This is a genomic window from Thalassospira sp. CA1 (assembly GCF_059052855.1).
Window position 1 is genome coordinate 227,961 of the sequence record NZ_JBZCIA010000001.1, and the last position, 461,373, is coordinate 689,333.

A 461,373-nucleotide genomic window follows, 5' to 3' on the forward strand; every position below is an offset into this window, starting at 1 on the left:
TACGGCATGCTGCCGCGCGCAACCGATAGCCGCATGCAGCGCGAAGCCGCGCGCGGTGGTCAGTCCGGCCGCACCCAGGAAATTCAGCGTCTGATTGGCCGTTCGATCCGCGCGGTTGCCGATATGAAGGCGATGGGCGAAATGCAGATGCGCCTTGATTGCGATGTCATTCAGGCCGATGGCGGTACGCGCACCGCATCGATCACCGGTGCTTATGTTGCAGCCCATCTGGCGTTTCAGGGTGTGCGTCGTCTCGGCCTGATCAAGGAAATCCCGCTGACCCAGCCGGTCGCAGCGATTTCGTGCGGTATCTATGAAGGTGAAGCGGTGCTTGATCTTGATTACGCCGAGGACAGCAATGCTGGGGCTGACGCCAATTTCGTGCTGGCCGACAATGGCGGCATTGTCGAAGTACAGGCAACCGCCGAAGACGTGCCGTTTGATCGTGCATCCTATGATAAGATGTTCGCGTTGGCGGAAAAGGGCTGCAAGGAATTGTTCGCCAAGCAGCGCGAAGCGCTTGGGCTTTAAGGCACCATAATATGAACGGCGGGCATCGGGCCTGCCGTTTTGTCGCATCAGTTGGATATCGCAGTTTCAGGCAAGACCATGGCCCGTCGTTTCACGGAAAAAAAACTCGTCATCGCCAGCCACAACAAAGGCAAGATCAAGGAAATCGCCGAACTTCTTGAACCGTTTGGCATCGAGGTCTTCTCGGCCGGTGAGCTTGACCTGCCCGAACCCGAAGAAACCGAAAAGACCTTTATTGGTAATGCGCAGCTGAAATCAACGGCGGCGGCCAATGGGGCCAATCTTCCGGCCCTTGCCGATGACAGTGGTTTGGCGGTTTCGGCCCTTGATGGAGCACCGGGGATTTATTCCGCCCGTTGGGCCGGCCCGGACAAGGATTTCGACATGGCGATGGAAAAGGTCAAGAACGGTATTGGTGATCATCCGGACCGCCGGGCATCGTTCATCTGTGCCCTGTCGCTGGCCTGGCCGGACGGGCATGTCGAGAATTTCGAAGGCCGGGTTGAGGGCGAAATTGTCTGGCCCAAACGTGGTCCGCATGGCTTTGGCTATGACCCGATTTTCCAGCCCAAGGGTTACGGGGAAACTTTTGGCGAAATGGACCCGGCGAAAAAGCATGAAATGAGCCACCGGGCCGATGCCTTCCGCCAATTGGTCAAGGCCTGCTTCGAAGACTAATTTCAGGTTTAACCACCTGCATTGAACTTATGCACGCATCGCGGATGTCATCATCGGCGGTGCGTGTTAGTTTATCGGCCAACATTCCCGCGTTTGAAAAGAGTCCCGCGTGTCCGCAGCCTCAAGTGAAACCGTGCCGTTTGGCATTTATATCCACTGGCCGTTCTGCCTGTCGAAATGTCCGTATTGCGATTTCAACAGCCATGTCGCGAACAGTGTTGATCACGCGCGCTGGCGCACCGCACTTCGGGCTGAGCTTGCCTATGGTGCGGCCCGCCATCCGGGGCGGACAGTGGGATCGGTGTTCTTTGGCGGGGGCACGCCATCCCTGATGGACCCGGAAACCGCCGGGGCCTTGATCGAGGACATCAAATCTTTCTGGCCTGTAACGGATGATCTGGAAATCACGCTCGAAGCAAATCCCGGTACGGTCGAGATTGACCGGTTTTCGGCCTTTGCCGCGAACGGGATCAACCGGGTTTCGATCGGTATTCAGGCGCTCAATGACCGTGACCTGAGGTTCCTTGGTCGCCTGCACAGTGCCGAGGAAGCCATTCGGGCCCTGGATGTTGCGACATCGGTGTTTGATCGTTTTTCGTTTGATCTGATCTATGCACGCCCGGAACACGATCCCAAGGCCTGGCGGACGGAATTGCGCGAAGGGCTTGGCATCGCCAATGGGCATATCTCGCTCTACCAGCTGACCATCGAGCCGGGTACACAGTTCTATACCCTGCATCAGCGCGGCGATCTTGTCGTACCGGACGAAGACCTTGCGACGGAACTTTACGAGATCACCCAGGAAGAGACCGAACGTGCCGGCTATCGATGTTACGAGGTGTCCAACCACGCCAAGCCGGGGCAGGAAAGCCGCCATAACCTGGTTTACTGGCGCTATGGCGATTATCTGGGCATCGGACCGGGCGCACATGGCCGCGAGGCAGTGGTTGGTGCCGATGGCAACACGACACCGATGGCAGTACGGCGTCACCGTGCGCCTGATATCTGGCTGGACCGGGTGGAAAAGCATGGCCACGGCACGCAGGAAGAAACAGCGCTCGAGGCTGATGAACGTCTGCTTGAGATGGTTATGATGGGCCTCAGGCTTAACGAAACCATCCCGACGGAACGCTTTAACCGCATTATCGGCAAGGGACCGGGTGATGTTCTGGCGTCGGATCGGCTGGAAACCCTGATCGAGTCCGGTGATCTGATCTGTGATTCTTCGGGACTGCGCGCCACCGATCAGGGCAGAAACCGTTTGAACGGTGTTCTGGCCTATTTATTCGACCACGCGGTGTAAGGCCGAAACCCACTAAATGCCAAGAAAAACCGGGCGATTGGCGGGGACCTGCAATCGGGCGCAGGAAGTTTCACCAAACCATCAAAAAGTTGGTTGACACTTAAGCCTGACCGCGTATATTCCGCCCCGTTCCGGCGGACACCGCCCGAACAAATACCACAAGCCCCTATGCCCAGGTGGCGGAATTGGTAGACGCGCTGGCTTCAGGTGCCAGTGGCCATTAGGCCGTGGAAGTTCGAGTCTTCTCCTGGGCACCATACCCCAGCACATTTCAGATGTGCTGGGGTATTGTCGTTTTGGGCCGGGTTTGCGTTTTAGTCTTTTCGAGACAAGCTTGACTGGTTACAAGCAGAAATCGACTTAAAAATGAGCTGCGAAATCATGCAACCCGAAGTCAGTTTTGTTCTGCCGGTCTATAACAAAGAAAATGCTCTTCGTTATTTCTTTGCGTCTTTATTGGGTCAGACTGGCGAAATACCTTTTGAGGTTGTTTTCGTAGATGACGTGTCGACAGATAATTCTCTGGCGATCCTTGAAGAATTTTCAGCGAAGCACGATTTTGTCCGGGTAATTCGCAATACAGTCAATGCGGGTCCATCAATTCGGCTCAACCAGGGAGCCGAGGCCGCAAATGGCAAATATCTGGCGCTCTTTGACTGTGATGAAATTCTTGCGCCAAATGCGCTTGAGATGCTGCTTTCACTTGCAAAACAGCATAATGCAGACATGGTGCATGGCCATTGTCGCAAGACGAACGAACCAATCGATAAAGTGGTGGCCCCTCGGATTTCAGAAGATTTCAAGCTTAGCGTCCACCGGGATCCGCTCGAGAGGGTCCTTGGTCGCGGTATGGTGCGGATGACTTGGCTTGTTGAACGGGATGTTTTTATCGCCTCAGGTGGGTGCGATGAGGCGGTCTTTGTTCAGGATGAATCGTTGCCATTGCGACTTTCAGCACATGCAAAGTGCCTTCTTGATACGGACATGGTTCTTACGATAGTGCCGGACGTCGGAAGTCACATTTCGCAAAATACCTTGCAGCTTAATCATGATCGATTTTTGGTCTATCTGAACTTTCTGGAGGCCCACCTAGAGTTGCCGCACGAAACGCGCGTGAAGCTTTATCGCAAGTGTGTTTCGGCGATAAAAAAGGCGCGCCGCGATGGGGCACCTATTCCGATGATACCTTTGTTTGTTCGCTACGTTGCTGGGAAACTCGGATTTGTTGATCCCGACCCCGCAGCACTGCAATCCTACCGGAATATTTTTCAAAACTTATCAAACATCCGCCAAATTAAAGAAGTGAATTGCTGAAGATGACCTCGCTTGATCGAAAGTTGCACCTCGCGGCCAGTTTTTTGCTGCTTTGCCTGCCGGCATTATTGATGTTTTCCCGTGCAGTTGCCGATATTTCGGTTGTCCTGATTGGGGTGATTTTTTTGGTGCGATCTTGGTCGGTCAAGGATTGGTCTTGGGCGCGCGAAAAAGATATTCTGGTTCTTCTGGTTATCTTTGTCTTGATGAATGTCTTTGTCTCTCCTTTTGCTGAGTATGTCGGCAAAAGTTTCGGGCGTTCGTTAAGTTGGATCAGGTTTATTATCTTCTATGCGGCAATAACCCGCTGGATCTTGACGGATGAGCGTACGATCCGTCGATTTATTGTTGTTGTGCTATGTACGATGGCAGTGGCGGCACTTGATGCACTGTACCAGTTTTTCGTCGGTGTTTCGCTGCTCTCCGGGCAAGCTATGGATGCTATGGGGAACCGTCTAACCGGGCCTCTCGACCGGCCAAATATCGGTATGTACCTGGCTAAATTGGGTCTTGCGACCAGTGCGTTGGGTTTCGTTCTTTACGCTCGTAGGCAATCCAGCAAGCTTTTCCTTGCAGCGTGTTGTTTGTCACCGCTTTTGCTAACGGTTGTATTTTTGAGTGGTGAGCGAGCAGCGAGTGTGCTGACATTGTTGGCTCTTTTGCTGGTAACTCTCAGTCTACTTCTTTCTGGAAAGCTTGCGCGTAGGATAGCGATTGGCTTGTTCTTGTCTGGAGGGGCGGCATTGACATTTCTGCTCTTAACGAGCGAGCGCATATGGGGGCGGGTTGAGGAACTGGCCAACGTGCTTTCGGACTATACCGACTCAATTTATGGTCAGCTTGCATTACTGGGATTGCGCTTCTTTGGTGAGAACCCGATAACCGGGACCGGAATGGGGAACTTTCCCTTGGTCTGCGAAGATTATGTGCAGCAAGGATTGGACAGCGCGCTGTGTCACCCGCACCCACACAACTTTTACATTGAATGGTTGTCGGACACCGGTTTGATTGGCACCATTCCATTTACCATTTTTATGGTGATTTTGTACTGGAACGGCGCGAAAGCCCTATTCGGCCCGCGTGATACCAGGCTGCTTGGCGGGCTTTATTTGGGGGTCATGGTGATGTCGCTATTTCCCCTTTCAGTGACGCAAAGCCTGTTTTCAAACTGGCCAGCGATGCTGGCGTGGTTGTCGATCGCAAGTGCTGTCGCAGCACTCAGGTTCGCAACACAAAAGTCAAACTGAGCAGAGCGTTCTTCTTTCGAGCTAAACAGGGGCGACTTTTGCGGTGCGATGCGCGGTTTGCTGTGTTAAGAACAGGCAAATTTTGACATTTGGAGAACCGCGATGACCAATTTCCTCCATCTCGGAGATCTGCCCGATGACCTTGACCTTGGAAAGGTTGTGGCCATTGACAGTGAGACCATGGGCCTTAACCCGCACCGCGACCGTTTGTGTGTCGTGCAGCTTTCAAGCGGGGATGGCAATGCCCATCTGGTCAAGTTTGATGGGGAAGATTACAGCGCGCCGAACCTGAAAAAGCTTCTGGCTGACCCGTCGGTGTTGAAGCTGTTTCATTTCGGGCGTTTTGACATCGCGGTGATGGACAAATATCTCGGTGTGCGTTGCGCGCCGGTTTATTGCACCAAGATTGCCTCCAAGCTGGTGCGCACCTACACCGACCGTCATGGTCTGAAGGATGTGCTGCGCGAGACCGTCGGGGTCGAGATTTCCAAGCAGCAGCAGAGCTCCGACTGGGGTGCTGCCGAGCTTTCCAAGGAACAGATCGATTATGCGGCCTCGGACGTGCTGTATTTGCACAAGGCCAAGGAAGAGCTTGATCGTCGTCTGGCGCGCGAAGGGCGTACCGAGATCGCGCAGGCCTGTTTTGACTTCCTGCCGACCCGCGCGACGCTTGATCTGGCGGGCTGGGAAGAAACCGATATTTTTGCCCATTCATAAGGTCGGCATAAGGCCGGTTAACCGTCTGTGAAGATTGGCGGTGTATGGGGGTGCAATAGAATTGACCCCCACGCCAACCGGGTTCATAGTTTTGGCCCAATGATCTTGCAAGATGGGTCAAATAGCCTATCTCCGGGCGGGAAACGCTAACAAGAAACAGATGACAGTGACCCCAGTCTCAAAAGACGTCTCAAACGAGTCCCCCAAAGTGCCAGCACCGGCGAGTGACGCCGATCTTGCCATCGCGCGCCGTGTTCTTGATATCGAGGCCAATGCGCTGCGCGAGCTTGCAGACTCGCTTAATGGTGAGTTCTGCAACGTTATCAACCTGATCGAGGGCCTGAAAGGCCGCCTGGTTGTTACCGGCATGGGCAAAAGCGGCCATATTGCCAAGAAAATCGCCGCGACCTTTGCCTCGACCGGCACCCCGTCCTTTTTCGTCCATCCCGCCGAGGCCAGCCACGGCGATCTTGGCATGATTGGCAAGGATGATGCGGTTCTGGCCCTGTCCAATTCCGGTGAAACCCCGGAACTGTCCGACATTATTGCCTTTACCCGGCGCTTTAACGTGCCGTTGATCGGCATGACCCGCAAACCGGAAAGCTCGCTTGCCAAGCAGTCCGACTGCCCGCTGGTCCTGCCGGCAAGCCCGGAAGCCTGCCCGAACAAGCAGGCGCCGACGACATCAACCACCGCTATGTTGGCCCTTGCCGATGCACTGGCGGTGACATTGATGGAGCGGCGCGGCTTTACATCCGAAGATTTCCGCACCTTCCACCCCGGTGGCAAACTGGGTCAGCGGTTGCTGCATGTTCATGATGTCATGCACGGGGTTGATACACTGCCGCTGATTTCGCCCGATGCCCTGATGGCCGAGGCGCTTGTCACCATGACCAGTCATTCGTTTGGCTGTGTCGGTGTGGTTGATGATGCCGGTGTCCTGGCCGGGATCGTGACCGATGGCGATTTGCGCCGTCACATGGCCGATAATCTGGTGGCGATGAAGGTCGGTGATGTCATGACCACTGGGCCGAAAGTGACCAGTGCCGATGCCCTGGCGGTTGAGGCACTTGCCATCATGAATGACCGTTCGATCACATCCCTGTTTGTCTTGGATGATGGTGGTGTGCCGGTGGGCCTTGTGCATATCCATGATCTGTTGCGCGTCGGGGTGGCATAACGCATGAGCACAGAGGGCACGCCACAGGTCGAAGACCGCGAAAAAAGCCAGAAGGAGGCAGCGCATGACGAACGTCAGGCGCGCCATGAGCGTGGCTTTTCGCGTGATCGCATGCCCTCGGCCCGGCGCAATGTGCGGATCAATCCGTTCCGCCGTGTCATCGTCAATATGCTGAAATTCGTGCTACCGCTGATCGCAATGACGATCATGGCACTGGTCGTTTTGTGGCCGCAGATCGAACAGGTTCAGGATAGTGGTTTTCGGCTTGGCTTTTCGACCTCGCCCGAGGATCTGATGGAAAATGTCGCGATGAGCAATCCGCGCTTCTTTGGCGTGGATGGCAATCGCCAGCCCTTTACGGTGACCGCCAGCGAAGCGGTTGAAACCGACGCAACCGAAACCCGGCCCGATCATGTCTATCTGTCCGGTCCGCAGGCCGATATCACGCTGAATGACGGATCGTGGATCGCGATGACCGCCAATGAGGGCTTCTATACCGAAACCGACGGGATGCTTGATCTGGTGGGTACGGTCAATATGTACCACGATAACGGTTTTGAAATTCACACCGAGGAAGCTGAAATCGCCATGAATTCCGGCAGTGCCAGCGGTGATGTGCCGGTTGACGGACAGGGGCCGTTTGGCACCATTGCATCGGATTCCGGGTTTGAGCTTGAAGACAAGGGGGCGGTGATCCGCTTTTTGGGGAAATCCCGGCTGGTGATTTTCGACAGTGCATTGAATTCGACGGAGCAATGAGAGGGAAGTCATGATTGCGATGCCGCATCTCGCCCGCAAGACTGGAACGCTGCTGACACCCCTTATGCTGGGGGGCCTTATGCTGGGTGCGGCCGCGCTTGGCCTGTCGGCCATGGCCAAGGATGCTGCGGCCAATCCGTTGGGTTTGGCCCAGAATGGCAGTGGCGGGCTTGAAGTCGAGTCTGATAACGGCATCGAATGGCGCCGCAATGAACAGATCCTGATTGCCCGTGGCAATGCGGTGGCCAAACGGGGTTCATCGCGCGTCGATGCCGACGAGTTGCAGGCGCTCTATCGTGATCGCGACGGCAATAGCGAGATTTACCGCATCATCGCAGTTGGCAATGTCAAATTGTCGTCCGATACCGATGTCGCGGTCGGTGATCGTGCAGTCTATGACATTGACGAGGCCGTGGTTGTTCTGACCGGTGATAACCTTAAATACAGCACACCCAATGAAACCCTGACCGCGCGCGACAGCCTTGAATACTGGGAGACAGAGCGCGTTGCGGTTGCGCGCGGGGATGCGGTTGCGGTATCCGAGGATCGCACGCTGCGCGGGGATGTTCTGACCGCGCGCTTTGAGGCCGGTCCGGATGGCGCAAATGAATTGCGCCGCATTGACGGGCAGGGCAATGTGAATATTCGCACATCAACAGAGTTTGTTGTTGGCAATCAGGGTGTTTATGATGCGAAAACAGGTATCGCCACCCTTATCGGATCGGTTAAGATCACCCGCGGGGAAAACCAGTTGAACGGGGATCGTGCCGTGGTCGATCTGAATACCGGGATCAGTCGTCTGACGGCTGACGGTAATGGCGATGGCAAAACCCGCGTTCGGGGCCTTCTGGTTCCGCAAAAAGACGAAAACAACAGCCCGGCCGATGCCGGGACCGGTAACTGAGAAAGGTCGGTCATTTGTTCTGGTCGCGCAAAAGCGTAAAATCCGACAACGCAAAGGCGACAGCTGTATCTGGCAGCGCACAGCCAACTGACGGCGGGGCAAGCGGCCCGCGCCTGATCACCACCAACAAGGGTCTTGTGGCGCATAATCTGGGCAAGAGCTTTAAAAAGCGCCCGGTGCTGAAAGATGTCTCGGTTTCGGTGCAGCGCGGCGAAGCGGTCGGTCTTCTGGGGCCGAACGGGGCTGGCAAGACCACCAGTTTTTATATCATTACCGGCCTGATTGCCGCAGACCGTGGCACGATCTCCCTTGATGGGCGCGATATCACCATGATGCCGATGTATCAGCGTGCGCGCATGGGAATCGGCTATTTGCCTCAGGAAGCCTCGATCTTCCGCGGCATGACGGTTGAACAGAACATCATGGCCGTGCTTGAAGTGGTCGAGGATGACCGCATCAAGCGCGAACAGTCTCTTGAAGACCTTCTGGCAGAATTTGCCATCGAACATTTGCGCCGCACACCGGCCCTTGCCCTTTCGGGCGGGGAACGCCGTCGTTGCGAGATCGCGCGTGCCCTGGCAGCCCATCCGAACTTTGTTCTGCTTGATGAACCACTTGCCGGGATTGACCCGATTGCAGTGGGGGATATTCGCGATCTTGTACGTCATCTGAAAGATCGTGGCATTGGGGTCTTGATTACTGACCACAATGTGCGCGAGACTCTAGACATTATCGACCGGGCATATATCTTGCATGATGGTCGGGTTCTGATGGAAGGTGGTCCTGAGGAAATCGTCAGAAACGACGATGTACGAAGGGTTTATCTGGGCGATCGTTTCAGCCTTTGATAACACCCACCAGACCGTCAACCAAGTCTAGGGGGAGTTCGGATTGACACGGGGTAGTGCATAAATGGCCCTGAAGGCGCGTCTGGATCTACGCCAGTCCCAGTCACTTGTCATGACTCCCCAGCTGCAGCAGGCAATCAAACTGCTGCAATTCAATAATATTGAGCTTTCCAATTTCATCGACAGTGAACTGATGGAAAACCCGCTGTTGGAGCGGGCCGATCCCGGCCAGACTTATGCCGAGGCCGGTGATGGTGCGGTTGGCAATGGCGATGAAGGCCTTGATAGCCGATCAAACGACAATTTCACTGACCGCGATGACCGGTTCGGCACGGATCGCCTGACGTCAAGCGAAACCATGGGCAGTGATGACGGCCCACTTGATGTTTCAAGTGACGCGCTTTATGGCGGCGAAGGTGAAATCACTCGTAACGGCGAACCGGTTTCAGGCAGTCATGATTATTCCGCGCCCTATAGTGGTGGGGCCGGTGGCGGTGCTGGCGGTTCGGCCGCGGGTGGGGATGACCTTCCGGGGCTTGAGCAGACGCTGGCCGATGAAGCAACATTGCGCCAGACCCTTGATGATCAGCTCAATATCGCCTTTGCCGATGCCACGTCGCGTATGATCGGCAGTTACCTGATCGATATGCTTGATGAAAATGGCTATATCAGCGGCGATCTTGATGAAGTTTCCGAATCCCTTGAATGCGATATCGCGGATGTCGAACGCGTTCTGAAGGTCATGCAGGGCTTTGACCCGGTTGGCATTTTTGCCCGCGATCTGGCTGAATGTCTGGAATTGCAACTGCGCGAACTCAACCGGTTTGATCCGGCGATGGCAGCCCTTCTGGCCAATCTTGATTTGCTGGCCAAGCGGGACTCTGATCGCCTGCGTCGGGTATGCGGCGTCGATTCGGATGATCTTCATGACATGATCGCCGAGATCAAAACCCTTGATCCGCGCCCGGGCAAGACCGCCGATGGCGAAATCGCAACCCCGGTGATCCCGGACGTTTTGATGCGTGCGGCGGGCAATGGCAACTGGCATCTGGAACTGAATTCCGAAGCCCTGCCGCGGGTTCTGGTCAATGAAGACTATGTCGCCCAAATCGGCTCGGGCCTGCGCGATCGCGAAGAGCGCGGCTTCATGAGTGAGAAGCTGCAAAGTGCCAACTGGCTGGTCAAGGCGCTGCATCAGCGCGCGACCACGATCATGAAGGTGGCCAGCGAAATCGTGCGTCAGCAGGACGGGTTCTTTACCCACGGGGTTGCGCATCTGCGGCCACTGATCCTGCGCGACATCGCCGAAGCAATCGGCATGCATGAAAGTACGGTTTCACGTGTGACCAACGGCAAATTCATGTCGACGCCGCGCGGCATGTTCGAGCTGAAATATTTCTTCACCACGGCAATTTCATCTTCAGATGGTGGGGACGCCTATTCGTCCGAAGCAGTGCGTCATCGGATCAAGTCCTTGATCGACAACGAAGAACCCAAGAAGATTTTGTCGGATGACAAACTGGTTGAGCTTCTGGGCAAGGAAGGGATCGACATCGCGCGTCGAACAGTGGCAAAATACCGCGAAGCGATGCGCATCCCATCGTCAGTGCAGCGTCGGCGCGAGAAAAAATCACGTGCTTCCTAGCACGAATTTATCGAAAAAACGCACCTTAAGGTGCTGTAATTCAAGGGAACATACCCATATCTTGACTTGGTAATGACGAGGGAATATGGTGCGCCCACCTACGAGAGGGGCACCAAACTGGTATGTCACTCAACCGGGGATAGGCGATCCATGCAAATTACGGTTATCGGTAAGCAACTTGACGTTGGCGATGCTTTTCGCCAGCACGTCGTCGAGACCTTGGGCCCTGCAGTAGAGAAGTATTTCGATCACGCGATTGAAGCCACGGTGACCGTCACCAAACAGGCACATCTCTATCACGCGCAGATTTCGGTCCATGTCGGCAAGGGCATGATGGTTCAGGCCAAGGCATCAGCGAACGAGGTTTATCCCGCGTTTGATGCCGCCTGTGACAGAGTGGCCAAACAGTTGCGGCGTTATAAACGGCGCCTGCGTGATCATCACGCAACCCGTGACCACTATGAGGAGGCTCGCCTGGAGGCGATCCACTATGTGATTGCACAGGAAGATGAAGATCAAACGGACGATAATCACACAAATGGCTTCGAGCCAGTGATTGTTGCCGAGACACCCGATCGCATCGATACGCTTTCCGTTGGGGAAGCTGTCATGCGGCTCGACTTGGGGGACATTCCGGCACTGATGTTCCGGAATGGCAAACATGGCGGACTGAACGTTGTCTACCGTCGCTCGGACGGAAATATCGGCTGGTTGGACCCAAACGATAATGAAGCGAGTGGCGCGTGACAGACACAGATTCCGAGCCAAACAACGCAACGCGAAAAATGGACATATCATCTATTCTTACTCCGTCCGGAGTTATTCCGGCACTGCGTGCCGGTGCGAAGAAGGCTGTGCTTGAGGAACTTGCCGAAAAGGCCGCCGAAGTTACCGGCCGTCCTGCAAGCGAGATTTTCTCTGTCCTGCTTGACCGTGAAAAGCTTGGCAGTACCGGTGTCGGTGGCGGTGTCGCGATTCCGCATGGCAAGCTCAATGATCTGGACCGCCTGTATATGGTCTTTGCCCGTGCAGGCAATCCGATCGAGTTTGACGCGGTTGATGAACACCCGGTCGACCTTTTCTGCATGCTGATTGCGCCCGAAGAAGCCGGTGCCGATCACCTGAAAGCACTGGCACGGATTTCCCGTCTGCTGCGCAATCAGGGCATGTGCGACAAGCTCCGCGGTGCCGGATCTGCAGATGCGATTTACGCATTGCTGACCCAGGACGAGGCCGAACAGGCCGCCTGAAAAGGTCAGTGAGTGGCGGGTAACCCCCGTAACAGACACAAGATTTAAAAAACCGGACGCCTGATTGGGCGTCCGGTTTTGTTTTGGGATAGTGGACCCGTCGGTGGGCCGGATTCGGTTTCTGATCTGATCAGGCTTCTGCGGTCTTGGGCTCTTCGGGGTCCTTTACGTCGGTCAGGCGCGCGGCCAGAACAACAAGATAAAGCACCGGAATGCCGATCACAGCTGTGCCGATAAAGAACCAGCAATATCCGACCGCATCAACCACCGTGCCCGAGAAGCCGGCAAGGATTTTAGGGAACAGGGTCATGATCGAACTGAAGATCGCGTACTGCATGGCCGTGAACGAGATATTGGTCAGGCCCGACAGATAGGCGATGAAGGCTGCCGTTGCGAGACCACCCGACAGGTTATCGGCCATGATGACAACGACAAACATCGTGGTGTCCGGGCCAAGCTGTGCCATGAAGGCAAACAGGATATTGGTGATCGCCGATAACAACGCGCCAAGAAACAGGATCCGCACCACGCCATAGCGGACAGACAGAACACCGCCCAGGAAACTGCCGCCAATGGTCATGAACAGGCCGAATGTCTTGGAAACGGCGGCGATTTCTTCCTTGGAATAACCAAGGTCGGTGTAAAACACGTTGGCCATCACGCCCATGACGATATCGGCGATGCGATACACCCCGATCAGGGCCAGGATGACGATGGCGGCCTTGCCATATCGGTCAATGAAGTCCTTGACCGGCGAGATGTAGGTTTCCTGAACCATGCCGGTCGGTGTCAGGCCAACCCGGGTGGTGAGCCAGGCAACAAGGATGGCAAATCCGACCGAAATGGCCAGTTTGACAGTACCGGCAATGAAGCCTGACAGCTCGCTGATCATGCCGCCGTCAGTCAGGGCGGTTTTCAGCGGATTGGTGATTTCCCCGGCATAGACATTGGCAAGAATGAAGGCGATGACGGTAAGCGCGAACATCGCCAGAAACCGGACATAGTCAGATGTTTCGTGGAAATATTTGCTGTCGAGCTTTACGACCTTGGGCTCGCTGACAAGAAGGGTGGTGATCACGCCCACACACATCGCAAGTGCCATGCAGGCATAGGCCACCGTCCAGGCATGGTGTTGATAGGTACCTTCGGCTTCAAACAATCCGGCAATGGTCAGGGCCCCGGCACCAGCGACGATCATGCCAATGCGATAGCCGCCGATATAGGCCGAACTCATCATCGCCTGAAGGTCGGCATCGGCGGCCTCGATGCGATAGGCATCAATAACAATGTCCTGGGTGGCCGAGGCAAAACCAAGGGCAACTGCGGCAAAGGCCATCATGGTCAGGTTTTCTGCAGGGTCAGTCAGTCCCATCCACAGGATGGCGGCGATGATGCCGCCCTGGGCAATGATCAGCCAGCTACGCCGACGGCCCAGAATGCCGTGCAAAACCGGCAAGGGCAGCCGATCAATCAGCGGCGCCCAGACAAACTTGAAGGAATAGCCAAGTGCCGCCCAGCTGAAATAGGTGACGGTGGAACGATCCACACCCGCTTCGCGCAGCCAGATCGACAGGGTGGAGAAAATCAGAAGGATGGGAATGCCGGCCGACAATCCCAGAAACAGCATCGTGATCACGCGCGGATGAATAAAGGCCCCAAAGGCCTCGCCCCAGCTTCGTTTTTCTGCGCTGCGCATCGATTTCCCCCAACTTGAAGCATGCTGTCATGAAGCTAGGGCAAACAGGTTAAGGAAAGCCGAAACATCGGGCTGTGTGGCGAAAACGCGAACAGCAAAAAGGCCGATCCATATGGACCGGCCTTTTTGAATTCGGCTTGGCAAGAGAAAGGCTTAGCCTTCTTTCTTGCGGCTTTCGCGCTTACGCACGTTCGGATCAAGGTGCAGCTTACGGATACGAACGCTTTTCGGGGTCACTTCGACCAGTTCGTCGTCCTGAATGTAAGACAGCGCTTCTTCAAGCGACATACGGCGCGGCGGGGTCAGCGTAACAGCTTCGTCCTTGCCCGATGCACGAACGTTGGTCAGCTTCTTGCCCTTGAGCACGTTGACTTCAAGGTCGTTGTCACGGTTGTGTTCACCGATGATCATGCCCTGATAGACGCGTTCGCCATGTTCGATGAACATGATGCCACGATCTTCAAGGTTAAACAGGGCATAGGCTACTGCTTCGCCCTGATCGTTGGAGATCAGCGCACCGTTACGACGGCCAGCGATAGAGCCCTTGACCGGGCCATAGGAATGGAACACGCGGTTCATAACGCCGGTACCGCGGGTATCGGTCAGGAATTCACCGTGATACCCGATCAGGCCACGCGACGGCGCAATAAAGATGATACGGGTCTTGCCACCACCAGAAGAACGCATGTCGGTCATTTCAGCCTTGCGCAGGCTCATTTTCTCGACCACGACGCCGGAATATTCCTCGTCAACGTCAACCTGGACTTCTTCGAACGGTTCGGACAGAACGCCGTCGATTTCCTTGAACAGAACGCGCGGACGCGAGATCGAAAGTTCGAACCCTTCGCGACGCATGGTTTCCACCAGAACGCCCAGCTGAAGTTCACCACGACCGGCAACTTCAAACGCGTCCTTGTCTTCGGTTTCACCGATCTTGATCGCGATGTTGCCTTCGGCTTCGCGTTCCAGACGGGCACGGATCATGCGCGAGGTAACCTTGTCGCCCTCCTGACCGGCCAGCGGCGAGTTGTTGACCGAGAAGGTCATCGCCAGGGTCGGCGGATCGATCGGCTGGCTCTCGATTGCGGTGGTAACTTCGGTGGAGCAGATGGTGTCCGCCACGGTTGCTTCGGTCAGACCGGCAATCGCGATGATGTCACCGGCAACGGCTTCTTCCTGCGGGACACGTTCCAGACCGCGGAAGCCCATCAGTTTCGACAGACGGCCGGTTTCAACCGTGCCATCGCCACGAATAACCTTCACCGGCATGTTGAGTTTCGCACGGCCCTGATAAACACGACCGGTCAGAATACGACCTAGGAAGTTATCGGCATGCAGCATGGTTGCCAGCATGGCAAACGGTGCTTTTTCATCAACGTCCGGTGCCGGAACGTGGCTCAGAACCAGTTCCATCAGCGGGGTCAGGTTTTCTTTCGGGCCTTCCGGGTTTTCAGCTGCCCAGCCGTCACGGCCGGATGCGTAAAGAACCGGGAAGTCGAGCTGTTCTTCGGATGCTTCGAGCGATACGAACAGATCGAAAATCTCGTCGAGGACTTCCTCGGCGCGCTGGTCCGGACGGTCGATCTTGTTGATGATCACAATCGGCTTCAGACCGAGTTTAAGCGCCTTGCCCAGAACGAATTTGGTCTGCGGCATCGGGCCTTCGGCCGAGTCAACCAGCAGGACAACACCTTCAACCATGGACAGGATACGTTCGACTTCACCACCGAAATCGGCGTGGCCCGGGGTATCGACGATGTTTACACGGGTTTCGCCCCACTGAACGGCCGTCGGTTTCGCGACGATGGTGATGCCACGTTCACGTTCCAGGTCGTTGCTGTCCATGGCGCGTTCGTCAACACGCTGGTTGTCACGATAGACACCGGACTGGCGGAACATGGAATCGACCAGCGTGGTTTTGCCGTGGTCAACGTGGGCGATGATGGCGATATTGCGCAAGCTCATGGGCGCGGACTCCAGAAATAAAAATGCCGCGCGCCGGGTCATGCCCATGCGCATCGGTCAGTAAGTAAGTGTTTCAAGGCCAGTAGATATTCAGCAACAAGCGCGATGGTTGCCGCCGCCGGTATCACCGGTGGGAAACCCACATCAACGTATGTGCTGAATGTTTACTGGCCCGGATCGTAATCGTGCAGATATACCCGAAGGCCGCCCTGTCATAGCCAATGTTAAGGCGAAAGGCCAGCGTTGTAAGCGCCATGTCGGGTTGATTATTCTGCAATGCGGGCTGTTTGCGCCAAACTCTGGACAAAGTCAATGATTGTGTTGCGCTGCAGCGCCATGCAAACCCGGCCTTCGCGGCAGAAAAAACGGGACGGCAACGAAATGTTGCCGTCCCGTGAAATCTTTCAAACATCCGTACTCTTTATATAAAAGAGTGATCAGAGTGCCTTTGCGATCAGTTCCTTGAGATCCGCGTCCGGGCGCGCGCCCATATGCGAAATCACCTCGGCCGCACAGATCGCACCCAGCTGACCACAGATCTCAAGGGTGTGACCCTGGGTGTAGCCATACAGGAAGCCCGACGCGAACAGATCGCCAGCACCCGTGGTGTCGACCACTTTGGCGACCGGTTCGGCGCTGATTTCATAAAGTTCGTCCTGGCTTACGATGACCGCACCCTTTTCACTGCGGGTCAGGGCTGCAACACGGCAATGCTTGCGGACTTCTGCCAGTGCTTCTTCAAAGGTCTCGACCTCGTAAAGCGACTTGATTTCTTCCTCATTGGCAAACAGGACGTCGATATGGTCGTCGACCAGTTCGCGGAAGGATTCGCGGTGGCGATCAACGCAGAAGGAATCAGACAGGCTGATCGAAACCTGACGGCCGGCATCATGGGCAACCTTGGCGGCCTTAACAAAAGCATCCTTGGCTTCGGGGCGATCCCACAGATAGCCTTCCATGTAGGTGACTTTGGCGGATTTGATCAGATCTTCGTCAATATCATCCGGGCCAAGCTCCGTGCAGGCACCGAGGAAGGTGTTCATGGTACGGTGACCGTCCGGGGTGACAAAGATCAGGCAACGCGCGGTCGGGGAACCCTCGGTCGCAGCCGCAGAATCAAACGCGACACCAATCGCACGGATGTCATGGCGGAAAACCTGGCCCAGCTGATCATCACGCACCTTGCCGATATAGGCACCCTTGCCGCCAAGGGCTGCGATGCCAGCCATCGTATTGCCAGCTGATCCGCCCGACATTTCAAGGCCCGGGCCCATCTGGTCATAAAGCGCATCGGCCCGGTCGGCATCAATCAGGGTCATGGCGTTTTTGACAAGCTCAAGACGCGCAAGGTCTTCTTCCTTGCAGTGGGCAAGGACGTCGACAATGGCGTTGCCGATCCCGACGACGTCGAATTTGGTGTCGTTCATATAGTAAATTCCTGCGGTTATGTGGGCTCAGACCCTGATGTATACGGCACAGTGAAAAGTCGTTAGGCCAAGCCGCGCGTGCGTTGGCCGCGATCATTTTCAGTGCCGCTGATACTGACTGTTGCGGAGTATAGGCAATGCGATTTTCGGTGCAAGCTTTGCAACTGTTTCGTGCCCGGTCGTTTAACCTGTCCTTAACCTCGTCAAAAAACTGCAAAAGATGTTTTTTTAAGTGTTGATCGGTGAAATTCGATCTGGATCCGGTTCGAATTTACGGGGCACGACTGCAAAAATTGATTTTGAATGCGCACTGCCAAGAACGGCCGGGCGCAAAGCCCCGGAAATCAACGGTTCGGGCTTTGTTTAGGCTTTTCGCAGGTAACAGCGCGCAAATGGTGCGAAAACCCCGCAAAAATACCGAAACAAGAAGATTTATATGATTTTGAGGTGCCAATTCGCCCTGTTTTGCGACGGAGAGGTTTCAAGACAAACCGGTTTGTCTTTGGATAGATGCAAATGACAAATGCTATAATGCGATATATAAATAACTTTAATTAACCCTACACATGGAAAATGGCTATTCCGTTGCCAGATGAGCTGGCGCGAAGTTGATCTGGCACATCTCGCCAAATGCGACATTTCCGGCACGCAGCACAGGATTTTTGGGCGCTATTTCGGGGTTATTTATCAGGGAAAAGCGGGATCGGCGCATTGTCGGCTGCCGATCCGGTGTCGTCCTTGTCGGTGTAATCCGGCACGACCTTGTTCTTTTCTGTATTTGCGGTTCCGGGGCCCGCTTCATGGCGGACCCTTTCATACAATTCTTCGATTACTGCTTCGATCCGGGCGCGATGAAGCGGGTCTTCGCAGCGTTTGACGAACTGTTCAAACGCACCAAGCGCCATATGGTCCTGGTCAAGGCGGGCATAGAGCGCGCCAAGCTGATGCCAGAGCCCTTCATGGTCCGGCGCGATCAGCAAACTGTGTTCAACAACACGGGTTGCGAGCTCCAGTTCACCGGCGCGAAGCGCCCGTACCTTTATGTTGTTTTGAAGTCGTAACAAAATATCGATATCGGATGACGGCCGGTAATGATGGGGTGCCAGTTCGGCATCAAGGCCACTGAATGACTTCAGCAATTCACGTAATTCGGCCGGGCCGAGACTGATCGCGCCGTGGAACGGGTCGATCATCTTGCGTTTGCCATTTGCCTGCACACGCAGCAGGAAATGACCGGGAAAATCAATGCCGGTGACGGCAATACCGCACCGCATGGCCGCGTGGATATAGAGCATGCCAAGGGCAACCGGCAGGCCGCGCTTACGCTCAATCACCTGCATCAGATCGGCATTGGCAATGTCATCATAGTTTTCCTCATCCCCCTGAAAGCCATTGCGTTCGGCAATCACGGTCTGCAAGGCGCGCACGACCTGATCAATGGTCGGTTCGGCTTCCTTGTCATCAACCGGCAGGGCCTGCTGATCCGTGCCGTCGGTGGCAAGATCGGGCTGCAAGGTCAGACCGGCCAACTCGGCACGGACCTGATCGGCGAGATCATCCAAAATCGCAATGAACGGCGCGACATCGCGTTTATGGGTGCCGTTCGATTGATTCAGACGGGCAAAATGCAGGGCTGCCTCCGCCACGCTGGCGTCAGGTTTCTGGCCCTTGCCATAATCGACAAGCCATTGGCGATCCGGATCGGTCGGTGCTGTTATGTGGCTTACGGTACTGATGGCTCAGGTTCCTTGTCGGATGGCATCGTCTTTCAGACGGATATGACTGACAACCCGTTTGACATAGCTGGTGTCCCGGGCATGTGAAATCACGCGACTGCGTTCATGGTCGTCCTGGGCAATTCCCATCAGATGGACGGTGCCATTGACGGTCTCGACGCTGTAATTGATGGCGAAAACATCACCATCAAACATCAATGCAGTCTTGATCTTGGTGGTGATCAACAGATCACTTGCACTATCAACAAGCGTCAGGCCGTCACCGATCTCAATCTCATTATGAACACTTTTGACCCCGCTAACCTGCCAGCTTAGGCGCACAGCTTCAAGTTGATCAGCCACGGTGGGCACCTGACCGGCCAAAAGAACTTCGCCTTCAACCACTTCAATCTCGATATCGAGAAACAGTTTTTCGTCCTGTGCCAGAAACTTCTGCCAGATCTGGGCGGTGATTGCCGTATCACTGACTGCACCGTTAAAGCCGCGTTCCTGAAAGGCGGCAACACCGGCGGTTGCGCCAGCTCCGAGCACAACGGATGTAGGCGTGCATCCCGAAAGCGGCAAAATGCACATACCCGTCAGCAGAAGTGCCCTGGCAAAGCCAAGTGGCCGATTGACCATTCTTATTGGTGACATTAACGGATGTCTCGTCCAGTTCCCCCAAGTCTTACATCACCCATCATGGCCCGCGGGGGTTAAAGAGACTTAAAACACTGGCCGGTTTATCAGCAAAAATGCATTTTTCTGCAAATTCGTGCCTGAAATCGATGTAACAGGGCGACGATCACAGGGTGTTGCTGGCGAATAATTCCGCCCAACGCCCGGGTGACACACCATAAGTCTGGCGGAAATGGCGGTTGAAATGGCTTTGATCGGCAAATCCGGTTTCGGCGGCAATTCCGGCCAGGGGTTGCCCAATCATCATCAACGCCCGCGCCTTTTGCAGGCGACGCATCATCAAGTATCGATAGGGTGTGGTTCCGAACCGTGCACGGAAATGCCGGATCAGGCGAAAACGGTCCATACCGGCAACTTGTTCAAGCTCGTCAGATTGTACCGGGCGGTCAAAGTTATCTTCCAGAAAGGCGCGCACCTGCTCCATGCTTTGGTTGGCCGTAAAGCGCGGGCGTTTAAGCGGCGCCTTGGCATGCAATGACAGGCGCCGGGCGATGTCGCTGACAAACTGATCGCGCAAAAGCGGATCCATGTCGCTTTCAAGTTCCCCTAAAGCCGATGCCATGATCGACCACAAAACCGGGTCCTGAATAACCGGTTCACCGACAAAGGGCAGGGGATCGGCTTCGTGATCAAGGCCCGATCGCAACAAGGCTGGTTCAAGATACAGCATGCGATATTGCAAGCCGTCCTCGGTTCCAGCCCCGCCGTCATGCAGCTCGTCAGGATGCAGGATGATGATATTGCCCGGATTGCTGGCGCGAAATTCCCCGCGATAATTAAAGGTCTGGACACCTTTTAAGGTGATGCCCAGCGCATAGGTATCGTGGCGATGGGGGGTGAACATATTGCCATAGAACAGGGCTTCGATCCGCTCGATCCCCGGTGCGGTCGGGGCCGCAACGAAGCGTTCGTGCTTTTTGCACAAACGTTCAATACCGCGATCATCTGCCTGTTCTATTGCTTCTTTCATTACCGGATCATCCGACCGATTGGAGGAAGTGAATGTTTGATACCAAAGTCGCCCTGATTTTGCGCAATGACCTTGAAACTTGGCAATCCCTGAATGTGACGGCCTTCCTGATGAGCGGCATTGTTGCCCAAACCCCCGATATCATCGGTGAGCCCTATATCGACGCCAACCAGAATATCTATAACCCGCTGTCGCGCCAGCCCGCCATCGTTCTGGCCGCCGATGGGGATACCATTGCGAAAATCCATCAGCGCGCCTTAAACCGCGGTGTCCGGGTATCGGCCTATATCGAGGAAATGTTTGCCACCGGCCACGATGCGGCCAATCGGGATGTTTTTGCCAACGCGGATCCTGAAACGGCAAAGTTTGTTGGTATTGGCATTCATGCCGATAAGCGCAGTGTGGATAAGATCACCAAGGGTGCGAAAATGCATCCCTGAGGCCAACAAACTGCGGGAATGCCTGCTTAAGAAACCTGCCAGGCATTCCTGAGATGCTCGATCCTGCCCCAATTTCGAACAATCATCAGATCAAGGCGAAGGTCACCCGTGTGGCCGATCTTGCCCGCGTAAGATTCAAGGGCACGGGCGATGCGGTTTTGTTGTCTTGGGGTAATGGCATGCAGGGCGGTTGTGCGGTCTGTGCGATTTTTGACCTCAATCGCGACCATGACATTTCCGCGTCTGGCAATGATATCGATTTCACCGACCGGGCTTTTGTGGCGGATGGCCAGAATGCGATAGCCCTTAAGCCGCAACCAGAATTCACAAAGTTTTTCCGCCCGGCGTCCGGCCTTTTCCGCCCGCTTGCGACTTGATGTATCATCATGCACAGGACGGGATCGGGTCATGATCAATCCGGGTCCGACTTGGCGAGTTCAAGGGCACGGTTATAAAGGTCGCGCTTCTTAAGACCGGTCTCCTTGGCAAGGATATCGGCGGCGTCCTTGGTGCGGTGGGTTTTGATCAGTTCGCTCAAGCGCGCGTCGATGTCTTCGGCACTTGGTTCGTTTTCGCTGGCATCGGCCGGTCCGACAACCACCACGATCTCGCCTTTCGGCGCGCCGGCCTCATTATAATACGCCGCCAGATCGGCAAGTGTGCCATTGCGGACTTCTTCAAACATTTTGGTTAGTTCGCGGGTCACGGCGGCTTCGCGTGTGCCCCCCAGCATTTCGGCCATGTCGGTTAGGCTTGCGGCCAGTCGCTTGGGACTTTCAAGAAAGATCAGGCTGCCCGGGATCGGGGCAAAGCGCGCCAGTTCCTTTTTGCGCGCCATCGATTTGGGCGGCAGGAAGCCGGCATAAAAGAAATGATCGCTCGGCAGGCCAGACAGGATCAGCGCAACAATCGGTGACGCCGCACCCGGGGCGGCGGTGACAGTGAACCCTTCTGCCTTGCAGTCGCGTACAAGTTTGTAGCCCGGATCATTGATCAAGGGTGTTCCGGCATCGGAAATAAGGGCAAGGCCCTGACCCTTGCCCAGACGGTCCATGATTTCGGGGCGCATCTTTGCCGCGTTATGTTCGTGATAGGCGATTCGCTTGGTTTTCACGCCATATCGCGACAGCAATTTCCCCGACGTTCTGGTGTCTTCACACAGGATGACATCGGCACGTTTGAGGATTTCAAGCGCCCTGAACGTAATATCGCCCAAATTTCCGATTGGAGTAGCGACAAGATAAAGACCAGCTGAAAGCGGCAAATGGCTTTCATCATGTTTACTTGCACCCTCGCCCGCATTACCCTGCGGACGAAACGACTTATCTGGAGGTGAGAGTGGGTTGTCCGAAACGTCATCCGTCAAAGAATCGGATGCAGAAAGAGGCGCTGCCGTGTCAGGCGTTGTCAGATCGGGATCGGTTTTCGGATCTATTTCCGGCTGGGGGCCGGATTGCGCGCCGGACGGCATCTGTGGTTGTCCTCTCTTTCGGGCTGACCGCTTGTAATGCGACCACGAGTATCACGGACCTTTTCGGCATGCAACGTGATGGGGCGCCGGTTGAAAGTGCCAATCAGCCAGGCGGCAATACCGTTGATCCGAACAGTGCCCCCAATCAGGGCCTGATCCCTGATGCCAGCCCGTGGCCAAGTGATGCTGCCTTGCCCGAGGGTGAGGGCGCTGAGCTGCCGTTGCTTTATAATGACGATGCGGCTGTTTTTGAAAAGCGGGTTGCGTTGTTGTTGCCGCTGTCAGGTCAGCACGGCGAACTGGGCCGTGCGATGCGCCATGCTGCTGAACTCGCCATGTTTGACATTGCCGGTGATGACTTCATCCTGATGCCGATCGATACCGCTGGCACCTATCAGGGCGGGCAGAATGCCGCGCGCGAGGCCGTCGATGCCGGTGCCAAGATGATCCTTGGCCCGCTATTTGCCGAATCGGTCAGTGGGGCCAGCGAAGTTGCCAAATCGGCAAATGTGCCGGTGGTGGCCTTTTCCAACAATCGTCGGGTGGCGGAAAGCGGTGTTTGGGTCAATGGCCTGATCCCCGAAGATCAGATTGCGCGTGCGGCTGGCTATGCCACGACGCAAGGGCGTTACCGTTTCGCAGCCCTTCTGCCGCAAAACGATTATGGCCGCCAGATCGCAAGCGGACTTAATACCGTTGTCTCACGCGTTGGCGGGACCCTTGGCCGGGTCGCGTTCTATCAGCCCGGTTCGGAAGATCTGCAGCAAACCATTCGGGACTTTGCCAATTATGACGCGCGGCGTGCGAACTTGCGCGCACACAAGGCGCAGCTTGAAGCCGATGGCAGTGCCGGGTCCAAGCGCGCGCTAAGGCGTCTTGAAGGGGTCGATACCTTTGGTGAGCTTGATTTTGATGCCCTGATCCTGCCGGCCACCGGTGGCGAGTTGCGTCAGGTTTCCTCGCTTTTGGCCTATTTCGATGTTGATCCATCTGTGGTGCAGTTTATCGGAACGTTTGGCTGGAACGATCCGGGCCTGTTTGCCGAACCGGCGCTTAAGGGCGGGATTTTTGCCGCCCCCAACCCGGAAAACTGGGAACTGTTTGCGGCTCGTTTTGAGCGCACCTTTGGCAGCCAGCCGCCGCGCATTTCAAGCCTTGCTTATGACAGCACGGCTTTGGCGGCCCTTATGGCGCGTGATGAAAACAATATGAGCCAGCAGACTCTGACCAACCCAAGTGGATTTGTCGGTGTGGACGGTATCTTCCGTCTGACCCCGGATGGTCAATCCGAACGTGGCTATGCCATCATGCAAGTTCAGCCCGATGGTGCAAAGGTCATTGCACCTGCCCCGGCAAGCTTCGATCAGGTCTTCTGATCACGACTTGATAAGCCCAGACCTTTTAAACGCCTGTCGGATCAAGCCCCGGCAGGCGTTTTGTCTTTGTAATTGCACAGATCATTGACGATGCAGTCGCCACAGCGCGGCTTGCGCGCCTTGCAGATATAGCGCCCATGCAGGATCAGCCAGTGATGGGCATGGGTCATGAAGCGGGCCGGAACCTTTTTCAGCAGCGCCTTTTCAACCGCCAGAACCGTTTTGCCATTGGCCATGCCGGTACGATTGCCAAGCCGGAAGATATGGGTATCAACCGCCATGGTGTGCTCACCCCAGGCGATGTTACGTACCACATTGGCGGTCTTGCGGCCGACACCAGGGAGTTCTTCGAGCGCTTCCTGATCGTTGGGGACAATGCCGCCATGCTTTTCCACAAGGATTTTGGCCGCCGCCATCACGTTCTTGGCCTTGCCACGATAAAGCCCGATGGTCTTGATGTGCTCGATCAATGCTTCTTCGCCAAGATCAAGCATGTCCTGCGGGGTCGAGACGATCTGAAACAGCTTTTTGGTCGCCTTGTTCACCCCGACATCTGTCGCCTGTGCCGAGAGGGCAACCGCGACCAGAAGGGTATAGGGATTGGTGTAATCAAGTTCCCCTTTCGGTTCCGGATCTGCATCGGACAGACGCTGGAAAAACTCTTCGATGGCGGCTTTGTTCATCGGGCGGGCCATGGGCTGCGATCTCTTTTTATGTATCGATAGTTGGGGCGGGGGCGGCGTTGTTGCGCAACCCCTGATCCGATTTACGCGTTGCAAACTATATAAACTGTGAGGGGTGAAAAATCGAATTTTGATTGCAGCTGTCCTGTGCCCCGGCGCACAATCGGATATCCAGCAACAGGTAACTTACATGCCAAACGTGCCGCGTTCAGCAAAACCGATCTTTCGGGTGGATCTGTTTCCGCCGCGATCGCTGTCGCGCCGGGCTGCCCGCAATATTGTGCTGTTCATAGCCGCACTCACCACGACCATCGGGTTTATCTTTTGGTCGGTGGGTGCTTGGCCGGTGATCGGGTTTTTGGGGCTTGATGTTATCTTGCTGTCACTGGCGTTCTATTTCAGTTTTCGTTCCGCCCGTCAGGAAGAACGGATCGAACTTGCAGCAGGCAACCTTCGGGTGACGCGGATTTCGGTACGTGGCGAACGCGAGGAATTTGATTTTCAGCCTTATTGGCTGCGTGTGGTGTTGGAACGCGGTGAGGATGAACAAGCCGCGCTGTTTTTGCGCACGCACGGTAAAAGTCTGGAAATTGCGCGTTTTCTTGGGCCAGACGAAAAGGAAAATCTGGCGCACAGGCTTGAGACCGTGTTGCGCCAAACCCGCTGTAATCCTGCCGATATTCCGATCTGAGGCCCGTGATCTGAGTGTTTTGCAACCCGGTTATGAAGCAATTCGAAAGCCGGGTTTTGTGCCTTAAAAACCGGCTTTTCTTGCCCATTGCGCCGGTTTATCGGGCCTGAAATGCGGTTGATCGGATCAAAAATGCGGTTTGAAGGCAAAAAACAGCCAAGATTCCCCACTTTGACCGCTTGCGACTTTGTGGCGACTTTCATATATAGGTTCGCGGGGTAACGAAGAAGCCCCAGAAAAATTACGTGTATTACAACCATTGGTCCCAGGAGGTCCTGCGCGGCGCTTCATTTCGGAGGCTGCGGGACGGACCGGCCGCTAAAAGAGGAACTTACTATGGGTAAGATTATTGGTATCGACCTTGGCACCACCAACTCGTGCGTAGCAGTCATGGACGGCAAAGAAGGCCGTGTGATTGAAAACAGCGAAGGTGCTCGTACCACCCCGTCAATGGTCGCTTTCACCGATGATGGTGAACGCCTTGTCGGTCAGCCGGCGAAACGCCAGGCAGTCACCAACCCGGAAAACACCCTGTTTGCCATTAAACGTCTGATCGGTCGTCGTTACGGCGATCCGGAAGTCGAAAAGGACAAGGATCTCGTTCCGTACAAAATCGTATCGGGCGAAAACGGCGATGCATGGGTTGAAGTCAATGGCGAGAAAATGGCGCCGAGCCAGATCGCAGCCATGGTGCTTCAGAAAATGAAGGAAACCGCAGAAGCCCATCTGGGTGAGCCGGTAACCGAAGCCGTGATTACCGTTCCGGCATACTTCAACGACTCCCAGCGCCAGGCAACCAAAGACGCCGGCAAGATTGCGGGTCTTGAAGTCAAACGTATCATCAACGAGCCGACCGCAGCTGCACTGGCCTATGGTCTGGACAAGAAAGACGGTGGCACCGTGGTCGTTTATGACCTTGGTGGTGGTACCTTTGACGTGTCGGTTCTGGAAATCGGCGATGGCGTTTTCGAAGTTAAATCGACCAACGGTGATACCTTCCTTGGTGGTGAAGACTTCGACAAACAGATCATTGATTACCTTGCTGACGAGTTCAAAAAAGAACAGCAGATCGACCTGCGCAAAGACCGTCTGGCCCTGCAGCGTCTGAAAGAAGCTGCCGAGAAAGCCAAGATCGAGCTGTCCTCGTCGATGCAGACCGATGTGAACTTGCCGTTTATCACCGCAGACGCATCTGGCCCGAAACACCTGAACATCAAGCTGTCGCGTGCGAAGCTTGAAGGTCTGGTTGGCGATCTGATCGAACGCACCATGACCCCGTGCAAGGCAGCGCTCAAAGATGCCGGCATTACTGCTGGTGAAATTGATGACGTTATTCTGGTCGGCGGCATGACCCGTATGCCGAAGGTTCAGGAACGCGTTAAAGAGTTCTTTGGCCGTGACCCGCACAAAGGTGTGAACCCGGATGAGGTTGTTGCCCTTGGTGCCGCGATTCAGGGTGGTGTTCTGCAGGGTGACGTCAAAGACGTTCTTCTGCTTGACGTGACCCCGCTGTCGCTCGGTATCGAGACCCTTGGTGGTGTCTTCACCCGCCTGATCGACCGTAACACCACGATCCCGACCCGCAAGTCGCAGACCTTCTCGACCGCTGAAGACAATCAGACGGCCGTGACCATCCGCGTCTTCCAGGGTGAACGTGAAATGGCGGCTGACAACAAGATGCTTGGCCAGTTCGATCTGGTTGGTATCCCGCCGGCACCGCGCGGTGTACCGCAGATTGAAGTGACCTTTGACATCGACGCCAACGGTATCGTCAACGTGTCTGCCAAAGACAAGGCGACCAACAAGGAACAGCAGATCCGTATCCAGGCATCTGGTGGTCTTTCCGATGACGAGATCGAAAACATGGTCAAGGATGCGGAAAGCAACGCCGAAGCGGATAAAAAGCGCAAGGCCCTTGTCGAAGCCCGCAACCAGGCAGAAGCCATTATCCACGCCACCGAAAAGAACCTTTCGGAGCATGGTGACAAGGTTGACGACGCGACCAAGTCGGACATCGAAAACGCCCTGTCGGCTTTGAAAGAAGCCAAGGACGGTGAAGATGCCGAAGCCATCACCACCAAGCTGAACGAACTGCAGCAGGCCTCGATGAAACTTGGCGAAGCCATGTATCAGGCCCAGCAGGAAGAAGCTGGCGCAGGTGACGCGGCGGACGCTGATGCCTCTGCACAGGCCGACGACGGTGTTGTTGACGCCGACTTCGAAGAAGTCGATGACAACAAAAAAGACAAGTAAGGCGACCGCAGAGGTCGTCTTGAACGACGCCCTGTAAAGAAAAATCGGGCCGTTCCGGACGCAAGAATTTGCTGGAACGGCCCGACCGTATTTCGGAGTTACAGATGGCGAAAGAAGATTATTACGAGCTGTTGGGTGTCAGTAAGGATGCCAGCGCAGCCGAGCTGAAAAGCGCCTATCGCAAGCAAGCGATGAAATACCACCCGGACAAAAATCCGGGCGATACCGAAGCTGAAGTCAAATTCAAACAGGTCAGCGAAGCTTACGAGGTCCTGAAGGATCAGGAAAAGCGCGCGGCCTATGACCGTTTTGGCCATGCTGCCTTTGAACAGGGCGGCCCCGGTAGCGGCGGCTTTGGTGGTGGCTTCGGCGGTGGATTTGGCGGCGGCGGTTTTGCCGACGTCTTTGACGAGATCTTTGGCGCCATGGGCGGCGGACGCCGCGGTGGCGGTGGATCGTCCCGTGGGGCGGATCTGCGCTACAACATGGCGATCACGCTTGAAGAAGCGTTCGAAGGCAAAAAGGCCGAGATTACCATTCCGGGGTCTGTTTCGTGCGACAGCTGTGACGGTACCGGTGCCGAATCCGGTTCGCAGCCGGTCAATTGCCCGACCTGTAATGGTCACGGCAAGGTTCGCGCACAGCAGGGCTTCTTTACCATTGAACGCACCTGCCCGAGCTGCCATGGCAAAGGCAAGATTATCAAGAACCCGTGCAAATCCTGCCACGGTGTTGGTCGCGTCGAAAAGGAAAAGACCCTTCAGGTCACCATCCCGGCCGGTGTCGAAGACGGCACACGCATTCGCTTGGCGGGCGAGGGCGAGGCGGGCACCAATGGTGCGCCTCCGGGTGATTTGTATATCTTCCTTGATATCGGGCATCACCGCTTCTTCCAGCGCGAAGGGGCCAACCTGTATTGCCGGATTCCGATCCCGATGGGCAAGGCTGCCCTTGGTGGCACCATCGAGGTGCCGACCATCGAAGGCACGCGCACCCGGATCAATATCCCGGCAGGTACCCAGTCCGGTCAGCAGCTTCGTCTGCGTGGCAAAGGCATGAGCATCCTGCGCTCGCAGGCGCGTGGGGACATGTTTGTCGAAGTCAGCGTCGAAACCCCGGTTAATCTGACAGACCGTCAGAAAGAACTGCTTGAGGAATTCGACGAGATTTCGCGCGAACAGGGGTCCAGCCCGGAAAGCGAAGGGTTCTTTTCCAAGATGAAAGAAATCTGGAAAGACCTGACTGACTGATCGGCTTGCGCTTAAAAGATCAATATCCCAAACCCCCGGCCGCTTTGCCGGGGGTTTTGTTTTGCGCTGTCGGAGCCGTGTGTTAAAGCAATTACGAGTTTGAATTTGCTTGCCCGGAGGAGACCGGAAATGAAGATCGGGATTGTTGGATGTGCTGGCCGTATGGGGCGGATGTTGGTCAATGAAACGGCCAAAACCAAGGGCTGCGAAGTTGGTGGCGGCACCGATCTGCCCGGAAGCCCGTTCATCGGCAAGGACGTCACCCTGATCGCCGGTCTTGAAGAAAGCGGCGTTATGGTTGGCGATGATCCCAAGGCACTGTTTGAAGCGGTCGATGCGGTGATTGATTTTACCGCCCCGGCAGCGACCATGAAACATGCGAAACTGGCCACCGAAACCGGCACCATCCTTGTGATCGGCACCACCGGGCTTTCCAATGATCAGAAGGACGAGCTCAAGGCTGCTGCCAAAAAAGCCCCGATCATCTTTGCGCCGAATATGAGTGTTGGTGTGAATCTGGCCTTCGCGCTGGTCGAAAAGGTGGCAAGCGTTCTTGATAAGGATGTCGCCGACATCGAAATCGTTGAGATGCACCACAAACACAAGGTCGATGCCCCGTCGGGTACCGCGCTTGGCCTTGGTGAAGCCGCAGCCAAGGGGCGTGGGGTTAATCTGGATGATGTTGCGGTCCGTTCCCGCGATGGTCACACAGGTGCACGTGAAGACGGCACCATCGGCTTTGCAACCCTGCGCGGTGGCGACGTGGTTGGCGATCACACCGTTGTCTTTGCCTGTGAAGGCGAGCGGATCGAGATTACCCATAAGGCATCCTCACGCGAAGTCTTTGCCAAGGGCGCGGTGCGCGCCGCCAAATGGGCCGAAGGCAAGGCGCCGGGGCTTTATTCGATGCGTGAAGTTTTGGGACTTTAAGCGCCCAGAACGTCAAAACTGATCTTTTTAAAAACAAAGCCCCCGCTGCAGTGTGTTGCAGCGGGGGCTTTTGCGTTTGATATACGCCTAAGTACTAGTGCGCGTCGGCCCAGCTATCCCCGATGCCGGCATCGGCAATCAGCGGCACCGAAAGGTGGGCGGCGTTTTCCATGACTTCGCGGATGGTCTTGATCGCCATTTCGGCTTCGTCTTCCGGCGCCTCAAAGATCAATTCATCGTGGACCTGAAGCAGCATGCGGGTTTTGAGCCCTGCATCAACCAAGGCACCGGGCACCGCAATCATTGCACGTTTGATGATGTCGGCTGCACCGCCCTGAATGGGCGCGTTGATCGCGGCACGTTCGCCAAAGCTCCGGCGCATGCCATTTTTGTCATTGATGCCATTGATATGGATATGACGGCCAAACAAGGTGCGGACAAAGCCGTGCTTTTTGGCGAATTCCTTGGCCTCGTCCATGTAATCGCGGATGCCTGGATAAATTTCGAAATAGGCTTCGATGAATTCCTTGGCTTCCTTCTGGGCAATGCCAAGCTGGTTGGCGAGACCAAAGGCCGAGATGCCATAAATGATACCGAAGTTGATCGCCTTGGCCTTGCGACGGACCATCGGGTCCATGCCTTCGATCGGAACGCCAAACACCTTCGATGCGGTTGCGGCGTGGATGTCCTCGCCGTTTTTAAACGCCTCGCGCAGGGCATCAATCTCGGCCACGTGTGCCAGAAGACGCAATTCAATCTGCGAATAGTCGGCAGAAATCAGCTTGTGACCGGGTTCGGCGATAAAGGCCGTGCGGATTTTGCGGCCTTCTTCGCTTCGGATCGGGATGTTTTGCAGGTTCGGGTCATTCGATGACAAACGCCCGGTATTGACGTTGGTTTGCCCGTAACTGGTGTGTACGCGGCCCGTATTGGGGTTGATATGGTGCGCCAGCGCATCGGTATAGGTGCTTTTAAGCTTGGAAAGCTGACGCCATTCCAGAAGCTTGGCCGGCAGGTCATGGCCTTGGGCGGCCAGCGCTTCAAGCACATCTGCCCCGGTCTGCCAGGCCCCGGTTTTGGTCTTTTTGCCGCCGGGCAGGCTCATTTTATCAAACAGGATTTCGCCAAGCTGCTTGGGGCTGCCAAGGTTGAACGGCTCGCCCGCCATTTCGTGAATGGTTTCTTCAAGGGCAGCCATGCGTTTGGCGAAGTCTTCGGACAGGTTTTTAAGGATCTCGGCATTGACCTTGACCCCAAGGCCTTCCATTTCGGCCAAAACAGGCACCAGCGGACGATCAAGCGTCTCATAGACGCTGGCCATATGTTCCTGCGCGATGCGAGGTTTCAGCAACCGATGCAGGCGCAGCGTGATATCGGCGTCCTCGGCCGCGTAATCAAGCGCCTTGTCGAGCGGGACCTGATCGAAGGTGATCTGGGTCTTGCCACTGCCGCAGACATCCTTGAAGGAAATCGGTTTGTAATCCAGATGCAGTTCGGCCAGTTCATCCATACCATGCCCGTGGCTGGTGCCATCAAGCACATAGGACAGCACCATGGTGTCATCCATCGGGGCGACCTTGATGCCATGGCGGGCCAAAACGATCATATCGTATTTCAGGTTCTGACCGACCTTAAGAACACCTGGGTCTTCCAACAGCGGTTTGAGCAGCTCAATCGCGCGCTCAAGCTTGATTTGCTTCGGCGCGTCCTTGCTGTTGCTTGGGCTGTCGGCTGGATTGTCGCCAAAATCAAAGCCGCCTTGTGCCGCGCCACTGACATGACCAAGCGGGATGTAGCAGCCATTGCCCGGCTCGGTCGAAAGTGAAACACCGACCAGTTTGGCCTGATGGGCATCAAGTGACGTGGTTTCGGTATCGACTGCGACGGTGCCCAGATATTCGGCCTCGGAAATCCAGTGCCTTAGGCGGTCTTCATCTTGCACCAGTTCATATTCAGCCTTTTCGACCTTGATATCATTGACGCCAACACCGGCCGCTGTCGGGCTTTCAAATTCAACATCGCCGCCGAATTTCGACTTTACTTTAGAAAGCAATGATTTAAAGCCGTGACTTGCGATGAAGCTTAAAAGAACTTCCGGATCGGGTTCACGTAATTCGAAATCACCCAGTGGTTCGACCACCGGCACATCGGTTTTCAACGTCACCAGATCGCGCGAAATACGGGCAAGCTGGGCATTTTCAATCAGCTTTTCACGGCGCTTGGGCTGTTTGATTTCGCCAGCGCGCTCCAGTAGAGAATCAAGATCGCCATATTCATCAATAAGTTGAGCGGCGGTTTTAATACCGATGCCGGGCACACCCGGGACATTATCGACGGAATCGCCTGCAAGTGCCTGAATATCAATGACCTTGTCCGGGGAAACACCGAATTTTTCCAGAACTTCGGCAGCACCGATGGTGCGATTCTTCATCGCATCAAACATTTGCACCCGATCGGTGACCAACTGCATGAGGTCCTTGTCCGAAGACACGATAATCACGTCAGAACCTTCTGCCTCGGCCTGGCGGGCATAGGTCGCGATCAGATCGTCGGCCTCAAAACCTTCAAGCTCGATCGATGGCAGATTAAATGCACGGGTCGCATCACGGATCAGGCCAAACTGCGGTACCAGTTCTTCGGGGGGCGGTGGACGATGGGCCTTGTAGTCGGGATAGAAGTCATTGCGGAACGACTTGCCTTTGGTGTCAAAGATCACCGCCATATGGTCTGGTTTGGTATCTTCGCGCAGCTTCATCAGCATGGTGCAGAAACCATAAACCGCATTCACCGGCGTGCCATCGGGGCTCGTCATCGGTGGCAGGGCGTGGAAGGCGCGGAAAATAAAGCCGGAACCGTCAACCAGAACGACGCGACGCGGGGATTTGTCGGCGGACGAACCGGTGCTGGACGGGGCGGAATCTGTCATGCGTCTCGTGCTCTTGTACTCGTTAAAAGATTGGCCGGAAGAATGCCCGATCCCGGCCTGTAAGTCGAGTGCCGCCTGCCTTAAAGAGGCAAAAACACCCAAGGCTGCTGACAGTTTTGCGCTTGCGAATGCCAAGGGTAAGCTTGCGTGGCTCAGATATCATTTCGAAATCATAACAATATCACTAAAACCCTCATTTTCCGGGTTTTTTGGCATCATTCTTCTTTGTGCTTATCAGCTTGCCCCGGGATTGCTATGGTAGCGGATTACTTCATCCCAAGGGACATGGGAGAGCGGGTTCGTGGCCCGGAAAACGAGCAAGCCGGAATTTTTGCCAAAAGGCATCGGCGTAGAAACTGCAGGTCCGGCGCGTGAGCTTTCAGATGACATGAAGCTCGCCACCCGGAAAGGCAAAAAGCAGAAAGACCGTCGCAACGCGAACGGTGGTGGATGGCGCAGCTTTTTTAGCGTCACTGCATGGCTGCGCTTTATCCTGACCTTCGGCACTTTTGGCCTGATCGTCCATGGTCTGTTTGTTGTATTTGGCATTTATGAACGTAATCAACGCCTTGCCAACTTTGATCACTTCGTTTTGTTGATCAAACTCGTGGTGTTTGTCGCGCTGATGTATTTGTTCTACGCGATGCTGATGCATTACGGCCCGATCCGCCACAAGGTGCGCGGCATCTTCTTTCTGGCTTTGGCGCCGGTGGCCGCCCTTTGCATCTTCATGATCTATGGCGGCGGAATGATTTTTGGCAGTTTCCTGCCGGTGTTGCAGTTCCTGACCCTGACCGTCGGGGTGGGTGGATTTTTGCTCTATATTCTTGGCTATACCTGGATTACCGGGCGCAAGGTCAAACGCGAAGCTGCCAAACACGGTGATCCGGCCCAAGTTGCGGATAAAGGTGACGCTGCGGGTGACAGAGGTTTGCCACCGCTGGTTCAGGGCGATCGTCGTCGCCAGAATACGGCGGGCAATCTGCGTCTGCGCCGTACAGATGGCGGTGATGGTCCGGCAAGGGGCTCAGCACGGCGCAAGATCGAACTGCCTGACGTTTGATTGCCCGGCGTCTGATTGCATGCGTTCTGATGACCGTTTTCCAAACGACGGAGGCATCATGGCTGTGTTACGTGATCTGGTTTTTATCCACAGTGCGGGTCCGCAAGGCGGCAAGAACGGCAGCACCGGCCTGATTTCCCGGCTGGAAGAGGCACTTGGCGACAAGTTTCACATCATCGCCCCTTTGATGCCCGACCCGGAACGCCCGGACATAGATGGGTGGTTGGCCGAGATCGCAAAGACGGTGTCACAAGCGCAATCAGGGGCGGTATTGATGGGCCATTCACTTGGCGGATCGTCCATCTTGCAATATCTGGCACGAAATCCGCAAATCTGGCGCGATAACAATCGCTTTGCAGCGATCTTTAGCATCGCTGCCCCGTTTTGGGGTCTGGAAGACTGGGAAGTAACGGATTTTTCGTTGACGGAGGATGAGCTAGCTGTGCTCACAGGGTGTCGACCAATGCATTTCTGTCACAGCAAAGACGACAAGATTGTCGGGTTTGCGCATTGCGAAACCTATTTACAGCACTTCGCGCAGGCAGATCAGATAGCGTTGAAAGATGCCGGGCACGCCTTGTCAGACGGCGATATTACAGCGTTGATTGAGAAAGTTCGCATATACGCTTGATCAGGCGTGTTTTTCCAGAACCAGACCCGCAAGATAGAGGGATCCCAGAATAAGCACCCGTTTCGGGGTGCGGCAGGCATCAAGAAGCGGGGTAATTGCCGCTTCGAACCCGTCACAGGAAAATGCCGGCGAAATGCCACAGGCAATTGCCGCATCGCGCAGGGTTTCTGGCAGATGTGCCTGATGTTCGCCGGGGATCGGGACACCGGCCAAGGCGGTAATGTGGGTCGCCAGCGGCTTCAGAAACGCTTCCGCATCGCGGTTATCAAGCATGCCCATGATGACAACGGTATCGCCCGCGGGTTGGCGCGACAGCCAGTCGGCAATCGCCTCGGCCGCGGCAATGTTGTGGCCACCATCCAAAATCAGATCGCAGCCATCGGGCAAGGCATCACACATCGGGCCTTTGGTAAGTTTCTGTAGCCGTGCGGGCCAGCTTGCAGTTTCAAGACCACGGGCGAGGATATTGGTATCCTTACCGTCACAGCCGGGAATGCCGGCCTTGCGTACTGTGGCAATCGCGGTCGCGGCATTGGTGTATTGATGGCGTCCCGGCAGGGCCGGGTGCGGGAGATCGATCTGCTCAGTCCCGATGCGGATCGTAAAGCCGTCTTCGCGTTCCTGGGTGACCTCGAAATCATTGAAGATCGGGGCCGAAATGCGGTTGGCGTGACAGGCCAGCGTATTAAACGCTTCGAGGCTTTGTGGCGCTGTGATGCACGGAACGCCGGTTTTCATGATCCCGGCCTTCTCGAACGCGATTTTGGCAATCGTGTCACCTAGGAAACCTTGATGATCCAGCGAGATTGGCGTGATCACGGTCGCGGCAGGTTTATCGATGACGTTGGATGCATCGACACGGCCACCCAACCCGGTTTCAAGCAACAGGACATCGGCCGGAACCCGCGAAAAGGCAAGGAATGCCGCGGCCTGGGTGATTTCAAAGAAGGTAATCGATTCCCCGGCATTGACCGCCTCAACTTCTTCCAGAAGATCACACAGGGCTTCTTCGGAAATCATCTGGCCAGCAAGGGTGATACGTTCATGAAAACGCACCAGATGCGGGGATGTGGAGCAATGCACCCGAAGTCCTGCCGCCTCATAGATTGCCCGCAGATAAGCCAAGGTCGATCCCTTGCCGTTGGTGCCGGCGATATGAATGACGGGTGGGAGTGAAAGGTGCGGATTGCCCAGCTTTTCAAGCAGCCGGGTAATCCGCCCTAACGAAAGATCGATGACTTTCGGGTGCAGCTTGCCAAGGCGAGCAAGGATTGCGTCGCTGCCGGCCAAGTTATTTATCCGCACTCGGAGTTTTCGATTTGGTCGATTTGGCTTTGGCGTCCTTGATCGGCACCACAGCCGCACCCGGTTTGGTGCGACGGATCATATCGATCAGGCGGCCAAAAGTCGCGTTCAGTTCCGAACGCGGCACAACCATATCCACCATGCCATGTTCCAGAAGGTATTCGGCCGTCTGGAAGTCATCGGGCAGTTTTTCGCGGATGGTGCTTTCGATCACGCGGCGCCCGGCAAAGCCGATCTGTGCGCCCGGTTCTGCAATTTGGATATCACCCAGCATGGCAAAGGATGCCGAAACACCGCCAGTGGTCGGATCGGTCAGGAGCACGAAATAGGGCAGGCCCTTTTCCTTGACCTTTTCGATCGCGGCCGTGGTGCGCGCCATCTGCATCAGGCTGAGAATGCCTTCCTGCATACGCGCGCCACCTGATGCCGGAACGACGATCAGGGCCGCATCCTGCACACAGGCAAGTTCAGCTGCAGCAACGATGCCTTCGCCAACAGCAATGCCCATCGATCCACCCATGAAGGAGAAATCGAAAACGGCAATCACGGTCGGGTGACCACCGACTTCGCCATGGGCCACAGCCAGCGCATCCTTGAAGGTTGCTTTGGCCTGGGCCGCCTTGAGGCGGTCGGTATATTTCTTCTGATCGCGGAATTTCAGCGGATCGACCGGAACATTCGGCAGTTCGATGGTCTGGTACTTGCCACCATCAAACAGGGTTTCCAGACGTTCCTTAGCGGAAATGCGCATGTGATGACCGCAATGCTGGCAAACATGATTGTTCTTTGCCAGATCACGATGGAAGATCATCTGTTCGCAGGATTTGCATTTGTGCCAGAGGTTTTCGGGCACATCAGTGCGGCGAACAAGTTTCTGAATCTTTGGACGGACGAATTCAGTCAGCCACGACATATCGGATACTGATCCTTGGTTCTGTCTATATCGGTTCTTTCAAACGCAGCGCCATCTATTTGCGCGCGTTTCGGACCCCGTTTGCAAGTTCACGCACAAGGCCGATAACCATAGAGGCGGTCTTATCGGTGGCCTTGCCGTTTTCGTCAAGACTTTCGGCAATTTTTGATACGATTGCCGATCCGACGACAGCGGCATCGGCCTGTTTTGCCACGTCGGCTGCCTGGGCTGCGGTCTTGATGCCAAAACCGACCGCAATCGGCAGATCGGTATGGCGACGCAGGCGTCCCATTGCTTCGACAATCTGGTCATTGCTGGCAGATCCGGCACCGGTCACACCGGCAACCGAGACATAGTAAACAAAGCCCGAGGTATTCTGAACAAGTTTCGGAAGACGCTTGTCATCAGAAGTCGGCGTGGTCAGACGAATGAAGGATAGGCCCTTTTCCACGGTCGGAATGCAAAGCTCTGCATCTTCTTCGGGTGGCAGATCGACAACGATCAGGCCATCAACCCCTGCATTGCGCGCATCTTCAAGGAATTCGGCAACGCCATAGATATAGATCGGGTTGTAATAGCCCATAAGGATGATCGGCGTATCATGATCCTGATCGCGGAAACCGCGCACAATCGACAGCGTCTTGCGCATATGCATGCCAGCGGCAAGCGCGCGCAGCGATGCTTCCTGAATGGCGGGGCCATCGGCCATCGGATCGGTAAACGGCATGCCCAGTTCGATGATGTCGGCACCGGCTTCGGGCAGCTGTTTGAGGATTTCAAACGAGGTTTCCGGGTCAGGATCCCCGGCGGTAATAAAGGTTACCAGACCGGCACGGCCTTCTTCCTTGAGCTTGGCAAAACGTTTGGCGATGCGGTTCTGGCCGCCGATGATAGCGTCGCTCACAATTCTACTCCCAGTGCTTCGGCCACGGTAAAGATGTCCTTGTCACCCCGGCCACTCAGACACATGAGGATGATCTTGTCCTTGCCCATTTTCGGGGCTTCTTTCATGATCTGCGCGATCGCGTGGCTGCATTCCAGTGCGGGAATGATGCCTTCGAGTTCCGAACAGAGTTTGAAGGCCGCAAGGGCTTCCTTGTCGGTGATTGGTTCATAACGCGCGCGACCGATATCCTTAAGCCAGCTGTGCTCCGGCCCGATGCCCGGATAGTCCAGACCGGCCGAAATCGAATCGGCTTCCTTGATCTGGCCGTCGTCATCCATCAGCAAGTAGGTACGGTTGCCGTGCAGAACGCCCGGCTTTCCTGCCGAAAGGCTTGCGGCATGTTTTCCGGTATGAACGCCGTGACCGGCGGCCTCGACACCGACAACTTCGACACCCTTGTCATCAAGGAACGGGTGGAACAGGCCGATAGCGTTGGACCCGCCGCCAACCGATGCGATCACCTGATCGGGCAGGCGATTTTCAGCTTCCATGATCTGTCGGCGGGCTTCATTGCCGATGACCGACTGGAAATCACGGACCATTTCCGGATAGGGGTGCGGGCCAGCTGCGGTACCGATGATATAGAAGGTATCTTCGACGTTGGTGACCCAGTCGCGCAGGGCTTCGTTCATCGCATCTTTCAGCGAGTTCGAACCGGAAACGACCGGTTTGACCTCTGCACCGAGAAGGCGCATGCGGAACACGTTGGGCGACTGACGTTCGATATCCTTGGAACCCATATAGACCGTGCAGGGCAGGCCAAAGCGTGCGCACACAGTCGCGGTCGCAACGCCATGCTGACCGGCGCCGGTTTCGGCGATGATACGGGTTTTGCCCATGCGCTTGGCCAGCAGGATCTGGCCGATGCAGTTATTGATCTTGTGCGCGCCGGTATGGTTGAGGTCCTCGCGCTTGAAATAGATCTTTGCACCGCCGAGTTCCTCGGTCAGGCGTTCGGCGAAATAAAGCGGGTTTTCACGGCCAACATAGTGACGGAGATAGTAATCCATCTCTTTTTTAAACGCAGGGTCAGCCTTGGCGTCCTTGTAGGCCTGTTCCAGCTCAAGGATCAGCGGCATCAGGGTTTCGGCGACAAAGCGTCCGCCGAAATTGCCGAAATGCCCGTCCGGATCGGGCAGAGCGCGGAAGCTGTTAGGTGCAGAAGACGTCATGGAAGTTCCCCGTGGATTGGCCGTGATGGCGTTCACGACAGCATAGGCAGGTGACAATATATGGTCTGCCAGACCATCTGTGCGCAAGCACCGGCAGGGTCTGGCCCCATACTGTACCTAAAAAGGTGCGTATTGGATTAGTGGGCTGCGTGCTCGGCCAAGGATTTGTCGAAGATATATTTTTTCGAGCAATACGGGCAGACCACCTCGCCTTTTTCCTCAAGATTAAGGTAAACGGTCGGGTGCCCAAGGTGACCTTTTCCGCCGTCGCAGGCAACATTTAGCGTGCCGACTTTGATTTCTTCGGTGATCTTCATATATCCAGTTCCAAGTTTGCCTTTTTCAGGCTTGTATGACCATCGGGATTGGCCGCGCACTGTGGACAGCATTGACCCCGGTTTCCCGGGAATGATACCGATTGGGCATATTCAATCAATACTTCCGCGTGCTCATGGCGCCTCATGGTCTTAGCGCAAACAAGCGACGCGGAAAAGAGTGGAGATCACGGACATATGACTGCAATGCCCGACTATGCCATCGAAGTCGAGGGGCTGACAAAGGTCTATAAGGGATCAAACGGTGAAAAACTCGCCCTTGATAACGTTTCGCTCAAGATTCCGCGTGGCTCGTTTTTTGCCCTGCTGGGCCCGAACGGTGCCGGAAAGTCTACGTTTATCAACATCTTGGCCGGTCTTGTCACCAAGACCAGTGGCACGGCAAAAATCTGGGGCAATGATATCGAAGCCCAGATGCGGGCCGCACGCTGCTCCATCGGGATCGTGCCCCAGGAACTGAACCTGGATGCATTTTTCACCCCGCGTCAGGTGATGGAATTGCAGGCGGGCCTCTATGGCGTGCCGAAATCCGAACGCCGCACGGACGAGATTCTTGCCGCCATCGGACTCGCCGACAAGGCAGACTCGTATGCAAGATCGCTTTCGGGCGGGATGCGTCGCCGTCTTCTGGTCGGCAAGGCGATGGTCCATACGCCGCCCGTTCTGGTTCTTGATGAACCGACGGCGGGTGTGGATATCGAATTGCGTCAGCAGCTTTGGGCTTACGTCAAGGAGTTGAACAAAGCGGGCGTCACGATTGTTCTGACCACGCATTACCTTGAAGAAGCCGAAGAACTCTGTGACGAGATCGCGATCATCAATCAGGGCAATGTCATTGCCCATGAAGACAAGCGCAGCCTGCTGCGCCGGATCGATCACAAGACGCTGGTTCTGACCGTGAACAACGAACTGAATGCAGTACCAGACGCCCTGTCGCCCTGGGGGGCAGAGCTTAAATCGGAAAACCAGATCGCGCTTCATTACCGCCCAAGCAACACGCAGATGGCGGAAATCCTTGAGGCGATCCATGGCTGTGGCCTTGCGATCAAGGATCTGTCGACCGAGGAAGGCGATCTTGAAGACATCTTCCTGATGCTGACCCGCGATAATAACAAGCAACGCGCAGGTGCCGGCAAGGCCGCCTAATTCGTTGCGTTTTCGTAATCATGTGCAAAACCCCGCAAGAAAACTTGCGGGGTTTTGTGTGATTGCGCCTAGATCCGCTCGATCACTTGAATCTGCTGGTAGCCATTTTCATCGCAGCTTCAATCGAGTCCCAAGCGTTATCCATGCCAGCTTTCAGGTCCTGCCAAGCGGTATCGCTTGATTTTTGCAATTCTCTAAGCTTCTGTTCGGCCTCGTCTTGCATGGCGCGGAGCTCTTTGACTTGTTTCTGATACTGTATTTGTGCATCGGCTTCTGCCAACTCAGCCTGCGCCTTAAGCTTGTCAATCTGGGCACTCCACTCATTGAGTTGGGCTTCCAGTTTTTTCTCGTAAGCTTCTTTCATGCTCATGGTCGTATCCTTTCGTTGGAAAACGTGTGGAACGATCGATATGGCAACAAGGCAAAATACCCAATGTCTGCGTCTGTCATTGGATTTAAAAACCCGCTGAACCTAGTGTAGTTCTACTAGATCGGGCCGATTGGTTAAACCTTAAACCAGAATTTCCTCAATAACCCGTGTGCCCGCTTGGAATATGTAATGTGTGACAATACCTTGCGGGCGAACGCATTATAATCTTCATTGAGTGTCTGTGTTTCCTGCGTAGGGTTTGTCGCCGTCTTGTCACCGTGTTTATTGCGCCCTGTTGTCCGCCTTTGTGCGATGTTGTTCTTTGCCGGGATGGTTAGCGCCTGTGCGCCAACTGTTCGCCCGGCGGGACCACCGATTGCCCAGACCGTGCTTGGGCCAGACGTTTTTGTTGCGGCCGATGGTACGGAGTTGCCATTACAAAGCTGGGGCGATCTTGAACCTCCCGATGCGGTGATCCTTGGTCTGCACGGGATGGGTGATTATGCCAATGCCTTCATGGAGTTGGGTGAACAGGTCGGCCCAAAGGGCATCGCGATCTATGCTTATGATCAGCGGGGCTTTGGCCGTACGTCTGCCCGTCCGTTCTGGGCGGGCACGGCGAGCCTTGTTAATGATGCCAGCGATGCATTGACGCTGTTGCGCGCCCGCTATCCTGACACATCGATTTACCTTCTGGGGAATTCGATGGGCGGGGCGGTGGCGATCATCGCCGCTGCCACGCGCGGGCACTTGATGGATGGCCTGATTTTGGTGGCACCGGCAGTTTGGAACCGCGATATGATGCCGTGGTATCAGACTACACCACTTTCGATCCTGTCGCACAGCCTGCCATGGTTGCCGCTGACCGGGCGGGGACTTGATATCTGGCCGTCGGACAATATCGACATGTTGCGTCGCTTGTCGCGTGACCCGCACATGATGTCTTCAGTCCGGGTCGATTTGCTTGCCGGTGTTGCCGATATCATGGATTTGGCGCGCGTTCGGGCCGGGGATATATCTGTGCCAACGCTTTTGCTGTCGGGCATGCAGGATCAGGTGATCCCGCCCAAGGCCGTTGCGGAGCTTGATGATGAACTGTCCAGCCTTGGTCTGCCTGCCTATCACCGCTGCCTTTATCGGGCGGGGTATCACATGCTGCTGCGTGATCTGAACGGGCCGGTGGTGATCGAGGATATTCAGCGCTGGGTCACGGATCGCACAGATCGGAAAAATTATTCCTGCACCAACAACTGATTGCTTTTTGACCCTCAATCAATGATCAGGTAGCCTTTTTTAAATAGTTGCAAGGCATTATGCAGGTTGTCGAACCGCTGTTTCGTTCCGATATGCCAAGCAGCAATTGATGATGCAACATCACTTAACCGGAGGATCAGGACCGGCATGCTAAGGACCATTCGGGCGAAGTTCCTGGGTGTCGCGGCCTTTTTTGTCGTGTGGCTCGTTGTGGCCACCGGTTTCTCCGTGATCCAGTCCCTTGGCATCAATGGTGATCTTGAGGCGGTGTCGCGTTACGTCACGCCGGTTAAGGACTCGCTCTCGGACGTGCGTGCGCGCCAGCTTGAACAGATTTCGCTGATTGATCGTTACATGCGGGTGGTCGAAAGTGACGGACCGCAGACATCGCTTTTGAATGGCATCGAGATCGAAATCGAAGCCAAACAAACCCAGATCGAACAGGCTTTCCGTAAATCCTTTACCTTTGCTGCACTTGGTCGGGCGCAGGCATCCGGTCACTTTGATGAGGGTGTGCTGTTTGATCTTGATGTGCGCATGCGGGAATTCGCCGATGTATCGGCACAGTTTTCCTTGGGCGTTGAACGCCTGCTTGATCAGGTGCGGGCAGGAAACCTTGCAGATGCCCGGTCACAGGAAAACACCGTGCGCGGCCTGCATCGGATTATTGTGCTGAACCTGCGCAATGAAATCCGGCTTCTCGAAGACTACGCCGCGCAAACGGTTGAAAACGTTTCCAAGCGCGAAGATTTCCTGATTCAGGCCGAATTCATCATGATGCTGGCCGCCGTCATTATCGGTATTTCGCTGGCCTATTACATGGCGCATGCGGTGGTGGTTGCCGTGCGCAAAACCACGAGTGCGTTGAATTCCATTCAGTCGGGCAAGCTTGATACCAAGCTTGAATTCAGCTCCAAGGGTGATTTTGGCCGGTTGGCCGATGCCTTTAACCGCATGACGCGCGAACTCCGCGTGCGGTTCCGCATGCGCGAACGCTTTGGCAAATATGTCGATCCGAAAGTCATCAATAATCTGATCAATCAGGAAACCGCGCTTGAAAACTCGGAAAAGCGCGTGATGACCGTCAGTGTCGTCAACCTGACCGGCTTTGACTGGCTGGCGGAACATACGCCGCCCGAAAAGCTTGTTGATTTCCTGAATGATTATCTCACCGCGATGACCGAACCGATTGCCAATCAAAGCGGCATTATCGACAACTTTGTTGGCGACCGTGTGATCGGCTTCTGGGGCCCGCCCTTCTGCGGCGAAGGGGCCCATGCCAAACATGCCTGTCAGGCCGCCCTTGAACAGGTCGCACGCTTTAACGCGCTTAAGACCAAATATGCTGAACTGATAGGTGATCATGGGCTTGAAATCCGTGTCGGCATTGCGACCGGCGAGGTCGTGGTTGGTTCCATCGGCACAGACAAGTCCCGCGCCTACACCGTGGTTGGCGATTGCGTGAACTATGCCAACCGTCTGGAAAAGGCCAACCGGGTCTATGGCACGCAAATTCTGGCTTCGCACGAAACGGCCAGCATGGCGTCGGGTGAGGTCGAAATGCGCGACCTTGATCATGTGGTGCTGCTGGGTACTGAAAAGGTCGTCTTCCTTTACGAAGTTCTGGCGCAAGGCGGGCAGCTTTCCGAAGAACGGCGTGAATGGCGCAGCAAGTACGAAACCGCCATGGCGCATTACCGCGATGGCAATTTCGATGCCGCTCGGCCGCTTTATGAAGAAGTCATTGCGTTTGATGACAGCGACTTTGCCGCACAGCTGATGATGAACCGCATGGAGCGCCTTGAACGGCGCGAACAGGACCGCGAATGGGATGGCACCTGGGTGGTGCGTGACCCGTATGAACGCCGTGATGTCGAAAGCTGATTGCAGCCACAACCTGCCAAGGTTACCTTAACCGGGATCGGGGATGATTGAGCGGGTATCGGGGTTCGAAAACCCTTGCCCGTTCAGGTCAAAACCTGTATCACCCATCGCACTCGGGCCACACATTCCAGTCATGGCCCCACATATTGCGCACCCGTAGCTCAGCTGGATAGAGCGTTGCCCTCCGAAGGCAAAGGCCACAGGTTCGAATCCTGTCGGGTGCGCCAATTTCCTCCCAAAATTGCTTTGTCAGTTGGCATCCGCGGATAGTGCGCGTAAGGATGATTTTTCACCGTGCCGAAACCGGCAGGGGTGCGTTTTTGCATTTGTTGGGGCGAACCAATGACAAAGCTGTTTTTCCTTTTCACCATTCATCCGGTTTCGCTGGCGATCTGGACCTTTGTTGTGATGGCGATGGTGGTGATGACCGGCTGGGCACACCTTGCCACGCTGACCTTTGCGTTTGAGGCCGGCATATTCGATGCTGATGTGACGCTTGAGGAAGATGTCGCCGTCATTCTGGTTGCCTTTGGCGTGTTCCTTGAGATGCGCGAGATGTTGGCGAAACGAGTTTATGGCGAAGAGATTGCCGAGAAACAGCATGATCTCAACGAACTTTCAGAGCGTTATGGCGCCTACCTGCTCATCATCGGGCTGTTTATGGAAATCAACGACCAGTGCTTCGAGCCACTGCTTGAAAATACCGGGTTTGCCGCGATTGGCGTATCGACCATGGCTTTGTTTGACGTGATCGCGCTTGTTGTGGGCTTCGGTTATCTCGCCAAACTGTTCATTCCGACCCGTTCTGTCGCCGCCTGATGCGATCACGTTACACTGACAGTGATGCCGTGATTTTGGGGCTCCGGAAATGTTGCCCGGCCTTTATGCTGCGGGTTCTGGTTTAAAGAATGCGGAAAGTTAAAGATGCGCGGTTATCTTCATGATGTTGCAGGCCATAACGTGTTGTTCGCAATGGCGGCGCCGGCGGAATATGGCGACCACCTCAAGGAGCGGTTTACGCCTTTGATGATCGGGGTTGGGCCGGTGGAGGCTGCGATCAATCTGACCGCGGCACTGACCGAATTGAAACTAGCGGGTGATTTGCCCGATCTTGTGGTGACCTTGGGGTCGGCCGGGTCGCGCACGTTGGAGCAGGCCGAGGTCTATCAGGCGGTTTCGGTATCTTATCGCGATATGGATGCATCGGTTCTGGGCTTTGAGAAGGGCTGCACGCCGTTTGTCGATCTGCCCGCCGAGATCGAGATGGAGTTGCGCATTCCAGGCATCCCCGAAGCGCGTTTATCGACCGGGGCCAATGTGGTGTCAGGCGCAGCTTACGACGTGATTGATGCCGACATGGTCGATATGGAAAGCTTTGCCATTCTGCGGGCCTGTCACAAATTTGATGTGCCGCTGATTGGTTTGCGCGGCATTTCCGATGGCAAGGAAGAACTTTCCAAGCTCTCAGACTGGACGGCCTATCTGCATGTGGTTGATGAGAAACTTGCCGTTGCGGTCGATGCGCTGAAAGCTGGGCTTGAAAGCGGCGAGATCAGCATTCCCAGACGCTGATCCCGCTTATTGCAATTTCGAAACAATTAAGCAGCCTTAGGTGCCTGCGCGGATTTGATCAAGGGTTTTGATCGGGGTAAGCGCCTGTGGATCAACCTGGATTTCAAGGATGGCCGGTTTGCCGGAGGCGACCGCGCGGTCGAAGGCCGGGCCGAAATCTTCGGTCTTGGTGACGGTTTCACCGTATCCGCCAAAGGCCTTGGCGTAGGCGGCAAAATCCGGGTTATGCAGTTCGGTGCCAGACACACGACCGGGATAGTTGCGTTCCTGATGCATGCGGATGGTGCCAAACATGCCGTTATTGACCACAAGCGTGATGATATTCGCGCCATATTGCACGGCGGTGGCAAATTCCTGCCCGTGCATCAAGAAACACCCATCACCGGCAAGGCAGACGACCGGACGATCCGGATGGGCGAGCTTGGCCGAGACTGAGGCCGGCAATCCATAGCCCATCGAGCCCGAGGTCGGGGCCAGTTCGGTACGGTATTCCCGGTAGCGGAAGAAACGATGCAAAAAGGCGGCATAGTTGCCCGCCCCATTGGTGACAATCGCATTATCGGGCAGTTTTTCACGCAGTTCCGCCACCACATGGGCCATTTTGACATCGCCCGGCGTTTCAACCGGGGTGGAAAAGGCGATGTAGTTGGCATGTGCAGTTTCGATCATGTCATCGCGTACCGATCCATCCACCGGCTCCATCATGGCGATGGCGCGCAGGAAGAATCGCTGAGATGCGTTGATCGCGACATCCGGGCGATAGACCCGGCCCAGTTCATCCGGGCCGCTATAAACATGGACCAGTTTCTGTTTCGGGCAGGGGATATCAAGCAGGCTATAGCCGCTGCTGGTCATTTCCCCCATGCGCGATCCGACAAGGATCACAAGATCACTGTCCTTGATGAACGCGGCCAGCTTGGGATTGATGCCAATGCCGACATCACCAATGAAGTGGCTATGCGTGTTGGGGATATAGTCCTGACAGCGGAAACTGGTCGCAATCGGTACATTGTTACGAATTGCAAACGATTTAAGGTTTTCAGTCGCTTCGCGGGTCCAGCCGCCCCCGCCAACGATCATGACCGGCTTTTCGGATTTCGCAAGAGCGTCACGGAAGCGAGAGACGTCTTCAGGTGCTGTTTTGGCTTCAATCGGGACGTAGGGTTTGGCATCAGATACTTCGGCGCTTGAAGACAGCATGTCTTCAGGAAGCGCCAAAACAACCGGGCCGGGGCGACCGGATGTCGCGATGTGATAGGCGTGGCTGATATATTCCGGGATGCGGTTAATGTCATCAATCTGCCCGACCCACTTGGCGAGTGGCTCGAACATTTTGCGGTAATCGACTTCCTGAAACGCTTCGCGATCGACCATGTCACGCCCGATTTGTCCGACCAGAAGGATCATCGGTGTGCTGTCCTGATGGGCGACATGCACGCCGGCCGATGCGTTGGTGGCACCGGGACCACGGGTGACCATACAGATGCCGGGTTTATTGGTCAGCTTGCCATAGGCCTCTGCCATGATGGCAGCACCACCTTCCTGTCGGCAAATGATCGGATCAATGCCCGGATGATCGACAAGGCCATCAAGCACGGCGAGGTAACTTTCCCCCGGGACAAGAAAGACGCGTTCAGCCCCGTGGAGGGCCAGTTGATCGACCAGAATGCGTCCGCCGTGGCGCGTTTCTGTTTTCCCGGACATGTTTCGTGAACTCCGTTGCGTGGGGCAAAGTCGGCTTTTGTGTTTATGCCTTTGCCATCGGGAGATGGCGTGAGCGCGATTTCATCATGGAAAACGGGCGCAGGTAAAGATGGTTGATCCAGAAAACAGCGGAAAATCCGACGATATATGGAGCAGTTCTAAAACCCCTGCGTTCTGATCGAAAATGCATAGTGAATTGTGCTGGAAAGCCGTCCGTTCGCAGTGATTTAGAAGTACCTTTCGGCCACGCGCACGATGTCGCCTGGCATGACGATGGTGGCAAGCGTTGCCGGGATAACGACGCGCGACGCGTCATGACCGCGCAGGATTTCGATGTCATCCTCATCCCCGCGATAGGTCAGCCCGCCGCCGACCGCGATGGCATTGAGCACATTCATGCCGGGCACATAATCATATGATCCTGGCTGATTGACTTCCCCCATGATGAAAAATGGGCGGAAAGCGATGATTTCGACAGCAATATCGGGATGACGCAAATAGCCATCCAGATAGGCGTCATGGATTTTCTGGCGCGCCTGATCTGTGGTGAGATTGCGCACGCTTACCGGCCCGATCAGCGCAAGGTTCAGCCTGCCCATCGCATCGACCTTGAATTCGCCCGACAGGTCCGGTTCGCCAAACACCGTAACCCGCACCGTATCGCCACTATCCATGACATAGATGGTCTGTGCCTTTGCCGTCATCGTCATTGCGATCAAGGCGAGCAGTGTGATCAGGGCCGTGCTCAAGCCATTGAACAAGCGTGGCTTTGGTGTGGTCATTTACATCTCCAGCTTGAGGTGGATGTGGCTTTGCAGGCGTTGATAATCCTCACCCGCGCTGTTTGAATTTCGCTGGTCGAAGGCGAGGCCACCCTCTATCCGGGCAAGGCGATTAAGTTCATAGCGAATGCCAACCCCAAACCGACTGATGTTGTCACGCCGTGTGGTCTGTTGGAAGGTTTCTGCGCTGTAGTCAGCACTGAGCGAAACGGTCAGTCGCCGCCGCAGTTCATGGGAAATACCTGCTCCTGCTTCAAAAGCCAGAATGCCACTGGCGCCGGTCTGCGTTGTTTCGCGCACAGTGCGGGCAGCATTGAACGTGATATTGGTCAGGCGGGTGACCGACCAGTCGAAATCGCCGCGCAAGGTATAATCCCCGATATCGCCAAAGGCTGGGTCGGCATAGGTCTGGTTCATCCAGCCTGCCGCCAGATCGGCCGTAATCAGATCGGTCAGATCAAGGCGAATGCCGCCCAGCACCTGATACCCCGCAGAATCGCGGATGCGTCCACCATCATCGGGGGTGCGGTCATATTGTCGCTGGTTAAACGTGACTTCGCCGTACGCCTCACGCCCAAGATCAAGCGGCCACAGAATGCGGAGCGTCTCGCGCAGTTCAAGGCGATCACGATCATCATTGCGGATGATTGATCCGTTGCGCGCGGTGCTGTCGTCAAAATCAAGACGGCGAAGTGCAAACTGTGATTCGTAATGCAGGCCGTTGGTAATATGGCGGCCGCCAATCTGGGCGCTGACATCACGGTAAATAACGGGCTCTGTGGCACTGGTTGGGACATCGTTGCTGCCGCGCGGGTCGTGGGCGCGTTTAAGCTGAACCCCGCCTTCAACGGATGTCGCACCGAGATCAAGGCTGCCCGCAGCGCTGAGTTCAAGGTCCTGATAATCATCACGAGATGAGTCGGCAAAAAAGCCAAGCTCACCACCAGCTGCCATATGCAGGCGAAAAACCCGCCAGTCGCCCTGCACGGTCAGGCGCGGGGTGAGAGTTGTGATGACGTCGCCGGTCGGATTGGCATCGCTTTGGAAGATGTTGCTGTCATATCGCGTCCCGAACTCAAGTGACGGGGTTGCCAGAATTCGGCCAAGACGAATGCCACCAGCGTCTTCGGGATTTTCCATTGCGGCGGCAGGGGCCACGACATTTGCACAGAGCAGTGCGGCGGACATCACGAATTTACGCATTACACCAGCCGCCGGTCACGGCCAAGACAGGGTTTGAGTGCGTGTTGGGGCTGGCGTTGCGCCCGATATCGCGCCAACGTCCTGAAGGGCAGGGCAACCGTGCGGATCAGAATGGCGCAATCAAACAGAGGGGTCTGGCGGCGGATATATTCAAGATCGCAGGCAGTACGCGCCTGCAAGTGATCAGTGCTGCAGACCGGGCCACGCCAGCCCTGAATTTGCGCCCATCCGGTCATGCCCGGCTTTATTGCAAGCCGGGCGGCATAATCGGGAATGCGTTTGGCAAATCGATGGTGATCGCCAAGGCTGTGTGGCCGCGGCCCGACCAGTGACATATCGCCGCGCAGCACATTGATGAATTGCGGCAATTCATCAAGTCCGGTGATACGCAAAATCGAACTGAGCGTTTCTGCAAATCGCAGGCCGCGTGGAGAAAGCGGGCGGCAGGTTCGATCACGTAAAGTTCGGAACTTGAAAATGACAAAGATCCGACCCTCAAGGCCGACCCGTTTTTGCAAAAACAGCGGATTGTGAAAGCCAGATCCGAACACCAAGACCGCAATGATCATCAGAACAGGGAAAAGCACCAGCAACCCGATCCCGGCAAACAGAATATCGCATGCCCGTTTGACAGATCGGTTATGGTCGATCATCGACCGATGACAGGCCCAGGGCGGTTTTGACGACGGTTCTGATGTGTCGCTATGTCCAGTCAATTCCTGTGCCCCACCCCAGCATTCAAGACCCTGATATTTCTTAACTCAGGGTAGATGTATTTGCGGCGTTTTCAAGTTTTTATGGTGTGGGTCTTTGGTCGGATGACGTTGCTTAGGCACTAATTTACAGTGTGTTAGCGCAAGGACGGAATACTTGAAAGCACCGTTTTCATCAGTTGCGGCTGTCGGTTCACGCCGGTTTTCGAGAAGATGGTCTTAAGATAAGTGCGTGCCGAAGAATGCGAGATTCCGACCAGTTCTGCGGCCTGATCAAGGGCCAGCCCCTCGGCCAGTTTTTGGGTCAGTTTGGCTTCGGATCGGGTCAGGCCAAACAGATCCATCAGATCATCAACTGCCGGCGGGCGCTGCTGGGCCGGGTCGACCAGAATGATCATGAAGCTTTGTTTGCCATCAGCTTTTTTGGGGACCCGGCGAATAAGAAGCGACAGCTTTTCACCGTCACGTTCAAGCGAGAAGCTCTGATGGCTACGGGGAACGGTTTTGCCCGGCGGCACAAGAAATTTCGTCAGTCCTTCCGGGCTTGGGTCAATGATCAGGCGTCCCTGCGGGCCGGACCGCACCAGTGAAGACCGCCTGAGAACCTCGGCACCCTGCGAATTGAGATGCAAGATGGTCAGGGTCTCGTCAACCGCAATCACGCCCAGCTCAAACAGGTCGAGAAACTCGGTCGGCAGGGTATCTTCGCTTTGGCCGAGACGACTTTTGATCTCGGTTTCGATGTCATCAAGTATCGTCTCAAGCATGGTTGGTTTGGGATAAAAGCGAAAGACGCCGATTTCATTGACCGCCAGCAGTGCTGATTGCAGATCGGCATATCCCGTCAGCATCACAATGATCAATTCCTTGCGGGCCTTGCGCAGTTCTGCTGCAAGTTCAAGGCCGGTCATGCCTGGCATGTGGATATCAAGGATGACTGCCGAAACATCCGGATCGGCGATGATGGCGTCACGCGCGGCAATCGGGTCATTGACAAAGACCCCCTCCCAGTCCGGGCGCAGGCGGGCAAAATTGCGGCGATGAGACGACAGAAGATTTTCGTCATCATCGACAAAGGCAATCCGGACCGTCTTTTTGGCCGTCATCAAAAGCGCCCTCCACAAATGGGGATATTGGAGAAAGGTAGTCTGACACTAATCTGCGAACGTTCAAAGCTCCGCTATTTGTATAGCACGCATTTAGGCGGGGCTGTCTTGAGAAGATTACCGCGGTGATCGCGTTCCGGAGATGTCCATTTATGGATCAGGTTGATAAACAACGGCCCGTCATTCTGATGGTCGATGATGATGAAAAGTTGCTGGCTGCGGTACGTCGTATCCTGTCGGGCTGCTTTGAATTCGTCACCCATACAGACGGGCAGGCTGCACTGGATTGGCTGGCGCAAAACCGCGACCGGACCGACCTGATCATTGCCGATCTGGTGATGCCGAATATTGACGGCATTTCCTTTCTCAAACAGTCAGCGCGCATGGCGCCCGGTATCAACCGGATGTTGTTGTCTGGTAACGTTTCCAGCCTGTCGCTGCGTGAGGCGATCAATCAGGCCATGGTGACACGCGTTCTGGCAAAGCCGGTATCGGTCGCCGTCCTTAAGGAAGCGATTGACCGTATTCTCAATACTGGCGTGGTGGTTAAAAAGGTTTCTTCGGGCCCAACGGCCCTGATGGTCAATAACGCCATTGACCGGGCAGACTTCCACACCGTCCTGCAGCCGCGTTTTCGTGCAAGCGACCTTGGCCTGTGCGGGGCAGAGGTCCTGTGTCGCATGCCATCTCTTGAAAAAGAATTTGGCATCGACGAGATCATCGAAGCCTCTCAGGACAATCCGGTGATCAACCGCCTTGGCAGTCAGTTGATGGCTGTCATGATTGATCAGGCACCGCGCTATCGTGCGCTTATGGGCGATCAGGCCAACCTTGCGGTCAATTTGTCGCTGTTTTCTCTGAAGACACCGCAATTCTTTGAGCTGCTCATTCGCTTCTATGAAAAGATGCGGATGCGCGGGGTGACCGTGTCCTATGAAATTCCCGAACGCCAATTGCTGTCCAACGATCTTGAGATGCTGGCAAATGCCACGCGATTGCGCGAACGCGGTATCGCGCTTCTGATTGATGATTTCGGATCGGGGAACAATTCGCTTGATCTGCTGCGTCAGGAAGTCTTTGCCGGTATCAAGCTTGACCGCGATCTGGTGCGCGGGACCATGACAGATTTTCTCGATGATGCCTTTGTTGAATGGATTGCACAGGTCTGCTCGAAAATGGGTCTTTCGATTTCCGCCAAGGGTATCGAAAACCCCAGTGTCGTCGAAAGGCTGCGGGTGTACGGGATTACAGAACTGCAAGGTTTCCACCTTGGCGTACCGGTGTCACTCGAAGAGTGGGAAGAAACCGCAATCATACCTCTTCAGGCATCTGGCTGATTGATATCACGTCAAAATTTCTGATGCAGGCATTGAAAAACAATTGCTGGCAACCACTGTGTATAATCGTGTGATGGAGCATGAAAAGAATGATGAAAAGCGCCCTTAAACTGTTTGCGATGGTGATCGCACTGATTGGATTTCATGTCACCCCGTCTTTGGCGGGGGGCACATTGTCCATGACCAGGGTTGATGGCGAAACTGTTCATGTTTCGCTTGAGGAACTGATGGAGCTGCAGGCCACTGAAATCAATACCTCGACCCAGTGGACAGACGGGGTGCAGAAGTTCCGTGGTGTTGCCTTTGATACGCTGTTTGACACCTATGGCTTGAAAGCGGAAACCGTGCGTGTTTCAGCACTCAACGACTATAACGTAATGGTGCCTGCGGATGTTCTGCGCAATGATGGTGCCATTCTGGCCTATCACCTCAATGATGCCGAAATGTCGGTGCGCGAAAAGGGGCCATTCTGGGTCATCTTCCCCTATGACGCCGACGAGCGGTTTCAGACTGATACCTATTGGGCTTATTCCGTCTGGCAGGTAAAGTCTGTTGATGCAGCAAATTAAGTCATTCCTGTTCAAGCAGTCAGGCAGGGCCATGTTTATCGCATTGGTCCTGTTTGTCGTGCTTTACGGATTTCTGTCGGCAGCGATTGTCCACCAGCTTGACGATGAGCGGTTCAAGTACCGAGAAAACTTCGTCTGGGCGGTTTTTCAGGTGCAGCGTCAGTTTCTTGTCGTGCAGCGTGACATCGAGGCTGCAATCGGCCGGTTTGGTTTGTCCGAAGATGTGGTCGACCGCGTCCTGCTGGAATATGAAATTCTGGTCAGCCGTGTCTACCTGCTGCGTGATGGTGACGGGTTTGAGGTGTTGTTCACGGTGCCGGAAGTCGCCGAAACAATCAAACAGCTTGAACTTCAGATCGAGAAGATTGACGCGGCGTTGGCGACCATCACCGATCCTGAAGAAAAGCTGAGCGCGTTGTATCGTTTGCTTGTGCCGATGAACGACTCTTTGCAACAGGCGGTGGTGCGTACAACGAACTTTGTTTCGATTTACAACGCCAACAATATCTCGGTCGTGAAAACCGATATTCAGATCCTGTCCTATCTGTTTTTCGTCGGTGTGATTGTCATGGCAGTTCTTACTACTTTCATGATCCGCCAGCGCCAAAAGATTTTTGCCGCCGATATGGCCGCCCAAAAAGCGCGCCAGGAACAGGAAGTGATCGAGGAAGCCGCCGATTACGCCAAGATGCATGCGCTTGGCACCTTGGCCGGCGGGGTTGCGCATGAAATCAACACGCCGGCACAATATATCCAGAACAATCTTGAATTTTTGTCCGACAGCTTCGCCGATCTGGTTGGCGCGATTGACCGCAAGAATCCCGATGAACCGGCTCGGCTCAATCTTGATAAACCCAAGATCGACTTCATTACCGAAGAAGTCCCGATGGCGATTGACGAGAGCATTCAGGGCCTGAACCGGATTGCCGAGATTGTCCGTGGTATTCGCAAATTTGCCCATCCGACAACCGATGCCGTGGAGCCGATTTCGATTACCGAGGAAATCGATACCGCCGTTACCCTGACGCGCAACCAGGTCAAACATATCGCCGATCTGGACGTTGTCATGCAGTCCGATGTCACCGAAGTCAGCGGGCGCAGAAACCACTTGTCGCAAGCGCTGATCAACCTGATCGTCAATGCGTCACAAGCCATCCGTGAAACAGGTCAGCGCCGCGGGTGCATCGATCTTCTGGTGACGTCCGATGAAGACAATGTCTATATCCGCTTGCGTGATAATGGCGCGGGCGTTCCCGAAAATATTCGGGAACGCATCTTTGATTACTTCTTCACCACCAAGGAACGGGGTGTTGGCACCGGTCAGGGATTGCCGATCTGTCGCAAACTTATTCAGGATGATTTCAACGGGGACCTGACCTTGTCCGCGGACTATATCGACGGGGCAGAATTTGTGATCCGGTTGCCGAAACCCGATCAAAACGCCGCCACTGACACCAATGCGGATCTCCTTGAAGGGCCAAGTGACCTTAATAGTTTGCTTCGATAATCGGGCTGGTTTTTGATCAGAAGGCCGTGTTTCAGAAATTATGAGGCTTGGTTGCTTCCAGCGGGATGTGCTTGCCAATGCAGGCGCTTTCCCAAACCTGCCAATCAGCCGCTGCACCGCATCGGGTGATAAATCCACGCGCGAGGTCATATTTTTGTGCGCGTGTCACACCATCAACACCTGCCTTGCGCGCAAAATGCTGTGCTGCATAGACAATCAGCAAGCTTTCCGACCTGTCGGTTGGTGCGGATTCCGGACGATGATGAAACGCGATGTTTTCAATGATCTGATGGGAAAAACCCCAGCATGCACACAGGCACGCTGATACAGCCGGATGAGCAAAGCCCATTTCACTGATTTCAGCTGATATGATGTCGCAATTATCCACATCTGCACGATGGCGGCTGGCTGCATGTTTTTCAGGCACAACGCGGGCAGTGAAAATATCGCCGATGTGACACAGAAGAGCAGCGGCACGGATCTGATCGACAGATTCCGGTTCAAGGTTGCGAAGTCGTGCAATCTCGGCCGCCATCTGACCCAGGACAAGGGGACGATGAAGGTCGACACTGATCCGCTCGCCATCAAACTGGCTGGGTTGTCCCAGTTCGCACCACAGCACGCACAGTGCTTTGATGGTCTCGATACCCAAGATTTTAAGAAGCTTGATGAAGTCGGGATGACTGTCCGCGGGTATGAGTTGCTCACGCAGGGCAAGCTCATGGACAAGGTTCGTTAACGCCGGGTGATCGTTTGCGAAATCAGTAAGTTCGGCATGGCTGCTGGGACCGCTGAATTGAAGTATGGAATGCAGGCGACGAAAGGTTATTGGCCACATCAGATCGCCCGGAACGATGGAAAGCAAATCAACCAGATACGGGTCGCGCAGATATTTGTTCATGATCAGGCCGCGCTCGGCAACTTGGATGATGTCGCTATCGGTGCAGGGTTTGGCCAAAAAATGATGGGTCGCGGCAGCACCATTCTGAATGGCGATTTCATCGGCATAGCCGGACAACAGAATGCGCGATGTCTGCGGCCAGCGTGTTGCAACGATCCGAAGGAACTCCGCCCCGTCCATGGACGGCATGCGCATGTCGGAAATGACGACGTCTGCAGGCTGTTCTTCCAGTCCGATCAACGCCTGTTCCGCACCTTCGTAAAAGCGCATCTTCCAGTTCGGACGCATTGATAACATACGCCGCCGTAAACCTCTGAGAACGTTGAGGTCATCATCAACAAATATGATCGAGGCATTATGCGGCATTGCTTGTATGGCTCTCTAAGCGATTGCTGCAGACAGGCTGGCGGCATCGCAGGGTTTGCTCAGAACGAAGGTTGCGCCGACAGATTTGGCTTCTTCATTGACCTTGGCGTCATAGAACCCGGTCAACATGATTTTGCGTGTACCTTCGGCATTCTTGATTTCACGGCGCTCGATCTCATAAAGCAATTCGATGCCTGACATTCCGGGCATCATATAATCAAGAATCACCACGTCATAAGGCGTTTGTTTGCGGCCCGCCTGGGCCAACATCTGCAAGGCGATTTCGCCGTTTTCAGCGACGTCTATGTGCGTGGCACCGGCACTGCGCAGGACACGGCGAACGGAGAAGCGCACTTCGATACTGTCATCGACCAGCAGGAAACGCTTTTCGGCATTCGGCTTGCGGTATGCATTATCCCCTTTGCAGCGGCGCAAGCCGTCTGCAATTTCGATATCATTCTGACTGTTTCTGGGCGACGCGATGTGCATGGCTTCGTTCCGGATCACTTTGCAATGGTTGGATCTTTAGCTTGATCACCATCTTCGCCATTTTCCGGTGCGCGCAATATCCCCATTTGGGGAGCAAACGAAAAACGGGCTGCACTTATGGCAGCCCGTTGAAAGCACGCACGAATTTGGCGGTATGATCAGAATTCACGGCCAATCTTGTGATCGACAGAGAATTTTCCCCCGCCCTGAATAAGCACGGACAGGGCAAGAAGTCCCCACATCAGCGGCATTTCAAAACCACCCTCGTTCCAGAAATAACCAGCTGGAAGATGGGTTGAAACAGCAATCGCCATAAAGACGAGAACTGCCGCTGCCACCGGACGGGTCAAAAGGCCAATTGTCAGCATAAGGCCGCCGACAAATTCCAGAAGGCCGATGGCAAGGGCAAACAGGAAGCCCGGAACAAAGCCGATGCTTTCCAGCCAGCCTGCGGTTCCTTCGAGGCCATAACCACCAAAGGCACCAAACAGTTTCTGGGCACCGTGCGGGACCAACAGAAGGCCGGTGGTCACACGGACAATGACAGGCGAAAGCGGTTGCAGGGTTGACCATACATTGCCAAGGGCAGGGATGATCGAGCGGGTGTTTGCATTATACGAAGTCATGGTCGTTCTCCTAACCATGGGGCACGCGGGTTTCGCACTTCAGGCCGCCATGTCAAAAACAAGGGCTTCGGCGTTGTCTGGGTCCGAGAAGACAAGTTCGTCTTCATCCTTGATCGCAGCGCCATCACCGGCATTAAGGGTTTCACCGTTTACCGCCAGGCTGCCGCGCGCGACCTGTACCCAGGCGATGCGGCCTTTGCCGATCTTGTGCTGAGCACTTTCGCCATCACTGAGATGGGCGACATAAAGATCGACATTCTGATGAATGGTGATCGAGTCTTCGCGGCCATCGCGGCTGCCGATCAGGGTCAGGCCAGAGCCGGTATCGCGGCGTGCGATTTCCTTTTCCTCGTAACCCGGTTCCAGACCGGCCGCTTCGGGGATGATCCAGATTTGCAGGAAATGCACCGGGTCGGTTTTGGAATGGTTGTATTCCGAATGGCGGATACCGGTCCCGGCCGTCATGCGTTGCAGGCGGCCCGGACGGATGACTGATCCGGTGCCGATGCTGTCCTTGTGTTCAAGGGCGCCATCAAGAACATAGGAAATGATTTCCATATCCTTGTGACCGTGGGTGTCAAAACCGGCACCGGGAATCACCCGGTCTTCGTTGATCACACGAAGCGGACCCCAACCCATGCGGTTCGGATCGTAGTAGTGCCCGAACGAGAATGTGTGATTGGAATCAAGCCAGCCAAACTGGGCACGGCCGCGGGTATCTGCATCAACTTTAATAAGCATCTTCTACCTCCATGAGGTTGTCTGTTGTTGAAGACAGAATACCCTTTTCAACTGAGGAGACAATTCGTGTAATTATCGCCAATGTGTTGCATATTATGCGACAATCTGAACCGACTGAGGCGATAAACAGGAAGACGCACCATGGACAAACTGGCCAGCCTCAAGAGTTTCGTGCGCGTGGTTGAAGAAGGAAGTTTTGCCTCTGCCGCGCGTGCGATCGGACAATCACGTTCGCAGGTCAACCGCGCAGTGGCGGCACTTGAAGATGATCTTGGCGTTCAATTGCTGAACCGGACAACGCGCAAGGTGTCGGTCACGCCAAGCGGACAGGCCTTTTATCAGCGGGCCAAAGCCATTCTGTCCGATCTGGGGGACGCAGAAGATTCCATCCGCGAACATCGCGATCATCCTTCCGGGGATATCCGGATCAATGCGCCAATGTCTTTTGGCACATTGCATCTCGGGCCGGCATTGGTCGATTTTGCCCGGACCTATCCCGATATCCGGGTCGAACTGTCGCTTGATGATCACTTTATTGATCCGGTGGCAGACGGGTTTGACATGACTGTGCGTATCAGCCGCCCGACCGAAACCCTTGCCTTGATCGATCATGAAATCGTACCGATGCGTCGCGTGCTGTGTGCCTCGCCCGAGTTTATTCGAATGCATGGGGAACCGGCCGATATTCGCGATCTGGCGCGGTTGCCCTGTTTGCATTACGGCAACCTGCCATCCGGGGCACGCTGGAAAATGACTGGGCCGGACGGGCCGGTCGCGGTACAGGTCAATGGCGTGTTTTGCTGCAACAATGCAGAAGTGTTGCGTGATGCGGCCCTTGCCGGGCTGGGCATCGCCGAATTACCGACATTTATCGCCGGGCCGGAATTGCAGACCGGGCGACTGGTCAGTGTTCTTTGCGATTATGCGCCGGGTCCTTTGTCCCTGTATCTTTTGTATCCGCCCAGCCGTCAGCTTGCTGCGCGTATCAGGTTGCTGGTTGAATTCATCCAGGACCGCTTTGGCGATCAGCCGCGATGGGATCTGGTGCAATGAAATTTTCGCGCCAAAACAGGGGTTTTTGCCTGTCTGGCGATCCAGAAGGTTGCATGATGCGTATAGCAAACTACGCTTTAGACAATGCAGACTATGGTGAGATGCATGCCACATTTCGAAATGCCGACACTCATGATGGTGTCCCATGGCAACAGCGGTAATGGCGGTGATCCGGCAGGGGACCTTGCGCGGACAATTGCACCTGACTGGAATGGCCGCGTCAGCCACGGATATATGCGAAGCCGACCTTCTGTCAGTGATCAGCTCGAAATCCTTAAGGAAACGGCTGATGCCAATCGTCTGATTGTTTTCCCGCTATTCTTCAGTGAAGGCTATCTGGTGTTCGAAGAACTGCCAGCTAAATTGCACGAGGCGGGGCTCGGCGATGCTGTCATCCTGCCACCGGCCATCAACCTTCCGGGTTTTTGTGAAATGATTGCAGCCCATGTACACGCATCAGCACGCAATCGTGGCTGGAGCCTTTCTGAAACATCTGTCTTTCTTGTTCCGCACGGCTTGAAAACCTTGACCGATCCGCTTCCCGAAACAGTCCGGCTTGCGGATCGTCTGGGGCGGATTTGCGTTGGCGCGGAAATCTGCATTGGCAATATCGAAGGATCGCCATCGCTTGGCGATTGGCGCGACATCGCCACCCACAGGCAGGCGATTATTGTGCCTATGCTTGCAGGTGGTGGAACGCATGCGCGTGAAGATCTGCCCGAATTGCTTGATGTCAAATCAGATGAACGTGTCGAGGTACTGGCACCAATCGGGCAGTGGTCTGAATTGTCCGGTCTTGTTCTGGCAGAAGCCGAACGTCATGTGGCGCGTTTTGGCGGTATGGCAGTGCCCTTAGGGCCGAGTGGACAGGACCTTTGGGCGGAACGCGCACAACGTTCTGCCTGATGAGCGGGATCAGCCCAAAACCGGTTTGAACTGTGTTTCCGCCGATTTGCGCAGAAGATAATCGCGGAATAATCGCGCGGCACTGGTCAGATTGGCGTTGCCTTCATGAGCGATCAATAATTGGCGTTTGGCCCAGTCATCGGCAATCGGGGCGCCAGCGATGTTCATGTGCCCGATATAGCCCGCGACCGAGCTTTTGCGCAGGAACCCAATCCCAAGACCCGCCGCAATCATTTGCCGCAAGGAGCCAAATCGTACGACCTTGATATGCGGATGCATGTCGAGTTTGATTTTCGATGCGGCCTCGGAAATCAGATCATCAATCACGCCGCCTTCATGCAGTGAGATAATGTCGTATTTGGCCGCTTCGGAAAATTTCACCGGTTTTGGATTATCGGCATTGGGGATCAGCGGATGACCCTTGGGGGTCACAACCCATATCGGATCATCACAGAACACATCATGGGACAGATCGCCAAGCGGGCTGTTATCGGCCAGAATTGCCAGATCAGCGCGGCCTTCGCGGACGGCTTCGGCACTTTCGCGTGATGTCAGTTCACGGACATCAACCGTAATATGCGGGAAATCGCGTTCAAAATCGGCCAAGAACGATGGCAGGCCGGTCAAAATCGCCGAGGTCACAGCGGCAAGATAAATCTTGCCCTTTTCACCGGCGTTGAAATCGCGCAATTCGTTGGAAAGATGGTTCAGATCGCCCAGAAGCTTTTCGCCGTAGCGGGCAAAGATCGTGCCTTCTTCGGTCGGTTCGACCCCGCGTGGCAGGCGGCGCAAAAGCTTGACGCCCAACATGGCTTCAAGTTCGCCAATGCGGCGCGAGACTGCCGAAGTCGCGATATGTTCGCGCCGGGCAGCTTCATTGATACTTCCGGCGCGCACGATGGCGACAAAAAGCCGGATGGTCACGATATCAAACTTTTGCATGGAACCGTTGTCGGTGGTTCAACCCGAAGCGTCAAGAAGTTTGAGGGTGCGATGATGTAAGGACCGTCGCACCATCCTCAAACGATACGGAAAGGCAGGTGCCTTAACCTTCAATCTGACGCCATGCCTTGTTCCAGTCCGCAGTCAGTTCTGCGTGGTTTTTGGCCTGGGATGCTTTCATGATCACGGCAACCTGAAGGGCACGAACAAAGCTGGTGAACCAACCGATACGGACTTCGCGTTCGATGCTGGTGGTGTCTTTGTAAGCAATCGTCGTCATGGCTTTGATCCTTGTAGAACCGTTTGTGTCTGGGGTGACTACAGATATATCGACAGCCGGTTCGAACGACTATTCTCGTTTCACCGCTATCCCGTTCTTGGTTGGAGAATGGTGTTGTTATCACTTTGAAATAAAATCGTTATTTCATGTTGCATCGCCTAACATTGATTAGGGGATGCGGTTTTCCAGACGATTTTGCACCGTGTTGGGAGCTGTCTCGGGGCCGGCCAAGGCATGCGACTCATCGCGGTTTTCGACACTTATCGATATCTGCTATAGCTTGGGGAGTTTTACGACAGGGATGGTTTATGCATGACCGGCACACACGATAATCTGGCTTATGAACAGGCCCATGGCAGCGGATTGCAGGATCATCTTGGCTATCGACTGGTGGAATGGGCGGAAGACCACGCGGTGGTCGAACTTGACTTGCAAAACCATCACTGCAACCGCGCCGGGATTCTGCATGGTGGCGTGCTGACAACCCTGATGGATACAGCGTCTGGCTATGCTGTGTGTTTCTGTCCGGTGCCGGGCAATGTGCGCAAATCCCTGACCCTGTCATTGACCACCAATTTCCTGGGGATGGCGAGGGATGGTGTGGTCCGGGTTGTTGCCCGCAAGCAGGGCGGCGGACGCAAGGTGGTGTTTACTGAGGCAACTGCCTATGACGCGGATGGCAATGTGATCGGCACATCGACGGGTACGTTCAAATATCACCGCGGTAGCGAGGATCCGAGCGGGGTTCCGCGTGATGCGTGAACGGAATATGCGCGCTAAGCGCATGGCGTTCGTTACCGAACATCGCAAACAGGCTTAGCTGGCTTCCGAGGTCGGGATGCGGCCAAAGATGCTGGCAAAATCGGTTTTGCCCGGTTTTGGGCGCTGCAATTGCAGGCGATCGCGGATGGCATCAAGGTGGCGTGACATTTCAGCCGCCGCGACATCGGGATCGCCACTAAGCAGGGCGTTGAGTAACTGGTCATGTTCCGTGTGGGAGCAATCGACCGGTTGCGGGCTTTCATACATGGCAATAATCAGCGACGTGCGCAGGATCAGGCGTTCAAGGAATTCCTCGATCACCAGATTGCCGCTAAGCCGTGCCAGTAACAGGTGGAATTCACCCGACAAAATGATGGCAGCGCGATGATCCCCGCGATGATGGGCATCATGTTCGCGATCCAGATGCGCCTTGATCTGTTCGGCGCGTTCCGGGGTCATGCTGGTGGCGACCTTGCGCGCCACGCCATCTTCGATCATGCGGCGCGCGGAAAAGACTTCGATGGCTTCGTCAATGGTCGGTTCAGCGACAAAGGCGCCGCGATTGGGCACCAGATTGATCAGCTTGTCATGGGCGAGCTGCAGGAAAGTCGCACGGATGCGTGCACGGCTGACCCCGAAGGTTTTGGCAAGATCTTCCTCGATGAGCTTCATGCCCGGCTCCAGACGGCGATCCAGGATCGCGTCGAGCATCTCGTGATAGATCATTTCCTCCGGGCGCAGCTTTTCGCTGCCTTTATAGCTGCCGGTCTGTTCGGCCTTGGCCATCGTGACGATACTTTCCATCGTTCATGTTCGTTGGGTGGTTCTCTATTTCTACAAAATTGTTGACGATTTGCACAACATAAAATGGTTCTTTATTTCCCGTGCAGGGACGAAGATGATTATAATTTTCGCACACAAAGAACAGTGATTAATAAATATGCATAAAATGGACATAAAACGGGCAGAATGAGGAGCCTCACAAACGCGCCAGTTTTGACAGTTTGGTGGGACTCGTTGAAAAACTGCCAATGAAATCAAGTGGCACGCATCTTGCCTTAGATCGCTGACATGATTGTTAACAATTTTGCATGCAGCGACGGGTGAACGGATGACGGGCAACGGGGCCATTGAATTGATTGCTGTCAGTAAATTTTACGGCAGCACACAGGCAGTGAAATCGATTGATCTGCAAATTCCGGCAGGGGCGTATTGCTGTTTGATTGGTCCGTCGGGGTGCGGCAAGTCAACCACGCTGCGCATGATTGCCGGTCATGAAGTGATCAGCGAGGGCGATCTTCTCATCGGGGATCGCAATGTGACCGAATTGCCGCCAGTCAAACGCGGCACGGCAATGATGTTTCAGAATTACGCACTTTTCCCGCACATGACCTGTGCGGAGAACGTTGCCTTTGGCCTCAAGATGCAAGGTGTCTCCCCATCGGATCGTAAAGATCGGGCCAAAGAGATGCTGGCCCGGGTCCATATGGAGCAATTTGCAGATCGCAAGCCCGACCAGCTCTCTGGCGGGCAGCAGCAGCGTATTGCATTGGCGCGTTCCCTGATTACCGAGCCATCCGTCCTTTTGCTTGATGAGCCGCTTTCGGCCCTTGATCCGTTCCTGCGGGCGCGCATGCGCGATGAATTGCGCCGTCTTCAGCAGGAGCTGGGCATCACGTTTGTCCATGTCACTCACGCCCAGGACGAGGCATTGGCGCTTTCGGACATGGTGGTCGTGATGGAAGACGGGATCATTCGCCAGAAAGGCACCCCGCACGAAATCTTTAACCAGCCCAAATCGCGCTTTATCGCGAACTTCATGGGCGGTCAGAACATCTTCAAAGGTACCGTTTCGGAATCCGGCCCGGCCGGCACGTTGCTTGCGCGCGGTCCAGACAGTTTCTTCCTGCCCGGATTTGCCGATGGCAAGGCGGGCGAGGACATCGAATTCACCATTCGTACCGACCTGATCGGTCTGGACGAAACGCCACCAGAAGACAGCAAGAACGGTCAGATCCCTGTCGAAATCACCACGGTCGAGTATCTCGGCCTGTGGGTTCGGATTGTCGCAACGACAGCCGACGGCAAGGAAATAACCCTAATGAAGACCGAAAGCGAATTTCGGCAGGCACCGGTCAGGCGACTGGACAAATTCATCGCCTATTGGAAGCCGGAACATGCCCATGTTCTGGCCTGAATGAAATAAACCAACAAGCTATCAGGAGTGCTTCACATGACGATCGAAAAGAAAATTTCGAAGAAAACAATCGAGACGGAAACCGGCGTTTCACGCCGTGGCTTCGTTAAGGGTGCAGCGGTTGTAACCGGTGCTGCCATCGGTTCGGGCGCCATCACCGGCTTCCCGACCATCTGGGCGCAGAACATCAAGGACGTTACGCTGCGTCAGTTCGGTACCGGTGTTTCGAACATCAACGCCGTTGCGGACAAGGTCAAAGAAGATCTTGGCTTTACCCTTCAGATGACTGCCCTTGATTCTGATGCGGTTGCCCAGCGCGCCGTGACCCAGCCGAACTCGTTTGATATTGCCGATATCGAATACTGGATCTGTAAGAAGGTCTTCCCGGCCGGCACCATGCAGCCGATGGATACCACCAAGCTGAAAAACTATCAGTACATCTCCAAGCTGTTCATTGATGGCAAACTGACCCCGGATTCAGAAATTGCCCAGGGTACCGCGCCGCATACGGTTGGCTTCGTTGAAGGTGCCGACAGTGTCGAGTTTGCATCTGCACCGACCCAGTGGATGACCCTGATCCCGACCATCTATAACGCAGATACCCTTGGTATTCGCCCTGACCTGATTGATCGCGAAATCACCAGCTGGGCCGATCTGCTTGATCCGGCATTCAAGGGCAAGGCATCGATCCTGAACATTCCGTCGATTGGCATCATGGATGCGGCGATGGTGTGCGAAGCCATGGGCGAAGTCACCTATGGCGATAAGGGCAACATGACCCAGGAAGAAATCGACAAGACCATCGCGGTCATGATCGATGCCAAGAAAGCCGGTCAGTTCCGCGCCTTCTGGAAGAGCTTCGATGAGTCGGTCAACCTGATGGCATCTGGCGAAGTCGTCATTCAGTCCATGTGGTCGCCAGCCGTTGCGGCCGTGCGTTCCAAAGGCATCGCCTGCAAATACCAGCCGCTTAAGGAAGGGTATCGTGCATGGGGTGGCGGCATCGGTCTTGCCAAGCACCTTTCGGGTCTCGAGCTTGAAGCAGCGTACGAATATATCGACTGGTACCTGTCGGGCTGGGTTGGTGCGTATCTTAACCGTCAGGGTTACTACAGTGCAGCACCGGAAACCGCGAAGAAGTTCATGTCCGAAGACGAGTGGGGCTTCTGGATGGAAGGCAAAGCCGCCGAGGGCGACATCCTTTCCCCGGAAGGCAAGGTCATGGAAAAAGCAGGTGCCGTTCGCGATGGCGGTTCCTACGAAGAGCGTATGGGTTCGGTCGCGTGCTGGAACTCCGTCATGGACGAGAACAAGCACATGGTCCGCAAGTGGAACGAATTCATCGCAGCATAATCTGCGACAGATTTTGGGTGGGCGCGGCTTTGGTCGCGCCCGTCACCCCGACTTTCTGATTTTACGTTTTCAATTTTCCGACAGCATGTCGGGCCCATTTATTCGTTTTTACTTTTTGGTTTTCTGGCAGGGTTTCAAGGACAGAGCATGGCTTCTGATACGTCAAAAAGATCGTCCTATTTTCTGATCTCGCCAATGGCGCTGATCTTTGCGGTGTTTCTTGTCATCCCGCTTCTGACCATTGTTGTGGTCAGCTTCTGGGACTATGACGAATACCGCATCCTGCCGGACTTCATTTTAGAGAACTACAAGTACCTGCTGGGCTCCTCGGTAACCTGGAGCATCTATCTCAATACCCTGAAATACGCTGTTCTGACCTGGGTCTTTACCCTGCTGATCGGGTTTACGGTGGCCTATTTCCTGGCGTTTCATGTGCGCAGTCTGACCTGGCAGATCGTTTTGTTCATGCTGTGCACCATTCCATTCTGGACCTCGAACATCATTCGCATGATTTCGTGGATCCCGTTCCTTGGGCGTAACGGGCTTTTGAATTCTGCCCTGATCAATCTCGGGATTGTCGATCAGCCGCTTGAATTCCTTCTGTTTTCCGATTTCGCAGTCGTGTTGGCAGATGTCCACCTTTACACCCTGTTCATGGTGGTGCCGATCTTCAATTCCATGATGCGCATTGACCGGTCCTTGATCGAGGCGGCGCGCGATGCCGGTGCCAGCGGGTTCGAGACCTTGAAATCCGTCATCGTCCCGCTGTCCAAGCCCGGCATTGCCATCGGGTCGATCTTTGTCATCACGGTGGTGATGGGCGATTTCATCACGGTCCGTTTGATGAGTGGCGGGCAGAGTGCCTCGGTCGGGTTGCAGATTTCCAATGAAATCGGACTTCTGCAATATCCGGCGGCAGCCGCCAGTGCGGTGGTGTTGCTGATCACGGTTTTGCTGATCGTGACTGCGTTGTTGCGTCTTGTTGATATCCGCAAGGAGCTGTGATCATGGCATTACTCACCAAAACCCGTGAACGCCGCCCGACCAGCTTCTATTTCCTTGCGGCATTTTTTACGCTGTTCGTGCTGTTTCTTTATGGTCCGATGCTGACGATTTTCATTCTGTCCTTTCAGGGGGAGAATGGCGGTCTGACCTTCCCGATGAACGGGTTCTCGTTCCACTGGTTTGGCAATCTGTTTGAACAACAGGCCGTTGGTGATTTTGGTGGATCGTTCAGCCGGTCGCTTAAGCTTGGTCTGATTGTCATGGTGGTGACGGTTGTTGTTTCGTTCATGGCTGGTCTTGCGTTCCGCAAGCGGTTCCGGGGCGACAGCGTGATTTTCTATCTGGCGATTGCCAGTCTGATTGTGCCGTCGATCCTGATTTCGCTGGGCATTGGTTTGTTGTTCAATATCGTTGAATGGCAACCACAATGGTTTACTTCCGCCCTTGGTGCGCATCTGACATGGACGTTCCCGTTCGGTCTTCTGATCATGTTTGCGGTGTTTAACCGGTTTGACCCGTCTTATGAGGAAGCGGCGCGCGATTTGGGCGCAAGCAACTGGCAAACCATTCAATATGTTGTTTTACCGATGGTTGGGCCAAGCCTGATCGGGGTTGCGATGTTCTCGTTCACCCTGTCCTACGATGAATTTGCCCGAACTTTGATGACGGCTGGCGCGCTGAACACCCTGCCGCTTGAGATCTATGGCATGACGACCAACGTCACCACACCGGTACTTTATGCGCTGGGCACGGTGACCACCGGGTTCTCGTTCCTGGTGATTGCACTGGCATTGGGCACGGTTGCCATCATGCGCCGTCGCAAAGGACAAAAAGCATGAGCCGCATTGCCGTCATCAATCCCAACATGTCGTCCGGCTTCACCAAAAAGATCGGCGAACAGGCGCAAAGGATCGTTGCGCCGACAACCAGGGTTCTGGCGCTTAACCCGACTTTCGGGCCGGATAGTATCGAGGGCTATTACGACGAGGCCTTTGCAAGTGTCGGGTTGCTTTCGGTTATTCGCGAACTTGAAGCTGCACCCGAACAGGAATCTGATCCAATTGGCGGCTATGTGGTGGCGTGCTTTGATGATACCGGGGTCGATGCTGCGCGATGTCTGACCGGTGCGCCGGTGCTGGGACTGTGCGAGGCGGCCCTGCGTATGGCGGCGGCCGTGTCATCGCGCTTTGCGATTGTCACCCCGATGCCGGTCTCTGTCCGGCCGCTTGAACATCTGGTGTCCAAATACGGGGCGTCATCGCAATGTGTTGTCCGGGCGGCCGGTGTGCGGACGCTGGATTTCGAAGGTGCCAACGCCAAGGCGGCATATACTGCGCTTAAAAAGCAGGCGGAGATTTGCCTTGCCGATGACTATGCCGAGGCGATTGTTCTGGGCTGTGCGGGAATGACCGATATCGCTGATCGCCTGACCGAGGAGTTAGGCGTGCCGGTGATTGACGGGGTCAGTGCGGCGGTCAAGATGATCGAGGCCATGGCGTTTCTGGGGCTTCGCACCAGCAAAGCCGGGGCCTATGCCAAGCCGCCGCTTAAGGCCTATCACGGGATGTTTGCGGACTTTGCGCCGCAGGGCTGACCGCCAGAAGATCGTTATCAGATCAGGTTTGTTTGAGTGCGTGTTCCACCTCGGACAGGTGGCGGCGCATGGCGTCTTCGGCGCGTTTGGGGTCGCGTTGCTCAATCGCGTTGATGATGTCGCGATGCTGATTGCTTAATTCTTCGATCAATGTGTCTGAATGGCTGCTTTCACGCAGGCGGGCCCATGCTGCTTCGCGGCGGACCGCATTGACCGCCTCAAACACCGCCAGAAACAGGGTGTTCTTGACCGATTCGGCCAGGCGCTGATGAAAGGCCGCATCCCATTTTTCGTATTCGGCCTGTGTGGTCGCGCGGGCGGCCTTTTCGACCATGCTGCGCATCGCATCAATATCGCCTTGTGAGGCGCGAAGGGCAGCGAACCGGGCCATAGATGGTTCGATTTCCTGACGGACTTCCATGATTTCAAACGGGCTGGTTTTGGTGGCCAGTCCTTCAAGCTTGCGCAGGCGTGGGGTCGGCGGGGTGCCAACAAAGGTGCCCTGACCCTGACGGCGCCAGATCAGGCCTTCCGATTCGAGCTGATCAAGCGCCTTGCGAAGCGCCCGGCGACCGACATCGAGCTGTTCGGCAAGGGTGCGTTCGGCGATCACACGCCCGTCCTTGACAAAGTCCCCCTGTGCAAAGCCGGTCTTGAGCTTTTCTGCCAGCGCCTGGGTCGCGAATTCAGTCATGGTTTTTGGTCATTTTTTTATGGCGTTTCTATCGGCGTTTCCAAATGCGTTTTATTGGCGAACCAATGTGCACCTATCATTGTAAGCCATTGGTTTATCTAAGAACAAGCATATACAATTCCTGTTTGTTCCCAGATGTTTGCAAGGATGCCTAGCTCAGAAGGTCATAGAACATCCGCGCAGACGTGATCGCCAGAAACAGGCCAAAGCACATGCGCAATGCCCGGCGCGGAATGGTGTGGGCAATACGTGCCCCGATTGGTGCACACAGTACCGTCATCGGAATAAGCAATGCCGCCGCCAGAACATTGACATAGCCGATTGAAAATGGCGGGCGACCGTCGACGCCAATGCCCGACATCGCATAGCCGATGGTACCGGGAAGGGCGATGATGAGACCAATCGCGGCCGACGTGCCAACCGCGCGGCGGATGTCGTAACCCAGGAAATTCAGGACTGGAACGCAAATGGTGCCGCCGCCAATTCCCATCATGGCCGAAAGACTGCCGGCAATCACCCCAAGTACCGCCCAGACGGATTTTGGCGGGTTTTTGGTTTCGTTGGTTTCGCGGTCTTTCACAAGGATCATGTTGCCAGCCACGATCAGGGCGACAACGGCAAACACGATGGTCAGAACCCGGCCATCGGCCAGTCCGCCGATTGCTGTGCCAAGGATCACGCCGACGATGATCGCCGGGCCCCAATGTTTGAGAAGCGCTGTATCGACCGAGCCCTTTTTATAGTGGCTGCGCGTTGATGAGATTGCTGTGGCAATGATTGTGGTCAGCGATGTGGCAACAGCGACCTGCATGCGAAGGCTTTCATCGACACCCATGGTGGTCAGAAAATGATAAAGCACCGGGACAATCACAATCCCGCCACCAACACCGAGAAGCCCGGCCATGATCCCGCCAAGGACGCCAGCAAACAGCATGGCTGCACCCCAGACGAGATACAGGCTCATGGCGCCATCCATTTCAAACATTCGAACCAATCCGTACCAATTATGATATCAATTAATAAGTGGTACTATCCATCTTTGGTAAAAATCTGCAACATAATCCTTGTTTAAAGCCAAACATTATTTTTGCGCTTGCGAAATTGGTTTGTTGCTGCCAACAATGTCCCGACAAAGAGGTTGAACCAAAGTAGAAATGGTTCACGCATTTCAGGCGAGATATCAGGAGGCAAGATACATGTTCCGCAAGATTGCAGTCGCTGCCGGTTTGTTGGCCGCAGCCATCGCAGGTCCGGCGCAGGCGCAGGACTATCCAGAAAAACCAATCGAATTCATCGTGCCTTGGGGCCCGGGTGGCGGCAGTGACACGCTGATGCGCATCGTCGCCATGGGTCTGTCGGAAGTCACCGGTCAGGCCGTGCCTATCGTCAATATGCCAGGTGTCGGTGGCACGGTTGGTCTGGCCGAATTTACCAAACGTCCGGCCGATGGCTATACCATTTCGCAGATCCACGAAGGCCTTTACACCGCCAACAAGCTTGGCATCACCGAGCTCAGCTACAAAAACTTCATTCCGGTGGCTCTGGTGACGTCGTCGCCGCAGTATCTGGTGCTGTCGAAGAATGACAACTTCTCCAACCTTGAAGAGCTCAAGGCATATGCCGCAGCAAACCCGGGTGCCGTGCGCGCCGGTGTGACCCTTGGTGGTGTTCCGCATCTTCACATGGCAATGATCGAAGAAGCCCTTGGCGTTCAGTTCAGCTATGTCGGTTTCCGTGACACCGGCGAGCGTATCCGTGCGGCTGTTGGCGGCAACGTTGACATCGTGATCGGTGACGTTGCATCGGCCAGCGAGTTTGTGAAAAACGGCGACCTGATCTTTGCCGGTGTCGGCACCGAAGAACGTACCTCCGAAGAGCCGGACGTTCCGACCATGGCCGAACAGGGCTATGATCTGTCGATGGCCGTGACCCGTGGTGTTGTACTTCCGGCCGGTACCCCGGATGCCATCGTCGAGGCACTTGATGCAGCCCTTGAAAAAGCCATGGCGCTTCCGGACATCCGCGAAAAGATGACCAATGCCGGTTCGGCTGACATCTATCTCGGTCACGAGGCATATAAAGCCTATCTAGATAAACTTGACGGTGAAGTCGACAAAGTTGTTGGCAAACTTCAGGGATGAGTCAGACGACTGCGAAAGCAGCAGCAGCGGACGCAGGTGCGTCCGCTGCTCTTCGTGCAAGAACTGAAGTCGCACGGCTGATTTCCTATATCGTTATCGGTTTGGGTGCTGCGTTTCTGAGCCTGCGCGCCAGCACGTTGCCGACCTCGCGTTGGGAGCCGCTTGGGGCGGGTTCATTCCCGGAGCTGGTTTTCGGGGTGCTTGCGGTTTTATGCCTGATCGCAGCGGTGCGTGCGGTGATTGATATCCGCAAGGCCGGCGGTGCAAACCGTCTTGGGGCATCATTGGGTGCATGGCTTGTTGCCCGGCGCTATTCCTTTGCACTGTTCGGGCTTCTGGTGGTCTATCTGCTGTTGCTGCCGCTTGGTGGCTTTTCGCTGACCACCTTTGTGTTTCTGCTGATCGCGCAATTGATGATCGCAGGTATTTCCAAAAAGACCCTCTTCCAGTCGCTGATCGCCGCCGTGATTTTCTCGGTCGGCTTGAACATGCTGTTTGCAGAAGTCTTTAACGTGTTCCTCCCGCGCGGCGTGCTGTTTGCGGGCTAGATAAAGTTTTACGATGATGTTGGATGCATTTCTTGCCGGTGCACATCAGGTTTTCGCGTTCGATACCCTGATTTACATGCTGATCGGTTCCGTTGCCGGGATCGTCGCAGCCGCAATTCCGGGCTTCACCGTGACCATGGCGATCATTCTGACCTTGCCGCTGACCTTTACGATGGGTCCGTTGCAGGGCGTTTCGGTGATGCTGTCGGTTTATGTCGGTGGTTACACCGGTGGCCTGATCAGTGCCGCCCTTCTGGGGATTCCGGGTACACCAAGTTCAGTCGCAACCACCTTTGATGCCTACCCGATGGCGCGCGGTGGTGAACCGGGACGCGCCCTTTCGCTTGGTGTCTGGTCGTCCTTCTTCGGGACTGTTATTTCGACCATCGTTCTGATCATTGCGGCCCCGCCGCTTGCGATGATTGCGGTCAAGCTTGGCCCTTGGGAATATTTCTCGTTGATCGTCTTTGCGCTGACCATTGTCGCAAGCCTTGTGGGCAATTCGCTGATGCGCGGTCTGATTGCCGGGGTGATTGGCCTTGGACTTGCGACCATTGGCCCGGATCCGATGATGGGCCAGCCGCGTCTGACATTTGAGTCGTCGGTCCTGATGCCCGGTCTGCCGTTCCTTGTGGTTTTGATCGGGATCTTTGCCATCAGTCAGCTGATGGGCGAGCTCGAGGATCATGGCAAAGGCCCAAGCAGTGATGCGCTTATTCCCGATGTCATCGAATTCAAGACCTGGGCTGTGATGCGTGAAGTTCTGATGCATCCGGTCAATCTGGTGCGCTCCTCACTTATTGGTGTGTTTATCGGAGCACTTCCGGGTGCCGGTGGTTCGATCGCGAACCTTTTGGCCTATGATCAGGCCAAGCGCAGTTCCAAAAATCCCGATGAATTCGGCAAGGGCAACCCCGATGGCGTGATTGCGTCCGAGGCCGGGAACTCTGCCACGGCCGGTGGTGGTCTTATTCCGATGATTGCATTGGGTATTCCGGGATCAGCAGTCGATGCCATCCTGATGGCGGCCCTTATGGTGCATGGCATTTCGGTGGGTCCTCGTCTGATCATGGACAATGCCGATCTGGCCTATGGCATGTTTGTCGCCATGGTTGTCGCATCGCTCATGATGCTGGTGGTTTGCGTGCTGTCGATGCGTCTGTTCCTGCGCGTGACCGACATTCCCAAACAGTTCATCGTGCCGACGGTCATGATTTGTTGTGTGATCGGGGCCTTTGCGCTCAATAACCGGGTTACGGATCTTTATCTGCTCGGTGCGATTGGACTTGTCGGCTATGGATTGAAGTCGCTTGATTACCCGCTGGCGCCGCTGGTGCTGGGTGTCATTTTGGGGCCGATTGCCGAGACCAACCTGCGCCGCGCGCTGATGAGTGATGGTGACTGGACGGTGTTCTTTACCCGTCCTATTTCCGCCGTCCTGCTGGCGGCGGCCCTTCTTTCAGTCATCTTCAGTGTCCGTTCGGTACTGAAGATGCGCAAAAAAGACCGTCCTGCCACCGATGAACAAGACGGCGATTAAGGATTAGGAGACTTCCATGAAACTTCGTCACGACGCGCTTTATGCCTCACGCCGGTCCCCGGTGCTGGCGCGTAATATGGTTTCAACATCCCAGCCGCTTGCAGCCCAGGCCGGTTTGCGGATGCTGTGGGCCGGTGGTAATGCCGCCGATGCCGCACTTGCATCCGCGATTGCGCTTACCGTGGTAGAACCGACCGGTAACGGCCTTGGATCGGACGCCTATGCCATCATCTGGGATGGCAAGGAACTGCATGGTCTGAACGCATCGGGCCGAGCACCTGCAGCTTGGAACCCGGAACGCTTTGCCGGTTCTGACACCATGCCACAGCGCGGCTGGGAATCGGTCACCACATCGGGTGCGGTATCGTCTTGGCGTGAGATTTCCGAAAAGTTCGGCAAATTGCCGTTCGAAAAACTGTTCGAGCCGGCGATCGAATACGCGACGCGCGGCTTTGCCGTATCGCCGATCATCGCCACCCTTTGGGAAAAGGGCGGTGATTTGCTTGGCAAGCAGCCCGGCTTTGCCGAGGCGTTCCTTCCGGGCGGAAAGGCCCCCAAGGCGGGCGAGTTGTTTGTCAACAAGGCCGCGGCCGAAAGCCTGATCGATATCGCTGAAACCAAAGGTGAAAGTTTCTATCGCGGCAAATTGGCCAGCAAGATTGCCGCCTTTGCCAAGGAGCATGGTGCGGCCCTGTCGGAAGAAGACCTTGGTAATCACAAGGCCGATTGGGTGGGCACGATTTCGCAAAGCTTTGGCAATGTGAAGCTGCATGAAATCCCGCCAAACGGGCAGGGGATTTCGGCCCTGATCGCGCTAGGCATTTTGCGCCATACCAACATTACCGATTATGAACCGGATTCGGTCGAGGCACTTCATCTCGAGATCGAGGCCATGAAACTGGCCTTTGCCGATATGCGCGATTATGTCGCCGATCTCGATTACATGACCGATGTCACCGTCGAACATCTTTTGTCTGATGATTACCTGAAATCGCGGGCGGCATTGATTGATGCCAACAAGGCACAGGATTTCAAGGCCGGTGCGCCCAAACATGGTGGCACGGTTTATGTCAGTACCGCTGATGAAAACGGCATGATGGTGTCGTTCATCCAGTCGAACTATATGGGCTTTGGGTCTGGTGTTGTGGTGCCGGGCACCTCGATCAGTCTGCAGAACCGTGGTCATGGCTTTAGCCTCAAAGATGGTCATCCCAATCTGGTCAAGGGCGGTAAACGTCCGTTCCAGACGATCATTCCGGCCTTCCTGATGGGCCTTGATGGCAATCCGGTCATGAGCTTTGGCGTCATGGGCGGTCCGATGCAGGCACAGGGCCATTTGCAAATGACCCTGCGCACCCAGCTTTGGGGGCAGGATCCGCAAACGGCGGCCGATGCACCACGTTGGCAGGCGCTTTCGGGGCTGAATGTTGCGGTAGAAACCTCGGTCGGTGCTGAGGTGATTGACGCGCTTAAGGCCAGGGGGCATGTCATCAAGGTTGAAACACCGGACAGCACCAACTTCGGATTTGGCGGCGCGCAGCTGATTGCCAAGACAGATGCGGGGTACGTTGCGGGTTCGGACCCGCGCAAGGATGGTTGTGCGGTCGGATACTGATCGCACCATTTACAGATCAAAAAAAACAAATGGCCGGCCCGTTCATTCGGGCCGGCCATTGTCATACCGGGCAACAGGGAGCCAGGGAGGAACCCGGATCAGGGCATTCCGCGCCCGGGATTATTGTGCGCCGATGGTCAGGCCTTTGGGGACCATTTTCTCATCAGCCAGCTTGGCGTCTTCGATCGTTTCGATGATTTCCCAGTTGTGATCTGCACCACGGATGAAGCCCGGGATATCGGCAACCCAGCGCTGCTGGATTTCCTTGTTCAGGTTCAGATAAAGCTTGTCGTCAACGATGCGCCATGCCTGCGGATCGGCACCGAATTTACGACCCATTGCCGCACCAAAGGCACAGAACCCGCCATACTGCGGTGCGTATTTTTCCGGGTTGGCATTGAACAGGTCACGGTTTTCAGCGCTGGCAAAGCGATAGGTCGCACCGCCATGTTCGGCTTTGAACTCGGAGTTGCCCGGGGTCGGGGCACCGACGGTGAAATAGGCAACCGGGTCAAAACCCTGCAGGGCGTAGCCTTCAACAATGTGGACTTCCTGTGCGGCTGATGCCGGTGCGCTGATGGCAACAATGCTGCCAACTGCGGAAATACCCAGGACGGCGGCGAGGGCAGCGGAACGCATGAAACTGGAACGTTTGGTCATTTTTCATCTCCTTCACGGGGTGATCACCGGGTCTTTACTGGCAGGCGATCACGGAACTGGTTCATCAAGAGGGCGTCTTGAAATCTGAAAACAGCCTATCGTCGGAGAAGTGACTTGTTGTCTGAGGAAACACGCAATTCGTCTGAGAAGGATGTCCTGTCCGATCTGTTTGCCGGAAATCACCCTCGTGGTGATGTGATCTTTGCCGGAACCCATTGCGGCAGCAGTCATCATCAGGGACGAGCGGATCTGCCATCGCAACAGCAAGGCATGCTGCATGTTTTGCAAAGTGGCACGATGCGGGTCCTTTTTGACGGGCGCGAAAAGGCGATACTGGATCGCCCCGGCGTGGTCCTTTTCGGATGTCCGGTGCCCCACGATATCGAGACGCCCGCAGGTGGCGCCGCAATGGTCTGTGCCAATCTCGATTTCCCCGATATTGGTCTAAGCCCAGCTAAACTGGGCTTGCCGGAATATCTTTTGTTACCCTTTGACGAGCTCCCCGGGCTTGAGGCCATCACTGATCAGCTGTTTTCGGAATCACAGGGCGGGCAGCCCGGGCAACGCACGGCAATCAATCTTCTGGTTGATTTGCTCTTGCTGATGGTGTTGCGCCATTGTCAGGCCAAGAACCTTGTCCGTCCGGGCATTCTGGCCGCCATGCGTGATCCGCGGATTGCGCGCGTGGTAGGTGAACTTCATCAGAAACCCGGCGAAAATTGGTCGGTTGAACGACAGGCCGAAATTGCTGGTATGTCGCGGGCGAGTTTTGCAGCCCGGTTTCGCGATTTGCTGGGCACATCGCCCGGTGATTTCCTGCAAACCATTCGCCTTGATCTGGCATTTGGGTTGTTGCGCGATGGCAAAAGGTTGCAGGCGGTGGCGGGGCAAGTCGGTTATCGCAGCACAACGGCACTGGCACGTGCCATCCAGCAACGCCACAACATTTCCCCGCGTGAATTGCACGCCGATTCCAGCGCGGAAAGCGGCGCGTTTCAATCAGCGGTTTGACAAACGGTTTTGCGTTTCCGTCAAGCGGTTCTTTGCAGCGTTTTTCCGTTGCTGCCCATGCAAAAATGACGCTTTGCCAATGACATGTCCGGGATTAAAGCAATCCTTTCGGGCAACTGATCGGTTGTGGCTTTGCGGATTCTTACCCTGATGACGACACATTCCTGCCCTGTTTTCTGTGCACAACAGCAACCAATAAATTCGGAAAAATCCAACGGTTGGTAGCATATAAGAGCATGACGCAACATTTTCAGCAGCATATCAAGCTGCCCCTCAGACGTGTTCTTTTGGGTGCTGCCGCGTCCGCGATGATCATGATCGGCGGGCCTGCGGCCATCCATGCACAGGAAAGTGATCCGGCACCTGTCCCACAGAGTGCCGAGGGAAATGCGTCTTCGCCAGTTTCAGCGCCAGTTCCAGCTTCTGGGCAAACCGCACCGGCCGAACAGACAGCCGACACCGCAGCATCGCCGGAAGACACGGTTGAGAATGCCGTGTCTGATGCCGAAAAACAGCCAAACGTCTCCAAACCGGTGATGTTCGATCCGGCAATGGTGACCAATCTTGCGCGCAACCTGGCCAAACAGCCGTTCGTTAATCCGCATCGCGAACTGCCCGAGGCACTTTCAGCCCTGAGCGCAGAAGACTACGCACAGATCCGCTTCAAGTCGCAGCGTGCCTTCTTTAATCCGGCCGAGACTGATTTCAGTCTTGAGCTGTTTCATCCGGGTACGATGTATGACGTGCCGGTAACCATTAATCTGGTGCGCGACGGCGAAGTTCAGGTCATTCCGTACTCGGCCGGACTGTTTGATTTCGGCAAGACTGGCCTGTCGGGGAATGATTTTTCGACGCAGAACTATGCCGGGTTCCGCCTGCGTTATCCGCTATCTGATGTCACCAGCAATGATGAGCTGACCCGTTTTCTGGGCGCCTCCTATTTCCGCCTTCAGGGTCAGGGCCAGTCAATCGGTCAGATGGCGCGCGGCCTTGCGGTGGATCTTGCCGGTCCAACTGGCGAGGAAATCCCGGTCTTTCGTGAATTCTGGATTGTTGAGCCAAAGGATGGCGCAAATACCATCACGGTGTTCGCGTTGCTCGACAGTGAACGGATAACCGGTGCCTATCAGTTTGATATCACGCCCGGCAACCGGAGCCAGGCCGACATCAAGGCCCATTTGTTCTTCCGCGACGGGGTGGAGAAGATCGGCATTGCGCCGCTGAATGGCATGTTCCTGTTTGGTGAACAGCGCCGCCGGTTCTTTGATGACTATCGCGGTGAAGTCCATTCAAGCGACGGGCTTTTGATCAATAATGGCCGCGGTGAATGGTTGTGGCGTCCGCTGGACAATCCCCAGCATCTGCAGATGAGCTCGTTCCTGGATGAAAATCCCATCGGGTTCGGCCTTTTGCAGCGTGACCGCAACTTCGATCACTATCAGGATCTGGAAAAACGCTTTGATCAGCAGCCGGGCTATTGGGTGACGCCGAAGGGCAAATGGGGCAAGGGCCATATCGAACTGGTCGAAATCCCGAGCCCGTCGGAAACCAACGACAATATCGTTGCCTATTGGGTCCCAGAAACCAAGCCGGCGGCCGGCGGCGAAATGCAGGTCGAATACAGTGTCACCGCGACCCGCGATGGCACAGGTTTGCACGGCATGGCGCAAGCAACCGATACCCGTATCCAGCGTTTGGCCAGCCAAGATGATGAAGATCGGTCCGGCACGCGCTTTGTGCTGAACTTCGCCGGTGGTGATCTGGATTATTTCATCAAGGACGCCAATAACTTGCGGGCCGATATCAGCGCATCAAAGGGAGAAGTCCGTAACATCCGCATCCTGCCCGATCCGGAAAATGGTGGCGTGCGTGTGTTCTTTGACCTGGTTAATGCCGGGGATGCGACATCAAGCAATCTCAGGGTCTTCTTGCTGTATCAGAACAAGGTCCTGAGCGAGACCTGGACCATGCCGTGGGCCTTCTGATCCTCTGGGATCAAGCGCCTCAATTGCCAGAAACAGATAACCCCAGAAGAGCCAGATGACAGAAGCCGCCAATACACCCACAAAAGGGACCATAGCCGCAGAGCGATCAGAGGACGCATTTTGTGATCCAACGGTCAAACTGCGCGGCCCCGGTGTGGGATCGCGGCGGATTTTCCTGTTTGGGGCATCGATTGCGGCGACTGCCTATGCGGCGTGGTTGATGACCGATGTTCTGGGAGCGGATCAGTTGACCATCATGGAAATGGTGGTTGTGGCATTCTTTACCATCAACTTTGCCTGGATTTCGTTATCCTTCTTTACCGGGATTGTCGGGCTGGTTTTGCGTGGTCTGAAACTTGATGCCATCACGCTCAAACGCCTGAAGCCGATTGCGCGCAAAGGGCGCCTGCGATCCAAGAATGTGGTGGTGATCCCGGTTTATAACGAAGACCCCAATCGCGTCTTTGCCGGATTGCGCGCAAGCTATGAAAGTCTGGCGGCGACCGGCGAACTTGATGCGTTTCATTTCTTTGTGCTGTCTGATACCCGCGATCCCGATATCTGGATTGCCGAGGAAATGGCGTGGGCCAAGGCCTGCTCGGATCTGAATGCACGTGGCAAGATTTTCTTCCGCCGCCGCGCAGAGAACACTGAACGCAAGTCCGGCAACCTTAAGGAATTCTGCGAGACCTATGCCGCCAATTACGATCACATGATCGTCTTTGACGCCGATAGCGTCATGTCGGGCGAGGCCATGGTCAATATGGCCTATCTGATGGAAAACAACCCGGATGCCGGGATCATTCAAAGCCCGCCGCAGCCAACCGGTCGCCAGACCCTGTTTGCCCGTATCCTGCAATTCATTTCGCGCGTGCATGGTCCGACCATGTCGGCGGGTCTGTCATTCTGGTGCATGGGCAGTTCGAACTATTGGGGCCATAACGCGATCATTCGCACCAAGGCGTTTATCGAATGCTGTGGCCTGCCGGTGCTGTCGGGTAAACCGCCGATGGGTGGTCATATCCTCAGTCACGATTTCGTTGAAGCCGCCTTTATGCGCAAGGCAGGCTGGCGGTGCTGGCTGATCCCGCAGCTTGAAGGCAGCTGGGAAGAATTGCCGCCCAACCTGATTGATTTTGCCATCCGTGACCGTCGCTGGTGTCAGGGCAATATGCAGCATGCGCGTCTGATGGTTGCACCGGGTTTCAAACCGCTCAGCCGTCTGCATTTCTTTATGGGCGTGATGAGCTTTGTGTCATCGCCACTGTGGCTTTTGCTGTTGCTGAGCTCGACGATTGCGACCCTTCAGAACACCCAGCTGACCTATAGCTTCTTCCCCGGTCAGTTCACCATGTTTCCGCAATGGCCGGTGGATCGGTCGTTTGAAATGCTGGTGTTGCTGATCTTTACCATCGGCATGCTGGTGCTGCCCAAGATCATCTCGATCCTGATGGTCTGTCTTGGCCGCGACCGCAAACAGTATGGCGGGGTAATGGTATTGGCCAGTGGCCTTCTTGAAACCCTGTATTCTGCCTTGCAGGCCCCGATCATGATGATGCTCCATTCCCAGTTCGTGTTTTCGGTCCTGACCGGTAATCAGGTGGGTTGGGACGCGCAGGAACGTGATGATGCGGGGGTACCGTTCAAGGCCGCCCTTAAAACCCATCGCACCATTATCGTGATTGGTGTGGTCTGGGGCGCGATTGCTGTCTTTGTGGATACCGCATTCTTCTGGTGGTTGTCGCCCATTCTGGCCGGTTTGGTGCTTTCGCCGTGGCTGACTCATTATTCCAGCAGCCTTGCCATCGGAAAGGCAGCGCGCCGGATGAAGCTTTTTGTTACCCCCGAAGAATATGACAGCCCCGAAGAGCTTCGCGCGTTGGCACGGATCAATGCCGAAAGCGGTGAGGACGATGTCAAAGACGGGTTGCTGCGCCTGATCGAAGATCCTTACGCCAATGCACTGCATTCCGCGCTTCTGCCGGTGCGCAAGCCGGATGCGCGTACCGCGATCGAAATCGGGATCATCTATGAAAAGCTTGCCCGGCTTGGTGTTGAAAGCCTAACACGCGATGAAAAGCTTCTGATTCTGTCCTGGCCGGTCAAACCGCTTGATCAGATAATGGCAGGGCGGGATCACATCACGGCCGAAGGTCCGAAACCTGCAAGCTAGTGATTTGTTTTCAAAAGATTCTCGACGCCACAAAAACGCCCAGATTCGAGCAAATTATCCCGCGTTTTTTCAGCGATATTCATTCTTAACGAAGCGTTAAGTCCCGCTGATTGTTCACCGCCCGGAGGGCCAGACGAATGACTGACATGACCATTGCATCAAAGGGTTTCACCTACGCCGCGTTTGAATCGGCAGCGATGACGCGTTTGATCGAAGACACGGCACGTGCGTGGTTGCGTTCGTTTGGTGTGAACGCTCCGCAGGCCAGTCAGCGTATGATCAACGCCCTTCGCGATGCGCTGGCCGAAGACAGCATTGCAGCCAGTGATCGGGCCAGCATGCAGGACATCCTTGATCAGGCTGCCCATGACGCAATTGCCAGCTGGCTTGGACAGGTGACTGGCGAGCATAACTGTCATGGATCAAGCCGTTTTTCGATGCTCCGTTGTGCGTTTCTGTCAGCCAACCGTGACGGCATCTGGTCGGAGCATTTCCTCGATGCCAAACGCGATCACCGCGACCTTGGCATGGCACTTTCGGTTCAGATGATGTTGCCGACACCAGGTCTTGTTGCCTGTGAAATGCCGCGTCAGTCACTGGAACGCCGCGCTTCCTGAAGCTTACTTATAACTACTCCTTCGCTTCACGCTTTTTCATCATATCCCTCAACGTCTAGCGTTTAATGCGAAGGCGGCACCGCCATTCTCCCCGTGGCGGTGCCTTTACGTGCGCATGCCACAAAAAAGAACCCGCCACAAAGGGCGGGTTTAGTTCAGCGGGCGAGAGAGCCCGATTTCCAGTGCAGATCATCCACAGCCGTAAAATCAGGCCCCTACGAGACGCCGAGGCACACACTTCCCCAGCGCCATGACGGTCAGGCTGCTTTGTGAAAGCGGCCCAGTTTCGTAAGCAGTTTTGCAACCTGCGGGTCGTTCTTGCCGTTGCGATCAAGCTCCAGGAAAAAGTCCGGATATGGCGGCTTGCCCGGGGTCAGGTTGTATTGTTCGAAATCGGTGACACCGATGGCCTCAAGCACACTTTCATCGGTAAAGAAGCCCCCGGTGATCTCGCGCGATGGCGCGGTCAGGATGGCATGCGCCGCATCGGCCAGAATTTGCGGTGTGCGTGCACGGCCCAGCTCAAGACCCGGGATCATGTTAAGGGCCGCGGTCTCGATCACCGTGACCGGCCAAAGCGAATTGACGGCAACCCCTTCATCGGCAAATTCGGCTGCCAGACCAAGCGTGATCAGGCTCATGCCGTATTTTGAAATCGTATAGGCGGTGTGATTGGCAAACCATTGCGGCGACAAGTTCGGCGGTGGTGACATGGTCAGGATGTGTGGGTTGTCCGATTTCAGAAGATGCGGCAAGCAGGCCTGGGCACAGGCAAAGCTCGCACGCGTATTGACCTGATGCATCAGATCAAACCGCTTCATCGGGGTTTGCAACGTTGGGGTCAGATTGATTGCGCTGGCATTGTTGATCAGGATGTCGATCCCGCCAAAGGTTTTGAGGGTCTTTGCGACAGCCTCGGCAATCTGGTCTTCATCGCGAATATCGGTCTTAAGGGCTAGTGCCTTGCCACCAACTTCCTCGATCTCGGCAGCCGCACTATGGATGGTGCCGGGCAGTTTCGGGTGCGGTTCATCGGTTTTGGCAATGATCGCAACATTGGCCCCATCGCGCGCCGCACGCAGGGCAATTTCCTTGCCGATGCCGCGCGATGCGCCGGTGATGAACAGTGTTTTGCCTTTAAGACTCGTCATCAAATTCTTCCCTGAATTCTTCTTATGATTTGCCAAAACGCGGCGTGCGTTTTTCCACAAAGGCCGTGACGCCTTCGCGGAAATCGGCACTTGCGGCGCAATCAGCGAATGATTTGGCCTCGGCCTTCAGCTGTGTTTGCAGATCGGCCTCGGGGGCTGCATTCAGCAACGCCTTGGTGCGGGCAATCGCATCGCGCGGTCCGGCGGACAAACGGGTGGCGTATTTTGCCGTGGCGGATGCCAGCAGATCTGCCGGGACGACCTTGTTGATCAGGCCGCAATCATGGGCTTCATCGGCCCCTAACCGATCGCCAAGCAGCGCGATTTCCTTGGCCTTTTTCATGCCGACCAACCGGGTCAGCGAATGGGTTGCACCACCATCGGGCGAGGTGCCGATATGGATATAGGCCAGGGTGAAAACGGTTTCCTCAGCCGCGATTGCAAGGTCGCAGGCATTCATCAGACTAATGCCAAATCCGGCAACAGCCCCTTCAAGCTTGGCGATCACCGGGCGGGGCAGGGCATTGATGCGCAAAACAATTTCGTGAACCCGATCAATCAATGCTTCGATTGAGGAGCGGGTGTCTTCGACCGGGCTTTTTGACACCTGATGGAAGAACTTCACATCGCCGCCGGCCATGAAAGTACCGCCCGATCCTTCGATGATGACAGCGCCGATATCGGGAAGGTTGGCTTCGATCTTGTCCATGGCAGCTGCCAAGCCACTGACCATCGCCTGATCAAGGGCATTCATGCGGTCCGGGCGGTTCAGCGTAATCGTTGCGACCGCATCAGTGATGTTGAGCAATACGGCGTCATCGGATGCCATGATGTTTCCTCCTGCGCGGTGTTTTTCCGCAATTCTCCCGGTTTTCCGGTTGTTCGTGTGTGTTAAATCGCCAGTCGTGCTTCGATTGCGGTTTCCATATCGGGCCACCCAGAGAGCCAGTCGGGCATGGAAGGGGATGTTTCATCGGCACCGACCATCCGACAGATAACCTCGGGCGCAACAATGCCATCCGGGCCGACAAAAACCGCCTTTACGACGCCAAGGGCCAGCGTCTTGCCTTTGGCCACAAAGCGTTGCTCGAGATAGAAGCCCTTTTCATCCCAATACAAAGCCTGCGTTTCGAGCGCGAATTTCTGAAACGGTTTGATCGCGCGTTTGAACCGCATGGTCGATCCTGACACCACCGGCTGCCATTTGCGTTTCAGCATCTGCTTGGCAATGCCATTGCGCATGATCAGTTCGGTTCGGCCCAGATCCATCAGCGCGAAATAGCGTGAATTGGTCATGTGCACATTGATATCAATATCCAGCGGCCATGCCCGGAAATGCAGGGTCGATGGATCAAGCGGGTGCAGGCGGGGCCGCAACAAGGACAGGATCACCACACGGATCAGTCGGAAAATCAGGTTCACGACAAGGCTCCGTGTCCGGGTGACAGGTCTTTATGCATGCGGCCCACAGCCATGATCAGAACAGCTCCTCGTCAAGTGCCATCATGGTCGTGGAACCAGACATGATCTGGCTGAACATGGCACCGGACTGAGGAAGGATACGTTCCATATAGAACTTCGCTGTGATCAGCTTGCCCTTATAGAACCCGTCTTCGTCATCGTCCTGTTTGGCGAGTGCGATTTCCGCCATGCGGGCCCACATGAAGCCGACAGCAACCAGACCGAACAGACGCAGGAATTCGGTTGCGGCAGCACCGGCTTCATCCGGGTTTTTCATGCCGCGCTGGGCAAGTTCGCCGGTAGCCTGTTGCAGGCGCATGAAGGCCTTGGCCAGTGGCTGAACATATTCACCAAGGTCGCCGTTCGAGACATTGGCTTCGATATATTCCTGAACCGGGTGGAAGAAACGACGCAGGAAACGACCAGCCTTGGTCGGCATCTTACGGCCAACAAGGTCAAGCGCCTGAATACCGTTCGTACCTTCATAAATCTGGGCGATACGGGCGTCACGAACATACTGTTCCATGCCCCATTCACGGATATAGCCGTGACCACCAAAGACCTGAACACCAAGGTTGGTGTTGTCAAAGCCCCAGTCGGTGAACAGCGCCTTGACGATCGGGGTCATCAGTTGAACGAACTCGTCAGCCTCTTCGCGTTTGACCGGATCTTCGTGGTGTTTGGCGGTATCAAGTGCGCGTGCCACCCACATGCCCATCGCCCGGCAACCTTCATTGGTGGCCTTCGCGGTCAGCAGCATGCGCCGCACATCAGGATGCACGATGATGGAATCTGCGGGCTGGTTCGGGGATTTCGCACCGGTCAGGGCGCGCCCCTGCAGGCGATCCTTGGCATAGGCCCGCGCACCCTGATAGGCCGCTTCGCCAAGGCCAAGACCCTGAATGCCAACCGAAAGGCGTTCCTGGTTCATCATGGTGAACATGGCGGGCATGCCCTGATGGGGTTCACCCACCAGATAACCGACCGCGCCATCAAAGTTCATGACACAGGTCGATGATGCCTTGATGCCCATCTTGTGTTCGATGGAACCGCATTTGACCGCGTTGCGATCGCCAAGTGATCCGTCATCACCGACCATGAATTTCGGGACAAGGAACAGCGAAATGCCCTTGGTGCCGCTTGGGGCGTCAGGCAGCTTGGCCAGAACCAGATGGATGATGTTTTCCGTCAGGTCATGTTCCCCGGCGGAGATAAAGATCTTGGTGCCGGAAATCGCATAGGACCCGTCATCAAGGGGTTCTGCCTTGGTCTTGATGATGCCAAGATCTGTACCGCAATGCGGTTCGGTAAGGCACATGGTCCCCGACCAGGTGCCTTCGACCATCTTGGGCAGGAATTTGTCCTTGAGTTCGTCCGATGCGTGGCTGTGTAGCGCCGCATAGGCGCCAAAGGACAGACCCGGATACATGCCAAAGGACAGGTTGGTCGAACAAATCATTTCCTCGACCAGGGCATTGATGGATTTCGGCGCGCCCTGACCGCCATATTTCGGGTCACAGGCAATCCCGGTCCAGCCGCCTTCGGCAAAGGTCTGGTAGGCTTCCTTGAAACCTTTGGGGGTTGTGACGACGCCGTCATCCCAAGCGCAGCCTTCCTCGTCGCCCGACCGGTTGATCGGGAACAGGACTTCTTCGCAGACTTTGGCGGCCTCTTCGAGAACCGCATCGACCACATCGGGTGTAAAATCCTCGCAACCGGGCATCTGATTGATATCGTTGAAATCAAACAGCTCGGTCAGGACGAAGCGCATGTCGCGCAGGGGTGCTTTATATTCAGCCATTTTACTTTTCCTCCCGGACCGGTCAGTTGCGCAGCGGCTTGCCGGTCAGCAGCATATGCTCAACCCGGGCCATGGTGCCTTCATTGCGGACCAGACGCATGAAGCCTTCGCGTTCCAGTTCAAGAATATCGTCTTCGGAAAGTTCCTCGGTCACGTCTGTATCGCCACCGGCCAGAACATTTGCCAATTCACCGGCGACCACCCGGTCGTAATCGGTGGCCTTGCCAAGACGGTGGAATCCATCGACCGCCATTTCAAAGGCAACCCGGGCGGCTTCGCCCGGCAGGCGATAGGTAAATTCTTCGGGTGCTTCGTAACCATCGACCATCGAAAGTGCGCGTTCCTTTGCATCGGCCAGCAAACGGTTGCGGTTCATGGTGATGCCGTCAGTTTCGCGGAAGAACAGGTTTTCCTTTGCCTCCATCGCCGATTTGGCAACGGTCGCGACCGAGATGATCTCAAACGCCTTGGCGCTTGGGGCCATCGGGCCTTTGACGAATTTGGGATTTTCCGCCCAGCGACGGATCATTTCCTTACACCCACCCCAGGCCGGGATCAGACCCACACCGGGTTCAACAAGCCCAATATAGGTTTCCCCGTGCGCCTGAACCGCATCACAATGCAGCAGAACTTCACAACCGCCACCAAGGGCGAGGCCACTTGGGGCACCGACGACCGGGAACGGCGAGTATTTAAGCGCCTTGTAGGTTTCCTGACCGGTTTCAACGAGGTTTTCGATCTCTGGCCAGGCAGCGATATTGGCGGCAAACAGCGCCAGACCGAGGTTTGCCCCGGCTGAGAAGTTGCTTGCTTCGTTATAGATCACCATCGCCTTGAACTGCTTTTTGACAGTCCGGATGGATGTCTTGATCGCGCCAAGCACATCGGCATCAAGCGCATTCATCTTGGTATGGAATTCAAGGCAGGCAACGCCATCACCGATATCCCAAAGCGATGCGGCGCGGTTGCCGGCAACCCGTTCGGATTTGCGTTTGATATCTTCAAGCAGGATGACGCCATCCGGGCGGGTGACCTTGGCATATTCGCCATCAAAGCCAAGGTAATAAAGATCACCATCCTTGACCTTGTAGAACGACTTGCCTGCGGCCTTTTTCAGCAATGCCGGGACTTCAACGCCGTCTTCTTCAAGCATCGAAATCAGGGCATCAACGCCAATGGCATCAATCAACTCAAACGGCCCAGTTTTCCAAGCATAACCCAGCTTCATCGCATCATCGACATCGACGATGGAATTCGCCGCCGCCTCGGCAATAAAGGCAGCATAGGCCAGCGTCTTGCCCATGACAGCGCGGCCATATTCGCCACCCTTGTCAGATGCTTCCATCATTTTGCGCGGATCTTTGCCAGCGGCCCGGACACTGCCCAAACGCGCCTTTTCGGATTTGGCGAATTCACCGGTTTGCAGATCCACCGATTCCTTGACCTTCTGACCACCTTCGCGGTTCAGGCGGTAAAAACCACCCTTGCCCTTGCGCCCGGTATAACCATCGGCAATCAGTTTGCTGACCAGCTCGCTTTCGCGATAGATCGCGTGGAACGGATCGGATTTATCAAGGAGTCCAGCCATGCTTGATTGCACATGGGGCATCAGATCAAGACCCACCAGATCCATCAGGCCAAAGACGCCGGTTTTGGGAATACCAAACGGACGGCCAATGACGCTGTCGGCTTCTTCGACCGTCAGTTTGCGGTCCATGGCCTCAACCATGGCGGCCTGAATCCAGTAGACGCCCAAACGGTTGGCGATAAAGCCCGGTTCGTCATGGCAGGTGACACAGGTTTTGCCCAGTTTGCGATCAGCAAAATCGGCAACTGCATCAATCACACCATCGCGGGTGACACCCGATCCAACCAGCTCCAGCAGGCGCATATAGCGCGGCGGGTTGAAGAAGTGGGTAATGATGAAGTCCTGTGCGAAGCTTTCATCCATCCCGTCAATCAGGGTGGCGAGCGGAATGGTCGAAGTGTTTGATGACACCACCGATCCCTTGGCACGGACCGCATCAATCTTGCGATACAGGTCCTGTTTGATATCAAGACGTTCAATGACGGCCTCGATCACCCAGTCACATTTGGCGATTTTATCAAGGTCATCCTCGATATTGCCGCACGTAATCAGCTTGGTGACCCGTTTGGACATGAACGGTGCAGGGTCGGTTTTCAGCATTTTGGCAACCGCGCCCTCGGCAACCGCATTACGGTTTTTGGCACCTTCGGGCACGATATCAAGCAGCAGGACGGGTGTCCCTGAGTTGGCGATATGGGCAGCGATCGCAGCCCCCATAACACCGGCGCCAATAACGGCGACCTGTTTAATGGTGGACATTACATCGCCTCCAGAATGGTCGCGATCCCCTGACCCCCGCCAATGCACTGGGATGCCAGCGCATATTTGCCGCCATCACGTTTCAGGATGCTTGCGGCCTTGCCAACGATACGCGCCCCGGTCGCACCCAGCGGGTGACCAATCGCCAAGGCACCACCATCAATATTGACCTTGGCACCATCCAGACCCAGATCGGAAATGCTTGCCATGGCCTGGGACGAAAAGGCTTCGTTGAGCTCGGTCACATCAATATCGGCCGAGGTCAGGCCCGCCCGCGAAAGCGCCTTTTTCGATGCGCCAATCGGGCCAATGCCCATGATTTCCGGAAGACAGCCATCAACTGCAACCGACTTGATACGTGCAATCGGTGTCAGGCCGTTTTTAGCGGCATAGTCTTCGGAGCAGACCAGAACAGCCGACGCACCATCGGTCAGCGGGGAAGAGGTCCCCGCGGTAACAACACCGTCCGCCTTGAAGGCTGGTTTGAGGTCAGCCAAGCCTTCGGCGGTTGTTTCTGCGCGGATGCAGCCATCTTCGGAAACAACACCATCCTTGGTCTGGATCGGGATGATTTCATCCGTGAATTTGCCAACAGCCTGCGCTGCGGCGGCACGCTTGTGACTTTCAACTGCAAAAGCTTCCTGATCGGCACGGGTCAGGCTGTATTTGGCAGCAACATTTTCGGCCGTATCGCCCATGCCCATATAGGCTTCGGGCATGACTTTATAAAGTTCCGGGTTGGGCAGGGGGTTAAAGCCCATCATCGGAACCCGGGTCATGCTTTCAACGCCGGCACAAATAAAGACATCGCCAGCCCCGATCGCAATTGCGCCAGCGGCCTGATGGATCGATTGCATGGACGATCCGCAGAAACGGTTGACCGTCACGCCACCAACAGAACGCGGCAGACCGGCGATAAAGGTGATCAGGCGGGCAACGTTCAAGCCCTGTTCGCCTTCCGGGAAGGCACAACCAAGGATCAGGTCCTCGATCGCGTTGGGATCAATGCCGGTCTTTTCGACCAGACCTTTGACGACCTGTGCCGCAAGGTCGTCAGCGCGGACCTTTGCAAGGGCCCCTTTGCGGGCCGGGGTAAAGGGCGACCGGACATATCCGGCAATTACGGCGTTGGTCATGGCTATGTCTTCCTTCCTGAGCTGTCCTCTGATCCGGGCAACTTGTTACGATACCGGATTGAGTCCCTTTTCTTTAAGTGCATCAACCGATTGCTGTTCGATATCACGCAGTTCATCCAAAGTGACGTCCAGTGCCTGACGCTGTTCTTCCAGGTCAGTAATTCGTTCCCGAACGCGTTCCAGCAGCATTTTGATCTGCTCTGCCTGGGTTGGGTCTGCGCCGTAAAGATCAAGGTAGTCCGCGATCTCTCTTAAGCTGAAGCCCAGTCGCTTGCCCCGCAAAATGAGGAGCAGTTTGGCGCGATCCTGTCGGGTATAGACCCGGGTGGTACCGGCACGCTGCGGGTTCAAAAGCCCCTTTTGCTCGTAAAACCGGATGGTGCGCGGCGTGATGCCAAGATCGTCGGCCAGTTCGGGAACGGTATAAAACCGTTCGTCAATTTTTGTCATTGTTCGCCCCTTATGGTATCTATTTTTCAGTATACGTCAATTAGTTTACGTTAACGTCACTTAAGTTTTTTCAGTGTGTGTATCGTGACGCCAACGCATTGCAACTAAACCGTATTTCTTTCCCTCTTTTGTCGTTCTTCCTCGACCAATTCCTTTTTCGACAGTTTGCCGACCATGGTTTTGGGAAGTTCTTCGCGAATTTCGATTTCGCGCGGCATTTCGATTCTTGAAATCTTGTCATCCAGAAATGCCCGCAGATCTTCGGCGGTCACATCGGTGACACCGTCTTTCAGGCGAACAAACGCCTTTGGCGCCTGACCACGATATTGATCGGGGATTCCGATGCAGGTGACCTCGGCAACCTTGTCATGCAGATAAAGTGCTTCTTCAATGGCACGCGGATAAACGTTGTAGCCGCTGCACAGGATGACGTCCTTCAGGCGATCAACCAGGAAGGTGTAGCCATCCTCATCCTGATAACCGACATCACCGGTCCGCAACCAACCATCGACAAATGTCTCGTTGGTGGCCGTTTCGTTTTGCCAGTAGCAAGGCATGACTTGCGGGCCGCGAATACAGACCTCACCCTTTTCGCCGAGCGCTACGACCGTATCAGGCCGATCCAGCGACCGGATTTCGATCTCGGTTCCGGGCAACGGTCGCCCGATCGAGCCTTCCTTGTTCTCACCCTTAAGCGGGTTGCAACTACAGACCGGGCTGGCTTCTGACAGGCCATATCCTTCAACCACCTTGGAGCCGGTAATCTCCTCAAACCGGTGTTTGACTTCTACCGGCAGCGGCGCACCGCCCGAAATGCAGCAACGGATGTGTGAGAGGTCGTATTTGAGTGTTTCCGGCGAATTGTTGATCGCCGTATAGATCGTCGGAACACCCGGGAAGATGGTGGCCTTTTTCTTGTCCAGCGCCTTGATCAGGGAACCCAACTCAAAGCGGGGCTGCAACACCATTTCCGCACCCAGATTAACCGAAGTGTTAAGCGCAACTGTCATGGCAAAGACATGGAAGAACGGCAAAACACACAGGGTCACTTCGTGGCCCGGTTTGGCGTCTGGCATCCAGCGGGTTAGCTGATCAACGTTTGCACTCAGATTTGCATGGGTCAGCATCGCACCCTTCGGGCGCCCGGTTGTGCCGCCGGTATATTGCAGAACCGCCAGATCGTTCACATCGATATCCACCACGCGATCAATCGGTTTGCATCCGATAACCCGCGAATAGGGGATATGACGCAGATCCGTCGGCACATCGGCCAGTTCGCTGCGCTTGAACAGCGAAAACAGAACGCTTTTAACTGGCGGCAAGATGCCGCTCATTTCGCAGACCACGATCCGCTTGAGGCAGGTTTCATCAAGGCATGCCGCGACCTTTGGATAGATCTGTTTGAGGTTCAGCGTCACCATCAGGCGACAGCCTGAATCTTCGATCTGATAGGCGATTTCGCGCTTGGCGTAGAGTGGATTGAAATTTACGACCACGCCGCCACATTTCAGGATCGCGTAATAGCAAACCACGTAATAGGGCGTATTGGGCAGACACAGCCCGACCTTGTCACCCTTGCGCACGCCAAGCTGTTTAAAGCCTTCGGCAGCACGGTCGATTTGCTCGGAAATGGTCTTGTAATCATAGACCCGACCGAGGAAATCCAGACAGGGGCGCAACGGAAACCGTGCCGCCGCTTTATCGAAAATCTCATGGACCGGGCAGGTTCTTACCGGCGAGCTAATATCAACGCCATCGCGCAGGATCGGGGATTCTTGGACGTTCACTTTGTTCACTTGCGTTAACTCCATTACGTTAACGTCACTTTGCGGGCAAAAAAGGGAGCCCGATGCGGTGCGCCATAGCACCTCGCATCGGACAGTATAGCAAATCAGAACTTGAAATTCGCCTGCAACGCGATGATGTCGACTTTGGCTTCGTAGTCGGCAGCATAATTACCAACGAGCGAAGACGCGTGATCTACGCGTGCTTCATCAGCAAAGATATGAGTATAACCCAGTGTCACATCAGCCCAATCAGCAGCCTTGTATGTTGCGCCAAATGAGACCCAGTATCGGTCTGAATCCGGCAAGCGCACATTGCGGTTACGGGTTTGGATCGGGGTCTCATCATAGGCCACGCCACCGGTAAACGACCATTTTTCGTCATACTGGTAACGTGCACCGAGGGCACCAAACCACGACGTTCCCCACTGATAATTTTCAGTTGTACTACCAGTGGCAGTCGAGGCGGAGTTAATCAGGCCGCTGTAGTTAAAGACTAGATCGCCAACTGAGTTCCAGTTGGTCCATTGCACGTCACCCATGACAGTCCACTTATCAGACAGGTCGTGAGAAATACCGAAAGCAATAGACTCCGGCGTGGTGATCTTGGCATTTGCATCTCGGTCCGTGTAGGGCGTGGCCAAGTTTTTTGCGGCATTGTCGAAGGTGATATCGCCTTTGAGTTTATGTTCAACCTCGGAGATATAAGAAAGACCAACACGGGTGGTTTTCGTGACTTCCCAGTTCATCCCGGCTGTCCAGCCGTAGCCGATGTCGTCGCCTTCAATCGTAGAGTTACCCTCTGCAACGGCGCCACCAAGCGACGGAACGGCTTTACTAAGGGCGGCCTCGAATCTTTGAACCTGCGGTCCCGCACCAATGCTCAGCCCATTGTCGAAACGATAGGCAACAACTGGTTTGATATTTACTGTCTTGATTTTTGATGTCGTACCAAAAAAGCGTCCGGCGAAATCTGAATCGTTGTCGGTCACGAGACCCCAAGGTGCCGTAATCGAAACACCGAGATTGATCTGATCGTTTAGCTTCCAGACAGCATGTGCGTTTGGTACCGCAGCATCCTGTGCCATATCCTTGTAGCCACCGCCGGTTTGTGCGATCACCGTTCGTGCGCCATTGGTTGCAACGGTGTTGGTCGCTTTCGCCACCGGGCGAATGACCGTAATACCTGCGCTATAGCTGGTTTCTTTGTACTGCCCAACTGTGCCTGGGTTGTAGGACATCGTCGATGCGTCGGTTGACAGTGTGGTCATGCCGGCAAAGCTTGAACCCTGAAGGGTGCCGCTGGTTTCACGGACTTGAAAACCGGACGCTTGCGCGGTGCCAACACTAGCGAGTGCGCATAGAAGTGCAGTACCCGAAGCTGCACCCCAAAGGCAGCTCTTCTTGAAGTAGGACATCTGTTTCTCCCTAATCTTTAAACGTTTCAAATCTTTGATTTAAAACGCCCGCTTTTATTGCTGAGGGTTTATCGCATCGACCCTGATAAAATCGATGTCGTAACCCTTCCTTTTAAAACTCGTTTTGAGTAGTTTGCCGTCGGTGCCGTACCAGAGGTGCCGTTCGACATCGCCAGACATTTCGTAATGGACTGCCGGCGTTTCCCGGCTTTCGACCATGACGCTTTCTTCGCCAACCCTTTGCGTGTGCACAGTGTAGGGTTCGGCATTGATGACACTAAAGAGATCGGTTTTACCCGTGACATCCTCATGCCACAGGGTCAGCGGCCAGGCCGCATCACAGGCGTCGCGTTTCACGACACCTTTGCCCGCCAGCGCATAACAATCTTCGTCATAGCTGGCCTGCCAGGTGTAGTGTGTGCCGTCATCATTGGTGGTGGTTTCGACCGAGACCAGCTTTCCGTCCTGCCATTGTTCGGTACGCTGATGGTCGTAATGGAACTTCAAAAACAAAACTCGCAAATCGGTCAGCGTTTTGATCGTCACGGTTTGACCGTTTGCTGTTGGCGCAATTTCGACGGTTTCATAACCTATCGGTTCCCCGTCCTTGAGGACGCGGAAATTGAGCATTTCCGATCCGGATGCCAGCGACGCGGTGGCATATTGAATCGTAAAGCCGGCAATCAGGGCCGATATGCTGCCTTTTGCGATGCGATTACGCATGTTTCCCTCGTCAAACAGACCATACCGACAAAGCTAGTCGAGCATCGATGACAGCTTTGCTGCCACACCCATGGAGCCCTTGATCTTCAGTTTGCCCATGGTAAAGGCAAGCATCGGGTCAAGCTTTCCGGCGATCAGCTTTTCGAGGTTGGCTTTCTTGATCTTGAGAATGCAATCGGCATCGGACGGATCATCATCACTGATTTCCGGCTCGTCGCCGGTGGCATCAATTACGATATGTCCATCATCGCCACAGTCGAAGGCGACGACAGCATTCAGACCGCGCAGTTGCGGCAGTTTTTCTTTTACGGTTTCGAGGATGTCATCCACGAACGCCTCCCTCAGTCAGCAGGTATTTTTGTTTTGATTATGACAGGACTGTAACGCAAAGTGACGTTAACGTAAAACAAATAACGGATGCGAGAGTATGGCCACCTTTAAGGCATTGAATTGAAATAATTTAAGATGCGCTACGTATCAGATAACGTACAAAAAAAAGCCCGGCATTGCCGGGCTTTTTGCGGGGCATGGCCCCAGATTGAAATATGCTTGGCGCGTTTTGGTTCTCAGGACACGATCTGCCAGGAACCATCAGGTTGACGGCATGCCGTACCAAAGGTTTTGTGCAGTTTTCCACCAATATTGGCGGTTGCACTATATTCACGGCAATAGCGTCCCTGGGCATTTTGCCAGCTACTGGTCGGAACAACATTATAGTTGCGGCCCGAATCGGGGTTCTGCCACCGGACGGCCTGCCCATCAGGGGCGCGCTGCAAGGCATAGCCGGTACAAGCCAGATCACCCTGATCAAGGCTCTGGCCAATCGAGTAGCCACTGAGCATGCCAAGAATGGCACCACCAATCATGGCCGCATCCCGGCCGCTTCCCTTGCCGATGGTTGAACCAAGAACCGCGCCTGTGCCACCACCAATGATGGCACCAACCACATCACGGTTACAGCGCAGGAAACCACCGTCGGCGACAAAAAGCTCGTTACCGTGGGGGCTATAATTGCGTTTGTGCCCTTTGTGCTGCTTGGCACGATAGCCATGGGCAGGTGCCCATGACGGCGGATCGGCCTTAACGGGCGCAGGTGCAGCGAAAGGCAGGGTCAGGCCAAATGCAGCGACCAGAAGAATGATCCGTTTCATCATTTCCGGGCCTTCTCATTCTCGTGCATGATATAGCCCGCACCGGTACCCACCGCGCCGCCAATTACCGCGCCACAGGTAACACAGCCACCGGTGATCACGGTGCCAACAGCACCCACACCGGCGCCAATCGCGCCGCCACTCAGCATTTTCTGGTCCCGGTCATTCAATCCGCTACAAGCCGAAAGCCCCAATGCGCTTGCAACGGCCAAAATCATGGCTGTCTGTCGCATCTCTCGTGTCCTTTCCAAGGTTTTTGGGCACAAGTCATTCATGGACCTGTGTCTGATCGCAAAGCTTGCCGGGGAAATAGGCACGAGGTTTGGCCGCATTGGGGGCTATTTGGGGCAGATATGACGACAAAAAGGCACCAAATCCGCAAATTATTGGTTTCTGGTGCCTTTTTACCTGCCGTAATCCGGTCCAAAGACCAAATTAATCCTCAAAAGTACCGCGGAGCAGTCGTTCCTTGGCAATCATGGCCGGTTTTCCGCGTGCAATGACGCTATCGGGGGTTGAAGCATCATCGAAAACCAGGATATCGGCATCATAACCGACCTTGAGCTGGCCTTTATGTGCCGCAAGGCCCAGCATGCGTGCCGGATTGATCGTAATCGGGGCCAAGGCGATCGGGATATCAAGCTTTTCGACTTCGATCAGATCGGCAAATTCGCGCGGTACGGTTTCAAAGCCAGCCACCCAAAGCCCGATCATATTGCCATCGGAATCAAAATCCGGCAGTGACCCGTTGCCATCCGATGTCATTGAAATGCGATCCAGCGCAACGCCATCGGCCAGGCATTCGGCAATGCTGGTCGATGTTTTGGTAGCCCCCTTGGGATCGGCTTCGGCATCAATCCCGGTGGTGAAATCGATATTGCCGCCACACTTTGCCCAGAGCTTGGCGGCATCAAGCAAGGCGCGCTTGCGGTTGACGTGGGTCGGGATGAACTGGCCGATCGGGATTTCGGTCTGCTCGATCACAGCAATCAGGGGATCAAAGTGCCCGTCACCATCGCCCAGATGAACCACAACCGATCCGGCCTTGCCTGATGTCATGCCGCCAATGCGCGATTGGGATGCGATGCGGGCCAGCTCCTCAACCGTGCTTTGGCTGCTACGGTGATCTGAAATCGCTGTTTTCAAACCGATACAGGCATCCAGAAACGTCACGTCATCACCGATATTGCCGGTCAGGGTTGGTGACGGCAAGCGATAACCACCTGTGAAGAACCAGGCAGAAATGCCTTCGGTTCGAAGCGCCTTGGTCTTGGCATACAGCGACGCAATGTGGCGGGTTGCGGCGTCTGTGCCCAACAATCCACAAACGGATGTGATGCCAGCTTCGATCAGTTTGCCAACCGCAACTTCAGGCGTGCGCGTGGCAAATCCGCCTTCGCCACCGCCCCCGATCAGATGGACATGTCCGTCGATAAAGCCTGGTACGGTCATCTTGCCGCCAAGGTCGATGGTCTTGATTTCGGCCGGAACAGAAACCACCAGATCCGGCGCAATGGCGACGATTTTCTCGTCACAGATCAGGATATCGTTGATGCCAAGCGGCGTCGGGGCGAAGACGTTGGCATTCTTGAGCAACAGAAACATGTTTTAAAACCGTATTTTACGAAATGCTGTGTTCAGGTGGCAGGTTGGCGCGGATGCGCATCATAGCGACAGTTCATTTCCGTTGAAACGGTTCTGGCAAGCAGATAGCTTTCGATAAAACCAAGCGGGACTAAACCTGCGTCACCCAAAGGAAACGTTATGAGCTTCGCCGCCTGGTTGTCGGTTGCAACCATCTGTGTACTTGGCGCAATGACACCGGGTCCAAGTCTGGCCGTTGTATTGCGCTATTCTGTTGGTCATTCCCGCCAGGCCGGATTTGCCTGCGCCTTGGCGCATGCACTGGGTATCGGCTTTTATGCTGTGATCACCATGACCGGACTTGGCATTCTGTTTCAGACGGTACCGGTCTTTCACAATGCGGTCAGTATCCTTGGTGCGCTTTATCTGATCTGGCTTGCAATCAAGGCGTGGCGGGGTTCCAAGGCGGGTGCGAAGTTTGATGTCGATAGTGCAGGCAAGGTATCAGGATCGATCCTGCAGGCCGCCCGCGACGGGTTCATGATTGCGTTTCTCAATCCCAAGATCGCCCTGTTTTTCCTGGCCCTTTTCAGCCAGTTTGTTTCGCCCGAGTTTGAATGGGGCGGCAAGTTCCTTCTGGCGTTCACCGCCGCTGTAATCGACGGGGCGTGGTATTGCCTTGTCGCCGTTGGATTGTCGCACGGGGCGGTGTTGCCATGGTTGCGCGATCACGCTGCCTGGATTGAGCGGATCATTGCCATCCTGTTTGTGCTGGTTGCGCTCCGGGTATTGTGGGGTGTTGTTGCGGTCTGAAAGCCCGATTTTTGAATTTATGCTCACCTAAATTTCTGTCCGCGCCACCATCGCGACACAACATGGATCATCCAGATGACTGACAAGACGGCCCCACACACCAATCCTTCCGAGAAGACAACGCCGGGAAAGAATGCGGCATCTAATGCCGGGCGTGGCTTCCATCATTTGGGGGCGCATATCGGATTTTTGCTGGCGATCTTGCTTTTGGCGGCGAACATGCGCGGCAGCATTGTCGGTTTGGGGCCGTTGGCGGAAATCATTGGTACAGATCTGTCGCTTTCAGGGACCCAGCTTGGTTTGTTGACAACGCTGCCAGTGCTGAGCTTTGGCGTGCTTTCAATGTTTGCACCGCGTCTGGGGCAGAAATTCGGTCTCGAAGCGACCCTGCTGACGATGTTGCTGTTCATCGCCATCGGGCAGGGGCTTCGCGCGAGCGGGGCCTATGACATCATGGTGGTCGGGACCATCATTTTGGGGGCGGCAATTGCGGTTCTGAATGTTTTGACCCCATCACTGGTACGGCGCAGTTTTCCGACCCATGTGGCATTGGTGACTGCCCTTTACACCTTTACCATGTCCAGTGGCGCGACGACTGCGGCATTTGTTTCGATCCCGATCCGAAATGCGGCGGACGGCGATTGGCGCTGGTCGCTTGGTGTTTGGGCGGTGTTTGCCGCGATTGCCTTTGTCTGCTGGCTGCCGATGTTGCGTTATCGCCATGTCGGAGCGGCGCCGACACCGGTTGCGCGTATTTCGCTTTGGAAAAATGTCGAAGCCTGGTGGCTGGCGCTGTTCTTTGGTTGTCAGTCGCTGATGTTCTATACCGGCACGGCCTGGGTCGCCAAAGTGTTCATTGATCACGGCATTTCCGAGGCCGAAGCCGCGACCCTTCTGACCCTGTTTAACGTATTTGGCATTCCGGCCGCCTTTGGTGCGCCGCTGATTTATTCGAGGATTGCCAACAAGAAACTGGCGATGCTGGTGCTGCATATTCCGTTGATTATCGCCATTCCGGGCTTCGTCTTTGCCACCACCGAATTGCCGTATGTCTGGGCAGTATGCATGGGGCTTGGACAAGGCAGCATGATCAGTATTGCCCTGACCCTTGTCGGCATGCGCGGAGCAGATCCGCAAACGTCGGCACGACTGTCGGGCATGGCGCAATCGGTGGGCTATCTGTTTGCGGCCATTGGGCCAGTTTTGTTCGGGGCCTTGCATGACCTTCTGGGCGACTGGCAAGTGGCACTCTACTTCCTGTTTGTTGTTGTGGCGGTGCAACTTTGTGCAGCGATGCGTGCAGGATCGTCCGCAAAGATTGGCGCGGACTAGGTCGCCAACCGTTTAACTAAATTCGGTAAGGGTCAGGCAGCGGTGCCCGACGGGATGGCACGGTCATCCTGTTCGGTGCGACAGGTCGCAATCAGCCAGTCGCGAAATGCGCGGACTGCAAAGTTGTTTTCCTTTTCCTTGGGATAAACCACGTAATAGGCGTGCTGGTTGGGGATCGACACATCAAACGGTGCGACCAGACGCCCGTTTTCAAGTTCTTCACGCACCAGAAATTCCGGCAAAAGTGCCAGTCCAAGTCCCGCCACAGCGGCCTGAATGACCATATGGAAATGCTCAAACCGGGGGCCAGCCAGTTCATCGACCACGGCAACGCCGGTGGCCGCCAGCCAGTCCTGCCATGCACGCGGGCGGGTGGAATGCTGCAACAAAGTACAGTTGCGCACGCGTTCGCGGGCAATCGGCAGATCGTCATTTTCCTTAAGCAGCTTGGGCGCACAGACTGCAATCAAGGTTTCCCCCATCAAACGGTGCGTCACGCAGCCCGGCAGGTTGTCTTCACCAAAGTGAATGGCAATATCAATACCTTCGCGGTCGAAATTAAATTCCCGCGTCTGGGTAATGAGATTGAGCTGAATGTCCGGCCAGGTTGCCTTGAAATCACCAAGGCGCGGAACAAGCCAGCGCGCGCCAAAGGTTGGTAGCGTCCCGACATTAAGCATCCCGCCCGCATCGGAATAAGCCATGACCTGAAGTGTGGCGGCCTCTGCCCGATCGAGAAGGTCACGGACCTGTGCGGCATAGGCTTCACCTGCCGCGGTCAGTTTCAGGCGTTTCATCACGCGGCGAAAAAGATCCCGTCCGAGATATTCCTCAAGCGCACGGATCTGACGGCTGATTGCGCTTTGCGTGACATTCAGTTCCTCTGCCGCGCGGGTGAAAGACAGATGACGGGCCGAACTTTCAAAGAATTGCAGGGCGGTAAGGGATGGCAGGACGCGACGCATGGCAAAACCAGTTCATAACAAAACGGAATGATATGGTGCGAATATATCGTTTGTTTGCTTTGCAGCCAAGGCGTACGGTTTTAAACGGTTCAAAGCCTCCTCGCGCCACCCCAAGAAGCGTTTGGGCTGAAAGCCAACCGCGCTGGAATGCTGTTACTTTGGAATGTTTTGGAAGGATGGCTCCCCCTTCATTCGGGTAACGGTTTCCAGCGCACCACCGCAAAATGCCGGTTCATCAATGGCCGGAAAGTAACAATTTGCATCGGGTAGAAGGCAAGAATGGGTTCTGTTGACGAAAATTATGATGTGATCATCGTCGGTGGGGCGGTTATCGGCAGTTCCATCGCATGGCATTTGACGGGCCGTGATGATTTCAAGGGCCGGGTTCTGGTGATCGAGAAAGACTCGACCTACGAGTTCTGCTCGACTGCACTTTCGGCGGCCTCAATCCGTCAGCAATTCTCGACCCCGATCAATATTGAAATGTCAGCCTATGGCATTCAGTTCCTGCGTAATCTGAACCGCGACCTTGATCCCGACGTCGACATTGCCCTGCATGAAAAGGGCTATCTTATTCTGGCAACCGATCAGGGCCGCGATATCCTGCGTCAGAACCATGCGACGCAAACCGAGTTTGGCGGTGACATTATCTGGATGGAGCCCGATGATTTGGCCGCGAAATACCCGTGGATGAACACATCCGATCTGGCGGCTGGTTGCTGGGGACGCACTGGCGAAGGCTGGTTTGATGCCTATTGCCTGATGCAGTCATTTCGCAAACAGGCACGTCGCCGTGGTGCTGATTACATTGACGGCGAAGTCGTCGAGGTACTGCGTGATGGTGATCAGGTTACGGGTGTGGTTCTTAAGGACGGTCGTCGTTTTGGCTGTGGCCAGCTTGTCAATGCGGCGGGCACCGGCGGATCAAAGGTCGCCCGGATGGCCGGCCTTGAAATTCCGGTCGAGCCACGCAAACGCTGCATCTTTGTATTCAATTGCCGGGACGCGGAAGACATCAACGCGTCCTGCCCGATGCTGATTGACCCAAGCGGACTTTATGTCCGCCCCGAAGGCGAGTTCTTTATTACCGGCATTGCCCCGACCAAGGATCGCGATCCGGAATGCTGGGATTTCGACGTCGATCACAGCCTGTTTGACGACATCATCTGGCCCGGCCTGTATGAGCGGTGTGAACGGTTTGAGGCGATCAAGGTCGTCAATGCCTGGGCGGGTCATTATTCCTATAACCTGCTCGATCAGAACGCGATTTTGGGCCGTCACACGGACGTTAAGAACTTTATCTTTGCCAACGGGTTCTCGGGTCATGGCCTGCAACAAAGCCCGGCGGTCGGTCGTGGTATTGCTGAACTGATCGCAACAAACGGCTATGAAACCCTTGATCTGTCGGTGTTTGGCTATGAACGCATTCGCGACAACGCGCCGGTGCTTGAACTGAACGTCATTTAAATCATCAACAAAAAGGTCGGAGCAGCCCCACATGCCCCGTGACGAAAACACCAAACCAGCCCAGGACAGCACGCAGATGCGCGACCGCGCAATCGCGTCGGTATCGGCAGGGGTGCGCAATGTGCATCCGGTCTATCTTGATCGCGCGCTCAATGCCGAGGCATGGGATGTCGAAGGCAAACGCTATATCGATTTTATTGGCGGGATCGGTGTTTTGACTGTCGGGCATCGCAATCCGGTGGTGATGGACCGCGTTGCCGCCCAGTGCGAACGCTTTACCCACAGCTGCTATAACGCGTTGCCGCACGAACCCTATGTCGCGGTGACCGAATGGCTGGCGGCGAGCTGCCCGATTGAAGGTCCGGCAAAATCGATGCTGACCAATTCCGGGGCAGAGGCGATGGAAAATGCGTTGAAGCTTGCGCGCGCCTTTACCGGCCGCACCGGCGTAATCGCCTTTGAGGGCGGCTTCCATGGCAGGACGCTTGCGACCCTTGCGCTGACGGGTAAAACCAAACCCTATAAAACCGGACTTGGTCCGTTGCCGGGGCCTGTATGGCATCTGCCATATCCTTGCCCCGAAACCGGTGTATCTGTTGATGATGCGATGGCCGCCATCGCCAAGCTGTTTGCCGTTTCCGCCGATCCGGCATCGGTCGGGGCGGTGGTGATCGAACCCGTTCAGGGCGAAGGCGGTTTTCGTGCGGCGGATGGCGCGTTTCTTGTCGCCCTGCGCCGCCTGTGTGATGAAAACGGCATGGTATTGATTGCCGATGAAATCCAGTCGGGCTTTGCCAGAACCGGCAAGCTGTTTGCCATTGAGCATGCCGGTGTTGCGCCCGATATCCTTGTTATGGGCAAGGGCATTGGCGGGGGCTTTCCGCTGGCCGCCATCACCGGTGCCGAGGATGTCATGAATGCGTTGGCCCCGGGCGGGCTTGGCGGTACTTATTCCGGCAATCCTGTGGCGTGTGCGGCAGCGACCGGCGTGTTTGAGGTTCTGGAAACCGACAAGCTGACCGCCCGTGCCAAACAGCTTGGTGAAAAATACGCCACCCATATCGCATGGTTGCGCGATCTGCCCGGCGGGCATGTGATCGGCAACATGCGCGGGATTGGCGCTATGCGTGCCTTTGAATTGATTGCAGATGACGGCAAACCGTCACCCGAACGTCTGCAATGCTTGTTGCAACTGGCCCGTGATAACGGGCTATTGTTAATGCCAAGTGGTGAGCACGCCAATGTGGTGCGCCTGCTGGCACCTTTGACCATTCCGTTTGATCAGGTTGATGAGGCCTTTGCCATCATCGCCAAACTGCTGCCCAAGGTGGCGGATATCAGGGATTGAACAGAGATCGAATTTGCCGGTGATCCGCGCCGGAAAGTTTAAAACGAAGGGAGTTTTACTGTGAGCTACAAATCCATTCTGACCGAACTTGGTCTGTCCGAAGCAGAGATTGCCAATGGCCCCCTCAGTGTCCAGACCCCGGTTGACGGTTCGGAATTCGCAAGTGTCACCGAAACCACCCCGGCCGAGATGACCGATGTTATCGGCAATGCCAAAAAGGCATTTGGCGCATGGCGTCAGGTTCCTGGTCCGCGTCGTGGCGAACTGGTCCGTCTTCTGGGTGAAGAACTGCGCGCGGCCAAGGAACCGCTGGGCCGTCTTGTGTCGCTTGAATGCGGCAAGATCTATCAGGAAGGTCTTGGCGAAGTGCAGGAAATGATCGACATCTGCGACTTCGCAGTTGGTCTGTCGCGCCAGCTTTACGGTCTGACCATCGCGTCCGAACGCCCGGGCCACAAAATGATGGAAAACTGGCATCCACTGGGTGTTGTTGGCCTGATCACCGCCTTTAACTTCCCGGTTGCGCCGTGGGCATGGAACACAGCGCTTGCACTGGCTTGCGGCAACGCCGTGATCTGGAAACCGTCGGAAAAGACCCCGGTTACTGCCCTTGCCTGCCAGAAGATCCTGGAAAAGGCGATTGCCAAATTCGGTGATGCACCGGCTAACCTGCATCAGGTCGTTGTGGGTGATCGTGAAATCGGTGAAATCATGACCGACAGCCGCGACGTCGCGCTGATTTCAGCCACCGGTTCGACCCGCATGGGCCGCGAAGTTGCCCCGCGTGTTGCGCAGCGCTTTGGCCGTACCATTCTTGAACTTGGTGGGAACAACGCCATGATCGTTACCCCGTCGGCGGATCTGGATATGACCGTTCGTGCGGTTGTGTTCTCCGCTGTTGGTACCTGTGGTCAACGTTGCACGTCGCTTCGTCGCCTGATCGTTCACAAGGACGTCAAGGATCAGTTGCTGCCGAAAATCATTGCGGCTTACAAATCGGTGAAGATTGGCGATCCACTGGCCGATGGTGTTCTGGTTGGTCCGCTGATCGACGAGGAAGCCTTTACCAACATGCAGGCCGCGCTTACCAATGCCAAGAAAGACGGCGGGACCGTGCATGGCGGCGAACGTACCCTGGAATCGGAATACCCGAACGCGTTCTATGTCACCCCGTCAGTGGTTGAAATGCCGGGCCAGACCGAGACCGTCCGCCACGAGACCTTCGCACCGATCCTGTATGTTATGACCTACGAGAACCTTGAAGAAGCCATCGCGCTTCAGAATGACGTCCCGCAGGGCCTGTCATCCTGCATCTTCTCGACAGATCTGCGTGAAACCGAACTGTTCCTGTCCTCGGTTGGTTCCGATTGCGGTATCGCCAACGTCAATATCGGCCCGTCCGGTGCGGAAATCGGTGGTGCCTTCGGTGGTGAAAAAGAAACCGGTGGCGGTCGTGAATCCGGTTCGGACGCATGGAAAGGTTATATGCGCCGCGCAACCAACACCATCAACTACTCCCGCGAGCTGCCGCTGGCTCAGGGCATCAAATTCGACATCTGATCACACGTCTGATTATGTTCGATCCAAACCCCGCCGGTTTGCCGGCGGGGTTTTTCATTGTTTGTATTGCGCGCACAAAAAAGCGGCCCCCGAAGGAGCCGCTTTTTGTAATTCAGTCTCAAAGCGTCGGCTGATTAGCCAGCTTTGGAGAAACGCTCTGCAACATATTCCCAGTTCACCAGGTCGTTGAGGAACGCCTTGATGTAGTCCGGGCGACGGTTGCGGTAATCGATGTAGTAGGAGTGTTCCCAAACATCGCAACCCAGAAGCGGGGTCATGCCGTGAACCAGCGGGTTTTCAGCGTTCGGGGTGCCCGAAACGACCAGTTTGCCCGACTTGTTCATCGACAGCCATGCCCAGCCGGAACCGAACTGGCCAACACCGGCGGTGGTGAACGCTTCTTTGAAAGCATCAACCGAGCCGAAGTCTTCGACGATTTTCTTTTCGAGTTCGCCCGGGATGTTGCCACCGCCATTCGGCTTCATCATGTTCCAGAACTCGATGTGGTTCCAGTGCTGACCGACCTGGTTGAACAGCTTGGCCTTGTCCTTGTCGCCATAGGTCGCAACAACGAGTTCCTCAAGCGACTTGCCTTCAAGACCGCTGCCTTCGAGCAGTTTGTTGCCGGTTTCGACATAAGCATTGTGGTGCTTGTCGTGGTGGAACTCGAGGGTTTCAGCCGACATATACGGGTCAAGCGCGTCGTATGCGTACGGAAGTGCTGGGAGTTCAAGTGCCATGATACAGTTCCTCGACTTTCATTATTAATCTGTGCGGTAACGCAACATATCCCTTTTTGGGCCGTCGATAAAAGTGAAAATCCCGTGCAACATCTTGGAAACCTTTGTTGCCGGGACGACTGGCGCGTCCGGGTCGTTACCCGTGCTACTTTATCTAGCACGCACGAGCGTTTATGCAACGCATCGCCACATTACCTTTGAATGGTTCGATATATGATGAACATTCAGGCCATCAAAACGTTCCCGGATTTTCCGGAAAAATTTGAACGGTTTGGATCGTGGGGCAGGCGGAATGCCTACTCTTTGTAGAGTCCTACCATCTTCTGGCTTTCGTCGCCATTTGTCAGTGTGACATCGTAGTCCCCGCGTTCAAGCGACGAGATGTCAATCTTGCACGGGAACCGCACGCAATCACGCCTGATGGCGATGGTGCCATCCGGGTGGCGCAGCGTCACTTCACCCCGAACCATTTCGGAATGGATGGTAACGCTGTCGGTGGTCGGTTTGGGTGCGACCTTGATTGCAGCCAGCCCGGCTGTCGTGATCGTCATAAGCCCAATCAGGGCAATGGCAACCGGCTTACTACGCAGAGATCTCAGCATGGCTTCCTCGCGCGGTTGTTCTTGGTTGATGCCTGATAACTTGCGCTACGAAGCCGAAAAATTAACGGCGCAAATGGGGCATTTCCGTGCCGGTCATTGTTATTTGGGCGCAACAGCCATGCGTTTTGCGCCCTATAACAGCCCTGATCATTGCAGATCGGAACCGCGAAAGCCCAAGGTTACTGCGACAGATAGGCCCGCGTTGATTTAAGTTTTTTAGCGATATATGCGGTGGCCTGTTCGGGATCAGTCTGCCCACAAATCGCCGAGACAACGGCAATGCCGTTCGCACCGCTTTCAAGCGCCGGCAGGGCGTGTTCACCCTTAAGCCCTCCAATCGCAACCGATGGCAGGCCGACCATCCGCACCAGTTTTTCAAGCCCGTCAAATCCGATTGCCGGTTTATGGTCGGGCTTGGTCGCGGTGGCAAATATCGGGCCGATGCCGACATAATCGACAATCGTGCGGTCCACCTTTTGCGCGACGTCTTCGCTTTCAATCGAAAGGCCGATGATCTTGTCCGGGCCAAGGCGGTCGCGGGCAATCTGCGAAGGCAGATCATCCTGACCGATATGCAGGCCATGTGCGCCAATGGCAATGGCGGCATCAATATCGTCATTCACGATCAGTGGCACGTTTGTGCCTTCCATCGCCTTCATCAATTCCCGACCAACGCGAATGAGGCCCTCGGTCCCGGCCTTTTTATCGCGAAGTTGAATGAGGGTGGCACCGCCTGCAATCGCGGCCATCGTGGTTTCCACCATCGAATGATCGCGACAGAGATCGGGATCAAGTACGAGATAAAGCGACAGATCAAACGACTTCATAGAACATTGATCCGAAGTTTTTTGGCATAGGTCGCGCCATCAAGGTGATGCAGGCCATCGATAAAGGCTGTCATGAAGGAAGCCGGGCCGTTTGCTGTTTTGGCAGCAATTTCACCGGCCACGGCAAAATTGCTAAGGGCGGCAACGGTGGCTTCAAACGCCTGATCCGGTGCAACCGCAAGATAGGCACCAACAAGCGCCGTCAGCGAACAACCTGTGGCGGTGACTTTCGGCATCAGGTCCGATCCACCGGCAATGCGCACGGATCGTTTGCCATCGGTGACAAAATCAACCTCGCCGGTGACGGCAACAATGGCACCTTGTACGATGGCAAGGCCGCGTGCGGCTTCTTCGGCCTGCTCAACCGGATCGCCGCTATCGACACCCTGACCGGCACTTTGACCGCCGCCAAGCGCAATGACTTCCGATGCGTTGCCGCGAATGACGGTGGGTTTGAGTTTCAAAAGCGCTGCCACGGTCTCGCGGCGATACCCGGTGGCAAAATGCGCCACCGGATCAAGTACCCAGGGCTTGCCAGCTTTATTGGCCGCCTTGGCCGCGGCAATCATGCCTTCGATCCAGTTGGGCGAAAGGGTGCCGATATTGACCGTCAGCGCACCGGCAATCGCGGCAAACTCACCGGATTCATCTGGTGTGTGAACCATCGCGGGTGAGGCGCCAGCGGCTAGTAAAACATTGGCGGCATAGTTCATCGCAACATAGTTGGTGATGCACTGGACCAACGGATTGGTCGCGCGCATGCGTTCAAAAAGATCGGTCGCGGTCTGGGAAATTTCGGTCGTCATGTCGAGGCTCCAATGCAGAAACTTTGCGTTTGGAGACCCAGTTCGAAGTCGGAAAGATGGAGAACGTCGTGATCCGCGTTCGCACCGTCCCTACGCCAGTATGAACTGGATCAGGTTCAAAGGGTCACTGCGCGGCAGTTTCTCAGCCCCCTTATCGGGGCTCCCCTTGGTGAGTGCTCAACATGGGTTTTAAACCGTCTTCTGTCAATTCATCCGATCGGCATGATTGGGCAAAAGAAAAACGGCGGGATTGGTATGTGCCATCCCGCCGTTTCGAAGACTTTTGGCGATAGGTTACTTGCGACGTTCCATCGCAGCCTTGAGCGCGGCAGCCATCGCACCGCCATCGCCGCCGACGTTACCACCGGCATTGCCACGAACTTGACCACCCTGATGGCGCGGGCCTGATGAATGCTGCGGACGGTTGCCGCGCGGTGCATCGCCGCGATTGTCGGCGCGCTTTTCACGTGTGGCTTCGTAATCCGGTGCGGATTTCATAGAAAGCCCGATGCGTTTGCGCTGTGCGTCGACTTCCATCACGGTCACAGAAACGATTTGACCGGCCTTGACCACCTGACGGGGGTCTTCGACGAACTTGTCAGCAAGTTGGGAAATATGAACAAGGCCATCCTGATGCACACCGATATCAACGAACGCCCCGAAATTCGTCACGTTGGTGACGGTACCTTCAAGCTTCATGCCGGTGCGCAGATCCTTGATCTCGTTGACACCTTCGGTGAATTTGGCGGTCTTGAATTCCGGGCGGGGGTCACGGCCGGGCTTATCAAGCTCGGCGATGATGTCGCGGATGGTCGGGACACCAAATGTGTCATCGGCGAAATCTTCGGGGCGGAGTGTCTTGATAAAGGCCGAATCGCCGATCAGTTCGGCGAGCGGTTTGGCGGCCTTGGCGCTGATTTTTTCTACCAGCGGATAGGCTTCCGGGTGCACAGCCGATGCATCAAGCGGATTGTTGGCGCCGCGAATGCGCAAGAAGCCCGCGCACTGCTCGAACGCCTTTGGTCCAAGACGCTCGACCTTTTTAAGATCCGCACGCGACTGGAACGCTCCGTTGGAGTCGCGATACCCAACGATATTGCGCGCCAGCGTCTCGGTCAGGCCTGCCACACGGGTCAAAAGCGGGATGGAGGCGGTGTTAAGATCAACACCCACACCGTTCACGCAATCCTCAACCACGGCATCAAGCGAACGGGCCAGTTTGGTTTCCGATACATCATGCTGATACTGCCCGACACCGATAGATTTCGGCTCGATCTTCACCAGTTCTGCCAGCGGATCTTGCAGGCGGCGTGCGATGGAGGCTGCACCACGAAGCGACACATCAAGATCGGGGAATTCTTCGGCCGCAAACTGCGATGCGGAATAAACCGAAGCACCGGCTTCGTTGACGATGACCTTGGTGGCCTTAAGTGCTGGGAAGCGTTTAAGCATCTGACCGGCAAGTTCGTCTGTTTCACGTGAAAAGGTTCCATTGCCAATCGCGATCAGTTCGATCTGATGGCGGGCCGCCAATGCAGCCATGGTATTGATCGCGCCTTCGACGTCATTGCGTGGCTGGAAGGGATAAACCGTTGCGGTATCGACAAGCTTGCCGGTGGCATCAACCACTGCAACTTTGACCCCGGTACGCACACCCGGATCAAGACCCATTGTGGCCTTTTGCCCGGCGGGGGCCGCCAGCAACAGGTCTTTCAGGTTATCGGCAAAGACCTTGATCGCACCTTCTTCGGCGGCATCGCAAAGGGTGCCAAACAGATCAAGCTCAATCGACAGCGACAGTTTGACGCGCCAGGTCCAGCGGACCGTGTCCATCAGCCATTTGTCGGCGGCACGACCTTTATCGGCAATGCCTACATGGGCGGCAATCATCACCTCGGCGCGGCCTGGCTGGCTGCGCGGACGGTCTTCGTCTTCTTTGCCAAGGGTCAGTTTCAGTTGCAGGATATCCTCGTTGCGCCCACGGAAAAGGGCCAACGCACGGTGTGATGGGCAGGTTTTGATTTTTTCGGAATGCTCGAAATAGTCTGAGAACTTGGCACCTTCGGCCTGTTTGCCTTCGATGACAGACGCGGTGATTTCACCTTCATTCCACAGATGGTCACGCAGTTTGGCAACAAGGTCAGCATCCTCGGCAAAGCGTTCCATCAGGATCTGGCGTGCGCCATCAAGGGCGGCCTTGGTGTCTTCAATCCCCTTATCGGCATCAACAAAGCTGGCGGCTTCTGTTTCCGGATCCAGGGTCGGGTCGTTAAACAGGGCATCTGCCAGCGGCTCAAGCCCGGCTTCGCGCGCGATCTGGGCTTTGGTGCGGCGCTTTTTCTTGTAAGGCAGGTACAAGTCTTCAAGGCGGGTCTTGGTATCAGCCTCGTTGATCGCGGCTTCGAGTTCCGGCGTCAGCTTTTCCTGTTCGCGGATGCTCTCAAGCACGGATGCGCGGCGTTCTTCAAGTTCGGTCAGATAGCGCAGGCGTTCTTCCAGCGTACGAAGTTGGGTGTCATCAAGCCCGCCGGTCTTTTCCTTGCGGTAACGGGCGATGAACGGAACGGTGGAGCCTTCGTTAAGCATCTCGACGGTGGCAATGACCTGTTCCGGACGAACCGAAAGTTCTTCGGCGATACGCTGGGGAATTGGACGCATGGTTTCTCCTTGTTTTGCTCGTAAGCTTGGAATAGCGGCTTTGAGCCTGCGCGAAAAGAGTCTGTTTTTTCCAAATTTTCGCACGCGGCCACATCAGGATTCCCTGTTTGATTCCAAAGGCCTGAAATCACTTGGGTTTGTGCATGCTTCTGCCCGGTGGTCAGTGGACTTGCCGATATGGGTCTCGCACGTTATTTCTTTGGGAAATGTGATTTACAGGGCCATGCCCAAAACAGGAGAAGCCGAATGGCCGGAAAGTTCCGCGAAACCGTCATTCACGAAGTTCCCAAGGAGAAGGCAGAGCCGCAGGCAGAAGCCAATCCGGCGTCTGAGGGCATAGCCGGTGCAGAAGAAGCGCCCAAGCTGTCTCAGGATGCAATCAACGCCCTGAATGAGGCCAAGGCTGCCAAGGAAGCAGCTGCCAAGGCCCGCGAGATTGGCGGACCCAAAGGTCCGGAGCCGACCCGCTTTGGCGATTGGGAAAACAAGGGCCGCTGCATCGATTTCTGATTGCTGGGTTTGAGACAGATACAAGAAAGGCCGGAGCGATATGCACCGGCCTTTCTTGTTTGGGCGATCAACGCTGTCGCAGATTATGCGCCGCGGATGGCTTTGATGTTGTTGGCATATTCAGACGGACCACCTTTGAAGGTGGCAGAGCCTGCGACCAGCACGTTCGCACCGGCTTCGATGACCTGCGGGGCGATTTCAGGGTTTACGCCGCCATCGACTTCAAGGTCGATATCACGGCCGGTCGCATCGATCATCTTGCGGATGCGCTTGATCTTCTTAAGCTGGCTTGGAATGAATTTCTGACCACCAAAGCCTGGGTTCACGGTCATGACCAGAACCAGATCGACCATGTCCATGACATATTCAATCACACTTTCCGGGGTCGACGGGTTGAGCGAGACACCGGCTTTTTTGCCCAGTGACTTGATCAGCTGCAGCGACCGATGCAGGTGCGGGCCAGCTTCGGCGTGGATCGTGATGATGTCAGAACCGGCATTGGCAAATGCCTCGATATAAGGATCGACAGGCGCGATCATCAGATGCACGTCAAACACCTTGTCACTGTGCGGGCGCAGTGCCTTGACCACGTCCGGGCCAATGGTGATGTTCGGTACATAGTGGCCATCCATCACATCGATATGGATATAGTCAGCACCGGCTTCGTCAACAGCGCGGACATCAACGCCAAGCTGGGCGAAATCTGCTGAAAGGATCGAAGGTGCGATTTTAATGTTTGACGTGGTCATGCGTCACAGGTCCTGAAGCGATATGGGATACGGGAAATTCGCGGCCTTCATACCCCAGATTGCACCCCATGTCACCCGAATGGGACTCATGGCTGCCTTGTGTGCGTTAAGCCGTGATCTTGTGGCTGAAAATCAGGATTTTTTGACAAGGCGGGCACAGAAAAAGCCATCCATACCGCCAAAATCAGCCATGTGGATCGGCAGAATGCGAAGTTCGCCTGCTTCGTTGATTGCCTCATCCCAACCACCCAGTTCGTCGGCGGTGATGGCTTTGCGTTCATAGTTCGGATGATCGGCAAGGAACGATTTGACCTGATGCTCGCCCTCTTCGGGTTGTAGCGAACAGGTGCAATAGATCAGCTCGCCCCCGACATTCAAAAGCTTGTCCGCCTGATTAAGCAGCTTGGTCTGAATCGGCAGAAGCGATTGCATCAGCTTGTCATTCTGACGCAGCAGAATATCGGGATGGCGGCGAATGGTGCCGGTGGCCGAGCACGGCGCATCGAGCAATACGGCATCGGCACGCGGCGTATCAGGCGCCAGATCGGTGGCGTCACCGGTGACAACCGCGGCACCCAGTGAAACACGCTCAAGGTTCTCGAAAACACGCTTCAGGCGGCCTTCGGATTTATCGACTGCAATTGCACTCGCACCAAGGGATGCAAGCTGCATGGTCTTGCCACCCGGTGCAGCGCAAAGGTCATAGATGGTTTTGTCCTTGTAGGCCGAAAACAGGGTTGCCGGAATGGCGGCTGCTGCGTCCTGCACCCACCAGTCGCCATCCTTGTAACCCGGAAGGTCACGGATACGACGACCCGATTCAAGCCGCACCGATCCGGTCGGCAGGACAATGCCATCCATCTTTTCGGCCCACTCTGCGCTCTGGCTGCGATCCTTGATCGAAAGATCGAGCATTGCATGACCAAGGCTTGCTTCGGCAATACCCTGCGCGATTTCGGCACCATAGGCCTTTTTCCATGATCCGCGCAGCCATGCCGGAATGTTAAGCTGCCAGTCTTCAACGCCCTCGGGCCATTCAAACCCGTCGCGCTGCAGACCGCGCAGCACCGCGTTCACAAGCTTGACATATTTATGCAAACCGGCATCGCGGGTCAGGTTTACCGTACTGTCAACTGCGCCGTAATCGGTTGTATCCATGAAGAACAGCTGGGCGACACCCAGACGCATGATGTTGGTCAGGCGTGCGGCAACCCGGTCCTGCGGCGGCTGATAACGTGGGGCAAGGACTGCATCAATTTCGCCCAGATGGCGCAGCGTGGTGCCAAGAAGCTGACGCAGGAAATTTCGATCCAGCGACGGCAGGCCATAGCCATGCTTTGACAGGAGTTCATCCAACGTCACTTCACCGCCGCGCAGTTCCTGCAGGGTCTTGAGCGCAAGCATGCGCGGATCAGGGGCCTCGACCGCCTGTTTGCGGGGGGCGTTGCGCTGGGATGGACGGGAACGACGTTCTGCCAAAGGATATCTCCGGTTTCGGTTTATGTGCAGTAGTTAAGCGCAGCGCGACAAACTGTAAAGCATCAAGCATGGTTTTGCATGGCATGGCTGCTTTGTGCGGTTGTATCGTTAAGGATGCTATAAGGAGTAGGGTGAAAAGCCTTGCGATAGGGGATCGGTCCGGCTAATCCAGACGGATCAATCTGATGGGGACAGGGACAAGGGCGATCCAACGATGACTTTTGCCGGACTTGCGGTGACGTACGTTTTACAATGTGATGGTCGCCGTGCTTTTTGAATTTATTAAGTGTCTTTACAAACAATCACTAGTTAATGTTAGCGGCCTGCTCGGAGTTCAATTTTCTGCTTTCATCGTTACGCTCGGATTGGTTAGCACAATGGTCTACACGCCGGTTCGCCATTCATCTGGCATGTAATATTTTGCTTGTGCGCTTTGCTTGACTTGATGTGAGCAGAGCGCGAAAAGAAACCCTTATCCGTCTGTCGCCAAGCGGGTATATCCTTATAAAAACATAAATCTGCCGGTAAGGGACCGCATGCTGCGATTCATCCAGAGAAGTCATATCGCTTTTGTACATGATATTTTCATGGCGGCACTCTCCTTCCCGTTGGCCCTGTATCTTAGGGTCGGAGACGGTGTGGTTTACTATGCGCCTCAAAATATCCTGTTTTCGTCCTGTATTTTCACGCTGATTGCAGGCTTATCCTTTTGGTGTTTTGGCCTGTATCGTGGCATTTGGCGCTATGCGTCGCTCAACGACGTTATCCGGATTGCCAAGGCTGTATCGGTTGCGGTTGCAATCCTCTTCCTTGTTCTGTTTTTTACAACGCGGCTGGACTGGATGCCACGTTCGGCGCCAGTCATACAGTGGTTCCTGCTGATGGCGTTGATAGGCGGGGCACGCCTGACCTATCGGATTGCCAAGGATAAATCGACGGCACGCGCACTGGTGCGTCAGGGAACAGCACGTGTACCGGTCTTGTTGATCGGCGCGGGCGATGAAGCCGAAGCCTTCATCCGTGAAACTGAACGATCTGCTAATACCCCGTTCAAGGTGATTGGCATCGTTTCGCTGACGCAGGGCCGGGTTGGTCGCAACATGCATGGCGTTGACGTTCTGGCGACTGTCGATCAGCTCGAAGATGTCATTCAGAAATTACAAAAGGGCAGGCATGGCTTGCCGCGCCGATTGGTGCTGAGTGGCGATGCACTGCGTCATGAAGATAACGCCAAGTGGGTCGAGATTGCTGATCGCTATGGCATGACCTTGGCCCGTCTGCCCAAACTCGGCGATCTACGCGAAGGCCTGGCCGATCCGCTGCAAATCAGACCGGTGGCGATTGAGGATTTGCTCGGTCGCCCGCAGGCAAGATTGGATCGCGATCGTGTGCGCGAAATGATTGCCGGCAAGCGGGTTCTGGTGACTGGCGCTGGCGGATCAATCGGTTCGGAACTGGTGCGTCAGATCGCATCCTATGGCCCGGACAGCCTGACCTTATTGGATGCCGGGGAATTCCAGCTTTACGCCATCGATATGGAAATGGCGGAAAAATATCCGGATTTGCCGCGTGAGAGCATCCTGGGGGATGTCCGCGATCAAACCCGCATCGGTCAGGTTTTTGATCTCTACAAACCTGAAATCGTGTTCCATGCGGCGGCGTATAAGCATGTGCCGCTGGTTGAGCACAACCCGAATGAAGGCATTCTGACCAACACGCTGGGCACGCGCAATGTGGCCGAGGCCTGCCGTGCGGCCGGTGTTGGCACAATGGTTCTGATTTCAACCGACAAGGCGGTGAATCCCGCCAACGTCATGGGGGCATCAAAACGGCTGGCAGAATGTTACTGTCAGGCGCTGGAAACCATGCCGCTTGATCAGCGCGGCTCGACCCGGTTTGTGACTGTGCGCTTTGGCAACGTTCTGGGTTCTACTGGGTCTGTGGTGCCCCTGTTCAAGCGCCAGCTTGAGGCCGGTGGCCCGCTGACCGTTACCCACGAAGGTATCACCCGTTACTTCATGACGATCGCCGAGGCCGTGGAGCTTGTTTTGCAATCAGCTGAGCTGGGGCGCCACGGAGTGACCGAGGGCGGCAAGATCTTCGTCCTTGATATGGGTCGGCCAGTCAAAATCATCGATCTGGCGCGACAGATGATCCTGTTGTCGGGCTTGCAGCCGGACAAGGATGTGGAAATCAAGGTCACCGGTTTGCGCCCGGGTGAAAAGCTTTATGAAGAGCTTTTTCACGATTCCGAGCCACCGGTCCCGACCGAGACCGATGGGGTGCTTTTGGCGGCCCCGCGTGTGGTTGATTATGGCCTGATCAAGCAGGTCTTTGATGCGCTCGAAGACAGTGCCACCAACCGCAACACTTCCAAAACGCTGGAGCTGATCAGCCAATTAGTGCCAGAATTCCAGCCGCCCGAGATCGGTGTGAAGTCGATCTTTGCAGATAGTAACGGTAGCGAAACCGAGGCAGCTTCTTAAAAGCGGTTTTTCACCGCATTTCCAATTGTTGTTTCAATGATCTGCACGTTCATTCTTTAATGGAATGAATTCGTGCAAAATTGTCGTTTGTCATGCCCGAAACCGGACCATATTTTGCCATCCTGATGATGAATGGGAATGATCTTGCCGAATAAGGCCATTCCACAGGTTCAATGTGATCCCGTCTTTTGGAGGCCCCATGTCGACAGACGCCTTTGTCCATCCCGATGAAATTCGTTCGATGTTTTCCAGTGCGATGTCCGACATGTATCGCAGCGAAGTGCCACAATACGGCACCCTGATGGAGCTTGTTTCCGAGATCAATCAGAACAAACTGGAAGCCGACCCAAAGCTTGCCGAAAGCCTTGAATATAATGGCGAACTCGAGCGCATCGACCTTGAACGCCACGGCGCGATCCGGCTCGGCAAACCGGAAGAGCTGTTTAATATGCGCCGCCTGTTTGCCGTCATGGGCATGCATCCAGTGGGCTATTATGATCTGTCTGTTGCCGGTGTGCCGGTGCATTCAACGGCCTTCCGCCCGATAGACGAGGAAGCCCTTAAACGCAATCCGTTCCGTGTCTTCACGTCGCTTTTGCGTCTGGAGCTGATCGAAGACGAAGATCTGCGCAATGAGGCCGAGAACATTCTGGCAAAGCGCGACATCTTCACCCCGGATGCCATCAAGCTGATTTATCTGGCAGAGAAGAATGGCGGCCTGACCCGTATACAGGCCGAGCAATTCGTTGCCGAGGCTCTGGAAACTTTCCGCTGGCACAGCGATGCGACGGTCACGCTTGAAACCTATCGGAAACTTCATGACGCCCATCGCCTGATTGCCGATGTGGTTTGCTTCAAGGGGCCGCATATAAACCACCTAACCCCGCGCACTCTTGATATCGATGCTGTGCAGCAAGACATGCCCAAACGCGGCATCACGCCAAAGGCAATTGTCGAAGGCCCACCCGCACGGTTTTGCCCGATCCTGCTGCGCCAGACCAGCTTCAAGGCGCTTGAAGAACGGGTGAACTTTATCGGTGATCGTCGTGATGAAACGGTCGGCACCCATACCGCCCGCTTTGGCGAGATCGAGCAGCGCGGTATTGCCCTGACCGCCGAGGGCCGCAAGCTTTATGACACGCTTCTGGCTGCGACCCGCCATGCGGTGCAAATCAATGCCGGTGGGTCGAATGCGCGTGATTACGAAACCGAACTGGCAGAGCGTTTCCGCGCCTTCCCGGATGATTATGAGACCTTGCGTGTCGAAAAACTGGCTTTCTTCCGCTATAGCCCGACCAAGGCTGGTCTGAATGCGGCCAAGAAAGGCGATCTTGATCCGGCAACCGCGATCAATGAACTAGTCGATCAGGGCTATCTGCGCGCCGACCCGATCATTTACGAGGATTTCCTGCCGGTCAGTGCGGCCGGGATTTTCCAATCGAATCTTGGTAGTGACGAGCAGAAGAACTACTCCGAACAATCCAACCAGGATGTGTTCGAAGAATGCCTTGGTGCGCCGGTTCGTGACGAACTTGCGCTTTATGGCGGGCTTGAGCAGGCCTCACTTAATGAGGCGCTCAAAACACTGGGCGTGCGTAAAAACGTTGCCTGATCCGACACTTGGTAAAATCAGAACGGGGTGGCAGCGATGCCGCCCCGTTTTTCGCTGGGCGATAAGGTTTGCTGGCCTGATTGTTAAAAGCCGCCATGCAAGAATTCGGGGTCCACATTTTGCGTCGCACATGCTAAAGCTCCGCACGAAACATGGTTCGGACTCATTGATCATGTGTCGGCCCGGATCGGATGCATTGTTGTCCGGTCCCGTTCGAAGGCCGGTTTGCCCGCACACTTTCATTTCGCATGCACGAGCAGCCATGCGCATTCCTGATTTTGTGGGCCGATATATCATCAATGGGTCCGCAACCTTCATCACATTGATGCATGAAAGCGAACCCAATGACTGCTCGTATTGCGCGCGCGCTTATTTCCGTTTCGGACAAGACCGGTCTGGTCGAATTTGCCAAATCCCTCCACGCACAGGGTGTTGAAATCCTGTCAACTGGTGGCTCAGCCAAGGCGATTGAAGCCGCTGGCGTACCGGTCAAGGAAGTTGCCGATCACACCGGTTTTCCCGAAATCATGGACGGTCGTGTCAAGACTCTTCATCCGAAGATTCACGGCGGCCTTCTGGGCCGCCGTTCTCTTTCCAGCCATATGCAGGCCATGGAAGATAACGACATTTCCCCGATTGATCTGGTTTGTGTGAACCTTTATCCGTTTGAGGAAACTGTTGCCAAGGGTGCCGATTTCGAAACCTGCATCGAAAATATCGATATCGGTGGCCCAAGCATGATCCGCTCTGCGGCCAAGAACCACGAGTCCGTGACTGTGGTTGTTGATCCGTCTGATTATGACCGCGTCGTTGCCGAGATGAAGGGCAATCAAGGTGCCACCACTGCTGAAACCCGCCGCGTTCTCGCCGCCAAGGCGTTCGCCCGCACCGGTGCATATGACTCGGCAATTTCCAGCTGGTTTGCTGGTGAACTTGGTGAAACCTTCCCGCAGCGCCTGAATGTTTCTGCCGAACTGAAACAGACGCTGCGTTACGGTGAAAACCCGCATCAGCAGGCCGCGTTCTACACCAACGGCAAAAACCGTCCGGGTGTGGCCACCGCAACCCAGCTTCAGGGCAAGGAACTGTCGTTTAACAACCTGAACGACACCGACGCCGCGTTCGAACTGGTATCCGAGTTCGATGAAAAGCCGGCTGTTGCGATCATCAAGCATGCCAACCCGTGCGGCGTTGCCGAAGGTGAGAGCCTGATTGATGCCTATCACAAGGCACTGTCCTGTGATCCGGTATCGGCCTTTGGCGGCATCATTGCGGTCAACCGTACCCTTGATAAGCAGACGGCCGAAGAAATCGCCAAACTGTTTGCCGAAGTCGTGATTTGCCCGGATGCAGATGAAGCGGCCAAGGAAGTTTTGGCAGCGAAGAAAAACCTGCGTCTTCTGGTCACCGGTGGCATGGCCGATCCGGAAGGCGAAGACATGACCCTGCGGTCACTGGCGGGCGGTTACCTGATTCAGAACCGCGATGCGGGTCGTGTTAAACGCGAAGAGCTGAAAGTTGTCACCAAGCGGAAGCCGTCCGAGGCAGAGCTTGATGACCTTCTGTTTGCCTTCCGTGTTGGCAAGCATGTCAAATCAAACGCCATCGTCTATGTCAAAGACGGCAAGACTGTTGGTATCGGTGCCGGTCAGATGAGCCGCGTCGACAGCTCGCGCATTGCCGCGTGGAAAGCCGAAGAAGCTGGCAAGAATGCTGGAGAGAGCGATCTGCGCACGCAGGGCTCAGTCGTATCATCTGATGCGTTCTTCCCGTTTGCCGATGGTCTTTTGGCCGCGGTAAAGGCGGGTGCGACCGCAGTGATCCAGCCAGGCGGCTCCATGCGTGACGAAGAAGTCATCGCCGCAGCCGATGAAAATGACATTGCCATGGTCTTTACCGGTATGCGTCATTTCCGCCACTAAGCGCTGTTAGATACCAAATGGAAAACCCCGGGGATTTCCCCGGGGTTTTTGTTTGTGCTTTTGGAACCTGAACCTAGGCCTTTACGGCCGCTTTGTCGCCCTGTCTATCTTCATCGGCATCTTGATCAATCACGGTGCCGGTCTGTGCAATGGAGGACGGTTTTGCGGTTTCCGGTTTTGCGTTTTCCTTGGTGGCCTCGTCCTGATGAACGCGAAGCGGTGCGCGCCAGTCGACACTGCCAAACGAATGACAGGACGGGCAGGAAACGACCCAGCGGTCAGTTTCGGCCCCACAGGCCCCGCAACGCCAATCCGGATCCGGGTTGGCGTGGCTTGCCTTGATCAGCAATTCACGGGCCTTCGCGCCATCCTGATTTTCACGCAGTTCAAGATCGGCCAACAGCCGGTAATGCCGGGCTTCGGCCTTGATTGCCATGGCCTTTTCAAGGTTGCCGCGCGCAATACCCCAAAGATCGGCTTCAAGCGCTGCTTCGGCCAGAACGATCTGGCTTTCGACATGACCGGGGTTGGTCGCGACGAGTTTTTCGACCGCTTTGACTTTTGCCAACGGATCGCCAGTCAGCGTTTCACGGAAAATCGCACCTAGTGCTGCCGACGGGGCTGTGCGCCAGCTTTGGATCACGACGTCGCGTGCCTTGCTATCCTGTTTCAGATCACGATAGAGCCCGGCCAGAAGCACAGCCGCACCGGTGAAATCGGGTGCAGAATTCAGCGCCTTGCGCAAAAGCTTGGTGGCTTCTGCGTTTTCGCCCTCGGCAATCGCGTCTTCTGCCTTGGCCGTGATCAAAAGCGCACGGCGATGGGTTAGTTCGGTTTCACTAAAGACGGCGGCCTTTTCTGCATCAATCAACAGGCTAAGCGCCCGGTCCCAGCGTCTTGAGGTCAGCAGCAAGTCAAACAGTGTCACGATGACCGCGGGATTGCGTGGACGCAGTCGGTGTGCCCGTTCGGCATAATCAAGGGCGGCTTCGCGGTCATTGGCCTTCAACGCCAATTGCAAAAGGCCCCGCAGGCCAAAGAACGCGGAGTCGGGCTTTTCCAGCATCGCTTCGAACTGGCGCTTGGCGGCGTCGTTATTGCCGTCCAATTCTGCCGCCTGTGCTGTCAGAAGCCGGGTCAAGGTATCGTCTTCTAGATAACGGTCGACCGCACGGGTATGTTTCAGTGCTTGGCGCACGTCGCCAGACGCCAGTTCCAGCAATCCCATGGTCAGGGCTTGCTGGCCTTTCTTGCGACGACGGCTGCCCAGCAGACGGCCAAGCCAGCCCGGCGAATTGGCAATGATTGTCCAGCCGCGCCACAGCAGGACGAGCACGGCGGTTAGCGCCAAAAGGCCCAGCGCGACCATGCCAATTGATCCGTCAAAGCGATATCCCAGCCAGACAATCGTCATGCGGCCCGGATTATCGGCAAACCAGACGGTGCAGAAAACCAGTGCTGCCGTAATAAGGATAAATATCAGAAGGCGGATCATTGACTGCCCTCCGAACTGGTACTGGTAAGAATGGTAATCGCGTGAGAACTCAGCGTCGCAATTGCCTGATTAAGGGTCTGACGGTTTTCGGCAGCCTGGAGCCAGTCACTGACGGCGGCTGCGGCGTGGTCACCTTCGACCCCCTGAAGGGCGGCAACGGCGGCATCAAGATCATCCTGTGCCAACGCGTTTTCAGCCAGAACCAGGCGACCTTCAAGCGACTCTTCGCCTGCGGCATCAACGCGCCGGATCGGGACCAGCTTTTTGATGTTCGCCCAAGTCGCATCAAGGACACTGCCCGAATGATCATCCGTGGCAGCTGCAACTGCTTCCTGTGCCATCGCCGGGAAGGACTGACGCAGTTTTTCAAGCGTCGGTGCGCCTTGATCTGCCAATGGTTTCAGGGTTGCGATCTGTTCTGCAATGACTTCGTCATCGCCTGCACTGCGTTCAAGCTGGTTCAGGGCAATGACAAACGGCCCGCCACGCTGAAGGGCATCACGCAGAATGGTCACGGCCATGGCAATGGCCTGACCGCGGCTTTCAACCCGCAGGCCGCTGGTCGCGCGAATTTCTTCCTCCATGGTCGACAGGCGGGCAGACAGCTCGCGCATTTCATTGGCGACACCAGCCAGTTCGCTTTCGACCCTTGCCAGCTCCTCAATCGGGGCGGTACGGGTTTCGATTTCTGCCATGCGGCGCGCAACCGTGTTGTTCAGCGTATCGCCACGTTCATTATTCAGACGTTCGCGAAGCGCATCAATCGTGCCCTCCAAACGCGACAGGCGTTCGGTCAGGTCCGGATCAATGACAACAGATCCATCCGGGATGGGGTTGGAGTTCGCGGTCGAGGCGCTTTCATCCGTAACAGTCGGAAGCATTTCTTCGGTCGCCAACACGCCGTCATCCTTTTCGGCCATGGCGGCATCTTCGTTGGGGGCAGGAGGCGTTGCACCATCAGATGAACCATTGTCTGACGGGGTGTTGGTGACTGTAATCTCGCTGCCATTGGTCGCATCCGGGCCGTAGCCCTCAGGTGCGATTTCGGCAAGAATGTCGCTTGGTACATACTCGGTCAGAACCGGTTCTGCATCGCGCCACCAGATTGCGCGTGTCAGCCAGCCTGCTGCCAGGGCACCGACGATAATGATCACAAACAAAAACAGCGCTTTGCCGCCACCGCTTTTCTGTTTTGCGGGCGCGCTCGATTTCGCTGCCGATGCCTTTTTATCGTCACCGGTTTTGGTGTCGGGTTTTGACGTGCCAGTTGCTGCGGTAGTTGTGCTGCTTGCGGTTTTGTCCGCAGGGCTTCCGTCCTTTTTCGCAGTGGTGTCACCAGATTTGACCGTGCCTGAGTTTGGCACGCTGGATTTGGCAGTTGTGCCGGTATCGGCCGCTTTGGCCGACGATTTCGCATTGCCTTTGCTATCTACGGAAATGGTGTCAGACGACTCTTTGGTGTCGGCCGATTTTGCGGAAGCATTGGTTTTTGGCGTTTCTGGTGTTTTCACGATCAGACCATTGCAGTTTGCGGTTATTCCCAAGACGGCGTCAGGCGCAGGAAGCCATTACGACAGGGATCCTAGCTCGGAAAGAAGGTATTCTTGTGTCGGTTGTGATGCAACGCGTGTTCTATACCATGTAAGATCGGATAGCTTCGATTGCACCGCCGGACTTAGGCAAATCGCGCTTGTTCCGGACAAGTCTCTTTCCAGCTTATAGCTGCGGACCAGCTTAACAAAGGTTTCCGCAGTGCGGGGAGAGAAAAATAAAACAGCTTCAATATGATGATTACGAAGCGCCTCTAAAACGACTTCTGGGAACGACTTGCTTTCTTGTGCTTCATAAACGGTTTGCCGATCGACGTCATATCCATCAGTCAAAAGCATCTGGCCAAGATCACCTGCCGTTTTACGCGCGGCTGGATGGAAAAGTGGTCCATGTGCGGAATCAACTTTTTTGCGAATTAAGGCTGCCAGATCGTTGATGTCACCATTTGCCGAACAAACATCATCAAAGCCAAATGTGGCGCACGTTCTGGCTGTCGCGTCGCCAACACAATAAGCCGGAAGCGACCGATCCCCGGTCAGTTTGGCAAATGCCCGGACCCCGTTCGCCGATGTGAAAATCACTGCTTGGTATTTCTTGATATCAAGCAGGCTTGTCGGCACTCGAAAGATAATATTCAGCATTGGCGCAGACAGGTGACGATAGCCGCGCTTGTCAAGTGCTGCCAAAAGGTCGGCAGAGTCGGTATCGGGCCGGGTATTTAGCACCAAGGGTCCCATCTGCGTCCCAGTCTGTTACCAAGATCAGGCGGAAATGAAGTCCGGTCCGCCACGTTGCTTGAGTTCTTCACCGGCATCCGTGCCAGCCGCCATTGCCGTTGCGATATCCGGTTTGGCGATCATGCGTTCGGTATCAAGGCGTTCGCTGCCGTCCGGACGCACAATCGATACACGCAGGCGCAGACCGCCATCATCCTGAAACTCTGCCAGCGCTGCGATCGGGGTGCGGCATGATCCATCAAGTGCCTTAAGCGCTGCACGTTCTGCTGCCACACGAATGGCAGAGGTTTCGCAATGAAGCGCAGCCAGCCATTTTTTGCACTGTGCATCATCTTCGCGGATGGTAATGCCAATGGCGCCTTGCGCAACCGCCGGCAACATATCGTCTTCGGAAATCGGGGCTGTGGCGATGTCGGGCTGTCCGAGACGGTTCAGGCCGGCCATTGCCAGAAGTGTGGCATCAACCTGTTCTTCGCTGAGTTTGCGCAAACGGGTTTGCACATTCCCGCGGAATGTCACGACCTTGAGATCGGGATATTTGTTCAGGATCATGGCCTGACGACGAAGGCTGGCCGATCCGATCACGGACCCGGCGGGCATTTCGGCAAAGCTTTTATATTTCAGCGAAATAAATGCGTCGCGGACATCTTCGCGTGGCAGGATGGTTGGCAGGATCATGCCATCGGGCAAAACAGTTGGCACATCCTTCATGCTATGAACAGCAAGGTCGATCTCGCCACCCAGAAGGGCATCATCGATTTCCTTGGTAAACAGTCCCTTGCCGCCGATTTCCGACAAGGCACGATCAAGAATCTTGTCGCCGGTTGTGGTGATCACGGTGACGGCAATTGCGCCTTCTTCGGCAAGCTCCGGATGGGCATTTGCCAGTTTGTCACGAACCTCATGCGCCTGTGCCAAAGCCAGGGGCGAACCGCGGGTACCGATGCGAAGTTTTGCTGTATCTGTCATGAGTGAAGTCTTAGTCTTAAAACTGTTTAAAAACAAGGTCTGCGGGCAGCCTATTGCCACCGGCAATAGGCTGAATTTTCGGTTATTGTAATCGCTCGAAACTGGGCTGCATTGATTTAGGTCGCGGTTCAAAATCTTCGCTGCCTTCGTGAAGCGCGATAACTGCATATGGCACTTGCGCTGCACGGGGGTGGAAAGCGCATGAACTTTCCGCTACATCATCGTCACATCTGTAATAGGATTCCGATTGCCGTCCGTGTCGGCAGAGTTGGTAAAACGGATCAGGATCATGATCGTTCTGGGTATCGAAACAAGCTGTGATGAAACGGCCGCTGCTGTCGTGAACGACAAGCGCGAAATTCTGGCAAACCGTGTGTTGTCCCAGCTTGACGATCATCGACCGTTTGGCGGGGTGGTGCCGGAAATTGCCGCACGTGCCCATCTTGAACATCTTGATCGTCTGGTGGCCGAGGCCATGGATGATGCCGGTGTTGATTTTGATAATCTTGATGCCGTTGCCTGCACCGGGGGTCCGGGGCTGATCGGTGGCGTGATGGTTGGTACCATGACGGCCAAGGCGATTGCCTTTGCCGCCCAAAAACCGTTCCTTGCCGTCAATCATCTGGAAGGTCACGCGCTGACTGTGCGTTTGACTGATGACGTCGCATTTCCCTATCTGCTGTTGCTGGTGTCCGGTGGGCATTGTCAGGTCCTGATTGTCGAGGGTGTTGGCAAGTACAAGCGCATCGGCACCACCATTGATGACGCGGTCGGCGAGGCGTTTGACAAAACCGCCAAGATGATGGGGCTTGGTTACCCAGGTGGTCCGGCACTTGAAAAGATTGCCGCCAAGGGTGATCCGAACCGGTTCGGTTTGCCGCGCCCATTGCGTGGAAGGCCGGGGTGCGATTTCTCCTTCTCGGGTCTCAAGACAGCTGTTCGGACTTATCTGGATGGCTTCCCGGTCGAACAACAAACTGATGAGGTTAAGGCCGACCTTGCTGCATCTTTCCAGCGCGCGGTGGGTGATACCCTGATTGATCGCGCGCGCAATGCCGTGTTTGAATTCATGCGTGATTACCCCGGCGGCAAAACGCTGGTGCTTGCCGGCGGGGTTGCGGCCAACAAGTATCTGCGTGGACGTCTGGTGGAACTGACCGATCAGGCCGGGATGGAACTGGTCGCACCACCGCTTCATCTTTGCACCGACAATGCCGCGATGATTGCATGGGCCGGTCTGGAGCGGTTCCGTCTGGGCGAGCGTGATGATCTTGATTTCAAGCCGCGTCCGCGCTGGCCACTGGATCCTGAGGCCCCCAAACGCCCGGGTGCCGGGGTCAAGGCGTAAGGCCCATCTGTCGCGTTTGACGTATTTGCCGATCCTCGAAACAACTTCATTTTTGCCGGACAAACATCATGAAAAAGCGCATTACAGTTGTGGGTGGCGGTGCTTGGGGAACGGCCCTGGCTGTGCAGGCTGTGCGGGCCGGTGAAGACGTTGAACTGATTTTGCGCAACGAAGAACTGGCTGATCGGATAAACACTAAAGGTGAGAACGATCTTTACCTGCCGGGTATCGAGCTTCCGGGGGCGTTGCGCGCAACCACACATTACGAAGGTCTGCGTGATTCTGATGCGGTCTTGCTGGTGACGCCGGCACAGCATTTGCGTGAAACCCTGATCAAATTGTCATCGCATTGGCCAGATCAGCTCCCGGCGGTAATTTGCTGCAAGGGCATTGAAAAGGAAACCGGTGCCCTGATGGCACAGGTGGTTTCCGAAACCCTTGGAAACGTGCCGGTGGCGGTCCTTTCGGGCCCGACCTTTGCCAAGGAGGTTGCGATCGGCCTGCCAGCCGCAATCACGTTGGCCTGTGAAGATCGTGCCCTGGGCAAACGTCTGGTCGAGTTGATCGGCACGCCGGAATTCCGTCCCTATTTCAGTACCGATGTCGCTGGTGTTGAGGTGGCTGGTGCGATCAAGAACGTTCTGGCGATTGCCAGTGGCGTGGTGGCCGGACTGAAACTGGGTGATAACGCCCGTGCAGCCCTGATTACCCGTGGTATTGCCGAAATGTCGCGTCTGGCGGTTGCAATGGGTGGCCGGGTTGAAACCATGCTGGGCTTGGCCGGCCTTGGTGACTTGACCCTGACCTGCACCGGCACGTTATCACGCAATTACACCTTTGGTGTCGCGCTGGGCGAAGGTCGCAAGGCACAGGACATTCTGGCTGAACGCCGTTCCGTGACCGAAGGCGTGCATACCGCGGCATCCATCACCGCCGTTGCCAGCAAATATGGTGTCGAAATGCCGATCTGTACGGCTGTTGATCAGGTCGCCAATCACGATGCGGATCTGCGCAGCACAATTAATGCCCTGCTGCAGCGCCCATTCCGTGACGAGCTTGAAAAGGCCGACTGATTTTTCACATCGCGGATTGGCACAGTGTTGGTTCGGCTTGAGAATGGCTGAACCATCTGTCACTTTACGGTCATTGATCCCATAAAGTAGCAGGAAACAGTCCATGCATTTCTACATCCGTTGTGTTGACAAGCCCGGCCACCTTGATGTGCGCAAGGCCAATCGCGAAGACCATCTTGCCTATATCAAAGGCGGTTTTGCTGATCGCATCGTCGCAGCGGGTCCGACCCTTGATCCCGATATGGAAGGCATGAACGGCTCGGTCTTTATCATCGAGTTTGATGCCATCGAAGACGCGCGCGAATTTGCTGCCAATGATCCTTATGCCAAGGCTGGCCTGTTCGAATCCGTTGTTATTCGTCCGTTCAAGAAGGTCTTCTGATCCATGGCGTATTGGCTGGTCAAAACCGAACCGGGAAGCTGGTCGTGGGACGATCAGGTCAAGAAAGGTGTCGAGGGCTGGGATGGTGTGCGTAACCATCAGGCGGCCAAGAACCTGCGCGCGATGAAAATCGGTGACAAGGCGTTCTTTTATCACTCGGTCAATGAAAAACGCATTGTCGGGATTGTCGAGGTGGTCCGGGAATACTACCCGGATCCGACCGATGAAAAGGGCAAGTTTGTTCAGGTTGATTTCGAAACGGTCAAACCGTTGAAAACGCCGGTGACCCTTGCCGATATCAAGGCCGATCCGCGCTTTTCCGATCTCGCCTTGCTCAAGCAATCGCGATTGTCTGTCATGCCGATTGATGACGCGTCGTGGGCGGCGATCTGCGAGATGGGCGGGGTGGATCCATGAGTGATTTGCCTGCGCCCGGCACGGTGCTTTGCGCGCTCAGCGATCTCGATGCTACTGGCGCAAAGGGTCTTAATCTCGGCAGTACCGGTATTTTCGTTGTCCGCAGGGGCGATGACGTCTTTGGCTACATCAACAGCTGCCCGCATATCGGTGTGCCGCTGGATATGGAACCGGATGAATTCATCAGCGACTTTGGCGATGAAATCATCTGTTCGACCCATGGCGCACGCTTTCGCATCAAGGACGGCGAATGTGTATCCGGCCCGTGCTCGGGCGATGCGCTTGAACCGGTTGCAGTGAAAATAAAAGACGATCAGGTGGTTCTGGCCTGATCGTCTATCGCCATACGTAATTTATGCGAGACGACGCATTATCCCGCCGTCTTTGCGATCACTTCGTCGATATGCTTGGTGATCACGTTAAGCTGATCTGGCTCCGAAAGGCGGTGATCACCGGTCTTGATCAAATCTACCCGAACGTCGTCAGTTGCCAGCGCTTCGGTCAGGCGGATCGCTGTCTGCCATGGCACATCCGGATCCTGCATGCCCTGAACCAGCCGGACAGGGCATTTCAGATCAATCGGCTTGCGCAATAAAAGCTGATTGCGGCCATCCTCAATCAGATCGCGAGTGATCGTATAAGGATCATCACCGTATTCGGTCGGTTCAATCAGCGCGCCTTTATCCATAATGGTCTTTTTCTGTTCTTCGCTAAACTGCGCCCACATCAGGTCTTCGGTAAAGTCAGGAGCAGCGGCGATGCCAACCAATCCGGCAATGCGTTCCGGTCGGGCGAGGGCTGCGAGAAGCATGATCCAGCCGCCCATCGAAGAACCGACAAGAATCTGTGGGCCCGAGGTGATTTCATCAAGAACTGCAATGGCATCACGTGCCCACTGACCGATGGTGCCATCGGCAAATTTGCCCGACGATTGTCCGTGACCAGTGTAATCAAAGCGGGTATAAGCCACCCCCTGCCGAATGCAGTGCGCCTCAAGGTGGGTTGCCTTGGTGCCGGTCATGTCTGACATGAACCCGCCGAGGAACATTACACCGGGTGTATTGTGCACCTGTACGTCAGATGGCTTGCCCGGCACGTGATGGTATGCGATTTTTAAGCCATCAGGACGGTTGAGATATTCGGGCTTTGCAGGCTGTGGCGTTGGCAGGTCATGGGTCATCCGGGGCATTTGTCCTTGGGTGTTGATGGTTGGAGTTGCATGAGCGCGTCAGAAGTAATGACAGAAACAGTCTATCGATCAGAGCCCCAAGCGCAAGGTGGGGACTATCGGCCTGCCGTTATTTTACAGGTGCTTCCCGAACTTGATGCCGGCGGTGTGGAGCGCGGAACAGTTGATATCGCGCGCGCTATTGTCGATGGTGGTGGCAAGGCACTTGTCGCATCCCAGGGTGGTCGGCTCGAACGAGAACTTGATCGGTTTGGTGCCAAGCACATCACCCTGCCGCTTAAATCAAAGAACATCCTGACCATGCGCAAGAATATCGATGCGTTGGTCAAGCTGATCCGTGAAGAGGGTGTCGATATCATTCACGCCCGTTCACGTGCACCGGCCTGGAGTGCATATTTTGCGGCACGCAAGACCTGCATTCCGTTTGTGACAACCTTCCACGGTACCTATTCCGGATACAATAACCCGTTCAAGCGTCGCTATAACGCGATCATGACCATGGGTGATCAGGTAATTGCGATTTCCAAGCACATCGCCAATCACATCAACAAATATTACAAGGTCGATCCGGATCGCCTCAATATCGTGCCACGTGGGACGAATGTGAATCTGTTTAATCCGGAAAATGTCAGTCAGGAACGCCTGATTGCGCTTTCCAACCAGTGGCGCCTGAATGGTGAAGAATTCGTCATTCTAATGCCCGGACGATTGACACGCTGGAAAGGGCAAACCTTTTTGATCCGTTCGTTACCCGCAGTTCTTGAAATGCTTGGCCACCGCAAAGTGCGTTGTCTGATTGTCGGGTCTGATCAGGGGCGCACCGCATATCGTGATGAACTAATGCAGCTTACGCGATCATTAGGGCTTGTGGATGTCGTGCATATTGTTGATCACTGTAACGACATGCCTGCTGCATATATGTTGGCAGATGTCGTCGCGTGTCCGTCTATTGATCCAGAAGCATTTGGCAGGGTGCCGTCCGAGGCACAAGCTATGGGACGCCCGGTCGTTTCGACCGCACATGGCGGTGCAATGGAAACGGTATTGCCCGGTGAAACCGGTTGGCTGGTAAGCCCGGGGGAAGTTGATCAGCTTTCGCGTGCGCTCGTTCAAGTTTTGAGTCTGACGCCTGAAAAACGTGCCAAGCTCGCCGCCAAGGGGCGGGACCATGTTATTGCAGAATACTCTCTGGAACAAATGGCGGAGCGGACCTTGTATGTCTATGCGAAAGCACTAAAACGCGTAATCAGGAACGCCGCATGACTGACAAACAAACGGAAAGTTCGCCGTTGGCTTTCCAGAATCCTGATATTGGCAATGATCATATCGTGACGGCAGAAGATCCAAGACAAGAGCGCATCCTTGTTATCAAACTTTCTGCGCTTGGAGACGTTGTCTTGGCGATGGGTCCGTTTGCGGCCATCCGTGCCGCCCATCCAGATGCGCATATCACGGTGCTGACCACGCGGCCTTATGTTGATCTGATGAAGGCCAGTGGCTTTTTTGACTCGATTGCTATCGATCGGCGCCCAAGACTAAGCCAGTTGCGCGAAGTCTTGGCATTACGCCGGTTTTTGCGGAACGGTAATTTTGACCGGGTTTATGATCTGCAGACGTCCGACCGGACCGGCTTTTATTATAAACTGTTTTGGCCGGGACCCAAGCCGGAATGGTCAGGGATTGCGCGTGGGTGCTCTCATCCACATACCAATCCTGAGCGCTCAAATATGCATACGATTGATCGACATGCGGACCAGCTTGCTGATGCCGGTATCAAGGATGTTCCAGCACCATACATTTCAGGGTCCGATATAGACCTAGACCGATTTGGCATTCGAAGCCCGTTTGTTCTGATCTGCCCCGGCGGAGCGCCACACCGTCCGGCGAAACGCTGGCCGGCTGAGCGGTTTGGTCTTCTTGCCAAGAAACTGGCAGACTATCGGTTGACTCCGGTTCTGATCGGAACCGATAGCGAAGCAGATGTTTTGAACCGGATTGATCAGATGTGCCCGAAGGCACGCAATCTGATGGGGCGTACCGGGTTTCTTGATATTGCATCGCTTGCAGCGCGTTCGGTTCTGGCGATTGGCAATGATACAGGGCCAATGCATATCGCCGCCGCTGCCGGAGCACCATCAGTTGTATTGTTTTCGCGTGACTCAGATCCGAAACTCAGTGCGCCGCGCGGTCATGGGCCGAATGCAGTCAGTATTGTACGCGAGAGTGATCTGCGCCAACTCACCGTTAACCGGGTGATAGAAGTCATTCGCGAACGTCTGGATTTGACAGACTAAAAATTCAGGTTTCAGTGTAATTTGGCGATCTCGGACAAAGGCGCGGAAAATGGCGCTTTGAGGGCGCTGTAATTGCCTAAAATCATTGCTTTCTGAACGCACGTGGATATGCTAGGTCAGGTTTCAAGGAAAACATCCTTGAACGTCCTTGCGTGTTTTTCTGTTTCTAACCGATTTGTTTGATGACCATAGGAGATTATCCATAGCACGACCACGCAAACCGATGCAGCCGACCAAGGAAGGTCCGCGCGTCAATGAGGATATCAAAGCCCGTTCCATCTGTGTTGTTGACTCTGAAGGCAACATGTCCGACCCGATGACGGTGCGTGAGGGCATTGAAATGGCAGCGGAAGCTGGACTTGATCTTGTCGAAGTCGCTCCGAATGCCGAGCCGCCAGTTTGCAAGCTGATTGATTACGGCAAGTTCAAATACGAACAAAGCAAGAAGCAGAACGAGGCCAAAAAGAAACAGAAGGTTATCGAGGTCAAGGAGATCAAACTCCGTCCGAACATCGATATCCATGACTACAACGTCAAACTGCGTGCTGCGCAGAAGTTTCTTGGCGGTGGAGACAAGGTGAAAGTCACGTTGCGTTTCCGCGGACGTGAGATGGCTCACCAGGACCTCGGTCTTGGCATGCTTCAGCGTTTTTCGGGGGACCTTGAGGACCTCGCAAAACCGGAGATGATGCCAAAGATGGAAGGCCGTGTTATGATTATGGTACTGGCGCCGCGTTAAGACGCGGCGTTTTGCCTTTTACCCCAAGGTTCAAGCCAAAGAGGGAATGCCATGCCAGTCGGAAATGATCTTTTGATCGTGGGCGTCGATGATGACCCCAAAAGTCTGGTTCTTCTGAAACGAATCGTCGAAAGCGGCGGGTTCACGTTTCAGGGTGTTTCCTCTGGCAAGGATCTTCTTAAACTTCTCAAGACCAAACGTCCGCGCATCATCCTGATGGATATCATGATGCCTGACATGAACGGGTTCGAGACCGCGATCAATGTCCGGACCCAGTTTCCCGATCTGGCTTGTGCAATCATTTATGTTACTGCGCGTCAGGGTGAAGAAGACCTGCGGGGTGGTGTTGCCGCCGGCGGCAATGATTTCGTCCTGAAACCGATCAATCGTGAAAAGCTTATGAGCCGAATCGAAAAATGGATCGGTCGGGCGCATACCATCAAGACCGCTATCTGACCGTTGCCTGAAGCCGCATGATGTTATCGGCCATTCTGTCTGATCTTAGGCTGCTCTGAACCTTTTACTGGCCAAGCCACCCGGCAATCGTCTCAATATAGACCGAAAAGATAGAAAAGCTGACGACGCCAAGTGCGGTGGTCACCAGCACGATCGAAGAACTGCGCACGATATAGCGGTCATAGGTCGTTGCTATCACGAACACATTTCCGGCTGTCGGAAGAGCTGCCAGTAACAAGACGGCCTTTGTTTCAAGCCCGCTTGCTGAGCCAACAATCCAAAACCCGATAAATACTGCAATGGGATGCACAATCAGTTTGGCAACCGACATGGTGGCAAGTTCGGCGCGCTTTTCGGCAATCGGTCGCCCAACCAGCGCAACGCCAATGGCAAACAATGCCGCCGGGCCAGCACTTTGCCCCAACAAATCCAGCAAATAGTCAACGCCATCGGGCCAATCCAGATCAAGCAAACTTGCAAGGACGCCGATGATAATTGCAAGCACAACCGGGTTCGTCAGGGTGCCTCTGATGATCTTGCCCGTCGGCTGGCTGCCCTTGGCGTGCTTTGTCCCTTCCAGCAACAAAAGGGAGAGCGGCAACATCACAATCAAATCAACTGCAAGCGCGACAATCAGCGGCACAGTCGCCAGAGGGCCAAGCAACCCTATGATCAGCGGAAGCCCCATGAAGCCGACATTGCCCATGGTTCCGGCAAAGGAAAACAGCGTCTGGCTGGCCGGATCAAGATGGAACACGCGTGAGGCGATGAGCCTCGAAATGCCATAAACCACAAGAGTACCGCCGCCATAGGCAAGGATTATGTCAGGCTGCCAAATCTCTGACGGGCTTCGGGTTGCAAGTGCCTTGAACAACAGGGCGGGCAGCGCAAAATAGAACACAAACCCGTTGATGCCGCGCATCCCGTCGGGTGAAACGATCTTGAACTTGCCGCCAATCCAGCCAAGGCCGATCAGTGCAAAGAATGGCAAAATGATTGATGTGATTTGCGACATGTGATCAGTCAGATGGCAAAATGCGCGATGATGGATTTGGTCTGAAAAAGTGGTGCCTGCGCACAATGGCGGCTCAATGTCCCAAAAAGCAAGGGGAAAGGGCTGAATTGGCCCTTGAAAAAGGTAAAGTCGGAGTCTATAACCACCCGTCCCCAAAACAGGTGGTGAGGCTGGAAGGTTTATATAAATCCTTCAGGGCATGCCCAGCCGCCGTAGGGGATTTCGTTTTCATTGCTTTTGCAAGGATAGAAAAATGCCCAAGATGAAGACCAAAGCGAGTGCGAAAAAACGCTTTCGCCTGACCGCCAGCGGAAAAGTCCGTCACAACGTGGCAAACAAACGCCACCTTCTGACTGCGAAACCGACCAAGATGAAGCGCCAGGCACGTGGCACGGAGATCCTCTGTGACGCAGATGCCCGCATCGTCAAAAAATTCCTGCCGTACGGTTAAGGTTGAAGGAGAGTTAAATGGCTCGTGTAAAAGGGGGCGTGTCTTCACACGCTCGTCACCGCAAGGTTATTAAGGCTGCCAAGGGTTACCGCGGTCGCCGCAACAATACTTTCCGCACCGCCGTTCAGGCTGTGGAAAAAGGTCTGCAGTATGCATACCGCGATCGTCGCGTTAAGAAACGCCAGTTCCGCTCGCTCTGGATTCAGCGTATCAACGCTGGCGCACGTGAGAATGGTCTGAGCTATTCCCAGTTCATGAATGGCCTGAAAAAGGCTGGTGTTGAACTGGACCGTAAGGTTCTTGCCGACATCGCAGTGCGTGAGCCGGAAGCTTTCAAAGCTCTGGTCACCCAGGCGCAGGCTGCACTGGACTGATAAACCTTTGTAAAAAGGTTTCATCGGCACTTGCCTGATTTGATCAGGGGCGGCCATATTGGCCGTCCCTTTTCTTTTTGTGATTTTTAAACCCAAGCCAAAGCGTCGGAAGTTATGGAAAACATCGAAGCATTGCGCGAAGAGGTTCTGGCGGAAGTCGAAAAGGCAGCGGATCTGACCGCGCTTGAAGACGTCCGCATCAGCGCCCTTGGCAAGAAAGGCCGCATTACCGGCCTGATGAAAAACCTTGGCAAGATGGACCCTGACCAGCGTCGTGAATTTGGTCAGACGCTTAATGCCGTCAAGGACCAGGTCGCTGGCGCAATCGAAACCCGTAAAACTGCCCTTGAAGATGCCGCTCTCGAGGCGCGTCTGTCGGGCGAGCGGATTGACGTCACCCTGTCCTCGCGTCCGGATGAAACCGCGGGCCGCATTCACCCGATCAGCCAGACGATTGATGAAATCGTTTCGATCTTTGGCGAAATGGGCTTTGCCCTGGCCGAAGGCCCGGATGTTGAAGACGACTTCCATAACTTTACCGCGCTGAACATTCCGCCGGAACATCCCGCGCGTGAAATGCAGGACACCTTCTATCTGCCCGAACAGGAAGATGGATCGCGCCTCGTGCTGCGAACCCACACCTCGCCGGTGCAGATCCGGACCATGCAGTCCAAAACCCCGCCGATCCGCATCATTGCGCCGGGTCGTACCTATCGCTCTGACAGCGATATGACCCATACGCCGATGTTCCATCAGGTCGAAGGTCTGGTGATCGACAAGAAGACTCACATGGGTCATCTGAAGGGTTGCCTGCTTGAGTTCGTCAAAACCTATTTCGAACTTGATGATGTGCCGGTGCGCTATCGTCCAAGCTTCTTCCCGTTCACCGAGCCGAGTGCCGAAATGGATATCGGTTGTTCGCGCAAAGGTGGGGAGATCAAGATTGGTGAAGGCGACGACTGGCTGGAGATTCTCGGCTGCGGCATGGTTCATCCGCGCGTGCTGAGCGCCTGCGGCCTTGATCCGGAAGAATATCAGGGCTTTGCCTTTGGCATGGGGATCGAACGTATCGCCATGCTGAAATACGGCATTCCCGATCTTCGCACCTTCTTCGATACCGATCTGCGCTGGCTGAAACATTATGGTTTCGTGCCGCTGGATGTACCGAACATGGTAAGGGGCTGAGATTATGAAATTCACACTGAATTGGCTGAAACAGCACCTTGATACCGATGCGTCGATTGAGGTGGTTGCAGAAAAACTGACCGATATCGGTCTTGAAATCGAAGGCGTGACCGACCGCGCGGCAGCCCTTGCCGACATCCGTGTCGCCCACATTGAAGAAGCCGGCCAGCATCCCGATGCTGACCGCCTGAAGCTTTGCCGGGTTAATACCGGCGAAAAAATCATTCAGGTCGTCTGTGGTGCGCCGAATGCCCGTACCGGACTTAAGGTCGCATTGGCACAGCCGGGCGCGATCATTCCGATTGATGGTTCAAAACTGAAGCCGGGCAAGATCCGTGGTGTCGAAAGCCAGGGCATGATGTGCTCCACCCGCGAGCTCTGCCTTGGTGAAGACCATGACGGCATCATCGAACTGCCTGAAGATGCCGAAATCGGTGCACCGGTTGCGTCTGTCCTTGGTGCGGATGATCCGATCCTTGAAATCGGCCTGACCCCGAACCGCCCGGATTGCACCGGTGTTCGCGGGATTGCCCGCGATCTGGCGGCTGCGGGCATCGGAACGCTTAAGGCCGATCCGCGCCAAGAGCCGGTTACTGGTGCGTTTGACAGCCCGATTGGCGTTACAATCAGCAGCGAAATCGCATCCAACAATGCAGTTCCGGCATTCTTTGGCCGTTATATTCGTGGTGTGAAAAATGCTGAAAGCCCGGAATGGTTGAAAGCCCGTCTGGAAGCCATTGGGTTGCGTCCGATTTCCGCTCTGGTGGATATCACCAACCTTGTGACTCATGACCTTGGTCGTCCGCTACATGTGTTTGATGCCGACAAACTGTCGGGCGACATCAATGTGCGTTACGCGACCAATGGCGAAAAGATCGCAGCCCTTGATAACAAGGAATACGCGCTTTCCGGCTCCATGGTGGTGATTGCGGATCAGGCAAAGGCACTGGGCATTGGTGGTATCATCGGTGGCGAAGAAACTGGCTGCCTTGAAGAAACGACCAATGTGTTTGTTGAATGCGCGCTGTTCGATCCGATCAGCATTGCCAAGACCGGTCGTAAGCTTCAGATCAATTCAGATGCACGCTATCGGTTTGAGCGTGGCGTTGATCCGCAGTCGGTTGCCTGGGGCATGGAAGTTGCCACCCATCTGATCACCGAGATTTGTGGGGGTGAAGTATCCCATGTCGTTAAGGCTGGCGAAGTGCCAAATCCGCGCAACGCCTTTGATCTGCGCATTGATCGTATTCGTGAGCTGGGCGGCGTTGCAGTTGAAGCAGTTCGTGCGATTGAAATCCTGAAATCTCTGGGCTTCGAGGTTAGCGGTTCTGCACCAGTTATTAACGCCGTGGCACCGACCTGGCGCCCGGACATTATCGGTGAAGCCGATCTGGTCGAGGAAGTCCTGCGCATTGTCGGTTATGACAAAATCCCGACAGTCCCGCTGGAACGTGAAACCAGCCTGCCGGTTCCGGCCTTGTCGCCGTTCCAGAAACGTGTTGGTCTGACCCGTCGGGTTCTGGCATCGCGCGGTCTTTATGAAACCGTGACCTGGTCCTTTACCGACTCGCGTTGGGCCAAACTGTTTGGTGAACTCAAAGACGGTCTGTATCTGGCCAATCCGATCAGTTCCGACCTTGATATCATGCGCCCGAACGCCCTGATCAACATGATTGCGGCGGCCGGTCGTAACCAGGCCCGTGGTTTTTCCGATCTGGCGCTGTTTGAAGTTGGTCCGGAATTCTTTGGCGATCAGCCGGGCGATCAGCGTCTGGTGGCCGCAGGCTTGCGTTCCGGTGCAACAACTCAGCGCAGCTGGACCGGTTCACGCCGTGATGTCGACGTGTTTGATGTTAAGGCCGATGCCGAAGCCCTGATAGAAGCACTGGGTACCAGTGCCGCCAATGTTCAGGTCAATACCGATGGTGCGCCGGAATGGTATCACCCGGGCCGTTCGGCAGCCCTGCAGCTGGGTCCGAAAAATGTTCTGGGCTATTTCGGCGAATTGCATCCGAAGGTGCTTAAGGCGCTTGGCGTCAAAGGCCGCGTTGTCGCGTTTGAACTGTTTGTTGAAAACGTTCCTAGCCCCAAGAAAAAGGGCACGGCCCGTCCGGCCTTGAACGCATCAAGTTTCCAGTCGGTCGAACGCGACTTTGCCTTCCTGCTTGATGAAGCTGTGAAGGCAGAGGCGATCATCAAGGCCGCCAAAGGTGCCGATCGCAATCTGATCACGGATGTGACGATCTTTGACCTTTATGCCGGCAAGGGGATTGAGGATGGCAAGAAATCACTCGCCTTCTCGATCACGTTGCAGCCGACCAAGGCAACCCTGACCGAAGAAGAAATCGAAGCGGTCTGCAAAAAGGTTGTCGAAGCGGTTGAGAAAGCCACGGGTGGCTCTCTACGCGCCTGATCTTTCGGCAAAGATACGAATAAAAACGGGCTGCCCAACATCGGTGCAGCCCGTTTTGTTTGTGGGGTATCGGTCAAATTTACCGACCGGGGCGTTTGCGCAGGATGGCGTATTCGTCCTCATCCAGATCAAGCGCGATCAGATCCGGCCCATTGGTAAAGACATGCCATTCCATATCGGTGTCGTCGCATTCGATGGTCAGCTGATCGACCATGCTGTTCCATTCGCAACGTTCACGATCATCATCGGCTTCCAGTCGACCCGTACCATCGTCATAGAGATGCATAACCAGGATCTGCTCGTCCTCGTCAATTGAATAGACGGCATATGTTTCGTTTGCAAAACGGTAATTGATTTCTGAGCCATCCAGCCGGCGCCAACCCCGCGGCAGCGGCTCACCCGGTTCATGTTCGGCGAAGTAATAGGCCAGTTTCTGCATGTGGCTGTCATTCATGGTGCGCATGTCCGATCCACATGCGCTGAGCGCCAAAAGGGCCAGCATCACCGGAACAGATTTGAATACAGGGCGGAACAGGATCATGGTCTTGAACATCTAACGCTCCATAACAGGCACAGGGCAGCTTTTACCTGTCTGCCCGTCTAACCCTCAGTCTCAAGCAATATGCTTGCCATGCTGCAATGCACTGAGACGTTCAAGGATTTTTTTGCCCAATGCGTGCTGCGTCGGCGTGGTAAACCCGAAGCGTAAAGATGATGGTCGTGCCCGGGTCACTGAGCGGTCGGCTGGTATCAAGCCAGATGCGGCCGCCATGCTGTTCAACGATCTTGCGGCACAGAGACAGGCCAAGTCCCGTTCCGGAAAACTCGTCCTTATGCAGGCGCTGGAACAGGCGGAAAATCCGTTGTGCATGCTCGGGGTGAATGCCAATGCCGTTATCGCGGACCGAAAAACGCCAATAATCGCGCATCACCGGGTCGGGTTCGACCGTGATGGATATGTGTGGTGATACGCCGGGGCGGCGATACTTGATGGCATTGGATAAAAGGTTCTGGAACAGCCGCGACAGGGCAATCCGGTCACCTTTGACGGTCGGAAGATCGTCATGGGTGATGGTGGCATGTTCACGGCCAATCACGTCCTTGAGGTCCGCTTGCGCCTCGTTGAGCACCTGATTGCAGTCAATTGGTGCGAAATCTTCGCGCGTTCCGGTCTTGGCATATTCAAGCAGGTGACTGATCAGCTTGTGCATGCGCTTGGCACCATCGACGGCAAAGTCGATATATTCGTCGGCTTCCTGATCAAGGCTGCCGCTGTAACGCTGCTTCAGAAGTTGCGTATAGCTGGCGACCATGCGCAGCGGTTGCTGCAGATCGTGGGATGCTACATAGGCAAACTGTTCGAGGTCTTCGTTGCTGCGTTTGAGCTGATCAAGTGTATCGCGCAGCTTGTTGGCATTTTCGACAAACTCCGTCACATCGCGCGCACTGCAAAAGATCATCTCGTCAAATGGGCCCACGCAATGCCACGCCAGCCAGCGAACATTGCCCTTGCGGTCGAGTACGCGCAGGATTGATTTACCATCACTGATCGTCGCAGTGCCGTTTTTCTGGCGCATGGCCGTCATCGCGGTTTGCTGGTCCTCGGGAACAAACAGCATAAAGAAAGGTTTGTTGACGATGTCATGCACCGGCAACCCCATGAGCTCTTCCAGGGCGGGGCTGAACCCCTTAAGGATGCCGTCCTGATTGACCACAATGGCCGGTTCCGGGGTATGGCGAAGGTAGGTTTCAAACGGATGGCACAGTTCCTGTTGGGCCGCAGTTTCCAGAAGCAAAACCGAAATAAATTCCCGACTGTCTTCGCTGTAGCGATGCGCCATCAAATAGAAGCGCTGCATCTGGTTTTTGGCAGTGCGGATATCGACCATGGTGCCAATCCGTGCATCCTGCCAGATATTGTCAATCAGCGGTCCGCGAAGCTTTGTGCGGGATTCCGATGACAACCGATCAAGAAAATCCGTCATGGTTGGTTCGATGTTTTCCGCTGTCGGACCAAGGATTTCCGGCCAGTTCAGCTGCGCTGTCAGTTTTCCGTCGGAGGTCTCCACCGGCCAGCTGATCACGGCACAGCCGCATTCCGCCAAGGTATTTTCCGTATCGCTGAAATGTTCGGCAAGATGGGCAGCACGCATGTGCTGCCGTTTGAGGCGATGCCATAACCAGACCGCCAGGCCACAAAGAATGGTCATCGCCATGACAAACATCAGCGCGTGCAGGATAAAAGCATCACGCCAGTTATTCAAAAGCGCGCTGCGCGGCGTATAGGCCACCACGATCCGGTTGATTTGTGGCAGTTTGCTATAAGCCAGAACCATGACTTCGCTGCTGTGAACACAGACCAGGGAATCGCGATCAGTTTGTTGGGTACTGATATAGTCGCCCAGATCGCCGATCAGATGCGGCGGGATAAAGCCCTTGATCTGGTTAAGCTGGTTATCAAGCAGCCCAACGGTTATGTCGGAATTGTCCGCCACGATCTTTTGCAGGTCGACGTCATTGTGAAGCAACAACATCGATCCCAACCGAAAGGCGGTTGCTTCAAGTTGGGCACTGGCATGCTCAACGGCGCTGTCATAAAGCGTTTTCTGAATGAAAAAGAAGGAAAACAGCAGGACAAACACACCCGTCAGCGTCAAGGCGGCAAGCCGTTTGCGCAATTTCACAAGACTGCGCCGGGACAGGGATGGCTCGATTGACATTATGAACATGTTATTGGCGTGCCCCTGCCAGACAGAGTTACGGTTTCCTCAACCTTGAAATTTAAGACCTTTTCGCGCGGTTGAAAAGGATGCAAACAAATGAATGTAAGCGTTAAAGGCCTGTTTTGTGATGGACCCGATATCTCGTGACCAAGACCCTTAACGTGATCACGTTCGGTCAAGTGATGGCCGTGCCAGACTGCAGGTTATTCACAGACGCCGTGAACATAACACAACGCTTCTAATTCCGTGCAAAAACCCCTATAAACCCGCTGGTGATTGATCCGGGATATATCAGAATCGATTTCCCGAACGATGCAATGATCACGCAATGCTGGTTTTTCCGATCGTGCTCTTTCGCATCCGTGATGCGATAAGGCCTGATGTCGCTGCCGAAATTGGCTGGCTGACGGGGCAGGGGATATTGGAAAGAATGCGGTTTGCGCGTTATGTATCAACCGGGTATCTGGTGATCACACCGTTTCGAAACAATGTGCCACGCGGCGAAATGCCAGCCAATTTTAGTGCCAGAAGCAGCCAAAAATGACTGACCTTAAGAACATTCGTAACTTTTCGATCATCGCCCATATCGACCATGGTAAATCCACCCTGGCCGACCGCCTGATCCAGTTGACCGGTGGCCTGACCGAACGTGAAATGGCCGATCAGGTTCTCGATTCGATGGATATCGAACGTGAACGTGGCATCACCATCAAATCCCAGGCCGTGCGGCTGAAGTATACCGCCAAGGATGGGCAGGAATATACGCTCAACCTGATGGACACGCCGGGCCACGTTGACTTTGCCTATGAGGTGTCGCGCTCGCTCGCGGCCTGCGAAGGGTCGCTTCTGGTGGTTGATGCCGCACAGGGTGTGGAAGCCCAGACGCTGGCAAACGTCTATCAGGCGATTGAAAACAATCACGAGATTGTCCCTGTCCTGAACAAGGTCGACCTTCCGGCAGCCGAACCCGATCAGGTCAAGGAACAGATCGAAGAAGTGATTGGCATCGATGCGTCTGATGCTGTGATGATCTCGGCAAAAACCGGCTTGGGCGTGCCTGACGTGCTTGAAGCACTGGTGCACCGTCTTCCGGCGCCGACTGGTGATGCGAACGCACCGCTTGAAGTGCTTCTGGTTGATAGCTGGTATGACACCTATCTCGGTGTGATGATTCTGGTGCGCGTCAAGGAAGGTACCCTGAAAAAGGGTCAGAAAGTCCGCTTCATGAACGCCAAGGTCACCCATCAGATCGAACGCGTTGGTGTGTTCACGCCGAAGCCGCTTGCTATTGATGAAATGGGGCCGGGTGAAATCGGCTTTATCAACTGCGGTATGAAAACCGTGGCCGAATGTGAAGTCGGTGACACGATTACCGAAGAAAAACGCCCCTGCGCAAAGCCGCTGGCCGGCTTTAAGCCGTCGATCCCGGTTGTGTTCTGTGGCATTTTCCCGGTCGATACCAGCGAATATGAAGTGCTGCGCGATGCGCTTGAAAAGCTGCATCTCAATGACGCGTCCTTCCAGTTCGAGCCGGAAAACTCGACCGCACTTGGTCTTGGTTTCCGTTGTGGCTTCCTGGGTCTTTTGCATCTGGAAATCATTCAGGAACGTCTGGAACGCGAGTTCGAGCTTGATCTGATCACCACCGCACCGTCGGTGTCTTATAAGATCACGCTGAGCAAGGGCGAGGAAATCCTGCTGCATAACCCGGCCGATTTCCCGGACGTTACCAAGATCAAGGCCATTGAAGAACCATGGATCAAGGCATCGATCATGGTGCCGGACGAATATCTTGGCGGTATCCTGACCCTTTGCACCGAACGCCGTGGTGTTCAGCTTGACCTGACCTATGTCGGTAACCGGGCGATGGCGGTTTACAAACTGCCGCTCAATGAAGTGGTGTTTGATTTCTATGACCGTCTGAAATCCATTTCGCGCGGCTATGCCAGCTTTGATTACGAAATTGCCGGTTACGACGAAAGTGATCTGGTAAAGGTTTCCATCCTTGTGAACGAAGAACCGGTCGATGCACTGGCCCTGATGGTGCACCGTTCGGCGGCTGAATATCGTGGTCGTGAGATTTGTAAGCGTCTTAAGGACCTGATCCCGCGCCAGATGTTCCGCATCGCCATTCAGGCCGCCATTGGTGGCAAGGTGATTGCCCGTGAAACCGTATCGGCCCTGCGCAAAGACGTGACGGCAAAATGTTACGGCGGTGACGTTTCGCGTAAACGTAAGCTTCTTGAAAAACAGAAGGCTGGTAAGAAAAAGATGCGTCAGTTCGGCAAGGTCGAAATTCCGCAATCGGCCTTTATCAACGCGCTCAAGATGGGCGACGACAAGTAAGCCGAAATTACGATTTCGAAACAAAGGCTGTATCACATTGTTGATGCAGCCTTTTTTCTTTGCTGTTTTCAGAGGCTAACCTGCTGCGCTATGGATGGACGCAGCCCAACCAATTGCCCAAGGAGTCTCCCGATGGATCTGGAATTGCTCGCCAAACAGGAAGAAATTCTGGTGTTTGACCGCTTTGACGAAGACACTGCCTGGTCAATCGGCTCCAAACTGGTCGGCGTCGCACAGGCCAAAAACGCCCCGGTTGCCATCAATATCCGCACCCCGGACCGCACCCTGTTTCACGCATCCCTTGCCGGTGCCAAACCGGCCAACGATGCGTGGGCACGTCGTAAAAGCAATCTGGTGCTACGTGAACATCAAAGCTCGATGCGCTTTGGGGCGGAGCTTAAGGCCAAGGGCAAAACCCTTGCCGATCACGGGATCGATTTTGCCGACTATGCCGATCATGGCGGCAGCTTCCCGGTCCGTGTTGCCGGTGTCGGCGTGATTGGTGCAGTTACGGTATCCGGCCTCGCATCGCACGAAGATCACGGCATGATCGTGAGCGTTTTGGCCGAGCACCTTGGCGTGTCGGTGAAGCTCTAAGACACAGCCTAACTTCTAGACGCTATATTTGCGAGATACTTGACGTTGAACGGCGAAGCCGCGCAAGAGGCTAAGCTTACTCTTCCAGAATAGCCTCAACCTTGCGGGACACCCATTTCGATATGATCGTCGAACCCGCGACCAAAAGGCCGATCGCAACCGCTGTACCAATGACAATGATGAAGCTGCCTGCAGAACGTCCATGCATCATCATCTGAAAGGTGGTTTGGAATGTCACCATCATCAGTAAGGTGCCAAGCAGAAGCGTACCTGAACCAAACAGCATCAGTTTGCGCATATTCATTTTTCGGCGGCTGTTCGGTTGGTCGTCCTGATTCTCGTCGCTCATTTCGTTCCCCTGATGGTGATATGTGCGAATTCTACTCTTGGTAGAATTTTGCAGCCTGTCATGATTGAGCCCCGAGGGCCAGAGACAAGTTTCTTTTGTCCGGTACCTGTGATGTCACCAGTTTGGCAGGAACAAGCTTCAGTACTTTAAATGGCCCAGGGATCGTCGTGCTTAATCGAAATGCTCGATCTCCGGATCAATTCCGGCAAAGCTCGGCAGTGCCGTGCTCATCCAAAGATGCTTTTTGGCCTTGAACAGGCTTGGGTCATCAAAGGTGCCCAATCGGAAATCGATGAAGCTGTCATCATCGCCCTTGCGCCAGGTGATGCTTGATCCGCATTTTGGGCAAAATCCGCGATACTTGCCGGGCGAGCTTTCATATTCGCGCGGCTTGCCATCCCATGTGACGGCATTGGTCGGGAACGCGACAAAGGTCGAAACACCCGAACCGCTATCCTTGCGACACATGCCGCAATGGCAGTGATTGCTGCCAATCGGCTCCCCGGATGCAACAAAGCGCACCGCGCCACAAAGACAACCCCCACGATGTTCGGGATGTTTTGTGGTCATGGTGCGCTTCCTTGAAAACTTTGACCAAATGTCGGGTTATTCGTTCGGAACACCCGTCGTGGTCGAATATTCGAAGTGGAATTCCTTGTCCGGGAACATATAGGCGCGTGCGGCGTGGATCGCACTCGCACCTTCGGCAAAGCCCGACAGGATCAGTTTAAGTTTATGCTCGTAGGTCGCGATATCGCCGATGGCAAAGATGCCCGGGACGGATGTTTCCATCGTCGCCTGTTTCACACCGATATGGTTCTTCTCAAGATTAAGGCCCCAATCGGCAATCGGACCGAGTTCCATGGCAAGGCCAAAGAACGGCAGAAGGTGATCGGCTTCAAGCTCGCGCTCTTCGCCCTTGAGCGTTGCGACAACCACGTGTGACAGAATGCCGTTTTCACCTTTAAGCCCCTTAAGCTGATAGGGGATGACCATCTCGATCTTGCCCGCCTCGGCCAGCGCCTGCAGTTTTGCACTGCTGTCAGGTGCTGCACGGAATTTCGGGCGACGATGAACCACCATCACCTTGGCGGCGATATCATGAAGCGAAAGGGCCCAGTCGACAGCCGAGTCACCGCCACCGGCAATCACGACGTTCTTGCCAGCAAAGTCGGCACGACGTTTGACGTAATACTGAACGCCACCCGATCCTTCATACTCTTCAAGGCCGTCCATCGGCGGTTTGTTCGGGCCAAAGGCACCGCAACCCGCGGCAATCACAACCGCACCGGCATCAATGACCGTACCCTTCGTGGTGACCAGCGTGAAACGGCCATCATCGCGTTTCTCAAGCTTGGTGACCTGCTGACCCAGATGATAGGTCGGCTCGAACGGGTCGGCCTGTTTGGCTAGCTCGTGAATAAGGTCCTGACCGGCGATCTGCGGATGGGCCGGAATATCGAAAATCGGCTTTTCCGGATAAAGTGCGCTGCACTGGCCGCCGACCATATCAAGCGCGTCAATCACATGGGATTTAAGCCCCAGCATACCGGCTTCGAAAACCGCAAAAAGCCCGACCGGGCCTGCGCCAATAATGGCAATATCTGTGCTATGCGATGCGTCTGACATACTTATTCCATCCAAATAAAATCAAATTTGGGTAGGGGGCTGCCCCCAAGCCCGGCGGTGTGCGGGATTTCTTATGCAGCGAGATAGCATCTGGAACACGATATCGCAATGTAAACCGGCCTTTTTCCGGGTTTGCGCCGTGATTTGAACCACACGCCTCAATCGGCTTCGCAAAATCATTGCGAAGTGCCGCATCAACCCCCTAAAACAGAAGGCAAGAGCCATTCAAAAGACGGACATTATGAGCAAGACAGTCACTGTCAGCGATCAAAACGGGACCGAAGCCCTTGCCGCCAAACTTGCCGCTGTTGCCAGGGCAGGGGACGTGATCTTGATGCATGGGACACTCGGCATGGGTAAAAGTGCCTTTTGCCGCGCCTTCATACGCGCGGTTGCCGATAACCCGAACGAAGAAGTCCCCAGTCCGACCTTCACGCTGGTTCAGATCTATGAGCTTGATCGCGTGCCGGTCTGGCATTTTGACCTGTATCGCTTGTCTGATCCCGAAGAAGTCCACGAGCTTGATATCGAGGATGCCTTTTCCGATGCCATCAGCCTGATCGAATGGCCAGATCGGTTGGAATATCTGACCCCGGAAAACCGTCTTGATATTCATATCGATCCCGGATCGACCCCGGATGGCCGTGTGTTCAAGCTTGAGCCGCATGGCGAAGACTGGGATGCACGGATCAATGATCTGGTGGTAAGCCCGTCATGAACCGCGCAAGCCCCGATCAGGAACGCCGTAACGCCGAACGCCAGGATTTTCTCGTCACCTGTGGCTGGCAGACCGCGCAGGTCATGCCGCTTGTCGATGATGCCTCGGCGCGGAAATATTTCCGTCTTGAACGGCGCCACGACACCTCCCTTCTGATGGATTTTCCGCCGACGGCAATTCATGTCGATCCGCACGGCATTCATGACAATCCCGAACGCCCGGCCTCTGTTTCGCCGGTATTGCAAACCACAAACCTGTTCAAACAGGCCGGTTGGCGGGTACCGGAAATCTATCAGGCGGATGAAAAGCGCGGCTTGGTCCTGATCGAGGATTTTGGTGACATCACCTTTACCGAGGCGCTCACGGGCAGTGCGATGCTTGATGGCACATCGCAGGATGCGCTTTACCTGCGTGCCGTCGAACAGCTGATTACCTTGCATCGCTTCTGCGACGGGGGCGGGATGAATGAGTGCGGGTTGGTGCGATATGGCCCGGAAAACCTGCGCCGAATGCTTGCCAGCTTCAAGGCTGATTATCTGCCACTCATCATCCCGGATGTTGCCAAGCGTGATGCGGCAAGCACCGCCTTCGATCAGCTTCTTGAAACCGTACTGCCACTGTGTTGGCAGGTCGGTGAGGTGATCATTCACCGTGACTATCACGTTGATAACCTGATGCTGGTTGAAAATGGTGATGGCGGTGATGATTGCGGCATCATAGATTTTCAGGACGCGGCCATTGCACCAAGGCCCTATGATCTGGCGTCGCTTCTGCGCGATGTGCGCCATGATATCGGACCGGACCTTGAAGCGCGGATGAAGGAATTCTATCTCGCCGCGTTCCCTGATATTGATCGTTCTGATTTCGAAACGGCCTATATCGCAACCTCGATGGTGCGCAATTTCCGCATCCTTGGCCGGTTTGGCTGGCTTGCGATCAAGGCCGGAAAGACGCGCTATTTCGACTACATCCCGCGTTGTTGGGAGATGATCCTGCGCGGGGCGGCTGACAACCTGCCTGCCCTTCAGGACTGGGTGGATGCCCATATCCCGGCTGATGCCCGCACCGCCCCGGCAATTTCCAAAACCCAGAACCTGTCAGGCAAAGAGGCACAATCATGAGCGCACCGGAAACAAAGGCACAGGCCATGGTTCTGGCCGCTGGCCTTGGCAAACGCATGCGCCCGATCACCGATACCATGCCAAAGCCGCTGATATCGGTCGCGGGCAAGCCAATGCTTGATCATGTGCTTGATAAACTTGGGCAGGCCGGTGTCACGCAGGCGGTGGTCAATTCGCATTATCTTGGTCAGCAGATCATTGATCATGTCGCCACCAGAACTGCTCCCACCATCATCACCTCGCCCGAGGAAGACCTGCTTGAAACCGGCGGCGGGGTGAAGAATGCGCTTTCGAAACTCAACGAAGACGCAATCCTGATTGCCAATGCCGATGTCTTCTGGACCGAGGGGGCGGAGCCGCTATTTGATCGTCTGATCAATGCTTTTGACCCGGACCATATGGACGCGCTTCTGGCTCTTTATCCAGTCTCAAACGGCTATGGTTATGACGGGGCAGGGGATTTCTTCTGGCAAGTGGATGGGCGGCTAAAACGGCGGGTTGATGCGCCGTCAGCCCCTTATTTCTTTACCGGGGTACAGGTGCTGGCACCGCATCTGTTTGGAGGCACGCCCGATGGCGCCTGGTCACTGAATGTCGTTTATGACAAGGCGCTTGCGGCTGGACGGTGTTATGGTCTGGTACATGATGGCGGATATTTCCATATCGGCACGCCAGAGGCGCTCAAGGAGTCCGAACCAGTCATCGCCAAGGCGCTTGAGGTTGAGCACGCCAAGAAAGCCGCATCCGGGGGAGTTTGATGGCCGACCTGTTTGATTACATGGACGCGCCCGACTATGACGAAGCTTCCTTCGCGGGGGAGGCAACGCCGTCCTCAAACCTGTTTTTCATTCCGCCCGGTGTTGCCTTTGCCGATCTGATCGCCAAACAACTGATGGCGGAAACCGCCGATCAGCCAGATACCTTGCCCGACTATGTTCTGATGGTGCCCAACCGGCGTTCGGCCAAGGTGATGCGCGATGCCTTTTTGCGGCAGTCCCAAGGCGCGGTTACGCTGCTTCCCACCATTCGTCCGCTGGGCGAGGCGGATGAGGATGAATTGGCGATCTACGGTGCAGGTGGTGAACAGGCTGCCCTTGATCTGCCGCCCGCCATCCCCGATCTCCAACGTAAATTGCTGCTCACCCAGCTGATTATGGGCCGCCCCGATCATCGCGGTGAAAAACCAACTGCCGATCAGGCCGCCCGCCTTGCAGGCGAACTGGCACGCTTTCTGGATCAGGTGCAAACTGAAAACTGCGCTTTTGACGATCTTAAGGGGCTGGTACCCGAAGAATTTGCCGAACACTGGCAGCTCACCCTTGAATTCCTGCAAATCCTGACCGTTCACTGGCCGGGTATTCTCGCATCTCAGGATGTCAGTGACCGGGCCATGCGGCGCAATGCCCTGATTGCGGCACAGATTGATCTCTGGGAAGAAAACCCGCCCGAAACGCCGGTGCTGATTGTTGGCTCAACCGGCCCGTTCCCCGCCTTGCGGGATTTGATGGCGGCGGTGCTTAGAATGCCGCAGGGCCGGGTGGTTTTGCCCGGCCTTATGACAGGACTTGGTCACGATGACTGGGCGGCGATTGCCGATGATGCCGCCCATCCGCAACATCTTCTGGGCAAGACTCTTGGCCATATTGGCCGTCATGCTGACAGTGTCCTGCCTTGGCCTGCCCTTGATTCCGAAAGCGATGCCACGATTGAGCGCCGCCGTCTGGCCCGCGAAGCGTTGCGACCCGCCAAGACCACCCATCACTGGCGTCACATCGCTGGATTTAGCCCGGATGTGATGGACGGCGTCCTGCGTGTTGATTGCTCCGGTGCGCGTGAAGAGGCAACCACGATTGCGCTTATGATGCGCGAGGCTCTGGAGCATCCCGAAAAGACCTGCGCGCTGGTCACCCCGGACCGCGGCCTTGCCCGGCGTGTCGCCACCGAACTGCGCCGGTGGGAGGTCGAAATTGATGACTCGGCCGGTATCCCGTTGCATGACACCGCACCGGCAATCTATTTGCGCCTTGTGGTCCGTGCCGTGCAGGAGGAATTTGCGCCTGTTCCGTTGCTGGAACTTCTGAAACATCCGCTGTCGGCGGCGGGTCTGTCGCCGGAGAATTTCCGCGTCCTGACCCGTCTTCTGGAGAAGGAAGTCCTGCGTGGTGCCCGACCGGGTCCGGGGCTGGATGGTTTGCAAACGGCACTTGATGGATGGTGCGAGGATACGGTTGCCCGCCTCAGCGCGTCCGGATCAGATAGCGTGACCGGCCGGATTGAACGTATCCGCGATGATCATGCGCGCCTTAGTGATCTGGTCGCCCGCATCAAAACCTGCCTTGATCCGATCGATGATCTGACAGGCGATAAAATGCATGCGCCGGTGCACCTTCTGCGCAGTCATGTTACGGCGGCTGAGGCACTGGCGGCCAGTGATACCCAAACCGGCGCTGATCGCCTGTGGCGCGGCGAAGCGGGCGAGGCATTGGCGGATTTCGTCCATGAATTGCTGAATGCGCTGACGGATTTTGCGCCGATGCCGGGCAATCGGTATAGCGCGTTTCTTGATGCCCTTATGGCGGATCGCGCGGTGCGTCCGCGCTACGGCAAACATCCGCGCCTGTTTATCTGGGGCACGGTCGAAGCCCAGATGCAGCAGGCCGACCTGACCATTCTGGGCGGGCTCAACGAAGGCGTCTGGCCGCCCGAGGCCGGGGCCGATCCATGGATGAGCCGCCCGATGCGAAGCAAGTTTGGCTTGCCTGCCCCCGAACACCGGGTCGGTCAATCGGCGCATGATTTCCAGCAACTGTTTTGTTCGCCCAATGTAGTGATGACCCGTGCGCTGCGTATCGAAGGCACGCCAACCGTGCCGTCACGCTGGCTGTTACGGATTGAAAACATTCTGCGCAAATCCCGCGTTTCGATGGAAAAGCCCGATGCGGCCGAGTGGCGTGCACTGGCTGATCTTATTGATGAACCGGCCTCGAGCATGCGGATCAAGATCGGACGACCTGCCCCCAAACCGCCTGCATCGGCGAGGCCGGATCGACTTTCGGTGACCCAGATCGAAACATGGATGCGTGATCCTTACGCTATCTATGCCCGTCATATCCTTGGCCTGCGCAAGCTTGATGGTATCGACGAAGATCCCGGTGCAGCCGATTACGGCAACCTGATCCACGACGCCCTTGATCAGTTCATCGCTCGTTATCCCGAACATTTGCCACCGGATGGCGAACATGAATTGCTGATCATTGGTCGCGAAGTGTTCAAGCCGCTTGCGGCACGCCCCGGTCTTTGGGCCTTCTGGTGGCCACGGTTCGAGCGCATCGCAAAATGGTTCATCCAGACCGAAGCCGCCCGGCGCGATGCCGTGCGTAAATCCTATACCGAGCAGGCCGGAACCCTTGATACCAGAAGCGGTTTTCAGGTCTATGCCCGTGCTGACCGCATTGATCATCTGCGCGATGGCGGGATTGCGATCATTGATTATAAAACCGGTGCACCACCCAGTCAGGGCGATGTTGCCAACGGGTTTGCGCCGCAATTGCCGCTTGAAGCCGCCATTGCCGAAAAGGGTGGCTTTGGCGATGTGCCCGCCGGTCCCCCGGCCAGCATGGCGTTCTGGAAACTCTCGGGCGGCGATCCGGCAGGGGAGATCGTTGAAATCAACACAGACCGGATGAAAACCACGCCAGCAGAGCTTGCGCATGCGGCGGTGGATGGTGTGAATGGGTTGGCGGCGGCCTTTGCCGATCCCGACACGCCCTATCTCAGTGTTCCGCATCCCGATCACGCGCCGAAATATTCCGATTATGTCCATCTCGCACGTCTGCGCGAATGGATGGGCAGCGAAGATATCGAAGTGCTTGATGATGTTGATAATGGTGGGGAGGGTGATGCGTCATGACCGAAATGCGCGGAACTGATCCCAACGTCCTGCAACGCAATGCGTCTGATCCGACGGCATCCGTCTGGGTGTCGGCCTCAGCCGGGGCGGGCAAGACCAAGGTGCTGTCTGATCGCGTCTTGCGTCTGATGCTTTCGGGCACTGAGCCACATCGTATTCTGTGTCTGACCTTCACCAAGGCCGCGGCGGCCGAAATGGCCAACCGTGTGAATGAACGGCTGGGTCTGTGGGCCACGATGGAGGATCGCGACCTTCAGGCCGATCTTGCAAATCTTGCCGGTGCAGCACCCAGTGCCGATGAAACCATCCGCGCGCGTCAGCTTTTTGCCCGTGTGCTGGATGCGCCGGGCGGAATGAAAATCCAGACCATCCATGCGTTCTGTCAGTCGCTTTTGAGACGGTTTCCACTGGAAGCCGGTCTGGCGCCGCATTTTGAAATCATGGATGATCGCACGTCCGCCGAAACCATGGCCGATGTGCAGGAAGAGGTTCTGGCATTCGCCCGCACTGGCCGCGATGATGACCTGGCCCATGCCCTTTCGGTCGTCACCGGACAGGTCCGCGAAGGTGCCTTTGGCGAGGTCATGAGCGAGCTTGCCCGCGAACGTGGTCGGCTGAAACGCATGCTGGCCAATCTGGGCGGGGCCAATCGCATGCGTGATGCGGTCTATAAGGCGCTTGGTGTTCCGGTCGGACTTGATGATGAAACCATCCTGACCAAGGCGCTTTCCGATGATGCCTTTGACCGGGATGGCTTGCTGCGCGGGCTGGCAGCGCTTGAGGCCGGAACCAAAACCGACATCGCCCGCGTGCCGGCATTGGCGCAATTCCTTGAAAAGACGACTGTTGAAGACCGTCTGGCGGTATTTAACGAATATCGCAGCGTCTTCTTCACTACGGCGGGTGAACCGCGCGCCAAACTGATTACCAAGGGGGCGGCTGAAAATCACCCGATGGGGGCCGATGCGCTTGAACAGGAATGTGCGCGTCTGGTCGAGATTGATCGCCAACGCAAGGCCGCCGCCATGGCCGGTGCGACATCAGCGCTAATCACCATCGGCAATGCGATGCTTGATCGCTATGCCACCAAAAAGGCCCTGCATGCCCGCCTTGATTACGATGACCTGATCTTGACCAGCTTGCAGCTTTTGCAACGTCAGGCCGGAATTGCCGGCTGGGTGTTGTTCAAACTGGACGAAGGCCTTGATCACGTCCTGATTGACGAGGCGCAGGATACCAACCCCGAACAGTGGGAAGTGGTGCGTATTCTGGCCGAGGAATTCTTTATCGATGCCGGGCGCCATGCGGATAAGCCCCGCACCATCTTTGCTGTCGGTGATGCCAAACAATCGATCTATAGCTTCCAGCGCGCCGATCCCGAAAAATTCGCCGAAATGCGCCGTTACTTCCGCGAACGGGCGCGTGAAATTGCTGCCGACTGGCGCGAAGTACCGATGAACATCTCGTTCCGGTCTACCGATGCGGTGCTGGGCACGGTGGATCGTGTCTTTGCCGGTCCGGTGGCACGGCAGGGCGTCGGTGATGACGGTGCAGACGTGCAGCACAGTCCATTCCGTGTCGGACAGGCCGGGCGGATTGAGCTGTGGCCAGCGGTTGAGCCCGAAGAACGGGCGCCTGAAGACGCTTGGACACCGCCGACCCGTATTGTTCGCCTTGAAGATCCGGAAATCCGTCTTGCCCGCGTCATTGCCGGGCGCATCCGCCATGCGATTGATGAAAAGGAAATCCTGACATCGCGTGGCCGTCCGGTGCGGGCAGGTGACTTCATGATCCTTGTGCGCCGTCGTACCGCGTTCGTTGACGAGGTCGTCAAGGCGCTTAAGGAACGTAACGTGCCCGTCGCCGGGGTCGACCGAATGCAGATCACTGATCAGCTTGTGGTGATGGATCTGGTGGCGTTCGGCCGGTTCCTGTTGATGCCCGAAGATGACCTGACACTGGCCGAGGTGCTTAAAAGCCCGTTGATCGGGCTTGATGACGATCAGCTGTTTGAAATTGCCCATAACCGCACCAGAACCCTGTGGCATGCGTTGCGTGAAAAGGCGGCTTTGGTCGAAGACGGATCGCCGTTTGCACGCGCCTATGCCTTCCTGTTCAAGTGGCTAGGCCGGGTTGATTACGAACGCCCGTTTGAACTTTATGCCGAATTACTTGGCGGGCGGGGTGAAGAAGCACGCGGTGTGCGTGCCCGTCTGGTTGGTCGTCTGGGGATTGAGGCGAACGACCCGATTGACGAATTCCTGAACCTCGCCATGGGCTATGAGGCTGATCATGCACCGACGCTTCAGGGCTTCCTGCACTGGCTGATGGCGGGCGATGCCGAGATCAAGCGTGACCTTGAACAAAGCGGGCGTGATGAAGTCCGCATCATGACCGTGCATGGTGCCAAGGGGCTTCAAGCCCCCATTGTGTTCCTGCCCGATACCATGCAGGTGCCGACACAGGCCCCGAACCTGTTCTGGCAGGAAGACCGCAACCTGATGTTCTGGCTGCCGCGGGTGGCGCTTGAAACCGATCTTGTTGCGCGCCTGCGCGATGACATCGCGCTCAAACGCGATCAGGAATATAATCGCCTGCTGTATGTCGCCCTGACACGCGCTGAAGACCGTCTTTACATCTGTGGCTGGCAGGGGCGACGCAAGGCCCCCGAACATTGCTGGTACAATCTGTGTCGCCAAGCGATGGAAGGTTACGCCAAACCGGCCCAGATTGATCTTTCGATCTATTCCGGTTCGGGTTGGGAAGGGGAAGGCTGGGTCTGGGAAACCGATCAAAGTCAGGCGCCCAAACCAGACCGTTCTGATGATATTTCGGATTCAAAACAATCTGTAAAACGCCAGTTAATTCGGGCAGTTGCGCCAGAAGAATCCTTCCCGCCCAAGCCACTGGCTCCCAGTCGACCGCTTGAAGATGAACCGGCTGTTCAATCACCGCTGGGTGGCGATCAGGGGCAAAGCTTCAAACGTGGTCTTCTGATCCACAAGTTGCTGGAACTATTGCCAGACCTGCCCGAGCAGGCTCGCCAGAAGGCTGCGGAACGTTTCCTCGCCCAGCCAGTCCATGCGCTTGATGCCGATCTGCAGGCCGAAATCGCCAATGAAACGCTGGGTATTTTCGATAATCCGGCCTTTGCCCCGGTCTTTGCGCCGGGATCACGCGCCGAGGTGCCGTTGGTTGGTATCGTTGGCGGGGATGTGGTTTCCGCCCAGATTGACCGGCTTGTCGTGCGCGATGATGAAGTGATGATTGTCGATTACAAAACAAATCGTCCGCCGCCCCGCGATGTCGAAGACACGCCGCGTGCCTATCGTCGCCAGATGTCGATCTATCGCGCGGCCTTGGCGCAAATGTATCCGGGCAAAAAGGTCAGGTGTTTCATTCTCTGGACCAATGGGCCCTGGATGGTAGAGTTGCCCGATCACATTCTGACTTTTGGTTAGGGAACCGACTCTGCAGAACGCCTGCTTTGACGAAGATCGCTTTCGCGCGGATCGCCCAATGCGCTTGACGTTTGCGTCAGTGCTGCCTACCTTGGCCTCATAAAGCGGATCGAGGTTTGCGGGTTCGCCCGCCTTGCCTCGTAACAACTAGGATCTGAAAGTATGACCACGATTAAAGTTTCCGACGGTTCGTTCGATACCGACGTTCTGGGTTCCAACGACCCGGTTTTGGTCGATTTCTGGGCTGAGTGGTGCGGTCCGTGCAAACAGATTGCCCCATATCTCGATGAAATCGCTGGTGAACTGGGCGGCAAGCTCAAGATCGCCAAGGTGAATATCGATGAAAACCCGAACACCCCGGCGAAATACGGTGTTCGTGGCATCCCGACCCTGATGATCTTCAAGGGTGGTGAAGTCGCTGCGATGAAAGTCGGCGCACTTCCGAAAAGCGCTCTTGTCGACTGGATCAACCAGTCGATCTGATCTTCATCGGATCATTGAATTAAAAAGGCGGGCTGAATTTCAGCCCGCCTTTTTCTTTGCCCGGTTTAAAGCGCACTGCCCTAGTACTCGTAAGGCGTGCCGTCCATATTTTCCATCAGCACTTCACGCTTGCCAACATGGTTGGCGGCGGAAACGACGCCGTTCTCTTCCATCTGCTCAATGATGCGGGCAGCGCGGTTGTAGCCGATTGAAAGCTTGCGCTGGATGAAGCTGGTCGATGCCTTCTTCTCGCGAAGCACAATGCCAACCGCCTGATTATAAAGATCATCATCCGATCCGCCGCCACCAGCCCCGGCATTGCCACCGGCCATATAGGCCGCAACCGGGTCTTCTTCGGGTTCTTCGGTAACGGTTTCAAGATAGGCCGGGTCGCCCTGATCGCGCAGATGCTTGACGATGCTTTCGACTTCCTCATCTGAAACAAACGGGCCATGGACACGCTGCAAACGGCCGCCCTGACCCATATAAAGCATATCCCCCTGACCCAGAAGCTGCTCGGCGCCCATTTCACCCAGAATGGTGCGCGAGTCGATTTTCGAGGTCACGGAATAGGAAATTCGCGTCGGGAAGTTGGCCTTGATCGTACCCGTGATCACGTCCACCGACGGACGCTGGGTCGCCATGATCAGGTGCAGACCAGCCGCACGGGCCATCTGTGCCAGTCGCTGGATCGAGGCCTCAACATCCTTGCCGGCAACCAGCATCAGGTCGGCCATTTCATCCACGATGATGACGATAAATGGCAGCGGCTCCATCGGCAGTTCCTGATCTTCAAAGATCGGTTTGCCGGTTTCCGGATCAAAGCCTGTCTGAACACGTCGGGTAAGCTGTTCGCCCTTGGCGGCGGCTTCCTTGATGCGTTTGTTGTAGCCCGCAATGTTACGCACACCGACCTGGCTCATGGCGCGATAACGGTCTTCCATTTCGCGCACGGCCCATTTAAGGGCAACAACCGCCTTGTGCGGGTCTGTCACGACCGGGGTCAGAAGATGCGGAATGCCGTCATATATCGACAGTTCCAGCATCTTGGGGTCGATCATGATGAAGCGGCATTCTTCGGGCTTCAGGCGATAGAGCAATGACAGGATCATTGCGTTCACACCAACCGATTTACCCGAACCGGTGGTACCGGCAATCAGCAAGTGCGGCATTTTCGACAGATCGGCAATAACCGGCGTGCCGCCGATATCCTTGCCAAGGCTCATATTGAGCTTGCCGGTGTTCTTTTCAAAATCACTCGATGCCAGAATTTCATGCAGATGCACGGTTTCGCGGCGCGAGTTTGGCAGTTCGATCCCGATAACGTTGCGTCCCGGTACCACAGCAACGCGGGCGGCAATCGCACTCATGGAACGCGCGATATCATCGGCCAGACCGATCACGCGCGATGATTTCACGCCAGCTGCGGGCTCGAGCTCATAAAGGGTGACAACCGGGCCCGGGCGGACCTGTACGATCTCGCCCTTAACGCCAAAGTCCTGAAGCACGGTTTCAAGCAAACGGGCATTCTGTGCCAAGGCTTCCTGATCGATCTGGTTGGCATCGGCCGGATCAGGTTCACCAAGCAGATCAAGCGGCGGGAAACGATACTCATCCGAGCCCAGATCAAACGATGCCTGACGCTGCGCTGCGGCCTTCTGGCTTGGTTGCAGCTTGGCCGCCGGGGCCGCGACAATATGAACCGGCGGTTCGTGATCGTCATCGTCGTCAAACCCGTCATAATCGTCCGGGTCGACATCCGGTTCAGACTTACGGGTTGAAATGGCCGTGCCAAGCTTGGACTTGCCTTTGTCCATCGACGGTTCCTGACGCGAACCCGGGGCACGCTTGGCAAGCGGCTCATCGTTGCTGCCGGTCGGGATAATGGCACGAATGCCCGCAATCACCTTGCCACCGGCAAAGGACAGGGCCGTCCCCAACCGTCCCCATTCAGACAGCGAATAGGCCATGCAAAAGATCGTCAGTGCCAGACCCAGCATCATGGATGCCAATGCGATGAGGGCCCGTGCACCGGGCACCCCAATCATCGCAAAACCGGCCTGAAGCTTGCCCAGAAGCAAGTCACCGGCAAAGCCACCCAGACCAACCGTCAGCGGCCAATGCATACCCGGCTGAATGGCTGCTGCCGAAACAGCGACAAGAAGCAGTGCCAGCGGTAAAACAAGGAAACGTGCCCACATCCAACGGAACGGTTTGACTGCAATCAGGCGCAGGCCCCAGGCGACAAGCAAAACGGTAATCAGTGCGGATGCCAGACCAAGGGTACGCAGCATCAAATCCGCGCCATAAGCCCCGACGATCCCCAACGGATTAAAAACCGTCGTGCGGTCCGTGGCATGGTTAAACGATGGGTCACCCGGATGAAAACCGATCAGCATGATGAACAGGGCCATGGCCAGCAATACCAGCCCAAGGCCGCAAAACCGCAAGCCACTGCGCTTGAGCAGTGTCACGAGACTGCCGGGCATGAAAGCGGTTCCAAGAGTGTTTGACTGGCTGCTCATCTGGGTATCCGTTCTGGTTAAGTCCTGCTGTTCTGGTCGGGCGAAGTATCGGTTTAGCTTTCCAATGCCTTCGCGATGCGGGTCAGTCCTTCCCGCGTGGTTTCAAGATCATGGACAAGGGCAATGCGGATGAACCGTTTGCCCGGATTGTTGCCGTTGGCATCGGTCAATGAAAGGTAACTGCCCGGAATGACCTTAACCCCGGATTCTTTCCAGATTTTCCGCGTGGCGGCCTCGTCATCGCCGACATCAAGCCACAGGAAAAATCCGCCGGGCGGGCGATAGAAGCCAAACCGGTTGCCAAAGACTTCCTCGGCGATGTCGATTTTGGCGCGATAGATATCCCGGTTGGCCTCCGCATGGGCATCATCGTTCCAAAGAGCGGTGGATGCGGCCATGACTGGCATCGGAATGGTGGCCGAGCAATAGCTGCGCAGTGCAGTAAAGCGTTTGACGATTTTTGCATCACCGGCAACGAAGCCTGAACGCAGGCCCGGCGCACTGGATCGTTTCGAAAGACTGTGGAAGACAAGGATATTTTCCATGTTTCCACCCTGTGCGGCACAGATTTCAAGCGCGCCGGTCGGTGCGGTGCTGTCATAGATATCGGCATAGCATTCATCCATCGCCAGCACGAAGTCATGCTTGCGCGCCAGTGAAATGATCTGTTCGAGGTACGCACGCGATGCAATCGCCCCTTGCGGATTGGCCGGCGAGCAAAGGAAGAACAGCGCGCAGGCATCAAGATCCTTGGCATCAATCTGATCAAGGTCGGGCAGGAACCCGTTTTCCGGCCCCGCTGCCAGCGGAACCATTTCGGCATCATTCAGCACCGCCGCCCCGCAATAGACCTGATAGAACGGGTTGGGCAGCAAGACCTTTGGTTTGGGGCCGGGTTGATCCTGTGGAATGACGGTGGTGGCAATCAGATAAAGTGCCTCGCGCGTGCCTGCGACCGGCAGGACGTGATCATCACGGTCGATCATGTCTTTGGGCAGGTTATAGCGCCGATCAAGCCAGTTTTTGATGGCATCGCGCAATTCCGGCGTACCCGCACCGGGCGGGTATTTGTGCCAAAGACTGGCATGTTTGACCATTGCCTCGGTGATCATGGCGGGCGGTTCATGCTGTGGCTCGCCGATCGACATAACAAGCGGCGGTTGACCGGGTTCGGTCCCGTCAAGCAGGGTTGCCAATCGCGGAAACGGATAGGCAGGCAATTGATCCAGGCGCGCGTTAAACATGGTCGTCGTCAATCCAGCATGATCTGTGGTCCGCCGTTCGCGGCCCCGTTATTCGGAAGATGGGTAAAATCCCCTGACTTTACCCCTATGCCAAAAGTGCAAAGAAACATTTAAGAGCACGGGTAAGCCAACGCAAAAAAGCCCGGAAAGATGCGCTTTCCGGGCTTGAACGAGTATTAACTCTGTGGCTGGCCGCGCAGCCTAGCTCGCGCGGAGATCATCCTCGGGATATGCGCCGATGTTGTGGATTGAGATATCCGCGCCATCAAACTCGGCTTCTTCGGACAGACGGATCCCAATCGTGATCTTGAGGGCACCATAGACAACAAAGCCGACGAGGGTCGCAAAAACGACACCAATCAGCGATCCTGTCAGCTGTGCGCTGAACGAAACGCCGCCCATGCCGCCAAGGGTCTCAAGGCCAAAGATGCCACAGGCAATTCCGCCCAGAAGGCCGCACATCCCGTGCAGCGGCCAAACCCCAAGAACATCGTCAATCTTCCATTTTGCCTGACACTGATTAAAGCCCCAGACAAACAGGGCACCGGCAAGACCGCCGGTCACAAGTGCACCCAACGGATGCATGACATCCGACCCGGCGCAAACGGCAACAAGTCCGGCAAGTGCGCCGTTATGGACAAACCCGGGATCGTTTCGACCAGCAATCAATGCCGTCAGAATCCCGCCGACCATCGCCATCAGCGAGTTAACCGCAACCAGTCCGGTAATACCGCTTATTGATTGTGCCGACATGACGTTAAAGCCAAACCAGCCAACACAAAGGACCCACGACCCCAAAGCCAGGAAGGGAATGTTTGACGGCGGAATACCCACGAGGCCACCAGTTTTGGTGTATCGCCCGCGACGAACGCCGAGATTGATCACAGCACCAAGTGCGATCCAGCCGCCAACAGCATGAACGACGATGGAACCGGCAAAATCATGGAACGGTGCGCCAAAAGTGGCTTCGATCATGTCTTGGAAACCGAAATTGTTATTCCAGACCATGCCTTCAAACAGGGGATAGCAAACACCCACCAAAATGGCGGTGGCAAACAGCTGCGGATAGAAACGTGCGCGTTCTGCAATACCGCCAGAAATAATGGCCGGGATCGCTGCTGCAAACGTCAAAAGGAAGAAGAATTTGACCAGATCATAGCCGCTATCAGCAAAGGCCGGGCTGTTTTCGGGGGTGATCTGACCGCTCAGAACGCCAGCATTGGCAAAGAAATCAACGCCATATGCAATGCTGTAGCCGACAAAGAAATAGGCAATGGTCGAAACAGCGAAATCAACAATGATCTTAACCAGTGCGTTAACCTGGTTCTTTTTGCGAACCGTGCCGACTTCAAGAAAGGCAAAACCGGCATGCATTGCGAGCACCATAATAGCGCCCATCAGGACGAAAAATACGTCCGAGGCAGTCTGGAAGGCCCCCATAAGGCGTCCCCTTTTCAAATAGCGTTTCCTCTCGGTCCGGTCTTGTCGGGGCAGCCGGACTCTGGTTCGGGGCAGCCAAGATCAATTTTCGTGCCAATGCCCCGAAATCGGGCAGCAAAGCGTAAAATGCCAAGGCTGTTGCTTGGTATTTTAGTGCCGTGGAGTGTCGTCCGCTTATGGCGGTGAAAAACGTCTTTGCCTTCCAAGTGATCAAAACGCTGCCCAAAAAGGCAGCATGGAACAAAAAAGCCCGTCCGGGTTTCCCCGGACGGGCTTTTGATCTGATCGATCAGGTGCCGTGCGAACACGGCACCTGTCAGAAAGTTTTGCTTAGAAGCGCTGGGAACCCTTACCGAATTCCGGATAGGCTTCCAGACCAAGCTCGGTCGCATCCGAACCGTTGGCTTCTTCTTCCTCGGAGAGGCGGATACCAACAGTGAACTTCAGAGCCAGCCATACGATCGAAGAAGCAACGATGGTGAAGGCACCCATTGCAACGATACCGGTGATCTGCGTACCGAAGGAAGCACCGTCATTGGTGAACGGAACAGCAAGCGTGCCCCAGATACCAGCAACAAGGTGAACCGAAACAGCACCGACAACGTCGTCGATTTTCAGTTTGTCGAGCAGCGGAACTGCAACAACAACCAGGATACCACCGATTGCACCGATGATGATCGCCGAGCCAATAGTCGGGGTGTCCGGAGCAGCCGTGATCGAGACCAGACCAGCCAGTGCACCGTTAAGTGCCATGGTGAGGTCGACCTTTTTGTAAAGGATCTGGGTCAGGATGATTGCTGCAACTACACCGCCGGCAGCAGCCATGGTGGTGTTGCCATAGATGTTGGCAATGGCGATGACGTCAGCGCCGGTACCCATAGCAAGCTGGGAACCACCGTTGAAGCCGAACCAGCCGAGCCACAGGACGAAGGTACCAAGCGTTGCAAGCGGAAGGTTCGAACCCGGCATCGGGTGAACGGAACCGTCTTCGCCGTACTTGCCTTTACGTGCACCAAGGATGATCGCACCGGTCAGAGCAGCCCAGCCGCCGACCGAGTGAACAATGGTGGAACCGGCAAAGTCAGAGAAGCCCATTTCCGACAGCCAGCCGCCGCCCCAGGTCCATGCACCGGTGATCGGATACAGAACGCCAGTCAGAACAACGACGAAGATCAGGAACGGCCACAGTTTGATACGCTCGGCAACAGTACCCGATACGATCGAAGCTGCGGTTGCAACGAAGACCATCTGGAAGAACCAGTCGGACGTTGCGGAATAACCGCCAGAGAAGTCGCCGCCAAGGGCAGCGGAGTCATCTGCGCTCCACAGGCTCAGCGAGCCGATCCAGCCAGATACATCCATGTACATCAGGTTGTAACCGATGAGGTAGTACATGATGCCTGCGATTGCGAAGAGCGAAATGTTCTTAAGCAGGATGGTGGTAACGTTTTTGGTACGAACCAGGCCGCTCTCAAGCATAGCAAAGCCGGCTGCCATGAACATGACGATTGCGCCACTGAACAGGAAGCTAAAGCTGTTGAGAATGAACTGGGTTTCAGCCGGAACGCCTGCGTCCTGAGCAAAAGCCGGAGAAGCGATTGCCAGAAGGGCGGTAGCTGCAGCCGCAGCAAGGCCGGTTTTCTTCATGGAAATAGTCATAATGTCTCCCCTTGTCTCTGGACTTACAGGGCGTCGTCGCCGGTTTCACCAGTACGGATACGAACCGCCTGATTCACATCAAGAACGAAAATCTTACCGTCCCCGATTTTCCCGGTTTGAGCAGTTTTGGTGATGGCTTCGACAACCTGATCAACCAGATTATCCGTGATGGCGACTTCCAGCTTCACCTTCGGCAGGAAGCTGACCATGTATTCAGCACCACGATAAATTTCGGTCTGACCTTTTTGGCGACCAAAACCTTTAACTTCGGTGACCGTCAAACCCTGGACGCCCAGTGCGCTAAGCGCTTCACGGACTTCGTCCAGTTTGAACGGCTTAATGACAGCAGTAACAAGTTTCATAATAATGCGACCTCCCGGCATATCCGTTGAGTACCAACGTGGTAATCACGATTTCGCAGTCGCAGTCTCCAAACCAAGAATCGTGCCAGACTCAGAATAAAAATCGTAAATTACTGTTTTTGCTGCATAAAATGATGAATCGATCTGACGGAATTATGACTTCGTTCTGTCTTGACCGGATTAAAATCTGCACAAAATCTGTGGCTGTTCAAAAAATATGCATATTTTTTAATCAACCTGTCGCGTAATTGAAAAGCGCTTACAGCTCAAGGCTCTGTGGCAATTCGAATTCTGGTTCCGCGGACCTTGTCGCAACCAAGGGGTGATATGACTTGGCAGGTGGCGATGGCGCATTCACGGCTGTCAAAGATGGTTTTGCCCCGATGTTGTGCCGGCAAAGGTCGTGATAACTGCGCGTCGATGATCGGTGCGGGTTGTGGCTGCGTATCTGGCAGGGTAAAGATGTGCAAACAACGCTTTCACGACGCCCTATTGCGTCAGGTCAACGCAGGATGCCGAGCTGCACTGTAAACCGGCATCACTGGCAAAGGCCAAACGACACAGGAAATTGCGATATGCATGATCAGCAGCCACTTCAAACCGATGTCATTATTCTTGGGGGCGGCTTGAACGGTGCCTCTATGGCCTTGGCGCTGGCCCATGGCGGCATCAAGTCGGTGGTGATTGATTATGCAGACCCCAAAACCATCCTGACGGCCAATTACGATGGCCGTACGTGCGCGATTGCCGCAGCCTCCAAATCGGTTTTGGAAGTGATCGGTGCCTGGGAAAACATGGCCGATGGCGCGGAGCCGATCCTTGATATCCGCATTGCCGATGGTCAAAGCCCGCTTTTCCTGCATTACGACCATCATGATGTCGGTAACGAGCCGCTTGGCTATATCGTCGAAAACCTTGTCACGCGCAGTGCGCTTTATCGTGCGATTGAAAAAAACGATCTGGTCAAAATGATTGCACCGGCCAAGGTCGAAACGATTGCACGTGATCAGGGTGTCATGACCATTACGCTGGCCAGCGGGCAAGTCGTGCGTGCGCCACTTGCCATCGGGGCCGAAGGGCGCAAATCCATGTTGCGCGAATGGGCAGGCATCAAGACCTATAACTGGAGCTATAAGCAAAGTGCGGTGGTTTGCACCGTCAAGCACCAGCAGCCCCACAATGGGCTGGCGGTCGAGCATTTCCTGCCGGCAGGCCCGTTTGCAATCCTGCCGATGACCGATAACCGTTGCTCGATTGTCTGGACCGAGGGCACGGATCAGGCCAATTATCTGGTCAATCTTGATGATCAGACCTTCCTTGATGAATTGCATCGCAGGTTTGATGGCTATCTTGGTGATCTTGAAGTTATCGGGCCACGCTTCTGCTATCCGCTTGGGCTGCAGCACGCCTATCACTACACCCAGGATCGCTTGGCGTTGATTGGTGATGCGGCGCACGGCATGCATCCGATTGCCGGTCAGGGGCTGAATATGGGGATCCGCGATGTTGCGGTTCTGGCAGAAATTCTGGTCAATGCCCGCCGTCTCGGTCGTGATATCGGCAGTGCGGATGTGCTGGCAGAATATGAACAATGGCGCCGTTTCGACAACACGGTGATGTTGGCGGTAACCGATATCACCACGCGCCTGTTCTCGAACGATATTGCACCCATTCGCTGGGCGCGTGATATCGGATTGGCGATTGTCGAAAAGATCCCGCCCCTTAAAAAGACCTTCATGTCGCATGCGATGGGCTATGCCGGTACCTTGCCAAAACTGATGCAGGGCAAGCCGCTGTAACCGGATCGCCTTTTGCCGCAACCGGGAACTGTTGCCAGGGATTCCGGTCGAAAAATGGCGATAGGTGATCAAAGGTCATTTAAAACCATTCAAAAACATGTCGTTTTTTGTGAGTGATTGTTGATTTGTGTCAACAAGTCAGCAAACAGAAAAGCGCAATGTCCCCGTCGAGTTGATCAAACTAACAGGGGACAGATAATGTCATTCAAATCCAAACTCCTTGGTGCCGCATTGTTGGGTGGCATGATGGCCGCTTCGTTTGTTGCTGCCAATCCGGCTTCCGCACAGACCGCCGAATTCAAAACCAAACAGGCTGGCGACATCGTCATTCGTGCACGTGTTCTTGGCGTGGTTCCTGACGAAGATGTCAGGAGTAATACGCTGTCTGGTAGTGGTAGTGTTGATGACGATGTTATTCCTGAGCTCGATTTCTCCTACTTCATTACTGATAACATCGCACTTGAATTGATTGCAGGCACATCGAAGCATGATGTCAGCTGGAACACCGGTTCTGCGGATGTTAACTTGGGCAGTGTCCGTCTGCTCCCACCGACTCTGACGGCGCAGTATCACTTTATGCCCGATAGCCGTTGGAGTCCTTACGTCGGTGCTGGCATAAACTACACCTTCTTCTACGACGAAAAACGAGGCGATGCGCAGTCGATCAGCTATGATGATGGCTTTGGCTATGCGTTCCAAGCTGGCTTCGACTATGCGATTTCGGGTCCTTGGTCGTTGAACGTCGACGTCAAGAAAATCTTCCTGAATACCGATATCACAACGAATGTAGGCGGCAACACTCACAAAGCTGATGCAGACCTTGATCCGTGGTTATTCGGTGTCGGTATTGGTTATCGCTTCTAATAAGGCGTGCGTTCGAGGATAACCTCCCTGGACAGCAAAATACTAAAAACGGTCCTGTCTTTGGCAGGGCCGTTTTTGTTTTGGGACTTTTAGGAAGAAGGGGGGCGTTAGCGCTTGGCGGGATCGCGTGACAGGCCACGTGCTTTGAGGGCGGCGAGATAGTCGTTCCAGAGTTTGTCCTGATTGTCGTGCAATTCACGCAAATATTGCCAGCTAAACAGGCCGCTATCATGCAAGTCGTCGAAGGTAATACGCACGGCATAGTTCCCGACCGGCACAATATCGATGATGCCGACATGCCGGCGGCCGGCGATGATCTTCTTTTCTGACGGATGATGGCCTTGAACTTCGGCGGACGGGCTTTCCACCCGAAGCAACTCGGCGCCAAGACGCGTTTGAACACCGTCATCCCAGATGATTTCCAGAATGCGTTCATCACGCAGATAGTTGATTTCAACCGGGGTGAAAGCAGGCGTAAAACCGTCGCTGGGCATGGTGGAAGGCAACCTTTGCCTTAGTCTTCGATGGCACGAGCTTCGTCGGGCAGCATGATCGGAATGCCGTCGCGGATCGGATAGGCAAGACCGGCCTTCGGACTGATCAGCTCGTTATTTTCACGATCATATTCCAACGCCTGTTTGGTCACCGGACAGACAAGGATTTCAAGAAGTTTCGGGTCTACCGGGCTATGGGTCGCGGTCATCAATTCAGCCTTCGGGTTGGATTTGCCGTGTGCGGCGGCAAGTACGTTCAGTTGGCATTGCTGTGTGCGTGCTTGGGATCGGCATGGACCGCCATTTCAAGCAACGAGGTAAGCATATCGCCGCGATCATACAGCGTTGTGCATTCGAGCAAAGCCTGTTTTTCAAGCGGACTGAGGCGACAGCCCATGGAAATGGTGGTGATCAGCATTTCATCATCGCTGTCAGCCAGTGTGTCCCAGCATGATTGCAGCGAATGTTGCGCGAAATAGGCGTCAAGCGCCATACGCAGGCGATCACGATTGATCGGCGTATCGTCTTCCTTGGGTGTGGTCAGATCCTTCTTCCACGGCGCGAAATCGCCGCGTACCCGGCGATATCCACCGGAATTTTCGGGCAATTCCTCGATCACGGTAAATCTGCATACGCCCGTCAGGGTGATTAGAAAACGTCCATCGTCGGTTTCGCTAAAGGCGGTAATGCGGCCCGCACATCCTGTCGAAAAGATCTCCGGGCGATCCGGGTCCATGAAATAGGCGTTACGCTGATCCGGTCGGGGTTGAATCATCCCGATCATCCGGTCCTGTCCAAGCGCATCCGTGATCATATTCATGTAGCGCGGCTCAAAGATATTGAGCGGCAAATGCCCGCGCGGCAACAAAAGTGCACCGCTTAGCGGGAACACCGGCATGGTTTCCGGAAGGTCCGAAAGTTCAGGATCAAAGGGGCCGTATATGCTCATGAGAACAATACCGTCGATAATGCACGGCGTCCGGCGACGCTGGCAGGGTCCATCGGACCCCAGGCTTCAAAAAACTTCAGGAGCTGGGTGCGTCCCGCGTCCTCGTTCCATTCGCGGTTGGTGCGAATGATGGTGATCATGGCATTGACCGCTTCTTCACGCTTGTTCTTGGCAAAACAGGCCATGCCGTAATCATACAGCGCCTGCGGGTCGTTCGGGTTGGCTTCTGCCTTGGCGCGTGCGGCTTCAAGGTCTTCACCCGAAACCCCGGTCTCGGCCAGTTCAAGCGCGCTGATCGCAGCTGCAATCGGTGCCTTCAGGCGATCAACATCAGACATGTTCTCAACGAAGTGGCGGGCTTCTTCAACTTCATCCATGCCCACCATACAACGGATCATGCCGCCAATTGCGGTTTCGTTGTCTTGTTCGCGTTCAAGCACGCTGACATAAAGACCATGGGCTGCTTCAAAGTTTTCCTCGGCAAGTGCGGCACTCGCCTGTTCAAGCAGTCCCTCGATCGGGCTTTCAATCGGACCACCGGCGAGTTTTTCATAGAACGCGCGCACTTCGCTTTCGGGCTGCGCACCCTGAAAACCATCGACCGGGCGGCCGCCCTTGAAGGCATACACCGTCGGTACCGACTGAATGCGAAGCTGCATCGCCAGTTCCTGGTTCTCGTCGATATTGACCTTGACCAGTTTCACGCGCCCGCCAGCCTCACGGGTGACTTTTTCGATCACCGGCGTCAGGCTTTTGCACGGTCCGCACCATGGCGCCCAGAAGTCGACAACCACCGGCACTTCCATCGACGGTTCGATAACGTCCTGGACGAAGGTTTCGACACTGCTGTCCTTGATCAGGTCAGAATCCTGATTATGGGTGGTGGCGCCATCCGGCGCATTCGCATCAAGAATGATCGACATTATTGTTCACTCGCTAATTCTGAATTCTAGATGATACCGCCATGCCCGGACGACAAGAGGCAGCTATGTGATATTGCGTGTCACTTATACTTGAATATAAGAAGATTTAAGGGCTTACCTCAGATGTCCGTGGTTCATTTATCATCAGCCGCGGCGGGTTCGGCATCAAAATCAATGATCATCGCCTCATAACCAAGTGAGCCGATGAAGGTTAACAGGTCTGCCGAGGAAATTGTCGTGGTGCGGTCATTTCGCAAGGGGTGAAAGTTCAACAGATCCCCGTTGGCAAGCTTGGCATCAAGGGCCAAGTTGACCTTGCGGTCCCGATCATTGAGCAATGCAAAGGGGGTGACGGACCCCGGCTTTATGCCAAGTGTTTCGATCAGAAGCTCCGGCTTGCCAAACGACAGGCGCGCGCATCCCAGCCGCTTGTGCAGGTGGTTCATGCGGATTTCGGTCTCTTCCTCGGCAACCACCAGCCACAATGCGCCCTTCTTGTCTTTGACAAACAGGTTCTTGGAATGAAGCCCCGCCAGGTCCCCACGCAGTGCCTGCGAATCCTCAACCGTAAACAACGGTTCGTGTTCATGTGTTTTCGTTTCGATACCCAATTTGGCCAGATGATCGAAAAGCGGGGTTGATGGATCACTCATGCTCTTTCCCTTGTGGCTGTGCGCCAAAAGATAACCAAGTTCAAAACCGGACGCAAATTTGCATAAATCGGGTCGGATTTCGACAATTGGGACGCTTAAAGTCAAGGAAAACCGCCAAAATTCCTGATGTCGCGATTTCAAAGAAAAAAGGGTTGCAATCGCTCTTTGTTGGGCTATTATCCGCGCCGCTCCACAGGGGCAGAAACAATCTGATGAACGCGGGCGTAGCTCAGGGGTAGAGCATAACCTTGCCAAGGTTAGGGTCGAGAGTTCGAATCTCTTCGCCCGCTCCATCAGACCGGTTTCACATAGCATCGCTTTCATGATGATGCGGGCGTAGCTCAGGGGTAGAGCATAACCTTGCCAAGGTTAGGGTCGAGAGTTCGAATCTCTTCGCCCGCTCCATGATGAAAGTTTTCAAAGGCCGTCCTTCGGGGCGGTCTTTTTGCGTTTGAGCCGATGCATTTGGCCGTTTCGCGCTTGCAAGCAAATGCGAATTGTCGTGTGATTCTGTGATGTCTGATCCGAAGAATGCAAAATCCACGTCATCAGGGCGCATGATCTACACAGTCGGCTATGCGGGCCATGACCGTGAAAGCCTGCTTGCGCTTTTCAAGGCCCACGGCATCACGGCGGTCGCCGATATTCGGACCTTCAAACGATCAAGTTATTGGACAGCATTCGACTCTGACAGCTTCGGGCCGTTCCTTCGCGAAAACGGTATTGCCTATGTGTTCATGGGCGATGTGATGGGCGGAAAACCGCAAGTTCCGGAACTTTACCCTGATGGCCAGCTTGATTATGGCCTGATGGCAGATCGGCCTGATTTCAAATCGGGGATCGAACGGCTGGTTTCTGGGGCGGAAAAATATCGCATCTGTCTGATGTGTGCCGAAAAGGACCCGCTGGACTGTCATCGCACGCTTCTGATTGCGCCTGCCCTGAAGCAAGCCAGGTTTGATCTTTGCCATCTGGTCGATGGCCGGGTCGAAAGTCAGGCGGAAACCGATGCCCGCATGATCGCAATCAATGGTGGGGATGTCCCCGATTTGTTTGCCGCTGTCGCACCCGACCCGGATGCAGAAGCCAAACTTGCATTGGCGCGCCAGATCAAGCGCGTCGCCCCCAAGGCCGAGGACGCGATCAAGCGACGCTAACCGACGACGCTAGCTGGCGGCTCAGCCCATGATGTTATAGCCACCATCAATATGCACCACATCACCGGTCAGCGATTTTGCCCGGTCACTGGCCAGAAACGCCGCCAATTCTCCGATTTCATCAATTGTCACCAGGCGACGGGACGGCGCGCGGTCTGTAGCCTGGTCCATCAGGTGTTGAAATTCGGCAATCCCGGAAGCCGCGCGGGTTAAAAGCGGCCCGGGTGAAATTGCATGGCAGCGAATGCCTTTCGGGCCCAGTTCGGCCGCCATATAGCGAGTCGTGCTTTCAAGGGCTGCCTTGACCGGCCCCATGACCCCGTAATGATCAATCACGCGCTCCGATCCCATATAGGTCACGGTCAAAAGCGCGCCGCCATCGCTCATCAATGGCTCTGCCCGTTTGGCGAGCCTCGCAAACGAATGGCACGATATATCCATCGCCGCCAGAAAACCGTCGCGAGAACAATCGGTTACCCGACCGTGCAGGTCATCTGCCGGGGCAAAGGCGATTGAATGCAGCACGAAATCAAGTTTTCCCCACTTCTGTTCGATTTCGGCGAACAGCGCGTCTGCCTGTGCCTCATTGCGGACATCAAGTGGTACGAAGATCGGGGCATTGATTTGGTTGGCCAATGGTTCGACAAAGCGTTTGGCCTTGTCGTTCAAATAGGTCACCGCGATGTCGGCACCTTCGCGCTTGAAAACGCGCGCACAGCCCCAGGCGATGGACATTTCATTGGCAATTCCGACGATTAGCCCTTTTTTGCCTTCAAGCATGCCGTGGTTCCTTTCGGATCATGTGCGAGTGCGAAGAAATTCTCAAATCGGGGCGCATTTCAAAGTGTAGCGGGTTTTGCGTCGCAAAAAAGTGCAAAATTCTGTGACAGTTCATGTCTACCGACGATCCGGCAACCAAAGGCTAGCTTATTGGTTAAATGAATTTTTTTTGTGCAGAAGCATAGTTTTTAGGCAGATGATCCGTTATGTGTAAGCGTGAAGGGACACAGGGGATTTCCAGGTGGGTCTATGGTGGAAATTCCTGCTTTCCTTCCCAAATAACGAGACAAATCAGTGGTGTGTGACACCGGTCGCAAAGATCGGTGTTTCGGTTCTGGTAAACAGGGCCGGGAAAAAGGGAAATTGGTCATGAAAGCCCGAAACGGCGACCCAAAGCGGGAAGTCATCGACAAGGTTGTCGAAAAGATCCATCAACGAATGTCTGGTGAAACGGCGAAGGGTGCAGAAGCATTCGTTCGCCTTTTTTATAAGGATGTTCCGCCTGACGACATGGCGGGTCGCTCGGTCGACTCGCTTTATGGCGCGGCACTTACACTTTACAAATTCGCGCAAAAGCGCCCCTCGGCCGATACGGCCAAAATCCGGGTCTATAACCCTGATCTCGAAGAACATGGCTGGACGTCTGATCACACGGTGATCGAAATTAACAATACCGATATGCCGTTCCTGGTGGACTCGGTGACAGCCGCCCTGCATGAGCTTGATCTGACCGTTCATCTTGTCATCCACCCGATCATGCGCATTGCCCGTGATGACAAGGGTGAATTGCAAAGCGTTGCCAGCGTTGAAGAAACCAACGATCCGCGTGAATCGGTCATGCATGTCGAAATCGACGAGCAGACCGACAAGGACGTTCTGGCCAAGGTCCATGAAGCACTTGAAAACAGTCTGACCGACGTCGCGCTTGCTGTGCGCGACTGGCAGCCGATGCTTAAAAAGGTCACCGAAGTTCTTGATGAGATTGGCGATGTCAAGGCAGGCGCGCCAGACGAGGACCGCCGCGAGGTGCAGGACTTCCTTGGATGGCTGCACAATGACCACTTCACCTTCCTGGGTTACCGGGAATACAGCTTTAAAAATGCTGGCAAAAAGGGTCCGGTGGATGTCGAGGTCAAAAATCAGCTCGGCATTCTGTCGCGCGAAGGAACCCACGTCTTTGATGAGTTGCGCCAGATTGGCAACCTTTCAGCCGAGGTGCAGGATTTCGTCGCCAAGCCGAACCTGCTGATGGTGACCAAGGCCAATAAGCAGTCGACGGTTCACCGTCCTGTGCATCTTGATACGATTGTCGTCAAACAGTTCGATGCCAAGGGCAAGGTCGTTGGTCAGCACCTGTTTGTCGGCCTGTTTACTTCGGTCGCCTATAACCTGTCCCCGCGCCTGATCCCGCTTCTGCGCATGAAGCTTGCCGAAACCGTCAAACGTGCCGGTTTCCCGCCAGCAAGTCACGATGGCAAGGCGCTGGTCAACATTCTGGAAACCTATCCGCGTGACGAGCTGTTCCAGGTCGATCTGGACGATCTCTATCACACCTGCATGGGCATCCTGCATCTGCAGGAACGTCAACGCATTGCGTTGTTCGTGCGCCGCGATGCGTTTGAACGGTTCGTCTCCTGTCAGCTGTTCTGCCCGCGCGATCGCTTTACCACCAAGCTGCGCCTGAAGTTCCAGACCGTGATTGAAAACGCCTTCGATGGTAAAGTCACGGCGCACTACACCCTGATCGGCGACAGCCCGCTTGCGCGTTTGCACCTGTTGGTCAAAACCAACCCCGGCGAGCTTCCCGAATACAGTGTGGCCGATATCGAACGCCAACTGGTCGAGGTGGCCCGTGACTGGTCCGATACCCTGCGTCAGATCCTTGTACGTGAACTGGGTGAGGAACGCGGTCTGGCACTGCATCGTCGCTATGGCGAAAGCTTCTCGACGGAATATCGTGAACGCTTCACGGTCGAAAGTGCAGAGCTTGATATCGAACGCATCGAGGAGGTCATTAATGCCAATGACCTGCGGGTAAATCTTTATCGTCCGATCGAAGCTGCCGAGAATGAGCTGCGCTTCAAGATCTACAATCCCGGTGCGCCAGTGCCGCTTTCGGATGTCCTGCCCATGCTGGAAAACATGGGGCTCAAGGTCATTACCGAAAATCCCTTCACGGTCAGTCCGCGTGATGTCGGGATTGATGTTCGCATTCATGATTTCGGGGTCGAGGTCGATGGCGAGTTCAGCCTCCATGATGTGCGCAACAAGTTCCAGGAACTGTTTGTCCGCATCTGGCATGGCGAGGTTGAAAACGATGCGTTTAACCGCCTTGTGCTGCTGGGCAATCTGAACTGGCGCGAAGTGGTGATCCTGCGTGCCTATGCGCGTTATACCCGCCAGACTGGATCGGCTTTCTCGCAGGCTTATATGGCCAAGACGCTCGCCAACAATCCGGCGCTGGCGTCCGCCCTGGTGTCACTGTTTATTGCGCGCTTTGATCCGGATCGCGATCCGGCCAAGGGCGACGAGGTCGCAGCGATTGAGGCTGACATCATCAGCCGCCTCGAAGACGTGATGAACCCGGATGAAGACCGCATCTTGCGCGCCTTCCTCAATCTGGTGCAGTCAACCCTTCGCACCAACTTCTTCCAGCACGATGCGGATGGAAATCCGAAATCCTATCTGTCGGTTAAGTTCAATTCGGCCGTCATCGAAGATTTGCCACTGCCGCGTCCGTGGCGTGAAATCTTTGTCTATTCCCCACGGGTTGAGGCCGTCCATCTGCGCGGTGGTCCGGTGGCCCGTGGTGGTATTCGCTGGTCAGACCGTCAGGAAGATTTCCGTACCGAAATCCTCGGTCTGGTCAAAGCCCAGATGGTCAAGAATGCGGTCATCGTCCCGGTCGGCTCCAAGGGCGGTTTTGTCGTCAAACGTCCACCGGTCGATGGCACGCGTGAAGCGTTCCTTGAGGAAGGCATTGCCTGCTACAAAACGCTGATGAGCGGGATGCTCGACATTACCGACAATATCGTTGCCGGTGAAATCGTGCCGCCAAAACGCGTTGTGCGTCTCGATGACGATGATCCCTATCTGGTTGTTGCGGCTGACAAGGGCACGGCGACCTTCTCGGACATCGCCAATGGCGTCGCCCGTGATTATGGCTTCTGGCTTGACGATGCATTCGCATCGGGCGGCTCACAGGGCTATGACCACAAGAAAATGGGCATTACCGCCCGTGGTGCGTGGGAGTCGGTCAAACGCCACTTCCGCGAAATGGGCAAGAATATCCAGACCACGCCGTTTACCGTGGCCGGTGTCGGCGATATGTCGGGTGACGTGTTTGGCAATGGCATGCTGCTGTCAGAGCAGATCAAGCTCGTTGCGGCGTTTAACCACATGCACATTTTTGTCGATCCTGACCCGGACCCGGCCAAAAGCTTTGCTGAGCGCAAACGCCTGTTTGAAATGCCGCGTTCAAGCTGGACCGACTATGACAAAAAGGTCCTTTCCAAGGGTGGCGACATCTTTGATCGCAAGGCCAAGACCCTCGATCCGTCACCTGAAGTCCGCAAAGTCCTCGGACTGGATAGCGGCAAGGTCACTCCGGCTGATATGATGAAGGCCATCCTGAAATCCGATGTCGAACTTTTGTGGTTTGGCGGGATCGGGACCTATATCAAGTCCAGTCTTGAAACCAACGCCGATGCCGGCGACCGTGCCAACGATGCCATCCGCATCAATGGTCGCGAAGTCCATGCAAAGGTCATTGGCGAGGGGGCAAACCTTGGTGCGACCCAGCGGGGCCGTATCGAATACGCCCATGCCGGTGGCCGCCTGAATACCGATGCGATTGATAACGCGGCGGGTGTCAACTGCTCCGACCACGAGGTCAATATCAAGATCCTCGTGGGCGAAGTGGTTGCGGCTGGCGATATGACCGAAAAGCAACGCAACAAGCTGCTTGTCGACATGACCGACGAGGTCGGCGAACTGGTGCTGCGCGACAACTATTTGCAAAGCCAGGCCATCTCGAATGCCGATGCCGAAAAGGCCGATATCCTCGATGCACAGGTCCGTTTGATCCGCATGCTCGAACGCGAAGGGCGCCTGAACCGCGAGATTGAATACCTTCCCGATGACGAGGAACTCAGCCGTCGTGCTAACGCGCATGAAGGCCTGACCCGCCCGGAAGTCTCGGTTTTGATGCCTTATGCAAAGCTGTGGCTTTATGACGAAATCCTTGAATCCGACCTGCCCGATGATCCGGTTCTGGTCGAGGAACTGGTGCGCTACTTCCCGACACCGCTTCGCAAGAAATACGCAAACGCGATTTCAAACCACCGCTTGAGACGCGAAATCATTGCGACCGTTGCGACCAACAGTCTGGTCAACCGGGTCGGTGGCACGTTCGTTCATGACATGATGGAAGCCACCGGCATGTCGGCAGTTGACGTGTCGCGCGGTTATCTGATCACGCGGTCTGTCTTTGGACTGCGCGAAATGTGGGAAGGCATCGAAGCGCTTGATAACGTCGTGCTGGCGAAATTGCAGACCAGCATGTTCCGCGAAATCAATCGCATGGTGAACGATGTTACCCAGTGGTTCCTGCGCAATTGCGAGGAGCTTAATGTCGGTGAAAAGATCGAGATGTTCCGTCCTGCGGTTTCCAAGGTGATCGAAAGCTTTGATGAAATCGTGCCCGAAGATGCCGCGGCACGCACCGCTTTGTCGCAGAAGGCAAAGTCACTGGTTGCACAGGGTGTCCCCGAAGACCTCGCTTGGCGTGTGGCCTCTGCGACCCAGTTGGTGGCGATCTGTGACGTGGTTCGGATCGCCGAGGCAACCGGTCGCGATGTGATCGAAGTGTCGGCCACCTATTTCGCAGTCGGGGCACGTTTCCAGTTGGGCCTGATGCGCTCAGCTGCCGAGTCGATCGAAGCCGATACCCATTGGCAGAAACTGGCACGTGCGGCAGTAATCGACGATCTGTTCGGGCATCAGCGCGAACTGACCCGTTCGGTTCTGGCTGCGGGCAAAAAAGGCTCGTCCGGCTCCGACCTTGTCGATATCTGGGTGCAAGATCGTCAGCGTGGCTGTGCGCGCTGTGATGATCTGATCAATGAACTGCGTTCGGCCGGTCAGATCGATCTTGCCATGATCACGGTGGCCAACCGCCAGATCCGGGCCCTGATCGGGGCCTGATGTCTGAAAGGTCGGGAGACCTTGTTTTAAAAACTGGAAGGGCGCCTGTAACGGGCGCCCTTCTTTTATTTTCAATCAATAGCCTTTACTCATGCGCGTCATTGAGAAAACATACCGCCTATTGGTAAAAAAGGCGATGCAGCGTGATTTGCGTTAGATCACGGAAATCAATGGGAAATCCTGTCATTCTGCTGCCATTATTATATGATGGGATCAAAATATTGCCGGTGTATTCCTTGAAAAATACCAACCGGTATGTATATCTGAGGCATATAAACAAAACAGGTTAATGTTATGAGGAACGCCACAGAAACCCGGATCAAGCTGCTTGAAACGGCGATGGAGCTATTGGCAACACGCAGTTACCACGACGTTGGCGTCAGTGATGTATGCAAGCATGCCGGGGTAACAAAGGGTGCGTTCTATCATCACTTTGACAGCAAGGCAGAGCTGTTTGCCGCAGCCGCCCGCCATCACTGGGAAAAGGGCAAGGACGAGCTTCGCGCCATCTTTTCCCCGGATGTCCCGCCGCTTGAGCAGCTTAACAGCTATATCGAACTCATTTGCAACAAGCAGGAACGCTATGCCGTCCCTGGGGAAAACGAAGTCTGTGTTTGCCCGATCTTTACCGCCGGTGGCCAGGTCGGCCCGGAAGATGAGCCGATCCAGGCCTGTTCACGCGAACTTGCCGAAGAGCAGATCAAATATCTGGCGTCCATGGTGCGCGGCCTGAAAGGCGAGGGCATGCTGGGTGAAGATGGCGACGCCACAACTTTGGCGCGATTGATTTTCCAGTATGTTCACGGTTTGCTGACCTATGGCCAGGTTTTCAACGATCTTGATACCGTTCGGTCTGACATTCGCAACGGCATCTGCCGAATCCTTAATTTGCAATGCAAATACAGGGATGTAGACGCGGAAACAGCCGCCTAAATCCCCTGTAAATTTCGTTGTCCAGAGAAAATAGTTCACTTTTTTCTCTAAATTCACTTGCAAACATACCGATCGGTATCCATTTTTCTTCCAAACGTGCTGCCTGTGCGCGGCGTAACCTATTTGGAAGATGGAATGATGCAGTCTCGATCAAAACGCAAAATTTTGCTGCCAGCTGCCGCCTTGGCGCTGGTTGCTGCCGCCGGTGGATATGGTCTGCATATCACCGGATCCGCCGCTGATGAGGTCGCGGTTCAAACCGAACAAGCAGCTCCTCCGGCAACCCCGGTCACCGTATCGGGTGTCAAAACTCAATCTGTCCGCCTCTGGAGCAACTTTTCCGGCCGTCTGAGTGCGGTCGAGGAAGTGCAACTGCGCCCGCAGGTCAGTGGTGCGATTGTCGAAATCCTTTTTGAAGACGGTGAATTGGTCAACGAGGGCGATATCCTTGCCGTGATTGACCCACGCAGCTATCAGGCCGCGGTCGAGGAAGCCCGCGCCGAACTGGCCGCTGCCCAGCAGAACCTGTCGCTGGCGAAAAAGGAAAAGGAACGCGCCGAGAAACTCGTTTCCAACGGCACGGTTTCCAAACGCGTCTATGACGAACGTCTCAGCACCCATCAGGTTGCCCAAAGTGACGTCAGCCGCGCCAGGGCGAAACTTGAACTGGCGGAAATCCAGCTTGATCACGCCTATGTCAAAGCACCGATCAATGGCCGTGTCAGCCGGGTTGAACTGACCGTCGGCAACCAGGTCAATGCCGGCCCCAATGCCCCGGTCCTGACCACGATTGTCTCCACCGGTAAAATCTATGCCGACTTCGACCTGGATGAGCAGACCTTCTTTGCAAGTCTTGGCGACAGCGGCAAAGTCGACGCTGCCGCCCAAACCATTCCGGTCAATATGACGCTTTCGAATGGTCGTCATGTGTCTGGTCACGTGCACAGCTTTGACAACCGCATTGATCCGCGGACCGGCACCATCCGGACCCGTGCGCTGTTTGATAACCTTGATGGTAGTCTTCTGCCCGGCACCTTTGCCAGCCTCGAGGTCGGCACATTGGCCAAAAGCAACGTCATCATGGTCTCGCCAGAAGCTGTCAGCACCGATCAGGACCGCAAGTTTGTCTATGTTGTCGAACCCGACAATACGGTTGCCTATCGTCAGGTAACGCTGGGGTCTGAGATCAATGGCATGCGCATTGTGACGTCGGGTCTGAACGAAGGTGATCTCGTGATCGTCAATGGCATCATGAAGGTTCGGCCGGGTATGCCTGTCGCGCCGGAAATTCTGCAGGCCTCCGCATCGTAATCGATGTGTGACTGCGCTTTAAAGCAAGGCTGAAAAACATGCAGAATCTCTCCCGCTTTTTTGTGGATCGCCCGATCTTTGCCGGCGTCCTGTCCGTCCTGATCTTGTTGGCGGGCCTGATTGCGATGTGGCGTTTGCCGATTTCCGAATATCCGGAAGTCGTGCCGCCAACCGTTGTGGTCGAAGCCAAATTCCCCGGTGCAAACCCGGCCGAGATTTCCGAAACCGTTGCCTCCCCGCTTGAAGAACAGATCAACGGGGTTGAGGGGATGCTTTATATCAACTCGCTGGCAACCACCGACGGCAATCTGTCGCTGACGGTGACGTTTGAAATCGGAACCGACCCGGATCTGGCCCAGCAAAAGGTCCAGAACCGTGTTTCGCAGGCCGAACCACGCCTGCCGGATGTTGTGCGCCAGCTTGGCGTGACCGTGTCAAAGCAGTCACCTGATCTGACCATGGTTGTGCATTTGCGTTCGCCCAATGAACGTTATGACATGCTATATTTGCGGAACTACGCGACGCTGAATGTGCGTGACCGTCTGGCGCGTATCACCGGTGTCGGGCAGGTCGGGCTGTTTGGTTCGGGCGACTATGCCATGCGTGTCTGGCTCAATCCGGACAAGGTTGCCGAACGCAACCTGACCGCGGGCGAGGTGGTTTCGGCCATCCAAAGCCAGAACGTTCAGGTGGCAGCCGGCATCATTGGTGGTGCACCCTATGACACTGGCGTGCAGTTCCAGTTGCCGATCAATATCAGCGGTCGTCTGGAAAGCCCGGAAGAGTTCGAAAACATCATCATCAAACGCGAAACTGACGGCACAATTACGCGTTTGGGCGATGTTGCACGCATCGAAATGGAAGCCCAGCAATATGCCCTGCGCTCCCTGCTTGATAACAAGCCGGCGGTGGCAATCCCGATCTTTGCATCGCCGGGCTCGAACGCACTTGATATTTCAAGCAACGTCCGCGCCACCATGGAAGAACTCAAACAGAACTTCCCGGACGATCTGGATTACTCGATTGTCTATGACCCGACCGTGTTTGTCCGTGGTTCGATCAAGTCGGTCATCATGACATTGCTTGAGGCGGTCGCCCTTGTGGTTGTCGTGGTGACAGTGTTCTTGCAGACATGGCGTGCCTCGATCATTCCGTTGCTGGCCGTGCCGGTATCGATCATCGGTACCTTTGCGCTGATGCTTTTGATGGGCTTTTCGATCAACGTCCTGTCGCTGTTTGGCTTGATCCTGGCCATCGGGATAGTGGTCGATGACGCGATTGTTGTCGTCGAAAACGTTGAACGTAACATCGAACGTGGTCTTTCGCCGCGCGATGCAACGGTTGCTGCCATGCGCGAAGTGACCGGGCCCATCATTGCGACCTCGCTTGTCATCACCGGTGTGTTTGTGCCGATTGCCTTTATTTCCGGCCTGACCGGCCAGTTCTATCAGCAATTTGCCCTGACCATCGCCATTGCCACGATCATTTCCACCGTCAACTCACTGACGCTGAGCCCGGCCTTGTCAGCCGTTCTTTTGCGCAGTCACGACGCACCAAAAGATTGGCTGACACGCGGGATGGACTTTGTCTTTGGCTGGTTCTTCCGTGCCTTCAACCGGTTCTTTAACCGCAGCACCGATCTTTACGCCGGTGGTGTGAAGCGTCTGCTGGGCGTGAAGGCCATCATGATGGTGCTTTATGTCGGTCTTCTGGCATTGACCTATCAGGGCTTCCAGATCCTGCCGACAGGCTTCGTGCCGCTTCAGGACAAGCAGTATCTTGTCAGCTTCGCCCAACTTCCGCAGGGCGCGACGCTGGACCGGACCGAAGACGTCATTCGTGAAATGTCTGACATCGCGCTTCGCGAACCCGGTGTTGAAAGTGCTGTGGCCTTCCCGGGGCTTTCGATCAACGGTTTTGTGAACAGCTCAAGTGCGGGCATCGTCTTTGTCACGCTGACGGATTTTGCCGAACGCAAAAGCGATGATCTGTCGGGTCTTGCCATCGCTGGCAAGCTCCAGCAGAAATTTGGCGCGATTGACGAGGCCTTTGTCGCCATCTTCCCGGCACCGCCGGTGCAGGGGCTTGGCACAGTCGGTGGCTTCAAGCTGCAAGTACAGGATCGTTCCGATCAGGGCTATCGTGCGCTTGATGATGCGATGAAACAGGTCCTTGCCAAGGCATGGGCTGCACCGGAACTGACCGGTGTGTTTTCAAGCTACAACATCAACGTGCCGCAGCTTCAGGCAACGCTTGACCGTACCAAGGTCCAGCAGCTTGGCATCCCGGTTGATGAGATCTTCCGGACCATGCAGGTCTATCTGGGGTCTATGTATGTTAATGACTTCAACGCCTTTGGCCGCACCTATCAGGTGATTGCACAGGCAGACAAGCCATACCGTTCAAGCCCCGATGACATCCTGCGCCTGCAAACGCGCAACGCAGACGGCGATATGGTGCCGCTTGGTTCTGTGCTGTCAGTCTCCGAAACATTCGGGCCGGACACGGCAATGCGTTATAACGCGTTCCGTTCTGCCGATCTGAATGGCAACGCGGCACCTGGATATTCCAGTGGCGATGCACAGGCGGCGATCACCAAGATCCTTGATGAAACCTTGCCGCCGGGCATATCTTATGAATGGACGGAGCTGACCTATCAGCAGATCCTGGCGGGCAATACAGCGATCTTTGTCTTCCCGATCTGTATCCTGCTCGTGTTCCTGGTGCTGGCAGCACAATATGAAAGCCTGACCATGCCATTGGCGGTGATCCTGATCGTCCCGATGAGCATCCTGTCTGCCATCTTTGGTGTCTATCTGTTCGGGGGTGACAATAACATCTTCACCCAGATCAGCCTGTTTGTGCTGGCCGGACTGGCATCAAAGAACGCCATCCTGATTGTCGAGTTCGCCCGCGAACTTGAACATCAGGGCCGCAGCACCGTTCAGGCCGCGATCGAGGCCAGCCGCCTTCGTCTGCGCCCCATCCTGATGACCTCTCTGGCCTTCATCATGGGTGTCGTCCCGCTGGTACTGTCCAGTGGTGCCGGTGCCGAGATGCGCCACGCGATTGGTATTGCCGTGTTCTCGGGCATGCTGGGCGTGACGATATTTGGCCTGATCCTGACCCCGGTCTTTTATGTTCTTGTACGCATGATTGGCCGGCGTAACGATGTTCGTTCACTTGATGAGGCTGAGACACATCAGCCTGCGGAGTGACCGATATCGTTGCATAAACAGCCGGACCGTCTTTTTCCCCCGACCCCGCCGGTCCGGCTGTTTTAAATTCCCGAACGGGGCCGATGCAAGTCGGCCCCGTTTTGGTTTTTCTGATGTGAGCCATATCTCAGTCTGGTTCGATGGCCCTTGCCTTGGCCGGACTTCGCCTTATCTTTCGGTCGGAATGTTTGTCGATAAGGGTTTTCGACCATGAACTATGTGCGTACAGGTTTGTTGCTGGCCGGATTGACGGCGCTGTTTGGCGCGGTCGGCATGATGATTGGCGGCCAACAGGGCATGATTATCGCGCTGCTGTTTGCAGCCGCCATGAATGTGTTCGCCTATTGGAATTCGGACGCGATGCTGCTGCGTATGCGCAGTGCCCGGCAGGTCGATGACACAACAGCACCCGAACTGGTGGCGATGGTGCGTGACCTTGCGCGAAATGCCGACCTGCCCATGCCCAAGGTCTATGTGATTGAAAACCCGCAGCCCAATGCCTTTGCCACGGGCCGTAACCCGGAAAACGCGGCGGTGGCGGCGACCACAGGGTTGCTCAAACTGCTTGATCGCAACGAAATCGCTGGCGTCATGGCCCATGAACTGGCCCATGTCAAAAACCGCGATACCCTGACCATGACCATCACCGCGACCATCGCCGGGGCGATTTCCGCACTCGCCAACTTCGCAATGTTTGCCGGCATGTTTGGCGGCAATCGCGACAACAACAACCCGCTGGGCGGGATCGGTATGATCCTGATTGCCATTCTCGCACCCTTGGGGGCGATGATCGTGCAAATGGCAATTTCGCGCACCCGTGAATATGAAGCCGACAAGATCGGGGCCGAGATCTGCGGCCATCCGATGTGGCTGGCCGGTGCATTGAACAAACTCGATAAGGGTGTTCACGCAATCCCGAACATGGACGCCGAACGTAACCCGGCGATGGCCCACATGTACATTGCCAATCCGCTGTCGGGCAAAGGTGTTGATAACCTGTTTTCAACCCACCCCAACATGGCCAACCGCATTGCGCGCCTGACGGAAATGTCAGGCACGTCTGCAAGCAATGCACCGGGCCGTCCGGCAGGGCAGGGGGCCGGTGTTGCCAAGGCGGCCCCGCCGCGCGGCCCTTGGGGGCGAAATTCATCAAAACCCGCTTCTTCAACGCCCAACGCATCGCGACAGCGCAAACGGCCCTGGGAGTCCTGAACCCGGTAAAACACTGTTTTGTTGGATGTCTTTTCACCCTTTTTGGGATCGTGTACCCTATTCTTCGGTATGAGTGAAATGACAACCCACGCCATTGACCAACCTGATTTGTAGGACGAAAATGTCCCTACTAAAGTCTTGAGATCCCTGCTGTTCAGGCTCCGAGAAGCAGGGAACAGATAAGGACAAGAATGGCTGGTTTCTGGTCAATGGTTGGCCTTGTGTTCAAATCCTTGATCACAGGTGCCGATACTGTCGATGATACGGGGGGTGCTGCCAGAGATATTCTGGCGACAGATGATGTCCTGTGCCGATATGCCATCGCCCGCTTCACGCCTGCCGATACCAACGCCCATATCGGTGCAAGTTCCGTTGATGATATTTCAGATATCGTGGCAGCCGCTGTCTCGTCCGTCCCCGAAAGCGAAGGGATTCGGATTGATCAGTTCTTTTCACCAAATCCCGATGCCGCCGATCCGTTTCAGGCCATACGCGAAGCGCAGCTAAGCGTTCTTAATATGGCGCACCGCAAGGATGCCGATACGGTCTTCTGGGGGCGTCAGGATGCCAGCACCGGGTATTTGAACCTCTATCTGGTCAGCGATGCCCTGACATCGTCGCTTTATGACCTGATGCTGCCCCAGACCTATATCTTCCGTCAGCCGACCCACTCCGATGTTGCCGAGGCATTGCGGGTTCTTCTTAATGCGCAGCTTGTCCTGACATCCCGGGGCGGCGAACAGCGTGCCCTTCAGATTGCGCGTCTGGCGGCGATCATGGAAGACCTTCAGGACCGCGTTCTGGGCGGTGAAGTCTTTTCGCACGCTGGTGCCGGTGCGGCGCTGGCCTATGGGTTCGGGGCGTTCGTCCTGTCGGAAACCGGTGATCGTTCCTATTGCGCAAGTGCGCTTCGTGTCATGGAACCCTATATCCGCCAGATGGTGGCAGATATTGCCGAAAAACCAGTGGCCGCCACCGGGAAAACCGCCGCGCCAACCGGTCTCAAGGGCGAAGCTCTGGCGGAAAATGATCCGGCCGCGCCAACCAGCCAGCTTTCGGAATTGCTTGATCGCGTCACGGATTTTTCCAAGGTCGATCCCCGCACCACGGCCGCACTCGCCCTTTATGGATCGCTTGTGAACTGGTCACTGATTGCAAACCTCAAGGCGCGCTCTGGTGAATTGTCGATTGCGATCTGGCGCATGCTGGAACGCAGGATCGAACTTTCGATGGGCTCGCCGGTGGATCGTGCCCTTTCGATCTGCAAGCTTGGCGAGGCCATGGTCCTGACCGGCAAGGACAAGGAAGATGCCAAGATCGTTGACAAGGGTGCCGCGCATTACCGCCGGGCGCTTGGCATGATCAATCCACGCGTTCACGGACCGCTTTATGCGTTGATCGCCTATGGTCTGGCGGATGCGATTGTATCGTCTGCCACCATTCGCGATGTGACCATCCCCGATACGCAAGTTGTCCCGGTTTTTCAGGCAGCCCTTAAGGTCTGCACACGGCGGGATCATCCCTATATCTGGGGGCGGATCATGTTCGCGCTTGCCACCGTCTATCTGACCAACGGCAATCTGCACAAGGATATCGAAATGCTCACCCACGCCCGGATGAGCTATTCACAGGCCTATGAGGCATTTAACGAAGCCGGTGCAAAGGGGGCTGCGCGTGCTGCTTCGGGTGGCTTTACCCGCTCGGAAAACTTCCTGTCGCAGCTTGGACATCGCAAGACGCTTATGGATGCAACCGGTGGTCTTGGCAAAGACACGGCAAACGCGTCCTGAGCCCATCCTGAGCAAAGACAAGACAAAAAGAAACCCCCGCAGCGGATGCTGCGGGGGTTTTGACTGCGACTGCCGGGTAACTTCTATTCGCGATTGCCAAAGAAGTGCAGCAGCATGATGAACAGGTTCACGAAATCAAGGTACAGACGCAGCGCACCGAACAGGGCTTTTTTGCCTGCGGTCGTTGCATCGTCATGCTCGTGATATTCTTCCTTGATGCGCTGGGTGTCATAGGCGGTAAGGCCCGTGAAGATCAGAACACCAGCCGCCGAAATGACGAACTGCAGCATCGTGCTGGCAAGGAAGATGTTCACCACCATTGCGATGATGATACCGATCAGGCCCATGAACAGGAAGCTGCCCCAGCCCGAAAGGTCTTTCTTGGTGGTATAGCCAAACAGGCTCATCGCACCAAAGGTACCCGCGGTGATGAAGAACGTGCGCGCGATCGACTCACCGGTATAAACCAGGAAGATCGACGCAAGGGACAGACCCATCATTGCGGCGTAGATCCAGAATGTCGCCTGTGCGGCACCAAAGCTCATCTTGTGGATGCGCGCGCTCAGGAAGAACACAAGCCCGATCGGGGCCAGCATGACAATCCAGTGCAGTCCGGTGCCGAAAATAGCCTGCATCAGGGTCGGGCTGGTCGACACAGCCATTGCCACGATACCGGTCAGGGCAAGTGCGGATGCCATGTAGTTATAGACACGCAGCATATAGGCGCGGAGACCTTCATCGATCTCGGCCGCCGACCGGCCAACCGAGACGTCATAGCCGCGTTGACGCGTTTCAAAAGCCATTGAAATCCCTCTTTGATCCAATTGTGAGCAGAACATAGGTATACAATTCTGCGATGATCAAAATATGGCAGGATTTCCGGGAAAAGCAACGTTTTGACAGATTGTGCAACTCCGGGCCGCCGTCAGATGTGAACTTGTTCACGCCGGATGTGACGCTATCGTGAAATCGCATATTGGCGACACGTTCTGTAAACAGGTCTATGATGGTGCACTTACGGGACGAACAAAACCGTCGTGAAACCTACACAGGCCCTGGATCATGTCACGTTCCATTGTACTCGATATGCCCACATTGACTCCTGTCAGTGTGTTCGCGCATGCCGTGGCAAAACTGGTCCTGGTTATTGTGTGCATGATGACTGCCGCGACGGTCGGCCATGCGCAAAATGCCAGTCTGAAACGTGCGGCCGGTGATGGCGATATTCCGGTTTTTACCGACACCTATGACAATGCAGAATTCTGTGCCGATGGCAGTGAGACGGGACCGTGTGCTATCGCGCCGGTCGATGTGCCGGAATTTGACGCCAGCTTCGTTTATCGTTTCCTTGCCTATCACGCCCAGCGACCCTTTGACCGTTTCTCCTGGCAGGCATTCACATCGCTGATGTCGCCACTCGATCATTCCGATCAGGCAGCCTTATGGGAAAGCTTCCCGGCCCGGCGCGATCTGTTTTCCGAGGTGACATATCCGAATCCGTCCTGTGCCGATGATCTTCCCGGCGGGCATTTGCTGCTGGCAAGTTATCTGCAATCTACCGGTGATGTTCTGATTGATCAGGCTGGAAATTTCGTTCTTTTCGAAACCCGCATTAATCCGGTCGCCGCTGATTATATCATCGCAAACAACCTGCAAACGCCAGCCGGGCGTGCCGCCTTTGCCACGTCCGGGCAAAACATCGATTTTCCCACCGGCCATCTGCAGGCCGATGTCGCAACGAAGGTAAAATTCGCGTCCGCCGATGCGACTGCCAATGATGCTGCAAACCCGCCCAGCCCTGCCATTCCAGCCTCTGCCCCCGGGGCGATGGGGGCACAGCTTCTGAAGTTTTCCTGGCGTATTCTGCCAACTGCAGATGCGACAAGTCGGGATCGTTACTTCACCCGCCCGGCGCGAATATCGCTTGCCGGTAATCAGACAATTGATGGCCGGGCGAAATGTCTTGATGTCACGGTCGGGCTGGTGGGCATGCATCTTGTCCAACGGGTCGCCAGCGGCAATGGGGATCGCTGGATCTGGTCGAGTTTCGAACATATCGACAACGTGCCCTTGGCCGCCAATGCCCGGCGCCCCAACAGCATCATCACCAAGCAACCGTTTGAAAACGGCTGTCTCGTGCCCGAGGCGGTCGAAGGGGAATTCGCCTTTTACGGCGGACAACTGCCAGCGGGCAGTCCGGCCAATCAACCGATATCCGGGATTCTGAAATGGGCAGACAACCCGCCCTATGCCCGCCTTGCGTCCGGGGATCAACCGACCCCGCCCGATATTGTGCGGTGCTGGCGGTTGTTTTCAGGCACGGCTGAAAGCAACTTTGTCTGGCAGAACAAACTGAATGACAGCGTCCTTGCAAATTATATGCTGCTCGGCACGCAATGGATCGGCAATCCCGGTGGTGAACCGTTCGGTATTGGCGAAGTGCCGCGCTTCCTGACCAATAGCACGCTTGAAAGCTTCATGCAGGATCAGTCTGATGCCACCTGCCTTGGCTGTCATGCCCGTGCAACGACCGATGTCGGACAGAACGCCAACTTCACCTTCCTGCTTGATCCGGGCAGCTAAATACCGGCCATCGGGGCCGCGCAGACAGACCTTCCAATTTCCACCGATTGCCACTAGCATGCTCCGCAACATTTGCCGCACCCAAAAACAAAGAACAGCGGCGAATTCAGGGAGGAAACATGCTGGGCAGTCGTTCAGACTATGCGGCGGTACGTTCACGCTTTGCCTGGAACGTGCCAACCCACTTTAATATCGGTGTCGATGTTTGTGACAAATGGGCGGATGACCCGGATCGTCTGGCATTGATGCATCGCCGGCGTGATGGTACGCGCCGCGACTACACATTTGCACAGATCAAACGCCTGTCGAACCGCTTTGCCAATGTCATGCGCCGTCATGGCATAAGGCGTGGTGACCGGGTCGGGATTCTTTTGCCACAAAGCCCGGAAACGGCGATTGCCCACGTTGCGACCTACAAGATGGGCGGCATTGCTGTGCCGCTCTTTACGTTGTTTGGGGTCGATGCGCTGGAATACCGGCTGGGCAACTGTGCGGCCAAGGCCTTGGTGACAGACCGCGAAGGTGCCGCCAAGATTGCCGAAATCCGCGATCTTCTGCCCGCCCTTGAATATGTCTATGTGATCGATGGCGCGCCCGATCAATGTTTTGATTTCAAAGCCCTGTCATCAGAAGCCAGTGATGAATTCGAACCGGTCAATACCCGTGCCGATGAACCGGCGCTGATCATTTATACATCCGGCACCACCGGTCAGCCAAAAGGCGCGCTGCATGCGCACCGGGTTTTGCTTGGCCATTTGCCCGGTGTCGAAATGTCGCATGACTTCTTCCCCGAAGACGGCGACGTCATGTGGACCCCGGCCGATTGGGCGTGGATTGGTGGGCTTTTGGATGTCTTGTTGCCCGCTTGGCATCACGGCGTGCCTGTCGTCGCCCACCGGTTCGAAAAATTCACACCCGAGGATGCCTTTCGCCTGATGGCCGAATATGGCGTGCGCAATACTTTCCTGCCGCCAACTGCGCTCAAGATGATGCGCGCAGCTGGAGATGATATGGCGCAAAGGTTCAATTTTAAACTCCGCTCTATTGCAAGCGGTGGCGAAACATTGGGTGCGGAACTTCTTGATTGGGGGCGTCGTGTGTTCGGCCTTACCATCAACGAGTTCTATGGCCAGACCGAATGCAACATGGTGGTCAGTTCCTGTCAGTCGATCATGGAACCCAAACCCGGTGTGATGGGGCGTCCGGTGCCCGGCCATGATGTCGCGGTGGTTGATCTGAGCGGCAAGGTGCTTGAACCCGGTGAAATGGGTCGCATTGCCGTGCGTGCGCCCGATCCGGTGATGTTCTTGGAATACTGGCGCAATCCCGAAGCCACCCGCGACAAGTTTGTCGGCGAATGGCTTTTGACCGGCGATATGGGCTGTGTCGATGCCGATGGCTATATCCGCTTTGTCGGGCGTGACGATGATCTGATCAGCTCGGCCGGATATCGCATCGGCCCGGGCGAGATCGAGGATTGCCTTATTGGTCATCCGGCTGTGCGCATGGCCGGTGTGATTGGCAAACCCGATGAACAGCGCGGCCAGATCGTAAAAGCCTTTGTTGTCTTGGCTGATGGCTTTGCCCAGTCCGCAGCACTTGAAAGCGAAATCAAGGACTTCGTGAAAACCCGTCTGGCCGCACACGAATACCCGCGCGAGATTGCCTTCCTTGATCAATTGCCAATGACAACCACCGGCAAGGTCGTCAGGCGGGCGCTGCGCGACATCGCCTGATCCTCAATCAGTCAATTCAGATCGTTTTCGAAACGGTTTTTGCAAAAAACAAGGCCGGGTCCATTAGGATCCGGCCTTGTCTGTTTCAAGTTTTGGAGTTGTGGGCTTATTCGTTGCGCAACAACGGTGCTGCCGGGCTGCGCAATGCCTGCCAGGTGCCGACAAAGCCCGCCGCTAGCGTGGCAAACAGGCCAATCGCAATCGGACCCAGAATGGTCATCGGCAACAGCACCCAGTTGGCTTCCATGATCAGTACCAGCACCGACCAGGCCGCAACCGATCCGACGACGGCGGCAATCACCCCGGTGGCAAGGCCAAGGATCCCGTATTCCAGCGCATAGGCATAAAGGATGTTTGCCCTTGTTGCGCCAAGGGTCTTGAGCACCACGGCGTCATAAATGCGCTTGCGCCGACCGGCCGCAACCGCCCCGCCAAGGACAAGCACGCCTGCGACAATCGCAATCATGCTGGTCGCATTAAGGGCCGTTCCGATCCCCGCCAGAATGGCATTGGCCGCTTCAAGCGCTTCACGCACCCGGATGGCCGAGACATTCGGGAAGTCCATGCCGATCATGCGATCAACCGGTTCTTCCATTTCGCGCGGCATATGGGCGGTGGCGATCAGGCTATAGGGTGCCTTGTCGATCAGACCCGGTGAAAACACCATCGCGAAATTCATGCGCAGGCTTTGCCATTCGATCTCCCGCCAGTTGGCGATCTCGGCCGTGATATCGCGGCCCAGTACATTGACGGTCAATGTATCGCCCGGCTCCAGATCAAACGCATTACCGATATCGGCACTGATCGACACCAGCGGCTTGGACGCATCATTGTAATCGGCCGGCCACCATTCGCCGCGCACCAGTTTGGTTTCTGGCGGCGGGGTGGCGGCAAAGGTTAGGCCACGGTCCCCTCGCAGGAACCAGCGATCATCACCCGGCCCGACATCGTTGGAATTCACCCCGTCAACCGCGGTTACTCGGCCACGCAGCATCGGTGTTTGTTCGATATCCGAAACATTATCCTGTGCCAGAAGCTGGCCTCGGAACTGCTCGATCTGATCGGGGCGAATATCAAGGAAGAAGAAGGCCGGGGCAGAGTCCGGCAGGTTCTCGTTGATCTCGTTATCAAGGTTGCCCTCGATCCCGGAAATCGTCACCAGAAGTGTGAGGCCCAGCCCAAGCGACAATGCAACCGGCACCGTGCTGGCGCCCGGACGGTGCAGGTTGGCAAGCGCCAGTCTGGAAAAGGCGCTGCGACCTGTAATCAACCGTTTCGAAAGGGATACGATACCCTGTCCGGCAAAGGTGAAAATCACCACAGCTGCCGCCGACCCGCCAATAAAGCCAAGCGCGATCGCCTTGTCGGTCGCGGTCAGCACTGTGAGGATCAGCAACAGCACCAGCGGCACGCCGATATAGGGCAGGTCACGCTTGCGTACCGGACTGCCACTAAACAGACCGGCACTGGCACGGAACAATCGTGCTGCTGGTATTTCACGCGCCCGCAGAAGCGATGGCAGGGCAAAGACCAGGGTGGTCAAAACGCCAAAGCTTGTTGCAATGATCAAGGACGGCAATGCCGGACCCAGCGTCACATCAATCGGCAACCGCCCGGACAAGAGCGGCGCGATAAGCGCAGGTGTTAACGCACCGATCAGAAGCCCGATGGCAATCCCGATCAGGGCCAGAACAAGGATCTGCAGGAAATAAATCCGAAGCACCAAGCCGTGCGACGCGCCAATCGATTTCAGCGTGGCGATGACGGATGTTTTGCTTTCGATATGGCTGCGCACCGCATTGGCCACACCAATGCCACCAACCAGAAGCGCCGAAAGACCAACAAGCGTCAGGAACAGGGTCAGGCGCTCGATAAACCTCTTAAGGCCCGGGTTGGCATTGGCCGTATCGCGTATGCGCCAGCCCGCATCCTCAAACTGCTCTTCAAGCCGTTCGCGAAACGCGGTCGGGGTTTCATTATCATTGAGATCCAATGCGTAATAATAGCGGATCAGACTGCCCGGCTGCACCAGCCCGGTCTCCATCAACCCGTCCATCGATACCATCAGGCGCGGGCCGAAGTTGAAAAAGCCAACCGCCTTGTCAGGCTCGGTCGCAATCACGCCACGGATCTGAACATCAATATCGCCAAGGGCAACCGTATCCCCGACATTGATGCGAAGCCGTTCAAGCAATCCGGCCTCGGTCACAGCCCCCCAGACGCCATCTTTTTGGTCAAGGATTCCGTCAAACGGCACGCCATCGGCAAGCTCCATCTCGCCAAACAGCGGATAGGCATCATCAACCGCCTTAAGCTCCACCAGACGGCGTTGGTCCGGGCCATAGGCCGTGGTGCGCATGGTCGCCAGTTCGGCTACGCGTTCAGTGTTCGCGGTTAGCCACTCGATCTGATCGCCGGTGGCTTCCTGATGGGTCAGGCGCAGTTCAACATCACCACCCAAAAGCTTCCGCCCGTCACGCTCAAGTGCCGAAAGAACGGATTCCGAAACGTTTCCGACAGCGGCAATCGACCCGACGCCAAGCGCAAGGCAGGCGAGGAAAATACGAAAGCCCGAAAGCCCGCCGCGCAACTCGCGCCGGCAGACCCGCCAGGCAATGGACCACAGGCGGTCTGCACCGTCAGAGGGGGAAACAGATGTGCTCATGACTGCGATTCCAGATGCGAAACGATTTCGCCGTCGCGCAGCATCACCGTGCGGTCGCACCGCTTGGCAAGGGCGGGATCATGGGTAATCAAAAGCAGGGTCGAGCCACGCCGTTTGGTCAGATCAAACAGCAATTCGATAATCGTTTCACCGGTCGTGCCATCAAGGTTGCCGGTCGGCTCATCGGCCAGCAAAAGCTCCGGATCGGTGGCAAGCGCACGTGCAAGCGCAACGCGCTGCTGTTCCCCGCCTGATAGCTGGCCGGGATAGTGATCGGTGCGATGACCCAGCCCGACAAGTTCCAATTCTTCGCGGGCCTTTTCAAAGGCATCCGCACGTCCGGCGAATTCCATCGGAAGCGCAACGTTCTCCAACGCGCTCATGGTCGGGATCAGGTGGAAGTCCTGAAAAACGATGCCAACATGATGGCGGCGATAAAGCGCCAAGCCGTCTTCATCAAGGGCGCGAAGGTCCTTGCCGCACACCTTCACCACACCTTCCTGGGCTTGTTCCAGTCCGGCGATTACCATCAAAAGCGATGTCTTGCCGGACCCCGACGGACCGACCAGCGAGACGCGCTCGCCCGCACCAATCGCAAGATCGACCCCCTTAAGGATCTCGACAATCCCGGCCGGACCCTGCAGCCGCAGCTTCAGGTTTTGCACATCAATTGTCTGTTTTGGCGCTTCACCAGACGCGGCGACATTTTGTTCCGGTATCTTGGTGGTTTCGGTCACACTCATTTCGGGTCCTATCGGGTTGTCCGTTGCAAGATCAACAAAGCAGGCTACATAAGCTTACGGATCAGGACGTTTCTGGTTCAGACTTCTTTTGATCTGAATAACTTCTTTAAGGGTAAACGGTCGGAAACCGCTCCGGCAAGTTCGCAGCATGTAAAGGTGAGATTTGTAATGAATTTGGCGTTTGGGCAAGGTCGCACTGTAATCAAGTTCACGCATAAGTTGGTATCACGCTTTCGCAAATCCGCCGGATTGGCCCTTGCCACGCTTGCCCTTGCAACCCTCGGGATGGCCGGGTTTGCTTATGAAACCAAGGCACAGGATAGCGACCAAACGCCAAAAACCCTTGTTTTGTTTGGCGATAGCCTGATGGCGGGCTATGGCCTTGATCATGAAAACGGCTTTGCGCCCAAACTTGAAGCGGCCCTGAAGGAAGCAGGCCACGATGTCCGGGTGATCAATAGCTCCGTCTCGGGCGATACCACGGCGGCCGGACTGGCGCGTCTCGACTGGGCGCTGGTTGAAAAACCCGATGCGGTGTTGCTCGAACTTGGTGCAAATGATGCGCTTCGCGGGATGGAGCCATCCCAGACCCGTGAAAACCTGGCAGAAATCCTTGAAAAGTTGCGCGGCATGGATGTTGATGTCCTGCTGGCCGGTATGATGGCCCCGCCCAATATGGGGACGGCCTACGGCGATGAATTCAACAGCATCTATCCCGATCTTGCCAGCCGCTATCAGGTTGATCTGTATCCATTTTTCCTTGAAGGCGTTGCTGCCGAGCCGGAGCTTAATCAGGATGACGGGATGCATCCCAATGCCGATGGTGTGGACGTGATCGTAAAGCGCATCCTGCCTGATGTCGTCGACCTGCTGCAAACCTCAGACGCCAGCTAAGCGCGAAGCACCTGCCAGGGTATATGCCGGACGCTTCATGATCTGGGGCGCAAAACCGTCGGTTTTCCAAGGGCTTGTGCGCTTCCCGACAGGTTATAAAATTTCACAAAGACACAGATTGACGCAATTTCGACGCCTGTGAAGCGTAAAAAACTACGTATGTAGATAGAAAACGTCAACAACCCGAAATGATTAAGCTGCCGGATCTTCAGAAGGCGAAGTCAACGCGGCTATAAAACAGAAATATCATAAATATCAATAAGTTAGGTTGGTTCTGAGTGTGCTGGGAATACCGTGAATCTCGCCTGAAAACCCTTATTTGAGGACCAAAACACGCGGTTTGGTGTAAAATTAACACCTCATTTACTTTCGGTTCTGTTTCGAACAGCGTTTCTGCTACTGCGTATGTTGTTTTTCAAAACATCTCTTCCAAGGCTGTTATCCAATGATCGGGTTTCTGATCCTTTTTGCCTTTCCGGCAGGGCTGGGGCATCGCAAGTGCACAATGTGATAAATCACATAATATCAATAACTTAATCAAATTTCCCAAAATCAGGCGACACTTATGGTCTGTGGATAACTCTTGGGAAACCAAACAGGTGTCCTAAGTGCCTGAAATGCACGCATTCAAACAAATATCCCGTCATATCAATGTGTTGGTAGTGTCCTGGGGACTCCGTGGATTCCCAACGAGTCGCAAATAGGCCTGTGAATGAATCGGAAGCGATTCAATTTTGACTGCAAATGCAGTTGCAGGGGGCTAATTCCGTCGATACACTTCATGCCATCGGGCGGAAAGGTGCGTTTGATCTGCGCTTTGTGTGTCCGGAGATGTCAGATTTAAGTTAAAGACTTCAATGCCTTAAAGGGATTGTTCAGTGTCGTCTTCTTCCACCGTCAAACAGTCCTACACCATTCCCTGTTCTTCGATCTTTCGCGACGCTGTGCTGCAACTGGCAGAACGGCGCGGGGTGAATGCCGCCGATCTGGCGCGCTCGGTCATGTTGATTGTGCCCGAAAAGGCGATTGAGGATTATCAGGACCCCGGCGACCCGCCCAAGGGTGATCGCGAAACCATTGTCTTGAAGTCCGGCCCGGCCGAGGGACGCCCCTGGCGGCGCAAACCCCGCCTGCAATTGCGCCTGCCACCGGGATTTTCGGTGATCACCGTGCGCAAGGCGCTTCAGATGGCGATCGATTTCGATGCGGGGGATGTCAATATGCGGGTTGAGAAATCCGACGTTCTCGCCGCCGAACGTGCAGCCCTTGAAGAAGCCCGCGCGCTTAAAAAACGTCAGGCAGAGCCACCTGTCGAGCTTCTGCAATCGCGTGAAGAACTCGAACGTCTGCGTCAGATTGTTGATAACCTTGCCTTTGATCCGCTTGATCGCGGGGTGACCACCTTTAACGAGGCCCTGCATGTCATGGGCTTTGCGCCAAGTGCGCGGCCCGATTTGCGCGCCATCCGCGCCAAATACCGCGTTCTCGCCGCCATCCACCACCCCGACAGCAATTATGGCTCCCACCAGCGCATGACGCAGCTCAATGCCGCGATGGAGATCCTGCGCAAACACGTTTCCTGATCGGTTGGATCGATCCGGATCACGAACCGCCGCCCAAGCCCTTGTCGAAGGGGTGGGCCAATGCTTAGATGTAACTGGGCTTAGATTTAATTGGGCTTGGATGTAAGCATCAGATTTCTGGTTATCGACCGGGCACAAGACCCGGGAACCCTGACCAGTCAGCAACGGGAGACAGCATGACGGCGGAATTTCGGGCGGCACATGCCAGCGGCGAAAACTGGGCTTCGGTCGCATCCGAGCTTGCAGAACTTCTCGAAAAAGAACCACTGCCCAAACAGGCGCTGGCCTTTTTGTATGTCTCCGAACCGCTGGCCGATGACCTTGGCAGTATCCTGACCTTCCTGCGTTCCCGCCTGTCGATAGAACACTGGATCGGAACCTCTGGCGTTGGCGTCTGCGGATCCGGCCGGGCCTATTTCGGCGTGCCGGCGGCCTCTGTCATGGTGGCCCCCTTTGCCCGTGATGAATTCCACATCTTTGAGCCGCTCAAGACCGAGGCTGATCTGGATGCGCGCGACCTGCAAAGCGCGATTGATCGCCTGCAGCCGATCTTTGGCCTGGTGCATGGCGATCCCGCTGCCCCGGAAAGTCTTAGTCAACTGGCCGAACTGGCGCGATTGGGCTCGACCTATCTGGTTGGCGGCATCGCATCGGGGGAACGCGGCGCGCCGCAGATTGCCGACCGGGTGGTTAATGGTGGCCTTTCGGGTGTTTTGTTTGATGGCAAAACCAGTGTTCAGGTTGGCATTAGTCAGGCCTGCACGCCAATCGGCCCGGTCCACCGCGTGACCGAGGGACGCGAAGGCATCATCTCCACCCTTGATGATCGCCCCGCCCTTGATGTGCTTAAGCAAGAACTCGAAGCAGATGGCGGCGAACAATCCATGGCATCCGGGCGCTATCACGCGGCCCTGATGGTGCCGGGTTCGGATACCGGTGACTTTGTCGTGCGCAATCTGATGGGGATTGATCCCCATAACAACATGATCGCGATCAGTGGCGATGTGCAGGCGGGCGATGCCATCCGTTTTGTCCGCCGTGACGGCGCCGCCGCCGAACAGGATTTGCGCCGCATGCTAGGCGATTTGCAAAAACGTCTGCCGGGCAAACCGCGCGGGGCGCTTTATTGCAGCTGTGTAGCCCGTGGCCCGCATCTGTTTGGCACCGAAAGCCGCGAAATGATGATCATCCGTGATGAATTGGGTGATTTGCCACTGACCGGTTTTTACGGCAATGGCGAAATCTGCAATGACCGGTTCTATGGCTATACCGGGGTTTTGACCCTGTTTATCTAAGGCCGCGAATTTTCAAATCATAAGAAATTTGCCCGCAAACGGTTTCATCGCGCGGCCAAGCGGATATATTCATACCATTGCAAAATCATGTGTCGCCCCGATCCAACAGTGCGGGCGGCATAAGACAGGGGAATTTCATATGGAATATCGTCGACTGGGGCGTACAGACATTGATGTCAGCGTCATCTGCCTTGGCACCATGACCTGGGGCCAGCAGAACACCCAGGAAGAAGCTTTTGAACAGCTTGATTACGCCACTGCCAACGAAGTCAATTTCATCGACACCGCCGAAATGTATCCGGTCCCGGCGATGGAAGAGACCTTTACCGCGACCGAAACCATCATCGGCAACTGGCTTGAAAAGCGCGGAAGACGCGATGATCTGGTGGTTGCCACCAAGATTGTCGGTCCGGCGGATCGTTTCCCGTATGTGCGCGGCGGGCCGCGTCTGACCCGCGGGCAAATCTTTGAGGCGATCGACGCTTCACTTGGTCGTCTGAAAACCGATTATGTCGATCTTTATCAGCTTCACTGGCCGGATCGGAATTCCAACTTCTTCTCCAAGCTCGGCTATACCCACGAGCCGGACGAGGAATTCACCCCGATCGAGGAAAGCCTCGAAGCACTGGATGAACTGGTCAAGGCTGGTAAGGTCCGCCATATCGGCCTTTCGAATGAAAGCCCGTGGGGCCTGATGAAGTTCCTTGAACTGGCCGAAAAGAATGGCTGGCCGCGCGTTGTCTCGGTTCAGAACCCCTATAGCCTTCTGACCCGGCAATATGAAGTCGGTCTGGCGGAATGTTCGATCCGCGAAGATGCCGGTCTTCTGGCCTATTCGCCGCTGGGCGGCGGGGCGCTGTCGGGCAAGTATCTTGGCGGTGCGCGCCCGGATGGCACCCGCGTGACCAAATGGCCGCAATATTTTGGCCGCTATCTGACCGAAAATGGCGTCAAGGCAACCGAAGCCTATGTGAAGCTTGCCAAGGATAACGGTCTTGATCCGGCCCAGATGGCGCTGGCCTATGTCAATTCGCGCCCGTTCCTGACCTCGAACATCATTGGCGCGACCAGCATGGAACAGCTGAAATCCAATATCGGCTCGGCCAACATCACCCTGTCGGACAGCGTTCTCGAAGAAATCGAAAACATCCATCAGGTCTACACCTATCCCTGCCCGTAAGGTCACAGGATGGTCAGATTTTGCTCTCAGAATGTGACCAGAGACTTTTGAAAGGCGGCGGTTTATCCCGCCGCTTTTCCCACCACCAGAACGGAGGCGACATATGGTTAAGCTGATCTTTGGCAAGGAATCCGATCTGGGGGGTATTTCTGTCCGTCGCGTTTTACCCCATCGCGATGTGCGTTCCGTCGGTCCGTTCGTGTTTTTCGATCATATGGGGCCGGTCGAATTCCAACCCGGTCAGGGCATTGATGTGCCGCCGCATCCTCATACGTGCTTGGCTACCGTGACCTATCTGTTCAAGGGCGCGATCCTGCATCGCGACAGTTTGGGCAGCGACCTTGAAATCACGCCGGGCGACCTCAATTGGATGAGTGCCGGGCGCGGCATTACCCATTCCGAACGCGAAACCGATGCGGTCCGCAATTCCGTTCATGAACTCGATGGCTTGCAGCTTTGGGTAGCACTCCCCGATGAGGCAGAGGAATCCGATCCCGCCTTTTATCACGTGCCCAAAAATGACCTGCCCGTGATCGAGGATGCCGGGCTTCACATGCGCCTGATCGCCGGTGAGGCCTTTGGCAAAACCGCACCGGTTCCGGTAAAATCCAAGCTTTATTACCTTGATGTCGAAATGGACGAAGGCGCGCAGCTTCTTCTGCCCGGTGAAAATCAGGAAGGGGCGATTTACGTCGTATCGGGCACGCTTCTGATTGACGGCGAAAGCTATAAGCCAGAAAGCTTTATCTATGTCGCACCCGAAGAAATCCCCGATATCGTTGCCAAAACCGGTTGCCGGGTGATGTTGCTGGGCGGCCTGCCGGTTGGCCGGCGCTATATCTGGTGGAACTTTGTCGCCAGCACCAAGGAACGGATCGAGGCGGCCAAAGCCGATTGGGCGGCGGGCAAGTTCCCGCAATTTGATGGCGAAGACGATGCTTTGCCACTGCCTGAACGTTCGACCGGCTAATTACCGCATCAGAATTGGATTGAAGACATGCGTTTGTTTGTTGGTGTGGAAATTCCCCACGATATTGCGACCGACCTTTATCCGCTGGGCCGTGCGATCAAGGGGCTTGATGCCCAGGCCCCGGAAAACATGCACATCACGCTCAAATTTATCGGCAATGTCGATCCCGGCCTTGCCAGCGAAATCGATCGGGCCCTGTCACAAGTGGCGTTCGAGCCCTTTGATCTGCAGGTATCGGGCCTTGATATGTTTGCATCCAACCGCAAGGTCCGCATTTTCTGGGCCGGGGTAAAGGATCAACCAGCTTTGCGTACTCTTGCCAATCGGGTGGAAAACGCGCTTCTTGCGCTTGATGAATGCCCCGATATGGATATGCGCAAATTCACCCCGCATATCACGCTGGGGCGCAACCGCGATGCGGCGCGCGCGTCCATCGAACAGGCGATTGTCGATCATGGCGATCTGTCATCACGGGTGTTCACCGTTGATCGTTTCTGTTTGTATGAAAGCCACGCAACGGCGGACGGTCCCGAATTTCGCGTGATCGCCGCCTATGATGGCAAGGACGGCCCGATCAAGGAGCCGGACCTGACTGACGCCTTTGTCACAGAGGATTTTCAATGAAACTTGGCTTTATCGGAACCGGTGCGATCAGCGATGCGGTCATTCGAGGTCTTTTGACATCTGACTATCGCGTTGATGAAATCATCGTTTCACGCCGAAGCGACCATATCTCGGCAAAGCTCGCCGGCGACTTTGACCGGGTTCGGGTCGAAGACGAAAATCAGGCGATCATTGACCAATCCGATATGATCTTTCTCGCGGTTCTGCCGCAGATTGCCGGTGATGTGCTTTCCGCACTTCGCGTGCCTGATGACAAACAGATTGTCAGTCTGATCGCCACCATCCCGATTTCTGATCTCAAAGTCTGGCTTGGCACCAACGCGCAATGTGATCGCGCCATTCCGTTACCACCAGTCGAACATCATGCCTGTGTCACGGCGGTCTACCCGGGCTCGTCCGATGTCATGGCCCTGTTTGAAAAGCTCGGCGGGGCGGTGGCGGCTGAAACCATCGATGCCTTTGATGGCTATGCGACGGGCAGTGCCCTGATGGCGACCTATTTCACCGTGCTTGAAAGTGCAGCACAATGGATGGTCAAACAGGGATCCGACTATGCCGATGCCAGGCGCTACCTTGCCGCGCTGTTTTCAGGGCTTGCCGGGAACACTGACAAATCCCCCGATCAAAGCTTCGCCGATCTTTATGAAGGTCACGTCACCGCCGGTGGCCTGAACGAACAGGTTGCGCAAACCTTCATCCGCGAAAAGGGCACAGATGCGCTTCATACAGCCCTTGATGAAGTCTTTGCCCGGATAAAGGCCTCTGCGTAATCACCATCAGACAACGCAAAACGGGCGACCAACAAGGCCGCCCGTTTTTCTGTTCCTTATATAATGCGTGCGGTGGATTCAGGCCGCCGCCCTGTTCTGATACCCGACCGTCAGGCGTTGCTGTCCGCCATTGCCGGTTTCGATCAGATCAACCATGGCATAACCGAAATCGGCAAAGCTGATCCGCGCCATCCCGTCATGATCGGGTATCAGCGTATCGGTGCCGCGCACATATTGCCCGGTCAGCGGTCCCTCGATCAGCATCGCCGGCGGGCGCAGGCAGGTCCATTGCACATCGCCATACTGATCAAACAGCGCATCCTGCTTTGCGCAGGCCTCGGCAATCGGCCGCACTGCGTCAGGTAGGAAATCGGGCGCGCTTAGGACCGTATGCCCGCTGTCATCGGCCAGTTTCAGGGTCGCGGCCCCACCGGTCAGGTAAATCGGGGCTTTGGTTTTACGCGCCGCATCCAGCAACACCCGGCTCATCTCAACCAGCAAACTTTCTGATCCGCTGATCGGGCGAAGCGCACTGATCGCAACGTCATGGCTTTCCATCAGCTCGGCAACGCGGTCCGGCTTGGCCAGCACATCAACGCTTTCGCGCGCCACGCTGTTTGGCACATCGGCCAGTTTGTGGATATTGCGCGCAATCGCTGTAACGCTATGGCCGCGTTTTAAGGCTTCATGCAGTGTGGCGGTACCGACATCACCGGTGGCACCAAACAGAACAATCTTCATCGGACGTTTCCTTTATATCTGTGGGGCGGTTTGTTTTTATGTGGTGCGTGGGGCAGGTTCGTTGATCGCGGCTGGTGCTGGTTCAGCCACTGGTGCAGGCGCAGGACGCGCTGCCCGCTGACCCAGCCAAATGCTTGCCAGTACAACAATCACGCCTGTCATCTGAAGCGGGCTCAGAGCCTCGCCCAAGATGACCCAGCCCAGCAAAACCGCACTGGTCGGGCTCAAAAAGCCAAAGCTTGTCACCGTCGTCGGGCCAAGGCGCGCAATGCCCCGGAACCACAGGTAATAGGTTAGGGCCGCCCCGATCAGACCGAGCCACACCAGACCGGCCAGATTGGTTACGGTCGGCACCGGGAAGCCGGGCTCAAGGATCAGGGCTACCGGGATCATCAGGATCCCGCCCGCGGTTAATTGCCAGGCGGTAAAGGTCAGCGGGGATACCGGCGGCTGCCATTTGCGGGTCATGACGGTACCGGCGGCCATCGATGCCGCACCAAAAAGGGCGGCGGCAATGCCAATCGGATCAAGGCTGCTGGTCGGGCCAAGGACCAGCATCGCGACCCCGATCAATCCGGAAATGGCGGCAATAATACCCAGTATGGTAATCCCGGATCCAAGGGCAAAGCGCGCCAGAAACAGCACCAGCAACGGCTGGATCGCACCAAGTGTTGCCGCCACTCCGCCCGGCAGGCGATATGCCGCGACAAACAGCATCGACCAGAAAACAGCAAAGTTCAGCGCGCCCAGAATAAACACCCGTCCGCGCCAGCCAGCAGGCGGTAATTGCCGCACAACAAGCAAAAGGATCAAGCCGGCCGGCAGGGCACGCAGAAGGGCCACGGTCAGCGGAAAACCATCAGGCAGCATTTCCGTGGTGACGATATAGCTGCTGCCCCAGATGATCGGGGCAAGAGCAGTCAGGCATAAATCGGTTGTTCGGTTCATGGTGGCATCTCCATTTATCTTGACATCAAGATATATTCAGAAATCTTGACGTCAAGATAAAATTCTGAAAAGAATCCGAACTATGGATAAAGTTGACCGCATTCTTGCGCAGTGGCGCCGTGAAAGACCCGACCTTGATGTCACCCAAATGGGCGTCATTGGCCGGATAGGACGACTGCGCAGCCATCTGAGTGCCGCACATGAACGTGTTTTCAAAAAATACGACCTGTCGCTGGCAAGTTTTGACGTTCTGGCCACACTGCGCCGATCCGGCCCGCCCTATGCGCTCAGCCCATCAGAGCTCATTGACTGGACCATGGTGACATCGGGCACCATGACCAACCGTCTTGACCGGCTCGAAAAGGCCGGGCTGATCACCCGCCAGCGCAATCCGGAAGACGGGCGCAGCTTTGTCATCGCTCTGACGGACAAGGGGTTTGAGCTGATTGATGCTGCCGTTACAGAGCATGTCGCCAACCAGCATCAGATGCTCGAAGCACTAAACCCCGAAGAGCTCGAACAGCTTGATGGTCTGCTGCGCAAATGGCTGGCGGCAATGAATTCTGCCGAGAATTCAGAAGACAGCTAGGTCAGTCATAAACGGTCCCTGGGCTTAAAAGCTCAAAGCCTGCGATTTCAAACTCATACATGCCCGATCCGTCCGCCTTTTCGGCGCGGGCGATCAGCTTGCCATCCGCATTGCGAAAGACCGCGTGTGCTGTATGCAGGGCGCGGTAACAATGGTTGCCATCAGGATAAAGGTATTTGATCATCATGCTTCCTTGCAAAAGCACATTATGATCAAGACGCCCTGACAGCCTGTTGTCAGGAGCTGTGCAAAATGCGCGACAAATCAGAACCTGACACGCATGCGGATATGTGCCGGTTGATCTTGTCTGTATGTCTTGGAAAAATGCTTTTTGTGTCAGTGGCAGAGAGGAGGGGATTCGAACCCCTGAGGAGCTTACACCCCAACACGCTTTCCAGGCGTGCGCCTTAAACCACTCGGCCACCTCTCCACATGCGATCTTTGATATATCGCGAAAGCGGGCGGACATTAGCCGAGACGCCCGCGCTTGACAAGGCCCAATCAGCCTCTTTTTTCACTTTGCTTAAATCCCACTGATTGGCCTGTAAAATGGCCTGTGTTTCTGACATTTAATCGCCGCAAACCCTTGGTAAACGCGGCGTTGTCGGCATCTTTACTTCTTGTTGATGTCTGATCCGTAAGGTTTGGTGTCAGGTGTTTGCAACTCTTGGGTAATGTATTGCTATACATACGAAGATATTTACCCTGTTCGAACAAACGCCTAGGGTGATTTTAGTTTTCTAATATACCGACCCTGACAGGTCGCTTGGAGCGGATAATGTGGTTTTTCCGGGCGTTGGGATGGTTACTGCTTTTTGCCAGCATTGCTGTGCTGGTCGATGATTCCATTACCGCGCTTCAAACAGGAAGTTTTCGTCTGGTCGCCGCCGGCGAGCTCTGGTATCGCCTTGATACCGGCAGCCTGAACCTGTTGCAATCCGTCATCCAGCGCTACATTTCCGTTTGGGCATGGGATACCATCTTTGTGCCGATCCTGCTGGCACCGGCCCTGGTTGTCTTGTTTGTGCCGTCCGCCATCCTTCTTCTGCTGACCCGCAAGCGCAAGCGTCAGCGCATTTTCTGATCTCCCGTTCGCCAGAGCTCTTCATCTAACTGTTGTCCGGTTTAGTCCTTTGTCGCCTTGTCTGCACGCGGTGCAGGCGGCACACTGCCAGCAATCAACATGGCAGCAGGCAGGAAAACCGGAATGAAGGCATGGGTGTGCAACGCATTTGGCGAAGTACCGCAATGGGTGGATGCTCCGGACCCGGTCGTCCAACCCGGTCAGGTGCTGATTGATGTTGCCGCCTGCGGGGTCAATTTCGCCGATACCCTGATCCTGCAAGGCAAATATCAAAAACGTCCCGAAGGTCCGTTTTCCCCCGGCTTTGAAGTCAGTGGCACGGTGCGTGCGGTTGGCGATGGTGTCAGTCATGTCAAACCCGGCGATGCCGTCATGGCCATGCCCGATTGGGGTGGTTACGCCGAACAGGTTGTGGCCGACGGGGGCCTTGTCATCGCCTTGCCTGCTGGCGTTGATTTCAACAGCGCAGCAGCCTTTCAGATCGCCTATGGCACAAGCTGGTTTGCATTGAAGTATCGCGCCGATATCAAACCGGGTGAGGTCGTTCTGGTGCATGGGGCGGCTGGCGGGGTTGGTCTGACGGCGGTGGAATGTGCCAAGCTTCTGGGCGCAACCGTGATTGCCACGGCCGGTGGCGCGGACAAATGCCAGATCGCGCGCGACCATGGTGCGGATCATGTCATTGACTATAAATCCGAAAACATCCGCGACCGGGTGCGCGAAATCACCGCAAGCCTTGGCCAGCCCAAAGGCGTCGATATTGTTTATGATCCGGTTGGCGGTGATGTCTTTGATCAAAGCCTGCGCTGTGTTGCGCCCGGTGCGCGGATGCTTCTGATTGGTTTTGCCAGCGGCACCGTGCCGCAAATCCCGGCCAATATCCTGCTGGTCAAGAATGTCACCGCAATCGGTTTTTATTTCGGCGCCTATCTCGAACAAAATCCCGATATTGCGCAAACGGGCATGGCAGAGCTTCTGGAACGCCTGCAATCCGGGGCGATCCGGCCGATGATCTCCGCGGTTTATCGGCTTGAAGATGCAATGGATGCCCTGACAGCCATTCGTGATCGCACGGCGACCGGCAAGCTCGTGATTGATTGCCGTCCAAACAGGTAAATAGGCGGATTTCAATACGCACATTGCTGGTATAGGATGAGCTCGTCCCAACCACTTCTCTGCCGGAAATCGCCGAATGCCCGACGACAAAAACAGGCCCGATCACGTCCAGTCTTCTGCAAAGACCCGTGATCAGTATGAAACCTATCCCTATCCGGCCCGCAATCCCGAGGATGAGGACAAACGCCTGATCACCGGATCACCGGGCAACTGGGACGAGGTCGTTCATTTTGTCTTTGGCGGGCGCGATCCTTCGGCACAGACCAAAAGCGGCAAAATCAAAATCCTTGTCGCGGGTGGTGGCACCGGCGATGCGCTGGTCATGCTGGCCCAGCAGGCCCGTGACCGCAAGGCCAAGGCCGAGATCGTCTATATCGATCTGTCCGAAAGTTCGCGCGCCATTGCCGAGGCGCGTATCAAACGCCGCAGTCTGGAAAAGAACGTCACGTTTGTGACCGGATCCTTTGTCGACCTGGCATCTGAGTACGGCCCGTTTGACTATATTGATTGCTGCGGGGTGCTTCATCACCTGCCTGATCCCGATGCCGGGCTCAAGGCACTTGCCGATGCGCTCAAACCCAATGGCGGCATGGGCCTGATGGTCTATGGCGAGTTGGGCCGCCAAGGCGTCTATCACATGCAGGAAATGATGGAACGCCTCAATGCCGAGGCCGGCGGGGCCAAGCGCCTGAATTTCGGCAAGGCGCTGTTTAACTCACTGCCCGGGACCAACTGGCTCAAACGCAACCCGTTTGTCGGTGATCACATCCATGGCGGCGATGCCGGGTTCTATGACCTGTTGTTGCATCAACAGGACCGCGCCTATCGCGTCGACGAGGTGTTTGATTTTGTCGAGGCCGCCGGCCTTAGGCTGCAAAACTTTATCGAGCCGATGCGTTATGACCCGACCACCTATTGTTCGCGCCATGATGTGCTTGATAAGGCGATGCACGTACCATTTCGCGAACGCGCCGCCCTGGCCGAACTGATGGCGGGCAACATCACCAAGCACACCTTTTATGTCGTCAAGGCCAAGAACAAGGTCAAACCACCGGTCCCGTCGCCGGAGCTGATCCCGACCTTCACCCGTGTTGATGGTGCGGCACTCGCGCGATCCGTCGCCAAGACCGGCAATATCAAGATCACCTTTACCGGCCTTTCAGTGACCCGCACCATGCCCTCGGCATCGCCTGCGATCCTGTCGCGGATTGATGGCAAACGATCGATCGGTGAAATCTACGAACTGTTTGATCCCAAGCCGGAAAAGTTCGAATTCAATGCACAGTTTGCCGTGATGTATTCGGTACTCAATGCCGCAAACCTGATGTATCTGCGCCACCCGGAAAAGAAATAGCCCAAAGCAAAAAAAATGTCGGTCACAGGGGGTGCGACCGACATTTAAATACGCACTTTCCAGCGGGGGGAGCTGGAATTGCGCTCAGGGATCTTGGGTGCAACGCCTTATTTAAGGCTGATGCCTTTCCACGCGTCCATCAGGGCTTCAATCAGAACCTGAAGGGGGAAGGTAATTGCGCTGTGAAGCGGCGATACGTTGTTCTGCATGACAGAATACTCAGTTGGTGCGCTGTTGCGCGGGTTAAGCTTTCCAGAACGGCTTGGCGGCTTCGCGTTTTGCGTCATAGATGGTCCAGCCGATATCGCGCAGCATGTGTGCGTCCATGTCGGCCAGCTTCTGACGCAGGTCGTGGCGTTTAAGCCAAGTGCGCGCCAAGTCCAGAAGGCTGGTGGCAGTGTGGTTACGGCGGGTGGCGACAAATGCGCCTGCTTCTTTGGTGATAGCAACCATGATTCTAATCCTCTTTAAATCAGGCCTGCTCTCAGCGATTCAGCGGCCCGCGCATCCACGATGCGTCTGTACTAATCTCGTTAAACCCAGAGTTACCCGAAAAAATACTTGCGCTCAAACCACCTTTTGTCATCATTGCATGAGTTTTCATCATGCAAAGACACCGTCATGAAACGCCGTCCATTGCCGTTAAATGCGCTCCGTGCCTTCGAAGTGGCCGGTCGTCTCGAAAGTTTCACCAAAGCGTCACATGAGCTTAACGTGACCCAAGGGGCGGTCAGTCGGCAGGTGCAGCATCTTGAAGAAGTTCTGGGTCGCCAGCTGTTTGAACGCCACCACAGAAGCCTGCGGTTGACGCGTGCCGGTCGCAACCTTCTTGAAGCACTCACCCCGGCCTTTGACGCCATCGAAGACGCGGTTGCCAAGGTCGAAGACCGTGCCGATGACACCCACCTGTCTGTTTCGGCACCGCTGACATTTTCCATGCGCTGGATTGTGCCGCGGCTCGGGCGGTTTCAGATGGAATATCCCGATTTTCAGGTCCAGTTGGGCACCTATAACGATGATCTGGCATCGGTTGACTTCAACGAGGTCGATATTGCCATCCGCTTTGCCGATCATGGCAACGAACAGCTGGTGCACGAATTTCTGACCGGTGAGCGGCTGTTGCCGGTCTGTCATCCTGATCTGGCCAAGCAACTCAAAACCCCCGAAGACCTTGCGGGTGTGACGCTGCTGCACTGCTCGGCCCAGCGCGAAGACTGGCGCATCTGGCTTGAAGGAACCGGTATCAAGGGGGTGGATGGCACCAAGGGGCCGGTTTTTGCCACCCTTGATATGGCGATGGAGGCCGCGGCAAGCGGCTTTGGTGTGGTGGTGTCCGATCCGGCCATGATCGGGGAATATGTTGTGACCAATCGATTGACTGTGCCGTTTGATCTGCCGGTCGACAGTCCTTATGCCTATTCGCTGTGTTATCCGCGCGGGCGTCTGGAACGGCGCAAGGTCAAGGCGTTCCGTGACTGGTTGATGTCAGAGATCAAGCTTGAAACTGCGCGGCGAAAACTGACGCAAAAAGATGCGCGATAAACCAAACTCACGTGATGGTGCCTTGAAATTGAACGATTTAACGGTGACTATCAGGTGGTTCTAGTGTGGCATCATTCACAGACAACGTGGGCAGGGGGCATCGTGAAGTGACCGTCGATTGCGCCGCGTGGATTAAGTTCACATAATAGTAGATTAAGTCCACATAATAGAACAGTGATCAGCTTGCATCAGGGAAAGACGACAATCACATGATTTCGTATGCAGCCAGCATGACAATGCCGGGCAGGAAGCGGCGCGGGGGCGCCATGACATCCATCCTTTTTGCCAGTGCACTGACCCTGCTTTCGGTCGCACTGCCTTTACATAACGCAACTGCGCAGGACGGTGACAAGCCGGTGATGAACCCGGCACCGACGGTGGCTGTTGACGAGACCGATCTGGCACCGCTGACCACCCGCTCACACGGTATTTCGCTGTATGGCGATCTGAAATACGGTCCGGATTTCCACCATTTCGATTATGTGAACCCCGATGCGCCGAAGGGTGGCACGCTGGTGCAATCCTCCATCGTTGCCTTTGATACCCTTAATCCCTTTACGCTTAAGGGCAATCCGGCTGCGGGCCTTGGTCTGATCTATGACAGCCTGATGGTTTCCAGCGCGGACGAGCCCTACGCCATGTATGGCCTGATTGCCCATTCGATCGAGGTGCCGGACGATAGGTCCTATGCCATCTTCCATCTTGATCCGCGTGCGCGTTTCCAGGACGGCAGCGACATCACCGCCGAAGACGTGGTGTTTTCCTATGAAGTGCTGGTCGAAAAGGGAAGTCCCGTTTACCGCCAGTATTTTTCCCAGATCGAAGGGGCCGAGGTGATTGACGAACTGACCGTCAAATTCACTTTCAAGCCGGGCAACAATCGCGAAACGCCGATGACCGTGGCGGGCATTTCGATCATGCCGAAAAAGTTCTGGGAAGGTAAGGACTTCGCCAAAACCACCTTTGAAATTCCGGTCGGCAGTGGGGCCTACAAGGTTGCCAGCATCGAAGCTGGCCGACGCATCACCTATGAGCGGGTCAAGGATTACTGGGCGGCCGACCTTCCGGTCAATCGCGGGCAGAACAATTTCAATACCATCCGCTATGACACCTATCTTGATATGGAAGTGCAGCGTCAGGCATTTCTGGCCGGCGAATACATGATCCGGTCCGAACATTCATCACGGGACTGGAACACGGCCTATAACACGCCTGCGGTCCAGCGTGGTGACATCCAAAAGGAATTCATGCCTGATCATTTGCCAACAGGCATGCAGGCCTATGTTCTGAACGCGCGCAATCCGCTGTTTGCCGACAAGCGCGTGCGCCGCGCGCTGCAATACGGGCTCGATTTCCAGTGGCTTAATCGTGCAATGTTCTATGGGGCCTATCACCGCACCGACAGTTTCTTTGCCAACTCGGAGCTGGCGGCGACCGGCATTCCGACCGGCGCTGAACTGGCGCTGCTTGAACCCTATCGCGATCAATTGCCCGAAAGGTTGTTCACCGAACCCTATAAGTTACCAAACTTTGATGCCCCGAACGGCCGCCGAGAGGCCCTGCGTGAATCCATGACGCTTCTGAACGAAGCGGGCTGGGAAGTACGCGACAAGGTTCTGGTCAACAAGGAAACCGGGGAGCCCTTCCGGTTCGAACTGATCATTCGCCAGCCGGGGCTTGAAAAGATCGCGCTGGTGGTCAAATCGCGCCTCAAACAGCTTGGCGTGGAAATGGATATTCGCCTGATTGATACCGGCCAGTGGGTCAATCGTATTCAGGCCTTTGATTTCGAAGTTACCACTCATTGGTGGACGCAATCCCTGACGCCGGGCAACGAACAGCGCGTGTTCTGGAGCTCGGAGGCTGCCGATCAACCCGGTTCTCGCAACTTTGCCGGCATCAAGGATCCGGTGGTCGATGCGATGATCGAAAATGTTGCATCTGCCGACAGCTGGGAAGAACTGGTGGCTGCGACCCGCGCACTGGATCGCGTACTTCTGTGGGGGAATTACGTCATTCCGCAATGGTATCTGGGTGGGGACCGCATGGTCTGGTGGAACATCTTTGGTCGCCCGGACACGGTGCCGCTTAAGGGAATGTCGATAATGCGTTGGTGGATTGACCCGGAAAAGGCGACCAAACTGCAGATGGGGGGATTCTAGGCCATGCTGAACTATATCATTCGGCGTTTGCTTCTGATCCCGGTCACGCTGTTTGGCATCATGTTGTTGAACTTTGCGATCATTCAGTTTGCCCCCGGCGGCCCGGTCGAACAGGTTGTTGCCCAGCTTCAGGGAACGGCTGTTTCATCAACCGCCCGCATTACCAATCAGGGCGGGGATAGCGGCGGCGGAAGTACTGCTTCATCCTCTGCATCGGGTAACAACTTCTCCTCGACATCCAACTATCGCGGCGCGCAGGGGCTTGATCCCGAAGTCATCAGACAGCTCGAAGTACAGTTCGGTTTTGACAAACCGGCCCATGAACGCTTCTGGATGATGATGAAGAACTATCTGACCTTCGATTTCGGCCAAAGCTATTTTCAGGACCGCGACGTGGTCGATCTCGTCATCGACAAGATGCCGGTTTCGATCTCGCTGGGGATCTGGTCAACGCTGATCATTTACATCATCTCGATCCCGCTTGGCATCACCAAGGCGGTGCGCGATGGATCGAACTTCGATATCTGGTCGTCGGCCGCGATCATTGTCGGCTTTGCCATTCCGGGGTTCCTGTTTGCCGTCATGCTGATCGTGGTGTTTGCCGGTGGGGCCTATCTTGACTGGTTCCCGTTACGCGGGCTGACATCGTCAAACTGGGAACAACTGTCCTTGTGGGGCAAGGTCGTTGATTATTTCTGGCATCTGACCCTGCCGATCATTGCACTCACGATTTCGGGTTTTGCCACGCTGACCATGCTGACCAAGAACTCGTTCCTTGATGAGATTAACAAGCAATATGTCGTGACCGCCCGTGCCAAGGGCCTGACCGAAAAGCGCGTGCTCTATGGTCACGTTTTCCGTAACGCCATGCTTTTGATCATCGCCGGGTTCCCCAGTGCACTGGTTGGCATGCTGTTTACCGGCTCGGTCCTGATCGAGGTGATCTTCTCGCTTGATGGTCTGGGCCTGCTTGGTTTTAACGCGGTAATGACGCGTGATTATCCGGTGATGTTTGCAACCCTTTATTTCTTCACGCTGTTTGGCCTGATCATGAACCTGATCAGTGACCTCAGCTATCATCTGGTCGATCCACGGATCGACTTCGAAGGGCGGGGGAATTGATCATGTTCAATGCTGTTCTCTCACCGCTCAACCGTCGTCGCCTGTCAAACTTCAAATCCAACAAGCGCGGCTATTGGTCGCTTGTGATCTTTACCATTCTGTTTGTCATTTGCCTCGTGGCCGAACTGGTCGCCAATGACAGACCGATCTTCGTCAAATATGGCGATGACTGGTATGTACCGATCGTATCGGACCATCCCGAAACGGCCTATGGCGGCGATTTCGATGTCGAGACGGATTTCTATGATCCCTATATTCAGGGCAAGATCGCCGAAAACGGCTTTGCCATCTGGCCTTTGATCCCGTTTTCCTATGACACCATCGATTTTGAAATGCGTGAACCGCAACCGGCCCCGCCCTCAATGCGCCATTTGCTGGGCACGGATGAACTGGGCCGCGATGTTCTCGCACGCCTGATTTACGGCTTCCGGATTTCCATCTTGTTTGGTCTGGCGCTCACCGCGGTCAGTTCCGTGATCGGCATTGCGGCTGGTGCTGTGCAGGGCTATTTCGGCGGCTGGGTCGATCTTGGCTTCCAGCGTGTCATCGAAATCTGGTCAGGCCTGCCACAGCTTTTCATCCTGATCATTCTGGCCAGCCTGTTTGCGCCGGGTTTCTGGACGCTTCTGTTTATCCTGGTGTTGTTTAGCTGGATGAGTTTGACCGGTCTTGTCCGTGCTGAATTCCTGCGCGCGCGTAATTTCGAATATGTCCGGGCTGCGCGCGCCCTTGGCATGACCGACACCCGGATCATGTATCGCCATGTTCTGCCCAATGCGATGGTGGCAACCATCACCTTCCTGCCGTTCGTGTTGAATGGCTCGATTGTGGCACTCACTTCGCTTGACTTCCTGTCGCTTGGCATGCCGCCCGGCTCCCCGTCCTTGGGCGAGCTGCTGTCACAGGGCAAGAACAACCTGCAGGCGCCCTGGCTTGGCTTTACCGCCTTCTTTGCCATCGCAACCATGCTCAGCCTTCTGATCTTTATCGGCGAAGCAGTGCGTGATGCCTTTGATCCGCGTAAAACGTTTTAAGGAGTAGGACAATGACAGCGCAATCCGCCCATCAGCCGCTCCTTGCCATTCGCGACCTGTCGGTCAAATTCGCCGACGTCACGGCGGTAAAGGATGTGTCCTTTACCCTTGATCGCGGTGAAACCATGGCGCTTGTCGGGGAAAGTGGGTCTGGCAAATCGGTCACGGCCCTGTCGATTTTGCAATTGCTGCCCTATCCGCGCGCCAGCCACCCGTCAGGATCGATCATCTTTGACGGGCAGGAAATGGTCGGGGCCAAGGAACGCACCCTGCGTGCGATCCGCGGCAACCGGATTTCCATGATCTTTCAGGAACCGATGACGTCGCTGAACCCGCTGCACAATATCGAAAAGCAGGTGGGCGAGGTATTGTTCCTCCACAAGGGCCTGCGCGGGGCCAAGGCGCGTGCCCGCATCCTTGAATTGCTTGAACTTGTCGGTATTCCCGATCCGGCGTCACGGCTGAAAGCCCTGCCGCATGAACTTTCCGGCGGCCAGCGCCAGCGCGTGATGATCGCCATGGCACTTGCCAACGAACCGGAACTTCTGATTGCCGATGAACCGACCACGGCCCTTGATGTCACCATTCAGGCGCAAATTCTTGAACTGCTCAAGGATCTGCAAAGCAAGCTTGGCATGGCGCTGCTCCTGATCACCCATGATCTGCAGATCGTGCAGAAAATGGCGCAGACCGTTTGTGTGATGAAAGACGGCGAAATCGTCGAGGCCGGGCAGGCGCGCGCGCTGTTTGATGATCCCAAACACGATTACACCAAAAAGCTGCTTTCGGCCGTGCCCAGTGGCGAAGCCCCGGCATTGCCGGAAAACGCCACCGAGCTGCTTGAAACCAGCAACATCCATGTGCAGTTCCCGATTGGCCGCAAGGGCATCCTCGGGCGGCCCGATCATTATTTGCACGCGGTTGATCAGATTTCGCTGACCCTTAAGCAGGGCGAAACCCTTGGCATCGTCGGTGAAAGCGGATCGGGTAAAACCACGCTTGCCATGGCGATCCTCAGGCTTCTGAAATCAACCGGGGATATCCGCTTTGCAGGCCAAGACATTCGCGATTTTTCCGGTGCTGACTTGCGCAAGCTCCGCCGCGATATGCAGGTGGTGTTTCAGGATCCGTTCGGCTCGCTCAGCCCCCGCATGTCGATCGCCCAGATCGTTGGCGAGGGCCTTGAAATCCACGCGCCCGACCTGTCCCAGGCCGAACGCGAAGCCCGCATTGCCGAGGCGCTTGACGAAGTCGACCTGCCGCAAAATGCCATGGATCGTTATCCGCACGAATTTTCCGGCGGGCAGCGTCAACGCATTTCGATTGCCCGTGCACTGGTCTTAAAACCCCGCTTTATCGTACTAGATGAACCGACATCGGCCCTTGATATGTCCGTACAGGCCCAGATCGTCGAACTGCTGCGTGATTTGCAGGCACGCCATAAGATGGCATACTTGTTCATCAGTCATGACCTGCGCGTTGTGCGTGCATTGTCGCACCGTGTCATGGTCATGAAGAACGGCAAGCTGGTCGAAAGCGGGGCTGCTGCCGATGTATTTGATAACCCGCAACAGCCCTACACCAAGGCGCTGCTGGCCGCGGCCCTTGATCTCAAAGCAGCCGGTAAGGAATTTGTCAGAAACTAGGGGCAGCATTCCTGATCGAGATCGGGTACAACATATGAAAAGGCAATAATAACAGGACTATAAAGGCAGGTTTAAGGTTGAATATGTTGTCACGTGCGATCAAAAATCGAACCGGACATCGTCTTTGCGGCCATGTGCTGATCATGGCTCTGTGCTTTGCTGTATTTTCAATGGCGATCCCGTCGGCCCGCGCCAGCACGGCGTCCGCGGACAAAGCCAACACCGAAGAACCCAAAGAACCAGCCGTTCCTGAAATACCCGATACGGTTGTTGTGCCTGATCCGGTGTCGCTGACGATTGTCTTGCGCAAAAGCGGCACCATTCGACAGATCGTTTTCAACATCTGGCTGGAAGCCACCAGCAGGCAGGCAGTGGACGCTATCGAGCAACGCCTGCCCAAGGTCATCAATGCCTTTCTGGTCGATCTGCAACGCCTGATGTATCGCGATACCGAGCAACGCTTTGAAAACCGCGAACCGGGCAAGCGCGGCTTTAAATACACAGCCCCCGGCCTTCTGCCGCCACCACCCCCCAAGACCGAGGAAGAACTCGCCGCCGAGGCCGAAGCCGCCAAACTGGCCGAAGAAAATGGCGAGGAAATTGCCAAGGAACCACCCTTCAGCCCGTTCCAGCCGGTTTCAAACCGCTATTTCGCGGCCCTGCAAAACAAGCTTCTGCGCACCGGTCAGGGAGTCCTGCCACCCGATACCCTGCGCTCGGTTCAGATCCGCATGTTCTATGACTTCTGGCCGGGTGACGCGAAGCCGCGCAAATAACCAAATCCTCCTGTGATGTGCGTATCGATGCTCATGTGTCGCAGCCTGCGCATGGGCCATTGTCAAACGGGCACTTGTCGATCCTTGCTGCTGTGATATCCGGGGGGCAACGTCACCAGACTTGTCACCAGAGTTGCCCCACCATGTCGTTTGAAATCTGGCTCAGTTTCACCCTGCTTGTCTTCCTCGTCGTAATGTCGCCCGGACCCAGTATCCTGATCGGCATGTCGCATGCGCTGCGTTATGGTGCGCGACCGACCTTGATGACGGCCTTAGGTGATGTCACCGCCAACATGATCCAGATGCTGATTGCGGCCCTTGGTTTGGGCGCTGTCCTGGCGACATCGGCAACTGCCTTTGCCATTGTCAAATGGTGCGGTGTTGGCTTTCTGCTCGTCATCGGTTTGATGTCATTTCTTCGCAAGCCCAGGGAAATCAATATCAAGACCGGTATCGAAACGAATAATCAGGCACGGTTTGAACCGGCAAACGGACTACGCCTGTTCCGCGAAGGCTTTCTGGTCGCGGCAGGAAATCCCAAGGCGATTGCCTTTTTCGGGGCGCTGTTTCCGCAATTCATTGATCCTGGCCAGCCCCTCACACCACAACTCCTTATCCTTGGCGCAACCTTCGTGACACTTGATTACAGTTTCGTAATGATTTACGCGATGGGGGCTGCAAAACTGATGCCGTGGCTGGTGCGCCGCGGGGGCAATAACGTCATCGGGCGGCTTTCAGGTGGCGTTTTGATCGTTGCCGCAGGGCTTTTGGCGCTGATTGAGGTGCCCGAAACCATGGCGGACACCCACCCGGTCCCGGCACAGGCGATAAACCACCCATCGGCACCATGACGTCGTTTTGCCCGGTCTTTTGTATTAGAATTTCTGATAATCCATTGATATCAGAAAGGAAAATCGCACGTGTATAACGCACAGATTGGCTCGAATACAAACCAACTGGTCTGTATATAGCGATTTTTTGCCATATCAGATTTACTGCATTTAAAATGGGGAAGTTTTGCTGCCCTAACTGGCCGATTTTACGAAACGTGGCCTTGGAAACGGGCTTTGGGCGTCAGTTGCGGTCTGACTTCAGACGCTTGTCGATTTGTTTTTGGATCTGATTATTCGCTCTCGAGACCAGCGCCGACGATGATATCGCCAAATTCACGCAGGAAGACCGATCCCTTCACGGTACGCTGAACCAGAACCGAACGACGATCTTCTTCATCGACCTTGCGTTTGACCATGCCAAGCGAGCTCAGGCGATCAAGCGCACGGGTAATGGCCGGTTTGGAAATATTCAGCGCCTCGGAGAGGCCGCGCACCGTATGCGGCGCCGGGGTCAGGTAAACGCTCAGCAACAAGGCCATCTGTCGGGCCGACAGGTCGGGGGAGTCCCGACGCACACTCTCAACAATCGCGATACGCCAAAGGTCAAGCGCCTGAGACGCTTTGATCTCGATCGACATGTTCGTGCCCAACAATTTATTTGTTACGAATACGTAATCTCTACCTGACCCCTGCCATGATGTCAAAGGCCTAATTACCAAAAAATTGAATTTACGTTTAGTTTACTTACCGTAACGATCCTTGATCAGCTTGAAGGCGGCCCGGATGCCCTGTGCTTCGCCGCCGGTTGGGCGACCGGGACGGTCGGACGGGTTCCAGGCCATCAGATCGATATGCGCCCAGCTTTTGGCCCCCTCGGCAAACCGATCAAGGAACAGGGCGGCAATGATCGCGCCGCCAAACGGGCTGCCCGAAATGTTGTTCATATCAGCCGCCTTGCTATCAAGCTGGCTGCGATAATCATCCCACAGCGGCAAACGCCAGAGCGGATCGTTTTCGGCCATCCCCGTTTCCATCAATCCATTGGCCAGATCATCATCATTGGAAAACAGGGCCGGCAGGCCAAGGCCAAGGGCAACACGTGCCGCCCCGGTCAGGGTCGCGAAATCAAGCAGCATGTCCGGGTCTTCCGATGCCGCCTCGGTCAGGGCATCGGAAAGAACGATGCGTCCTTCGGCATCGGTATTGCCGACCTCGACCGTGATGCCCTTGCGGGTTTGCAAAATGTCACTTGGGCGATAGGCACGACCCGACACCATGTTTTCAACCGCCGGGATCAGAACGCGCAACCGTACCGGAAGGTCGGCCGCCATGATCATGCGCGCCAGGCCAAGAACCTGTGCCGAACCGCCCATGTCCTTTTTCATCAAAAGCATGTTGCTCGATGGCTTCAGGTCATAGCCGCCGGTGTCAAAACACACACCCTTGCCGACCAGCGTGATTTTCGGCGCACTTTCATCGCCCCAGGTAAGGTCGATCAGGCGCGGGTCGCGATCACTGCCATGCCCGACCGTGTGAATGGCCGGGTAGTTCTGGGCCAAAAGATCCATGCCGACAATCGCGCTGACATTGGCACCAAATTCGGCCCCAAGGCCTCTGGCGGCTTCTTCAAGCTCGGCCGGGCCCATGTCATTGGCTGGCACATTGATCAGATCGCGTGCAAGGCCGATCCCGCGTGCAATGTTTTCGGCCCGCTTGGCGGCGTCAATGTCATGCAGGGCGATTTTGGCGCGCTTGTCCTTTTTGCCGTCATCCTTGCGATAGCGATCAAACCGATAGCCGCCCAGATAAAGCCCAAGGGCGGCCTTTTCATAAAGATCTTCCTTGTCCGTCAGATCATCAGAAAGCGCATAGGTCCCGGCCGGAAGGGCGTTTGGCAGACCGGCAAAATCCCAGATCGCCTTGGCATCATCAACATAGCCCACCAGAACGGTGCCAACCGCGCCATCCGCCCCGGGAAGCAAAAGCTGCGTACCGCGCTTGCCCTCAAAGCTGTTGGCGGCAATCCACGACTTGGTTGCGTCCGGCTGCTGGGCAAGCCAGCTTTCAAAGCCGCTTTCGGCAATCGGGGTGATCGGGGTCGGGTTGGCAGAAGGATCGTTGGCGATGATGTGGTCGTACAATTTAAGGCATCCCTGCTGGTGACGAGTGATAGGTAACACGTGACGGTCGACTGAAAGGGCAGCGGCCAAAGACCAACTGCCCAACCAAAACGAACCGGCAATATGTGTTCACAAGATATGTGACCCGATCTTACGGCTGCCATCCCCCGCGGTCAAAACTCATTCACATAATCGAACACTGCTTTGTGCTTAAAGCCGCGCTTGAACGTCTGGCTTGAACGACTGGCTTGAACCGGGCACCCAAAGGCCAGATAGTATTCGCCGCTGTCATCAAACCCGCCAATCGCGCCAACCGCCAAAGGTCCCAGCATGCAAAACCTTCCTGTGCTTTATATCGGTAATAAAAACTATTCCTCCTGGTCGCTGCGCGCCTGGCTTGGCCTGCGCGTTGCTGGTGTGGCGTTCGAGGAAAAGCTCGTCCCGCTCCGCTCCGAAGAATGGCATGCCAAGGCGCCGGTCTTTTCGCCCAGTGCCAAGGTCCCGGCCTACTTTGATGGCACCAAAACCATCTGGGAGGCGCTTGGCATTCTCGAATACATCGCCGACAGTCAGCCCGACACCATGCTCTGGCCGCTTGATATCGATGTGCGGGCAATCGCGCGCGCCGTCTCGCTTGAAATGCATGGCGGGTTTGGGCCCTTGCGAAGCTCCATGCCGATGAATTGCCGCAAAAGCCTGCCGGGTCTTGGGCGCAATGCTGCGGTGGACAAGGACATCACCCGCATCACTGAAATCTTCAAGATGTGCCGCACCCAATATGGTCAGGGTGGCGATTTCCTGTTTGGTCATTTCTCGATTGCGGATGCCATGTATGCCCCGGTGGTAACACGGTTCAAAACCTATGGCGTAACGCTTGATCCGATTGGCAATGCCTATATGGAAACCATCCTTGCCCTGCCGGAAATGAAGGAATGGTACGCCGATGCCGCAGCCGAGGAATGGGTGATTGACGACGCCGAGGTGAAATAACCCATGCCGGGTCTGACCGGAAAACTGCCTGAAATTGATCCGATGGGTGGGGATGCGGCCCTTGATCGGTTGCTGTCCGACGTCCGGGCGTGTCGCATTTGTGCCGAACAGTTGCCACTTGGGCCGCGCCCGGTGGTGCGCATGGCGAAATCGGCGCGCATCCTTGTGATCGGGCAGGCGCCGGGCACGCGGGTCCATGAAACCGGTCTGCCCTGGAACGATGCGTCCGGTGATCGGCTGCGTGATTGGCTGGGACTTTCGGTCGATGATTTTTATGATCCGGCCAAACTCGCCATCATGCCGATGGGGTTTTGTTATCCCGGCCGCTTTGATCGCGGTGGGGATCTGCCGCCCCGTCCGGAATGCGCGCCGACATGGCATGATGCCCTGCGCCAACACTTACCCGATATCGGCCTGACCCTTCTGATCGGGCAATACGCGCAAGAACGCTATCTTGGTCCGCGCCGGGCCAAAACCATGACTGAAACCGTGCATCGCTTTGCCGATTTCCTGCCTGACGGCATCCTGCCCATGCCCCATCCAAGCTGGCGCAACACCGCCTGGATGAAAAAGAACCCGTGGTTTGAGGCCGACCTTTTGCCGGTGCTGCAATCACGCGTGCAAGGCTTGCTGACATAGAGCAATTTGGGTTGCGCTGGTTTTTATGTTCCAATGCGCCCAGACGACCGCGTCCATAAGACAAGTGGCCAACATTAAGGAGGCACAAGATATGAGCAAACTTGAAAAATCCACCATCGAAAAGGCGCTGACCGATCTTTCGGGTTGGGCGCTTGCCGATGACGGGCTTTCGATCAAACGCGTCTACAAGTTTGGCGATTTCAATGCCGCGTTTGGCTTCATGACGCGGGTGGCACTCATGGCCGACAAGATGGATCACCATCCCGAATGGTTCAATGTCTATAACAAGGTCGAAATGACCCTGACCACCCACGATGCCGGGGGTGTCACGCAAAAGGACATTGATCTGGCAACCTTCTGCCAAAAGGCTTCTGGTCAATAAGCCCTGCCAAATGAATTGCGCCCTGCCGCTGGGGGACGGCAGGGCGCATTGGCTGCGGGATAAAGAAACGAAATCGTGTGGGACTATTTCGGTTCCAGCCGGACCGCGCCATCTATGCGAATGGTCTCGCCATTGATCATTTCATTTTCACAGATATGCATCGCCAGACGGCCATATTCATACGGATCGCCAAGGCGTTTCGGGAACGGCGTATTGGCAGCCAGGCTTTCCTGAACCTCATCAGGCAGGCCCTTTAACATCGGTGTGCCAAACAGACCCGGCGCGATGGACACCACCCGAATGCCATGGCGGGCCAACTCACGTGCGGCCGGCAGGGTAAGGGATGCCACCCCGCCCTTGGACGCGGCATAGGCGGCTTGCCCGATCTGCCCTTCGAAGGCCGCGATCGATGCGGTGTTGATAATCACCCCGCGTTCGCCGGCATCATTGGGGTCATTCTGGCTCATCGCATTGGCGGCAACCCGCATCATGTTAAATGTGCCAATCAGATTGACGGTGATCACCTTGGAAAACGCGGCCAGATCGGCCGGGCCATCGCGCCCGACAATGCGTTCGCCGTGCACGATCCCGGCACAGTTCACAAGGATCGATGGCGTGCCCAGATCCGCCTGCACCCTTGCAACTGCCTGCTCGACACTCTCGGCATTGGAAACATCAACGCCATAGCCAACACCACCCAATTTCTCGGCTGTGGCCTTGGCACCGTCTTCATTCAGATCAAATGCCGCAATCCGTGCCCCGGCACTCGCCAGTGTCTCGGCGGTTGCCGCGCCAAGACCGGACGCAGCCCCGGTAACAATGGCAATCGAACCCTTGATGTGCATGACGTGAAGCCTCCCCACGCGCGCTCTTCTGATTAATTTGGTATTTGTATACCAAATTATATCTTTAGCGGGCAAGCGTCGATTTAACCTTGTCGGGTATGCGAAATCGAGGCCTCAGATCAGGGTTAACGGCGCTGGGCGATCTCGCGATAAAGCGCTTCGGGACTGACACCGATTTCAAGGGCAATCACCCGCCAATTGCCCTTTTCTGGCAGCACCCCGTCATGCCAGGCGATCCAGGCATCAAGCCGTTCAGCCACTGTCCGAAGCCGCAAAATCTCCGCCCGCTGGCGGGTTGCCTGCACCTCGCGCGCCAGATGCGCGGCAAGCGAAAGTGCCATCTGATTATTATCGGCAAGATGGGCTTCAACATCATGTTTGCGGATCATTTTGACCTGCGCCTCCTGATGGCAGACAGCATCACAATGGTAGTAATGCGAAAACAATGATGCCTCTGCCAAAACGCTGTTTGGCCCGGCACGTTGCAAAACAATCTCGTCACCGTTTTCCAAAAACCGCGCCAGCCGCACTTCCCCGCTGAGAATAAGGAAAAGATGCTCGACCGGGTCCCCTTTGCGAAACAGGACCTTGGGCGGGCTGTAATCATACAACCTGCCATGAAAACGGTTGAGAAGATCAAAGATTGATACCGACATGATATCTATCATGTGGCAATTGGCTGACCTGTTTCAAGCTTGGCGTCCATTCAAACCAAAAGGTGCAGCCATGTTTATTCTCTCCCGCCTGCCGCAAACGGTATTCCGGGCCGCGTTTGCCGCGTTGATCCTGCTTGGAACGACCATCCCGCTAACCGCCCATGCACAGGGAAATGCCCATATGCATCGCACCGACAATGCGCAGCACGGCAGTAACATGGCCAGCGACGCAAGCACGCCATCCCCATATGTCGGCCAACAACATCGCCCGGTCAAAAGCCTGTCGGCCAAGGATATGGACGAATTGCAAAAGGGCGGCGGCTGGGGATTGGCCAAGGCCGCCGAACTGAATGGCGTGCCGGGGCCGGCCCATTTGCTCGAACTATCTGATCAGATCCCGCTGTCTTCAGACCAGCATGCCGCCATCACCGCGCTTTATGCCGACATGAAAGAAAACGCGATCATTGCTGGCAACAGATTGATCGAGGCTGAAATCGCCTTGGACGCGGCATTCAGGGCCGGGGGGCTGACGGCGGATGAACTCGAAGGGCTGATAAACACCATCACCCAAAGTCTCGGCCGGTTGCGCTTTGTCCATCTGTCGACCCACCTCAAGACCCCGGAAATCCTGAGCCCCGATCAAATCGCGCGCTATAACAGTTTGCGGGGATATGACGGGTGATGGGTGACGCGCCGTCGACCTTTATCTGGCCTTGGCAAGCTTGCGCTCACGAAGTGCGACATAGATCGCAGCGCCGATAATCATCGCCCCGCCGGGCAATATCCAGATATCGGGCACTTCGCCAAACAGCATCAGCGCCAGCACGGCAATGATCGGCAAACGCAAATAGGAAAACCCGACAAAGAAACTGTAATCGGCCAGTTGCAGGGCTTTGACATTGCAAACCTGCATCACATTCATCATCAACGCGGCAACCGCCATAAGGCCAAGTGCAGACCAGCTTGGCGTCTGCCAGACGAATAATGCCGGGATCAGGGAAACCGGTGTGGTGATGATCATCAGATAAAACAAAAGCGATGTGGTCGACTCCGTTGCCACCAACCGCTTTGTGATCAACCCGGCACTGGCCATGCAGATCGCCGCCGCAATCGGCAAAATGCTGGCCGCTTGCATGGTGTCTGTCCCGGGCTGAATGATCAGGGCCACACCGACAAACCCGATAACAATCGCAAGCCAGCGGTGAATGCGCACCTGTTCGCGCAGGATCACGGCGGCCAGAATGGTGCCAAACAGGGGTACCGTGAAATTAAGCGTCGTCGCCTCGGCCAGTGGCAAATACAACACCGCCATAAACCACAAACACATCTCTGCTGCCGACAACACGCCGCGCAAGCCAAACAAAGGCAGGCGCTTGGTGGCAAGGCTTACAATCCCGCGCTTCATCACCATCGGCAAAATCAGGATCAGGCCAAAGGCAAAGCGCAAAAACACCGCCTGATAGGGATGCAGTTCCTCAGTGGCATAGCGGATCGTGAGCGTAAAACACGCCGCCAGAATGGCTGCAAACAGTGCGAAAAAGCTTGCCCGCATCACATCGGACTGGCTGTTGAACCATGTCCGCATGCTGTCACGACTTCCTGTTGGACGGCGGCGGATCAAGATCGCTTGCCGTGGCCGAAAGCCCGCGCTTGATCCGGTTGGCTTCGCGGTTCAATTTCGCCTCGCGCCGCGCGATATAAAGTGCGGACCCGATAATCAGGGCCGCACCGGGCACCAGCCAGATTTCCGGAACCTCGCCAAACATCACCAGAGCGATACCGACGACAAAGGGCAGGCGCAGGTAATTAAACCCGATCACAAAGCTATAATCATAAACCCGAAAGGCGTTGGTATTACAAAGCTGGGTGATGTTGGCCATGAACGCGCCCGCCACCATCAGGCCAAGCACCTCAAGGCTCGGTGTCTCCCAGACAAACAATGCCGGGATCAGGGTCAGGGGCGTGGTCAGCATCATCATGTAAAGGATGATGGCGGTCGGGTTTTCGGTCCGCGACAGTGACTTGATCGTCAATCCCGCACTGGCCATGCAAATTGCGGCGGCAATCGGAAACAGGCTTGCCAGTTGCACGGTTTCGCTGCCCGGCCGGATGATCACCAGCACCCCGCCAAAACCGACCAACAAGGCCGCAATCCGGTATTTGCGAACTTTCTCACCCAAAAAGATCGCGGCAAGGATGGTGCCAAACAGCGGTACGGTGAAATTAAGCGCCGTTGCCTCGGCCAGCGGCATATAGGCAATCGCCGAAAACCAGAAACTCATCGCCCCCATCGACAGAACCGCACGCAGGCAGAACATCGGAAAACGCTTGGTCTTAAGCGGCGTTAATCCCGCCCGCAAAGCAATCGGTGCGATGAACAAAAGCCCAAAGAAATTGCGCAAAAACACTGCCTGCAACGGATCGATATGCTCGGTCGCAAGACGGACAAACACTGAAAAGATCGCCGCACTGATCGATGCCATCAGGCCAAAGGAGGTTGCCTGCAAATAGGGCGGAAGTCCGTTAAACCATTCACGCATCGGGCTTGTCCTTTGCGCTGGCATCCCGATCAACGCGGGTCACCGGGATGGCTTGCGGATCGGCGGGGGCCGTGGTCGGCATGCTGGCTTCCCTCTTGGCCTTTTTGGCCAGAACCGCCTCACGCCGCGCGATATAAAGCGCTGATCCAATGATCAAGGCCGCCCCCGCCCAGGTCCAGAAATCAACCACCTCGCCAAACATCACATAGGCCAAGGCCGCAACAAAGGGCAGGCGCAGGAAATCAAAAATCATGACATAGGACTGATCGGCCGTGCGATAGGCACGCACCAGCAATTGCTGCCCCGCGGTTCCGGTCACGGCAATGATCAACAGGATGAACAATTGCCAGGCAGTCGGCCCCTGCCAGTATATCAGCGCCGGGATCAGCGACAGCGGCGTCATGATCAGGCCCATCCATGTCACGATGGCATTGGCACTTTCGGTCCGTGACAGCATTTTGACCGTGGTCATCGCGCACGCCATGAAAACCGTCGCGCCAAGGGCCAGGATCGCACCGGTCTCAAAGCTTTGGCCAAACGGGCGGATCACAATCATCGCCCCGACAAAACCGATCGCAATCGCGCTCCAGCGGCGCGCCCGCACGGTTTCGCGTACCACCACGGCGGCCAGAACCGTGGTCAGGATCGGCAGGGTAAAGTTGATCGCAATCACCTGTGCGGCGGGTGACAGCGAAAGGGCGGTGAAAATGCACGACATCGCCCCGAAGCCCAGCACCCCGCGCAGAAAATGCAGCTTGAACCGCTCGGTCTTTAATCCGCTCGCACCATTGCGCACCATCCATGGCACCATTGGCAACAACCCGAACAGGTTACGGAAAAACGATGCCTCGAACGGATGCAAGTCTGCTGTGACATAGCGGATAAAAACCGCCATTACCGCAAAACACATTGCAGCACTGATCATAAGAAGGGCGCCCATCAGGGCTGCATTGTCAGAGGCGGGGCGATGTAAAATCATTACAAGTAAAGGTTTACGCAGCTATCCGGAAAAAATCCAGTCTCGCGAACGGGGTATCGCATGGCAGCGGCGCATGGCAGACCCGGCAAATTTGGCGAACAGTTCGCGCACACCCGTTTTTCGTGTAAGATCAAGGCAATCAGCAAAATCCATTCAGGGGGAAGATAAATGGATGCAATTGATCGCAAACTGATCGACATCCTGCAGGAAGACGCATCACTGTCCTATTCGGTTCTGGGAACAAAGGTCGGGCTGTCTGTTTCTGCGGTGAATGATCGTGTGCGCAAGCTGCGCGAACAGGGGATTATTCAGGCCTATCGCATTTCGGTTGATCCGAACGCCATTGGCCGTGCCTTGACCGCAATGGTCTGGCTGCGCACCGATCCGGCCAAGGGCAACAAGAAACTGGTCAAATCCCTGATCAAGGCCGATGAAGTGCTGGAATGCCATCACATGACCGGGCGCTTTGATTTTCTGGTCAAACTGCGCCTGCGCGATACCGGCCATCTGGAATCGTTTATTTCCGACACGATCAAGGAAATGCCCGGCGTCGTCGAAGTTCTGCCGGAAATCGCCTTGTCCACGGCCAAGGAAACACTATTTGTTCCGGCGCAGGCCGACCACGAATAGGGGGCCGTGCCTGACTTTACAGTTTCAGGATAATTTTGATCAGTCATCGGGGGAGATGGCATTGCCGGTCATCATTTCCTAAGTATCACTATGTGATAGTACTGCGCACGTAACCCGCCAAACCCATTCTGATGTCCCGACATAGGAGCCCCCGAAATGATTGAATCGATGAATCTGGTGATCCTGATTGCATCGATTCTGGTGGTGGTGGCTGTTTTCACCAGTCTGGTCAGCTTCCGGGTCGGCGCCCCCTTGCTTCTGGTGTTTCTGTTTGTCGGTCTGGCGGCGGGCGAGGACGGCATTGGCGGCATCATGTTCGATAATGCGCCGCTCGCCTATTTCATCGGCTCCATCGCGCTCGCCCTGATCCTGTTTGACAGTGGCTTTGAAACCCAGCTCCGAACGTTAAAAATCGCCGCCGGTCCATCGCTTGTTCTGGCAACTTTCGGGGTGCTGATTACCACCGGCGTGATTGGCGGGGTAACCTGGCTGGTGCTCGATGTGCCATGGCTGGTTGCACTTTTATTTGGGGCGATTGTCAGCTCAACCGATGCGGCGGCGGTGTTTTTCCTGCTGCGCGTTGGCGGGATCAATCTGCGTGATCGTACGCGCAGCACGCTGGAAGTTGAATCGGGTTCGAACGACCCGATGGCGGTGTTTCTGACGATCTCGCTGGTCGAACTGATCATTCTCGGCGGTGGCGAAAACATCGCGCTTGAACTCCTGCAACGCTTCATCCTTCAGATCGGCCTTGGCGCGATTTTCGGCCTTGCCGGTGGTTATGCGCTGGTCTGGATGATCAACCGGGTCAAACTTGAACCGGGACTGGTGCCGATCATTACCATGGCACTTGCACTCAGCCTGTTTGGCGCGACCAGTATTCTCGGCGGCAGTGGCTTTTTGGCGGTGTATGTCGCGGGTCTTTATGCCGGCAACAGCAACATGAAAATGAGCGTCGGCGTCCGGCGTTTTCAGCATGTCACCACCTGGCTTGCCCAGATCGCGATGTTTGTCACCTTGGGTCTGCTCGCCACCCCGTCCGAATTTGGCACGGTTGTCCTTCCGGGTGTCATTCTGGCGCTGGTTCTGGTGTTTGTCGCCCGTCCGGTGGCGGTCTGGCTGTGCCTGATGTTCTTTAACTTCTCGCGCAATGATACCGCCTTTATTTCATGGGTCGGCTTGCGCGGGGCGGTCTCCATCCTGCTTGCCATTGTGCCGATGGTCGAAGGCGTGCCCGAAGGGCAGCTGTTGTTTAACACCGCCTTCATCGTCGTGATCACCTCGCTTCTGTTGCAGGGCTGGACGATCCGGCGGATGGCGCATTGGCTGGGCATAATTGTGCCGGCCCGCCACGGTCCGGTGGACCGTATTGATCTCGAACTGCCCGGCAATGCCAATCAGGAAATCGTTGTCTATCGCGTTCACGAAGCCAGTGCCGTTGCCACCGGTCATCGTATTCCGCGCTGGGCACGGCCAAGTCTGATCCTGCGCGATGGTGCATCACTGCGCCCGCATTCCGCCGGGCCGGTTCAGGGCGGTGATCAGGTCTATATCATTACCCCGCCCAAGCATGTCGACCTGCTCGACCAACTGTTTGCCGGTCCGGCCGAGGGGGCCAATGACGTCGAACTGTTCGGTGATTTCAGCTTCCCGGCCGATACCCGGATTGCCGATATTGGTCGTCTGTATGGCTTTGCCGTCGACGCCGATGATACCGAACTCACCGTGGCCGAAATCCTCGAACGTGATCTGCCCGGCGATCTCGAACTCGGTGATCGCATGCCCTATGGCACGGTGGAACTGATCGTGCGCCGCACCGATGATGAGCACGACGTGCTTGAGGTCGGCTTGGCGGTTGAACAACAAAAAGCCAAACCCAAACGCCGCATTCCGATCTTCCAATCGCGCAGCGAATTGCTGGCAATCTGGAAAGATTGGCAGAAACGCAAACGCGCCGAAAAGAACGCGGCGCTGAGCGATCAGACATCATCAACCGCCAAGCAGCTTGATGATGGCACAGACGAGGCCGATGTGACTGAGGCACCTGACGTGCCGGACGCATCCGATGACAATATTGAAGATGTGGCTGACGACACGGCTGATGACACGCCCAAAGACGGCGACGAAACCCCCGAACCAGAAGACAGCGGCAAAAAGACCGGCAAAGCAGGTCGGTCGAAAAAATCCTGATTGGCGATGCATTAGATTTCCGGTCTTTGGATTAGTTTGGCTAATGGCAGGATCAAAAAAGCTGGTTTGGCGCCGGTTCTGAACTGCCCTAAATTGTGGCTTCAATTCTTTTGGAGTCCTTGGGCCATGTTCGGTCTTTACGCAGCAGTTGTCTTGATCTGGGGATCGACCTGGATCGCCATTCAGTATCAGCTTTCGGTCGCCCCCGAAGTCGCCGTCGCCTATCGCTTTGCCTTGGCAACGCTGATCTTGATGGCCTGGTGTGGCCTACGCCGCTTGCCGATGCGTTTTACGCTGCGCGATCATTTCTTCATGGCGGTTCTGGGCGTCTGTCTGTTTTCGCTGAACTATGTCCTGATCTATGTCGCCAGTATCCATCTGACGTCCGGGCTTCTGGCGGTGGTGTTTTCAACCATCGTCATCATGAATATGATTAATGGCGTGATCTTTTTCCGCCGCCGTCCCGAAACCCGCACCCTGATCGGGGCCGGGATCGGGCTTACCGGGATCGCCATGGTGTTTGCCAATGATCTGGCCGCCTTCGATCTGACAACGGGTGGCAGCATCGGGCTTCTGGTTTCCCTTGCGGGGGCTTACATCGCATCGCTTGGCAATATGGCGTCCGCACGCAACCATGCGCGCGGGGTTCCGGTCATGCAGGCCAATGCTTATGGCATGCTTTATGGCACGCTCTTGCTGTTTGGCTATATCGCGCTTGCCGGAATCCCGGTGACCTTTGATACCAGTGCCAGCTTCTTGGCCGCTTTGGTTTATCTCGCCCTGTTCGGATCGGTTCTGGGCTTTGGCTTCTATCTGACACTTTTGGGCAAGATCGGCCCGGATCGTGCGGCCTATAGTTCGGTGATGTTCCCGATTGTTGCCCTGTTGCTGTCGACCTGGTTTGAGGATTTCCACTGGACGGGCAATATAATCTGGGGTGTGGCGCTGACATTGGTCGGCAACGTGGTTATTCTGACCAAACGTGTCCCCAAACCGGCGACCAAGGTGCTCGAACAGGTTGCACCAGTACCGCCAACTTGCGCAACAAACCCGACAGCGAAGCCATGATCGCAGACCTGAAGACGGAGTAAAAGATGAACGGTGCGGCCTATTTCGAACGCATGGCGCAATATAATCTCTGGGCCAATGCAAAGGCTTATGGGCTTTGCGCGAAATTGCCAGTGGCCGAACTCGATGCCCCGCGCACGGCCTTCTTCCCGTCGATCCTGCGCACGCTCAATCATATCCTGGTGGCTGACCGCATCTGGATGAGCCGCCTGCTCGGCAGTCCCGTGGCCATGCCGCTCAACACCGTGCTTTATGAAAACTTCGATGAACTCCGCCGCGCCCGCGTGGCCGAAGATCAGGCGATCATTGAGTTCACCAACGGCCTGACCGACGCCGAAGTGACCGCGGATCTGACCTACCACTCGGTCGCGGGTGATGCCTATACCATGCCGCGCGATCTGGTTTTGGCGCATATGTTCAACCATCAGACCCACCATCGTGGGCAGCTGTCCAACATGCTGATCGAGGCCGGATTGGGCCCGCTTGAGATTGATCTGGTCTTTTTCGCCAGGGATCAGTTGGGATGATCGAGCTTCTCGTTGCCTATACGCCGTTTCTGATTGCCGCCCTGTTGCTCAACATCTCGCCGGGGCCGGACATGGCCTATATTGTCGGGCAAACCGCGGTGCATGGCCGCAAGATCGGCCTGTTTTCGTCACTTGGCGTGATTTCCGGTGCCTTTGTCCATGTTTTGGCGGCAACCTTTGGGCTTTCGGCCATTCTTGCGACCTCGGCGCTGGCCTTTGCCATCGTCAAATGGATCGGGGTGGCCTATCTGGTGTGGCTGGGTATCGGCGCGCTTCGCAGCAGCTTTGCCAAATCAGAAACTGCGGCGAAATCGGCTGAGCCAACCGCCCCGATTTCGACCAAACCGATGACTGCCTTTGGCGCCTGGCGTCAGGGGGTGATGATTGATGTGCTCAATCCCAAGGTGGCGATTTTCTTCATGGCCTTCCTGCCGCAATTCATTGATCCAACCCGTGGCAATGGCGCGGTGCAGTTTCTGGTACTCGGCCTGATGGTGCTTCTGATCGCCTTTGTGGTTGAGGGCATGCTGGTTTTGGCGGTGGCCTCGGCCGCTGGCCGGATCAAGGGCAGTCGCAAGCTGGGCGCCTGGTTGAACCGCGCACTTGGCGGCATGTTCATCGCCCTTGGCATCCGTCTTGCCATTTCCCAGCAATAGCCTGCAAAAAATCAGCCTTCCTCAGGGTTTCCGCGCCAGATAGGTGACCAATGCCCGCGACGCCGGGGCGGCGGTAATGCCATGGGCAACCACGCTGATGCAGACAATCATGGTACCGGCGGCAAACAGCGGTTTGAACGCGCCCGGGTCAATCATCGTCGCCATGATCAGCATATAAATCACCGATGCAATCCCGCGCGGTCCGAACCAGCCGATATAAAGCTTTTCGCCAAGGCTATAGGGACTGCCAATCATGCAGATCCACACACAAATCGGGCGCAGGACAGCAAGGCTTGCAATCGAAAACAGCAGCATCGTCCAGGTCCAGCTTTCATAAAGCGCTGGCACGACGATCAGGCCAAAGACAAAGAATGTCAGCATGGTCAGAAGCTCTGACTCGGCCTCGCCAAAGCTTTCAATCGCGTCCTTGACCTTGTCACTCGAAATATTAAGCGCAAGCCCGCCGGCAAAGGCCGCGACAAAACCATTGCCGCCCAATTCCTCGGCCAAAAGGAAAATGAAAAGGGCCGCCAGAACGCCGAGTAACCGTTCAAACCGCGCAACGATGGTCCTGTTCTTGACCGCGTGATTGACCACCTGACCAATGACATAGCCACTGACCACCCCGATCACCGCCCCGATTGAAATCTCAAGCAACGCCTCGGCGACCCAGCCCTGATGTCCGTTGCTCAGAAGATTGGCTTCCAGCAAAACCGCCGTGGTAAAGACCGGCAGGACCAAGCCGTCATTAAGCCCGCTTTCAATATTGATGCCCTGGCGCACCGGTTCGGGCACGCCCTTGTTTTCAAGGACGGGTCGGCCAAGGGCGGCATCGGTCGGGCTGACAATAAGCGCAAGGATCAGGGCCGGCACCAACCCGATAGAGGCATCAAGCCCGACAATAAACGCCCACGTCACCCCGATGGTCAGCGGCAACCCAATCAAAAGCAAGCGGATCGCGATATTGCGCGCCGCACTTTCCTTGCGGTAATCGAGCACCGCCGCATCGAGAAACAAAATGATCGCCAGCGTCATTTCGGCAAAGCCGGTGGCAAAATGAATGCTGCCCGAAAGCGCATCCATCGGTGCGCTGTGCCAGATGCCCAGCGGCAAGGCGACCAGCATCCCGGTCAGAACCATCATCATCGGCGATGAAATATTGCGGCGTTGCAGGCGGCGCGATTGCAGGCCGTACACCAGCCCGGAGCCGAGAAAAAGAATGATCACCCATTCAAACATGGCGCTGCCCAACCTGTTGCCGTGATCAGCAAGTGTGCCCGAAAGGTGCCTGATCGCCAAATGTTTAAGCCATCACACGGCCTTACGCGATGGCCTTTTGCAAAACCGCCAGCCCCTCTGCATGGGCGCGGCTGTCACCACTGGCAATCACCAGATCGCCGCTGTGCATCGTAAGGGCATTGCCTTCCCAATCGGTAATGATCCCGCCCGCGCCCTCGATCACCGGCACCGCAGCACAGAAATCATAGGGCTGCAGGTTGGATTCCACCAACACGTCGCCAAACCCCATGGCAATCAGGCCATAGCCATATGAATCAATACCGTAAATCGGCTGCTTGGCGGAACCAAAGGCCGCCTCGTATCCGGCAATCGCCTTTGGCTCAACGAAAAGATCCGGTCCGGTGGTGAAAATGGTGGCATCTTTCAGGTGCGCACATTCGCGTGCCGTGACCACATTGCCATTCAATGTCGTTGCTTGCCCTTCGACCCCGATCCAGCGTTCATCCAAAATCGCCTGATCAATTACACCCAGCACCGGCTTGCCATTGCGGCACAGCGCAATCAGGGTATTGAAGCTGGGCTTGCCGGTGATAAACGACTTGGTGCCGTCAATCGGATCAAGGATCCAGACATATTGGGCATCAAGGTTTTCCGGCCCGTATTCCTCGCCCAGAATGCCGTGATCTGGCAGTTCCGCATTGATCAGATCGCGCATGGTGCGCTCGATCGCGCGGTCGGCATCGGTCACAAGGCTGGCATCACCCTTTTCATCGATAGAAAGCGGCTTGCGGTAATAGCTTTGCAGCACCGGGCGCGCGGCATCGGCAAGCTTGTGGGCCATGGCAAGAAACGGGTGGTCATTGGTCATCGGATATCCTGTGTCGGCAAGGTCTGTGATCTGGTGGGGCGTCCCGGCAATGAAGGCTGTCAGGCCATCGCGGCCTTGATCGTCGCCAGAACATCCTGATGGCAACGGGCATCCCCGCTGGCAACAACATCACCTGCACTATCAATATGAAGCGGCTTGCCCGACCAGTCGGTCATCACACCGCCTGCTCCCTCGACGACCGGCACAAGCGCACAAAAATCATACGCCTGAAGCCCGATCTCAACCACCGTATCAGCCAGACCAAGGGCGGTCAGGCCATAGGCATAGGCATCAACGCCATACATCGGCACCCGGCAGTTTTTCGAAACCGCCTGATAGGCCTTGGCGGCATCGCCCTTGAACAGCTCGGGCGCGGTGGTAAAGAAGGTCGCACTCTTAAGGTCTTCGCATTCGCGCGCACTGATCTCAACGCCATTCATCGTGCTGGCCTGTCCCATCACGCCGACCCAGCGTTCATCGGTAATCGCCTGATCAATGACGCCCAGAACCGGGGTGCCCTTGTGGCAAAGCGCGATCAGGGTCGCAAAGCTCGGCTTGCCGGAAATAAACGATTTGGTGCCGTCAATCGGATCGAGCACCCAGACATATTCCGCATCGACATTTTCCCGGCCATGTTCCTCGCCCAGAATGCCGTGATCGGGCAGTTCGGCATTCAGGATATCGCGCATGGTGCGTTCGACCTCGCGGTCGGCAATCGTCACCGGGCTGTCATCGGCCTTCACATCGACCGCGACCGGGGTGCGGTAATATTTGCGCACGACCGGGCGTGCGGCATCGGCCAGTTTGTGGGCGATTTCCAAAAACGGATCGAGATTTTCCATAAAGGCATTCCTGCAGGCGGTTGATGTCTGGCGGCGGGGTATGGTTATGGCCGGTACTATTTCCGCTTTGGGCCCAGAAGGCAAGGACGCCATATATAAAGTCCCAAAGGACGACCCCCCCCAAACGCAAACAGGGGACAGTTTCCTGTCCCCTGCATGTTCTGTGCTGACCATAAATTTCGGTCAGGCGATATCTTTGGCTTGCGTGATTACTGCGCGGTGGCCGCGTCAACAGCGTCGCCGGCTTCCTCAACCGCGCCTTCAACGGCGGCTGCGGCATCATCGACGGTTTCTTCAACCGCTTCGGCGGCTTCGTCAACGGCTTCTTCTGCGGCCTGGGCGGCTTCAACCGCTGCCGGATCGGGCAGGGCGACCGGGTTGTCAGACTTGGTGTTCAACCAGGCAATAACCGCGGCACGATCTTCGGCCTTTTTCAGACCGCCAAAGCTCATTTTGGTGCCATCGATGTAATCGCGCGGGTTGTAAAGGAACTCGTTCAGCTCCTCAAAGCCCCAGGAACCACCATGGTTGGCCATCCCGTCAGAATAGGAGAAGTCATCCTTGTGCGCGAACGCGGCACCAACGATGCCATAAAGGTTCGGGCCGGTTTTGTTCGGGCCGCCTTTTTCGACGTCATGGCAGGATGCGCATTTTTTGAAGACTTTCTCGCCTTCACCCATGTCGGCCGAGGCCAGCATGGCAAGAATCGGTTCCGGGCCTGCCGGTTCTGCCGGTGCAGCAGCAGGGGCATTTGCACCCGCCATCACATCTTCGGAGAACGGATATACCGGTGCTTCCAGTTCTTCAGGACTGACCAGTGCGCTGCCGACCTTGCCGACAACCACTACCAGAAGCACAGCACAAATAACGCCGGCGACGATCTTGTTGATTTCCATCGTGTTCATGACGGGACCCCGTTACAGCCTAATCACTCTCAGGTTTTATCTTTATGTTCTACCCATGCGTCCCCGGCAATCCTCGATCAAGAGAAACACACGTGTAACCGCAGGCAAAACTGGTTGGTGGGAAACTATACGTTTCAGCGATTTGCATCAACCTTTCTTAAACACCAAGGCGAACAAGCTTGCCTTAGAACTTTCGTCTAGTGTTCTGCAAAACGCGATTCCGTCTTTCGTCGCCGCACCAAAACCGGCTAATGTCGCGCCGATTAAGAACCTGTGTTCTGCCATTGCTTGTTCACACCACGCTTTGCGCAAGATCAAAGAACAGGTGATTTGTGCCCCATAACTTATGCCCGGCCGGAGTGAAGAAATGTCGACCCCGCGCAATCCTGTTGTTGTAATTCCCGCCCGCATGGCGTCCACGCGTTTGCCCAATAAGCCGCTTGCCGATATCTGTGGCGAACCCATGATCGTTCAGGTCTGGCGTCGCGCGACGGAGGCCGGAATCGGTCCGGTTCTGGTCGCCTGCGCCGAACAGGAAATTGCCGATGCGGTCACTGCCGCCGGGGGTATTGCCGTTCTGACCGATCCCGACCTGCCCAGCGGATCGGACCGCGTGCATCAGGCGCTCCAGACATTCGACCCCGAAGGCAAGTTTGATGCGGTGGTCAATGTGCAGGGGGATCTGCCGACCATTGATGCCGCCGACATCCGCGCGGTGTTTGAACCGCTCAGTGACCCGTCGGTGGATATCGCGACTTTGGCCGCTGAAATCAAACGCGACGAAGAACGCACCAACCCCAATGTGGTCAAGGCCGTCGCAGCCTTTGGTTCCGGGCGTGTCGCACGTGCTCTTTACTTTACGCGCGCGACTGCACCCTACGGGGACGGGCCGCTTTATCATCACATCGGTCTTTATACCTATCGCCGTGCGGCCCTTGATCGTTTCGTTTCCCTGCCGCCCGCCGAACTTGAACAACGTGAAAAGCTCGAACAGTTGCGCGCGCTTGAAAACGGCATGGTGATTGCGGTTGCCCTGGTGGATGGCGTGCCGCTCGGTGTTGATACGCAAGAAGACCTTGAACGCGCGCGCGAAGTGCTGGGTGCATAGTTGCGGAACCAGCCACCAAGTGCTTTAAGTTCATAATCAAAATACATGACCACTTCAGGAAACAGCCAGATGACTGCGCAACAAAGGATCGCTTTTCAGGGAATGCACGGTGCCTATTCCGATCAGGCAGCCCGTCGCGCCTTTCCGGGTGCAACGACAGTACCGTACAGGACCTTTGAAGGCGCTTTTGGTGCGCTTGAAGAAGGCGACGTCGATCTGGCGGTGATCCCGATTGACAACACACTGGCCGGTCGCGTGGCGGATGTGCACCACATCTTGCCAGAGTCCGGTGTCCATATTATCGGCGAAACCTTCCTGCGCATTAACCACGCGCTGGTTGCCGTGCCCGGTACCAGGATCGAGGACATCAAGGAAATCCACAGCCACGTTCACGCGCTTGGCCAGTGCCGCAAATTGCGCAAGGAACTTGGTGTGAATGCCGTGGTCGGCCCCGATACCGCGGGCTGTGCCAAGGAAGTTGCTGATCGCGGCGATAAATCGATTGCCGCCATCGCACCGGTTTTGGCGGCCGAGATCTATGGTCTTGATGTGCTCCGGACCGAGGTCGAAGACGCCGAACACAATACCACGCGCTTTATCATTCTGGCGCGTGAACCGCTCGACATTCCCAATGACGGCACCCCGGTGGTGACAAGCTTTGTCTTCCGCGTGCGCAACGTCGCGGCAGCCCTCTATAAGGCGCTCGGTGGTTTTGCCACCAACGGCATCAACATGACCAAGCTTGAAAGCTACATGGTCGAAGGCCACTTCACAGCGACCCAGTTCTTTGCCGAGGTCGAAGCCCACCCCGAACAGCTTGGCCTGCGCCACGCGCTCGAAGAACTGCAATTCTTCTCGCACGAAGTCCGCATTCTGGGTGTTTATCCGGCGCATTCCTTCCGCAAGGAAAACAACCTTCCGGCCGAATAAGCGGAAAACAGAACGCGCAAAACAAAAAGGGCCGGACAAATCAATGTCCGGCCCTTTTTTGAAATCAGGTTCTTACGATCCGGCCTGGTTCTTCAAGTCGGTCGAGAAACGATGAATGATCTTGGTCAGTTCGGCAGAACGATCAGAAAGCTCTGCGGAGGCTGATTTCAGTTCATCTGCATCGTTGGTCGTGCCCTGGGCATTCTTCATGGTTTCGTCAACGCTCTGGGAAATCTGTTTCACACCATCCGCACTGCGGTTGGCATTGCCCGAGATTTCCTGCGTTGCCGCACCCTGTTCTTCAATGGCCGCCGCAATTGCGGTTGATGCGGTTCGGACCTGTTCGATGGTTTCCGAAACCCGCGAAATGCCGGTGACCGCACGTTCGGTGCCATCAACAATGTCGTTGATCTGGGCGGCGATTTCATCGGTCGCCTTCGCCGTCTGGGTGGCAAGGTTTTTGACCTCGTTTGCCACAACAGCAAAGCCTTTGCCGGCTTCACCCGCGCGCGCAGCCTCGATGGTGGCGTTCAGCGCCAGAAGGTTGGTCTGACCGGCAATATCGTTGATCAGGCCAATGATTTCTTTGATCTTCTCAACGGTCTCGGACAGGCCGGCAACGTCATTTGACGCGCTCTGGCTTTCATCGGTTGCCCGTTCCACCGTGTTTGACATCTGCGAAATCTGAACGTTGATTTCGGTGATCGACGATGAAAGTTCCTCGGTCGCGGCGGCAACTGCATCGACGTTCTGGGAAACTTCACCGGCAGCGGATGCCACCTGCTGGCTCTGGCCCAGAATGCCATCCGCACTCTGTGACATGCTCACCGCAAGATCGGCACTGCGTTGAACCGAACGATCAACGGCTTTGGCGATGCCACCGACTTCGCTTTCAAGCTTCTCGGCGATGGCGCGGATATTGCTGCGGCGTTCTTCTTCGGCCTTCTGTTTCTGAACCGCGGCATCGGCTTCAAGCTGCTGGGCCTGTGCCGACTTGTCACGCAGTGCCAGAACACCGGCTGCCATGTCGCCAATTTCAACGAACCGGGATTCGGTTTCGACCGGTGCCTTGTAATCGCCATCGGCAATCGTGCGAATGCTGCTGTTCAGGCCGACGATGCTGCGCGTGATCCGCGTCCCGACAAACCAGGACAAAATACCGGCAATGATGATCGCGATGACGGAAATGATCGCGATGCGCTGCATGACAGAAATGAATTCTGCCTGAACATCGTCCATATAGACGCCAGCGCCAAGCGCCCAGTTCCATTCCTTGATCGGGCGCACATAGGCGGCTTTCTCGATCAGTTTGTCACCTTCACCCGGCTTCTTGGTTTCATACAGGATCACATCCCCGCCTGCTTTGGCTGCGGCAACAATCATGTTGCGCACCTTGCTGTCGGGATTGCACTTGCCAACATCTTCCGGGCTCAGCGGATCAAGCTGCATGCAGTAATTATAATCGGTGGCATAGATATAGTTCTGCCCGTCAAACCGGTATGCATTGAGCACATCCAGGGCCGCAGCCTTGGCTTCGTCTTCGGTCATCTCGCCGCTTTTGGCTTTGGCGATATAATTATTGACGATCGTGACCGCACCCTCGGTCAAATGCGAAATCTGTTCAAATTTCGCATTTCGAAGACTGGTTTGATAGTTCAGGGCGACTGTGGCGATAATTGCCAGCAGCACCAAAAGGCAAATGGCGGGAATCGAAAAGATCCCCGTGACGACCCGGAATCGCATGATTATCCCCTCTTAAGCGATTGTATAGTACCCCTATATGCACATAATTTGGGAACCAAACCGTTAAAATTGAGCGCCCAGATTGTTAAATGGTGATGACAGTAATCATCGCCAAGTCGATAAGAATGCGTTTTTGCATGGCTGATCGGCGCGGGGATTGATTGACTTATGGTCAAATGCCCTGTATCACCCCGCTCATTCCTTCGCTTGCAAAGACAGAATGAGCTGTCAGGAACTGTATGAAAAGGCGAGGGCGGGTTCGGCGTGATGACGTCGATGCCTCACATCAATTGCCTCTCATGCAGGGTCCGACGCAGTGGCTGCTCTTTGCCGCGCACCGGTCATGACTTCGTTTGGGCAGGCACCCACAGGCGTTAACATGGCGCCGACCGGATAAACGAAGGACTTTCCTTTATGACGAATTTTAATGGGCTCAACCTGATCGAGCCCCTGCTGCGCAATGTTGAAGCTGCCGGTTTCTCCGCGCCGACCGAAATTCAGGCCGCGACGATTCCTGCACTTCTCGAAGGCAAGGACCTGATGGGTATTTCCCATACGGGTGGCGGTAAAACCGCTGCATTCTGCCTGCCGTTGCTGCAGCGTCTTGCCGAAAACCCGCAGCGCCCGAAACCGGGTCAGCCGCGTGCGGTTATTCTGGCACCGACCCGCGAACTGGCGACCCAGATCGGCCAGTGCCTGCGTGATTTCAAAAAAGGCATCCGCCTGTTTTCCTCTGTTGTCTTTGGTGGCTCCCCGATGGGCCCGCAGATTCAGGAACTGCGCCGTGGCGTTGATATCCTGGTTGCGACCCCGGGTCGTCTGCTTGACCATATGTCGCGCAACACGGTGCGTTTCGACGATGTCGAAGTCTTCATCCTTGATGAAGCCGACCGTATGCTTGACATGGGCTTCTCCGAAGACGTTCTGACTGTTGCTGAACTGCTTCCGAATGCGCATCAGACCGTGATGTTCTCGGCAACCATGCCGCCGGAAGTCAAACACCTGACCGACCGTCTGCTTAAAGACCCGGTCAAGGTTGAAACCGCACCGCAGTCCAGCGTGACCGAGCGCGTGACCCAGGTTGGCATGTTCGTGAAACGTCACGACAAGACCAAGCTTCTGGTTCAGCTGCTTAAACGTGACGAATCCGAACGCGTTCTCGTCTTTACCAAAACCAAGGCAGATGCCGACGAACTGTCGTTCCAGCTGCGTGATGAAGGCATCGACAGCGATGCCATCCATGGCGACAAACAGCAGCGTATCCGTCAGAAAATCCTGCGTAACTTCCGCAATGGCAGTTTCCCGGTCCTGATTGCGACCGATGTTGCTGCCCGTGGTATCGACGTTCCGGGTATTACCCACGTTGTGAACTATGATCTGCCGCAAGATGCCGAAAGCTATGTCCACCGTATCGGTCGTACCGGTCGTGGCAGTGCCGAAGGTATTGCCATTTCATTCTGCGAGCCGCGCGACATTCGCCTGCTTCGCAACATCGAACGCCTGATCAAACAGGACGTTAATATCGACGAAGATCACGAATTCCATGCTGCCCCGCCGCCCCGTTCGTTCGGTGCCGGTGCGGGTGCTGGCGGTCGTGGTGGTCGCGGTGGCCGTGACGGTGGTCGTGGCTTTGGCGGCGGCGGTCGCGGTGGTTTCGGTGGCCGTGATGGTGGCCGGGGCCGTGGTGGCTTCGGCGGTGGTCGTGATGGCGGTCGCGATGGTGCCCGTGGTGACAATCGTGACGGTGGTCGCGGTCGTGGTTTCGGTGGCCGTGATGGTGCCCGCGCCGAAGGTGATCGTGCAGCCCGCGGTTTCGGTGCCCGAGATGGTGGACGTGATGAGGCACGCGATGGTGGCCGCGATGGCGCACGTCGTGACTTCAATGATCGTCCGCGTCGTGATGGCGGTGATTTCCGCAATGACCGCAAACCGCGCTTTGACAACGATGACCGTGCACCGCGCGGCGATCGGGAAGAGCGCAGTGGCGGTCGCGGTGGCAACTTCCGCCCCCGTGGTGAAGGTGGCAACCGTGACGAACGTCGCTTTGCCGACAAGCCGCGCGGTGATCGTGGTGGTAACTTCCGCGGTCGCGATGGTGGCCGTGATGGTGCTGGTGCGCGCGACGGTGCTCGTCGTGACTTCAACGACCGTCCGCGTCGTGACTTCAACGACCGTCCGCGTCGTGCCGAAGGTGGTCGCAGCGAAGGTCGCGGCGGCAACCAGGGCATGAAACGCCGTTCGGCATAATTCTGCCCCGCTCTATTGCGGGTACTGTATGGGGGCTGCGCAGGGGAACGGCATAGACGTATACGTCATGCCGGTGCGCAGCACTTCACAGGAATATTGTTAAAGGGGGACCGGCTGAAAACAGCTGGTCCCTCGCTATTTTGGCCTGTGTTTCCCGCACGGGTTTGGAGCATTAATCTGTTTAGACCTATTCTGAAGTGGGGAATTGGTCTAAATTTACTACACCTAAGCGTAAGGTATCTGTTCTGCGTGCCTCAGGGCTCGGAAATGCAGGCAGAGGAAGAGTGGTAATGATGAGCATCAGAATTGCATTTCTGGCCGTGCTTTTGGCGACCGTTGTTGGCTCGGTATCTGTGCGTGCACAGTCGGGCAAAAGCGGATCTGTTTCCGATGCCGACGGGCAGCGCGATTGTTCGCGTCTGGTTGCGTCGGGCAATCCGGATTACCCGCCCTATCTCTGGGTGGCCAAGGATGGTCATACCCTGCAAGGTGCTGCTGCCGACTTCATCAAACGGGCCGGTGAGCTGGCCGGTATTGAAGTCGACGTGGTCTATTCGGGCAACTGGGGCCGGGTGCAGCAACATATGCGCGACGGCACGATTGATATGATCGCTGGTGCCTTTCTGACCCTGCCGCGCTTGGAATATATGGATTACTTCTATCCGGCCTTTCAGGGGACGCGTACCGTGATCTGGACGCATGACAATCTTGATCTGCGCTACAGCCAGTGGTCCGATCTGGTCGGGATTGATGGTCTGACCGTGATCAATAACAGTTTCGGGCAGGCGTTTGACACCTATGCCCGCCACAACCTGACCATCAGCGAAGTACCAAGCCTCGAACAGGGCTTGCAGATGCTCTCGCTTGGTCGGGCGGAATACCTGATTTACGAAGAATTCCCCGGCAAGGCCGTGGCCGCCCATGAAAACATCACCAATATCCGCAGCTACGACACCCCGGTCAGCACCGAAAATCTCTATCTGACCATGTCGCACAAATCGGAATGCAACACCGGCGAACTGCGCGGCCGCCTGTCGCGTGCCGTCTTCGATCTCGTCTCCCGCAATGTGATGACCGAAATGCTCGAAGCCAGCATCCAGGAATGGGGCGACCAAACCAACTGAGGTCAGACAAGCTAGGGGGCAGGCCAACTGGGGCCAGACCAAACAGGGTCAAACCAACTGGGGCCAGACTAACTGCAGTCAGGCTAACCAAGGTCAGACCGACTGCGGGTTGTTGCCGCGCCTACGCGGGATGCCTCTGTCGCACCCGTAGACGAACTGTCCCGATTATTGCGGCACCAGCAATGTGAGGAATCCTCACATTTTCTTTATGCCTCTGAAATCATGGGTTTTTCCACGTCCAGCGCGCGAACTGCAATCCGAACCCGTTGAATATTCGCAGCTCCACAGCGATTTGGTCTCGAGGCTGCCCGCCGCATCAAAAAAACCGGTATAGCTATGCGGATTTAATTTGACGTTAACGTTAACGTCAACTACAACAGAGTCGCGTCATATCCCGGTGTGTTTGATCCTCATCGCGCCGGTTTCACCACAGGATCGCGACATGGCCTCGTTTGAACCGCAAAATCCCGATTACGTCGCCGAAGTGCGCCGGCGTTTCACCCAGCAGCCCTACAATCTGTCGATTGGGGCCGAGGTTTCTGATGTCAAACCGGGCCGGGTCGAGGTGATTGTGCCAACGCGGCCCGATCTGTTGCAGCATAACGGCTATTTCCACGGTGGTCTGATTGCAGGGCTTGCCGATATCGCCGGTGGTTTCGCCGGCTGGAGCCTGGTTGAGGCCGATCAGGGCATGCTGACGATTGAATACAAACTCAACATCGTCGCACCCGGCATGGGCGATCAGTTGCGCGCGGTTGGCGAGGTGGTTTCACGGGGTCGATCGATCATCGTCACCCGCATCGATGTCTTTGGTATGAGGAATACCGAAACCGTCCTCTGTGCGACATCGCTTCAGACGCTCAAGGTGATGAAGCTTCCGCCGGAATTACTCACCAGCGCCGCATAATCGGGCTGATTATTCACTTTTATCAAATAACCAAATTGCGCAGGGCAGGAACAGTAACATGGCATTTTTCGACTTCCCCGGACTGAAATTCGATCTTGGCGAAACCGCGGAGGCCATCCGCGAAACCGTCTCGTCTTTTGCCGAGGCCGAAATCGCCCCGCGTGCGGCGGAGATTGATGCCAGCAACCAGTTTCCCAATGATCTGTGGCGCAAATTCGGTGATCTTGGCCTGCTGGGCATGACGGTGTCCGAAGAAGACGGCGGCACCGGCCTTGGTTATCTTGAGCACGTGATCGCCATGGAAGAAATCAGTCGCGCGTCGGCCTCGGTCGCGCTGTCATATGGCGCGCATTCCAACCTGTGCGTCAACCAGATCAAACGCAACGCCACGCCCGAGCAAAAGGCCAAATACCTGCCCAAACTGATCAGCGGCGAACATATCGGGGCGCTGGCGATGAGCGAGCCGGGCGCTGGGTCGGACGTGGTGTCGATGAAGCTTAAGGCCGAGAAAAAGGGGGATCGTTACATCCTCAATGGCAACAAGATGTGGATCACCAACGGCCCGGATGCGAATACCTTGGTGGTTTATGCCAAAACCGATCCCGATGCCGGGCCCAAGGGCATTACTGCCTTTATCATTGAAAAGACCTTCAAGGGTTTCTCGACCGCACAAAAGCTCGACAAACTGGGGATGCGCGGGTCGAACACGTGCGAGCTGGTGTTCCAGGATTGCGAAGTGCCCGAGGAAAATATTTTGGGGCAGCTGAATGGCGGTGTGCGTGTTTTGATGAGCGGCCTTGATTACGAACGTGCGGTTCTGGCCGCAGGCCCGACCGGGATCATGCGCGCCTGCATGGATGTGGTCGTGCCCTATATTCATGAACGCAAACAGTTCGGTAAGGCGATTGGCGAGTTCCAGCTGATGCAGGGCAAGATCGCCGATATGTACACCACGATGAATGCGTGTCGTGCCTATGTTTACGAAGTCGCCAAGGCGTGCGACCGCGGGGAAACCTCGCGCAAGGATGCGGCCGGTGTGATCCTCTATGCCGCAGAAAAGGCAACCTGGATGGCGCTTGAAGCCATTCAGACGCTGGGCGGCAACGGCTATATCAATGAATACCCAACCGGCCGTTTGCTGCGCGATGCCAAGCTGTATGAAATCGGCGCGGGCACCAGCGAAATCCGCCGCATGCTGATTGGCCGCGAACTATTTGGCGAAACCGCCTGAGCGTTAAAACCGAAAACTTCGTCCCACGAACAAACGGACCCATACCATGAGCACTTCTGATCCGATCGTCATTGTTTCCTGTGCCCGCACCGCAATGGGCGGATTGCAGGGGGATTTTGCCAGTGTGACCGCCGCCGAGCTGGGCGGTGTTGCCATCAAGGCAGCGCTTGAGCGCGGCGGTATGAGCGCCGATGATATTGATGAAGTCATCATGGGCAATGTCCTTCCTGCCGGTCAGGGGCAGGCACCGGCCCGTCAGGCTGCCTGGCATGCAGGCATCCCGCGTGCGGCGGGCGCGACCACGATCAACAAGATGTGCGGATCGGGCATGAAAGCGGTGATGTTTGCTCATGATACGCTGGTCGCCGGTGGCGCCAATGTCATGGTGGTCGGTGGCATGGAAAGCATGACCAATGCGCCGTTCCTGCTTCTGAAAATGCGGTCGGGCCACAAATACGGCCATGACATGGTCTATGACCACATGGCGCTCGATGGTCTGGAAGATGCCTATGACAAGGGCCGTTCAATGGGCACCTTTGCCGAGGCAACAGCAGAAAAATACGGCTTTACCCGCAAAGAGCAGGATGACTATGCCATTACATCCCTGACGCGGGCGCAAAACGCCGCCACGTCCGGCCATTTTGCCGATGAAATTACCCCGGTGACCTTCAACACCCGCAAGGGCGAAGTCACCATTGATGCCGATGAACAGCCGCCCAAGGCCAAACCTGAAAAAATCCCGACCCTGCGCCCGGCCTTTGCCAAGGACGGCACGGTCACGGCTGCCCATTCGGCATCGATTTCCGATGGCGCCGCGGCGCTTGTGATCATGCGCGCGTCGGAAGCCGAAAAGCGCGGGCTTAAGCCGCTTGCCAAAATCGTCGGTCAATCGACCCACGCCCAAGAACCTTGCTGGTTCACGACCGCCCCGATTGATGCGATCAAAAAGGTGCTGGGCAAAACCGGCTGGTCCAAGGACGATGTCGATCTTTGGGAAATCAACGAAGCCTTTGCCGTGGTGGCAATGGCCGCCATCCGTGATCTGGAACTTGATCACGGCAAGGTCAATGTCCATGGCGGTGCCTGTGCACTCGGCCATCCGATTGGTGCCACCGGTGCGCGGTTACTCGTAACCCTGATCCATGCACTTAAAACCCATGGCGGGACCAAGGGTGTGGCATCGCTTTGCATTGGTGGCGGTGAGGCCACAGCGGTTGCCATCGAGCTGCTTTAAGTTTTTGGTAAATTATGTGAACGAAGTTACGCCCCTGTCATCAGACCGTTCGGCTTTCTGATGACAGAAAACCGTGATCCTGTTATCGGAATTGCGGTTTTTGCGCAGGGGCGAGGCTGCTTGCGCGACACCAACACCGGGGTATCATAGTCAAGGGACAGCCATGCAAGATGTGTTGAGCCTGGCGGCGCAAAATCTTCTGTCGCCCATCGTTCTTTTCTTTGTTCTGGGGGTGGGGGCTGCCCTTGCGCGATCGGATCTGACGATCCCGGAAGCCGTCGCCAAAGGCATTTCGCTTTATCTTCTGTTTGCCATTGGCTTCAAGGGCGGGGTGGCGGTCTCAAATAACGGCATTGACCTGACACTTGGCATGACCCTGATGGCGGGCGTGATCCTGTCCTTTGTCTTGCCGTTCATTGCCTTTGCGCTTTTGCGCTGGATATCGCAACTGAGCAGAACAGATGCCGCTGCGGTCGCAGGGCATTATGGCTCGATCTCGATCGTGACGTTTGTCGCTGCAACCTCGGTCCTGCAAAGTTCGGGCATCGTCGCAGAGGGTTACATGGTTGCGGTGGCGGCCGCGATGGAGGCACCTGCCATCTTCTCGGCCCTGTTGCTGGTGTCATCGGGCGGCAAGGGCCGGATGGATGGCGCGTTGATCCGTGAAATCCTGCTTAATGGTTCCATTGTCTTGCTGGTGGGCAGTTTCTTTATCGGTTGGATCACCGGTGCCGAGGGCATGGCCAAGATCGAAGCCCTGATTGTCTCGCCCTTCCAGGGGGTTCTTTGCCTGTTCCTGCTCGATATGGGGCTGGTTGCCGGACGTGGCCTTAAGCAGGGGCGTGCGGTGTTGCGTCCGGGGCCGCTTGTTTTCGGGATGCTGATGCCGGTGATCGGATCCTGTCTTGGACTGGCGTTTGCGCTGATTATCGGGCTGTCGCTTGGCGGGGCGGTGCTGTTGATGGTTCTGGCCGCCTCGGCAAGTTATATCGCGGTGCCTGCGGCCATGCGTGTCGCCCTGCCAGAGGCCAATCCGTCGGTCTATCTTACGCTGTCGCTTGGCGTGACGTTCCCCTTCAACCTGACGCTTGGCATTCCGCTTTATCTTGCGATGGCCAGCGCCGTTCACGGAGGTTAATCCCATGGAAAAGCATGATGCCAAACGCGTGGCGATCATTATCGAAGCCATTATGGAAAGCCGCCTGCGTCAGGCGCTTGAGGGGGCGGGGGTTACCGGCTTTTCCGTGCTGCCGGTGCTTGGTGGATCGGGTCGGTCAGGCAGTTGGAGCCGCGATGATACCGTGTCGCGGGGCGGCGGTATGGTTCAGGTGATCTGCATCATCCGCCCGGAGAAGCTTGACCGGATGCTTGAAGCCGCGTTCGAGGTGGTGGATCGTCACATTGGCGTTGTCACGATCAGTGACTGTCAGGTGCTGCGTGCGGATCGTTTCTAGGAACGTCAGGGTTTGGTTGTCTGCGAAACAAAGGAGATCGCACGTTTAGAACGGCTCAAAAGGTTGGAATGGGGACTATCAACTTGGGCAATTTGGTCCTATTTTGTCGACAGCGTTATGACAGAATAGGGGACTTCGCGAGATGTCAAAGCCAACCGTTGATCGGATGCTTGCCGGGTTCAAGAGCTTTAAGGCGATGTATTATGATCAGCGCCCGGAACGCGTCGAGGACTTGGTCAATATGGGCCAGCGACCGGAAGTTCTTCTGATTGCCTGTTCTGATTCCCGCGTTGATCCCGCCATCCTGACCAATGCTGAGCCGGGCGAGATGTTTGTCATCCGTAACGTGGCAAACCTTGTCCCGCCCTATGAGCCCGATGAGAATTACCACGGGACGTCGTCGGCGATCGAATTTGCGGTGCGTGATCTGAAGGTCAGGGACATCGTCATTCTGGGCCATTCGGCGTGCGGTGGCATGGAGGCTCTGGTCGAGCACGGCGAAGCGGGCAAGGTGCCGGACCGCGACTTTATCGGCGAGTGGGTCAGCATTTCGAAATGCTGTCTCGAACATGGCCCGGATGTCGACAAGGTATCGCGTCATTCGATCCGTAACTCGCTGCAAAACCTGATGTCGTTCCCGTTCATCAAGGAACGGGTCGAGGCCGGTGACCTCAAGCTGCATGGCTGGTGGTACGGCATGAAAGAAGGGATCCTGTGGCGCTTTGATGCCGCGCAGGACAAATTTGTTCAGGGCGAAGAGTAAGCCCGGTCTGATGGAAACGATCTTCTGATCGCAGGACCGGACATCGCCCGCTGAACGTAAAGTGGGAGGGTGGCCGTCATGCGGTTGGAAGAACATCAGATCATGGTGCGCGATACCGCGCGCGAGTTCGCTGAAAACGAACTCAAACCCAATGCCGCAAAATGGGACATCCACCATACCTTCCCGGCCGAGGCGATTGCAGGCCTGGGTGAGCTCGGCTTTTTGGGCATGCTGGTGCCTGACGAGTATGGCGGGGCGGGCATGGATCATGTCGCCTATGCCCTCGCACTCGAAGAAATTGCCGCTGGTGACGGGGCAACATCGACCATCATGTCGGTGCATAATTCTGTTGGCTGCATGCCGATCCTGAAATTCGGGACAGAGGCACAAAAGCAGGAATTTCTGATCCCGATGGCGCGCGGCGAAAAAATCGGGGCGTTCTGCCTGACCGAACCGCAGGCCGGATCAGATGCCAGTGCATTGCGCACCCGTGCTGTGCGCGATGGCGATCACTGGGTTCTGAATGGCGCCAAGCAATTCATCACATCGGGGTCCGAGGGCGATGTCGCCATCGTCTTTGCCGTCACCGACCCGGATGCGGGCAAGCGCGGCATTTCGGCCTTTATCGTGCCGACCGACACGCCGGGATATGTCGTATCCCGGGTTGAGGAAAAGCTTGGTCAGAATGCCTCGGACACCTGCCAGATCACCTTTGTTGAATGCCGGGTGCCAGCCGAAAATATGTTGGGCGAGGAAGGGCAGGGCTACAAGATCGCGCTTGCCAACCTTGAAGGCGGGCGCATCGGCATTGCCGCCCAGTCGGTCGGCATGGCACGTGCGGCGTTCGAGGCCGCAAAGGATTACGCCAATGAACGCGAAACGTTTGGCAAGAAAATCATTGAACATCAGGCGGTGGCGTTTCGTCTGGCCGATATGGCCACCAAGATCGATGCCGCCCGGTTGCTCGTCCATCGCGCCGCTGCCTTGCGCGATGATCACAAGCCGTGTCTGACCGAGGCCTGTATGGCGAAAATGTACGCCTCCGAAATTGCCGAGGAAGTCTGCTCGGCCGCCATTCAGATCCATGGCGGCTACGGCTACCTCAAGGACTTCCCGGTCGAGCGGATCTATCGCGATGTGCGGGTGTGCCAGATCTATGAAGGTACGTCTGATATCCAGCGGATGGTGATTGCGCGGGCGTTGGCGGATTGACGAGGGTGCGCGTCGGCTGATTGTTAGATCGGTGGCGGGGCAAAGCGTTCGACGAAGCGTTCCGCGCGCGGCAGGGCGTCATGCAGGAACTGTTTGGGTTCGCGAAGCCATAATCCATCGATCTGGCGCGACTTGGGTTCGGAAATCAAAACGTCGTGCGGGATTTCTTTGATTTCGACGTCCCAGTCCGGCCAGCATTGTCTGGCCCGGCGGATGTAGTGGCTGAAGAACGCCGTACGCTTACTGTAGCCATGATAATCAAACACCCAGTCATCGTGGGCGACGACAATGTGATTGCCCGGATGATCCTTTGTCGGGTGAAGCCAAAGTGCCGTGAGCTCCCCAATCGCGCTGTATCGCTTGATAAAGGCGTGGGCGAGGATGTGGCAGGCACCACAGGCAAAGAACACACGGTCCGGCAGGTTCCAGCGCATCACCGGATCGCTTTTGCGATAGTTCGGTGTTCTTGGCTGATACATCGGCCTTAATCCTGACGCCCGGGCAGAAGTCCGTGCTTTTCCAGTAACCTGCGAAACTGGTGATAGTTCAGATCAAGCGCTTTGGCAGCCTCGGTCTGGTTGTTGGCGTTTTGGCGCAGGGCCTGTTCAAGCAGTTTGATTTCGAAATTGGCGACCTGTGATTTGAAGTCGATAGTTGCGTCTGGTTCCGGCGTGTCGACTTCTTCCGCAGGTGTCGGTGTGTCACGGTCGGTCTCGGACCAGATGTCCTCGAACGGATCGATGGTGATGTGGGCCAGCGGGGTTTCGTCGTCCTCAGCAAGATAGATGCTGCGTTCAACTGCGTTGCGCAGTTCACGGATATTGCCGGGCCAGGGATAGCGGAGAAGTTGTTCGGCGGCTTTGCGCGAGAAGCCCGGAAAGACGCTGCGGCCCAGCCGTTTTGTCATCTCAAGTGCGAACTGTTCGGCGAGTAACAGGATATCATCAGACCTTTGCCGGAGCGGCGGGACAGCAATCACGTCAAAGGCGAGGCGATCAAGCAGGTCGGCGCGGAACCTGTTGGTTTTGGCCAGTTCGCGCAGGTTTTCATTTGTCACACCAATGACGCGGGTGTCGACTTCGATGACTTCCGAGCCGCCGACGCGTTCGATCTCGCCATACTCCACCACGCGCAGAAGCTTTTCCTGCACCACAGGGCTTGCGGTGGCGATTTCATCAAGAATGATTGTGCCGCCGTGTGCACGTTCGAACCGCCCGATATGGCGTTTGGACGCCCCGGTAAACGCCCCGGCTTCGTGTCCGAAAAGTTCGGTATCAAGCAGGGTTTCAGACAGGGCGGCGCAGTTGACCTTGACCAGTGGCCCGCCCCAGCGGCGCGACAGGTAATGCAGGCGTGCTGCAATCAGTTCCTTGCCCGAACCGCGTTCGCCAAGCACCAGACACGGGCGTTCAATCGGCGCCAAGTGTGAAACATGTTCAAGGGCAGCCAGAAAAACGGGGTCTTCGCCCAATATCGGTTGCAAGCTATCCATTTCGCGAAAAACGTTATCGCAAAACGACAATATTGTCGCGATAAAAGTTAAATAAAAAGTCTGATGATTAATTAAATCATTGATTTTATGGAATTTCAAAACTGGCACGGCATTTGAAATACAGAGTGCAGAATTTGTAGCGTCCCCCGATTAATTAAGGAGATCAGACAATGGGCGTGTTTTCGCGTTTGTCCGATATCGTAAATGCTAACATCAACTCGCTTCTGGATCGTGCCGAAGATCCGGAGAAAATGGTGCGGTTGATGATCCAGGAAATGGAAGACACCCTGGTTGAGGTGCGTTCCGCCGCCGTCAAGGCGATTGCCGACAAGAAGGAAGTCGAGCGCAAGCTTAAGAAACTTCATGACGGTCAGGTCGAATGGGACACCAAGGCAGAGTTTGCTGTTTCCAAGGGCCGTGATGATCTGGCCAAGGGCGCACTGATGGCGCGCCGTCGTCTGGCCGATCAGAGCCTTGTGCTTGAGCGCGAACTGGAAGTGATCGAGGAAACCCTTGGCAAGTATGACGAGGACCTCAACAAGCTTCAGAACAAGCTGAACGAAGCCAAGGCGAAACAGCGTACGGTTGAAATCCGCATGCAGACGGCTGAAAAGCGTGTCAAAATGAAAGAAAAGCTGCATTCCGGTCAGATCGACGAAGCGCTTCTGCGTTATGAGCAGATGGAACGCCGGATTGACGAGCTTGAAGCGAGTGCGGACTCCTGGGACCTTGGTCGCGGACAGAGCCTTGAGGAACAGTTCGAAGACCTTGAGGCCGAGCTCGGGATCGAGGATGATCTTAAGGAACTGAAAGCACGCGTGAAAAGCGACGCGAAAAAAGACAAATAAGTAACGGGTTTTCGTGTTTCGATGCGTTGATCTGTTTGAAAGAACGAGATGTCGAATATGTGGGCGATTGCCGTACCTCTTATCGTTTTGATCACCGTTGTTGGCCCGGTTTGGGTGGTGTTTCATTACATCACGGTTTGGAAACGCATGAAGGCCGAGCAACGCCCGCAAAGCCCGGAACAGACAGCCCGCGAAAAGGAAGCGGTGGCGGGTCTGAAACAGCGGGCAAAGCGACTCGAAACGCGTGTCGAAACACTTGAACGCCTGTTAGATGCCGAGGTTGCCGAATGGAGGAACAGGATATGACTGCTCAGCAAGCTACTGCCGGAGACGGTTTTGGGCGCAGTCACAAAAGACGCTCGCGCTGTGGATGTGGCTCACGGCACAACCCGGACGGTTCCAGGCGTCATGGTGTGATCGGCCGTACCACGCGCGGCATTTCAGAAGCCTTTGGCATTCCGCGCAAAGGGGTGCTGATTGCCTTCATTCTGGTTCTGATCTTCAGCTTCCCGGTCGGCGTGATGCTGTTTGGTCTGGCATGGGCCTATGTCCATCATCCGCAGTGGTTTGATGCTTTGCGCGGTAAAGTACGCGGTGCCGGTCAAAGCACATCGGCCGGACGTGCCGCCCGCCAGAACAACAGCACGGCCGATGCCGCAAACGAGCGCCCGACGGTTGGTGTTGATTATGAAGAAAGCTGGATGGAAGACCTGCGCGAGCAGTTTGACGATCTGGAACGGCGCACCGGTTCGATGGAAGGTTTTGTCGCATCTGGCGATTACCGCATGGCATCCGAATTCAAAAAGATGAAAGAGGATGACGACGCCAGCAAGGCCGATAAAGACAGCAAGCCGGACGATACCAAAACGGATGGGCCGAAGGCCTAAGCACGAGCCGAGCATTTTGACGAGATTGACGGCGGTTTTAACAGCTACCCCAAATCCCCCCTCGCGTTAGCACGGGTCTTGACCCGAAGAACCGTCGTCAAACATTAAACCGGACTTCTCAGGAGGTCCGGTTTTTCTTTTTGTTTGCAGGTTCTTGCGGCAAAACCCCCAAATAGCGTTTATCACTATACCTAATTTAAAGGTTTTTCCGGCAAAGTCGGAAAAATTGCCCATATAGTGCGCTATAGGGCAGGCAGCTTTTGGGGAGCACCATATGACGACCATGATCGAGCATCCCGGCGAACAGGATTTTCTGCATCGTTTGATGCTTGATAACCCGTGGTGGGATGGCGTTACCGATGATCAGGTGCAAGGCCTGCCGCAGCGGGCATTTTTCAAGCGGTTCTGGGCGGCGATTGAAAAGAATGACGGCCAAAAGGCGGTTGTTCTGACCGGCCCGCGCGGGGTGGGCAAGACCGTGATGATGCGCCAGGCCGTGGCAGAGCTTTTGAATGCCGACACGCCGCGGCGCCATGTTTGCTATATCTCGCTTGAGCATCCGCTGTTTCTTGAGGTCGACCTGCCGCGTTTGCCGAAGCTGCTGCGCTCCATGCGCGGTATTTCGGCCGATCATCCGCTTTGGCTGTTTATCGATGAGGTGTCCTATCAGCGCGACTGGGAGGCCAGCCTGATCAAACTGCTCGCCGCCGATCCGATGTTACGCGTGGTGGCGGTTAGTGCGCTCGCACCTGCGGGCGATAATGCGGAATATATCCAAAGCCTGTTTTTACCGCCTTTCAGCTTTGCCGAATATCTTGAGCAAAAGGGCATCGCACCCAGTGATGTGTTGCCCGAAACGCCAAATGTCGGGCGCTATACGGCGGATGTGCCAGACGGCTTGGTGGCACTCAACGACCTGTTTGAAGACTATATCAATGAAGGCGGTTTTCATGCCGCCAATGGCGAGGCCGGGGCCATTCACCGATCACTTCATTCGGATTTGCCGGGCCTGCATGGCATTTCAAGCCCATCGGATTTGCATCGGTTGTTTGCGCTTCTGGCCTATAACACCGGTTCGGAATTTTCTATCGAGGGGCTGGCGCGCGAGCTTGATATCGCCAAGAACACGCTTCGGCGGTATCTTGAATATCTTGAAAGTGCCTGGCTGGTGCGCCGTCTTGAACGTGTCGATCAGGACGCCAAACCGTTTCAGCGCGCGGTGGCGTTCAAGGTGCACCTCATTCATCCGGGCTTGCGCACTGGTTTGATTGGCGTTCGGGCGTCTGATAGTGCCACCATCACGCGGTTGGCGGAAACCGCGATTCAGACCCAGTTCCTGACGTCAAGCGTGGGCATGGAAAGCCTGTATTACGCGCGCTGGGGGCAATATGAGGTGCCGTTTGTGTTCCTTGATCGTCGCTCCGGCACGCCGCTTTTTGCTTATCACTGCCTGTGGCGCGATGAGGCGATCCGCAAGCCCAAGGAAATCCGCGCGCTGGTCAATTTCCGGGGCAGTCATGCCCTGCCACTTGGCGCGTTTGTCCTGACCAAGGCGCAGTGGCATGGCGGGAAGCTTGGCGGGGTGCCGATGCGCTTTGAGCCGGCCAGTGTGCTGGCCCTTCGCATCGGGCTTGAATTTTCGCAGCTTTGATGTGGCGCGCTGGGAAGGAGGTCTTTGATGACTGGGCTTTTACGGTTTTGCCTCTGCTTTTTTGCCGGGATAGTGTTGCCAGCGATTGCGTTTGCGCAGGCACAGGTTGCCTGCCCTGCCAATCCGCATTGGAGTAACACCACACCGCCGATCAATATCGAGCATGTCTTTTGTGGCGAGGTCGATGGCAATCGGGCGAAGGGTTTCCATTCCCGCCCGGATGGCATCAATCCGGCAAGCGTTGCGGATGTGAAGATCACGCAAGAACCCAATGCCAGTGGCGTGTATGGCGCGACCATCACGCTGGTGAATCCCGATGGCACCAACCCATCGAAGTTTTCGACCATGTACCCGGATACATGCAGTCAGGCGGAGGTCGAGAAATCCATTATTCATGCCTATGACCATCAGGTGGCGTGTCCGACCGGCGCGCCGCATTGGGCATCTTGCGGGTTCAACCGACCTGAAGGCGGTTCGGTGGCGGGTGCGGGATATTGCGTTGGCCCATCGGAAGATGTGCGCTTTTACATCGCCTTTGCCACACTCAGTCACGGGGCGAACGCAGGCAATATCAACACGGCATTTCCGCTGTACTGATCAAGGGTGGCAAACGGCAGGTGATGAAAGACTTTTATAATGACAGCCGGTGATTTCCCGCTGCCCGATTGGCCGGGCAAGGTGGCCGATGATCCGGGCCATGACCGGATTGCGGCTTGTCTTGTGATGGATATCGGGCGTGCGGACCAATGGGCGGCTGATGTGCTTTTGCAGGTTGGCAAGGTGCGCCAAGATCTTGAACCCTCTTGGGAAATGGCGATGAATGCCTACATCTTGAAGGTCGGGCCGGACACAACCGAGATCGCGCCGGTTTATGACGAAGCGGGTGAAAGCCCGGTAACGGTCCGCACCAATGACCTTGAGGCGGCGCTGAGGGCCTGGATATCAAAGCTCTCGGAAAGTCCGGATTAACCGGGCGGAAAGCAATTTGCCCGAAGCTGGGCGTGGTTGGACAGGATGAGTAAAGCGATTTGAACCCGGCATTCTGGCGTATTCCCGCATGTGCGATGGTGATATTGGCGGTGGCGTTTGTCATGTCTGCGAGCCATCCCGCATGGGCGCAAGGCGGCAGTGGCAAGGAAGCGCCGTCTGATCCGTTGGAAAAATTCCTGCATCAATATGTCGAACATGCCGGACTTCCCGGCGCGGTGGTGGCGATTGGTTATGGCGAGGGCAATGTGCGCTATGCCGCGACCGGTTATGCCAGTGTGCGGCCCGAAACCGGCATGACGCGGGATCGGCAGTTTTATATCGGATCGCTGACCAAGATGATGACGGCGGTTGTGACCCTGCAACTGGCGTCCGAGAAGCGGATTGATCTGGCCGATCCGATTGGCAAATACCTGCCCGGAGCCTTCCGCGATCGCATTGCCAATGCCGATCGTGCGACCATTCGTGATTTGCTGCGCAACAGTTCGGGCATTCCCGATTACCTTGATGGCGAGTTCTTTTTTGAGCTGGTCGGGCGCGACCCGCAGCATGGCTGGCGCAATGTCGAGCTGTTGCCGTTGATTGCCGATCGGGAAGCCTATTTTGCGCCGGGAACAAATTATGCGCCGTCCAACAGTAATTTCATCCTGCTCGGCGTGATGATCGAGGCGGTCGAGGGTGACCATATCGAGGCGGTGTTCAATCGCCGGATTTTTGAACCAGCCGAGATGATTAATACATCCTTTGGCCGGTTTCCGCGGCCCGCATCGCTGGCGCGCGGCTTTGATGATGCCGATGGCGACGGGCAGCTTGAAGACGTTACCGATTATGATGTTGGCGATCAGTTGGCCGATGGCGGGGTGATTTCAACGACGGAAGATTTGGTCAAATTCGCCCGTACGCTTTTTGTTGAGGGTGTGCTGCTGGGTCCGAACGCGATTGAGCGCGCAACGACCGATACCGTTTTTGCCGGTGACGGGTCTTATGGCTATGGGCTTATGATCGGCTCAAGCGACTGGGGCCCGGTCTGGGGTCATGACGGCATCTATTTTGGCTATTCCGCCGAGTTTTCCTGGTTCCCGGAACAGGACACGGTGGTGGTGTTTCTCGCCAATGGCCGGGCGCTCAATGAAGTGCCATCCGTGACCAGCATGCTGATGACCGGTTTGTTCGGCAAGCCGGAATAGGGCCACCTCGCTGCATTGCTGATGATTCCCTGCCTGCGGCGGGCTCACTATGCCGCACCGCAAAAAGTGGCTTGCAGTGAAAAGCGAGTTTGGGTAATTTTCGTAAAAATAAATATCAAATATTGTACGAATATTATCAAACGGGAGATTCCTGATGGCTGCAGCCCCACGTCCGCGCCGTTCTGTTTTGTATATGCCGGGTTCCAATGCGCGCGCCCTTGAAAAGGGCAGAAGCCTTCCGGCCGACGGGCTTATTCTGGATCTTGAGGATGCGGTGGCCCCCGACGCCAAGGATGCTGCGCGGGATCAGATTGTCAGCGCGCTTTCCGAGGGCGGCTATGGCAAACGCGAAATCCAGATCAGGACCAATGGCCTGAACACGCCGTGGGGCTATGCCGATATCGTTGCGGCATCCAAAACATCCGCAGATGCCATTCTGCTGCCCAAGGTCGAAAGTGCCGATACCGTGCGACAGGTTGCCAATATCATGGAGGCCGAAGGCGCGCATGCGGGCATGACCATCTGGTGCATGATGGAAACCCCGCTTGCGATGCTCAATGCCAAGGAAATTGCCGGGGCGCACCCGCGTCTGGGCGGGTTTGTCATGGGGACGTCGGATCTTGCCAAGGATCTGAACTGTGCGCATACCCCGGACCGTCTGCCGATGGTGACCAGCCTTGGTCTGTGTCTGTTGGCGGCACGGGCATACGGGCTTGCCATCCTTGATGGTGTGCATCTTGATCTGTCGGACGATGCCGGGTTTGCCGCGTCCTGCAAGCAGGGGCGCGAGTTTGGCTTTGATGGCAAGACGCTTATTCATCCCAAAACCATTGCAGCGGCCAACGAAGCGTTTGCCCCGGCAGAGGCCGAGATCGAGTGGGCGCGTAAAATCATTGCTGCCCACGAAGAAGCCGGTGCCGCAGGCAAGGGTGTGGTCGTGGTCGATGGCAAGCTGATTGAAAATCTGCATGTGGTGTCGGCCAAGAAATTGGTCGCGATGGCCGATTTGATTGCGGAAATGGACGCCGCCTAAGCGCAGCAACAGAATCAGACAAAACCGGTCGCGCCGAGTAACGAAAATGGCTGCAAGCAAGACAGCCAAGCTGGCGCGCACCGGTGTTTTACAGAAATTCCGGCCTTTCAGGGAGGCAATCGAATGTCAAAGACCAACCCGGGCAATTATTTTGAGGATTTCCAGATCGGACAGGAAATCCGCCATGCCACCCCGCGCACAATCACAAGCGGGGATGTGGCGCTTTATACCGGGCTGTATGGCCCGCGCTTTGCCGTGCAGTCGTCTGACGAGTTTGCCCAAAGCATCGGCTATAAGGCCGCACCCGTCGATGACCTGTTGGCGTTTCACATGGTGTTTGGCAAGACGGTGCCGGATGTGTCGCTGAATGCGGTGGCCAATCTGGGCTATGCCGGGGGCGTGTTTGGTGTTCCGGTCTATCCCGGCGATACGGTCAGTTCGGTTTCGACCGTCACCGGGATCAAGGAAAATTCCAACGGCAAGACCGGTGTGGTTTATGTCAATTCCGTCGGGCGCAATCAGCGTGGCGAGATGGTGCTTGATTACAATCGCTGGGTCATGGTGCGCAAACGTGATGAAAGTGCCCCGGCCCCGGAAACGGTCCTGCCGGAATTGCCCGGTGTGGTTGCGCCCGAGGCATTTCAGATCCCGGTCGGGCTTGATGTGTCGGGCTATTCGACCGAGCTTTCCGGATCACCGCACCGTTGGGATGACTATTATGTCGGCGAGAAGATCGATCATGTCGATGGCATGACCCTGGAAGAAGCCGAACATCAGATCGCAACCCGGCTTTATCAAAACACCGCCAAGGTTCATTTCGATCAGGTCGCGGCCAATGGCGGACGGTTTGGCAAGCGGTTGATTTATGGCGGGCATATCATTTCGCTGTGCCGGGCCCTTTCATTCAATGGGCTTGGCAATGCGTTCCGGATTGCCGCGATCAATGCCGGGGCGCACGCCAATCCGGCCTTTGCCGGGGATACGATTTTTGCTTGGTCGGAAGTTCTGGGCAAGTTCGAGGTGCCCGGTCGTCGTGATCTTGGCGCGCTTCGCCTGCGTCTGGTGGCGGTGCGTGATCGTCAGGCCAGTGACTTCCCGCTTAAGGACGCGGATGGCAAATATCAGTCTGATGTGTTGCTTGATTTCGACTACACGGTGCTGATCGCGCGCTGACTCGTCATAAATCCTGGAGTGGCTTAACTTTTCGTTTGGCCGCGCCAGGGTAATTTCGCCGCGCGCCTGGACCCGGTCTTGATCGGGTGAGGGCGCATTCATATGTGTTTGCAATAAATAAGACCCGATCCGCTGGCAGTTTCCTTGCGTAAGAAGGTCTAATTGTGCGATTGCTAAAAGCACGTTACGCCGTAAGTGAATGACCCGTGTCCTTCGCAGCGCCCTTCCCGCAGGGTGTTTACGGTGTCTGAGAGGTCAACCTACGTAGTTTAACGGAGGCAGTTGAGGCGTTTTGTCACTGATTTCTTTGGTTTACAAAGGGGTTCAGATTGACTCAAACCCGCTGCATGGGTAAATAAACCCTGCTTTCCCGCCAGCTACTTTGAGAAGAGGCAATTCCGCTATGAGCAAAGCCAATCGGCCGCTGTCTCCGCACTTGCAGGTGTACCGGCTTCCGATGACGGCAAAGATGTCCATCTCCTTCCGCGTGATGGGTGTCGGCCTTGCCATTGGTTTCGTATTTTTGGCGTCCTGGCTGATTGGTGCCGGCGCTGGTCGTGAAGCCTTTAACGGCTATCACGGATTTTTCACCTCGTGGTTTGGTCTGCTGCTGCTGTTCGGTTGGACGGCGGCGTTTTATTACCACGCCTGCAACGGGATCCGTCACCTTGTCTGGGATACCGGTCGCGGCCTGACGAATGAGGGTGCTGCCAAAGGCAACCCGATCGTCCTTGGCGCGGCAGTCGTGCTGACCATTCTCACCTGGATCATCGGTCTGGCCTAGGGCCGGGCAAGAGGGGACAACTTGTCATGAAGATGCAATCCGATCTGGGCCGTGTCCGCGGTCTCGGTTCTGCCAAAAGTGGCTCTTCGCACTGGTGGACCCAGCGCGTTACGGCTGCTGCAAACCTTCCGCTCGGCATCTGGTTCATTGTTTCTATACTTGCCGGGCACACGGCGAATTACGATGCCGTTCACGCTTGGTTGAGCTCGTATTTCCATTCAACCATGATGATCCTGATGATCGTCAGTGTTGCCGTGCATTTCACGCACGGCCTGCAGGTTGTGATCGAAGATTATGTGCATAACCGTAAAGCAGAAGTGATCTCGCTGATGCTGATCAAGGCGGTCGCAGCCTTCTTGTCTGTGGCGGCTATCGTATCAGTCCTGCGTATCGTTTTTGCCGGAGCCTGAGCCAATGAGTGAATCTTATAAAATTATCGACCATAACTACGACGTCGTTGTTATGGGTGCGGGTGGCGCGGGTTTGCGCGCGACACTGGGTACGGTTGAAGCCGGCCTTAAAACCGCATGTATCACCAAGGTCTTCCCGACCCGTTCGCACACCGTTGCTGCCCAGGGCGGTATCGGTGCATCGCTTGGCAACATGTCCGAGGATCACTGGCAGTGGCATATGTATGACACCGTCAAGGGTTCGGACTGGCTCGGTGACCAGGACGCGATCGAATATATGTGCCGTAACGCCGTTCCGGCGGTTCATGAACTTGAACATTACGGCATGCCGTTCTCGCGGACCGAAGATGGCAAAATCTATCAGCGTCCGTTCGGTGGCCACACCCGTGACCACGGCAAGGCGCCGGTTGAACGTGCTTGTGCCGCAGCTGACCGTACCGGTCACGCCATGCTGCACACCCTCTATCAGCAGTGCCTAAAGCACAAAGCAGAATTCTTTGTCGAATATATCGCCCTTGATCTAATCATGGACGAAGACGGTTCGTGCAAAGGTCTGGTGGCCTGGGATCTTGATACCGGCGAGCTGCATCGCTTTAACGCCAAGATGGTCATTCTGGCATCTGGCGGTTATGGCCGTGCGTTCTTTAGTTGCACCTCGGCGCATACCTGCACTGGTGACGGTCATGGCATGGTGGCCCGTGCGGGCCTTGGCCTTCAGGATATGGAATTCGTTCAGTTCCACCCGACCGGCATTTACGGTTCAGGCTGCCTGATTACCGAGGGTGCCCGTGGTGAAGGTGGTTATCTGACCAACTCCGAAGGCGAGCGTTTCATGGAACGTTATGCGCCGACCGTTAAGGACCTTGCATCGCGTGACGTTGTGTCGCGTGGTATGGCACAGGAAATCCGTGATGGTCGTGGTGTTGGCGAACACGGCGAATACATCCACCTGCACCTTGAACATCTTGGTTCGGAAGTGCTGTGGGAACGTCTGCCGGGTATTACCGAAACCGCAAAAATCTTTGCCGGTGTTGATGCGACCAAGGAACCGATCCCGGTTCTGCCGACGGTCCATTACAACATGGGCGGTATCCCGACCAACTATAAGGGCGAGGTTCTGCGCCCGACGGCCAAAGACCCGAATGCAATTGTTCCGGGCCTGATGGCGGCTGGTGAAGCAGCCTGCGTTTCGGTCCACGGTGCAAACCGTCTGGGTACGAACTCGCTGCTCGACCTTGTTGTGTTTGGTCGTGCATGCGGCATGCATGCCGCTGAAGTGGTCGATTCCAAGGCATCCTTCAAGGAGCTTAAAACCACCGATGGCGACGAGGCGATTGCACGCTTTGACCGTCTGCGCTGGGCAAAAGGTTCGCGTCCGACGGCCGATATCCGTCTGGAAATGCAGCGTGTCATGCAGGGTAACTGCGGCGTGTTCCGGACCTCGGAAATCCTTAAAGAAGGCAAGGACAAGCTTTCTGAAACCGCCAAGACGCTTCCCGACGTCGGTGTTTCGGATCGCTCGCTCATCTGGAACTCGGACCTGGTCGAGACTCTCGAACTTGAGAACCTGATGACCTGTGCCGCTGCAACCATGAATTCGGCAGAAGCGCGTCATGAATCGCGTGGTGCACATGCCCACGAAGATTTCCCGAAGCGTGATGACGAAGTCTGGATGAAGCACACGATTGCGACCGTGAACACCAAAAAGGGCTATGGCGTTGATCTGACCTATCGTCCGGTCAACAACTTCACCCTCACCGATGAAGTGTCGTATATCGAGCCGAAAGAGCGCGTCTATTAAGGCGCGGCAAGAGAGGATTTGAGAGATGGTAGAATTCAATCTTCCCGCCAATTCGGTCGTCAAAGAGGGCAAAACGTTCTCTGCGCCGGCTGACGCGAAGAATGTCCGTGCGTTCAAGATTTACCGTTTTGATCCGGACAGTGGCGACAACCCGCGTACCGACACCTATGACATCGACCTCGACAAATGCGGGCCGATGGTTTTGGACGCGCTGATCAAGATCAAGAACGAGATCGACGCGACCCTGACTTTCCGCCGTTCTTGCCGTGAGGGCATTTGCGGTTCGTGCGCGATGAACATCGATGGCCGTAACACGCTTGCGTGCTTAAAGCCGATCGAAGACATCAAGGGCGAAGTTAAGATCTATCCGCTGCCGCATATGCCGGTGGTCAAGGATCTGGTGCCGGATCTGTCCCAGCCCTATGCACAGCTCGCATCCATCGAGCCGTGGCTCAAGGCCGACAGCCCGACCCCGCCGGATGGCGAACGTCTGCAGTCACGTGAAGAACGTGCCAAGCTTGATGGTCTGTGGGAATGCATTCTGTGCTTCTCCTGCTCGACCGCGTGCCCGTCTTATTGGTGGAACTCCGACCGTTACCTCGGCCCGGCGGTTCTGCTGCAGGCATACCGTTGGCTGGCTGACTCGCGTGACGAATATACCGGTGAACGTCTCGACGCACTCGAAGATCCGTTCCGCCTGTATCGTTGCCACACGATCATGAACTGCACCAACACCTGCCCGAAAGGCCTGAACCCGGCGCTTGCGATCACCGAAATCAAAAAGATGATCGCAGAACGCCGCGCGTAAAGCCGCAGGCTCGTTGCCCTGATATTGGCGTTTAGCGCCTGCTTGTTAAAGCCGCCGAGGATCATTGATCCCGGCGGCTTTTTCTTTTGGTCGCATGATGTTAACCCCACAATTACCCAAATGCGCTATGATGGCGTCTGGCTTTCTGCACCAGTATGGGAATGACAACCTTGATTGACCGCCACCCGTTTCATTTCAGATCAACGCGTTTCGTAATGGTTGCCGGCATGATGCTTGGCCTTGCCGCCTGCGGGGAAACTGCTCCGAAGTGGGAGGCGCAGGATATGTTTGCTGCGCCCACCGAGCAAAGGGTTGATGACCGGTATCGGGCGATGATTGATTTCAAGGCCATGGCGCGCGATGCGGCGGGCAAGGAATATGCCGCTGGTCCGAACGCCACGGTGATTGGCGCGGTCGAGGAGGCGGTTGCCATGTGCCAACAGGCCAATGCACAAGGGTGCAAGGCGGTGCGGGTCGGGCTGACCTGGGTGGATGGGCTTGATCAAAGTGCGATTGAAAGCGTGATCACATCTTACCGTGATACCATGACGGCCGAGGCCTATCAGGCGGCAGGGCAGGGCAATATGGGGGCGGCCAACTGGTTGGCCTATCATTATGCGGTGCGCGGCGAAAACCTGCAGGAGGCCGAACGCCTGTCAAAGCAGGCCTTGCAGGTGGCCCCGGATGATCCCGGTGCGCTCGATACCTATGGATTGATCCTGTATCGACAAGGCCGATATCAGGAAGCCGAAGAAGTCTTTATCCGTGCCAACAAAGCAATGCCAACGGCCGAGCACATCGCGCATTTCGCCGACAATGCGCTGGCGATGGGCAAGACTGAAATGGCACGTGCAGCCTATCAGCGCGCATTGGAGGCGGGGGCTGGTCCGGTATTGTCCCAGACCATTCAGAAGCGCTTGCTGGCATTGGACCTGAACGGTGGGGCGGCGGCCCCGGCGCAGTAAGAAGTATCTGCATTAGAAATAGAAAAAGGCCGGGAATTCCCGGCCTTTGTTATTTCGTCACTTTGCTGCGTTACGCCCAATCAAGGGTTATAACCTCGCCATCGACCAGTGGCAGGTCGACTTCATTGAGGTTGTTGCCCGGCCCTGCGCGATCCACGATCAAAAAATCGCTGTCTTCTTCAAGCACGAGCAACGGGTGGTGCCAGACGTTTTTGGCGTAGGTAACACCTTGGGTGCCATCAGAAAGAAACGCGCGCAGGTCTTCTGGCTTGGGCGTATCGGTGCCTGATGCGACGACAATCAGGAACTTTTGTCCGGCCAGCGGGATGAAGGCCTGCGATCCCAGTGGGTGGCGTTCCATCATCCTGATTTCAATCGGCTTGGGCCGGGGTGTGCCGCGAAAGATGCTGATGATCGGGGCCCCGCCTTCGTCACCGACATCGACGCGCGATATATCATGAAACCGGGTCGTGGTGCCCTGATTGATCTTGTAGGTATCGCGTGCGGTGGCGGTCGAGATCACCTCGCCAAACGGGGCGAAGGCATCCGGGGTCAGATATTCGATGGGAAGCTGCATCACCCTGCCCCGTTACTTGGTCGGCTTGCCGAGAATGCGCAAACGGCTGATGCCGCCATCGGGGATCGAGTTGACCCGAAGATGGGTGACCGGACCATTGACGGTAAGTGCGGATGCATCGAATTCGTGGATGTGGTCCGCTTGCATCTTGCTTTCGGGCAGGATGGTCGACCAGAACATCGAACGTGCGCGCAGCGACTTGTCCTTTTCGCCATCAACAAACGCGCCCTGAATCGAAACGCGGTCGGGATAGTTGCCCTTGAAGTGGCAGGTATCGACGATGATTTTTTCAATCTCGCCCGGGTGACCCAGTTCAACAATCAGCCATTCATTGCCCGGTTCGCGACGGCGGCGGGTTTCCCAGCCATCGCCCATATTGACCCCGCGACCCGGCGCCAGAATGGCATTGGGATTACCGTAATGGGCATCCGACCAGCCAACAACCACACCGCCATTGATCATCGCGGCAAGATCGACCTGTTCGCCCTTGGCGGCCATTTCCGTCCAGTCGCGGTTCGGGCGACCATAGACGCGCAGACGTGCAACACCACCATCGGGATAGATGTGCAGACGCACATGGGTATAGATCGCCTCCGACGTGACATCGGCATAGTGATGCGCACTGGCACCAAGGCCCAATGGGGCAACGATTTCATGCCATTTGGTATCGTCGGTCGGATCGCCACCGGGGCAATAGCAGCCTTCAAGCGATGCAGCCGGCGGGAAGTTGCCGGTGAAGTGGCTGGTATCGATATCGACACCGTAAATGCGGCCCGATGTCGCCAGACGGATGACACAGTAATCATGGCCTTCGACCCGTTTACGGCGGCTTTCCCAGCCATCCATCCATTTGCCGTGATCGTCATAGCGGTCAGGATAAAACACTGCATCGGCGGTTTGCAGCATGCGCTGCTTGTCGGCGAAGAAATCATCGGTCGCAAAGATTGCTTCTGCGCCCAGACGTTCGTCGGCCAGATTGACAAAGCGCCGTGCAAATTCCGGCGCGTCGGTGTTTTCCTGATGGCTCATGGTCTTTTTATCCTGAAATGGTCGTTTATTATCTGGCGGTCACAGGTGTTTGCTACTCGTGGTGCTGTGGTTAAACCCTACAGCGCTTCGAGCCGCAATTTGGCAATGCGGTGAACCTGTGCGATCGCCTCATTGAATTCGGTTTCCGGGTCGTTTTTTACGCGCCGCTCGAACGCTTCGAGGATATCGGTGCGATGGAAACCCTTGACGGCAAAGATAAACGGAAAGCCGAACTTCTGTTTATAGAGATCATTAAGCTCGGTAAAGCGGGCAAGTTCATCCGGTGTGCATTGATCAAGCCCGGCACCCTTTTGTTCGCTTTGTGATGACTCGGTCAGATCGGCCAGCGCAAGCTTGCCCGCAAGATCGGGATGGGCGCGCAGAAGCGAAAGTTTGTCGGCATCAACCGCGCCATTGACGATGGCGGCCATGGCATCGGCAAGCGCCGCAGGGTTATCGAGGTTTTTGGCGATGCCGCGTTCATAAAGCTGATGGGCAACCCACGGTGAATGTTCGTAAACCCAGCCATAGAGCGACACGAACGCGCTTTCGGCGAGTGTGCTCGGCGGGCGGGCTTCAAACAGGGATTGGGTGGTTTCTGTCATTGGGACCTTGTGTTTCTTTATTCGCCGCCAAACGGGTGATGTTCGCGCCAGTGACGGGCAATATCAATCCGGCGGGCAAACCAGACATTATCGTGGCTCTGGACATAATCGACAAAGCGCTTGAGGGCCGCGAACCGGCCCGGACGCCCGACCAGGCGGCAATGCAGGCCGATTGACATCATGCGCGGTGTATCGGTCCCTTCTTCATAAAGGGTATCGAAGCTGTCCTTGAGATACTGGAAATACTGTTCGCCGGAATTGAAGCCCTGCATGGCGGCAAAGCGCATGTCGTTGGCATCAAGGGTGTAGGGCACGATCAGGTGCGGGGTTTCTGTCTGGGTGCTCCAGAACGGGAGTTCGTCGCTGTAATCATCGGCGTCATAAAGAAAGCCGCCTTCTTCAGCCACCAGACGGCGGGTATTGGGGCTGGTGCGCCCGGTATACCAGCCCAGCGGACGTTCGCCGGTGACGTTCTTGATGATCTCGATCGCCTTGTGAAGATGTTCGCGTTCCTGATCTTCTGGCATGTACTGATAATCAATCCAGCGATAGCCGTGCGAGCAGATCTCGTGACCGTCCTTCATCGCGACTTCGCCGACCCTGGGATGGCGGGCCAGCGCCATGGCGACGGCAAAGATGGTGATCGGGATCTGGCGTTCGCGAAACAGGTTCAGAATGCGCCAGACACCCACGCGCGAGCCATATTCATAGATCGACTCCATGCTCATATGGCGGACACCTTCGCGCATGTCAGCGCCGATGATTTCCGACAGGAAAGCCTCGGATGCACGATCGCCATGCAGGATGCAGTTTTCACCACCTTCTTCGTAATTCAGCACGAACTGAACAGCAACGCGCGCCTTGTTCGGCCAGTTGGCCTTGGGCGGGTTTTCACCATAACCAATTAAATCACGCGCATATGTCTGGTCGTTCATGCGAACCTTCTCCTGAATTCTGTGGGATTGATCCCGTACGCCCGGCTTTGTTGTCGGGCCTGTTTGGTGTAGCATTAACCATCGGCCGCAGCGCAGCAAGAAAGAAACCTGCGGATGCTAGGCCAACGACGTGCCGCACTATCAAGGCTGTTTTGATAATGTTCCTGGACGGGATCAGATCGGGGCCACGTTTTTCGCGGTCTCTCACAGCGTTTTGCCTGTGTTTCCGTTCATAATGCCTGAAACGGTTCTATTCGTTTTTCAAAGATTTGTTGATATAGTTTCACGTTATCGCCTCTTTCCCCCGGACGGGGTGTAATGCGACGATTTTAGATCGCTTAAAAATGGTTCGGCACAAAACTTCATAAACAGAATGCCGTTCCCGGGGAGAAGCGACCGCTCATAAAATTAACGATTGAGAGAGGAGGCCCGGCATGGGACGACTGACCACCCATGTACTGGATACGGCAAAAGGCTGCCCGGCCGCCGGAATCCGCATTGAGCTGCATCGCTTTGGCAACGGCCATGATGACATGGTTGCCGAAGCCGTGACCAATGCCGATGGCCGCACCGAAGGCCCGATGCTTGAGGGGGCCTCTTTCAAACCCGGCCAGTATCAGCTTGTTTTCCATGCCGGTGATTACTTTGATGCCAGCGGGACAGAGCTTCCCGATCCGAAATTCCTCGATCAGGTCGTGATCCGGTTCGGCATTTCCGATGGGCAGGCGCATTACCATGTGCCGCTTTTGCTGTCTCCGTTCGGCTATTCCACCTATCGCGGTAGCTGAGGACAGACATGGCAAGTGCGACCGGATCCTTCCGTTCTGATATCCGTTTTTTGCTCGGCGACGAGGAACGCAGCCTGCGTGATGTTGATCCGCAGATGACGGTTCTTGAATATCTGCGCCTTTCCGAGCGCAAATCAGGCACCAAGGAAGGCTGTGCCGAGGGCGATTGCGGGGCCTGCACGGTTGTGCTGGGCGAACCCGATGGCAAGGGCGGAATGGCTTATCGCACGGTCAATGCCTGCATCCAGTTCGTGCCAACCCTTGATGGCAAGCAGCTTTTGACCGTGGAGCATCTTAAATCGACGGACGGTACCCTGCATCCGGTGCAGCAGGCGATGGTCGATACCCACGGATCGCAATGCGGTTTCTGTACGCCGGGCTTTGTCATGAGCCTGTATCAGCTGTGGCTTGATGGTGGCGAGGATGACCGCGGTGCGATTAATGATGCGCTTGCCGGGAACCTTTGCCGTTGCACCGGCTATGGCCCGATTATCGAGGCCGCGCGCAAGGCCGGTGGTGTCGCCGCCAATGATAGCGTGGAGCAAAAACGCCGGGCGGATATTGCCGCCAAATTGACTGCGATGGTCGAAGGTGAAGGCACGCTTGCACTTGAACATCCCGCCGGGCGTTATTTCGCACCACGCACATCTGATGAGCTGGCCGCTCTTTTGGTGGCGCACCCGGATGCTACGGTTTTGGCCGGGGGCACGGATGTCGGCCTTTGGGTGACCAAGATGCTCAAGCGTCTGGATCCGATCATTTACATTGGCGATGTCGCCGATATCCAATCGGTTTATGAAACCGAAGATGCACTGATTATCGGGGCTGGTGTGACCTATAGCCGGGCGCATGAGGCGCTTGGCCGGGTGGCCGCCGATGTTGGTGAACTGGTGCGCCGGATTGGCTCAAGACAAATCCGCAATGCCGGGACCGTCGGCGGCAATATCGCCAACGGATCACCGATTGGCGATACGCCGCCTGCCCTGATTGCGCTGGGGGCCAAGATCGTTCTGCGCATGGGCGATGTGCGTCGCGAAGTGCCGCTCGAAGACTTCTTTATCAGCTATGGCAAGCAGGACCGGGTTTCGGGCGAGTTTGTTGAAAGCGTGATTGTGCCCAAACCGCACAGCGGATTGGTATTCAAGGCTTATAAAATCTCCAAACGCTTTGATCAGGATATCACGGCTGTTTTGGGGGCCTTTGCCATCAAGATTGATGATGGCAAGGTTTCCGAATTCCGTGCGGCCTTTGGTGGCATGGCGGGCACCCCGATGCGTGCGAAAAAGTGCGAAGTGGCCCTGATCGGCAAGGATTGGAATGAAGCCAATCTCAATGCCGCGCAAATGGCATTGGCCAGCGAGTTTGAACCGATGACCGACATGCGGGCATCGAAGGAATATCGCATGCTGGTCGCGCAGAACCTTTTGACCAAGCTGTTTATCGAAACCAATGCGCCGGATATTGCCACCCGCCTTGTTGGCAAGGAGGCGGCCCATGTCTGATCAGGTTTTGAAAACCGATATGGACGAGGTTGTTGCACCGACCGCGGGACTGAGCGGTGGTGTGCGATCAAGTTCCAAACATGATAGTGGCCCGAAACATGTGGCGGGTGAGGCGGTCTATATTGATGACATCAATGAGCCGTTTGGTACGTTGCATCTGGCGCCGGGTGCATCAAGCATTGCACATGGCAAGATTACCAAGCTGGACCTGTCCAAGGTCCGCTCGGCCCCGGGTGTGGTTTGCGTTCTGACCGCGGATGATATCCCCGGCGTGAATGACGTTTCGCCAGCCCACACCCATGATGAGCCGGTCCTGCCCGATGGCATCGTGCAGTTTTATGGTCAGCCGGTCTTTTGTGTGGCGGCGGAAACCCGGGCGCAGGCCCGTGCGGCCGCCCAACTGGCCGAAATTGAATATGAAGAACTGCCCGCGGTTCTCGATGTTGCCGAGGCCCTAGAAAAGCAGCTTTTCGTTGCACCCCCGCATGTGATGAAGCAGGGCGATGCCAAATCGGCATTGGCCCGCGCCAAGCATCGTCATGCCGGGCGGATGGAGATTGGCGGGCAGGATCATTTCTACCTTGAAGGCCATATCAGCTTTGCCATTCCGGGCGAGGATGGCGATGTGTTGCTGCATTGCTCCACGCAGCATCCATCGGAAGTGCAGCATAATATTGCCAATGTGCTGGGCCGTCCGGCCAATGCGGTGACGGTTGAGGTGCGCCGCATGGGTGGCGGGTTTGGCGGCAAGGAAACCCAGGCAATGCAATGGGCGGCACTGGCGGCCATCGTTGCAACCAAAACCGGACGTCCGGCCAAGTTCCGTCTTGATCGTGATGACGACATGGTCATGACCGGCAAGCGCCATGATTTCATTGTCGATTACGATGTCGGCTTTGATGATGACGGGCGGATTTGCGGCCTTGATCTTCAATATGCGGCCAATTGCGGTTTTTCCGCCGATTTGTCCGCCGCGATTGCGGACCGGGCGATGTTCCACACCGACAATGCCTATTACCTTGGCGATGTTGAAATAAGGTCTTACCGCTGCAAAACCAATCTTGTGTCCAATACGGCGTTTCGTGGTTTTGGCGGGCCGCAGGGCATGGTTGCGATTGAACGCATCATTGATGAAATCGCAATGACCGTCGGTCGTGATCCTTTGGATGTGCGCATTGCCAACTATTACGACACCAAGGATCGCAATACGACGCCATACCATATGGTGGTCGAAGACAATGTCCTTTCGGAGCTGACAGACGATATCCTGAAAGCCAGCGACTATCGCAAACGCCGCAACGAGATTACGGCGTTCAATGCCGAAAGCCCGGTTTTGAAAAAGGGGTTGTCGCTAACACCTGTGAAATTCGGGATTTCCTTTACCACCACGTTTCTGAACCAGGCGGGTGCGCTTATTCACGTCTATCAGGATGGGTCGGTGCATCTGAACCATGGCGGGACCGAGATGGGGCAGGGCCTGTTTATCAAGGTTGCACAGGTCGTGGCCGAGGAATTCCAGATCGATCTTGATCAGATCAAGATCACGCCTACCAATACCGGCAAGGTTCCCAACACATCGGCAACCGCAGCCTCAAGCGGGGCGGATATGAACGGCATGGCCGCACGCAATGCGGCGATGACGATCAAGAACCGGCTGATTGCCTTTGCCGCCGAGAAATATGGTGTGGCGGAAAGTGCTGTGCGCTTTGTGCCGGGCAAGGTCATTGTCGGCGACAAGGAAGAGCTCGCCTTTGCCGATCTGATCAAGCAGGCCTATCTGGCGCGTGTGTCGCTGTCGGCCACGGGCTATTACGCCACGCCGAAAATCCATTATGACCGCGAAAGCGCATCGGGACGGCCATTTTATTACTTTGCCTATGGCATGGCGTGCTCGGAAGTTTTGATTGATACCCTGACCGGCGAATACAAGGTGACGCGGGTTGATATCATTCATGATGTCGGCAGGTCGTTGAACCCGGCGATTGATCTTGGCCAGATTGAAGGTGGCTTCATTCAAGGGATGGGCTGGCTGACGTCCGAGGAACTGTGGTGGGATGACAAGGGCAGCCTGCGCACCCATGCGCCGTCGACCTATAAAATCCCGGCATGTTCGGATCGACCGGAAGATTTCCGTATGGAGCTGTGGTCGTCCGGACGAAACGTTGAAAAAACCATTCACCGATCCAAGGCGGTTGGCGAGCCGCCCTTGATGCTGGCGATTTCTGTGCATCGGGCGATTGCCGATGCGGTGGCCTCGGTCGCCAATCACAAGGTTGTCCCGGCCCTTGATACCCCGGCAACGCCCGAGGCGGTTTTGCATGCCGTGGCCGATTGCGCCAAGCGCATGATCGAGAACGCGCATTCAGCCGATGCAGCCCATTCAATGGCGGGGGAATAGGACATGACCCTGTCGCGGCGCGATCATATCAGGCTGTTGTCCGAACCCGGTCCGGTGATGCTGGTCAGTGTTGCGGCCATTCGCGGATCAACCCCGCGGGAAGTTGGGGCCTTCATGCTGATTACGCCGGATGCGATTTCGGGCACGATTGGTGGTGGCAACCTTGAACATCAGGTCACACGCCGGGTGCGCGAAGGTTTTGACGCGGGTGCTGACAAGATGGCCGTTGCCGAGATCGCCCGGTTCCCGCTTGGCCCCGGTCTTGGGCAATGTTGTGGTGGATCGGTCGAGGTTGGTTTTCATCTGTTGCGCGGGGTTGCCAAAGAAACGCTGCGCACGGTTTTGCAAGAAATCGAAACCGCACCGACACGTGCCGATGGTTATTGGGTGACGGTTCCGGCCGATTGCAGTGACATCGGGCGCGTAAGTGGCGCGCATGCCAAGATGCTCTCGGGCAGTTTTGGTGCGGCCCGCGGCGGGATTGTTATGTTAAACGGGGCGGAAACGCTTTGTTTGCGCCTTGATGACGCGCGCACGCCAATGTGGATTTTTGGTGCCGGGCATGTTGGCAAGGCGGTTGTGCAGGCCCTGGCGCCGCTTCCGTTTGATATTCACCTGATCGATTCGCGTGATGAATTTCTGGCGGGTATTGAAGGCGAAAACGTTCAGGTTTGTCAAAGCGATAAGCCCGAAGCTGAGGTCGCCGATATCCCGGCCGGGGCGCATGTTTTGATCTTAACGCACAACCATGCGCTTGATTTCGAGATCTGCCGGGCGGCTTTGGTGCGCGATGATCTTGGTTTTGTTGGCATGATCGGCAGCCAAACCAAGCGTGCACGCTTTATCCGACGTCTTTCTGATCGGGGGTTGAGCCCGGTTGAAATCGGTCGTCTGACCACTCCAATTGGAATTCAAGGCATTACCGGAAAACAGCCGGTGGTGATTGCGGCATCGGTTGCCGCACAGGTGTTATCGGTGCGTGAAGCACAGATGGCGCAGACGCAAATGCCAAAATCCGCATCAGACGGGTTGGGCGACGGCTAGGGTCAGGACCTACTAATTTGATTGGAATGGCAGAGCTTATATTTGTGAAATACAAGGAAGATACCGCTGGACGGGTCGGCATCCCGTTCAAGGGATTTGACGCAGGAGTTTGCAAATATAAGCTCTGTCCTTCGGATCACTCAGATTTGCACGGACTACTTTGTCGCAGAACCTTGAAAGATAAATATCTTCCTGCGGTTTTGCTTCGCGTATCCGCACAAATCTGAGCGACCATTCGAACCAAATTAGTAGGTCCTGACCCTAAAGCCTTCTTTGAGGGCAATTTTAATGATAAAGGGCCGCGCAATGACGGCCTGTCAGGCGGTTCGGGCAACCGGACCAGAGGTTTCGTAGAGGAGAGATTGGCTGTGTGTGACGCCAAGGGCCATATGCGCCATGCCGTGGATTTGTCGCGGCAAAAGATGGATGAGGGATGCGGTGGTCCGTTCGGGGCAATCATCGTTCGCAATGGCGAAGTGATTGCGGAAGGATGGAACAATGTGACATCCCAGAACGACCCGACCGCCCATGCCGAGGTCAGTGCCATACGCGCGGCCTGCGCCAAGCTTGGCACGTTCAATCTGTCAGGCTGTGAAATCTATACCAGTTGCGAACCTTGCCCGATGTGCCTGTCTGCGATCTATTGGGCCCGCCTTGACAAGATCTATTATGCCAATGGTCGCGAAGATGCCGCTGCCATCGGATTTGATGATCAGTTTCTGTATGATGAGGTGGCAAAGCCGATCGAAGATCGTTCATTGCCAATTGTGCATGTCGATTTGCCCGAAGCGCGCGAAGTGTTTGCCGCCTGGGATGCCAAAGCCGACAAGATCGAATATTGAGACCGTTTGACTGCAATGCGTTATGCGGTAAAACCGCGTGCTGGATGCAAGACATATCGCTAAATGGGGGTGGCAACAGTGACGTCAACGACCGGTGAAGCCGGGGCAAATACCGTGAAGGGGGCTGGTGGGCCTGCGCAATTGGAAGTGCGCGGCGTGACCAAGGCCTTTCCGGGATGTCTGGCCAATGACGATATCAGTTTCCGTATCGAGCCTGGTGAAATCCATGCGCTGTTGGGGGAAAACGGTGCGGGCAAAAGTACGCTTGTAAAGATCATCTATGGCGTGCTGCAGGCCGATGAGGGCGAGCTGATCTGGGAAGGCAAGCCGGTCACGATCGCAAGCCCGCATGATGCGCGCGAAATGGGGATCGGTCTGGTGTTTCAGCATTTCTCGCTGTTTGAAACCATGACGGTTCTTGAAAACATTGCGCTGGCGATGAATGACGTGCGCGATATGGATGCGCTGCGCAAGCAGGTGCTTGAAGTCGAAAAGACCTATGGCCTGCCGCTTGATCCGGATCGTCATGTTTACACGCTGTCGGTTGGGGAGCGTCAGCGCATCGAGATTGTGCGTTGTCTGTTGCAGAATCCCAAACTTCTGATCCTGGACGAGCCGACCTCGGTCCTGACGCCGCAAGAAGTCGAAAAGCTGTTTGAGACGCTGCGTCGCTTGGCCGATGAAGGCTGTGCAATCCTCTATATCAGTCACAAGCTGCATGAAGTGAAGGCCCTGTGCCAGAAGGCAACTGTGCTGCGCGGTGGCAAGGTTGTTGGCGGCTGTGACCCGCGCGAAGAAACCGCAAAATCGATGGCCGAAATGATGATCGGCCAGAAACTGACCGCACCGGATCGGGGTAAATCCCGTGAGTTTGGCGATGTCCGGCTTGCGGTTTCCAATCTGTCGCTTGAAAGTGATGAACAGTTCGGCACCGACCTTAAGGGGATTAATCTTGAGGTGCGCGGTGGTGAAATCATGGGCGTTGCCGGGGTTGCCGGCAACGGTCAGAACGAACTGTTCCGCGCCCTTGCCGGGGAAACCGAACAGCAAGCGGCCCCGGACAGCATCAAGATTGATGGCAAATCGGTGGCCCATTTCGGCCCGCGCCGCCGTCGTCGACTGGGCGCGACGTTCGTGCCCGAAGAACGCAACGGTCATGGTGCCGTGCCGGACATGAGCCTGTCGGAAAACGGGTTTTTGACCGCATTCCGGCGCATGGCGCTTTCGGCACGCGGTCTGATCCGCGAAGTTCCGACCAAGTCGTTTGCCGATAACATCATCAAGACTTTTGATGTGCGTACCACCGGTTCGGGCGCAGAGGCCGGATCGCTTTCGGGTGGCAACCTTCAGAAATTTATCGTCGGGCGCGAGATTTTGCAGGACCCGGGTGTTCTGGTGATTTCCCAGCCGACCTGGGGTGTCGATGCCGGGGCGGCCAGTGCCATTCATCAGGCATTGCTGGATCTGGCGGCGAAGGGCACGGCGGTTCTGGTGATTTCGCAGGATCTGGACGAGATTTATGCCATTTGTGACTCGGTGGTTGTGATGGCGGAGGGCAAAATGTCCAAACCGCGTCCGATGGCCGATGTCAGCATCGAGGAAATCGGTCTGTTGATGGGGGGACTTCATGATCTTGAAGGCAACGCGACCCCGGCGAACAACACGCAAGTAGAGGGAGGTCGCGTTGGTCAGGCTTGAACCCCGTCGCCAGCATTCACAGGCGATGGTTTATCTGTCGCCGGTTCTGGCAATCCTTATGACGCTTGTCGTCGGCGGGATCATCTTTGCCTTTATGGGCAAGAACCCGTTTGACGCGCTTTATACGTTCTTCATTCTGCCGATCAATAACAGCTATGGCATTTCCGAGCTGTTCGTGAAGGCGACCCCGCTTGTCATCATTGCGGTCGGTCTTGCCATGGGCTTCCGGGCCAATGTCTGGAACATCGGGGCCGAAGGCCAGTTGACCATGGGGGCGATTTTCGGCGGTGGTCTGGCGCTTTATTTCCATGACAGCGAAAGCATCCTTTTGATGCCAGCCATGTTTGTGCTGGGCGCGCTGGGCGGTGCGTTTTGGGGGGCGATCCCGGCGTTGCTGCGGACAAAGTTCAATGCCAACGAAATTCTGACCAGCCTGATGCTGACCTATGTCGCAACGCTGTTTCTAAGCTTCTTGGTGCATGGTCCGTGGCGGAACCCGGAAGGGTTCAACTTCCCGGAATCACGCCCGTTCCCGGATGCCGGTTTGCTTCCGATCATCTTTGAAGGATCGCGTGTGCATCTTGGTACGGCCGTTGCGGTGTTTGTCGTGATTGCCGGTTGGTTGTTGCTGTCAAAATCGGTGATCGGGTTCCAGCTACGTGTTGTCGGCAAGGCCCCACAGGCCGCCCGCCATGTCGGGTTCCGTCAAAAACGTATGGTCTGGTTTACTCTTCTTCTGGGTGGGGCGCTGGCCGGTCTGGCCGGTTTGTTTGAGGTGTCCGGCCCCATCGGTCAGCTTCAGCCATCGATCTCGCCCGGTTATGGCTTTACCGCGATTATCGTGGCGTTCCTTGGGCGTTTGCATCCGGTGGGCATTCTGTTTGGCGGCTTGATCATGGCGCTGACCTATTTGGGGGGCGAACTGGCGCAGATTACACTCGGCCTGCCCAATGCTGTGACCGGGCTATTCCAGGGGATCTTGCTGTTCTTCCTGCTGGCCAGTGATGTTTTGACCAAATACCGCATTCGTTTCGGCTCCATCGCGGCAAAAGGGAGAACCGCATAATGGAATGGATTGTTCCCTTTATCCTGACCGTGATCACCGCCTCGACCCCGCTTTTGCTGGCGGCATCGGGTGAGCTGATTACCGAGAAATCCGGCGTGCTTAACCTTGGTGTCGAGGGCATGATGCTGGTGGGCGCGATTGCCGGTTTTGCTGTGACGGCATCGAGCGGATCGGCCTCTCTTGGTATTCTGGCCGCTGTTGTGGCGGGCACATTGATGTCGCTGATCTTTGCATTTTTGACCCTGACGCTGATGGCCAATCAAGTGGCGACGGGCTTGGCGCTTACGATTTTCGGGGTTGGTTTTTCAGCCCTTGTCGGATCGGGCTTTGTCGGCTTTGCGATTGATCCGCTGCCGGCCCTTTCGATCCCGGGCATCAGTGCCATTCCGATCATTGGTCCGATCCTGTTTGGGCAGGATTTTCTGGTGTATCTGTCAATCGCGGCAGTGATTGGGATTGCCTGGTTCCTGTCCAAATCGCGTGCGGGTCTGATTCTTAAGGCCGTTGGGGATTCCCATCATTCAGCGCATGCGATTGGCTATTCCGTGATCAAGATCCGCTATCTTGCCACCATGTTTGGCGGGGCGATGGCGGGCCTTGGTGGCGCGTATCTGTCGCTTTCATATACGCCGATGTGGGCAGAAAACATGACAGCCGGTCGTGGCTGGATCGCGCTGGCGCTGGTGGTGTTTGCCACGTGGCGTCCGGGGCGTCTGGTTGCCGGGGCCTATATGTTTGGCCTGATCTCGGTGATGCAGTTGCATGCACAGGGGGCCGGCATTCATGTGCCCAGCCAGTTCATGTCGATGTTGCCGTATCTGGCGACCGTGATCGTGCTGGTGATTATTTCAAGCGACCGTGCGAAAATCAGACTGAATGCGCCGGCCTGTATCGGTCAGGCGTTCAGGGCCGCCCAATAGGGTTTCGGTGGCCTTAACTGCGGGACCGGAACACGTTAAATGATGTTTCGGCCCGACGACGGGAGGAAGACTGTACTTGCCAAACCTCACACAAGCCGGGCAGGGCTTGGCCGGTTTGTCTGAGATTTGGTTTGTGCAGGAACGCGTCATTGATTGCGATCAGGAATTACGTATAAATCCTGATTGAGTGTCTAACAGGGAGACTGAAACTATGAATGCAAGCCTCGTGAAGCGCACACTTGCCGCCGTTGCGGCTGTTGGTGCCCTCGCAACCGGCATGGGTGCAGCCCAGGCCGAAGACGTTAAGGCCGGTTTTATCTATGTCGGCCCGATTGGTGACCATGGCTGGTCTTACCGTCATGACATTGGCCGTCAGGCCATCGAAGCTGAACTCGGCGATGCCGCATCGACCAGCTATGTCGAAAGCGTGCCGGAAGGTGCCGATGCTGAACGCGTGATCCGTCAGATGGCCCAGACCGGCCACAACCTGATCTTCACCACCTCGTTCGGTTTCATGAACCCGACCGAAAAAGTTGCCAAGCAGTTCCCGAATGTCAAATTCGAACATGCAACCGGTTACAAGCGTGCCGACAACCTGTCGACCTATGCTGCACGTTTCTATGAAGGCCGTTATGTTGCTGGTGTGATCGCCGGTAAAATGACCAAGTCGAACATCGTTGGTTATGTCGGCTCCTTCCCGATCCCGGAAGTTGTCCGTGGCATCAACTCCTTCATGATGGGCGCATGGTCGGTTAACCCGGACGTGCAGGTCAAAATCGTTTGGGCCAACACCTGGTATGATCCGGGCAAGGAAGGCGATGCTGCCAAGGCGCTGATCGACCAGGGTGCAGACATCATGGTTCAGCACACCGACAGCCCGGCACCGCTTCAGGTTGCTGAAAACCGTGGCGTGCTTGGTTTCGGTCAGGCTTCTGACATGATCAAGTTCGCACCGAAGGCACAGCTGACCGCGATCGTTGATAACTGGGACAGCTACTATGTTGCCCGGGCCAAGGCCGTTGCCGATGGCACCTGGGAATCCAAAGACACCTGGGGTGGCATTGATACCGGTATGGTCGAAATGGCACCGTACACCAACATGCCTGATGACGTGAAAGCCCTGGCAGAAGAAACCGCTGCCAAGATTGCTTCGGGTGAATTCCACCCGTTCACCGGCCCGATCTATGATCAGGCTGGCGAACTGCGCGTTGCAGAAGGCGAAGTTGCTGATGACGGCATGCTGCTTGGCATGGACTGGTACATCAAAGGCATCGATGCCGAACTGCCGAAATAAGTCAGATTTCCGATCCGTCCGGCTCGGTTAAATGACGAAGCCCCGTGCATTAGCTTGCGCGGGGCTTTTCTTATGACGGTTTGTCAGGTCGGCTTCTTGGGGTTGGCTCGGGTTGGTTCGTCTGACTTTTCATAGGCGATCATTTCGGTTTTTGGATGCCGCAGGGCATAGAGTGCTGCGCGCCAGCCATGCAGCTTGACCTTGTGTTCGCGGGTTTTACCGGCCCATTTGTCGCGGAAGCGTTCCATATCTTCACGGCGATTGAAATAGATCACCATATCGACAATCGGGGCATTCTGGTCGCCACGCGGGAGTTCGATATTCCGAATGCCCATCGTCCAGTTCTTGCTCATGACATTGATATCGAGCCAGTCCAGCACAGCTTGGGCGGAATGTTTCTCGTGAATAACGACACGATATGGAAAATTCCGAAGATCTTTCGACATCGGTGTGTCCCTGACGGTTCCCGTTTGCAACGATGATACATGAAATCGTTACAAAGTTGCTTAATTCATGAATGTGATTGTGTCGCGTTTCGCACATGTCACGCGGGTTGCCGATACTGGAAATCCGTGATTGGCGCAGAAAGAAAAATGGTAAGCGCAGGTTGAATATCTACTAATCGGATAATACTTTATCCAATAATAATTCCAGATTACTGTGTTAGGTATTGAGAATGAAACGTGTGGAAAAATAATATTTAGCTTCGCACGATCATTTTCACATGATAATCGAGTAATTCATCCTGCCCGCAGCCCGAAATTGCGGGCATGTTTGGAAATAAAAATAAAGTATCGGGGTCTTAAAGGTGAGTGAAAAGCCTTCAGGCATTCAGCCTTCTGGGCGGGAACGTCATTTCAAACCGGAAGAATTGATCGTCAGCAAGACGGATCTCAAAGGGCATATTACCTACGCCAATGAGGTGTTTTTGCGCCTTTCTGATTATTCGGAAGGTGAGGTTTTGGGGAAGCCGCATGCGCTGATCCGACATCCGGATATGCCGCGCAGCGTTTTCAAGCTTATGTGGGACCGGATTTCATCCGGTCACGAGATTTTTGCCTATGTCGTGAATATGGCCAGCAACGGGGATCATTATTGGGTCTATGCCCATGTGACGCCGACCTTTGATGCCAGTCACAAGGTGATTGGATACCATTCCAACCGCCGGGTGCCCGATCCAAAGGTTCTGAGCGAAACGATCATTCCTCTCTATGCGGAACTCCGCAAGATCGAGGACAGTCTGCCCAATCGCAAGGATGGCATGAATGCCGCATCCGAGGCCTTGTCACAAAAGCTTTCTGATATGGGCATGTCGTACGACGAGTTTATCCAAAGTCTCTAGAGGATCGCAAAGCGGTTCCCGAAAATGCAAGGTTTGAGGTTCTAATGTCTCTGTTCGGTGGTTCAAAATCGGGTATCAAAAAGGCACTGGATGTGGTTCTGGCCGCAGCGGACGGTGATTACGAAGCCCGCATTACCAATGTCGACAGTCATCCTGACATGCGCGAACTGTTTATTGCGATCAACCGGCTGATTGACCGCAATGATGCGTTCCTGCGCGAAAGTGCGGCATCCATGGGGGCGGTTTCCGAAAACCGTTATTACCGACGCATCGTCGAAACCGGGCTGGTCGGGGATTACCTGTCTTCGGCCAAGCGGATCAATGCCGCAAGTGCCTCCATCGAAAAGAAACTGTCCGGGTTTGCCGACATTCTTGATGAATTCAAAAGCGGTTCCTTTGCTGCGGTTGATGACATTGCCAATGCCGCGTCCGCCCTTTCCGAGGCATCCGGGGACGCCAATTCCATCGCGCACGAAACCAGTTCACGTTCAACCAACGTTGCCGCGGCAGCTCGCCAGACGGCGGCCAATGTCAGCGAACTTTCGGCCGCATCCGAGGAGCTGAACGAGGCAATCCGCAATGTGTCCGAACAGGCACGTGAATCGGTTGAGATCGCCAATCGTGCCAACGGCCTTGCCCAGGAAACCGATGGTCGTATCGGACAGCTGGAAGCGGCGGCTGGCGAGATCGTTGAAGTGGTCAGCTTTATCCGTGACATCGCGGCTCAGACCAACTTGCTTGCGCTGAATGCGACGATCGAGGCTGCGCGCGCCGGTGAAGCCGGCAAGGGCTTTGCCGTGGTTGCCAACGAGGTTAAGGGACTTGCCAACCAGACCAGCAAGGCGACCGAAAGCATCGAAGAAAAGGTTCAGGACATTCAGACCGCGATTGAGCAGTCCGTCGGTTCGATCCGCGAAATTGCAGGCGTGATCGATGATCTGGCGGCACGTTCGGACACGATTTCGGGCAATGTCGAAACCCAGGCGAACTTGTCTACCAACATCACGCGCAATGTCGAACAGGCATCAAGCGGCGCACAGGAAGTCACCGACAATATCACCGTGGTTTCCGATATGGCTGGGCGTACCGGGGAGGCTGCCGACACCACACGTGACATGGCCAGTCGTCTTGCCGATCAGTCGGAAAGCTTGCGCAATCAGTTGGGTGTGTTCCTCGATACCATCGAAAAGCTGCTTTATACCGCCAAGAAATAGCCGCTTTCTGCGTGCAACAGGATGCGTCGGGCGTCATGATGGTACCCGGTCAGGATTTTCAGTCAGGAGAGCGGTGCCATGCGGGTTTTCTTCAATTCGCGCCACGATGCCCATGACGGGGCAGGCGAAATGCATCACGGACGCATGGTGCCATGTTTCGAGAATGCCCGGCGTATTCCGATCATTCGCGATGCCGTCGCGCACGCGATCAAGGCGCAGCTGGTCGATCCGACCGATCACGGCATCGGCCCGATCCGCGCGATCCATGAACCGGATTATATTGATTTCCTGGAAAACGCCTGGAGCGAATGGACCAAGGCAGGGAAAAGCGGCGATGCCTTTCCCTATGTCTGGCCGACGGGTGGTTTTTCCGGTGGCAAGCCCGAACATATCAGCGCGCGTCTGGGTCAGTACGCCATTTCATCTGATACACCGATTACCCAGGGAACCTGGAAGGCGGCCTATTGGGGGGCGCAGACCGTCATATCGGCTGCCGAGGCAACCTGGAGCGAAGGTGAAGCATCCTTTGCCCTGACCCGTCCGCCGGGACACCATGCCCATGCCAACCGTTATGGTGGATATTGCTTCTTGAACAATGCCGCCATCGCCGCCCAGCACATGATTTCCAAGGGGGCGAAAAAGGTCGCCATCCTTGATATCGACTACCACCACGGCAACGGTGCGCAGGACATTTTCTATGAGCGTGGCGACGTTCTGACGATTTCCATCCATGCCGATCCAACCCATCAATTCCCGTTCTTCATGGGCTATGCCAATGAAACCGGACGCAATGACGGGCAGGGTGCGAACCTGAATATTCCGCTGCCGGGTGGCAGTGATTTCGCGGGTTGGGGGGCTGGCTTTGCCAAGGCGATGCAGAAACTTCTGACCTGGCAGGCCGATGCGCTGGTGGTGGCCCTTGGTGTTGATGCCCACGAGGCGGAACCGATTTGCGACTTCAAACTCCAGACCGATGATTTCAACCGGATCGGGCAAATGATCGGGCGGATGGGACTTAAAACCATGTTCACCATGGAAGGCGGTTATGCCCATGACGTCATCGGTCAAAACGTCGCCGCGGTTCTGAGTGGGTACCTGACGCTTGCCAAAAACTAGGTCAGCCCAAGTCGAATACAAAAAAACGCCCCGGCATCTGGTCGGGGCGTTTTTTGTATAGCGTTCTATTTGTTTACCGTTCCCAGGGTGGTGTGCCGCCAAATTCCGCCACCAGAAAGTCGACAAAGGCGCGGACACGCGTCGGCAGATAACGGTTTTCCGGATAGAGCGTATAGACGGCATGTGATGGTGGCTGGTAATCGGGCAGGACGCGTTGAAGGCGTCCATCGCGCAGATATTCGTCGACTTCCCAGTTCGATTTCAGTGAAATGCCATGCCCGTCAAGGCACCAGCGGGTCAGGACTTCGCTGTTATCGGAATCCATCGAACCAGCAACGGCCAGGGTTACCGGTGGTTCATCATTTGGTCCTTGCAGGGTCCATTGATATTGCTGTGATCCCGGGAAGCGCAGCAGCAGGCAATTGTGGTTCAAAAGGTCGGCCGGCACCGTGGGTGCGCCGTTCTTTTTGAGATAATCCGGGCTTGCTACCAGCATGCGTTTGTTGGTGGCCAGCTTGCGGACAATCAGCGAGCTTTCCTTAAGCTCGGCAATGCGGATGGCAAGATCGACCTTGTCTTGCAACAGATCCAGCAACCGATCAGACAGATGCAGGCGGATTTGCACATCCGGGTTCTGTTCGACGAATTTCGGAATGATCGGGGCAACGAATTTGTTGCCGAATGCCACCGGGCAGGTCAGCGTGACCGGGCCGCGGGTGGTGTTTTTCTGGTTGGCGATGGCGTTTTCGGCTTCCTGCATTTCCGAAAGAATGCGCAGGCAGTGCCGATAATAAACATCCCCCTCGGTCGTCAGATTGACCCGGCGCGTTGTGCGGTTCAGCAAACGCACCCCAAGCCGTTCTTCAAGGCGGGCAATCCGGTTTGACACCACAGCCGCCGAATGGCGCAATTCACGCCCGGCAGCAGAAAGGTTGCCAAGTTCGGCAACACGGACAAAAATCTGGATGTCCTCAAAGTCGGACATGGCGCGGGAAGCTCCTGATGTCTGAGGGCTGTTTCTTGATTTCTGGTGGGCGTTTTAATTCATTATATGTGCAGATTAGCGGCCACACTCTGCCATTTTAAAGATTATTTTGAAAGTCATTTCGATTATGCTCAACCCCTAAATAATAGAGGCGGTCGGGCGACTGTGCTAGGACAGGAAACAGATAGACTGAATTAAACCCGGGCAAAATGCTGCCATCAGAGCCATTCATGCGTCCCGGGGCATCATCAAGGCAGGGCTGCCAGCGCGCCGGAAACCGCGCTTAGGCGAGACGGAGGTTTCAAGCACCGTGGATATTCTGTTTCAGGACTGGATCAATCTGATCCTGCGCTGGGCGCATTTGATTACGGGCATCGCCTGGATCGGGTCTTCGTTCTATTTCGTCTGGCTTGACCTGAGTTTGCGCAAGCGCCCGGACATGGATGAAGGTGTCTATGGCGAAGCCTGGATGGTGCATGGTGGCGGGTTCTATCATGTGAACAAATGGATGGTAGCACCCAGTTCCATGCCGCCCGAGCTGCACTGGTTCAAATACGAGGCCTATTTCACATGGATTACCGGCTTTGCGCTTTTGGTCACCATGTATTACTGGAGTGCCGAAAGCTATCTGATCGATCCAAGCGTTCTGGCGCTGACCAAGATGGACGCGATACTGATTGGGCTTGGCAGCCTGTTCGCCGGTTGGGTGATCTATGACATCATTTGCAAAAGTGCGATTGGCAAACGCACCGATACGCTGGCGGTTGCGCTATTCATCCTGATCATGGCGGCGAGTTATCTGTTTACCCATGTGTTCAGCGGGCGCGGGGCGTTTATCCATGTCGGTGCGATGATTGGCACGATCATGGCCACCAACGTGTTTCGCATCATCATCCCGAACCAGAAAAAGGTCGTCGCCAGCCTGATGGCCGGGGAAAAGCCCGATCCGAAACTGGGGCTGCAGGCCAAGCAGCGTTCAACGCACAACAACTACCTGACGCTTCCGGTGTTGTTGATGATGATCAGCAACCACTATTCGATGCTGTTTTCCCATGATCAGTCTTGGCTGATTGTCGGTCTGATCCTGATCATCGGTGGGTTGGTGCGCCATTTCTTTAACACACGCAATGCCGGCGGCACCGGCAAGGCAATTGCCTGGCAGCTTCCGTCGGCTGCGGTCGGTATGGCGATCCTTGCGATGTTTGCATCCTATGATCCGGACGCGGTCAAGCTTGCCGATGAAGACGTGATTACCGCCAATCATGCCTTGGCCATCGTTCAGACCCGTTGTTCGACCTGCCACTCGGCCAACCCGACTGACGAGGGCTTTGACGAAGCCCCGGCAGGCGTGATGTTTGATGATCTGGCCCAGATCGAAGCCAATGCGCAGCGTGTTCTCGCACAGGCGGTTATTGGCCGGGCCATGCCGCTTGGCAATATGACGGAAATGACCGACGAGGAACGCGCGCAGCTTGGTCAGTGGATCCGGGCAGGCATGCCGGAATAAGCAGACAGGGACGATATACAAAGGAAAGAGCGGTCGTACACTACGACCGCTCTTTTGCGTTGACGGCTTGTTTTAAGGTCGGCGGGGATGGGGGATCAATTCCAACCTAAACGTCAGCGCGATAGTTCATCGGTACCCAGTCATACATGGTGGCATCTTCGCGCACATGACCAAATCCCGGGAAGGCGACGTGGCAGCCGGCAACCAGGTATTTTTCTTGTACTGCTTCGGCAAAGGCCGCTTCGCGTGATTTGATTGCCATGTCAGTGTCGCCGTCAAAGGCGATGGCAATATTCGGATCGTCAAACTGCACGACATCGCCGTGGGTAATGTCGCCCCAATAAACAAACTTCTCGCCCTTGCTTTCGATCCAAAGCGCGCTGTGGCCTGGCGTGTGGCCGGGGCGGAAAGTGGTGTTGACCATGCCTTCGATGGCCGGGGCATCGGGTGCATATTTCGCAAGCTTGCCGCTATCGATATAGGGGGTCAGGGCCGCAACCGCCTGATCAAAGAACGCCTTGGCGTCTTCAGGCGCGGTCGCCTTGTTTTCGGCACTGAGCCAGAACGCGGCGTCTGCCTCGGGAACATGCACCGTGGCATTGGCAAAGACCTTGTTGCCGGCCAGTGTCAGGCCACCGGTATGGTCGGGATGAATGTGGGTAATCACGACATCATCGACCTGATCAGGGTGATAGCCCGAGGCAATCATGTTGGCCGGAAGTTTGCCAAGTGCCGGTCCCATCAGATCGCTGGTGCCCGCATCGAGCAACACAAGACGATCCCCGAAATTCAGCAAATAGGCATTAACCGAAAGATAGGTTGGGGTGCCTTGAAACGCATTGGCAAGAGCCAAGCGGGCCTGTTCGGGTGTGGTGTTGACATAAAGATCGGCGATGGGGAACTGGGCCGCGCCATCCGAAAGGGCGGTGACTTCGACATCGCCGACCATGACACGGTAATAGCCCGGTGCCTGTGTGCCAACCAGCGGTGCCTTTGCCTTTGCGGCCAGTGGCACAAAGACGGTGCTGCCGATTGCGCCAACGGCACCGGCGGCAAGCGTGCTTTTGAGCAAATCACGACGTGATAGCATTTTTCTTTTCCCTCAAATCATGCCGGTGCGAACCGGCGGGTTGTAAGCTGATGGGGAAAGGCTATAGTGCGATCAGTCAGTAATCAAATCGATACCAGTCATGGATAATATTGATCATTTCAATTTACGGTCATTTGACCTCAACCTGATGATTGCGTTTGACGCCATGATGCAGGAAATGAGCGTGACCAAGGCGGCCGAGAAACTGCGTATCGGGCAGTCGGCAATGAGCCACAATCTCAATACCTTGCGCATGTTGCTGGCCGATGACCTGTTTGTGCGTGTGGGTCAGAAAATGCAGCCGACAGCAAAAGCCCGTGCGCTGGCCGGGCCGGTGCGCACAGCCCTTTCGCAGGCGCAGAACGCCCTTCATGCGACGGATTCTTTTGATCCGCAAACCGCTCAGCGTGTTTTTCGCTTGGGCGTGACCGGCGAAATGGACATGATTTTGTTGCCGGTTCTGATGCAGCATTTGCAGCAGCAGGCACCGGGTATCAAGATTTTGAGCCGCACCATCACATCTGAAACGGTTGATGGAATGATCAATGGTGGCGAGATCGATCTGGCGATTGGCTGCAAAAGCCAACTCAACACAGGCCATTTCGGCGAGGTTCTGTTCAACTCGGAAGTCGCCTGTTGTTTTAATCCCGATATTGTCGATTTGCCGCTGCCGATGTCGCGTGCGCAATATCTGGCATCGCGGCATGCGGTTCTGTCCCAGACCGAGAATGTCGCCGGGTGTGTTGGTGTCGCGCTTCAAGGGATGGGCATCGAACTTGATGTTGTACTGGCGGCACCTGATTTCATGCCGCTTCTGGCTGCGGCCCGAAACAGTGCCGTGATTGCCACTGTGCCGTGTCGTATAGCCAATCAATATGCGCCGTTATTCGGCTTGTCTTATTGCCCGATGCCGATTGATGTGGCGTTTCCGCCGGTGAGGATGAACTGGGCTGTGTGGACGGACAAGGATGTTGGTTTGATCTGGTTGCGTGATCAAATCCGCACAGCAATTAACGCGATCGCGCCGGACCGCGAATTGCAGGCGGCCGAGTAATCCCGGCCAAATACGCCCAAAATCAAAACGCCCCGCCGGTCTCCCGACGGGGCGGGAAGCTGGCCGACACAGCGCAGATTGTGGTGCAATAAGCTCAGCGCAGGCGAAACTTCCGCGCTCCAGATAGGCTGTGAAAACCCTGACGTCAACATGATCAAAAATTAATCAAAATGTAATCAATGATTGAAAAATAGTCATTCAAAACACGGCTTACGCAAATATTTTCCCCGAAATAGATGTAAAATGGTTTCTTATTGCGTGAGAATCCCTCGATTCGCGATTTTATTCGATATGGCCTCTGAGTCTGGCACGGTTTTAGCAAGTGCAACGGCGGTGCAATAAAAACTCAGTGGAGGCTATAAATGAATAAGAAGCTTCAGGCGCTCATTGGCGCCGGGGCCATGGCAGTGTCTGCAATGGCAATGTCAGCCGCACAAGCAGCAGAAACCATCAAAGTTGGTGTGCTGCACTCTCTTTCCGGGACGATGGCGATTTCCGAAACCACGTTGAAGGACACTGTCCTGATGCTGGTTGATGACCTGAACAAGAACGGTGGTCTGCTTGGCAAACAAGTCGAAGCCGTTGTTGTTGACCCGGCTTCTGACTGGCCGCTGTTTGCTGAAAAAGCCCGCGAACTGATCGAACAGGAACAGGTTGCTGTTGTCTTCGGTTGCTGGACGTCGGTTTCGCGTAAATCGGTTCTGCCGGTCTTCGAAGAACTGAACAGCATGCTGTTCTACCCGGTTCAGTACGAAGGTGAGGAAAGCTCGCGCAACGTGTTCTATACCGGTGCCGCGCCGAACCAGCAGGCCATTCCGGCTGTTGATTACCTGATGAGCGAAGATGGCGGTTCTGCTGAACGCATCGTTCTTCTTGGGACCGACTATGTTTATCCGCGTACCACCAACAAGATCCTGCGTTCTTATCTGAACGGCAAGGGTATCTCCGATGAAGACATCATGGAGAACTACACCCCGTTCGGTCATTCTGACTGGCAGTCGATCGTTGCTGACGTGAAGGCATTCGCATCTGCTGGCAAGAAAACCGCCGTGGTTTCGACCATTAACGGTGACGCGAACGTTCCGTTCTACAAGGAACTGGCAAACCAGGGCATCAAGGCCGAAGACATTCCGGTTGTTGCCTTCTCGGTTGGTGAAGAAGAACTGGCCGGTATCGATACCGCACCGCTGGTTGGTCACCTTGCTGCCTGGAACTACTTCCAGTCGGTTGAGTCTGATGCCAACACGGCCTTCATCGAAAAATGGCACGCCTTCATCGGTGATGAGTCGCGCGTAACCAACGACCCGATGGAAGCAACCTATATCGGCTTTAACATGTGGAAACAGGCTGTCGAGCAGGCTGGCACCACCGATGTCGATGCCGTTCGCCAGGCAATGTATGGCCAGAAAGTCGCAAACCTGACTGGCGGTACCGCTGTCATGAACACCAACCACCACCTGTCCAAGCCGGTTCTGATCGGCGAAGTCCAGGATGATGGCCAGTTTGACATCGTTTGGGAAACCGAAGGCACCGTCGTTGGCGATGCATGGTCGGACTTCCTGCCGGAAAGCGCAAAGCTGACCGCCGACTGGACCTATCCGTGGGTCTGCGGCAACTGTGAAAAACCGATGTACTGATTGGTTTCGGATGGGCCGGTCGTGGCAACGCGACCGGCCTGTTCATTTTCAACGCAATCAGCACCTGCCGGCTGTCCGCGTTTTCTTTATCCAATTTTCCATATTGAATTCAAAGGTTTGGTGATCATGCGCAATGACATGTTTTCAGTGCTGCGCCGTTCTCCGTTCTCATTGGTCAAAACACGTGACGTCGCCCTTCGACTGGGTGTCGTGATCGCGTGTCTGGCCCTGCTTGTGATCGCAACACCCAATGGTGCACAGGCATTTAGCGACGAAGAACTGCGAAACATCGCCGAACAGCTCAATGATGATAGTGCGACCAAAAAGGTCGCGGTGATCGAGGAAATGGCAGCGGACGGTGATCCGCGTGTTGCCCCGATCCTTAAGGCCATGCTTGATGGTGATCTTTATGTTCGCGACAGCGACGAGCATGTCGTCATCGCCACTAAAAAGGGCAAGGTCTTTACCCATATCGACATCGTCAGCGGCGAAGAAGTCGGTGAAAGTTCATCCAAGGAACTCTCCAAGATCAAGATCAACAACCGTCTGCGGGGGGCGCTGCGCGATGCGTTGGCGACGCTTAATCTGTTTAGTCCCGATTTGACCGTACGCACCAATGCGGTGGAACAGATCATGGATGCCCGTGATCCGGCGATGTTGCCGTTGCTTCTGCGCGCGATTGATCGCGAAGAGGATGAAACGCTTCTGGCACGGATGGAACTGGCGCAGGCCACCATGGCATTGGCAGCCGGTGAAACCACCGAAGAACGCCTGAACGCGATTGACGTGCTGGCCAGTGAAACGACGCCGCAAATTCGTGCCGTGCTGTCGCAATTTGTCGCCAGTGCGGAGGCAGAAGGGTATGAGCCCGAAGTGGTGGCCGCCGCCGAAGATGCGCTGGCATCTGTCGAGGGGCGCCTGTCGACCTGGCAGACGGTTGGCGATGTTTATCGCGGCATCAGCCTTGGTTCGGTCCTGTTGCTGGCCGCCGTTGGGCTTGCCATTACCTTTGGCGTGATGGGTGTGATCAATATGGCGCATGGCGAAATGATCATGATCGGCGCCTATACCACCTTTATGGTGCAGCAGGCGCTGGGATCCATTCTGCCATCCGGGTCGGCATGGTCATTGGTGATTTCAGTGCCAGCAGCCTTTTTGGTCGCAGGCGCCGTCGGGGTTGTGATCGAACGATCCGTGATCCGTTTCCTCTATGGTCGGCCGCTTGAAACGCTGCTTGCGACATGGGGTGTCAGCCTTGTCTTGCAGCAGGCGATCCGAACGATTTTCGGGGCGACCAACCAGCAGGTCACCGCACCTGATTTCATGAGTGGTGCGATTGAATTTTCGACCGGTCTGGTCCTGACCTATAACCGGCTGTGGATCATTTTGTTTAGCATCATTGTGGTTGCGGGTATTGCAGCCGTGCTGCGTTACACCGCGTTTGGTTTGCAGATGCGCGCCGTTACCCAGAACCGGCGCATGGCTGGGTCAGTTGGTATTCGCACCGGTTATGTCGATGCGTTGACCTTTGGTCTGGGGTCGGGGATTGCTGGCATCGCCGGTGTGGCGCTCAGCCAGATTTCAAACGTCAGCCCAAACCTTGGTCAGACTTACATTATCGACAGTTTCATGGTCGTCGTGTTTGGCGGGGTCGGGAACCTGTGGGGCACGGTTCTGGGCGCGTTTAGTCTTGGCATTGTGAACAAGTTCCTTGAGCCGATGGCAGGTGCGGTTCTGGCCAAGATCTTTGTCCTGATTGCGCTGATCCTGTTTATCCAGAAACGACCCAAGGGGCTGTTTGCCCTTAAAGGTCGCGCGGTGGAGGCCTGATCCATGACCGATTATCGTCAAAAGTATCAAATGACACCGGTTATTGGCTGGCTGTTGAAAGACCGCGGCGGGATGATCCTTTTGGGTATTCTGATTGCGGCCGCCATTCTGGTGCCGGCAAGCAATTTGTTGTTGCCCGAAAGCTCCGCTTTTCATGTGCCAACCTGGATGGTCAGTCTGCTAGGCAAATATCTTTGCTATGCGCTGCTGGCACTCAGTGTTGACCTGATCTGGGGGTTCTGCGGGATTTTGTCGCTGGGCCACGGGGCGTTCTTTGCGCTCGGCGGGTATGCCATGGGTATGTATCTGATGCGCCAGATCGGCGATCGCGGTGTTTATGGTGATCCGATCCTGCCGGACTTCATGGTCTTCCTGAACTGGCAGGAATTGCCATGGTACTGGTATGGCTTTGACATGTTCTGGTTTGCCATTGTCATGGCGATGTTTGTGCCGGGGCTTCTGGCCTTTGTGTTTGGCTTCCTTGCCTTCCGGTCGCGTGTGACCGGTGTGTATCTTTCGATCATCACGCAGGCCATGACCTATGCGTTGTTGCTGGCTTTCTTCCGTAACGATATGGGCTTTGGTGGCAATAACGGCCTGACCGATTTCAAGGATTTGCTGGGCTATTCGTTGCAGTCCGATGGCACAAGGGCTGGCTTGTTTGTCGCGTCCTGTGTGTTTATTGGCATCTGCTATACGGTGGCGCGCGGCATTACCCAGTCGCGTCTGGGCAAGGTGTTGATTGCCATTCGTGATGCCGAAAGCCGCGTGCGTTTCACAGGCTACCGGGTTGAATATTACAAGCTGTTTGTCTTTACCGTTTCGGCTGTCATGGCCGGGATCGCCGGTGCGCTTTATGTGCCGCAGGTCGGCATCATCAACCCCGGCGAATTTGCCCCGGCCCTTTCGATTGAAATTGTCATCTGGGTCGCGGTTGGCGGGCGTGGCACGCTTTATGGGGCGGTGTTGGGCGCGTTTATCGTTAACTATGCCAAGACCTTCTTTACAGGGGCGATGCCGGATTTCTGGCTGTTCTTCCTGGGCGGGTTGTTCATTGCGGTGACCCTGTTCCTGCCAAAAGGTGTGATCGGGGCGGTGCCGGCATTCGGATCGGCCGACCGGCAATCATTGTTCGCGACCTGGCGTAAACGACGCGCAAATGAGGGAGGCAAGGCATGAGCGAAGCAGCCGCTGTTCAAAAGAATGCCTCGGACGAGGAGCAGGTCAAATCCGCGCGGTCGGAAACCATTCTTTATGTCGATGGCGTGTCGGTGACCTTTGACGGGTTCCGCGCACTCAATAACCTGTCCTTTTACGTCGAGCCGGGCGAACTCCGCGCCATCATCGGCCCGAACGGGGCGGGCAAGACAACCATGATGGATATCATCACCGGCAAAACGCGGCCTGATACCGGTGATGTCCTGTTTAAAAGCGAGATTGATCTGACCAAGCTGGATGAGGCCGAAATTGCCAATCTGGGTATTGGCCGCAAGTTCCAGAAGCCGACCGTGTTTGAAAGCCACACGGTTTTCGACAACCTGCTTCTGGCGTGTTCCGGCGGACGCGGCGTGTTTCGGGCCCTGTTCCATCGACTAAGTGATGCGGAAAAGATCAAGATCGAAAAGACGCTGGTCACCATCATGCTTGAAGACAAGCGCGATGAAATGGCCGCCAATCTTTCACACGGGCAGAAGCAGTGGCTGGAAATCGGCATGCTGTTGATGCAGGAACCCGAACTTCTTCTGGTCGATGAACCGGTTGCCGGGATGACCGATTCCGAGACCGAGGAAACGGCAAAACTTTTACGGTCGATTTCCAAGGAATACTCGGTCGTGGTGGTCGAGCATGACATGGAATTTGTCCGTGACCTTGATTGCAAGGTGACCGTGCTTCACGAAGGATCGGTTCTGGCCGAAGGGCGCCTTGATCACGTGCAGAAAGACCCGCGGGTCATTGAAGTCTATCTGGGACGCTAGGGGAAAACTGTCATGCTTGATGTCAGCAATATTGATCTGTTCTATGGCGCGTCCCATGCGTTGCGCAAGGTGTCGCTGAGTGCTGAAACCGGCAAAGTTACCGCGGTTTTGGGCCGTAACGGGGTTGGCAAAACATCCCTGATGCGCGCCGTTGTTGGTCAGCACCCGATAACGGAAGGCAACATCAAATGGGAAGGCAAGGATATCTCGCGCGATCCGTCTTATCGTCGTTCGGCCAACGGTATCGCGATTGTCCCGCAGGGGCGTGAGATTTTCCCGCTTTTGACCGTAAAGGAAAATCTTGAGACCGGCTTTGCCGCATTGCCACGTGCCCTGCGCCATATCCCGGACGAGATTTTCGAGCTGTTCCCGGTGCTGCGCGACATGCTGGGTCGTCGCGGTGGTGATCTTTCGGGTGGGCAGCAACAGCAGTTGGCCATCGGGCGCGCGCTTGTCACCCGTCCACGGTTGCTGGTGCTTGATGAACCGACCGAAGGCATTCAGCCATCCATCATCAAGGACATTCAGCGTGTCATCAAACAGCTGGCCGACCGCGGTGATATGGCGATATTGCTGGTCGAGCAGTACTTTGAATTCGCCCATGAACTGGCCGACGAGATTGTCGTGCTTGAGCGTGGCGAGGTTGTTTTGTCAGGCGCCAAAGAGACGCTCGACCGTGAAAAAGTCCGTGCCTATCTGACTGTTTGATCGGCATTTGCCAAAATTTTGCGCAAACTGGATGCTGTTAATCGGGCCAAATGCCGCCAAACTTCCTGTATCGACAGAGTGTTGGCGGTTGGCCCGCATCTTGCTGTGAGGACCCTTGGTATTAAGGCTCCGTCAGTGGGCCGCATTAATCAGGTGACTTTGTGCAGCTTCGCAAACTTGAACCGACAACATCCGCAATTCCGAATGCGGAGATGGAAACGCCAGTAACACCCGCCCGCATCATTACCGATGGCCGGGCCGAGGTGACGTTTCGTCAGGGCACGGGTGCAGCACATCAGGGCGGGCATGCCGCCCTTGATCATCTTTATTACCGTGACCCGATGAAAATCCTGTTTCCGCGCCCGGTTGCGGGGGATTTGGCAACGGCTGTTCTGGTGACCACGTCGGGCGGCATGGTCGGTGGCGATAAGCTGGCCTTTGCCGGCAAGGTAGAGGCAGGCGCATCGGCGCTTTTTACTGCGCAGGCGGCTGAAAAGATTTACCGGTCGGTCGGGCCGGATTGCGAGATGTCGGTTGATCTGGATGTCGCCGATGGTGGCTGGCTCGAATGGTTGCCCCATGAAAGCATCCTGTTTGATCAGGCCCGGCTGAAACGCAAAACCACCGTGCGTGCATCGGGAAGCGGCATGGTCATGGCCGGTGAGATGATGGTGTTTGGCCGCCTTGCACGCGGTGAGGTTTTTACGACCGGGCTTGCGCGCGATGCATGGGATGTGTCGATTGAGGGTCGGCCGATCTGGCGTGATGCGCTGCATCTCGAAGGTGATGTGTTGCGCATGCTTGATCACGAAGCGGCCTTTGATGGGGCGCGGGCCAATGCGACTGCCATTCTGGTCGGGCATGGGGCGGAAGATCATTTGGAGGCTGCGCGGGATTGTCTGGCGCAGGCATCTGAGGGGCTTGAGGCGCGCGATGTGTTGTGTGCCGCGACCGCGATGAAGGGAATTGTGATTGCCCGTTTCATGGCGCGCGATCCGATGAAACTGCGCCGGGTGTATGGCGCGTGGTGGAAAACATTCCGCCATCAAACAAGGGGGCTTCCCGCACGCTTGCCGCGTTTGTGGGAGATTTAATAAATGAAGCCAAGGAGTAGGCAGGCATGAATCTGACGCCACGCGAAAAGGACAAACTGCTGGTTTCGGTCGCCGCCATGGTGGCGCGCAATCGCCTTGCACGGGGGGTAAAGCTTAATTACCCCGAAGCGATCGCGATCATCACCGACTATGTCGTTGAAGGCGCGCGCGATGGCAAATCTGTTGCCGATCTGATGCGCGACGGGGCGACCGTGATCACCCGCGATCAGGTGATGGATGGCATTGCCGAAATGATCCACGAAATTCAGGTCGAAGCCACCTTCCCGGACGGGACGAAGCTTGTGACCGTTCATGAACCGATCCGTTAAGGAAAGAGGAGCGCGTTATGATTCCAGGTGAAATCATTACCAAGGAAGGCAGCCTCATCCTGAACGAGGGGCGTGAAACCAAAACCATCACCGTTGCCAATACCGGGGACCGCCCGGTGCAGGTGGGGTCGCACTATCATTTCTATGAAACCAATCCGGGCCTTGATTTTGACCGTGAAGCCGCCCGTGGCTTTCGCCTTGATATCCCGGCTGGGACCGCTGTTCGTTTCGAGCCGGGCCAGTCGCGCGAAGTCAATCTGGTGAAATATGCCGGTACCGGCACGGTCTATGGCTTTAACGCCAAAATCAACGGCAAGCTTTAAGCGGGGGGATGGAATAAATGGCTTATGAAATTGATCGTCCGTCCTATGCGGCCATGTTTGGCCCGACTGTTGGCGACAAGGTGCGACTGGCCGACACCGACCTGATCATCGAGGTCGAAAAAGACTTCACCACCCTTGGCGAGGAAGTCAAATTCGGCGGTGGCAAGGTGATCCGTGATGGCATGGGCCAGTCACAGGCAACGCGAGCTGATGGTGCGGTTGATACCGTGATCACCAATGCGCTGATCCTTGATTACACCGGCATCATCAAGGCCGATATCGGCATTCGTGATGGCCGTATTGCCGGGATCGGCAAGGCCGGAAACCCGGATGTGCAGCCCGGTGTCGATATCATCATCGGTCCGGGTACCGAAATCATTGCCGGTGAAGGCAACATCATCACCGCTGGTGGCATTGATGCCCACATTCACTGGATCTGCCCGCAGCAGGTTGAAGACGCGCTTTATTCCGGCGTGACCAGCATGCTGGGCGGTGGCACCGGCCCGGCGGCGGGCACGAACGCCACCACCTGTACGCCAGGTCCGTGGCACATTGCCCGGATGCTGCAGGCAGCTGACGGTATTCCGATGAATATCGGTTTCTTTGGCAAGGGCAACGCGACTCTGCCCGGATCGCTGATCGAACAGGTCAAGGCGGGGGCGTGCGGCCTGAAGCTTCATGAAGACTGGGGCACGACCCCGGCGGCGATTGATACCTGCCTGTCGGTGGCTGATGACCTTGATGTGCAGGTCATGATCCATACCGATACATTGAATGAAAGCGGCTTTGTCGAACACACCCGTGCATCGTTCAAGGGCCGGACCATTCACACCTTCCACACCGAAGGTGCCGGTGGCGGCCATGCTCCCGACATCATCAAGCTGTGCGGCGAAGCCAACGTACTGCCGAGCTCGACCAATCCGACCCGTCCGTTCACGGTCAATACGATTGACGAGCATCTGGACATGCTGATGGTCTGCCATCACCTTGATCCGAAAATCCCCGAAGACGTCGCCTTTGCCGAAAGCCGTATTCGCCGCGAAACCATCGCGGCCGAGGATATCCTGCATGATCTGGGCGCGTTTTCGATCATCTCGTCAGACAGTCAGGCGATGGGCCGCGTTGGTGAAGTCATCACCCGCACATGGCAGACCGCCGACAAGATGAAAAAGCAGCGCGGTGCATTGCCCGAGGATTCAGGCAAGGGTAACGATAACTTCCGCGCCAAGCGTTATGTTGCGAAATACACCATCAACCCGGCGATTGCGCAGGGGATTGGCGCGCATGTCGGGTCCATCGAAGTTGGCAAGATTGCCGACCTTGTGGTTTGGAAGCCGATGTTCTTTGGCACCAAGCCCGACATGGTGATCAAGGCGGGCATGATTGCCGCCGCCGCCATGGGCGATCCGAACGCATCGATCCCGACGCCGCAGCCGGTCCATTACCGTCCAATGTTTGGTGCGTACGGCAATGCACTTGCGAAATCGAGCTTCTCGTTCGTATCCCAAGCTGGCATTGATGCGGGTATTGCCGCCGAATTTGGCCTGTCGAAAGAACTTCTGGCGGTGTCGAATACGCGCAATATCGGCAAGAAGGACATGAAGCTGAATGATGCGTTGCCGGTAATGGAAGTTGATCCGGAAACCTATCAGGTGACCGCAGATGGCGAACTTTTGACCTGTCAGCCGGTTGATGTTGTGCCGATGGCGCAGCGTTACTTCCTGTTCTGATCGGTGGTAGCGAACTCCATGCGTCACGCCATTGAACATATCCCGGTTGATCGTGCCGACACATCCGAAGTGCGCGGCACGGTGACCCTGGCTTTTTCCGATCGGCATCGCCGCCGCATTCGTCTGCATGATGATGCGGGGGAGCCGTTCTTGCTTGATTTGCCGCATGCGGTGCGTTTGGCGGATGGCGATCGGTTGCGCCTTGTCGATGGCGGGGTGATTGTCGTGCGCGCAGCCGAGGAGCCGGTTCTGACCATCACGGCGGCCGGTCCGATTGCCACGGCCAAACTGGCCTGGCATATCGGCAACCGTCACACCCCGGTTCAGGTTTTGAATGACGGACGTCTGCGCATCATTGATGACCATGTCATGCGCGACATGATTACGGGCCTTGGCGGTGTGGTGGAAAACGAAATCGCGCCGTTCGATCCGCTGAATGGAGCCTATCACGGGCTTGGCGGCGCGCATGGTCACAGCCATGGCCATGATCATTTCGAGCATGACGATCATGACCAAGATCACAAGCACAGCCATCACCACGGGCATTCCCATGACCACGGATGACCTGACCCTTAACCCGGCTGGCCTGATGCGGCTAATGACGTGGCTTAGCCCGTCATTCCCGGTCGGTGCCTATACCTATTCGCATGGCGTGGAATATGCCGTCGAAGACGGGCGGGTGACGTCGGCTGATAGCCTGATCAACTGGGTTGAAGGGGTTCTGGAATTCGGAGCCGGGCGGATTGATGCGGTGCTGTTTTGTGCCGCATGGCGGGCTGCACGCGCAGATGATGAAGCGGCCATGTTTGAAATCGGGGTTGAGGCCGATTGTTGGCGCGGCACGTCCGAGATGGCGTTGGAGGCAACTGCACAGGGGCGCGCCTTTGTCTCGACCATGCAAAAGGTCTGGGGTGATGGGATGATAACCCGCTGGGCCAATGCCATGCGCGAAGATGATCGCCTGCCATCCTATCCGGTGGCGGTGGGCATTGCGGCCGCCGAGTTTGATGTGCCGCTGCGTGATGCGCTGACGGCTTATTTGCATGCGATGGCGGCAAATCTTGTGTCCAGTGCGGTGCGTCTGGTGCCGCTGGGGCAGACCGATGGTGTCAGATCGCTGTCGTCGCTGGATGGTGCGGTATCGGTTGCCGTTGATCACGCTATGCAGGCTGAACTTTCCGATCTTGGTGCCGCGGCACCGATGGTCGACTGGACGTCGATGAAACACGAAACCCAATATACGAGGCTATTTAGATCATGAGCTCTCCCCTTCGTATCGGAATTGGTGGCCCGGTTGGTTCGGGCAAGACCGCCCTTTTGGAACGCCTGTGCAAGGCGATGCGCGATGAGTTCAACATCGCTGCCATCACAAACGATATCTACACCCGCGAAGATGCCGAATTCATGACCCGTTCGGGCGCACTGGCCGCAGACCGCATTGCCGGTGTTGAAACCGGTGGCTGCCCGCATACAGCCATTCGCGAAGATGCCTCGATCAATCTGGCGGCGGTCGAAGACATGGCCGCCAAGCATGCCGGGCTTGAGGCGATCTTTATTGAATCGGGTGGCGACAACCTGTCGGCCACCTTCTCGCCGGAGCTGGCCGACATCACGATTTACGTCATCGACGTTTCGGCAGGCGACAAAATCCCGCGTAAAGGCGGTCCGGGTATCACCCGTTCTGATCTGCTTGTGATCAACAAAACCGATCTGGCCCCGCTGGTCGGGGCTGATCTGGGCGTGATGGATCGCGATGCCAAGAAAATGCGTGGGGATCGTCCGTTCCTGTTCACCAATCTTAAGGCGATGGATGGCCTTGAAGACGTCAAAAACTTCATCATCGAGACAGGGGGGCTCCGCCAATCCGCAGCATCCTGATATGGGGATATAAGGATAGCTGCACGGGCTTTGCCGGTTACATTAACGCGGCACTGACCCAAGGATGACGGGAGCACGCACCGCCCGGCTGGCAACAGCCGGGCGTTTGTGTTTTGAGGCTCAAAATCAAATACGCAACTTTTTAGTCGCATAATCGAAGATCTTCTGGCAGGTTAAATGCAACCAGGAGGTTGCGTTATGTCGAATACTATTGAGAAGTCGATTGAAATCAAAGCGTCCCGTTCCCGCGTGTGGAGGGCCCTGACCGATTCAAAGGAATTCGGCGTCTGGTTCGGGATCAATATCGAAGGCCCGTTTGCGGTTGGTGAAGTTTCCAAGGGCATGTTCACCATTGATGGTTTCACCCATGTGCCATGGAATTCAACGATCAAGGCGATGGAGGAACCGGCCTACTTCGCCTATACATGGCACCCCTATGCGGTTGACCCCGAAGTCGATTACAGTGGGGAACCCGAAACCCTTGTCGAATTCTGGCTTGAAGAAACGTCCGGCACGACATCGGTAAAGGTGCGGGAAACCGGATTTGATAATCTACCACCCCATCGCATTGCTGATGCGTTGCGGGCCAATACAAACGGCTGGGGCTTCCAGCTTGAAAACATCAAGAAACATGTCGAAAGCTGAAAATAATTCGGAAAATGGTAAACATGACAAGGATTTCTCCGTCATGTTTGCCGCCTTGGGCGATCCTACACGGTTGGCGATCTTTGATCGTCTGGCCGATGGCAAGCCGCGCTCGATCTCGGTGTTGTCTGATGATGCCGATATGACCCGCCAGGCCGTGACCAAACACTTGCGCGTGCTTGAGGCCGCAGGGCTTGTGCAAAACCATCGGGTCGGGCGCGAAAGCCAGTATGCCTTTTGCCCGGAACAACTGGCCGAGGCGCGCGCCTATCTTGATCAGGTGGCGGGACGTTGGGAATCCGCCCTGATGCGGCTTAAGTCCTTTGTCGAAGATGACGAGGCCTAAGGTTTTGAAAAATATCGGATATTGCGTTCCTCTTAAATGAGCTACGCAGTATCCGGTGTCATTTTGCTTGGCGTCGATGATATTTGCGGTTATCCCATATCGCGTTGAGCCGGTCGGGCGGACCGGTTAACGGAGGCCATTCTGCGCAAGGGGTTGATTGCAGAACGGCCTTATAACGGGAATGGGAAACCGTTACATGAAGACCAAAGATATTGTCTATGTCGCCCTGTTTGCAGCCCTGACCGCCGTTCTTGGGCTGTTTCCGCCAATCACCCTTCCAGTCACCGGTGTGCCGGTCACAGCACAGTCGCTTGGTCCGATGTTGGCCGGGGCCATTCTGGGTGCCCGTCGTGGCGGGCTTTCGATTGTTCTGTTCCTTGTTCTGGTTGCTGTTGGCTTGCCGCTTTTGTCCGGTGGGCGCGGTGGCTTTGGCGTGATGATCGGGGTGACCGGCGGGTTCATGTTTGGCTGGGCCATTTCGGCCTTTGTCATCGGGCTTCTGATCGAGAAGTTCTGGAGCCGCCTGAATGTACTCAATGCCGCACTGTCCATCGCTTTTGGCGGGATTGTCGTCCTGTATGCCATTGGCAATGCCTGGGTCGCGGTGGTGGCCGAGATCAGCTATTGGCAGGCAACCGTCGGGGCGGCTCCGTTCCTGATTGGGGATGCCATCAAGGTTGCGATTGCGACCGCGGCGTGCCTTGCGGTCCGGCGCGCCTATCCCTTGATTTCCAAGGCGGGCTAACGTCTTATGGGCGCAAGTGATGTACTTGCGCCCATTTTAAGCCTATTCCAATTTCCCTGATAAAGCCGGACGTCCTTCCATGATCCGAATTGAAAATGTCTCTGTGCAGTTTGAACAGCGACGTGCGCTTGCTGATATTGACCTGACGCTTGGCGAAAAGCGGATCGGGATTGTCGGCGCGAATGGGTCGGGCAAAAGCACCTTTGTCAGGTTACTGAATGGCCTGCAAACGGCAACGTCGGGCCGGGTTGTGGTCGATGATTTTGATGCGGCGAAGGATGGCCGCAAGCTCAGACGTCATGTCGGGTTTGTGTTTCAGAACCCGGACAATCAGATCGTCTATCCGGTGGTCGAGGAAGACATTGCCTTTGGCCTCAAGTCTTTGAAACTTTCCAAGGAAGAGGTCAACCGGCGGATCGATGAGGTGCTGGCGCGCTATGACCTTCAGGATTTCAAATCCCATCCCAGTCACTTGCTGAGCGGCGGGCAAAAGCAGTTGCTGGCCATCTCGGGCGTGCTGGTGATGGAACCGCGCTATATCGTGTTTGATGAGCCAACCACGCTTTTGGACCTGCGCAATCGCAACCGGGTGCAGCGCGCCATTGCCGAGCTGGATCAAACGGTGATTACGGTTTCGCATGATCTTGACCTGATTGCCGATTACGACCGGGTGCTGGCGTTTGAGGATGGCCGTGTGGTGCTTGATGGCACCCCGGAAGACGTCCTTCCGAAATATCGGGAGATGATGGCGTGATCGCGGGGCTTTATATCCATGGGCAATCTGCCCTGCACCGGGCCGCGGCCGGGGCCAAGATCCTTGCCATGGTCGCGCTTGGTACGGGCGTGTTCCTGATCCCCGATTGGCCAGTGGTGGCGTTTGTTCTGGCGACTGTCTTGTTGCTTTATCCTGTATCTGGCTTTGGCCCGCGCATTATGTGGGCGCAGATCAAGCCGATCCTTTGGCTGCTGGTGATCTTTTTTGCCGTTCAGCTTTGGCTGAATGACTGGCAGGCGGGGTTGCTGGTCATCACCCGGATTGCAGCAATTGTGATGTTTGCATCGCTTGTGACCCTGACCACCAAAACGTCCGACCTGCTGGCATCGCTCGAACGCGCCATGCAGCCGCTGCGCCCGATTGGCGTAAACCCGGAAAAGGTCAGTCTGGCGATTTCGATGGTACTGCGCTTTATTCCGGTGATCTCAACCGTGGCATCCGAAATTCGTGATGCCCAGCGCGCACGCGGCCTTGATCGATCCATCGTTGCGATGGTGGTGCCACTGATTATCCGTACGCTTAAAATGGCCGATGACGTCGCCGATGCGATTGATGCGCGCAGCTTTGACTAGGCACCATCACCAGGTTTTCAGATTTCCCTGAAAAGAAAAGCCCCGACACGCCAGAGGGGGGAAGTCAGTGGGCGGCGTGCCGGGGAAGTCGAAGATCGTTGGTGCAATCAGCTCAGTCCAAGATGCTTGGCGTGGAAGCGGATATGATCTTCGATAAAGGTCGAGATGAAATAGTAGCTGTGGTCATAGCCATCCTGAATGCGGATGGTGACCGGGTAGTTTGATGTCTTGGCCGCGGCTTCAAGCACTTCGGGTTTGAGCTGCTCGGCCAAAAAGCCATCTGCACCGCCCTGATCGACAAGGGCCGGGGTCTGCACATCGGGCGCACTTGCGGCCTTCATCAGTTCCGAACTGTCCCAGTCTTTCCAGCCTGATTTGTCATCGCCGAGATAATTGCCAAGCGCCTTCTGGCCCCACGGACAATTGATCGGGTTGGAAATCGGTGCAAAGGCGGTAACAGACCTGAACGTGCCCGGGTTGCGCAGCGCAATCATCAGCGCCCCATGACCGCCCATGGAATGGCCGGAAATCACCGCATCATCATTGACCGGGAAGTGATCCTTGATGAGTGCGGGCAGTTCCTTGGTCACGTAATCATACATGCGATAATTGCGCGCCCACGGTTCCTGGGTGGCGTTGACGTAAAAGCCAGCCCCCTTGCCGAAATCATACGCCTCGTTCTCGTCATCGGGGACATGATCGCCGCGCGGGCTGGTGTCCGGGGCGACGATGGCGATGCCCAGTTCGGCGGCAATACGGAATGCACCGGCCTTCTGCATGAAGTTTTCATCCGTGCAGGTCAGCCCCGATAGCCAGTACATGACCGGCACCTTGGTGCCGTTGCTGGCCTGTGGTGGCAGAAAGATCGCAAAGCGCATGTCGCAGCCAAGGGTGGTTGACGGGTGGGCATATTGCTTTTGCCAGCCGCCAAAGACCTTGTTGCTTGAAGAATTCTCGATACCCATATCGGGGCCTCCTTCTGATCGGCCACTACCGGACGGTTTCCGGCAGTGGCGCAATTATTCAAATACCTATATTTCGATCAGTAATGGATAACCGAACGGATGCTTTCGCCTTCATGCATCAGATCGAACGCTTCGTTGATGTCTTCGAGCTTCATGGTATGGGTGATGAAGTCCGAAAGCTTGAACTCACCGGCAAGGTAGCGTTCAACATAATCGGGCAACTGCGAGCGGCCTTTAACGCCACCAAACGCCGTGCCGCGCCAGACGCGACCGGTGACCAGCTGGAACGGACGGGTGGAGATTTCCTGACCGGCACCGGCAACACCGATGATGACCGACTCACCCCAACCCTTGTGGCAGCACTCAAGGGCTGAGCGCATGACATTGACATTGCCGATGCACTCGAACGACCAGTCAACACCACCATCGGTCAGCTCGACAATGACTTCCTGGATCGGCTTGTCATAGCTTTTCGGGTTGATGCAATCGGTCGCACCCAGCTTCTTGGCGAGATCGAATTTCTTTTCGTTCAGGTCAATGGCAACGATGCGACCGGCACCGGCCATCTGTGCGCCAATGATGGCCGAAAGACCGATACCGCCAAGGCCAAAGACGGCTACAGAGTCACCCTTTTGCACCTTGGCCGCGTTCACCGTGGCCCCCATGCCGGTGGTGACCCCGCAACCAAGCAGGCAAACTTCTTCAAGCGGGGCGGTTTTGTTGATCTTCGCCAGCGAGATTTCCGGCAATACAGTGTATTCCGAGAAGGTCGAGCACCCCATATAGTGATAGATCGGCTTGCCATTCTGCGAGAAGCGCGTTGTGCCGTCCGGCATCAGGCCCTTGCCCTGGGTTTCGCGGATTTTCTGGCACAGGTTGGTTTTGCCCGATTTGCAGAATTTGCACTCGCCGCATTCCGGGGTGTAAAGCGGGATCACGTGATCGCCAACCGAAACGCTGGTCACACCTTCGCCGATGGATTCAACAATGCCGCCGCCCTCATGGCCAAGGATGGCCGGGAAGATGCCCTCGGGATCGTCACCCGACAGGGTGAAGGCATCGGTGTGGCAAACGCCGGTCGCAACGATCTTGACGCGCACTTCGCCGGCTTTCGGCGGGGCGACCTGAACTTCTTCGATCGACAGCGGTTTGCCTGCTTCCCAGGCGATGGCGGCTTTACAGGTAATGGTCTCGGCGCTCATGACGCTACTCCGATGGTTTGATGTGGATGCCAACAGTCTATTTATTTCCCTTGATGTGATAATCCGCTATTTTGGTAATTAACTTTTACGTATATGTAATAATCAAGGCGGGGTCGGGTCATGAATGCCTGGGACGGGATCAGCGAATTTATCGCCGTGGCCGAGCGGCAAAACTTTACCCATGCCGCCAAGCAGCTCGGCATTTCCGTCGCCCAGGTTAGCCGACAGGTCACAGCGCTTGAAGAAAAGCTCGGCACGCAACTGTTTTACCGCACCACGCGCAAGGTCAGTGTGACCGAGGCCGGGCAGATTTACTATCAGCATTGCCGGCAATTGCTCGACGGGCTGGACGAGGCAGAGCGCGCGATTAGCAACCTGACAGAGGTACCGCGCGGTAAGCTGAAACTCACCGCGCCGACGACATACGGCGAAACCGTGATCGCACCGCTGGTCAATGATTTCGTCACCCGCTATCCCGATCTTGAAGTGCAATGCCGCTTTACCAACCAGAAGCTTGATCTGGTGCTGGAAGGCTACGACATGGCGATCCGTCTGGGCCGGTTGGAAGGCACAACCGGCAGCCTGATGACTCAGCAGCTTTCAACGCGCCGCCTTTATGCCTGTGCTGCACCCAGCTACATCGCCAAACGCGGGGAGCCCTATTCGCTTTCGGAATTGCACCACCATAATTGTCTGGTCGGCACACTCGATTACTGGCGCTTTGAAGAAGATGGCCGTGAACGCACCGTGCGCATTCATGGCTCCATCCACGCCAATAGCGGTCAGGCGCTTCTGGATGCAGCCCGCAAAGGCATCGGCATCGTGCAATTGCCCGACTATTACGTCGATCCGTGGATTGCCAGTGGCGACCTCGTCCCGGTCCTTAACAAATACCAACCCTCCGATGAAGGCATCTGGGCGATCTACCCAACCAACCGGCACCTCAGCCCGAAGATACGGATGCTGGTGGAGCATTTGGGGCGGTATTTGGGGCAATCATCCTAATTTTTTGTCACAACCGGCTTGCGCCCGCGTCGAACCCTCAATGCATTTCGGTTTGAAGGAGACGAACGATGTCAAAGTGCACAGGGTCGAAAGGTGATCTCTGGGAGCTTTATGAAGCAAAGGATGGCTGGCGGTGGCGGCGCACGGCCAGCAACGGCAATATCGTCGGGGCTTCGACGCAAGGTTATTCGAACAAATCCGACTGCATCGCCAATGCCAAGCGCAACGGATGTGATTGCGATCTGAGCTAGGTGCGGAGCGATCTGTGCAAAAAAAAAGCCCCGCGGCATGTTGCCTGCGGGGCTTCATGTTTTCGGGCGTGCGCGTTACTGCGCTGTCCAGCCGCCATCGACCGAAAGATGCGTGCCGGTCATCTGCGATGCCGCGTCCGAGCACAGGTAAAGTGCTGTCTGGCCGATTTGTTCGGGACTGACGAACTGTTTGGACGGGTGTTTGTCCGAGACAAGTCGGGTTGCGGATTCTTCGACCGAGATGTTGTTTTCCTTCGCACGTGCCTCGATCTGGCGTTCGACCAGTTCGGTGCGCACCCAGCCCGGGCAGATGGCATTGGCCGTGATGCCGGTTTCAGCTGTTTCAAGGGCTGTGACCTTGGTCAGGCCAATCACGCCGTGCTTGGCCGCGACATAGGCCGCCTTCTGGACAGAGGCGACAAGGCCGTGGGCGGATGCCGTGTTGATGATGCGGCCCCAGTTTTTCTTGCGCATATAGGGCACGGCAAGGCGGGTGGTGTGGAAGACGGAAGACAGGTTGATCGCAATCACCGCGTCCCACTTTTCCGGCGGGAAGTCTTCGACATTGGCGGTGTATTGAATCCCGGCATTGTTGATCAGGATGTCGACGCCGCCAAATTTGGCTTCGGCGTCTTTCATCATCGCTTCGATCTGATCGGGTTTGGACAGGTCGGCACCGTTATAGTGCGCAGTGACGCCATGTTCGGTTTCAAGGCTTTTGCGGGTGGCCTCGATTTCATCGGCGTCGCCAAAGCCATTGAGCATCACATCAGCGCCGGCTCCCGCAAGGGCCTTGGCCATCGCAAGGCCGATCCCGCTGGTCGAGCCGGTGACGAGTGCGCGTTTACCTGTCAGCATTTTGTCTTCTCCCTGTGAAATGGGCTTTCTGCCCTTTGATTTAGGAAGATCATGCCGCAGTGCAATGTAAGTGGCAAGAAATGCTGTGGTCGGGCAGATGGCTTTTTAGGTGCCGATACCGTATTTGCGCAGCTTGTTGGCGATCGCAGTATGCGAAACACCAAGCCGTTTGGCGAGCTTGCGCGAGCTTGGATAATCCGGATAGAGGCGGGCCAGCATTTCCCGTTCAAGCAATTCCATGCCGCTATTGAAATCACTCTGTGCCAAGGCCTTTGCGATCAGATCGGATTGCTCGGTGTTGGACGTCGGGGCATCTTCGGTGCCGTCGGACATGCCGTGAGCCTGTCGGGTTTCTCGTTCGGGTGTCGTCGCCGTGCCGGTGGCGGCATCGGCAAGATCACGTGCGCCAAGGACATTGCCGTCAAGCAAGGCAACGGCGCGAAACAGGGTGTTTTCAAGTTCGCGCACATTGCCCGGCCAGTCGTGACGGCAAAGCCAGTCCAGCCCATCGCGGGCAAGGCGCGGTGGTGTTCGTTCGGTCTGCTGGGCGGTGCGGTCGATAAAAACGGCGGCAAGATCGGCAATGTCTTCGACCCGGTCGCGCAAGGGCGGCAGGGTGATGCCCAGTACGTTAAGGCGGAAATAAAGATCTTCGCGAAACGTGCCGTCATGCGACATCGCCTCGAGGTCGCGGTTGGTCGCGCTGATAACCCGGACATCGACGGTGATTTCATCCGTCCCGCCCACGCGCCGAAACCGGCCATCCTGCAGCACGCGCAAAAGCTTGGCTTGCAAATAGGGGGTCAGTTCGCCGATTTCATCAAGAAACAAGGTGCCGCCATCGGCCAGTTCCAGAAGCCCCGGCTTGCCGCCCCGCCTGGCACTGGTGAAGGCGCCGGCGGCATAGCCAAACAGTTCACTTTCCGCTAGGCCTTCAGGCATGGCAGCGCAATTAAGAGCCAGAAACGGTTGATCAGCGCGCGCACTTGCGCGGTGGCAGGCACGCGCAAACAGTTCCTTGCCGGTGCCGGTTTCGCCAAGGATCAGGATCGGGGCATCAATGGCAGCCAGCCGTTCTGCCTGTGATTTGACGCGCAGCATGGCCCGGCTGGTGCCGATAATGTCGTCAAAGCCAGTGTGGCTGCGATCCTGAAGGGCGGTGATGACACGCCCCAGCCGTGCCGGTCGGTGAAACACCATCACCCCGCCCCAGGGCGCATCATCACTGGCGTCTGAGCCATCATCAACATGACCGATCGGTTCGACCTGCAAGAGATAGGTCTGGCCACCCAAAACCACTTCGCGTTCCGGCAGGCGAAAACCACCTTGGCGCAAATCTTCAATAGATGGTTCTCCAAGTATGCTCGATATATCCTGATCACGCAGGAGTTTTTCAGGGGTGGCTGAAATTGCCTGTGCCGCCGGGTTGGCCTGTGCAATCAAACCATTGGCATCAACCGCAATCACCGGATCACCAAGGGCGGCAAGCGTTGCATGTAGCTGTGCGCGGCGGCGTTCGGTTGGCAGACGGTCGATTTCGGTGATGTCGAAAATGCCGGGGATTTTCTTCAATGCGCTTGCCAGTGCCGGGAAGCGTTCCGGGCGGATGGCCGGGATATCGGCATAGATATGATGGGTGGTGACTTCGAATGTACGGATGTCCAGGCCCTGATCGGTCAGGACATTGATGACGTCGCGCGTAATGCCGAGCCTGTTTTCACCGCGAATTTCGAACCGCATAGCCGTACCAATAAGTTTACATTGTATCGATAAATGTACAGTATTAAGCGACTGAAATCCAGAGTCTTTGCGCTTTTCTGTGATGGTGAGCGTCGTTGTGTAAACTAATATTTACACACAAAAGAGCGACGATTTCCGTAAGCCTTTGAAAATGAGCGATTTTTAAATCTGGCATGGTGATTGCGATTGTCAGGTCAGAATAAACGCATTTCAAGGAGCCTTCCGATGTCTGCCCATGACAAACACAACAGCGCCAAAACCGGCTTTGCCACCCGTGCGATCCACCACGGTTACGATCCGCAAAGCCACAATGGTGCGCTGAACCAGCCGGTTTACATGTCTTCGACCTTTGCGTTCGAAACAGCCGAGCAGGGCGGGCGGTTCTTTGCGGGCGACGAGCAGGGCTTTATCTATTCCCGTATTGCAAACCCGACGCTGGATCTTCTCGAAAAACGCCTTGCGGTGCTGGAAGGCGGTGAAGCCGCCGTTGCGACCGCATCGGGCATGGGCGCGATTACATCCGTCTTTTGGACCTTTATCGCGCCGGGCGACGAGATCATTGTCGATCGCACGCTGTATGGCTGCACCTTTGCCTATTTCCGCCACGGTCTGGAAAAGTTTGGCATCAAGCACACCCATGTCGATCTGACCGATCCGGCAGAGCTGGAAAAGGCGATTTCGGACAAGACCAAGATTGTCTATTTCGAAACGCCGGCCAACCCGAACATGCGTCTGGTCGATATCGAAGCCATTTCCGACATCGCGCACAAGCATGGCGCCAAGGTCGTTGTCGACAACACCTATTGCACGCCGTATCTGCAGCGCCCGATTGAACTCGGTGCTGATATCGTTGTGCATTCCGCGACCAAATATCTGGGTGGCCATGGTGATTTGATGGCCGGTGCAGTGATCGGAACCCTTGAAGACATGACGCAGGTGCGTCTGATCGGGCTTAAGGATATGACCGGTGCGGTGCTTTCCGCGCAGGATGCCAACCTTGTGATGCGTGGTCTTAAAACGCTTGAGCTTCGCATGGAACGCCATTGCGACAATGCCGAAAAAATCGCCGATTTCCTGGACAAGCACCCGAAGGTCGAGAAGGTCTTCTATCCGGGGCTTGAAAGCGACCCGCATCATAAACTGGCGAAAAAACAGATGGACCGGTTTGGCGGCATGATCGCGTTCGAACTTAAGGGCGGGATCGAGGAAGGCCGTAAACTGATGAACGGGCTGAATATGATTGCGCGTGCGGTCAGCCTTGGCGATGCCGAAACCCTGATCCAGCATCCGGCATCGATGACCCATTCGACCTATACCGCCGAAGAACGTGCGGAATATCAGATCACCGATGGTCTGATCCGTCTGTCGGCCGGGCTTGAAAGCATCGATGATATTCTGGCTGATCTTTCCAGCGCGCTAGATGGCGATCAGATGGCGATTGCCGCCGAGTAACGGCAAATCAACTGTGGATCGGGATGGCCGAGTGCCATTCCGGTCTGCTGTTTTCACCTGCCACTAGTCAAACAGACTGTATTGAGCCATTGCCTCGCGCGACCGGTCTGACAGATGTTTATTCTCGATCCGCATGACTTTCAGATTATGCAGATCAATCTGCGAGAACGAAGGTGCGGTATCGCGGTGGGTTTTCAAAAGATCCAGCATCATGCCGTTTGAAAAGGCGCGCTTAAGTCCGGTTTCGATGATGTCGCGCAGATCGGGATTTTGCGGGCTGACAAAGAAATAGATCGGCTGCGGGTAATAAAGTGCTGTTTTCTCGGCAATTTCGATACCGGGTGCTTCCCACTTCATCCAGTTCCATTCGCCGGCAATCTGCCAGTAGGCACGCGGATAAAGATCAAATCGCCTTGCATCGAGCATTCGATGAAGCGTTCGATATCGTCCGCTAACGACGTCAAAGCCGTTATCGGTCAAAATCTCGTTGTCTGGCCATCCAAGTCCCTGACCCATCGAAAGTTTCCTGAGGTCGTCAATCGTCTCAATCTGACTGAACGGTTCTTTGAGGTCTTTATGCAGCATAAAAAGCCGCAAACCGGTGGTGCCAAGATAAATCGGGATATAGACCGCGAGCAGCCTTTCTTCGCGCTCTGCATTGGTGCCAAAGAAAACCGTGTCGAACTGGTCGGCAGCTTCGAGCATGGGAATGCGCCGGTCTTCGGTCGGGTAATCCATGCATACCGGCACAAGGGAGGCGTTGTCCCCGCTCAGTCTCAGGGCCAGCCGCAACAAATCGATGTGATATTCCCGGTGTGCTTCCCAGGTGATCTCGCCGCGGCAAAATTCTGATGTTGTATCCATGGGGATGCGCACCACGAGCGGATCATTGGTGGATGCCGACTGGGCATGGGCGGGGATGTTACCAAACAGGTGCGCAGTGAAGATCATCAGGCAAGGCAATCGTCGGGTAACATCTTTGATGGCTGTGAACCGGTTGATCACAGAAGATAATACGCCTCGAATTGCTCCGATCCGGACTGTCATCAGAACAGAATAACTTCGATCAGGGAAAAAGATCTTAACGAGCGGAAGTTTGGCAATTTCGACGTCACCGGAAGCGAACTTTAGGAGAGGCGGTATCTATATATCAGTATAAGATATTTCTGTGCAAAGAGTTTGAGCCGGGGTTGCACCCAAGCCGCAATCTTCCGCCCTGAGCTGGTCGAATTTGGCGGTCTTCCGGGTTTGATCGACTCGTACGGGAATAGGTGCGGGGCAGTGATTTTCCGGATTTTTTGCTGGAACGGAAATTCGAGAGTTTCCCTGTGATCGTCGCAGCTGATTCCAACATTTCAGTGAAATTGCCGAATCTTGTGTGAATTGCCGGACCACCATCTTGATTTCCGCGACGTGCCCCTAAAAATCGGCATTGTGGTGCCGAATTATTGAGACGCCAGACGACATCGCATGAAACCCGCAATATCGGATAAAAAAGAAAGCAATCAGGAAATGTCAGTACAGGAAAGCGCACCGGAAATCGGTGAAATCATCGAAGCAAGCAGCACGGCCGATATCAATGCCAAGGACCTTGAGATGCTTGGTCTGCTTGAAAAGAAAGTGCGCTGGCTGTCAAGCTGGACAATCCATAATGCCAACCATCTGCGCCCCAAGCGCGATGGCATCAAGGTTGGCGGCCATCAGGCCAGCTGTGCGTCGATGACGACCCTGATGACAGCCCTTTATTTCAATGTTCTGCGCCCGCAGGACCGGGTTGCGGTCAAGCCGCATGCAAGCCCGGTATTTCATGCGATCAACTATCTGTTTGGTCGCCAGACCAAGGAAAAGCTCGAAGCATTCCGCTCGTTCGGTGGGGCGCAATCCTATCCGTCACGGACCAAGGATGGCGATCAGGTCGATTTCTCGACAGGCTCCGTCGGCCTTGGTGCGGCGGTGACAAACTTTGCCGCCCTGACGCAAGATTACCTGCGCTACAAGGACATGCTGCCCAAGGATGAAACGCCCGGTCGCATGGTCGCCCTTGTCGGTGATGCCGAACTTGATGAAGGCAACATCTATGAGGCGCTGCTTGACACCTGGAAGCATGACATTCGCAATGTCTGGTGGGTGATCGATTATAACCGCCAGAGCCTTGATGGCATGATTGATGCGCATTTGTTCCGCGTGATTGGCCGGTTCTTCCGCGCGGTTGGCTGGAACGTGATTACCATCAAATATGGTCGCAAGCTGCATGACGCCTTTGCCAAGCCGGGCGGGAAATCGCTTAAGAAGTGGCTGAATGATGTGCCCAACGACATCTATTCGGCGCTGACCTTCCAGGGCGGGGCGGCATGGCGCAAACAGATCACCTCGGACATGGAAGGCGACAATGCGCTGGCAAGCCTACTGGGCGACTATGACGACGATCAGCTTCATGATCTGATGACCAATCTGGGCGGCCACTGCATGGAAGCCGTGCTCAGCGCCTTTGACGCCGTGCCCAATGACAAGCCGACCGTGTTTATTGCCTATACCGTCAAGGGCTATGGCACGCCGCTTCAGGGGCACAAGGACAACCATGCCGGCCTGATGAACGTCCCGCAAATGGATGCCTTCAAGCTTCAGAACAAGATCGCCGACGGGCAGGAATGGGATGTCGCGGCTGGCCTTGATATCAGTGCCGATGCGCTGCGCGACTATATTGCCAAGGCACCGTTTAACGATGATGCCCCGCGCAACAAGTCGGCCAAACACATCACCATCCCCGAAATGCCCTATGCACGTGCCGAAACGTCCAGCACGCAGGAAGTTTTTGGCAAGATTTTGAATGAACTGGCCAAGATGAAAAACAGCGACCTGTCGGACCGGATCGTGACCACCTCGCCCGATGTGACGGTCTCAACCAACCTTGGCGGGTTTGTAAACCAGCGTGGTCTGTTTGGCCGCGAAGAACTGGCTGATGAGTTCAGGGAACGCAAGGTTCCCTCAGCCCAGAAATGGATCAGATCGCCAAGCGGACAGCATGTCGAGCTTGGTATTGCCGAAAACAACCTCTTCCTGAACCTGGCAGCCCTTGGCCTGTCGCACAGCCTGTTTGGCGAACGCCTGTTCCCGATTGGAACGCTGTATGATCCGTTCATTGCGCGCGGTCTCGATGCGTTGAATTACGCCTGCTATCAGGATGCGCGTTTCATGGTGGTGGCAACGCCAAGCGGCATCACGCTGGCCCCTGAGGGTGGCGCGCACCAGTCGATATCAACGCCAATGATCGGCATGGGCCAACCCGGCCTGACCAGTTTCGAGCCAAGCTTTGGTGACGAACTGGCCGCGATCATGGGCTGGTCGTTTGAACATATGCAGGACCCGGACGGTGGATCGATTTACCTGCGTTTGTCAACCAAACCGCTGTCACAGCCGGAACGTGACCTGTCAGAATCAGAAAAAACCGAAATTATTTCGGGTGGCTATTGGTTGCGTCAGCCGGGCGACGATTGCAAGATGGCGATTGCCTATTGCGGTGCCATGGCACCCGAAGCAATTGCCGCTTGGGAAAAGCTGTCTGAAGATCATCCGGGGCTTGGTCTGTTGGCTGTCACATCGACCGATCGTCTGTACAACGAATGGCAGGATCTTGAACGTGCCCGCCTTGAAGGCAAGGCCGATGGTAAAATGGCCCATGTTGAAAACCTGCTGAAACCGCTGGCATCCGATGCCCGCCTTGTGACGGTGATTGATGGTCATCCAGCCGCCCTTGCATGGCTTGGCGGTGTGCGTGGTCACGCGGTTGCGCCGCTGGGTGTGAATGCCTTTGGCCAGTGCGGCGACAGCATCGCGCTTTATGATCATTATCAGATCGGCACCGACGCGATCCTGCGCGCTGCAAAACGCTGGGATTGAGTAAGCTAACCCATTGAAGTTTAGAAAGGGGCGACGTTGTTGATGTCGTCCCTTTTATTTTGAAATGGTGAACAAGTTCGCTTGCAAGTGATCGGTCGGCAGAACAACTCTGCGCAAAGCATCTTGAAGATGTGCGTTGTTATGTATCCTGGTCTGAAAGGACGTTGGTCATGGAATATCTGATGTTGCTCGGCGGTTTGGCCGGGCTTTTCTTTGGGGGGGAATCTCTGGTGCGCGGTAGCGTCGGGATCGCCCGCAAACTTTCCATGTCATCGCTTCTGATCGGTTTGACCGTGGTCGGTTTCGGGACATCGACGCCGGAACTTCTTGTCTCCATGGATGCGGCATTGCGTAGTGTTCCGGATATCGCGCTTGGCAACGTCATCGGGTCCAACATTGCCAATATCTTGCTGATTGTTGGTGTCTCTGCCGTGGTGTGGCCCATTGCGGTATCTGGCGGTACGCTTGGTCGTGACACCGCTGTGATGCTTGGTGCTGCTGTCGTGCTGGTGCCGTTCTTTGCGCTTGGTGACCTTGGGCGTGTGGCTGGCGGGTTTATGTTTGCGGCATTGATTGGTTATCTGGTGTTTGCCTATCGCCAGTCGCGTTCGGAACCCGCGTCATCGACGGATCTGCCCGAAGCGGTTTCAAATGTTTGGCTGTCAATTGTCTGGGTTTTCGCGGGGCTGGCCATGCTGATGGTTGGCGCCGATTACCTTGTCGAAGGGGCGGTGACCATCGCGCGAACCTTTGGTGTATCCGAAGCCTTTATCGGGCTTACGATTGTTGCGGTTGGTACGTCCCTGCCAGAGCTCGCAACGTCGCTGATTGCCGCATTGAAGAAGCAATCTGAAATCGCGATTGGCAATATTATCGGGTCGAACATTTTCAACATCCTGGGGATTCTCGGCCTGACGGCGGTTGTATCCCCGATTCCGGTGGCAGACCGGTTCCTGATGTTTGACCTTCCGGTGATGATTGCGGTTTCGATTGGCCTGACGCTGATGCTTCGCCGTCCGCAGATCGGTCGGATACCGGGCATCATCATGCTGGTGCTGTATGCCGGTTACGTCTGGGCAGCCCAGTAAGGATTGTCAGCGCAGGGAAGGCTGTTTGGCGGATTTCCTAAAAAAACGCCTGCTTTATGCCATCAATGATGAACTGGACCGCAAGGGCGGCCAGGATCATACCAAGCAGGCGTGATACCACGGTGGCAACGGTCGGGCTGAGGCGTTTGGCAACCACGTTTGCCAGCAGGAAGAAGACAAAGGCGATCACCATCACGACGGCGACCACGCCAATGACGCTGGCCTGCATGGCGATATTGTCTTCGAACTTGCCCATCAGAAGCATCACGGATGCGATGGCACCGGGGCCGGACAGGAACGGGATCGACATCGGGAAGATCGAGACATCATCGGCCTCGTCATCCGGGATGGTCGGGCCGTCCGCCGTTTTGGTGGCTGCGGCCTTGGACTTGGCTTTTGTAGTCTTTCCGGCCTTGTCGGTGTCGTGATCTTCTTCGAGTTCCTGATGGACCTGTTCGGCGCGCTGGTTACGTTTCTGGCTGCGCTTTTCAAACAGCATTTCAAGCGCGATCAAAAACAGCAACGTGCCCCCGGCAATTCGGAAGGCCGGCATGTGAATGCCAAACACGCCCAGCAATCCCTCGCCGATCAGGGCAAAGGCTGCAAGAATGAAGAAGCTGGTCAAGCAGGCACGGATCGCCATGCGCCGGCGGTGCGCAGCACTGGTGCCTTGCGTCAGGACGATGAAGACCGGCACCAGACCCAACGGGTCGATGATCACAAACAGTGTGACAAAGACCGGGATCAATTCGTTGAGCATATTTAGGGTCCGGACCTATTAATTTGGTTTGAATGGTCGCGCAGCTTTGTGCGGATACGCGGAGCGAAACCGCCGGAAGGTATTTATCTTTCAAGGTTTTGCGACAAAGTAGACCGTGCAAAGCTGCGCGATCCTAAGGACAGAGTTTATATTTGCGAACTCCCGTGTCAAACCCCTTGAGCGGGATGCCGACCCGCTCGGCGGGATTTTCCTTGGATTTCACAAATATAAGCTCTGCCATTCAAATCAAATTAATAGGTCCGGACCCTGAGCTTGGCATCGGTTCTTCCTGCTTTCGGCGACTGCGCGATGGATGCGTATATTGCGCCCATCTTCGCAGGTAAATGGTTAAATGGGCAGTTCTTTTGGGTGGGTTTGCAATGCAGGGCCTTATCGCCGTTTGCCGCGATTGCGTCCGTAACGCCCGGCACTTTCCGGCCAGTCGACATAATCAACCGGTTTCTTGCGCACCCATTTGACGAACTTGATGATGTCAGGATGGGCAAGCAGCTTGTCAGGGCTGTTATAGTCGCGTGCAAGGGTGGCTTCATCAAACAGGCGATGGATCATGCGATGGCAAACGCGATGGAGCCATTCGGTTTCAGTCCCGCCCTGTGATTTCGGGTGCCAGTGATGGCGATCAACACTGGGCCCTGCGATCATCGCCCGACCGCAAATCGCGCATTTTCCAAGATCAGGACTATCTGAATTACCCGGTATTGCCATGGTCGATTATTGCGGCGGCATCCGCCGGTTTTCAAAGAATTTCTGCCAGGTGCCGGGTTTGAGTGCGCGGAGTGCCTTTATCCGCGCGCCAACCGATGGATGGGTATCAAGCAGGCTTGGCGGCTGGGTGCTGCGATAGGGCACAAGGCCCAGACGTTTGCGGTTGATCTGATCGATATGCAGAAGGGCATCAATCATGTCCTCCGGGCCATTGAGCAAATCACTTGCCCCATGGTCGGCGGCAAATTCGCGGTCGCGGATGACCGCGCGCTGGAACAGGAAGCTGATGGTTGGCACCGCACCAAACAGGATAATCATCCAGGCGGGTGGATTGAAATCGCCAAAGATAAAGATCGCCAGACCAAACAGCGCGATGGTCCATGTTGCGCGATAAAGCACATCGGTAATCAGCAAGATACGCGTATCGCCATGCCAGGCATGGGCGACTTCGTGGGCCAAAATGGCGCGCATCTGGCGCGGTGAAAGGCCATGAACCGCATCGCTTGAAATCGCAATCGTGGTGTTGTCGTCCGTTCCGGTCGTGATGGCATTGACCCCCTTGCCGGGCAGCAAGAACAATTTTGGTTTGTGACCAAGTTCTGCGCGTTCGGAAAGCAGGCGGCTCATTTCATGGATGGCGGGATAATCTTCCCCCGAAAGCGGACTGGCGCGCAGCATTTTCATCAGGATTTCTGGCGAGATCATTGGCGAAAGTACCAGCATCAGGGCTACCGCAATACCAGCCGAAATCATCATCGATATCCCGCCCAGCATCCATGCACAGGCGGCAAGCACGCCGATCATGCACGCCATCAGCCCGCCCGCGTGGGAGACTCCGCCGGGCTGAATTGCGAGAAACCGTTGAATGAAGTCGGGAAGCTGCGGCGTGTTGTCAGCCATTCGCGTTTTGCCTGTCAGGGTTCGGGTTGGGGGCCTTATCCAAAGATAGGGATGATCACTGCAGATACGCAAATGCAACCTTTGGCACGGTCGGAAAAATTTATGTCAAACAATCGGTTGTTTGCATTGATCCAGCACAGGTTGTTGCCCACAACACGTGGTTGGGTTTCGACGCCGGAATTTGGCAAGAATTGCGCGATGTGATGACGCGGTAAGGCAATGAAATAAAGGGCTTTGCGGCGAAATCTTAACACATCCTTATATATTCGACTAGAATAGTGGGAGTATGCCATTGGCTAGGATACCCGTTGTGGCTTTGCCGCGCGGGTGGTTTGTCATGCGCAATTGCCAAATGGTCAACGGCAACAGATATAAGAGATCTGCCCTTGTTTCATGGGCGGTGGTAGTGGAAGGACTTGATGGGCCTGTTGGATAGAATCCGACCAACCCGCAAATCGGATGCGGGACGCGAAGGGGATCGTACCCCGCTGGAACGGTTGTTCTGGCGGTCGATTGCGCTTGTCGGCGGATTCTCGATGGTGATCAACCTGCTGAACATGGTGATCCCGATTTATTCCATGCAGGTGTTTGACCGCGTTCTTTCCAGTCGGTCGGTGGATACGCTGGCCCTTCTTACCCTTGGCATTGGTCTTGTTCTGGTCTTCATCGCCTCGATGGAACAGCTGCGATCACGGGTTTTGATCCGGGTCGGGACGGCACTTGATCTGCGTCTGGGCGGGGAGTTGTTTGCCCACGTTGTGCAGCAATCAGCACGCGGCAGCCAGATGCGCCAGAGACCTTTGCGCGATCTATATGGTTTGCGCGGGTTCCTGACCGGCAGTGGCCCGTTTGCACTGATCGATTTCATGTGGGCCCCGGTCTATATCGGGGTTGTGTTCATCTTTGATACCCGCCTTGGCATGGTGGCCTGTGGCGGGGCGTTGCTTTTGATCGTGATTGCGATTGCCAACGAAGCTGCGGCCAAGATTTCCGTCGACCGGTCCGAAGAAAGCCAGAACCGCGGTATTGCGCAGGAAGAAACCTATGTCCGCAATGCCGAGGCGATGGAAGCCATGGGCATGACCCAGTCCGCCCGCCAACGCTGGCAGGCGGACCAATCAGATTCGCTTTATTGGGAAGGCCAGGCCAGCCGCCGGGTTGGCACATCGACAACGTTGTCGCATTTTGTCCGTCTTGCCATGCAGGTCTGCTTTATCGGGGTTGGGGCCTATCTGGTCCTGTCCGAAAGCATCACGATCGGCATCATGGTGGCGTCCATGATCCTTGGCATGCGCGGTTTGGCGCCATTTGATGGCGCAGTGACTGCATGGCGCAGCTGGAATGCGGCCCGCAGTTCGTTCGAACGTCTTAATAATATCCTGCTTGAAAAACGTCAGACGGTCCCGGCACCCATGCCGCGCGGGCGGGGTATGTCGGTCAGTGTCGATCGTCTTGTCTTTGCGCCGCCCAACAGCCGCAATGTGCTGTTCAAGGGATTCTCGTTCAAGGCCGGGCCGGGGCAGATCATTGCAATCGCCGGGTTCAACGGGGTTGGCAAGACCGCGCTTTTGAAACTGATCATGGGCATCTGGTTGCCGGGGTCCGGCTCGGTGAAGCTTGATGACGTGGAAGCATCCCGCGCAGATCGCACCGAAATGGGCGCTCAGATCGGGTATCTGGCGCAAAACCCGTTCCTGTTCCCAGGCACAATTGCCGAAAACATCGCCCGTCTTGGCAATGCGGAAATGCGCGACATCATTCAGGCTGCTGAGCTGGCAGGTGCGCATCAGTTCATCCTGGATTTGCCCGATGGTTATGACACGCGGGTTGATCGTGGTGGTCGCAATCTTTCGGGCGGGCAGCGGCAATTGATCGCACTCGCTGCCGCCCTGTTTTCGCGTCCACGTTTGTTGTTGCTCGATGAGCCGACAACCGCCCTTGATGACAACGGCGTTACCCATATCAGCGAACTGATCGACGTTTTGCGCCGCAACGGCATTACGACCTTTATCGTTAGCCATGAACGTGAAATTCTGGCACGCGCCGATGCTATTCTGGCACTGGCCGACGGCCAAATTCAGGTTGTCCCGGTCAAGGGTGGGGCGAAATCAGCAGTATCAAAACCGGTTCCGGAAAGTGGTCAAATTGCGCGAGGCCTGCCACCAATGTCCCGCCCGGTCGAGCCAATGGCCGACGCGTTGCCATCTGATGGTCAAATGCGCATCACCCCCAAACAGATTGCCGTGCCAAACCCCGACGCACCGCGCCCGATTGTTGAGAAAAATACTGCCCCCAATACCCATCCGGCAGCAGCCATGAGCGCGCCGGAACCTGAAGTGGGGATTGAGGAAATACCAGAGATCGCGGATTTCGGTGCCACCGGCGAAGCAGGTTCTGGTCGCGCACAAGCCGCAAAGCAGGCGGCAGGTATCGCCAAAACAGAAATGAAGCCACAGCCGACCCCGGGTGGCACGATGATGACCATGCGCCCGGTCAGCAAGAAGCAAGCCGCGACAAGGGACGATGCCCGCAAGGACCCACCGGCCCGCGCATCGCGTGAAGCCCGTCCGGCAAGTGCCGCCGATCTTGCGCCCAAGCGCGCCGCTACCAAACCAAAGGCCCAGCCGGAACGCACCGCACAACCGGCCCGCAAGCCTGCGCCACAGCGCAAAATGAGTGAAGCCGAAGCCATCGCCAAGGCCCGCGAAGAAGCCGCGATGCGCATGCGCAAAGTGCGTGAGGATGCCGAACGTGCCGCTGCTGCGCGCGCACCGCGCCGCAAACCGGCCGCCGCGGAAGATCGCCAGATGGACCGCGCACAAGCAAGTTCACAAAATACCCGTCGCGGTCGTCCGCAATTGCGCGTGGTTGAAGGATCAGCTGAACGTCGACAGGGTGGTGCCTGATGTCTGGTGGTGTGCAACTTCCAACCGCGCGCGAGCTTAGTACCGATGTTAAGCCATTGGTGCGGATCGGCTTTTTGATCCTGTTCTTGGGCTTTGGCTCGGTCCTTCTGTGGGCGGGTACGGCCGAGGTCAATTCGGCCGCGACGGCCAGTGGTGTGGTTGCGCCATTTTCCGGCCGACAAAGCGTTCAGCATCTTGAAGGCGGCATCATTCGCGACATTCTTGTGCGCAATGGTACGCGGGTCCAGGCGGGTGATGTCCTGATCAGGCTTGATGATACGCGTTCACGGGCAAGTTTTGATCTGCTCAATAACCGTTATCTCAATGCGCTGGCGACCCAGACGCGGCTGATTGCCGAACGGGCGCAGGATGATTACTTGTCATTCCCGCCGCCGCTTGAAGATCCGCGGTATTTTTCGATCACGGACGCACAACGGACCCTGTTTGACAGTCGCCGCAGTGCGTTTGCCGGTGAACTTGCGCTCTATGACGAACGCATCAAGGAATTGCGTCGCGAGATTATTGGCACGCGCGAACAAAAGACCGCTGCCGAACAGCAGGTAGGGATCGTCAAGGAAGAGCTCGCCATGGTCAAGCCGATGGTCGATCTTGGCTATGCCCGGCGGACCCGGCTGCTGCAACTCGAAAGCCGGTTGGTCGAAACCCTTGGCAATATCGGGCGGTTTTCGGCCGACATTGCCCGGATTGAACAGCAAATCCAGCAGGTCAAGGCCAGTCAGTCGCAGCTGATGCGCGACCACCTGCAATCGATCAACACAGAATTGCGCGATATCCAAAGCGAGATTTCCGATCTGAACGAACGCCTGCGTTCGGCCGAGGATATCCTGGTGCGTTCCGACATCAAGGCGCCGCGCAACGGCACGGTGACCAATATGCAGTTCACCACGGTCGGCGGGGTCATCCCGCCCGGGGCACAGGTGCTTGAAATCGTGCCGGCGGATGATCGGCTTGTGATCGAGGCCCGCGTTTCTCCGAACGATATTGACGTTGTCTCAGCCGGTCTCCCGGTCAATATCCGGGTGACATCGTTCAGTCAGCGCTGGTTTGCGCCGGTCAAGGGCACGGTAACCGATGTCTCACCGGACCGGCTGACAGACTCCGAAGGGCGATCCTATTTCCAGGCCATGGTCGAGATCGATGCCGAAAGCCTCGCCGAGCATGAAGGGATGATTTTGTCGCCCGGTATGCCCGCCCAGTTGGAGATCGTAACGGGTGCCAGAACGATTCTCGCTTACCTGTTTTCACCGATCACCACCAGCTTTGATCGCGCATTCCGCGAACAATGATCCGGTAAATAACGTATAGGTCATGGCAGGTGAATCTATACAACCTGACAGATTCTGACAGGCCGGGCTTTTTCCTTCCAAAACGCCGGAAAATATGAGAAAAAACGCATCAACCGTACCCGGGCGAGTCATTTTCTATTGATGATTCGCATAAATCTAATTTATACTACGGTATAAGTTGATTCTGGGGCCGATTGTTCGCCGCAGTACTGGTAAAAATAATTCCCATGTAGGGAGTATGTGTTTTGGTCTCGCCCGCCAACCAAGACGACGGTGTTGGAATTACCGACACCGACATTGATCAGGTTCTTGATGACCGCGCAGAAGGGGATTCTGCTGCGGTCAAAAATGATTCTGGGGCAGGCTCTTCGGGCGAAGGCAACTCACAATCCGCTGCAACGCAGGTTTTCACCAACATCCAGAACGTGATTGGCACTGCCTATGACGATGTTCTGGTGGGCGATGGTGGTGACAACACCCTGATTGGCGGCGAAGGCGACGACATTCTCGAATCGGGCGAGGGTGAGGATGTTGTTACCGGCGGCGAAGGACGCGATACCTTCGTGCTCCAAAGTGGTTTCGAGCAAACCACAATCACCGACTTCAACATTGACGAAGATGAGTTGGCACTCAGCGACCTTGGCGTCGACAGTGTCAGCGAACTCATGGCGCTGGCCAGCGAAGATGCATCTGGCAATGCCTTCATCGTGTTTGCCACGGGCGACAAGGTGATTTTCGAGGGCGTGTCGAAGGCAGAGCTTGCCAATGTGACGCTGGTCGATGTCCCGCAAATCAACGAAGTTTCCGTCGCGACCGAGGGCGGGGATGCTGCCTCCACCGATGGCGAAGCCAATGTCATTGAAGGTGGGGCAGGCGACGACATCATCATCGGTTCGGATGGTGATGATGTTATTTTGCCGGGTGGCGGTGCAGACAGCATTGATGGCGGTGCTGGCGAAGATACCCTGTCATTTGACGGGGCTTCTGACGGCGTGCGCGCCGATCTTTCGCAGGGTTCCTCAACCGATGCCACCGGTGCCAATCGGACGTCCTTTGAAAATATTGAAAATCTCCGTGGCACATCGGGTGATGATGTTCTGACGGGTGATTCCGGCAATAACAGCCTGTCGGGTGGCGATGGTGATGACACCTTTGCCGTCAGCGACGGTGCGGACGCTATTGACGGTGGCGCGGGCGAAAATACCCTTGATTACAGCCAGTCTGATCAGGGTGTTGAAGTTAATCTCGATTCCGGTGCGGGTCGTGCAAATGACGCGCAAGATACGCCGTCGCAAAGCGATGCTGGTACCGCAACCGATGGTGCAGCAAGCGGTGATGCTACAGGCGATAGTGGCACGGAAAGTGGTTCCGGCAGCACCGGAGAAACGGGTTCGGCAGCTTCAGGTGAAACCTCTGGTGATGGCGCGACTGGTGCATCCGGCAGTGAAGAAACCACCCAGAATGATGGCGGGACCGGCAGTGATTCCAGCAGTTCCGGTGAAACCACGACTGGCGATCCGGTAACGGAAACCGGTTCAACGGGCAGTTCTGAAACACAGGAAGATACCACCTCGGGCGAGGCCACATCTGGTGGTTCAGCAAGCACAGACGAAACGGGCAGCACCGGCGATGCCGCGTCGGAAACACCAACCGATGGTGGATCCGCGGATGTATCCGGTTCCGAAGCGACCGGTAATGAAGCGGGTGCGTCTTCGGGCGAAACTTCCGGCTCGACGGATGGCGGCAGCACAACGGGTGAAACCGCATCAGGTGAAACTGAACCTTCCACGGGTGGTTCCGATTCTGGTGATGCAACGGGCGGCGAAGAGGCTTCAGGCTCTGACAGCGCTGAAGTCGTTGACGGTTCTGATACGGGTTCTGGCGCAGGTTCAGAAGCCGGTGCGGGCAGCAACACTTCTGGTGAGGGTGCTTCTGGCGGCGAAACCAGCGGAGAGACTGGTTCTGACAGTGCTTCTGCAGGCAGCGGTGAAGATACGCTGGATTCCGGCGATGCCGCAGGTGGCGCAACCGATACTGGCAGTACGGATTCCGGTGATGCTGCGGGCGAAGGTGCTGAGCAGCCGGTAGAGGAAGTAACCGGTGAAACATCCGGCGGTGAGACCGCTGGAACGGGCGCTTCCTCTGGCGAGGCAGAGGCCAGTGAAGAAACCACAGGTGACGGAGCCGGTGCCGACAGCCCGGCTGGCGAAACCAGCCCGAACACAGAAGACAATACAGGCACCGGTGCCCAGGCGGGTGCCGAAGCTGGTGCGGAAACCGGCGGTGAGACGACTGAGTCACAAGCCGGTTCTGAAACCACTGGCGAAGGTAGCGACGAAACACCGGCAGAAGGCTCCGGCGCGGCAGAATCAGGTGATGTCGCTGCTGATGGCGATCACTCGTCTGATGCGGGTTCAACTTCCGATCAGACCGCAGGTCAAGAAACCACCGGTGAAGAAACCGCATCCGGTGACGCCACCGAAGGCGGCGAAGCTGGCGCAGCACCCGAAGGTGACGCCGGACAAGAAACCTCTGGCGATGCAACCTCTGGCGAGGACGCAACGGGTGGTGAAACAACCGTCGGTGCCGAAGGTGAAGCGGATGGCGACGTAACCGATGCTGATGACGGCGATGCCAACGCCTTTGACAATAATCCGTCGGGTGCGGCCGATATCGTTCAGGGCGACGACGAGACAGATACTCTCGGGGGGGCTAGCGGAAACGACACCCTTCAGGGCAATGATGGCGATGACACGCTTGAAGGCGGTGCAGGCAATGACCTTTTGCAGGGTGGTGGGGGCAATGATGTCCTGCGCGGTGAAAGCGGCAACGACATCCTGCAGGGCGGTGATGGCAGCGACAGCCTGTTTGGCGGCGATGATGACGACGTGCTGCAGGGTGGGGCTGGCAACGACCTTCTGGTTGGCGGGTCCGGCAATGATGTCATGGCGGGTGGATCGGGTGACGACTTCCTGCGTGGGGGCCAGGGCGATGATCAAATCCAGGGTGGCAGTGGTGTCGATACTGTAAGCTACAGCGATGCCGAAAGTGCCGTCACGGTTGACCTTGCCAATGAAACCGCGACGGGCGGTGCGGGCAATGACGTCGTCCAGATGGTGGAAAACGTCGTCGGCTCCGACTTTGACGACCACATCGCGGGTGATGATGCCGACAACGTCCTTGAGGGCGGTGCGGGCATCGATACGCTGACCGGTGGTGCGGGGGACGACACCCTGACCGGTGGTTCGGGCGCCGATGACTTTGAGCTGACCGAGGATTTCGGTAACGACACGATCACTGATTTTGCCAGTTCGGAAGACATTATAGATCTCTCCAAACTCGGCATTCAGGACTTTGCAACCCTGCAAACCATGATGTCCGATGATGGCAACGGCAACACCGTTATCGATTTCGGGGATCAGGGCACGCTGACCCTTGCAGGTGTCAGCAGCGACAGCCTTAGCGCCGATGATTTCCGCGGTTTCGGTCGTATTTTTGAAACCGAAGACAATGACGTCGGTGCTGGTACGGACGGCAGTGACGCGCTTTATGGGTATGGCGGCGACGATACGCTCAGCGGTGGGGGTGGCGATGACGTCATTTCTGGCGGCTATGGCGATGATACGGTTTCGGGCGGGGCAGGTAACGATACCCTGCGTGGTCAGGAAGGTATTGATACCGTCGACTATTCCGGTGCGAATGGCGGTGTTCAGGTTGACCTTGGCGCAGGGACTGCGACGGGTGCCGATGGCAACGATGTTCTTGATCGCATCGAGAATGCGACCGGTTCCGCCTATGATGACGAACTTTACGGCGACAACGGTACCAACGTTTTGCGCGGTGGTGCAGGTAATGACACGCTTGTTGGTCGTGGTGGCAATGACACCCTTGATGGCGGCGAAGGCGACGACCTGTTTGTTGGTGAAGATGGTAACGATACCCTCATCGGTGGTGAAGGCAGTGACACCCTTGATCTGAGCGCGCGTGAAAGCGTTCAGGAAGTTTATCTTGGCGATGGATCCGCGCGTGACGGCCAAACCGGCGAAACTGATACACTGATTGGTGTTGAGAACGTTATTACTGGTGCTGGCGATGACACCGTCGTTGCGTCCAGTGATGCCAATGTCATTTCGACCGGAGACGGTGATGACACCATTCGCGGCGTCGGTGGCAATGACACCATCGACGGTGGAGATGGTAATGACACGGCTGCATTTGGCAATGAAGCTGGCTTGAATGTCGATCTAGCGAGCGGAACCGCTAAGATGGGTTCCGGGACAGCGCAGCTTTCCAACATTGAAAATATTACCGGCTCTGCAAACAACGATGTCATTTCCGGTGACGATGGTGCGAATACGCTTTCGGGCATGACAGGCAACGACACCATTTCCGGTGGCGGCGGTGATGATATGCTGTCTGGCGGTGCTGGCAACGATACAGTTGATTACACCGACGTTGATGGCGGTGTGACGGTTGACCTCTCGACCGGCACGGCAACCGGTGACGGCAATGACACCCTTTCGGGATTTGAAAACGTTGTTTCCGGTTCTGGTAACGACATCGTTTATGGCAACACTGCCGACAACATCATTGATACTGGTGCAGGTGATGACACTGTTTTTGGCAGTGCCGGTGATGACACCCTGATCGGTGGCGATGGCAACGATACGCTAAGCTATAACGCCAGCGGGACAGGTGTTGGATCGGGCGTGACGGTTGACCTCGACGCAGGAACGGTTTCCGGAAACGACTTTACCGACGTTATATCCGGTTTCGAGAAGATTGAAGGTTCATCTGGCAGCGACACCATGCTTGGCAGCGGCGGTGACGATATCTTCTTCGGTGGTGCGGGCAGCGATACCATTGATGGTCGCGGTGGTGACGATACGCTGAGCGGTGGTTCAGGTGCCGATACCTTCGTTGTCCGGGCGGACAGCGGTAATGATCTCGTCACCGATTTCGATCCTGTGAACGACGTCATTGATATTCAGGGTATTGACGGTCTTGAGCTGTTCTCCGATGTCGCCGACTTTATCGGCGAAGACGCGGCGGGCAATGCGACGATTACGGTTGGCGATGCCGTCATTACCCTAGAAGGTGTCATTCCCGATAGCCTGACCTATGCCAACTTCAAGGGTATCCGTTCGCTCGAAGGTACCCAGGACAGGGACGTTCTGATTGGTACTGATCGCAGCGACGTGATCAGTGCGAAAGAAGGCAATGACACCGTTTCCGGGGGGGCTGGAAACGATACGATTGATGGCGGCGATGGCAACGATGTCATCGCTGGTGGAACTGGCACGGATACCATCACCGGTGGTGCCGGCAATGATGTGATCAGTGGCGGTGCTGGCAATGATGATCTTGATGGTGGCGAGGGCAACGATACCCTAACCTATCAGGGTGCTGATGGCGGTGTTGTTGTCGACCTTGAGACCGGCGAGGCAAGTGCGCCTGACGGCACTGATACGATTGCCAATTTTGAAAATGTCACTGGCTCGTCCTTTAACGACACTCTGGCAGGCGATGACACCGCGAACGTGATTGATGGCGGTGCAGGTAACGACATTCTTGATGGTCGTGACGGTGATGATGTGCTCAATGGTGGCTCTGGTAACGACACCATGTCCGGTGGCGCAGGCAACGACACGATCACCGGCGGCCTTGGCTCGGATACCGTTACCTATGCGGATGCATCGGGTGGTGTAAATGTCGATCTTGCCGCAGGTACGGCATCCGGCGCAGATGGCAACGATACTCTGGACTCCGTTGAAAACATCGTTGGTTCGGACTTTGATGATGTCCTTACCGGTGACCAGTCCAATAACATTATCGAGGGCGGTACAGGCGATGACACCATCACCGCTGGTGGCGGCAACGATATTGTTTCCGGCGGCGAAGGTGCTGATACCTTTGTCTTTGGCACTGAGACTGGCCGGACCGTCATCACTGATTTCGATCCGGCAGAAGACAAGATTGATCTTGCTGGCTTCAATGTTCCGAACTTTGAAGCATTCAAGAAAATGCTCGGTACGGACAATGCGGGCAATGCTGTCATCACTATAAATGACAGCACCATCGTCCTGAATGGTGTTTCGCCGGAAGACCTCACTGCAGAAAACTTCATCGATATTGACTCGCTGGGTGCGACGCAGGGTGATGATGTTTTGCAGGGATCTTCCGCTGCCGAGATTATTGACGGCCAGTCGGGCAATGACACGATTAGTGGTGGCGCTGGCGACGATACGATTTACGGCGACAGCGGTAATGACACGATTTCTGGCGGTTCGGGTCAGGACGTCATCGATGGCGGTGACGGTGAAGATACCGTCGATTATTCGGCCGGCGGTGGCGTTGCAGTAAATCTCGAAACAGGCGTTGGTGGTGTCGGGAACGAAGACACGCTGATTGATATCGAAAACGTTCTTGGCTCAAACCAGAACGACACCATCATCGGGAATGACGGTGCCAACACATTGTCTGGTGGTGCAGGTAACGACATCCTTTCAGGCGGTGCGGGTGATGACGTCTTGCTTGGTGGTTTGGGCAATGACAGGCTCACCGGCGGTGAAGGTGATGACACGGTACTGGGCGGTGCAGGCAATGACATCCTCTCAGGTGGTCTCGGCAATGACGTCCTAGTTGGTGGCGCCGGGACAGATATCGCTGATTACAGCGACGCAGACGGATCGGTTACCGTTGATCTTTCCCAAGGAACTGCAAGCGGTGCCGCAGGTAACGATACGCTCGAAGGTTTCGAGAGTGTTCAGGGTTCTGATCACGATGACACACTGATCGGTGATGCGGCCAACAACACTCTTTCGGGTGGTGCAGGCGACGACATCCTTGATGGCGGTGCAGGCGATGACCTGCTGATTGGTGGCGCGGGAAGCGACACCATCGAAGGTGGTGAAGGCACCGACACCATCAGCTATGCCGGTGGAAGTTCTGTCAATATTGACCTGGCAGAAGGAACAGCCACCAACGCCGATGGAACGGACAGCATCAGTGGCGTTGAAAATGTCATTGGTTCTGATGACGACGATGTCATTACAGGCGATGCAGCTGATAACGTCATCAATGCGGGTGACGGTGCCGACACCATCACCGGTGGCGCAGGCGATGATACCCTGACCGGTGGCGCGGGTGCTGATGTCTATGTTGTTGGCCCGGACGACGGAACTGACACGATCACCGACTTTGCCGTTGGTGAAGACCAGATTGATATCACCGCTCTTGGTGTCGATACTTATGGCGCACTTTACGAGATGATGACCGAGAACGAAAACGGTGACCTTGTCATCGATTTCGGTGAAGGCACGTCGATGGTGCTCGAAGGTGTTGGTCTTGACGACATTACCGCCAACAACTTCATTGGAGTTCGCGACATTGTCGGAACGTCAGGTGATGACACCATGTCGGGGACCGATGGTCAGGACACCATGTCGGGTCTTGATGGCAACGACATCATTGATGGTCTTGAAGACGATGACAGCATCTTTGGTGGTGCCGGCAACGACACCCTGATTGGCGGCCAAGGGAACGACATTCTTGATGGTGGCGATGGTGTCGACGCGGTCGACTATTCCGACGAAACCGGCAACATCACGGTCAATCTCCAGTCAGGAACGGCGACTGCTTCAAGTGGCAACGACGCGATCCGCAATGTTGAAAACGTTGTGGCTGGTGCCGGTAATGACGCGCTTACGGGTTCGGATGCCGACAACATCCTAATCGGCGGCGAAGGCGATGATGTCCTAGAAGGCCTTGGCGGCGATGACACCCTGTCGGGTGGCGCGGGCAACGATACCGCAAGTTACGCCAATGCTGATGGCGGCGTTACGGTCGATCTTGCTGCGCAAACCGCAAGTGGTGCGGCGGGTGCAGACACACTTGAAAGCATCGAAAACGTTACCGGTTCGACGCACAACGACATGCTCACGGGTGATGCTGGTGCCAACACGATTATTGCCGGCGCAGGCAATGACTCCCTAGTTGCAAGCGGTGGCAATGACGTGCTGCTTGGTGGCGTCGGCATCGATACTGTTGACTATGGCAATGCGACTGACGGCATCACCGCCGACCTTGGCGCAGGCACTGTCACCGGTCTGGGAAATGATACACTTTCGGGTATCGAAAACCTCAGCGGTTCTGCTTTTGACGACACCATAACGGGTGATCAGGGTAACAACGTCCTGTCCGGTGAAGATGGCGACGACATTCTTTCTGGCGGCGGCGGCAACGACACCCTACTGGGTGGTGCTGGTGACGACACCCTGAGCGGCGGATCGGGCAGTGACCTGATTGATGGTGGCGATGGTATTGATACCGTTGATTATTCTGATGCCGAAAGCGGCGTTACCCTTGATCTTGGAACTGGCAAAACGGACTCGGTAACCGGTGACACGGTTCTGAATGTCGAAAATGCCATCGGTTCGGGGCAGGATGATACGATTACCGGTTCGGATGCAGACAACAACATACTGACTGGTGCCGGCGACGATACCATCAACGGTAGTGCTGGCGACGATGTCATTGACGGTGGTGCCGGGCAGGACGTTGTTGATTACAGCAACAGTGAAACCGGCGTTGATGTCGACCTTGAGGCCGGCTCGACTGACAAGGCCGACGGTACGGATCTGTTGAGCAACATCGAAGATGTGATCGGCTCGGATGCCAATGACAGCATTAGTGGTTCGGATGCTGCAAATACCCTTTCGGGTGGTGTAGGCGACGATACGATTGATGGTCGCGCTGGAAATGACCTGATTGCTGGTGGTGTGGGAGATGACACCCTTTCAGGTGGCGCGGGTATTGATACTGTTGATTATTCCGCTGCAGCCGGTGGTCAGAATGTCGACCTTGCCGCAGGAACGGCAACCGGTGCAGATGGTAATGACACGATTTCCGGTTTCGAGAATGTCACCGGTACCGACTATGACGACACCATCACCGGTAATGACGCCAATAACGTAATCCTTGGTGGTGCTGGCAACGACATGTTGACCGGTGGTGCAGGCAATGACGTTCTGAACGGCGGCGAAGGTAATGACAGCTTCGCTGGTGAACTGGGCGACGACACTTACATTGGTGGCGCGGGTACAGATACCCTTGACTACTCTGATGCGGCATCAGGGCTGACCATTAATGTGGGAAGCAATACCGCAATCGGTGATGATACCGGCCGTGATACCTTTAGTGGCATCGAACGGATTATTGCATCCGACCATGATGACACGGTGACCGGTGGTGCCGGTAACGACGTGATTGATGGCGGTGCGGGCGACGACACCATTTCTGGCGGTGCTGGCACTGATACACTTGATGGTGGCGAGGGCGAAGACACCCTTTCGTTTGCGGGTGATGCAGGTGTTTCGGCAGATCTGCAGACCGGTGTGATCAGCACCGGTGATAAAGTCTCGAATTTTGAAAACATTTCCGGTTCGACCGGTGCAGATACGTTGCGCGGTGATGGCGGTCGCAACACGTTGTCGGGTGATGCGGGCAACGACGTCCTTGATGGTCGCGCAGGTGATGACGTCCTACTGGGCGGTGCGGGCAATGATACGCTGCGCGGTGGTGTTGGTAGTGACATCATAGATGGTGGTGTCGGGAACGACACGCTTGATCTCGGCGACTTTTCTGGCAACCAGACCGTCGATTTTACCAGCGGCAGTGCCACCGATGGCACAGATATCGATACCTTCACCAATATCGAAAATGTCATCACGGGTGACGGCGATGACCTGATCATTGGCAATGGCAATAACAATGTCATTAATGCCGGAAATGGTGACAACAGCGTTGATGCGGGTGCAGGCAATGACGTCGTCACAACCGGTGACGGTGCTGATATTGTCGATGGCGGGACTGGCGATGATACCATCAATACCGGTGCAGGTGCCGACACCGTCAATGCCGGCGACGGTAGTGACGTCATCACCACTGGCGAGGGCGCCGATATTGTCGATGCTGGTTCTGGAAATGACACCATCAATACCGGTGACGGGGCCGATACCGTTCTAGGCGGTGAAGGTGACGACGTCATTTCTTCTGGCAGCGGTGATGACCTTGTCGAAGGTGGCGCGGGCAATGACACCTTGCAGTCGGGCGCCGGTGATGACCGCCTGATTGGTGGCGAAGGCTTGGATACTGCAAGCTATGTCGACTCTCAGTCTGCCGTCACAGTTGATACCAGCAACAATACCGTATCCGGCACTGCAACCGGCACCGATACCCTTGAGGGTATTGAGGCAATCCGTGGTTCCGAGTTCAGCGACACCTTTATCGGTGGTGCACAGAGCGATACCTTTATCGGTGGTGCAGGGGATGACACCTTTGATGCCGGCGCAGGCAATGACACCCTGACGCTCGGCGAAGGTGCCGACCAGGTGATCTTCAATCCGGGCGACGGCCAGGATACGGTTACTGACTTCAATCCGCTCGCCGATACCATTGACCTGACCAGTTTCAATATTGCCGGTTATGGTGCGCTTGAGAAAATGTTTGGCACGGACGCCAATGGTGATCTGACCATCACGTTTGACAGTGGTGACACCATCACGCTGCAAGGCGTCACTCCGTCAGAGCTCAGCGCAGACAACTTCATCGGTGTTGAAGTCCAGCTCGGGTCTGAGAATGCCGATGAAATGATCGGCGGCAGTGGTGATGACATCATCAACGCCCTTGAAGGCGACGACACGATTGATGGTGGTGCCGGGAATGACCGCCTGATCGGTGGCGAAGGCAACGATACACTTGACGGCGGAACCGGCGATGACACGCTGGTTGGCAATGCCGGATCGGATGTTTTGCGTGGCGGTGATGGCAACGATACCGCCGACTACTCGACCGAGGGTTCCGGCATTGCTGCCGATCTTGCGGCGGGCACGGTCACCGGTGGTGACGGCGACGACGTCCTTGAAGGCATCGAAAACGTCACCGGTACCCTGTTTGACGATACCCTGTCGGGCAATGACGAAAACAACACCCTGACCGGCCTTGCCGGTGACGACACCTTTGTCGGTGGCGCGGGCGATGATGTGCTTGATGGCGGCGAAGGTTCCGATACCGCCGACTATAGCAGTGCGGATCAGGGCGTTGATGTCGATCTGGGGGCGGGCACCGCAACCGGTCAGGGCAATGATACGCTGGTCGACATCGAAGACGTTGTTGGTTCTGATTACAACGACCAGATCGTCGGTGATGAAAACGACAACACGATTTCCGGCGGTGCTGGCGGCGATGCGATTGATGGCGGTGCCGGTGCTGATGTGATCGATGGCGGCGAAGGCATTGACGAAATCAGCGGTGGTGCAGGCGACGACATCATCGATGGGGGTGCCGGTGGCGACATCCTTCTGGGTGAAGCTGGCGATGACACCCTCTCTGGCGGCGAAGGCGACGATATTGTCGAAGGCGGCGCTGGCAGTGACTGGGTCTTTGGCGATGCCGGGGATGACATCCTTGATGGCGGCGATGGCGAAGACGACATCGACACTGTCGATTATTCCAACATGGATTCCGGTGTCACGGTCGATCTGGTCAAAGAATATGCGACCGGTGGGGGCGGGGACGACATTGTTCGTAACTTCGAACGCGTCATCGGAACCGATTACACCGATACCCTGATCGGCAGTGACGGCATCAACACCCTTGATGGTGGATCGGGTAACGATACCCTTGTTGGCGGTTCGGGTGATGATGTCCTGATCACCGGCGAAGGCGAAGATCTGATCGTGCTTGAGCCGGGCAGCGGACATGACACCGTTAACGACTTTGACGTCGAAAAAGACATCATCGATCTGTCGGCCTACGGCATCGAGGATTATGCCACCCTTCGTGACCAGATGGCCGATGATGAAAACGGCAATGCGGTCATCACCCTTGGAGATGGCGACAGCATCACGCTTGAAGGTGTCTCGGTCGATGATCTTGGTCAGAAAAACTTCTTTGGCTATGACGCCATCTTTGGCACCGAGTTCGAAGATGACATCACCGGTAGCCAGATCAGTGACGAAATCCATGCCCTTGAAAGCGATGACATCGTCGATGGTCAGGCTGGCGATGACGACATCTATGGCGACGAGGGCAATGACACGCTGATCGGTGGCGCAGGTGACGATACCCTGCGTGGTGGCGATGGCAGTGATACCGCCGATTATTCCGACACGTCTGAAGGCGTTACCGTTGACTTGGGGGCTGGCACTGCGAGTGGTGAGGCGGGCAACGATATCCTTGAAAGCATCGAAAACGTCACCGGCGGTAACGGTGATGATGTTCTGATCGGTGATGAAAATGCCAACATCCTTGATGGCGGTGCAGGCAATGACACAGTCTTTGGCAAGGGCGGCGATGACACGCTGATCGGCGGCGAAGGCGAAGATGTCCTGTCCTACGAAGACTCCGAAAGTGGTGTGAATGTTGACCTTGATGCCGGTACTGCAACCGGTGGTGCGGGCAATGACAGCATTGACGGTTTTGAAACCCTGATCGGTTCCGATCATGATGACACGCTTGCTGGTGGTGAGACTGACAATGTCATTGATGGCGGTGCCGGGAATGACACGCTTTCGGGCGGTGCGGGTAACGATACCCTGATCGGTGGCGAAGGCGATGATATCGTCGATTATTCCGACCTGACCGATGGCGTGGTTGTCGATCTTGAAAACGGCACGGGCACGACGACCGATGGCACCGATACCCTTGACGGTATCGAAGGTGCGACCGGTGGCGCGGGTGATGACACCCTGATTGGCTCGACCGGCGACAACATCTTTTCTGGTGGTGCTGGTAACGATACGCTTTCGGGCGGTGCGGGCAATGATACGCTTGCCGGTGGCGAAGGTGCCGACCTGATTGATGGCGGTGCCGGTGATGATGTCCTGTCGTTTGAAGGTGACAATGTTGCCGCAGATGGCGACACCACCGACCATGTCGGCAGCCCAACCACCGATGGAACTGGCGAAGTTGCCGATATCTCGGGCAAGAACCTGTCTGACGACAGCTTCGTTGGCGGCGAAGGCAATGACACGCTGGTTGCCGGTTCCGGTGACGATGCGATCATTCTTGATCGCGATCATGAAAACGGTGCGGCCAACCCGTCCATCGTTGATATCGAAAACATCGATGCTGGCGACGGCAATGACGTCGTCGACCTGACCAGCAACACCCATTCCTATGGCGATGTCACGGTCGATGGCGGTGCGGGCGATGACACCATCTGGGCAAATGATGGTAATGACGTCCTGCTGGGCGGCGAAGGTGCCGACAACATTAATGGCGGTGCCGGGAACGACACCCTTGATGGCGGTGCGGGTGACGACGTCCTGGATGGCGGCGAAGGTTCTGACACCATTGACGGTGGTGTTGGCAATGACACCATCGCAGCCGGTGCTGGCGACGATATTTTGATCGGTGGCGACGGCGATGACACGCTTGATCTCTCGGGCGCCGATGGCGCGACCATCGATCTTGGTTCAGGCACCGCAAGCAGTGAAGAAACCGGCAGCGACAGCATCACGGGCTTTGAAAATGTCATCGCGACCGATGGTGATGACACCATTACCGGATCGTCTGGCAACAACACGATTGATGCCGGTGCGGGCAATGACACCGTTTCCCTTGAGGGTGGTGACGACGACATCGATGGCGGTGACGGTATTGATACCCTTGATCTGTCTGACACCACTGGTGGGGTGAATGTCGATCTTGCGGCCGGTACGGCAAGTGGTGCCAACACCGGATCGGACACAATTGCGAACTTCGAAAATGTAACCGGCTCGGACAGCGCTGACGTCATTACCGGTTCCGATGATGCCAACATCATTGACGGTGGGGCAGGCAACGACACCCTTGATGGTGGTGCGGGTGATGATGTTCTGTCTGGCGGTGCCGGTGATGACACCATTGCGGCAGGTGCTGGCAACGACACGCTTTCGGGTGGTGACGGTGCGGATACGTTTGTCTTCGCAGACGGCACGGATGCCGACCTTGTTACCGATTTCGACCTGACTTCTGACGCAATTTCACTTCCGGATCTGGGCATCTCGGCCTGGACCGATCTGCAACCCTTGCTGTCTGATGGCCCTGACGGTGCGGTTATTACCCTGCCAGCTGGCGGTACGGTGACCCTGTCGGGTGTGGCTGTGGGCGATCTGACCCCGGATCACTTCACTGGTATCGACAATGTCGGCACGCCGGGTGAAGACACCCTTGGCGGTGGCGACGGCGACGATTCGGTTGATGGCGGCGGCGGCAATGACAGCGTCGATGGCGGCGACGGCAACGATACCGTTGACGGTGGTGACGGTGATGATTCCGTTGGCGGCGGCAGTGGAAACGATTCTGTCGGTGGCGGCAGTGGCAATGACACGGTCGACGGTGGCGACGGCGATGATACCGTTGACGGCGGCGAAGGTAATGACTCCGTCGGTGGCGGCAGCGGCAATGACACTGTCGATGGCGGTGACGGTGACGACACCGTTGACGGCGGCGATGGTGATGACTCCGTTGGCGGCGGATCAGGCAATGACACCGTTATTGGCGGTGGCGGCAATGATACGCTCGGCGGTGGCGAAGGATCTGACACCCTTGATGGTGGTGACGGTAACGACGTTCTTCAGTTCGAAGCCGACCGTATTGGCCAGGCCGGTGATGAAACCGACCATGCCGGCAGCCCGGGTGTCGATGGCACCGGCGATGTTGCCGACCTTGAGGGCCTTGATCTAAGCGATGATCAGTTTGATGGTGGCGAAGGCATCGATACCCTTGTCGGGACATCGGGTGGCGACGCGATCATTCTTGATAACGATCATGCCGATGGGTCGAACGCACCGTCGATTTCCGGTGTCGAAGTCATCGACACGGGAGCCGGCGACGACGTTGTCGATCTGACCAGCCAGACGGATTCCTATGGCGATGTATCGGTTGATGCCGGAACGGGTGACGACACCGTCTGGACCAACGAAGGCAATGACAGCATCAGCGGTGGTGATGGCAATGACCACATCAATGCCGGTGCAGGAAATGACATCGTTGATGCCGGTGCGGGCAATGACACAGTGGTCGGCAGTGCTGGCAACGATACCCTTTCGGGGGGTGACGGCTTTGATACGCTTGATATGTCGGACGTCGAAACCGACATCGCGCTCAATCTGCAGAATGGCACAGCCAACGGCAGCGAAACCGGTGCTGATGTTATTTCCGGCTTTGAAAATGTCGTTACGGGTGCCGGTGATGACACCGTTACCGGCAGCAGTGCTGATGACACCATTTCCACTGGTGCCGGTGCCGACACCATTGATGGTGGCGACGGCATTGATCTGATCGATGGCGGTGCGGGCAATGACGTCATTTCCGATGGCGCGGGCAGTGATCTAGCGCGGGCCGGTGCCGGTGACGATACGGTCATCGCCGGTGCAGGCAATGACAGCCTTGATGGTGGCGACGGCACTGATACCCTCAATATGTCGAACGCATCGAGTGATGCGGTTGTCGACCTTGGTGCGGGGACGGCAAGTTCGGCTGAAACCGGCAATGATCAATTCTCGAACATCGAAAATGTCACGACCGGTGCCGGTGATGACCAGATTACCGGATCGAACGGCGATAACGTTATCAATGCCGGCGCAGGCAACGACACCATCGATGGTGCGGCTGGCGATGATACGGTTGCCGGTGGCGCTGGTGCGGATACCTTCATCTTTGCCGATGGCACCGATGATGATGTTGTCAGTGACTTCACCCGTGGCGAAGACAAGATTTCCATTGATGACCTGGGCATCGAGAATTGGGGTGACCTTGTTCCGTTGCTCAGCGAAAACAGCAATGGTGACGCGGTCCTGACCCTGCCAGCTGGCGGTACGGTGACCTTCGTCAATGTTGCTCTCAGCGACCTGAGTGCTGATGATTTCAACAACATCACTGATGGCGCGACACCGTACGACGATACCCTGCAAGGGACCGATGATGATGACACCATTGATGCCCTTGCCGGTGACGACACGGTTGCCGGTGGTGCGGGTGATGACACCCTGCTTGGCAACGACGGTGCCGATACCCTTGACGGCGGTACGGGCAATGACAGCCTTGATGGTGGTGCGGGCAACGATACCCTGACCGGTGGTGAAGGCGACGACGCCTTAACCGGTAGTGCCGATAACGACGAACTCAGCGGCGGCGCCGGTGACGATACCCTTGATGGCGGGGCTGGTGACGACGTTCTGAACTTCGAAGCCGACGGCACAGGCACCAGCGGTGATACCACCGAAAACACCGGCAGCCCGGGTGTCGATGGCACCGGGGATGTTGCTGATATCAGCGGCAAGAACATCTCTGACGATACCTTCATCGGCGGCGAGGGTAATGACACCCTTGATATGACCGATGGCGCCGATGCACTGGTGCTTGATGGTTCGAAACTTGGTGATGGTCAGACCACCACGCCGACGACCGAAACCCGCACCCTTGGCCTGACAGAGTCGGCAAGTTCGGCTGATGTTCAGGCCGCGTGGTCCGATGCCAACCTCTATGCCTTTGACTTTGGTACGTCCTATGTTGATGGCGATGGAAAGCTGAACCTTGCGGCGGCGGATGACGCGGTCAACTTTGATGGCAATGGCATCGGTAATGACGGCGGCGGTATCGCTGGCGGTCAGATCAACCACGATGCCCAGTCCGGCGAAAGCGAAGCCATCGTTGTCGATCTTGGCGCAGATGCCTCGACCGCCACCGTTCAGGTTTCTAACCTGATGGCTGGTGAAGGCGGCGGCGAGATCGGGTCATGGAAGGCCTTTGATGCCGACGGCAACCTTGTCGCTTCGGGCACGCTTGATGACAGCACGATCGATTACACCAGCAATGGTGTGGGCACCGCAACCATCAACGCCACCGATGGCAGCGGCAATGCGGTCGAATTCCGCTATATCGCGTTTGAAAGCGAGCCGTATGCCAATGGCTCGACCGGTTCTGACAGCAGCGACTTCTTTGTCCGCTCGATCAGCTTTGAAACCACCGTTGATGAAACCACGACCGACGGCGCACGCCTTGACGGGGTTGAGGTCATCAATGCCGGCTCTGGCGATGACGTGGTCGATCTGACCAGCGACACCATTTCGTACGGCGATGTCACCATCAATGGTGGTGCGGGTAACGATACCCTTTGGGGCAATGCGGGTGACGACACCATCAATGGCGAACTTGGCCATGACAATCTGGATGGCGGTGCGGGTAACGATTACCTTGATGGCAGCTATGGCGACGACATCATCGATGGTGGTGTTGGCGATGACACGCTGCAGGGTGGTATCGGCGACGATACCCTGCGCGGTGGTGCGGGCAATGACATCATTGTCGGTGGTGCAGATCAAGACGTCGTCATGTACGACGATGCGACGTCGGCTGTTGATGTTGATCTGGCGAACTACTCCGCAACCGGTGGTGCCGGCAATGACGCGATCTATCATGTCGAAAACGTCATCGGTTCGGATCACGACGACACAATCGCTGGTGATGCGAAATCCAACATTCTTGATGGTGGTGCCGGTGACGATACGCTTTCGGGCGGTGCTGGCAACGACACCCTTGTTGGTGGCGACGGCAATGATACCGCCGATTACAGCAACGCAAGCAACCCGGTAAATGCCGATCTTGCGACCGGCACGGCCAAGGTCGGCACAACCGAAACCGACAAGCTTTCCAGCATCGAAAACCTGATTGGCTCGAACGGAAATGACAGGCTTTCCGGTTCGGACGATAACAACACCCTGACCGGCGGTCTGGGGAACGATATCCTTTCGGGGCGCGCGGGTGATGACTTGCTTGAAGGTGGTGCCGGTAACGACATCCTTGATGGCGGCGAAGGCAATGACACCATCAATGGCGGCGAAGGCAGCGACGTGATCACTACCGGTGCCGGTGCCGATATCGTTGATGGTGGTGCGGGCAACGATACCGTCATGGCAGGTGCAGGTGATGACACCCTTTCCGGTGGCGAAGGTGACGACACCCTTGATCTCAGTGATGCCACCAGCGGTGCGACTATTGACCTTGCGGCCGGTACGGCAAGCAGTGCAGAAACCGGCAATGACACCATTTCCGGCTTTGAAAATGTGATCGGCAGTGCCGCGGCAGACACCATTACCGGTGACGCAGCCAACAACACGATTGCTGCCGGCGACGGCGCAGACGTCATTGATGATGGCGCGGGCAACGACGTGGTCGATGCCGGTGCCGGTGACGATACCCTGATGGCAGCGGCAGGTGATGACACCCTTGATGGTGGCGACGGCGAAGATACGCTTGATATGTCTGCTGCCAACGGTGCGATGGTTGATCTGTCGGCTGGTACTGCGACGTCGGCTGAGACCGGAACGGATACGATCAGCAACATCGAAAATGTCATCGGATCGGATGGCGACGATGTTCTGAGCGGATCAAGTGGTGCCAACACGCTGCTCGGTGGTGCCGGTGATGACACCATCGAAGGTGGCGCTGGCGGCGACTATCTTGATGGTGGTGATGGCCGTGACACCATCAGTTACGAAGGATCCGACGAAGGCGTTGAAATCTTCCTCGGTGACACCGATGCCCATACCCACAATCCGGGTGAAGGCGGGCGTGCCTTTGGCGGCGATGCGGTTGGCGATATCCTTGCCAACTTTGAAAAAGTCATCGCATCCGCCCATGACGACTATGTCTATGGCAACAGCCAGAACAACGAAGTTGATCTGGGTGCGGGTAATGACACGTTTGACAATGTCGAAGCCGATATCAGCGAAGACACTGTTGATGGCGGTGCCGGCGACGACGTCATCTGGACCGGCGATGGTGCCGATACCCTGATCGGTGGCGATGGCAATGACACGCTGCATGGCGAACGGGGCGACGACTACCTTGACGGTGGTGCAGGCAACGACACGCTTTATGGCGATCAGGGCAACGATACCATCGATGGTGGCGCCGGCGATGACGTCATCCATACCGGTTCGGGTGCCGACGTTGTTCAGGTCACCAGCCTGATCGGTGACAAGGTCGTCATGGACTTCAACACCAGCGTTGATCAGATCTCGCTTGATGCGCTCGATATCAGCACCTGGTCGGAACTGGCCCCGCTTCTGTCCGAAGTGAATGGCAATACGGTCATTGATCTTGGCGATCAGGGGTCTGTCATGCTGCGCGGTGTCCGCCTGAATGATGTTTCATCCGACATGTTTGTCGGTATCGAAAATGATGGTGGCCCGACCCAGTTTGATGATGTCCTGCTGGGCACCAGCGAGGATGATTATATCGATGCCCTTGCCGGCGACGACACCGTCGATGGTGGCGCTGGCAATGACACGCTCAATGGCATGGAAGGCAACGATACGCTTTCCGGTGGTGACGGGAATGACACCATCACCGGCGGCAGCGGCAATGATGTGATTTCCGGTGGTTCGGGCAATGACAGTCTCGAAGGCAACGAAGGCGACGACGTCATCGAAGGCAATGCCGGTGACGATACCCTGATCGGTCATGCCGGGAACGACGTCATGGATGGCGGCGGCGGCGATGATTACATCGACGGCATGGAAGGTGACGACACCATCACCGGTGGCGATGAAACCGACACCATTTACGGATCGGCCGGTAATGATTCGCTTGATGGCGAAGGCGGCGACGACGTTCTGTATGGCGGTGATGACAATGACAGCATCGCTGGCGGTGCTGGCAATGACCTGCTGTCGGGCGATGCTGGCAATGACACCCTTGATGGTGGCATCGGCAACGATACCCTCCTTGGCGGCGATGGTGACGATACGCTTCTCGGTGGCGACGGTGATGACGTTCTGTCGGGTGGCAATGGCAATGATCTTCTCGATGGTGGTACCGGCAACGACACCCTGACCGGAACCGATGGCACCGATACCCTTCTTGGTGGTTCGGGCAATGACACGCTTGATGGCGGTGCGGGTGATGACACCTACACCGGCGGTACGGGTGCGGATGAAATCATCGTATCGAACAATTCCGGCAATAAGGTCGTTACCGACTTCAACACCAACGAAGACAAGATCAATCTGGCGTCGCTCGACATTGATGACTGGGGTGATCTGCAAGACCAGATGAGCCAGGTCGGCAACGACACCGTGATCAACCTGAATGGTCAGGGCACGCTGACGCTTGTTGGCATCTCGATGAGCCAGCTCAAGGCGGATATGTTTGTCGGCGTCGAACAGGCCTCCGGCCCGACGCCGTATGATGATCTGCTCTATGGCACCAGCAATAACGACACGATTGCCGCCCTTGCGGGCGATGACACGGTCTATGGCCTGAATGGTCAGGACACCATTAGTGGCATGGAAGGCAATGACAGCCTGTATGGTGGTGACGGCGATGACACGCTTTCGGGTGATGATGGCAACGACCTGATCGAAGGCGGTAGTGGCCAGGACAGCATCACGGGCGGCACCGGCGACGATACCCTTGATGGTGGATCGGGCGATGACCGCGTTTGGGGTGGTGACGGTGCTGATACCATCACCGGTGGTCAGGGTCAGGACAAGCTGTATGGCGAAGCTGGCAATGACACCATCAATGGCGGCACCGGCGACGACAGCATCCTGGGTGGTGCCGGCAACGACGTGATTGATGGCGGCGAAAACAACGACCGTCTCTATGGCGGCGATGGCAATGACATCATCGAAGGCGGCAATGGCGACGACAAGCTTTATGGTGATGCCGGCAATGACACCCTGATGGGTGGTGCTGGTCATGATAGCCTTATCGGGGGTGCCGGTCGCGATACCGCAAGCTATGCCAACTCGACCACGGCAGTCGCCGCAAACCTTGAAAGCGGCACCGCAAGCAGCAGCATTGGCAATGACAAGCTAAGCTCGATCGAAGACCTGATTGGTTCGAACTTCAACGATTACCTGTTTGGTGATGATGGCGCGAACCTGCTGTCGGGTCTTGATGGCAATGACATCCTTGGCGGTGACGACGGGGATGACACTATCTGGGGCGGCGATGGCAATGACAGTATCAATGGCGGCCGCGGTTCGGATGTGATCGATGCCGGTGCTGGTGACGATTACATCGAATATCAGAAAGATGCGAGCTGGACGGGCAGTTATGCTGCGAAAAACGTTGGCGATCCGGGGATGGATGGCACCAACGAACAGATCAATCTTTCGGGCTATAACCGTTCCGAAGACATCATTGATGGCGGTTCGGGCACCGATACCCTGGCAATGACCAGCGGCAACGACGCCCTGTTCCTTGAAGATCGTCTGACCGATCCGGGCACCAGCCCACGTATCTCCAACATCGAAGTGATCGATGCCGGTAACGGCGATGACATCATCGATCTGACCAGTGATACGCTGTCTTATGGTGATGTAACCATCCTTGGTGGCACTGGCGATGACATCGTCTGGAGCAACGCCGGCGATGACGTGATTGATGGTGGTGCTGGGAACGACACCCTGTGGGGTGGTTCGGGTGCTGATACGATCACGGGCGGTGCCGGTCAGGATGTGCTGAATGGCGGGGCGGGTGATGATGTCCTGCAATACAACGCCGATGGCGTTTGGGATAACAACTGGTATGCCGTGAACAACGGATCACCCGGCGAAGATGGTCATCAGAATGACAGTGGCTGGGGTCATCACCATTTCCATGGTAATGGCTGGGGCCATAACGAGGGTGGCGACACTGGCACCGGCGAGACCGTCAATCTGGGTGGCTATAACCAGTCGAACGATGTCTTCACCGGTGGCGAAGGTGTCGATACCCTGAAAATGACCAGCGGCAATGATGCCCTGTTCCTCGATGATGACGTCAGCGACGGTGATGCTAATGTCCGCATCAGCGGGATCGAAGTGATCGAGGCCGGTGATGGCAACGATATCATTGATATGACCAGCGACACCGAAAGCTATGGCGATGTCACCCTTGATGGTGGTGCCGGTAACGATACGCTTTGGGGTAATGCCGGGGATGACCTGTTGCTGGGTGGCTCGGGCGATGACCATCTTTATGGCAGTGCCGGTGATGACACCCTGACCGGCGGGACTGGCTGGGATACCTTCCAGATCGGCAAAGCTGATGGGCATGACATCATTACTGACTTCAAGCCGGGCGAAGACATCATCGATCTGTCGGAGTGGAACTACAACAACTTCAACCAGGTCCTCAATGACATGCATCTCGATACCGATGGCAATGTCGTCATTGAACTGGGCAACGATGCCTCTGTCACGCTGATGGGCGTCAATGATCCGGATGATCTGGATGCCGATGACTTCGGCTTTGGCAACTGATCAAGGATCAGAAGTCTGATCGAATAAAAACGGGCGGTCGTGATGACCGCCCGTTTTATTTTTGGATATCTGGCGAGATTGAACTGCTACTCTGCCGCAATAAGGTCGCTTGTCTGTTGATTTTCCGGCAAGGCCATATCGTGCCGAAGCTTGGCGCGCAGCTCGTCAATCGAACGAATGCGTTTGATCTCGTCAAAACAGGCTTCACCCTGTGTGTGGCTTTTGCGGATCAGGGCCATCCATTGTTTGATGCGCCCGGCCTGATGATTTTCCGACGCACCATCTGACGCCATCAGATCGCAATAGGCCAGCAACATGGACAGAACATCGGCCCAGCTTTCCTTGGGCAGGTGTGATCCGCCTTCAAATGCCTTGATCCGATTGGCAAGGTCCGGGGCGGCAATGGCACCCCGGCCGATCATAAAGCTGTCGCAGCCCGAAATATCGCGGCATTTCTGATAATCCGCGACATCCCAAATCTCGCCATTGCCGGTCATGCCGATTGAAATGGCCTCGCGAATGCGCGCAAGATATTCCCAATGCGCTGGCGGTTTGTAGCCTTCCATCTTGGTGCGCGCATGCACAGTCAGGTGCTGCGCGCCACCGGCTTCAACCGCACGCGCGATATCAAGGAACATTTCCTTGTCGGAATAGCCAAGCCGGACCTTCGCACTGACCGGGATGTGATCCGGAACCGCACGGCGCACAGCGGCGACGATTTCATAAAGGTTTTCCGGGCATTTCAAAAGCGACGCACCGGCTTCGCGCTTGTTCACGGTTTTGGACGGGCAGCCAAAATTGATATCAATGCCCGGCGCGCCAAGCTCAACCGCGACAACCGCGTTTTCGCCCATCAGTTCCGGGTCATGGCCCATCAGTTGAACCAGAACCGGCACACCCGACAGCGTCTTGCCACCGTTCAAAAGTTCCGGGCAATAACGATGAAACACGTGCGCGGGAAACAGGTTCTGCGACACGCGGATAAACTCGGTCACGCAGAGGTCGAACCCGCCGGCAGCACTCAGCAATTGCCGAACGCGCCAGTCAACAAGTCCTTCCATCGGTGCCAGCACCAATTGCGTCATCGGGTTTACCCAGTTTCAGAAAATCAGTTGGCGGCTTTTACCACAAACCGTCCAAACCTGCCGGTGAAAAATCACAGATCAGCCTTGCCGTCCTGCACGCTCTCGCGGCGAAATACGGCAGAAATAGCGCATTGCTGACACGGTTTCAGCGAATTTGGGGGCTAGCTTTGAAACATCAAAAACAACAATGAAAGGGCATAAACATGCTCTATATCTTTGAAAGCACGCTTGATGAAGTCGAAGCGGTCTCGCGCGAAGCCCGTGAAAAACTCTCAGGCCTTGAACAGGTTTTGCAATCAACCTCCGAAAGCATCCGAGTTCTTCAAGAACGTCTGGAACAGACAGCCGGTTGATACTTTCGGATCATTCTTGATCCATGTCTTTGAAACGACACATCGGTTGGTCCATGCTGGGTGTTATGTTAACCAGCGTGAATGTTGCCGGTGCCCACGGTGCCAGAGTGACGTCGCCGATACCCAAACAAGGAGGATTGCAGGATGCTGTATATCGTAGAAAAAGCCCTGGATGAGCTCGAATCCGTACCGACCGAAAAGCGCGAAGGCCTCAAGCATCTTGATCAGGAAATCAACGATGCGGTCGAGAAGCTCAAAATCCTGAAAGAAAAGCTGAAAGCCGCTGACAACAAGTAAGCCAGCCACAGCTAAATTGTTTAAGAGGCCGCGCGTTTTGTGCGGCCTTTTGTTTTGCCTACTTCGCGGCAATCTTGATCAGGCCGAGCAATTCCTCGACCGCGGCGGTCGGGTTGGTGGTGCCCGATAAAACGTCAGCCTCAAGCGCCTGAATTCGGCTTGCCACGTCATCGCGCGCGGTAAAGGTTTCAAGCAACCGGTCGCGCAGCATCGTCCACATCCAGTCATGTTGCTGGCGCGCACGCTTGGCGGTGAACTCGCCTTCCTTTTCCATCACGGCGCGGTGCTGATTGATCAAATCCCAGATGTTATCAAGCCCGTCATTGATCAGCGCTGAAACCATCACCGATTGCGGGCGCCAATGTTTGCTGGTGGGCTGCATAATTCGCAAAGCTGAGGAATACTCACGTTTTGCCTCGCGCGCCTTGGCCGGATCGGCATCGGCCTTGTTGACCGCAATCAGATCGGCAATTTCAAGAACGCCCTTCTTGATGCCCTGAAGTTCATCACCCGCACCGGGCAGCATCAGGACAAGGAAGAAGTCGGTCATCTGCGCGACCATGGTTTCGCTTTGCCCGGCGCCAACGGTTTCGACCAGAACCACATCAAAGCCGGCGGCTTCGCACAGCAGGATGGTTTCGCGCGTCATGCGATTTACCCCGCCCAGATAGCCACTGCTGGGCGATGGGCGGATATAGGCATTGGGATCAATCGAAAGTTCGTTCATCCGGGTCTTGTCACCCAGAATGGACCCACCTGACCGCGCACTTGTCGGATCAACCGCAAGCACGGCGACCTTTTTGCCTGCCTTGGTCAGGTTCTTGCCAAACGCCTCAATAAAGGTCGATTTGCCAACACCGGGCACCCCGGTAATGCCGATGCGCTGCGATCCGCCCGTGTTGGGCATGAGTTTGGCCAGAACGGCTTGGGCCTGCTCAAAGTGTTTGGGATTGCGGCTTTCAACCAGCGTGATGGCCCGCGACAGAATGGTGCGGTCGCCTGCCAGAACCCCTTCGACAATTTCATCGGTTGAAAGCACACGTCTGCGCACGGCCTTGCGCGGGCTGACCGTGCCGCCCGAGCCTGCAGGTATGGTGCGCAGTGTTTCTTTCACCAGGCGTTCCTTGAACTTTGGCGCGTCTCACGCCAGCAAAGCTTTACGTCGGGTGGGAATGAAGCGGCGATCAGGCCGCTTCCTCGCCAGACTGATTAAGCTTTTCTAGCAGGTCGCCGGCTGCTTCGGCAATGACCGTTCCGGGCGGGAAGATCGCCTCGGCCCCGGCTTCGAACAGTTTGTCGAAGTCCTGCGGCGGGATCACGCCGCCAGCAACAATCATGATGTCTTCACGGCCAAGCTTATCAAGCTCTGCGCGCAACTGCGGCACAAGGGTCAGGTGCCCGGCGGCAAGCGAACTTGCCCCCACGATATGAACATCGTTTTCAACCGCCTGTTTGGCGGCTTCTTCCGGGGTTTGGAACAGCGGGCCGATATCGACATCAAAGCCAAGATCGGCAAAGGCCGTTGCAATCACCTTTTGCCCACGGTCATGACCATCCTGCCCCATCTTGGCGATCAGGATACGCGGACGGCGGCCTTCATTGGCCTCAAACTGCGTGATCAGGCGATCAACCTTGGCCAGCGCCTCGTTATCAGCGCCGACTTCAGTTTTATAAACGCCGGAAATCGACCGGATCACCGCCTGATGACGGCCATAGACCTTTTCAAGCGCATCGGAAATCTCGCCAACCGTGCATTTGGCACGCGCCGCCTCGACAGCGAGTTCAAGCAGGTTGCCATTGCCACCATCGGCGGCATTGGTCAGTGCGGTCAGCGCACTTTCAACAGCTGCGTTGTCACGCTCCGCGCGCAGGCGTTCAAGTTTCGCGATCTGCTGACGACGGACTTCGGCGTTATCGACCTGAAGCACATCGACCGGGCGATCATCGGTGACGCGATATTTGTTCACACCCACCAAAGTCTGACGGCCGCTATCGATGCGGGCCTGCGTGCGGGCCGCGGCTTCTTCGATGCGCATTTTCGGAATGCCGGCTTCAATCGCCTTGGCCATGCCGCCTTGTTCTTCGACCTCGGCGATATGCGCCCATGCCTTTTCCGCCAGATCGCGGGTCAGGCGTTCGACATAGTATGAACCACCCCACGGATCGATAACGTTGGTGGTGCCACTTTCCTGTTGCAGGAACAGCTGGGTGTTACGTGCAATCCGGGCCGAGAAATCAGTCGGCAGGGCCAATGCCTCGTCCAGTGCATTGGTATGAAGCGACTGGGTGTGGCCTTGGGTGGAGGCCATCGCCTCAACACAGGTGCGGATGACGTTGTTAAACACGTCTTGGGCGGTCAATGACCAGCCCGACGTCTGGCTGTGCGTGCGCAGCGACAGCGATTTGGGGTTTTGCGGATCGAACTGTTTGATCAGCTTGGCCCAGATCATGCGGGCCGCGCGCATTTTGGCGATTTCCATGAAGAAGTTCATGCCAATCGCCCAGAAGAACGACAGACGCGGCGCGAATTTATCAATCGGAAGGCCCGCCGCCTGACCGGCACGGGCATATTCGATGCCATCAGCCAGCGTATAGGCGAGCTCAAGATCAGCCGTCGCACCGGCTTCCTGCATGTGATAGCCGGAAATCGAGATCGAGTTGAATTTCGGCATGTTTTGCGAGGTAAAGGCAAAGATGTCCGAAATGATCCGCATCGAGGGCTTTGGCGGATAGATATAGGTGTTGCGCACCATGAACTCTTTCAGAATGTCGTTCTGAATGGTGCCCGAAAGCTGTTCGTGCGCAACGCCCTGTTCTTCGGCGGCCGCAATATAAAGCGCCATCACCGGCAGAACCGCACCATTCATGGTCATGGAAACCGACATCTCATCAAGCGGGATGCCATCAAAAAGGGTGCGCATGTCATAGATGCTGTCAATCGCCACACCGGCCATGCCAACGTCGCCTGCGACGCGCGGATGATCACTGTCATAGCCACGGTGGGTTGCCAGATCGAAGGCAATCGAAAGCCCCTTTTGCCCGGCGGCAAGGTTACGGCGATAAAACGCGTTGGATTCCTCGGCGGTCGAGAAACCGGCATATTGGCGGATCGTCCAGGGGCGCTGCACATACATGGTCGGATAGGGGCCACGCAAAAATGGCGGCATGCCCGGCATGGTATTGAGGTGATCAATCCCGTCCAGATCCTTGGGGCCATAGGATGATTTGACATCAATGCCTTCTGGCGTGGTCCAGGGCGTGCTTTCAAACGGGTCCTTTGCACCTGCGGATGCGCCATCAAACAGCGGAAGGTCGGAGAAATCAGGAATGCGGGTCATGGTTATTTCTCCCCCTGTTTGCCAAGAAGGTGATCAAGTGCGGCACCGCAAATGGCAAGGACATCGGCCCCGACAAAGACAAACTCGTTAATGCCGGCTGCTTCGTAAGCAGGCCTCGCATCGCCCGGCTGGCCAGCAAGATAAACCATGCTGGCCCCTTTGGATTTCAGTGCCTTGGCAACGTCGGCAGCCATGTCGGCATATTGCGGGTCTGATCCGCAAATGATGGCGATTTTCGCCCCGCTTTCGCCAAAGGCGGTTGCAACATCATCCGCAGTGGCAAAGCCGTTATTGGTGATCGCCTCGATCCCGCCGGCTTCAAAGAAGTTACGCGCAAAACTCGCACGTGCCGTGTGCTGGGCGACCTTGCCAAGATTGGCCAGGAACACCTGCGGGAAGGATCCGGTCTTTGCCTTGTGCGCATCTGAACGTTTGCGAAGTGCCTCGTAACGTTCGGCAAGTCGATGGGCAGGCAGGGCACCGATACGGGCCGCGGCACTGGTGCCATAAAGATCGGTAAACATGTGCCCGATGGTAGCACCGGCGCGGGCGGCCTCAATCATGGCATTAAGGCTGTTGCCGACCGTGCCATCAAACTTGGTCTGGCGGTCCTTGGCATCTGCAACGATCGCCTCAAGGTCCGGCTTTTCACAGGTTACTTTGGCTTCTGTGATGTTGGGGAATTCCGACACACCGGTCAGCGGATCGCGACGGGTCGACAGGCGTTTTTCGCGCGCATTCCAGACGGTCTCGATCTCGGTCTTCAGGCTGCCATTGGCAAGGGCACTTAGAATACCACCCGATTTCTCAAGCGACTGGAACTTGGACCAGGCGGCCTTCGCCAGTTCCTTGGTCAGGTTTTCAATAAACCACGAACCACCCGCCGGATCGATGACCCGGTGCACGTTGCTTTCTTCCTGCAAGATCAGCTGGGTGTTGCGCGCAATGCGTCGCGCAAAGCCATCGGGCACGCCAATCAGATGATCATAAGGCAGGCAGGTGACGCTATCCGCACCACCCAGACCGGCGGCAAAGCTTGTCACCGTGGTGCGCAGCATATTGACCCACGGATCAACCTTGGTCAGGGCCATTTCGGCTGAAACCGCATTGATCGTAATCGTCGCATCCTCGGCACCGGATGCCGAAAGAACGCGGCTCCACATCATGCGAAGCGCACGCAGCTTGGCGATCCCGGCAAAGAAGTCCGTGCCGATGGCAACGTTAAACACCATCGCACCCGCGGCCTGATCAACTGCCATTCCGGCATCGGTCAGGGCGCGCAAATAAGTCACCCCGCTTGCCAGCAAACAGGCCAGTTCCTGACCATCGGTGGCACCGGCATTGTAATAAGGTGCGCCATTCACTGAAATCGCGGTCGCCAGCGGGAAAAGGTCAATCAGCTCAACAGCAACGCTTGCCGCATGATCAACCGCGTCCTGTGCGCCGCAGGGCAGGGTGCCGGTGGATGCCAGCGTGCCAATCGGATCAATATTAAAGGCCGGTGCGGCTTCGTCGGCACCATCGGTATTTGCGATATGGGCTGCCAGAAGTGCTGCCGCCGGAACACCTGCCGCCCCGGCATCCAGCCCGACGGTGGCGAGGTTGGTGTACACATCCTCAAGCGCGGCATCAAGATCGGCCAGACAATGAATGGCAATCCCGTCAACGCCCACCTCGGCAGAACTGATTTCGCGCCCGGCACGGGCGGCGGCATCAAGTTTTAGCGTGATTGAGGTCGCACCATTTTCAAGGTCCTCAAGGATCGCGGCATTGGTGGCCTTGGGATCGGGATGGGTATGAAGCTGGCGGATATCCCAGCCGGTGACGGTTTCGCGCGGCTCGACCGTGGCATTAAGAACTTCGTGAATCAGCCGGGTCGCGTCATCCTGATCATCATTTGTATAGATCGGCTGAACGGAAAACCCGTCAAGCGTATTGGTGACAAGCTTCTTTTCGAACGGTGCCCCTTTAAGGGCCTCTTCGGCAAGCTTGCGCCAACTTGCATAATCAGCAGATGGAAATTCGGATGCGAGCTTTAGCGGGTCGGACATGGTTTCTCCCGGCTTGGTGTGTCCCGTCCTTGATGCGACTCCATATGGGGCCTCCATATGGCGTTGGGGAACGGAACTCTGCCAAATTCTATTCTACTACGGATTCCCAGTACCCGGTACACCCCGCCCGGCCCATTTCATGCCAAGAAAACACCATCGGTATTCTGACTCGCGAGAAAGCCTGCAAAAAGGCCGTTACGCTTACAGTTGCGGGGGCAGTTCCGGGCTTGGCCAAAGTGCGCTAAGGCACGGCCGCACCGGATTCCCGATCCTATTTTCCGGTCACATTCGCGACATGGCGGTTTATAGCACCTGTCCATAATTCCGTAAATAGGCATGGAAATACCTATTTAGACGGATATCGACCCCGACAAATCAGGTTTCCGTAACGTTATGTTGGCGGAAACATTGGGATTTTGCCCGTGTGTTTATCGTTTGGGCGTCACATGGTTCCGATCATTGCGGCCTTATACTTTCGCGGCACGGGTGCGAGATCGGGGTGAAGCCGGAACATTGCGTGGCAAAAATTTGGCGGGTTTAACCAATTTGACATTTTCGTCTGTCAGTTTGGACTTGTCCCAAAACTCGGAGTATCGCCATCCATGAACGCGCTCAGCGCCATGCCGTCGCAATTTTGTCCTGATGGACTGGTTGCGTTCGCCGACGACAGTCCCAGCGCCAAGGCAGCCCTTGAAACAGTGTTGCGTCGGGCAGGATATGACGTGGCCGGTTTTGATTGTGCCGATGATCTGATTGATCAGCTGGACGGGCTTTATCCCCGTGCCATCATCCTTGATATTGAAATGCCGGGTATGAGCGGCTTTGAAGCGTTCTGCGAAATTCGCCGCCGCTATCCAAACAGCCAAAACGTGCCGGTTTTCTTCTTCTCGGCCCATTATGATGCCGACACCCGCGCACAAGCCGATGCGCTTGGGGCGGCCGATTTCATCAGCAAGGACGCCAGCCCGAAAGTGGTGCTTGAGCAACTCAATCGGGTGCTGGGTCATTCCATCAGTGCCTGCTAGCAGTGCTGGCAGACCGGCTCTGCCTTGATCAATCCTGAACGGATCGCCACGCCCTGCCTTATGCAGGGCGTTGTTGTCTGTGGGGCCTGTGCGTCTCCTCCCCCAGGGAAATGATGCTGTCTGTAGCCCCATGCACATGATAAAGCCGGTCTGTCGGCAAGGTGGTCGCCGGATCAATCGCAGGCTTCTTGGCGAGCCGATCATAGATCGGGGCCAGCGGCACATTCATCGCGTCAAACAGCTGATCGTAACTTTCCAGAACGAAATAGGTTTTCTGGAAATCATCAATCGCATAATCCGTGCCCATGACACGTTCAAGCTCGAACGCCACCCGGTTTGGCGTGGGATCGGTAACCGAATAGATGGTTTCGGTTTGCGATGACAACATGCCCGCACCATAGGCGCGCAAGCCATGTGGGGTCATGATCAGGCCAAACTCGACCATATACCAATACATCCGCGCCAGCTGTTTCAGGCCGCCCATCGCAATGGCCTCTGGGCCCTTGGCGCCATAGGCCGCCAGATAGTCGGCAAAGGTCGGGTCATACAGCATCGGCACATGACCAAAAAAGTCATGGAAGATGTCGGGTTCGACCAGATAATCCATTTCCTCGGGCTTGCGCAGCCAGACCGTGACCGGGAACCGCCGATTGGCAAGATGGTCAAAAAACACATCATCTGGCACCAGCCCCGGAACCGCGACAAGATGCCAGCCGGTCGCCGCATGAAGCTTCTCGCTGACCCGGCCGAAATGCGGAATCTGATCCGCCGCATCAAGTTTCGTCAGATTGCGAATGTAGTCCTCGGCGGCATAACCGGGCAAAATGCGCGACTGGCGGTCATAAAGTTTGCGCCATAGTTCGTGCTCGGCCTCGGTATATGTGCTCCAGTCCTGATCGATGGTGTAGTCGTCATTGATGTGGCTGTAGTCACCACGCAGATCGTTTCCCTGATTCATGGCCGTCCTCTTTCGGGTTCTATTGCCGATTTACAAGGATCATTTTACATCAACTCTAATGTCATTTTCTGGCCAATAAGGCGTTAAAATCGGTTATGATGTGCATATTGTGACCTTTTGGGTTTGATTTGGGGTTTAAAATGACCGACGTGACGCTAAGCGCGACTGATATCCGGATCCTGCAGGCCCTGCAAAAGGACGCCGCCATCAGCAATGTCCAACTGGCCGAAATGGTCGGCATGTCTCCATCGCCGTGTTTGCGCCGGGTCAAACAGCTTGAGGCATCCGGGGTGATCAAACGTCAGGTTGCCCTTCTGGATCGCAAGAAACTTGGCTTTGGGGTGCTGGCAACCATTCAGGTCCGCTTGCAAAGCCATACCGAACAGGGGGCGGAAGATTTCGCCCGCGCGATGAACGATCTTCCGGAAATTCTGTCCTGCTGGGCGATGACGGGGCGGCAGGATTTTCTGCTGGTGTCTGTGGCGCGCGATATCGAAAGCTTTGGCGATTTTGTCACCCATCAGTTGCTTTCAATGCCCAATGTGCGCGATGTGCAATCCAGTCTGGTTTTGAAGGAATACAAGAACCTGACGGCCATACCGTTGCCAAAAGGCGGCTAAAGGTATCGGAAAGATGTATGCTGGGCCGGGTGCAAATGCACCCGGCCCAGTCTTTGGTGGCAGTCACAATCAGGTGCCGAGACCTCCCGCGATATTGATGGTCTCGCCAGTGATGTACCCGGCATGCGGACCAGCAAAAAAGGCGATGGTTTCAGAAACTTCCTCCAACGTTGCAATGCGTCGGATCGGATGCATATCGAGAAGCGCATCCGGGATGTCATCCCCAAGGACTTCAGTTGCCATCTCTGTTGGCATCACACCGGGCTGAATGACATTCACCGTGATGTTGCGTCCACCGAGATCGCGGGCAACACCCTTGGCATAGCCGACAAGGGCAGCTTTGGTTCCAGCATAATCAGCAGCACCGGCAAATGGAACGTAACTGCCAAGCAATGAGCCGATAAAGATGATGCGGCCACCGTTGGAAAGCCTGGGTGCGGCCGCACGGGTATTGGCGATCGTTCCCATGACATTGACCTGCCACTGACGGTTATAATTTTCGCCATCAAGCTCGGGATCATCCACCAACTGTCCCTGTATGGCGATGCCTGCATTATTCACAAGAATGTCGAGTTTGCCGAATTCGGCAATCACGGCGTCAATCAACGGCTTGGCAGAGGCCAGATCGGATTGATCACTTTTAATGGCGATCGCGCGAACGCCTTTTGATCCGAGCCTATTGACGACGGCCTTGGCCTTTTCGTCAGAGGACGCATAGCTGATGGCAACATCTGCGCCAAGATCGGCAAGCTTTTCAGCTGTTGCCGCGCCGAGGCCACGAGAACCACCCGTGACAAGAGCAACTTTTCCGCTGAGAACTGCGGTCATGATAAAACCTTTCTGTGTGAGGAAACTGGTCGCAGAATTCGGCGACCAATATTTCATAACGATCATTACGATAATGCTAGTTATGAAAACTGGACATGACCTGTCAAGTGGTTTAGTAACGATCGTTACGAAAAAGAAGGATCGGTTTGATGGGACGTCATCGCGAATTTGATGTGGAAAAGGTACTCGACGCTGCACTGCGCGTTTTCTGGCGTAAAGGATACGAGGGTGCGTCTTACGCCGATCTGACAGAAGCGACAGGTGTAGAACGCCCGGCCCTTTATTCCGCGTTTGGTAATAAAGAAGCCCTGTTTCGTAAGGCGCTGGACCGCTACTACGAGCACTATCTTGATTTCATTCCGGTTGCGCTCGAACGCCCGACGGCGCGGGAAGTTGCCGCCCACATTCTTTACCAGGCCGCTGAGCTGCATACGCGCTATGCCGACCATACGGGCTGTCTTGGCATCAATGGTGTTCTTGCCGGATCAGACGATGCTGAGGCTGTGCGACAAGCACTGATTGATGCCCGCGCAGAGGGCGAGGCAATGCTTCGCAAGCGATTCGAAAAGGCAAAGACCGAGGGTGACTTGCCAGCGTCTACTGATGCTGCGACGCTTGCGGCATTCGTTCTCACCGTCCTGCATGGCATGGCCGTGCAGGCCAAGGCAGGCTTCAGTCGCGAACGCCTCGAACGTATCGCCGATCAGGCACTTTGCGCCTGGCCGCAAGCATAACGCTACCTCTATTCATCGTGATCTTGCGACAATCAACGCTCTGCCCTGACAGGGTGTTTTTTATATCTGCGAAGGCTGGTCTTGCTTGCCTTCACGCCCATATTTCGGGCATAGCATGATCAGAGTTCATACCTCGGTCGACCCCCAAGTCCATCCAGCCCCGGAGCTTCCCGAAATGCCTCAGTCCCCAGCGTCCCTTGCCGCCAACCCGATCCTTGTCGAAGCCACACGCGGCGATATGGTCGAAAGTTTCCATCGCGGGCGCTACGTCGTGATGACGTCTGACGGGACGGTGGTTGATCAGGGCGGTGATATTGATGCGCTGATGTATCCGCGATCGGCGATCAAGCCGCTTCTGGCCATTCCGTTTGTTGAAAGCGGTGCGGTCGAGGCCTTCGGGCTTGAGGACAAACACATTGCCCTTGCCTGTTCATCGCATAATGGCGAGGAAGAACACGCCCAAACCGTCAAGGCATGGTTGGAGAAGATCGGCCTTTCGGTCGATACGCTGGAATGCGCCCCGCATTATTCACTCAGCCTGAATGCCGCGATTAAACAGGCGTCCGATCATGTGAGCCTGACCAAGGCGCACAACAATTGCTCTGGCAAGCATTCAGGCTTCCTGTCGACCGCACAGCAGCTTGGCGAAGATCCGGCTGGCTATATCGAAGAATCCCATCCGGTTCAGCAACGCCTGATCAAGGTGTTGGAAGAAATGGGTGATTGCGATCTGTCTTCGACGCCGCGCGGTATTGATGGTTGCGGTATTCCGGTGATTGGCATGCGGTTGCGTGATCTCGGCCTTGCCATGGCGCGCATGGCCGATCCAGCGGGCCTTGATGCCAAACGTATTGATGCCATCAAGCGCATCCGCAAGGGCTGTGCAAATGCCCCCTTCATGGTTGCCGGAACCGGGCGTTTTTGCACCGGCATCATGGAAGAATGCGGTGAAGATGCACTGGTCAAGGTCGGCGCAGAGGGTGTCTATTGCGCGGCCTTCCCCAAACAGGGGCTTGGTGTGGCGCTTAAGATCGATGATGGCACCCAGCGCGGGGCAGAGGTTGCGATGGGCGCGATCCTGCGCAAACATGGCGTGATTGATGACGCCAAGGCAGAGGTCCTTAAAAAATACCTGACCCCGGTTCTGACCAACTGGGCGGGCAAATATGCCGGGGACTTGCGCCCGGCCTTCTGATCAAAACGGGGAACAGATGCAAAGCATTGCGGCCTATATCTTTGCGGCGATTGCCGAAATTGCCGGATGCTTTGCCTTCTGGGCTTGGCTTCGGTCCGGGAAATCGATCCTTTGGGTCGTGCCGGGTGTGGTATCCCTGATTGTCTTTGCCTGGCTTCTGACCCGGGTTGAGGCCGACTTTGCCGGGCGGGCCTATGCGGCCTATGGCGGGGTTTACATCACGGCATCGATCTTCTGGATGTGGGTGGTTGAACGCACCACACCGGACCGCTGGGATGTAACCGGGTTGTTGGTTTGCCTTTTGGGGGCCGGGATCATCCTGTTTGCCCCGCGTTAGGTTTTGGTTTTTTCGGATTTTTCGTCGGACTTTTTGCCGGTGCGGTCTTCGGCGGGCAGAAGTACGCGGAATGTCGTTCCCTTCCCCATGTCGGTTTCAAACCAGATGCGCCCGCCGTGGCGCACCGTGACGATGTCATGGGTGATCGAAAGTCCCTGTCCCGTGCCCTTGCCAACTTCCTTGGTGGTAAAGAACGGGTTGAACACCTTTGACCGGTTTTCTTTGGCGATGCCGGTTCCGTTGTCGGAAATCGAAATCAGGATGCTGTCATCAAGCGACGTGGTCTTGACCGTGATGTGTCCTTCTTCGGGTTTGCGCCCGGCCGCCTGAATGGCCTGTGCCGCGTTGACGATCAGGTTAAGGAAGACCTGATTGACCTCGTTGATGTGGCACGGAATATGCGGGATTTCCGGATCAAATTCCTCGGTGATGTCGGCATTGTGTTTCCACTCATTGCGTGAAATCACAATCACGTTTGACAGGACCCGGTTGATGTCGGTGGTGGTTTTTTCCGTCCCGCCGGGGTGGGAGAATTCCTTCATCGACAGCACAATGCGCGCCACCTGATTAATGCCATCAAGGGATTGCTGGGTGGCATGCGGGATTTCCTCAAGCAGGAATTCAAGATCGGAATCACGCATTTGTCGGGCGAAATCCTCAAACGTATTGGGTGGTAAATTTGCGCGGTTTTTCCACAGGGTCTGCAAGGCGAGACCAAGCATGCGTGACAGCGCCCCGTAACTGTCATTCAGGAACTTCAGGTTATCGCGGATATACTGGCTGGGCGTATTAATTTCATGGGCAATTCCGCCCGCCAGATGGCCAATCGCCTCAAGCTTAAGGGCCTCGCGCAGGTCTTCTTCAAGTTTCTTTTGCGCGACTTCCGCGTTCTTGCGTCGGGTGATGTCGCGGAAGATATAGAGATAACTCATCTCGGAGGCGAAATTGGCCGGACTTACGATGATTTCCATCGGAAAGCTGTCGCCATCAAGGCGCTGCGCCATGGTTTCGGTATAGTCATATTTCAGCACACCACTGCTGATATTGATGCAGCGGTTCAAAAGCTTGTGGCGCACGGTTGCCTTGCGATCAATGAACATCACATCGACCGACGTGCCCAGCAACTCATCGCCGGTTGCGCGCAAGATTTCGGCTGCTGATTTGTTGAAGTCCTGGATCATGCCGGTGGCATCAATGATCAGGATCCCCTCGACAACGCTATCAAGAATGGTCTTGAGCCGCTGCATGGTTTCGAGCTTGCGGCGCTTTTGTTCCCCCATCAGAGCCAGGAAGTGGGCGCGAATGTCCTCTGGTGCATCAATTTCCTTGGCAGCCTCAAGCAAATCCGCCCCGGATGTCAGATCGGATGAGCCACTCAGGATCTTGGTGTCGTGCAGGCTTTCAATCTTGTCAGACATCAGGAGCCTCCGCCCGCGGCAACCTGATCATGCCCGCCGCGGCGAACACGAATGGGCTCATGAAACTGGTGAAGTTCCTGAAAAACCCGCAGCCGCTGGATCTGAATTTCGGAAACGTAGTTGCCATGGGTCAGCAAGATATGCCCGTCGCGCGTTTCGATATCGGTCAAAAGGAAATCCCCGATCCGCAGGTTCTTGAGGTAAATGTCATGCTCCGTCCCTGTCGGATAAGCGACTTTGTCATAGGACGGGTCTTCCTGGGCAAGGATCGCCTCGATCTGGTTCAGCAGTTCCGGGTCATAGCGTTCGGGCTTGTGGCGCAGCTCGTCAAAGTGCTGTTTGACGACAAGATCACTTTCGACAATTTTGCCAAGGTCATTGAAAATCCGAAGCACGCGCGCGCCCAATGGAATTTCCGTGCCAAGCGGGCCTTCGGCCGGGAAGCCCGTTCCGTCAAAATTGCGGTTTTGCAGATAAACAATACCGGCAACTTGTTCCAGACGCGGGATATTGGAAATCAGTTTGCGCGCCACTTCGGGCGTGCGACGGACCACGTCACGTTCAAGCGGCTGAAGCGGCTTGTCCTCGCCAAGGCGGGCAAGGATTTCCGGCGGCAGGGAGACATAACCAATTGGCCCGAGTAACGCGGCCAACCCAAGCTCCCACGGATGCGGGTAGCCGATCTGCTTGGCAATGGTATCGCACCAAAGCTTGGCGCGCATCGCCTTGCCAAAAATCGCCGGATTAAGTTGTGCCTGCACCTCGGTCAGGACCTTTACACTGCCTGCCAGGGTCTGTTCGATCAGCGCCTTTTCCGCGGTGATCAACTGATATTGCCGCAAGCCCGCCTTAACACCGGCAATCAGGTCCTCGTCCTCGCACGGCTTGTTGAAAAAGCGGAAAATATGCCCCCGGTTGATTGCTTCGACCGCTGTATGCTGGTCCGCATTGCCGGTCAGCATCATGTTGACCGTGTCGGGGCTGAGTTTGGCAACCTCGGCCAGTAGCTTCACACCGTCCATGTCGGGCATGCGCATGTCGGCAACACAAACCGCATATTTGTTGCCCGCCTTGATTTTCTCAAGCGCCTGAAGCGGGCCGACCGCCGTGTCGAAATCGAACTTGCCGCGCAGCTTGCGCTTAAGTCCCATCAACAGGTTTTCATCGTCATCAACGAAGAGTACAGGGGGATTCTGTGTCATCATATCTCTCCCTTACATGTCCATTTCGCGGTATTTTTCTTCGACCACGCGGGCAATTTCGCGCCAAACCGGCAACCGATCGGCTTTTCCCAGACGTTCAAGATATTCAAGGTCAATGCGGCTTTCAGGCGCCTGGCCGGTGCGGCTTTCGATGGCGACTTCGCGTGCCAGATGCTGGGCGATATAGATTGCGCTAAGCGCGTTCATTTCGGTATGCCGTGTGTCTTGCGGGCGATGGTGATAGGCAACCGTCTGCACCATGGCGCTTGGAAAGCCCCACAGACCCAAAAGGTACGCACCGATTTCCGGGTGGGCCGCGCCAAACTGGTCACGTTCGGCAACGTTGATCGGAATGTCTTCGGTTTCGACCCGCTTGATGACCTCGGCCATTTCATTGGCGCGATAGGCATAAAGGATCAAGCTGCCGGTATGGCTCAGCATGCCCACAGCGGCCATGACACTGATCACTTCCTTCGGAAGCTTTTCCTGTTCGGCGATCAAGGTGGCGACAACGCCAAGCTGCTGGCTGCGCTTGCACAGTTGCATCATCCGCGTCACCGCCGGTTTGGGGCCGTCAAAACTGCGAAACAGACCGATAAACAGGGCAAGCGCCTTAAGCGTATCGACGCCAATCATGCGGATGGCTTGCGAGACAGATGTGATTTTCTGACTGACCGCAAAATAGGCCGAGTTGGTCAGCTTCAGGATCTCGGCGGTTAACGCAATGTCCGAGGCCACGATGGCCGTAAGCTGCTCGTTGCTGGTCAGTGGGTTTTCCAGTGCCTTGACAAGGTTGGTATAGGTTATCGGCGGGGAGGCAAGTGCATCAATCCCGCCAACAAGTGCACGCAGATCCGGATTGGTCAGAAGGTTTCGCAGATCAAGCGCGTTCTCGATGGTTTCGACCAGCATCTGATCATCACACGGTTTGGCCAGATACTGATGCGCCGGGCCAACCGTGCGCAAGATTGCTTCTTCTTCGGCAAAACCCGAAAGAATGATGCGCGCGCTATGCGGGTGTTTTTCCTGCATCATGGTCAAAAGTTCTGCGCCATCGGTTCCGGGCATGCGCATGTCGGAAACGACGACATCCGGTTCCATTTCGGCAGCCTTTGCCAAGGCGCTTTCCGCGTCATGCGCGAAATGCAGCTCCCAGCCGGACCGGACCGAGCGTAACCGGCGACGCAAACCATCCAGAATATTTTTGTCATCATCGACAAAAAGGATGACGCTCATTTTCACCTCATGCGTGTGCTCCATGGTCTATACATGGGGCCTGCAAAGGATCTTTGATAGTCCGCATATGTGGAGGGTCGTGTCCTTTTTGCCCCTTTTTCCTGAAGACGGAGCACATCAGGACACGTGATCTAGTTGTTGGTCAGTTCGCGGTATTTGCCGGACACAACAGCCGCAATATTGGTCCATTCTTCAATGTGGCTCTGCTTGCCGATCTGGGCGAGATATTCCTGATCGATCGTGCTTTCGACCGTCCGTCCGGCATCGCGATCGGCAATTTCACGTGTCAGATGTTGCGCAACATAGATCGCGGTCAGGGCGGTCATTTCCCGGTGCGGTAAATCCATTGGCCGATGATGATAGGCAACCGCCTGAATGACAGGTGCCGGAAACCCCCACAATCCCAGCAAATAGGCACCGATTTCGGCATGTCCGGCCCCGAATTGTTCGGCCTCCGCCTGATCAATTGAAATGCCTTCTTTTTCAACACGGTCAATGACCGCCTGCATCTCATCAGGGCGCTTGGTATAAAGGATCAACGTCCCGATGTGACTAAGCATCCCGATGGATGGCACAGCATGGCAAATTTCACGCGGAAGCCGTTCATATTCGGCAATTAGGGCGGCAGTAACGCCAATCTGCTGGGAGCGGTGGCACAGGCGCTTAAGATTGGCTGCCTGACTGGCCGGGCCGTCAAAGCCCCGATACAGCCCGACAAAAAGGGCCAGTGCCTTAAGCGTTTCCATCCCCAGCATCCGTACCGCGTGCGCGACAGACGAAACATTCTGCGTCACCGCGAAATAGGACGAGTTGGTAAGTTTCAAAACTTCGGTGGTCAGCGCGATATCGGACTCAACAATTTTGCTGATGGTATCAAGCGCGTAGTTCGGGTTCGAAAAGGCCGTTTCCAGACGCATGTAGGTGTCGGGCGGCGAGGCGAGGCTCTTGGAACCAGCGACAAGGCTTCTAAGTTCGGGGCTTCGCAACAACTGACGCAGACCCAGCGCGTTTTCGATACTGTCGACCAGGGTTTCATGATCGCATGGCTTGCTCAGAAACTGGTGTGCCGGGCCAATAGTGCGCAGATAGGATGCGTTATCGGCATGACCAGTCAGAATGATACGTACGGCATCCGGATGGGTTTTCTGCAAGGTTTCAAGCAAGGTCACACCGTCCATGCCAGGCATCTGGATGTCTGAAACGATGACGTCGAGATCCTTGTTTTCGGCAAGTTCGATGGCCTCAGACCCGCTATTTGCGAAATAAAGGTTCCACTCGGGACGGGTGCTGCGCAGACGTCGGCGCAATCCGTTCAGGATGTTGGCATCATCATCAACAAACAGAATTTGGTGCATTTTACCCGCTTCTTCTTAAATACATTTTTGCAGATGGGGGTGGGCGGAACCCCATACAAGATCGCAATATCACAGGCCGGTTCCCTGCGCGGTCCGGCACATATATGGCGCTGCCGTTGCAAACACATTGCCCCGCAATATCGATCGCACGATTGTCAGATCCGTAACAGGGCGCAAGAAAACCATGCAACGCGATAAGTATTGTGTAATCATATATTTATGCCAGTGAACCAGGTGGCTTAATTGTCATGTTTTGTCAGAATGTTCACTGTCATTGACGAGTATACTTTATAAGAATTCTTGGAACCGCGGTGTCCAAGCGCTGTTTCCGATTGATCGGGGGTACCGCCCACCAGATGACAACACGCACCAAACTGGTCGACGCGATCAAAAAGCATCAGCTATTTGTCATGAAGCAGCCCGGGGGTCGGCGATTGCAGCTCCGCAATGGCAACCTGTCGCGCATCAAGATGAGCAAGATCAGTCTTGAAGATGCGGTGCTTCCCGGTGCCAATTTCATCCAGGCCCAGATCCAGGATGTCAAATTTGATTTCTGTGATCTGTTCGGAACCAACTTTGTCGAGGCCAATCTCGAAGGTTCAAGCTTCATGCGCGCCGACTTGCGCGGCGCCAACATGGCGCGTGCCAAACTGCGCAATGCCAACCTGACGGGTGCCGATCTTCGATCCGGCGTAATGGTGATTGTCGATGCCGGACGCGAAAAAAAGGTCAAACGACAAACAGATCTGACCAACGCAGACCTTCAGGGATCGGTGATGTCCGGTGCCAATCTGGCCGAAAGCAACATGTCCGGTGCCCGGCTTGCCGATGCGGATCTGAGTGACGCCAACATGTTTGCCGTGAACCTTGCCGGCGCGGATCTTTCAGGCTGCAACCTGTCGGGCGCAAAGCTCAAAAACGCGAACCTCAAGGGTGCAAAGCTCAAGGATACGCTTTTGCTTGGCACGGACTTGTCGGGTGCCAATCTGCGCAATGTTGATTTGGCGAACGTTGATCTGTCGCAGGCCAATACGTCAAACTCGATTGGCAGCAAGGCTGCAACGCCGTTGCCCGATGATATCCGCATTTTGCTTAATGCCCATACCGAGTGGCTGACAAGTGGCGGCATATCGGGCGCACGCCTTGATGTAACCGGTCGTGATCTGACCGAACTTGATTTCACCGGGTTTGATCTTTCAGCGGCATGTTTTGATGATTGCATCCTGCGCGGTGTTTTGCTGGTCGATACCATTCTGGTCATGGCATCGATGCGCAATGCCGATTTGTCCCGCGCCCGGCTGAGCGGGTCGATCATGAATGGTGTGCGGATGTCCTATGCCAACTGCACCAAGGCCGTGCTTCAGGGCGTCAAGTTCGGTGGCGTCGAACAGCGCGATGCCAAGGGACAGAAAACGGGCGAGGTCTGGCGCGCAGACCTTCATGCGACGGACTTTTCACACGCTGACCTTCGAAACTCGGTTTTCGATGAGCCCCACATGAAGGGGGCCAAGCTTTGCAAGGCCAATATTTCCGGTGTCGCCTTTGGTGAAACAGACTTAAGCGACGTCGATCTTGACGGTACCAACACCGGCTCGATTCTGACCGGAATCATCCCCGGTAAGGTTTAGTATCCAACCCTGCCAGGGCGCGGGTTCACTAAGCGTTCGGATAGTTTTTCCCACTTTTTAAAGACTTAAACCGTCCCAATGTCGCGCAATGTCTTAAACAAATTGCGTTGCGGGGAAACTGCGTCATTCTATAATCCAGAATAATAAGAATCTAATTTAGAATCTCTGGGGTTTTCTACTGAATGTCATCGCGTTCGGAATTGATTGATTCAATCAAAAAGCATCAACTTTATCTCAATCAAAAGCCCGGCGGCGTGCGCATGCAAAAGCGCAACTGCAATCTTTCCCGCATCAAAATGAGCAAGATCAGCCTGAAAGAGGCGGTATTGCCCGGTGCAAACTTCATACAGGCATCGGCGCGCGACGTTTGTTTCGATTTCTGCGACCTGTTTGGTGCAAACTTTGTTGAGGCTGATCTCGAAAATTCGACCTTTGAACGCGCCGATCTGCGCGGGGCCAATATGGCACGGTCCAGTTTGCGCAATGCCAACCTGAACGGCATTGATCTGCGCGCAGGCATCATGGTGGTCCTTGAAGGGGCTCGTGAACGCACGGTCAAACGCGAAACCGACATGTCAAATACCGACCTTGAAGGTGCCATGATGTGGGGGGCCAATATGGCCGGTGCCAACATGTCGGGATCGCGCCTTGCGCACACGGATATGAGTGACGCCAACATGTTTGCCGTCAATCTCGAAGGCGCTGATCTGACCGGGTGCAAGATGAATGGCGCAAAGCTTCGCAATGCCAACCTCAAGGGGGCGAAGCTTGCCGGGACGGAACTTGTCGGGGCGGATCTGAGCGGTGCGAACCTTCGCAATGTCGACTTGCAGGATGTCGATTTGTCGCAGGCCAACACATCCTACTCAATCGGTGGCGGTACACCGACGGCCCCGCTGGTTGAAGATATTCGCGAACTTGTAAACGGCCACAGTACCTGGCTGGCAACGGGCGGCAAAACCGGCATGCCAATGATTGCTGCCGGTCGCGATTTGTCGGGCATGGACTTTTCGGGCATGGACCTGTCCGGGGCCGTCTTTGACAAATGCATTCTGCGCGGCACGCTTTTTGTCGATACCATTCTTGCCATGTGTTCGATGCGCGAAGCCGACATGCAGAAAATCCGCATGAATGGTGCGGTGCTCGATGGTGTGCGCATGGCGGGATCGGACTGTAGCGAAGGCGTGTTTCAGGGCGTTCACTTTGGCGGTGTCGATCAGCGCGACAAGAAGGGTGAGAAGACCGGCGTCGTCTGGAACGCGGATCTTTCGGATGTCAATTTCGAACAGGCCGATTTGCGCAACTCGGTATTTGACGAAGCCAAGATGAAGGGCGCCAATCTGACCAAGGCAAACGTTGCCGGCGTCGCCTTTGGCGCCACGGATCTAAGCGAAACCGAGCTTGAAGGTGCCAATGTCGGTCTGATCCTCAATGGCTATATTCCCGGCAAGAGATAACCTTTGCCGATCACGGCCCGAAAACGCAAAACGCCGCCCTCATCGAAGGCGGCGTTTTTTAGTGCACAGGACTTTGATCGCTTAGCTGCGGTAATCCGCATTGATCGAGATGTAACCATGCGTCAGGTCACAGGTCCAAACCGTGGCCGCGCCATCGCCAAAGCCAAGATCGGCATCGATGTCGATATACTGGCCCTTGATGTGGGCTTCGACCGGGCCTTCGTCGTAATCGGCAACACGTTCACCGTTCTTGGCCAACGTAATGCCACCGATTGCAACGCTCAGCTTGTTCGGATCGGCGGTTACACCGCATTTACCAACCGCCATGACGATACGGCCCCAGTTGGCGTCTTCACCAGCAATCGCGGTTTTGACAAGCGGGGAGTTGGCAATGGCCTTCGCGGCAGTTTTGGCTTCTTTTTCGTTCACGGCACCGGTGACTTTGACGGTGATGAATTTCGAAGCGCCCTCGCCATCGCGAACGATCTGATGGGCAAGATCACGCAGTACGTCTTCAAATGCCGCCTTGAACGCGGCAAGTTCCGGATCGTTGACGTCACTAATCGCATCATTGCCCGCCTTGCCGGTGGCAGCCACCAGAAGCGTGTCCGAGGTCGAGGTATCGCTATCAACCGTGATCGCGTTGAAGCTGCGATTGTTGCAATCGGCCAGAATGGACTGCAAAACGCTGTGCGGCAGGGCGGCATCGGTAAACACAAAGCTCAACATGGTTGCCATGTTCGGCTCAATCATGCCCGATCCCTTGGCGATACCGGCAATGGTCACTGTCTTGCCATTGATGGTCGCGGTGGCTGACGCGCCCTTGGGGAAGGTATCGGTGGTCATGATGGCCTTGGCGGCGTCAAGCCAGCCGGCCTCATTGGCCAGAAGATCACCCAGTGCATCGGTGATGCGGTTTGCCGTGGTCGGCTCGCCAATCACGCCGGTCGATGCAGTAAAGATTTCGGTTTTTGCGCAACCCAGCGTCTTGGACGCGGCTTCAACCTTGTCAGCAACGAACTTTTCGCCTGCCTTGCCGGTGAATGCGACGGAGTTGCCCGCATTGACAAAAAAGGCACGTGCCGTACCCCCCTTAAGCGCCTCGCGTCCCCAGCGGACCGCCGCCGATGCGGTGGTCGACGTGGTGAAGACACCAGCAACCTGCGTGCCTGGCGCGAGTTCGGCCAACAGCACATCCGGGCGCCCCTTATAGCGAATGCCAAGGGTTGCGGTATGCAGTTTAACGCCAGCAATCGCCGGAAGGTCTGGGAATGCCGCAGGGGCAAGCGGTGAAATGGCAGTCGCAACCATCAGTGCAGTTTCCTTTATTGGATAAGTCGGTCCATCCTGCCGCAATGGCGACGAAAAGCAAGCGGCAGAATGAATTTACGCGATCAAATGATGTGTAAAAAACGGGGCGAAGCCAATGGCTGCACCCCGTTTTCGAATTCTCTGAAGCCAGTCGCGATCAATCGATGCTGACCGCGAAGTCTGCGGGATTATTCCGCCGGCTTTTCCTTGGCGGCTTCTTCTTCTGCCTTCGCGGCTTCGATTTCGACATAGTTGACGATTTCGGCATCAGAACGCAGGTCTTCGACAAGTGCGTTAAACGCATCGCGGCTGATTTCGGCCACCAGCTGCTGACGGACTTCGTCAAGTGACGGCTGGGTGCCTTCTTTTTTCTCTTCAACCTTGATCACGTGCCAGCCGAACTGGGTCTGAACCGGCTCGCTCGAATAGGTGCCCGGTTCCATGGCAAAGGCTGCCTCGGCAAACGGTGCAACCATGTCGGCACGGTTAAAGAAGCCAAGATCACCACCGTTCGGGCCGGACGGGCCGGTCGATTTTTCTTTGGCGAGTTCGACGAAGTCGGCACCATCGTCAAGTTCTGCGATGATGGCTTTTGCGTCTTCTTCGCTTTCAAGCAGGATATGGCGGGCGTGAACCTGCGGCTCCGGCTCGTTGGTTTTGATGAATTCTTCGTATTTTGCTTCGATCGCATCATCGGTGATCGCGTCACTGAGCGCACGATCCAGATAGGTTTCCGCGATCAGGCGGCGCTCAAGCGCTGCGATCTGTGCTTTGACTTCCTCGTCATCAGCCAGACCAGCTTCGCTGCCGGCATCCATCAGCAGGCGCTGATTGATTTCACGGGTCAGAAGATCCGCCTTAAGCATGTCAAATGGAAGCTGGCGATACTGTTGCGGCAGGCCCTGCTGGGTTGCGCGGACTTCTGATTCAAGAATGTCCTCACCATTGACCGTCGCCAGCACCGGGTCTTCTGCCGGTGCAGCGTCCTGTGCCATGGCAGGGGATGCAAAAATAACGGTTGCCAGGGACGCAGCAAGAAGGGATTTGCGCAGCATAGTTTCTCCAGACTTTGATTTCAGATGGGCTTATGCCCAATGCCTCTGCCCACGGGTAAAACACATAAGTTGTGCCTGCACAAGGCTTCGCCGTGGATGTCGCACCTTTTGGCAAAGCTTTCTGTCTAAAATGTGAAGAAGCTAAATTTGCGTGTCAGCATGTTGTGATGTGTATCTGTGCGTTCACGCGTTCATGCCACGCAAGGCGGGAAATGCTCGGACAACAGTTATGTGAAATTTTGACATGGTTGGGACTGTTCAGGCCTGAACGTCAAACAGCACTTCACCGACTGTTCCTTGTGACCCGTCTGTTCGGGTGAAACCCGATTTGGCCACTAGATCCCCGCCGATCAGGCGTTCATCCAATGGTGTGATCATGGTCAGCGATATCGATTTGATGCCTTCGCTTGCCAAGCTGCTCTGGCTTCCATCGGCACGTAGTAGAACGAGCGAACTGAACACAGCATCACTTTCGTCAATCACGCCATCCTGGTTGTCGTCATATTTGGCCAGCTCGGCAAAACCGTCTTTGGCCCCGTTCTGGTCGCCAAACAACTCTGTGCCGTCGTTGATTTTGCCATCCCCGTTGCGATCAAGTGCCAACAACGCATCCCCGCCACTGACCCAAGCGGTTTGATCCTCTTCGCCATCGCCGTCAATGTCGAATGTGACGCCGCTGGCAACGTCGGTGACATCAATGCCATTGCCGTCAAGGTCCAGGATAAGGGGGTCCACCTGCTGATATATCTGACGAATTTCAATGCTTGTATACTTGATGCTGATTTGCTCAATCTTGGCATTGATCTCGGCCATGGAAATGCCCCCACTCATTCGGCCCGAGGAACCGCTTTGAAGCTGAGTAAGGTCAATATTGACGGCTTGGGATATCATCTGCAGGGAACCTACATCGGCCTTGATGTCGCCCGAAGCAATCCCCTTTACGAGTGATTCGACAGATATGCCATTGGGAACGCCGTCGACACCGCTGATCGCAACATCACCAAGCGGACCATCGGCCATCTCAGAGGCCATCTGACGTGCTTTTTCGGGCGGGACGCCAATCATCGAAAGAATGATAAAGGCATCATTATCCATTCGGCCCTGCGCATCCTGAATGGCAGGTTTGACAGCATTCAGAATATCGAGCGCATTGGTTTGCACTTCAAAAACCGGCAAATGGGCAAACGGTTCCGGCGCATCTTCAACTTTCTCGTTGGCTTCAGCGCTCAGGTCCACCTGATCTGCAATCGCGCGCTGGACCTTACTCAGCTGCCCCGCATTTGTTTTTTGCGCAGCAACGCTTTCGGCAGCAGCCTTGGCTGCTGCCTGCGCGCCGGCATAGGCATCCATGCCGGCTGTACCGGTTTGCTGTGGGGGGACCATGTTCGGGTCAAGCATCATTCAGCACCTCCTTCCTGAAGGGCTGCGGGATGTCGGTCACGACATCCCGTCGCAGTTAAATCAGAACATCCTGTTCCTGTGTCGGGTCAATGACGGGCACGGTTTCACCATTCGGGAACGTGAAGGTGGCCTTGCCATCATCCTGACCAAAGAGGCCCATCGGCATCATCATATCAACGGTCAGCTGAAGCGGACCGGCACCCTCGCCAGTACCGTCAACCGGCTGATTGATGCTGCGTACGATCAGGGTTGCCTGTTCCATGAACTGTTCGGTGATCTGGGCATTCAGGGCCGCCATCCGTTCAGCCGCAAGCGCCTGACCATTGGTCTGCGCAGTACCGGCTGAGTCGCCTTCTTCGGACGTATCGTCAGAACCGACTGTTGCATTCATCAATTCACGAATGAATTCAGCGACTCCGTTGTCATTGATATCAAACAGAAGTCCGCCATTCTCGGCACTGGCCGGGTTGCCCAGCATATCCACAAGCGACCCGCCACCCAGTCCATCCATGACCGCGCCAAGTGCGCCAAGGGCTGCACCGGCACTGTTGCCAATTGCGATGGCTTGGGTCTTTACAACTTCAATCTTGGCGGCCTCGTAATTAAACGAGAACTCACCGGTTTCATTGTTGATGCTGATATCCAGCGACTGGACCGCCATCATGGCGGATTCCGATACGCCAACCGCGGCACCATTGGCCCCGGCATAGGAAATAGCGGTTTTGCTGTGGCTGGCGATCGCCTGATCAAAGGAAAACTCGAACTGGTCCTGCCCGCTGGCAGCATCGCGAATGCCATTGAACATGGCATCGGTCGCAGCAATCGCATCTTCTTCGGACATGCCCGAAAGCGCGAACATTTCCTGCACACTGCCGCGAATCATCTCAAGCGACGCATCAAGTGCGCGTTCAAACAGTTCTTCGGTTGTCAGGGACTTGTTCGACAGCGACTTGCCTGCCGCCGGGGCAAGCTTCTGGCTGTCATTGTGTGCGGCAAGCGCATCGTCTGACAACGCAAGCGGATCAACCTGATTGCGGGCATCAGTTCGCGCCTGTGCGGCACTGTCACCGGCATCGGGATTACTTTTTGAAATGGGCTGACGCGCATCCTGAAGGGCGGATTGACCCTGACGAAATGGATTAAGCGCTGAGAAATCGACCATAATCCTCCTCCTGAGGACGTGATTTGGCAGCGCTTTCGGGGCAACCCTGCGTGCCAAAACGAGCTACGTGCTCTGTTAGGGTTTAAAACTATTAGGCGAATGGTACGCCGATTTCTCGCATTTCTCAAGCAAGAAGGGATCAACAGCCAAAAACGAAAACGTGAAACCGTCCGGATGTGTCCGGGGACTGCGGTGAAAACCGGTAATTTTCAGCCCAACATTAGCGATATTGGCTCGTTCCGTTGACAGATGGCAGGCAGGGTTCTATCTGTGATCGGGCTCCGCTTTCTGTCGGGCCTCATTGTGTCTTAATTTATTTGTTCAGGAACGTATTAATGCTCGGCGCTATTGCCCGGAAAATTTTCGGTTCAGCTAACGATCGTGAAGTCAAAGCCCTGCGGGCCACGGTCGAGCAAATCAATGCCCTGGAACCCGAAGTCGAAAAGCTTACTGATGACGAACTGCGCGCCCGGACCGATTGGCTGCGCGAACGTCTCAGGAATGGCGAGACTCTGACCGACATCCTTCCTGATACCTTTGCCACCATCCGCGAGGCATCCAAACGTGTCCGTGGTGAACGTCATTATGACGTGCAGCTTCTGGGCGGCATGGTTCTGACATCTGGCAAAATTGCCGAGATGAAAACCGGTGAAGGTAAAACCCTGGTATCGACCTTGCCGGTCTATTTGAATGCGCTTGAAGGCAAGGGCGTTCATGTGGTGACGGTGAACGACTATCTCGCAAGTCGTGACGCGGAATGGATGGGCGAGGTCTATGGCTTCCTTGGTCTGACGGTGGGCGTGATCATGCATGGCATGACCGATGATCAGCGCCGTGCGGCTTATGCCTGTGACATCACCTATGCGACCAATAACGAGCTCGGCTTTGATTATCTGCGCGATAACATGAAGTTCCGTCTCGAAGACATGGTGCAGCGCCCGTTCAACTTTGCGATCGTCGATGAAGTCGACTCGATCCTGATTGACGAAGCCCGTACCCCGCTGATCATTTCGGGTCCTGCCGAAGACAGCTCCGAACTTTACCGCTCGATTGATGCGCTGATCCCGAAACTGATCGAAGAAGACTTCGAAAAGGACGAAAAGGCGCGTGCGGTTACCCTGACCGAAGAAGGCACCGAACACGCCGAACAGCTTCTGATGGAAATGGGCATCCTGACCGAAGGCACGCTTTACGACGTTGCCAACGTTCATCTGGTCCATCACGTCAACCAGGCGCTGCGTGCGCACAAGTTGTTCCAGAAAGACACCGACTATATCGTCAAGGACGACAAGGTCGTCATCATTGATGAATTTACCGGTCGTATGATGGAAGGCCGCCGTTATTCCGATGGTCTGCATCAGGCACTGGAAGCCAAGGAAAAGGTCAAGATCCAGAACGAAAACCAGACTCTGGCATCGATCACCTTCCAGAACTATTTCCGTCTCTATCCGACCCTTGCCGGGATGACCGGTACGGCAATGACCGAGGCCGAAGAATTCGAGGAAATCTACAATCTTCAAGTTGTCGAAATCCCGACCCATCGCCCGATTGCCCGTAAAGATGCCGATGACGAGATTTATCGCACCGCCAATGAAAAGTGGATTGCGATCTCTGAACAGCTTGAAGATTGCCACAAGCGCGGCCAGCCGGCTCTTGTCGGGACGGTCTCGATCGAGAAATCGGAAATTCTGTCCGACCTTCTGAAAAAGAAAAAAATTCCGCACGAAGTTCTCAACGCCAAGCAGCATGAACGCGAAGCCTTGATCGTGGCCCAGGCCGGCGCGCCGGGTGCGATCACGATTGCCACCAACATGGCCGGTCGTGGTACCGACATCAAACTTGGTGGCAACGTTGAAATGCGCGTTGAACATGAACTGGCCAATGTCACCGACGAAGCCAAACGTGCCGCCGCGATTGAAAAAATCAAAGCCGAGGTCAAGGCTGATCAGGAAAAGGTTCTCGCCGCCGGTGGTCTGTTTGTGATCGGGACCGAACGCCATGAATCACGGCGTGTGGATAACCAGCTGCGTGGTCGTTCCGGCCGTCAGGGTGACCCGGGTGGATCGAAATTCTATCTTTCGCTTGAAGATGACCTGATGCGCATCTTCGGATCCGAGCGCATGGACGGCATGCTGCAGAAACTTGGTCTGCAGGAAGGTGAAGCAATTTACCATCCGTGGATCAACAAGGCGCTTGAGAAAGCCCAGCAGAAGGTCGAGGCACGCAACTTCGACATTCGTAAGAACGTTCTGAAGTTTGATGATGTCATGAATGACCAGCGTAAGGTCGTCTATGAACAGCGCCGCGATCTGATGCAGGCCAAAAACGTTGCCGAAGACGTCGCTGACATGCGCGCCGAAGTCATCGAAGACATGGTCGACAAATACTGCCCGGCCAAGGTCTATCCGGAGCAATGGGAAGCCGCCAGCCTGCACGAAGAAGTTACCCGTCTTCTGGGTCTTGATCTGCCGATTTCTGATTGGGTCAAGGAAGAAGGCATCGATCAGGAAGTCATGCGCGAACGCATTGAAAAGGCTGCGGATGCGAAAATGGCGGCCAAGGTTGCCAACTATGGTGCCGATATCATGCGCCAGGTTGAAAAAAGCCTCGTGCTGCAGCTCCTTGATCAGTCATGGAAAGAGCACCTTCTTGCCCTTGACCACCTCCGTCAGGGCATTGGTCTGCGCGCCTATGGTCAGCGCGACCCGCTCAATGAGTTCAAGCGCGAAGCGTTCAACATGTTTGAAGCCATGCTGGTGTCCTTGCGCGAACGCGTAACCCAGATGCTGTCGCATGTCGAACTTCAATCGACCCCGCGCCCCGAAGACCTCGAAGCACCCCGCCGTCCGCAACAGGAAATGCGCGAAAACCGCGACGAACTCGAAGCAACCGAGCAGGGTGTCGATACCGCAACCGTTCAGTCGCGTCAGCCGGGCAACTTTGATCCCAACGATCCGTCGACCTGGGGTCGTGTGGCGCGTAACCAGGCCTGCCCATGCGGATCTGGCAAAAAATACAAGCATTGCCACGGTCAGCTGAACTGATCGTATTGGCCATGAATTGAAACAAAAAGCGCGCTCCTTCGGGATGCGCGCTTTTTCTTTGTCAGTTTCTTGCTGTCAGGGCCTTGGTTGGCAGGTGGTTTTGCAGGAACTGTTTGACCGGGTCCAACACCGCATCATCGGTTGTCAAATAGAACCCAAGCGCAATCAGGGTTCCTGCATGACCCGTTTCGGGGACTTCGACAAGTTCTGCATTCGGGGCCAGTTCGGCGAGTTTGCGCGAGTTGCGCGGTAAAACCGTGTGATCACGGGTGCCTGTAATCAACAAAAGCGGCGGCATATGTGCAAGATCCATCGCGACCGGCTGGCTCTGATTGGCCGGTGTTTCGCCAAACGCATTTTTGGTGGCCGCAACATCATAGGGGTAAAAATCATACGGGCCGGAAAGCCCGATGATGCCGGCAATGTCATCGGCATCAATCCCGACAGCTTGCAGATATTGTTGGTCCGCAACCAGCTGAACGGCGTTATAAGCCCCGGCGGAATGACCGGCCAACATAATCGGGACATCTTTGATCTGACCCGGATTTTGTTCCGCGTAGTTTTTCATAAAGGCGATCGCAGACGCGCCGTCCTCGATAAAGTCCGGAAAACGAACATCGGGCACCAATCGGTAATCATGAATGGCAACCGCATAGCCAAACTCGGCAAAGCGTTTGGCGATAAAGGCATACTTGCCGCGATCACCAGAATCCCATGACCCACCATAAAACCAGATCACAAGTGGGGCGGGCTGCAGGGAGGGATCGGGCAGATAAAGATCCACAACCTGCCGCTCATCCGGCCCATAGGAAAGTGCCGCGATATCAGGTTCTAAATCACCCGCCTGCCAATGATTATAAGCACCAAGCTTGTCACATCCGGCCAGAAGCACCATTGCGACAATGGAATTGGTCGTCATGCTCAGAAACTTTTTGGGAAACATTCGGGGTGCCGATCTATGCAAAAATTATCGTTTATATAGTCAATACGTTAGCGCACTGAATTCCGTTTAAAACAATCAAATGGATGTTTGCACTGACCACGCCCGTTATGTCGTGGGATTTTGACAATCCGGAGCTGTAAAGCAGCACGTCGCATGTGTATTGTTGGGATGTATTTATTAGTCCTTAATTGCCTGCTCCCTAGACTTTCCGGGCAAAGTTCAAATTCGGAGATCTCGTCAAAGTGTCCTCATTCGATCAACTGTCCAAACGCGCAAAAAAGCTCGAAAATCAGGGCCAGATTGACGAAGCGATCAGGCTGTACGAACAGTTTCTTCAGGACTACCCGAAAAACACACGCGCGAAAGCAGCTCTTGAGAAATTGCGTGATGCTGCATCCGGAAACGGTGTTTCTGCTCAGGAGGCGTTTACAAAAGCCTCCAAACTGATTGATCAAGGCGAGTTTGCAAAAGGCGTTGAGCTTGCCCGTCAACTCTTGGAATACGCGCCCGAAAATGCCCAGATATGGAACCTTCTTGGATTTGGCTATGCAAAAAGTCAAAACCCGGTCGAGGCTGAAAAATGTCTGCGCAAAGCCATTGAGATCGATAAGAATTTCGGAATGGCCTGGGTGAATATTGGTAAGCTGTTTTCAACGCAAAACAAGTGGGACCTTGCGTTGCAGGCATTTCAGAATGCCAGTTACATCGAACCGCAAAATGCCGGCGTTCTGAGTTCGATCGCAGGCATCCTGGTAGAGATGCGGCGCTTTGATGAGGCTGAGAAATTCTGCGTGATGGCGATCAAATACGATCCCAACCTGGCGGAGCCGTATCTTAATCTCGGGATCATCCTGTATCGCAAGAAAAAGCGCGGTGCTGCCAAACAGGCCTTTGAAAAAGTCGCCCAACTGCGGCCGAACAATATGACGGCACTTTCCGACTATCTCTATGTTCGCGCACAAATCTGCGACTGGTCTGAACTTGCACCCGAATTTAAGAAGGTGAAGCCGATTGGAAAACCGGGCAACTCGGTCTCGCCCTTTTCCTTCCTGCATTTTGACGATGACCCATACGCGCAGAAAAAGCGTTCTGAAAACCGGGCCCAGGAACTTGCCGTGCGAGAAGTCGTTCCGAATTTCCCGCGTCCGTCTTTACGCCCGCAGAAACTCAAAATCGGCTATTTCTCCGCTGATTTTCACAATCATGCGACGCTTTCCTTGATGATGGGGCTTTTCGGTCTCCACGACAAAAGCCGATTTGAAATACATGCATATAGTTACGGCGGTGTCACGGATGGTTGGCGTCGTGGCGAACTTCAGAAACTGGTTGAAAAAAACTGGGACGTTCGCGGTGCATCGGACCGCGAGATTGTCGAGCATGCCCGTAACCAGGGGATCGATATCGCGATTGATCTGAAGGGCTATACCCAGTACGGGCGGCCACAGCTATTTGCCTATCGGATGGCGCCAATTCAGATCAACTATGTTGGTTATCCGGGGACTTTGGGGGCCGACTATATCGACTATCTGATCGCAGATCACACCATCATCCCCGGTGAATACAAGAACGCATACTCCGAAAAAATCATCTACATGCCGCATTGCTATCAACCCAATGACGGCGGCCGGGAATTCCCGGAAAACACGCAAACACGCACGGAGCTGGGCTTGCCCGAAGACGGCTTCGTCTTCTGTTCATTCAATGCCAACTACAAGATTTCGCCTCGTGAATTCGATATCTGGATGCGCTTGCTTAAGAAGGTAGATGGTTCTGTCCTGTGGCTCTTCGAAGGAAGCGAGGACGCGATGCTCAACCTTCGCAAGGAAGCCGGAAATCGCGGCGTGGATCCTGCACGCCTTGTCTTCGCAGGCTTCTTGCCCGAGGAACAACACCTCGCACGTCACAAACATGCTGACCTGTTTCTGGATACCTTCAATGTGAACGCTCATACCACGGCAAGTGACGCGCTTTGGACCGGGTTACCGCTTGTAACACTTCCCGGAAAACAATTTGCCGCCCGGGTCGCCGCAAGCGTTCTAAAGGCGGCAAACCTGCCCGAACTGATTGCCAAATCGGAAGAAGAGTATGAGGCAATAGCCCTTGATCTGGCTTTGCACCCGGAAAAGACCGCTGCCATGAAGGCAAAGGTCAAAAATAACGTCAAAGCCTGTCCGCTGTTTGATACGAAATCATATACCCGTGATTTGGAGCGGGGCTATGACGCGGTTTATGAACGTTATCTCAGCAATCAGAACCCGGTAGATATTGACCTTGGCAGCCAGTGAAGTGCGCGCAGATATTGCACCCATAACGAGGACGAAGTCTTGACGTCGGCAGTTGAAAAGGCGCTTTCGCGCGCCAAAGAAGCGATGAAAAGCAATCAGTTTGGGTTGGCCGTCTCCATCTGCGAAGAACACCTCAAAGCCGAACCAAATTCAGTCGTGTGCTGGGATATGTTGGCAAATGCCCATTTCCTGAAAAAGGATTATGAGAAGGCCACTCTCTGCTTCGAGAAGGTCGTCGAGCTTGCGCCACAAAGTCCAAAATCCCATCAAAACCTGGGTATGTTTTATCAAAGCATCGGCAAGTTTAACGAGGCGCTACAGTGTTTTCAGCGCGCGGTTAACTGCGATGCAAACTATGCCAGGGCGTATAACGGTGCCGGGAATGTTCTGGTGAACGTGGGCCAGATTGATACTGCACAACAGTATTTTGCCAAGGCCCTTCAACTTGATCCTCAATTCGCCGACGCTTACAGCAATTTGGCCCGCGTTTTCTTTATCAAGGGTCAATTTCAGGCTGCAGCACAGGGCTATGCAAAGGCGTATTCTCTTGATCCTGAGATGAAAAGTGCCTTGGCCAGCCAGTATTACAGCTCTGCGATGATGTGTGATTGGTCTGGTTACGAAGAATTTTCAAAGGTCGCCAGCACATTAGGCGTCGAGGGAGAAGTTGTTTCGCCATTTCCAATGCTCAAACTCGAAGATGCACCGGAAAGGCAATTGGTCAGAAGCCGCAGGCTCGTGATGTTCAATTTTGGTCACGGTGCCCAATGGCAAGGGACGCGCCCAACCAAACGTCCGGGCAAGCTGCGTATTGGATATTTCTCGGCCGATTTTCAGGATCACGCGACGCTTGCGTTGATGATGGGGCTGCTGCGTCACCATGATCACGATAAATTCGAAATCCACGGCTTTTCATATGGGCTTATCAAGGAGAGCCGAAGCCTTGATGAAGCAAAGAACTACCTGGATAGTTTCACCGATGTCGAACGGGCATCCGATGATGAAATTGCCGAGCTTGCACGACAAAAGCAGATAGATATCGCGATTGATCTCAAAGGCCATACGAAATTGGGGCGCCTTGGAATTTTTGCACGCCGTGTCGCCCCAGTTCAGATTAACTATCTTGGCAACCCGGGGACCATCGGGGCCGACTTCATCGACTATATGGTCGTTGATAAGGTCACGGTTCCAGAAACGCACAAACAGTACCTTTCGGAAAAACCGATCTATTTGCCGTATTGTTATCAGCCTAACGATGATCAGCGCAGCATCGCCGATACAAAAACAAGCCGCGCTGATTTCGGCCTGCCTGATAGTGGGTTCGTTTTCTGTAGTTTCAACAACACCTACAAAATTTCGCCGCGGGAATTTGATATCTGGATGCGGCTCCTGAAACAGGTCGAAGGTTCGGTGCTTTGGTTGTTCAAGGGCAATGACTACGCGGCGCAAAACCTGCGTAAAGAGGCGCAAAAACGCGATGTCGATCCGGATCGTTTGATCTTTGCCGAAAAGTTGTCCCAAGCGGAACATCTTGCCCGTCAGAAACATGGCGACCTCTTGCTTGATACCTTTAACGTCAATGCACACACAACGGCAAGTGACGCGCTTTGGGCCGGTTTGCCGCTTGTTACCCTGCCCGGAGAACAGTTTGCTGCTCGTGTGGCTGCAAGTATCCTGCGCGCTGCAAACTTGCCGGAATTGATAGCAAAGGACGAGGCGGATTATGAGGCCATCGCCCTTGATCTGACACTGCACCCAAAAAAAATTGCGGCCTTGAAGCAGAAGCTAAACGATCAGAACAAGATCTGCCCTCTGTTTGACTCAGAAGGCTACACCCGTGATCTCGAAGCAGGCTTTGAAGCAGCTTATGACCGATATCTTAACGGATTGGCTCCCGATGACATCGAAGTGCAAAGGAAGAAGTCTTGACGTCGGCAGTTGAAAAGGCGCTTTCACGCGCCAAGCAAGCGATGAAAAGCAATCAGTTTGGATTGGCTATTTCCATTTGTGAAAAGCATCTCAAGACTGAACCTGATGCAGCTGTGATTTGGGTTTTGTTGGCAAATGCCCATTCTGCCCAAAAGGATTATGAGCAGGCTTATGCTTGCTTCAAAAAGGTTGTTGATCTTGCGCCACAAAACCCGAAGTCCTATCAAAATCTTGCTGTGTTTTATCAGGGCATAGGGAAGTTCAACGAAGCCCTCCAATGCTATCAAAAAGCAGCCAGTTGCGATGCGAACTATGCCCCGGCCTATAATGGTGCGGGCATTGTTCTGATGACAGTTGGCCAACTTGATGCGGCCCAACAATATTTTGCCAAGGCGCTTCAGCTCGATCCGCAGTTTGCCGACGCCTATAACAATCTGGCCCACGTATTTTTTACAACGGGACGGTTTCCTGCTGCTGCCCAAAGCTATGCCAAGGCCACTGATCTGAACCCGTATCTGACAAGTGCCTTGGCAAACCGCTTTTATAGTTTGGCAATGATGTGTGATTGGTCAGGCCTTGAAGGCTTTTCACGTGTTGCCAAGACCTTGGGGATTGAGGGTGAAGATGTTTCACCCTTTTCGCTGTTGGTGCGTGAAGATGCACCGGAGCGGCAATTGGCGCGTTGCCGCAAGTTCGTTTTGGCTAAATATGGCCGAGGCGCAAAGTGGCAAGGGACCGCTCCATCAAAGCGCCCATCAAAATTACGGATCGGCTATTTTTCTGCCGATTTCCATAACCATGCAACATTATCGCTGATGATGGGGTTGCTCAGAAACCATGATCGCGACAAATTCGAAATCCACGGTTTCTCCTATGGCGCGATCAAACAAAGCCAAAGCCTGAATGATGCCCGGGACTTTTTCGAGAGCTTTTCAGATGTAGAACGTGCTTCTGATGCGGACATCGCGAAACTTGCCCGCGAGAAAAGCATCGATATCGCCATTGATCTAAAAGGGCATACCCAGATGGGCCGAACCGGCATTTTCGCCCAACGCTTGGCGCCGGTGCAGATCAATTATCTGGGATATCCCGGATCAATTGGGGCCGACTTCATTGACTACATGATTGTCGACAAGGTCACCGCGCCTGAAACGCACAAACAGTATTTTTCCGAAAAGCTGATCTACCTGCCAAATTGCTATCAGCCCAACGATGACCAGCGCCTTATTCCGGCGACGAACACAACGCGCGCTGATTTCGGTCTTCCGGAAACCGGCTTCGTATTCTGCAGTTTCAACAACACCTACAAGATAACCCCGCGGGAATTTGATATCTGGATGCGGCTTCTGAGTAAGGTTGAGGGCTCGGTTCTTTGGGTGTTCAAGGGTAACGATTACGCCGCCGAAAACCTGCGCAAGGAAGTGCAGAAACGTGGCATTGATCCAGGCCGTTTGGTCTTTGCCGACAAGATGCCGGAACCGGAACATCTCGCACGCCATAAGCATGCCGACCTCTTGCTTGATACCTTTAACGTCAACGCGCACACGACGGCGAGTGATGCGCTTTGGGCCGGCTTGCCACTAGTGACCTTGCCCGGGGAGCAATTTGCAGCCAGGGTGGCGGCCAGCATTTTGACGGCGGCCAATCTGTCGGAGCTGATTGCCAAGGATGAAGCGGACTATGAAGCCATTGCACTGGATCTGGCGCTTCATCCCGAAAAGACCGCGGCCTTGAAGCAGAAGTTACAACAACAGATCAAGACCTGTCCGCTGTTTGATACGGTCACCTATACACGAGACATCGAAGGTGCATTCGAAGCCGCATATGACCGTTATCTGAAGGGCCTTGCGCCCGATGACATTGATCTGACCCGCGCAAAGTGACCGTCGATGCTTTCTGCACTTGGCGAAGGTTTGATGGCGCGATAAAACAGTGCCATGACAATACAACAACCAGATAAAGGCTGCATGTCGGTTGACCTGCGCCAGGGCAAAATCCCGGAAAAAACCGTGTTCGTCAGTGCGGTCGCGCTGGTCGATATCGATCATCGTGTGCTGATCGCTCAGCGCCCGGAAGGCAAATCCATGGCTGGTCTGTGGGAGTTCCCCGGCGGCAAGGTCGAGGCGGGTGAAACCCCCGAAATGGCGCTGGTGCGCGAGCTCAAGGAAGAACTTGGCATTGATATCACCGAAAGCTGCCTGGCACCCTTTACCTTTGCATCCTTCACTTATGATGATTTCCATCTGATGATGCCGCTTTATCTGTGCCGCGTCTGGAAGGGTGAAATCACCCCGATGGAAGGCCAGCAGGTGAAATGGGTGCGCCCGGTGCGTCTGGGGGATTATCCGATGCCGCCGGCCGATGTACCGCTTGTGGCGATGCTGCGCGATTTTCTGTGAGCCATCTGCCCGTTTGTGGCGTATGAGATCGCGCATTGAAGTTTGAATGATGTTGTGGGGATATGATGTCTGATCCGGTCCGTGCCTGTCTGATTATTATCGGCAATGAAATCCTGTCTGGCCGCACCCATGACAAGAACCTGCCCTATCTGGCAGAGGAACTGAACGCGCTTGGTGTCCGCCTGGCCGAGACCCGCGTCATTCCCGATATCGAAGCCACCATCATCGATACGGTCAATGAATGCCGGGCAAAATTCGATTACGTCTTTACCACCGGCGGTATCGGCCCGACCCACGATGACATCACATCGGAATGTGTTGCCAAGGCATTCGGGGTGGCGATTGAACTCAATGCAGACGCGCACGACTTGCTTAAAAGCCATTATGAAAACCCCGAAGATCTCAATGAAGCACGCCTGCGGATGGCACGTATTCCGGTCGGGGCGGAACTGATCCAGAACCCGATTTCCAAGGCACCGGGTTTCCGCATGGAAAATGTCTATATCATGGCCGGTGTGCCGATGATCATGCAGGCCATGTTCCAGGGCATCAAACACCAGCTGATTGGCGGCAAGCCGATGGTATCGCGTTCTGTCGGCGGCTATATTCCAGAAGGCACGATCGCCAAGGTGCTTGGCGAAATTCAGGCTGATTTCCCGGAAACCGATATCGGATCCTATCCGTTCCTGCGTGAAGGAAAGCTTGGCACCACGCTTGTCGTGCGGGGCGAGAGTGCCGATGACGTCAATCAGGCATCTGATCGCATTCGCCTTGCCATCATCGAAGGTGGCAAGGACGTGATCGAGGATACCGGTGCTGTCTGATTGCCTTAGCCAGTGGCCTTGAATTGCGTTTGATCAAGGTAATGTCTTCGGGCTGTGTCTAGAATTGTTCTGACCTTTTACGGGAAGACAACATGACCGATCAGAACCATGATCCGCACAATGACGCGCGCAACAGTCAGGCCGCTCGCGAAGCCCGGTCGATTGTGAAATTCATGATCGAACACACAGCTTATGGCGGGTTTGGCGCGCTGGTGTTCGGGGCGTTGGTTCTGTATTTCGATATTGGCGGGATTTACAGTCTTGCGACGTCATCGCGCGATGCGCCGATCTTTATCTTCTTGCTGTTTTTTGGCCTGTTTGTGACCTTTGGCAGCATCAGTCTGGGCATCGGGATCATGACGCTTGGCGGGTTTTCTGATGATGACCGCTATCGCGATGAACGCACCCGCAACCGCAATTCTGATGACAGAAAATAGAAAGGCGCCGTTTGGTGGCGCCTTTCTGGAACGATGAAACCCTGCCTTATGGCCGGTCCGCACCGGATTTCTTGGCGATCACGCGGGCAACCAGCATCCCGATGATCCAGCCCGCCAGCGGCACAATGAAAATGTAATCAAACAACGGGTGGCTCGAATCCCCGCCCGACGCCGCCAAAATAATCCCGACCCAACCCGCGGTCAGAAGATAGCCCATGATCTTGAAATAGACCCCGTTCGACAGTCGTTTTTTTTGCGGCGGCTGTTCGGGATTGTTCGGTTGGCTTGGTTCGCCAGACATTCGGTATTCCTTGCGTTCTGAAATATGTTTTGGCAATCAGCGTTCAAGTGTCAGCGCATCGGGATCAATGCGATCCTGCCAGCCTTCGCGGACCAGTTCGGGCACGACGTGATCTTCTTCGGGATATCCGATACACAGATAGGCAATGAGGCGCCAATGGTCTGGCACATCAAGCGTCTTGCCAACCACATCCGGCTCAAGGATCGAAACCCAGCCAACCCCGATGCCCTTCACACGTGCGGCCAGCCACAGCAGCTGCACAGCGGCGACCGCAGAATAATCAAGCATCTCGGGCATGGTCTTACGGCCCAGTCCCATGCCTGCTTCGGTTTCTTCATCGGCAAACACGGCCAACTGTACCGGGGCCTGATCCATGCCCTGAAGCTTCAGCGACGCATAAAGCTTGGCGCGTTCGCCGTGATAGTCATTAAGTGCTTCGTTATTGGCGCGCTCGAAACTGTCGCGAATTGATTTACGACGTTTCGGGTCATTGACCTTCACAAAACGCCATGGCTGACAATTGCCGACCGACGGCGCCAAGCAGGCTTCCTTGATCAGATCATCGACATCGCCCTTAGGGATCGGGTCTGTGCGAAAACGCCGGACATCACGCCGCCAGAGTAAAAGATTGATGAACTGCTTTTGAAACGCCTGGTCAAAAACCGGCGGCGTCAGGTCCGTTTCCGGGGCGCTGTTTGTGGCAATCTGATCTGGTTTGGTCATGGCGCGGGCCCGATGAAATGCGAGGTAAATCTCAATTGTTTTGCACCCTACCTGTCAGCGTCGCTGTCGCCAATAGCAAGATGATCTCATCGATCCATCACAGCCGATTTTTGCGCAGCATGCGCTTTACGTAAGCCTAGAACGGCACATCTATGGTCAGAAAACCGGTATAGTTGCCGTGCGACACTTCATAACTCAGTTTTCGCCGCAGCTCGAAACTGACGCTGGCGGGGAAACTACCCCATTGCTGGGTAATACCACCCCCGGTATCAAGATAAAGATTGGTGCTTTCAATGCTGACAAACGGCTCAAGCGTCATCGATGACTGTGCCACATCATGGATCAGGGAAAACTCCGATCGAATGCCGGTAATGTCCTCAGTCCCGGTGGCAATGTCGCGAAACCCCTGAATGCTGAGATCAAAACTCAGCGGATCATAGGCATAGTCGGCCCCGGCATAATATCGTGTCGATCCGCTGCGCCCGTAATTCTGGTTCAGAAGCGATATGGTCTCGTCCTGCCCGGCAAACGGAATGATTTCATGATTGCCAAAACCAAGGCGATAGCGCGCCTCGACCGAGGCATCAAAAAGCTGCGTGGTCGCAATGCTTCCGGGCACAAGTCCACCATTGGTGGCGCGCGCCGCATCAACATATTCGCGCGCGGTGGTGATGTCGCCATCAAGCTGGATGCGCAGCGGCACTGCGCCAAACTCATAGTCGGTGCCAAAACCGATGCTGTTTGAAATGCTGGTACTATCAAGCCGTTCGGCATAGCGCAGATTATCTGGCACCGGGCCAATCGGCGATTGGCGGATGGTGCTTTGGCCAAGGCTGATGCTGCCGCGCAGGTTAAACCAGTCTGTCACGCGCGAGACGAAATAGGGCGACAGGGCCAGATTGTTCTCGCGATAACCCAATTGCCGGGTGCCGGATTCGCCAACCGTGCTGCCCCAGCCAACCCCGATGCCAAGCACAAGCCCGTCATCAATCAGATAATCCACACCGCTATCAATCGAGATGGTGTCGCCACTGAGGCCTGGATCATAGCCCGACCCGGTGATCCGGTTTTCAAGTTCTGAATGGTTGCCCGCAAGCCAGATACTGATTGGCGCATGCACGCTGCGCGATTGGGTCGGGAACGTCCCCGCCGCACTATCAAGGTCAAGCTTGCGCGCAAGCGATGAAAGCGCATTACGCCCGGCCAGAATTTCGCTGGGCGTTGGTGTGCCCATGCCAAATTGCAGATGTTCGGTGGCCTGTTGCGGCGGAGAAAGGAAGCCATCAAACAACAAGGGCGCCACCCGACTGTCATACAGATCTTCGTCCATCTTGTCATACAGGCGGTTCATATGGCGCTGCTGATTTGCGGTCCGGGTGGTGGTCTTGTTGCGCAATACCGGTGCATCAGGCCGTGCGGCATCATCGCGGGCAAAGGCCTGCGGTATTATGGGCGGCTGGCTTATCTCCCGTCGAAGGATATAGGTAACGGCCGCCAGACAGACCGTGGCAATCACGGCAGCTTGAAAACGCCTGTGCATCTGACTTTAAACGTGACTGTTTGGGTCAGTGGTCCAGCATGACAGACGAAAATGCACGGAATATGGAGAAACACGGGCAGTTCTGCCCCATTGCTGTTTAGTCGCGCAAAGGTGCCGATTAGCGCCAATAGAATGTTGCGTCAAAAACCAAGCCGCGCTAGAACGCTTTGCACCGGCTTTGTCCGGTCCCAACGCGCGTCGCGGGCGTGGCGAAATTGGTAAACGCAGCGGACTTAAAATCCGTCAGCCCTAAGGCTTTGCCGGTTCAAGTCCGGCCGCCCGCACCAGCGCATCGGCAAACGGACCCTGTTTAAGGTCCCGGCACCAAATTGCCGAATTCCTGTCATCAAATCCTCTGCTTTGTATTTCATCCTGTGAGCATCCCGGCACAGGTTTGCTGTGGATGTTGTTTCATCCCCAATGCAGGAGAATGAAGATGGTTCACTTGATTGCCATTGGTGTCATTGCCGCCGCCGCACTGTTTGTAACCTGATGATCAATCGGTGACTTCTTGTATGAGATGCTGCAGTGCGATAGGATCTGTGATGTGCGTATTCACGCCATCAACAGGCCAGCATCGCCATGAACAAAGTCGCTGCCAAAGCCACAGAATTTTCGGGCGTACCGATCCAGCAGGACGGCGCATGGCACGCACTACCCGCCGATCAGGCCCTTGAAGCTTTCCAAACAAGCCCGCAAGGCCTTGATGCAGACCAAGCATCCGAACGTCTGGCGCAATATGGCCCCAACCGGCTTGATCCGCCGCGTCGGCGTGGGCCGCTGATCCGGTTTCTGGCCCAATTCAACAATGTGCTGATTTATGTCCTGCTGCTGGCAGCTCTCGTCACGGCGGCACTGGCGCATTGGGTCGACACGTCGGTCATTCTGGCGGTGGTGGTGATCAACGCCATCATCGGTTTCGTGCAGGAAGGCCGAGCCGAAAGCGCGCTTGAAGCAATCCGCAATATGCTTTCGCTTGCCGCCATCGTCGAGCGGGCCGGGCGTAAAATCGAAATCCCCGCCGAAGACGTCGTGCCCGGCGATATCATCCATCTGCAATCGGGGGACAAGGTCCCGGCTGATGTGCGTCTGAGCCGGGTCAAGGGTCTGCAAATTCAGGAAGCCATCCTGACGGGCGAATCTGTCCCCGTCGATAAGGCCGTCTCCCCCGTGGCCGCGGAAGCAGCACTCGGTGATCGTTTTTCCATGGCCTATTCCGGCACCATGGTCACCCACGGGCAGGGCTGCGGCGTGGTTGTTGCCACCGGTGCCAAAACCGAAATCGGCCGCATCAGTGCGCTTTTGTCCGAAGTCACCACCCTTACCACGCCACTTCTGCGGCAAATGTCGACCTTCGGGCGTAAACTCAGTGCTGCCATCATGGCGGTCGCCTTTATTACCTTTGCCATTGGTGTCTGGGTGCATGGGCGCGGGGCGGCGGACATGTTTGTCGGTGCGGTCGCGCTCGCCGTCGCCGCCATCCCCGAAGGCCTGCCTGCGATCATGACCATCGCCCTTGCCACCGGCGTGCAACGCATGGCCGCACGGCGCGCCATTATTCGCCGCCTGCCGGTGGTGGAGGCATTGGGATCGGTCAGCGTCATCTGCTCGGACAAGACCGGCACGCTGACGCGCAACGAAATGACGGTGCAGTCGCTCGCCACCGGCAAGCATCTTTATGCCGTCACGGGCACAGGATACCGGCCCGAAGGCGGCTTTGAGCTTGATGGCAAACCGGTCAAACCGGATGACCATCCCGGCCTGACCGAAATGGCGCGCGGGGCACTTTTGTGCAGTGACGCCGGTCTGCATGAAAGTGATGGTCAATGGTCGGTTGATGGCGACCCGACCGAAGGCGCACTGGTTGCCCTTGCCATGAAGGCGAAACTGGAACCCGGCACTGAAAACCGTCAATTGCCGCGCCATGACGTCATCCCGTTTGAATCCGAACATCGTTTCATGGCGACCCTGCATCACCATGCAGAGGGGCATGGCTTCATCTATGTCAAAGGCGCGCCGGAACGTATCCTTGCCATGTGCAACTCTCAGGGCGGACCGGATTATCAGGAAGTCCTGGATCGCCCCTATTGGGAAGCCCGCATGCAGGAAATGGCCGAAAATGGCCAACGGGTGCTGGCACTTGCCTTCCGCCCGACCCATAACGGCCATCACCAACTGGTGTTCGACGACGTCAAACAGGATCTTGTGTTGATCGGCCTTTACGGATTGGTCGACCCGCCGCGCGAGGAAGCCATCGCCGCCGTTGCCAAATGCCGTGCTGCCGGGATTGCAGTTAAAATGATCACCGGCGACCATGCGGTGACAGCCGGTGCCATTGCCCGGCAACTCGGCCTTGGCGATGGCGAACCTGTGGTCAGCGGCCACGAGCTTGACGGGCTTGATGATGACGCATTGCGCGCCGTCGCCCGGAAATCCCACGTTTTCGCCCGCACCAGTCCCGAACACAAGCTGCGTCTGGTCAAGGCCCTGCAGGCAGAGGGCCATGTCGTTGCCATGACCGGCGATGGCGTTAATGACGCCCCGGCGCTCAAGCGCGCCGATGTCGGCGTTGCCATGGGCCAGAAGGGCAATGAGGCCGCCAAGGAAGCCGCCGAAATGGTGCTGGTCGATGACAATTTTGCATCGATCGCCGCCGCGGTCGAAGAAGGCCGAACGGTTTACGACAATCTGGTCAAATCGATCCTGTTCATCCTGCCCAGCAGCGGCGGGGAGGCCCTGACGATTGTCATGGCGCTGGCCTTGGGGCAGTTGTTGCCAATCACCGCCCCGCAAATCCTCTGGGTTAATATGATCACCGCGGTGACGCTCGCCCTCGCCCTTGCGTTTGAGCCCGCTGAAGACAATGTCATGAAGCGTCAACCGCGCAGGCGCGATGCACCGTTACTATCGGGCTTTCTGATCTGGCGGACGATTTTTGTCTCACTCATTCTTGTGGCCGGTGTGTACGGCGTGTTTGTCTGGTCCCAGAACCGCGGGGCGGACCTTGAAGTATCGCGCACGGTTGCGGTCAACACGCTTGTGATGTTTGAACTGTTCTATCTGTTTAACGCCCGCTTCCTGACCGCATCGGCATTCACCAGACAAGGGCTTTTGGGCAGTCGGGCGGTGTTGATCGCGGTCGCACTGGTCGTGCTTTTCCAGCTGATCTACACCTATGCCCCGCCGATGCAGTATCTGTTTGAAAGTGTCGCCATCCCGCCGCTTGGCTGGGCGATGGCCGTCGGGGTCGGGTTTAGCGTCTTTGTGCTGGTCGAGATTGAAAAGGCTTTCCTGCGCCGCTGGCAGAAACGCAAGACAGGGTAATGTTTACCGGATGTAAAGCAGATGCCGCCTATCCATAACGCATCGCCGCAATCACGTGTCAGGCTGCCCTATGCCGTTACCAGACCAAGAAGACGAAGGCCCGCGCAAGAAAGAACGGATTGGCAAATATGTTGCCCCCGAAGAGCGCGCAGCCAATATCGTCAAACAGCTTGATGAATTCCTCCGCAAAGGGCCGAGCAAGGGGCTGAAATATTCCCGTTGGCAGCAACTGGCCTGGTATGAGATCGTCGATGAAATCAAACGCGCCGAAATGGCCCAGAAAAATCAGGACACCCTGACAAAGTCCGCCTTCCTCAGTTTGGCAATTGGCTTTGGTACGGTCGGCTTCTGGGGGCTGGTGCTGGTGGCGGGCAATGGCTTGGGCGCAATTGCCGCTGGCGTCATCGTGATTGCCGGTCTTGTTGTCTGGCGCGCCTTGTCCAAGGCAAAATGGTTTAAATAACAGTTCTATCACGCAGGCATTCGCACATATGAACAAGGAAGCAGCCGAAACTCTCGCCATTCGCGCCATCGCTCATATCGCCGGCGATGACGAATTGCTTCAGGGGTTGATCGCGCAAACCGGCATGGGGCTTGATGATCTCAAAGCCGGGATCGCCTCGAACGAGGTGCAGTGTGGTGCGCTTGAATTCCTGCTGTCGCACGAACCGTTTTTGATGCGCTTTGTCGAGGAGTCGGATTATGCCCCCGAAGACCCGGCACGTGCCCAGATTGTGCTGTCCGGCGGTCCCATCTGGCAGGACTGACCCCGGCCCGGAAAAACACCAGCCTAGGCTGTGATCAATTCAGGCGGATTGGGAATATCGGTCAGGCTGTCGGTGCGCAGTAGCCCGAAAATCACAGAATCACGAATGCCGATATGGGTTTGCCACTCGCCGCGCAGAACGCCTTCGCGGGTGAAGCCCAGCTTTTCAAATGTTCTGATTGACGCATGATTGTCCGGGTCGATATCGGCAAACACCCGGCGCGCGGTGGTGTTTTCAAACAGATACCGGATCGCGGCATGAAGACCACGTGCGGCGTAATTCCGACCGCGTGCGGCCGGGGTCACCATGCAGGCCGCTTCCCAGACATCCTCGTCGCGCCCGACATTATAAAGCGCAATACGCCCAAGGGCTGGTCCATCCGGTGTCTCGCAGATCACCCATGATGTCGCCTCGAACCCGATTGTCCATTCGCGCAATTTGGTAATCGTCGCTTCAAGATCGGCAAAGGCCGGGTCCGGAAGCCAGGTACAGCAATCCGGATCACCAAAAATGCGGTGCAATGCGGCGCCATCTGCCGCCGGGTCAAGGGGACGTAAAAACATGTGGGGCTCTTGGGTATGCGTTGGACGGTGGTGGTGTTTGGTCAGCTCAGGAACGGAAGGGGCGCACCGCCATAGACGTAAATCCACACCAGAAGTCCGCCGCCCAGCAAAATGCGATAGATCGCAAAGGGCGTGAAGCTGGATCGTTTCAGCCAGCTCATCAAAAGGGCGATGGCGATCAGGGCGGTGATAAATGACAGACCCGCTGCAAGCAGAACGTCTTCGGTCAGGTTGATGTCGCCTGCCTGATGCAAATCGATCCCTGCCAGCAACCCGGCACCGAGAATGACCGGGATCGACATCAGCATCGAAAACTGCGCCGCGTCCGATCGTTCGTACCCCATGAAGCGCGCTGCCGTCATGGTGATGCCCGACCGGCTGGTACCCGGAACAAGGGCCAGAACCTGTGCAAGTCCGATAAACAGGGCACCGCCCCAGCGCATATGTTCAAGACGGTTGATCGTCATGCCGACCTTGTCGGCAAGCCAAAGCAAGATGCCAAAGCCAAGTGTGGTCCAGGCAATGATTTCAACAGAGCGCAGCTGTTCCTCGATCCCGGAAACCTTGAAATAGAATCCGACGGCAATCACCGGGATGGTGGCAAGCACGATATGAAGGGCAAGACGGGCACCGGGATTGATTCGCCCGGTAAACAGCCGGACGAATCCGCCAAGCATGGCAAACACATCACGCCAGAAATAGATCAAAACAGCAGCCAAAGTACCGACATGCACCGCGACATCTACCAACAAACCCTGATCCGCGCTGCCGGTGAGGGCAGGGGCCAGGACAAGGTGGCCAGATGAACTGATCGGGAGAAATTCGGTGATCCCTTGAACGATCGCCAGAAGAATAATGTGCTGTAGGGTCACGCCCGCCTCTGTGGCTGTTCGCTGCAAAAACTGATCGCTTATAGCAGTTTAGCCCATTTTGGCGAAACGCATAAATAGTACCATTATGGTACTATTGAAACAATGTTGCGGTCATTTTCCGAGGCTCTCTTTGAAAAACCGGAAAAATTGTCCGGATATTTAAGTCAGTAATATTGACCTAAATGATATTTTGTGCTGGATTCTTGCCTGTTCGACACGTATACAGAGCAAAACCCGCAACATAAAACCCTTCCAGAGGGCCGTCATGACAGAAAAGATGCTGACATTTGTTCATCTTGAACAAAAATATCCGCACAAAAGAGAAGCGTCCGAGCGCCGCACGGATTTCAACGAAATTTATGCACCGTTTGATGACAATAGTGCCGCCGATCAGTCATCGCGCTGCTCGCAGTGTGGTGTGCCATTCTGCCAGGCGCATTGCCCGCTTTATAATAACATCCCCGATTGGCTGCGCCTGACCACCGAAGGTCGCCTTGAAGAGGCTTATGCCATCTCGGCTGCAACCAACAACATGCCCGAAGTCACCGGTCGCATCTGCCCGCAGGATCGCCTGTGTGAAGGCAATTGTGTGATCGAACAGTCGACCCACGGTGCTGTTACCATCGGTTCTGTTGAAAAATACATCACCGACACCGCCTTTGCGAATGGCTGGGTGAAGCCGCCGAAACCGGCCAAGGAAAATGGCATGTCGGTTGGCATCATCGGCGGTGGTCCGGGTGGTATGGCCGCGGCCGAACAGCTGCGCCTCAAAGGATATGAAGTCCACATCTATGACCGTTATGACCGCATGGGCGGGCTGCTGGTTTATGGTATTCCGGGCTTCAAGCTTGAAAAGGATGTCGTCGAACGCCGTGTGAAGCTTCTCGAAGAAGGTGGTGTTGTCATGCACACCGAATTCGAGGTTGGCCGCGATGCGACCCTTGATGACCTGCGCAAGAAACATGACAGTGTTCTGATCGCGACCGGCGTTTACAAGGCCCGCGAACTGAAGCTGCCCGGTGCCGGTCTTGGCAATGTCTATCCGGCACTTGAATACCTGACCACGTCCAACCGCCACGGCCTGGGTGACACGGTTCCTGCTTACGAAGACGGAACGCTGAATGCCAAGGACAAGAATGTTGTCGTGATCGGTGGTGGTGATACCGCCATGGACTGTGTCCGTACCGCGATCCGTCAGGGTGCCAAATCGGTCAAGTGTCTCTATCGCCGTGACCGTGCAAACATGCCGGGCTCGCAGCGCGAAGTCGCCAATGCCGAGGAAGAAGGTGTCGAGTTTGTCTGGCTGACCAACCCCGAAGCCTTTGTCGGCGATGACAAGGTAACCGGTGTGCGTGCGGTCAAGATGCGCCTTGGTGCCCCGGATGCCGGTGGCCGTCAGAGCCCGGAAATCATCGAAGGTTCCAGCTACACCATGGATGCCGACATGGTCATCCTGGCGCTTGGTTTCGAACCCGAAGACCTGCCGACCCTGTTTGATGCACCGGAACTGGGTGTTTCGCGCTGGGGCACGGTCAAGATCGACTTCCGCACCATGATGACCAATCTCGATGGCGTGTTTGCTGCGGGTGATATTGCCCGTGGTGCGTCGCTTGTGGTCTGGGCAATTCGCGATGGCCGTGATGCGGCTGACCGGATTGATGAGTATTTGCTGGCGCGCAAAGAAGCTGCTGCTTAAGCCCGCTGCCGCATTAGGAGAGAGACGATATGAACAAGATCGTTCAGGATAAAATGGATCAGAACCGTGGCGCTGCTGACATCGCCCGTTTTGAAAAGAACGCAGCACATCTTGAAGCCAGTGGCATGTATGACCCGGCCGAAGAACACGCCAACTGTGGTGTGGGTCTGGTCGGTGCCATTGACGGCAAACCGCGTCGCGAAGTTGTCGAAGCCGGTATCGAGGCGCTGAAAGCCATCTGGCACCGTGGTGCTGTTGATGCCGACGGCAAGACCGGTGATGGCGCAGGTATCCACCTTCAGATCCCGCAGGATTTCTTCAAGGCATATCTTAAGGTCATCAACCAGGAAGCCCCGGACAGCCTGATCGCTGTTGGTCAGGTCTTCCTGCCGCGTATCGACATGGCCGCACAGGAACGTTGCCGTGCGATTGTTGAAACCGAAATCCTCAAACAGGGTTACGGCATTCTCGGCTGGCGTCAGGTGCCGGTTGATGTATCGGTCATCGGTGAAAAAGCCAACCAGACCCGCCCGGAAATCGAACAGGTTCTGATCGGTGTCCGTGATGACGTCGACGAAGAAAAGTTCGAGATCGACCTTTATGCTATCCGTCGCCGCATCGAGAAGGCTGTGCTTTCCGAGGCGATCAAGGATTTCTACATCTGCTCGATGTCGTGCCGTTCGGTGATCTACAAGGGCATGTTCCTGGCCGAAGACGTCGATACGTTCTATCCTGATCTGCGCGATGATCGCTTCATCTCGAACTTCTGCGTCTATCATCAGCGCTACTCGACCAACACCTTCCCGAGCTGGCCGTTGGCACAGCCGTTCCGTGTTCTCGCCCATAACGGCGAAATCAACACGCTGCGCGGCAACGTCAACTGGATGAAAAGCCATGAAGCACGCATGGCACATGATGCCTATGCTGACAGCATCGATGACCTCAAACCGGTGATCCAGCCGGGCTCGTCTGACTCGGCCGCCCTTGATGCCGTGTTCGAACTGATGGTGCGTTCGGGTCGCGACCTTCCGATGGTCAAAACCATGATGGTGCCCGAAGCCTGGTCGAAAAAGGCATCCACACCCGACAGCTATAAAAACCTCTATGCCTATTGCAACGCCGTGATGGAACCGTGGGACGGTCCGGCCGCCCTTGCGGCCTATGGCGGCAAATGGCTGATGGGTGGTACTGACCGTAACGGTCTGCGTCCGCTGCGCTATGCGGTGACGGGCAACGGTCTTCTGATCGCTGGTTCCGAGGCCGGTATGGTTCATATCGACGAGGAAGCCTGCGTTGAAAAAGGTCGCCTCGGCCCGGGCCAGATGATTGCCGTCAACCTCGCAGAAGGCAAACTGCTGCATGATGCCGAGCTTAAAGATCAGCTGGCAGCACGTCGCGACTGGTCGAAATGGGTTGGCCGCACCAAGGTGCTTGATGATCTGATTTCACCGGAACATGCCGAACCGGCACATTTCGAAAAAGAACGCCTGCTGCGCATGCAAAAGGCGATGGGCCTTTCCCACGAAGACCTTGAACTGATCCTTCATCCGATGGGTGAGGACGGCAAGGAAGCCATCGGTTCGATGGGTGATGACACCCCGCTTGCGATCTTGTCAGATCGTTATCGCGGCCTGCATCACTTCTTCCGTCAGAACTTCTCGCAGGTCACCAACCCGCCGATCGACAGTCTTCGTGAAGCGCGCGTCATGAGCCTGAAGACCCGTCTGGGCAACCTTGGCAACATCCTCGACGAGGATGAAAGCCAGTGTGACTTGCTGCAGCTCGAAAGCCCGGTTCTGACCAACGCCGAATATGACGCCATGCGCGGCTATATGGGCGAAAGTGCTGTTGAAATCGACACCACCTTTGACATCGGTGGTGGGCAGACGGCCCTGCGTGATGCGATCACCCGCATCCAGCGCGAAGCCGAGGAAGCTGTGCGCGGCGGTGCCCTGCACATCATCCTGACCGACGAAGGCATTTCCGAAACCCGTGCCGCAATCCCGATGATCCTTGCGACCGGTGGTGTACACAGCTACCTCGTGAAGACGTCGCTTCGCACCTATATCTCGCTCAACGTTCGCTCGGCCGAATGCATGGATGTGCATTACTTCGCCGTTCTGATCGGTGTCGGTGCAACGACGGTCAACGCCTATCTCGCACAGGAAGGTCTGCTGGATCGTTATGCGCGTGGCCTGTTCCCGAATGTGAACAGCACCGCCGAAGTCATGCAGCGCTTCAAGGCCGCAATTGATGCCGGTTTGCTCAAGATCATGTCGAAAATGGGCATCTCGATCATCAGCTCCTATCGTGGTGGCTACAACTTCGAAAGCATCGGTCTGTCGCGGTCGCTTGTGGCTGAATTCTTCCCGGGCATGCCGTCGCGCATTTCGGGGATCGGCCTTCAGGGTATTCAGCGCCGCACAATCGCCCAGCACAAAGAAGCCTTTAACGGCAATGTCGTGACGCTTCCGGTGGGTGGTCTCTACAAATACCGTCGCAGTGGCGAACGTCACGTCTGGACCGGTCCGCTGATCCACACCTTGCAGTCCGCTGTGACGTCTGGCAGCTACAACACCTTCCGCAAGTTCTCCGAAGGTCTGCGTTCGCGTGAACCGCTTCATCTGCGCGATCTTCTTGATTTCCGCAGTGACCATAGCCCTGTTCATCAGGACAAGGTCGAAAGCATCACCGAAATCCGCAAGCGTTTCGTAACCCCGGGCATGTCCCACGGGGCGCTCTCGACCGAGGCGCACGAGGCCCTTGCGATCGCCATGAACCGCATCGGTGCGAAATCGAACTCCGGTGAAGGTGGTGAATCGCGTGAACGTTTCCGTCCGCGTGCGAACGGTGACAATGCGCGTTCCTCGATCAAGCAGGTTGCATCGGGTCGCTTTGGCGTCACGGCCGAATACCTCAACAACTGCGAAGAAATCCAGATCAAGGTCGCCCAGGGTGCAAAACCGGGCGAAGGTGGTCAGCTGCCGGGCTTCAAGGTCACGGTGGAAATCGCCCAGCTGCGTCATGCAACGCCGGGTGTGACCCTGATTTCGCCGCCGCCGCACCATGACATCTACTCGATCGAAGATCTGGCACAGCTGATCTACGACCTCAAACAGATCAACCCGCGCTGCCGCGTCTGCGTCAAGCTGGTGTCGCGTTCGGGTGTCGGGACGATTGCCGCCGGTGTTGCCAAGGCAAAAGCCGACGTGATCCTGATTTCCGGTTATGACGGCGGTACGGGTGCAAGCCCGCAGACCTCGATCAAATATGCCGGTGTTCCGTGGGAAATGGGCCTGTCGGAAGTCAACCAGGTCCTGACGCTCAACAACCTGCGTGACAAGGTCAAGCTGCGCGTTGACGGTGGTTTCAAAACCGGCCGCGACGTGGTGATCGGTGCCATGCTCGGTGCCGAGGAATTCGGTATCGGGACGGCCTCCCTGATCGCACTTGGTTGCATCATGGTCCGTCAGTGCCATTCGAACACCTGCCCGGTGGGGGTCTGTACCCAGGATCCGGCACTGCGTGCCAAGTTCGTCGGTACCGCAGACAAGCTGGTCAACCTGTTCACCTTCATGGCCGAGGAAGTCAAAGACGTTCTGGCTGAACTTGGCTACACCCGCCTCGAAGAGGTCATTGGTCGCTCGGATCTGCTTCAGCAGGTTCACCGTGGTGCCAAGGACCTTGTTGACCTTGACCTTAACCCGCTTCTGGCACAGGCAGATGCTGGCGATCATGCCCGCTTCTGCACCATCGAAGGCCGTAACGAAGTACCCGACACTCTTGATGCCCAGATGATCAAGGATGCCCGTCCGCTTCTGGAAGACGGCGAAAAGATGCAGCTTCAGTACAACATCCAGAACACCCAGCGTGCGATTGGGACCCGGATGTCGTCACTGATCACGCAGAAATACGGCATGACCGGCCTGAAACCGGGCCATCTCCATGTCCGTCTTCGTGGCTCGGCTGGTCAGTCGCTTGGTGCCTTTGCCGTGCAGGGGCTCAAGATCGAAGTTCAGGGCGATGCCAACGACTATGTCGGCAAGGGCCTTTCGGGCGGAACGATTGTTCTGCGTCCGCGCCCAAGCAGCTCGCTTAAGACCAACGAAAACACCATCATCGGCAACACCATTTTGTATGGTGCGACCGCAGGCAAGCTGTTTGCCGCCGGTCAGGCCGGTGAACGTTTCTGTGTGCGTAACTCCGGTGCGACTGTCGTGGTCGAAGGCTGTGGCTCGAACGGTTGTGAATATATGACCGGCGGCACGGCTGTCATTCTTGGCTCCGTTGGTGAAAACTTCGGTGCTGGCATGACCGGTGGCATGGCGTTCATCTATGACAGGGACAATACCTTTGCCGATGTCGTTAATGATGGCTCCATCCTGTATCAGCGCATTGAAACCCAGCATTGGGACGAACATTGCCGTTCTCTGATCGAAGAACATGTGGCCGAAACCGAAAGTGGTTTCGCCCGCACCATCCTCGATAACTGGGATCGTGAACGCGGCAACTTCTGGCAGATCGTGCCAAAGGAAATCGTCGACAAGCTGGAACACCCCATTCGCTCCGAGAGCGAAAACCAGGCAACTGCGTGATCCCTCACGCTTTTGCGCAAGCTCCCTTGTCCAACACACCTGGACAAACGAACTCGCCCCGTACTTCGGTACGGGGCTTTTTTCTTATGGGGGAGTTGCCTTGGTTGAACCTGCAAAGGCACGTCAAATGCGTGCGTTCCGTAAGGGAACGTCACGACGCAACGATCTGCGGCATTGCTGGTTAAAGCACGATGTTCAGGTAGGTCCCGCGTCGCGCATTATGGTCAATCTGATCGGTTGCGATCAGGTTGCGCAGGCGGGCAAGCTGGGATGCGATGAAGCTGTCAGAGGACGGCTGGTCGGAATTGGCACCAACCCGACCCCGCGAAACCATACCGCCCTGCGGACGCGCACGCGCATCCTGAAGGCCTGTATGGGAGGAGCCTGTGCCAATTCTGTTGGTGGTCATCTGATCGTCCACGATTGAAGTTGGGCTTACCCTAGCACGTGGTCAGACGTTTGTCATGATCGCGTGACGGGCGGCATCAAAGCGCAATCCGTGGTCCAGACAGAAAGAAGGGTGGCCATAAAAGACCACCCCGGAGGAAGCTAACGAGAGGGAAAAATCACGTTAGGATATTAACCTTGGTGCCACGATTGCCGCTGGTTTCAAGCGGCTGGTGTTCGGTGACGATCGAGCCAATCACCTTGGCAAGACCGGTTGCCTTTTTGATCGCGCCTTCTGCGGCTGCGAAAGGCAAAGACGGGTCTGCACCACCTTTGGGCGTAATTGCATCATTCACGGCCTGTGCCGCTGAAACAAGTCCTGAACCTTGAACTGAGCCGATCATCCTGACCTCTTTATCTGTCCGGGTGGGCGATGCCCATCACTATTTACCGGGTTCTTCAAATCTGTCTGAAGTTCACGGTATGGGCTTGTTAGGTTGATATAAGTGATGGTTGTCACACTATCCAGTGCTGTCGCAATCCAAACTCCGCCAATTGCTTGGTTTGCAAGCATTTTAACTAATATAGGCGGGTAAGATTTTTTTAACCATTCGGCGAAAATTCTGCGATTTCGCAATGGTCAGGGTTGGGGACTCGACCTGTTGAGCAGCGATGTCAGCTCGACTGCGCCCGTTCGGATGCGAGTTTGAGCGCATCATGCACCGCTTTTTGCAACTTTCCGGGGCGGAATGGCTTTTTGACAAACACGTAATTGCCCAAAAGATTATCCAGTTCCTTGCGTGATCGTGCCGGGTAACCGGACATGAACACTACGCCATAGCGCGGGTTTTGGCGCAATGCTTCGATGATCAGTTGCGGGCCACTGCGACCGGGCAAGACGACGTCGGTCACAATCACATCAAATGCCGCATCACCGGTGCTCGTTTGCAGGATCACCAATGCCTCTTCGGTGCTTTTCGCGATCTCGGTGCGATAACCGGCATCATCCAGGATGATTTGGGCGGTGGTGCGCAGGGCCTGCTCATCATCAACAATCAGAACACGCTCGCCATTGCCGGGGAAGACGCCAATTTCGTCAACTTCGTCCTCGGGCTCTGCGCCGGGTTCCGAACGCGGCAGATAGATCGAAAACGTCGTACCTTCGCCCTCGACACTTTCAAGATTGATAAAGCCGTGGGCCTCTTCGACCCAGCTATGCACAATCGAAAGCCCAAGTCCGGTCCCCTTGCCCGGCTCCTTGGTCGAGAAGAAGGGCTCGAAAATATGATCGATCACATCTTCGGGAATCCCGGTGCCGGTATCCTGCACGGTGATGACAACAAACTGGCCTTCCACCTCTGGCGGATAGATATCCTCGTCCTCATCGGCGTCGCGCTGTGCCAGTGGCGGAATATCGGCACTGCTGCATGAAATCTGCAGTGTCCCGCCATCGGGCATCGCATCGCGCGCATTGATCGCGAGGTTAAGGATACAAGCCGACAATTGCGTCGGATCAACCCTTGTATGAAGGTCGGCCTCGTCGGCCCAGATTTGCAGATCAATCCGGTGCTCAAGCAAGGTCACCAGCAGTTTTTCCATCTCCGCAAAGATGCTTTCTACCCGGACATTCTTCGGCTGGTCGATCCTGCGGCGCGAAAACATCAAAAGCTGATCGGCAACACCGGTCGCCCGCTCGCCAAGCGATATGACATGATCGATATATTCCTTGACCCGTTCAGGGTCATCAATCTTGGCACGCGCCACTTCGGCGAAGCTCAGGATGCCGGCAAGGCAATTGTTGAACTCGTGGGCAACACCACCGGCCATCTGGCCAACCGCCTCAAGCTTTTGCGATGTGGCAAGCTGGCGCTGCAAGGCTTGTTGTTCCTCGGCGGCGCGATGTTGTTCGGTAATGTTGCTGCCCGTCCCGCGATAGCCGTTGAAACTGCCATCCAGCGCAAAGACCGGCACGCCATTGATCCGCCCGAACTGCTTTTCACCATCCCGCGATGTCCAGGAAAATTCGACGTTATAGAACGCGGTATGTTCATCGAGATGGCGTTGCAGATATTGCCACCCCTCCGGGTGTTCCGGATGAAGCCCAAGTTTGTCAAACGACTGCCCCTGCGGGGAGCCATTGATTTCCTCGATCAGCTGATAAAACTTGTAGGACGCAAAGGCGATTTTGAAATCGCTGCCCATCTCCCAGTACCAGTCGGCGGAAGACAGGGTAAAGTCGCGGAAACGCTCTTCACTGTCGCGCAAGGCATTCTGGGCCGCCTGATGTTGCTGGGTGCGGCGTTCCAGACTTTCGGCCATGGCGTTCAGGCCGCGCTCGAGAATGCCGATTTCGTCACGCCCCATCGGTGTCAGCCGTGAACTCAGCTTGCCGACCTGGATCTTGTTAACAAACTGTGCGGCTGTGATCAGGCGCTTAAGCACCGTGTGCTGGGTAAACAGGAAAATCAGCGCGGAGGTCAGCAACACACAAAGGATGGAGCCGATCACAAGCACCGATTGCATCTGGCGCTGGCTTTCTTCAAGGCCCTTGGTGGATACCTTGAGATAGACATACATGAAGGGCTGATTGGCATTCAGGGCAAAGATCGGCGTGATGCTGACCATGCTGGACCCGGTATCGTCATCAACCGTGAACAGGGTCTGCTCTCTCATGTCGGCGCGAAGCTGTTCGGCCGGGAAGTCGGGTAACGAGCTGATCGATGCGCCGATCATCAAAGGGTCGGTTGAATGATAGATGGTGCCGTCAAAACCGACAGCCAGCGCTTGCTGCAAATGCCGTCCAAGCAGAAGTTCCATCTGCTCGGGGTCGCTCAGAATAGAGACCTTGAGTTGTTCCTGCTGGATAAGCCGTCCGGGTGTGCTGATCTGTTCCGCAATCCTGCGGTCAATTTCGGCCCCGAAATAGTTCACATAATAGCCGCCAAACAGACCAAAAAGGATGGTTTCCACGACAATGATCGCAAATGCGATCTTGAAAACCAGACTGCCGATCAGTCGGTCAAACAGCGTCCTCAAGTTAATTCTGCCCCCATTCAGAATGATGCGTGTTTGTCGTGGATTTTACTCGGGCTGAATAAAATACTGACTTGGATTGGTCGGTGCAGGTGTCGCATAACTCCAGGCGGCAGGCATGACCTTGGGAACGTTGTGGAAGTCCCGTGCCACCACGCCTTTTCTGTTTGGCGGTAATGCAATTCCCATAAGGTAAAACTGATTTGCACTGATGTCGAGAATATCGCGCATCAGTTGATTTTGTTTTTCGGCATTTGCTGTCGCTTTGAGCTGGTCATAAAGCGCAAGCTGATCGCGAACATCTTTGGGCGGGGTGATGGCATCGGGGCTTTCCGGGTTCAGGTACCAGTTGGCCCATCCGGTTGCATACCAGGACGATTCAGAAGACATCGGCAGGTAATTGATCGGGGTGAGCATCGCATCAAGACCGCCATCACCACCCCACGCACTGGCATTGTGTTCATTGCGTTCGCGCAACGCGACAAACTCGTCACGCGCAAGGTTCCGGGCCCTGACATCAATGCCAAGTTCGCGCCAATACCCCATGACCGCATCGAGCATCTGAAAGCGTTCCGCACCCTCGGTATCAATCGTAAACGAAAGCGGCTTGCCGTCCGGACGCAACAGGATGCCGTCATCATTGATGTTGGTAAGTCCTGCTTTGGCAATATAGCTCCGCGCCAGTTCGACATTATATGCCATGAATTGTCGCGCCAGCACCGTGTGATATTGCGGGCTTTCCGGTCTTGGTGCCGCCTGATGGGGCAAGGCACCGGGAACAAAGCGATCAATGATGGTCTCGCGATCAATCGCATATGACAGTGCAACGCGAAAATCCTTGTTCTGGAAGATGTCGCGCAGCACCGGGTCCTTGTCATTGAGATTAAGCGACAAGGTCAGGATATTCATATCGCTCTCAATCAGCGTGAAGGCCTGAAGATCCTTGTTTTGGGCCAGAACTTCGTTGGCGCGCGTGCCGATATGGCGTTCCTGCATATTGACCTTGCCGGCAATTGCCGCATCCCCAGCCGCACTTTTTGACGGCACCAGTGTCATGGAAACCGTGTCGATATAGGGAAGTTGACGACCGGTCGGATCAATTTTCCAGTAATAGGGATTGCGTTTGGCGATCAGTGGATCGTCCTTGCCATATACCCCGGTAAGCACCCAGGCATTCAGGGTCGGCACATCGGGATTGTTCCAGCGCGTCGGGTCATCAATCGTACCGGGGTGCCCAAATACGTCGATAAAACGCTCTTTCCAGCCGGCATAACCCATCTTCTGGGCGTCGGCATCGGCATTGGCATTATATTTCGGCAAAAGCGGCTTCAGAAAATGCGCCGGATAGCTTACCGGCTCAACACCTTCGGGGCGGGCAAGGGCGGTCGGGAAAAGTCCATATGGCTTGCTGAAACGAAACGCGACGGTATAGGGATCGATCTCGTCGACTTGCACGGTATTGCCGCCTGATGTCAGCCATTCCGGCACCGCATCGGCAAAGGCCGGATTGTTCAGGATATCTTCGTACCAGAAAACGATGTCATCAGCCGTAAACGGGGTGCCGTCCGACCAACGCATGCCTTGCCGCAGACGGAAAAAGAACTCGGTTGCATCGCTGCTGGGCTGGAATGACAGGGCGACATTGGGGATGGTCGAAGACCATTGCGGGGTCCAGCGCAGAAGTGGCTCATATCCAATTGTCCTGATCAGCAGGGCATGGTCGCGGCTGTTACGCTGCGCCATTTTCCAGGTGCCGCCATAGGTTCCGACCCGTTCATTGGGGGTGACGATCATCGGTGCGGTCGGCAAGCGATCCTTGACCGGCGGCAGATTTCCGTCCTCAACCAGTTTGGCAAGTTCGGGTGCTTCACCAAATTCAACGGCATGCGTTTTGGCAACGCCAGTCAACATTGTGGTCAGTGCAACAATCAGGATAAGAGTATGGTGCCTCACAAAAACCTGGCCCCCCTTTTGGATTTGTGTGCTCTGGTCTAAAGTATTGCGACAACTACCCTAAAGTGGTGGTAAGTTGATCCTCCCAAACTAGATAGAGTGATCGAGTTGTGGAAGTACAAAATTTGCAATCGCGCGTTTTTTTGTATCGATTCATTGCGCGGTGAAATTGCTATATGTGAAATGCGTTGCGACTTTCAAACGCATTTTCATCGGTGATCAAATGATCAAGCCGTCCGCTCGATTGGGAAAAATTCAGCGTGGTACCCATCTTTTTTCTTCTTATTTTAATTCGACCCTAGCATCCGAAACGCGCGGAAATCAAAGTTTCTTTTAAACTAATATAACGATCTGAAGCGGCTGAGAGCGCCTTGCAAGCTGCGATTGGATTTGCACTCTGTCGGGGCAGCCCAATATGATGACTGTGTCACAATGCGAACCGAAAGTTGTGCCAATGACGCAATCAGATAACAGCGATAAAACAGGGGATGGACCGTCATTTTTACCCGGTCCAAAGCCTGCGGCACCGATCCCACGCTACGAATCGGGTTCGGATTCGCGTTTGCGTGAAAGATTGCGTGCAACAACGGCGGGCGTATCGTCTGTTTCCGGATCCGACGATCAGGACCGGTTCAATCTGGCCGGCATTGACGGCATGATTGATCGCAAAAAGGCCAATGTCGCCGCCAGGATCGTCGATACCGACCCCGAACAGGCATTGCGCGTGATCCGCAACTGGCTGCTGGGCAACTAGTCTCCAGCACAAATCCACCCGGCCCAACATCCCATGCTATCCCTCGGCTGTTTGAAGCCGCTTGTCGATAATGCTTTGGATCTGCACGGGTATTTGTCATGGTTTTACATGATAAATATCTTTTGAAACATCGGGGGCAGGGGTTTGACGGATTTTAGTAAACTGATCACGGCGCAGTTCTGCGTTTTTGATCCCGACTATGTCGCGCAGCAAAAAACATATGCCGCAAAGCTGGCCCCGCTTCAGGATAAACTGATCGCCGCCCAGCAAACCGGCAACAGCATGGCGGCCTCTGATCAGCAGATGATCGAATGCAAATGGCTGCTGCAATATACTGCTGACTGGAAAACGCTTGATCAAAAGCTCGCTGGCTTTGCCAGTTCGCTGAACAATCCTGATCAGGCCTGGGCCGAAAAACAGGTCGCAAGCGACGGCTCATGGGGGCCCTGTTACGATCAATGGTTCCTCAAAGTCGATGCGATGATTGATGCGGTCAATACGCTGGCCGATGAAGGCAAGGCGCCTGAATACCCGCTCAGTTTTCTGGAACCGATTTCAACACCAGGCAAGATGACGGCCTGGCTCGATGGTCAAAAGACATCGCGGATTTTTGCCGATGGTCTGGATCGCCGTGATGCCCTTGGGGCCGTGACGGCAGCACTTTCACAGATGTGCTTTAAAAGCGAAATCCGCGATTATTTCAAAACCAACGTAAAGGGTTTTGATCTGACCGATGATTACATCTCGGCCTACAAATCATGGCTTGATGACTGGCAGGATGATCAAACTGGCTATTGGGGCGGTTGGTTTGACACCACCGATCAGGGCGTTCTCAAAAGCAGCGATCTCAGCCTGACCTTCCATAATATCTCCTATCAGCATGGCAAGGTCGAACTGTGGACGCAGATTTTCAATACCACTCTTGCGATCCGTGATGATGCCTATCCGTTCGGCTGGAAGCACAATGGTGATTTCAACAATCACAACAATTATGACGTCACCAAGATTTTCGATCTTGGCTGGTCAAAGGTTGATGGCGCGACACAAGATGCAGCATCCAAGGACATCGCCTTGGTGCTTGATTGGTGTCTGACCAAATCGATGACGCCCGATGGCGGTTTTATCGATGACCCGACCTTCTATAATTCGGTCGGGGCCGCCTATTACTATGGCGTCTCGTTCCTGGATCAGGCGGGATATTTTGGCACTACGGCACCCTTCTGGACCGACAAGCCGTTCCCGAATGGGCCCGCCCTTTGCTGCAAGATCCAGAAAAAGATCAAATCCGAAGGCCTCGATGACGACGAAGCCAAGGCAGCGCTTGAAAAACTCGTCGATGCCTGCGGCAATTGCACGTGATCGGCAAAATCTTTGAATAATTTGATCTATGCATTGGCGAAGAGGGCCGCTCTATCCCCATATAAACGGGTAAGAACAACAACGTATAATGAGGTTTCGGATGACGGATCGAACAGACATTGATCTTGCGAAATTGCGCACCCGGCTGGAGGAAAGACGCGCCGAGATTCTGGCACATTCAACCCACTCGGAAGACTACCGCAAGCCGGTCGAACTGGATCAGCAGGCGGTCGGTCGTTTATCAAGGATGGATGCCCTGCAAAATCAGGAAATGCATCTTGAACAGGAACGCCGCCGCGTGGTCGAGCTGGAGCAGATTGAAAAAACCCTCAAGCGCATGGATGACGACCAATACGGTCATTGCCACAATTGCGGCGAACCGATTGCTGCCAAGCGTCTCGAATTCGATCCGACCACACCGCTTTGCGTCGATTGCGCTGATCATGTGAGCCATGTCTGATCGTTGCGCGTAAAGGGAATATCGCAAACGCTGCGTGCGGGTGTTTCTGTGCGCAGCGTTTTCTTTAAAGGCAGGAGAAACGGTTTGCCAGCTTTCGGGCAACGCAATGATCAGATCGGAAAAGGCTGCATCTTGTGCGCGCTTTTGATCGTTCTGGCTGCGCTGCTGTTTCTTCCCAATTTGGCCCGTGCCCAAGGCACCTGTGCGCCGATCAGTGCGCCCGAAGCCTTCCTTGAATTCAATCACATGGATCCGATGCTTGATCGGCACCGCTCGGTGCGCTGGCTCAACAGCCGTGCCGGGGGCAGTCCGCGTTTTCTCGTGACGGGCCTCACCGAATATGAAGTTCAGGCATCTTTCGATATGCGCTTTGAACCGCGCCAGGTTGGCTTTGGCCGTTATTGCCTTGATCCGGTGCGGGTCAATCCCAAGGTCGATGTCGTCAAACATCTGGTCTATATCGCGTCCGAGCTTGAACGCGGTACCTGCGAATATGATGTGGTTTATGCCCACGAAGGCGAACATGTGAAGATCAATCAAGGCATGGAGGCCGACATTCGTGCCGCCCTTGATGATCTGGTCAATGATGTCGTCAGACAGGTCGGTGCCATGTTCCCGATGCCCGCGGACAATGCACAACGCGCCATGCGGCGGCTGATTTCGGAATATGGCCGGGATTTCAAAAGACGGCTGAACGATATTCGCAGGCGGAGTGCGGAAAAACACAAACGGATCGATACGCCGCAGGAATATGAAAAGCTGTCACTGGCCTGTGGCCCAAACTCGGCCTTTCAGACCGTCTTGCAGGATGCCGCCAGATAGGTTTATCGGGGATCAGTCGGCGTAATTGACCTCATCCGCGGCGTCCATTCCCGCAACGTCGCGCAGTCCCACAAGATCAAGCTTGAAGACATTGCGTGACTTGAATTCCAGCAGGTCATGACGTCTGAAATCGGCGATGATCCGGCTGGCCGTTTCGGTGGTAATGCCAAGCATCGCACCAATATCCTCGCGCCCCGGAACGGTGCAGGTCTCGGTCACGTCATCATGTAAAAACAGGCAAAGCCGGGCGACCCGTTCGCGCGCCGTGCCGGTCGACATCTGGGTCAGCCAGTTATCGGATTCCATCACCGCCTGATGCCAGCGATTAAGCACCTGCTTGTGCAAACGCGGGCTTTCGCGATCAAGCTTTTCAATCACCGCAATCGGAATGCGGCACAGCTTGCTGTCCTGAAGGGCCTCGGCATGGTGGGTGAAACATTCGCTAACCAGGGACTCAAGCCCGATGGTGCCGCCGGGTTTGACAAGGCGCACCACCCGCTGATTGCCATCCGGCAGGTAATGGACAAGTTTGATCAGGCCAGAGCGGAGGGTATAGATCGATTGCGCCTGATCACCGGCATTATAAAGCGTATTGCGTTTGGGCAGGGTGATGTCTTCAACCGGCATATGGACAAGTTTGAAATCCTCGTCCGTCAGGTTGTTGAACAAGGCAAATTTCCGCACACCACATTCGCGGCATCGCGCAAGTTCGGGTCGGAATGTGTAGCTTGTTGTATGGTTCACGCGTGCCACCCATGACAACGGGCTGATCCGGTTATCGGTCAGTCCCGGTTACGCAGGTATCAAGAATATAATGAGTCCAACTTTCGAGCTAATCTACCGTATCAGAATGTGAAATCATTTCATAGTCATGCATGGCCACGTCAAACGCGCGGACCGTTTCTGATTTCAGCTCGCAGAATCAAGGGTAACCAGACCCTTTTCAATGGCATAGCGGACAAGACCGGCCGAACTGTCGATATCAAGTTTGCGCTTGATGTTGCGGCGGTGCGTTTCCACCGTCCGCACACTGATGTCAAGTTCGCGGGCAACGTGCTTGTTGCTCGCCCCCTTGGCCAACAGGCGCAAAACCGTGCGTTCGCGCGACGTCAACGGCACGCCATCATTGTTGCTGTCTTCGCCATCGGTGATGCGATCGAATGTGGAACTATACGCCTCACCGCCATTGGCGATGGTTTCAATCGCACGCACCATGTCATTGGATGACACATCTTTCAGGATAAAGCCCTTTGCACCGGCCTGCTGGGCGGTGCGCAGATATTCCGGGTTTTCATGCATCGACAGGATGACAACCTTGGTATCGGGCAGGGTTTCACGGAACTTTTCGGCTGCTTCCAACCCGTTCATCACCGGCATCGAAATGTCCATCAGGACAATATCAGGATGCAGGTCACCGGCCATGGTCAATGCCTCGGCCCCGTTGCCGGCTTCACCGACGATATTGATATGCTCAAAACACTCCAGTCGCGACCGGATACCATCCATGACAAGCGCGTGATCGTCGCAAAGCAAAATCCGCAATGGCCGATGGGTGGAATAAACTTCGTTGGCAATGGTGGCATTGGTCATGGATCAAACGAGTTCCTGTCGCGTGACTGTCGGGTTGTGCGTCATCAGATTAACCGCTGATAGCGTCATGGGGTAGGGCATTCTGGCTGTTGGCGGGAATAAATGCAGTGATTTTTGTCCCGTCATCCGGTTCGGAGCGCACCGAAAGCCCGCCACCATGGAATTCCATGCGTTCGCGCATGTTGCGCAGACCAATGCCGGCCCGCGGATCGCGGTTGCGGATATATCGGTTGGTTTCAAACCCGACACCGTTATCGGCAATGCGCATGATGATGCTGCTGCCTTCGCGTTTGATCGAAATCTTCACCACCGTCGCATCGGCATGGCGCTCGATATTGGTCAGCGTCTCCTGCAACACACGATACAGCGTTGTTTTCTTGTCGATATCAAGCTGCCCGTCGACATTGTCGCATTTCACCTCGATCAGGATGCCCGACCGGTCCTGAAGTTCAGCACACATGCTTTCGATGGCCGGTTTCAGGCCAAGGTCATCAAGCACGGCTGGGCGCAAATCACGCGAAATCCGCCGCACTTCATGGATGGCGTCCTGCAATCTATTGGCCGCCTTTTCCATGGGTTCAATCGCGTTGTCGCGTTTCTGGGTGATGCGCGCAATCGCGGTTTCGACCGCATATTTGACCGAAACCAGTATCTGACTGATCCCGTCATGCAGCTCGCGCGAAACGCGCAAACGTTCCTGTTCCTGCACATCAACCACCCGGTGGGTCAGTTCCTTAAGCTTTGAGTCGGCAAGTTTGCGTTCCGAAAGTGTGACCACCGTTCCCGATATGCCCACCAGCAACACCGCAAGGATCGTCACGCCAATAATCGACATGGTGGTTTCGCGGATATGGGTGGAAACTTCGGCCTCGATCTCGGTGACCTGTTCGGCGATATCGTCGATATAAATGCCCGTGCCGATCATCCAGTCCCATTTATCCAGCATCAGGGAATAGGTGATCTTTTCGGTCGGCTCCCCGGTCGATGGCTTTTCCCAGACGTGGCGCATGAAATCGCCACCCTTTTCCGCATTGAAAATCAGGCCCTGAATGACTGTGTTGCCATTGATATCGCGCAGGTTCCAATAAGTCCGGCCAAGGCGCCAGGGTTGCGGCGGATCAACAAGCGCCGTGCCATCGCGGTCATAAATAAAGAAGTATCCATCCTCGCCATAAGACAGATCTTCGATGATCGCTTTCACGCGTTCTTTTGACACCGCATCCAGCGGACTTGCTACCGAATAGATGTGGTCGATCGATTTCATCGCCAGCTCAAGATAGCTTTTCAGCTCGTCCTTTCTGGCCTGAAGGATGTTGCGTTCAAAGGTCCTGATCTCGGCCTCGGCCAGGCGTTCGGCCTGGGCAAACACCAGCCAGGAGATCGCAGACGCCGCCAGAACCAGTGGCAGGATCGAGAGCAGCAAAAACTTTAGTCGAAGATTGAGCTTCGGCATGGGCGTAACCGTTTCGGGAATTTCCGTTTTTCTGATCGCGGACAATAGCATATCCGCGCCAAAAGTCGCTGTAAGAGCCTGACCAAAAATTCTGATATGGTTTGACGCCTTGATTTTGCAGTGATTTTTAGGCGTGCGCGGTCCGCAAGGGTCGGCCCCTGCGGACTGTGCGCAACGACAAAATCGCTCAAAATCAAGGCGCCCGAAGGGTTTGAAGAATTTCATCCACTATGCTGCGGCTTTCCTCTTGAAAAGGCCGCCGGGCATTGTCTGCGAGCAAAGCCTTGACATTGAAGGAAATTTCTCAAATCAAACCATGTCAGAATTTTCGGTCAGGCTCTAAAATCGCGGTTTTCCCATCGCCCTGATAGAGAAACCTTGGGGGACCTGTTCCGCATGGTGAAAAGAAACTGGTCGGTATTTCCAATAATTGGTAATACCAATTTGCGAGATCATGCTTTGACAGGGAGAGGGCAATGCGCATATACCAGAACCGTCGCCTGCCCACCGGGCGCCGAAAGCTCTGGATGCATTGCACAAGATCTCCGCGTGCCGGCATCCCGTATCGCCACAAAAGGTATGGCGTTGCAGGCATCCCCGCACCGCAACGCATTCAAGGACCATATCGTGGCGTTTCACTTGGTTTTGGCAGGCGCGCACAGGCACGTTCCTGCCAGGAAATTGTGGTAGGAGCCCGGTGTCCATGACGCGTTCAGCACCAAAGCGTATCCGTAAACTTCTGGTCGCCAACCGTGGCGAGATTGCGATTCGTGTTTTGCGAGCCGCCAACGAACTTGGCATTCGCACAGTTGCGATCTTCTCTGACGAGGACCGCTTCGCCCTTCACCGTTTCAAGGCGGATGAAAGCTACACGGTGGGGAAGGGCAACAAGCCCATTCGCGCCTATCTTGATATCGAAGACATCCTGCGTGTCGCACGTGATGCCGATGTCGATGCGATTCATCCCGGTTATGGTTTCCTGTCGGAAAATCCCGAATTCGCCGATGCCTGCGCCGAGGCCGGCATTCAATTCATCGGCCCGGATTCAGAAGTCATGCGCACCCTTGGCAACAAGGTTTCTGCGCGTAATCTGGCCGAAAGTGCCGGTGTGCCGGTCATGCCCGCCTCAAGTGCGCTTCCCGAAGACATGGCAGAAGTCACCCGCATCGCCGAGAAAATCGGCTATCCCCTGATGCTCAAAGCCAGCTGGGGCGGCGGTGGCCGTGGCATGCGCGTCATTGAAAATGGCAAGGACCTGTCTGGTCAGGTGCTGGCAGCACGGCGTGAAGCCGAGGCCGCCTTTGGCAATGGCGAAGTTTACTTTGAAAAACTGATCCGCCGCGCCCGCCATGTCGAGGTCCAGCTGCTTGGCGACAATCACGGCACCTTGGTTCATCTCTATGAACGTGACTGTTCGGTTCAGCGCCGCAACCAGAAGGTGGTCGAGCGCGCCCCCGCACCCTATCTCGATGATGATCAGCGTGCCGAGATTTGTGACGCCGCGATCCGCCTTGGCAAGGCTGCCAATTACGTCAATGCCGGCACGGTCGAGTTCCTCATGGATGTCGACACATCCAAATTCTACTTCATCGAGGTCAACCCGCGCATTCAGGTCGAACATACCGTCACCGAATGTGTCACCGGCTTTGATCTGGTCAAGGCGCAAATCCTGATCGCGCAGGGGGGCCGCATTGGGTTCCCGTCCGAAACCGGTATCCCCTGGCAGGACAAGATCAAGCTGCGCGATCACGCGCTTCAGTGCCGTATCACCACCGAAAACCCGGAAAACAACTTTGTCCCTGATTACGGGATCATCAAGGTGTATCGCGGGGCCAACGGCTTTGGCATTCGTCTGGATGGCGGCACGGCCTATTCAGGTGCTGTGATCACACCGTTTTATGACAGCATGCTGGAAAAGGTCACCGCATGGGGCAGCACCCCGCGCGAGGCGGTGGACCGTATGGACCGCGCACTTCGCGAATTCCGTATTCGCGGTGTTGCCACCAACCTGGCCTTCCTTGAAAACCTGATCAATCACCCGAAATTCCGCGCCGGGGAATACACCACGCGGTTTATTGACGAAACGCCAGATCTGTTCAAGTTCGTGCGCCGGCGTGACCGTGCCACCCGTCTGCTGCGCTTCATCGGCGAGGTTGCGGTCAATGGCAACCCCGAAGTCGAAGGCCGCGTGGTGCCGACCAATCTGCACGATCCGGTGATGCCAAAATCAATTGATCTTGGCGAAATCCGCCCGGGCACCAAGCAAAAGCTTGATCAGTTGGGGCCGGAAGGTTTCTCGCGCTGGATGAAGGATCAGGAACGCGTCCTGATGACCGACACCACCATGCGTGATGCCCACCAATCCCTTCTGGCGACCCGCATGCGCACCTATGACATGCTCGAAATTGCGCCCTATTATGCGCATGGTCTGCCGGAACTGTTTTCAATCGAATGCTGGGGCGGGGCGACGTTTGACGTTGCCATGCGCTTCCTGAAAGAAGACCCGTGGGATCGTCTGGTCAAGCTGCGCGAACGCGTGCCAAATATCCTGACCCAGATGCTGCTGCGGGCATCCAACGCGGTTGGCTACACCAACTATCCCGATAATGCGGTCGATTACTTCGTCAAGCAGGCGGCCGAACACGGCATGGATGTCTTCCGCGTGTTTGATAGCCTCAACTGGGTTGAAAACATGAAGGTCGCGATGGAATCGGTTCTTAAGACCGACAAGCTCTGCGAAGCGACCATCTGTTACACCGGCGATATCTATGACAAGGACCGCCCGAAATATAACCTTGATTACTATGTGAATATGGCCCGCGAACTGGAATCTGCCGGTGCCCATATTCTCGGTCTCAAGGATATGGCGGGTGTCCTGCGTCCCGCCGCTGCGACTGAACTGATCACAGCGTTGAAGGACACCGTCAATATCCCGATCCATTTCCATACCCACGACACCAGCGGCATCTCGGCTGCAACTGTCATTGCCGCGATTGATGCCGGGGTTGATGCGGTCGATGCCGCGATGGATTCGATGTCGGGCCTGACATCCCAGCCGAACCTGGGTTCGATTGCCAACAACTATATCGGTCAGCCGCGCGACCCGGGCCTTAAGACCGAGGCGCTCAAGGAAATCTCGACCTATTGGGAACAGATCCGTCGCTATTACGCAGGCTTTGAAAGCGATATCCGCAGCGGCACCTCGGACGTCTATGTCCACGAAATGCCGGGCGGCCAGTACACCAACCTGCGCCAGCAGGCCCGTGCACTCGGGATCGAGGATCGCTGGCCCGAGGTGTCCAAGGCCTATGCCGCGGTCAACAAGATGTTTGGCGATGTCGTCAAGGTAACGCCAAGCTCCAAGGTTGTCGGCGATATGGCTTTGATGATGGTGACATCCGGTTTGTCTGAGGAAGACGTTCTTGATCCTAAAAAGGACATTACCTTCCCCGACAGCGTCATTTCCTTCTTCCGTGGTGAAATCGGTCAGCCGGTCGGTGGCTTCCCGCCCGCCCTTCAGCGCAAGGTGCTTAAGGGGGCGGAGGCGCTAACAGATCGTCCGGGCAAATCATTGCCGCCGATTGATTTCGAAGCGACCCGCAAGGAGATCGAAAAGAAAACCCATCGCAGCAATATCACTGACGCCGAGGTTGCATCTTATGTGATGTATCCCAAGGTGTTCCTTGATTACGCCGAACACCGCAGCCACAACGCCGATGTTTCGGTTCTGCCCACCCCAGTCTTCTTCTACGGGATGAACCAGAACGATGAAATCTCGGTCGATCTTGAAAAGGGCAAAACCCTTGTCATCCGCTATCTGACCACGTCCGAGGCCGGTGACGAGGAGGGCAACCGCACCGTGTTCTTTGAACTCAACGGTCAGCCCCGCACCGTCAAGGTCGCCGACAAGACACTGGCCGGCACGGGCAAGACAAAACCAAAGGCCGAAGATGGCAACAAGCTGCATGTCGCAGCACCGATGCCGGGTCTGGTGGTCGAAGTCCACGTGTCCGAGGGCCAGAAGATCAAGTCGGGTGATGTGATGTGCTCGCTTGAAGCCATGAAAATGGAAACTGCGGTTCACGCCGAAAAGGATGGAACCGTGGCCAAAATCCACGCCCCGGCCGGGACACAGGTCGAAGCCAAGGACCTGCTGGTCGAATTAACGGAGTAACCCACCGATGCTTAGGATGCCTGAGCCTGATCAACACACACTTGCACGTCGCAAGGACATTATCGCCGCCATGCGCGATATCATCCCGTCACCGGGCGGGGTTATTGTCGATGATGATCAGCTCAGGCCCTATGAATGCGACGGGTTGATGGCTTATCGGCAATTGCCGATGATCGTTGTCCTGCCGGAAAATACCGCCCAGGTCGCAGCCATCCTAAAATATTGTCATACTAATAAAATCCGTGTCGTTCCGCGCGGTGCCGGTACCGGTTTGTCCGGTGGCGCGCTTCCGATGGCCGATGCGATCACCATTAGTATGATGAAATTCAATCGCGTGCTTGAGATTGACTGGGACAACCGGGCCGCCGTCGTGCAGCCCGGTGTCACCAACCTTGGCATCACGCGCGCGGTCGAACACAAGGGGTTCTATTACGCCCCCGATCCGTCCAGCCAAATTGCGTGCTCTATTGGCGGCAACATCGCCGAAAATTCCGGCGGGGTGCATTGCCTGAAATATGGGCTTACCACCAACAATGTGTTGGGGGTTGAAATGGTCACCATCGAAGGCGAAATCCTGCGCGTCGGTGGTAAGGGCCTTGATCAGGCGGGCTATGACCTGCTTGGCATCATCACCGGGTCCGAAGGGTTGCTGGGCATCGTGACCGAGGTGACGGTGCGTATCCTGCGCAAACCCGAAACCGCGCGTGCGCTGTTGCTGGGCTTTAATTCATCCGAAGAAGGCGGCAATTGCGTTGCCGCCATCATTGCCGCCGGGATCATTCCGGGCGGTCTTGAAATGATGGATGCCCCGGCAATCAAGGCGACCGAGGAATTTGTTCAGGCTGGCTATCCGCTCGATGTCGAAGCCCTTCTTCTCGTCGAACTTGATGGCCCGCAGGTCGAAGTCGATTACCTGATCGACCGGGTTGGCAAAATCGCCAAGGATTGCGGGGCGGTCTATTCCCGCATTTCCGAAAGCGAAGAAGAACGCCTGCTATTCTGGTCGGGCCGCAAAAACGCCTTCCCGGCGATTGGCCGAATTTCACCTGATTATATGTGCATGGATGGCACCATCCCGCGCGGTCGCCTGTCCGAGGTGCTGACCGGCATGCAGGACCTGTCGAAAAAGCACGGGCTGGGCGTTGCCAACGTCTTCCATGCTGGCGATGGCAACTTGCATCCACTGATCATGTTTGATGCCAATAAGGCCGGCGACCTTGAAAAGGCCGAGGCTTTCGGGGCCGACATCCTTAGACTTTGTGTCGCGGTTGGCGGGGTGCTGTCGGGTGAACACGGCATCGGTGTCGAAAAGCGCGACCTGATGGGCGAGATGTTCACATCTGATGACATGAAACATCAGGAACGCATCAAGATGGCCTTTGACGAGGACCAGTTGCTCAACCCCGGCAAGGTATTCCCGACCTTGCATGGCTGTGGGGAACTTAAAACCCTGCATGCCAAGGCGGTGGCCGACAAGTTCCCGGATATCCCGCGCTTCTAGGGTCCTGCCCCTAAGGCGTGATCAAACGAAACAACAAACAAACACGATAAAACAAAGGCCGGCCAATCGGCTCCCGCAAATCCGATTGGCCCGGCTCAGGAGAGGAAAAGAGAGAGTTATGGTGGACGTACTTTCCCCCACCACGCCAGACCAGCTGCGTGATGCGGTTGGTTGGGCGCTTGGATCAGAAACCCCGCTTGAAATCATCGGATCGGGCAGCAAGCGCGCCTTTGGCCATTCTGTTCGAACCAACGCAGTGCTTGATTGCTCCAAACTGTCGGGGATCTTGTTTTATCAGCCCGAAGAACTGGTGATCTCTGCGCGTGCCGGAACGCCGCTTGCCGATATCAAGGCGGCACTGGCCGAGAAAAATCAGCAATTCCATTTCGAGCCCGGAAACTTCCCGGCCCTGCTGGATGGATCAAGTGGCCCGGATGCCGGCACCATCGGCGGGCTGGTGGCCTGCAACCTTGCCGGACCGCGCCGGATCAAGGTGGGCGCCGCACGTGATCACCTTCTGGGGTTCGAAGCCGTTTCTGGCCGGGCAGAGGATTTTAAATCCGGTGGCCGGGTGATGAAAAACGTCACCGGCTTTGATCTGTCAAAACTGATGGCGGGTTCCTTTGGCACGCTGGGCGTGATGCATACGGTAACGCTTAAGGTCATGCCAAATGACGAAACATCCGCCACCGTGATTGTCGCCTGCAGCGACCCGCGTGCGGCGGGCAAGGCGATGACCATTGCCATGGGCAGTGAAAACGAAGTCTCCGCCGCCGCCTGGATCGCCCCCGAAGACGCTCCGCACCTTGATGTGCCACTGGCCGGTGAATATGGCAGCGGCCTTGTCGCCCTGCGGGTCGAAGGTCCCAAGCCGTCTGTGGCATGGCGGGCCGATGCCCTGTGCCGGGCGCTTGCCGGGTTTGGCGAATGCCACGAAGTCCCCGAAAGCCACAGCCACAGCATCTGGAAGGTCGTCGCCAATGTCGCGCCGTTCGTGGCATCGGAAAACGGTGGCAGCGTTTTGTGGCGGGTATCGGTACCCCCGGCAAGTGGGGGTGATATCTGTGCCCAACTGATCGAAAAAACCGGCGGTCGGGCGATGATGGATTGGGCCGGTGGCCTGATCTGGTTGCAGATCGCCGCATCTGACGCGGCGAATGCGCCTGATGCACCTGATGCAATGGCCGGTACGATCCGCGATATCGTCGCAAACGTGGGCGGGCAGGCCAATCTGGTGCGCGCATCCGATGAAATCCGTCAAGCCACCCCGGTCTTCCATCCCGAAGACCCGGCACTTGCCCGGATCAATGCCCGGATCAAGGAAAACCTCGATCCGAAGGGTATTCTCAATCCGGGGCGGATTGCGCCAGTGTCACTGAACGGGGAGGGCGCGTAATGCAAACCAACTTCACCGCTGCCCAACTTGAAAACCCGGCGATTGCCGAAAGCGAACAGATCCTGCGCAAATGCGTGCATTGCGGTTTCTGTACTGCGACCTGCCCGACATTCGTCACCCTTGGTGATGAACTCGACAGCCCACGTGGCCGCATTTATCTGATCAAGGACATGCTGGAAAATGACAAACCGGCAACCGAAAAGGTGGTCAAACACCTTGATCGTTGCCTGTCATGTCTTTCCTGTACAACCACATGTCCTTCTGGTGTTGATTACATGCACCTGATCGACAATGCGCGCGCCCATATCGAACAAAACTATGAACGTCCGCTGGGTGATCGGTTGCTGCGCAAGTTGCTTTCGATTGTTGTGCCCAATCCGACCCTGTTCCGGCTGTCATTGATCGGGGCGAAATTCGCGGCCCCCTTCGCGCGTCTGATGCCCGGTCGGCTTAAGGGCATGGTCAAGATGGGCGCACGTCCCATGCATCCGCCAAGCTGGGTTGATAAGCCCCAGGTGATCCCGGCAGTTGGCGAACGCAAAGGCCGGGTTGCCATCCTGATCGGCTGTGCCCAGCAGGTGCTTGAAACCGAAATCAACGAATCGACGGTTCGTCTATTCACCCGTCTCGGGATCGAGGTGGTGGTTGCCAAGGGTGCTGGCTGTTGTGGATCGCTTGTCCATCATATGGGCAAGGAAGAACAATCCCACGCGCAGGCCAAGGCCAACATTGATGCCTGGACGGCCGAGGCTGCGGGCGAAGGCCTTGATGCCATCGTAATCACCGCATCGGGCTGTGGCACCACGATCAAGGATTACGGCCATATGCTGCGCCATGATCCGGCCTATGCCGAAAGGGCCGCGACGGTGTCCGGTCTTGCCAAGGACATTACTGAATATCTGGCTGGCCTTGATATCGATGCCGCCGTCTTTGCCGGTGCCAATCACGGGAATCCCCGTGTTGCCTATCATTCGGCCTGTTCGATGCAGCACGGTCAAAAGATCACCCGACCACCGCGTGATCTATTGAAACAGGCCGGGTATGAGGTCGCCGAAATCGCCGAAGGCCATCTGTGCTGTGGTTCTGCCGGGGTCTATAACCTGTTGCAGCCCGAAATCGCTGGTCAGCTTCAGGAACGCAAACGCGGCAATATCCGTGCGACCCAGCCTGATCTGGTGGCAACGGGGAACATCGGCTGCATGGTCCAGATCGAAACCGACGATCTTAAAGTTCTGCACACGGTGCAGCTCCTTGATTGGGCGGCGGGCGGCCCGGTGCCGGAAAAACTGCGCGACCGGATAAAGCCGACCGAACTGGCAGGCTAGGTTTTCTCAAACCCGCATCAGAAAACAAAAAGGACGGCAGGGAATAACCTCTGCCGTCCTTTTGATTTCGTAAGTCCGTGGGACTGGGCGCCTTACTCTTCCTTGCCAAGCAGGCTTTTTGTAATGCCTTCTGCGGCAGAGCTTTCGCTGCTGTCCTCGGCATAGGCTGCGGTCTTGTCACGAATCCACTTGATTGCTTCGGCCTCGTCTACCTCGACCTTCTGGGCCACCAGTGACAGAACTGCCTCGATCGCCAGAACGTGCGATGCGACGTTATTGACCGCAACATGCAGATCATCAATATGGCGCGACGCAGCCTCTGACATATCTCCAAGTTCGCCAGACAGCTTCTGAATCAGTTCCTGAATTTCGTCGAGTGCAGCGTTGCTCATCAAGTGCTCCTGTTATGGCCGCGTACTTACGCGCAGCATTTTTTGTCCCTTGGGGTCCAAACTCATTCACATAATCGTCCCGGTCCCCCGGATTTGCACGGATATGCGGAGCAAAACCACAGGAAGATCTATATCTTTCAAGGTTTTGCGACAAAATAGCCCGTGCAAATCCGGGGGATCCAAAGGACAATTGATATGAGAGAAAGCCTCTGCGTCAAACCCCTTGACCGGAGAATACTCCGCTCTGCGGGCTTTTCCTTGCTTTTTCTCTCATATCAATTGCCGGGGCGGTCATGTGAATGAGTTTGGACCCCATGCACAACAGTTGCGTGTAAATGGGGTCATGTAAAGGGTTTGGTGGCAATTATCGTCAATTCACACCATTCCCCGACACCCAAGGCCACCTTTGGACGAAATGTGACAGTTTTTGTTACAGCCTTTCGCAATCAATCGCGATTTTGCCATGTTGAAGTGAAAAACCACCGTTTTCGGATGGTTGTCGTGAAATGCTAACTTATTGATTTTATTAGTAATAAGTGGCTGTTTTTACTGCTCTGATACGTTGTCACATAACGTTAACAAAAGCGACACAATACCGTAAGCACCCAGCGGTAGAGTCCGCCTCGCAGATCGTTGCACCGTTCCGAAGTGGAACTACCATTGGGGAATTTATGATGAAGAAGACTCTTGCTGTTGCGGCGCTTATGAGCGTTGCCTTTGCTGGCGCTGCCGAAGCACGCGACCAGATTCGTATCGTTGGTTCGTCCACCGTCTTCCCGTTCGCAACCGCAGTTGCAGAAGAATTCGGTAAAACCACCTCCTTCAAAACGCCGGTTATCGAATCTACCGGTTCTGGCGGTGGTCTGAAGCTGTTCTGCGCCGGTGTTGGCGAACAGCATCCGGACATCACCAACGCTTCGCGTCGCATCAAGAAGTCCGAAGTTGAAACTTGCGCGAAGAACGGCATTTCGGAAGTTACCGAAGTTAAAGTTGGTTACGACGGTATCGTTCTGTCGAACTCCAACGCTGCGCCGCAGCTCGACCTGACCAAAGAGCAGATCTTCCTTGCTCTGGCAAAAACCGTTCCGTCCAAAGACGGCCAGTCGCTGATCGACAACCCGTACAGCACCTGGGCTGAAATCGATCCGAGCCTTCCGGACGTTAAAATCGAAGTTCTCGGCCCGCCGCCGACCTCTGGTACCCGTGATGCCTTCACCGAGCTGGTACTCGAAGAAGCTTGCGATGAGTTCCCGGCAATCGCCGCTCTCAAAGACACCAACAAAGACCAGCACAAAGCTGTCTGCGCTGGCGTTCGTGAAGACGGTGCCTATGTCGAAGCTGGCGAGAACGACAACCTGATCGTTCAGAAACTCGAAGCCAACCATGATGCACTCGGCATCTTCGGCTTCTCCTTCCTTGACCAGAACGGCGACAAGCTTCAGGGCTCGCTGATCGGTGGCGTTGCTCCGACCTTCGAAGCAATCTCTGCTGGTGACTATCCGGTTTCCCGTTCGCTCTTCTTCTACGTGAAGAACGCGCACGTTGGCACCATTCCGGGCATCAAGGAATATCTTGCTGAATTCACCGCTGACAAAGCTTGGGGTGAAGAAGGTTACCTTGCTGACCGTGGCCTGATCCCGATGGATGCCGCTGAGCGTGAAGCTGTTCGTAACGCTGCGATGAACCTTTCGCCGCTGAGCATGTAACGCGATCTTTCAACCGGTGGCAGCCTTTTCTGCCACCGGTTTCTTTATATCATTGCTTGATTTGTTTATTGTTTCTGTCCTATTGGCCTCACGAACTGATCTTTGCAGGCTCATCTGGCGAACGGATCTCAAATAATGTCCCTGTCTTTCCTGTTGCTCGCGGTTGCCGCACTTTGCGCGCTGTCCTTTTATTTTGGACGCCAGCGGGCTGTTGCCCTTTCTGGTGGCCGGCACAGCAATCTTCATTCCTTGCCGGTTCACTACGGGGCCTACACAGCAGCATGGTGCGGGCTTCCTGCGCTGGCGCTGCTTCTGATCTGGTACATCTTCCAGGGCTCGGTGATTGAAGCCCTGATCGTGTCGGACCTGCCGCAGGAAGTAGTTGGGGACTCCGGTCGTCTGTCGCTGGCGCTCAACAGCATTTCCCAGATCGCCGCCGGTGGCGGTGAACATCTCACCGTGTCGCCGGAAATTGTTGATGCCGGGCGCAGACTCGCCAATTTGCAAACCATCGCCAATGCGGCGCTGGTGGTTGTCATGCTGTCGGTTGCGCTTGTCGGTCTTGTCCTGTCCTATCGACGGATTGAAGCGGATATGCGCGCGCGCAACAATGTTGAACGCATCTCGCGCGCGATCATGATTGTCTGTTCGGCGATTGCGATCCTTTCAACGGTCGGCATCGTGTTTTCACTGATGTTCGAAACCCTGCATTTCTTTAGCAAGATCAACCCGCTCGACTTCCTGTTTGGTCTGGAATGGAGCCCGCAAACCGCGATCCGTGCCGATCAGGTGGCGTCCGAGGGGGCGTTTGGCATGATTCCGCTGTTTGTCGGTACCTTGCTGATTACGCTGATTGCCATGTGTGTGGCGGTGCCGGTCGGTTTGTTTTCGGCCATCTATATGGGTGAATATGCCGCGCCGAAATTCCGCGCCGTGGCCAAACCGGCCCTTGAAATTCTTGCGGGGGTTCCGACGGTTGTCTATGGCTTTTTTGCCGCCCTAACTGTCGCCCCGTTCCTGCGCGATAACGGTGCCATCCTTGGCCTTGATGTCAGTTCGGAAAGTGCGCTGGCAGCCGGACTTGTCATGGGGATCATGATCATCCCGTTTGTCTCTTCGCTGTCCGATGACGTGATGTCGCAGGTACCCAAATCGCTGCGTGACGGATCCTATGCACTGGGGGCCACAAAATCGGAAACCATCCGGCAGGTGATTTTCCCTGCCGCCCTTCCGGGCATCGTCGGTGCGGTTCTGTTGGCCGTTTCGCGTGCAATTGGTGAAACCATGATTGTTGTCATGGCCGCTGGTCTTGCCGCGAACATGACGGTGAACCCGCTGCAGGCTGTGACAACCGTTACCGTGCAGATCGTGACGCTTCTGGTCGGCGACCAGGAGTTCGACAGTGCAAAAACCCTCTCGGCCTTCGCGTTGGGGCTGGTTCTTTTCCTTGTCACCTTGGGCCTGAACGTATTTGCCCTTAAGGTTGTTCAGAAGTATCGCGAGAAATATGACTGATATGGCATCTCTTATGGAAGACAGAGCTGCGGCCAAGGTGATCTCGGACAATCTGCGCAAGCCGGTTGACTGGGACAGCCCGAAAATCTCCCGTAACATCAAAAAACGTTACGCCGCCGAACGCCGCTTTAAAATCTATGGTCTGATTGCGATTGGTATCGCGCTTCTGGCGCTCTGCACGCTGGCATTCTCAATCGGATCAAAAGGCTACAGCGCCTTTTACCAGACCTATGTCCAGCTCGAAGTGACCTTTGATCCGGCTGTGATCGATCCGGAACGGACCGGCGATCCCGACGTGATCGGGCGCGCGAACTTTGATGCTCTGATCAAACAGGCGCTGCGTGATCGGTTCCCGGATGTGACCTCGCGCAGTGACAAACGTGATCTCTATGGCATCGTTTCAGGCGGCGCATCTTATGATCTGCGCGAACGGGTTCTCGAAAATCCGAGCCTGATTGGCCAAACGCGCACCATTTGGCTGATTTCCGGTGATGATTTCGACATGCTCAACAAGGGCTATATCGATCCCACCGTTGACGAAGGTGACCGTCGCCTCAATGACAAGGAAGTCGCTTGGTATAACGAACTGGTGGCTGACGGTGCGGTGGAAAAACAGTTCCACACCCGCTTCTTTACCAGTGGCGATTCCCGCGAACCGGAACTTGCCGGTATCTGGGGCGCGGCTGTTGGCTCGTTCTATACCCTGCTTGTGACTTTGGCATTGTCCTTCCCGATTGGGGTTCTGGCGGCGATCTATCTCGAAGAATTCGCGCCCAAGAACCGCTTCACCCAGATTGTTGAAGTCAACATCAACAACCTGGCCGCAGTCCCGTCCATCGTGTTTGGTCTGCTGGGGCTTGAGGTCTATCTCAATGTCATGCATTTGCCGCGCTCGGCCCCGGTTGTCGGTGGTTTGACGCTGGCGCTGATGACTTTGCCGACGATCATCATCGCATCGCGTGCGGCGATCAAGGCGGTGCCGCCGTCGATCCGTCAGGCCGCCCTTGGCCTTGGTGCATCACCGGTTCAGACCGTCACCCACCATGTCTTGCCGCTCGCCATGCCGGGCATTCTGACCGGCACGATCATTGGTATGGCACAGGCATTGGGGGAAACTGCACCGCTTCTGATGATCGGGATGGTGGCCTTTATTGTTGATATCCCGGGCGGGGCGCTTGACCCGGCAACGGTTCTGCCGGTCCAGATCTATCTGTGGGCAGACAGCCCGGAACGTGCCTTTGTCGAGAAAACCTCGGCAGCGATTATGGTGTTGCTGGCCTTCCTTGTCCTGATGAATGGACTGGCTGTGTATCTGCGCAAAAAATTTGAACGGAAGTGGTAAAATGGCTGCTGTATCCCAGAGCGCAATGACGGCGGAGCCGTCGGTCGAAAAACCGAAAATGACCGCGCGCAAGCTCGATCTTTTCTATAGCGACAATCAGGCCCTCTATGAGGTCAACCTTGATATCCCCGAACAGCAGGTAACCGCACTGATTGGTCCGTCGGGCTGTGGTAAATCCACCTTCCTGCGCTGCCTGAACCGGATGAATGACACCATTGACGGTGTGACGATCAAAGGTGACGTTACCCTGGATGGTCGCGACATCTATGACAAGCGGATCGACGTGGTTCAGTTGCGCGCGCGCATCGGCATGGTGTTCCAGAAACCCAACCCGTTCCCGAAATCGATCTATGACAACGTGGCCTATGGCCCGCGCATTCATGGTCTGGTCAATTCGCGTGATGAGCTTGATGAAATCGTCATGACCTCGCTCGAACGTGCCGGTCTTCTGAAAGAAGTCAAAGATCGCCTGCAATCGCCGGCAACCGGTCTTTCCGGTGGTCAGCAGCAGCGCCTTTGCATTGCACGCGCGGTTGCCGTCAGCCCGGAAGTCATCCTGATGGATGAGCCGTGCTCGGCCCTTGATCCGATTGCGACCGCCAAGGTCGAGGAACTGATAGACGAGTTGCGTTCGAACTACACGATCGTGATCGTGACCCACTCCATGCAGCAGGCCGCCCGTGTGTCGCAGCGCACCGCGTTCTTCCACCTTGGAAGGCTGGTTGAAGTCGGTGAAACCGATCAGATCTTTACCAACCCGAAGGACGAACGCACCAAGGGTTACATTACCGGCCGCTTCGGTTAAGCGAGCCAGGAGTAGGCATAAATGGCTGATGAACATACCCATATCGTAAGTTCGTTCGACGAGGAACTCACCCGTCTGAACAACATCATTTCGCAAATGGGCGGGCTTGCCGAAAGCCAGCTTATTTCCTCGATCAGATCCATCGTCAAACGCGATTCCGAACTGGCCGAGAAAGTCATCCTGTCCGATCAGCGCATTGACGTGCTCGAACAGGAAGTCCAGGACTTTGCCGTCCGTCTTCTGGCCCTGCGTCAGCCGATGGCAGATGACCTGCGTCAGGTGGTGACGGCCCTTAAGCTGTCAAACGATCTTGAACGCATTGGTGATCTTGCCAAGAACATCGCCAAACGCGCGCAGGTGCTTAATCAGATCCCGCCGATCCGCCCGGTTCAGGCGATCCCGAACATGGCCAAACTGGCCCAGGAAATCATCAAGGATGTCCTGGATGCCTATATCGAAAGCGACGCCGAAAAGGCCCACCGGGTCTGGGAACGCGATCAGGAAGTCGACGATATGTACAATTCGCTGTTCCGCGAATTGCTGACCTACATGATGGAAGATCCGCGCAACATTACCGCATCGACCCATCTGTTGTTCATTGCCAAGAACATCGAACGTATCGGTGATCACGCAACCAATATCGCCGAAACGATCTATTACCGGATCAAGGGCGAAGACCTGCCGGGAATTGACCGGCCAAAAAACGACGCAGCGAACTTCGCTGTTGTCGAACCGAATGACTGACACGGGAGCATAGGAAGATGGACCCAACGGTTCTTATCGTCGAGGACGAGGCAGCAATCGTAACCATGTTGCGCTACAACCTCGAACGCGAGGGGATGCAGGTTGTCGAAGCCGGTGACGGTGACGAAGCGTTGAAAATTCTGGCTGAAACCCATGTCGATCTGGTTTTGCTCGACTGGATGTTGCCGGTAATGTCGGGGATCGAGGTCTGCCGTCAGATCCGCCGCAAGCCTGAAAGCCGCGATTTGCCGGTGATCATGGTGACTGCACGTGGCGAAGAGGGTGACCGCATCCGCGGTCTTGATACCGGCGCTGATGACTATGTCACCAAGCCGTTTGCCATTGGCGAGCTTCTGGCCCGTATCCGCGCACTTTTGCGCCGGTCCGGTCCGGCGCAACCACAAGGGCAGTTGATCTATTCCGACATCGAAATGGATCTCGCCGCCCACCGGGTCAGCCGCAATGGAAAATCGATCCATCTTGGCCCGACCGAGTTTCGTCTGCTGCGCTATTTCCTCGAACATCCGGGACGGGTTTTCTCGCGCGAACAGTTGCTTAACGCGGTTTGGGGCCCGAATATCTATGTCGAAACCCGCACCGTCGACGTTCATATCCGTCGCCTGCGCAAGGCGCTCAATGACGTCAAGGGCACCCGCGATATCATCCGCACTGTCCGTGCCGCGGGCTATGCACTGGACTCTGAAACCGCGGCCTAAGCCGGTTTAGAGCCCGATCCAATTAAAAAAACCCCCGTTGCAGGTTGCAGCGGGGGTTTTTGTTTTAAGGGCGTAACGTCTTCAGGTTTCTTTCTTCGCCGGTTTGTCTGCATTCTCCGACCCTGACGGTTTGCGCTGCGGGCGCGGCGCCAGTTCGTTCATCAAAAGCATGTCCGCACGGCGGAATTTGGCGATTTCGGCATCAATATCTTCCTGCGGCACATCGCACGCGGCCAAAACATGATCGGATAACCGCAACCCGGTTTCCAGAACTTCCGGGATGGCGGCATCCGCCCCGTGGCGCGACAGCGGCCCGATATGGGTGATGTCCTGCGCGCGGGCAAAGATCTTCAGATGCGGGTAATGCTGGCGCAAAAGGGCGACCGTCTTCTCGGTCGCATGCGGGTTCCCCATGGCAACAACCGCAATTTTTGCCTCATCGGTGTGTGCCGCCCGGAAAGTTTCCGGTCTGGACCCGTCGGCAAAGTAAACCGGAAGGCCTTCCGCCCGCCCGCGTGAAACCTGCTGTGCATCACTATCAAGCACCAGGAACGGAATATTGCGCGTCTTGAGCAACCGGGCCAGAACCCTGCCAACGCGGCCGCTTCCGATCACCAGAACATGCTGGTGAATGCCCTCGGACTCCTCGGCAATCTTGCCAAGCTGGTCTTCTTCCTTGGGATGAAGCTTTTCCTCGATCTTGTGACCAAGGCTGATCAGGGTCGGGGTCAGCGCCATCGAAATCGCCACCACCGGGATCAGCATGGCTGCCATTTCAAGCGGCACCGCGCCGTTCTGGGCGGCCAGGGCAAACATGACAAAGGCAAATTCACCGCCGGCGGCCAAGCTCATCGCCACCCGGATGGCAAGGCCGGTTTCAAACCGGATCGCGCGCGCCAGAACGAACAAAACCGCCGTCTTGATCACCAGCAACAGCACCAGCCACATGACGATGGTGCCAAATTCGTTATACACAACGTCGGCATCAACCGACATGCCCACCGACATAAAGAACAGCGACAGGAACACGCCGCGGAACGGTGAAATGTCGGCTTCGATCTGATGGCGGAACTCGGTTTCGGCCAGCATCACCCCGGCGATAAACGCCCCCAGCGCCATCGAAAGCCCGGAAACCTCGGTCAATGTGCTGGCGGCTAGCACAACAAACAGCGTGCCGATGGCAAACAGTTCCGGGTTCTTAAGCGACGCGATATAGCGAAACAGGCGCGGCAACACATAGCGCCCGACCAGTAACAACAACGCGACCGACCCAAAACCAAGCAGGATGCTCATCCACGGGCTGGTTTCCGTGCCAGCATCACCTGCCGCCTGCACCATGATCAGGAACGGACCAACCGCCACGTCCTGCAATAACAAAATGGCAAGGGCCGCACGGCCAAACCGGGTATTGAGCTGCTTGTCATCGGAAAGCTGTTTGAGGATGATCGCGGTCGATGAAAGCGCAAGCGCCCCTGCAATCACCAACGCCGTCGGCAGCGGGAATTCCATGACAACCAGAAGCCCCAGAAGGGCTGCCATCGACACCAGAATTTGCAAAACACCCAGACCGGCAAACCGCCCGCCAATCACGCGCAAACGATCACGCGAAAGCTCCAGCCCGATCATGAACAGCAGGAAAACCACGCCCAGTTCGGCAACCGTGGAAATGTCTTCGCGTTCGGAAATCAGGCCAAAGCCGAATGGCCCGATAAAGAACCCGCCAATCAGAAAGCCGATGATCGAATTCGCACGCAGCTTGTGCGCAATCGGCACCGCAATGATCGCGGCAGTCAGAATAAGAAACAGCTCAAACAGGACGCTGTGATGCATGGCGAAATTCGTTCCGGAAGGCGGTCAAATAATCAATGGGTATCAGGACCTAAATGCCTGAAAATAACGAGATTACAACGATAACGAAAATAACCCTGCCAGTCGTGGGTAAATTTGCGGCATTGGCGAAATTCACCGCCCAATCGCACTATAAAGTGCTGTGTCGATTGTCACCGCCTGATGACTTGCCATTCGCGCTGCCAAATGCCATCTTCCGCGGGCCCGACAACGGGCCGGTTTAATCGCTTTTGAAACGAGCAGATATTTTGGAACAGCTAATCCCCTATCTTCAGATCATCGCGGGTCTTGTATTGCTGACAGCAGGTGGTGAATTCATCGTAAGGGGGGCGGTTGGTCTTGCACTTTTGCTGGGCGTTTCCAAGGTGATCGTCGGTCTGACGATTGTCGCCGCCGGCACGTCAGCACCGGAATTTGTCGTCTCGCTCAATGCATCACTCAAAGGCACGGCCGATATCGCCATGGGCAACGTTGTTGGCTCCAACATTGCCAATATCCTGCTTATTTTGGGTGCTGTTGCCTTGCTTAAACCCGTTGCGGCCTCGCGGGTCACCGTGGTGCGCGATGGCGGCACCATGTTGCTGGGCACGGTCCTGTTTATCGCCTTTTGCATGTTTGGCGTGATTGAACGCTGGGCCGGGGCGGTGATGCTTTGTGTGCTGGCGGCCATCTGGTACTTCACCTATCAGCACGACAAAAATTCGCCAAGCGAGGCCAGCCACCTGCACGAGGAAGAAGTCGACGAAGTCGGCGAAAAGCCCAAAGGCTGGACCAGGCCGATCATCGCGACTGTCATCGGGATTGTGGCGCTGATGTTTGGCGCGGAATGGCTGGTTGAAGGCGGGGTCTCGGTCGCCCGACAGTTTGGCGTATCCGAAGCCGTGATTGGCCTGACCCTTGTTGCCTTTGGCACGTCGCTTCCGGAACTCGCTGCATCGGTGGTTGCCGCCTTCCGCGGGCATTCCGATGTGGCGCTGGGCAATGTGTTTGGCTCGAACCTGTTGAACCTGCTTGTGATCATTGGCGGTGTGTCGCTGATCGCACCGATCCCGGTGCCTGAACAGATCATGAACTCCGACATCTGGATCATGCTGGCGGTAACCGTGGGCTTGCTCGGTGTTGCCTATGCCATGCGCAAGATTTCGCGCATCACCGGCGTTGCATTCGTGATTGCCTATCTGGTCTATGTCTTCCAACTTGTCGTAGCATAGTCAGTTCAATCAGTTCGCGGGCCGTCTGTCTCATGACGGTCCGCACACTTTGCGAAGGATCGAGGCAACAATGACAGGTCAATTCCCGAAATCCGTTCTGATCACCGGTGCGGCAAAACGCATCGGTCGTGCATTGACCCTGGATCTGGCGCGCAACGGCTATGACATTGCCCTTCATTGCAACAGCTCGAAACAAGACGCCGAAGCTGTCGCGAACGAGGTCCGCGACCTTGGCCAAAAGGCCTGCGTCGTTTCGGCCGATCTGACCAACGAGGATGCAACCCATCAATTGGTTGCCGATGCGACCAGGCAACTTGGCCCGATCGGGGTTCTGATCAATAACGCCTCGACCTTTGAATTTGATGATGTGCAAACCGCAACCCGCGAAAGCTGGGATTTGCATATGGAAACCAATTTGCGCGCGCCGTTTATCCTCTCGCAGCAATTTGCAAAGCATCTGCCAGATAACTGTCAGGGCATGATCCTCAACCTGATTGATCAGCGTGTCTGGAACCTGACCCCGCATTTCATGACCTATACCCTGTCCAAAGCCGGGCTTTGGACCCTGACCCAGACGCTGGCATTGGCCCTTGCACCAAAAATTCGCGTCAATGCCATCGGGCCGGGGCCGGCACTGCCTAGTAGCCGACAAACACAGGAAGATTTCGACGCGCAGTGCGAAAAAACACCTCTGAAAATAGGGACAAACCCGCAAGAGATTTGCGACGCGGTTCGATTTTTCCTTGCCGCGCCGGCCATCACCGGGCAAATGTTAGCGCTTGACGGCGGGCAGCACCTCGATTGGGCGCCCAGTGGCGAAGAAGATGCGCCCAACGAATGATGCCCGGCAGTGATCATTAAATCGCTGCCAGACATCGGGCCGGACATGTGTGGTTCTGTTGATCAAACTGCACAGGAAAGCAGCACAAGGAAGACCGGAATATGACCGCAGGCCTTAAACAGGATGCCAAAATTACGACATTGCCATTTGCCGATGTGCCCCATGCAGATCGTGCAGGCAACCTGCGCCGTGTCTTCGTGCGTGACATGATCATTCACACCTCCATCGGTGTTTACGAACACGAAAAAGAAGCCCCGCAACGCGTGCGCATCAATCTCGACCTTGCCGTGCTCGAAGGCGACGGTGTCCAGAATGATGATATCACCACCGTGCTGAGCTACGAGGATCTGGTCGTCGGCACGCGCCGCATCTGCCAGGATGGTCACACCAACCTTGTGGAAACCCTTGGGGAAAAACTCGCCGACATGTGTCTTGCCGACCCGCGTGTGCGCAAGGTGATCGTCAGGGTTGAAAAGCTCGACGTTTTTGAAGATGCAGCTGCGGTTGGTGTGGAAATCGAACGCCACAATATCGCGCGCTGATCGATACGCGATTTCCCGAAAAAATTTACTTTTCCAGACGGCCAATCCAAGGGACTCTGTGATTCCTCTGGCGCGAATCGCTATGGCGCTTATTCACAAGCATCTGGCGAATATGATTCAAAGGAAAATATTCATTTTTTACGACTCTATTACCGAATGATTTCACGTTGACAGTATTTTTATTGTTTAAAATCAATAACTTGATTGTTTTGCTCAATAATTGTGCACTTCATAGAACGTTAAGACTCTCAAGGGGTGCAGGAAGTCACCCCCCGATTACCCACATAGTTATCCACAGTCTTGGTGGACATCTTTTTTGGCATGGCGATTCCCCTCGGTGCGGTTGCGATGTTAATCTTTTCAGCTATGTTTCAATTCGCGTTTGCCTGTGACGGCTGTCACAACTTTGAATGTATTTTAGACTCTGTTGCTCTGCGCTTTAACCTCAACAGATTCTCCTGATCTCGGAGTGCCTTGATGAAGCCACCTGTTTCCCCCGAAAACCCGACCGGGGATGACGCCCCGAAACGGGAAATCGGTTTGTCGCTTGATGGTGATAAAATCGACGGCGGGGCAGCACGCGGGGTGGAGGCGATCAAAAATGCGCTGAAAACCATGCCGGGCTCGGCGGGGGTCTATCGCATGATCGATGACAAGGAACGGGTGCTTTACGTCGGCAAGGCCAAGAACCTCAAGAAACGCGTGGTCGCCTATACCCGCATCATGCAATTGCCGATCCGCATTGCCCGCATGGTGGCCCAGACGGTGCGGATGGAAATCATCACCACCCATACCGAGGCCGAGGCGCTCCTTCTTGAATCCAACCTGATCAAGAAACTTAAACCGCGCTACAACATCCTGCTGCGCGATGACAAAAGCTTCCCCTATATCCTGATTACCGAGGATCACGACTATCCGCGCATCGTCAAACATCGTGGCGCACGCGCCAAAGATGGCAGTTGCTTTGGCCCGTTTGCCTCGGCCTGGGCGGTCAATAACACCATCAATCATCTGCAACGCGCCTTTTTGCTGCGCTCCTGCACCGACGGGGTGTTTTCCAACCGCTCGCGCCCCTGTTTGCTTTATCAAATCAAACGCTGTGCGGCCCCCTGTGTTGATCGCATTTCCAAGCCGGAATATGACGAGCTTGTTGATATCTGCCGCGACTTCCTGACCGGGCGCAGCCAGAAAATCCTCAAACAGCTCGAAGCCGACATGATGGATGCCTCGGAAAAGATGGAGTTCGAACAGGCCGCGATGTATCGCGACCGCATCCGTGCGCTCAGTCAGATCCGATCCCATCAGGACATCAACCTCGAAGGTGTCGAAGAGGCCGATGTTATCGCCCTTCATCAGGAAGGCGGGCAAAGCTGTGTGCAGGTGTTCTTCTTCCGCTCGGGTTCGAACTATGGCAACCGGTCCTATTTCCCGCGCCATGAACAATCCGCCGAAATTCCCGAAATCCTCTCGGCCTTTGTCGGGCAGTTTTATGCCGATAAACCGGCCCCGAAACAGATATTCCTGTCGCATGAAATCGAAGGCCAGGAACTGGTCGAAAACGCGCTTGGCATCAATAACGACCGCAAGATCGAATTGCTCGTGCCCAAGCGCGGCGGCAAACGCAAACTGGTCGAACATGCCCTGACCAACGCCAAGGACGCATTGGGCCGTCGTCTGGCCGAAAGTGCGACACAACGCAAATTGCTCGAAGACCTGGCTGACAAGCTTGATCTCGAAAGCACGCCGGAACGGATCGAGGTTTACGATAACTCCCACACCCAGGGCACCAACATGGTCGGCGGCATGATCGTCGCCGGGCCCGAAGGCTTCATGAAAAACGCCTATCGCAAATTCAACATCAAGGGCGATATAGCGCCCGGTGATGACTTTGCCATGATGCGCGAAGTCTTAACGCGTCGTTTCGCCCGGGCGCAAAAAGAAGACCCGGACCGGGAAAACGGCACATGGCCGGACCTGTGTTTGATTGATGGTGGCTTGGGTCAGCTTGGCGTGGCACGTGAAGTGCTCGAAGACCTCGGCATCGAAGACGTCATGCTAGTCGGTGTCGCCAAGGGGGTGGATCGTAATGCCGGCAAGGAAGTGCTGCACATCCCCGGCAAGGCACCGGTACGTCTCGATATGAAAGACCCGGTGCTCTATTTCATTCAGCGCCTGCGCGACGAAGCCCACCGCTGGGCGATTGGCACCCACCGCGCCAAACGCGGCAAACAGATGGGCAAAAGCGTGCTCGACTCAGTGCCCGGTGTGGGCGGCGCACGCAAAAAGGCACTGCTCCACCATTTCGGCTCCGCCCGCGGCGTTGCCGATGCCGGGCTCTCGGATCTCGAGGCCGTCGATGGCATCAGTGCCGCCCTGGCGCGCAAGATTTACGACCATTTCCACGAAGACAAATAGAAATATTGGCCACGCAGCTTTGGGCTGTGTCAGCGGCGCTACCTGAACGCGCAAAGAGAGTGGCCTTCCGTCCCATCTGTCCGATGAACACAGGTGATATACGTCACACGTGGACGATCAGGACAGAAATCGGGACGTTCGCGCATGTTGAAGCCAGTGGTTTGTACTTACTTACAATAACTGCACTCAGGTTTAGGTGCATCTACCCCCAACGCCCAGATTGTCTTGATCTGCTCAGTCAGATGCACGTCGTCTTTTGTGTCAGTTATCTTGGATTTGTCAGATGGATCCTCTTTCCGATGTATTGTCGCTGTTGCGGCCCAAGAGCTACGTATCCTCCGGTTTTAGCGCCGGGGGCGAGTGGGCTATTGAATTCAACAAACAACATGACCGGATCAAATGTTACTCTGTGGTATCGGGAACTGCTTGGCTCGCAGTTAAGGATGGGCCGCCGCCAACCTGTTTGAAAGAAGGCGATTGCTTTGTGTTGCCAAGTGGAAAGCCGTTTATTCTTGCAAGCGACTTGTCGGTGCCGACTGTTGATTCCAGTACACTGTTCCCGCCACCGCAGCCAGGCGGGACTGTAGCTTGCAACGGCGGTGGATACTTCTTCCTCGTCGGCAGCCGTTTCGCCGTTCACGGGAAAACAGCACCATCCCTGCTGAGGATGCTGCCCGAAATCGTCCACATTCGTAAGGATTCCGAACGGGCTGCACTTCATTGGTCAATACAGCGCATGATTACGGAACTGAACGAGCGGAAACCGGGCAGTGATCTTATCGCGCAACATCTGGCACACATGATTCTGGTGCAGGCGCTGCGGATTGAGTTGACCGAGAACAGTAACCATGACCTTGGCTGGTTTTCTGCACTTGCCGACCCCGGGCTGGGACTGGCAATTCAGGCCATCCACTCAGATCCTGCCAGAAAATGGTCTCTGCAGGAGCTTTCGGCGTGCGCAGGGATGTCGCGATCAATATTTGCCCAGCGATTCAAAGAAAGAGTTGGTGAAACGCCGATCGAATACTTAACCCGATGGCGGATGTTATTGGCGGTGGATCGCCTTGAAAACTCGACCGACCCTGTGTCGTCCATTGCGCTGGCTGTGGGATATGAAGCAGAAAGCGCATTCAGCACAGCATTCAAGCGGGTAATGGGTGCCTCGCCACGGCAATACAGTTTTAACCGGCAGGGTTCCGCTTTCTAGGTTGCCTTCAGCAAATTCCCGATCCGTCCGATATCTGGCAAAGATGCCGCCAACAGACCACAGGACTTTCGCTGTTGGCGGATTTGCCTATCGCTAGGAATGAAAAACTGAATTTGAAGGACGTCGTTGAAACGCCGAACGCGTGGGCTAACTGTTGCTTGGCGAGCTTTTTCAACGAGTACCCTTCAAATTCAATCGGCAGACAAGCTCCTACCCGTTTAGGGCTTCAAGTACCCTGTCAGGCAAGAATGGATAGTGCCGAAGACGTGCACCATCCGTCAAACGGGCAAAGGCGTTTGCAATTGCAGGGCCAATGGGCGGAAGCCCGACTTCACCCATACCGGATGGTTTTTGTGTCGGATCGCCAAGGATGGAAACCTCAATCTCGGGAATTTCTGACATGCGTATGACGCGATAGGTGTCAAAGTTTCCTTCTTGGACTTCTCCATTTACCACGTTGATTTGCTCATACAGGGCATGACTGATGCCATGAGTGATTGCGCCTGTCATCTGCGCTTCAATATTCTGAGGTTGAATGGCAACGCCCGGATCGACGGAGGTCCAAACCTTGTGAACGCGGATTTGGCCATTTTCGCGATTAACCGATACTTCCGCGACTGCTGCGCAGTGAGCACCGAAGCTGTCTGAATAGGCCAGTCCAAGGGCGCGACCTTCACGCGGACGTGACCAGTCTGACATTTTTACTGTGTTTTCAATAACCTTACGTGCCCTTGGCTCCCCGGCAAGCAGCTCCAGACGCTGTTGGGCAGGGTCAATGTTACGGGTCGCAGCAATTTCATCAATCACACATTCCACAGCAAACTTGGTATATCCACAGCCAACCGCGCGCCAATACCCGATATCAAGACCTTGATCCTGTCGAAGATACTCAACTTCGTGGGTGGGCATATCGTAATTGAAGTCTGCGCCTTCGGTGACAACGTCGTCCAGCCCACCTGCCTCTTCGAATACCGGGGGCAATGTGCGTGCAAAAATGGAGTCCGCTGCAACACGGTGCTGCCATCCGCTGATGGCGCCAGACGACGTAAGTCCAACCCTGACATGTTGCGCGACCAAAGGACGATACTTGCCGTGACGGACATCGTCCTCGCGGCTCCAGATAACTTTCACCGGTCGCCCTTTGACTTCTTTTGCAAGCGAGACGGCATCATCCACAAAGTCTCTCTCTGCGCGGCGACCAAATCCCCCGCCCAGCATCGTTGTATGGACTTTTACTTTGTCGGTCGTTGTTCCGGCGGTTTGTGCCGCAAACCCTTGCGTGAAAGTTGGACCTTGCGTCGGTGCCCAAACCTCGACCCCGTCGTCTGAAACAAGGGCTGTCGCATTCATTGGTTCCATCGTGGCGTGGTAAACGTGATCGCTAAGGTAATCTGCTTCGATAAGGATATCAGATGACGCAATCGCTTGTGCCGCCTCACCCTTTTTAACGGCGTTTACCCCCGTTTGGGAAAGGTCGCTTCCGGCTTTTCGGTATTCTTCGATAAGACTGGCGCTTGAGTAATTCCTGATCCGTGATCCGGTGGTCCACTCAATAGAAAGCATCTCCTTGGCGCGGATCGTTGCCTCAATCGTTTCACCTATGATGCCCACACCATAAGGCAGTTGTACGATTTTGGTGATACCCGGAACGTTTTTGGCCTCGCTGTCGTCAATGGTCTCGGGCGTCTCGCCTTGGACAGGAGGACGGAGTACAGCACCGTAAAGCATATCAGGAAGTTGAACATCGATCCCGTATATGGCGCTGCCATCTGCTTTGGACGGAACATCAATGCGTGGAACGTCTTGTTTGCCTATATAATTCCATTGTTCAGGCTGTTTCAGGTCGGCTTTGGAAATTTGCGGCAGCGGATCTGAAATTTTTCCAAGGCGTGAAATTTCACCATAGCTTATTCTGGTTTGTGTCGGGGTGTGGACAACCATGCCGGGTTCGGTATCAAGTTCCGTAGCCGGGATATCCAGAATTTCAGCCGCGCTGTGCAGCAGGATCATGCGGGTTTGCGCACCCACAAGGCGCAGAGGCTCATAATAGCCTCGTGTTGATTCACTCCCCCCAGTGAGCTGTATTCCGTAAAATCCCGGGTTTCCATATTTCTCTGCGTCTGAGGGCGCTTGAACAACTTTGACCTTGCTCCAGTCGGCATCCATTTCGTCTGCAATCAACAATGGCAGGGTTGTCATAACACCCTGACCCATTTCAGAGGCAGGGGATATGATCGTTACCGTGCCGTCATGATCAATAGTGACCCAGGCATTCGGGGTATAGTTGCCTGCGGTTTCGGTCGCAATTGTCGCTGCAAATGCCTGCGAAGGCAGATTTCCGTAGCTGACTGCGATACCAACTGTCCCGGCAGTAATCAGAAAACTGCGGCGCGAAATAGAACGCGTGTGAACCTTTAATTCGTTTTTCATCGGTTAACTCTCCCGGGCTGCCCGTTGAATCGCTTTGATAATTCTGTCGTAGGTCGCACAGCGGCAAATATTGCCATCCATGTGATCGACGATTTCCTCACGTGATGGGGCGGGGTTGTTTTTGAGAAGGGCAGCCGCCTGCATGATCTGGCCGGACTGGCAGTATCCGCATTGCGGGACTTGCTCCGCTACCCACGACTTCTGAAGGGGATGGCTGCCATCTTCTGAAAGCCCTTCGATGGTGGTGACTTCTTTGCCTGCGACATCTTCGAGCCACGTGACACACGCGCGTGTCGGTTCACCATCGACGTGAACAGTGCAGGCACCGCATTGTGCTAAGCCGCATCCGTACTTTGTGCCCGTGAGCTTCAAATGCTCGCGGATAGCCCAAAGCAGTGGGGTATCGGGTTCAGCCGTGATTTCGACGACACGTCCATTTATCGTAAATGAGGTCATGAAGATTTCCTAACCGGGCCTACTGGTTGCTGAGAAATGAGATGATTGCGCTACGTTGGGTCGGGCTTGAAATTTTTAGGCGCATGCGCGAGCCCGGAACCATGTCCCGAGGGGCAGAAAGGAAGGCGTCGAGCGTGCTGGCGTCCCAGACAATCCCTGAATCCTTCAGCGCGCCTGAGTATGTTGCCCCATCGATGCTTGCCGCTCTGCGGCCGATGATTTCAGAAAGATGAGGGCCAATTTTGTTTCGGCCATTTTCCAGGCTGTGGCATGAGCCGCATCGGCTTTGAAAAATTTTCTCTCCATCGGGCTCATCTGCCCCGACATAAAACGGAACGAACACAAAGACGCACACGAATGCCGTTAAAATCCGTGAAGCCACACGGTATTGGTCTAAAAGAAAAAGTGAACGCCATTTACACGAAGTGTAGTTATTGGACAATAAAGTACAAATCACGACAATCCTCGCAGAAGTCATTCAACCGATTATCTTGGTTCTCTCTGGTGTTTCGATTATCTTATAAGAATTGAAATTGGGTGATATGCGGCAAAGTCTGCTTTATATTCGTGATCGTCCGTTATTTTTTGTCGTATGGTCAGATGCTGTTTGGAGACGGGTTACGATAAAGAGTAGCGTGAATCTCGGAGAGTATCGAAAGAGCAATGCTTTCTGGTAAGGTCCCGCCTATGTCGAGACCTGCTGGACTACTCACCTTGAATTCGAATTTCTCTTCGGAAAGCCCGGAAATACCCAGAACATCCATAAATCGATGTCTCGGGCCAAGCATCGAGAGATGGCGAATAGGTGTATTGAACAGAGCTGCCAACGCGCTGGCGTCTATTGTCATGCTATGTGACATCAGAATCGCTGCATCAACGCGGAACTCGTCCACATAGTTCGCAAGTGACTGATCTACCTTACGAAGAATGGCGCTCGCATGAGGAAAGTATTCACTTCGTGCATTGCTTGGGCGGGGGTCTGCGATTGTGATTTTCCAGCCAAGATTATGGGCAATGTTGCTTACCGGCAGGGCATCTTGTCCGCCACCGACGACAAGGATATGTGGTTCGGGTCTGATCGGGGTTACAAGCCATTCCCCGTCGGCATTGCTTTCGATGTATGCCTGATCGTGAAAGTCGACGAAAGAAGGCCGGAAATAGCCGGTCTTCTCTCCAATTTTCAGATGGTGGTAACCACTTTCGCGTTTGACCAAGGCTTCGTAAATGTCTGAAAGCCCAAGATCATCACTGCCGTTGATGGGATGCAGGACAATATGGACAACGCCTCCACACCCGATGCCTAACTTGAAAGACAGGTCATCCTCATCATTTCCGTCATAAGCTAACGTGACGATTTTATTTGTGACAATCGCCTTTCGCGCGTTACGGACAATATCGGCTTCAATACAGCCGCCGCTTAAAAGTCCGAACTGCTGACCTTTTCCATTGATAAGCATCTGGGCACCAGCCTTCCGGTAGGCTGATCCTTCCGTACGATAGACAGTGCCCAGAACCCATTCAGTATCGAATTGGGAAGTTTTCCAAGCTTGCAGAATAGAAAAGAGCTGATTTCTCATGAAAAGGTCATTGCTCAATAAAATGGAAGCTGTTCGGGGGGATGCGTTGGGTACGGGGAAGAAAAATCCCCCGAACAGCTCGGTTTAGAACGACGTCACAGACCTTTCTTGATATTCATCGCGGCCGGTCCTGACGGCGCACATTGAAAATAGTAGTAAAGTCATTGGTCGACTATTCGCCGCAGTCTTTAGATTCTTCGTGAAAGTACGAAACTGCTGGAAATGAATGTGCCGATGTCGCGCTTACCGTCCTGTCGCGCAAGATTTACGACCATTTCCGCAGCAACGACTAAAAAAGCATCGGATGGCATCTTGCTTTTTGCTGCCCGTGGCGCGATACCCGGTACGCCCTGCCGCCCGGCGGGGCATTTTCGCGCGAAACGTCCATAAATAATCGGCTTGCCATAAATGCGATATTTTCCTTCCTGGTCTGTGACCCGGTCTTCCACAGTCATGCCTGATCAACGTCTACCTTGGGGTGCGATGTTCCCGATGGGCTTGCAGCATCTTGTTGCCATGTCGGGTGCGACCATTCTGGGCCCGCTTCTGATGGGGTTTGACCCCAATCTGGCGATCTTGTTTTCCGGTATCGGTACCCTGATCTTCTTCATCTGCACCGCGGGCCGTGTGCCCAGTTATCTGGGCTCGTCATTTGCCTTTATCGCGGTCGTCATTGCCGCCACCGGTTATGCCGGATCGGGACCAAACCCCGATATTGGCGGGGCCCTTGGCGGGATTATTGCTGCTGGCGCGCTTTATGTCGTGATCGGCCTGATTGTCATGGCAACCGGCACTGGCTGGGTCGAAAAACTGATGCCGCCTGCGGTGACGGGGGCTGTTGGTGCGGCGATTGGCCTTAACCTCGCTCCGGTCGGGATCAATGGCATCACGGGCGATAACATGCATATGCTGGTCGCCCTTCTGACCCTGCTGTCGGTGGCCTTTGTCTCGGTCTATGCGCCGATTGCGCTGCGCCGGATTTCCATTCTGGTCGGCATCCTGGCGGGCTATGTTCTGGTGCTGGTTCTGGGCAATGGCTTTGGCCTGATGCCGGCGATTGATTTTACCGAACTTTCCCAGGCCGCCTGGTTTGGCATGCCATCCTTTGTCGCACCGCGCTTTGAAAGTTCTGCCATGTTCCTGATCGCGCCGGTGGCCTTCATTCTGGTGGCCGAAAACCTCGGCCATATCAAGGCGATTGGCGGCATGACCAAACAGAACATGGACCGTTATATCGGCCGTGGTTTTGTCGGCGATGGTCTGGCAACCATGCTGGCCGGATCGGGCGGCGGGACCGGGGTGACCACCTATGTTGAAAACATGGGTGTCATGGCCGTAACCCGCGTGTTTTCGACCCTGATCTTTGTCATTGCCGCCGTGATTGCCATCCTGCTTGGTTTCTCGCCAAAATTTGGCGCATTGCTCCACACCATTCCTGGGCCGGTTCTGGGCGGATTGGGTGTCGCCGTGTTTGGCCTGATTGCTGCTGCCATGATCCGTTTGTGGGTCGATAACCGCGTTGATTTCTCTGATCCGCGCAACCTGTTTACGGTGGGCATCACGCTGATCTTTGGCGCCGGCGACTTCACGGTCAATTTCGGTGGTTTCGCCATGGGCGGGATCGGTACCGCGACCCTGGCTGCCATCATCCTCTATCAGGCGCTCAGCATCGGACGTCGCAAATCGGATGATGCGGCTGAGGCAGATGTCGCCTGATCGCCTGTCAATTTGATCGATTTAGGGGCTGCATCCTTGTTTCGGGATGCGGCCCTTTTCTTTGCGTCAAATATGCAGATGCGCATCCATTGCATCATGCAGAACGCGCACGACAAACACACCATCGCCTTCAATCAGGTAGTAAACCATATGGCGTTTATGATGGTGGCAATACATGCCCGGATGCAGAAAACCGACATCCCGGCCAATATGCGGGGAATTGGCCAGATTGTTCAGGCAATCACGCAAAGACAGGAAATACGCAATGGCCTGCTTTTCGCCAAAACTCTCGTGGGAATAAATGTATATCCCCTCAAGATCTTCATCCGCCTTTTGCGAAAGGATGTAGTTAGCCATCCGTCAGCTTCTTGCGGGTCTCCTGCAAAATGTCTTCTGCCGTGCGGGGGCTGCGACCGCTGCTAAGCCCCTCATTAAGCGCTGCCTTCAGCAGTTTTTGTCTGCGTTGGTCCTGCCGGATCAAATCGCGAATATAGTCGCTTGAACTTGCGTATTCGCCCTGTTCAATCTGGCTCTCGACCCATTCGCGCATAAGGTCAGGCAGGGATACATTCATCGTCGCCATGATGTGCTCCGTTATCAAGATATGGCAAATTATGTCAAATTTTGCCAATGCGGTCTATCACGGACGTGTGCTTGTTTCGCGATGCGGGCTTTTCCTTTGGCTCAGATACGCAGATCGCCCACAGCATCCTCAGCCCCTCAAACCCTCAATCCAGATACGGTGCCAGAACCTCCTCGATCCAGGCCATAAAGGCACGCAGCCGCCGAGACAGATTGCGACGGTGGGCAACGACAAGGTTGACGTCCAGCGGTTCCGGGCGGAGATCCGGCAGGATTTCCACCAAGGCGCCGCTTTCCAGATGCCGGTGGACACCGGTATATGCCGCTTGGATCAGGCCAAGGCCAGCAAGCCCGGCGGCCTCGTAGGCTTGCACGCTGTTTACTTGCAATGCGCCGGGCAGCGGTAATGTCGCATAGGCATCGCCATCGACAACCGGATATTCCCAGCCATAGGGCTTTGCGCCCAAGGTCCGGCTGTAATGAACCGTGCGGTGGCCTTGCTTTTGCAGATCATCGAGCGAGAGCGGCGTGCCGTGCCGCGCCAGATAAGCAGGACTTGCCGCATTCACCATGCGCAGCCGCCCCACGGGGCGGGCAATCAGGTTTTCGTCTCCAACCGGGCCAATTCGCAGGACACAGTCAAAACCCTCTTCGACCAGATCTACCTGCCGGTCGGTGCTGGACAGTTCCAGCTCCAATTCCGGACAGGCGGCCATGAAGTCCGGCAAGGCAGGCACCAATGTTGTCCGTGCAAGCTCGGTTGGCAAATCCACCCTCAGCCTTCCGCGCAAAGTGCTGTTATCGCCAGCAAACATCGTACGCATGTCGTCGAAATCGCTCAGCAAGTCTCGCGCACGCTGATGGAACCTGCGGCCATCGTCGGTCAATTGCACGCTGCGTGTTGTCCTGTGCAGCAGCCTGGCACCCAGTTCCTCCTCCAACTGTCGCACAACGCTCGAAGCACGCCCTTTCTGTATGCCCAGGCTCTCTGCCGCGCGGCTAAAGCTGTGCATTTCGGCAATCCGCACAAAGATCATGAGGTGCTCAAGGTTCTGCATATGAAAAAGCTAATTGTTTCTTTTTGAAAAAACAATGCGTTTTTATTTGCATGATTTATCGCATTAATCCGGCGCGATAATTTGGCGGTGAAAACAAAGCTCAAACCGGAGACATCATGCCAGACAACAAGAAACCCAACTTTCTGCCTTGGCTTGGATATGCCGCCAGCGCCCTTGTTGTCTTTGCGCTGCTTGCCGATGGTGCCGTGCAGTTTTTTGTCCCCGCGCTGGCGGGGCCGATGCTGCGTGAAGGCGGGTTTGACATCGGTCTGGCACCGCTGATGGGTGCGATCATGGTGTCTTGCGCGATCCTGTATGCCATTCCGCCAACCGCCGTGTTTGGCGCGATCCTGACAACAGGCTTTCTTGGCGGGGCGATATGCACCCATGTTCGACTGGGCGAAATTGGCTCGCCGCCAGTGATTATCTCGCTTGGGCTGGGCCTGCTGACATGGGGCGGCCTTTACCTCCGTGATCCCCGGATCCGACTTTTGTTGCCGATCCGCCGCAAAGCATGACCTGCGGCATGCTCATTCCCGAAAGGACAAAGATATGACCAAAGACACCATTACAACTGCCATCGTTTATCATTCCGGCTATGGCCACACCCGGCGCGTCGCCGAAGCCGTCGCCGAAGGAGCCGGTGGCATCCTGATTGCCATCGACGACGATGGCAATATTCCCGACAGTGCATGGGACACTCTGCTGGCCGCTGATGCAATCATCTTCGGTGCACCGACCTATATGGGGGCTCCCAGTTGGCAGTTCAAAAAGTTTGCCGATGCCTCGTCCAAAGCTTGGTTCGTGGATGCTTGGGAAGACAAGGTCATGGGCGGTTTTACCAATTCCGCCAGCCTCAACGGCGACAAGCTCAGTACATTGCAATATTTCATGCTTCTCGCCTGTCAGCACGGGGGACACTGGGTGTCGCTCGCGATCAAGCCTGCGAATACCAAGGCGGCCAAACGCGATGACCTTAATCGGATGGGCTCCCATGTCGGTCCGATGGCACAGGCTGATGCGGATGCCACCCCCGAAGAAATGTCGGTGGGCGATCTGGAAACCGCGCGCCTCTATGGCGTTCGTGTCGCAAGGATTGCCGCCCAGTTCGCTGCCACCCGAGGTGTACAGTAATCAAAGGCGCGCTCCATGATGGATACAAAAAAGTCCCTTCTCATCGGAGGGCACTGGTCTGGTTCCAGTCGTGGGGGAACTTATACCTGCCTTGATCCATACAGCGGTGAAACGGCGACCCTTGCTTCAGCAGCACGGGCGCATGACGTTGACCGCGCCGTTGACGCCGCCAAGCAGGCCTTTATTTCATGGGCAGCATTGGCGCCCAATGAGCGGGGTGATTACCTGATGGCAACGGCCAATGCGGTCGCGGCACGGGCCGATGACATCTCTGCCGCGATTACGGTCGAGATGGGCGGACCTGCTGCCTGGGGTGCTTACAATGTCAAGGTTCTGTGCGAAAAGCTTCGCTTTGCAGCGGGGGCGGTGTATCAGGGGTTGACTGGCGAACTTATCCCCTCGAACAGGCCTGACCGCACGATGATGGCGATCCGCAAACCTGTTGGCGTTGTCGCCAGCATCATTCCCTGGAATGCGCCAGCTTTGCTTGTTGGGGCCTCGGTTCCTGCCGCCTTGGCCGTTGGCAACACCGTGGTGATCAAAGCGTCCGAACAGACCCCGCTGACGCATGCGCTTGTTGCGCAATGCTTTTGCGATGCGGGGATCCCCGACGGTGTCGTCAACCTGATTACCAATGCGCCCAACGATGCGTCCGAAGTGGTCGATGCCCTGATCGCACATCGTGATGTCTGCCGTATTCATTTCACGGGGTCGACGCGGATTGGACGTCTCATCGCCGAAAAGGCAGGTGCGCACCTGAAACGCGCAGTGCTGGAACTGGGCGGCAAGGCACCCTGTATCGTATTGGCCGATGCCGATCTGGGGCGCGCGGTCAGCGCAGCAGCTTTTGGCTCTTTTGCCAATTCCGGTCAGGGCTGCCTTTCGACAGAGCGGATCATCGTCGACCGCGCAATCGCAGATGAATTTTGTGATCGCCTTGCCGCCGTGGCACGGCGGGTCCCACATGGGAACCCGCGCGAGGAAGGCATTGTTCTGGGGCCGGTCATCAATCAGGCTGCTGTGACGCGCTTGATGGAAATGACCGAGGACGCTGTTTCCAAGGGGGCCGAATGTCTTGCTGGTGGCACGGTGAATGGGCGTTGCGTTGCCCCGACGGTGCTAAAGGGCGTGACACCTGAAATGCGCGTCTATCAAGAGGAATCTTTCGGTCCAATCGCCGCTTTGGTGATTGTCGATGGCCCCGAAGAGGCGCTGCGTATTGCCAACGACAACGACTATGGCCTGTCTTCGGCGATCTTCAGTCGGGATGTGACACTGGCGCTCGATATGGCAAAACGCCTGAACGTTGGAATGTCCCACATCAACGGTGCGACGCTCGATGATGAGGCACAGATTCCCTTTGGCGGCGTGAAAGACAGTGGCTATGGGCGCTCCGGCGGCACCATCGGATTCGAGGAGTTCACCGAAATTCAGTGGATCACGATCGAAGGTCCCGCAGCAGGGGGGTACCCGATTTCCGAGTAGGCCAGGTTTTGCGCCTGATCACGATACCGAGGGTGCCACCCTGCCAGAGCAAGAATGGTATTTATCGCACGGGCCGTGTTCTGACGCTAATCCGTCATCAACACGGCCCTTGTGGTATGTGCTTCAAGTCTTTAATAATTGCGCGGCCTTGGGCGTTTGCGCATCAGGGCCTTGATGTCATTGCCGTAAAATCCGTCAAACAGGCCCCGTTTATGAAGAACCAGATTCCCAATCTGCTGACCATGTCGCGCATATTCGTAATCCCGGCGCTGATTGCGTCGTTTTACATCAATGGTCCGGTTGGCAACTGGATCGGCTTTGCGCTGTTTGCCTTTGCCGGGGTGACCGATTTCTTTGACGGCTATCTGGCGCGCTCGATGAATGTGGTCTCCCCACTTGGTCGGTTCCTTGATCCGATTGCCGACAAGCTGCTGGTGGCTGCCGCATTGATGATGATGGTGGCCTTTGAACGCATTTCTGGTTTGGCGGTATTGCCCGCGGTGATCATCATGTGCCGGGAAATAATGGTGTCGGGCCTGCGCGAACATCTGGCCGAGATTAAAGTGCCCTTGCCGGTCACCGTCCTTGCCAAATGGAAAACCACGGCTCAGATTCTCGCCATTGGGTTCCTTCTGGTCGGCGATGCATCGCCCGATCTGATTCCGTCGATCCTGATTGGTGATATCCTGCTTTGGATTGCCGGGATCGTTACGGTTCAGACCGGCTATATCTATTTGCGCACCGGCCTGAAACACCTTGATTGATTAACGGGACGGCGACCATGTCACGCGTTTCTGTTCAGCAACTTGATTTTGACCCGGGCGCCGAACTTGCGGCCCTGACCGATGGTCGCACCGATATCGGGGCTGCGGTCAGTTTTGTCGGGCTTGTGCGTGATATCCACGGTGGCGAAAACGTTTCGGCCCTGACGCTTGATCACTATCCCGGCATGACCGAACGCGAACTGGAAAAGATCGCCGATGAGGCCGCCAATCGCTGGCCGCTTGATGATATTCGCATCATTCATCGCTTTGGCCGCATGTTGCCCGGTGAACGCATTGTTCTGGTGATTGTCCTGTCCGCCCATCGCCGTGCCGCGTTCGAGGCCTGCGACTTCATCATGGATTTCCTCAAAACCCGCGCACCCTTCTGGAAACGCGAAGAAACGCCGGATGGCGGTGATAAATGGGTGACGGCAAAGGCATCCGATGATGCCGATGCCGACCGCTGGAAATGATGGTGGAAATGACGGTGGAAGTAACCCCAAAACCCGTCAGATAAATTTCGTCAGCACCGCAACCAGTGTCATCAGCCCGGTTTGCAAGGTCGCGGCATTATTGACCTGCTGGCGCAATTGCGTCATCGCCGCTTCGTCCTCGGCGTCGACTTCCTTGGCTTCATCAAGCTGTTTGGCCTGAAGGGCGACCAGTTGGCTGGCGGCCTTATCAAGGGCGGGTTTGGATTTGACCTTCTGATCAATCGTCGCCCCCTGATAGGTCACAGCAGCAGTCGCATAGGCTTCCTGTGCGTCCGCAATCAGGGCACCGAGTGTCTGGCTCATTGTGAAAACTCCCTCTTTTCTAGTTGGTTGCGGTTTCAAGCAGGCCGGTGCCCTGGGTGACCAGTTCCGCCGGGCTCAGCTTGCCGATCTGGCTGGAAAGTTTGATGCCGTCTTCGACCGCGGTAATCAGCGACCCGACATCAAGCTTGGCATAGTTATCGATCTGTCCCTGCAACCTGTTGCCAAGGGCTGAGGCCGTGACAAAGGCGCGCAGGGTATCGGTCTGCATTGCGCGTTCGGCCGCAATCAGGCTGTTCCATTGCTGCCACCAGGCCTCGATCAGAAGGCTTTCGGCCTCGGGGTTGTTGTGGTCCTTGGTGCGGATCAGGTTCAGTTCGGCAATCAGGGTGCTGCGCCGGGTCAGGAATTGCGGCGGGGTGCGCGCGAATTCATCGCTGATGGTGGCAAGCTGTGTGCGCAGTTTTTCCAGGATCGGACCTGATTCTGTGACCGCCGACGCACCGAATGCCGATCCGGCTTCGATATTATCGAAAATCGCAACGAACTGCTGATACTGGCTGCGAAGGCCCTTCAACGTATCCTGCCACTGGCGCGCGACGCTTGGATCGATTTTCACCGCATCGGGATCAAGCAATGTATCGATATTGGCCGGTGTGATCGTGCCGGTGAAATCGGTGATGTTGCTGACAAACGCGCTGCGTTTTGCCGTGTCGGATTTCGGGAAGGGGGCAAATTGCGTGCTGTAGGCCGCGTCATAGTGATCGAACGCCTGCTCGGTCGCGCTGCCAAACTGGGTGACCGAAAGTTTCAGGGTCTCGGCCTTCTGCGAACAGGCCGCAAGCAGGGTGATCGCGCCGATCAGAAAACTGCGGCGAACAAATTGTATGAGGATTGAATTGGTCATATCGGCCCCGTCTGATGAAGTTGCCCGTTCGGGCATCAGATTTCAGACGGGGACGCGATCAGTTTGTGATCGGGCAGGGGCGATTGTTCAATGAAAACGAATAATCGGTCTGATTATTTGCTCAGCATGAAAAGTGCCTGATTGCCCAAAAAGTTGGAAAATCGGGTCTGGCTGCCGAGGCTGAGCTTCGATCCCGCTTCATTGAGAACCATCGACCGTTCGATCATCAAATCCATCTCTTTGCACAGCGCAACGAAGTCCAAAACCGTGCAGAAATGGATGTTTGGTGTCTCGTACCACATGATCGGAAGGTTGGGGTTCTGCGGCATGCGGCCGCGGAACATCAAATCAAACCGTGCGCGCCAATGGCCGAAATTCGGGAAGGATACAATCGCCTTGGTGCCAATGCGCAGCAACTCCGACAGCACTTCTTTCGGGCGCTGGGTTGCCTGCAAGGTCTGGCTGAGGATGGCGTAATCAAACGCCCCGTCCGGGTAATCGCGCAGATCGCGATCCGCATCACCCTGCATCACCGGAAGTCCCTGTGCGACACAGTTGCGCACCCCTTCGTTGGACAGCTCAAGCCCCCGCCCATCAACCTTTTTGGTGCGTGTGAGGTATCCCAGAAGTTCGCCGTCGCCACAGCCGATATCAAGCACGCGCGTGCCCGGCTCGATCATGTCGGCAATCAGTTGCAGGTCGACACGGATGCGGTCGCTATGCGCAACGTTTGCTGCGCTGTTTGGGTTCAAAGTCTCATTCATGATTATTTCAGCCCCCGGCCTTCGGCGGCACCTTCGATGAAGCCACTCAGCACCATGTGGAAATCGGGTTCATCAAGCAGGAACGCATCATGGCCCTTGTCGCTTTCAATCTCGACACAGCTGACATTGCATGATGCGGCATTGAGCGCATGGGCAACAATCCGGCTTTCAGCGGTGGTAAAGCACCAGTCGCTGGAAAACGAAATGACGCAGAACCGGGTTTTGCAGCCCTGAAAGGCCTCGGCCAGCCGCCCGTCATATTCAAGCGACAGATCGAAATAATCCATCGCACGGGTGATATAGAGATAGCTGTTGGCATCAAACCGGTCGACGAAGCTTTTGCCCTGATGGCGCAGGTAACTTTCGACCTGGAAATCCTGATCGAAGCTATAGGTGATTGCACCACGGTTTTGCAGCTTGCGCCCGAATTTGCGATGAAGGGCCGGTTGCGACAGATAGGTGATGTGCGCAGTCATGCGTGCGACAGCCAGCCCGCGTGACGGTTTCTTGCCTTCAAGCAGGTAATTGCCCCCGCACCAGTCCGGATCGGCCATGACAGCCTGACGTCCGACTTCGTGGAAGGCGATATTTTGCGCCGAATGACGGAACGAGGTCGCAATCGGGGCCGCAGCATAAACCCGTTCGGGATAGCTTTTGCACCATTCAAGAACCTGCATGCCGCCCATCGACCCGCCAATGACGGCAAACAGCATGTCGATGCCAAGTGCGTCAATCAGCATGGTCTGGGCACGCACCATGTCGGCAATGGTGATCACCGGGAAATCAAGGCCCCACGGCTTGCCGGTTGCCGGATTGATTTCCTTGGGCCCGGTACTGCCAAGGCAGCCGCCGATCACGTTGCTGCAGATGACGAAATACTTGTTGGTATCAATGATCTTGCCGGGGCCGACGATTTCAGACCACCAGCCTTCCTTGCCGGTGATCGGATGGACGTCATCGGCAACATATTGATCACCCGTAAGCGCGTGGCAGACCAGAATCGCGTTGGATTTGTCGGCATTGAGTTCGCCGTAGGTCTGATAGGCCAGAGTGAACGGACCGAATTCCACACCGCTATCAAGGCGCAGCTTTTCCGTTTCGCCAAGCACCATGTGGTGGCCTGGAAGCGGGGGGCGCTTTTCCGTGTTGGTCGCGGTGGACATGAATTGCGGTTTCCTTGGTTATTCGTTGTTTCCGTGGGCAAACCGACAACGCGCCGTGCTTTCATCGTCGGTTTTGCGGAAATTAGTTCGTCCTAGGGTCAGGACCCACTAATTTGATATCAATGGCAGACGTTATATTTGTGAAATCCAAGGAAAATGCCGTAGAGCGGGATGGCTCCCCGCGCAAGGGATTTGACGCCGGAGTTTGCAAATATAACGTCTGTCCTTCGGATTCATCGGATTTGCACGGCCTACTTTGTCGCAAAGCCTTAAAAGATACATATCTTCCTGCGGCTTTGCTTCGCGTATCCGCACAAAGCCGATGAACCATTGAAACCAAATTAATGAGTCCTGACCCTAGCTATGAAGCAGAGCCGGGGTTAGTCAATCTTTTCTTTGCATTTCTGCGGCCCTGTCCTAATACTGTGCGCCGTTCAAAAGAAGAGTAGATTATGGCGTCTGACGATAAAAATTTGGCAAATCTTGACCTGAATGAGCTGCGCGGAGAGATCGACGAGATCGATCAGGCTTTGCAGTCGCTGATCATTCGCCGGACAAAGGTTGTGCAGGCCGTCGGGGCCTACAAGGACCGGATGATCGCGGCGGGTGGCAAGGTCAAGGTGCCCTATCGTCCGGCCCGTGAAGCCCGCATCATGCGCACGCTTGTTGAACGTCATGAAGGGGCCTTTCCCAAAACCGCCCTGATCCAGATCTGGCGCGAAATGATCGCGGCCGGAACGCGGCTTGAAGCGCCGTACACAGTGGCACTTGGCCGCAATGCCGACGGGTTGGATTGCTGGGAACTGGCGCGTTTGAATTTCGGGTGCCTGAACGAAATCATTGAATTTGATACCCCGCGCGAAGCGTTCAATGCCGTTGAAGACGGGCGGGCAGCAGTTGGTGTGTTTCCCAAACCGCAATTGGGCGAGGCCCAGCCATGGTGGGTCCATCTGAGCGAACAAAGCCCGGTGCGTGTGGTTTCAAAGCTGCCCTTTGGCGGGCGCCCGGTTGGACGCGGCGAAGATACCGAAGGTTTCGTTCTGGCCGCGATCGACCTTGAAGACAGCGGCGATGACCGGACTCTGTTTGTGGTCAGCCTGTCCAAAGAGATTTCGATGGATACCGTGCGCAAAAAAATTGCGGATGGCATCGACGGATCGGTAATCCTTGGCTTTTCTGACGATGAGGCGACGGATCGGCGTTTTGTGCTTGTTGATGTGCCGGGATTCTTTTGTAATCGCACCAATGCGTTTCAGAGCACACTGGACGCGCAAGGTCTTCGCCCCGAAAGTTTGCGGGTTGTTGGGGCCTATGCCGTGCCGCTTGCCGAAGACGCACTGAGTTAAACATGCTTGGCAGCCGCGACTGGCTGCAATTTCCCCAGGGAGAATATACCTGATGTCTGCGCCCACCCCACGCCCCGGAATTCTTGATATCGCGCCGTACAAAGGCGGTAAATCCAGTGCTGACAGTGCTCAGCGCGTGATCAAATTGTCTTCGAACGAAGGCGCACTTGGCCCGAGCCCCAAGGCCATGGAAGCCCTGCGTAACACGGCAACCCGTTTGCATCGTTATCCGGATGGCGGTTGCGACGTTCTGCGTCACAAGCTTGCCGAGAAATACGGTCTGGAATTTGATCAGCTTATTTGCGGTAACGGTTCTGATGAACTTCTGACCCTGTTGATCCGTGCCTATGCCGGTCCGGGTGATGAAGTGCTGTATTCGCAGCACGGCTTTTTGATGTATCCGATTGCGACCATGGGCGTTGGTGCAACGCCGGTAACCGCGCCTGAAACCAACATGACGACCGATGTTGATGCGCTGCTGGCGGCGGTGACGGACAAAACCAAGATCGTGTTTGTTGCCAACCCGAACAACCCGACCGGCACCTATATTTCGGATGCGGAAATGAAGCGCCTGCGCGATGGTCTGCGTGAAGACATCGTTCTGGTGGTTGATGCGGCCTATGCCGAGTTCATGACCGGTCAGGAAGATTATTCGGCAGGTGAAGAGCTTGTGAAAGCAGGCAACAACACCGTGATGACCCGCACATTTTCCAAGATCTATGGTCTTGGTGGTATCCGTCTGGGCTGGTGCTATGCGCCGCCGGCGATTGCCGATGTGCTGCAACGCCTGCGCAACCCGTTCAACGTGCCGCTGCCGACACAGGAAGCCGGTGCCGCCGCCCTTGATGATGATGACTTCGTCAATGAGTGCGTGCGCCACAATGCCGAGACGCTTTCGTGGTTCCGCGACGAGGTGAACGCGATTTCGGGCCTTAAGGCACATCCGAGCTATGGCAACTTCGTTCTCGTTGAATTCCCGGCAGAAGAAGGCAAGAACGCCGATGCTGCCAATGATTTCATGATGGCCCGTGGCGTGATCCCGCGCAAAATCGGTGCCTATGGCCTGCCGCAGATGCTTCGTATTTCTATCGGTACGAAGGAAGAAATGGAAATCTGCCTGCAGACCATCAAAGACTTTGTGAACGCATAAAATGACCAATACTGCATCCCAGCCGCTGTTTGAAACTGTCGCCTTTATCGGCATGGGCCTGATCGGCTCGTCCATGGCCCGTCGCATCAAGCGTGACGGCCTTGCCAACAAGATTACCTGCGCGGTCCGATCAGAAGCGACCCGTGACCGGGTGCTTGAACTTGGCATTGCCGATGAGGCCTATTGCGACATCAAGCAGGCGGTTGGTGATGCGGATCTGGTCATGGTCTGTGCCCCGGTTGGTGCCAATGAAGCCATCGGGGCGCAATTGACTGGTGCGCTTAAAAAGGGTGCGATTGTTTCCGACGTTGGGTCGGTCAAACAATCGGTCATCCGCGATATTGCCCCGCATCTGGACGAAGGTGTGCATTTCGTACCCGGTCACCCGTTGGCCGGTACGGAACATTCCGGCCCGGATTCCGGTTTTCCGGAACTGTTTGAGGAACGCTGGTGCATCCTGACCCCGATCCCGGGCGAAAACGAAGCTGCGATTGCCAAGGTCAAAGCCCTTTGGGAAGCCTGCGGGATGTATGTTGAATGCATGGATGCCGATCATCATGACCGTATCCTTGGCATTACATCGCATCTGCCGCACCTGATTGCCTACACGATTGTCGGAACGGCAACCGATCTTGAAGATGCGCTGCGTCAGGAAGTGATCAAGTTTTCCGCAACCGGTTTCCGTGATTTTACCCGTATTGCTGCGTCTGATCCGACCATGTGGCGGGATGTGTTCCTGAATAACCGCGAAGCCGTTCTCGATGTGCTGGGACGTTTTCAGGAAGACCTGATGGCCCTGCAACGCGCCATTCGCTGGGGCGAGGGTGACAAGCTGTTTGAGCTGTTTTCGCGCACCCGTGAAATTCGCCGCGGCATTGTTGATGCCGGTCAGTATTTCGCCAATTTCTCGGCCGAAGGCGAAGACCGCAAAAGCGACGAAAAGAGCAAGAAAAAGCCTGCTGAGTAATTTGGGAGTGACCGGCATTCTGTCGGTCATCCTGTGCGGTCCAGCAAGCAGCCCCACCACGCTTGACGGACCGACCTTAGGGGAATGAAATGTCTGCCACCAATCATCCGGCATTCGCCCGGATCATGCCATTTGTGTTCGTGTTCCTGTGGAGCACGGGCTTTGTCGGCGCCAAGTTTGGCCTGCCCTATGCAGATCCATTCGTTTTCCTTTTTGTCCGATTTGTCATCGTCCTGATCCTGATGATCCCGGTGATCTTCCTGATGGGCGCGAAATGGCCAAAAACCTGGCGTGAGGCGGCCCATATCGGCACCACCGGGGTGCTGGTGCATGGGGTGTATCTGGGCGGGGTGTTCTGGGCGATTGATACCGGCTTGCCGGCCGGGCTTGCCGCATTGATCGTTGGCTTGCAGCCGGTTGTGACCGCATCGGTCGTTGGGTCCATTTTGGGCGAACGGGTTTCGATGCGCCAATGGGGCGGCTTGATCCTGGGCCTGATCGGGGTGGCGCTGGTTTTGCTGCCCAAGATTGGCGATGGTGTTGGTATTACCCCGTTTGGCATCGGACTTGCGGTGTTTGCGCTGTTTGGCATGACTGCGGGCACCCTTTATCAGAAGCGTTTTTGCACCGGCATGGAACTGATGAGCGGTACAGTCGTTCAATATGTTGCTGCCAGTGTGTTTGTCGGCGTTGTCGCGCTGTTCAAGGAGCCGCTGCATGTTGAATGGAGCATGGACTTCATTCTGGCGATGGCGTGGCTGGTGCTGGTTCTATCCATCGGGGCGATCATGCTGTTGATGGTTCTGATCAAGCAGGGCGAAGCCACCCGTGTGGCCAGCATGTTCTATCTTGTGCCGCCGACTGCCGCGTTCTTTGCCTGGCTTCTGTTTGACGAGCAACTTGGCGTGCTTGGCTTTGCCGGGTTTGCAATTGCCGCCCTTGGGGTGGCATTGGTGATCATGAAGCGTTAGTTTCGCGTAATTCTAAGAGATCAGAAAGCTAGTTAGCGGAGGAATGCGTGAGCGACGCGCGCGAAAAATGGGTGTTTGGATACGGGTCGCTGTTGTGGCGGCCGGGCTTTGAATTTGTCGAGTGCACACGTGCGTTGCTGCCCGGCTATCACCGGTCGTTTTGTATCTATTCCCATCATTATCGCGGCACGCCGGAAAACCCGGGGCTGGTTCTTGGCCTGAACAAGGGCGGGGAATGTGTTGGCAATGCGTTTCTCATTGCTGAGGAAAACTGGTCAAAGGTGAAGGCCTATCTTGATGAGCGCGAACTTGTGACCAACACCTATATCCCGGCCGATGTCGAGGTTGAGCTTGCAGACGGACGCAAGGTGATTGCGCACACCTATGTCGCCGATCCGACCCATGAACAATATGCCGGCAACCTGCCGGTCCGCACCGCGGTTGAAATCATCGTTGCGGCCCATGGCAATGTCGGGCCGAACCTTGAATATCTGGAAAACACGGTGCGCCATCTTGATGAAATGGGCATCATTGATCCGCCCCTGCACGATCTGATGGATCTGGTGCGGCGCGAATATGGCGAGATCAATATGGGGGCAGGAATCTGATGAGCCAGTCAAACGGAACGACTGTTTCTGCCACCCAGACCGGGTCGCAGACGCCGCTGACGATGGCCTATCTGATGTTGGTGGCCTGTTCGTTGATGTGGGGGTCAAACCACGTGGTGGCGCGCGGCATCAATGAAACGGTCCCGTTCGAGGCCCTTTCATTCTGGCGCTGGATCGTTGCGATCTGTTTGCTGTTGCCGTTCTGCTTTAAATACCTGCGTCGCGATCTGAAAATCATGGCCGACCACAAATTGTCGATGTTCCTGATCGGCTTTACCGGTGTGTTCCTGTTTTCGGTGGTGATTTATCTGGCGGCCTATAACACCACGGCGGTCAATACCGGCCTTCTGAACGCGACAACGCCGATCTGGGTTCTGTTGTTTGCAGCCCTTTTGACGGCAGACAAACCGCGGCTTGGTCAATGGCTGGGCGTGTTGGTGGCCGGGGCCGGAACTGCGACCATTATCGCCAAGGGCGACCCGTCAGTCTTTGCCAGAATGGATTTCGTTCTGGGCGATGTTTTGGCGATGATGTCGGCCATGGTCTGGGCGGCCTATTCGATGTTTTTGAAACGCGCGCCCAAGGGGGTGCATCCACTGAGCCTGGTGTTTGTTTCGGCCCTGATCGGTTTGTGTTTCTTAACGCCGCTTTATGTCTGGGCGCTGGTGGTTGATGGAAAGCCGTTCTTTACCAGCCTTGATCCGGTGTGGCCCGATATGCTCAAGATTTTCTATATCGGGGCGGGGCCGGCGTTTCTGGGATACATGTTCTGGAACAGGGGCGTGTCGCTGGTGGGGCCAGCCAAGGCGGGCGTGTTCATGTATCTGATCCCGGTCTGTTCAAGCGGACTTGCCATCGCATTTCTCGGTGAGGCGCTGCATCTTTATCATCTGGCAGGCATTGTTTTGATCGTGTCGGGCATCTGGCTTGTCACGCGCAAAAAGACAGAGCGCGTTCGCGTGACAAAGCCGTAGAGCTTTTAAGCGATAAAAAAAGCCCGCATACCAGATGGTGTTGCGGGCCTTTTTATGTGTTGTGACGCTATACGCGGGCGGTTCAGGAGACCTTGTCTTGCGCCGTTTCTTTGACAGGGTCCTTGGCTGTCGCGCTTAGTTGCGCGTCCTCTTTTTCCTGCTTCGCATCAATGTCATCAGAGGTCAGCATCGGCAGATGGAATTCTGTTTGTGCCTCGGCCTCAAGCTCGCGCGTGCGGGTATCGATGCGGTGCTTGATTTCCTTCATGAAGGTCTTGCGATCAAGGCCCGGTTCCATGGCCGGCAAGAATTCCATGGTGACGCGACCGCCATATTTCATAAAGCTGTCGCGGCCCCAGAACATGCCGGAATTCAGCGCGACCGGAATAACCTTGGTATCCGGGAAGGCCTTGTAAAGCGCGAAAATACCCGGATGATACGGGCGGTTGGAGCCCGGCGGGGTACGTGTGCCTTCGGGGAAAATGATCACCTGACGGTTTTCCTCAAGCGCCTTGGCAGCACCCTTGATCATGTCTTTGAGGGCCTGACTGCCCGCCGACCGATCAACGGCAATTTGCCCCGAGAGGATCAGGAATTGCCCGACGAGCGGAATGCGCGTGAGTTCCTTTTTCAGGATGTATGCCGGATCAGGAACCACCGTATGGAAGGTCAGGGTTTCCCATGCGGACTGATGTTTGGCGACAATGATGCACGGACCGTCTGGCAGATTTTCCAGACCGGTGAAGCGTTTGCGCATGCCCACCGAGTAGCGCAGCATGAACTGAATGAGGCGACACCAGGCATGGCCGACGAACTGGTTGGCCTTGCGCCCAAACAGCATCAGCGGCAACAGAACAATGCACAAAAGCGCCGTTCCGCCGAAAAACAACACGTTAAACAGTAACGCGCGCAGGGTAATCATTCAGACAAATTCCTTACAGCCATGGTCCTGACCCTAAATATTCACTGTTTTGTAACAGCAATATGAAGATCAGAAAATGCCGATTGTTCAGCCATCCTTGCGCGCCGCGTTTGAGGCGGAATAGTCATCAAGGTCCGGTGCATCTTTCACAGGACCAGCGGGGCTGCGCAGTGCGGCGCGGTCACCGTTTGGCAACCAGTTGAGCAGCGTGTTGCGCAGGCTGGCAAAGACGTATTTGTTATATTCGCTGGCGATCAGGGCGCTGCTGCCGGGGAAGCGCCACCAATTGTCGACCTTGACGTTATCTGGGAAAACCGGATGGGCGACGATTTCAACATCGGGCATCAGGCTTTTGAATTCCAGAAGTGACCTCGGCATATGATAATTGGCGGTCACGATGCGCAGGCTTTTGAAACCTTCCTCATACATCCAGACAGCGGTTTCAATCGCATTGCCGCGCGTGTTTTCAGCAACATGGCCCAGAACAACACAACAGGCGATCAGGCGCGGATCGGATTTGCCGACGGACAGAAGTTCGTCGACTTCAACCCCGCGATAGACACCCGATATGAACAGCTTGTCGGCAAGGCCGCGCACCAGAAGACGGCGGCCTTCGGACAGGCGTTCGCTGCCACCCGTCAAAACGACAATGGCGTCGGTGCGTTGGGTCGTGTTTTCAACCGTTTTGGGAATGTAATCGACATACCAGATGAAGCCCGCCGCCCAGACCAGCGCGCAGAAAATCAGTGTGGAAAGCAAAAAACGAAACCGCCGGGACCGGCGGCGATGTTGCACACTCAGCGGGGGCTTGTTCATGAAGGCGTGCCTGAATAGCGGCGGTCTGGCATGAATTCGGATCTCCTCAAGGGGACAAAGAGGGCCAAGGCCATGATCCCAAAAGGGAAGTGGTAACAACCGACTATACGAAGACCGTGAGCGGGTTACAACATCCGGTGTAGGACACGAAGCACAGTTCGGTTGGCGGTGATGCCCGCCACCAATGCGACAATAAACGGAATGGCGACGATCAGGCCAATAAAGGTCGGGCTAAGAACCAGTGACGGTACCGGCCAGCCCGCCCGCAATCCGAGCCAACCAATCAGGGCGGAAACCGGCAGTGCAATCAAAAGACCGATCAGTGCGCCAAAGAAGGCAAGGCGTCGGTTATGGCGGCCGAACTGACTGGCGATATAGCCATCCTGTGCCCCGATCAGATGCAGCAATTCAATGATGCGATGATGGATCGAAAGGCCGGATCTGGTGGCAAACACCACCGAGAGCATGGTCGCGCCAAATAGCACGACAATCAAAAGGGCCAATGCTAGTTCAACCGAAAAGGCGACATCGGCAATGCGTTCGATCCAGATGCGATGATCATCAAGCACGGCCTCGGGCGCGATGACGCCAAGGCGGCTTTCGAGTGCATCAAAGTTAAACCCGGTTTCAGGCGTGACTTCGATAATGCGCGGAATGGGAAGTTCGCTGATGACTTCGTCCGGGCCCAGCCAGGGTTCGAGAAGGGCCGCCATGGTATCGGGACTGAGTTCCTCGATCCGGGCGATGCCGGGCAGGGTGGAAACCTGTTCGATGATGCTATCGACCGTGCCTTGCAGGGCGGCTTCACGTTCGGCGGGGGATCGGTTGGCAAGCTCGGTCGGGGGGACTTGGATCGACAGGCTGCCTTCGATCTGGCCGGACCATTGACCGACACTGTCATGCAGGGCGGCCAGCCCGACGATGGAAAAGGTCAGGAGCGCAACCATCAATGCGACGATGCTCGGCAAAAAGCGCGAGGACGAATCGCTTTCAAGTGGGAGGTGCGATGGAGGTGCGCGAAATGCCATGATCGTGTGTTGGTCCTGTTGATCCCGTGTTTACGAAGCTTGGACTTGGTGTGTCGGGTTTCAGCCGCTGTTGGTGACGTCGTGCAAGGTACCACCTTCGAGCAGCCATTGGGTATGGCCAAACCGCCGGACAAGTTGCCGGTTGTGGGTTGCGATCAGAACGGTGGTGCCCAGTTTGTTGAGCTCTTCAAACAGATAGAGCAACCGCATGGCGATTCGGTCATCGACGTTCCCGGTTGGCTCATCGGCCAGAAGCAGGGCGGGGCGGCCAATGACGGCGCGCGCGATGGCAACGCGCTGTTGCTGGCCACCTGACAGGCGCGATGGCACTGCGTTGATATGATCGCCAAGCCCGACCCATTCGAGAAGTTCGGTTACGTTTTTGCGAATCTGCAGGTCTTCGACACCGGCAACACGCAGCGGCAGGGCGACGTTTTCAAAGGTCGTCAGATGGTTGATCAACCGGAAATCCTGAAACACCACGCCGATCTTGCGGCGAATCGCCGGCAGTTCTTCGCGCGGGATGCGGATATTATCGCGTCCAAAGATCGAAATTTCGCCGCGTGTCTGGCGCAATGCCAAAAATAAAAGTCGCATCAATGTCGACTTGCCCGCCCCCGATGCCCCGGTCAGGAAATGAAAACTGCCGCGACCGAGCGTAAAATTAAGGTCGCGCAGGATTTCCGGCCCGGATTCATACCGGACTCCGACATTCCTGAAACTGACAACGTCGGTCAAAATTCTTGCTCCATCTGGGCGAATGACGGTTGATACATCGGTGTTTATATCGGCTTTCGTCATGATCCGACAGGGTTGGAAAGTAGCCTTGTCGTGACAATATCGAAAATGAATTAACCGGTTTGGACGGTTTGTCGTCTATTTTGGATACCATTAACAGCCCGATCAGCCAGAGGTTTGATACCCAAATCCGGGCAGCTTCTGTTATCTCTGCTTAACAGTCTGTTAAATCGCCGCTATTTACATATAGTGTAAGGCTTCACTGACGGCACAGGGGGACCGTCAGTCGCAGACAGTTTCACGCCTTCCCCCGTGTTTGATGCCGCCGTCATCGATATGCCAGGTTTGCAATGATCATTACTTGCCCAGAGTGTTCGAAGAAATACTCAGTTAAAACAGAAGCAATCGGTCCGAAAGGCCGAACCGTGCGCTGTAAAAGCTGCGGCAATAGCTGGCATCAGGACCCGCCTGGCGCAAAGAAGCCAGCCCCGGCCCCGGAAAATGATATTCCGGCCCCGTTCAATGAAGAGGGGTCGCTGGGTGCTGATTTCAATGCAGATCAGATGGGCGGTGGGCCGGTTGATCCGGGCTTTGAAGAAGCCGACAAGATCCCCGATCCGCCCCCGATTCCCCAGCAGCTGATTCGCAACAATCCAAAGCCGGAGCCCAAAAAGAAAAAGGGCATTGTCGGCTGGATCATCTTCCTGCTGGTGTTGGGCGGGATTGGTGCGGGTGGCTATTTCGCCAAGGATCAGATCATCGAACTGTGGCCGCCGATTGCCAAGGTTTATGACATGGTCGGGCTTGATGTGCCGCATGTCGGCGAAGGCCTTGATATCCGCGAATTGCCGCCGACCCGCGAAGAAGAGGACGGCGTTGACGTTCTTGTGGTTCGCGCCGAGATCGTCAATATCAGTGAAGAACCGCGTGCACTTCCTTACCTTCTGATCGAGCTTCTTGATCCGCTTGATCGTGTGGTCCAGCGCAAGAAGGTGCCGCTGATTTATGATGAATCGCTGGTTCAGTCCGGTGCGGAAATGCCGATGGTGCAACAGATGCTACCGGTTGGCGAAAGCATGGAAGTCGAAACCAAGATCCGGCGTCCAAACCCGACGGCGACCCGTCTGCAGGTCACCTTCCTTGACCCGCGCGAGGCGGTCGAGCCCTAAGCGGTTCGCGCAAACATCCTGATTATGAGAAAGGCAGCACAATGCGTGCTGCCTTTCTTGTTTTTTGCGGGGGGCAGTGGCCTGATCAGAACCGTTTGAGCAAACGGTCGATATATTCCTGTTCGATTTCCGGGCGGTCGGGGTCGCCAGACCGGCGGCGGAGCTCCTGCAAGATGCGCCAGGCCCGTTCGAGCGTATTCACATCCGGGATGGTGGTGGTACCATCGCCACCGACGGGCCGGCCCAGCGGATCACGGCGCCCGGATCCTTCGAGGTCTTCGAGCATCGGGGCGAGCTGGCTTAAGCCTTCCAGCGCGCGGCTGATTTCGCCAATGCCCTGTTGCAGGGCGTCCATGGCCTGTCGCTGATATTGCAGGGCCTCGTGCGACCGATTGTTGCCAAGCGCCTCTGCCGCCCCGCGCATGGCATCAATCACCGAATTCATGCCACTGACATCGCCAAACTGGCCAAGACCGGGATCGTTGAGGATTTCACCGGCATCGTCGGCAAGACCCTGTTGCTGGTTTGCACGCGGGCCATTGCCGTTCTGGGTGGATGCATTATCGCCTTCATTCATCAGGTCCTGCTGACGGCGCGACAGATCGCGCATGCCGTCCAACATCTCACGCAGGGTCGATGTGATATCCATGCCGCCCTGACCGGTGGTGACTTGCATGTTTTCGACCAGTTCGCGCAGACGATCAATCAACTGGCGGGCCTGATCACGCGCGCCTGCGCGCATCAGGGCATCGATCTGATCAATGATGCGTGACAGGTCCTGTTGTTCAAGTGTTGCACTGCCGGGCGGGAGTTCTTCCTCGGCCTGTTCCGGACTTTCGCGCATCATGGCGGCAAGATATTCATTCAGCGCCTGACGATATTCTTCGATCAGGCGGGCAATTTCGCTTTCGGTGACATCGGGGTTGGCAAGGGCCTCCAGCAGGCGTTCCTCGGCCTCCATCAGGTTGCGTTCGGCAATGCCGTAGGAACCCCGTTCGATTTCCTCGGCGACATGCCACAGAAGGCCTGCGACATCCTGATGGGTGGCGCGGTTTTGCAGGTTGGACGCCAGCCTGCTTTCGGCCACCGAAAGGGTCAGGAACACACCGAGATGGCCGTTAAAGGCCTGCGGGGCGAACAGGATCGGCAGCAGGGCCTGATGCATTTCAAGCGCCCGGTCGGGATAGCGCAGCAAACCACGCCGGATATCAATCAGCTTTTGCGCCACCGGATGGCTGAATTCCCGTTCGGGCAGGATCAGGGAACGGATATCGCTTTCGCCGCGCTGATCGGCGTTATCGTTTGAGACCATCTGGATATTGACCGGCAAGCCCGCCCAGGGATGGGCGACAAGATCAATAAAGCGTGGGCCTTCGATCCGGGTCGGCATGGCGCCGGCACTGCTTGTAACGCCAGCGGCATCGCCCTTGAGATCGATCACCACCTGATCAATCGGGCCATATTGTTTGATCGTGCCGTCCTCGGCCGCGGGCGTGATCACCAGATCAAGACTATCAAGGCCATAATCATCACTGGCGACGTAATCGAGGCGCACATGATCGCGCCGTGTGATGGTCGGCGGGCTGACGAAGGACAGGCTTGGCACATTATCGGCCAGCAATTCGATATCAAGGGTCAGCCGATCATTGCCCCAGACCGATATCCGCCATTGGCCCGGCTGATCGATTGCGGTCGACAGCACATAGCTGTTCTCTGCCCCCTCGGTAAAGGATTGCGTGCCGGTCGGGGTGGTCAGGGTTGGTTCCCAGATGCTTGTGATGCTGCCATCAAGGGTCGATCCCGCCGGGACCTGAACAGTGATGACGTCACTGGTCTTGTCAGAGGTCGCATTACCTGCGTTTTCGGATTGGCGGGCGCCTGTCGCATCGGTATCGGACAGGGCACTGAACTGCAAGATGCGCGGTATTTGCCCTGTATAGGCCGGCGGGGTGACCCAAAGGGTTGCACTGAAGTCGGCGGCACCAAGGCGCTGAAGCGGACTGAAGGCCTTTGAAAAGCGTTCCTCGGCATGGTCAAGGCCGGTCATCAGGCCGACAAACACCAGCAACACAGGAATGGCGGTCAGGCCAAAGCGGTCGACCCGGGTGATGGCGGGCAGGGGGCGCGACAGCCGGAGCTTTGCCAGTGCGGCTTCATGCAGGCCCAGTTGACGCTGCCAGAGGTAGCTGGTCAGTGGGTCATCGGTTTCGGGGACATGATCTTCAAGGCTTTGCAGCGGGTTGTTATCAAGATCATTGTCCACCTCGATCCGATGCAGGACGTCCCGGCGCGTGGGCATTTTGAAATTGCGCCATGGCGCGACCACGGCAACCATGACCGCGACCGACAGCACGGACAGCAACATGATGTGCCCGGTGGCAGGAAGAAGTTCAAACGTTCCGGTCAGGGTCAGACCAACGATCAGCAACCCGATCGAAAGGGCCGGGATCAGACAGGGCCAGACAGATTCCCACACCATCACCAAGCGCGTCTTGCGCACATGGCGTTCCATCTTGGGATAGGGTGGTATCAACGACATGCCTTTGAGCCCTGCTTGCCGACATATTGCGCGTTGTATCCGGCATTCTGGCACAACCCGCTTCTTTAAAGCTTGGTCTTTTGGCAGGGCGGGTCAAGCAATTCGAAGGGATTGGGCAAAATAAAAGGGCGGCTGACAAATGGCCAGCCGCCCTGAAAGCATTAAAAACCGAAACGGAATACCGGTCTTATGCGTTGCTGAGCCAGGAGGGTACCTGATCCATGTTGATCAGATCGTCAATTTCCTGACGCGGGCGGACGATGGCAAAGTTGTTGCCCTTGACCAGCACTTCGGGGGTCAGCGCGCGGGTGTTGTAGGTCGAGGACATGACCGCACCATAGGCCCCCGCCGACATGACAGCGACCAGATCACCGGCCTTTAGGTCATCAGGAAGGTCGCGGTCCTTGCCAAAGGTGTCACCGGTTTCGCAAACCGGGCCGACCACATCAACCTTGACCTGCTTGTCACCGTCAGTCTGTTCATCGACCGGGATGATTTCGTGATAGGCGCCATACAGTGTCGGGCGGATCAGGTCGTTCATTGCGGCATCAAGAATGACAAAGCGTTTGGCTTCGCCGTCTTTGATATACATGACGCGCGACACCATGATCCCGGCATTGCCGGCAATCAAACGGCCCGGTTCGAGCGTGATGTGGCAGCCAAGATGGCCGACGGTTTCGCGCACCATCTGACCATAGGCATCGGGAAGCGGTGGTGTTTCACCCTGATAAGCAATGCCAAGCCCGCCACCGAGATCAAGATTGCGGATATCAATGCCCTCAGATCGCAGCTGTTCGACCAGCCCGGCCAGACGTGTAAATGCCTCGCGGAAGGGGGCCAGATCGGTCAGCTGGGAACCGATATGCATCGCGATCCCGGTAACCTCGATGCCATCCATGGCAGCGGCTTCGCGGTAGACCTCAATCGCGCGGGTCCAGTCGATGCCGAATTTGTTTTCGGCCTTGCCGGTGGCGATCTTTTCGTGGGTTTTGGCATCTACATGCGGGTTGACGCGCAACGCAATGCGGGCCTTTTTGCCCATGTCTATGGCAACACGGTTCAGCTCAACCAGTTCGGGGATACTTTCGACATTGATCTGGGCAATGTCGGCGTCAAGGGCTTCGCGCATTTCGGCATCGGCCTTGCCAACACCGGAAAAGATGATCTTGGCCGGGGGCATGCCCGCACGAAGCGCACGGCGCATTTCACCAACCGAAACAACGTCTGCGCCCGCACCAAGATTGGCGAGTGTTTTCAAGACAGCCTGATTGGAGTTTGCCTTAACGGCAAAGCACACGGTGGCATCAAGGCCGTCAAATGCGTCGGCATAGACTTTGTAATGGCGTTCCAGTGTCGCGGTCGAATAGCAGAAGAACGGGGTTCCGACCTTGTCAGCCATTTCCCGGATCGAGACGCCTTCGGCATAAAGTTCGCCGTTGATATATTCAAAATGGTTCATTGGGCCGGGTAATCCCTTGGATATTCATAACCTTTGTCGGTCGGCGGTTCGAGCGGGCCTTTTTTGCCGCATGCCGCAACTGCAAGCCCCAACATGACGGCAAGCGCAACAATGGTGCCGCGTTTCAACAGGTTGCTGTTCATTTGAGGAACCTTTCCTTTGCCGCCGCAACGGATTCCTTGACCCGGACCGGGGCGGTGCCACCAAAGCTTTGGCGGGCGGCAACCGATGCCTCGACGGTCAGCACATCATAAACTGCATTGGTGATCTTGGGTTCGATGCCTTGCAGATCTTCAAGCGACAGCTGATCAAGGTCGCAGCCCTTGGTTTCGGCAAGCTTCACGGTCGCGCCAACAACGTGGTGGGCATCACGGAACGGCATGCCAAGTTCGGCCACCAGCCAGTCGGCGAGGTCGGTGGCGGTGGTGTAACCCGCACCGGCAGCGGCACGCATATTATCGGCAAACACCTTCATGTCGGCGATCATACCGGTCATGGCGGCAACGCACAGACCAAGATGGTCATGAGCCTGGAAGACCGGTTCCTTGTCTTCCTGCATGTCCTTGGAATAGGCCAGCGGCAGACCCTTCATCGACAGCATCAAACCGTTATAGCAGCCAACAATACGCCCGATCTTGGAGCGGATCAGTTCGGCAGCATCCGGATTGCGTTTTTGCGGCATGATCGATGAGCCGGTCGAAAACTTGTCAGACATACCGATAAAGCGGAACTGGGCCGAGCACCAGATGACCATTTCTTCGGCCAAGCGCGACAGATGCATGGCGGCAATCGATGCGGCATTAAGGTATTCAAGCGCAAAGTCACGATCCGATACCGCATCGAGCGAGTTCGCCGTCGGGCGATCAAAGCCGAGCGCACTTGCCGTCATGTGACGATCAATCGGGTAGGGCGTACCAGCAAGGGCCGCAGACCCCAGCGGGTTTTCGTTGATACGGGTGCGGCAATCGGCAACACGCCCGCGATCACGGCCAAACATTTCAACATAGGCCAAAAGATGATGACCAAAGGTGACCGGCTGGGCGGCCTGCAGGTGGGTGAAGCCCGGCATGATGGTTTCTGCGTGGATTTCAGCCTGTGCAATCAGGGCTTCCTGAAGGCCTTTGAGGCCGACCTCAAGATCGCCAAGTGCAACGTCACGGACCCAGAGTTTGAAGTCGGTCGCAACCTGATCATTGCGTGAACGTGCGGTGTGCAGGCGACCAGCCGCCGGGCCGATCAATTCGCGCAGGCGGCTTTCGACATTCATGTGGATGTCTTCAAGGGCGGCGGAGAATTTGAATTCACCGCTCTCGATTTCTTGAAGAATCTGGTCTAGACCGTTGGTGATCTTTTCGCCATCTTCAGCAGGAATGATGTTCTGCTTGACCAGCATGGCGCAGTGGGCCTTCGAGCCCTGAATGTCCTGGGCGTAAAGGCGTTTGTCAAAACCGATGGAAGCGTTGATTTCTTCCATGATGGCTGACGGGCCTGCTTCGAAGCGGCCGCCCCAAAGGGAGTTTGCGTTTTTCTGGTCAGTGGCGTTTTGATCGGTCATCGTGATCCGCAGTCTTGGAAAGGTGGGTGTTGTGAAAGCATTGCTTCGTTACGTAAAACTTGGCGTGATTGTCGCCATCTCGGGCATTTATGCAACCCCTGCCTTTGCTGATACGCAATTCCCGCAAGAACTTTCAAAGATGGTTATGCCATCCGAAGGGGGTTCTTTGCCCGAAGATCTGGCGTTTGTCGATGAAAATGGCGACGAGGTCGCCTTTAACAGCCTGAAAGGACAGGTTGTTCTGGTCAATCTGTGGGCGACCTGGTGTGTGCCATGCGTCAAGGAAATGCCCGATCTGGATCGCCTGGCGGTCGAAATGGCAGATAAGCCGTTCCGTGTTCTGGCCCTTAGTCAGGACCGTGGCGGGGCGGATGCGGTGCGCGAATTCTTTGAAACCAATGGAATCGAGAACCTTGATATCGTTCTGGATCCGCGTGGGGCGATTGCCCGTCAGATGGGGGCACGCGGCCTTCCGACCAGTTTTGTCTATGACGCCAAGGGTGATTTGCGCGGCAAGCTTGAAGGCATTGCGCGTTGGGATGCGCCAGAGGTCATCACCTATTTCGATCAGTTGATTGATCAGACGTCCTGAGCGCAAGTGACACGGTCTTAGGCGTTGCCTTCGATCAGCGACAGAACATCGGCAAGGCGTGGTGCGGCCTCGGCAGCACCATTGTTGGTGGTGGAAAGTGCGCCGGTGGCACAGGCAAAGCGCACGGCATCCTTGAGCGCCTGACCACCATGCAGGGCGACGGCCAAGCCAGCATTGAAGCAATCGCCTGCTCCCACCGTATCAACCGTGTTGACCACAAAGCCCGGAACCATGCCGGTTTGCCCGCCCGATGAATAGAACGCACCATCACCGCCCATTTTGATGATGACGGTTTCCGGGCCCATGTCATGCAGCTTGATGCTGGCGGCACGGGCGGTGGCCTCATCCACCGGATCAATACCGGTAAGGGCCAAGCATTCGCTTTGGTTCGGGGTAACGATATGGGTCAGGGCCAGCAGGTCGCGCATGACGACCAGATCGGCGACCGGGGCCGGGTCAAGAATGACCTTTGCATTGCCTTCACGGGCATATTTGATCGCGCAGTCAATGGCCACCACCGGACATTCAAGCTGCAACAGCAGATAGTCGCAGTTGCGCAGGAGTTCCTGTTTTTCATGAAGGTCGTTTCGGGTCATGGTCATGTTGGCCCCGCCCACGACCGTGATCATATTTTCACCCGCCTCATCGATCGAGATCAGGGCAATACCGGTTTGTGCTTCGTCGGCGACGATCAGGTTGGTGGTGTCCAACCCCTCGGTGGCAAGGGTTTCGATCAGTTGTTTGCCCAGCATGTCATCGCCAAGCTTGGAGATGAACACAGGGGAAACACCAAGTCTGGCGACGGCAAGTGCCTGATTGCATCCTTTGCCGCCCGGTCCGGTCTTGTAAGCCCGGGAGGAAACCGTTTGTCCCCGAACAGGAAGCTTCGCCACACGGGCCGCAAAATCAAAGTTCGAGCTTCCAACAACTGCAATCGTCATAATCGTCCGCGTTTATAAATGAATTCCACTAAGTTAATGTTGTTCTCAGATCAGGGGTTTAAAGGGCGATGTCGCCAAAATCTATCGAGATCATAAAAATGTTATGGATCCACGCAACAGCCGGTCTGTCTGATCAGGCGATCAGACGGTCAGTCAGGGGTGAATTCGTCTGACAAGGCTGCGTAAATGCGCTGGAATTTGGCAAAGCGCGGCTGGTAGGCATCATGGCGGGTCAGATCAGGTTCAATCACTTCTTCGATTGCCGGTTTGACGCAAACGTCTGCAACCGGTTCTTTGGTCAGGGCCAGACGGGCCAGACGGGCAGCCCCAAAGGCGGGGCCCTTGGTCGCGCCTTCATAGCGGGCAAGTGGTTTGCCCAGGATGTCGGCAATCATCTTGATCCAGTAACGACTGCGGGCACCGCCGCCGATCACGCCGGGCAGGTCGCACTGGGTTCCGGCCTTGTGCAGACGGGACTTGGCATCGCGGAGGGCAAAGCCGACCCCTTCGAGCACTGCCTGAACCAAGGTTTCGCGGTCTGTATCGCTGCCCAGACCAAAGAATACGCCCCGGGCATGCGGATTGTTGTGCGGGGTGCGTTCCCCGTTGAGGTAGGGCAGGAACAGGATATCAGACGGGGCGTCGTGCTGGGCCTCGACCCGGTTGAGCAATGCGGTAATGTCGGCCTCGCCCAGAAGGTCGGCCGCCCATTTCAGGCAACTGGCCCCGTTAAGCAGGACCGCCATCTGGAACCAGTGGTCCGGGATGGCGTGGGCAAAGCTGTGCAGGAGTTCTTCGGGCTTGGGACGGTATTTGTCCGAGGCGACAAAGATCTGTGACGAGGTGCCCAGCGAAATGAAGCCATCGCCATGGGAAACCGCCCCGACCCCGATGCCACCGGTCGCCGCATCACCGCCACCCCCGGCAATGATGACGTCGTCCCGCATGCCCCAACGGTCGGCCAGTGTTGCGCGCAGTGTGCCGGTGATATCCGATCCCTCGACCAGATGCGGCAGTTGATCGCGGGTCAAACCGCAAGCTTCGATCGCGCTTTGGTTCCAGCTTCGGCTTTGTTCATCAAGCCAAAGCGTGCCCGCCGCATCCGACATTTCGGTGGCCTTGTCGCCTGAGAGGCAAAAGCGGATGTAATCCTTGGGCAGCAGGATGGTTTTGATTTTGGCAAAAACATCCGGTTCGTGCTTTTGCAGCCAGATCAGTTTGGGCGCGGTCATGCCCGACATGGTGGCAACGCCCGCGCGCTGGCCCAGATCGGGCAGGGCGGCATCAAGTTCGGCGCATTCGCGGGTGGCGCGACCATCATTCCACAGGATCGCCGGGCGGAGTGGCTTGTCATCCGCACCCAGCAATGTTGCGCCATGCATCTGACCCGACAGGCCGATTGCACGGGTTGCGGCAATTGCCGACGGGTTTTGGCGGTGCAAGTCATCGATGGCGCGCAAGGTTGCGTCCCACCAGTCGGTAGGGTTTTGTTCGCTCCAGAACGGTTTGGGGCTGGATACGCGTAAAGGGACATCAGCCTCGGCAAGGGTGACCGAGTTTTCGTCAATCAGTAGTGCCTTGACTGCCGATGTGCCGACATCAATTCCGAGATACATGTTCGGACGGCCTCCAGAACCGTTTGATTTTTCCCGACATCATGATTGCGCGGGTTAGAGCAGGGTCCATTCCAGATGGTTGAAGCACGGAATGCAACAAAAAAAGCCGCTGCGGGGCAGCGGCTTTGATGTCGTAACGCCAGTCCTGGCGTGCAACCGCTTAGCGGGTCGGGGTCGGTTCGTCGCCGCTATAGTCATAGAAGCCACGGCCAGCCTTGCGGCCAAGCCATCCGGCTTCGACATATTTGACCAGAAGCGGGCACGGGCGATATTTGGTATCGGCCAGACCATCATGCAGGACATGCATGATCGACAGGCAGGTATCGAGACCAATAAAGTCTGCCAGTTGCAGCGGGCCCATCGGATGGTTCGCACCCAGACGCATCGCGGTATCGATGGACTCAACATTCCCCACGCCTTCGTAAAGGGTGTAGATCGCCTCGTTGATCATCGGAAGCAGGATGCGGTTGACGATAAAGGCCGGGAAATCTTCAGCGCTTGCCGTGTCCTTGCCGAGCTTTTTGGTCAGTTCATGAATGGTGCGATAGGTGGTTTCGTCCGTGGCAATACCACGGATCAGTTCCACCAGTTTCATCAGCGGCACCGGGTTCATGAAGTGCATGCCCATGAACTTCGCCGGGCGGTCGGTATAGGACGCCAGACGGGTGACCGAAATCGAAGAGGTGTTGGTCGCGATGATCGCTTCCGGGCCGAGCACCGGGCACAGAGCCTTGAAGATCTGTTTCTTGATCTCTTCGTTCTCGGTTGCCGCTTCGATGACCAGGTCACAGTCAGACAGGAAGGTATATTCCGTTCCGGTTGAGATCAGTTTCAAAGCCGCATCTTTTTGCGCTGCGGTAATGATCTCTTTTTTGACCTGACGGTCCATGTTCTTTTCCATCACGCCGATGGCCTTATCAAGGGCATCTTGCGAGATGTCGAGAATTCGGACGTCGTAACCGGCCAGTGCGATCACATGCGCAATACCATTGCCCATCTGACCGGCGCCGATTACGCCAATGGTTTTGATATCTTCCAACGAAGCCATTTGTTCCCCACTCGTCCCCAAGGGTCAAAACAAGAGTATGCGTTGCCTTGACCCTAAAGGGGATCAGATTATTTGTCGAGTTCGCTCGCCAGAGCGGGAAGGGCCTCGAACAGGTCACCGACAAGTCCGTAATCCGCTACCGAGAAGATCGGTGCTTCTTCGTCCTTGTTGATCGCGACAATGACCTTACTGTCCTTCATGCCGGCAAGGTGCTGAATAGCACCCGAAATGCCTACAGCAATGTATAGCTGCGGTGCAACAACTTTGCCGGTCTGGCCGACCTGCCAGTCGTTGGGGGCATAGCCCGCATCAACCGCAGCGCGAGAAGCGCCAATCGCAGCGCCGAGTTTGTCGGCAATCGGTTCGATCAGGTGGAAGTTTTCACCCGAACCCATGCCACGACCGCCAGAGATGACGATGCTTGCAGCGGTGAGTTCCGGACGTTCCGACTCGGTCAGTTCCTGACCAACGAAGGTCGACTTGCCTGCATCAGATGCAACAGCAACGTCTTCGATGGATGCAGAACCGCCTTCGGCGGCGACCGGATCAAAGCCGGTGGTCCGGACCGTGATCAGTTTGAGGCTGTCGGTCGACTGCACGGTTGCCATGGCGTTACCGGCATAGATCGGACGGACAAAGGTATCGGCATCGACAACATCGGTGATGTCGGAAATCTGGGCGACGTCTTTCTTGGCGGCAACGCGCGGCATGAAGTTTTTGCCCGACGAAGATGCCGAGGTGAGAATGTGGCTGTAATCACCCGCCAGTTCACCAACCAGACCCGCCATGTTTTCAGCAAGGAAGTGGCCATAGGCTGCGTTGTCTGCGAGGAGAACCTTGGAGACACCTTCAACCTTGGCAGCGGCTTCGGCAACGGCCTTGCAGCCTTCGCCAGCCACGAGAACGGTAATGTCGCCACCGATTTTCTGAGCAGCAGCAACGGTGTTAAGCGTGCCACCCTTCAGTTCGGTATTGTCGTGTTCGGCAATAACAAGAATGCTCATTTGATTGATCCCCGCTTAGATTACTTTTGCTTCGTTGCGGAGCTTGTCGACAAGCTCTGCGACGTCGGCAACTTTGACACCTGCCTGACGGGCTTCCGGTTCGGAAACTTTCAGGGTTTTCAGGCGCGGCGCGGTATCAACACCAAGGTCGGCCGGGCTCAGGGTATCGAGCGGCTTTTTCTTGGCTTTCATGATGTTCGGCAGCGACGCATAACGCGGCTCGTTGAGGCGCAGGTCGGTGGTAACGATTGCCGGAAGATCAATCTTGATGGTTTCAAGACCACCGTCGATTTCACGCGTGACATCAAGCTTGCCGTCAGCAACGACAACCTTGGACGCGAAGGTGCCCTGCGGCCAATCCAGCAGTGCGGCCAGCATCTGACCGGTCTGGTTGGCATCATCGTCAATTGCCTGTTTGCCGAGGATCACGAGATCCGGGCTTTCCTTGGCAACGACTTCTTTCAGAAGCTTTGCAACAGCCAGCGGCTGGAGTTCGTCCTCGGTTTCAACCAGAATGCCGCGATCGGCACCCATGGCGAGGGCCGTGCGCAGGGTTTCCTGGCACTGTTTAACGCCGAGCGACACAGCAACCACTTCGGTGGCGGTGCCCGCTTCCTTGAGGCGGATGGCCTCTTCAACGGCGATTTCGTCAAACGGGTTCATGGACATCTTAACGTTGTTCAACTCAACGCCAGACTGGTCCTGTTTGACACGGATCTTGACGTTGTAATCCACAACGCGCTTAACGGCGACAAGAACCTTCATGACAGACCTGTTCGTTTTTGTTGTCGAAACTGCGGGTTTGCTCCCTGCCAAGGCAGTTTGCGCTGGCCCGCATGGTAATGTTTTCCCCGCGACGCACAATAGGTAGTGCTACGCAGGTTGTCAATTTACGTAAAGGTGTTGACGTTAACGACAACTACTTCACGAAAATCTTGATGCCCTTCGCCGTCTTGATA

General features: G+C 55.7%; 400 protein-coding genes, 6 tRNA genes and 2 riboswitches (1 of these 408 cut by a window edge). Of the genes, 238 read left to right on the forward strand and 168 right to left on the reverse strand.

What is annotated here, in order from left to right:
• From rph to ptsN, 14 genes are all read left to right on the forward strand, one after another.
• Positions 1–531, forward strand: the 3' portion of a protein-coding gene (gene rph, locus AC5Q5A_RS01115) for a ribonuclease PH (protein ID WP_493894042.1). The gene continues 186 nt to the left of window position 1, outside the view; 531 of the gene's 717 nt are visible here — the last part of the coding sequence; its start codon lies beyond the left edge, outside the window; it ends in the stop codon at positions 529–531.
• A 78-nt stretch (positions 532–609) separates the two neighbouring features.
• A complete protein-coding gene (gene rdgB, locus AC5Q5A_RS01120; protein ID WP_063086365.1) occupies positions 610–1,209 on the forward strand; it encodes an RdgB/HAM1 family non-canonical purine NTP pyrophosphatase in 600 nt (199 codons plus the stop codon).
• A gap of 109 nt (positions 1,210–1,318) precedes the next feature.
• On the forward strand, positions 1,319–2,512 hold the full coding sequence (gene hemW, locus AC5Q5A_RS01125) for a radical SAM family heme chaperone HemW (protein WP_493894043.1): 1,194 nt from the start codon (positions 1,319–1,321) through the stop codon (positions 2,510–2,512).
• A gap of 170 nt (positions 2,513–2,682) precedes the next feature.
• Positions 2,683–2,769, forward strand: a tRNA-Leu gene (locus AC5Q5A_RS01130).
• A gap of 124 nt (positions 2,770–2,893) precedes the next feature.
• Complete coding sequence (locus AC5Q5A_RS01135) at positions 2,894–3,826, forward strand: glycosyltransferase family 2 protein (RefSeq protein ID WP_493894044.1); 933 nt, start codon at positions 2,894–2,896, stop codon at positions 3,824–3,826.
• A 2-nt stretch (positions 3,827–3,828) separates the two neighbouring features.
• Positions 3,829–5,073, forward strand: a complete 1,245-nt coding sequence (locus tag AC5Q5A_RS01140; RefSeq protein ID WP_493894045.1) for an O-antigen ligase family protein — start codon at positions 3,829–3,831, stop codon at positions 5,071–5,073.
• Positions 5,074–5,175: 102 nt separating this feature from the next.
• Positions 5,176–5,790: a ribonuclease D gene (locus AC5Q5A_RS01145; protein ID WP_493894046.1), complete on the forward strand. Its 615-nt coding sequence runs from the start codon at positions 5,176–5,178 to the stop codon at positions 5,788–5,790.
• Positions 5,791–5,950: 160 nt separating this feature from the next.
• Positions 5,951–6,970 carry a KpsF/GutQ family sugar-phosphate isomerase gene (locus tag AC5Q5A_RS01150; protein WP_493894047.1) on the forward strand — a complete coding sequence of 340 codons (1,020 nt, stop codon included), beginning with the start codon at positions 5,951–5,953 and terminating at the stop codon, positions 6,968–6,970.
• A 3-nt stretch (positions 6,971–6,973) separates the two neighbouring features.
• Complete coding sequence (gene lptC, locus AC5Q5A_RS01155; protein ID WP_417835500.1) at positions 6,974–7,729, forward strand: LPS export ABC transporter periplasmic protein LptC; 756 nt, start codon at positions 6,974–6,976, stop codon at positions 7,727–7,729.
• Positions 7,730–7,739: 10 nt separating this feature from the next.
• On the forward strand, positions 7,740–8,633 hold the full coding sequence (locus AC5Q5A_RS01160) for an LptA/OstA family protein (protein WP_493894048.1): 894 nt from the start codon (positions 7,740–7,742) through the stop codon (positions 8,631–8,633).
• 14 nt (positions 8,634–8,647) lie between these two features.
• Positions 8,648–9,481, forward strand: coding sequence for an LPS export ABC transporter ATP-binding protein (lptB, locus tag AC5Q5A_RS01165; protein WP_008888697.1), 834 nt, complete (start codon positions 8,648–8,650; stop codon positions 9,479–9,481).
• Between the two features lie 64 nt (positions 9,482–9,545).
• On the forward strand, positions 9,546–11,126 hold the full coding sequence (gene rpoN / locus AC5Q5A_RS01170; RefSeq protein ID WP_493894049.1) for an RNA polymerase factor sigma-54: 1,581 nt from the start codon (positions 9,546–9,548) through the stop codon (positions 11,124–11,126).
• Positions 11,127–11,276: 150 nt separating this feature from the next.
• A complete protein-coding gene (hpf, locus tag AC5Q5A_RS01175; RefSeq protein ID WP_493894050.1) occupies positions 11,277–11,873 on the forward strand; it encodes a ribosome hibernation-promoting factor, HPF/YfiA family in 597 nt (198 codons plus the stop codon).
• A gap of 38 nt (positions 11,874–11,911) precedes the next feature.
• A complete protein-coding gene (gene ptsN / locus AC5Q5A_RS01180) occupies positions 11,912–12,376 on the forward strand; it encodes a PTS IIA-like nitrogen regulatory protein PtsN (protein WP_008888694.1) in 465 nt (154 codons plus the stop codon).
• 130 nt (positions 12,377–12,506) lie between these two features.
• Here the strand turns inward: ptsN and AC5Q5A_RS01185 are convergent, their stop codons facing one another.
• The 6 genes from AC5Q5A_RS01185 to AC5Q5A_RS01210 all read right to left on the reverse strand — a co-directional run bounded on the left by AC5Q5A_RS01185 (position 12,507) and on the right by AC5Q5A_RS01210 (position 20,848).
• The gene (locus tag AC5Q5A_RS01185; RefSeq protein WP_493894051.1) at positions 12,507–14,072 is read right to left on the reverse strand and encodes an AmpG family muropeptide MFS transporter; all 1,566 of its coding nucleotides are present in this window, start codon (positions 14,070–14,072) and stop codon (positions 12,507–12,509) included.
• Between the two features lie 153 nt (positions 14,073–14,225).
• Positions 14,226–16,037 carry a translational GTPase TypA gene (gene typA / locus AC5Q5A_RS01190; protein ID WP_063086392.1) on the reverse strand — a complete coding sequence of 604 codons (1,812 nt, stop codon included), beginning with the start codon at positions 16,035–16,037 and terminating at the stop codon, positions 14,226–14,228.
• A gap of 437 nt (positions 16,038–16,474) precedes the next feature.
• Positions 16,475–17,464: an adenosine kinase gene (locus AC5Q5A_RS01195; protein WP_008888691.1), complete on the reverse strand. Its 990-nt coding sequence runs from the start codon at positions 17,462–17,464 to the stop codon at positions 16,475–16,477.
• Between the two features lie 680 nt (positions 17,465–18,144).
• Positions 18,145–19,110, reverse strand: coding sequence for a SirB1 family protein (locus tag AC5Q5A_RS01200; protein ID WP_493894052.1), 966 nt, complete (start codon positions 19,108–19,110; stop codon positions 18,145–18,147).
• A 93-nt stretch (positions 19,111–19,203) separates the two neighbouring features.
• Positions 19,204–19,836 carry a BON domain-containing protein gene (locus AC5Q5A_RS01205; RefSeq protein WP_143588679.1) on the reverse strand — a complete coding sequence of 211 codons (633 nt, stop codon included), beginning with the start codon at positions 19,834–19,836 and terminating at the stop codon, positions 19,204–19,206.
• 148 nt (positions 19,837–19,984) lie between these two features.
• Positions 19,985–20,848, reverse strand: coding sequence for an AraC family transcriptional regulator (locus tag AC5Q5A_RS01210; protein ID WP_493894053.1), 864 nt, complete (start codon positions 20,846–20,848; stop codon positions 19,985–19,987).
• A gap of 32 nt (positions 20,849–20,880) precedes the next feature.
• Here AC5Q5A_RS01210 and AC5Q5A_RS01215 point away from each other — a divergent pair, with 32 nt between their 5' ends.
• On the forward strand, positions 20,881–21,288 hold the full coding sequence (locus AC5Q5A_RS01215; RefSeq protein ID WP_197146280.1) for a DUF2000 family protein: 408 nt from the start codon (positions 20,881–20,883) through the stop codon (positions 21,286–21,288).
• 26 nt (positions 21,289–21,314) lie between these two features.
• On the opposite strand, the gene AC5Q5A_RS01220 is transcribed toward AC5Q5A_RS01215, so the two are convergent.
• Positions 21,315–21,698 carry a YraN family protein gene (locus tag AC5Q5A_RS01220; protein ID WP_493894054.1) on the reverse strand — a complete coding sequence of 128 codons (384 nt, stop codon included), beginning with the start codon at positions 21,696–21,698 and terminating at the stop codon, positions 21,315–21,317.
• Positions 21,699–21,700: 2 nt separating this feature from the next.
• The gene (gene rsmI / locus AC5Q5A_RS01225; RefSeq protein WP_493894055.1) at positions 21,701–22,759 is read right to left on the reverse strand and encodes a 16S rRNA (cytidine(1402)-2'-O)-methyltransferase; all 1,059 of its coding nucleotides are present in this window, start codon (positions 22,757–22,759) and stop codon (positions 21,701–21,703) included.
• Positions 22,760–22,827: 68 nt separating this feature from the next.
• On the opposite strand from rsmI, the gene AC5Q5A_RS01230 reads away from it, so the two are divergent.
• Positions 22,828–24,135 (forward strand): penicillin-binding protein activator, encoded by a 1,308-nt coding sequence (locus AC5Q5A_RS01230; RefSeq protein ID WP_338186843.1) that lies wholly within the window; start codon positions 22,828–22,830, stop codon positions 24,133–24,135.
• 41 nt (positions 24,136–24,176) lie between these two features.
• Here AC5Q5A_RS01230 and nth read toward each other — a convergent pair whose 3' ends face one another.
• On the reverse strand, positions 24,177–24,818 hold the full coding sequence (gene nth / locus AC5Q5A_RS01235; protein WP_063086839.1) for an endonuclease III: 642 nt from the start codon (positions 24,816–24,818) through the stop codon (positions 24,177–24,179).
• A gap of 190 nt (positions 24,819–25,008) precedes the next feature.
• On the opposite strand from nth, the gene AC5Q5A_RS01240 reads away from it, so the two are divergent.
• From AC5Q5A_RS01240 to dapB, 4 genes are all read left to right on the forward strand, one after another.
• Positions 25,009–25,509, forward strand: a complete 501-nt coding sequence (locus AC5Q5A_RS01240; protein WP_493894056.1) for a DUF2244 domain-containing protein — start codon at positions 25,009–25,011, stop codon at positions 25,507–25,509.
• Between the two features lie 336 nt (positions 25,510–25,845).
• Positions 25,846–27,762, forward strand: a complete 1,917-nt coding sequence (gene dnaK / locus AC5Q5A_RS01245; RefSeq protein WP_493894057.1) for a molecular chaperone DnaK — start codon at positions 25,846–25,848, stop codon at positions 27,760–27,762.
• Positions 27,763–27,866: 104 nt separating this feature from the next.
• Positions 27,867–29,012: a molecular chaperone DnaJ gene (dnaJ, locus tag AC5Q5A_RS01250; RefSeq protein WP_493894058.1), complete on the forward strand. Its 1,146-nt coding sequence runs from the start codon at positions 27,867–27,869 to the stop codon at positions 29,010–29,012.
• Positions 29,013–29,141: 129 nt separating this feature from the next.
• Positions 29,142–29,942, forward strand: a complete 801-nt coding sequence (gene dapB / locus AC5Q5A_RS01255) for a 4-hydroxy-tetrahydrodipicolinate reductase (RefSeq protein WP_493894059.1) — start codon at positions 29,142–29,144, stop codon at positions 29,940–29,942.
• A 94-nt stretch (positions 29,943–30,036) separates the two neighbouring features.
• Here dapB and polA read toward each other — a convergent pair whose 3' ends face one another.
• Complete coding sequence (polA, locus tag AC5Q5A_RS01260) at positions 30,037–32,868, reverse strand: DNA polymerase I (protein WP_493894060.1); 2,832 nt, start codon at positions 32,866–32,868, stop codon at positions 30,037–30,039.
• Between polA and AC5Q5A_RS01265 the strand changes: the two genes are divergently transcribed.
• The 3 genes from AC5Q5A_RS01265 to AC5Q5A_RS01275 are packed head-to-tail and all read left to right on the forward strand — an operon-like array spanning position 32,867 to position 34,562.
• The gene (locus tag AC5Q5A_RS01265; RefSeq protein WP_286791138.1) at positions 32,867–33,130 is read left to right on the forward strand and encodes a hypothetical protein; all 264 of its coding nucleotides are present in this window, start codon (positions 32,867–32,869) and stop codon (positions 33,128–33,130) included. The genes polA and AC5Q5A_RS01265 overlap by 2 nt on opposite strands.
• A 39-nt stretch (positions 33,131–33,169) precedes the next feature.
• Positions 33,170–33,931, forward strand: a complete 762-nt coding sequence (locus AC5Q5A_RS01270) for a hypothetical protein (protein WP_493894061.1) — start codon at positions 33,170–33,172, stop codon at positions 33,929–33,931.
• 19 nt (positions 33,932–33,950) lie between these two features.
• A complete protein-coding gene (locus tag AC5Q5A_RS01275) occupies positions 33,951–34,562 on the forward strand; it encodes an alpha/beta hydrolase (protein WP_493894062.1) in 612 nt (203 codons plus the stop codon).
• Here AC5Q5A_RS01275 and AC5Q5A_RS01280 read toward each other — a convergent pair whose 3' ends face one another.
• The 5 genes from AC5Q5A_RS01280 to AC5Q5A_RS01300 form a co-directional block, all read right to left on the reverse strand.
• The gene (locus AC5Q5A_RS01280) at positions 34,563–35,852 is read right to left on the reverse strand and encodes a bifunctional folylpolyglutamate synthase/dihydrofolate synthase (RefSeq protein ID WP_493894063.1); all 1,290 of its coding nucleotides are present in this window, start codon (positions 35,850–35,852) and stop codon (positions 34,563–34,565) included.
• Between the two features lies 1 nt (position 35,853).
• Positions 35,854–36,780, reverse strand: coding sequence for an acetyl-CoA carboxylase, carboxyltransferase subunit beta (gene accD / locus AC5Q5A_RS01285; RefSeq protein WP_008888672.1), 927 nt, complete (start codon positions 36,778–36,780; stop codon positions 35,854–35,856).
• 55 nt (positions 36,781–36,835) lie between these two features.
• Positions 36,836–37,684 (reverse strand): tryptophan synthase subunit alpha, encoded by an 849-nt coding sequence (gene trpA, locus AC5Q5A_RS01290; RefSeq protein WP_493894064.1) that lies wholly within the window; start codon positions 37,682–37,684, stop codon positions 36,836–36,838.
• Positions 37,681–38,898, reverse strand: coding sequence for a tryptophan synthase subunit beta (trpB, locus tag AC5Q5A_RS01295; protein WP_008888670.1), 1,218 nt, complete (start codon positions 38,896–38,898; stop codon positions 37,681–37,683). The genes trpA and trpB overlap by 4 nt, the downstream gene beginning before the upstream one ends.
• Before the next feature lie 137 nt (positions 38,899–39,035).
• A complete protein-coding gene (locus AC5Q5A_RS01300) occupies positions 39,036–39,215 on the reverse strand; it encodes a zinc-finger domain-containing protein (RefSeq protein WP_040822460.1) in 180 nt (59 codons plus the stop codon).
• Between the two features lie 195 nt (positions 39,216–39,410).
• Between AC5Q5A_RS01300 and AC5Q5A_RS01305 the strand changes: the two genes are divergently transcribed.
• Positions 39,411–40,379 carry an ABC transporter ATP-binding protein gene (locus AC5Q5A_RS01305; RefSeq protein ID WP_008888668.1) on the forward strand — a complete coding sequence of 323 codons (969 nt, stop codon included), beginning with the start codon at positions 39,411–39,413 and terminating at the stop codon, positions 40,377–40,379.
• A gap of 82 nt (positions 40,380–40,461) precedes the next feature.
• On the opposite strand, the gene AC5Q5A_RS01310 is transcribed toward AC5Q5A_RS01305, so the two are convergent.
• The gene (locus tag AC5Q5A_RS01310) at positions 40,462–40,749 is read right to left on the reverse strand and encodes a sll1863 family stress response protein (RefSeq protein WP_197146269.1); all 288 of its coding nucleotides are present in this window, start codon (positions 40,747–40,749) and stop codon (positions 40,462–40,464) included.
• 270 nt (positions 40,750–41,019) lie between these two features.
• On the opposite strand from AC5Q5A_RS01310, the gene AC5Q5A_RS01315 reads away from it, so the two are divergent.
• The 5 genes from AC5Q5A_RS01315 (at position 41,020) to AC5Q5A_RS01335 (ending at position 45,459) form a co-directional block, all read left to right on the forward strand.
• Positions 41,020–42,003, forward strand: a complete 984-nt coding sequence (locus AC5Q5A_RS01315) for an alpha/beta fold hydrolase (RefSeq protein ID WP_493894065.1) — start codon at positions 41,020–41,022, stop codon at positions 42,001–42,003.
• A gap of 147 nt (positions 42,004–42,150) precedes the next feature.
• Complete coding sequence (locus AC5Q5A_RS01320) at positions 42,151–43,887, forward strand: adenylate/guanylate cyclase domain-containing protein (protein WP_008888665.1); 1,737 nt, start codon at positions 42,151–42,153, stop codon at positions 43,885–43,887.
• 150 nt (positions 43,888–44,037) lie between these two features.
• A tRNA-Arg gene (locus tag AC5Q5A_RS01325) sits at positions 44,038–44,114 on the forward strand.
• Between the two features lie 115 nt (positions 44,115–44,229).
• Positions 44,230–44,706: a hypothetical protein gene (locus AC5Q5A_RS01330; protein WP_493894066.1), complete on the forward strand. Its 477-nt coding sequence runs from the start codon at positions 44,230–44,232 to the stop codon at positions 44,704–44,706.
• Positions 44,707–44,811: 105 nt separating this feature from the next.
• The gene (locus AC5Q5A_RS01335) at positions 44,812–45,459 is read left to right on the forward strand and encodes a 5'-methylthioadenosine/S-adenosylhomocysteine nucleosidase (RefSeq protein ID WP_493894067.1); all 648 of its coding nucleotides are present in this window, start codon (positions 44,812–44,814) and stop codon (positions 45,457–45,459) included.
• A 36-nt stretch (positions 45,460–45,495) separates the two neighbouring features.
• Here AC5Q5A_RS01335 and AC5Q5A_RS01340 read toward each other — a convergent pair whose 3' ends face one another.
• The 5 genes from AC5Q5A_RS01340 to AC5Q5A_RS01360 form a co-directional block, all read right to left on the reverse strand.
• Positions 45,496–47,163 carry a thiamine pyrophosphate-binding protein gene (locus AC5Q5A_RS01340; protein WP_493894068.1) on the reverse strand — a complete coding sequence of 556 codons (1,668 nt, stop codon included), beginning with the start codon at positions 47,161–47,163 and terminating at the stop codon, positions 45,496–45,498.
• A gap of 227 nt (positions 47,164–47,390) precedes the next feature.
• Positions 47,391–47,945, reverse strand: a complete 555-nt coding sequence (locus AC5Q5A_RS01345; protein WP_493894069.1) for a polysaccharide biosynthesis/export family protein — start codon at positions 47,943–47,945, stop codon at positions 47,391–47,393.
• Entirely contained in the window at positions 47,946–49,148 is a 1,203-nt protein-coding gene (locus AC5Q5A_RS01350) for an outer membrane beta-barrel protein (protein ID WP_493894070.1), read from the reverse strand.
• Positions 49,148–49,801, reverse strand: a complete 654-nt coding sequence (locus AC5Q5A_RS01355) for a sugar transferase (protein WP_493894071.1) — start codon at positions 49,799–49,801, stop codon at positions 49,148–49,150. Before AC5Q5A_RS01355 ends, AC5Q5A_RS01350 begins: the two co-directional genes overlap by 1 nt.
• Positions 49,802–49,998: 197 nt before the next feature.
• Positions 49,999–50,967: a DNA-binding response regulator gene (locus AC5Q5A_RS01360; protein WP_493894072.1), complete on the reverse strand. Its 969-nt coding sequence runs from the start codon at positions 50,965–50,967 to the stop codon at positions 49,999–50,001.
• 152 nt (positions 50,968–51,119) lie between these two features.
• Between AC5Q5A_RS01360 and AC5Q5A_RS01365 the strand changes: the two genes are divergently transcribed.
• The 3 genes from AC5Q5A_RS01365 (at position 51,120) to AC5Q5A_RS01375 (ending at position 54,380) form a co-directional block, all read left to right on the forward strand.
• A complete protein-coding gene (locus AC5Q5A_RS01365; RefSeq protein WP_493894073.1) occupies positions 51,120–52,304 on the forward strand; it encodes an EAL domain-containing response regulator in 1,185 nt (394 codons plus the stop codon).
• Positions 52,305–52,393: 89 nt separating this feature from the next.
• Positions 52,394–52,873: a putative pterin-binding protein gene (locus AC5Q5A_RS01370; protein ID WP_493894074.1), complete on the forward strand. Its 480-nt coding sequence runs from the start codon at positions 52,394–52,396 to the stop codon at positions 52,871–52,873.
• Positions 52,860–54,380: a sensor histidine kinase gene (locus tag AC5Q5A_RS01375; protein ID WP_493894075.1), complete on the forward strand. Its 1,521-nt coding sequence runs from the start codon at positions 52,860–52,862 to the stop codon at positions 54,378–54,380. The genes AC5Q5A_RS01370 and AC5Q5A_RS01375 overlap by 14 nt, the downstream gene beginning before the upstream one ends.
• 31 nt (positions 54,381–54,411) lie before the next feature.
• Here the strand turns inward: AC5Q5A_RS01375 and AC5Q5A_RS01380 are convergent, their stop codons facing one another.
• The 4 genes from AC5Q5A_RS01380 to AC5Q5A_RS01395 all read right to left on the reverse strand — a co-directional run bounded on the left by AC5Q5A_RS01380 (position 54,412) and on the right by AC5Q5A_RS01395 (position 57,503).
• Entirely contained in the window at positions 54,412–55,647 is a 1,236-nt protein-coding gene (locus AC5Q5A_RS01380; RefSeq protein ID WP_493894076.1) for a response regulator, read from the reverse strand.
• 15 nt (positions 55,648–55,662) lie between these two features.
• Positions 55,663–56,136 carry a response regulator gene (locus AC5Q5A_RS01385; RefSeq protein ID WP_493894077.1) on the reverse strand — a complete coding sequence of 158 codons (474 nt, stop codon included), beginning with the start codon at positions 56,134–56,136 and terminating at the stop codon, positions 55,663–55,665.
• A gap of 158 nt (positions 56,137–56,294) precedes the next feature.
• A complete protein-coding gene (locus AC5Q5A_RS01390) occupies positions 56,295–56,762 on the reverse strand; it encodes a DoxX family protein (protein ID WP_120223956.1) in 468 nt (155 codons plus the stop codon).
• Positions 56,763–56,801: 39 nt separating this feature from the next.
• Positions 56,802–57,503, reverse strand: coding sequence for a pirin family protein (locus tag AC5Q5A_RS01395; protein ID WP_493894078.1), 702 nt, complete (start codon positions 57,501–57,503; stop codon positions 56,802–56,804).
• Between the two features lie 141 nt (positions 57,504–57,644).
• On the opposite strand from AC5Q5A_RS01395, the gene AC5Q5A_RS01400 reads away from it, so the two are divergent.
• A complete protein-coding gene (locus AC5Q5A_RS01400) occupies positions 57,645–58,556 on the forward strand; it encodes a LysR family transcriptional regulator (RefSeq protein WP_197146256.1) in 912 nt (303 codons plus the stop codon).
• 105 nt (positions 58,557–58,661) lie between these two features.
• Positions 58,662–59,462 (forward strand): CbiX/SirB N-terminal domain-containing protein, encoded by an 801-nt coding sequence (locus AC5Q5A_RS01405; RefSeq protein WP_493894079.1) that lies wholly within the window; start codon positions 58,662–58,664, stop codon positions 59,460–59,462.
• Positions 59,463–59,471: 9 nt separating this feature from the next.
• Here AC5Q5A_RS01405 and AC5Q5A_RS01410 read toward each other — a convergent pair whose 3' ends face one another.
• Both AC5Q5A_RS01410 and AC5Q5A_RS01415 read right to left on the reverse strand, forming a co-directional pair.
• The gene (locus AC5Q5A_RS01410) at positions 59,472–60,404 is read right to left on the reverse strand and encodes a LysR family transcriptional regulator (protein ID WP_064780154.1); all 933 of its coding nucleotides are present in this window, start codon (positions 60,402–60,404) and stop codon (positions 59,472–59,474) included.
• A 103-nt stretch (positions 60,405–60,507) separates the two neighbouring features.
• Positions 60,508–60,684: a hypothetical protein gene (locus tag AC5Q5A_RS01415; RefSeq protein ID WP_157097706.1), complete on the reverse strand. Its 177-nt coding sequence runs from the start codon at positions 60,682–60,684 to the stop codon at positions 60,508–60,510.
• Between the two features lie 312 nt (positions 60,685–60,996).
• Between AC5Q5A_RS01415 and AC5Q5A_RS01420 the strand changes: the two genes are divergently transcribed.
• On the forward strand, positions 60,997–61,446 hold the full coding sequence (locus AC5Q5A_RS01420) for a PaaI family thioesterase (protein ID WP_493894080.1): 450 nt from the start codon (positions 60,997–60,999) through the stop codon (positions 61,444–61,446).
• Positions 61,447–61,500: 54 nt separating this feature from the next.
• Here AC5Q5A_RS01420 and AC5Q5A_RS01425 read toward each other — a convergent pair whose 3' ends face one another.
• Entirely contained in the window at positions 61,501–62,250 is a 750-nt protein-coding gene (locus tag AC5Q5A_RS01425; protein ID WP_008888646.1) for a GntR family transcriptional regulator, read from the reverse strand.
• 307 nt (positions 62,251–62,557) lie between these two features.
• Here AC5Q5A_RS01425 and AC5Q5A_RS01430 point away from each other — a divergent pair, with 307 nt between their 5' ends.
• From AC5Q5A_RS01430 to AC5Q5A_RS01450, 5 genes are all read left to right on the forward strand, one after another.
• Positions 62,558–63,643 carry an ABC transporter ATP-binding protein gene (locus AC5Q5A_RS01430; RefSeq protein ID WP_008888645.1) on the forward strand — a complete coding sequence of 362 codons (1,086 nt, stop codon included), beginning with the start codon at positions 62,558–62,560 and terminating at the stop codon, positions 63,641–63,643.
• A 36-nt stretch (positions 63,644–63,679) separates the two neighbouring features.
• Positions 63,680–64,996 carry an ABC transporter substrate-binding protein gene (locus tag AC5Q5A_RS01435; RefSeq protein WP_008888644.1) on the forward strand — a complete coding sequence of 439 codons (1,317 nt, stop codon included), beginning with the start codon at positions 63,680–63,682 and terminating at the stop codon, positions 64,994–64,996.
• A 147-nt stretch (positions 64,997–65,143) separates the two neighbouring features.
• Entirely contained in the window at positions 65,144–66,001 is an 858-nt protein-coding gene (locus tag AC5Q5A_RS01440; RefSeq protein WP_008888643.1) for an ABC transporter permease, read from the forward strand.
• Between the two features lie 2 nt (positions 66,002–66,003).
• Positions 66,004–66,840 carry an ABC transporter permease gene (locus tag AC5Q5A_RS01445; RefSeq protein WP_063086472.1) on the forward strand — a complete coding sequence of 279 codons (837 nt, stop codon included), beginning with the start codon at positions 66,004–66,006 and terminating at the stop codon, positions 66,838–66,840.
• A complete protein-coding gene (locus tag AC5Q5A_RS01450) occupies positions 66,837–67,595 on the forward strand; it encodes an aspartate/glutamate racemase family protein (protein WP_493894081.1) in 759 nt (252 codons plus the stop codon). Before AC5Q5A_RS01445 ends, AC5Q5A_RS01450 begins: the two co-directional genes overlap by 4 nt.
• 22 nt (positions 67,596–67,617) lie before the next feature.
• Here AC5Q5A_RS01450 and AC5Q5A_RS01455 read toward each other — a convergent pair whose 3' ends face one another.
• Together AC5Q5A_RS01455 and AC5Q5A_RS01460 are read right to left on the reverse strand one after the other, a co-directional pair.
• Positions 67,618–68,289, reverse strand: a complete 672-nt coding sequence (locus AC5Q5A_RS01455; protein ID WP_064780149.1) for a FadR/GntR family transcriptional regulator — start codon at positions 68,287–68,289, stop codon at positions 67,618–67,620.
• 151 nt (positions 68,290–68,440) lie between these two features.
• Positions 68,441–69,274 (reverse strand): sulfite exporter TauE/SafE family protein, encoded by an 834-nt coding sequence (locus AC5Q5A_RS01460; RefSeq protein WP_120223964.1) that lies wholly within the window; start codon positions 69,272–69,274, stop codon positions 68,441–68,443.
• Positions 69,275–69,485: 211 nt separating this feature from the next.
• On the opposite strand from AC5Q5A_RS01460, the gene AC5Q5A_RS01465 reads away from it, so the two are divergent.
• The 4 genes from AC5Q5A_RS01465 to AC5Q5A_RS01480 are packed head-to-tail and all read left to right on the forward strand — an operon-like array spanning position 69,486 to position 74,133.
• The gene (locus tag AC5Q5A_RS01465) at positions 69,486–70,430 is read left to right on the forward strand and encodes a tripartite tricarboxylate transporter substrate binding protein (RefSeq protein WP_493894082.1); all 945 of its coding nucleotides are present in this window, start codon (positions 69,486–69,488) and stop codon (positions 70,428–70,430) included.
• A complete protein-coding gene (locus AC5Q5A_RS01470) occupies positions 70,427–70,978 on the forward strand; it encodes a tripartite tricarboxylate transporter TctB family protein (RefSeq protein WP_064780147.1) in 552 nt (183 codons plus the stop codon). The genes AC5Q5A_RS01465 and AC5Q5A_RS01470 overlap by 4 nt, the downstream gene beginning before the upstream one ends.
• Positions 70,979–70,991: 13 nt before the next feature.
• On the forward strand, positions 70,992–72,518 hold the full coding sequence (locus AC5Q5A_RS01475; RefSeq protein WP_493894083.1) for a tripartite tricarboxylate transporter permease: 1,527 nt from the start codon (positions 70,992–70,994) through the stop codon (positions 72,516–72,518).
• Between the two features lie 16 nt (positions 72,519–72,534).
• Positions 72,535–74,133 carry a gamma-glutamyltransferase family protein gene (locus AC5Q5A_RS01480; protein WP_493894084.1) on the forward strand — a complete coding sequence of 533 codons (1,599 nt, stop codon included), beginning with the start codon at positions 72,535–72,537 and terminating at the stop codon, positions 74,131–74,133.
• Positions 74,134–74,253: 120 nt separating this feature from the next.
• Here the strand turns inward: AC5Q5A_RS01480 and AC5Q5A_RS01485 are convergent, their stop codons facing one another.
• Positions 74,254–74,793 (reverse strand): YHS domain-containing (seleno)protein, encoded by a 540-nt coding sequence (locus AC5Q5A_RS01485; RefSeq protein ID WP_493894085.1) that lies wholly within the window; start codon positions 74,791–74,793, stop codon positions 74,254–74,256.
• Between the two features lie 117 nt (positions 74,794–74,910).
• Between AC5Q5A_RS01485 and AC5Q5A_RS01490 the strand changes: the two genes are divergently transcribed.
• From AC5Q5A_RS01490 to AC5Q5A_RS01505, 4 genes are all read left to right on the forward strand, one after another.
• Positions 74,911–75,804: a cupin domain-containing protein gene (locus AC5Q5A_RS01490; RefSeq protein WP_493894086.1), complete on the forward strand. Its 894-nt coding sequence runs from the start codon at positions 74,911–74,913 to the stop codon at positions 75,802–75,804.
• A 236-nt stretch (positions 75,805–76,040) separates the two neighbouring features.
• Positions 76,041–77,789 (forward strand): OpgD/OpgG family glucan biosynthesis protein, encoded by a 1,749-nt coding sequence (locus tag AC5Q5A_RS01495; protein WP_493894087.1) that lies wholly within the window; start codon positions 76,041–76,043, stop codon positions 77,787–77,789.
• Between the two features lie 55 nt (positions 77,790–77,844).
• Positions 77,845–79,962, forward strand: coding sequence for a glucans biosynthesis glucosyltransferase MdoH (mdoH, locus tag AC5Q5A_RS01500; protein ID WP_493894088.1), 2,118 nt, complete (start codon positions 77,845–77,847; stop codon positions 79,960–79,962).
• 137 nt (positions 79,963–80,099) lie between these two features.
• Complete coding sequence (locus AC5Q5A_RS01505; protein WP_493894089.1) at positions 80,100–80,579, forward strand: hypothetical protein; 480 nt, start codon at positions 80,100–80,102, stop codon at positions 80,577–80,579.
• A 257-nt stretch (positions 80,580–80,836) separates the two neighbouring features.
• Here the strand turns inward: AC5Q5A_RS01505 and AC5Q5A_RS01510 are convergent, their stop codons facing one another.
• The 14 genes from AC5Q5A_RS01510 to iadA form a co-directional block, all read right to left on the reverse strand.
• Complete coding sequence (locus AC5Q5A_RS01510) at positions 80,837–81,730, reverse strand: SDR family oxidoreductase (RefSeq protein WP_493894090.1); 894 nt, start codon at positions 81,728–81,730, stop codon at positions 80,837–80,839.
• A 22-nt stretch (positions 81,731–81,752) separates the two neighbouring features.
• The gene (locus AC5Q5A_RS01515) at positions 81,753–82,559 is read right to left on the reverse strand and encodes an enoyl-CoA hydratase/isomerase family protein (RefSeq protein ID WP_064780140.1); all 807 of its coding nucleotides are present in this window, start codon (positions 82,557–82,559) and stop codon (positions 81,753–81,755) included.
• 62 nt (positions 82,560–82,621) lie between these two features.
• Positions 82,622–83,152, reverse strand: a complete 531-nt coding sequence (locus tag AC5Q5A_RS01520; RefSeq protein ID WP_064780139.1) for an acyl-CoA thioesterase — start codon at positions 83,150–83,152, stop codon at positions 82,622–82,624.
• Positions 83,153–83,207: 55 nt separating this feature from the next.
• Positions 83,208–84,992, reverse strand: coding sequence for an acyl-CoA dehydrogenase C-terminal domain-containing protein (locus AC5Q5A_RS01525; RefSeq protein WP_064780138.1), 1,785 nt, complete (start codon positions 84,990–84,992; stop codon positions 83,208–83,210).
• Positions 84,993–85,014: 22 nt separating this feature from the next.
• Positions 85,015–87,339: a 3-hydroxyacyl-CoA dehydrogenase/enoyl-CoA hydratase family protein gene (locus tag AC5Q5A_RS01530; RefSeq protein ID WP_493894091.1), complete on the reverse strand. Its 2,325-nt coding sequence runs from the start codon at positions 87,337–87,339 to the stop codon at positions 85,015–85,017.
• Positions 87,339–88,475, reverse strand: coding sequence for a thiolase family protein (locus AC5Q5A_RS01535; protein ID WP_493894092.1), 1,137 nt, complete (start codon positions 88,473–88,475; stop codon positions 87,339–87,341). The genes AC5Q5A_RS01530 and AC5Q5A_RS01535 overlap by 1 nt, the downstream gene beginning before the upstream one ends.
• A gap of 45 nt (positions 88,476–88,520) precedes the next feature.
• Positions 88,521–88,925: a MerR family transcriptional regulator gene (locus AC5Q5A_RS01540; RefSeq protein ID WP_493894093.1), complete on the reverse strand. Its 405-nt coding sequence runs from the start codon at positions 88,923–88,925 to the stop codon at positions 88,521–88,523.
• A gap of 104 nt (positions 88,926–89,029) precedes the next feature.
• A complete protein-coding gene (locus AC5Q5A_RS01545; RefSeq protein WP_493894094.1) occupies positions 89,030–90,721 on the reverse strand; it encodes a long-chain-fatty-acid--CoA ligase in 1,692 nt (563 codons plus the stop codon).
• A gap of 95 nt (positions 90,722–90,816) precedes the next feature.
• On the reverse strand, positions 90,817–92,127 hold the full coding sequence (locus tag AC5Q5A_RS01550; protein ID WP_063086512.1) for an OmpP1/FadL family transporter: 1,311 nt from the start codon (positions 92,125–92,127) through the stop codon (positions 90,817–90,819).
• A gap of 54 nt (positions 92,128–92,181) precedes the next feature.
• Entirely contained in the window at positions 92,182–92,757 is a 576-nt protein-coding gene (locus AC5Q5A_RS01555; protein ID WP_493894095.1) for a DUF6134 family protein, read from the reverse strand.
• 126 nt (positions 92,758–92,883) lie between these two features.
• Positions 92,884–93,180 (reverse strand): SCP2 sterol-binding domain-containing protein, encoded by a 297-nt coding sequence (locus AC5Q5A_RS01560; RefSeq protein WP_064787820.1) that lies wholly within the window; start codon positions 93,178–93,180, stop codon positions 92,884–92,886.
• 236 nt (positions 93,181–93,416) lie between these two features.
• Positions 93,417–94,004 carry an RT0821/Lpp0805 family surface protein gene (locus tag AC5Q5A_RS01565; RefSeq protein WP_064780132.1) on the reverse strand — a complete coding sequence of 196 codons (588 nt, stop codon included), beginning with the start codon at positions 94,002–94,004 and terminating at the stop codon, positions 93,417–93,419.
• Complete coding sequence (locus tag AC5Q5A_RS01570) at positions 94,001–94,234, reverse strand: YMGG-like glycine zipper-containing protein (RefSeq protein ID WP_008888617.1); 234 nt, start codon at positions 94,232–94,234, stop codon at positions 94,001–94,003. The genes AC5Q5A_RS01565 and AC5Q5A_RS01570 overlap by 4 nt, the downstream gene beginning before the upstream one ends.
• A gap of 202 nt (positions 94,235–94,436) precedes the next feature.
• The gene (iadA, locus tag AC5Q5A_RS01575) at positions 94,437–95,606 is read right to left on the reverse strand and encodes a beta-aspartyl-peptidase (protein ID WP_493894096.1); all 1,170 of its coding nucleotides are present in this window, start codon (positions 95,604–95,606) and stop codon (positions 94,437–94,439) included.
• A 159-nt stretch (positions 95,607–95,765) separates the two neighbouring features.
• Between iadA and AC5Q5A_RS01580 the strand changes: the two genes are divergently transcribed.
• Positions 95,766–96,398: a LysE family translocator gene (locus tag AC5Q5A_RS01580; protein WP_197146233.1), complete on the forward strand. Its 633-nt coding sequence runs from the start codon at positions 95,766–95,768 to the stop codon at positions 96,396–96,398.
• A gap of 75 nt (positions 96,399–96,473) precedes the next feature.
• Positions 96,474–97,730 (forward strand): CynX/NimT family MFS transporter, encoded by a 1,257-nt coding sequence (locus tag AC5Q5A_RS01585; RefSeq protein WP_493894097.1) that lies wholly within the window; start codon positions 96,474–96,476, stop codon positions 97,728–97,730.
• 32 nt (positions 97,731–97,762) lie between these two features.
• On the opposite strand, the gene gcvA is transcribed toward AC5Q5A_RS01585, so the two are convergent.
• Positions 97,763–98,695, reverse strand: coding sequence for a transcriptional regulator GcvA (gcvA, locus tag AC5Q5A_RS01590; RefSeq protein ID WP_493894098.1), 933 nt, complete (start codon positions 98,693–98,695; stop codon positions 97,763–97,765).
• Positions 98,696–98,974: 279 nt separating this feature from the next.
• Here gcvA and AC5Q5A_RS01595 point away from each other — a divergent pair, with 279 nt between their 5' ends.
• The 3 genes from AC5Q5A_RS01595 to amaB are packed head-to-tail and all read left to right on the forward strand — an operon-like array spanning position 98,975 to position 103,070.
• A complete protein-coding gene (locus tag AC5Q5A_RS01595; protein WP_493894099.1) occupies positions 98,975–100,162 on the forward strand; it encodes an NAD(P)/FAD-dependent oxidoreductase in 1,188 nt (395 codons plus the stop codon).
• A gap of 31 nt (positions 100,163–100,193) precedes the next feature.
• Entirely contained in the window at positions 100,194–101,510 is a 1,317-nt protein-coding gene (locus AC5Q5A_RS01600) for an aspartate aminotransferase family protein (protein ID WP_493894100.1), read from the forward strand.
• A 60-nt stretch (positions 101,511–101,570) separates the two neighbouring features.
• Positions 101,571–103,070 (forward strand): L-piperidine-6-carboxylate dehydrogenase, encoded by a 1,500-nt coding sequence (gene amaB, locus AC5Q5A_RS01605; RefSeq protein ID WP_493894101.1) that lies wholly within the window; start codon positions 101,571–101,573, stop codon positions 103,068–103,070.
• Positions 103,071–103,204: 134 nt separating this feature from the next.
• On the opposite strand, the gene AC5Q5A_RS01610 is transcribed toward amaB, so the two are convergent.
• The 5 genes from AC5Q5A_RS01610 to AC5Q5A_RS01630 form a co-directional block, all read right to left on the reverse strand.
• Positions 103,205–103,810, reverse strand: a complete 606-nt coding sequence (locus AC5Q5A_RS01610; RefSeq protein WP_064780125.1) for a superoxide dismutase — start codon at positions 103,808–103,810, stop codon at positions 103,205–103,207.
• A gap of 296 nt (positions 103,811–104,106) precedes the next feature.
• The gene (locus AC5Q5A_RS01615; protein WP_008888602.1) at positions 104,107–104,412 is read right to left on the reverse strand and encodes a hypothetical protein; all 306 of its coding nucleotides are present in this window, start codon (positions 104,410–104,412) and stop codon (positions 104,107–104,109) included.
• Positions 104,413–104,591: 179 nt separating this feature from the next.
• Positions 104,592–105,239 carry a thiamine phosphate synthase gene (thiE, locus tag AC5Q5A_RS01620; protein ID WP_493894102.1) on the reverse strand — a complete coding sequence of 216 codons (648 nt, stop codon included), beginning with the start codon at positions 105,237–105,239 and terminating at the stop codon, positions 104,592–104,594.
• Complete coding sequence (gene thiM / locus AC5Q5A_RS01625) at positions 105,236–106,045, reverse strand: hydroxyethylthiazole kinase (protein ID WP_493894103.1); 810 nt, start codon at positions 106,043–106,045, stop codon at positions 105,236–105,238. Before thiM ends, thiE begins: the two co-directional genes overlap by 4 nt.
• A 70-nt stretch (positions 106,046–106,115) precedes the next feature.
• A riboswitch (TPP riboswitch) is annotated at positions 106,116–106,222 on the reverse strand.
• A 117-nt stretch (positions 106,223–106,339) separates the two neighbouring features.
• Complete coding sequence (locus AC5Q5A_RS01630; RefSeq protein ID WP_493894104.1) at positions 106,340–108,703, reverse strand: Tex family protein; 2,364 nt, start codon at positions 108,701–108,703, stop codon at positions 106,340–106,342.
• Between the two features lie 246 nt (positions 108,704–108,949).
• Between AC5Q5A_RS01630 and AC5Q5A_RS01635 the strand changes: the two genes are divergently transcribed.
• Complete coding sequence (locus tag AC5Q5A_RS01635) at positions 108,950–109,213, forward strand: DUF1674 domain-containing protein (RefSeq protein WP_493894105.1); 264 nt, start codon at positions 108,950–108,952, stop codon at positions 109,211–109,213.
• 83 nt (positions 109,214–109,296) lie between these two features.
• Here AC5Q5A_RS01635 and rpe read toward each other — a convergent pair whose 3' ends face one another.
• Together rpe and AC5Q5A_RS01645 are read right to left on the reverse strand one after the other, a co-directional pair.
• Positions 109,297–109,962 carry a ribulose-phosphate 3-epimerase gene (rpe, locus tag AC5Q5A_RS01640; protein ID WP_493894106.1) on the reverse strand — a complete coding sequence of 222 codons (666 nt, stop codon included), beginning with the start codon at positions 109,960–109,962 and terminating at the stop codon, positions 109,297–109,299.
• A gap of 132 nt (positions 109,963–110,094) precedes the next feature.
• Entirely contained in the window at positions 110,095–111,441 is a 1,347-nt protein-coding gene (locus tag AC5Q5A_RS01645; protein ID WP_493894107.1) for an RsmB/NOP family class I SAM-dependent RNA methyltransferase, read from the reverse strand.
• A gap of 587 nt (positions 111,442–112,028) precedes the next feature.
• Here AC5Q5A_RS01645 and AC5Q5A_RS01650 point away from each other — a divergent pair.
• The 3 genes from AC5Q5A_RS01650 (at position 112,029) to purH (ending at position 117,461) form a co-directional block, all read left to right on the forward strand.
• The gene (locus AC5Q5A_RS01650; RefSeq protein ID WP_493894108.1) at positions 112,029–113,927 is read left to right on the forward strand and encodes a polysaccharide biosynthesis protein; all 1,899 of its coding nucleotides are present in this window, start codon (positions 112,029–112,031) and stop codon (positions 113,925–113,927) included.
• Positions 113,928–114,126: 199 nt separating this feature from the next.
• On the forward strand, positions 114,127–115,539 hold the full coding sequence (gene hglS, locus AC5Q5A_RS01655; RefSeq protein ID WP_493894109.1) for a 2-oxoadipate dioxygenase/decarboxylase HglS: 1,413 nt from the start codon (positions 114,127–114,129) through the stop codon (positions 115,537–115,539).
• A 344-nt stretch (positions 115,540–115,883) separates the two neighbouring features.
• Positions 115,884–117,461, forward strand: a complete 1,578-nt coding sequence (gene purH / locus AC5Q5A_RS01660) for a bifunctional phosphoribosylaminoimidazolecarboxamide formyltransferase/IMP cyclohydrolase (RefSeq protein ID WP_493894110.1) — start codon at positions 115,884–115,886, stop codon at positions 117,459–117,461.
• Positions 117,462–117,534: 73 nt separating this feature from the next.
• Here purH and AC5Q5A_RS01665 read toward each other — a convergent pair whose 3' ends face one another.
• Genes AC5Q5A_RS01665 through hemC form a run of 4 tightly spaced genes read right to left on the reverse strand, consistent with a single transcriptional unit; the run spans position 117,535 to position 122,213 of the window.
• Positions 117,535–118,956: a heme biosynthesis protein HemY gene (locus AC5Q5A_RS01665; protein WP_493894111.1), complete on the reverse strand. Its 1,422-nt coding sequence runs from the start codon at positions 118,954–118,956 to the stop codon at positions 117,535–117,537.
• Complete coding sequence (locus AC5Q5A_RS01670; protein WP_493894112.1) at positions 118,953–120,467, reverse strand: COG4223 family protein; 1,515 nt, start codon at positions 120,465–120,467, stop codon at positions 118,953–118,955. The genes AC5Q5A_RS01665 and AC5Q5A_RS01670 overlap by 4 nt, the downstream gene beginning before the upstream one ends.
• Positions 120,468–120,524: 57 nt before the next feature.
• Positions 120,525–121,232 (reverse strand): uroporphyrinogen-III synthase, encoded by a 708-nt coding sequence (locus tag AC5Q5A_RS01675; RefSeq protein ID WP_493894113.1) that lies wholly within the window; start codon positions 121,230–121,232, stop codon positions 120,525–120,527.
• 36 nt (positions 121,233–121,268) lie between these two features.
• Positions 121,269–122,213 carry a hydroxymethylbilane synthase gene (gene hemC, locus AC5Q5A_RS01680; RefSeq protein WP_493894114.1) on the reverse strand — a complete coding sequence of 315 codons (945 nt, stop codon included), beginning with the start codon at positions 122,211–122,213 and terminating at the stop codon, positions 121,269–121,271.
• A gap of 289 nt (positions 122,214–122,502) precedes the next feature.
• Here hemC and tsaD point away from each other — a divergent pair, with 289 nt between their 5' ends.
• From tsaD to AC5Q5A_RS01705, 5 genes are all read left to right on the forward strand, one after another.
• A complete protein-coding gene (gene tsaD, locus AC5Q5A_RS01685) occupies positions 122,503–123,561 on the forward strand; it encodes a tRNA (adenosine(37)-N6)-threonylcarbamoyltransferase complex transferase subunit TsaD (RefSeq protein WP_493894115.1) in 1,059 nt (352 codons plus the stop codon).
• 68 nt (positions 123,562–123,629) lie between these two features.
• Positions 123,630–124,634, forward strand: a complete 1,005-nt coding sequence (locus AC5Q5A_RS01690) for an NAD(P)H-dependent glycerol-3-phosphate dehydrogenase (protein ID WP_493894116.1) — start codon at positions 123,630–123,632, stop codon at positions 124,632–124,634.
• 103 nt (positions 124,635–124,737) lie between these two features.
• Positions 124,738–125,016 carry a YciI family protein gene (locus tag AC5Q5A_RS01695; protein WP_008888584.1) on the forward strand — a complete coding sequence of 93 codons (279 nt, stop codon included), beginning with the start codon at positions 124,738–124,740 and terminating at the stop codon, positions 125,014–125,016.
• A 3-nt stretch (positions 125,017–125,019) separates the two neighbouring features.
• Positions 125,020–125,433 (forward strand): EVE domain-containing protein, encoded by a 414-nt coding sequence (locus AC5Q5A_RS01700; RefSeq protein ID WP_064787792.1) that lies wholly within the window; start codon positions 125,020–125,022, stop codon positions 125,431–125,433.
• Positions 125,430–125,765, forward strand: a complete 336-nt coding sequence (locus AC5Q5A_RS01705) for a Rieske (2Fe-2S) protein (protein WP_493894117.1) — start codon at positions 125,430–125,432, stop codon at positions 125,763–125,765. Before AC5Q5A_RS01700 ends, AC5Q5A_RS01705 begins: the two co-directional genes overlap by 4 nt.
• A 38-nt stretch (positions 125,766–125,803) precedes the next feature.
• Here AC5Q5A_RS01705 and AC5Q5A_RS01710 read toward each other — a convergent pair whose 3' ends face one another.
• The gene (locus tag AC5Q5A_RS01710; protein WP_493894118.1) at positions 125,804–126,613 is read right to left on the reverse strand and encodes an alpha/beta hydrolase; all 810 of its coding nucleotides are present in this window, start codon (positions 126,611–126,613) and stop codon (positions 125,804–125,806) included.
• Positions 126,614–126,652: 39 nt separating this feature from the next.
• Between AC5Q5A_RS01710 and AC5Q5A_RS01715 the strand changes: the two genes are divergently transcribed.
• The 4 genes from AC5Q5A_RS01715 (at position 126,653) to AC5Q5A_RS01730 (ending at position 130,111) form a co-directional block, all read left to right on the forward strand.
• Entirely contained in the window at positions 126,653–127,885 is a 1,233-nt protein-coding gene (locus AC5Q5A_RS01715; RefSeq protein WP_493894119.1) for a glycosyltransferase family 4 protein, read from the forward strand.
• Positions 127,882–128,916, forward strand: coding sequence for a glycosyltransferase family 9 protein (locus AC5Q5A_RS01720; protein WP_493894120.1), 1,035 nt, complete (start codon positions 127,882–127,884; stop codon positions 128,914–128,916). The genes AC5Q5A_RS01715 and AC5Q5A_RS01720 overlap by 4 nt, the downstream gene beginning before the upstream one ends.
• A 223-nt stretch (positions 128,917–129,139) precedes the next feature.
• Complete coding sequence (gene infC / locus AC5Q5A_RS01725) at positions 129,140–129,655, forward strand: translation initiation factor IF-3 (RefSeq protein ID WP_008888578.1); 516 nt, start codon at positions 129,140–129,142, stop codon at positions 129,653–129,655.
• 51 nt (positions 129,656–129,706) lie between these two features.
• Positions 129,707–130,111, forward strand: a complete 405-nt coding sequence (locus tag AC5Q5A_RS01730) for a response regulator (RefSeq protein ID WP_008888577.1) — start codon at positions 129,707–129,709, stop codon at positions 130,109–130,111.
• 64 nt (positions 130,112–130,175) lie between these two features.
• Here AC5Q5A_RS01730 and AC5Q5A_RS01735 read toward each other — a convergent pair whose 3' ends face one another.
• The gene (locus AC5Q5A_RS01735) at positions 130,176–131,126 is read right to left on the reverse strand and encodes an AEC family transporter (RefSeq protein ID WP_493894121.1); all 951 of its coding nucleotides are present in this window, start codon (positions 131,124–131,126) and stop codon (positions 130,176–130,178) included.
• Between the two features lie 253 nt (positions 131,127–131,379).
• Between AC5Q5A_RS01735 and rpmI the strand changes: the two genes are divergently transcribed.
• From rpmI to pheT, 4 genes are all read left to right on the forward strand, one after another.
• The gene (gene rpmI, locus AC5Q5A_RS01740) at positions 131,380–131,577 is read left to right on the forward strand and encodes a 50S ribosomal protein L35 (protein ID WP_008888575.1); all 198 of its coding nucleotides are present in this window, start codon (positions 131,380–131,382) and stop codon (positions 131,575–131,577) included.
• Between the two features lie 17 nt (positions 131,578–131,594).
• Positions 131,595–131,951 (forward strand): 50S ribosomal protein L20, encoded by a 357-nt coding sequence (gene rplT / locus AC5Q5A_RS01745; protein WP_008888574.1) that lies wholly within the window; start codon positions 131,595–131,597, stop codon positions 131,949–131,951.
• Between the two features lie 114 nt (positions 131,952–132,065).
• Positions 132,066–133,136, forward strand: coding sequence for a phenylalanine--tRNA ligase subunit alpha (pheS, locus tag AC5Q5A_RS01750; RefSeq protein ID WP_493894122.1), 1,071 nt, complete (start codon positions 132,066–132,068; stop codon positions 133,134–133,136).
• 4 nt (positions 133,137–133,140) lie between these two features.
• Complete coding sequence (gene pheT, locus AC5Q5A_RS01755) at positions 133,141–135,549, forward strand: phenylalanine--tRNA ligase subunit beta (protein ID WP_493894123.1); 2,409 nt, start codon at positions 133,141–133,143, stop codon at positions 135,547–135,549.
• A 79-nt stretch (positions 135,550–135,628) separates the two neighbouring features.
• Here the strand turns inward: pheT and AC5Q5A_RS01760 are convergent, their stop codons facing one another.
• Together AC5Q5A_RS01760 and AC5Q5A_RS01765 are read right to left on the reverse strand one after the other, a co-directional pair.
• A complete protein-coding gene (locus AC5Q5A_RS01760; RefSeq protein ID WP_493894124.1) occupies positions 135,629–136,102 on the reverse strand; it encodes a hypothetical protein in 474 nt (157 codons plus the stop codon).
• 100 nt (positions 136,103–136,202) lie between these two features.
• A complete protein-coding gene (locus AC5Q5A_RS01765) occupies positions 136,203–138,278 on the reverse strand; it encodes a sensor histidine kinase (RefSeq protein ID WP_493894125.1) in 2,076 nt (691 codons plus the stop codon).
• A gap of 322 nt (positions 138,279–138,600) precedes the next feature.
• On the opposite strand from AC5Q5A_RS01765, the gene AC5Q5A_RS01770 reads away from it, so the two are divergent.
• The 3 genes from AC5Q5A_RS01770 (at position 138,601) to AC5Q5A_RS01780 (ending at position 141,215) form a co-directional block, all read left to right on the forward strand.
• Positions 138,601–138,816, forward strand: a complete 216-nt coding sequence (locus AC5Q5A_RS01770; protein ID WP_493894126.1) for a hypothetical protein — start codon at positions 138,601–138,603, stop codon at positions 138,814–138,816.
• Positions 138,813–140,618 (forward strand): translation elongation factor 4, encoded by a 1,806-nt coding sequence (gene lepA, locus AC5Q5A_RS01775; RefSeq protein ID WP_064780089.1) that lies wholly within the window; start codon positions 138,813–138,815, stop codon positions 140,616–140,618. Before AC5Q5A_RS01770 ends, lepA begins: the two co-directional genes overlap by 4 nt.
• Before the next feature lie 132 nt (positions 140,619–140,750).
• On the forward strand, positions 140,751–141,215 hold the full coding sequence (locus AC5Q5A_RS01780) for a heme-degrading domain-containing protein (RefSeq protein ID WP_493894127.1): 465 nt from the start codon (positions 140,751–140,753) through the stop codon (positions 141,213–141,215).
• A 76-nt stretch (positions 141,216–141,291) separates the two neighbouring features.
• On the opposite strand, the gene AC5Q5A_RS01785 is transcribed toward AC5Q5A_RS01780, so the two are convergent.
• The 3 genes from AC5Q5A_RS01785 to AC5Q5A_RS01795 all read right to left on the reverse strand — a co-directional run bounded on the left by AC5Q5A_RS01785 (position 141,292) and on the right by AC5Q5A_RS01795 (position 143,193).
• The gene (locus AC5Q5A_RS01785; RefSeq protein ID WP_493894128.1) at positions 141,292–141,564 is read right to left on the reverse strand and encodes a hypothetical protein; all 273 of its coding nucleotides are present in this window, start codon (positions 141,562–141,564) and stop codon (positions 141,292–141,294) included.
• Between the two features lie 171 nt (positions 141,565–141,735).
• Positions 141,736–142,134, reverse strand: coding sequence for a GFA family protein (locus AC5Q5A_RS01790; RefSeq protein ID WP_493894129.1), 399 nt, complete (start codon positions 142,132–142,134; stop codon positions 141,736–141,738).
• 36 nt (positions 142,135–142,170) lie between these two features.
• Positions 142,171–143,193, reverse strand: coding sequence for an NAD(P)/FAD-dependent oxidoreductase (locus AC5Q5A_RS01795; protein ID WP_008888563.1), 1,023 nt, complete (start codon positions 143,191–143,193; stop codon positions 142,171–142,173).
• 241 nt (positions 143,194–143,434) lie between these two features.
• Between AC5Q5A_RS01795 and tsaE the strand changes: the two genes are divergently transcribed.
• From tsaE to trxA (AC5Q5A_RS01825), 6 genes are all read left to right on the forward strand, one after another.
• Positions 143,435–143,911, forward strand: a complete 477-nt coding sequence (gene tsaE / locus AC5Q5A_RS01800; protein WP_493894130.1) for a tRNA (adenosine(37)-N6)-threonylcarbamoyltransferase complex ATPase subunit type 1 TsaE — start codon at positions 143,435–143,437, stop codon at positions 143,909–143,911.
• Positions 143,908–145,032 (forward strand): aminoglycoside phosphotransferase family protein, encoded by a 1,125-nt coding sequence (locus AC5Q5A_RS01805; RefSeq protein WP_493894131.1) that lies wholly within the window; start codon positions 143,908–143,910, stop codon positions 145,030–145,032. The genes tsaE and AC5Q5A_RS01805 overlap by 4 nt, the downstream gene beginning before the upstream one ends.
• Positions 145,029–145,790 (forward strand): nucleotidyltransferase family protein, encoded by a 762-nt coding sequence (locus tag AC5Q5A_RS01810; protein ID WP_493894132.1) that lies wholly within the window; start codon positions 145,029–145,031, stop codon positions 145,788–145,790. The genes AC5Q5A_RS01805 and AC5Q5A_RS01810 overlap by 4 nt, the downstream gene beginning before the upstream one ends.
• A complete protein-coding gene (gene addB, locus AC5Q5A_RS01815) occupies positions 145,790–148,942 on the forward strand; it encodes a double-strand break repair protein AddB (protein ID WP_493894133.1) in 3,153 nt (1,050 codons plus the stop codon). Before AC5Q5A_RS01810 ends, addB begins: the two co-directional genes overlap by 1 nt.
• Positions 148,939–152,403, forward strand: coding sequence for a double-strand break repair helicase AddA (gene addA / locus AC5Q5A_RS01820; RefSeq protein ID WP_493894134.1), 3,465 nt, complete (start codon positions 148,939–148,941; stop codon positions 152,401–152,403). Before addB ends, addA begins: the two co-directional genes overlap by 4 nt.
• 162 nt (positions 152,404–152,565) lie before the next feature.
• A complete protein-coding gene (gene trxA, locus AC5Q5A_RS01825) occupies positions 152,566–152,886 on the forward strand; it encodes a thioredoxin TrxA (protein WP_008888557.1) in 321 nt (106 codons plus the stop codon).
• 80 nt (positions 152,887–152,966) lie between these two features.
• Here trxA (AC5Q5A_RS01825) and AC5Q5A_RS01830 read toward each other — a convergent pair whose 3' ends face one another.
• The 5 genes from AC5Q5A_RS01830 to glnK all read right to left on the reverse strand — a co-directional run bounded on the left by AC5Q5A_RS01830 (position 152,967) and on the right by glnK (position 160,116).
• Positions 152,967–155,411 (reverse strand): DNA translocase FtsK, encoded by a 2,445-nt coding sequence (locus AC5Q5A_RS01830; protein ID WP_493894135.1) that lies wholly within the window; start codon positions 155,409–155,411, stop codon positions 152,967–152,969.
• A gap of 53 nt (positions 155,412–155,464) precedes the next feature.
• Positions 155,465–156,655 (reverse strand): aminotransferase class I/II-fold pyridoxal phosphate-dependent enzyme, encoded by a 1,191-nt coding sequence (locus AC5Q5A_RS01835; protein WP_493894136.1) that lies wholly within the window; start codon positions 156,653–156,655, stop codon positions 155,465–155,467.
• A gap of 201 nt (positions 156,656–156,856) precedes the next feature.
• On the reverse strand, positions 156,857–158,095 hold the full coding sequence (locus AC5Q5A_RS01840; RefSeq protein ID WP_493894419.1) for an ammonium transporter: 1,239 nt from the start codon (positions 158,093–158,095) through the stop codon (positions 156,857–156,859).
• A gap of 330 nt (positions 158,096–158,425) precedes the next feature.
• Positions 158,426–159,754, reverse strand: coding sequence for an ammonium transporter (gene amt / locus AC5Q5A_RS01845; protein ID WP_008888553.1), 1,329 nt, complete (start codon positions 159,752–159,754; stop codon positions 158,426–158,428).
• Between the two features lie 23 nt (positions 159,755–159,777).
• A complete protein-coding gene (glnK, locus tag AC5Q5A_RS01850) occupies positions 159,778–160,116 on the reverse strand; it encodes a P-II family nitrogen regulator (protein WP_008888552.1) in 339 nt (112 codons plus the stop codon).
• 575 nt (positions 160,117–160,691) lie between these two features.
• On the opposite strand from glnK, the gene ubiH reads away from it, so the two are divergent.
• Together ubiH and AC5Q5A_RS01860 are read left to right on the forward strand one after the other, a co-directional pair.
• On the forward strand, positions 160,692–161,915 hold the full coding sequence (gene ubiH, locus AC5Q5A_RS01855; RefSeq protein ID WP_493894137.1) for a 2-octaprenyl-6-methoxyphenyl hydroxylase: 1,224 nt from the start codon (positions 160,692–160,694) through the stop codon (positions 161,913–161,915).
• Between the two features lie 198 nt (positions 161,916–162,113).
• Positions 162,114–162,779 carry an OmpW/AlkL family protein gene (locus tag AC5Q5A_RS01860; protein WP_493894138.1) on the forward strand — a complete coding sequence of 222 codons (666 nt, stop codon included), beginning with the start codon at positions 162,114–162,116 and terminating at the stop codon, positions 162,777–162,779.
• Positions 162,780–162,886: 107 nt separating this feature from the next.
• Here AC5Q5A_RS01860 and AC5Q5A_RS01865 read toward each other — a convergent pair whose 3' ends face one another.
• The 5 genes from AC5Q5A_RS01865 to AC5Q5A_RS01885 all read right to left on the reverse strand — a co-directional run bounded on the left by AC5Q5A_RS01865 (position 162,887) and on the right by AC5Q5A_RS01885 (position 165,798).
• On the reverse strand, positions 162,887–163,273 hold the full coding sequence (locus tag AC5Q5A_RS01865) for a gamma-butyrobetaine hydroxylase family protein (RefSeq protein WP_493894139.1): 387 nt from the start codon (positions 163,271–163,273) through the stop codon (positions 162,887–162,889).
• Positions 163,274–163,293: 20 nt separating this feature from the next.
• A complete protein-coding gene (locus AC5Q5A_RS01870; RefSeq protein WP_008888548.1) occupies positions 163,294–163,482 on the reverse strand; it encodes a Trm112 family protein in 189 nt (62 codons plus the stop codon).
• Between the two features lie 47 nt (positions 163,483–163,529).
• On the reverse strand, positions 163,530–164,222 hold the full coding sequence (locus AC5Q5A_RS01875; RefSeq protein WP_493894140.1) for an LON peptidase substrate-binding domain-containing protein: 693 nt from the start codon (positions 164,220–164,222) through the stop codon (positions 163,530–163,532).
• Positions 164,219–165,145, reverse strand: coding sequence for a thioredoxin (trxA, locus tag AC5Q5A_RS01880; protein WP_493894141.1), 927 nt, complete (start codon positions 165,143–165,145; stop codon positions 164,219–164,221). Before trxA (AC5Q5A_RS01880) ends, AC5Q5A_RS01875 begins: the two co-directional genes overlap by 4 nt.
• A 134-nt stretch (positions 165,146–165,279) precedes the next feature.
• Positions 165,280–165,798, reverse strand: coding sequence for a prolyl-tRNA synthetase associated domain-containing protein (locus AC5Q5A_RS01885; protein WP_493894142.1), 519 nt, complete (start codon positions 165,796–165,798; stop codon positions 165,280–165,282).
• A gap of 218 nt (positions 165,799–166,016) precedes the next feature.
• Between AC5Q5A_RS01885 and AC5Q5A_RS01890 the strand changes: the two genes are divergently transcribed.
• The 3 genes from AC5Q5A_RS01890 to AC5Q5A_RS01900 all read left to right on the forward strand — a co-directional run bounded on the left by AC5Q5A_RS01890 (position 166,017) and on the right by AC5Q5A_RS01900 (position 166,955).
• Positions 166,017–166,091: transfer RNA gene (locus tag AC5Q5A_RS01890), tRNA-Gly, on the forward strand.
• A 37-nt stretch (positions 166,092–166,128) separates the two neighbouring features.
• Positions 166,129–166,203, forward strand: a tRNA-Gly gene (locus AC5Q5A_RS01895).
• A 110-nt stretch (positions 166,204–166,313) separates the two neighbouring features.
• Complete coding sequence (locus AC5Q5A_RS01900) at positions 166,314–166,955, forward strand: DUF488 domain-containing protein (RefSeq protein WP_493894143.1); 642 nt, start codon at positions 166,314–166,316, stop codon at positions 166,953–166,955.
• A 21-nt stretch (positions 166,956–166,976) separates the two neighbouring features.
• On the opposite strand, the gene fabI is transcribed toward AC5Q5A_RS01900, so the two are convergent.
• Positions 166,977–167,735, reverse strand: coding sequence for an enoyl-ACP reductase FabI (gene fabI / locus AC5Q5A_RS01905; protein WP_493894144.1), 759 nt, complete (start codon positions 167,733–167,735; stop codon positions 166,977–166,979).
• Between the two features lie 291 nt (positions 167,736–168,026).
• On the reverse strand, positions 168,027–168,167 hold the full coding sequence (locus AC5Q5A_RS01910; RefSeq protein WP_493894422.1) for a hypothetical protein: 141 nt from the start codon (positions 168,165–168,167) through the stop codon (positions 168,027–168,029).
• On the opposite strand from AC5Q5A_RS01910, the gene AC5Q5A_RS01915 reads away from it, so the two are divergent.
• The 6 genes from AC5Q5A_RS01915 to AC5Q5A_RS01940 all read left to right on the forward strand — a co-directional run bounded on the left by AC5Q5A_RS01915 (position 168,105) and on the right by AC5Q5A_RS01940 (position 181,404).
• Positions 168,105–172,940 (forward strand): NAD-glutamate dehydrogenase, encoded by a 4,836-nt coding sequence (locus AC5Q5A_RS01915; protein WP_493894145.1) that lies wholly within the window; start codon positions 168,105–168,107, stop codon positions 172,938–172,940. The two genes, AC5Q5A_RS01910 and AC5Q5A_RS01915, sit on opposite strands and share 63 nt — an antisense overlap.
• A 294-nt stretch (positions 172,941–173,234) precedes the next feature.
• The gene (locus AC5Q5A_RS01920; protein WP_008888541.1) at positions 173,235–173,873 is read left to right on the forward strand and encodes a TetR/AcrR family transcriptional regulator; all 639 of its coding nucleotides are present in this window, start codon (positions 173,235–173,237) and stop codon (positions 173,871–173,873) included.
• Positions 173,874–174,008: 135 nt separating this feature from the next.
• Complete coding sequence (locus AC5Q5A_RS01925) at positions 174,009–175,184, forward strand: efflux RND transporter periplasmic adaptor subunit (protein WP_493894146.1); 1,176 nt, start codon at positions 174,009–174,011, stop codon at positions 175,182–175,184.
• Between the two features lie 38 nt (positions 175,185–175,222).
• Positions 175,223–178,402: an efflux RND transporter permease subunit gene (locus AC5Q5A_RS01930; RefSeq protein ID WP_493894147.1), complete on the forward strand. Its 3,180-nt coding sequence runs from the start codon at positions 175,223–175,225 to the stop codon at positions 178,400–178,402.
• Between the two features lie 210 nt (positions 178,403–178,612).
• Complete coding sequence (gene htpX / locus AC5Q5A_RS01935) at positions 178,613–179,614, forward strand: zinc metalloprotease HtpX (RefSeq protein ID WP_493894148.1); 1,002 nt, start codon at positions 178,613–178,615, stop codon at positions 179,612–179,614.
• A gap of 191 nt (positions 179,615–179,805) precedes the next feature.
• Positions 179,806–181,404, forward strand: coding sequence for a hypothetical protein (locus AC5Q5A_RS01940; RefSeq protein WP_493894149.1), 1,599 nt, complete (start codon positions 179,806–179,808; stop codon positions 181,402–181,404).
• A gap of 83 nt (positions 181,405–181,487) precedes the next feature.
• On the opposite strand, the gene AC5Q5A_RS01945 is transcribed toward AC5Q5A_RS01940, so the two are convergent.
• Positions 181,488–182,207 (reverse strand): Bax inhibitor-1/YccA family protein, encoded by a 720-nt coding sequence (locus AC5Q5A_RS01945; protein WP_008888536.1) that lies wholly within the window; start codon positions 182,205–182,207, stop codon positions 181,488–181,490.
• Positions 182,208–182,466: 259 nt separating this feature from the next.
• Here AC5Q5A_RS01945 and AC5Q5A_RS01950 point away from each other — a divergent pair, with 259 nt between their 5' ends.
• Positions 182,467–183,987, forward strand: a complete 1,521-nt coding sequence (locus AC5Q5A_RS01950) for a hypothetical protein (protein ID WP_493894150.1) — start codon at positions 182,467–182,469, stop codon at positions 183,985–183,987.
• A 119-nt stretch (positions 183,988–184,106) separates the two neighbouring features.
• Positions 184,107–185,723, forward strand: coding sequence for an acyl-CoA synthetase (locus AC5Q5A_RS01955; protein ID WP_493894151.1), 1,617 nt, complete (start codon positions 184,107–184,109; stop codon positions 185,721–185,723).
• Between the two features lie 106 nt (positions 185,724–185,829).
• On the opposite strand, the gene AC5Q5A_RS01960 is transcribed toward AC5Q5A_RS01955, so the two are convergent.
• Complete coding sequence (locus AC5Q5A_RS01960; RefSeq protein WP_493894152.1) at positions 185,830–188,388, reverse strand: ABC transporter permease; 2,559 nt, start codon at positions 188,386–188,388, stop codon at positions 185,830–185,832.
• Complete coding sequence (locus tag AC5Q5A_RS01965) at positions 188,385–189,131, reverse strand: ABC transporter ATP-binding protein (protein WP_493894153.1); 747 nt, start codon at positions 189,129–189,131, stop codon at positions 188,385–188,387. The genes AC5Q5A_RS01960 and AC5Q5A_RS01965 overlap by 4 nt, the downstream gene beginning before the upstream one ends.
• 168 nt (positions 189,132–189,299) lie before the next feature.
• Here AC5Q5A_RS01965 and AC5Q5A_RS01970 point away from each other — a divergent pair, with 168 nt between their 5' ends.
• The 7 genes from AC5Q5A_RS01970 to AC5Q5A_RS02000 all read left to right on the forward strand — a co-directional run bounded on the left by AC5Q5A_RS01970 (position 189,300) and on the right by AC5Q5A_RS02000 (position 196,447).
• Positions 189,300–190,025: an arylesterase gene (locus AC5Q5A_RS01970; protein ID WP_493894154.1), complete on the forward strand. Its 726-nt coding sequence runs from the start codon at positions 189,300–189,302 to the stop codon at positions 190,023–190,025.
• A gap of 878 nt (positions 190,026–190,903) precedes the next feature.
• A complete protein-coding gene (locus AC5Q5A_RS01975; protein WP_008888530.1) occupies positions 190,904–191,608 on the forward strand; it encodes a J domain-containing protein in 705 nt (234 codons plus the stop codon).
• Positions 191,609–191,784: 176 nt separating this feature from the next.
• On the forward strand, positions 191,785–192,903 hold the full coding sequence (locus AC5Q5A_RS01980) for an FIST signal transduction protein (RefSeq protein ID WP_120224036.1): 1,119 nt from the start codon (positions 191,785–191,787) through the stop codon (positions 192,901–192,903).
• Between the two features lie 139 nt (positions 192,904–193,042).
• Positions 193,043–194,083 carry an NADP(H)-dependent aldo-keto reductase gene (locus AC5Q5A_RS01985; protein ID WP_493894155.1) on the forward strand — a complete coding sequence of 347 codons (1,041 nt, stop codon included), beginning with the start codon at positions 193,043–193,045 and terminating at the stop codon, positions 194,081–194,083.
• A gap of 103 nt (positions 194,084–194,186) precedes the next feature.
• On the forward strand, positions 194,187–195,053 hold the full coding sequence (locus AC5Q5A_RS01990; protein WP_493894156.1) for a pirin family protein: 867 nt from the start codon (positions 194,187–194,189) through the stop codon (positions 195,051–195,053).
• A 27-nt stretch (positions 195,054–195,080) separates the two neighbouring features.
• Entirely contained in the window at positions 195,081–195,677 is a 597-nt protein-coding gene (gene thpR, locus AC5Q5A_RS01995; protein WP_493894157.1) for an RNA 2',3'-cyclic phosphodiesterase, read from the forward strand.
• Entirely contained in the window at positions 195,674–196,447 is a 774-nt protein-coding gene (locus AC5Q5A_RS02000) for a pyrroline-5-carboxylate reductase (protein ID WP_493894158.1), read from the forward strand. Before thpR ends, AC5Q5A_RS02000 begins: the two co-directional genes overlap by 4 nt.
• A gap of 78 nt (positions 196,448–196,525) precedes the next feature.
• Here AC5Q5A_RS02000 and AC5Q5A_RS02005 read toward each other — a convergent pair whose 3' ends face one another.
• Complete coding sequence (locus tag AC5Q5A_RS02005; RefSeq protein ID WP_493894159.1) at positions 196,526–197,188, reverse strand: NAD(P)-dependent oxidoreductase; 663 nt, start codon at positions 197,186–197,188, stop codon at positions 196,526–196,528.
• Positions 197,189–197,224: 36 nt separating this feature from the next.
• Complete coding sequence (locus tag AC5Q5A_RS02010) at positions 197,225–198,136, reverse strand: EamA family transporter (protein ID WP_493894160.1); 912 nt, start codon at positions 198,134–198,136, stop codon at positions 197,225–197,227.
• Between the two features lie 82 nt (positions 198,137–198,218).
• On the opposite strand from AC5Q5A_RS02010, the gene AC5Q5A_RS02015 reads away from it, so the two are divergent.
• On the forward strand, positions 198,219–198,725 hold the full coding sequence (locus tag AC5Q5A_RS02015) for a MarR family winged helix-turn-helix transcriptional regulator (protein WP_493894161.1): 507 nt from the start codon (positions 198,219–198,221) through the stop codon (positions 198,723–198,725).
• A gap of 1 nt (position 198,726) precedes the next feature.
• Here the strand turns inward: AC5Q5A_RS02015 and AC5Q5A_RS02020 are convergent, their stop codons facing one another.
• Positions 198,727–198,909 carry a hypothetical protein gene (locus tag AC5Q5A_RS02020; RefSeq protein ID WP_493894162.1) on the reverse strand — a complete coding sequence of 61 codons (183 nt, stop codon included), beginning with the start codon at positions 198,907–198,909 and terminating at the stop codon, positions 198,727–198,729.
• 156 nt (positions 198,910–199,065) lie between these two features.
• A tRNA-Ser gene (locus tag AC5Q5A_RS02025) sits at positions 199,066–199,155 on the reverse strand.
• Positions 199,156–199,503: 348 nt separating this feature from the next.
• Between AC5Q5A_RS02025 and AC5Q5A_RS02030 the strand changes: the two genes are divergently transcribed.
• The 3 genes from AC5Q5A_RS02030 (at position 199,504) to AC5Q5A_RS02040 (ending at position 202,279) form a co-directional block, all read left to right on the forward strand.
• A complete protein-coding gene (locus AC5Q5A_RS02030) occupies positions 199,504–199,809 on the forward strand; it encodes a hypothetical protein (RefSeq protein WP_008888520.1) in 306 nt (101 codons plus the stop codon).
• 123 nt (positions 199,810–199,932) lie between these two features.
• Positions 199,933–200,925 carry an NADPH:quinone oxidoreductase family protein gene (locus tag AC5Q5A_RS02035; RefSeq protein ID WP_493894163.1) on the forward strand — a complete coding sequence of 331 codons (993 nt, stop codon included), beginning with the start codon at positions 199,933–199,935 and terminating at the stop codon, positions 200,923–200,925.
• 76 nt (positions 200,926–201,001) lie between these two features.
• A complete protein-coding gene (locus AC5Q5A_RS02040; RefSeq protein WP_493894164.1) occupies positions 201,002–202,279 on the forward strand; it encodes a class I SAM-dependent methyltransferase in 1,278 nt (425 codons plus the stop codon).
• Positions 202,280–202,522: 243 nt separating this feature from the next.
• Here AC5Q5A_RS02040 and AC5Q5A_RS02045 read toward each other — a convergent pair whose 3' ends face one another.
• Positions 202,523–202,732, reverse strand: a complete 210-nt coding sequence (locus AC5Q5A_RS02045; protein WP_493894165.1) for a DUF1127 domain-containing protein — start codon at positions 202,730–202,732, stop codon at positions 202,523–202,525.
• Between the two features lie 168 nt (positions 202,733–202,900).
• Here AC5Q5A_RS02045 and AC5Q5A_RS02050 point away from each other — a divergent pair, with 168 nt between their 5' ends.
• The 7 genes from AC5Q5A_RS02050 (at position 202,901) to AC5Q5A_RS02080 (ending at position 211,412) form a co-directional block, all read left to right on the forward strand.
• Positions 202,901–203,821 carry a LysR substrate-binding domain-containing protein gene (locus AC5Q5A_RS02050; RefSeq protein ID WP_008888516.1) on the forward strand — a complete coding sequence of 307 codons (921 nt, stop codon included), beginning with the start codon at positions 202,901–202,903 and terminating at the stop codon, positions 203,819–203,821.
• 266 nt (positions 203,822–204,087) lie between these two features.
• Positions 204,088–205,983 carry an extracellular solute-binding protein gene (locus AC5Q5A_RS02055; protein ID WP_493894166.1) on the forward strand — a complete coding sequence of 632 codons (1,896 nt, stop codon included), beginning with the start codon at positions 204,088–204,090 and terminating at the stop codon, positions 205,981–205,983.
• A gap of 3 nt (positions 205,984–205,986) precedes the next feature.
• Positions 205,987–207,105 (forward strand): microcin C ABC transporter permease YejB, encoded by a 1,119-nt coding sequence (locus tag AC5Q5A_RS02060; protein ID WP_493894167.1) that lies wholly within the window; start codon positions 205,987–205,989, stop codon positions 207,103–207,105.
• Positions 207,106–207,107: 2 nt separating this feature from the next.
• The gene (locus AC5Q5A_RS02065; RefSeq protein WP_287444114.1) at positions 207,108–208,139 is read left to right on the forward strand and encodes an ABC transporter permease; all 1,032 of its coding nucleotides are present in this window, start codon (positions 207,108–207,110) and stop codon (positions 208,137–208,139) included.
• A gap of 11 nt (positions 208,140–208,150) precedes the next feature.
• A complete protein-coding gene (locus tag AC5Q5A_RS02070) occupies positions 208,151–209,785 on the forward strand; it encodes an ABC transporter ATP-binding protein (protein ID WP_493894168.1) in 1,635 nt (544 codons plus the stop codon).
• A gap of 143 nt (positions 209,786–209,928) precedes the next feature.
• The gene (locus AC5Q5A_RS02075) at positions 209,929–210,561 is read left to right on the forward strand and encodes a hypothetical protein (RefSeq protein ID WP_493894169.1); all 633 of its coding nucleotides are present in this window, start codon (positions 209,929–209,931) and stop codon (positions 210,559–210,561) included.
• 143 nt (positions 210,562–210,704) lie between these two features.
• Positions 210,705–211,412 (forward strand): LysE family translocator, encoded by a 708-nt coding sequence (locus AC5Q5A_RS02080; RefSeq protein ID WP_493894170.1) that lies wholly within the window; start codon positions 210,705–210,707, stop codon positions 211,410–211,412.
• 272 nt (positions 211,413–211,684) lie between these two features.
• On the opposite strand, the gene AC5Q5A_RS02085 is transcribed toward AC5Q5A_RS02080, so the two are convergent.
• The 3 genes from AC5Q5A_RS02085 to AC5Q5A_RS02095 form a co-directional block, all read right to left on the reverse strand.
• Positions 211,685–212,032 (reverse strand): MarR family transcriptional regulator, encoded by a 348-nt coding sequence (locus tag AC5Q5A_RS02085; protein ID WP_008888509.1) that lies wholly within the window; start codon positions 212,030–212,032, stop codon positions 211,685–211,687.
• Positions 212,033–212,134: 102 nt separating this feature from the next.
• On the reverse strand, positions 212,135–213,535 hold the full coding sequence (locus tag AC5Q5A_RS02090; RefSeq protein WP_493894171.1) for a leucyl aminopeptidase family protein: 1,401 nt from the start codon (positions 213,533–213,535) through the stop codon (positions 212,135–212,137).
• Between the two features lie 152 nt (positions 213,536–213,687).
• Positions 213,688–213,846 carry a hypothetical protein gene (locus AC5Q5A_RS02095; RefSeq protein ID WP_493894172.1) on the reverse strand — a complete coding sequence of 53 codons (159 nt, stop codon included), beginning with the start codon at positions 213,844–213,846 and terminating at the stop codon, positions 213,688–213,690.
• Between AC5Q5A_RS02095 and AC5Q5A_RS02100 the strand changes: the two genes are divergently transcribed.
• From AC5Q5A_RS02100 to AC5Q5A_RS02110, 3 genes are all read left to right on the forward strand, one after another.
• Positions 213,845–214,504: a glutathione S-transferase family protein gene (locus tag AC5Q5A_RS02100; RefSeq protein WP_493894173.1), complete on the forward strand. Its 660-nt coding sequence runs from the start codon at positions 213,845–213,847 to the stop codon at positions 214,502–214,504. The two genes, AC5Q5A_RS02095 and AC5Q5A_RS02100, sit on opposite strands and share 2 nt — an antisense overlap.
• 3 nt (positions 214,505–214,507) lie before the next feature.
• The gene (locus tag AC5Q5A_RS02105; protein WP_493894174.1) at positions 214,508–215,143 is read left to right on the forward strand and encodes a uracil-DNA glycosylase family protein; all 636 of its coding nucleotides are present in this window, start codon (positions 214,508–214,510) and stop codon (positions 215,141–215,143) included.
• Between the two features lie 91 nt (positions 215,144–215,234).
• Positions 215,235–215,525, forward strand: coding sequence for a 4a-hydroxytetrahydrobiopterin dehydratase (locus tag AC5Q5A_RS02110; RefSeq protein WP_417835627.1), 291 nt, complete (start codon positions 215,235–215,237; stop codon positions 215,523–215,525).
• Between the two features lie 83 nt (positions 215,526–215,608).
• Here AC5Q5A_RS02110 and AC5Q5A_RS02115 read toward each other — a convergent pair whose 3' ends face one another.
• On the reverse strand, positions 215,609–216,370 hold the full coding sequence (locus tag AC5Q5A_RS02115) for an SDR family NAD(P)-dependent oxidoreductase (protein WP_493894175.1): 762 nt from the start codon (positions 216,368–216,370) through the stop codon (positions 215,609–215,611).
• A gap of 125 nt (positions 216,371–216,495) precedes the next feature.
• Positions 216,496–217,026 carry a Crp/Fnr family transcriptional regulator gene (locus tag AC5Q5A_RS02120; protein WP_493894176.1) on the reverse strand — a complete coding sequence of 177 codons (531 nt, stop codon included), beginning with the start codon at positions 217,024–217,026 and terminating at the stop codon, positions 216,496–216,498.
• A gap of 70 nt (positions 217,027–217,096) precedes the next feature.
• Between AC5Q5A_RS02120 and AC5Q5A_RS02125 the strand changes: the two genes are divergently transcribed.
• Positions 217,097–217,708: a hypothetical protein gene (locus AC5Q5A_RS02125; RefSeq protein ID WP_493894177.1), complete on the forward strand. Its 612-nt coding sequence runs from the start codon at positions 217,097–217,099 to the stop codon at positions 217,706–217,708.
• A gap of 21 nt (positions 217,709–217,729) precedes the next feature.
• Here the strand turns inward: AC5Q5A_RS02125 and AC5Q5A_RS02130 are convergent, their stop codons facing one another.
• The 3 genes from AC5Q5A_RS02130 to AC5Q5A_RS02140 are packed head-to-tail and all read right to left on the reverse strand — an operon-like array spanning position 217,730 to position 220,506.
• Positions 217,730–218,611 (reverse strand): DMT family transporter, encoded by an 882-nt coding sequence (locus tag AC5Q5A_RS02130; RefSeq protein ID WP_493894178.1) that lies wholly within the window; start codon positions 218,609–218,611, stop codon positions 217,730–217,732.
• 4 nt (positions 218,612–218,615) lie between these two features.
• The gene (locus tag AC5Q5A_RS02135) at positions 218,616–219,566 is read right to left on the reverse strand and encodes a DMT family transporter (RefSeq protein ID WP_493894179.1); all 951 of its coding nucleotides are present in this window, start codon (positions 219,564–219,566) and stop codon (positions 218,616–218,618) included.
• Positions 219,559–220,506 (reverse strand): DMT family transporter, encoded by a 948-nt coding sequence (locus tag AC5Q5A_RS02140; protein ID WP_493894180.1) that lies wholly within the window; start codon positions 220,504–220,506, stop codon positions 219,559–219,561. Before AC5Q5A_RS02140 ends, AC5Q5A_RS02135 begins: the two co-directional genes overlap by 8 nt.
• A gap of 207 nt (positions 220,507–220,713) precedes the next feature.
• On the opposite strand from AC5Q5A_RS02140, the gene AC5Q5A_RS02145 reads away from it, so the two are divergent.
• The 5 genes from AC5Q5A_RS02145 to AC5Q5A_RS02165 all read left to right on the forward strand — a co-directional run bounded on the left by AC5Q5A_RS02145 (position 220,714) and on the right by AC5Q5A_RS02165 (position 225,616).
• Positions 220,714–221,175, forward strand: a complete 462-nt coding sequence (locus tag AC5Q5A_RS02145) for an Lrp/AsnC family transcriptional regulator (RefSeq protein ID WP_063086688.1) — start codon at positions 220,714–220,716, stop codon at positions 221,173–221,175.
• Positions 221,176–221,331: 156 nt separating this feature from the next.
• Positions 221,332–223,365: a potassium/proton antiporter gene (locus AC5Q5A_RS02150; protein ID WP_493894181.1), complete on the forward strand. Its 2,034-nt coding sequence runs from the start codon at positions 221,332–221,334 to the stop codon at positions 223,363–223,365.
• A 126-nt stretch (positions 223,366–223,491) separates the two neighbouring features.
• Positions 223,492–224,433 carry a DMT family transporter gene (locus AC5Q5A_RS02155; RefSeq protein WP_493894182.1) on the forward strand — a complete coding sequence of 314 codons (942 nt, stop codon included), beginning with the start codon at positions 223,492–223,494 and terminating at the stop codon, positions 224,431–224,433.
• Between the two features lie 26 nt (positions 224,434–224,459).
• Positions 224,460–224,960, forward strand: a complete 501-nt coding sequence (locus AC5Q5A_RS02160) for a DinB family protein (protein ID WP_493894183.1) — start codon at positions 224,460–224,462, stop codon at positions 224,958–224,960.
• Positions 224,957–225,616, forward strand: coding sequence for a LysE family translocator (locus tag AC5Q5A_RS02165; RefSeq protein WP_493894184.1), 660 nt, complete (start codon positions 224,957–224,959; stop codon positions 225,614–225,616). The genes AC5Q5A_RS02160 and AC5Q5A_RS02165 overlap by 4 nt, the downstream gene beginning before the upstream one ends.
• A 21-nt stretch (positions 225,617–225,637) precedes the next feature.
• On the opposite strand, the gene AC5Q5A_RS02170 is transcribed toward AC5Q5A_RS02165, so the two are convergent.
• The 4 genes from AC5Q5A_RS02170 to AC5Q5A_RS02185 all read right to left on the reverse strand — a co-directional run bounded on the left by AC5Q5A_RS02170 (position 225,638) and on the right by AC5Q5A_RS02185 (position 229,470).
• A complete protein-coding gene (locus AC5Q5A_RS02170) occupies positions 225,638–226,855 on the reverse strand; it encodes a cation:proton antiporter (RefSeq protein WP_493894185.1) in 1,218 nt (405 codons plus the stop codon).
• Positions 226,856–226,937: 82 nt separating this feature from the next.
• Complete coding sequence (locus tag AC5Q5A_RS02175) at positions 226,938–227,723, reverse strand: inositol monophosphatase family protein (protein WP_493894420.1); 786 nt, start codon at positions 227,721–227,723, stop codon at positions 226,938–226,940.
• Positions 227,724–227,782: 59 nt separating this feature from the next.
• A complete protein-coding gene (hisN, locus tag AC5Q5A_RS02180) occupies positions 227,783–228,565 on the reverse strand; it encodes a histidinol-phosphatase (protein WP_493894186.1) in 783 nt (260 codons plus the stop codon).
• A gap of 209 nt (positions 228,566–228,774) precedes the next feature.
• Positions 228,775–229,470 carry a c-type cytochrome gene (locus AC5Q5A_RS02185; RefSeq protein WP_338184196.1) on the reverse strand — a complete coding sequence of 232 codons (696 nt, stop codon included), beginning with the start codon at positions 229,468–229,470 and terminating at the stop codon, positions 228,775–228,777.
• 367 nt (positions 229,471–229,837) lie between these two features.
• Here AC5Q5A_RS02185 and AC5Q5A_RS02190 point away from each other — a divergent pair, with 367 nt between their 5' ends.
• The gene (locus tag AC5Q5A_RS02190) at positions 229,838–230,578 is read left to right on the forward strand and encodes a 3-deoxy-manno-octulosonate cytidylyltransferase (protein WP_493894187.1); all 741 of its coding nucleotides are present in this window, start codon (positions 229,838–229,840) and stop codon (positions 230,576–230,578) included.
• A 69-nt stretch (positions 230,579–230,647) separates the two neighbouring features.
• The gene (locus tag AC5Q5A_RS02195) at positions 230,648–231,508 is read left to right on the forward strand and encodes a prephenate dehydratase (RefSeq protein WP_493894188.1); all 861 of its coding nucleotides are present in this window, start codon (positions 230,648–230,650) and stop codon (positions 231,506–231,508) included.
• 72 nt (positions 231,509–231,580) lie between these two features.
• Here AC5Q5A_RS02195 and AC5Q5A_RS02200 read toward each other — a convergent pair whose 3' ends face one another.
• The gene (locus tag AC5Q5A_RS02200) at positions 231,581–233,251 is read right to left on the reverse strand and encodes a methyl-accepting chemotaxis protein (RefSeq protein ID WP_493894189.1); all 1,671 of its coding nucleotides are present in this window, start codon (positions 233,249–233,251) and stop codon (positions 231,581–231,583) included.
• Positions 233,252–233,665: 414 nt separating this feature from the next.
• Here AC5Q5A_RS02200 and AC5Q5A_RS02205 point away from each other — a divergent pair, with 414 nt between their 5' ends.
• The 9 genes from AC5Q5A_RS02205 (at position 233,666) to AC5Q5A_RS02245 (ending at position 243,423) form a co-directional block, all read left to right on the forward strand.
• Complete coding sequence (locus tag AC5Q5A_RS02205) at positions 233,666–235,498, forward strand: DEAD/DEAH box helicase (RefSeq protein WP_493894190.1); 1,833 nt, start codon at positions 233,666–233,668, stop codon at positions 235,496–235,498.
• A 290-nt stretch (positions 235,499–235,788) separates the two neighbouring features.
• Positions 235,789–236,622, forward strand: a complete 834-nt coding sequence (locus AC5Q5A_RS02210; RefSeq protein WP_493894191.1) for a substrate-binding periplasmic protein — start codon at positions 235,789–235,791, stop codon at positions 236,620–236,622.
• A 442-nt stretch (positions 236,623–237,064) separates the two neighbouring features.
• Positions 237,065–237,529 carry a PaaI family thioesterase gene (locus tag AC5Q5A_RS02215; RefSeq protein WP_493894192.1) on the forward strand — a complete coding sequence of 155 codons (465 nt, stop codon included), beginning with the start codon at positions 237,065–237,067 and terminating at the stop codon, positions 237,527–237,529.
• A 58-nt stretch (positions 237,530–237,587) separates the two neighbouring features.
• Positions 237,588–238,760 carry an isovaleryl-CoA dehydrogenase gene (locus AC5Q5A_RS02220; RefSeq protein ID WP_493894193.1) on the forward strand — a complete coding sequence of 391 codons (1,173 nt, stop codon included), beginning with the start codon at positions 237,588–237,590 and terminating at the stop codon, positions 238,758–238,760.
• Positions 238,761–238,806: 46 nt separating this feature from the next.
• Positions 238,807–239,994, forward strand: a complete 1,188-nt coding sequence (locus tag AC5Q5A_RS02225) for an acetyl-CoA C-acyltransferase (protein ID WP_493894194.1) — start codon at positions 238,807–238,809, stop codon at positions 239,992–239,994.
• Between the two features lie 163 nt (positions 239,995–240,157).
• The gene (locus AC5Q5A_RS02230) at positions 240,158–241,132 is read left to right on the forward strand and encodes a sodium-dependent bicarbonate transport family permease (protein WP_064779965.1); all 975 of its coding nucleotides are present in this window, start codon (positions 240,158–240,160) and stop codon (positions 241,130–241,132) included.
• Between the two features lie 4 nt (positions 241,133–241,136).
• Positions 241,137–241,448: a P-II family nitrogen regulator gene (locus tag AC5Q5A_RS02235; RefSeq protein WP_007088811.1), complete on the forward strand. Its 312-nt coding sequence runs from the start codon at positions 241,137–241,139 to the stop codon at positions 241,446–241,448.
• A 142-nt stretch (positions 241,449–241,590) separates the two neighbouring features.
• Positions 241,591–242,211: a carbonic anhydrase gene (locus tag AC5Q5A_RS02240; protein ID WP_008888479.1), complete on the forward strand. Its 621-nt coding sequence runs from the start codon at positions 241,591–241,593 to the stop codon at positions 242,209–242,211.
• A gap of 78 nt (positions 242,212–242,289) precedes the next feature.
• Complete coding sequence (locus AC5Q5A_RS02245) at positions 242,290–243,423, forward strand: acyl-CoA dehydrogenase (protein WP_493894195.1); 1,134 nt, start codon at positions 242,290–242,292, stop codon at positions 243,421–243,423.
• Positions 243,424–243,446: 23 nt separating this feature from the next.
• Here AC5Q5A_RS02245 and AC5Q5A_RS02250 read toward each other — a convergent pair whose 3' ends face one another.
• Entirely contained in the window at positions 243,447–243,902 is a 456-nt protein-coding gene (locus AC5Q5A_RS02250; protein WP_493894196.1) for a hypothetical protein, read from the reverse strand.
• 5 nt (positions 243,903–243,907) lie between these two features.
• A complete protein-coding gene (gene pspF / locus AC5Q5A_RS02255; RefSeq protein ID WP_493894197.1) occupies positions 243,908–244,915 on the reverse strand; it encodes a phage shock protein operon transcriptional activator in 1,008 nt (335 codons plus the stop codon).
• A gap of 170 nt (positions 244,916–245,085) precedes the next feature.
• Here pspF and pspA point away from each other — a divergent pair, with 170 nt between their 5' ends.
• The 14 genes from pspA to AC5Q5A_RS02325 all read left to right on the forward strand — a co-directional run bounded on the left by pspA (position 245,086) and on the right by AC5Q5A_RS02325 (position 257,449).
• On the forward strand, positions 245,086–245,763 hold the full coding sequence (pspA, locus tag AC5Q5A_RS02260; protein WP_008888471.1) for a phage shock protein PspA: 678 nt from the start codon (positions 245,086–245,088) through the stop codon (positions 245,761–245,763).
• Positions 245,764–245,811: 48 nt separating this feature from the next.
• On the forward strand, positions 245,812–246,069 hold the full coding sequence (gene pspB, locus AC5Q5A_RS02265) for an envelope stress response membrane protein PspB (protein ID WP_232308297.1): 258 nt from the start codon (positions 245,812–245,814) through the stop codon (positions 246,067–246,069).
• Between the two features lie 107 nt (positions 246,070–246,176).
• On the forward strand, positions 246,177–246,650 hold the full coding sequence (locus tag AC5Q5A_RS02270) for a hypothetical protein (RefSeq protein WP_493894198.1): 474 nt from the start codon (positions 246,177–246,179) through the stop codon (positions 246,648–246,650).
• Between the two features lie 274 nt (positions 246,651–246,924).
• Positions 246,925–248,301: an ATP-binding protein gene (locus tag AC5Q5A_RS02275; RefSeq protein WP_296989432.1), complete on the forward strand. Its 1,377-nt coding sequence runs from the start codon at positions 246,925–246,927 to the stop codon at positions 248,299–248,301.
• Positions 248,302–248,328: 27 nt separating this feature from the next.
• The gene (locus tag AC5Q5A_RS02280; RefSeq protein WP_493894199.1) at positions 248,329–248,898 is read left to right on the forward strand and encodes an EndoU domain-containing protein; all 570 of its coding nucleotides are present in this window, start codon (positions 248,329–248,331) and stop codon (positions 248,896–248,898) included.
• A gap of 39 nt (positions 248,899–248,937) precedes the next feature.
• Positions 248,938–249,270 (forward strand): hypothetical protein, encoded by a 333-nt coding sequence (locus AC5Q5A_RS02285; protein ID WP_493894200.1) that lies wholly within the window; start codon positions 248,938–248,940, stop codon positions 249,268–249,270.
• A gap of 122 nt (positions 249,271–249,392) precedes the next feature.
• Entirely contained in the window at positions 249,393–250,475 is a 1,083-nt protein-coding gene (locus AC5Q5A_RS02290; RefSeq protein WP_493894201.1) for a serine hydrolase domain-containing protein, read from the forward strand.
• Positions 250,476–250,629: 154 nt separating this feature from the next.
• Entirely contained in the window at positions 250,630–251,508 is an 879-nt protein-coding gene (locus AC5Q5A_RS02295; RefSeq protein ID WP_493894202.1) for an HpcH/HpaI aldolase/citrate lyase family protein, read from the forward strand.
• 123 nt (positions 251,509–251,631) lie between these two features.
• Entirely contained in the window at positions 251,632–252,681 is a 1,050-nt protein-coding gene (locus AC5Q5A_RS02300) for a MaoC family dehydratase (RefSeq protein ID WP_063086731.1), read from the forward strand.
• A gap of 403 nt (positions 252,682–253,084) precedes the next feature.
• Entirely contained in the window at positions 253,085–253,465 is a 381-nt protein-coding gene (gene sdhC, locus AC5Q5A_RS02305) for a succinate dehydrogenase, cytochrome b556 subunit (RefSeq protein WP_008888453.1), read from the forward strand.
• Between the two features lie 26 nt (positions 253,466–253,491).
• Positions 253,492–253,875 carry a succinate dehydrogenase, hydrophobic membrane anchor protein gene (gene sdhD / locus AC5Q5A_RS02310; RefSeq protein WP_008888452.1) on the forward strand — a complete coding sequence of 128 codons (384 nt, stop codon included), beginning with the start codon at positions 253,492–253,494 and terminating at the stop codon, positions 253,873–253,875.
• A gap of 4 nt (positions 253,876–253,879) precedes the next feature.
• Positions 253,880–255,676, forward strand: coding sequence for a succinate dehydrogenase flavoprotein subunit (gene sdhA, locus AC5Q5A_RS02315; protein ID WP_493894203.1), 1,797 nt, complete (start codon positions 253,880–253,882; stop codon positions 255,674–255,676).
• 25 nt (positions 255,677–255,701) lie between these two features.
• Positions 255,702–256,484 (forward strand): succinate dehydrogenase iron-sulfur subunit, encoded by a 783-nt coding sequence (locus AC5Q5A_RS02320; protein WP_008888450.1) that lies wholly within the window; start codon positions 255,702–255,704, stop codon positions 256,482–256,484.
• A gap of 161 nt (positions 256,485–256,645) precedes the next feature.
• Entirely contained in the window at positions 256,646–257,449 is an 804-nt protein-coding gene (locus tag AC5Q5A_RS02325; RefSeq protein WP_493894204.1) for a tetratricopeptide repeat protein, read from the forward strand.
• Positions 257,450–257,519: 70 nt separating this feature from the next.
• On the opposite strand, the gene AC5Q5A_RS02330 is transcribed toward AC5Q5A_RS02325, so the two are convergent.
• The 4 genes from AC5Q5A_RS02330 to puuE all read right to left on the reverse strand — a co-directional run bounded on the left by AC5Q5A_RS02330 (position 257,520) and on the right by puuE (position 260,595).
• Positions 257,520–258,026: an ureidoglycolate lyase gene (locus AC5Q5A_RS02330; RefSeq protein WP_493894205.1), complete on the reverse strand. Its 507-nt coding sequence runs from the start codon at positions 258,024–258,026 to the stop codon at positions 257,520–257,522.
• 12 nt (positions 258,027–258,038) lie between these two features.
• Entirely contained in the window at positions 258,039–259,055 is a 1,017-nt protein-coding gene (alc, locus tag AC5Q5A_RS02335; RefSeq protein ID WP_493894206.1) for an allantoicase, read from the reverse strand.
• 77 nt (positions 259,056–259,132) lie between these two features.
• Positions 259,133–259,660 (reverse strand): 2-oxo-4-hydroxy-4-carboxy-5-ureidoimidazoline decarboxylase, encoded by a 528-nt coding sequence (gene uraD, locus AC5Q5A_RS02340; protein ID WP_493894207.1) that lies wholly within the window; start codon positions 259,658–259,660, stop codon positions 259,133–259,135.
• A 17-nt stretch (positions 259,661–259,677) separates the two neighbouring features.
• Positions 259,678–260,595, reverse strand: coding sequence for an allantoinase PuuE (gene puuE / locus AC5Q5A_RS02345; protein WP_493894208.1), 918 nt, complete (start codon positions 260,593–260,595; stop codon positions 259,678–259,680).
• A gap of 434 nt (positions 260,596–261,029) precedes the next feature.
• Between puuE and uraH the strand changes: the two genes are divergently transcribed.
• The 9 genes from uraH to AC5Q5A_RS02390 all read left to right on the forward strand — a co-directional run bounded on the left by uraH (position 261,030) and on the right by AC5Q5A_RS02390 (position 272,147).
• The gene (gene uraH / locus AC5Q5A_RS02350; protein ID WP_064779948.1) at positions 261,030–261,383 is read left to right on the forward strand and encodes a hydroxyisourate hydrolase; all 354 of its coding nucleotides are present in this window, start codon (positions 261,030–261,032) and stop codon (positions 261,381–261,383) included.
• A gap of 8 nt (positions 261,384–261,391) precedes the next feature.
• The gene (gene xdhA / locus AC5Q5A_RS02355) at positions 261,392–262,885 is read left to right on the forward strand and encodes a xanthine dehydrogenase small subunit (protein ID WP_493894209.1); all 1,494 of its coding nucleotides are present in this window, start codon (positions 261,392–261,394) and stop codon (positions 262,883–262,885) included.
• A complete protein-coding gene (gene xdhB / locus AC5Q5A_RS02360) occupies positions 262,878–265,283 on the forward strand; it encodes a xanthine dehydrogenase molybdopterin binding subunit (RefSeq protein ID WP_493894210.1) in 2,406 nt (801 codons plus the stop codon). The genes xdhA and xdhB overlap by 8 nt, the downstream gene beginning before the upstream one ends.
• Positions 265,284–265,286: 3 nt before the next feature.
• Positions 265,287–266,327, forward strand: coding sequence for a xanthine dehydrogenase accessory protein XdhC (gene xdhC, locus AC5Q5A_RS02365; protein ID WP_493894211.1), 1,041 nt, complete (start codon positions 265,287–265,289; stop codon positions 266,325–266,327).
• 368 nt (positions 266,328–266,695) lie between these two features.
• Positions 266,696–267,169 carry a nucleoside deaminase gene (locus AC5Q5A_RS02370; RefSeq protein WP_008888438.1) on the forward strand — a complete coding sequence of 158 codons (474 nt, stop codon included), beginning with the start codon at positions 266,696–266,698 and terminating at the stop codon, positions 267,167–267,169.
• Between the two features lie 63 nt (positions 267,170–267,232).
• On the forward strand, positions 267,233–268,867 hold the full coding sequence (locus AC5Q5A_RS02375; RefSeq protein WP_064779943.1) for an ABC transporter ATP-binding protein: 1,635 nt from the start codon (positions 267,233–267,235) through the stop codon (positions 268,865–268,867).
• A complete protein-coding gene (locus AC5Q5A_RS02380; protein ID WP_008888436.1) occupies positions 268,854–269,933 on the forward strand; it encodes an ABC transporter permease in 1,080 nt (359 codons plus the stop codon). The genes AC5Q5A_RS02375 and AC5Q5A_RS02380 overlap by 14 nt, the downstream gene beginning before the upstream one ends.
• A complete protein-coding gene (locus AC5Q5A_RS02385) occupies positions 269,933–270,853 on the forward strand; it encodes an ABC transporter permease (protein ID WP_063086754.1) in 921 nt (306 codons plus the stop codon). The genes AC5Q5A_RS02380 and AC5Q5A_RS02385 overlap by 1 nt, the downstream gene beginning before the upstream one ends.
• A gap of 226 nt (positions 270,854–271,079) precedes the next feature.
• Positions 271,080–272,147 carry a BMP family ABC transporter substrate-binding protein gene (locus tag AC5Q5A_RS02390; protein WP_083952729.1) on the forward strand — a complete coding sequence of 356 codons (1,068 nt, stop codon included), beginning with the start codon at positions 271,080–271,082 and terminating at the stop codon, positions 272,145–272,147.
• Between the two features lie 83 nt (positions 272,148–272,230).
• Here AC5Q5A_RS02390 and AC5Q5A_RS02395 read toward each other — a convergent pair whose 3' ends face one another.
• Positions 272,231–272,593, reverse strand: a complete 363-nt coding sequence (locus AC5Q5A_RS02395; protein WP_493894212.1) for a hypothetical protein — start codon at positions 272,591–272,593, stop codon at positions 272,231–272,233.
• Between the two features lie 362 nt (positions 272,594–272,955).
• On the opposite strand from AC5Q5A_RS02395, the gene AC5Q5A_RS02400 reads away from it, so the two are divergent.
• From AC5Q5A_RS02400 to AC5Q5A_RS02410, 3 genes are all read left to right on the forward strand, one after another.
• The gene (locus AC5Q5A_RS02400; RefSeq protein WP_120224106.1) at positions 272,956–273,489 is read left to right on the forward strand and encodes a PAS domain-containing protein; all 534 of its coding nucleotides are present in this window, start codon (positions 272,956–272,958) and stop codon (positions 273,487–273,489) included.
• 44 nt (positions 273,490–273,533) lie between these two features.
• On the forward strand, positions 273,534–274,703 hold the full coding sequence (locus AC5Q5A_RS02405) for a methyl-accepting chemotaxis protein (RefSeq protein ID WP_008888431.1): 1,170 nt from the start codon (positions 273,534–273,536) through the stop codon (positions 274,701–274,703).
• 78 nt (positions 274,704–274,781) lie between these two features.
• Positions 274,782–275,819 (forward strand): histone deacetylase family protein, encoded by a 1,038-nt coding sequence (locus AC5Q5A_RS02410; RefSeq protein ID WP_493894213.1) that lies wholly within the window; start codon positions 274,782–274,784, stop codon positions 275,817–275,819.
• A 73-nt stretch (positions 275,820–275,892) separates the two neighbouring features.
• Here the strand turns inward: AC5Q5A_RS02410 and AC5Q5A_RS02415 are convergent, their stop codons facing one another.
• Positions 275,893–276,804, reverse strand: coding sequence for a LysR family transcriptional regulator (locus tag AC5Q5A_RS02415; RefSeq protein ID WP_493894214.1), 912 nt, complete (start codon positions 276,802–276,804; stop codon positions 275,893–275,895).
• A 310-nt stretch (positions 276,805–277,114) separates the two neighbouring features.
• On the opposite strand from AC5Q5A_RS02415, the gene AC5Q5A_RS02420 reads away from it, so the two are divergent.
• Positions 277,115–278,311, forward strand: a complete 1,197-nt coding sequence (locus AC5Q5A_RS02420) for a urate hydroxylase PuuD (RefSeq protein ID WP_493894215.1) — start codon at positions 277,115–277,117, stop codon at positions 278,309–278,311.
• Positions 278,312–278,417: 106 nt separating this feature from the next.
• Here the strand turns inward: AC5Q5A_RS02420 and AC5Q5A_RS02425 are convergent, their stop codons facing one another.
• Positions 278,418–279,401 carry an MBL fold metallo-hydrolase gene (locus tag AC5Q5A_RS02425; RefSeq protein ID WP_197146124.1) on the reverse strand — a complete coding sequence of 328 codons (984 nt, stop codon included), beginning with the start codon at positions 279,399–279,401 and terminating at the stop codon, positions 278,418–278,420.
• A 100-nt stretch (positions 279,402–279,501) separates the two neighbouring features.
• Here AC5Q5A_RS02425 and AC5Q5A_RS02430 point away from each other — a divergent pair, with 100 nt between their 5' ends.
• The 18 genes from AC5Q5A_RS02430 (at position 279,502) to AC5Q5A_RS02515 (ending at position 295,043) form a co-directional block, all read left to right on the forward strand.
• Positions 279,502–280,455, forward strand: coding sequence for a LysR family transcriptional regulator (locus tag AC5Q5A_RS02430; protein ID WP_493894216.1), 954 nt, complete (start codon positions 279,502–279,504; stop codon positions 280,453–280,455).
• Between the two features lie 362 nt (positions 280,456–280,817).
• Positions 280,818–282,092 (forward strand): urea ABC transporter substrate-binding protein, encoded by a 1,275-nt coding sequence (gene urtA / locus AC5Q5A_RS02435; protein WP_493894217.1) that lies wholly within the window; start codon positions 280,818–280,820, stop codon positions 282,090–282,092.
• A 126-nt stretch (positions 282,093–282,218) separates the two neighbouring features.
• Positions 282,219–283,922, forward strand: a complete 1,704-nt coding sequence (urtB, locus tag AC5Q5A_RS02440) for an urea ABC transporter permease subunit UrtB (protein ID WP_493894218.1) — start codon at positions 282,219–282,221, stop codon at positions 283,920–283,922.
• Positions 283,923–283,925: 3 nt separating this feature from the next.
• A complete protein-coding gene (gene urtC, locus AC5Q5A_RS02445; protein WP_493894219.1) occupies positions 283,926–285,101 on the forward strand; it encodes an urea ABC transporter permease subunit UrtC in 1,176 nt (391 codons plus the stop codon).
• Entirely contained in the window at positions 285,098–285,898 is an 801-nt protein-coding gene (urtD, locus tag AC5Q5A_RS02450) for an urea ABC transporter ATP-binding protein UrtD (protein ID WP_493894220.1), read from the forward strand. Before urtC ends, urtD begins: the two co-directional genes overlap by 4 nt.
• A 12-nt stretch (positions 285,899–285,910) precedes the next feature.
• Positions 285,911–286,606 carry an urea ABC transporter ATP-binding subunit UrtE gene (gene urtE, locus AC5Q5A_RS02455; protein WP_008888422.1) on the forward strand — a complete coding sequence of 232 codons (696 nt, stop codon included), beginning with the start codon at positions 285,911–285,913 and terminating at the stop codon, positions 286,604–286,606.
• Positions 286,607–286,767: 161 nt separating this feature from the next.
• Positions 286,768–287,700 (forward strand): urease accessory protein UreD, encoded by a 933-nt coding sequence (locus AC5Q5A_RS02460; protein WP_493894221.1) that lies wholly within the window; start codon positions 286,768–286,770, stop codon positions 287,698–287,700.
• A 26-nt stretch (positions 287,701–287,726) separates the two neighbouring features.
• The gene (locus tag AC5Q5A_RS02465; RefSeq protein WP_044829632.1) at positions 287,727–288,029 is read left to right on the forward strand and encodes an urease subunit gamma; all 303 of its coding nucleotides are present in this window, start codon (positions 287,727–287,729) and stop codon (positions 288,027–288,029) included.
• A gap of 17 nt (positions 288,030–288,046) precedes the next feature.
• Positions 288,047–288,352 (forward strand): urease subunit beta, encoded by a 306-nt coding sequence (locus tag AC5Q5A_RS02470; RefSeq protein WP_008888419.1) that lies wholly within the window; start codon positions 288,047–288,049, stop codon positions 288,350–288,352.
• 17 nt (positions 288,353–288,369) lie between these two features.
• Positions 288,370–290,082, forward strand: coding sequence for an urease subunit alpha (ureC, locus tag AC5Q5A_RS02475; RefSeq protein ID WP_008888418.1), 1,713 nt, complete (start codon positions 288,370–288,372; stop codon positions 290,080–290,082).
• Between the two features lie 18 nt (positions 290,083–290,100).
• The gene (locus AC5Q5A_RS02480; RefSeq protein WP_493894222.1) at positions 290,101–290,646 is read left to right on the forward strand and encodes an urease accessory protein UreE; all 546 of its coding nucleotides are present in this window, start codon (positions 290,101–290,103) and stop codon (positions 290,644–290,646) included.
• Positions 290,591–291,343 carry an urease accessory protein UreF gene (locus tag AC5Q5A_RS02485; RefSeq protein WP_493894223.1) on the forward strand — a complete coding sequence of 251 codons (753 nt, stop codon included), beginning with the start codon at positions 290,591–290,593 and terminating at the stop codon, positions 291,341–291,343. Before AC5Q5A_RS02480 ends, AC5Q5A_RS02485 begins: the two co-directional genes overlap by 56 nt.
• Entirely contained in the window at positions 291,340–291,960 is a 621-nt protein-coding gene (gene ureG / locus AC5Q5A_RS02490; RefSeq protein WP_008888415.1) for an urease accessory protein UreG, read from the forward strand. Before AC5Q5A_RS02485 ends, ureG begins: the two co-directional genes overlap by 4 nt.
• Positions 291,961–292,158: 198 nt before the next feature.
• Entirely contained in the window at positions 292,159–292,605 is a 447-nt protein-coding gene (locus AC5Q5A_RS02495) for an SRPBCC family protein (RefSeq protein ID WP_120224119.1), read from the forward strand.
• The gene (locus AC5Q5A_RS02500) at positions 292,592–292,951 is read left to right on the forward strand and encodes an ArsR/SmtB family transcription factor (protein WP_493894224.1); all 360 of its coding nucleotides are present in this window, start codon (positions 292,592–292,594) and stop codon (positions 292,949–292,951) included. The genes AC5Q5A_RS02495 and AC5Q5A_RS02500 overlap by 14 nt, the downstream gene beginning before the upstream one ends.
• Positions 292,952–293,147: 196 nt before the next feature.
• Complete coding sequence (locus AC5Q5A_RS02505) at positions 293,148–293,696, forward strand: biotin transporter BioY (RefSeq protein ID WP_493894225.1); 549 nt, start codon at positions 293,148–293,150, stop codon at positions 293,694–293,696.
• A gap of 79 nt (positions 293,697–293,775) precedes the next feature.
• The gene (locus tag AC5Q5A_RS02510) at positions 293,776–294,450 is read left to right on the forward strand and encodes an energy-coupling factor ABC transporter ATP-binding protein (protein WP_493894226.1); all 675 of its coding nucleotides are present in this window, start codon (positions 293,776–293,778) and stop codon (positions 294,448–294,450) included.
• A complete protein-coding gene (locus AC5Q5A_RS02515; protein WP_493894227.1) occupies positions 294,447–295,043 on the forward strand; it encodes an energy-coupling factor transporter transmembrane component T family protein in 597 nt (198 codons plus the stop codon). The genes AC5Q5A_RS02510 and AC5Q5A_RS02515 overlap by 4 nt, the downstream gene beginning before the upstream one ends.
• A 107-nt stretch (positions 295,044–295,150) precedes the next feature.
• Here AC5Q5A_RS02515 and fghA read toward each other — a convergent pair whose 3' ends face one another.
• Together fghA and AC5Q5A_RS02525 are read right to left on the reverse strand one after the other, a co-directional pair.
• Positions 295,151–296,008 carry an S-formylglutathione hydrolase gene (fghA, locus tag AC5Q5A_RS02520; RefSeq protein WP_493894228.1) on the reverse strand — a complete coding sequence of 286 codons (858 nt, stop codon included), beginning with the start codon at positions 296,006–296,008 and terminating at the stop codon, positions 295,151–295,153.
• A 77-nt stretch (positions 296,009–296,085) separates the two neighbouring features.
• Positions 296,086–297,210 (reverse strand): S-(hydroxymethyl)glutathione dehydrogenase/class III alcohol dehydrogenase, encoded by a 1,125-nt coding sequence (locus AC5Q5A_RS02525; RefSeq protein WP_493894229.1) that lies wholly within the window; start codon positions 297,208–297,210, stop codon positions 296,086–296,088.
• A gap of 120 nt (positions 297,211–297,330) precedes the next feature.
• Between AC5Q5A_RS02525 and AC5Q5A_RS02530 the strand changes: the two genes are divergently transcribed.
• Together AC5Q5A_RS02530 and AC5Q5A_RS02535 are read left to right on the forward strand one after the other, a co-directional pair.
• On the forward strand, positions 297,331–298,215 hold the full coding sequence (locus tag AC5Q5A_RS02530) for a LysR substrate-binding domain-containing protein (protein ID WP_493894230.1): 885 nt from the start codon (positions 297,331–297,333) through the stop codon (positions 298,213–298,215).
• A 68-nt stretch (positions 298,216–298,283) separates the two neighbouring features.
• Positions 298,284–298,466 (forward strand): YegP family protein, encoded by a 183-nt coding sequence (locus AC5Q5A_RS02535; RefSeq protein WP_044829619.1) that lies wholly within the window; start codon positions 298,284–298,286, stop codon positions 298,464–298,466.
• A 75-nt stretch (positions 298,467–298,541) separates the two neighbouring features.
• On the opposite strand, the gene AC5Q5A_RS02540 is transcribed toward AC5Q5A_RS02535, so the two are convergent.
• The gene (locus AC5Q5A_RS02540; RefSeq protein WP_493894231.1) at positions 298,542–299,324 is read right to left on the reverse strand and encodes a 3-hydroxybutyrate dehydrogenase; all 783 of its coding nucleotides are present in this window, start codon (positions 299,322–299,324) and stop codon (positions 298,542–298,544) included.
• A gap of 105 nt (positions 299,325–299,429) precedes the next feature.
• Positions 299,430–301,064, reverse strand: coding sequence for a sigma 54-interacting transcriptional regulator (locus AC5Q5A_RS02545; RefSeq protein WP_493894232.1), 1,635 nt, complete (start codon positions 301,062–301,064; stop codon positions 299,430–299,432).
• A gap of 225 nt (positions 301,065–301,289) precedes the next feature.
• Between AC5Q5A_RS02545 and AC5Q5A_RS02550 the strand changes: the two genes are divergently transcribed.
• Entirely contained in the window at positions 301,290–302,516 is a 1,227-nt protein-coding gene (locus AC5Q5A_RS02550; protein ID WP_493894233.1) for a methionine gamma-lyase, read from the forward strand.
• A gap of 63 nt (positions 302,517–302,579) precedes the next feature.
• Here AC5Q5A_RS02550 and AC5Q5A_RS02555 read toward each other — a convergent pair whose 3' ends face one another.
• On the reverse strand, positions 302,580–303,467 hold the full coding sequence (locus AC5Q5A_RS02555; protein ID WP_493894234.1) for a substrate-binding periplasmic protein: 888 nt from the start codon (positions 303,465–303,467) through the stop codon (positions 302,580–302,582).
• Positions 303,468–304,028: 561 nt separating this feature from the next.
• On the opposite strand from AC5Q5A_RS02555, the gene AC5Q5A_RS02560 reads away from it, so the two are divergent.
• Both AC5Q5A_RS02560 and AC5Q5A_RS02565 read left to right on the forward strand, forming a co-directional pair.
• A complete protein-coding gene (locus tag AC5Q5A_RS02560) occupies positions 304,029–306,413 on the forward strand; it encodes a thiamine pyrophosphate-binding protein (protein ID WP_493894235.1) in 2,385 nt (794 codons plus the stop codon).
• Positions 306,414–306,583: 170 nt separating this feature from the next.
• Positions 306,584–307,501, forward strand: coding sequence for a calcium/sodium antiporter (locus AC5Q5A_RS02565; protein ID WP_493894236.1), 918 nt, complete (start codon positions 306,584–306,586; stop codon positions 307,499–307,501).
• 37 nt (positions 307,502–307,538) lie between these two features.
• On the opposite strand, the gene AC5Q5A_RS02570 is transcribed toward AC5Q5A_RS02565, so the two are convergent.
• From AC5Q5A_RS02570 to AC5Q5A_RS02580, 3 genes are all read right to left on the reverse strand, one after another.
• Positions 307,539–308,261: a MarC family protein gene (locus AC5Q5A_RS02570; protein WP_475351489.1), complete on the reverse strand. Its 723-nt coding sequence runs from the start codon at positions 308,259–308,261 to the stop codon at positions 307,539–307,541.
• A gap of 390 nt (positions 308,262–308,651) precedes the next feature.
• A complete protein-coding gene (locus AC5Q5A_RS02575) occupies positions 308,652–308,924 on the reverse strand; it encodes an HNH endonuclease (protein ID WP_082923351.1) in 273 nt (90 codons plus the stop codon).
• 69 nt (positions 308,925–308,993) lie between these two features.
• Positions 308,994–309,887: a M48 family metalloprotease gene (locus AC5Q5A_RS02580; RefSeq protein ID WP_286792819.1), complete on the reverse strand. Its 894-nt coding sequence runs from the start codon at positions 309,885–309,887 to the stop codon at positions 308,994–308,996.
• A gap of 419 nt (positions 309,888–310,306) precedes the next feature.
• Here AC5Q5A_RS02580 and AC5Q5A_RS02585 point away from each other — a divergent pair, with 419 nt between their 5' ends.
• The 3 genes from AC5Q5A_RS02585 (at position 310,307) to AC5Q5A_RS02595 (ending at position 336,401) form a co-directional block, all read left to right on the forward strand.
• On the forward strand, positions 310,307–312,793 hold the full coding sequence (locus AC5Q5A_RS02585; RefSeq protein ID WP_493894237.1) for a type I secretion system permease/ATPase: 2,487 nt from the start codon (positions 310,307–310,309) through the stop codon (positions 312,791–312,793).
• Positions 312,793–314,100 carry an HlyD family type I secretion periplasmic adaptor subunit gene (locus AC5Q5A_RS02590; protein ID WP_008888392.1) on the forward strand — a complete coding sequence of 436 codons (1,308 nt, stop codon included), beginning with the start codon at positions 312,793–312,795 and terminating at the stop codon, positions 314,098–314,100. Before AC5Q5A_RS02585 ends, AC5Q5A_RS02590 begins: the two co-directional genes overlap by 1 nt.
• A gap of 245 nt (positions 314,101–314,345) precedes the next feature.
• A complete protein-coding gene (locus AC5Q5A_RS02595) occupies positions 314,346–336,401 on the forward strand; it encodes a M10 family metallopeptidase C-terminal domain-containing protein (protein WP_493894238.1) in 22,056 nt (7,351 codons plus the stop codon).
• A gap of 86 nt (positions 336,402–336,487) precedes the next feature.
• On the opposite strand, the gene AC5Q5A_RS02600 is transcribed toward AC5Q5A_RS02595, so the two are convergent.
• Positions 336,488–337,486 (reverse strand): tRNA dihydrouridine synthase, encoded by a 999-nt coding sequence (locus AC5Q5A_RS02600; protein WP_493894239.1) that lies wholly within the window; start codon positions 337,484–337,486, stop codon positions 336,488–336,490.
• Positions 337,487–337,689: 203 nt separating this feature from the next.
• Here AC5Q5A_RS02600 and AC5Q5A_RS02605 point away from each other — a divergent pair, with 203 nt between their 5' ends.
• A complete protein-coding gene (locus AC5Q5A_RS02605; RefSeq protein WP_493894240.1) occupies positions 337,690–337,839 on the forward strand; it encodes a hypothetical protein in 150 nt (49 codons plus the stop codon).
• A 144-nt stretch (positions 337,840–337,983) separates the two neighbouring features.
• Positions 337,984–338,136, forward strand: coding sequence for a hypothetical protein (locus AC5Q5A_RS02610; RefSeq protein ID WP_287443953.1), 153 nt, complete (start codon positions 337,984–337,986; stop codon positions 338,134–338,136).
• Positions 338,137–338,194: 58 nt separating this feature from the next.
• On the opposite strand, the gene meaB is transcribed toward AC5Q5A_RS02610, so the two are convergent.
• From meaB to AC5Q5A_RS02625, 3 genes are all read right to left on the reverse strand, one after another.
• The gene (gene meaB / locus AC5Q5A_RS02615) at positions 338,195–339,250 is read right to left on the reverse strand and encodes a methylmalonyl Co-A mutase-associated GTPase MeaB (protein WP_493894241.1); all 1,056 of its coding nucleotides are present in this window, start codon (positions 339,248–339,250) and stop codon (positions 338,195–338,197) included.
• 70 nt (positions 339,251–339,320) lie between these two features.
• Positions 339,321–341,474 (reverse strand): methylmalonyl-CoA mutase, encoded by a 2,154-nt coding sequence (gene scpA, locus AC5Q5A_RS02620; RefSeq protein ID WP_493894242.1) that lies wholly within the window; start codon positions 341,472–341,474, stop codon positions 339,321–339,323.
• Between the two features lie 2 nt (positions 341,475–341,476).
• Entirely contained in the window at positions 341,477–343,525 is a 2,049-nt protein-coding gene (locus tag AC5Q5A_RS02625; protein WP_493894243.1) for a methylmalonyl-CoA mutase family protein, read from the reverse strand.
• A gap of 137 nt (positions 343,526–343,662) precedes the next feature.
• Positions 343,663–343,841: riboswitch (cobalamin riboswitch) on the reverse strand.
• Between the two features lie 286 nt (positions 343,842–344,127).
• On the opposite strand from AC5Q5A_RS02625, the gene AC5Q5A_RS02630 reads away from it, so the two are divergent.
• Positions 344,128–344,550 (forward strand): response regulator, encoded by a 423-nt coding sequence (locus AC5Q5A_RS02630; protein WP_008888386.1) that lies wholly within the window; start codon positions 344,128–344,130, stop codon positions 344,548–344,550.
• A 58-nt stretch (positions 344,551–344,608) separates the two neighbouring features.
• Here AC5Q5A_RS02630 and phhA read toward each other — a convergent pair whose 3' ends face one another.
• Positions 344,609–345,508, reverse strand: a complete 900-nt coding sequence (phhA, locus tag AC5Q5A_RS02635) for a phenylalanine 4-monooxygenase (RefSeq protein WP_493894244.1) — start codon at positions 345,506–345,508, stop codon at positions 344,609–344,611.
• Between the two features lie 140 nt (positions 345,509–345,648).
• On the opposite strand from phhA, the gene AC5Q5A_RS02640 reads away from it, so the two are divergent.
• Entirely contained in the window at positions 345,649–346,128 is a 480-nt protein-coding gene (locus tag AC5Q5A_RS02640; RefSeq protein WP_197146095.1) for an Lrp/AsnC family transcriptional regulator, read from the forward strand.
• Between the two features lie 69 nt (positions 346,129–346,197).
• Here the strand turns inward: AC5Q5A_RS02640 and AC5Q5A_RS02645 are convergent, their stop codons facing one another.
• Positions 346,198–346,956, reverse strand: a complete 759-nt coding sequence (locus AC5Q5A_RS02645) for an SDR family NAD(P)-dependent oxidoreductase (protein ID WP_493894245.1) — start codon at positions 346,954–346,956, stop codon at positions 346,198–346,200.
• Positions 346,957–347,105: 149 nt separating this feature from the next.
• Between AC5Q5A_RS02645 and AC5Q5A_RS02650 the strand changes: the two genes are divergently transcribed.
• The 3 genes from AC5Q5A_RS02650 to AC5Q5A_RS02660 all read left to right on the forward strand — a co-directional run bounded on the left by AC5Q5A_RS02650 (position 347,106) and on the right by AC5Q5A_RS02660 (position 349,222).
• Positions 347,106–347,690, forward strand: a complete 585-nt coding sequence (locus AC5Q5A_RS02650) for a TetR/AcrR family transcriptional regulator (RefSeq protein WP_493894246.1) — start codon at positions 347,106–347,108, stop codon at positions 347,688–347,690.
• A 175-nt stretch (positions 347,691–347,865) separates the two neighbouring features.
• Positions 347,866–348,885: an asparaginase gene (locus tag AC5Q5A_RS02655; RefSeq protein ID WP_493894247.1), complete on the forward strand. Its 1,020-nt coding sequence runs from the start codon at positions 347,866–347,868 to the stop codon at positions 348,883–348,885.
• A 16-nt stretch (positions 348,886–348,901) separates the two neighbouring features.
• Positions 348,902–349,222, forward strand: a complete 321-nt coding sequence (locus AC5Q5A_RS02660) for a YnfA family protein (protein WP_493894248.1) — start codon at positions 348,902–348,904, stop codon at positions 349,220–349,222.
• Here the strand turns inward: AC5Q5A_RS02660 and AC5Q5A_RS02665 are convergent.
• From AC5Q5A_RS02665 to AC5Q5A_RS02680, 4 genes are all read right to left on the reverse strand, one after another.
• Positions 349,219–350,640, reverse strand: a complete 1,422-nt coding sequence (locus tag AC5Q5A_RS02665; RefSeq protein ID WP_493894249.1) for a two-component system sensor histidine kinase NtrB — start codon at positions 350,638–350,640, stop codon at positions 349,219–349,221. The two genes, AC5Q5A_RS02660 and AC5Q5A_RS02665, sit on opposite strands and share 4 nt — an antisense overlap.
• Positions 350,640–351,842 (reverse strand): HD domain-containing phosphohydrolase, encoded by a 1,203-nt coding sequence (locus tag AC5Q5A_RS02670; RefSeq protein WP_493894250.1) that lies wholly within the window; start codon positions 351,840–351,842, stop codon positions 350,640–350,642. The genes AC5Q5A_RS02665 and AC5Q5A_RS02670 overlap by 1 nt, the downstream gene beginning before the upstream one ends.
• 12 nt (positions 351,843–351,854) lie before the next feature.
• Positions 351,855–353,078, reverse strand: a complete 1,224-nt coding sequence (locus AC5Q5A_RS02675; protein WP_063086801.1) for a response regulator — start codon at positions 353,076–353,078, stop codon at positions 351,855–351,857.
• 131 nt (positions 353,079–353,209) lie between these two features.
• Positions 353,210–354,433, reverse strand: coding sequence for an HDOD domain-containing protein (locus AC5Q5A_RS02680; protein ID WP_493894251.1), 1,224 nt, complete (start codon positions 354,431–354,433; stop codon positions 353,210–353,212).
• Positions 354,434–354,789: 356 nt separating this feature from the next.
• Between AC5Q5A_RS02680 and AC5Q5A_RS02685 the strand changes: the two genes are divergently transcribed.
• Both AC5Q5A_RS02685 and AC5Q5A_RS02690 read left to right on the forward strand, forming a co-directional pair.
• Positions 354,790–356,061: a pentapeptide repeat-containing protein gene (locus AC5Q5A_RS02685; protein ID WP_493894252.1), complete on the forward strand. Its 1,272-nt coding sequence runs from the start codon at positions 354,790–354,792 to the stop codon at positions 356,059–356,061.
• 182 nt (positions 356,062–356,243) lie between these two features.
• On the forward strand, positions 356,244–357,518 hold the full coding sequence (locus AC5Q5A_RS02690; protein ID WP_493894253.1) for a pentapeptide repeat-containing protein: 1,275 nt from the start codon (positions 356,244–356,246) through the stop codon (positions 357,516–357,518).
• 81 nt (positions 357,519–357,599) lie between these two features.
• Here AC5Q5A_RS02690 and argJ read toward each other — a convergent pair whose 3' ends face one another.
• The 4 genes from argJ to AC5Q5A_RS02710 all read right to left on the reverse strand — a co-directional run bounded on the left by argJ (position 357,600) and on the right by AC5Q5A_RS02710 (position 362,447).
• Entirely contained in the window at positions 357,600–358,829 is a 1,230-nt protein-coding gene (gene argJ, locus AC5Q5A_RS02695; protein ID WP_493894254.1) for a bifunctional glutamate N-acetyltransferase/amino-acid acetyltransferase ArgJ, read from the reverse strand.
• A 188-nt stretch (positions 358,830–359,017) separates the two neighbouring features.
• On the reverse strand, positions 359,018–359,884 hold the full coding sequence (locus AC5Q5A_RS02700; RefSeq protein WP_493894255.1) for a peptidylprolyl isomerase: 867 nt from the start codon (positions 359,882–359,884) through the stop codon (positions 359,018–359,020).
• 258 nt (positions 359,885–360,142) lie between these two features.
• Positions 360,143–361,285 (reverse strand): SPM autocatalytic domain-containing protein, encoded by a 1,143-nt coding sequence (locus AC5Q5A_RS02705; protein WP_493894256.1) that lies wholly within the window; start codon positions 361,283–361,285, stop codon positions 360,143–360,145.
• Positions 361,286–361,340: 55 nt separating this feature from the next.
• Complete coding sequence (locus tag AC5Q5A_RS02710) at positions 361,341–362,447, reverse strand: hypothetical protein (protein ID WP_493894257.1); 1,107 nt, start codon at positions 362,445–362,447, stop codon at positions 361,341–361,343.
• 335 nt (positions 362,448–362,782) lie between these two features.
• On the opposite strand from AC5Q5A_RS02710, the gene secA reads away from it, so the two are divergent.
• The gene (secA, locus tag AC5Q5A_RS02715; protein WP_493894258.1) at positions 362,783–365,491 is read left to right on the forward strand and encodes a preprotein translocase subunit SecA; all 2,709 of its coding nucleotides are present in this window, start codon (positions 362,783–362,785) and stop codon (positions 365,489–365,491) included.
• Between the two features lie 61 nt (positions 365,492–365,552).
• On the opposite strand, the gene AC5Q5A_RS02720 is transcribed toward secA, so the two are convergent.
• Positions 365,553–366,410, reverse strand: a complete 858-nt coding sequence (locus AC5Q5A_RS02720) for an alpha/beta hydrolase (protein WP_493894259.1) — start codon at positions 366,408–366,410, stop codon at positions 365,553–365,555.
• A 266-nt stretch (positions 366,411–366,676) separates the two neighbouring features.
• Here AC5Q5A_RS02720 and AC5Q5A_RS02725 point away from each other — a divergent pair, with 266 nt between their 5' ends.
• The 6 genes from AC5Q5A_RS02725 to AC5Q5A_RS02750 all read left to right on the forward strand — a co-directional run bounded on the left by AC5Q5A_RS02725 (position 366,677) and on the right by AC5Q5A_RS02750 (position 374,308).
• The gene (locus AC5Q5A_RS02725) at positions 366,677–368,719 is read left to right on the forward strand and encodes an O-linked N-acetylglucosamine transferase, SPINDLY family protein (RefSeq protein WP_493894260.1); all 2,043 of its coding nucleotides are present in this window, start codon (positions 366,677–366,679) and stop codon (positions 368,717–368,719) included.
• An 84-nt stretch (positions 368,720–368,803) separates the two neighbouring features.
• Entirely contained in the window at positions 368,804–370,648 is a 1,845-nt protein-coding gene (locus AC5Q5A_RS02730) for an O-linked N-acetylglucosamine transferase, SPINDLY family protein (RefSeq protein ID WP_493894261.1), read from the forward strand.
• Positions 370,645–372,531, forward strand: a complete 1,887-nt coding sequence (locus AC5Q5A_RS02735) for an O-linked N-acetylglucosamine transferase, SPINDLY family protein (protein ID WP_493894262.1) — start codon at positions 370,645–370,647, stop codon at positions 372,529–372,531. Before AC5Q5A_RS02730 ends, AC5Q5A_RS02735 begins: the two co-directional genes overlap by 4 nt.
• An 84-nt stretch (positions 372,532–372,615) precedes the next feature.
• A complete protein-coding gene (mutT, locus tag AC5Q5A_RS02740; RefSeq protein ID WP_063088498.1) occupies positions 372,616–373,047 on the forward strand; it encodes an 8-oxo-dGTP diphosphatase MutT in 432 nt (143 codons plus the stop codon).
• 62 nt (positions 373,048–373,109) lie between these two features.
• Positions 373,110–373,871 carry a competence/damage-inducible protein A gene (locus tag AC5Q5A_RS02745; protein ID WP_493894263.1) on the forward strand — a complete coding sequence of 254 codons (762 nt, stop codon included), beginning with the start codon at positions 373,110–373,112 and terminating at the stop codon, positions 373,869–373,871.
• A gap of 92 nt (positions 373,872–373,963) precedes the next feature.
• Entirely contained in the window at positions 373,964–374,308 is a 345-nt protein-coding gene (locus AC5Q5A_RS02750; protein WP_063088499.1) for a hypothetical protein, read from the forward strand.
• Between the two features lie 46 nt (positions 374,309–374,354).
• Here AC5Q5A_RS02750 and AC5Q5A_RS02755 read toward each other — a convergent pair whose 3' ends face one another.
• From AC5Q5A_RS02755 to AC5Q5A_RS02765, 3 genes are all read right to left on the reverse strand, one after another.
• Complete coding sequence (locus AC5Q5A_RS02755) at positions 374,355–374,609, reverse strand: hypothetical protein (protein ID WP_493894264.1); 255 nt, start codon at positions 374,607–374,609, stop codon at positions 374,355–374,357.
• Between the two features lie 36 nt (positions 374,610–374,645).
• Positions 374,646–375,332, reverse strand: a complete 687-nt coding sequence (bluB, locus tag AC5Q5A_RS02760; RefSeq protein WP_493894265.1) for a 5,6-dimethylbenzimidazole synthase — start codon at positions 375,330–375,332, stop codon at positions 374,646–374,648.
• Between the two features lie 136 nt (positions 375,333–375,468).
• Positions 375,469–376,872, reverse strand: a complete 1,404-nt coding sequence (locus AC5Q5A_RS02765; RefSeq protein WP_493894266.1) for a hypothetical protein — start codon at positions 376,870–376,872, stop codon at positions 375,469–375,471.
• Positions 376,873–377,072: 200 nt separating this feature from the next.
• Here AC5Q5A_RS02765 and AC5Q5A_RS02770 point away from each other — a divergent pair.
• The 4 genes from AC5Q5A_RS02770 to AC5Q5A_RS02785 all read left to right on the forward strand — a co-directional run bounded on the left by AC5Q5A_RS02770 (position 377,073) and on the right by AC5Q5A_RS02785 (position 380,963).
• Positions 377,073–377,159 (forward strand) — tRNA-Leu (locus AC5Q5A_RS02770).
• 295 nt (positions 377,160–377,454) lie between these two features.
• Positions 377,455–380,196 carry a cation-transporting P-type ATPase gene (locus tag AC5Q5A_RS02775; RefSeq protein ID WP_493894267.1) on the forward strand — a complete coding sequence of 914 codons (2,742 nt, stop codon included), beginning with the start codon at positions 377,455–377,457 and terminating at the stop codon, positions 380,194–380,196.
• A 70-nt stretch (positions 380,197–380,266) separates the two neighbouring features.
• The gene (locus AC5Q5A_RS02780; RefSeq protein WP_008888359.1) at positions 380,267–380,659 is read left to right on the forward strand and encodes a hypothetical protein; all 393 of its coding nucleotides are present in this window, start codon (positions 380,267–380,269) and stop codon (positions 380,657–380,659) included.
• Between the two features lie 28 nt (positions 380,660–380,687).
• Complete coding sequence (locus AC5Q5A_RS02785; RefSeq protein ID WP_008888358.1) at positions 380,688–380,963, forward strand: DUF3572 domain-containing protein; 276 nt, start codon at positions 380,688–380,690, stop codon at positions 380,961–380,963.
• A gap of 23 nt (positions 380,964–380,986) precedes the next feature.
• Here the strand turns inward: AC5Q5A_RS02785 and AC5Q5A_RS02790 are convergent, their stop codons facing one another.
• Both AC5Q5A_RS02790 and AC5Q5A_RS02795 read right to left on the reverse strand, forming a co-directional pair.
• Positions 380,987–381,526: a GNAT family N-acetyltransferase gene (locus AC5Q5A_RS02790; RefSeq protein ID WP_493894268.1), complete on the reverse strand. Its 540-nt coding sequence runs from the start codon at positions 381,524–381,526 to the stop codon at positions 380,987–380,989.
• A gap of 41 nt (positions 381,527–381,567) precedes the next feature.
• Positions 381,568–382,398, reverse strand: a complete 831-nt coding sequence (locus tag AC5Q5A_RS02795) for an undecaprenyl-diphosphate phosphatase (protein ID WP_064787562.1) — start codon at positions 382,396–382,398, stop codon at positions 381,568–381,570.
• Positions 382,399–382,663: 265 nt separating this feature from the next.
• Here AC5Q5A_RS02795 and AC5Q5A_RS02800 point away from each other — a divergent pair, with 265 nt between their 5' ends.
• Positions 382,664–384,094: an NAD(P)-dependent oxidoreductase gene (locus AC5Q5A_RS02800; RefSeq protein ID WP_008888355.1), complete on the forward strand. Its 1,431-nt coding sequence runs from the start codon at positions 382,664–382,666 to the stop codon at positions 384,092–384,094.
• A 29-nt stretch (positions 384,095–384,123) separates the two neighbouring features.
• Entirely contained in the window at positions 384,124–388,689 is a 4,566-nt protein-coding gene (gltB, locus tag AC5Q5A_RS02805) for a glutamate synthase large subunit (RefSeq protein WP_296987502.1), read from the forward strand.
• A gap of 181 nt (positions 388,690–388,870) precedes the next feature.
• Here the strand turns inward: gltB and AC5Q5A_RS02810 are convergent, their stop codons facing one another.
• From AC5Q5A_RS02810 to AC5Q5A_RS02825, 4 genes are all read right to left on the reverse strand, one after another.
• Positions 388,871–389,098 (reverse strand): hypothetical protein, encoded by a 228-nt coding sequence (locus AC5Q5A_RS02810; protein ID WP_064787560.1) that lies wholly within the window; start codon positions 389,096–389,098, stop codon positions 388,871–388,873.
• Between the two features lie 157 nt (positions 389,099–389,255).
• Positions 389,256–389,480 carry a hypothetical protein gene (locus AC5Q5A_RS02815; RefSeq protein WP_493894269.1) on the reverse strand — a complete coding sequence of 75 codons (225 nt, stop codon included), beginning with the start codon at positions 389,478–389,480 and terminating at the stop codon, positions 389,256–389,258.
• Between the two features lie 271 nt (positions 389,481–389,751).
• A complete protein-coding gene (locus AC5Q5A_RS02820) occupies positions 389,752–392,112 on the reverse strand; it encodes an ATP-binding protein (RefSeq protein ID WP_493894270.1) in 2,361 nt (786 codons plus the stop codon).
• Between the two features lie 45 nt (positions 392,113–392,157).
• A complete protein-coding gene (locus AC5Q5A_RS02825; RefSeq protein ID WP_493894271.1) occupies positions 392,158–394,062 on the reverse strand; it encodes an ABC transporter substrate-binding protein in 1,905 nt (634 codons plus the stop codon).
• 562 nt (positions 394,063–394,624) lie between these two features.
• On the opposite strand from AC5Q5A_RS02825, the gene AC5Q5A_RS02830 reads away from it, so the two are divergent.
• The 4 genes from AC5Q5A_RS02830 to AC5Q5A_RS02845 all read left to right on the forward strand — a co-directional run bounded on the left by AC5Q5A_RS02830 (position 394,625) and on the right by AC5Q5A_RS02845 (position 397,457).
• Positions 394,625–394,816 carry a hypothetical protein gene (locus tag AC5Q5A_RS02830; RefSeq protein ID WP_493894272.1) on the forward strand — a complete coding sequence of 64 codons (192 nt, stop codon included), beginning with the start codon at positions 394,625–394,627 and terminating at the stop codon, positions 394,814–394,816.
• A 144-nt stretch (positions 394,817–394,960) separates the two neighbouring features.
• The gene (locus AC5Q5A_RS02835; protein WP_493894273.1) at positions 394,961–396,175 is read left to right on the forward strand and encodes a hypothetical protein; all 1,215 of its coding nucleotides are present in this window, start codon (positions 394,961–394,963) and stop codon (positions 396,173–396,175) included.
• A gap of 100 nt (positions 396,176–396,275) precedes the next feature.
• Complete coding sequence (locus tag AC5Q5A_RS02840; protein ID WP_064779891.1) at positions 396,276–396,635, forward strand: TraR/DksA family transcriptional regulator; 360 nt, start codon at positions 396,276–396,278, stop codon at positions 396,633–396,635.
• A gap of 84 nt (positions 396,636–396,719) precedes the next feature.
• Positions 396,720–397,457, forward strand: a complete 738-nt coding sequence (locus tag AC5Q5A_RS02845) for a hypothetical protein (RefSeq protein ID WP_493894274.1) — start codon at positions 396,720–396,722, stop codon at positions 397,455–397,457.
• 12 nt (positions 397,458–397,469) lie between these two features.
• Here AC5Q5A_RS02845 and AC5Q5A_RS02850 read toward each other — a convergent pair whose 3' ends face one another.
• The 3 genes from AC5Q5A_RS02850 to AC5Q5A_RS02860 form a co-directional block, all read right to left on the reverse strand.
• Positions 397,470–398,126, reverse strand: a complete 657-nt coding sequence (locus AC5Q5A_RS02850; RefSeq protein ID WP_493894275.1) for a Crp/Fnr family transcriptional regulator — start codon at positions 398,124–398,126, stop codon at positions 397,470–397,472.
• Positions 398,127–398,366: 240 nt separating this feature from the next.
• Positions 398,367–399,047, reverse strand: coding sequence for a response regulator transcription factor (locus tag AC5Q5A_RS02855; protein ID WP_210515147.1), 681 nt, complete (start codon positions 399,045–399,047; stop codon positions 398,367–398,369).
• Between the two features lie 49 nt (positions 399,048–399,096).
• On the reverse strand, positions 399,097–400,500 hold the full coding sequence (locus AC5Q5A_RS02860; protein WP_008888343.1) for a cache domain-containing protein: 1,404 nt from the start codon (positions 400,498–400,500) through the stop codon (positions 399,097–399,099).
• Positions 400,501–401,203: 703 nt separating this feature from the next.
• On the opposite strand from AC5Q5A_RS02860, the gene AC5Q5A_RS02865 reads away from it, so the two are divergent.
• The 4 genes from AC5Q5A_RS02865 to glcF all read left to right on the forward strand — a co-directional run bounded on the left by AC5Q5A_RS02865 (position 401,204) and on the right by glcF (position 408,896).
• Positions 401,204–404,674: a pyruvate carboxylase gene (locus AC5Q5A_RS02865; protein WP_197146070.1), complete on the forward strand. Its 3,471-nt coding sequence runs from the start codon at positions 401,204–401,206 to the stop codon at positions 404,672–404,674.
• Positions 404,675–404,690: 16 nt separating this feature from the next.
• Complete coding sequence (locus AC5Q5A_RS02870) at positions 404,691–406,175, forward strand: FAD-linked oxidase C-terminal domain-containing protein (RefSeq protein WP_493894421.1); 1,485 nt, start codon at positions 404,691–404,693, stop codon at positions 406,173–406,175.
• 118 nt (positions 406,176–406,293) lie between these two features.
• Entirely contained in the window at positions 406,294–407,571 is a 1,278-nt protein-coding gene (gene glcE, locus AC5Q5A_RS02875; protein ID WP_493894276.1) for a glycolate oxidase subunit GlcE, read from the forward strand.
• Positions 407,571–408,896, forward strand: coding sequence for a glycolate oxidase subunit GlcF (gene glcF / locus AC5Q5A_RS02880; RefSeq protein ID WP_493894277.1), 1,326 nt, complete (start codon positions 407,571–407,573; stop codon positions 408,894–408,896). The genes glcE and glcF overlap by 1 nt, the downstream gene beginning before the upstream one ends.
• 92 nt (positions 408,897–408,988) lie before the next feature.
• On the opposite strand, the gene AC5Q5A_RS02885 is transcribed toward glcF, so the two are convergent.
• Positions 408,989–409,288 carry a hypothetical protein gene (locus AC5Q5A_RS02885; protein WP_008888338.1) on the reverse strand — a complete coding sequence of 100 codons (300 nt, stop codon included), beginning with the start codon at positions 409,286–409,288 and terminating at the stop codon, positions 408,989–408,991.
• Between the two features lie 671 nt (positions 409,289–409,959).
• Here AC5Q5A_RS02885 and AC5Q5A_RS02890 point away from each other — a divergent pair.
• From AC5Q5A_RS02890 to phoB, 6 genes are all read left to right on the forward strand, one after another.
• A complete protein-coding gene (locus AC5Q5A_RS02890) occupies positions 409,960–410,994 on the forward strand; it encodes a PstS family phosphate ABC transporter substrate-binding protein (protein WP_063088519.1) in 1,035 nt (344 codons plus the stop codon).
• Positions 410,995–411,129: 135 nt separating this feature from the next.
• Positions 411,130–412,509, forward strand: a complete 1,380-nt coding sequence (gene pstC / locus AC5Q5A_RS02895) for a phosphate ABC transporter permease subunit PstC (RefSeq protein ID WP_493894278.1) — start codon at positions 411,130–411,132, stop codon at positions 412,507–412,509.
• Entirely contained in the window at positions 412,502–413,851 is a 1,350-nt protein-coding gene (gene pstA, locus AC5Q5A_RS02900) for a phosphate ABC transporter permease PstA (protein WP_493894279.1), read from the forward strand. Before pstC ends, pstA begins: the two co-directional genes overlap by 8 nt.
• Position 413,852: 1 nt before the next feature.
• Positions 413,853–414,656 (forward strand): phosphate ABC transporter ATP-binding protein PstB, encoded by an 804-nt coding sequence (gene pstB, locus AC5Q5A_RS02905; protein WP_493894280.1) that lies wholly within the window; start codon positions 413,853–413,855, stop codon positions 414,654–414,656.
• Between the two features lie 21 nt (positions 414,657–414,677).
• Entirely contained in the window at positions 414,678–415,400 is a 723-nt protein-coding gene (gene phoU, locus AC5Q5A_RS02910; protein ID WP_008888333.1) for a phosphate signaling complex protein PhoU, read from the forward strand.
• 17 nt (positions 415,401–415,417) lie between these two features.
• Complete coding sequence (gene phoB, locus AC5Q5A_RS02915; protein WP_008888332.1) at positions 415,418–416,116, forward strand: phosphate regulon transcriptional regulator PhoB; 699 nt, start codon at positions 415,418–415,420, stop codon at positions 416,114–416,116.
• Between the two features lie 81 nt (positions 416,117–416,197).
• Here phoB and AC5Q5A_RS02920 read toward each other — a convergent pair whose 3' ends face one another.
• Positions 416,198–417,946 (reverse strand): cation:proton antiporter domain-containing protein, encoded by a 1,749-nt coding sequence (locus AC5Q5A_RS02920; RefSeq protein ID WP_197146064.1) that lies wholly within the window; start codon positions 417,944–417,946, stop codon positions 416,198–416,200.
• A 266-nt stretch (positions 417,947–418,212) separates the two neighbouring features.
• Between AC5Q5A_RS02920 and AC5Q5A_RS02925 the strand changes: the two genes are divergently transcribed.
• The 5 genes from AC5Q5A_RS02925 to AC5Q5A_RS02945 all read left to right on the forward strand — a co-directional run bounded on the left by AC5Q5A_RS02925 (position 418,213) and on the right by AC5Q5A_RS02945 (position 424,180).
• On the forward strand, positions 418,213–419,175 hold the full coding sequence (locus AC5Q5A_RS02925) for a calcium/sodium antiporter (RefSeq protein ID WP_063088525.1): 963 nt from the start codon (positions 418,213–418,215) through the stop codon (positions 419,173–419,175).
• Positions 419,176–419,245: 70 nt separating this feature from the next.
• A complete protein-coding gene (locus AC5Q5A_RS02930) occupies positions 419,246–420,016 on the forward strand; it encodes an SDR family oxidoreductase (RefSeq protein ID WP_008888329.1) in 771 nt (256 codons plus the stop codon).
• Positions 420,017–420,117: 101 nt separating this feature from the next.
• Positions 420,118–420,558, forward strand: a complete 441-nt coding sequence (gene folB, locus AC5Q5A_RS02935; RefSeq protein ID WP_008888328.1) for a dihydroneopterin aldolase — start codon at positions 420,118–420,120, stop codon at positions 420,556–420,558.
• Positions 420,559–421,035: 477 nt separating this feature from the next.
• The gene (gene uvrC, locus AC5Q5A_RS02940) at positions 421,036–422,973 is read left to right on the forward strand and encodes an excinuclease ABC subunit UvrC (RefSeq protein WP_493894281.1); all 1,938 of its coding nucleotides are present in this window, start codon (positions 421,036–421,038) and stop codon (positions 422,971–422,973) included.
• A 283-nt stretch (positions 422,974–423,256) separates the two neighbouring features.
• Entirely contained in the window at positions 423,257–424,180 is a 924-nt protein-coding gene (locus AC5Q5A_RS02945) for an AraC family transcriptional regulator (RefSeq protein ID WP_493894282.1), read from the forward strand.
• A 210-nt stretch (positions 424,181–424,390) separates the two neighbouring features.
• Here AC5Q5A_RS02945 and AC5Q5A_RS02950 read toward each other — a convergent pair whose 3' ends face one another.
• From AC5Q5A_RS02950 to AC5Q5A_RS02970, 5 genes are all read right to left on the reverse strand, one after another.
• Positions 424,391–426,610 (reverse strand): xanthine dehydrogenase family protein molybdopterin-binding subunit, encoded by a 2,220-nt coding sequence (locus AC5Q5A_RS02950; protein ID WP_493894283.1) that lies wholly within the window; start codon positions 426,608–426,610, stop codon positions 424,391–424,393.
• 3 nt (positions 426,611–426,613) lie between these two features.
• The gene (locus AC5Q5A_RS02955; protein ID WP_493894284.1) at positions 426,614–427,066 is read right to left on the reverse strand and encodes a (2Fe-2S)-binding protein; all 453 of its coding nucleotides are present in this window, start codon (positions 427,064–427,066) and stop codon (positions 426,614–426,616) included.
• A 19-nt stretch (positions 427,067–427,085) separates the two neighbouring features.
• A complete protein-coding gene (locus AC5Q5A_RS02960) occupies positions 427,086–427,544 on the reverse strand; it encodes a c-type cytochrome (RefSeq protein ID WP_493894285.1) in 459 nt (152 codons plus the stop codon).
• A gap of 118 nt (positions 427,545–427,662) precedes the next feature.
• Positions 427,663–428,643 carry an XdhC family protein gene (locus AC5Q5A_RS02965; RefSeq protein WP_493894286.1) on the reverse strand — a complete coding sequence of 327 codons (981 nt, stop codon included), beginning with the start codon at positions 428,641–428,643 and terminating at the stop codon, positions 427,663–427,665.
• Positions 428,644–428,831: 188 nt separating this feature from the next.
• Positions 428,832–429,098, reverse strand: coding sequence for a hypothetical protein (locus AC5Q5A_RS02970; RefSeq protein WP_493894287.1), 267 nt, complete (start codon positions 429,096–429,098; stop codon positions 428,832–428,834).
• On the opposite strand from AC5Q5A_RS02970, the gene AC5Q5A_RS02975 reads away from it, so the two are divergent.
• Positions 429,097–430,359, forward strand: a complete 1,263-nt coding sequence (locus tag AC5Q5A_RS02975) for a uracil-xanthine permease family protein (protein ID WP_493894288.1) — start codon at positions 429,097–429,099, stop codon at positions 430,357–430,359. The genes AC5Q5A_RS02970 and AC5Q5A_RS02975 overlap by 2 nt on opposite strands.
• A gap of 66 nt (positions 430,360–430,425) precedes the next feature.
• Here the strand turns inward: AC5Q5A_RS02975 and AC5Q5A_RS02980 are convergent, their stop codons facing one another.
• The 3 genes from AC5Q5A_RS02980 to AC5Q5A_RS02990 all read right to left on the reverse strand — a co-directional run bounded on the left by AC5Q5A_RS02980 (position 430,426) and on the right by AC5Q5A_RS02990 (position 431,999).
• Positions 430,426–430,716 carry a type II toxin-antitoxin system RelE/ParE family toxin gene (locus AC5Q5A_RS02980; protein WP_493894289.1) on the reverse strand — a complete coding sequence of 97 codons (291 nt, stop codon included), beginning with the start codon at positions 430,714–430,716 and terminating at the stop codon, positions 430,426–430,428.
• On the reverse strand, positions 430,709–430,942 hold the full coding sequence (locus tag AC5Q5A_RS02985) for a type II toxin-antitoxin system ParD family antitoxin (RefSeq protein ID WP_493894290.1): 234 nt from the start codon (positions 430,940–430,942) through the stop codon (positions 430,709–430,711). Before AC5Q5A_RS02985 ends, AC5Q5A_RS02980 begins: the two co-directional genes overlap by 8 nt.
• Before the next feature lie 145 nt (positions 430,943–431,087).
• Positions 431,088–431,999 carry a LysR family transcriptional regulator gene (locus tag AC5Q5A_RS02990; protein WP_493894291.1) on the reverse strand — a complete coding sequence of 304 codons (912 nt, stop codon included), beginning with the start codon at positions 431,997–431,999 and terminating at the stop codon, positions 431,088–431,090.
• A 116-nt stretch (positions 432,000–432,115) separates the two neighbouring features.
• On the opposite strand from AC5Q5A_RS02990, the gene AC5Q5A_RS02995 reads away from it, so the two are divergent.
• The 5 genes from AC5Q5A_RS02995 (at position 432,116) to moaE (ending at position 435,855) form a co-directional block, all read left to right on the forward strand.
• Complete coding sequence (locus tag AC5Q5A_RS02995) at positions 432,116–432,517, forward strand: DoxX family protein (protein WP_493894292.1); 402 nt, start codon at positions 432,116–432,118, stop codon at positions 432,515–432,517.
• Positions 432,518–432,551: 34 nt separating this feature from the next.
• Entirely contained in the window at positions 432,552–433,133 is a 582-nt protein-coding gene (locus tag AC5Q5A_RS03000; protein WP_493894293.1) for a flavodoxin family protein, read from the forward strand.
• A gap of 15 nt (positions 433,134–433,148) precedes the next feature.
• On the forward strand, positions 433,149–434,618 hold the full coding sequence (locus AC5Q5A_RS03005) for an aldehyde dehydrogenase family protein (protein ID WP_493894294.1): 1,470 nt from the start codon (positions 433,149–433,151) through the stop codon (positions 434,616–434,618).
• A gap of 212 nt (positions 434,619–434,830) precedes the next feature.
• The gene (gene pgsA, locus AC5Q5A_RS03010) at positions 434,831–435,382 is read left to right on the forward strand and encodes a CDP-diacylglycerol--glycerol-3-phosphate 3-phosphatidyltransferase (protein ID WP_040822814.1); all 552 of its coding nucleotides are present in this window, start codon (positions 434,831–434,833) and stop codon (positions 435,380–435,382) included.
• A 17-nt stretch (positions 435,383–435,399) separates the two neighbouring features.
• The gene (gene moaE / locus AC5Q5A_RS03015) at positions 435,400–435,855 is read left to right on the forward strand and encodes a molybdopterin synthase catalytic subunit MoaE (protein WP_493894295.1); all 456 of its coding nucleotides are present in this window, start codon (positions 435,400–435,402) and stop codon (positions 435,853–435,855) included.
• Positions 435,856–435,891: 36 nt separating this feature from the next.
• On the opposite strand, the gene AC5Q5A_RS03020 is transcribed toward moaE, so the two are convergent.
• The 4 genes from AC5Q5A_RS03020 to metX form a co-directional block, all read right to left on the reverse strand.
• Positions 435,892–436,179, reverse strand: a complete 288-nt coding sequence (locus AC5Q5A_RS03020) for a hypothetical protein (RefSeq protein ID WP_210515115.1) — start codon at positions 436,177–436,179, stop codon at positions 435,892–435,894.
• Between the two features lie 19 nt (positions 436,180–436,198).
• On the reverse strand, positions 436,199–437,044 hold the full coding sequence (locus tag AC5Q5A_RS03025; protein WP_493894296.1) for a hypothetical protein: 846 nt from the start codon (positions 437,042–437,044) through the stop codon (positions 436,199–436,201).
• Between the two features lie 113 nt (positions 437,045–437,157).
• Complete coding sequence (gene metW / locus AC5Q5A_RS03030; protein ID WP_493894297.1) at positions 437,158–437,808, reverse strand: methionine biosynthesis protein MetW; 651 nt, start codon at positions 437,806–437,808, stop codon at positions 437,158–437,160.
• Positions 437,809–437,810: 2 nt separating this feature from the next.
• On the reverse strand, positions 437,811–438,971 hold the full coding sequence (gene metX, locus AC5Q5A_RS03035) for a homoserine O-acetyltransferase MetX (protein WP_040822680.1): 1,161 nt from the start codon (positions 438,969–438,971) through the stop codon (positions 437,811–437,813).
• Between the two features lie 473 nt (positions 438,972–439,444).
• Between metX and AC5Q5A_RS03040 the strand changes: the two genes are divergently transcribed.
• The 6 genes from AC5Q5A_RS03040 (at position 439,445) to AC5Q5A_RS03065 (ending at position 444,987) form a co-directional block, all read left to right on the forward strand.
• A complete protein-coding gene (locus AC5Q5A_RS03040) occupies positions 439,445–440,317 on the forward strand; it encodes a chorismate mutase (protein WP_245227710.1) in 873 nt (290 codons plus the stop codon).
• 52 nt (positions 440,318–440,369) lie between these two features.
• Positions 440,370–441,467: a histidinol-phosphate transaminase gene (gene hisC, locus AC5Q5A_RS03045; protein ID WP_008889145.1), complete on the forward strand. Its 1,098-nt coding sequence runs from the start codon at positions 440,370–440,372 to the stop codon at positions 441,465–441,467.
• A gap of 1 nt (position 441,468) precedes the next feature.
• Complete coding sequence (locus AC5Q5A_RS03050) at positions 441,469–442,434, forward strand: prephenate/arogenate dehydrogenase family protein (RefSeq protein ID WP_008889146.1); 966 nt, start codon at positions 441,469–441,471, stop codon at positions 442,432–442,434.
• Between the two features lie 89 nt (positions 442,435–442,523).
• Positions 442,524–443,405, forward strand: coding sequence for a DMT family transporter (locus tag AC5Q5A_RS03055; protein WP_008889147.1), 882 nt, complete (start codon positions 442,524–442,526; stop codon positions 443,403–443,405).
• A gap of 47 nt (positions 443,406–443,452) precedes the next feature.
• A complete protein-coding gene (locus tag AC5Q5A_RS03060; protein ID WP_493894298.1) occupies positions 443,453–444,013 on the forward strand; it encodes a gamma-glutamylcyclotransferase in 561 nt (186 codons plus the stop codon).
• The gene (locus AC5Q5A_RS03065) at positions 444,013–444,987 is read left to right on the forward strand and encodes an EamA family transporter (protein WP_120224186.1); all 975 of its coding nucleotides are present in this window, start codon (positions 444,013–444,015) and stop codon (positions 444,985–444,987) included. The genes AC5Q5A_RS03060 and AC5Q5A_RS03065 overlap by 1 nt, the downstream gene beginning before the upstream one ends.
• 82 nt (positions 444,988–445,069) lie before the next feature.
• On the opposite strand, the gene AC5Q5A_RS03070 is transcribed toward AC5Q5A_RS03065, so the two are convergent.
• The 4 genes from AC5Q5A_RS03070 to ftsE all read right to left on the reverse strand — a co-directional run bounded on the left by AC5Q5A_RS03070 (position 445,070) and on the right by ftsE (position 448,491).
• Positions 445,070–445,909 carry a lysophospholipid acyltransferase family protein gene (locus AC5Q5A_RS03070; protein ID WP_493894299.1) on the reverse strand — a complete coding sequence of 280 codons (840 nt, stop codon included), beginning with the start codon at positions 445,907–445,909 and terminating at the stop codon, positions 445,070–445,072.
• Between the two features lie 87 nt (positions 445,910–445,996).
• Complete coding sequence (locus AC5Q5A_RS03075; protein WP_493894300.1) at positions 445,997–446,725, reverse strand: YdcF family protein; 729 nt, start codon at positions 446,723–446,725, stop codon at positions 445,997–445,999.
• Positions 446,726–446,850: 125 nt separating this feature from the next.
• Entirely contained in the window at positions 446,851–447,753 is a 903-nt protein-coding gene (locus tag AC5Q5A_RS03080) for a cell division protein FtsX (protein WP_008889154.1), read from the reverse strand.
• Positions 447,754–447,813: 60 nt separating this feature from the next.
• Positions 447,814–448,491 (reverse strand): cell division ATP-binding protein FtsE, encoded by a 678-nt coding sequence (gene ftsE, locus AC5Q5A_RS03085; protein WP_008889155.1) that lies wholly within the window; start codon positions 448,489–448,491, stop codon positions 447,814–447,816.
• 350 nt (positions 448,492–448,841) lie between these two features.
• Between ftsE and AC5Q5A_RS03090 the strand changes: the two genes are divergently transcribed.
• On the forward strand, positions 448,842–449,660 hold the full coding sequence (locus tag AC5Q5A_RS03090; RefSeq protein ID WP_210515088.1) for a zinc-ribbon domain-containing protein: 819 nt from the start codon (positions 448,842–448,844) through the stop codon (positions 449,658–449,660).
• An 85-nt stretch (positions 449,661–449,745) separates the two neighbouring features.
• Here the strand turns inward: AC5Q5A_RS03090 and AC5Q5A_RS03095 are convergent, their stop codons facing one another.
• The 4 genes from AC5Q5A_RS03095 to argH form a co-directional block, all read right to left on the reverse strand.
• Positions 449,746–452,199 carry a DUF4175 domain-containing protein gene (locus AC5Q5A_RS03095; RefSeq protein WP_493894301.1) on the reverse strand — a complete coding sequence of 818 codons (2,454 nt, stop codon included), beginning with the start codon at positions 452,197–452,199 and terminating at the stop codon, positions 449,746–449,748.
• A gap of 187 nt (positions 452,200–452,386) precedes the next feature.
• Positions 452,387–453,658 (reverse strand): diaminopimelate decarboxylase, encoded by a 1,272-nt coding sequence (lysA, locus tag AC5Q5A_RS03100; protein ID WP_008889158.1) that lies wholly within the window; start codon positions 453,656–453,658, stop codon positions 452,387–452,389.
• The gene (lptM, locus tag AC5Q5A_RS03105) at positions 453,655–453,801 is read right to left on the reverse strand and encodes an LPS translocon maturation chaperone LptM (RefSeq protein ID WP_493894302.1); all 147 of its coding nucleotides are present in this window, start codon (positions 453,799–453,801) and stop codon (positions 453,655–453,657) included. Before lptM ends, lysA begins: the two co-directional genes overlap by 4 nt.
• A complete protein-coding gene (argH, locus tag AC5Q5A_RS03110) occupies positions 453,798–455,213 on the reverse strand; it encodes an argininosuccinate lyase (protein WP_493894303.1) in 1,416 nt (471 codons plus the stop codon). Before argH ends, lptM begins: the two co-directional genes overlap by 4 nt.
• Positions 455,214–455,244: 31 nt before the next feature.
• On the opposite strand from argH, the gene AC5Q5A_RS03115 reads away from it, so the two are divergent.
• Entirely contained in the window at positions 455,245–455,805 is a 561-nt protein-coding gene (locus tag AC5Q5A_RS03115; RefSeq protein ID WP_493894304.1) for a TlpA disulfide reductase family protein, read from the forward strand.
• A 17-nt stretch (positions 455,806–455,822) separates the two neighbouring features.
• Here the strand turns inward: AC5Q5A_RS03115 and rbsK are convergent, their stop codons facing one another.
• The 5 genes from rbsK to AC5Q5A_RS03140 form a co-directional block, all read right to left on the reverse strand.
• Positions 455,823–456,746: a ribokinase gene (gene rbsK / locus AC5Q5A_RS03120; protein WP_493894305.1), complete on the reverse strand. Its 924-nt coding sequence runs from the start codon at positions 456,744–456,746 to the stop codon at positions 455,823–455,825.
• A gap of 149 nt (positions 456,747–456,895) precedes the next feature.
• Entirely contained in the window at positions 456,896–458,362 is a 1,467-nt protein-coding gene (xylB, locus tag AC5Q5A_RS03125) for a xylulokinase (protein ID WP_493894306.1), read from the reverse strand.
• Positions 458,363–458,522: 160 nt separating this feature from the next.
• Complete coding sequence (locus AC5Q5A_RS03130; RefSeq protein WP_064779860.1) at positions 458,523–459,410, reverse strand: 3-hydroxybutyryl-CoA dehydrogenase; 888 nt, start codon at positions 459,408–459,410, stop codon at positions 458,523–458,525.
• Positions 459,411–459,478: 68 nt separating this feature from the next.
• Positions 459,479–460,414 carry an electron transfer flavoprotein subunit alpha/FixB family protein gene (locus AC5Q5A_RS03135; RefSeq protein ID WP_008889165.1) on the reverse strand — a complete coding sequence of 312 codons (936 nt, stop codon included), beginning with the start codon at positions 460,412–460,414 and terminating at the stop codon, positions 459,479–459,481.
• 15 nt (positions 460,415–460,429) lie between these two features.
• Entirely contained in the window at positions 460,430–461,179 is a 750-nt protein-coding gene (locus tag AC5Q5A_RS03140) for an electron transfer flavoprotein subunit beta/FixA family protein (RefSeq protein WP_008889166.1), read from the reverse strand.
• Positions 461,180–461,373: the final 194 nt, after the last annotated feature.

Excerpts from the sequence above, each read along its gene's own strand:
- rdgB (WP_063086365.1), top strand. The coding sequence starts at position 610 with ATGGCCCGTCGTTTCACGGAAAAAAAACTCGTCATCGCCAGCCACAAC.
- AC5Q5A_RS01135 (WP_493894044.1), top strand. The coding sequence starts at position 2,894 with ATGCAACCCGAAGTCAGTTTTGTTCTGCCGGTCTATAACAAAGAAAAT.
- AC5Q5A_RS01140 (WP_493894045.1), top strand. The coding sequence starts at position 3,829 with ATGACCTCGCTTGATCGAAAGTTGCACCTCGCGGCCAGTTTTTTGCTG.
- AC5Q5A_RS01145 (WP_493894046.1), top strand. The coding sequence starts at position 5,176 with ATGACCAATTTCCTCCATCTCGGAGATCTGCCCGATGACCTTGACCTT.
- AC5Q5A_RS01150 (WP_493894047.1), top strand. The coding sequence starts at position 5,951 with ATGACAGTGACCCCAGTCTCAAAAGACGTCTCAAACGAGTCCCCCAAA.
- lptC (WP_417835500.1), top strand. The coding sequence starts at position 6,974 with ATGAGCACAGAGGGCACGCCACAGGTCGAAGACCGCGAAAAAAGCCAG.
- AC5Q5A_RS01160 (WP_493894048.1), top strand. The coding sequence starts at position 7,740 with ATGATTGCGATGCCGCATCTCGCCCGCAAGACTGGAACGCTGCTGACA.
- rpoN (WP_493894049.1), top strand. The coding sequence starts at position 9,546 with ATGGCCCTGAAGGCGCGTCTGGATCTACGCCAGTCCCAGTCACTTGTC.
- hpf (WP_493894050.1), top strand. The coding sequence starts at position 11,277 with ATGCAAATTACGGTTATCGGTAAGCAACTTGACGTTGGCGATGCTTTT.
- ptsN (WP_008888694.1), top strand. The coding sequence starts at position 11,912 with ATGGACATATCATCTATTCTTACTCCGTCCGGAGTTATTCCGGCACTG.
- AC5Q5A_RS01185 (WP_493894051.1), bottom strand. The coding sequence starts at position 14,072 with ATGCGCAGCGCAGAAAAACGAAGCTGGGGCGAGGCCTTTGGGGCCTTT.
- typA (WP_063086392.1), bottom strand. The coding sequence starts at position 16,037 with ATGAGCTTGCGCAATATCGCCATCATCGCCCACGTTGACCACGGCAAA.
- AC5Q5A_RS01195 (WP_008888691.1), bottom strand. The coding sequence starts at position 17,464 with ATGAACGACACCAAATTCGACGTCGTCGGGATCGGCAACGCCATTGTC.
- AC5Q5A_RS01205 (WP_143588679.1), bottom strand. The coding sequence starts at position 19,836 with ATGTCACCAATAAGAATGGTCAATCGGCCACTTGGCTTTGCCAGGGCA.
- AC5Q5A_RS01210 (WP_493894053.1), bottom strand. The coding sequence starts at position 20,848 with ATGAAAGAAGCAATAGAACAGGCAGATGATCGCGGTATTGAACGTTTG.
- AC5Q5A_RS01215 (WP_197146280.1), top strand. The coding sequence starts at position 20,881 with ATGTTTGATACCAAAGTCGCCCTGATTTTGCGCAATGACCTTGAAACT.
- AC5Q5A_RS01220 (WP_493894054.1), bottom strand. The coding sequence starts at position 21,698 with ATGACCCGATCCCGTCCTGTGCATGATGATACATCAAGTCGCAAGCGG.
- rsmI (WP_493894055.1), bottom strand. The coding sequence starts at position 22,759 with ATGCCGTCCGGCGCGCAATCCGGCCCCCAGCCGGAAATAGATCCGAAA.
- AC5Q5A_RS01230 (WP_338186843.1), top strand. The coding sequence starts at position 22,828 with ATGCAACGTGATGGGGCGCCGGTTGAAAGTGCCAATCAGCCAGGCGGC.
- nth (WP_063086839.1), bottom strand. The coding sequence starts at position 24,818 with ATGAACAAAGCCGCCATCGAAGAGTTTTTCCAGCGTCTGTCCGATGCA.
- AC5Q5A_RS01240 (WP_493894056.1), top strand. The coding sequence starts at position 25,009 with ATGCCAAACGTGCCGCGTTCAGCAAAACCGATCTTTCGGGTGGATCTG.
- dnaK (WP_493894057.1), top strand. The coding sequence starts at position 25,846 with ATGGGTAAGATTATTGGTATCGACCTTGGCACCACCAACTCGTGCGTA.
- dnaJ (WP_493894058.1), top strand. The coding sequence starts at position 27,867 with ATGGCGAAAGAAGATTATTACGAGCTGTTGGGTGTCAGTAAGGATGCC.
- dapB (WP_493894059.1), top strand. The coding sequence starts at position 29,142 with ATGAAGATCGGGATTGTTGGATGTGCTGGCCGTATGGGGCGGATGTTG.
- AC5Q5A_RS01265 (WP_286791138.1), top strand. The coding sequence starts at position 32,867 with ATGCGTCTCGTGCTCTTGTACTCGTTAAAAGATTGGCCGGAAGAATGC.
- polA (WP_493894060.1), bottom strand. The coding sequence starts at position 32,868 with ATGACAGATTCCGCCCCGTCCAGCACCGGTTCGTCCGCCGACAAATCC.
- AC5Q5A_RS01275 (WP_493894062.1), top strand. The coding sequence starts at position 33,951 with ATGCGTTCTGATGACCGTTTTCCAAACGACGGAGGCATCATGGCTGTG.
- accD (WP_008888672.1), bottom strand. The coding sequence starts at position 36,780 with ATGTCGTGGCTGACTGAATTCGTCCGTCCAAAGATTCAGAAACTTGTT.
- trpB (WP_008888670.1), bottom strand. The coding sequence starts at position 38,898 with ATGACGTCTTCTGCACCTAACAGCTTCCGCGCTCTGCCCGATCCGGAC.
- AC5Q5A_RS01300 (WP_040822460.1), bottom strand. The coding sequence starts at position 39,215 with ATGAAGATCACCGAAGAAATCAAAGTCGGCACGCTAAATGTTGCCTGC.
- AC5Q5A_RS01305 (WP_008888668.1), top strand. The coding sequence starts at position 39,411 with ATGACTGCAATGCCCGACTATGCCATCGAAGTCGAGGGGCTGACAAAG.
- AC5Q5A_RS01310 (WP_197146269.1), bottom strand. The coding sequence starts at position 40,749 with ATGAGCATGAAAGAAGCTTACGAGAAAAAACTGGAAGCCCAACTCAAT.
- AC5Q5A_RS01320 (WP_008888665.1), top strand. The coding sequence starts at position 42,151 with ATGCTAAGGACCATTCGGGCGAAGTTCCTGGGTGTCGCGGCCTTTTTT.
- AC5Q5A_RS01330 (WP_493894066.1), top strand. The coding sequence starts at position 44,230 with ATGACAAAGCTGTTTTTCCTTTTCACCATTCATCCGGTTTCGCTGGCG.
- AC5Q5A_RS01335 (WP_493894067.1), top strand. The coding sequence starts at position 44,812 with ATGCGCGGTTATCTTCATGATGTTGCAGGCCATAACGTGTTGTTCGCA.
- AC5Q5A_RS01340 (WP_493894068.1), bottom strand. The coding sequence starts at position 47,163 with ATGTCCGGGAAAACAGAAACGCGCCACGGCGGACGCATTCTGGTCGAT.
- AC5Q5A_RS01345 (WP_493894069.1), bottom strand. The coding sequence starts at position 47,945 with ATGACCACACCAAAGCCACGCTTGTTCAATGGCTTGAGCACGGCCCTG.
- AC5Q5A_RS01350 (WP_493894070.1), bottom strand. The coding sequence starts at position 49,148 with ATGCGTAAATTCGTGATGTCCGCCGCACTGCTCTGTGCAAATGTCGTG.
- AC5Q5A_RS01355 (WP_493894071.1), bottom strand. The coding sequence starts at position 49,801 with ATGATCGACCATAACCGATCTGTCAAACGGGCATGCGATATTCTGTTT.
- AC5Q5A_RS01360 (WP_493894072.1), bottom strand. The coding sequence starts at position 50,967 with ATGACGGCCAAAAAGACGGTCCGGATTGCCTTTGTCGATGATGACGAA.
- AC5Q5A_RS01365 (WP_493894073.1), top strand. The coding sequence starts at position 51,120 with ATGGATCAGGTTGATAAACAACGGCCCGTCATTCTGATGGTCGATGAT.
- AC5Q5A_RS01370 (WP_493894074.1), top strand. The coding sequence starts at position 52,394 with ATGATGAAAAGCGCCCTTAAACTGTTTGCGATGGTGATCGCACTGATT.
- AC5Q5A_RS01375 (WP_493894075.1), top strand. The coding sequence starts at position 52,860 with ATGCAGCAAATTAAGTCATTCCTGTTCAAGCAGTCAGGCAGGGCCATG.
- AC5Q5A_RS01380 (WP_493894076.1), bottom strand. The coding sequence starts at position 55,647 with ATGCCGCATAATGCCTCGATCATATTTGTTGATGATGACCTCAACGTT.
- AC5Q5A_RS01385 (WP_493894077.1), bottom strand. The coding sequence starts at position 56,136 with ATGCACATCGCGTCGCCCAGAAACAGTCAGAATGATATCGAAATTGCA.
- AC5Q5A_RS01390 (WP_120223956.1), bottom strand. The coding sequence starts at position 56,762 with ATGACTTCGTATAATGCAAACACCCGCTCGATCATCCCTGCCCTTGGC.
- AC5Q5A_RS01395 (WP_493894078.1), bottom strand. The coding sequence starts at position 57,503 with ATGCTTATTAAAGTTGATGCAGATACCCGCGGCCGTGCCCAGTTTGGC.
- AC5Q5A_RS01400 (WP_197146256.1), top strand. The coding sequence starts at position 57,645 with ATGGACAAACTGGCCAGCCTCAAGAGTTTCGTGCGCGTGGTTGAAGAA.
- AC5Q5A_RS01405 (WP_493894079.1), top strand. The coding sequence starts at position 58,662 with ATGCCACATTTCGAAATGCCGACACTCATGATGGTGTCCCATGGCAAC.
- AC5Q5A_RS01410 (WP_064780154.1), bottom strand. The coding sequence starts at position 60,404 with ATGCAAAAGTTTGATATCGTGACCATCCGGCTTTTTGTCGCCATCGTG.
- AC5Q5A_RS01415 (WP_157097706.1), bottom strand. The coding sequence starts at position 60,684 with ATGACGACGATTGCTTACAAAGACACCACCAGCATCGAACGCGAAGTC.
- AC5Q5A_RS01420 (WP_493894080.1), top strand. The coding sequence starts at position 60,997 with ATGACCGGCACACACGATAATCTGGCTTATGAACAGGCCCATGGCAGC.
- AC5Q5A_RS01425 (WP_008888646.1), bottom strand. The coding sequence starts at position 62,250 with ATGGAAAGTATCGTCACGATGGCCAAGGCCGAACAGACCGGCAGCTAT.
- AC5Q5A_RS01430 (WP_008888645.1), top strand. The coding sequence starts at position 62,558 with ATGACGGGCAACGGGGCCATTGAATTGATTGCTGTCAGTAAATTTTAC.
- AC5Q5A_RS01435 (WP_008888644.1), top strand. The coding sequence starts at position 63,680 with ATGACGATCGAAAAGAAAATTTCGAAGAAAACAATCGAGACGGAAACC.
- AC5Q5A_RS01440 (WP_008888643.1), top strand. The coding sequence starts at position 65,144 with ATGGCTTCTGATACGTCAAAAAGATCGTCCTATTTTCTGATCTCGCCA.
- AC5Q5A_RS01445 (WP_063086472.1), top strand. The coding sequence starts at position 66,004 with ATGGCATTACTCACCAAAACCCGTGAACGCCGCCCGACCAGCTTCTAT.
- AC5Q5A_RS01450 (WP_493894081.1), top strand. The coding sequence starts at position 66,837 with ATGAGCCGCATTGCCGTCATCAATCCCAACATGTCGTCCGGCTTCACC.
- AC5Q5A_RS01455 (WP_064780149.1), bottom strand. The coding sequence starts at position 68,289 with ATGACTGAATTCGCGACCCAGGCGCTGGCAGAAAAGCTCAAGACCGGC.
- AC5Q5A_RS01460 (WP_120223964.1), bottom strand. The coding sequence starts at position 69,274 with ATGTTTGAAATGGATGGCGCCATGAGCCTGTATCTCGTCTGGGGTGCA.
- AC5Q5A_RS01465 (WP_493894082.1), top strand. The coding sequence starts at position 69,486 with ATGTTCCGCAAGATTGCAGTCGCTGCCGGTTTGTTGGCCGCAGCCATC.
- AC5Q5A_RS01470 (WP_064780147.1), top strand. The coding sequence starts at position 70,427 with ATGAGTCAGACGACTGCGAAAGCAGCAGCAGCGGACGCAGGTGCGTCC.
- AC5Q5A_RS01475 (WP_493894083.1), top strand. The coding sequence starts at position 70,992 with ATGATGTTGGATGCATTTCTTGCCGGTGCACATCAGGTTTTCGCGTTC.
- AC5Q5A_RS01480 (WP_493894084.1), top strand. The coding sequence starts at position 72,535 with ATGAAACTTCGTCACGACGCGCTTTATGCCTCACGCCGGTCCCCGGTG.
- AC5Q5A_RS01485 (WP_493894085.1), bottom strand. The coding sequence starts at position 74,793 with ATGACCAAACGTTCCAGTTTCATGCGTTCCGCTGCCCTCGCCGCCGTC.
- AC5Q5A_RS01495 (WP_493894087.1), top strand. The coding sequence starts at position 76,041 with ATGACGCAACATTTTCAGCAGCATATCAAGCTGCCCCTCAGACGTGTT.
- mdoH (WP_493894088.1), top strand. The coding sequence starts at position 77,845 with ATGACAGAAGCCGCCAATACACCCACAAAAGGGACCATAGCCGCAGAG.
- AC5Q5A_RS01505 (WP_493894089.1), top strand. The coding sequence starts at position 80,100 with ATGACTGACATGACCATTGCATCAAAGGGTTTCACCTACGCCGCGTTT.
- AC5Q5A_RS01510 (WP_493894090.1), bottom strand. The coding sequence starts at position 81,730 with ATGACGAGTCTTAAAGGCAAAACACTGTTCATCACCGGCGCATCGCGC.
- AC5Q5A_RS01515 (WP_064780140.1), bottom strand. The coding sequence starts at position 82,559 with ATGGCATCCGATGACGCCGTATTGCTCAACATCACTGATGCGGTCGCA.
- AC5Q5A_RS01525 (WP_064780138.1), bottom strand. The coding sequence starts at position 84,992 with ATGGCTGAATATAAAGCACCCCTGCGCGACATGCGCTTCGTCCTGACC.
- AC5Q5A_RS01530 (WP_493894091.1), bottom strand. The coding sequence starts at position 87,339 with ATGTCCACCATTAAACAGGTCGCCGTTATTGGCGCCGGTGTTATGGGG.
- AC5Q5A_RS01535 (WP_493894092.1), bottom strand. The coding sequence starts at position 88,475 with ATGACCAACGCCGTAATTGCCGGATATGTCCGGTCGCCCTTTACCCCG.
- AC5Q5A_RS01540 (WP_493894093.1), bottom strand. The coding sequence starts at position 88,925 with ATGACAAAAATTGACGAACGGTTTTATACCGTTCCCGAACTGGCCGAC.
- AC5Q5A_RS01550 (WP_063086512.1), bottom strand. The coding sequence starts at position 92,127 with ATGTCCTACTTCAAGAAGAGCTGCCTTTGGGGTGCAGCTTCGGGTACT.
- AC5Q5A_RS01555 (WP_493894095.1), bottom strand. The coding sequence starts at position 92,757 with ATGCTCAATTTCCGCGTCCTCAAGGACGGGGAACCGATAGGTTATGAA.
- AC5Q5A_RS01565 (WP_064780132.1), bottom strand. The coding sequence starts at position 94,004 with ATGATGAAACGGATCATTCTTCTGGTCGCTGCATTTGGCCTGACCCTG.
- AC5Q5A_RS01570 (WP_008888617.1), bottom strand. The coding sequence starts at position 94,234 with ATGCGACAGACAGCCATGATTTTGGCCGTTGCAAGCGCATTGGGGCTT.
- iadA (WP_493894096.1), bottom strand. The coding sequence starts at position 95,606 with ATGTTTCTGTTGCTCAAGAATGCCAACGTCTTCGCCCCGACGCCGCTT.
- AC5Q5A_RS01580 (WP_197146233.1), top strand. The coding sequence starts at position 95,766 with ATGAGCTTCGCCGCCTGGTTGTCGGTTGCAACCATCTGTGTACTTGGC.
- AC5Q5A_RS01585 (WP_493894097.1), top strand. The coding sequence starts at position 96,474 with ATGACTGACAAGACGGCCCCACACACCAATCCTTCCGAGAAGACAACG.
- gcvA (WP_493894098.1), bottom strand. The coding sequence starts at position 98,695 with ATGCGTCGCGTCCTGCCATCCCTTACCGCCCTGCAATTCTTTGAAAGT.
- AC5Q5A_RS01595 (WP_493894099.1), top strand. The coding sequence starts at position 98,975 with ATGGGTTCTGTTGACGAAAATTATGATGTGATCATCGTCGGTGGGGCG.
- AC5Q5A_RS01600 (WP_493894100.1), top strand. The coding sequence starts at position 100,194 with ATGCCCCGTGACGAAAACACCAAACCAGCCCAGGACAGCACGCAGATG.
- AC5Q5A_RS01610 (WP_064780125.1), bottom strand. The coding sequence starts at position 103,810 with ATGGCACTTGAACTCCCAGCACTTCCGTACGCATACGACGCGCTTGAC.
- AC5Q5A_RS01615 (WP_008888602.1), bottom strand. The coding sequence starts at position 104,412 with ATGCTGAGATCTCTGCGTAGTAAGCCGGTTGCCATTGCCCTGATTGGG.
- thiE (WP_493894102.1), bottom strand. The coding sequence starts at position 105,239 with ATGAAGTCGTTTGATCTGTCGCTTTATCTCGTACTTGATCCCGATCTC.
- thiM (WP_493894103.1), bottom strand. The coding sequence starts at position 106,045 with ATGACGACCGAAATTTCCCAGACCGCGACCGATCTTTTTGAACGCATG.
- AC5Q5A_RS01630 (WP_493894104.1), bottom strand. The coding sequence starts at position 108,703 with ATGCGTCCAATTCCCCAGCGTATCGCCGAAGAACTTTCGGTTCGTCCG.
- AC5Q5A_RS01635 (WP_493894105.1), top strand. The coding sequence starts at position 108,950 with ATGGCCGGAAAGTTCCGCGAAACCGTCATTCACGAAGTTCCCAAGGAG.
- rpe (WP_493894106.1), bottom strand. The coding sequence starts at position 109,962 with ATGACCACGTCAAACATTAAAATCGCACCTTCGATCCTTTCAGCAGAT.
- AC5Q5A_RS01650 (WP_493894108.1), top strand. The coding sequence starts at position 112,029 with ATGGCGGCACTCTCCTTCCCGTTGGCCCTGTATCTTAGGGTCGGAGAC.
- hglS (WP_493894109.1), top strand. The coding sequence starts at position 114,127 with ATGTCGACAGACGCCTTTGTCCATCCCGATGAAATTCGTTCGATGTTT.
- purH (WP_493894110.1), top strand. The coding sequence starts at position 115,884 with ATGACTGCTCGTATTGCGCGCGCGCTTATTTCCGTTTCGGACAAGACC.
- AC5Q5A_RS01665 (WP_493894111.1), bottom strand. The coding sequence starts at position 118,956 with ATGATCCGCCTTCTGATATTTATCCTTATTACGGCAGCACTGGTTTTC.
- hemC (WP_493894114.1), bottom strand. The coding sequence starts at position 122,213 with ATGACAGATACAGCAAAACTTCGCATCGGTACCCGCGGTTCGCCCCTG.
- tsaD (WP_493894115.1), top strand. The coding sequence starts at position 122,503 with ATGATCGTTCTGGGTATCGAAACAAGCTGTGATGAAACGGCCGCTGCT.
- AC5Q5A_RS01690 (WP_493894116.1), top strand. The coding sequence starts at position 123,630 with ATGAAAAAGCGCATTACAGTTGTGGGTGGCGGTGCTTGGGGAACGGCC.
- AC5Q5A_RS01695 (WP_008888584.1), top strand. The coding sequence starts at position 124,738 with ATGCATTTCTACATCCGTTGTGTTGACAAGCCCGGCCACCTTGATGTG.
- AC5Q5A_RS01700 (WP_064787792.1), top strand. The coding sequence starts at position 125,020 with ATGGCGTATTGGCTGGTCAAAACCGAACCGGGAAGCTGGTCGTGGGAC.
- AC5Q5A_RS01705 (WP_493894117.1), top strand. The coding sequence starts at position 125,430 with ATGAGTGATTTGCCTGCGCCCGGCACGGTGCTTTGCGCGCTCAGCGAT.
- AC5Q5A_RS01710 (WP_493894118.1), bottom strand. The coding sequence starts at position 126,613 with ATGACCCATGACCTGCCAACGCCACAGCCTGCAAAGCCCGAATATCTC.
- AC5Q5A_RS01715 (WP_493894119.1), top strand. The coding sequence starts at position 126,653 with ATGAGCGCGTCAGAAGTAATGACAGAAACAGTCTATCGATCAGAGCCC.
- AC5Q5A_RS01720 (WP_493894120.1), top strand. The coding sequence starts at position 127,882 with ATGACTGACAAACAAACGGAAAGTTCGCCGTTGGCTTTCCAGAATCCT.
- infC (WP_008888578.1), top strand. The coding sequence starts at position 129,140 with ATGCAGCCGACCAAGGAAGGTCCGCGCGTCAATGAGGATATCAAAGCC.
- AC5Q5A_RS01730 (WP_008888577.1), top strand. The coding sequence starts at position 129,707 with ATGCCAGTCGGAAATGATCTTTTGATCGTGGGCGTCGATGATGACCCC.
- AC5Q5A_RS01735 (WP_493894121.1), bottom strand. The coding sequence starts at position 131,126 with ATGTCGCAAATCACATCAATCATTTTGCCATTCTTTGCACTGATCGGC.
- rpmI (WP_008888575.1), top strand. The coding sequence starts at position 131,380 with ATGCCCAAGATGAAGACCAAAGCGAGTGCGAAAAAACGCTTTCGCCTG.
- rplT (WP_008888574.1), top strand. The coding sequence starts at position 131,595 with ATGGCTCGTGTAAAAGGGGGCGTGTCTTCACACGCTCGTCACCGCAAG.
- pheS (WP_493894122.1), top strand. The coding sequence starts at position 132,066 with ATGGAAAACATCGAAGCATTGCGCGAAGAGGTTCTGGCGGAAGTCGAA.
- pheT (WP_493894123.1), top strand. The coding sequence starts at position 133,141 with ATGAAATTCACACTGAATTGGCTGAAACAGCACCTTGATACCGATGCG.
- AC5Q5A_RS01760 (WP_493894124.1), bottom strand. The coding sequence starts at position 136,102 with ATGTTCAAGACCATGATCCTGTTCCGCCCTGTATTCAAATCTGTTCCG.
- AC5Q5A_RS01765 (WP_493894125.1), bottom strand. The coding sequence starts at position 138,278 with ATGTTCATAATGTCAATCGAGCCATCCCTGTCCCGGCGCAGTCTTGTG.
- AC5Q5A_RS01770 (WP_493894126.1), top strand. The coding sequence starts at position 138,601 with ATGCTGGTTTTTCCGATCGTGCTCTTTCGCATCCGTGATGCGATAAGG.
- lepA (WP_064780089.1), top strand. The coding sequence starts at position 138,813 with ATGACTGACCTTAAGAACATTCGTAACTTTTCGATCATCGCCCATATC.
- AC5Q5A_RS01780 (WP_493894127.1), top strand. The coding sequence starts at position 140,751 with ATGGATCTGGAATTGCTCGCCAAACAGGAAGAAATTCTGGTGTTTGAC.
- AC5Q5A_RS01785 (WP_493894128.1), bottom strand. The coding sequence starts at position 141,564 with ATGAGCGACGAGAATCAGGACGACCAACCGAACAGCCGCCGAAAAATG.
- AC5Q5A_RS01790 (WP_493894129.1), bottom strand. The coding sequence starts at position 142,134 with ATGACCACAAAACATCCCGAACATCGTGGGGGTTGTCTTTGTGGCGCG.
- AC5Q5A_RS01795 (WP_008888563.1), bottom strand. The coding sequence starts at position 143,193 with ATGTCAGACGCATCGCATAGCACAGATATTGCCATTATTGGCGCAGGC.
- tsaE (WP_493894130.1), top strand. The coding sequence starts at position 143,435 with ATGAGCAAGACAGTCACTGTCAGCGATCAAAACGGGACCGAAGCCCTT.
- AC5Q5A_RS01805 (WP_493894131.1), top strand. The coding sequence starts at position 143,908 with ATGAACCGCGCAAGCCCCGATCAGGAACGCCGTAACGCCGAACGCCAG.
- AC5Q5A_RS01810 (WP_493894132.1), top strand. The coding sequence starts at position 145,029 with ATGAGCGCACCGGAAACAAAGGCACAGGCCATGGTTCTGGCCGCTGGC.
- addB (WP_493894133.1), top strand. The coding sequence starts at position 145,790 with ATGGCCGACCTGTTTGATTACATGGACGCGCCCGACTATGACGAAGCT.
- addA (WP_493894134.1), top strand. The coding sequence starts at position 148,939 with ATGACCGAAATGCGCGGAACTGATCCCAACGTCCTGCAACGCAATGCG.
- trxA (WP_008888557.1), top strand. The coding sequence starts at position 152,566 with ATGACCACGATTAAAGTTTCCGACGGTTCGTTCGATACCGACGTTCTG.
- AC5Q5A_RS01830 (WP_493894135.1), bottom strand. The coding sequence starts at position 155,411 with ATGAGCAGCCAGTCAAACACTCTTGGAACCGCTTTCATGCCCGGCAGT.
- AC5Q5A_RS01835 (WP_493894136.1), bottom strand. The coding sequence starts at position 156,655 with ATGTTTAACGCGCGCCTGGATCAATTGCCTGCCTATCCGTTTCCGCGA.
- AC5Q5A_RS01840 (WP_493894419.1), bottom strand. The coding sequence starts at position 158,095 with ATGGGGGCCTTCCAGACTGCCTCGGACGTATTTTTCGTCCTGATGGGC.
- amt (WP_008888553.1), bottom strand. The coding sequence starts at position 159,754 with ATGACTATTTCCATGAAGAAAACCGGCCTTGCTGCGGCTGCAGCTACC.
- glnK (WP_008888552.1), bottom strand. The coding sequence starts at position 160,116 with ATGAAACTTGTTACTGCTGTCATTAAGCCGTTCAAACTGGACGAAGTC.
- ubiH (WP_493894137.1), top strand. The coding sequence starts at position 160,692 with ATGCATGATCAGCAGCCACTTCAAACCGATGTCATTATTCTTGGGGGC.
- AC5Q5A_RS01860 (WP_493894138.1), top strand. The coding sequence starts at position 162,114 with ATGTCATTCAAATCCAAACTCCTTGGTGCCGCATTGTTGGGTGGCATG.
- AC5Q5A_RS01865 (WP_493894139.1), bottom strand. The coding sequence starts at position 163,273 with ATGCCCAGCGACGGTTTTACGCCTGCTTTCACCCCGGTTGAAATCAAC.
- AC5Q5A_RS01870 (WP_008888548.1), bottom strand. The coding sequence starts at position 163,482 with ATGACCGCGACCCATAGCCCGGTAGACCCGAAACTTCTTGAAATCCTT.
- AC5Q5A_RS01875 (WP_493894140.1), bottom strand. The coding sequence starts at position 164,222 with ATGAGCATATACGGCCCCTTTGATCCTGAACTTTCGGACCTTCCGGAA.
- trxA (WP_493894141.1), bottom strand. The coding sequence starts at position 165,145 with ATGTCGATCATTCTTGATGCGAATGCGCCGGATGGCGCCACCACCCAT.
- AC5Q5A_RS01885 (WP_493894142.1), bottom strand. The coding sequence starts at position 165,798 with ATGAGTGATCCATCAACCCCGCTTTTCGATCATCTGGCCAAATTGGGT.
- AC5Q5A_RS01900 (WP_493894143.1), top strand. The coding sequence starts at position 166,314 with ATGTCTGATCCGAAGAATGCAAAATCCACGTCATCAGGGCGCATGATC.
- fabI (WP_493894144.1), bottom strand. The coding sequence starts at position 167,735 with ATGCTTGAAGGCAAAAAAGGGCTAATCGTCGGAATTGCCAATGAAATG.
- AC5Q5A_RS01915 (WP_493894145.1), top strand. The coding sequence starts at position 168,105 with ATGAAAGCCCGAAACGGCGACCCAAAGCGGGAAGTCATCGACAAGGTT.
- AC5Q5A_RS01910 (WP_493894422.1), bottom strand. The coding sequence starts at position 168,167 with ATGGATCTTTTCGACAACCTTGTCGATGACTTCCCGCTTTGGGTCGCC.
- AC5Q5A_RS01920 (WP_008888541.1), top strand. The coding sequence starts at position 173,235 with ATGAGGAACGCCACAGAAACCCGGATCAAGCTGCTTGAAACGGCGATG.
- AC5Q5A_RS01925 (WP_493894146.1), top strand. The coding sequence starts at position 174,009 with ATGATGCAGTCTCGATCAAAACGCAAAATTTTGCTGCCAGCTGCCGCC.
- AC5Q5A_RS01930 (WP_493894147.1), top strand. The coding sequence starts at position 175,223 with ATGCAGAATCTCTCCCGCTTTTTTGTGGATCGCCCGATCTTTGCCGGC.
- htpX (WP_493894148.1), top strand. The coding sequence starts at position 178,613 with ATGAACTATGTGCGTACAGGTTTGTTGCTGGCCGGATTGACGGCGCTG.
- AC5Q5A_RS01940 (WP_493894149.1), top strand. The coding sequence starts at position 179,806 with ATGGCTGGTTTCTGGTCAATGGTTGGCCTTGTGTTCAAATCCTTGATC.
- AC5Q5A_RS01945 (WP_008888536.1), bottom strand. The coding sequence starts at position 182,207 with ATGGCTTTTGAAACGCGTCAACGCGGCTATGACGTCTCGGTTGGCCGG.
- AC5Q5A_RS01950 (WP_493894150.1), top strand. The coding sequence starts at position 182,467 with ATGTCACGTTCCATTGTACTCGATATGCCCACATTGACTCCTGTCAGT.
- AC5Q5A_RS01955 (WP_493894151.1), top strand. The coding sequence starts at position 184,107 with ATGCTGGGCAGTCGTTCAGACTATGCGGCGGTACGTTCACGCTTTGCC.
- AC5Q5A_RS01960 (WP_493894152.1), bottom strand. The coding sequence starts at position 188,388 with ATGAGCACATCTGTTTCCCCCTCTGACGGTGCAGACCGCCTGTGGTCC.
- AC5Q5A_RS01965 (WP_493894153.1), bottom strand. The coding sequence starts at position 189,131 with ATGAGTGTGACCGAAACCACCAAGATACCGGAACAAAATGTCGCCGCG.
- AC5Q5A_RS01970 (WP_493894154.1), top strand. The coding sequence starts at position 189,300 with ATGAATTTGGCGTTTGGGCAAGGTCGCACTGTAATCAAGTTCACGCAT.
- AC5Q5A_RS01980 (WP_120224036.1), top strand. The coding sequence starts at position 191,785 with ATGACGGCGGAATTTCGGGCGGCACATGCCAGCGGCGAAAACTGGGCT.
- AC5Q5A_RS01985 (WP_493894155.1), top strand. The coding sequence starts at position 193,043 with ATGGAATATCGTCGACTGGGGCGTACAGACATTGATGTCAGCGTCATC.
- AC5Q5A_RS01990 (WP_493894156.1), top strand. The coding sequence starts at position 194,187 with ATGGTTAAGCTGATCTTTGGCAAGGAATCCGATCTGGGGGGTATTTCT.
- thpR (WP_493894157.1), top strand. The coding sequence starts at position 195,081 with ATGCGTTTGTTTGTTGGTGTGGAAATTCCCCACGATATTGCGACCGAC.
- AC5Q5A_RS02000 (WP_493894158.1), top strand. The coding sequence starts at position 195,674 with ATGAAACTTGGCTTTATCGGAACCGGTGCGATCAGCGATGCGGTCATT.
- AC5Q5A_RS02005 (WP_493894159.1), bottom strand. The coding sequence starts at position 197,188 with ATGAAGATTGTTCTGTTTGGTGCCACCGGTGATGTCGGTACCGCCACA.
- AC5Q5A_RS02010 (WP_493894160.1), bottom strand. The coding sequence starts at position 198,136 with ATGAACCGAACAACCGATTTATGCCTGACTGCTCTTGCCCCGATCATC.
- AC5Q5A_RS02015 (WP_493894161.1), top strand. The coding sequence starts at position 198,219 with ATGGATAAAGTTGACCGCATTCTTGCGCAGTGGCGCCGTGAAAGACCC.
- AC5Q5A_RS02020 (WP_493894162.1), bottom strand. The coding sequence starts at position 198,909 with ATGATCAAATACCTTTATCCTGATGGCAACCATTGTTACCGCGCCCTG.
- AC5Q5A_RS02030 (WP_008888520.1), top strand. The coding sequence starts at position 199,504 with ATGTGGTTTTTCCGGGCGTTGGGATGGTTACTGCTTTTTGCCAGCATT.
- AC5Q5A_RS02035 (WP_493894163.1), top strand. The coding sequence starts at position 199,933 with ATGAAGGCATGGGTGTGCAACGCATTTGGCGAAGTACCGCAATGGGTG.
- AC5Q5A_RS02040 (WP_493894164.1), top strand. The coding sequence starts at position 201,002 with ATGCCCGACGACAAAAACAGGCCCGATCACGTCCAGTCTTCTGCAAAG.
- AC5Q5A_RS02045 (WP_493894165.1), bottom strand. The coding sequence starts at position 202,732 with ATGGTTGCTATCACCAAAGAAGCAGGCGCATTTGTCGCCACCCGCCGT.
- AC5Q5A_RS02050 (WP_008888516.1), top strand. The coding sequence starts at position 202,901 with ATGAAACGCCGTCCATTGCCGTTAAATGCGCTCCGTGCCTTCGAAGTG.
- AC5Q5A_RS02055 (WP_493894166.1), top strand. The coding sequence starts at position 204,088 with ATGACATCCATCCTTTTTGCCAGTGCACTGACCCTGCTTTCGGTCGCA.
- AC5Q5A_RS02060 (WP_493894167.1), top strand. The coding sequence starts at position 205,987 with ATGCTGAACTATATCATTCGGCGTTTGCTTCTGATCCCGGTCACGCTG.
- AC5Q5A_RS02065 (WP_287444114.1), top strand. The coding sequence starts at position 207,108 with ATGTTCAATGCTGTTCTCTCACCGCTCAACCGTCGTCGCCTGTCAAAC.
- AC5Q5A_RS02070 (WP_493894168.1), top strand. The coding sequence starts at position 208,151 with ATGACAGCGCAATCCGCCCATCAGCCGCTCCTTGCCATTCGCGACCTG.
- AC5Q5A_RS02075 (WP_493894169.1), top strand. The coding sequence starts at position 209,929 with ATGGCTCTGTGCTTTGCTGTATTTTCAATGGCGATCCCGTCGGCCCGC.
- AC5Q5A_RS02080 (WP_493894170.1), top strand. The coding sequence starts at position 210,705 with ATGTCGTTTGAAATCTGGCTCAGTTTCACCCTGCTTGTCTTCCTCGTC.
- AC5Q5A_RS02085 (WP_008888509.1), bottom strand. The coding sequence starts at position 212,032 with ATGTCGATCGAGATCAAAGCGTCTCAGGCGCTTGACCTTTGGCGTATC.
- AC5Q5A_RS02100 (WP_493894173.1), top strand. The coding sequence starts at position 213,845 with ATGCAAAACCTTCCTGTGCTTTATATCGGTAATAAAAACTATTCCTCC.
- AC5Q5A_RS02095 (WP_493894172.1), bottom strand. The coding sequence starts at position 213,846 with ATGCTGGGACCTTTGGCGGTTGGCGCGATTGGCGGGTTTGATGACAGC.
- AC5Q5A_RS02105 (WP_493894174.1), top strand. The coding sequence starts at position 214,508 with ATGCCGGGTCTGACCGGAAAACTGCCTGAAATTGATCCGATGGGTGGG.
- AC5Q5A_RS02110 (WP_417835627.1), top strand. The coding sequence starts at position 215,235 with ATGAGCAAACTTGAAAAATCCACCATCGAAAAGGCGCTGACCGATCTT.
- AC5Q5A_RS02115 (WP_493894175.1), bottom strand. The coding sequence starts at position 216,370 with ATGCACATCAAGGGTTCGATTGCCATTGTTACCGGGGCTGCGTCCGGT.
- AC5Q5A_RS02120 (WP_493894176.1), bottom strand. The coding sequence starts at position 217,026 with ATGTCGGTATCAATCTTTGATCTTCTCAACCGTTTTCATGGCAGGTTG.
- AC5Q5A_RS02125 (WP_493894177.1), top strand. The coding sequence starts at position 217,097 with ATGTTTATTCTCTCCCGCCTGCCGCAAACGGTATTCCGGGCCGCGTTT.
- AC5Q5A_RS02130 (WP_493894178.1), bottom strand. The coding sequence starts at position 218,611 with ATGCGGACATGGTTCAACAGCCAGTCCGATGTGATGCGGGCAAGCTTT.
- AC5Q5A_RS02135 (WP_493894179.1), bottom strand. The coding sequence starts at position 219,566 with ATGCGTGAATGGTTTAACGGACTTCCGCCCTATTTGCAGGCAACCTCC.
- AC5Q5A_RS02140 (WP_493894180.1), bottom strand. The coding sequence starts at position 220,506 with ATGGGCGCCCTTCTTATGATCAGTGCTGCAATGTGTTTTGCGGTAATG.
- AC5Q5A_RS02145 (WP_063086688.1), top strand. The coding sequence starts at position 220,714 with ATGGATGCAATTGATCGCAAACTGATCGACATCCTGCAGGAAGACGCA.
- AC5Q5A_RS02150 (WP_493894181.1), top strand. The coding sequence starts at position 221,332 with ATGATTGAATCGATGAATCTGGTGATCCTGATTGCATCGATTCTGGTG.
- AC5Q5A_RS02155 (WP_493894182.1), top strand. The coding sequence starts at position 223,492 with ATGTTCGGTCTTTACGCAGCAGTTGTCTTGATCTGGGGATCGACCTGG.
- AC5Q5A_RS02160 (WP_493894183.1), top strand. The coding sequence starts at position 224,460 with ATGAACGGTGCGGCCTATTTCGAACGCATGGCGCAATATAATCTCTGG.
- AC5Q5A_RS02165 (WP_493894184.1), top strand. The coding sequence starts at position 224,957 with ATGATCGAGCTTCTCGTTGCCTATACGCCGTTTCTGATTGCCGCCCTG.
- AC5Q5A_RS02170 (WP_493894185.1), bottom strand. The coding sequence starts at position 226,855 with ATGTTTGAATGGGTGATCATTCTTTTTCTCGGCTCCGGGCTGGTGTAC.
- AC5Q5A_RS02175 (WP_493894420.1), bottom strand. The coding sequence starts at position 227,723 with ATGACCAATGACCACCCGTTTCTTGCCATGGCCCACAAGCTTGCCGAT.
- hisN (WP_493894186.1), bottom strand. The coding sequence starts at position 228,565 with ATGGAAAATCTCGATCCGTTTTTGGAAATCGCCCACAAACTGGCCGAT.
- AC5Q5A_RS02185 (WP_338184196.1), bottom strand. The coding sequence starts at position 229,470 with ATGAACACGATGGAAATCAACAAGATCGTCGCCGGCGTTATTTGTGCT.
- AC5Q5A_RS02190 (WP_493894187.1), top strand. The coding sequence starts at position 229,838 with ATGTCGACCCCGCGCAATCCTGTTGTTGTAATTCCCGCCCGCATGGCG.
- AC5Q5A_RS02195 (WP_493894188.1), top strand. The coding sequence starts at position 230,648 with ATGACTGCGCAACAAAGGATCGCTTTTCAGGGAATGCACGGTGCCTAT.
- AC5Q5A_RS02200 (WP_493894189.1), bottom strand. The coding sequence starts at position 233,251 with ATGCGATTCCGGGTCGTCACGGGGATCTTTTCGATTCCCGCCATTTGC.
- AC5Q5A_RS02205 (WP_493894190.1), top strand. The coding sequence starts at position 233,666 with ATGACGAATTTTAATGGGCTCAACCTGATCGAGCCCCTGCTGCGCAAT.
- AC5Q5A_RS02210 (WP_493894191.1), top strand. The coding sequence starts at position 235,789 with ATGATGAGCATCAGAATTGCATTTCTGGCCGTGCTTTTGGCGACCGTT.
- AC5Q5A_RS02215 (WP_493894192.1), top strand. The coding sequence starts at position 237,065 with ATGGCCTCGTTTGAACCGCAAAATCCCGATTACGTCGCCGAAGTGCGC.
- AC5Q5A_RS02220 (WP_493894193.1), top strand. The coding sequence starts at position 237,588 with ATGGCATTTTTCGACTTCCCCGGACTGAAATTCGATCTTGGCGAAACC.
- AC5Q5A_RS02225 (WP_493894194.1), top strand. The coding sequence starts at position 238,807 with ATGAGCACTTCTGATCCGATCGTCATTGTTTCCTGTGCCCGCACCGCA.
- AC5Q5A_RS02230 (WP_064779965.1), top strand. The coding sequence starts at position 240,158 with ATGCAAGATGTGTTGAGCCTGGCGGCGCAAAATCTTCTGTCGCCCATC.
- AC5Q5A_RS02235 (WP_007088811.1), top strand. The coding sequence starts at position 241,137 with ATGGAAAAGCATGATGCCAAACGCGTGGCGATCATTATCGAAGCCATT.
- AC5Q5A_RS02240 (WP_008888479.1), top strand. The coding sequence starts at position 241,591 with ATGTCAAAGCCAACCGTTGATCGGATGCTTGCCGGGTTCAAGAGCTTT.
- AC5Q5A_RS02245 (WP_493894195.1), top strand. The coding sequence starts at position 242,290 with ATGCGGTTGGAAGAACATCAGATCATGGTGCGCGATACCGCGCGCGAG.
- AC5Q5A_RS02250 (WP_493894196.1), bottom strand. The coding sequence starts at position 243,902 with ATGTATCAGCCAAGAACACCGAACTATCGCAAAAGCGATCCGGTGATG.
- pspF (WP_493894197.1), bottom strand. The coding sequence starts at position 244,915 with ATGGATAGCTTGCAACCGATATTGGGCGAAGACCCCGTTTTTCTGGCT.
- pspA (WP_008888471.1), top strand. The coding sequence starts at position 245,086 with ATGGGCGTGTTTTCGCGTTTGTCCGATATCGTAAATGCTAACATCAAC.
- pspB (WP_232308297.1), top strand. The coding sequence starts at position 245,812 with ATGTCGAATATGTGGGCGATTGCCGTACCTCTTATCGTTTTGATCACC.
- AC5Q5A_RS02275 (WP_296989432.1), top strand. The coding sequence starts at position 246,925 with ATGACGACCATGATCGAGCATCCCGGCGAACAGGATTTTCTGCATCGT.
- AC5Q5A_RS02280 (WP_493894199.1), top strand. The coding sequence starts at position 248,329 with ATGACTGGGCTTTTACGGTTTTGCCTCTGCTTTTTTGCCGGGATAGTG.
- AC5Q5A_RS02285 (WP_493894200.1), top strand. The coding sequence starts at position 248,938 with ATGACAGCCGGTGATTTCCCGCTGCCCGATTGGCCGGGCAAGGTGGCC.
- AC5Q5A_RS02290 (WP_493894201.1), top strand. The coding sequence starts at position 249,393 with ATGTCTGCGAGCCATCCCGCATGGGCGCAAGGCGGCAGTGGCAAGGAA.
- AC5Q5A_RS02295 (WP_493894202.1), top strand. The coding sequence starts at position 250,630 with ATGGCTGCAGCCCCACGTCCGCGCCGTTCTGTTTTGTATATGCCGGGT.
- AC5Q5A_RS02300 (WP_063086731.1), top strand. The coding sequence starts at position 251,632 with ATGTCAAAGACCAACCCGGGCAATTATTTTGAGGATTTCCAGATCGGA.
- sdhC (WP_008888453.1), top strand. The coding sequence starts at position 253,085 with ATGAGCAAAGCCAATCGGCCGCTGTCTCCGCACTTGCAGGTGTACCGG.
- sdhD (WP_008888452.1), top strand. The coding sequence starts at position 253,492 with ATGAAGATGCAATCCGATCTGGGCCGTGTCCGCGGTCTCGGTTCTGCC.
- sdhA (WP_493894203.1), top strand. The coding sequence starts at position 253,880 with ATGAGTGAATCTTATAAAATTATCGACCATAACTACGACGTCGTTGTT.
- AC5Q5A_RS02320 (WP_008888450.1), top strand. The coding sequence starts at position 255,702 with ATGGTAGAATTCAATCTTCCCGCCAATTCGGTCGTCAAAGAGGGCAAA.
- AC5Q5A_RS02325 (WP_493894204.1), top strand. The coding sequence starts at position 256,646 with ATGACAACCTTGATTGACCGCCACCCGTTTCATTTCAGATCAACGCGT.
- AC5Q5A_RS02330 (WP_493894205.1), bottom strand. The coding sequence starts at position 258,026 with ATGCAGCTTCCCATCGAATATCTGACCCCGGATGCCTTCGCCCCGTTT.
- alc (WP_493894206.1), bottom strand. The coding sequence starts at position 259,055 with ATGAGCCATCAGGAAAACACCGACGCGCCGGAATTTGCACGGCGCTTT.
- uraD (WP_493894207.1), bottom strand. The coding sequence starts at position 259,660 with ATGACAGAAACCACCCAATCCCTGTTTGAAGCCCGCCCGCCGAGCACA.
- puuE (WP_493894208.1), bottom strand. The coding sequence starts at position 260,595 with ATGAACGACCAGACATATGCGCGTGATTTAATTGGTTATGGTGAAAAC.
- uraH (WP_064779948.1), top strand. The coding sequence starts at position 261,030 with ATGGGACGACTGACCACCCATGTACTGGATACGGCAAAAGGCTGCCCG.
- xdhA (WP_493894209.1), top strand. The coding sequence starts at position 261,392 with ATGGCAAGTGCGACCGGATCCTTCCGTTCTGATATCCGTTTTTTGCTC.
- xdhB (WP_493894210.1), top strand. The coding sequence starts at position 262,878 with ATGTCTGATCAGGTTTTGAAAACCGATATGGACGAGGTTGTTGCACCG.
- xdhC (WP_493894211.1), top strand. The coding sequence starts at position 265,287 with ATGACCCTGTCGCGGCGCGATCATATCAGGCTGTTGTCCGAACCCGGT.
- AC5Q5A_RS02375 (WP_064779943.1), top strand. The coding sequence starts at position 267,233 with ATGGGGGTGGCAACAGTGACGTCAACGACCGGTGAAGCCGGGGCAAAT.
- AC5Q5A_RS02385 (WP_063086754.1), top strand. The coding sequence starts at position 269,933 with ATGGAATGGATTGTTCCCTTTATCCTGACCGTGATCACCGCCTCGACC.
- AC5Q5A_RS02395 (WP_493894212.1), bottom strand. The coding sequence starts at position 272,593 with ATGTCGAAAGATCTTCGGAATTTTCCATATCGTGTCGTTATTCACGAG.
- AC5Q5A_RS02405 (WP_008888431.1), top strand. The coding sequence starts at position 273,534 with ATGTCTCTGTTCGGTGGTTCAAAATCGGGTATCAAAAAGGCACTGGAT.
- AC5Q5A_RS02410 (WP_493894213.1), top strand. The coding sequence starts at position 274,782 with ATGCGGGTTTTCTTCAATTCGCGCCACGATGCCCATGACGGGGCAGGC.
- AC5Q5A_RS02415 (WP_493894214.1), bottom strand. The coding sequence starts at position 276,804 with ATGTCCGACTTTGAGGACATCCAGATTTTTGTCCGTGTTGCCGAACTT.
- AC5Q5A_RS02425 (WP_197146124.1), bottom strand. The coding sequence starts at position 279,401 with ATGCTATCACGTCGTGATTTGCTCAAAAGCACGCTTGCCGCCGGTGCC.
- AC5Q5A_RS02430 (WP_493894216.1), top strand. The coding sequence starts at position 279,502 with ATGGATAATATTGATCATTTCAATTTACGGTCATTTGACCTCAACCTG.
- urtA (WP_493894217.1), top strand. The coding sequence starts at position 280,818 with ATGAATAAGAAGCTTCAGGCGCTCATTGGCGCCGGGGCCATGGCAGTG.
- urtB (WP_493894218.1), top strand. The coding sequence starts at position 282,219 with ATGCGCAATGACATGTTTTCAGTGCTGCGCCGTTCTCCGTTCTCATTG.
- urtC (WP_493894219.1), top strand. The coding sequence starts at position 283,926 with ATGACCGATTATCGTCAAAAGTATCAAATGACACCGGTTATTGGCTGG.
- urtD (WP_493894220.1), top strand. The coding sequence starts at position 285,098 with ATGAGCGAAGCAGCCGCTGTTCAAAAGAATGCCTCGGACGAGGAGCAG.
- urtE (WP_008888422.1), top strand. The coding sequence starts at position 285,911 with ATGCTTGATGTCAGCAATATTGATCTGTTCTATGGCGCGTCCCATGCG.
- AC5Q5A_RS02465 (WP_044829632.1), top strand. The coding sequence starts at position 287,727 with ATGAATCTGACGCCACGCGAAAAGGACAAACTGCTGGTTTCGGTCGCC.
- AC5Q5A_RS02470 (WP_008888419.1), top strand. The coding sequence starts at position 288,047 with ATGATTCCAGGTGAAATCATTACCAAGGAAGGCAGCCTCATCCTGAAC.
- ureC (WP_008888418.1), top strand. The coding sequence starts at position 288,370 with ATGGCTTATGAAATTGATCGTCCGTCCTATGCGGCCATGTTTGGCCCG.
- AC5Q5A_RS02480 (WP_493894222.1), top strand. The coding sequence starts at position 290,101 with ATGCGTCACGCCATTGAACATATCCCGGTTGATCGTGCCGACACATCC.
- AC5Q5A_RS02485 (WP_493894223.1), top strand. The coding sequence starts at position 290,591 with ATGACCAAGATCACAAGCACAGCCATCACCACGGGCATTCCCATGACC.
- ureG (WP_008888415.1), top strand. The coding sequence starts at position 291,340 with ATGAGCTCTCCCCTTCGTATCGGAATTGGTGGCCCGGTTGGTTCGGGC.
- AC5Q5A_RS02495 (WP_120224119.1), top strand. The coding sequence starts at position 292,159 with ATGTCGAATACTATTGAGAAGTCGATTGAAATCAAAGCGTCCCGTTCC.
- AC5Q5A_RS02500 (WP_493894224.1), top strand. The coding sequence starts at position 292,592 with ATGTCGAAAGCTGAAAATAATTCGGAAAATGGTAAACATGACAAGGAT.
- AC5Q5A_RS02505 (WP_493894225.1), top strand. The coding sequence starts at position 293,148 with ATGAAGACCAAAGATATTGTCTATGTCGCCCTGTTTGCAGCCCTGACC.
- AC5Q5A_RS02510 (WP_493894226.1), top strand. The coding sequence starts at position 293,776 with ATGATCCGAATTGAAAATGTCTCTGTGCAGTTTGAACAGCGACGTGCG.
- fghA (WP_493894228.1), bottom strand. The coding sequence starts at position 296,008 with ATGGGTATCGAGAATTCTTCAAGCAACAAGGTCTTTGGCGGCTGGCAA.
- AC5Q5A_RS02525 (WP_493894229.1), bottom strand. The coding sequence starts at position 297,210 with ATGAGCGCCGAGACCATTACCTGTAAAGCCGCCATCGCCTGGGAAGCA.
- AC5Q5A_RS02530 (WP_493894230.1), top strand. The coding sequence starts at position 297,331 with ATGAATGCCTGGGACGGGATCAGCGAATTTATCGCCGTGGCCGAGCGG.
- AC5Q5A_RS02535 (WP_044829619.1), top strand. The coding sequence starts at position 298,284 with ATGTCAAAGTGCACAGGGTCGAAAGGTGATCTCTGGGAGCTTTATGAA.
- AC5Q5A_RS02540 (WP_493894231.1), bottom strand. The coding sequence starts at position 299,324 with ATGCTGACAGGTAAACGCGCACTCGTCACCGGCTCGACCAGCGGGATC.
- AC5Q5A_RS02545 (WP_493894232.1), bottom strand. The coding sequence starts at position 301,064 with ATGCGGTTCGAAATTCGCGGTGAAAACAGGCTCGGCATTACGCGCGAC.
- AC5Q5A_RS02550 (WP_493894233.1), top strand. The coding sequence starts at position 301,290 with ATGTCTGCCCATGACAAACACAACAGCGCCAAAACCGGCTTTGCCACC.
- AC5Q5A_RS02555 (WP_493894234.1), bottom strand. The coding sequence starts at position 303,467 with ATGATCTTCACTGCGCACCTGTTTGGTAACATCCCCGCCCATGCCCAG.
- AC5Q5A_RS02560 (WP_493894235.1), top strand. The coding sequence starts at position 304,029 with ATGTCAGTACAGGAAAGCGCACCGGAAATCGGTGAAATCATCGAAGCA.
- AC5Q5A_RS02565 (WP_493894236.1), top strand. The coding sequence starts at position 306,584 with ATGGAATATCTGATGTTGCTCGGCGGTTTGGCCGGGCTTTTCTTTGGG.
- AC5Q5A_RS02570 (WP_475351489.1), bottom strand. The coding sequence starts at position 308,261 with ATGCTCAACGAATTGATCCCGGTCTTTGTCACACTGTTTGTGATCATC.
- AC5Q5A_RS02575 (WP_082923351.1), bottom strand. The coding sequence starts at position 308,924 with ATGATCGCAGGGCCCAGTGTTGATCGCCATCACTGGCACCCGAAATCA.
- AC5Q5A_RS02580 (WP_286792819.1), bottom strand. The coding sequence starts at position 309,887 with ATGGCTGACAACACGCCGCAGCTTCCCGACTTCATTCAACGGTTTCTC.
- AC5Q5A_RS02585 (WP_493894237.1), top strand. The coding sequence starts at position 310,307 with ATGGGCCTGTTGGATAGAATCCGACCAACCCGCAAATCGGATGCGGGA.
- AC5Q5A_RS02590 (WP_008888392.1), top strand. The coding sequence starts at position 312,793 with ATGTCTGGTGGTGTGCAACTTCCAACCGCGCGCGAGCTTAGTACCGAT.
- AC5Q5A_RS02600 (WP_493894239.1), bottom strand. The coding sequence starts at position 337,486 with ATGACGCAATTGGTGCTGGCACCGATGGAAGGACTTGTTGACTGGCGC.
- AC5Q5A_RS02605 (WP_493894240.1), top strand. The coding sequence starts at position 337,690 with ATGCTCTATATCTTTGAAAGCACGCTTGATGAAGTCGAAGCGGTCTCG.
- AC5Q5A_RS02610 (WP_287443953.1), top strand. The coding sequence starts at position 337,984 with ATGCTGTATATCGTAGAAAAAGCCCTGGATGAGCTCGAATCCGTACCG.
- scpA (WP_493894242.1), bottom strand. The coding sequence starts at position 341,474 with ATGACCCGCATTCCTGATTTCTCCGACCTTCCGCTGTTTGATGGCGCA.
- AC5Q5A_RS02625 (WP_493894243.1), bottom strand. The coding sequence starts at position 343,525 with ATGTCCGACCCGCTAAAGCTCGCATCCGAATTTCCATCTGCTGATTAT.
- AC5Q5A_RS02630 (WP_008888386.1), top strand. The coding sequence starts at position 344,128 with ATGAACGCGCTCAGCGCCATGCCGTCGCAATTTTGTCCTGATGGACTG.
- phhA (WP_493894244.1), bottom strand. The coding sequence starts at position 345,508 with ATGAATCAGGGAAACGATCTGCGTGGTGACTACAGCCACATCAATGAC.
- AC5Q5A_RS02640 (WP_197146095.1), top strand. The coding sequence starts at position 345,649 with ATGACCGACGTGACGCTAAGCGCGACTGATATCCGGATCCTGCAGGCC.
- AC5Q5A_RS02645 (WP_493894245.1), bottom strand. The coding sequence starts at position 346,956 with ATGACCGCAGTTCTCAGCGGAAAAGTTGCTCTTGTCACGGGTGGTTCT.
- AC5Q5A_RS02650 (WP_493894246.1), top strand. The coding sequence starts at position 347,106 with ATGGGACGTCATCGCGAATTTGATGTGGAAAAGGTACTCGACGCTGCA.
- AC5Q5A_RS02655 (WP_493894247.1), top strand. The coding sequence starts at position 347,866 with ATGCCTCAGTCCCCAGCGTCCCTTGCCGCCAACCCGATCCTTGTCGAA.
- AC5Q5A_RS02660 (WP_493894248.1), top strand. The coding sequence starts at position 348,902 with ATGCAAAGCATTGCGGCCTATATCTTTGCGGCGATTGCCGAAATTGCC.
- AC5Q5A_RS02665 (WP_493894249.1), bottom strand. The coding sequence starts at position 350,640 with ATGTCTGACAAGATTGAAAGCCTGCACGACACCAAGATCCTGAGTGGC.
- AC5Q5A_RS02670 (WP_493894250.1), bottom strand. The coding sequence starts at position 351,842 with ATGACACAGAATCCCCCTGTACTCTTCGTTGATGACGATGAAAACCTG.
- AC5Q5A_RS02675 (WP_063086801.1), bottom strand. The coding sequence starts at position 353,078 with ATGAGCGTCATCCTTTTTGTCGATGATGACAAAAATATTCTGGATGGT.
- AC5Q5A_RS02680 (WP_493894251.1), bottom strand. The coding sequence starts at position 354,433 with ATGCACCAAATTCTGTTTGTTGATGATGATGCCAACATCCTGAACGGA.
- AC5Q5A_RS02685 (WP_493894252.1), top strand. The coding sequence starts at position 354,790 with ATGACAACACGCACCAAACTGGTCGACGCGATCAAAAAGCATCAGCTA.
- AC5Q5A_RS02690 (WP_493894253.1), top strand. The coding sequence starts at position 356,244 with ATGTCATCGCGTTCGGAATTGATTGATTCAATCAAAAAGCATCAACTT.
- argJ (WP_493894254.1), bottom strand. The coding sequence starts at position 358,829 with ATGGTTGCGACTGCCATTTCACCGCTTGCCCCTGCGGCATTCCCAGAC.
- AC5Q5A_RS02700 (WP_493894255.1), bottom strand. The coding sequence starts at position 359,884 with ATGCTGCGCAAATCCCTTCTTGCTGCGTCCCTGGCAACCGTTATTTTT.
- AC5Q5A_RS02705 (WP_493894256.1), bottom strand. The coding sequence starts at position 361,285 with ATGATGCTTGACCCGAACATGGTCCCCCCACAGCAAACCGGTACAGCC.
- AC5Q5A_RS02710 (WP_493894257.1), bottom strand. The coding sequence starts at position 362,447 with ATGGTCGATTTCTCAGCGCTTAATCCATTTCGTCAGGGTCAATCCGCC.
- secA (WP_493894258.1), top strand. The coding sequence starts at position 362,783 with ATGCTCGGCGCTATTGCCCGGAAAATTTTCGGTTCAGCTAACGATCGT.
- AC5Q5A_RS02720 (WP_493894259.1), bottom strand. The coding sequence starts at position 366,410 with ATGACGACCAATTCCATTGTCGCAATGGTGCTTCTGGCCGGATGTGAC.
- AC5Q5A_RS02730 (WP_493894261.1), top strand. The coding sequence starts at position 368,804 with ATGAAAAGCAATCAGTTTGGGTTGGCCGTCTCCATCTGCGAAGAACAC.
- mutT (WP_063088498.1), top strand. The coding sequence starts at position 372,616 with ATGTCGGTTGACCTGCGCCAGGGCAAAATCCCGGAAAAAACCGTGTTC.
- AC5Q5A_RS02745 (WP_493894263.1), top strand. The coding sequence starts at position 373,110 with ATGATGTCTGATCCGGTCCGTGCCTGTCTGATTATTATCGGCAATGAA.
- AC5Q5A_RS02750 (WP_063088499.1), top strand. The coding sequence starts at position 373,964 with ATGACCGATCAGAACCATGATCCGCACAATGACGCGCGCAACAGTCAG.
- AC5Q5A_RS02755 (WP_493894264.1), bottom strand. The coding sequence starts at position 374,609 with ATGTCTGGCGAACCAAGCCAACCGAACAATCCCGAACAGCCGCCGCAA.
- bluB (WP_493894265.1), bottom strand. The coding sequence starts at position 375,332 with ATGACCAAACCAGATCAGATTGCCACAAACAGCGCCCCGGAAACGGAC.
- AC5Q5A_RS02765 (WP_493894266.1), bottom strand. The coding sequence starts at position 376,872 with ATGCACAGGCGTTTTCAAGCTGCCGTGATTGCCACGGTCTGTCTGGCG.
- AC5Q5A_RS02775 (WP_493894267.1), top strand. The coding sequence starts at position 377,455 with ATGAACAAAGTCGCTGCCAAAGCCACAGAATTTTCGGGCGTACCGATC.
- AC5Q5A_RS02780 (WP_008888359.1), top strand. The coding sequence starts at position 380,267 with ATGCCGTTACCAGACCAAGAAGACGAAGGCCCGCGCAAGAAAGAACGG.
- AC5Q5A_RS02785 (WP_008888358.1), top strand. The coding sequence starts at position 380,688 with ATGAACAAGGAAGCAGCCGAAACTCTCGCCATTCGCGCCATCGCTCAT.
- AC5Q5A_RS02790 (WP_493894268.1), bottom strand. The coding sequence starts at position 381,526 with ATGTTTTTACGTCCCCTTGACCCGGCGGCAGATGGCGCCGCATTGCAC.
- AC5Q5A_RS02800 (WP_008888355.1), top strand. The coding sequence starts at position 382,664 with ATGACAGAAAAGATGCTGACATTTGTTCATCTTGAACAAAAATATCCG.
- gltB (WP_296987502.1), top strand. The coding sequence starts at position 384,124 with ATGAACAAGATCGTTCAGGATAAAATGGATCAGAACCGTGGCGCTGCT.
- AC5Q5A_RS02810 (WP_064787560.1), bottom strand. The coding sequence starts at position 389,098 with ATGACCACCAACAGAATTGGCACAGGCTCCTCCCATACAGGCCTTCAG.
- AC5Q5A_RS02815 (WP_493894269.1), bottom strand. The coding sequence starts at position 389,480 with ATGATCGGCTCAGTTCAAGGTTCAGGACTTGTTTCAGCGGCACAGGCC.
- AC5Q5A_RS02840 (WP_064779891.1), top strand. The coding sequence starts at position 396,276 with ATGACGGATCGAACAGACATTGATCTTGCGAAATTGCGCACCCGGCTG.
- AC5Q5A_RS02855 (WP_210515147.1), bottom strand. The coding sequence starts at position 399,047 with ATGACCAATGCCACCATTGCCAACGAAGTTTATTCCACCCATCGGCCA.
- AC5Q5A_RS02860 (WP_008888343.1), bottom strand. The coding sequence starts at position 400,500 with ATGCCGAAGCTCAATCTTCGACTAAAGTTTTTGCTGCTCTCGATCCTG.
- AC5Q5A_RS02865 (WP_197146070.1), top strand. The coding sequence starts at position 401,204 with ATGACGCGTTCAGCACCAAAGCGTATCCGTAAACTTCTGGTCGCCAAC.
- AC5Q5A_RS02870 (WP_493894421.1), top strand. The coding sequence starts at position 404,691 with ATGCCTGAGCCTGATCAACACACACTTGCACGTCGCAAGGACATTATC.
- glcE (WP_493894276.1), top strand. The coding sequence starts at position 406,294 with ATGGTGGACGTACTTTCCCCCACCACGCCAGACCAGCTGCGTGATGCG.
- glcF (WP_493894277.1), top strand. The coding sequence starts at position 407,571 with ATGCAAACCAACTTCACCGCTGCCCAACTTGAAAACCCGGCGATTGCC.
- AC5Q5A_RS02885 (WP_008888338.1), bottom strand. The coding sequence starts at position 409,288 with ATGAGCAACGCTGCACTCGACGAAATTCAGGAACTGATTCAGAAGCTG.
- AC5Q5A_RS02890 (WP_063088519.1), top strand. The coding sequence starts at position 409,960 with ATGATGAAGAAGACTCTTGCTGTTGCGGCGCTTATGAGCGTTGCCTTT.
- pstC (WP_493894278.1), top strand. The coding sequence starts at position 411,130 with ATGTCCCTGTCTTTCCTGTTGCTCGCGGTTGCCGCACTTTGCGCGCTG.
- pstA (WP_493894279.1), top strand. The coding sequence starts at position 412,502 with ATGACTGATATGGCATCTCTTATGGAAGACAGAGCTGCGGCCAAGGTG.
- pstB (WP_493894280.1), top strand. The coding sequence starts at position 413,853 with ATGGCTGCTGTATCCCAGAGCGCAATGACGGCGGAGCCGTCGGTCGAA.
- phoU (WP_008888333.1), top strand. The coding sequence starts at position 414,678 with ATGGCTGATGAACATACCCATATCGTAAGTTCGTTCGACGAGGAACTC.
- phoB (WP_008888332.1), top strand. The coding sequence starts at position 415,418 with ATGGACCCAACGGTTCTTATCGTCGAGGACGAGGCAGCAATCGTAACC.
- AC5Q5A_RS02920 (WP_197146064.1), bottom strand. The coding sequence starts at position 417,946 with ATGCATCACAGCGTCCTGTTTGAGCTGTTTCTTATTCTGACTGCCGCG.
- AC5Q5A_RS02930 (WP_008888329.1), top strand. The coding sequence starts at position 419,246 with ATGACAGGTCAATTCCCGAAATCCGTTCTGATCACCGGTGCGGCAAAA.
- folB (WP_008888328.1), top strand. The coding sequence starts at position 420,118 with ATGACCGCAGGCCTTAAACAGGATGCCAAAATTACGACATTGCCATTT.
- uvrC (WP_493894281.1), top strand. The coding sequence starts at position 421,036 with ATGAAGCCACCTGTTTCCCCCGAAAACCCGACCGGGGATGACGCCCCG.
- AC5Q5A_RS02945 (WP_493894282.1), top strand. The coding sequence starts at position 423,257 with ATGGATCCTCTTTCCGATGTATTGTCGCTGTTGCGGCCCAAGAGCTAC.
- AC5Q5A_RS02950 (WP_493894283.1), bottom strand. The coding sequence starts at position 426,610 with ATGAAAAACGAATTAAAGGTTCACACGCGTTCTATTTCGCGCCGCAGT.
- AC5Q5A_RS02955 (WP_493894284.1), bottom strand. The coding sequence starts at position 427,066 with ATGACCTCATTTACGATAAATGGACGTGTCGTCGAAATCACGGCTGAA.
- AC5Q5A_RS02960 (WP_493894285.1), bottom strand. The coding sequence starts at position 427,544 with ATGACTTCTGCGAGGATTGTCGTGATTTGTACTTTATTGTCCAATAAC.
- AC5Q5A_RS02965 (WP_493894286.1), bottom strand. The coding sequence starts at position 428,643 with ATGAGAAATCAGCTCTTTTCTATTCTGCAAGCTTGGAAAACTTCCCAA.
- AC5Q5A_RS02975 (WP_493894288.1), top strand. The coding sequence starts at position 429,097 with ATGCCTGATCAACGTCTACCTTGGGGTGCGATGTTCCCGATGGGCTTG.
- AC5Q5A_RS02970 (WP_493894287.1), bottom strand. The coding sequence starts at position 429,098 with ATGACTGTGGAAGACCGGGTCACAGACCAGGAAGGAAAATATCGCATT.
- AC5Q5A_RS02980 (WP_493894289.1), bottom strand. The coding sequence starts at position 430,716 with ATGGCTAACTACATCCTTTCGCAAAAGGCGGATGAAGATCTTGAGGGG.
- AC5Q5A_RS02985 (WP_493894290.1), bottom strand. The coding sequence starts at position 430,942 with ATGGCGACGATGAATGTATCCCTGCCTGACCTTATGCGCGAATGGGTC.
- AC5Q5A_RS02990 (WP_493894291.1), bottom strand. The coding sequence starts at position 431,999 with ATGCAGAACCTTGAGCACCTCATGATCTTTGTGCGGATTGCCGAAATG.
- AC5Q5A_RS02995 (WP_493894292.1), top strand. The coding sequence starts at position 432,116 with ATGCCAGACAACAAGAAACCCAACTTTCTGCCTTGGCTTGGATATGCC.
- AC5Q5A_RS03000 (WP_493894293.1), top strand. The coding sequence starts at position 432,552 with ATGACCAAAGACACCATTACAACTGCCATCGTTTATCATTCCGGCTAT.
- AC5Q5A_RS03005 (WP_493894294.1), top strand. The coding sequence starts at position 433,149 with ATGATGGATACAAAAAAGTCCCTTCTCATCGGAGGGCACTGGTCTGGT.
- pgsA (WP_040822814.1), top strand. The coding sequence starts at position 434,831 with ATGAAGAACCAGATTCCCAATCTGCTGACCATGTCGCGCATATTCGTA.
- moaE (WP_493894295.1), top strand. The coding sequence starts at position 435,400 with ATGTCACGCGTTTCTGTTCAGCAACTTGATTTTGACCCGGGCGCCGAA.
- AC5Q5A_RS03020 (WP_210515115.1), bottom strand. The coding sequence starts at position 436,179 with ATGAGCCAGACACTCGGTGCCCTGATTGCGGACGCACAGGAAGCCTAT.
- AC5Q5A_RS03025 (WP_493894296.1), bottom strand. The coding sequence starts at position 437,044 with ATGACCAATTCAATCCTCATACAATTTGTTCGCCGCAGTTTTCTGATC.
- metW (WP_493894297.1), bottom strand. The coding sequence starts at position 437,808 with ATGAATGAGACTTTGAACCCAAACAGCGCAGCAAACGTTGCGCATAGC.
- metX (WP_040822680.1), bottom strand. The coding sequence starts at position 438,971 with ATGTCCACCGCGACCAACACGGAAAAGCGCCCCCCGCTTCCAGGCCAC.
- hisC (WP_008889145.1), top strand. The coding sequence starts at position 440,370 with ATGTCTGCGCCCACCCCACGCCCCGGAATTCTTGATATCGCGCCGTAC.
- AC5Q5A_RS03050 (WP_008889146.1), top strand. The coding sequence starts at position 441,469 with ATGACCAATACTGCATCCCAGCCGCTGTTTGAAACTGTCGCCTTTATC.
- AC5Q5A_RS03055 (WP_008889147.1), top strand. The coding sequence starts at position 442,524 with ATGTCTGCCACCAATCATCCGGCATTCGCCCGGATCATGCCATTTGTG.
- AC5Q5A_RS03065 (WP_120224186.1), top strand. The coding sequence starts at position 444,013 with ATGAGCCAGTCAAACGGAACGACTGTTTCTGCCACCCAGACCGGGTCG.
- AC5Q5A_RS03070 (WP_493894299.1), bottom strand. The coding sequence starts at position 445,909 with ATGATTACCCTGCGCGCGTTACTGTTTAACGTGTTGTTTTTCGGCGGA.
- AC5Q5A_RS03075 (WP_493894300.1), bottom strand. The coding sequence starts at position 446,725 with ATGAACAAGCCCCCGCTGAGTGTGCAACATCGCCGCCGGTCCCGGCGG.
- AC5Q5A_RS03080 (WP_008889154.1), bottom strand. The coding sequence starts at position 447,753 with ATGGCATTTCGCGCACCTCCATCGCACCTCCCACTTGAAAGCGATTCG.
- AC5Q5A_RS03090 (WP_210515088.1), top strand. The coding sequence starts at position 448,842 with ATGATCATTACTTGCCCAGAGTGTTCGAAGAAATACTCAGTTAAAACA.
- AC5Q5A_RS03095 (WP_493894301.1), bottom strand. The coding sequence starts at position 452,199 with ATGTCGTTGATACCACCCTATCCCAAGATGGAACGCCATGTGCGCAAG.
- lysA (WP_008889158.1), bottom strand. The coding sequence starts at position 453,658 with ATGAACCATTTTGAATATATCAACGGCGAACTTTATGCCGAAGGCGTC.
- lptM (WP_493894302.1), bottom strand. The coding sequence starts at position 453,801 with ATGAACAGCAACCTGTTGAAACGCGGCACCATTGTTGCGCTTGCCGTC.
- argH (WP_493894303.1), bottom strand. The coding sequence starts at position 455,213 with ATGACCGATCAAAACGCCACTGACCAGAAAAACGCAAACTCCCTTTGG.
- rbsK (WP_493894305.1), bottom strand. The coding sequence starts at position 456,746 with ATGACGATTGCAGTTGTTGGAAGCTCGAACTTTGATTTTGCGGCCCGT.
- xylB (WP_493894306.1), bottom strand. The coding sequence starts at position 458,362 with ATGTATCTCGGAATTGATGTCGGCACATCGGCAGTCAAGGCACTACTG.
- AC5Q5A_RS03130 (WP_064779860.1), bottom strand. The coding sequence starts at position 459,410 with ATGGCTTCGTTGGAAGATATCAAAACCATTGGCGTAATCGGCGCCGGT.
- AC5Q5A_RS03135 (WP_008889165.1), bottom strand. The coding sequence starts at position 460,414 with ATGAGCATTCTTGTTATTGCCGAACACGACAATACCGAACTGAAGGGT.
- AC5Q5A_RS03140 (WP_008889166.1), bottom strand. The coding sequence starts at position 461,179 with ATGAAGGTTCTTGTCGCCGTTAAGCGCGTTGTGGATTACAACGTCAAG.